Consider the following 455,234-nt stretch of genomic DNA (forward strand, 5'->3'; position numbering starts at 1 on the left):
GCTTCGGTGGCCGATTCGGGGGGCGAAGCGTGTGTCGGTTCGCCGGCCGCGTCCGCCTCGTCGGCTGCGACGGGCGAGGCGGACGCCGCGCGCGCCTGGGTTCCCTTCGCCTTTTTCACAGGGGTCTTGCGTGCGCGCGAGCGTGCGGGTTTCGCCGTGTCGGCTGCCTGCGCTTCGGCCGCTTCGCCCGTGCGAGCCGGTTCGTGCGCGGCTCGCGTTTCATGCGGCTCGTGCGCGCCGTGCGCCGGATGCGTATCGTGCGCGTCGTCCGCTTCGATGTCGGCGTGCGCGTGACCTTCCGCGCCCGCGGCCGTCTCGACGATCAGCGGCATCTGCTCGGGCACGCGCTTCTTCGCGCCGCGGCTCTTGCCGTGCGCCTTCTTGCTCGACGGTTTGGCGAGCGCGTGGTTGTCGTCTGCGGCCGCGGCCGCCTCGGCCGGCCCGATGGCCTCGACGGCCACCGTCTGGATCGGCCGGAACACGAACGTGCCCGACTTGTCGTCGCGCCCGATGCCGAGCAGCCCGCGCGCCTGCGCTTCCTCGAGCAGGTTGCCGAACGCGCGGAACCCGTAGTACGACTCGTTGAAGTCCGGCTTGCGGCGCTTGATCGCGCTCTTGAGCACCGACGCCCAGATCTTGCCGCTCTCGCCGCGCTCGAACGCGAGCGCGTCGAATGTCTCGACGGCGAGCGAGATCGCTTCCGCCTTGCGCGCGTCGCCGTCGTGCTTGCGGTGCTTGTCGTCGTCGGTCGCGCGCTTCGTGCCCGCTTCGGCCTTGCGCGCGTCGCGCTTGGCGAGCGCGCGCTGCTGCTCGCGGGCGAGGTCGTCGTAGAAGATGAATTCGTCGCAGTTCGCGACGAGCAGATCCGACGTCGAGTTCTTCACGCCGACGCCGATCACGCGCTTCGCGTTCTCGCGCAGCTTCGACACGAGCGGCGAGAAATCCGAATCGCCGCTGATGATGACGAACGTGTCGACGTGCGCCTTCGTGTAGCAGAGGTCGAGCGCGTCGACGACGAGCCGGATGTCCGCCGAATTCTTGCCGGACTGGCGCACGTGCGGGATTTCGATCAGCTCGAAGCTCGCTTCGTGCATTGCCGCCTTGAACGTCTTGTAGCGATCCCAATCGCAGTACGCCTTCTTGACGACGATGCTGCCCTTGAGCAGCAGCTTTTCGAGCACGGGCCTGATGTCGAATTTCTCGAACTTCGTGTCGCGCACGCCGAGCGCGATGTTTTCGAAGTCGCAAAAGAGCGCCATGTTGACGCTGTCCTGGGGTAAGGCCATGAGGTCTCCAACCTGAGTGTCGGGTCGATCTTGCGATCGAGAATGGCGCACATGATAGCGGGTCGGCGCGCCTGCGCGGAAATCCGCGTGCCGGGCAGCGGCGAAACGGGCCGCCGCCGCGGCTCAAATCGGAAAACTCGTCGTCGACAGAATCTCCTTGAGCACGACGAACGTGCGGATCTGTCGCACGCCGGGCAGATACAGCAACTGCTCGGCGTGCAGCCGGTTGAACGTGTCGCTGTCGCGCGTGCGAATCAGCATGACGTAATCGAACTCGCCCGTCACGACGTGGCACTCCATGCAGCCGGACACCTTCTGCGCGGCTTGCTCGAATGCGTCGAACGAATCGGGCGTCGAGCGGTCGAGCACGACGCCGATCATCACGAGCATCCCCGCGTTCAGCGCCTTCGGCTCGAGCAGCGCGACGATCCCGCGGATCAGCCCCATTTCCTTCAGACGCTCGACGCGGCGCAGGCACGCGGGCGGGCTCAGGTTCACCTTCGCGGCGAGCGCGACGTTCGAGATCGACGCGTCGCGCTGCAGCACGCGCAGGATCGCGCGATCGACGCGGTCGATGTCCGCGCCCGCCGGTTGGGCGGCGGCCTTCGGCGTGGATTTTTTTGTTGCGCCCATGATCGATGATTCCTAATTTAATTAAGCTTAATATTTATATGACGTCATAAAAGTAGGTTAACTGGAATATCTTCGCAACCCTGTTATTTCCGATCGTTTTTAACATGAGGCATCGCTGCGGATCGCGATCGGACGGCGCGGCGTGCCGTCCGACGCGTGCCGCGCGCCCGAATCTTCGATGACAGGAGCGATCGATGAATCTCCAGAAATTCCCGCGTTATCCGCTGACCTTCGGCCCGACGCCGATCCAGCCGCTCAAGCGGCTCTCCGCGCATCTCGGCGGCAAGGTCGAGCTGTACGCGAAGCGCGACGACTGCAACAGCGGCCTCGCGTTCGGCGGCAACAAGACGCGCAAGCTCGAATACCTGATCCCCGACGCGCTCGCGCAAGGCTGCGACACGCTCGTGTCGATCGGCGGCATCCAGTCGAACCAGACGCGCCAGGTCGCGGCGGTCGCCGCGCATCTCGGGTTGAAGTGCGTGCTCGTGCAGGAGAACTGGGTCAACTACCACGACGCCGTCTACGATCGCGTCGGCAACATCCAGATGTCGCGGATGATGGGCGCCGACGTGCGCCTCGTGCCGGACGGCTTCGACATCGGCTTTCGCAAGAGCTGGGAGGACGCGCTCGCCGACGTCCGCGCAAGGGGCGGCAAGCCGTATGCGATTCCGGCCGGCTGCTCCGATCATCCGCTCGGCGGCCTCGGCTTCGTCGGCTTCGCCGAGGAAGTGCGCGCGCAGGAGGCCGAGCTCGGCTTCACGTTCGATTACGTCGTCGTGTGCTCGGTGACGGGCAGCACGCAGGCCGGGATGGTTGTCGGTTTCGCGGCGGACGGGCGCGCGGATCGCGTGATCGGCATCGACGCGTCGGCAAAGCCTGCGCAGACGCGCGAGCAGATCCTTCGGATCGCGAAGAATACCGCCGATCGCATCGAGCTCGGCCGCGACGTCACGAGCGGCGACGTCGTGCTCGACGAGCGCTTCGGCGGTCCCGAATACGGGCTGCCGAACGAAGGCACGCTCGAGGCGATCCGGCTGTGCGCGAAGCTCGAAGGCGTGCTGACCGATCCCGTCTACGAAGGCAAGTCGATGCACGGGATGATCGAGAAGGTGCGGCTCGGCGAGTTTCCCGCCGGCTCGAAGGTGCTGTATGCGCATCTCGGCGGCGTGCCCGCGCTGAACGCGTACAGCTTCCTGTTCCGCGACGGCTGATTGACGCGCATCGGGCGCGCGCGTTCGCGTCGATGAACGGGGCCCTCGATTCGCATCGCGAAGCGTCGGCGGCGCGCTGGTGGCAGCCGCCGTCGTCGCCGACGCTCGTGTGCGTCGTCGGCGACGACACGCTGCCCGCCGCGTGTTGCGGCGCGCTCGCGAAGCGGCTCGCCGGCGTCCCGCAGATCGCGTTGCTCGGCTGCGCCGAACCGGCGCGGCTGCATGCGCTGTGGCTCGACGCGCGTTCGCGCGCGAGAGCGCGCCTGCCTGCCGACGTCGCGCCGCTCGAGCGCGCGCTCGGTGCGCTGTCGCGCGATGCATGGCTGCTGTTGTGGTCGCAGCAACCGCAGTTGCTCGACTGGATCGGCGGCGTGCACGGGAATCGGACGCTCGTTGTCCGTCATTGTCCGTTGACGTGCGACGAGACCGAGCTGCAACGTGCGGCCGACGCGGCGCTGGCGGCGCTGCGCGCGGCGGTGCGATTGCGGATCGACGCCGAGTATTGAGGCCGAGAGTATCGAGGCCGAGTATCGAGGCTGAGTATCGAGGCCGGGCATTGACGCCGTCGAGGCGTCCCGCGGCGTTCGGACGGCGTCGGCGACATCGCGAAGCCGGCACGATTCGCCATTCGCGACGCGCGTTCGCGCCGTTCCCGTCAAATCCCGATCGGCGCGGCCGCGCGCTTGCCGGGTGCGAGCGCGCGCGTGTATTGCATCGGCGTCATCCCGAACGTGCGCTTGAAGTGGTTGCAGAGCGCGCTTTGATCGTAGAAGCCCGACGTCAGCGCGGCGTCGGCGAGCGAGCGGCCCGCCTGCAGCTCGCGCAGCGCCGCGCGCAGCCGCAACTGGTTCAGGTACGCATGCGGCGTGAGGCCGATCACGCGATTGAACGCGGTGATCAGTTGGAACGACGTCAGGTTCGCCGCCGCCGCGATCTGCTCGAGGGTGAGCGCATGGTCGAAGCTGTCGTTCATCAGATCGAGCGCGGGCTTCAGGATCGGCAGGTCCGCCTTCGCGCCGAAGCCGAGCCCGGCCTGGAGCCCGTGCCGCGAGAACAGCGTGCCGAAGCTGCTGACGAGCAGTTCCTGCTGCAGCAGCAGATCGTCCTGTTCGTCCATCGCGCGGTGCAGGGTCAGGAACTGCTCGACGAGCTGAGGATCGTTGAGCACGTTCGATGTGAAGAAACGCGGCTGCTCCATGCCGAGCAGCGTCAGCACGCGGGACAGGCCGGCCTCCGCGAGGTAGAACGACCGATAGCGCCAGCGGCTGCTGCCGCCCATGCGCCCCGAGTGCGGCTCGCACGGGTTGAACACGAGCACGGCGTCCGGCTCGGCGAGCCGCGTTTGCCCACGGCTCTTGAACACGGAGCCGCCGACCTCCGTGACGGCGATCACGAGCGAATCGTGCACGTGCGGCGCGTAGTCGTGCGTGGTGAAGTCGGCGAGCAGCAGATCGATCCCGGAAATGCCGGGTGAGTGCCAGTAACGCGACTGGTTGCGATGGTCTAGCTTGGCCACGGTCGAACCCCGATTCCGATGAAACGAAACAGCCGGCGGCGGACGGTGCCGCTCCGAGCGCGCCGCTCGGCGTCGCGCGCGCCGGCAGGCCTTCCGATGTCGTCAGCGCGCGTAAGCATCGCGCGACATGCAAGTTCCGTACCGCGATGCGCCGCCGCGCCGGGCGCCGCCGGTCGCGCGCCGCGCGTCGACGGCGATATTTTAGAGGGAATCGCCACGGCGATGCGAAACCGGCATCCGATGTCGGATCGCGCTTTTCGCTTGCGCAAGTTGGGTAATCGCGCCGCCGGGGAATATCGATCGTCGCGCGATATTTTCTTGTGCAAGGCGATGCACCATGAAAATACGTTTTCCCGATAAAGCACAAAACCAGTGCGAATCGATAAATCGAATCGCAGGAATATCGATCGCCAGTTAAATTGAGGGCGGCGATCAATAATAAATGCCGACGTCAATTTGGCCGCCTTTTTCCAATTTCCCAATATTTGTGTCACAAAAATCCGCTGCGAAGCCGAAATGGATTTGCACGAGCGCGGCAGCCGTTCCTGCAGTCATTCCCGCGGTCATTCCCGCGGTCATTCCTGATTCGCACAGCGGTTTCCGCGGCCGAATCCGCAGGCCCGGCACAGCCGCCGTCAGGCGGCGATGACGGCGTTCGGCGCGACAGCGCGTTTCGCGCGGCGCGCATCGATGCGCTGCGGTTGCATCTCGGAAAAAACGGCGCGTTTCAATTTTATCCAATACAGCTAAATAAGGTCGCCATAGTTTTGCGTCGAAGGTTGCCGCATTTTAAAACTCGAAAAGGGGTTGCCATGCAAAACGTCGATCGTCCGACTGGTTCTTCGCTCGCAGGTGCCGCCATTCTGCTGGAGATCGGCTCCGCATACGGAGTCGTCGATTTCATCCGGCATTCGAAGGGTTTCGACGTGGCCGCGCTCGCCGAGCGCAGCGGAATCGACCGGCCGGTGATCGCCGAATATGTCGACGCGATGCGCGAGGCCGGGCTCCTGAGTCTCGCGAAATCGGGCGAGCGGGACATCTATCGGCCGGCCGACGATTTTCCCGACGTCGTCAACGACGTCGGCTACCTGTCGTGGGCGCTCCTCGCGTGCGCGCCGCTGATCCTCAATGCGCGCGAATTCGCCGCCGACAACGCGCTCGCGCAGGCGCGCCATCCGCGCGACGGCGGGCTCGTCGCGCGCACGTCGAAATGGATGGGCGAACTGTCGTTCTATCCGCAGCCCGAGCGCGCGATCCTGAAGCTGCGGCCGAAGAAGATCGTCGACCTGGGCTCCGGCTCGGGCGGCTTCCTGATCCGGATGCTGCATCAGCTCGACGGCGCGCGCGGCGTCGGCGTCGATCTCAGCGCGACGGCGACCGAGCAGGCGAAGCAGGCGGCCGAAGCGAACGGCTTCGCCGGGCGGCTCGAATTCCTGCATCGGCCGATCCAGTCGCTGATCGACGATCCGACGCCGCTCAAGGGCGCGGACGTCGTGCACGCGGGCTTCGTGATGCACGACCTGCTGCCCGCCGAGGAGCGCACGCTCGACGCGCTGCTCGAAACGTGCCGCGAGCACGCGTCGAGCGGCACCGTCGTGATCGTCGACGCGGTGCCGCTCGCGCCGGACCAATGGGAGCGTTCGTTCGCCGCGGCCTTCAATCACCTGCACCGCAACTTCATGTCGCGCCGGCTGCTGAGCGAGACCGAGTGGCGGGAGAAGTTCGAGAAGGCGGGTTTCGGAAACGTCGCCGTAGAAACGCTCGGCCACCCCGGTGGCCGGATGATTCTGGGGAGCGCTTAGGAGGAGATGTTCTTCGTTGTCTTGGGCCGATGTAGTTACTTCCGAGGAGTGTGTCATGCCGATCACTGTCGATGAACTGGTTCAGAAAGTCAAAAGCCATCGCTGTTATACCCACCCGGTGTTCATGAACTGGGCGAAGGTCGATCCCGAGCCGAAAGTCGTCGGGGCGCTGTTCCATCAGATCCAGAATTTCTGCGCGTCGACGCGGCCGGGCTGGAATTTCCCGCAGGCGCTCGCCGATCACGGGCTGCAGAAGCAGAGCGAGCTGATGAACGAGATCGTCGACAGCGAATCGGGACACGGCCCCGAGCTCGCGACGATGGCGGGCTACATCGTCAATCGCGCGGCGGGCAGCGCGGTGATTCCGGATCTGTACGATCAGGCGGCCGTCGAGGGCGTGCTCAAGCACTATTCGGACGAACTGCTCGGCTCGCTGCCCGGCTACGACGACGAGACCGGCCTCACGACGCAGGTGCGCCGCGCGATCAGCGTGTTCGAGCGCCGCAAGCTCGTCGACGTCGAATCGACGTACCGCAATCTCGGCACCGCGCTCGCGCTCGAAATGATCTCGAATCGCCAACTGATCCCGGGCGAGAAGCACTGCCTCGTCGACAGCGGGCTGTACGACGCGACGCTCGAGGTGCCGGAGATGCACTACCTGCTCGAGCACTGGGGCGAGGTCGGCGCCGAGCAGCAGCACGAGGAGAACGCGCGGGCCGCGGTGAAGCCCGCGCTCGAGTCCGAGCATGCGGCGCTCGTGATCGAAGGCGCGGAGGAGTTCCTGAACGCGCTTGCGAGCGTGTGGGATCTGCTCGATGCGTCGCTGCTGGAATCGGGCTACGTGAAGAAGGCGGCGTGACGATGCCGGGCACGGCGCCGCGAGGCGCCGTCTTCCCCATTCTTGCAGTGCGAGGAAACCATGACGGCATATCTGCTGGGCAGGATGGCGATCAGCGACCCGTCGAAGTACGCGCGTTACAAGGCGCTGACGCCCGACATCATCGCGCGCTTCGGCGGCCGGTTCCTGACGCGCGGCGGCGACAAGCTGACGCTCGAAGGGCCCGCCGACGAGCGCCGGATCGTGCTCGTCGAGTTCGCGGATGCGGACGCGGCGGCGCGCTTCTATCACTCGGCCGATTACCAGCATGCGAAGTCGCTGCGCGAAGGGGCGGCCGACATGCAGTTGATGATCGTCGGCGGCTTCGAGCAGAAATGACGGCCGGCTCGGGCCGCCCGCCCGCCGCGGCGCGCGGGCGCGATCGACGAACGGAGGCGACGCATGCGCGACGTGACCAATGACGAACAGCGATCCGGCGGATGGGGGGCGTTTCCCGTGGGCGCGCCGCCCGACGGCGACGCCCCCGCTGCATTCGCGACGCCGGAGACGGTCGGGCGCTGCGTCGACGAGTTGCGCACGGTCGTCGGCGAGCGGCTAGTCGTCGGGCGCGCGGTGCGCGAGCAGCACGGCAAGGACATTTCGTTCCATCCGGGCGCGCCGCCCGACGCCGTCGCGTTCGTCCAGTCGACGGCCGAGGTCGCCGCGATCACGCGCGTGTGCCACCGGCTGCGCGTGCCGCTGATTCCGTTCGGCACCGGCACGTCGTGCGAGGGGCACATCGCCGCGCTGCGCGGCGGCGTGTGCATCGATCTGTCCGGCATGAACCGGATTCTGCGCGTGAGCACCGAGGATCTCGACTGCACGGTCGAGGCGGGCGTGACGCGCAAGCAGCTCAATGCGCATCTGCACGACACGGGGCTGTTCTTCCCGATCGATCCGGGCGCGGACGCGTCGATCGGCGGCATGTGCTCGACGCGCGCGTCCGGCACGAACGCGGTCCGCTACGGGACGATGCGCGAGAGCGTGCTCGCGCTCGAAGTCGTGCTGCCGAACGGCGACGTGACGTCGGTTGGCTCGCGTGCGCGCAAGTCGGCGGCGGGCTACGATCTCGCGCGCCTGTTCGTCGGCGCGGAAGGCACGCTCGGCACGATCACGGGCGTCACGCTGCGGCTGCATCCGCGGCCGGACCAGGTGTCGGCCGCGGTGTGCGGCTTTGCCGACCTGAAGGCCGCGGTCGACTCGGTGATCGCGATCATCCAGAGCGGCGTGCCGATCGCGCGCGTCGAACTGCTCGACGCGATGCAGATTGCCGCGTGCAACCGCTATTCGAAGCTGAGCCTTCAGGAGCGGCCGACGCTCTTTTTCGAGTTCGCGGGCTTCGGCGCCGCCGTCGACGAGCAGATCGGCTGGGTCGGCGAGATTTGCGCGGGCCACGGCGGCAGCGAATTCCGCTGGGCGTCGCGGCCGGAGGAGCGCAGCGCGCTGTGGGCGGCGCGGCACGACGTCTGGTGGGCGACGCTCGCGCTGCGACCCGGCTGCGAAGGGATGCCGACCGATTCGTGCGTGCCCGTGTCGCGGCTCGCGGAGGCGGTGCTCGCCGCGCGCGCGGACGTCGACGCGCTCGGCCTCGTCGCGACGATCTGCGGGCACGTCGGCGACGGCAATTTCCATGTTTGCATCGTGATCGATCCGGCCGACGCGGACGAGCTCGCGCGCGCGACGGAGCTGAACCGGCGGCTCGCGCTGCGCGCGATCGCGCTCGGCGGCACCTGCACGGGCGAGCACGGCGTCGGCTACGGGAAGATCGGCTATCTGGAGCGCGAGCATTCGACGTCGCTGCAGTTGATGGCGGCCGTCAAGCGGGCGCTCGATCCGAGGGGCATCATGAATCCGGGCAAGGTGCTGCACCACGACCGTTATCCGCCGTTCGACTGAATTCTGGACAGCGCGCGGGCGGGGCGAGCGGCCGATCTGGCCGTGCGCGGCCCGACCCGGCGGGCCGGCCGCCGAACGAACGCGGCGCCACGTGCGCCGCGACGATCGGGCCGGCGTGCGCCGCGCGGTGCGCGACCCGTCGCCCGCGGTTCGCGCGTCCGCTTACCGGCCGTGCGCGACCGGCTCTGCGCAGCCGCCCCTCCTATCGACCATCCGCCACCGGCCACCGGCCGCGCCGGCGCAAGGCGGGCGGCGATCGGCATCAAATTTTCGCCAATAAGCTCGCTGAGACTTCTGACATCTTTCATTCATCAGCCAGGTGGAGCTTATGAATCGATTGTTCTGTCAAGACGACCCCGACACGCTGCTGCTGGCGGGCACGGTGGTCGACACGCGGCCGGGCGCGGTGCGCCTGTCTCAGCATCCGTTCTATCCGGGGGGCGGCGGCCAGTTGCCCGATCTCGGCACGGTCCAATGGGAAGGCGGCGTCGAGACCGTCACCGGTTTCAGCGAGGACGAAGGCGGGCTCTGGATCGAGCTCGCGAATGGCGTCGAGATCGTCGGTCACGTGCAGTCGAGCGTCGACGCCGCGTTCCGCCGCTCGATGCGCGAGCTGCACACCGATCTGCACGTGCTCAACGCGCTCGTCTATCGCGATTTCGACGGCGCGCTCGTGACGGGCGTTCAGATGAACGCCGACCGCACCGCGCGCATCGACTTCGATCTGCCCGACGCCGACAACGATCGCCTGCGCGCGCTGGAGGCCGAATTGAACGACGTCGTGCATCGCGATCTGCCGGTGCGCACGCGCTACGTGCCGCTCGCCGACGCGCAGCAGGAAAGCGGGCTCCTGCGCTCGCGCTCGGTCGCGCCGCCGCCGACGGCGGACGGGCTCGTGCGGATCGTCGAGATCGACGGCCTCGACAGCCAGGCGTGCGGCGGCACGCATCTCGCGTCGACGGGCGGTTCGAGTCCGGTCCGGATACTGAAGATCGAAAACAAGGGCCGCTCGAACCGCCGCGTGCGGCTCGGGCTGGAGCCGAGATGACGCAGCGCCTCTTCGCCGCGGTGTGGCGGCGGCCGGTGTGGCTGCTGTGGGTGCCGCCCGCGTTCTGGGCCGGCAACGTCGTGCTCGGCCGCGCGTTCAGCACGAGCTTTCCGCCCGTCTCGCTCGCGGTCGGCCGCTGGCTCGTCGCGCTCGTCGCGCTCGCGCCGTTCGTGTGGCGCGACGTGCTCCGCGAGCGGCAACTGCTGCTTCGGCACTGGAAGCTGATCTGGGCGTGCGGCGCGCTCGGGATCGCCGGCTACAACGCGCTCGCGTACGTCGCGCTGCGCTCGGTGCCGGCCGCGAGCGTCGCGTTCCTGAACTCGACGCTGCCGCTGATGGTGCCGCTCGCCGCGGCGCTCCTCGGCGTCGAGCGGATCACGTCGCGCGCGATCGCCGGCATCGTCGTGTCGTTCGGCGGCGTCGCGTGGATCGTCGCGCGCGGCCATTGGGAAGATCTCGTCGCGCTGCGCTTCGATCACGGCGAGCTCATCGTGATCCTCGCGACGGCCAACTACGCGATCTATTCGGTGCTGCTGCGGCGCAAGCCCGCGGCGATCAGCCCGCTCGCGTTCCTGACCGCGACGATGGCCACCGGGCTCGCGGTGCTCGCGCCGTTCTGGGTGCTGGAGCTCGCTGGCGGCGCGCGCATTCCGTTCGATCCGAAATCGATCGGCGCGGTGCTCTATATCGGCGTGTTCGCGTCGCTGATCGCATTCATCCTGTGGGGCCATTGCGTGCAGGTGCTCGGCGCGACGGTGACGGGCGTGTCGTTCCATCTCGTCGCGCTGTTCACCGCGGTGCTCGCCGCGATGACGCTCGGCGAGCCGGTCCATTCGTATCACCTCGTCGGCATCGCGCTGATCCTGTTCGGCTTCTTCGTCGCGACCCGCTCGGCGCCGGGCGTTCGCTCCGCCCCGAACGCACGTTCGCTGTGACCCGGCCGGGCCGCGGCGGCCCGGATGCCTTTTCGGCGGACGCAATCGGGCGTCCGCCTGTTCGCGCGCCTCGGAGGGGCCGATGTCCGAATACAAGGAAACGCTGAACCTGTTGCAGACGCCTTTTCCGATGAAGGGCGACCTGCCGCGCCGCGAGCCCGCGCTCGTCGAGCGCTGGGCGACTCAGCGCGTCTACGCGCGGATGCGCGCGGCGGCGGCGGGGCGGCCGCCGTTCGTGCTGCACGACGGGCCGCCGTATGCGAACGGCGACATCCACATCGGGCACGCGGTCAACAAGGTGCTGAAGGACATCGTGCTGAAGAGCCGCTTTCACGCGGGCTACGACGCGCAATGGATTCCCGGCTGGGACTGCCACGGGATGCCGATCGAGCACCGGATCGAGCAGCAGAACGGCTGCGGCCTGCCGGCGGAAACCGTGCAGCGGCTCTGCCGCGAATACGCGTTCGAGCAGACCGAGCGGCAGCAGCGCGATTTCCTGCGGCTCGGCCTGCTCGGCGATTGGCCGCACGCGTTTCGGACGATGGACTTCCGCACCGAGGCGAACGAGCTGCGCTTTCTCGAGCGCATACGCGGGCGCGGGCTGCTGTATCGCGGGCAGAAGCCGGTGAACTGGTGCGTCGATTGCCAGTCGGCGCTCGCGGAGGCCGAGCTCGAATACGCGCAGAAGACCTCGATCGCGATTCACGCCGGGCTGCGCGTGCGCGATCCGGTCGATTTCGCATCGCGCTTTCGCTGCCATCCGGTCGCGGACAAGCCGGCGATGCTCGTCGTGTGGACGACCACGCCGTGGACGCTCCCCGGCAACGCGGCGGCCGGCGTGCGCGCCGATGCGCCTTACGGGCTGTACGACACGCCCGAGGCGCTCTTCGTCGTCGCGCAGCCGTTGGGCGACGCGCTGTTCGCGTCGCTCGGCATCGGTTACGAGCTGTGCGCGCTCGCGCAGGGGCGCGATCTCGTCGGCCTCGCGCTCGGGCAGCCGTTCTTCGCCGGGCGCGACGTGCCTGTCGTCGCGGCCGAGTTCGTCACGCTCGACGCGGGCACGGGCATCGTCCATCTCGCGCCCGCGCACGGCGCCGAGGACGCCGAGCTGTGCCGCCGGCTCGGCATGACGGGCGAGAACGTCGTGGACGGCGCGGGCCGGTTCGTCGCCGATCTGCCCGAGATCGGCGGACTGGCGCTCGACGAAGGCGTCGCGCGCATCGTCGCGAAGCTGCGCTCGGACGGCGCGCTCGTGCGCGAGACGGCGTTCGAGCACGCGTATCCGCACTGCTGGCGGCACAAGACGCCGATCCTGTTCCGCTCGACGCCGCAATGGTTCATCGGCATGGACATCGGGGCCGGAGGGGGCGCGGAGGAAGCGGAGGAAGCGGAGCAATCGGGGCCTGCCAGGACGCTGCGCGAGACCGCGCGCGACGCGATCGCCGACGTGCCGTTCTATCCGCCGTCCGCGCGGCAGCGGATGGAGGCGATGATCGACGGCCGGCCCGACTGGTGCGTGTCGCGGCAGCGGACCTGGGGCGTGCCGCTGCCGTACTTCGTCAGGCGCAGCGACCGGTCGCTGCACCCGCAGACCGCGCGGCTCGTCGAGGAAGTGGCCGCGCGCGTCGAGCGCGACGGCATCGCCGCATGGACGCGGCTGCGGCCGGCCGAGCTCGGCGTCGACGAGAACGAATACGAAAAACTGTCCGACACGCTCGACGTCTGGTTCGACTCCGGTTCGATCCACGCCACCGTCTATCGCGACGCGGCGCGCCCGGACGCGGGCGGCTATCCGGCGGACCTGTATCTGGAAGGCGCGGACCAGCATCGCGGCTGGTTCGGCTCGTCGCTGATGACGGGGTGCGCGGCGGACGGCCGCGCGCCGTTCCGCGCGATCCTCACGCACGGCTTCGTCGTCGACGGCGCGGGGCGCAAGATGAGCAAGTCGCTCGGCAACACGGTGAGCCCGCAGCAGATCGCGAGCACGCGCGGCGCGGACATCCTGCGCCTGTGGATCGCGAGCACCGACTACGCGGCCGAGATGTCGATCTCCGACGAGATCCTCGAGCGCGTCGTGGAGACGTACCGGCGCATCCGCAACACGTTGCGCTTCCTGCTGCAGAACGTCGCCGATTTCGATCCGGACGACGACTCGGTTTCCGCCGAGCGTCTCCTCGACGTCGACCGTTACGCGCTCGCGCGCTGCCGCGAGTTCGTCGACGCGTGCCGCAGCGCGTATGCGCGCTACGACTTCCTCGCGGTGACGCGGCTCGCGCACGGCTATTGCGCGGAAGAGCTCGGCGGCTTCTATCTCGATGCGCTGAAGGACCGGCTGTATGCGAGCGTCGCCGACGGCGTCGAGCGGCGCTCCGCGCAGACCGCGCTGCGCAGCGTGCTCGCGAACCTGCTGATCTCGATCGCGCCGATCCTGAGCTTCACGGCCGAGGAGGCGTGGGCGGTGCTCGCGGGCGGCGAGGGCGAGCGCGACAGCGTGTTCCTGCAGACGTGGGACGAGCACGCGCCGCCGCCGCTCGACGATCGCGCGGTGCTCGCGCGCTGGGCGCACGTGCGCGCGCTGCGGCCGCACGTGACGAAGGCGCTCGAGGAGGCGCGCGGCGCGGCGCTCATCGGGCGCTCGACCGAGGCGGACATCGTCATTCGCGCGCCGCGCGACGTGCTCGACGCGCTGGCGCCGCTGCGCGGCGAACTGGCCGCGGTCTTCATCGTCGCGGGCGTGACGCTCGCGACGGCCGACGAGATTGCGGTGGCGGTCGCGCGCACAAGTCTCGCGCGCTGCGGGCGCTGCTGGCGGCACGAGCCGACGGTCGACGCGCACGCGGGCGACGACGCGCTTTGCGAACGCTGCCGGCACGCGTTGTCGCGGCGGGTGCTCGCCTGTTAGCGACGATTCGGCTCGATCGTAGCCAATCGTAGCCAATCGGCCCGGGCGCCGCCGCATGCGCGTTCGGCGCGCCGACGCGCCGCTCAAGCCGCGCGGGCGCGCCGCGCTTCCCGCACCGCGTGGCCCTCTTCGGCGAGATCCCAGAACAGCCCAGCCATGATCTGCAGCGACTGCCGCGCGACGCTGCCGAGCAGATGCTCGTTCGGCGCGTGCTGCGAGCACGCGGCATACGAATGCGGAATCCACAGCGTCGGCAGCCCGAGCGTCTCGGCGAACACGTCGTTCGGCAGCGAGCCGCCGAGGTTCGGCAGCAGCGCCGGCGCGCCGCCCGTCGTCGCCTCGATCGACGCGAGGCCCCAGCGCACCCACGGATCGTCCGGGTCGAGCCGCGTCGCTTCCATCCGCGTGCCGCGCTCGGCAATCTCGATGTCCGCAAAGCCGTGCGCGTCGAGGTGCGCGCGCAGCCGGTTCAGCAGGTTCGGCGCGTCGCTGCCGACGACGTAGCGCAACTGGCAATGCGCGAGCGCATGGCCCGGAATCGCGTTGACGGGCGCATCCGGGTTGCCGGTCCGGAACGCGAGGATCTCGAGCGCATTCCATGCGAGCACGCGCTCGATCGGCGTCAAGCCCGGCTCGCCCCACTCGCGGTCGATTGCCGGGTCGCTCGGCCCGCCGCCGACGTCGAGCGTGCGCAGCGCGTCGCGCACCGGCTGCGGCACGCCGCCAGGCCGCCAGCCGTCGACGAGGATCCGGCCGCGCGCGTCGACCATCGTCGCGAGCGCGTTCGCGAGCCGGATGCCGGGGCTGCGCAGCAGGCCGCCCCAGTTGCCCGAATGGTGGCCGCCGTCGCGCAGCGCGATCGACAGCGTGAAGTTCAGGTTGCCGCGCGAGCCGAGGAACACGGTAGGCCGCGACGCGGCGACGCGCGGCCCGTCCGACGCGATGAAGAGGTCGGCCGCGAGCGCGTCGCGATGTGCGGCGCAGACCTGCGCGAGGCCGGGCGAGCCCGTCTCCTCGCCCATTTCGATGATCGCCTTCACGTTGTAGCCGAGGCGGCCGCCGCGCGCGTCGATCACCTGCGTGAGCGCGGCCAGGTTGATCGTGTGCTGGCCCTTGTTGTCGGCGGTGCCGCGGCCGTACCAGCGGTCGCCGTCGACGACGATCCGCCACGGCTCGAGCCCCGCGCGCCACTGCGCGTCGTGGCCTGGCACGACGTCGCCGTGGCCATACGTGAGCACCGTCAGCGCATCCGGGTCTTCGATCCGCTCGGCGATCAGGAACGGGCTGCCGCCTTCGATCGGGCTGTCGACGATCGTCGACGCGAAGCCGAGCGCGGCGAGCGACGGCGCGATGTGCTCGGTCAGGTACGCATAGAGTTGCGGCCGCGACGACGCGAGCTGGCTCTCGGTGCGCACCGCGACGCGCGCGTTCAGCTCGCGCAGGAAGCGGCCGTCGTCGAAGTACGACGCGGCCATGTCGATGGCTCGACTGCGATTCGTCATGTTTGTCTCTCCACGTTGAGGATTCAGGCGGTGCGCCGCGCGCTGCCGTCGTCCGGCGCGGGCGGATCGGGCAGCCCCAGGCCCGGCTCCGGCGTCAGCGCCGACGCGAGCAGCCTGCGCGTGTAAGGGTGGGCCGGCTGCGCGAACACGCGCTTGGCCGTGTCCTGCTCGACGATGCGGCCGCGCTCCATCACCGCGACGCGATCAGCGAGATGCTCGACGACGCCCAGGTCGTGGCTGATGAACAGGTAGCTCAAGCCGAGCTCGGCCTTCAGATCGAGCAGCAGGTTCAGGATCTGCGCCTGCACGGACACGTCGAGCGCGGACGTCGGCTCGTCGCAGACGAGGATGCCGGGACGCAGGATCAGCGCGCGCGCGATCGCGACGCGCTGCCGCTGGCCGCCCGACAACTGGCCGGGATACTCGCCGTGCGTGCGCTGCGGCATCCCGACGAGATCGAGCATCCGGCGCACTTCGGCATCCTGTTCGTCGCGCGCGCCGCGCCGGTGCACGCGCAGCGGCATCCCGACGATCTGCGCGACGGTCTTGCGCGGATTCAGCGACGAATACGGGTCCTGGAAGACCGGCTGGATGCGCTGCGCGGTGCGCCGCGCGTCGCGCGGATCGATCGGCCGGCCGTCGATCAGCACGTCGCCCGACGTGGGCGGCAGCAGGCCGAGCAGCATCTTCGCGAGCGTGCTCTTGCCGCAGCCGGATTCGCCGACGAGCGCGAGCGTCTCGCCGCGATGGAGCCGCAGCGACACACGGTCGACCGCGCGCAGCGGCGCCGGCGCGCGGAACAGGCCGCGCTTGAGCGCGAACGTGCGGGTGAGCGCGCGCAGTTCGAGCGCGACGTCGGCGGCGGGCGATGCGGGCTGGGAATCGGGCTTGAAATCGGCGTCGACAGCGGCGTGCGACATAGTGGACGCGGCGGACGCGGAAAGCGCAGCGGCGTTCATCGGCAGATCTCCTCGCAGGCGGATTCGACGAGCACGCAGCGCGCGCGATGGCCGCCGCCGACGTCGACGAACGCCGGCGCTCGCGCGCAATCGTCGCGCGCGAGCGCGCAGCGGTTGCGGAACGCGCAGCCGTCGATGTCGCCGACGAGCGACGGCACGACGCCGGGAATCGCGTCGAGCCGCGAGCCGGGCCGCGTCTTGCCCCGCACCGGGATGCTGTTCAGCAGTCCGCGCGTGTACGGATGCGTCGGCCGCGCGAACAGTTGCGCGGCGCTCGCGGTCTCGACGACTTCGCCCGCGTACATCACCGCGACACGATCGGCGATCCGCGACACGACGCCGAGATCGTGCGTGATGAACAGCACCGCGGTGCCGAACTCGCGCTGCAGCTCGCGCAGCATCCGCAGGATCTCGGCCTGGATCGTCACGTCGAGCGCGGTCGTCGGCTCGTCGGCGATGATGAGCTCGGGCTCGCACATCAGCGCCATCGCGATCATCACGCGCTGGCGCAGCCCGCCCGAGAGCTGGTGCGGATACTGGCGCAGCCGCTCGGCCGCGTGCGCGACGCCCGCGCGCTCGAGCAGGTGCACCGCGCGCTCGCGCGCCTGCGCGGGCGACACGCGGCGATGCTGGCGCAGCGCCTCGCAGAGCTGGTTGCCGAGCGTGTACGCGGGATTGAGCGACGTCATCGGGTCCTGGAAGATCATCGCGATCCGGCTGCCGCGCAGCGCGCCCATCGCGCGGCGCTCGAGCGACAGCAGATCGACGCCGTCGAACGCGAGCCTGTCCGCGCGCCGCTGCGCGCCGCGCGGCAGCAGGCCCATCAGCGCGAGCGACGTCATCGACTTGCCGCAGCCGGATTCGCCCACCACGCACAGGAGCTCGCCGCGCTCGATGCGCAGGTCGATCCCGCGCACCGCGTGCAGCATGCCGTTCGGGGTCGGCAGATCGACCCGCAGATTGTCGACTTCGAGCAATGCAGCCATCGGGTTTCTCCTTTCTCCGGCCGGTCAGCGGCCTTCGGGCGCGGTGAGGTCGCGAACGCCGTCGCCGACGAGATTGATCGCGAGCACCGTGATCGCGAGCGCCGCGCCCGGAATCAGGATCACCCACGGCTGGAAGAACATGTACGCCTTGCCTTCGGCGATCATCAGCCCCCACGACGGCATCGGCGCGGGCACGCCGAGCCCGAGGAACGACAGCGTCGCCTCGAGCAGGATCGCGTGCGCCATCTCGAGCGTCGCGACGACGATCAGCGCGCCCGCGATGTTCGGCAGCAGCTCGCGCACGAGGATGCAGGGCGTCGACGCGCCGAGCGCCTTCGCGGCCGCGATGAACTCGGCGTCGCGCAACTGCTGCGCGACCGAGCGCGACACGACCGCGAAGCGGTCCCACAGCAGCAGGCCGAGCAGCACGATCACGGTTTTCAGCGATCCGCCGAGCAGCGACGACATCGCGAGCGCGACGAGCACGACGGGCATCGCGAGCCGCGTCGTGATCAGGTAGCTGATCGCCGCGTCGACGCGGCCGCCGAAGTAGCCGGCGAGCACGCCGAGCGTCGTGCCGATCGCGCCCGACAGCGCGGCCGCCGCGACGCCGATCGCGAGCGACACGCGCGCGCCGAACAGCAGACGGCTCAGGTAGTCGCGGCCGAGCTTGTCGGTGCCGAGCGGGTGGAGCCAACTGCCGCGCGCGGCGTCCCACGCGGGCGGCAGCAGCCGGCGCGCGAGGTCCTGGCCGTACGGATCGTGCGGCGCGAGCCACGGCGCGAAGAGGGCGGCCAGCACGACGAGCGCGACGAGCGCCGCGCCGATCGACAGGCCGCGATGGCCGGCGAGCCGGCGCGCCGCGCGCCGCCACGCGGGGCGGGCGGGTGCGTCGATGCGCAGGGCGGGAAGAGAAGGCGAGCGCGAGGACATGGGCCGCTCCTGTCGAATGAAACGCTATCGGGTGCGAATGCGCGGATCGAGCGCCGCGTTCGCGACGTCCGCGACGAACGTCAGCGCGACGTAGAACATCGCGATGATGAGGACGACGGCCTGCACGACCGGGAAATCGTTGCGCGCGATCGCATCCCACGCGAGCTGGCCGAGCCCTTGCAGCGAGAACACCGATTCGATGACGACCGAGCCGCCGAGCATGAAGCCGAGCTCGACCGCCGCGAGCGCGACGACGGGTATCAGCGCGTTGCGCAGCGCGTGCTTGAAGACGACGCGCGCGGGGCTCAGGCCCTTCGCGCGCGCGGTGCGGACGTAGTCGGCGCCGAGCACGTCGAGCATGCCGGCGCGCGTGAGCCGCATCATCGCGGGCGTCGCGTAGTAGCCGAGCGCAACGGCGGGCAGCACGAAGTTGCGCCAGCCGTCGTTGCCGGCCACCGGCAGCCATTTGAGCCCCACCGCGAACACGAGGATCAGCGTGAGGCCGAACCAGAAGCTCGGCATCGCCTGGCCGATCACCGCGACGACGAGCGCCGCGCGATCGATCCACGTGTCGCGGTACAGCGCGGCGACGACGCCGAGCGGAATCGCCACCGCCACCGCGAGCGCGAGCGCGACGCCGCCGAGCTTCAGCGTGATCGGCAGGCGCTCGGCGATCAGCTCGGCGACCGACGACTGGAAGAAGTACGAGCGGCCGAAGTCGAGATGCGCGGCGCGCCACAGCCACTCGACGTACTGCGCGGCGACGGGCCGGTCGAGCCCGTACTGGATGCGCAGCGCGTCGACTTGCGCGGCGCTCGCCTCGGGGCCGGCGAGCGCGGTTGCGAGATCGCCGGACAGATGGAGCAGCGCGAAACTGACGATCGACACGGTGAGCGCGACGGCGATCGCGAGGCCCAGGCGGCGGAGCAGATAGGCTGACATGGCGCGATGAACGGATCGGACGTGAAGGGCGCAGCCCGATGCGGCGACGAAGCGCCGCTCCGGGGCTGCGGACGGTTCGGGCGCGGCGCGCGCCCGCTTATTTCCAGCTCGCTTCGTAGAAGCGCGGCAACTCGTCCGGGTACGCGTTGAAGTTCAGCGCCGACGCGTACGCGTAGTTCGTGGAATACGAGAAGAGCGGCGCCCAGTACGCCTGTTCGCTGATCCGCGCGAGCGCCTTCGCATAGTTCGTCTTGCGCACCGCCGGGTCGTTCGACGTGTCGGCCGCGGCGAGCCATTTCTCGACGGCCGCGTCCTTCGCAGTGTCGTCGGGGCCGCCCTTGAAGTAGACGCTGACGAACGCGGACGCGTCATTGACCGAGAACGAGCCCCACGCCTGGAACGTGAGCGGCGTCTTGCCCGAGCGCTGCGCGGTGCGCAGCGCCGCGTACTGCAGGTAATGCAGCCGCGCGTTGATGCCGACCTTGCGCAGATCGCCGATCATCGCCTCCGCGTATTCGCGCTCGCGGTACGCGTACAGATCGGTGTCGAAGCCGTTCGGGTAGCCGGCCGCCTTCAGGAGCTCGCGCGCCTTCGCCGGGTTGTAGTCGTACTTGACGACGCCCGACGTGTCGCAGCCGAACTGCGTGCGAAAGCACGGCGCGTAGACGGGCTGGCTGCCGCCGCGCACGAGGTTCTTCGCGAGCGCGCCGCGGTTGATCGCGTAGTTGACCGCCTGCCGCACGCGCGCGTCCTTGAACGGCGAGTTCGGCGCGGACGCGCCCGCGGCGTCCATCGACAGATAGCCCACCCGCATCGTCTCGCCACTTTGCACGGTCAGGTTCGGCATCGCCTTCAGCGAATCGGCCTGGTCGGCGGGCACGCGCCAGATCCAGTCGACGGCGCCCGTCATCAGTTGCGCCGCGCGCGTCTCCGGATCGGGAATCACGACGAACCTGACCGTGCCGATCTTCGGCTGGCCGAGCGGGCTGTCCTTGAAATAGTTCGGGTTCTTGACCATCGTCACGCCGACGCCGGGCGTCACCGCCGCGATCCTGTACGGCCCGGTGCCGACGGGCGCCTTGCTGAAGCCCTGCAGGCCGACCTTCCTGAAGTAGGCGGCCGGATAGATCGGCGTCGGGCCCGACAGGTATTCGAGCGCCGCCGGGAACGGCGCCTTCAGGCGGATGCGGACCTGGTAGTCGCCCGTCTTCTCGGCACTCTGGATCCAGTCGGTGTTCTGCCGCGTGACGACCTTCGAATCCGGCGCGACGACGTAGTTGAACGTGAACACGACGTCGTCGGCCGTGAACTTGTCGCCGTTGTGGAAGGTCACGCCGCGGCGCAGGTCCACGACGAGCGACGTCGGCGATTCCCACTTCCACGCGGTCGCGAGCTCGGGCTTGTATGCGCCCGTCTTCGGATCGCGGTAGATCAGCGTGTCCCATGCCATGTGCGCGACGATCACGCCCTCGCGCAGGTTGTTGTGATACGGCGAGATGTTCTCCGGCTCGCTGTCGGACGCGTAGACGAGCGTGTCGTTCGCACGGCCGGCGTGCGCGGCGCCGGGCAGCGACAGCATCGGCGCGAGCGCCGCGCAGGCGGCGAGGCGGAGGGCGGGGCGAACGGCGAACCGACGATTCATCGCAAGGCTCCTGGAAATCAGGGGCGGGCAGGGGCGCCACGCTCAGGGCCAAGCGTAAACAGCGAATTTTGTTGCGACTATTATCGAAAAAATAAGCCTGCGTTGCCGAATCGGCATCGCGGCGCCGGCGATCGCGAGGAGACGGGATGAAGCACGATCAATTGCAGGACACCGCATTGCGCTACTTCCTCGCTGTCGTGCGCGCGGGATCGATCAGCGAGGCGTCCGCGCGGCTGAACGTCGCCGGCTCGGCGATCAGCCGGCAGATCGCGCATCTCGAGCAGGTGCTCGGCACGCCGCTCTTCGAGCGCCGCGCGCGCGGGATGGTGGCGAGCGCGGCGGGCGAGATGCTCGCCGCGTATGCGTTCCGCACCGAGCTCGAGGCCGACCGGCTCGTGCAGGACATCGACGCGCTGCAGGGATTGCGGCGCGGGCAGGTGCGCATCGCGATGTCCGAGGGCTTCGCGATCGAGTTCGTGCCGCACGCGATCGCGGACTTTCGCCGCACGTACCCCGGCATCGTGTTCCAGGCGGCCGTGTGCGCGCCCGCCGACGTCACGCGCCGCGTGAAGAAGGGCGAGGCGGACGTCGGCGTGACGTTCAGCCGCACGCCCGAGAGCGACATCAAGGTCGAGCACCGGCAGGGCGCGCCGGTGATGGCGGTGATGCGCGGCGATCATCCGCTCGCGCGCTTCGGGCAGGTGTCGGTGCTGCAGATGAGCGCGTATCCGCTCGCGCTGCCGGACCCGAGCACGACGATCCGTCAGTTGTTCGACGTCGTGTCGAGCCGCCAGAACCTGATGATCGAGCCGGTGATGGTCAGCAACAACATCGTCGCGCTGCACAACTTCGCGATCGCGTGCGATGCGATCTCGATCTCCGGGGAGGTCACGGTGCGCTCGCGGCAGGCGCGAGGAGAGCTCGCGGTGCGGCCGATCGCCGATAGCGGGATGGACGCGCGCGCGGTCGAGTTGCAGACGCTCGTCGGGCGCACGCTGCCGAAGGTCGTGCAGCTCTTTCTCGAATTCCTGCGCGCGCGGCTCGCGCAAGGCGACGACGGCAACGGCAACGGCGCGGATCACCGCGACGACAACCGCGACGCCGCGTTTCACCGATGAGACGGAATGCGCGGCCGGCGCGCGCCGCGCATGTCACGTGACATGTTCCGTAACGTCGGCGTCCGTTGCGCCGCGCCGTGTCCGCGCGGCCTTGCCGCGACGGCGTGCGCGACGCGCGGCGAGACTGGCATCCTTATTGCTCCTCTCCGGTAAAGAACCGGATTCAGGGAGCTTCACATGGGATTCGTCGAGGTCGAGCGTCGCCGCGCGAGCGTCGGGGAGTCGAACGACATCGACGGCGCGATGCTGGTCACGGAGGTGGGAGCCGAGCCGATAGCCTCGGCCTGCCGCACGCCTTGCGAAGATGCGCCGCTCACGTTGTACGGCGCGTATCGGCAGGGTTTCGCCGACTATCGCGCGGGCCGGCCGAATCCGTACCGGATCGGCAGCCCAGCCGCCTCGCGGGCATCTGGCACGAAGGGCACGCGGAGGCCGCGTCGAACGACGCGTTCGATGTCGCGGTGCGCGCGCGGGCCTGCCGGGGCGCACGCGCGACGGCGAATCCGGTCGCGTTCTTCCGCCGCCGGCGTTAGGGCCCGTTCACGCCGATAACGAGCCCCGGGCGTGCCGCTCACCCGAGCGCGCCGCCCCGCGGCACGCCCGCGAGCGCGTTCGCGCGCATCACTTTCCGATACCACAGCGTCCACATCATCAGCGCGCCGTAGACGCCGTAGCCGACGAACGGCGCGACGACGAGCACGCGCTCGACCGGCCAGTTCCACACCATCCACGCGCGCAGCAGGTTCTCGGCGACGAGGCCGCATCCCCAGACGAGCGTCATCAGCCGCATCGACGCGACGAACGCGGGCCGCTCGACCCACAGCGCGTCGAGCCGCGCGGCGCCGTCGTGCGCCTCGCGCGCGACCGTCGCGCGCGCGAGATGGAACACGAGCGGCTTGCGCAGCGCGAGCGACGCGAGGAACGCGATGCCGATCGCGCCCGAGGCGAGCGATTCGCGCATCAACAGCATCCGCGGGCTGCCGCCCGCGAGCGCCGCGGCGATCGACAGCACGATGCCGAACAGCACGAGCGCGGACAGCGCATCCACCCGCCGGAACCGCGCGAGCTGGATCACGCTCCAGACGAGCGGCGGCACGGCGGACGCGATGAGGCCGCCCGTCTCGTCCCAGTACGGGAGCGCGGCGCGATAGGCGGCCCAGGGCAGCAGCAGGTTCACCGTCAGTTCGGCGACGAGACCGGGGTGGAACTTCATGGCGATGGCGGCGACGGGTTCATTGGGTTGGCGGGGCGCGACCGCGCGGACTCGCGAGCGCTCGCGCGGCTGGCATCCGCGTCGTTTCAAGCATCTATCATGCCGGATTTTGCGAGCATCGGGCGCCGTGCGCGCACGGCGTGCGCGTGCGAGCGGGCCGCGCCCCGCGCGCCCCGGTGCGGCGGCCGCTATGCCGCTACGCCGGTTTTGCCGCCGCCCGGCGCGCGAAGAAATCGAGCGCGTGCTGGCGCGTCGCGATCGGCGCGACGCTCGCGGCCGGATCGTGCCCGTCGCGCCGCGACGTGCCGGTCACGAGGCTTTTTTGCAGGTCGTTGAGCGGCGCGCTCGGCGGCGGATGGGCGAAGTCCGTCGACGGCGCGGCGATTGCCGGCAGACCGGTGCGTGGCGTGTCGCGCGTGAGAAGCTGCGCGAGCGTCGGCGCGTTCGCGATCCGCGCGCTCTTGAGCATCCGGTCGGGCGGGATGTCGAGCCAGTCGCGCAGCGTCGCGAGGATCGACGTGTGGTCGTAAGGGACGTTCGTCGGCGAGCGGAACACGGTGCCCGCCTCGATGTACGGCGACACGACGACGGCCGGCACGCGCACGCCGAAGCGATGGAAGCCGAACGCTTCGTCGCCGGGGTTGCTCGTGTTGTCGGGCGGCGTCGCGTTCGCGGGCGGCAGCACGTGGTCGAAGCAGCCGCCGTGCTCGTCGTAGGTCACGACGAGCAGCGTGCGCGGCCAGCCGGGCGACGTGCTGATCGCCGTCCAGATGTGGTGCAGGAATGCGTCGCCCGCGCGCACGTCGTGCGGCGGATGCTGGTCGTTCGGCTCGAACAGGAAGCTCGGCTCGACGAACGCGTATTGCGGCAGCGCGTCGTTCCGGCACGCGGCGACGAAATCCGGGAAGCGCCTGAAGCGGTCGGCGTACGCGTCCTTCCACAGCGACGGAAACATCGTGTGCGTGAGCGACGGCGTGACGGCCGTATCGCTGTACACCGCCCAGCTCGCGCCGATCGAGGCGAGCACGTCGAAGATCGTCGGCACGTTCCATTCGAGCGGATCGGGGATCGCGCCGTTGTTCACGTGCCCGTTCGACGTGCCCGCGTGCGCGAACGCGCGGTTCGGCCAGGTCTGGCTCGGCACCGACGCGAACCACGCGTCGGATACCGCGAACGCGCGCGCGAGCGCCGCGAGCGTCGGCAGTTGCGCGACGCTGTGGCATTGCATCACGTGGCCCGGATCGGCCGTCTGCGTCGTCTCGTAATTGACGACGAAGCCCTGCATCGGCGGCCACGGGCTGCTCGCGTCGCCCGGGCCGAGAATCTGGCTCGTCACGTTGACGAACGTCTCCTGCGGATCGGGGATCACGTTGTTGAGCGCCTCGCGCGTGACGGCGATCGTCTTGCCTGCCGTCGACGGGTTCGACATCTCGGGCTTCAGGCCGTCGAACTGCGGCGAGCTGCGCGGCGGCAGCACGTGCGCGGGCTGCGTGCCGGGCGGATAGAGCCAGCCGAGCATCGTGTCGAACGAGCGGTTCTCGAACATCACGACAACGATGTGCTCGACGTTTTCGAGGATCTTCGCCACGGCGTTCTCCTTGTTATTCGGTGCGCGCACGGCCTCGCCGGGCGTTCGGCCGGCGCGCGCGAAACGCCGCCGCGGCGTCGATCCGGGCGGCCTGCGCCGGGCTTTTCGAGCGGAATGGATGGATTAGGTATATCCGATATTTCGCGAAAAACAAGGCGGCGACGCGGCCGCTGTTCCAGCGATTGCGCCGGGCGCTGTGCATGGACGCGGCCTGGCCCGGTTTCGATAATCGCTGTGAATCCACCCCGAGATCTTTTCCGCCGCCTCCATGAAAACCTGTCCGACCTTTCGCGCCGCCGCGTGCCACGTCGCGCCCTGTTACTTCGACGCGCGCCGCACGATCGACAAGGCGTGCGCGCTGATCGCGTTTCCCGAACAACGCGAGCTGCGCAACGGGCGTGCCGATGCGCGCGTACACGGATGGCCGGGATTCGGCGTGGGTCGATTTCACGAAGGGGCTCGGCTGTCCGGTCGGCGCGGTGCCCGCGGCGGCCGCGCTCTATGCGCTCGACCACCGCGTCGAGCGCCTCGCCGCGATCGCCCGCACGCTCGCCGAGCGGGGCGGCGGGCGTTGACGCGGGGCTCGCGCGCCTACCGGTGCCCGCGCCGCAGCCGCGCGAGCGCCTGCCACGCGCAGCCGGCCGTCGTGCCGGCGATGCCGAGCATCGCGACGAGCAGGCCGAGCCCGAAGCCGGGCGGCATCTCGGCGGATTCGGGCGACGATGGCGGCGCGACGAGCGCGCATGCGGTGCCGCCCGCGATCAGCGCCGCGCACGCGATCCAGTACGCGCGGCCGCGCGCTCGCGACGCCGCGCCGCGCAGCGCCCAGCCGAGGCCGAACAGGTAGAGCAGCGCGAGCGCGCCGAGGCCGATCCATTCGGCGAGCGGCGTCGCGCCGGCGGCGGCGAGCGTGGCGGGGGCGGTCATCGGAGCGGCACCTCTTCGGCGCGTTGGCGCAATCGGAAACAGCCGGCTATCTTAGCGAATCGCGCGGCGCGCGTGCATTGTCCTCGTCCGGCGTGCGGCGACGCCTGCGGAATCGGCGCGGGCTGTCTAGAATCGACGCTTTGGAAGCCACGAGGATCAGCACGATGAATCCGGAGTTCGAAGCCCATGCATCCGCGGCAGCCGCCGCAACCGACGACGCCGCGCTCGCCGGGCGGCTCGACCGCGTGCTCGCGACGGCGCTCGCCGAGCGGCGCGTCGTCGGCGCGGTCGCGCTCGTCGCGCGGCACGGCGGGCTCGTCTACCGGCGCGCGCACGGCTTCGCGGAGCGCGAGACGCAGCGGCCGATGCGCGAGGACACGCTGTTTCGCCTGTCGTCGGTCACGAAGCCGATCGTCACCGCCGCGGTGCTGCGCCTCGTCGCCGCCGGCCGGATGGCGCTCGACGCGCCGATCACGCGCTGGCTGCCCGATTTCGCGCCGGCGCTGCCCGACGGCCGCGCGCCCGCGCTGACCGTGCATCGGCTGCTGACCCACACGGCGGGCCTGAGCTACTGGCTGCTCGAAGCGCCGGGCTCGATCTATCACACGCTCGGCATTTCGGACGGCATCGATCTCGTCGACTTCGATCTCGCGGAGAACCTGCGGCGCATCGCGGCCGCGCCGCTCGCGTTCGAGCCCGGCAGCGCGTGGCGCTATTCGCTCGCGCTCGACGTGCTCGGCGCGGCGATCGAGCGCGAGACGGGGCTCGCGCTGCCCGACGCCGTCGCGCAGCTCGTCACGACGCCGCTCGGGATGCGCGACACGGGCTTCGTCGCGGCCGACCCCGCGCGCTTCGCGGTGGCGTATGCGAGCGCCGCGCCCGAACCCGCGCGGATCACCGACAACCTTGACGTGCCGCTGCCCGAAGGGCACGGCGTCGCGGTGCGCTTCGCGCCGTCGCGGGTGTTCGACGCGTCGGCGTTTCCGTCGGGCGGCGCGGGGATGTACGGCAGCGCCGACGACGTGCTGCGCGTGCTCGAGACGATCCGCACGGGCGGCGACGGCTTCCTGCCCGCCGCGCTCGTCGCCGCGATGCGCACCGATCACACGGGGCCGGCCGCCGAGACGCGCGGGCCCGGCTGGGGCTTCGGCTACGGCGGCGCGGTGCTGTCCGACCCGGCGCGCGCGCAGTCGCCGCAAAGCGCGGGGACGTTGCAGTGGGGCGGCGTCTACGGGCATTCGTGGTTCGTCGACGCCGCGCGCGGCCTCACCGTGCTGCTGATGACGAACACCGCGTATGAAGGGATGTCGGGGCCGTTGACGCTCGAGGTGCGCGACGCTGTGTACGGCGTGTGAGTCGCGCGGGGGCAATGCTCGCCCGCGCGCCCATCCCGCCGCCGCTTACTGCGCCACCCCGTCCGGCCCCGCATGCTCGGGCGCGCGATTCAACAGATGCGTGCGCGTATCCGCCGCGAGCGACACGTAGCGCTCGTACTGCCGCAGCACGTCGGCGATGATCTCGTCGCCGCGCAGATACTCGATGTCGTAGCCGAGCCGCCCGTCCGCGAAGAACGTCAGCACCTCGCACACGTGCTCGCGCTGCGGCTCGGGCTCGGCCGCCTCGCGGATCCGGAACGCGGGCGCCGACCTGCGCGACACCCGCGCGCCGTAGACGAAATCGCGCTGCGCGGGCGCGGGCACCGTGAGGCGCACCGCATCGTCGTCGTCGCGCGCGACGTGCGCGTCGACGCCGCCCGCCTTCAGCTCGTCGGCGACCTTGCGCAGCGCCGGCTCGACCGTCTGCGCGATGAACTGCCGCGCGTCGGCGTCGGTCGTGTGCCGCAGGATCTGCGACAGGCGGTGGCGCCAGTGCTGGCCGGTCCAGAAGCTGGTCGCGGGCGCCATGTCCTGCGAGTAGTGCGCGTGGTCGGCCTTCAGGCCGCGCCAGAGCCCGTAGCAGAGCGCGAGCATCACGAGCGCGACGGGCAGCGCGGCGACGAGCGTGAGCGCCTGCAGCGCCTTCAGCCCGCCCGCGACGAGCAGCACCGACGCCGTCACGCCGAGCACGGCCGCCCAGAAAAGCCGCTGCCAGACGGGCGAATGCGGCGCGCCGCGCGTCGCGATCGCGTCGATCACGAACGCGCCCGAATCGGCCGACGTGACGAAGAACACCGCGATCAGCACGATCGCCGCGACCGACAGCAGTTGCGTGAGCGGCAGGTAATCGAAGAAGCGGAACAGCAGCGCGTCGACGTTGGTCGCCGTCTGCGCGAGCGCGCCCGCGGCCGCGTGCGTGTCGAGCCAGATCGCGCTGTTGCCGAACGCGGTCATCCAGACGAGGTTGAACGCGGTCGGCACGAGCAGCACGCCGATCACGAACTCGCGGATCGTGCGCCCGCGCGAGATCCGCGCGATGAACATCCCGACGAACGGCGACCACGACACCCACCATGCCCAGTAGAGCAGCGTCCAGCCGCCGAACCAGCCTTGCTCGTTCGGCGTTTCGTACGCATACGTGCGAAACGACAGCGATACGAGCTTCGACAGATACTCGCCGACGTTGTCGCCGAACGCGCGCAGCAGGAACGACGTCGGCCCCGCGACGACAACGAACGCGAGCAGCGCGAACGCGAGCATCAGGTTCAGCTCGGACAGCCGGCGCACGCCCTTGTCGAGCCCGCTCGCGGCGGAGAGCCCGGCGAGCGCGACGACCACCGCGACGAGGCCGACGCGGAACGCATCGCTGTCGGTTTGCCAGCCGGCGATCGTGTGCAGGCCCGCGCTCAGTTGCAGCACGCCGTAGCCGAGCGTCACCGCGATCCCGGCGACCGTGCCGACGAGCGCGAACGCGTCGACCGCGTGCCCGATCCAGCCGTTCACGCCTTCGCGCAGCACCGGATAGAGGCCCGAGCGCAGCGTGAGCGGCAGGTTGTAGCGAAAGCCGAAATACGCGAGCACGAGGCCCATCACGCCGTACGTCGCCCACGCGTGCAGGCCCCAGTGGAAGAACGACATCAGCATCGCCTCGCGCGCGGCGGCGGGCGTGCCGCCCGCGGCCGTCGGCGGCGACAGGTAATGCTGGATCGGCTCGCCGACGCCGAAATACATGAGGCCGATGCCCATGCCGGCCGCGAACAGCATCGCGGTCCACGACACGAAGCTGAATTCCGGCTCGGCGTCGTCGGGGCCGAGCTTGATGTTGCCGAAGCGGCTCGCCGCGATCAGCACGAGGAAGATCAGGAAGGTCGTGATCGCGAGCACGTAGAACCAGTCGAAACGCTCGACGATCCATTGCTGGCCGGCGCCGAATAGCGCGCCCGCTTCGTTCGGCCGAAGCGCGCAGAAGGCGAGGAGCGCGCCGATCACGGCGAGCGACGGCACGGCGACTTGCGGCTTGAGCGTCGTGCGCGGCATGGAGCGGGATGGGGGCATAGGCGGGTCTCCGGAAAAAGGGGCGCTGCGGCGAGCGCCGCAGCCGACGCGGGCGCGAACAACGGTGCGGACGGTGCGGATGCGGCAGCGCGCGCGTGGCGCGGATGGAGGCGCTGCAACAGCGAGGATGCAGACGAAAACTGACAGATTGTAAGCTATTCGCCGACGATGCCGGAAAAAGCGGCCCGGATCGCGCCGCGCGCGCCGCCGTGAGCCCCATGCGGCGCGGGTTTGCGGCGATCGTCGGGGGCAGTGCAAACCCCGATGAAAATTTATTTTTTCTATTTTGCCGATTGTGTAAATTTACTTTCATCGTCATTCGATTCAACGCCGCCGCCGCATGCCCAGTTCGCCCGCCACGCCGCTTGCCGCCGATCCGCCGATCGCCGCGCGCATCGCCGCCGCGCTGCCGTCGCTCACGCCGATCCATCGGCGCATGGGCGAGTACGTGCTCGCGAATCCGTTCCGCGCGGCGACGATGCGCATCGACGAGCTCGCGAACGCGGTGGACGCGTCGATCGCGACCGCGAACCGCTTCGCGCGCGCGCTCGGCTTCGACGGCTACCCGGCGCTGCGCGCGGCGCTCGTGCGCGGCTTCGAGGCGACGCTCGCGCCCGTCGAGCGGCTGCGTTGCGCGCAGGAGCGCGAAGCGGGCGCGCGCGGCGGCGAGCTGATCGACGCGAGCTTCGAGCAGGCGCTCGCGAACCTCGAGCGCACGCGCGCCCGGCTCGATCGCGCGAACGTCGAGGCGGCCGTCGATTCGCTGCTCGCCGCGCGCCGGATCTTCATCGTCGGGATGGGCGCGAGCGCGTTTCTCGCCGGACTGATGGAGCACGGGCTGTCCGTGTATCGCGACAACGTGCAGTCGCTCGCGCTGCCCGGCGGCCCGACCGACGCCGCGCGGCGCCTGTTCAGCGCGCGCGGCGACGACCTCGTCGTCGCGATCGCGTTTCCGCGCTACGTGTACGACACGATCGAGCTCACGCGGCGCGCCGCCGAGCGCGGCGCGCCCGTGCTCGCGATCACCGACGGGCCCGATTCGCCGATCGCGCCGTTCGCCGCGCGCGCGCTCTTCGTGCACGCGGAGCGCCGGCTCGCGGCGACGTCCGAGGCCGCGGTGCTCGCGCTCGTCGAGGCGCTGATCGACGCGCTCGCGCATCGCTCGCAGCGCTCGGCGCGCGCCGCCGCCGAAGTGACCGAATTCATGCTGCCGTGGCTCGAGGCGCGGGGCGCGTGCGCCGCGCCGCCGCGCCCGCCGCGCCGCTCCAGGAAAACCGACCGATGACTTCACCCGCAATCGTTGCGATTCACGGCGGCGCAGGCACGATCCTGCGCGCCGCGATGGCGGCCGACGCCGAAGCGCGGTACCGCGCCGAGCTTGCCGCGATCCTCGCCGCCGCGCAGAAAGTGCTCGCCGACGGCGGCAGCGCGCTCGACGCGGTCAGCGTCGCCGTGCGGCTGCTCGAGGATTGCCCGCTCTTCAACGCGGGGCGCGGCGCTGTCTATACGGCCGACGGCACGCACGAGCTCGACGCCGCGATCATGGACGGCGCGACGCTCGCGGCGGGCGCGATCTGCTGCGCGACGCGCGTGCGCAACCCGGTGCTCGCCGCGCGCCGCGTGCTCGAAGCGAGCGAGCACGTGATGCTCGCGGGCGCGGGCGCCGACGCGTTCGCGGCCGCGCAGGGGCTCGAGCTCGCGCAGCCGGGCTACTTCGACACCGAGTTCCGCCGCGCGCAATGGCTGAGGGCGCGGCGCGCGTCGGGCACGATGCTCGATCACGACGCGGCGGCGTTCGCGTTCGGCCAGGGCGAGGGCGATGGAAACGGAAACGGCGGCGGCGAGCGCGCCGCATTTCCGCCCGAGCCGCCCGAGCCGCTCGATCCGGACCGCAAGCACGGCACGGTCGGCGCGGTCGCGCGCGATCTGCACGGCCATCTCGCGGCGGCGACGTCGACGGGCGGGATCACGAACAAGCAGCCGGGGCGCGTCGGCGACACGCCGATCATCGGCGCGGGCTGCTATGCGAACGACGCGACGTGCGCGGTGTCGTCGACGGGCACGGGCGAGATGTTCATCCGCCTGGCGACCGCATACGACGTGTCCGCGCAGATCGAATATCGCGGCGCGTCGCTCGCGTCCGCCGCGTATGACGTCGTGATGAACAAGCTGCCGAAAATCGCGGGCCGCGGCGGGATCATCGCGATCGATTCGCGCGGCAATCTCGCGATGCCGTTCAACACCGAAGGGATGTATCGCGGCTACGCACGCGTCGGCGAGGCGCTCGTGACCGCGATCTATCGCGAGGACGCGGCGTGACGCCGCGAACGAGCGCAGACAGGACCGACAGGAGAAACCGATGAGCGCGAGCCGATCCGCCCCGAGCCTGCCCGATGCGCGCGTGCTCGCGGTCGACGGGCTGTCCGTCACGTTCCGCCGCGAAGACACGGTGTTCGAAGCGGTGCGCGGGCTGTCGTTCCACGTCGACCGCGGCGAGACGCTCGCGATCGTCGGCGAATCGGGCTCCGGCAAATCGGTGACGTCGCTCGCGCTGATGCGCCTCGTCGAGCACGGCGGCGGCGCGATCGCGGGCGGCGAGATCGCGCTGCGCCGGCGCGGCGGCGCGGTTCTCGATCTCGTGCGCGCGTCGCCGCCGGTATTGCGCACGGTGCGCGGCGCGGACGTCGCGATGATCTTCCAGGAGCCGATGACGTCGCTCAATCCGGTCTTCACGGTCGGCGACCAGATCGGCGAGGCGATCGCGCTGCATCAGAACAAGAGCGTGGGCGAGGCGCGCGCGGAGGCGCTGCGCCTGCTCGATCTCGTGCGCATTCCCGAGGCGCGCCGCGTGTTCGCGCGCCATCCGCATCAGCTTTCCGGCGGGATGCGTCAGCGCGTGATGATCGCGATGGCGCTGTCGTGCCGGCCGGCGCTCCTGATCGCCGACGAGCCGACCACCGCGCTCGACGTGACGATCCAGGCGCAGATCCTCCAGTTGATCCGCGGGCTGCAGGACGAGATGGACATGGGCGTGATCTTCATCACGCACGACATGGGCGTCGTCGCGGAAGTCGCCGATCGCGTGCTCGTCATGTATCGCGGGGAGAAGGTCGAGGAGGGCGTGTCCAACGCGATCTTCGCCGCGCCGTCGCATCCGTACACGAAGGCGCTGCTCGCGGCGGTGCCGCGGCTCGGATCGATGCAGGGCACCCATGCGCCCGCGAAGTTTCCGCTGCTGCGCTTCGATCCGGTCGCGGGCGATGCGCTCGTCGTCGCGGGCGGCGATGCCGGGGCCGCGCCCGCCGCCGCTTGCGCTCAACCCGCGATCGACGCGGGCTCGCCGCCGCTGTTGCGCGTGCGCGATCTCGTCACGCGCTTTCCGGTCGAGCGCGGCGCGTTCGGCCGCGTGTCGCAATACGTGCACGCGGTCGAGCGCGTGAGCTTCGAGCTGCGCGCGGGCGAGACGCTCGCGCTCGTCGGCGAATCGGGCTGCGGCAAATCGACGACGGGCCGCTCGCTGCTGCGCCTCGTCGAGCGCATGAGCGGCTCGATCGAATTCGAGGGCCGCGAGATCGGCGCGCTGAAAGGGCGCGAGCTGCAGGCGCTGCGCCGGAACATCCAGTTCATTTTCCAGGACCCGTTCGCGTCGCTGAATCCGCGCCTGACGGTCGGCTTCTCGATCATGGAGCCGCTCCTCGTGCACGGCGTAGCGAGCGGCAGGCAGGCGCAGGCGCGCGTCGACTGGCTGCTCGAGCGCGTCGGCCTGCCCGCCGACGCCGCGCGCCGCTATCCGCACGAATTCTCCGGCGGCCAGCGGCAGCGGATCGCGATCGCGCGCGCGCTCGCGCTGAACCCGAAGGTCGTGATCGCCGACGAGTCGGTGTCGGCGCTCGACGTGTCGGTGCAGGCGCAGATCGTCAACCTGATGCTCGATTTGCAGCGCGAGCTCGGCGTCGCGTATCTGTTCATCTCGCACGACATGGCGGTCGTCGAGCGGATCAGCCATCGCGTCGCGGTGATGTATCTCGGGCAGATCGTCGAGATCGGCCCGCGCCGCGCGGTGTTCGAGACGCCGCGCCATCCGTACACGAGGAAGCTGATGAGCGCGGTGCCGATCGCCGATCCCGCGCGCCGTCACGCGCCGCGCACGCTGCCCGCCGACGAGTTGCCGAGCCCGATCCGCGCGGTCGGCGACGAGCCTGTCGTCGCGCCGCTCGTCGCGGTCGGGCCCGATCACTTCGTCGCCGAGCATCGGGTGGGCGGCGCGTATTGAGAGGGCGCGCGGCATCGGCGCGGCGGGCCGCAGCACGCGGACGGCGCGGGACGCCGGCCGCGCCGGACGAGACGACAGCAGAACCGCTCGACAGCAGGACCGCAGGACCGCAGAACCCCCGTCACACGCACTCGCGAAGCATCGCAAAGGAGCCCACACATGACCCAGCCGCATTCGTTCCCGCCGTTCTCGCCGCGCGCGCTTCTCGCCGCCTGCGCGGGCGTGATCGCGATGTCGTCCGCGCCGCTCGCGCTCGCCGAGCAGACCGCGGTGATGGCCGTCGATTCGACGTTCACGACGCTCGATCCATACGATTCGAACGACACGCTGTCGCAGGCGGTGTCGAAGTCGTTCTATCAGGGCCTGTTCGGCTTCGACAAGGACATGAGGCTGGTCAACGTGCTCGCGACCGGCTACGACGCGAGCGCCGACGCGAAGGTCTACACGATCAAGCTGCGCCAGGGCGTGAAGTTCCAGGACGGCGCCGATTTCAACGCGGCCGCGGTGAAGGCGAACTTCGACCGCGTGACCGACCCGGCGAACAAGCTGAAGCGCTACAACCTGTTCCGCCGGATCGCGAAGACGGAAGTCGTCGATCCGTACACGGTGAGGATCACGCTCGCCGAGCCGTTCTCGGCGTTCGTCAACGTGCTCGCGCATCCGTCGGCCGTGATGATCTCGCCCGCCGCGCTGAAGAAGTACGGGCGCGAGATCGGGCTGCATCCGGTCGGCACCGGCCCGTTCGAGCTGGTCGAGTGGAAGCAGACCGACGATCTGAAGGTGAAGAAGTTCGCCGGCTACTGGAAGGCCGGCTATCCGAAGATCGACGCGATCGACTGGAAGCCCGTCGTCGACAACAACACGCGCGCCGCGCTGATGAAGACGGGCGAGGCCGATTTCGCGTTCCGCATCCCGTTCGAGCAGACGGCCGATCTGAAGGCGAGCCCGAAGGTCGACGTGATCGAGCGTTCGTCGATCATCCAGCGCTACGTGAGCCTGAACGTGACGCAAAAGCCGTTCGACAACCCGAAGGTGCGCCAGGCGCTCAACTACGCGGTCAACAAGGACGCGCTCGCGAAGGTCGCGTTCGCCGGCAATGCGACGCCCGCCACGGGCATCGTGCCGCAGGGCGTCGATTACGCGGTGAAGCTCGGCCCGTGGCCCTACGATCCGGCGAAGGCGCGCGCGCTGCTGAAGGAGGCGGGTTATCCGAACGGCTTCGAGACGACGCTCTGGTCCGCGTACAACAACTCGACGTCGCAGAAGGCGATCCAGTTCGTCCAGCAGCAGCTCGCGCAGGTCGGCGTGAAGGCGCAGGTGCAGGCGCTCGAGGCGGGCGAGCGGGTGGCGAAGGTCGAGAGCGCGCAGGACCCGGCGAAGGCGCCCGTGCGGATGTACTACATCGGCTGGTCCGCGTCGACGGGCGAATCGGACTGGGCGATCACGCCGCTGCTCGCGTCGTCGTCGATTCCGCCGAAGCTCGTGAACACCGCGTACTACAGGAACGATGCGGTCGACGCCGATCTCGCGAAGGCGCTCGAGACGACCGACCGCGCGAAGAAGGCCGAACTGTACTCGGACGCGCAAAAGCGGATCTGGGCAGACGCGCCGTGGATTCCGCTCGTGCAGGAGAAGATCGTCTACGCGCGCAGCAAGCGTCTGCAGGGCGCGTACGTGATGCCGGACGGCTCGTTCAACTTCGACGAGATCGCGATCAAGTGACGCGAGTGACGCGAGTGACGCGAGGCGGCCCGGCCGCCTCGGGCATCGGCGGCGCGCGGTGGCCCCGCGCGCCGCATCGAGAGGCAAGCGCATGCTGAATTTTCTGGTCAAACGATTGTTCGGGCTGCTGCCGACGCTCGCGTGCGTCGCGGTGCTCGTGTTCCTGTTCGTCCATCTGCTGCCGGGCGACCCCGCGCGGCTCGCGGCCGGGCCCGAGGCCGACGACGCGACGGTCGCGCTCGTGCGCGCCGATCTCGGCCTCGACAAGCCGCTGCCTGCGCAGTTCGCGAGCTTCTTCACGCGGATCGCGCACGGCGACTTCGGCATCTCGACGCGCAGCAAGCGGCCCGTCGCGACCGAGATCGGCGAGCGCTTCATGCCGACGCTGTCGCTGACCGTCGTCAGCATGGCGTGGGCGACGCTGTTCGGGATGGCGATCGGCATCGCGTCGGCCGTGTGGCGCAACCGCTGGCCGGACCGCGTCGGGATGACGCTCGCTGTGTCGGGCATCTCGTTTCCGGCGTTCGCGCTCGGCATGCTGCTGATGGAAGTGTTCTCGGTGAAGCTCGGCTGGCTGCCCGTCGTGCCGGACGGCTCGTGGAAGAGCTATGTGCTGCCCTCGGTGACGCTCGGCGCGGCCGTGGCCGCCGTGATGGCGCGCTTCACGCGCGCGTCGTTCGTCGAGGTGCTCGGCGAGGATTTCGTGCGCACCGCGCGCGCGAAGGGCGTGCGCGAGCCGATGGTCGTGCTCAGGCACTGCCTGCGCAACGCGATGATCCCGGTCGTCACGATGATGGGGCTGCAGTTCGGCTTCCTGCTCGGCGGCTCGATCGTCGTCGAGGCGGTGTTCAACTGGCCGGGGCTCGGGCGCCTGCTCGTCGATGCGGTGACGATGCGCGACTACCCGGTGATCCAGGCGATCGTGCTGCTGTTCTCGATCGAGTTCATCCTGATCAATCTGACCGTCGACGTGCTGTACGCGGTCATCAACCCGACGATCCGTTTCAAGTGAGGCGCGCATGAACGCGACTGTTCCCACCACCCCGGCCCCGTCGGCCGCCGCGCCGGCCGCGATCCGCACGCCGTGGAGCGAGTTCTGGCGCAAGTTCAAAAGGCAGCACGTCGCGCTCGCGGCGGGCGCGTTCGTGCTGCTGCTCGTCGCCGTCGCGATCGTCGGCCCGCACGTCGTGCCGTACGACCCGGAGAACTATTTCGACTACGACGCGCTGAACGCGGCGCCGTCGGCCGCGCACTGGTTCGGCGTCGATTCGCTCGGCCGCGACATCTTCAGCCGGATCGTTGCCGGCGCGCGGATCTCGCTCGCCGCGGGCTTTTTCTCGGTCGCGCTCGGCGCGGCGGTCGGCACGTTCTTCGGCCTCCTCGCGGGCTACTACGAAGGCTGGTGGGACCGCGCGACGATGCGCGTCGCCGACGTGCTGTTCGCGTTTCCGGGCATCCTGCTCGCGATCGGCATCGTCGCGATTCTCGGCAACGGGATGGTCAACGTGATCTGCGCGGTCGCGGTGTTCAGCGTGCCCGCGTTCGCGCGGCTCGTGCGCGGCAACACGCTCGCGCTCAAGCAGATGACCTACGTCGAGGCCGCGCGCAGCATCGGCGCGACCGACTGGACGATCATCATGCGGCACATCCTGCCCGGCACCGTGTCGTCGGTCGTCGTCTACTTCTCGATGCGCATCGGCACGTCGATCATCACCGCCGCGAGCCTGTCGTTCCTCGGCCTCGGCGCGCAGCCGCCGACGCCCGAGTGGGGCGCGATGCTCAACGAAGCGCGCGCGGACATGGTCAACGCGCCGCACGTCGCGCTCTTTCCGAGCATCGCGATCTTTCTGACCGTGCTCGCGTTCAACCTGCTCGGCGACGGGCTGCGCGACGCGCTCGATCCGAAGCTGGAGCGCCGCTGATGGGCGCGCACGCAGCGCCGCACGTCGGCGCGCTGCCGGCGGGGCCGCTTCGCAGCATCGCCGACGTCGCGGGCGTGACGGTCGGCCACGCGACGCTCGACGCGTGCGGCGTGCAGACCGGCGTGACCGTCGTGCGGCCGCACGCGGGCGACGTCTATCGCGACAAGGTGCCCGCCGCCGCCGCGGTGATCAACGGTTTCGGCAAGAGCGTCGGGCTCGTGCAGGTCGACGAGCTCGGCGTGATCGAGACGCCGCTCGCGCTGACGAACACGTTCGGCGTCGGCGCGCTCGCGCACGCGCAGATCCGTGCGGCGATCGGCGCGAATCCGCAGATCGGCCGCGCGTGGCCGACCGTCAATCCGCTCGTGTTCGAATGCAACGACGGCTATCTGAACGACCTGCACGCGTTCGCGGTGACGCCCGCGCATTACGCGCAGGCGCTCGCCGACGCGCGGCCCGCGTTCGCGCGCGGCGCGGTGGGCGCGGGGCGGGGGATGTCGTGCTTCGATCTGAAGGGCGGGGTGGGCTCGGCGTCGCGCGTCGTGCGCGCGGCGGGCGCATCGTGGACGGTCGGCGCACTCGTGCTCGCGAACTTCGGGCGGCTGCCGATGCTGACGATCGCCGGCGTGCCGGTCGGGCGAATGATCGCCGGGCGGGACGCGGGCGGCGGCCTCGCGCGTCGCCGCGCGCCCGACGCCGCCGCTTCGCCTGCGGACGCGCCGCCGCCCGAGCAAGGCTCGATCATCATGCTCGTCGCGACGGACGCGCCGCTGTCGTCGCGGCAACTGAAGCGCGTCGCGCTGCGCGCGGCCGCGGGGCTCGCGCGCACGGGCTCGGTGTACGGCCACGGCAGCGGCGACATCGCGCTCGCGTTCTCGACCGCATACACAGTGCCGCACGACGCCGGGCGCATCGCGCTGCCGCCGCTCGTCGCCGATGCGGCGCTCGATCCGCTGTTCGCCGCCGCGGCCGACAGCGTCGAGCAGGCGATCGTCGACGCGCTGTGGCAGGCGACGCGCGTCGCGGGCCGCGACGGCCACACGCGCCGCGCGCTGCGCGACGCGGCGCCGGAACTCGAACGATGGCTGCGCGAATCGCGCGCGGGAGACTGATGAAAGTCCTGATTTCGACCGATATCGAAGGGGTGGCGGGGGTCGTGAACGTCGAGCAGACACGCGCCGGCAATGCCGAATACGAGCGCGCGCGCCGCTGGATGACGGCGGAGGCGAACGCCGCCGTCGAAGGCGCGTTCGCGGGCGGCGCGACGCGCGTGTGGGTCAACGATTCGCACGGCGGCTTTCGCAACCTGCTGCCCGACGGCATCGACGCCCGCGCGCGCGTCGTGCTCGGCAAGCCGCGCACGCTCGGGATGATGGCGGGCCTCGAAGCCGGGCCGGACCTCGTGTTCATGATCGGCTATCACGCGAAGGCAGGCGCGCGCGGGCTGCTCGCGCACACGATCAACAGCGGCGCGTTCGCGCGCGTCGCGCTCGACGGGCGCGAAGTCGGCGAGGCGGGGCTCTACGGCGCGCTCGCGCACGAATACGGCGCGCACGTCGCGCTTCTGTCCGGTGACGACGTGTTCGTCGACGAGACGCGGCCGCTTTTTCCGGCGGCGCGCTTCGTGACCGTGAAGGATGCGGCGGGATTCGCGAGCGGCGTGTCGATGACGCCCGCCGCCGCGTGCGGGGCGATCGGTGTCGCCGCGCGGCAGGCGCTCGAGCAGGCGCGCGAGGTCGCGCGCGCCGCGCGTGCGCACGCGCCGCGCGCGGCGGCCTGCGAGCTGCGGACGCAGACCGTCGCGGCCGCCGACCTGTTCTGCCAGTGGCCGTCGCTCGAGCGCGTCGACGCGCTCACGCTGCGGTTCGCCGCGCCGTCGGTCGAGCACGTCGTGCGGACGTTGAATTGCCTGTCGGCGATGTCGTTCATGCTGCGCTGAGCGGCCTGCGTACCTGCGCGCAGCGGGCGACGGGCGGGGCGCGCGCTCAGGCGAGATAAAAGGTATTGGACGCGTTGTCGAAGCCGACATTGACCGTGCCGCCGTTCAGCGGCACCGCGAGGCCGTTCGCCGGCGTGAACGGAGCGATCATGCCGTTGACGCCGGAAGACAGGAACAGATCCGCGCATTCGCGCAGATAGAACGCCGCCTGGGTATTCGTGATCACCGCCGTGGCGTTCATCGTCGACAGCGCGGCCGCGCCGTTGACCGTCGCGCATTGCGCGAGCCCGAAAGCGGCGGACGCGCCGGCCTGCACATTGCGGATCGCGTAAGCGCCGGCCGGCCCGATGCCCGCGTTGCCGTTGTCTATCTGGCCGTTGCGGAACGAATAGAGCGTCTCGATGCGGGCCGGCCCGTTTGTCGTCGCGTTGATCCCGATCACGTTGCCGGCGGTCAGCGGCGTGGCCGTCATGTAAAGCAGCACGGCGTCGTCGACGACGACGCTGTTGCGCTCGTACGGCGAGAACGCCTGCCATATGACGGAGGTGCCGACCGATGCGCCGCGCGCGCTCGCCCGAGTCGAGCCGACATAGGCGTCGACCCGCCTCGTCAACGTCACCGCGAGCTGCGCGTCGCGGATTTTTTCCACGCCCGTCGCATCGATCGCGATGTAGATCGTGCCGGCCGGCATGATTCGTGCGGGACCCGCCTGTCGCCCGAAGCGGCAGGCGGGTCCCGCGCCGCTCACACGATTCTTCTCAATGCGCCGTAGTTTTCGGTCCCGGTGACGGCGCCCCGAAGGCTCGCGACGAAATCCTCTCCGGTGCGAATGGCCGGCTGCTCCAGGTAGAACGTATTGGTCCGGTCGTTGAACCCGACGTTGACCATCGGACTCTGGCTGGATAGCGCGATCGGCAGCGCGTTGCCGGCCACCTGCGATATCACCGAGCCATTGTTGCTGTATGACGCGAGGAACAGCGAGAGATTTTCGATCGGCGTGAACGACGCCCTCATGTTGTACGCGACCGGCACGGCGTTGAGCGGGGCCACGACAGGAACGTTGTTGACGATCGCCTGTTGGGCGAGCCCGAAGCTGAAGCTGCCCGCCTGGTTGTTGACGAGGTTGTACGTGGTGGGATTGCCTCCGTCGGCGCCGTTGAACTGCGCGCGCTCGAACGTGTAAGTCCAGCCCGCCTGAATCGGCGCGCCCGTCTGCGACGTCATCGTGATCGTCGCGCCCGCCTGCAGGATCGTCGTCGTCGCATACATCGTGTACTGTTCCTGCCACGAAATCTGGTTCAACTGGAGCGGCTGGAACGTCACCCAGGCGATCGGCAGATTGCCTTGCTGCAGCGGGTCCGAAATCACGCTCTTGACGAGCGTGACGCGAAGCCCGTTCTGATAAATGGTATTCAAGCCTGCATTGCTGATTGAAATGTTGATCTGGTAATTCATTTTCAACCTCCACGTGTTTGAGTGAGGCATTAAAGAAGAACCAGCCAGCGACACACTGGCGCTGCGACATCCCCGGCATCCGCGAGCGCCGGGCATTGACCGGACGGCAATCGCGCGACACGGGATCCGAGTGAACCTTGCGGATGCGCCCGCACATGGGCATGCCGGCAAGCGTGGATGGCCGGCCGGCGGCCGAGTCGGGACGCAAGCGTTGTTAATCGATATCAGCGATGTGCGAGTCTCCGCAGTATTTTTGATCAATGACCGGCTTGATGTTTTCTTTTTCGTTTCGCGATATATGCAATCGGCTGATTCAGGATAGGACGAATGGCGGGGTATTCAAGCGGCGATGCGATTTCAAACGGAAATTGAACCGGAGTGCGCCGTCGGGCTGCGCGCGGCGCGGGCCGGCGCGCGCAACCGTCGCGACTCGTTCAGACGTCGAAGAACACCGTCTCCCGCTCGCCCTGCATGCGGATGTCGAAGCGATAGGCCGTCACGCCGTTCGCCCGCGCGTCACGCTTTGCGATCAGCGTCGCGCGCCGTTCGGCCGGCACGTTCGCAAGCACCGCATCGGTTTCGTTCGCGGCCGCTTCGTCGTCGAAGTAGATCCGCGTGAACGCGTGCGTGAGAATCCCGCGCATCATCACCGTCACGTCGACGTGCGGCGCGTCCGTCTCCGACGTGCGCCCTGGCTTCACCGTATGGACGACGAAGCGGTTCTGCGCATCCGTGCCCGTGCCGACGCGCGCAAAGCCGCAAAAACCGCTCGCAGCGGCTTCGTCGCGCGACGCCGGATAGCGGCCTTCGCCGTCGACGTGCGTGAATTCGAGCACCGCGTCGCTGACGACGTTGCCGTCGCCGTCGAGCACGCGGCCGACGAGCAGGATGGGCTCGCCCGCCGCGTCGGGCGTCGCGATCTCCGCCGTGAAGAGGCTCTTCAGATCGTAGTTGTACTGCTGCGGGCAGAGGCCGTACGCGAAGTACGGGCCGACGGTCTGCGAAGGGGTCTGTTTCAGCGTCGTCATGCTCAGCGCTCCATCGGGGTGGCGTCGCGGCCGCGCAGCACGATGTCGAATTCGTAGCCGAGCGCGAAGCCTTCTTCGGTCGTGTCGATCGAGAAGCGCGAGATCAGGCGATCGCGCGCGTCCTCGGGCGTGCCCTGGAAGATCGGGTCGAGCGCGAGGAGCGGATCGCCCGGGAAATACATCTGCGTGACGAGCCGCGAGCCGAAGTAGTCGCCGAACAGCGAGAAATGGATGTGGTTCGGCCGCCAGGCGTTCGGATGATTGCCCCACGGATACGCGCCCGGCTTGATCGTGAGGAACCGGTAGCGGCCGTTCTCGTCGGTGACGCACCGGCCCGCGCCGAGGAAGTTCGGATCGAGCGGCGCGTCGTGCTGGTCGACCTTGTGCACGTAGCGGCCCGCGGCGTTCGCCTGCCAGACCTCGACGAGCGTGTTGCGCACCGGCTTGCCGCCTTCGTCGAGCACGCGGCCCGTGACGACGATCCGCTCGCCAAGCGGCTCGCCGTTCTTCGCCGCGTTCTTCGTCAGATCGTGGTCGAGCGGGCCGAGATCGGCCGCGCCGTAGACGGGCGCGCGCTGATTGCGCAGTGTCTCCTTCAGCGGAATCAGCGGCTGCGTCGGACCGCGCTTCACGGAAGAGCGGTACGGCGGATGAATGTACGCGGGATGCGACGGCCAGTCGCGTGGCGCGAGCGTCGAGGAATCCATCGAGAGCGTCTCCAGATTGATGGTTGTCAAGGCGGGATGGAAGGACTTTAGCTAATCCGGAAAGTTATGCAAAATGACGTTTTATCGCTGATCGTATAACCAGACGTTATGCAAAACCGGATCGCCGACGGCCGGGTCAAGTTCCGGCATCTGCAGTGCTTTCTCGCGGTCGCGCAGTTCGGCGGCGTGCAGAAGGCCGCGCAAAGCCTGTCGATCACGCAGCCGGCCGTGTCGAAGACGATCGCCGAGCTCGAAGCGATCCTCGGCGTGCGGTTGTTCGAGCGCGGCCGGCAGGGCGCGCGGCCGACGCGCGAGGGGCAGCTCTTCATTCCGCACGCGAGCGCGTGCGTGCTCGCGCTGCGGCAGGGCGTGGGGCTCCTCGCGCGCGAGAGCGGCGGCGCGGCGGCGACGCTCGAGATCGGCATGCTGCCGACCGTCGCCGCGTCGCTCGCGCCCGCCGTGCTGAAGGTGCTCGCGAGCGAATGGCCGCGCGCGGTCGTGCGGATCACGACCGCCGCGAACGCCGAGCTGCTCGAGCGGCTGAAGGCGGGCGCGATCGAGTGCGCGATCGGGCGGCTGTCGGAGCCCGAGCGGATGGTCGGGCTGTCGTTCGAGCATCTGTACAACGAGCCGCTCGTCGCGGTCGTGCGCGCGGGCCATCCGCTCGCGGCGAGCGCTTCGCCCGCCGCGCAGCTCGCGCGCTACCCGGTCGTGCTGCCGCCTTACGGCACGATGATCCGGCAGGCGGCCGAGCAACTGCTGGGCGCGTGCGGCGCGCCGCCGCTCGAATCGTTCGTCGAGGTGCTGTCGGTGTCGGTCGCGCGCGCGCTCGCGCTCGAGAACGACGCGGTCTGGTTCGTGCCGCGCCACGCGGCCGAATTCGATCTCGCGGCCGGCACGCTCGTGCGGCTCGCGCTGCCCGTCGAGGGCGCGGACGAGCCGGTCGGGCTGATCCTGCGCACCGACGCGCAGCCGTCGCCCGTCGCGCGCGCGCTGATCGACGCGGTGCGGGCGGTTGCGCGGCGGCGGCGGGGCGCGGCGGGCGGGCGCGCGCGCGGCGGGCGGGGCGCGGCGAACCAGCGGCGCGGCGGGGGCGGGCGCAACGCGTGACGCCGGCGGTTGGCGTGCGCCGCCGCGCCGTCCCGCGCGACCAACGACGAGCGTCCGCTCACGCCATGCCGAGCTTCCCGAAATCGAAGCGTTCTTCCGACAGCAGGAAGCCGCTCGATTTCTTGCCCGGCTCCGAGCCCTTGATCTGGCATTGCTTGAGCAGCGAGAGATACGTGTTCTGCCTGTAGCCGCTGTCCGGCGCGGGCTCGACATAGCGCACCCACAGCTCGAGCGCGTCCTTGTTCGGCATCGCGATGAAATGCCCGGCGTCGCGCAGGGTGTTGACGTACGCGCTCGACATCCACCATGCATACGCAGTGCGGCTGCGCGTCAGCTCGCCGCGCGTATCGACGAACAGCACGCACGCGAGCGCCGAATTGGGCGTCGCGCAGATCAGATCCAGGTCGGACGGCTTGATCGGGAAATAGCCTTCCCAGCTCGGCCGCTCGCCTTTTTCCTTCGGCGACGCGACGGGCGCGGCCTGGCGGCTCTTGACCTGCACGTAGACCGGCGTTTCGGGCACGCCGCGCTCGACGGGCCGCGGCGCATCGTCGAGCCGCGACAGATGCCGGTACGCGCGCGTGACGACGAGATCGAAGCCCTTGTCGATCGGCAGCTTGAACGCCTCCATGTTGTGGCGGAAGCACTCGGACATGATGTAGTGCTCGCCGGCCGCGCCGATGTAGAGGAATTCGGTGGGAACGGATGATGACGATTTCGCGTTGGCCATGTCGTGAATGAACGTTGTTTGAGTCGGAGCGGCGGTTGCGCCGCTTGCAGTTCGAATGCGCGATGCTTGGGCGCGTTTCGGCGTTTGGCGCCCTAAGCGAATCGCGCATCCGGTCGAACGCGTTGTTCGGCGCGCTTGCGCGTCATGCAAAAGTACGCCGGACGGCATCGCGCGCGCAAGCGCGCCTCGCATCGCCGGGCTGCGCCCGCGGCCGCGCGGGCATGGCGGAAACGAATCGGCGGCAACGTGCGCTGTGGGCGTTATCGGCGTCGATCGGGCGTTCTTGAGCACTTTCCTGCGACGTGAATCGGATTGCAGTGCGCGAGGTCAACATTGCGCCGAACGTTCGATAGAATGGCCGCTCGTCGCGTTGCGCGACGTCGATTCAAAATGCCTTCCGATCGATTGCCCCGCGTCGCCGATCCGGCGCGCCGACGCACTTTGTGATCGGAATTTTCCGATCCGGTTCGGTCTGTCGGCGCGCGATGCGCGCCGTTTCGATGCGCGTCGTGCCGCGCGCGTCGCAGACAATGGCCGACGATGTTTTTCGTGACGAAGCGCATCGCGCTCATCAGACAAGCATGAAATCGATACATGCCGGCTTGCGCCGACGGCGAGGGCCGTCGCACCGGATGCCGCTCGGCTACATGGTGATCGCCGGCGCGGTGGCGATTGCGATCGTCATGATGTCCATCTGCGCGGCGATCCTGCGCGACAGCCGCGACGACGCATTCGAGCACGCGCAACGCGCCGCGCGCAACACGCTGCAGATGATCGAGCGCGACGTCGCGCGCGGCTTTCGTCTGTACGACCGCACGCTCGCGCGCATCGCCGCGCAGCTCGGCGAGCGCCGCATCGCCGCGCTGCCCGCCGACCTGCGCCGCGAGATCCTGGTCGATGCCGCGGCGGCCGCGAACGAGGCCGGCGTGATGTACGTGCTCGACGCGCGCGGGCATGTGACGTTCGCGTCGACGAGCGGCCCGCTGCCGACCGCGAGCTTCGCGTCGTACGATTTCTTCGCCGCGCAGCGCGACGCGCCGACGCTCGGCACGTATCTGAGCGGGCCGTACCGGATGCCGTCGCGCGACGGCGAGCCGTGCATCGCGCTGTCGCGCCGCATCGAGCGCGCGGACGGCGCGTTCGCGGGCGTCGTCGTGCTCGCGGTGCGCGTCGCGTATTTCCAGCAGTTGCTGGCGGCGGCGAGTGCGGGCCCCCACGGCGCGCTCGCGCTGATGCACGCGGACGGGCGCGTCCTGATGCGGATTCCGTTCGACGAGAAGTCCGTCGGCCTCGACCTGAGCGGAACGAGCCTCTACTCGCGCATGCAATTCGGCCGCTCGGGCGAGTTCTTCGACGTCGAGCCGATCGATCACGTGAAGCGCTTCTACCTGTATCGTCGGCTCGACGACGTTCCGCTGATCGTGCAGGTCGCGCTCGCGGACGACGACATCCATGCGACGTGGCGTGTGCGCGCGTGGCGCTTCGGCGTGCTCACGGGCGTGTTCGCGCTGATCTTCGTCGTGATGAGCGCGTATCTCGCGCATTCGCTGTGGCGCAAGTCGACGGCCGAGGCGGCGCTCGCGCGGCTCGCCGGCACCGACAGCCTCACGGGCCTGCACAACCGGCGCGCGCTCGACGAGACGCTCGAGCGCGAATGGCGGCGCGCGATGGGCGGCGCGCGTCCGCTCGCGATCCTGTTCGTCGACATCGACCACTTCAAGCGCTACAACGACACATACGGCCATCAGGTCGGCGACGAGGTGCTCGCGACCGTGTCGCGCTGCATCGCGCAGCAGGCGGCACGCTTGGGCGACGTCGTCGCGCGCTACGGCGGCGAGGAATTCGTCGTCGTGCTGCCGGATACGCCGCGCGGCGGCGCGCTCGTCGTCGCCGAGCGCGTGCGTCTCGGCGTGCGGATGCTCGGCATCGAGCATGAAGGCTCGGAGGTCGGGTTCGTCACGGTCAGCGTCGGCGTCGCGGTGTGGCAGCCGGACGGCGCGTCCGCGCCGCCCATCGCCGCGATCGTCGAGGCGGCCGATCAGGCGCTCTATCAGGCGAAGGCGGGCGGGCGCAATCGCATCGTCGACGTCGGGCTCGGTTGAGTCGAGCCCGGTGGGCGCGGCGGGGCGGCGTTTGGCGGCATCGGCGAGCGGATCGGGCGCGAACGACGCGGGCCGTTCGCCATAGAATGACCTTCCCCCGACATGAGAACGAGAAAGGTGCGCAATGAACGAACGGCAATGGAGCGCGGTCGACGATTTCTTCTGTAGCCAACTGGCGCCGTCCGATCCGGCGCTGGATGCGGCGCTGGCGTCGAGCAGGGCGGCCGGCCTGCCCGCGATCAACGTCACCGCGAATCAAGGCAAATTCCTGAACCTGCTCGCGACGATTCGCGGCGCGCGCCGGATTCTCGAACTCGGCACGCTGGGCGGCTACAGCACGATCTGGCTCGCGCGGGCGCTGCCGCCGGGCGGCGCGCTGGTCACGCTCGAGGCGAACCCCGATTACGCGGCGCTCGCGCGCGAGAACATCGGGCGCGCGGGACTGGACAGCGTCGTGTCGGTCGTCGTCGGCCGCGCGAAGGAGAGCCTCGAGCGGCTGATCGCCGAGCGCGCCGAGCCGTTCGATCTGATCTTCCTCGACGCCGACAAGGACAGCTATCCGGCGTATCTGCCGCTGACGGTCGCGCTGTCGCGTCCGGGGACGGTGATCGTCGCCGACAACGTCGTGCGGCAGGGGCGCGTCGCGGACCCGCAGAACCATGACCCGGACGCGCTCGGCGTGCGCGAATATTTCCGGCTGATCGCCGCGCATCCGCGCCTGTCGACGACCGCGCTGCAGACCGTCGGCTCGAAGGGCTGGGACGGGTTCGCGCTGACGGTCGTGACGGCGTAGGCCGTCGGCCGTCAGGCCGTGCGCCGCCGCCGCACCGCCTGCGCGAGCGCGTCGAGCACGGGCTCGGTCTGCGCCCAGCTCAGGCACGCGTCGGTGATCGACACGCCGTATTGCAGCGGCGTGCCGGGCTTCAGATCCTGCCGGCCGGCCTCCAGATTGCTCTCGACCATCACGCCGGTGATGCGCCGCTCGCCGTCCGACAGTTGCCGCGCGAGGTCCTCGGCGACGTTGACCTGCCGCAGGTGCGACTTGTTCGAATTCGCGTGCGAGCAGTCGACCATCACCTGCTCGCGCAAGCCCGCCGTGCGCAGCACCGCGCACGCTTCGTCGATGCTCGCGCGGTCGTAGTTCGGACCCTTCTTGCCGCCGCGCAGGATCACGTGCGCGTCTTCGTTGCCGCGCGTCTCGAAGATCGCGGCCATGCCCATCTTCGTCATGCCCATGAACGCGTGGCTCGCGCGCGCCGCGACGATCGCGTCGGCCGCCACCTGCACGCCGCCGTCGGTGCCGTTCTTGAAGCCGATCGGGCAGCTCAGCCCCGACGCGAGCTGCCGGTGGCTCTGGCTCTCGGTCGTGCGCGCGCCGATCGCGCCCCACGCGATCAGATCCGCGATGTACTGCGGGCTCAGCAGATCGAGGAATTCGGTGCCGGCGGGCAGGCCGAGCGCGTTGATGTCGATGAGCAGCCGGCGCGCGGCGCGCAGCCCTTCGTTGATGCGGAAGCTGCCGTCGAGGCGCGGATCGTTGATGTAGCCCTTCCAGCCGACCGTCGTGCGCGGCTTCTCGAAATACACGCGCATCACGATCAGCAGATCGTCGCACAGTGCGTCGGCGGCGGCCTTCAGCCGGCGCGCGTAGTCGAGCGCCTGGTCGTGATCGTGGATCGAGCATGGGCCGACGATTGCGAGCAGGCGGTCGTCGCGGCCGTGCAGCACGCCGCCGATCGCGTTGCGGCTCGCCTCGACGAGCGCCTGGACGGCGCTCGGCACGGGCAGTTCGTCCTGCAGCAGCGCGGGCGCGATGAGCGGGCGCACCGCGCCGATGCGCACGTCGTCGATGCGCGTCGTGTCTTGCGTCGTGTCGGCGGAACCGGCTTCCCGGTCGCGCTGCGGATTGTCGATGTTTTGCATGGTGGGGTTCCGGTTCTGCTGAATCAGCCACGATTATGGCATTCGCGCCGAGCGCGGCGCCCCGATCGGTTGCGCGTCGCGCTGCGCCGCCGCAAACGATCGCGTCATGTCATAGCCTGACGAGTCCCTCTTTCGGCTGCGCAGCGGACGGCGATGGCGCACTGGCCAACCAGCAGTGTGCCGCCCGTGCTTCGTCCGTGCCGTCATTGCGTTTCATCGTGGGTCGATATGTGAGCGCGTCGCTGATTTTGCTGCGAGAAAAATTTCCAATAGCCATCAAATAGAGAAATTCAGCCGACAGTCATTTTTGATGTAGGAGTCTTTCCGTTGATGTCAGGCTTTTCCTACACGGCGCACGCCGGCGAACCAGTTGCCTCGGCGAAAGCCATTTTCGCGAATGCGCCGCTTCCTTTCATCTCTTTCATTCTTTTCCCGGCACGGCAGCGACGGTCGTTCGCCCGCTTCTGGCGTGATTTTCACTTATTGAAAAACAGGCTGGTTGAGTTATTTAAAATGGATATTCCCTTCGTGTTTCCCCCGATATATTCGCGGCTATTTCCGCCGATATCCAAGGAACAAGGACGGCCGGAAATGGGGGCATCATGATCGAACATGAAAAGGTGACGAATCCATTTATCCCTGTTAATGATGGGGGGGCGGACATCGACAATGGAGCGCCAGCGACATTCGCGGAACATGAAGCGAGTGCATCCGCGCCTGCGCCCACCGTCCTGCTCGTCGACGACGAACTTGGCGTGCTTTCGTCACTCAGGCGCCTGTTCCGAACGACCCAATACCAGGTCCTGACCGCCGACAGCGCCGCTGCAGCCCTGGACATTCTCGCCTGCAACACGGTAGACGTCATCATCTCCGACATGCGGATGCCGTACATGAACGGAGCGGATTTCCTCGCCCGCGCGCGGACGCTGTACCCGGATACGACCCGCATCCTGCTCACCGGCTATTCGGAGATCGACCTGGCCGTGCGGGCCATCAACGAAGGGGCCGTCTACCGTTACCTGACCAAGCCCTGGGACGATCGCGAGGTGCTGCTCGCCGTCGACGAGGCGATCGAGCAGCAGCGGCTGCGCCGTGAAAACGCGCGGCTGGGCGAGGTCGCCAGCCGGCAGAACGAGGCGCTTCGCACTTTCAATACCGCACTCGAAGTCCAGGTGCACGCCCGCACCGAGGAGCTCCGTCAGACGGTGATGTTTCTCGACGATGCCCAAAGCGACCTGAAGCACAACTTCACGGCGATGGTTCAGGTTTGCGCGAACATGATCGAGCTGCGCTGCGGTGTGATGGGGGGCGAATCGCTGCGGATCGGCGAAGCTGCGCGCAGTCTTGCGCTGGCTTTCGGCATGAGCGGTCTGCAGGCGCAGGAACTGTTCTTCGCGGGGCTGCTGCACGGCATCGGCAAGCTGTCGCTGCCGGACGAATTGCTGCGCAAGCCGCTCGATCGCATGTCCGCGGAAGAAAGCCAGTTGTACTACCAGCATGCGCTGCGTGCGCAGATGGTGCTTACGCCCGTGCAGCAGCTCCAGTCTGTCGCGCACATCATCCGCCATCAGTACGAGCGCTTCAATGGACGCGGCACGCCCGACGGCCTCGCAGGGGAGGAGATCCCGTTCGGCTCGCGCCTTCTCGCGGTGGCGCGCGACTTCGAGGCGTTGCGCGGAGGCAGCATGGTCAGCCAGCCGTTCACGGCAGAACAGGCGCTCAGGATGCTCGTGTCGCAGTCGGGCATGCGCTACGACCCGGCGATCGTCGAGCAATTCGTTGCCCTGTCGAAAGATCCCTCTGCGTTGGCGGGACCGGAAGCGGTCTCGCAAGTCAACGCCTCGCAACTGCGGGAGGGCATGCGGCTCGCCGGCGATCTGCGTACCAACGGCGGCATTCTGCTCGTGACCCGGGGCAGCGTGGTGTCTTCGCACCAGGTCGCGCAGCTTCGGCGATTCGAGGCACAGGAGGCAGCGCCGTTCGAGATCGTGATTCACGAGTCTGCCGGTGCGGTGCCGCAGCGCAACGTGTGAGATGACGGCCGTCATCCGGCGCCGCGCACGCTCGATCGCGGAATGTCAACGAATGACGATGCGTGCCATCGGAACGATCGCCGTGTCCACGCGGCAGGAAACGCATTGCCGCGCCGATTTGCGGCGCAACGGCAAGCGGTGCGGACGGTTGCAGTTGCCGGACCGCGTGAGGAAAACGCCTGAAAGGCCGTAAGTGAGGATGCGTCATGGAAGCGACAGCGAACGAAACGCCACGCCGGCATCCGCGCACGCTGGGATGGGTAGGTACGACCGCGCTGGCGATGGGCGGCAGCAACCAGAGCCTGTTTCTGCTCGCGGCGCTCTTTGCCGGGCAGGGCGACATTCCTGGGCAGGGCAGCGCCGCCGTTCCGCTGCTCATCGTCGGGCTGCTGCTCAGCTATGCCGCCGCGCCAGGGTGGATCGAGCTGGTGTTGATGTCGCCGACGCGCGTGGGCGGGATCGCGGCTGCGTGCACCGAAGCATTCAGGCGCTACGGGGAAATCCTCTCCACGCTTGCCGGCGCGTGTTACTGGTGGGGCTGGGTGCCCGCCTGCGGTCTGACCGCGATCTTTTCGGCGACGGCGATCAACGAATGGTATCTGCCGGGGGTGCCCGTTACCGTACTCGCTTGCGCGCTCGTCGCCGCGTTCACGTTCGTCAACCTGTGCGGCATCCGATGGGTCACGCGGCTCGCGATACCGATCGCGACTGCATCGGCCGGGCTGGCGTTCATCTCGGCGATAGCGCCGGTCATGGCCGGCACGGTCGACTGGCACCGTGCCGCGGATTTTCACCTGACGACGCCATTTGCAGGGCACTTCGGCGAACTCACGTCGCTGATGGCCGGGCTGTATCTGATCGGCTTTGCCGCACCGGCATTCGAGGCCGCCACGTGTCACGTCGGCGAGACGGCCGATCAGAACCGCAACGTGCCGCGCGCGATGCTGGCGAGCGCGGCGATGGCCGGACTCTATTTTGCGGTGTTGCCTGGGGTATGGCTGGGCCTGCTGGGTCCGGGCCCGCTTGGCCAGGATCTCGGCCAGGTGCTGGGGCCGAGCTTCGCGCCGGTGTTCGGCAGTCTCGCGAAGGCCGCGGCGATCTGGTTCATGATGTTCAACATGTTTCATGGCACGATACAGCCGCTTGCCGGCGCCTCGCGCACGCTTGCCCAACTGTCCGAGGATGGCGTGGCGCCCAGGTTTCTCGCGTTGCGCAACCGGGCCGACGTGCCGTGGTGCGCGACGCTCGTGACGGCGGGTTTCTCGTTGGGTCTGCTGCTGCTCGGCGACCCCGTCTGGCTGCTTGCGGCGGCGAACTTCACATACCTCACGAGCATCTTTCTTTGCAGTGTCGCCGTGTGGCTGCTGCGGCGCGATGCGCCTCTCGCGCACCGGCCGTACCGGGCGCCGCGCGGCACGATCGGCCTCGGCCTTGCCGCTGCGGGCGTATGGATGCTCTCGGGCGTGCTCGGCTTCGAGCAGTACGGCCTGCCCACGGTCGTATGCGGCCTGGCGTTCGCGTATTCCGGCGCGGCGCTTTTTGCGTGGCGCAAGTGGGAGGATCGCCGCCGCGCGGGCCTGCCGGGGATCGGCGACACGCTGCACTTCAAGCTGACGGGCGCAATGCTGCTCGTGCTGGCGCTCGATGGCGCAGGCTACATGCTGGCGATCAGCCAGATTGCCCGGAAGAACGGGCCGATGGAAACCGCGCTCGAGGACATCTTCGTCGCCGTCGCAATGCTGACGGTCACCGTCGGCATTGTGCTGCCGGGCATGATTGCGCATTCCGCCGACGAACTGAGCCGCGCGGCCCGCCGTCTCGCGACCGGCACGCTCAAGGACTTTTCGAACGCGATGAGCGCGCTGGGCCGAGGCGATCTGGACGGCGCCTATGCGAACTTCGCGCCTGACCGGCTCCGGGGCCACGGGGGCGACGAACTGGGCCGGATGGCCGAGAGCTTCAATATGCTGCAGTCGGAGATCGGCATTGCCGCGACGGGGCTCGGCGATGCGCGCGAAGGCCTGCGGCGGGCGCGCAGCGAGCTGACGAACGCCAATCTCGATCTGCAGCGGGCCCATGACAGCCTCGAAGAGCGGGTGCGGCAGCGCACGCGCGAACTGCAGGAAGCCAACCGCGCCAAGTCGATTTTCCTCGCCAACATGAGCCACGAACTGCGCACGCCGCTCAATGCGATTCTCGGCTACGCGCAGTGGTTTCGGCGCGACGCGGCGGCCGGCGAGCGGCAGGTGCGCGCGGCCAGCATCATCAAGCAAAGCGGCGAACACCTGCTGATGCTGATCACCGACATTCTCGACCTCGCGAAGATCGAGGCAGGCAAGCTCGACCTGTGTCCGGGCCCGGCCGGGCTCGACGGCGTGCTGTCGAGCGTGATGGACATCATTCGCGTGAAGAGCGAGGAAAAAGGGCTGGCCTGCGTGCTCGATGCCGCTTCTGACTTGCCGCCCTCCGTATGGATCGACGACAAGCGCCTGCGTCAGGTGCTGCTCAATCTGCTCGGCAACGCGGTGAAATTCACGTCGCGCGGACGCGTGGAACTGCGTGTGAGCCTGCTGCAGCCTGCGGATGAACTCGCCCGTGTCCGATTCGAAGTCCGTGACACCGGCGTGGGCATTGCCCACGACAGGCTCACGAGCATTTTCGATCCGTTTGAACAGGCGGGCGAAGCGCAAAGCCGCGCGGGCGGCACGGGGCTGGGGCTGTCCATCAGCCGGCAACTCGTGCGGCTGATGGGGGGCGAGATCGAGGTCGAAAGCGAGCCCGGCGCCGGCAGCCGGTTCTGGTTCGACCTCGAGCTGGCGGTGGTCGAGGTGGCGCCCGCGCGTGCGCAGCCAGCGCAGAGCATCACCGGATATCAGGGCGCCCGCCGCCGGCGCCTGCTGGTCGTCGACGACATCGATGCGAACCGGTCGGTGCTGCGCGACACGCTGGGCGCCTTGGGCTTCGACATCGACGAAGCCGTCAATGGCGTCGAGGCAATCCATGCGGCGGAGAACGACCGACCGGATCTGATCCTGATGGACATTTGCATGCCGGTCATGAACGGCATGGAGGCGACCCGGCGGATTCGCGAGATTCCGGCATTGCGGGATGTGCCGATCATCGCGGTATCGGCCAGCGCCACGCCGGAGGACGCGGCGGCCGCGCTCGCGGCGGGCGCCTCCATGTTTCTGCCCAAGCCGGTGGATCACGACCGGTTGCTGGGCGAACTCGGCACGTTGCTCGGGCTGCAGTGGCGCCATGAGGCCCCCGGGTCGAACGCGGAGCGCGCCGGGGACACGCCGTCCATCGAGCCGATGGCGATTCCGGATGAAGGGCGGATGGCGCATCTGTACCGGCTCGCACTCGCCGGCAACATGCGCGCGATCCGGCTTTGGGCGGAAGAACTCATCACAGCCGAGCCGCAATGCCGCGTGTTTGCGGACAGGCTGACGGAAATGGCAAAGGGCTGCCGGTCCGAGGCGATTCTCAGGCTAGTCGAAACCTACATCAATCCGGCACAGGTAACCGAAACATGAACGACGAAACGATGATTCCCGAATCGCGGGCGCAGACGGTCCTCGTGGTTGACGACACGCCGGCCAATCTCGAACTGGCCGTGAGCGCGCTCGAGGCCGATGGGCTTGAAGTCCTGGTCGCGCAGAGCGGCGAGGAGGCGATCAGGCGAGCGCAGCTCGTCGTGCCCGATCTGGTCCTGCTGGACGTGATGATGCCGGGCATCGACGGCTTCGAGACGTGCCGCCGTCTGAAGGCGATCGACCATACGCGCGATGCGCCCGTCATTTTCATGACCGCGCTCTCGGACGTGCAGGACAAGGTTGCCGGTTTCGCCGCGGGCGGCATCGACTATCTCACCAAGCCGTTCCAGATCGTCGAGCTGGCGGCGAGGGTGAAGACGCATCTCGCGCTGCGCGCGGCGCAGCGGCAACTGGTCCTCGCGAACGCGCGGCTCGCTTCGTCCGAGGCGCGTTACCGGCGCCTGTTCGAGACGGCGAGCGACGGAATCATCCTCGTCGACATGGCGGGCAGCCGGATTACGGATGTCAATGCGTCGCTGGTGGAGATGCTGGGCTTCGAGCGCGACCACTTCGTCGGGCGGCCGATCGGAAGCGTGCCGCCGTTCGAAGCCGTTCCTGAATGCGCGAGTCTGTGCGCGACGCTCGCGGCAAGCGGAGAGATCCGGTGCGAACACACGTCGCTCGCGACGGCCACGGGTACACTGCTCGACGTCGAGTTTCTCGCGAGCCTCTATACCGTCGGCGGAGCAAGGATCGTCCAGTGCAACGTGCGCGACATCACGGAGCGCAAGCAGGCCGAAGCGCGTGTCCGGTACATGGCGCTGCATGATGCGCTCACGGGCCTGCCCAATCGCGCGCTGTTGCAGGAGCACCTCGCCCAGGCAATCGCACGGGCGCGACGCGAAGGCGGATGCGTGGCCGCATTGATGCTCGATCTGGACCGCTTCAAGCATGTGAACGATTCGCTTGGCCACCATATCGGCGACCGGCTGCTCGAGGCGGCGTCGATGCGCTTGCGCGGCTGCCTGCGCGAAGGCGACACGGTTGCGCGCCTCGGCGGCGACGAGTTCGTGATCGGCCTTGCGGATGTGGATGGCGATCAGGGCGCTGGCGAGGTCGCAACAAGGGTATTGACCACGCTGTCGCGCCCGTTCTTCGTGGAAAACCATGAACTGCACGTGGGCTGCAGCATCGGCATCAGCCGTTATCCGGCCGACGGCGAAGACGTGCAGACACTTCTGCGGGCCGCCGATACGGCGATGTATGACGCGAAAGCGAACGGACGCGGAATTTACCGCTTCTTCACGCCCGAACTCAATGCGGCCGCGCAACAGCGCCTCGCGTTGGCCCGCGACATCCGGTATGCGTTTGATCGCGGCGAGTTCGTGCTGCATTACCAGCCGCAGGTCTGCACGCATTCGGGTGCGATCACGGGCGTCGAGGCATTGCTGCGCTGGCGGCATCCCGAGCATGGCCTGATCTCGCCGCTGCAGTTCGTGCCGATGCTGGAGGAACTCGGCCTGATCGTCGCGGTTGGCCAATGGGTATTGCGCACGGCCTGCCAGCAGAGCGTCCAGTGGCAGTCGGCGGGACTGCCGCCCGTCAGGATGGCGGTCAACCTCTCGGCGTACCAGCTCCAGCGCGGCGACATCGTTCGCACCGTCGACGAGGCGCTGCGCGAGACAGGCCTTGCCGCCGAATGGCTGGAGCTCGAGTTGACCGAGACGATGGCCCTCTACAACGCTCAGGAGGCGATCCGGATCATGCGCGAATTCAAGCAGCTTGGTGTGAGCCTCTCTCTGGACGACTTCGGCACGGGCTGGTCGTCGCTGTCGTACCTGCGCCAGTTTCCGATCGACCGCATCAAGATCGACCGTTCGTTCATTCGTGACGTGGTCACTCATCCGGGTGCCTCGGCGGTGGTCCAGGGCATCATGACTCTCGCGAACCATCTCGGGCTGCAATGCATCGCGGAAGGCGTGGAGACCGTCCAGCAATTCGGATTTTTGCAGGAGCGCGCGTGCGGGGAGATTCAGGGATTTCTGGTGAGTCCGGCGCTGCCTGCCCATGAGTGTGCGGTCCTGCTCGCAAGCGACGAGAGTCCTGTTCCCGAATCCATCGTTTGATGGCCGGGCGCAACGGGACAGGGGGAAGAAATGAAGTTCCGGTGGTGGATTGCCCACCTCAAGATACGTACCCGCCTGTGGCTGGCATTTGCCTTCCTGCTGCTCCTGCTGGTTGTGACCAATCTCGTGACATTCCATCAAATGGGGGCCTTGCAAGCCGCGCGCGAACGACTGGTGCGCGGCGCGCAGGATTCCGGCGCGAAGGCCGATCATTTCGACCGGGTGCTGCTGGCGCAGGGCGGAATACGACTGGTCAACGAGAACGCGCGGCGGGCGTTCGAGCTGTTCCTGATCCAAAGCCGCGACCCCATTGATCAACAGCAGTTTGACACGGTCTTCGCCGCGCAGAAGAACACCACCCAGCGCATTACCGTTCTGTACAAGACGTTCGAGAGCCTGCTCGATACACCCGACGAGCGGGCTGCGTTCAAGGCCGTCCTGAAGGCTCGCTGGGATTACGTCAATACGCGGACAGCCGTGGAAAAGCGGTTGGCTGCGGGAGATCGCGATGCGGCCGCGAATGCGCTGCACCAACTGGTCATGCCAAAGCTGGCGACCTATATCCAGTCCTGGCAGTCGATGATCGAGCTGGAGCGCAGCCAGGCGTTGGCGGCCCAGGCGCTGGAAGCGCAGCGGTATGTCATTGCCCGTGGCCTTGTCCTGTCCATGCTGGGTCTCGCGACCATGCTGGCCGGCATCGCCATGTACAGCATCATCCGGCATATCACGTCCTCGCTGCGCCGGATCGGCGATTCGGCGCAGCAGTACGCGCTGGGCAATTTCAATCAGCCCATCGAGATCGATGCCGACGATGAGATCGCCGAACTGGCGGAGTCGTTCAACACGATGGCGGAGGAACTCGAGGCGAGCCGCAACGAACTGCTCAACCACCAGCGTCACCTGGAAGAGCGCGTCGCGGAACGGACGAACGAGCTCACGGCGGCAAACAGGGAACTCGTCAGCACCAATGCGAAGTTGACGCTGGCGCATGTCAAGCTGCTGGAATCCGAGAAGCTGGCGTCCATCGGGTTGCTGGCCGCCGGCGTCGCGCACGAGATCAACAATCCCGTCGGTTTCGTCTATAGCAACTTCGGTACGCTCGAAGCTTATCTGCGCAAGCTATTCCACGTGCTGACGCTGTACGAAAACATGGAAGAGAAGATCGCTTCGCCCGAGGCGGTGTCGACCATTCACTCGGCGAAGGAGACTGCGGAGCTCAACTACCTGAAAGAAGACATACCTGCGTTGATGCGTGAATCCAGGGATGGGCTGATGCGTGTCAAGGAGATTGTCCAGAATTTGCGGGATTTCGCGCGCAACGACGCCAAACCGACGTTTGTTCTGGCGAACGTCCATCAAGGTCTCGATTCGACGCTGCGGGTCGTCCAGAACGAAGTCAAGGCGCATGCCGAAATCGTCAAGGAATACGGCGATTTGCCGGACATCGAGTGCGTGCTGTCGCAACTGAATCAGGTTTTCCTCAACATCATCGTCAACGCGTCTCATGCGATGCGCGATCGCTTTGGCAGGATCACGATCCGCACCAGCGCCGATGCCGATACGATATGCATCGCCATCAGCGACAATGGCTGCGGAATCGCGTCTGAACACCTGACGCGCATCTTCGAGCCTTTCTTCACGACCAAGCCCGTTGGCAAGGGAACGGGCCTGGGCCTGTCCATCTCCTACGGCATCGTGTCCAGTCACCACGGACAACTGACAGTCGAATCGGAACCCGGCAGGGGAACGACGTTCCATATCGTGCTCCCGATCAGGCAACCGGCGTAGCGCCTGGAAACGCCGCGAATCCGGCGCTCCGTCGAGGCCCGGTAGCGGGTCGGCTCATGCCTCTTGCTAGATGCTAGTGTGATAATTCCAATTCGATTATCGAAGCGGACAGCTAGCGTTGAACCCTATTTAAGGCGTCAAGATGCCCGATGCCCACGAACGCAGTTGCGTTTCGCTCAACCAGGCCAGGCATACGTCAACCATCCCGTTGGCGAGGAATTCATGGATGCGATCGCCCAATTTTTCGGATCAACCGGATTCATGCCCCACGGCTATTGTTTTCATTGGTCATCCGGCCTGCTGTGGACTTACGTCGGCTCGGACGCGGTCATCGCGTTGTCGTACTACTCGATTCCGGTCGCGCTATGGACCTTTACGCGGCGTCGTGCCGAGCTGCCGTTCAGTTGGGCCTTTCTCATGTTTGCGTCCTTTATCCTGGCGTGCGGGACGACGCATTTGATTGCCATTCTGAACATCTGGCAGCCAGAGTACTGGCTCGATGCCGGTGTCAAGACGATCACCGCGATCGCCTCCCTGTCCACTGCCGTCGCAATCTGGCCCTTGATGCCGAAGGCGCTTGCGCTGCCAGGCGTGAAGCAGTTGGAAGCGGCAAGCAACGATTTGCTGCGCGAGGTTGCCGCACACCGCAAGACAGAAGAAGAACTGCAAGCGCTCAACCGCGAACTGGAGCATCGGGTCGCGCAGCGCACCGCCGAACTCGAACGTGCAGCCGACGCGCTGCGCCGCAAGAGCGTGGAGCTGGAGCACGCGCTGCAGTCGCTGCGCGACAGCGAAGAGCGCATGCGACAGATCGTCGACACCGCGCTGGACGCTGTCGTCACGATGGATTCCGACGGTGTCGTGGTCGGATGGAATCCGCAGGCTGCGGCCATCTTCGGCTGGTCGGCCGATGAAGCGCTTGGTCGTTCGATGAGCGAGCTGATCATTCCCCATCGCTATCGGGAGGCTCATACCCGCGATTTGCAGCGGTACTTGGAGACTGGCGAGGCAAAGCTGCTGCACCAGCGGATCGAGTGGACCGCCTTGCACCGCGACGGGCATGAATTCCCGGTCGAGCTCGCCATCACGCCAATCGGCGTCGGCACACGTCGGTACTTCAGCGGGTTCTTGCGTGACATTACCGCGCGCAAGGAAACCGAGCGTGCCCTGCGCGACAGCGAAAAGCGCTTTCGCGCCACGTTCGAGCAGGCGGCCGTCGGCATCGCGCATGTCAGCCCGGACGGCCGCTGGCTGCGCGTCAACCAGAAGCTGTGCGACATCGTCGGTTACACGCGCGAAGAGTTGCTCGCGCTGACCTTCCAGGACATCACGCATCCCGACGATCTGGATGCGGATCTCGCGCAGGTGCGCCAGGTGCTCGATGGGCAGATCGATACGTACACGATGGAAAAGCGCTATTTCAGGAAAGATCACAGCGAGGTATGGATCGAGCTGACCGTCGCGCTGATGCGCGACGACGCAGGCAAGCCGAGCTATTTCATTTCGGTGGTCGCGGACATCGCCGAACGCAAGCGCGCCGAGGAGGCGCTGCGAATCTCGCGCGAAGAGCTGCGGCGCCTGTCCGCGCATATCCAGAAGATACGCGAGGAAGAGATGGCGCGCATCGCCCGCGAATTGCATGACGACTTCGGCCAACAACTGACTGCCCTGAAGATGGCGGTTACGCTGTTGGAACATAAAAAGCCGGCAGGCCCGGAGCGTTTGATTTCACGGAATGACCTCAGCTCCATCTATGCGTTGATCGATCAACTGATCAATTCGGTGCGGCGGTTCGCGGCAGACCTGCGTCCTGCGATGCTGGACGATCTCGGCCTTATCCCCGCCATCGACTGGTTGATCGAAGAATTCTCGGCGCGTTATCACGTGCACGTCACTCGTCACATCGATGCGCAGGCGATCCACTTCAATCGCGAAAGCAGGGTAGGGGTGTTTCGCATTGTTCAGGAGGCGCTCACGAACGTCGCACGTCATTCCGCTGCAACCGAAGTGGTGATCGATATCACCCGCGACGATTCTCATTGCATCGTGCGGATTGCCGATAACGGCCGCGGCGCCGTGCGTGATTCCAGCCTTGGCCGGCGATCGTTCGGTCTGCTCGGGATGAGGGAGCGCGCTGCGCTACTGGGCGGCGATACCCAGATCCGCACGTCGCCCGGAGCCGGTTTTGTGTTGACCGTCACGTTGCCGCTTGCGGCAGTCGAAGCGCAGGCCGTAGAGTAAGCGTCGGGACGTCATCGACCGCTCAGGCAGAATCGGAGGGGCACCGTTGCAACAGCCAAGGTGTTGCCCGCCGTCACATCTCGTCCCGTTTTGCTTCTGGCGCAAAGTCTATCCGCCATGTCGGGGATTCCCGTGATTTCCGGGCCGCTTGCCGGATGATTGGCGGGAACCGGCTCTGACGTGTCGAATTCGGCGACGTTCGCTCGTCGACATGTCGAGGCCACCCGACGCAGCCGGACCGGTTCCGGCTGCCATGCGGATCGACTCGTCCACTCAAGGAGAAGGCAAAATGCGCGTGATGGTCATGGTGAAGGCGACGAACGAATCGGAGGCGGGCAAGATGCCGTCGAAGGAACAGTTCGAGGCGATGGGCAAGTTCAACGAGGAACTCGTGAAGGCGGGCGTGATACTCGCGGCCGATGGTCTGCATCCGAGTGCGAAAGGCAAGCGGGTGCGCTTCTCGGGCAGCGCGCGGACCGTGATCGACGGGCCGTTCGCGCAAACCGGGGAGCTTGTCGCAGGGTTCTGGCTGTGGAAGGTCGCGTCGATGGAAGAGGCCGTCGAATGGGTGAAACGGTGCCCGAATCCGATGGATGGCGATTCGGAGATCGAGATCCGGCCGCTGTACGAGATGGAAGACTTCGGCGACGAATTCACGTCCGCGTTGCGCGAGCGGGAGGCGCGGTTGCGCGACGAGATCGACGGGGAGGGCAAGGGCGCGCGCTGACGCCGGGCGCCGGCGGTTTCGAAGGAGCATTCTCAGCTTGCCGAGCGTGAGCGGCCCGTCGACGTCGACGCTCGCGGTCTTGCCGCGATGCGACAGATCCCGGCGATAGAGCGCGCCGCTTCCGAACCGGAAGCGGATGCAGCGGTGCTGCTTCAGATCGTGCGGCGCGTCTTGCGGCGCATCGCGCGGGACGTCGCGGATTTCCCCGAATGGCCGGCGGCCTTCACCGCTTCGCCGCCGTCCGCCTGTCCGTGACGAGAAGATAACCGATGGCCGACGCGGTCAGCAGCAGCGGCCACAGCAGATACCAGCCCGTCGTCGCGAGCAGCAGGAGCGCCGACAGGAACGCGACGATCGACGCGCGATGCGCGAACCCGCCGCGCGGCAGGAGCTTCGCGGCCGCCGCCGCGCCGAGCACGTAGACCATCACGAAATTGCCCGACGTCGCGAGCACGAGCGGCTTCGGCCCCATGCCCGTCGCGACGGCCGCGACGAGCGCGCAGCCGGCGAGCGCCGCGAGGACGGCGAGGCTGCGCCGCGGCACGCCGCCCGTCTGGCTGCCTTGCGCGAACCAGCGGGGCAGCGCGCCGTCGCGGCCGAGCGCGGCGCCGAGCTTCGCCGCGCCCGCGAAGTAGGCGTTCATCGTGCCGAGCGTGAGCAGCAGCGCGGCCGCCGTCGCGATCAACTGCGCGTTGCCGCCGATCCCGCGCGCGATCAGCTCCGCGAGCGGCGCGCCCGATGCGCCCGCCGCAGGCCCGAGCACGAGCACGCTCGCGGCCGCGACCGACAGGTACAGCAGCCCCACCACCGCGACCGCGATGCCCGTCGAGCGCGGCAGGTCGTGCGCGGGCCGCCGGAACTCGGCTGCGAGATGGGTGATCGCTTCCCAGCCGGCGAAGCTCCAGACGAGCAGTGCGGCGGCCTCGCCGACCGCGAGCCAGCCGTGCGGCGCGAACGGATGCAGGTGCGCCGCGCGCGCGTGCGGTGCGGACGCGAGCACGGCGGCGACGAGCAGCGCGACGAGCAGCGCGGACAGCATGAGCTGCATGCGCCCCGACACGGTGACGCCGAACGCGTTCGCGGCCGCGACGATCGCGATCAGCGCGGCCGCCGACGCGATCACCGTCGCGTGTCCGCCGCCCGTGACGGCGGCGACGTACGCGCCGCCGAACATCGCGGCGGCGGGCGCGCCGGCCGGCACCGCGAAATAGAAGCACCAGCCGACGACGGCCGCCGCTTTCGGGCCGAACGCGGTGCGCACGTAGGTCGATACGCCGCCTGCGTCCGGATAGCGGGCGCCGAGCGCGGCGAAGGTCGCGGCGAGCGGGATCGACAGCACGACGAGCGCCGCCCATGCAATGAGCGACGCGGGGCCCGCGACCTCGGCCGCGAGCGCGGGCAGCGCGATCACGCCGGTGCCGAGCACCGCGCCGATGTAGAGCGCGGTGCCCTGGAGGATCGTGAGTGAGCCGGCGTGGTGCGGCACGGCCGTGGCGCCGCGCTCGACGGGGGCGTTCATCTGTCGGGTCTCCTGAAGGGGCATGTGTTCGAGTGTGCCGGCGTGTCCGCGCGGCCGGCCGGGCAGGGGTCGCCGCCGCCGGGCAGCGTGGAACGCAAGCGGCGATGATAGTGGATGGCGCCGGTTTCGGCGTGCGAGCGTTCAGTAGTTTGTTGCTGCCGACGGGGATTGTTTCGGAAGGAAATGCGCAAGCGGGGCGCTTGCGCCGTGCGATCGGCCGGGTTCGGGCAGGCGGCGCGGGGGGCCGGTGCGCGCCGTCCGTGCGGCGCGAGGAGACGGAAACCGCGACGCAGACGGGCCGAGACCCGTCCGCGCGATGCGAACGCTTATTGCGGAATCACGAACGTCTGATGGAAGACAATGCCGTTCGGCGTGCTCGGCGCGGTGAACGCGAACGGCGTTTCGATCTTGCCGACGACGACGGTCCCCTTGAACGTGGCCGGCCCGCCCCAGTTGACGCCGGCGACCACCAGCGTGTTGAGGCCGTCGGCGAGATACGGCGTCAGGTCGACCTGGTCGGAGAAGGTGGGGTTGTTCTCGGTTTTCCTGTCGTAGACGACCAGTCCGTTGACGGTCGCGAAGACTTCGTTGTCCGCGTTGGTGATGTAGAGGGTGGCCATGACGATGGGCGGCCGGGCGTGCCCGTCGACGATTGTTCGGGCGGAGCCCGGAAAACACTACTGACCAGTTCTGGTAGGAGCCGCGCCGAGCACGAGTCGATCGAGCATCGATGCAGAACCGCCGAACCCCGCGGCCCGCGTTACCGATGCCGCGCAAGCCTCGCGCGCGCGTCGTCCTGCCCGGCTGCGTCGAGCTCGCGCGCATAGACGAACTGCCCGCCGACGAGCGCGGCGATCGGCACGCCGTCGCGGAACAGGAGCCGGTTGCCCGCGAGCGCGGGCACGCGCTCGCCGGGCAGCAGCGTGCCTGTCAGATTGAGCGGATCGGCCCCGCTTACGCACAGCAGCAACCCTTCGGCCGGCCGACGGCGGAGCTCGCGCAGGATCGGGATCGCGTCGGGCAGCGCGAACTGCTCGCCCGCGAGGCCCGCGACGAAGCGGCCGCCGCGGATCTCGCCGCGCGCCTCGAGCCGCCGGTAGACGGGCAGCAGCTCGCGCCAGCTCGGCATCCATTCGGCCTCGCAGGCGAGGATGCGCCAGAACACGACGCCGTAGCGGCGCAGCAGCGTCCGCGCGACGTGCTCGAGCGCGGCGGGCGCGATCGCATGGCGGCCCGTCGGCGGCGGCGCCGCACGCATCGCGCGCGCGATGCGCGCATCGGCATCGGCATCGGCGACGGATGCGCCGGAGCGGCGCGCGTCGCCTCCGGATGCGTCATCGTCGTCTTCATCAAAATCGAGCGGCGCGAGCGGCAGCCGCTGCACGAGCGCCCAGCGCCCCGCGTCGTCCATCCCGCCGATCAGCGCGCCGCCGCGCCGCACGCGCGACGACCGGTGCGTGCGGCGCTGCGCGGCCGGCCGGATCAGCGCGCGCAGGCCCGCGAAGCTGTCCGCATTGACGAGGCCCGCCGCGACGAGCTCGCCGAGCGCGCGCTCGAGCTCGACGGGCAACAGGCGCGCGTGCGCGGTCAGCTCGTCGAAGAACATCGCGCCATACGCGGCGAGCGTCGCGCGCACGCGCTCGGCGCGCGCGGACAGCGCCGGCAGCGCGGCCGGATCGCGCAGCGCCTGCCAGACCGCGAGCTCGCGGCGCGGCAGCAGCACGACGGGCGTCGTCTTCACCGGCGCGCTCGCGGCCTTCGGCGGCGCGCCGAGCCGCGTCCACGTCAGCTTGCCGGCGCGGCACGGCTCGTCGAGGCCGCCCGCCACGTAGTCGGCGAGCCGCGCGGGCAGGATCTCGTCTTCCCACGCGCTCGCGGCCGCCTCGAAGCCTTCGAGCTGATGGACGACCGGCGCGAGCGCGTCCACGCCCAAGCCGCGCGTATCGGGCGCGACGCGCTGCCAGTGGAACAGGAAGCGCATGAAATCCGCGAGCTCGACGGGCTCGATCTCGCGGCGCAGGCGCTTGACCGTATAGCGATGGATGCGCGCGAGCAGGTGCCGCTCGCACCATTCGTCGTCGCGCGCGCCCGGCGTGAAGCGTCCGCGCATCGCGTAGCCCTCGCGCTCGAGCGCGGCGAGCGCGATCGCGACCGACGCGGCGGGCAGCGCGAGCGGCGCGGCGAGCGCGTCGGCCGTGAGCGGGCCGAAGCCCGTGAGGCGCGCGCGGATCACGTCGACGAGCGCGGCGTCGCGCTCCCACGGCGCGTCGAAGCCGGGCGGCGGGGCAAGCGGCGGATCGGGCGCGACGTCCTCGCCGTACAGCGCGCGCATGCACGCGACGCGCTCGGCGGCAATCCACAGCCCGCGGCCGCCGGCGAGCGCGAGCCGCGCCGCGCGCCGGCCCGCCGCGAGCCGCGCGGCGCACGCGCGCCAGCCGTCGTGCGAATCGATTTCATCGTCGGCGACGCATGCGAGCCCGATGAGCGCGTCGTGCATCTCGTCGTCGTCGCGCACGAGCGGCCACGCCTCGTCGCGCACCGAGTCGATCGCGCCCGCATCGAGCGCGCCGAGATCGTCGGCCGATTCCGGATCGGTCCAGCGCCGCGCGAGCACCGCTTGCGTGCGGCGCTCTTCGAGCGGCGCGTCGTCGAGGAACGCGTAAGGCTTCGCGTTCAGGATCTCGGCCGCGAGCGGCGACGGCGCGCTCAGATCGCGCGCGACGAGCGCGACGCCGTCCGTCTCGATCCGCCGCAGCAGCGCGAGCCAGCCTTCGGTGTCCATCGCGTCGTGCAGGCAGTCGTCGAGCGTCTGGTCGACGAGCGGATGCTTCGGCACTTCGCGCTCGCCGACGATGTTCTCCGCGCATGCGACCTGATCGGGGAACACGGTCGCGAGCAGATCGTCGCTCCTCATCCGCTGCAGTTGCGGCGCGACCTTGCGGCCGCCCGCGAAGCGCGGCAGCGCGAGCGACGTCGTCGCGTTCCAGCGCCAGCGCGCGGTGAAGAGCGGCGCGTCGAGGAGCGCCTGGATCAGCACGTGCTCGGCGCTCGACGCGCGCAGGTAGCGCCACACCTCGTCGAGCGCGAAGCTGTGCGCGAGCGACAGCGAGAGGATCAGCGCGTCGTCGGTCGCGGCCGCCTGCAGCTCGAAGTTGAAGCTGCGGCAGAAGCGCTTGCGCAGCGCGAGGCCCCACGCGCGGTTGATCCGGCTGCCAAACGGCGAATGGATCACGAGCTGCATGCCGCCCGATTCGTCGAAGAAGCGCTCCATCACGAGCGTGTCCTGCGTCGGCAGCGCGCCGAGCGCCGCACGGGCGCGCGCGAGGTAGTCGGCAATCTGCCGCGCGGCCTCGGCGTCGAGGCCGAGCTCGCCCGTCAGCCACGCGAGCACGGGCGCGAGGCGGCGCGGCGCGGGTGCGGCCGCGGGCGCGCCGGCCGCATCGCCGCGCGCAAGCAGCGCGTCGACCTGCGCGCGCAGCCGCGCGACGCCCGCCGACAGCTCGTCGCTGCGCGCGGGCGCCTCGCCGAGCCAGAACGGGATGTTCGGCGCCTGCCCGTGCGCATCCTCGACGCGCACGCGCCCCGTCTCGATCCGGATGATCCGGTACGACTGGTTGCCGAGCTGGAACACGTCGCCCGCGAGGCTCTCGACCGCAAAGTCCTCGTTGACGGTGCCGATGTTCACGCCCTGCGGCTCGAGCAGCACCGCGTAGTCGGCGTTGTCGGGGATCGTGCCGCCCGACGTGACGGCCGCGAGCCGCGCGCCGCGCCGCCCGCGCACCGTGTGCGCGACGACGTCGCGATGCAGGTACGCGGCGCGCGCGCCGCGCCGGCTCGTGAAGCCCTCGGCGAGCATCTTCAGCACGTCGTCGAACGTCTCGCGCGCGAGCGTCGCGTAGGGCGCGGCCTGCGTCACGCAGCGATAGAGCGCGTGCTCGTCCCATTCGCGGCAGGCGACTTCGGCGACGAGCTGCTGCGCGAGCACGTCGAGCGGCGCGCGCGGGATGCGCAGCAGATCGAGCTCGCCGCGCCGCACGCAGTCGAGGAGCGCCGCGCATTCGACGAGCTCGTCGCGCGACAGCGGAAAGAGTCGCCCCTTCGGCACGCCGCCGACGCGGTGCCCGGAGCGTCCGACGCGCTGCAGGAACGGCGCGATGCCGCGCGGCGAGCCGAGCTGGCAGACGAGGTCGACGTCGCCGATGTCGATGCCGAGCTCGAGCGACGCGGTCGCGACGAGCAGCTTCAGCCTGCCGTGCTTCAGGCGCTGCTCGGCGTCGAAGCGGTGCTCCTTCGCGAGGCTGCCGTGGTGCGCGGCGATCGCGTCCGCGCCGAGCCGGTCCGCGAGATGGCGCGCCGCGCGCTCGGCCATCCGGCGCGTGTTGACGAACACGAGCGTCGTCCGGTGCGCGGCGGCCAGTTCCGCGATGCGGTCGTAGAGGCGTTCCCACACGTCGTTCGCCATCACCGGCCCGAGCGGAACGGGCGGCAATTCGAGCGCGAGATCGCGCGTGCGCGTGTGGCCGGTATCGACGATCGCGCAATCGAGCGGCGCGTCGTCGCGGCCGCCGACGAGAAAGCGCGCGACCGCCTCGACCGGCTTTTGCGTCGCGGACAACCCGATGCGCGGCAGCTTGCGGCCGACGAGCGCGTCGAGCCGCTCGAGCGACAGCGCAAGATGGCTGCCGCGCTTGGCTGTCGCGAGCGCGTGGATTTCGTCGACGATCACGGTGCGCGTGCTCGCGAGCATCCGCCGGCCCGATTCGGACGACAGCAGCACGTACAGCGATTCCGGGGTCGTGACGAGAATGTGCGGCGCGTGCTTGCGGTGCGCGACGCGCTCGGCCTGCGTGGTGTCGCCGGTGCGCACCGCGGTGCGGATCTGCGGCACGGGCAGCCCGCGCCGCGCGATCTCGGCGGCGATGCCGGCGAGCGGCACGTCGAGGTTGACGTGGATGTCGTTCGACAGCGCCTTCAGCGGCGACACGTAGACGACGAGCGTCTCGTCCGGCAGCGCGCCGTCGTGCGCGAGCGCGTCGCGCACGAGATCGTCGAGCGCGGACAGGAACGCGGTGAGCGTCTTGCCGGAGCCCGTCGGCGCGGCGACGAGCGTCGAGCGGCCGGCCTTGATGTGCGGCCACGCGAGCGCCTGCGCGGTGGTGGGCGCGGCGAACGTGCCGGAGAACCAGGCGGCGACGACGGGGTGGAACGCGCCGAGCGCGCCGGCGGCGGGGCGGGTGGGGGTGATGTCCATCGCTACCGTAAGTGAGGGCGGGCGCGGGCGTTGCAAGGCTCGGCCCGGCCCAGCGGGATAGTGTGCCAGACGCGCGGGCGGTCTGCAGGCGAAACGCAAACGGCGGCGCGTTGCACTGCGGCGCGCGGTAGGGGGATCGGAGCGATCGGCGCGGTGCGAGTCGCCGCCGCCCCGACAGCCGTCAGAACAGCCAGTTCCTCGGCGTGCCGACCGGGTCGGTGAACAGGCTCCCCGGATTGATGACGAAGAACTGGAGCGTCTCGATCGAGTGCGGAATGGCCACGATCGAATAGACGATGCGCGCCGCGACGAGCGCCACTGTCATCTGTGCCGCGCGCGCCCAGAATCGGCGGCCGGTGCGGGCGATGTGCTGCCTGGCCGCGCGCCAGACGCCGACGATCCACCAGACGTTGAGGAGGGACAGCGCAACGTCGGCGAGCGAATAGCCGCCGCGCCAGTGCCGGACGATCCAGCGCAGCGGGCCGAAGCTCGGCAGCGGGCGCGCGGCGGACGAAGGCGGAGGCGTCGTGATGTCGTCGGTCATGTTCTTGTGCGTTGTGTCACGGACGATCCGGCCCGATCGTCGAAGGGCGCGGCGAGGCCGCGTTCGCCATCATGCCGGCGGCCGCGGCGCAGGCCGGGCGTATGTCGACGTCGGCCGGGCATGCCGTCTGCCGGGCGTCACACCGTGCGCAGCCAGCCGAGCCAGTGCGCGAGCGGCGCCGCGTGCCCCCACGCGGCCTGCGCGAGCCACAGCGCGCCCGCCCATGCGGCCGCGACGACGATCAGATCGCAGTGCCCGCTGTTCCACCAGTTCAGCGAATGGCGCTTCCACAGCCACGGCACGCCGAGCGGGTTCGGCCAGTCGGCGATCAGGTGGACGAGGCCGCCGCACGCGAAGCCGAAAAGCGGCGCCGCCCACCCGTGGCGATGGCCGAGCGACCGGTACGCGAAGACGAGCATCGCGACCCACGCGACGCCCCAGTGCGTGACGGTGCGATGCGTGACCCAGAGCCGCCGCGAGCGGCGCCACCACGCGAGTTCGAGCCAGTCGGGCGCGGTGCCGCCCGCGACGCCCGCCGCGAACGCGGCGAGGCTGTAGACGTGCCACGGTCCCGCCGCGCCCGCCTGCGCGACGAGCGCCGCGGCGACGAGCCCCGCGGCCCAGCCGCTCGCATGATGTGCTGCGTGTGATGCCATGCCGGTATTGCGTCGGCGTACCGCCGAAATCGAAAGGGGGCGCTATCTTCGCAGATTTGGCGTGCGGCGCGCAGCGGCGGGGAAGGAAAATTTTCGGCGCGGGTCGATGCGCTCGAACGAGTAGTTGCAAGCAGTGCGGCGCTCGTGTGATGCGTCAAGGCCACGGTCCATCCGGCCAACGCCGGCGTCGTGCCGAATGCAGGCATTCCGCGGTCGCACGATGCGCTGTCGTCGTCGAATTCTTCGATGCAACTAACCATGTTGATTCAAGCTGCATTGCTTCACGCGCCGTCACGATCCGGCGCCGTCGGTCCCGCCCCGACGGCCTCCGCGCGCCGCATGGCCGTCCGGCGCGAGTCGCCGCCATCCGGTGCGACGCGCTTCGCCCGCGTGCGGCCCGCCCGCCGGCGTGCCTACGAAACCCCATTTTTGTATACGCGCGCGGCCATGCTATAAGCCTATTCATCGAACTTTCGTGCCCCAATTAGCAAGGAGATCCAAATGGGAGACATGTCATGAACGCAACGAATCGCTTCAAGTCGACGGTGCTCGCCGCACTCATGAGCACGGCGGTCGCCGGCTTCCTGCCGAGCGCGCCCGCTCACGCGAAAGGCCCGCAGCAGCACGTCGTGCTGGACGGCTCGGCCGTCGCGGTCGCCGACAAATACAGCGCCGACGCGGCCGAGCAGATCTTCAAGCAGGGCGGCAACGCGGTCGACGCCGCGGTCGCGATCGCGTTCACGCTCGCCGTCACCTATCCGGAAGCGGGCAACATCGGCGGCGGCGGCTTCATGACCGTCTACATCGGCGGCAAGCCGTACTTCCTCGACTATCGCGAGCGCGCGCCGCTCGCCGCGACGAAGGACATGTATCTCGACAAGGACGGCAACGTCGTCAAGGGCATGAGCCTGTACGGCGATCGCGCGGTCGGCGTGCCGGGCACGGTGGCCGGGATGTGGGAAGTGCAGAAGCGCTTCGGCAAGCTGAAGTGGAAGCAGGTGCTCGCGCCCGCGGTTCGCTATGCGCGCGACGGCTTCATCGTCGACGAGCAGCTCGCGCAGCGCGGCGTCGACGCGTCGAAGGAGTTCGGCGGCAAGACGAACTTCGATCAATATTTCAGCGGCCTGAAGGCGGGCGCGAACTTCAGGCAGCCGGAGCTCGCGGCGGTGCTCGCGCGCATCGCGAACGACGGCGCGAAGGACTTCTACGACGGCAGGACGGCCGACCTGATCGCCGCGTCGATGAAGAAGGGCGGCGGCCTGATCACGAAGCAGGACCTGATTCAGTACAAGGCGGTGTGGCGCGAGCCGATCCAGGCGAGCTGGAACGGCTATCGCGTGATCACCGCGCCGCCGCCGAGCTCGGGCGGCATCGGCCTCGTCCAGTTGCTGAAGATGAAGGCGGACCGCAAGGCCGACTTCGACGGCGTCTCGCTCAATTCGCCGCAATATGTGCACCTGATCGCCGAGATCGAGAAGCGCGTGTTCGCCGATCGCGCGCAGTATCTCGGCGACCCGGACTTCTACAAGGTGCCCGTCGCGCAGCTCACCGACGACGCGTACATCGCGAAGCGCGCGGCCGAGGTGAATCCGGAGAAGCCGTCCGACACGAAGAGCGTGCAGCCGGGCCTGGGCACGTCGATGCCGGAGAAGGCGGAGACGACGCACTTCTCGGTCGTCGACAAGTGGGGCAACGCGGTGTCGAACACGTACACGATCAACGGCTACTTCGGCTCGGGCGTCGTCGCCGAAGGCACGGGCATCGTGCTCAACGACGAGATGGACGACTTCTCCGCGAAGCCGGGCGTCGCGAACATGTTCGGCGTCGTCGGCAGCGACGCGAACGCGATCGAGCCGAGGAAGCGGCCGCTGTCGTCGATGTCGCCGACGATCCTGACGAAGGACGGCAAGGTCGCGCTCGTGATCGGCACGCCGGGCGGCTCGCGGATCTTCACGTCGATCTTCCAGGTGATCACGAACCTGTACGACTTCAGGATGCCGCTGAAGGACGCGGTCGGCGCGATGCGCTTTCACCATCAACTGCTGCCGCCGAACACGATCTTCTGGGAGCCGTACCACCCGATCGACGGCGATCTGGCGAAGGGCATCGAGGCGAAGGGCTACACGCTGAAGGGCCAGGATTTCAGCGGCGACATCCAGGCGATCCAGATCGACGGCAAGACGCCCGAGGCCGTGTCCGATCCGCGCGGCCGCGGCGTGTCGCGCGTGATCCAGTGAGCGCGCAGCGCCGCGATCGCTTCGCATCGTTGGACGTGGCAGCCGTTCATCGACGCGCGTAGCGGCGCGGGCGCTCATTCGCTCTTCCGGTCCGTTTGCGCCGCATTGCTCGCGAGGAAGCTGTCGACCGCGACGAGCGACTGCTCGTCCAGCGTGCCGAGAATGCCCTTGAGCTTCAGTTGCAGCTTCAGCGCGTCGAGGTAGCTCTCGAACAGCTTCTGGCGGATGTTCGAGATGTCGGTGCGCAGGTTCAGCGTCTCGTAAGTCGTGCTGTAGCCCACCTGGTGCGCCTTCATCGACGAGTCGTATGCGAGCCGCGCCGCCTGCAGCGACTGCTGCAGCGCGCGGATTCGCGCGCCGATCGATTGCAGCGCCGCGAGCGTCTCGCGATGGTCGGTGCTCAGTTGCTGCTCGACTTCGCGCAGCCGGTTCTGGTACTGCGTCGCGACGCGGTCGGCCTCGATCTTCCTGTAGTGCACGCTGCCGCCCGAGAAGATCGGAATCGTCACCTGCACGCCGATCGCGCTCTGATGGAAGTCGTTCTTGTCGGTGAGGCCGCGCAGGTTCGGATTGAGGCCGCGCGAATACGTCGCGAACAGGTCGACGGTCGGCAGGTGCTCCGCGTTGATGCGTTTCGACGCGAGCCGCGCGACGCGCAGGTCGCGGTACGCCTGCTGATACGACGGGTTGTCCTGAGGCTGGTAGTCGCCCGTCGGAATGCGCGGCGACACGCCGTGCATCGCGAGCCGCGGCCAGCGCGTGAAGTCGATCGCGGAGCCGAGCAGCGTCTCGTAGCGGGCGCGGCGCGCCTCGACGTCGGTGCGCGCGAGCGCCTCGTCCGATTGCGCGAGACTTCTGCGCGCCTCGATCTCGGCCGTGTCGCCGATCGTCTTCATGCCGAGCTGCGCCATGCGGCGCGTGTCGCTCTCGAGGCGCGTGAGCGCGTCGACTTCGTCGTCGGCGAGCTGCAGTTTCTCGCGCGCGGACAGCAGATCGAAGCACGCGTTCGCGACGCGCATGATCAGCTCCTGCTTCGCGACTTCGAGCTGCTGCCGCGCGGATTCCTCGAATTCCTTCGCGCGGCTCATGTCGTACAGGTACGGCATGTTGAAGAGCGCCTGCGAGAGCTGCGCGGCGCCGTACGCGGCGGTGCTGTTGCCGCTCACGTCGATGCCGAACAGGTTCGCGTGCGTGCCGTAGCGGCCCCATTCGAGCTGCGCGCTCACCTGCGGCAGCATCTGCGCGCGCGCCTGCGGAAACTTCTGCCGCGCGGCGTCGTATTCGGCGCGCGCCTGGAGGAATTTCGGATCGTTCGAGATCGCGTGCTGATAAGCGTCGTCGAGACAGAATGCGCGCGCCGATTCGGAACCGGTGCCGAGTGCGGCAAGCGCCGCGCAAACAGTAACGTAAGCCACATTGACGCGAAGCCGAAAGGATTTTGTCGTTAAGTGAAAACCCGCATGCCGAAATTTAGACGAGGCACCCAAATTCGCTGTTTCAAACATCTCCGTCTCCCTCTTCCGCCTTGTGTCAAGCGGTCTGCGACACAAATTAAACGTTTTAAATAATGAGTTGAAACGCATGCATCTTTTTGGTGAATTCTGGATCGTCAAAAATCTATATAAGACGCGGCCGGCCATCTTGTTTCTGTCTTGGGCGCATGATAGCCTGATTCCGGCTTGTAATCGCAGCGATAAAAAATAAACGTCGTTCGGTTATTTACGGCCATTGGCATTAATAGAGAAGTCTTGACGTCGTCTTTATTCTTTACGAGGAGATAGTTATGAAGGTCATGACGATGGAGCAGGCCAGGATGGTCAACGGTGGCGGCCCGATCAGCTCGCTGGGCACGCTGGCGGCGGCGTCCGGTCCGCTGTTCACGGCGCTCGGCCAGTTCATGCCGACGCTCGGCGGCTATCTGCAAGACCCGAAGAACTTCAATAGCAACGGCAAGTAAGCACTAGCCGTCGCATTCGCGCGGGGAGGCGCCCCCCGCGTAAAATCATCCGAAGTTCGAGCTGTAAAAGGTAATCCGTGGCCAATCGAGATATAAAAACATTTATTCATTCGTTTTCGTTGGCAATCGGAGGAAATGATCAGGAGACAGTGATGTCGAGGCATCTCCGAATGGGGTCGTCCGCTCGGGCGGATGCGGATTCGGGTCGATGACATCGCTACCAGCGTAAAGGCCACCCCAATGCAAGCCATATCAGAACAGCAGGCCCGTGCGATCCGCGGCGGAGGCTCCGCGTACGCCAACTCGGCCGCCTACACGGTTTCCCTTGCGAATCAGTCGATCGGTCCCGTCGTCAACGGGCTCCTGACCGAGTACCAGGCCCAGGCCGTCAACCAGTTCAAGATGGCGCTCGGCTCCGGCAACTGACGCCGGTTTCGCGCATCGTCTCCCGTCGCGTTCCGCACAGGCGGGGCGCGCGTTCACGCCGCGCTCGCGCGCAGGCCTCGGGCCAGATCGCGCCGCGCGCGGGCCGGCATTGTCGTGTCCAGCGATTCGCAAGCTATGTGGTTCAATACAAATAAAGTCAGGCCCATTCTTCAGGACGAGGTGACCGAGTGCGGTCTCGCGTGCCTTGCGATGATCGCGACCTGGCACGGCCGCGACACCACGTTGCGCACGCTGCGCAACCGGTATCCGGTCAGGATCGATTCCGGGCTGTCGTTCTTCGATCTGATGGAAATTGCGAACGACCTCGGGATGCGCGCGCGCGGGCTCCAGTTCGAAGCGAACGAGATCGACGCGCTGAAGCTACCCTGCATCCTGCACTGGGGGATGAACCACTACGTCGTGCTGACGAAGGTCTGCTACGGCAGCGTGCACATCGTCGATCCGGCGCTCGGCGAGACGAGGCTGCCGCTCGCGCAGGCGCTCACGCAGATCACGGGCTACGCGCTCGAGCTCAATCCGGACATCGGCTTCAGGCATGTCGGCACGTCGGACAGGATCCGTCTGAGCGACTATCTGGTCGGCTTGACGGGCATCCGCAAGAGCATCCTGCTCGGCGTCGCGGGCGGCATCGCCGCGCAGTTGCTGCTGCTGCTCGGGCCGTCATACGTGCAACTGACGATCGACGAGGCGCTGAAGAAGACCGACGTCGACATCCTGTACCTGCTGACGATCCTGTTCGGCATCGTGTTCCTGTTCGACACGCTGTATGCGAACCTCGTCGGCAACATCAAGAGCTACCTGCGCAACATCGTGTCGCAGCAGTTGTCGTCGAACATGGTCGGGCATCTCGCGCGGCTGCCGATCGGCTATTACCTGTTCCACAACACGGGCGATTCGATCTCGCGCGTGTCGTCGGTGTCGGAAATCGGCCGCTTTCTCGTCGACGGGCTGATCGGCGGGCTGCTCAATATCTTCACGTGCGTCGTCACGCTCGTGCTGATGCTGTACTACAGCCCGGTGCTCGCCGGCATCAGCCTCGCGGGGATGGTGCTGTTCGCGCTGTCGCGGCTCGCGATCCAGCCGCAACTGCAGGATGCGATGTCGCAGATCCTCACGCGCGGCGCCGAGGCCGACGCGCTCCTCATCGAGAACATCCGCTCCGCGCATTCGATCAAGCTGCTGTCGTCGGAGACGGCGCGCAGCAGCCTGTGGGTGAACGCGTTCACGCAGAAGCTGCAGGCGGTGCGCCAGCAGGAGCGGCTGCAACTGCTGTTCGACGCGATCTCGAAGGGCATCGTCCACGTCGAGCAGCTCGTGATCGTCACGTACGGCGCGTGGCTCGTGATGCACGGCCAGAGCACGATCGGCATCATCTACGCATTCATCCAATACAAGAACCTGTTCGCCGACAAGTTCGTCGATTCGATCCAGCTCTACGTGCGGCGCAAGGTGCTGCAGGTTCACATGGACCGCGTCGCCGACGTGCTGCAGACCGAGACCGAGGAGCCCGCGCCCGACGCGCCGGTGCGCTCGATCGAGCATTTCGACGGCTCGCTGTCGATCCGTGCGCTGACGTACACACCGAAGGGCGGCCGCCGTGCGATTCTCGAAGACGTGAATCTCGACGTGCCGGCCGGCGCGAAGATCGCGATCGTCGGCCGCACCGGCAGCGGCAAGACGACGCTGCTGAACCTGATCTGCGGGCTGTACCAGCCGGCGCCCGGCTCGCTGTTCGTCGGCGGCGTCGATTTGTCCGAGGTGAACCTGAGACTCTACCGGAAGCACGTCGCGGCGGTCACGCAGTCGGATCAACTGTTCCGCGGCACGATCCGCGACAACATCACGAACTTCGCGCCCGCGCCGCGCCTGGGCGCGATGCACGAGGCCGCGCGCCTCGCGTGCATCGATCGCGACATCGACGTGCTCGACAACCGCTACGACACGCCGCTCGGCGACACGCAGAAATTCCTGTCGGCGGGCCAGATGCAGCGGCTGCTGATCGCGCGCGCGCTGTATTGCGAGCCGCGCCTGCTGATCCTCGACGAGTTCTCGTCGAACCTCGACCAGGCGACGACGCACGAAATCTGCCGCAACGTGCTGACGCTGCCGTGCACGATCGTGCTCGTCACGCACGATGCGTCGATCCTGTCGATGGTCGAGCGCATCTACGAAATGCGCGATGGCCGCCTGGCCGACATCACGCCCGCGCGGCAGCCGGAGCTGGAGGTGCAGAAATGACGCTGATGCGGCTTTTTCTCTTCAATGCATTCTCGTACTGCTTTTTCGTGCGGCGGGTGGTCAAGCGGGTCGCGCTCGGCCGCTCGCCCGAGCGCGGGCTCGGCATGATGCGCTGGTGCGCGGGCGTGTGCCTGCGCCTGTTTCCGTCGATCCGCGGCTCGATCGAGATGTCGGTACGGCACATGCTGAGCGCGCACCTGAACGACGATCCCGCGCGCATTCGCGGCGTCGCCGACGGCATCGTGCGCGAGCTGTTCGAGGCCGAGGTCGCGGGGCTGATGCTGCGCTCGCACAGCATCGCGTCGATGAAGGCGCTGATCGACCGGATGGCATGCGAGGGCGAACCCGTGCTGCGCGCGGCGCTCGCGCGAGGCGGCCCGCTGATGCTCGCGGGGCTGCACTTCGGCAATCTGATGCTGTTCGTGTCGAAGCTGCGGCTGATGATTCCCGGCGACCGCAAGATGATGATCGTGATGCACAAGGACGCGCCGGGCGCGTTCTTCGACGACGCGCAGCGCCTCGTCGAAGAATACGGCGCGGGCAAGATCGAGCTGATCGACATCGAGCAGCGCGTGCATCTGCGCCGGCTCGTCACGGGCTTGCGCAAGGAGGCGCCCGTGTTCCTGCTGTTCTCCGACTTGCACGGCCGCTTCGGCAAGACCAACGCGTGCCGGCTCGGCGGCCGCTGGGTGCGGCTCGCGGGCGGCGGCGTGAAGCTCGCGGTCGAGCACGACATTCCGGTGCTCGTGTCGTACGCGACGGGCGTGCCGTTTCGCGACGCGTGCAAAGTGCATTTCGTCGCGCTCGACGCGCGGCCCGCGTCGCGGATGCTCGGCGTCGCCGACGACGCGTCGCGCGTCGCGGCCACCCACCAGCGGATTGCCGACAAGCTCGAGGAAGCGCTCGTGAAGCAGCCCGAGCAATGGCACTTCTGGGAGCACTTCACGCCGTACCTGATGCCATCCCCGTTGCTCGAGCAGAATGCGCGCGCCGCCGCGCGGACGCTGCGCAGCGCCTGACGAGTTTCGCCCATGCCTATCTGGATGACCGCTCTGAGAGAGCAGAAGACGCCGCGCAAGCTCGCGCGCGGCACGACGTTCGGCACCGTGATCAACGGCGTCGTCGACGTGCCGATTTCGATGCGCTTTTTCTGCTATCTGTCGATCGCGATGTTCGCGATGTTCATCGTCGCGCTCGTGCGCCTCACGTATGCGAACACCGAGAACGTGATGGGGGTGCTCACGCCGCGCTCTGGGCTGATCGGCGTCGGCGCGCCGCCCGGATGGGCGGTGCGCGAGGTGTTCGTCGCGAAGGATCAGCACGTGAAGGCCGGGCAGAAGCTGTTGAGCGTCACGCGCGACACGAGCTTCGTGTTGCAGGCGAATAACGTGCAGGGGATGCGCGAATCGATCAAGCGGCAGCGCGTCGAGGTCGGTCAGCAGATCGACGCGGCGAAGCTCGAGTACCAGTCGACGATCCAGCAGATCAATCAGCAGATCGCGGCGTTCGAGCAAAGCCGCGGGCTCATCGACAAGCAGCTCCAGGACCAGAAGCGGATCGTCTCCGAATACCAGGAGCGGCGCGACCGCGTGAAGCAGTTGCTCAACGAGCAGGTCGTCACGCTCGAGCAGTACAACCAGGTCAACACGCAATACCTGCAGGCGAGCCAGGCGTATCAGGACCTGATGCTGCGCCGGGCCGACCTCGTGAAGAACGCGATGAAGCTGCGCGGCGATCTGGAAACCGTGCAGAGCAAGTACGACGGTTCGAACGCCGAGCTGAAGATCAAGCAGGAAGAGCTGAACTCGAAGGAATACAACATCGACGAGAGCGTGAACCAGGCGCTCTACGCGCCCGCCGACGGCCAGATCGTGCGGCTCGACGTCGTGCAGGGCAGCGTGATCGATCCGCCCGGCACGCGCGTCGTCGAGATCCTGCCCGCGAAGGCGGACGGGCTCATCGCCGAGCTGTACATCCCGTCGTCGAAGGCCGGCTTCGTCAAGCCGGGCCAGGAAGTGAAGCTCGCCTACGGCAGCTATCCGGTCGAGAAGTTCGGCACCTATCGCGGCAAGCTGCTGTCGGTGTCGCCCGTCGCGTTCACCGCGAAGGAGCTGAATCTGCCGGCCGACAACGGCGCGCCGCAGACCTACTTCAAGAGCTGGGTCGAGCTTGCCGAGCGCAGGCCCGCGTTCGAAGGCAAGGCGCTCGCGCTGAAGGCCGGCATGACGCTCAGGGCGGACATCGTGCTCGAGAAGCGCACGTTGCTCGAATGGCTGTTCGAACCGTTGTATCGGATCCGGCAGCGGATGTTCGGTACGCCCGCGTGACGGCTGATGCGTAATGGGTGACAAGCGGGGTGACAAGCATCGTCGACGGCGACGTGCGCGCCGCGGCTGGCGCGCTCCGGTGTCCTGCTGGCTCGGCGCGACGCTGCTCGCATGCGCGTGGTCCGCGCACGGGCAGGACAGCGGCGCGGCGAGATGGCGCGACGGCGCGGACGGCATCGGCTTCTTTCCGGGCGGCGACGCGCCCGGATTCGACGCGAGCGCGTGGGGACCGGTGCCCGGCGACGCGCGCCGCCGGGCGGCGGACGCGGCGGCGGCCGATGCGGGGCGCGGCGCGGCGTCGAACGGTGGCGCGGCGCTGGACGGCGCGCCGGACGGGGCAGGCGTATCGGCGGCATCGAGCGCGTTCGCCTCGGACCCGAACGCGCCGCGCCCGCGCAAGCTCACCGAAGAGACGATCACGCTCGGCCAGCGCGCCGCTGCGGCCGCCGCCGCGCAGCGCGTGCGCGCCGAGGGCGACGACGGCATCGGCTTCGCCGACGCGCCCGGCGGGCCGCCAGCGGACGGCGCGGCGTCCGCCGACGCGTGCAACGGCGGCGGGTGCGCGTCCGGCGGCGGCGACGACGGCGGCGGCGACAGCGCCGCGCCGCGCCGCCCGCCCGCTGGCGCGGCGCCGCGCTTCATCGCCGGCGTGCGCTACGACCGGATGCCGTACGAGCTGCACCCGATCGATCCGGAGCGGCTGCCCGACTTGCCGGAGGCGCAGGGGCCGACGCTTCTCGAGCAGTTGCGGGGCGACGACAGCAACATGATCGGGATCGGCTGGCACTACGTGCTGTCGACCGGGCGCTCGACGCCCGTGACGACGTCGACGGCGGCGCTCGGAATCGGCAGCTTCGTGAATCCGGGCTCCTCCGTGTCGATCAGCAACACGAACACGCCGGCGTTCACGTTCACGCATTTCTTCGGCGAGCACGTCGCGGCCGAGATCGTCGGCGGGATCCCGCCCGAGCTGACGATGCGCGGCCACGGCAGCATCGGGCTGCCGTTCGACAAGATCTTCCCCGGCGTGCAGGGGCGGCTGCCGCTCATCGACCTCGGCAACGCGCAGAGCAATCCGCTCGGCACGACGCGCGCGTGGCTCGCGTCGACCGTGTTCAAGTATTACCTCGGCAAGCGCGAGGACCGGCTCCGGCCGTACGTCGGCCTCGGCATCAGCTACACGCGCTTCACGAACACGAACCTGAATCCGGTGTTCGCGCACAAGCTCGCGTCGCTCGGCGGCCTGCTGTCGGCGGGCATCTCGCTCGGCGATCTGCAATCGCTGCTCACCGATCCGGGCGCGTTTGATCGCCTGCTGCAGGCGGGCGCGAACCTGATCCTGCCGAACGGCGTGCGCGCGACGGCGAGCGTGAAGAGCGCGTGGACGCCCGTGTTCGTCGTCGGCGCGAACTATCAGCTCACGCGCCAGTTGTCGCTGTCGACCTCGCTGTCGTACATTCCGCTGAAGGCGGCGATCACGGTCAACATCAACGATACGAAGCGGATTCTCGCGTCGAACACGACGACGCTCACCACGAACGTGCTGCTCTGCACATTGCTGCTCAATTACCGGTTCTGAACGGCGCGGCGCGCGCGGTTCCCCGCCTTTCGCGGGCAATCGCCGGGCGGCACCGGCGCGCAGTCATTCCCCCGACATCCGAGCCTGCGATAATGTCCACGGAACGCGTCTGCGACGCGCAGCAAGGAGGCCGACATGGACATGAGCGAGAAGGACACGCGGCGCGACACCGCGCCGTTGCACGAGCGGCAGCGCCGCTTCGAGGAGGATCTCGTCGACGCGTATGACGAAGAGCTCGAGATGGAGTTCGACGATCGCCGCTTCGACGACGAGTCGCTCTTTTCCGCCGAGCGCCGCGAAGCGCGCAAGCGCTACTTCCGCGAGCTGTTCCGCATGCAGGGCGAGCTCGTGAAGCTGCAGGACTGGGTCGTGAGCACGGGGCACCGGCTCATCGTGATCTTCGAGGGCCGCGACGCGGCGGGCAAGGGCGGCGCGATCAAGCGGATCACGCAGCGCCTGAATCCGCGCGTGTGCCGGGTCGCCGCGCTGCCCGCGCCGAGCAACCGCGAGCGCACGCAGTGGTACTTCCAGCGCTATGTCGCGCATCTGCCCGCGGGCGGCGAGATCGTGCTGTTCGACCGTAGCTGGTACAACCGCGCGGGCGTCGAGCGCGTGATGAACTTCTGCACCGACGCGGAATACGAAGAGTTCTTCCGCTCGGTGCCCGAGTTCGAGAAGATGCTCGCGCGCAGCGGGATCCAGATCGTCAAATACTGGTTTTCGATCACCGACGAAGAGCAGGAAGTCCGCTTCCAGAACCGCATCGAGGATCCGCTCAAGCAATGGAAGCTGAGCCCGATGGATCTCGAGAGCCGGCGCCGCTGGGAGGCGTACACGGCGGCGAAGGAGGAGATGCTGATGCGCACGCACATTCCCGAGGCGCCGTGGTGGGTCGTGCAGGCGGTCGACAAGAAGCGCGCGCGGCTGAACTGCATCCACCATCTGCTGAGCCTCGTGCCTTACTACGAGATCGAGCGCGATTCGGTGTATCTGCCGCAGCGCGAGCATCACGACGACTACATCCGGCGCCCGGTGCCGGGAGAGATGATCGTGCCGGAGATTTACTGAAGTCTTTTTCCGACGCACGCCGGGCGGGATTGACAAACCGCGCGTACTCCCGCAAGCTTGCGCACATGAATATCCACGGCTTCCGCATTGCGCACATTATTCGCACCATTCATCGAATGGTGGGTTAGCGCGCATCCGAAAGCAGTCACAGCAACCCGCCCCGTGAGGCGGGTTTTTTGTTTTCGTCTCCCGGGCGGCCACTCCCAGGAGAGCCTGCCATGCAGTCAGACGACGCCGTCACGGAAACACCCGAAACGGAAACACCCGAAACCCTCATGCCCGTCGCGTCCGCGACGATCGCGCCGAGCGCGGGCACCCTCGATGATTACCTGAAGCTGATCCTGACCGCGCGCGTCTACGACGTCGCGCGCGAGACGGCGCTCGAGCGCGCGGGAAACCTGTCGGCGCGCGTGCGCAACACGGTGTGGTTCAAGCGCGAGGACTCGCAGCCGGTGTTCTCCTTCAAGATCCGCGGCGCGTACAACAAGATCGCGCATCTGTCCGCCGACGCGCTCGCGCGCGGCGTGATCACCGCGTCGGCGGGCAATCACGCGCAGGGCGTCGCGCTCGCGGCGGCGCGGCTGCGCGTGAAGGCGACGATCGTCGTGCCGCAGACGGCGCCGCGCGTGAAGGTCGACGCGGTGCGCGCGCACGGCGGCCCGACTGTCGAGGTGGTCCAGGCGGGCGAATCGTACAGCGACGCGTATGCGCACGCGCTGCGCATCCAGCAGCGCGAGGGGCTCGCGTTCATTCCGGCGTTCGACGATCCTTACGTGATCGCGGGCCAGGGCACGGTCGCGATGGAAATCCTGCGCCAGCATCAGGGGCCGATCCACGCGATCTTCGTGCCGATCGGCGGCGGCGGGCTCGCGGCGGGCGTCGCCGCGTACGTGAAGGCGGTGCGCCCCGAGATCAAGGTGATCGGCGTGCAGACCGACGATTCGTGCGCGATGAAGCAATCGCTCGCGGCGGGCAAGCGCGTCGAGCTCGCCGAGGTCGGGCTCTTCTCCGACGGCACCGCGGTCAAGCTCGTCGGCGAGGAGACGTTTCGCCTCTGCGCCGCGTATCTCGACGACGTCGTGACGGTCGACACCGACGCGCTCTGCGCGGCAATTAAGGACGTGTTCCAGGATACGCGCAGCGTGCTCGAGCCGGCGGGCTCGCTCGCGGTCGCGGGCGCGAAGCAGTATGCGGAGCGCGAGGGGATCGAGGGCGAGACGCTCGTCGCGATCACGTCCGGCGCGAACATGAACTTCGACCGGATGCGCTTCGTCGCCGAGCGCGCCGAGGTGGGCGAGGCGCGCGAGGCCGTGTTCGCGGTGACGCTGCCCGAAGCGCGCGGCAGTTTTCGCCGGTTCTGCGCGCTCGTCGGCGAGCGCAACGTGACCGAGTTCAACTACCGGATCGCCGATGCGCAATCGGCGCACATCTTCGTCGGCGTGCAGATCGGGCATCGCGGCGAGTCGGCGGCGATCGCGGCGAGCTTCGTCGCGCACGGCTTCAGCGCCGTCGATCTGAGCGGCGACGAACTCGCGAAGCAGCACGTGCGGCACATGGTGGGCGGCCGCTCGCCGCTCGCGCACGACGAGCGGCTGTTCCGCTTCGAGTTTCCCGAGCGGCCGGGCGCGCTGACGAAGTTCCTGTCGTCGATGGCGCCCGACTGGAACATCAGCCTGTTCCACTACCGCAATCAGGGCGGCGACGCGAGTTCGATTCTCGTCGGCCTGCAGGTGCCTCGGGCGGATCACGCGGCGTTCGACCGCTTTCTCGCGGCGCTCGGCTATCCGTATCGCGAGGAAACCGGCAATCCCGCCTATCGGCTGTTTCTCGGCTGACGTTCGCCGCCGGGCCGCCGCGCCGGGCGGCGGCGCGCTCATCGTGCGGACGTTGGCGCGGTCGCCGCGACGCGCGTGCAGCGCTGGGACGAGGCGGAGCCGCTGTCGCCCGTCGGCCGTGCGGGCGCGATCGCCGCGTACCGCGCGAGCGCGGATTCGGACGCGCGCCCGCGCGTGCGTGAGGCGATCCGCCGCAGCCGTTCGGCATCCGTTCGCTTACTTGAGCGCTTACCTGAGCTGGATGATGCCCCAGATCGCGATCAGCAGGCCCGCGCCGAAGCCGATGCCGAGCAGAATATAGGTTTCCATTTCGAATCCACGGATGAAGTGACGGTTGCGACCGGGGCGGCGCGATCGCGATTGGCGTGCGCCGCCCCGGTCCGGCACGCTACAATCGGCCGCCACATCCTACCGACGCAACCTTTCAGCAACCATGCCGGGCTCTTCCGTTCCGTCGAAATCGTCGAAATCGTCGAAATCGAACCTGCGCGCGCGCCTGCGATGGGCGGCGCTGTGGGGGCCGGGGCTCCTCGTCATGCTGGCCGACTGCGACGCCGGGAACGTCGTCGCCGCCGCGCAAGCCGGCGTGCAGTGGGGCGTCGGCCCGCTGTTGCTGCTGCTGGGCCTCGTGCCGTTGCTGTACATGATCCAGGAACTGACCGTGCGGCTCGGCATCTTTACCGGGCGCGGCCACGGCGAACTGATCCGCGTGCATTTCGGCGCGGGATGGGCGTGGCTGTCCGCGGCCGGCCTCGTCGTCGCGGTGCTCGGCTCGCTCGTGACCGAATTCACGGGCGTCGCGGGCGTCGGCGAGATGTTCGGCGTGCCGCGTTCGCTCAGCCTGCCGATCGCCGTCGCGCTGTTGATCGCGATCGTGATGACGGGCTCGCACAAGCGCGTCGACAAGGCGGCGATCGTGATCGGCGCGCTCGAGCTCACGTTCTTCGTCGTTGCGTGGAAGGCGCATCCGCAGTGGGGCGGGCTGCTGTCGAGCGCCGCGCGGCCGGCGTCGGCCGGCACGCCGGTCGGCTATCTTGCCGCCGCGCTGATCGGCGCGACGTTCAATCCGTGGATGGTCTTCTATCAGCAGGCGGCCGTCGCCGACCGGCGGCTCGGCCCCGACGACCATCGCGCGGCGCGCGCCGAGACGGCCGTGGGCGCCGTGCTCACGCAACTGTTGACGGGCGCGGTGCTCGCCGCCGCCGCGGCGACGCTCGCCGGCGACGGCGCGCCGCGTGCGCTCGGCAGCGTCGGCGAGATCGCGGCGGCGCTCGAAACGGTGGTCGGCCCGCACGCGGCGCGCGTGCTGTTCGGCGCGGGCGTGCTGGGCGCATCGATGGTCGCGGCGATCGTCTGCTCGCTGTCGCTTGCCTGGGGGCTCGGCGAAGTGGCCGGCTACGAGCGCTCGCTCGACGACAAGCCGACGCGCGCGCCGTGGTTCTATGGCATCTATGTCGCGTCGGTCGCGGGCTGCGCGGCGATCGTCTGGATCGCGCCCGACCTGGTGTCGCTGAACGTCGCGGCGCAAGTGGTCAACGCGGCGATGCTGCCGCTCGTCGCGGGCTTGCTCATCGCGCTCGCCGCGATCGCGTTGCCGCCGGCGCTGCGGCCGCGCGGCGCCTATTTGTGGATGGTGTCGGCGGTGGCGGCGGCGGTGAGCCTCGCGGGGATCGTCGGCGCGGCCTCGGGCGTGATGTCGTGACGGCGGTGCGCGGGGGCGTGCGCCGACGCCGGGAGCAAGGCTTGCGGGGGCGCGGGGTGACGCTTCGTCAAGGGCCGGTATCAGAAGCCGGAGGGCAGAAGCCCGAGATCGAAGCCTGAAGCTCCGGTTCTGAAACTCGAAGCCCGAAATCCGGCGACTGCAGCCGCAAGCCGGACAGCAAAGCGCGCCCTGGAAAGCCGGAGCGCGAGAGGAACATGAGGAACGTGGCGCGGGCAGCAGCCATCCGTTTCGTGACGGCCGGGCGATGGTTCGTCGATTCGGCCGGCGCGTGCCGTGCGCCGCCTTGCGCGGCGTCAGTCGACCGAAGGAAATCCGGCGCGCCCTTGCGTCAGGTCGAACAGCGTGTCGCGCGCGGCGTCGAGCGCGGTGGCGGGCAGCCGGATCACGAGCTTGACCGTCATCCCGTACGCGCTGTCGACGAGATCGTGCCCTTCCTGCTCGATCCAGCGGCGCACGCGCGCTTCGTCCGAATAGCCGAGCTCGACCGCGAGCCGTGCGTACGTGATCCGCTCGACGCGCTCGGCGTCGAGCAGCGCGGCGGCGATCGCGTCGGTGTACGCGCGCACGAGGCCGCCCGCGCCAAGCTTCACGCCGCCGAAGTAGCGCACGACCGCGCCGAGCACGCCGTCGAGGTCGTGATGGCGCAGCACTTCGAGAATCGGCCGGCCGGCGGTGCCGGACGGCTCGCCGTCGTCGGACATGCCCGACTGGCCGCCCGCGAGCAGCGCCCAGCAGACATGCGTCGCGGCCGGATGCTCGGCGCGCAGCCGCTGCAATTCGGCCATCGCCGCGTCGCGGTTCTCGACGGGGATCGCGTACGCGATGAAGCGGCTCTTGCGGATTTCGAGTTCGCGCGTATATGGGGCGGCGAGTGTGTAAGTCATGGGCGGTCTTGCGAAAAACGCATTGTATGCGACGTCGCGGCGCGATTTCGCGCGCAGGCAGGCGCCGCGCCCCGGCGGGCCGGCAGCCTGCGCGACATGCGCTAGCGCGATTTTTTCCGTGTGCTCTTCTTCGCGCCTGCGCCGCCGCCGCCGCCGGCGCTGCGCGCCGCTTCGTCGCCCGCCGCGGCTTCGTCGCCATTCATCTGCTGGAGCCACGACAGCGCATCGACGTAAGACAGGAACTGCCGCAGATACTCGGGCGACAGCTCGCGCATCAGCGACAGCGACCGGTGCACGAGGCTGCTCGAATTGAGCGGCCCGGCGTTCTTCGGCACCTGTTCGAGCGACGCGCGCAACTGGCTGTCCGCGCTGAGCTTCGACCAGGTTTCCCGGAAGTAGTCGAGCATCTCCGGTTCGGGGCGCAACGCGACGCGGGTGCGGCTTGCTGCCTGGCCGGCGTGACTTTCGGCAGGAACGCCGGCGTCGCGCCGCTCGTGGCTGCCGATGTAGTCGAGCAGCGCGGCGAGCGGCCCGCGCGCGGGCCCGGCCGGCGACGCAGCCGGCGTTGGCGTCGAAGCCGAAGCCGAAGCCGAAGCCTCGTATTCGGCCCCATCCGCGTTCGATTCGGCGCGCCGAAGGTCGTCCGCGTAAGCGTCGATCAGCGCCGCCAGCCGTGCGTCCAGCAGCCGGCGCGCGTCGCCGCCGTGACCGGCCGTCCGCTGCCGCAGCGCGTCGATGAAGCGAAAGCGCATGGGGTCGAGCCGGTCGGCGCCGCGCGCGCGCCATGCGTCGAGCGTGTGCTGCGCGAGCGCCGCGACGTCATTCACGATGTTCACCGTCGCCTGTCGTCCGCCGCGGCACCGGCGCGATTTCCACGCGCCGGTTCTTCGCGCGTCCCGCGTCGTCCGAATTCGGGCTCACCGGCTGCTCGGAGCCGAACGCGGCCGCGAACACCGATGCCGCCGGCACGCCTTCGTCGATGAACGCACGCGTCACCGTCAGCGCGCGCTTCGCCGACAATTCCCAGTTGTCGGCGAAGCGGCGGTTGCCCGTGCGCACCTGCAGGTCGTCCGCGAAGCCGCTCACCATCAGGATCTCGTGATTCGCGTCGAGATACGCCGCGAGCGGCCCGGCGAGGCTTTTCAGCAGATCGCGTCCCGCGGGCTGCAATTCGTCGGAATTCAACGCGAACAGCACGCTGCCGCTGATGCCGATGCGCCCGTTGACGAGCGTCACGCGCCCCGCTGCGAGCGGGCCCGCCAGCGCCTGCTCGAGCGTCTTGCGGCGCTGCGATTCCAATTGCCGCTGCCTGACCTCGGCGTCGAGCTTCGACGACAGCTCCAACTGCACGCCGATCACGCCGACCAGGATCAGCACGAACGCGCCGAGCAGCACCGACATCAGGTCGCCGAACGCGGCCCAGATCGGCGCGGTCTGCTCGACGCCGCCGTCGATTTCGTCGCTCATGCTGCTTCGGCTCCGACGGACGCGCGCTCACCGGCAACGCGCTGCAGCTCTTCGATGATCTGCTTCTGCGACATCATGCTCAGGTCGATGACCTCGCGCGCCTGCGCGACGTAATACGCGAGCTGCTCGTCGCTGCGGGCGAGCGACTTGTCGAGCGCGGCCTCGATGCGTTGCAGATGCGCGACGAGCGTGTCGTTCGATTCGCCGAACGACTGGACGGCCGCACCGAACGCGTCGCCGAGGCTCGCGACCTCGATCGCGCTGCCCGTGACCTGCGCGGCGACCGCGCCGAGCTTGCCGGTCTCGGCGTCGACCTTGTCCGTGAACTGCGCGCCCACGCGCTGCAGCAGATCCGCGCTCGTCGCGACGAGCGCGTCGACGGCCGCGCGCTGCTCGGTCGACGCGTGATTGACCGCGTCGAGCAGGGTTTCGAGCGTCGCGAGCATCCGGCCGCGCTCTTCGAGCATCGCGGTGTCGCGGACCATGCTGTCGGAGAGCTTCTGGCGCAGCTCGGCGACGACTTCGGCCGCGGCCTTCGGCGCTTCCGAGGCGGCCTGCACGAGCCGCGAGATCTCGGCGATCATGTCGCTCGCGTGCGCTTGCGTGTGGGCCGAGATGTCGCGGGCGGCTTGCGCGAGCGCGTCGCAGATCGCCTGCTGATGGTTCGCAGCGTGCGCGCTCGCCTGCTCCCATTCCGTGCCGAGCTTCGCGGCGATCGACGCGAGCGAAGCGGTCCACGCGGTCAGGCGTTGTTGATCGCGCGCTTCGAGCGTCGTCTGCAAATTCGAATGCGATTCGCCCATCGAGCGCAGCAGCGAAGCGGCGTGCTGTTCGAACGCCGCGGCTTGGGTCGAGATGTCGCGCGAGGTTTGCGCGAGCGCGTCGCAGATCGACTGCTGACGGTTTGCAGCGTGCGCGCTCGCTTGCTCCCATTCCGTGCCGAGCTTCGCGGCGATCGACGCGAGCGAAGCGGTCCATGCGGTCAGACGTTGCTCGTCGCGCGACGCGAGTTGCGTTTGCAGGTCCGCATGCGATTCGCCGATCGTGCGCAGCAGCGCCGCCGAGTGCCGCCCGAACGTCGCGGCGGCCGTCTCCAGCGCCTGCCGGTTGCGCTCGGCGTGCGTCTCGTTCGCTTGCTCCTGCTGCGCGAGCGCGGCGCGCCATGCCGCGGCCGCGCCGCTCGCCGTCGCGTCGAAGCGCGCCGAGACGCCGTCCAGCAGGTCCGCCGAGCGCCGATCGAACGATTCGGCGAAACGGTCGACCGATCCGTGCAGGCGCTCCGCGAGCGCGTCGCTCGAACGCTGATGCTCGGCGAGCGCATCGCGCCAGACGCTCGCGACGTTGGCCGCTGTCGTTTCGAAGCCGGCCGACAGCCCGTCGAGCTGCCGCTCCACCGCGTGCGTGACGGCGTCGTGCAGCGCGGACGTCTCGCGCGCGAGAGCGGCCATCGTGGTCTCCATGACGGGTTGCAGCGCCGATCCGGCGACGCGCGCGCTTTCCGCGACGCTGTCCTTCAGCGACTGCCCGACCGACGAAGCGAGACGCGCGTACGTTTCCTCGGCCTTGCCGAGAAACGCCTGCTGGCCGGCGATCTGCCGTTCGGCCGATGCGGCGCTTTGCTGCTCGAGCGCCGTCATCATCGTCTGCAGCCGGTCGACGAGCGCCGGCATCATGTCGGCTTGCCGCTGCAGGAGCCTGAAGGTTTCGTCGCGCTGATGCGCGTGCGAATGGGTGCGCAGCGTCGTCGCGATCTTCGCGTCGAGCGCTTGCGCGGCGTCGAGCCGCTCGCGCCGGCAAAGCGCCGACAGCAAACCCAGCATCGCCGACGTCGCCACGCCCGCAATCGACGTGCCGAACGCGAACCCGAGCCCCTTCACGGGCGAGGCGAGCGACGCGCGGATCGCCTGCAGGTCCGTCGCGCTTTCGAGCGCCGCGCCGGTGCCTCTAAGGGTCATCACCATCCCGACGAGCGTGCCCAGCATGCCGAGCAGCACGAGCAGACCGACCAGATACGGCGTCAGCGCGGGGCCCGGCAGCGCGACGCGCTCGCCCTCGATGCGCACGCGCACTGCGTGGCGCAGGCTCGGATGCAGCCGCTCGAGCCACGCGCCGAGCGCGGACGGCGGCTCGGACAGCTCGGCGACCGCGCGCGCGAGCGTCGACGTGGCCTGCTGGTAGCGGCGCAATTCGAGCGCGCCGGCGAGATAGCAGGCCGCGATCACGAGTGTGACGGCGAGCGCGACGGGATTCGAGACGGCATAGCCGGCGCCGATCCAGCAGACCGCGGCGAGGCCGGCGAAAAAGACGACGAGGTGAAGGTGAAATCTGGACATGGGAGCCCGGTTAGCTGGCGCGAAGGGCGGCGAGCAGCCCTTCGACCGGTTGAAAACGAACGTCTAGCTCGGCGAGCAGCACGCTCTGCATATCCTTGCGGAATGCGTCGAGCCATGCGCCCGGCGCGGGGGCGGCGGTGTTTTTCGCGGCGTTGGCATCGGCGCCGATCGTCGCCCCGGACCCGGCCTCGGCCTCGGCGAGACGCTGCTGCTCGGCCTGGCGCACGCGCTCGAAGTACGCGCCGAGCAGCTTCGGCACGGACGCGAAGAGGCTCCGCTCGCGCGCGACGAGCGCGCGCTCCATCGTCGCGTCGAGCACCGCGAGCCGGGCGAGCGCGGGCGTTTGCGCGGCCATCGTCTGCCGAAGGCGGCTGCGCAGATCGCCGATGTCGATCTCCATCGCCTGCTGCATCGACAGGTAGTCGTGTCGAAAGAGCGTGAAATCGGCGGGCGCGTCGTTCGGCGGCGCGCCGCGCGTGGCGGCGCGGGTGACGCCGTCGCGTGCGGCGGCGAACGCGCCGGTGCGGGCAATCGCCTTCGCGAGCGACGCGCGCACGCGCGCGCCCTGGCCGTGCGGGGTGTCGCCGGCGGGGCGCGCGCCGGCCGCGACGGCGGGCGGACTCATGCTCAGCGCGGACGACAGCGCGATCGCGTCGGTCCACGCGAGCCATTGGCTCAGCCGGTCCGACAGCGACTGCCCGGACGGCGGAACGTCGGCGTCCGCGAGGCGGGCAAGCAGGCGGATCAGCGTCGGGCCGCCGAGCGCGCTACGTTGCGGGACTTGCACCATGCGACGAGTGTCAGTGTCAAAAAAAGGCAGCAGTTTACACGTTGGCGGCGGGCGGGCAGGCGTTCTTGATGCGGGAAGGGCGACGGACGGCTTCGGCGCGCCGTTGTGCGAGGGCGCAAAGGCCGGGGCCAGCGTCGTCGGAGCCGGTGGCCAGCTCGCGCATCGCATGCTCGGGTGCGTCGTCGATCGTCATGAAACGATCGACGCAACGCTCGAGCTCTTCCCATGCGGCGACGCCTCGCCGCACGCGAGCATGGCCATGAGCAATGGATCGGCATTCAAAAAGCATTTGTCAATTTTGGTTAGCCGGGTTGGCGCGTCGGGCCGGGGGCCGACCGACTTCATGTTTTCCCCAGCGGATTTGGTATCCTTATTCGCCAAAGAAGGCGGTTCGCCGGTACCGATACTGCGCTCGATCGCCTGACAACAAGGGGCGCGACGCGCCCCATTGCGGCGAACCTGAGAAAAAAAAGGATTTGAACCATGACGTTGGGGCCACGCGGGCCGCAGGAGGCGGCGTTTGCGCCGATCTTCGAGGCGATTCATCGTGGGCTGTTGCAGCGCGAGCGGCTGCTGAAGCTCGACACGCCGCTCGGCGCGAACACGCTGATTCCGTTGCGCGCGGTCGGCGACGCCAGGCTCGGCCGCGATTACACGTGGACAATCGACGCCGCGACCACGCGCGACGACCTGAATCCCGACGCGCTGATCGCGCAGCCCGTGACGCTGTGGCTCCAGCAGCCGCGCGGCGTGCTCGACCTGAATGCCGACTACCGGCCGATCCACGGCTACGTGCATACCGTGCGCCGGCTCGGGGCCGACGGCGGCCTGACGTCGTGGCAAATCGGCTTTTCGTCGGCGCTGCACTTTCTCCGGCATCGCCGCGACGAGCATTTCTGGCTCGACCGCGATGCGCAGGACATCCTGTCCGACGTATTCAATCGCTATCCGCAGCTTCAGGGCGCATTCCGGTTCGCGCTGAGCGGGGCGCTCGCGAAGCGTTCGTATTGCCGGCAGAGCGAAACCGACTGGCACTTCGTCAACCGGCTCATGGAAGACGAAGGGCTCTATGGCTACTGGACCCACGACGGTCGCGAGCAGAAGACGATGCTCCGGATCGTCGATCGCGTCGAGGCGCTGCCGGACGCCAAGCCGATCGACTTCTATCGAGGCAATGCCGGCGACGAGTTCGACGGCTTGACGCAATGGACGACGCTGCGCCAGTTGAACAGCGTGCACGTCGCCTCGCGTTCCGGCGACTACCAGCGCCCGACGACGCCCTTCGAGGTCCGGCAGTCGGTGCAAACGACCCGCTACGTCGAGCAGACGAACTGGCGCACGCGGGAGCAGAAGGCGATTCCGTATCCGCCGCTCGAAGACTATAGCGCGGGTGCGTACCGGTATCCGGACTCGGATCGAGGCGTTGCGTGGGCGCGCATTCGAGCGGAGGAATACGAGTCGCGGTCGAGGCGATACGCCGGCGTCGGCGGCTCGCGCTGGGTCGATGTCGGCGGCCGGTTCGTGCTGAACGATCATCCGGCGCACGCCGAAGCCGATCCGAAGGAGCGGGAATTCGTCGCCGTCGCGGCACGCTGGACGATCGAGAACAACGTGCCGATCGCCCGCTCGGGCCTGCATTTCCCGTACAGCCTGCAATCGGACATCGAGCGGGCGCGTTCGGGCTATGGCCCGGCGTTCGCGGTTGCGCCGCATCCGCAGGACGGCGCGACGGGCCTCTACGTCATCGAAGTGGACGCGCAGCGAACCGACATCGAATACCGCAGCCCGTTCGAGCATCGCAAGCCGGCCATGTCGGTCGAGATGGCGACGGTGGTCACGCCGAACGGCGAGGAGGTCTGGACCGATCCGCTGAACCGCGTGCGCGCGCGATTCCATTGGGACAGGCAGAGTCCGCCCGACGCGTTCGAGACGTCGCCGCCGTTGCTGGTCGCGCAGTCGGATACCGGGCAGCAGTACGGCGGCGTACACGTGCCGCGTCGCGGCGAGACCGTCTATGTCGATTTCGTCGGCGGCGACTGCGACCGCCCGTATATCGTATCGCGCGCGCCGGGCGGGGCGACGCCGCCGATGTGGCATTCGGACGGGCTGCTGTCGGGCTTCCAGTCGCGCGAATACGGAGGCGGCGGCGGTTACAGCGAGATGCAGCTCGACGATGCGACCGGACAGGTGCGCGCGCGTCTGCTGAGCAAGACGCGGGGCGACTACAGTCATCTGACGCTCGGCTACGGGATCGTTCAGCAGGGCAATACGCGCGGCCGCTATCTCGGCTCGGGCTTCACGATGCATGCCGACCAATACGGCGCGGTCCGCGCGAATCGCGGCCTGTACATCGGCACGCACTCGACCCGCCATGACGCCGAGCAACTGGAGGTGGACGCGGCGCGCGATCAACTGAAGGACGCGGCCGAGGTGCTCGCGCAGCAGTCGTCGCTAAGCGAGCAGCATCGCGCGGAGAGTCTGAAAGCGGGTCACGACGCGCTCACGGAACTGACCGACGCGACGCGGCAGCCAGTCGAGCCGGGCTTGAGCGGCGGGCGCACGTCGGGCGGCGGCACGGGCAGCGCGAACGGCTTCAAGGTGCCGGCGATGCTGCTCGGCAGCGCGGGCGGCATGGGCCTGACGACGTTTCAGTCGCTGCACACGTCGGCGGATCGGCACGTGAACGTCGTCGCGGGTCAAAGCGCGTTCGTCGCGACGGGGAAGTCGTTCGTGGCAAGCGCGGGCGAGAAGGTGAGCGTGTTCGCGCAGGACGGGATCAAGCTGTTCGCGAAGGACGCGGTTCAAATCGAGTCGCATCGCGAGACGCTCGACCTGATCGGCCAGAGGACGGTGCGAATCGTGTCGGCAACGGAGCGCATCGAGATCGCGGCGGACAAGGAGATACTGATCACGTCGGGGCAGGCGTACATCCGCCTGAAGGACGGGGACATCCAGATCCATGCGCCGGGCAGGATCGACATCAAGGGCAGCATGCACAACTTCTCGGGCCCGGCCAGCATGCCGTATCCGATGCCGACGCAGCCGGATGCGGTGTGCGTGCCGTGCATGATGAAACGCGCGGCGGGGCGATCGGCGTTCGTGTCGACGGGGGGCTGATGGATACGCAAACCGTGTTCGGCGAGGCCGATTCGTTAGAGGCGCACCTATATGTGCTCGTCGACCCGTTGCAGAACGGCAGTCTGCCCGGGGCATTGTCGGTCCGGTCGGATCATGTCGCGTGCCTGATGGACGGCGGAGCGGACGTGCGGGCCGTTTCGCCGCATCTCGTCTACATTCCCCCAAGTCACTTTGAATCGGCGCGCGCATGGCTGGAACGACATGGACCGTCATCGCCGTGCGCGACGCTGCTCGCATCGCCATTGCCGCTTGCGGCGCTCGCGGAGCATCTGAAATTGTTTCTGCGCGTGCGCTTGCCGGATGGCGAACCGATCGTGCTCGCGTATTGGGACCCGGCGATTCTCGCGACGCTGGTCGGTTCGCAAGACGACGAGACGCTGTTCGTGAAAGGGCCGGTGCTGTCCGACGCGCAGCGTCAGGCATGGCTCACGCCGATCCTGAGGTGGACGTATTGGGATCGTGAAGGCGCGCTGCGTCAGATCGACTGGCGTCAGGCTCGGATGCCGGCTTCCGCCGCGACGCTCAAGCCGCCGCTCAAGCTCGATCAGGGGCAGGTGGATGCTTTGATTGATGCGAGTGTGCCGGACGGGTTGCTATTGCATCTCAATGAACGCGATCCGTCGACGTTAGCTGAAATCCCGGAAGACGAGCGCTACGGATTCGTATGCCGGCAGATTGAACGTGCTCGGCAGCGCGGTATCGAGGGAGTCGGCGTGCTCATGGAATACTGCTCGCTTGCCGCCCGGTATGGGGAGGCGTTCGAGGCATCGCCCGAAGGCGCTGCATTATTGAAACCGCTACTACCGGTAGCGATCGATCGACCCCAAGCATAATCAGGCTATTTGCCAAGAAGGACGCACAAGATGACCTTTGCTACATTCCAGCGCATGGCTTTCGCGGCGGGCTTTGCTGTCTTCACGCTGACCGCTTGCGCGGGTTCCGGCGGCCTACCCGACGACCCATTTGCCGGTAGCGGGTCTGCGCTTGCCATGGTGCCGGTAAGTCACACAGACCGTTACGCAGTCAACATCTTTGTCGACAAGTATTGGGCAGGCGATGCGGATGCGAATGGAAGCGGGGGGGATCTGCTGCATGCTGTTTTCCTGGGATGAAAGACTGGAGCAAACCCGTCACCGTGACGTGGGATTGGGGAACTGAGGAGGATCCCAAAACCAAGGCAATCACAATGCCACGTGAGAGGCACAGCGTTCAGGTGAACTTCCCTCCAGGCGGCCCACATCAAGATCCTGATTGGCGCAAGTCGGACGCTTATCTTTGTGTCATTCTACGAGATCGCAATACCGCTGAATTGGCGTTCTCACCTAGTCGATCGGGATGTGTGAGCAAGTAACTATCAACGGGAGAGATTCATGTCGGTTCGACAAGCTGGTGCACCGGCTACTAATGAAGAGATCAACCGCGCTGCAGTTGATGGTGCAACGAAGCGCATCCTTCGTCAATGCCCCGTTGATAAGGCCGACATGATCGCGTGCCGGCTCTATCCCGCGCTATCGTTCTTTTTTGACGGCACGAACAACAACATGGAGCGCGACTTGCCGCAAAGCAAGCACTCGAATGTCGCCAAACTGTTCCGCGTCGCCAAGAGAGCTATTAGTGAGGATGCCATGGCGACCTATCTTCCGGGTGTGGGGACGCCTTTCAAGTTCGTCAAGGTAGCCGGTTATACGGAACGTCTGACAGACGATGAAGGCGGAACGCTCGGGCTTGGCCTTGGCGCTGGTGGTGATCTGCGTATCAAGTTTGCTCTGGCAGAGTTTTCCCGCTTGTTGGAAGTTGAATGGGGACCGGGCTCATGGAAGCATATGCGCGAAATCACCGTGGCGATTTTCGGGTTCTCGCGGGGTGCAACGGAGGCACGAGCGTTTGCTCGCCGATTCGTGGAACAGAAGTGCGGCAAAGACGGCGGCAAGCTATATTGGACCACTCCGAATGGGGGGCGCGTGCCGTTGCGCATCAATTTCATGGGTATTTTTGATACGGTCGCCTCGGTCGGCGGTCCCGCTTTACATCTCGACTGGGCGTCGGAATTGGCGATCCCGGCCGAAGTGGAGCGTTGTGTGCATTATGTCTCGGCGCATGAGGTGCGGCGAGCATTTCCGCTCGATTCGGTGCGCGTCGACAAGAACTATCCGGGCAACTGCGAGGAAGTGGTATATCCGGGGGTGCATTCCGATGTCGGCGGCGGATATGGGCCAGATGAGCAGGGGCGCGAGCAGGACTTGTCGTTGATTCCACTGCGCCATATGTTCGCCGAGGCGTTGAGCGCCGGAGTGCCTCTGACGCCTCTTGATCAGATGAAGGTGGATTTCAGGGTGGACTTCGATTTGCGTGACGACGCGCGAGTTGTGAAGCTGTACGGCGACTATATGGCTGCCCTGCCGTCCGCATTCGGCGACACGCTCGAAGCATTGATCCAGCCACACCGTTACCTGAACTTCCGGTGGCGCAGCGTTCTTGCTCGCAACCGTGCGGACGATCGCGTATTGGGGCGGCTCTATCAAAAAGTCGGCGCATCGTTTTGCGCGGCCGTGTCGGCCGGAACCGACGCCGACCACCCGCCATGCCAGCCGAACGAATGGGTCTATGACATCCCGAAGGATCCCGAAGAGCAAGCCAGACAACTATTGGGCGAGCAGCGGCGGCTGGAGCGGCATATCGAGTTCCTGCGCAACCCGATCGAACGCCGCCCCGGCCCGCATAGCTACCCGCCGACCCCGCGCGAACTGACTCCATACGAAAAAATGATCCTGTCGGCGTGGGACGAGCAGGAGCCGCCTTTGCTGGCCGTCGATCAACTGCTGGCCGAATACGTTCACGATTCGGTTGCTGCATTCACGTCGTGGCCCTGTGCGCTATGGGATCAGCGGGGGATCTGGTGTGACCAGCGGCGCTATCTCGCGGAGAATGACCCGATGAATGCGGGGGATTTGGCGGTGGCGTAGGCTTTTGCCGATGTCAGAGTCATTACGGCTCGAACGTCGATAGAAGGGTCCACGCGGATCGCGTAGGCGGTGCGGCGAGGCCACGCGCCATAGTGACGAGGCGCTCGACGCGCCGCCCGCTCGTCAGCCACCCGGGACAATCGGCTACCATACGCCCCGCGCGATTTTTTTCCCGACCAGACGGAGCGTTTCCCGTGATTCAGCCAACGGAAGTATTCAAGGACAACCTCGCCCAACTGCCCGCGATCGACGGCATCGAGCGCATCGATCTCGTCGACGGCGGCGGCGCGGTGGTCGCGAGCATCGAGAACAAGCCGGGCAAGCAAGGCTCGCTGGCGGTCTATCACTATCTGCGCGAAGCGTTCGGCACGCTCGACGCGCAAGCCGCCGAGCACGGCCTCGCGGTGTTCGCCGAACACACCGCCGACGCGCGCCATCGCCCCGGCGCGCATCCGAACGTCGACCGGCTGCTCGTGATTGCGGCGGGCGGCGACGCGCTGCGCATCGACGTCGTCGCGAGAGGCTGACGCGCTTCGTTCAGGCGATCGGTGCGCGCATGCGCGCACCGCGCCCGATCGTCCGTCACGTCACCGGCTGAGCAGCACCGTCGGGTTCGCCGGCACGCCGTTCCATACCATCGGCGTGTCGAGCAGTTCGATCTTGCCGATCCGCTTGTCGCCCGGCACGTTGATCGCCCACACGCGGAAGCTGCTGCCGCTGAGCGGATTGGCCGCGTTCGCGTCGTCGACGGCGGGCGTCCACCACGCGCGGAATCCGCCTTGCAGCACGCGGTATGTCTGGCTGCCGTCCGCATACGTGACGCGCAGCGTGTAATCGCAGCCGCTGCCTTTGCAATACCACGGGTACGTGCCTTTATCGACGGTGATCGCCTGACGGTCCGCAGCGGAGGTCGGATCGAACGTCGCGATCAGGTTTCCGGTGTAGGAGAACGGCGGATAAATGTATGACGCGCCCGGAGACCCGGCCTTGCTGAAGCTCACGACGATCGTGTGGACCGGCACGCCGGTTTGCACGGGCAGATTCTGGTTGACGCCGTAGAGCCCCTTGTTGTCGGTCGTCGGCGTGTACGGCGCGCGCGCCTGCGCGGCCGCGTCCCACTTGCTGTAGCCGGTCGGCGACGCCGCGTCGGCCAGCACGCGCGATGCGATCCATGCCTGCATCCGGCCCGTGTTGTAGTCCGAGAACGTCGCGAACGGGTAGCCGCTCGACTGATCGCCGGCGCCGCCCTGCATCGGGTCCTGCTTGTAGCAGCGACCTTGCGCGTCGAGCTGATGCGAGCTCGCGCACTTCGCGTAGCTCGATGCGGTGGCGGGCACGAGCACGTCGAGGAACTCGCGGTGGTTCGGGGCGTAGCCCCACGCCGATCCGCTCAGGCTGCCGCCCGCATACGGATAGGCGCCTTTCGCGTACTCGTCGGCCGCGTGATTGAGGCCGAACGCGTGCCCCTGCTCGTGAATGAAGATGCCGGTGTACCGATGATCGCCGACCGCCGCGCCCGAGCCGACGCCGCCAAGGCCGCCGCCGAGGTTCGCGAACTTCCCGTTTGCGTTCAGCGCGATGAGCGGCGCGTAGTACTGCTCGTTGAGCGGGCCGTCGCCGTTCGCGGTACGCATGCTCGTGATCAGCGTGAGCATCGCGCTCATCACGCCGTAGCCGTCTTTCTGCTGGTCGAGCGCGGTCACCGAATAGGCGGGCTGCGCGGCGCCCGTGCGGTCCGCGCGCGGGCCGACGACGACCGTCGCGAGGCTGAAGCGTCCGGCCGGGTGCGTGCGGACCTTCAGGTCGGCGGTCGGCCATTTCGCGAAAATCTCCTGCTGCGTGGCGGCGTCGGGCGCTTGCGTGGCCGACAGCGGCGGCGAATTGGTGTCGTCGGCGCCGAACAGGTAGAACGGCAGGATCGTCAACCGCACGTCGGCGTCGGTGCCGAACAGGGGCGCTTGCGCGACGCTCGACGTGTAGTTGGACGCCGACACGCTGAACGACACACCCGGCACCATCCATGCGGCGGGCACGACGGCGCTCCATCGATCGGTCGCATACGCGTGGCCGTTGGATTCGGTCGGCGGCAGCGCGGACGGCGGGCTCAGCGCGAGCGCGCCGAGCTTCGCGCCGTCCTTCCACGCCTCCAGCACGGGCTGCGCCGCGTCGGCCTGGCCGATGGCGATCAACGCGAGCGCATCGCGCTTGCCGATCAGGCGCAGGCTCGCGCTCGCGTTCGGCAGCGTCCAGCTCAGGCCGCCGCTCGGTATCACGTGCGTTTGCGCGAATTCCATCCTGGCGATCGAGAGCTGGCTCGCGGACGTGCTGCTCGGCGCGGGCGCGGGTGTAGCGCCCGGCGTATTGCCTGTCGTATCGCCCGTCGTTCCCGCGGTGCCTGCCGCCGCCGCCGGCGTCAAGGGCGCGGCGGCGCCCGCGTTCGGCGCACTGGAGGAACCGTCGCCTCCGCATGCGGCGAGCAGCAGGGCGGAGAGCGAGGCGGCGAGGGCGGTTCGCGAGGCGAGGCGGCGGGATGTCATGTGCGTTGTGTCGTTGTCCGGAAAGGGATGGTCGAATGTGTCCGGCGAATCGGCGCTGGCGCGCGTGCCGCCTCTCCTCCTTTTCTCATCATTGGTGCTCGGGGCGGCAGGTCATGCGGAGCGCGAGACCTTGCGCATGATAAACACAATGCATCTCGATGACATTGACGTTTTTCCAGATCCGGACGTTCGATGCCGGGCGAAAACGTGGAGAGCGATGCGCGTCGTTCAAGAATGTTCAGAATGTCGAAGCATGTCGTGTGGCATGGGGTGGAGAGCTGCGTCATCGATGAAGCGAACGCCGAAGCGCGCATCGCATGATGCCGCCGCACGTCGGTCGCTCGGTGCCTCTTCATGGCGATTCGCGAAAAAGAAAATCGATTGTGTGAATCGGAATTCGATGCGTTTTTTTTCGATATCGAATCGTTGAAACTTTACGACAGCGCCGGAATGTGCCGGAAAGCGCCGGAATGATCGATGCGGCGCGATGCGCGCTTTCATGCCGGCGCGCAGGTGGGGCGCGCCGCCGGATGCGTTTTCAAAAAGCGCCGGGTGGAATCCGATAAAAATGACTTGATTCCCGGAATCAACGTTGACACTCGAGTTGCGCGGGAAATAATCTTGCTGCGATATCTTCGAGCCGAGGCGTCAATGTTCGATCTCTCTTCTTCATCCCAATCGGAGCAGTCCGGCCACGCGCGCACCGCCGCGTATCTGCGCGAAATCTGGCAGGCCGCGAACGGCGATCCCGATCTTCTGCATGCGCTCGATTTCAGCGGCGCGGGCGTGCTGCCGTCGGTCTTTCCGGTCACCGATTTCGCATCGGCCGTGATCGGCGCGGCAAGCGTCGCGCTCGCCGAGTTCGTGCATCGCGCGACCGGCACGCTGCCCGGCGTGCGCGTCGATCGCCGCTATGCATCGATCTGGTTCGGCACGTCGCTGCGCCCGCGCGGCTGGGACATGCCGCCTCTGTGGGACGCGATCGCGGGCGACTACCGCACGGCCGACGGCTGGATCAGGCTGCACACGAACGCGCCGCATCATCGCGACGCCGCGCTCGCAGTGCTCGCCGTGCTCGGCACGCGGCCCGACAGGCAGGCCGTCGCCCGCGCGGTCGAGCAGTGGCGCGGCGACGCGCTCGAATCGGCCGTCGTCGAGCACGGCGGCTGCGCGGCCGTCATGCATACGCAGGACGAATGGGCGCGTCATCCGCAAGGGCTCGCGGTGAGCGCGGAGCCGCTGATGATTCATGACGACGTGAGCGTCGACGGCAAGCGCCCCGCGTGGCCGACGTCGGCCGAGCGGCCGCTCTACGGCGTGCGCGTGCTCGACCTGACGCGCATCCTCGCGGGCCCCGTCGCGACGCGCTTTCTCGCGGGCTTCGGCGCGCAGGTGCTGCGCATCGATCCGATCGGCTGGGACGAGCCGGGCACGGTGCCCGAAGTGGTGCTCGGCAAGCGCTGCGCGCGCGTCGACCTGAAATCCGGCGAAGGGCGCGCGCTGCTGCGCCGCCTGATCGGCGAGGCCGACGTGATGGTTCACGGCTACCGGCCCGGCGCGCTCGACCGTCTCGGCTTCGACGCCGACGAACGGCGACGGATCAATCCGGGCCTCGTCGACGTATCGCTCGACGCGTATGGCTGGAGCGGGCCGTGGCGCGCCCGCCGGGGCTTCGACAGCCTCGTGCAGACGAGCGCGGGCATCGTGGCGGCAGGCATGCGCGAAACCGGCGGCGAGCGCCCGGTGCCGCTGCCCGTTCAGGCGCTCGACCACGGCGCGGGTTATCTGCTTGCGACCGCCGCGATTCGCGGCCTCGCGCGCCGGCTCGCGACGGGCGTCGGCGCGCGCATGCGCGCGTCGCTTGCGCGCACGGCGGTGCTGCTCGTATCGGGCGGCTCGCAGGAGGCGGACCGGCCGCCCATCGCGCGGGAGACGGCGGACGATCTCGACGCATGGAGCGAGCAAACGAGCTGGGGACCGGCGCAGCGCGTGCGCGCGCCGGTGGCGATCGAGCGCGCGCCGGTGCAATGGCCGCATCCGGCGCGTGCGCTTGGCACGTCGCCCGCCGAATGGTAGCGGGCAGACGGGCGCGGAAGCGGGTGCATTCGTTGCGGCCGCACGGGAGCATGCACATGGAACAGGTAATCGTAGTCAGCAGCGGCGGCACGGGAATCGGCCTGGCGACCGCGCGCCGTTTCACGCGGCAGCGCGCGCGCGTGGTGATCGTCGGCCGCCGCGCCGACGTGCTCGCGCGCGCGGCCGGGCAGATCGGCGATGCGTATCCCGACGCGGCGGCGGCCGCGTCGCCAGATTGTTCGTCGACGTCACGAACGATGCAGGGACGCACGATGAAAACGATTGGACTGATCGGCGGGATGAACTGGGAATCGTCGGCCGAATATTATCGACTGGTCAACCAGCACATGAAGGCGCGCCTCGGCGGGCGCCGCAACGCGTGCAGCATCATGGCCACGGTCTGCTTCGACGAGATCAAGACGCTGCAGCACGCGGGCGAGTGGGACGAACTGGGCCGCCTGATGCAGCAGGCCGCGCGGCCGGCGCGCAAGGCGTGATTCCCTGCGTGCCGAGATCGGCCGCGGTCCGCCGCTCAATGCAGCATCCCAAGCCGCTCCGCCATCGGATACCGCTGCACGTAGCGCTGAAACGCATCGATGAACACGTTCTCGGCCGCGTTCATCCGGCGCTCGCGGTTCCACATCAGAAAGATCTCGACGTCGAGCAGCCCTTCCTCCGGCGGCAGCCGCCAGAGCCGCTGGCGCGCGAGGTCGTCTCGCACGATGTGCTCGGGCAGGCAGCCGATGCCGTAGCCCGCGAACACGAGGCGGCGGATTTCGTCGAGGCTCGGCGATGTCGCGACGATGCGCCCGGTGAAGCCGCGCTGATCGCGGAACACGGTGAGCGGCGCGAGCGCGTCGCCAATCTGGTCACTGGTGAAGGAAACGAAATTCTCGGCGAGCAGATCCTCGATTTTCAGCGCCTGACGGCCGAACAACCGGTGGTGACGCCCGCAAAACATTGCATAGCGTTGTCGCAAAAAACTGCGTAATTCGATTTTATCGACCGGCGTTCGACATAATGCGAGCCCGCAAGTCGCGGTTTTCTGCAATAAAGAAGAAAGGATATCCGCCGAGCGCATCACTTCGACGTGCAGATCGACCCGTGGATAAGTGCGGCGGAACTCGGCGAGGAATTCGTCGTAGACGGGCGATTCGACGCGGCTCACGCACAGCAGGCGCACCGAGCCGATCAGCTCGCCGCCGCGGTCGTCGAGCTCGTTGTCGAGCCGCGACATGTGGCCGTAGATGTCGGTCGCGATCCGGTAGACCTCCTCGCCCGCGCGCGTCGGCAGGAACTGCGCGCCGCGCCGCTGGATCAGCGTGCGGCCGAGCGAACCTTCGAGCCGCTTGAGCGCCTGGCTCACCGCCGGCTGCGTCAGGTGCAGGCGCGCGGCCGCACGGCTGATGCTGCGCTCCTGCATGATCGCCAGATACGTGCGCAGCAGATTCCAATCGAGGCGGTCCATCAGGACGCGTGAAACATGGCTTCGAATATTCGGCATTTATTTTTACTCCAGAGAAACGATTTTGCATCGTAGAACTGGATTAATGAAATTTATTCGAAAGATAATAACTTAGAATTTGACCGATTAATCCCGGTGCGCGATAAAACGCCCATTTGCCGAATCCGGGCGATTCGGCCGGGCGGACATTTCAGCGAGGAGGTTGCATTGAACCGGGGCATCCCACCGAGCCCGCCGGCGCGCCAGCCGCGCCGTGCGGCCGGCGCCGCGTTCGTCGGCACGATGATCGAGTGGTACGACTTCTACATCTACGCGAACGCGGCCGCGCTCGTCTTCGGCGAGCTGTTCTTCCCGTCGCACGATCCGTTCACGAGCACGATGGCGTCGTTCGCGACGTTCGCGGTCGGCTTCTTCGCGCGCCCGTTCGGCGGACTCGTCTTCGGCCACCTCGGCGACCGGATCGGCCGCAAGAAGGCGCTGATGACGACGCTCGCGCTGATGGGCGCGGCGACCGTCTGCGTCGGCCTGCTGCCGAGCTACGAGCGCGTCGGCCTGCTCGCGCCCGCGCTGCTCGTGCTGCTGCGGATCGTGCAGGGCGTCGCGGTGGGCGGCGAATGGGGCGGCGCGGTGCTGATGGCGGGCGAGCACGCGCCGTACGGGCGGCGCACGTTCTTCGCGTCGTTCGCGCAGCTCGGCAGCCCGGCCGGGCTCATCCTGTCGCTCGTCGCGTTTCGCGCGGTCGCGTCGATGGAGCACGATGCGTTCATGTCGTGGGGCTGGCGGCTGCCGTTTCTCGCGAGCGTGGCGCTGCTCGCGGTCGGCGTGTTCGTTCGGCTGAAGGTCGACGAATCGCCCGAGTTCGCGCACGAGAAGACGATGGCGCGCACCGTCGCGCGGCCGATCGCCGAGGTGCTGCGCACGTCGCGCGCGATGCTGCTGTTCTGCCTGTGCGCGAACACGATCGGCATCGCGGGGCTGTATTTCACGAACACGTTCATGATCGCGTTCACGACACAGCACGTCGGCGTGACGAAATCGCTGATCCTCGATTGCCTGTTCATCGTCGCGATCATCCAGTTCGTGTCGCAGCCGATCGCCGCATGGCTCGCCGGCACGCTCGGCGACGCGCGCTTTCTCAAGCTCGCCGCGCTGTTCGCGATGGCGTCGCCGTATCCGATGTTCGTGCTCGTGCAGACCGGGCGCCTCGTGCCGATGGTGGTCGGCATCGCGATCGCGACCGTGTTTCTCGCCGGCTTCTATTCGGTGATCGCGGGTTTCGTGAGCGGCGCATTCCCGACGCGCGTCCGCTATTCGGCGATCTCGATTTCGTACCAGATGTGCGGCGCGATCGCGGGCGGGCTGACGCCGCTCGCCGGCACGTGGCTCGCGCACCGGTTCGCCGGGCAGTGGTGGCCGCTCGCGGTGTTCTACACGTGCCTCGCGGCGTTGTCGCTCGTCGGCGTGATCGCGCTCGATGCGCATCGCCATCGGCGGGCCGACGTCGCCGACGCCGTGCTCACGCGCTGATTCGGAACAAAAGGAGGAATGCCTCAGTGTGGGAAATTGACGGTACGCGGCTCTGGAACAGCCTGACGGAGCTCGCGCAAATCGGCGGCACCGCGCGCGGCGGCGTGCGCCGGCTCGCGCTGACCGACGCCGACCGGCGCGGCCGCGAGCGCTTCGCGCAATGGTGTCGCGAAGCGGGGATGACGGTGCGCGTCGATGCGATCGGCAACCTGTTTGCCCGGCGCGCCGGCGCGGATGACGCGCAGCCGGCCGTGCTCGTCGGCAGCCATCTCGACACGCAGCCCGAAGGCGGCCGCTTCGACGGCGCTTACGGCGTGCTCGCCGGGCTCGAGCTCGTGCGCACGCTGAACGATCGCGGAATCGTCACCGGCAAGCCGATCGAGATCGTGTCGTGGACCAACGAGGAGGGCGCGCGCTTCACGCCGGCGATGCTCGGCTCGGCGGTGTTCACCGGCGCGCTGCCGCTCGACGCGGCGCTCGCCGCGCGCGATGCGGACGGTGTCACGCTTGCCGAAGCGCTCGACGCGTGCGGCTATCGCGACGCGCTGCGCACGGCATGGCTGCGCGGCGCGCATGCGGCGCTGCGCCCGGAGCCGGCGCTCGCGCAGTTGCGCGAACGCGTCGATGCGTACTTCGAAGCGCACATCGAGCAGGGCCCGGTGCTGGAGCGGCACGGTGCGGCGATCGGCGTCGTCACGGGCGGACAGGCGATCCGCTGGCTCGACGCGACCGTGACGGGCGTCGCCGCGCACGCGGGCACGACGCCGATGCCGTATCGGAAGGACGCGCTCGTCGCGAGCGCCGAGATCGCGCTAGCGATCGAAGCGCTCGTCGCGCGCCATGCGCCCGACGCGCTCGCGACGATCGGGCAGGGCGCGATCGACAATGCGTCGCGCAACACGATCGCCGGGCGCGTCGCGTTCGGCATCGACCTTCGTCATCCTGACGATGACAGGCTCGACGCGATCGAGCGCGAGCTGCGCGACGCGTGCGCGCAAATCGCCGGGCGTCGCGGCGTCGCGGTCGACATCGGCGTGCATTGGTCGAGCCCCGCGACGCCGTTCGATCCGGCGTGCGTCGCGCTCGTCGACGCGGCCGCGCGCCGCTGCGGCTACGCGCACGAGCGGATCGCGAGCGGCGCCGGGCACGACGCGATCCGTCTCGCGCGCTGCGTGCCGGCCGCGATGGTGTTCATTCCGTGCGTCGGCGGGCTGTCGCACAACGCGGCCGAGCGCGCGCTGCCCGAGCACGTCGAGGCGGGCGCGAACGTGCTGCTCGGCGCGGTGCTCGCGCGCGCCGGCGTGCGCGAGCACGCGGCGCAATCGACGCAGTCGGCGCATGCGGGCGCGCACGCGGACGCCGCCGCGCAGCCGCATTGACCGATCGATCCTGGAACGAACCGAGTTCGCATGCTGACTTATTTTCATCCGGACCAACTGAAGCACAGTCCGCTCACCTATCTGTCGCGCGGCAAGATGCGCGCGCCGCACGAGGTGCCCGAACGGGCCGTGCGGCTGCTCGACGCCGCGAAATCGCTCGGCTTCGACGTGCGCGCGCCCGAGGACTTCGGCACGGCGCCGCTCGCGGCCGTGCACAGCGAGCCGTACCTGCGCTTTCTTGCCGGCGCGCATCGCGAGTGGCGGCGCATCCCGGAGGACTGGGGGCCCGAGGTGATCTCGAACATCTACGTGCGCGAGCCGAATCCGCTGCGCGGCGTGCTCGCGCAGGCGGCGCGCTATCTTGTGGACGGCAGTTGTCCGATCGGCGAGCACACGTATCGCGCCGCGTACTGGTCCGCGCAGAGCGCGCTCGCCGGCGCGGCGGCGCTCGGCCGCGGCGCGCGCGACGCATACGCGCTCTGCCGTCCGCCCGGCCATCATGCGCGCCGCGACGCGGCGGGCGGCTTCTGCTATCTGAACAACGCGGCGATCGCCGCGCAGGCGCTGCGCGCCGGCCACGCGCGCGTCGCGATCCTCGATACCGACATGCATCACGGCCAGGGCATCCAGGAGCTGTTCTACGATCGCGACGACGTGCTGTACGTGTCGATCCACGGCGATCCGACGAACTTCTATCCGGCCGTCACCGGCTACGAAGCGGAGCGCGGAGCGGGGCGCGGCGAAGGGTTCAACGTGAACCTGCCGATGCCGCACGGCTCGGCCGAACCGGTGTTCTTCGCGCAGCTCGAGCGCGCGAAGGCGATCGTCGAGCGTTTCGCGCCCGACGTGCTGGTGTTCGCGCTCGGCTTCGACGTGTATCGCGAGGACCCGCAGGCGAAGGTCGCGGTGACGACCGAGGGCTTCGGGCGGCTCGGCGCGCTCGTCGGCGGATTGCGCGTGCCGACGCTGATCGTGCAGGAAGGCGGCTATCACCTCGATACGCTCGAGCGCAACGCCGCCGCATTGTTTCGCAGTTATCAGGCGGCGCGCTGATCGCGTCCGCCGAAGCGTCGGGGCGGCGAAGCCGCCGCCGCCCCGACGCTCGACCGGTTTCGTTGGTTCGGCACTAGTGGCTGATCGAGGCTAGTGCGCCGCCCGCCATCTGGAGGTGGCCCTTGGATGCAGGCGGATTTTGCCGCGCGATCGCTCGCGCGGCTTTTCTCTTTTTGCGCCGCGCTTTCGGGCGCGGCGGCGTCGGCGCGACGGCGAACGCGCAGCCGCTCGATGTCGCGCTCGATGCCGCGCCGCTCCGATCGAGCCGGCGCGGCGGGCCGCTCTCATGCGAGGCGGCTTCGACTGCGGCGCGTCATCGAACGATCGCTCGCCCGAGCGATCACGAAGCCGCGCCTTTCACTGCGTTCGCGGCATTCGCGGCGCCCACGCCGTTCCCCGCCGCCGCGTCCGTCGAGTCGCGCTGCGGCGCGTCGCCGCCGGCTCCGCGCGCCTCCCACCAGTACTTGCCCGCACGCAGTTGCGGGTCCCGGATCGCCAGATATGTCGTGCTCCACAATTGCGCGGCGTTCGCTTCGGTCGCGTCGGCGCTGCGCGTGCCGAACGCCTCCGTCTGGTATTGCCCGTTCGCGTATGACCACGACCACATCTCGGTCGAGCGCATGTCCTTCGCGCTCGCGATCGCCTGCCAGATCTGCTGCCGCGCCTGCGTGAGCAGCGTGCGCAGGTCGCCCGGCAAATCGGTGCGCGCGAGCTGCCGGTCGAGGCCCGCGGCCCACATCGCCTGCTGCCACGACCAGATCACCGTGCCGTGATATGCGGAGTTCGTGAAGCGCGGCCACAGCGTCGGGGCCGCATACGCCGGATTCGCGATCAGCATGCCGACGTCGGTCACGAGACCGACCGGGAATGGACGCATCACGTCGGTGACGATGCGCGCGAGCAGCGCCGGCGGCGGATCGCCGAACAGCAGCACGAAGCCGCCGTCCGAATGCATGATCGGAATCGGGTTGCCGTTCGCGTCGAGCGCGATCGCATCGAACTGCAGCGCCGTGTTCGGCACCGTGCCGGCCGGCACGCCCGCTTGCGGCGCGTAAGCGGCGAGCTTCGCGCGCGCGTCGTCCGGCGTGACGGCGACCTGGAAGTACGGCGGCGCGGCGCGTTCCCAGACGGCCGCCGCCGCGCCTGCGTTCGCGAGAACGGCGCGCTGGTCGGCGCTCAGATACGGGTCGAGCAGCCCGCGCGCGAGGAAGTTGCTCGTCGCGCGCAGCGCGGCCGGCACAAGCGCGACGTTGACGTCGTACGGGTAGACGCCGCCGCCGATGCCGTCGGTGCTGTCGCGCCAGTTGCCGACGATCTCGCCCGGGCGCAGCCGGATCAGGTTCGCGGCGAGCGCCTGCTGCGCGAACGGCTGCGCGGTCTGCGCGACGCGCAGCAGATTGGCGACGAAGCGGCTGCCGTTGGTCGCGCCATCGTCGCCCTTTTGCGCGAGATACGCGGCGGCGCGCGCCTGCCCGCGCGGATCCTCGATCAGCCAGTCCTCCATGATCGGCGCGAGCATGTAGTCGCCGTCGATCATCTTGTAGTCGTAGGTCGGCGTCGGATCGTTCGGGCGGCCGTGCTTCCGGTTGTCGATCAGCGCGAATTCGCCGATGCCTTCCTCGTGCGCGACCTTGCCGTCCGCGGAGAGGCGGCTCAGCACCGAGCCGAGCCCGGCCTCGATCACGTCGGGCTGCAGCACGGGCATCAGCATCCGCACCGAGATCAGCGTGTCGCGGCCGAAGTAGGTGTCGTACTGCCACGAGCCCGCGAGCAGCTTGTCGCTGAAGCTCAGGAATTCGAACACGTTCTGGCTCAGCGGATCGGGGTTGACGGCCGACGTGAACAGATTCGCGCGCGTGATCGGCTGCAGCGGCGTCTCGCCGCTGAACGCCTCGATCCGCAGCCGCAGCGTCGGCGCGCCGGACGATGATTGCAGCAGCAGCTTGCCGGCGCCGTCGGCGGCGATCGCGCCGCCGTCGATCACCGTGACGCGCAGCGCGTAGCCCGGCGCGCCGTCGACGCGGTTGCGCTGCCAGAGCGCGACGTTGCTCGACACGGACGGCTGCGCGACGATGTCGGACGGCACGGTCGCGCCGCCGTTGTAGTCGCGCAGGAAGCGCACGGAGCTCAGCAGCGCCTGCCGGATCGACAGGCTGCTCACGTCGGCCGACACGTCGACGCCGATGCCGTACAGCGTCCGGCCCGACGCGTCCTGCATGGTGGCAGGCGCGATCGGCGTGTCCTGGCTCCAGTTGACGGGCTGAGGCGTGTCGTCGAACCAGAGGCCCGCGCCGCTGTTGCCGGCCGGAAACACGACGAGCAGGCGCGGCTTCGTCGACGAGCGCATCAGCAGATGCGCGGCGATCTTGTCCTGCCGGTAGAACGCGTTGATCTGCCCGCCGCGGTCGAGCCGGAACGCGAGCGCGGATGCGGACGGTTCGCCGCCGCCCGAGATGTCGTCGTGATCGGAACAGCTTGCGAGAAAGGCAATGAAAAAGGCGAATAAATAACTGAAGATTTTCCTCGTATCAAGACGCGCCTTCATATCTCCTCCATTTGCTCTTGGGCAAGGGAAATTGTGTCGGTGGGTCCGGTGAGCGGACGTTGCCTGACGGGCGAAAGCACTGCTGAATGACGCTTGAATCGGGATGCTCGGTGCGAGACGACCGGATGCGCGCGGGGGCCTGACGGATGCGGATCGCGGCGTGCTGATGCAGCAACGTGCGGTTGCATGCTAAACCATTCGTCACAGGAATGGGGCGCGAATGGGTATTGCCTTTTGCGTCTTCAATGTATCGAGTTGTTAATGATTCAAACGAGCGCGCATTAAAAATGCGGAATGTGGTAATTGATTCCGCTTAATTCGCGTGAAGCCGTAGCGCGCGGTCGCGGCGAATCGTCTGTCGATCCGATGGGTGAACAGGAACGTGCTCGTCGGGCTGAAACGGCGGGAACGTCCCGCTCGCGTCGAATCTGGCGATTTCGCCGTTTTCGCGCTGCCGCTGCGAATCGGCGAGCGCATCGGAGGCCGGCATGCGCTGAAGATCCGCGCACATGATTCGAGCGGCGATGCGTCGAAGTTTGCGGTGCGTTCGCGATGTGGCCGAGTGAGCGTGCGCGCATGCATGCGGCGCGCGCCGCGTCAATCGACGCCCCGCACTCCCGCGAGCGCGACCGCTTCGTCATAAATCGCCGTCTGCGCGACGCCGTTCGCGATCGCCGCATCGTCGACGTCGCCGCTCAACATCCCCCAGCGCCGATACTGCGACAGGAACCACAGGCCGTCGCTCGCCGCCGGCCGGTTCGCCGTTCCGTTCGAGTAGAAGCGGATCGGCGCGGGCGGCTGCGCGAACGGCCCCGCGCCGTAATCGCCGAGCAGTCGAGGCGCGATCTGCTCGACGGGCACGCCGATCGCGTCCGGCTTTGCGAGCCACTGGGCCGCCCGCATCCGATGCGCCGGATCGTCGAGCCACGCGCACGCGTCGAGCAGCGTGCGCACGAGCAGCCGCGCGGCATTCGGATACAGCGCGACGAATTCGCGCCGGCACGCGAGCGCCTTCTCCGGATGATCGCGCCACACTTCGCTCGTCGCCGCGACCGTGCGGCCCGCGCCGCGCGCCTCGGCGACCGCGTTCCACGGCTCGCCGACGCACAGTCCGTCGAGCTCGCCCGCCGCGAGCGCGCCGACCATCTCCGGCGGCGGAATCACGACGCTGCGGATGTCGCGCAGCGGATCGACGCCATGCGACGCGAGCCAGTGATACAGCCACATCGCATGCGTGCCGGTCGGGAACGTCTGCGCGAACACGGGGCGCCGGCCGAGCGTCGCGAGCGCGGCCTTCAGGTTGCCGGACGCGCGGTGCGCGTCGGCGAGCCGGTTCGAGAACGTGATCGCCTGGCCGTTGCGGTTCAGCACCATCGGCACCGCCATCTCGGCGCGCGGCCCGCCGATGCCGAGCTGCACGCCGTAGACGAGCCCGTACAGCGCATGCGCCGCGTCGAGCTCGCCCGACAGCAGCTTGTCGCGGATGCTCGCCCACGACGGCTGCCGGCACAGCTCGAGCGTGAGGCCGTAACGTTCGCCGAGTTCGAGCCGCTTCGCCGCGACGAGCGGCGCCGCGTCGCTGAGCGCGACGAAGCCGATGCGCAGACGGCCGCGTTCGGGCGCGTCGGGAGTCGCTTGGTTGATGCGCGCTGGGTCCATGCTGAGTGCACCTTAGGGTCAAGATTGCGAGTGCGCCGCGAGCAGCCGGCGGGCCGCCTCGACGATCCGGATGCCCTGATCCATCGCGCTGCGGCGCAGCGTCGCGTACGCGTCCTGCTCGGACAGCTTGCGGCGGTCCATCAGCATGCGCTTCGCGCGGTCGATCAGCTTGCGCTCCGCGAGCTCGAGCTCGACGTCGGCGAGCCGCTTGCGCAACTGCTCGTCGTGCGAGAAGCGCGCGAGCGCGACTTCGAGAATCGGCGCGAGCCGCCCGGCGGACAGCCCTTCGATCAGATACGCGCTCACGCCCGCGCCGACCGCCGCGCGGATCAACCGCTGGTCGGCGTCGTGGCTGAACATCAGCACGGGGCGCGGCGCGGTCGCGTTCATCACCGCGAGCTGCTCGAGCGTGTCGCGCGACGGCGATTCGGTGTCGATGATCACGACGTCCGGGCGCTGCTCCTCGACGGCCGCGGGCAGCCGCGCGGGCGTCGCGACCTCGTCGAGCATCTCGTAGCCGAGGCGCGCGAGCGTGTCGCGCAGCTCGCCGAGCGGCTTGTCGGTATCGGTGACGAGCAGCACCCGCAGCCGGGAGGAAGGATCGGTCGATTCCATGTGTCGGACGGAAGCGGCGGGCGCGTTGCGGCGGCGCCCGCCCATGCTCTTGTGTTGACTACTACACCATACGCGCGCGCACGCGGCGCGCAACCGCCGGCTGGCGCGGCTCAGGCCGCGTGGCAGACCGGCGGGCGATCGAGCGCGCATGCGGCGGCGTGCGAGGCGTGTGCGGCATGCGCGCCGTCCGAACCGGCGGGCGCCGTCGCGTCCCGCGCCGCGCAAGCGCCGCCGATTGCGAGCGCTTCGCCGATCGCGCGGCCGACGAGGATCACGGCCGGGCTGCCGAGCCCCGCTTCGGCCGCGCCCGACGCGAGACGGCCGAGCGCGCCGGTCCAGCGCCGCTCGGCCGGCGTGCCCGCCCATTGCACGACGGCGGCGGGCGTCGCGGCGTCGAGCGCCGAGAGCAGGCCCGCCGCAAGCCGCTCGATGCGGCTCATCCCCATGTAGATCGCGAGTGTCGTGCCGGTTGCGGCGAGGCTTGCCCAGTCGGGCTCGCCGTGGTCCTGCCGGTGTGCGGTGACGAACGTCACGCCCTGGCAGTGATCGCGGTGCGTGAGCGACACGCCGAGGCTCGCCGCGGCCGCGAAGCCCGACGAAATCCCGTTGACGATCTCGACCGGCACGCGCGCCGCGCGCAACGCGGCGAGTTCCTCGCCCGCGCGGCCGAACAGCAGCACGTCGCCGCCCTTGACGCGCACGACGTGCGCGCCGCGCAGCGCGTAGCGGCACATCAGCCGCTCGATGAACGCCTGCGGCATCGAGCGGCAGCCGCCGCGCTTGCCGACGCGGATCACGCGCGCTTGCGGCGCGAGCGCGACGATGTCCGGATTGACGAGGTCGTCGAGCAGCAGCACGTCGGCGGCCGCGAGCGCCTTCGCCGCCTTCAGCGTCAGCAGGTCCAGATCGCCGGGGCCGGCGCCGAGCAGCGTGACTTTGCCCATCGTGTTCATCTTCGTATCCCCATGCCGTGCGCGCGGCGCGTTCGCGGCAAATGCGCTTCGCCAAAAAAAGAACGGTGTCCTGCGCATCCGGCCGACGAATCGGCCGGACGCGTGGGACACCGTTGTCCAATTGGACCGTCCGTCGGCGGACGATCCGGAAGAAGTCATGCGATGCGGCACCGGCGCCGTTGCCGATGACGCTTCACGTTGAGCAATATCCGGGCCAGCGCCGCTCGCGCGCCCGGTGACGCGGGGCGGCGGCTTCGCGCGTCGTGTCGTGCAGGCGAGGGCGGTGCGTCGGGGACATCGTGCGCGTCAGCCGCGGTGGTCGGTTGGTCATCGATGGGCGTGCAAGCCACCGCGGCGGCTCGGGCGCGGCGCGCGGACCGCCCCGTCTCCGCACCGGTTCAGCACCGACCTGTCGCACGCCGACAGTGCTGCATCGCACCAGATCTGTGCTTCGCTGCGTCATCGCGCATCGTCGGCGCGCGGCGCGAAACCGGTGCAATCGCGTGCAATCGGGCGCAATCCCGCGCGGCATCACGCTTTGCGGCGACTGGCACGGCGCTTGCTAAGCGATCGACGGGCGACTCAACGACGATTCGCTTCGCAGCACCGAATACCGATTCGCCCGGCAACGGGCTTCCTGGGCAACGGCGTCCTACGCATCCGGTCACTCGACCGGGTTCGCAGGGCGCCGTTTTCGTTTGATGAGACAACTCCGATGTCCGACAAAGCCACCCGCATCGATCTTCTCGACTGGCGCACCGCGCCGATGCGCGCGTTCCATCTGACGTGGATCGCGTTCTTCGTGTGTTTCTTCGCGTGGTTCGCGTGCGCGCCGCTGATGCCGCTGATCGCCCGCGAATTCAGGCTGAGCGCGGACCAGGTCGCGAACGTCAACATCGCCGCCGTTGCGGCGACGATCGCGGTGCGGCTCGTCGTCGGTCCGCTGTGCGACCGCTTCGGCCCGCGCCGCGTCTATGCGGGCCTCCTTGCGCTCGGCGCGATTCCGGTGTTCGCGGTGACGTTCGCGCACGATTACCCGACGTTCCTGCTGTGCCGGCTCGGCATCGGCGCGATCGGCGCGAGCTTCGTGATCACGCAGTACCACACGTCGGTGATGTTCGCGCCGAACGTCGTCGGCACCGCGAACGCGGCGGCGGCCGGCTGGGGCAACGCGGGCGCGGGCGCCGCGCAGGCGGCGATGCCGCTTCTCGTCGCCGCCGCGCTGCTGCTCGGGCTGCCCGACGCGTCCGCGTGGCGCGCCGCGCTCGCGGCGCCGGGCGTCGCGATGCTCGTGATGGCGATCGTCTACTGGCGCGGCACGCAGGACTGCCCGCAGGGCGATTTCGTCGTGCTGCGCGCGCGCGGCGTGACGATCGACTGCGGCAAGAAGGGCGGTTTCGCGAGCTTCGCCGCCGCGTGCGCGAACTACCGTGTGTGGATGCTGTTCGTCACGTATGGCGCGTGCTTCGGCGTCGAGGTGTTCATGCACAACATCGCCGCGCTCTATTACGTCAATCACTTCCAGTTGTCGCTGAGGGACGCGGGCCTCGCCGCCGGCATCTTCGGCCTTCTCGCGCTTTTCGCGCGCGCGCTGGGCGGCTGGCTGTCGGACCGCGTGGCCGCGCGCCGCGGGCTCGACGTGCGCGCGACGCTGCTGTTCGCGCTGATCGTCGGCGAAGGGCTCGGGCTGCTGGGGTTCGCGCACGCGGGCAGCGTGCCGGCCGCTGTCGTCGCGATGGTCGCGTTCGGCCTCTTCACGCATATGGCGTGCGGCGCGACCTACGCGCTCGTGCCGTTCATCGATCGCCGCGCGCTCGGCGGCGTCGCGGGGATCATCGGCGCGGGCGGCAACGTCGGCGCGGTCGCGGCCGGCTTCCTGATGAAAGGCGTCGGCGATATCCAACAAGCGCTCACGCTGCTAGGCCTATTCGTCACCGTTTCGGCGTTCTGCGCGCTCGCGGTACGGTTCAGCGCCGAGCACAAGGCGCGCGAGGCGGCGCTGCGCGAGCGCGCGCTCGCCGCGAGCGGCTTCACGCATTGACGAACGGCTTCACGGATCAACAAAAGGGCATTCATCATGAAAATCGTCGTCATCGGTCACGGGATGGTCGGTCACAAGCTGCTCGAATGCATCGCGGCCGGCGCGCAGGGCGCGAGCGCCGCGCCGCAGGTCGCGGTGATCTGCGAAGAGCCGCGCCCCGCGTACGATCGCGTTCACCTGTCCGAATTCTTCGCCGGCAAGTCCGCCGATGATCTGTCGCTCGTCGAGCCGGGCTTCTTCGAGCATCACCCGAACTTCCGCCTGCTGCTGAACACGAAGGCGGTCGCGATCGACCGCGGCGCGCGCACGGTCGCGCTGTCGACGGGCGAGACGCTCGCGTACGACAAGCTCGTGCTCGCCACCGGCTCGACGCCGTTCGTGCCGAGCGTGCCGGGCCGCGAGCGCGCCGGCTGCTTCGTCTACCGAACGATCGAGGACCTCGAGGCGATGCGGGCCTGCGGCGCGCGCGCGAAGTCGGGCGTCGTCGTCGGCGGGGGGCTGCTCGGCCTCGAATGCGCGAAGGCGCTGCGCGACATGGGGCTCGCCGCGCACGTCGTCGAGTTCGCGCCGCGGCTGATGGCCGTGCAGGTCGACGAAGGCGGCGGCCGGATGCTGCGCGAGAAGATCGAGGCGCTCGGCGTGCAGGTGCACACGGGCAAGAACACGCTCGAGATCGTCGACGGCGAGACGGGCGCGCACCGGATGGCGTTCGCCGACGGCACGCATCTCGACACCGACATGATCGTGTTCTCGGCGGGCATCCGGCCGCGCGACGAGATCGCGCGCGCGTGCGGGCTCGAGATCGGCCCGCGCGGCGGCGTCGCGATCGACAGCGGCTGCCGCACGAGCGACGCGAACGTCTACGCGATCGGCGAATGCGCGGCGTGGAACGGCCAGACGTTCGGCCTCGTCGCGCCCGGCTACGACATGGCGCGCGTCGTCGCGCGGCAGCTCGCGGGCGGCGACGACGCGTTCACCGGCGCGGACCTGAGCACGAAGCTCAAGCTGATGGGCGTGGACGTCGCGAGCATCGGCGACGCGCACGGCAAGACGCCCGGCAGCCGCGCTTACCAGTTCGCCGACGAGCGCCGCGGCGTCTACAAGAAGCTCGTCGTGTCCGAGTGCGGGAAGACATTGCTCGGCGCGGTGATGGTCGGCGACGCGGCCGATTACGGCACGCTCTTGCAGATGATGCTGAACCGGATCGAGCTGCCGCAGGCGCCCGAATTCCTGATCCTGCCGCAGGCGGACGGCGCGGCGAAGCCGGCGCCCGGCGTCGGCGCGCTGCCCGACGCCGCGCAGATCTGCTCGTGCAACAACGTGACGAAGGCGCAACTGTGCGAAGCGGTGGCGCAGGGCGCGACGAGCATCGGCGCGCTCAAGGGCTGCACCGGCGCGGGCACGTCGTGCGGCGGCTGCGTGCCGCTCGTCACGCAGGTGATGAAGGCGGAGATGAAGAAGCAGGGCCTCGACGTGAACAACCATCTGTGCGAGCACTTTCCGTATTCGCGCCAGGAGCTCTATCACATGGTGCGCGTCGAGCGGTTCAAGACGTTCGGCGCGCTTCTGAAGAAGCACGGGCGCGGCCTCGGCTGCGACGTCTGCAAGCCGGCCGTCGCCGGCATCCTCGCGTCGTGCTGGAACGAGTTCGTGCTGAAGAAGGAGCACGCGTCGCTGCAGGATTCGAACGACTACTACCTCGCGAACATCCAGCGCGACGGCACGTATTCGGTCGTGCCGCGGATGCCGGGCGGCGAAGTCACGCCGCAAGGGTTGATCGCGGTCGGCCAGGTCGCGCAGAAGTTCGGCCTCTACACGAAGATCACGGGCGGCCAGCGCGTCGATCTGTTCGGCGCGCGCGTCGAGCAACTGCCGCTCATCTGGGAAGAACTGATCGCCGCCGGCTTCGAATCGGGCCACGCATACGGCAAGTCGGTGCGCACCGTGAAATCGTGCGTCGGCTCGACGTGGTGCCGCTACGGCGTCGGCGATTCGGTCGGCCTCGCGATCGAGCTCGAGAACCGCTACAAGGGCCTGCGCGCGCCGCACAAGCTGAAGTTCGGCGTGTCCGGCTGCACGCGCGAATGCGCGGAGGCGCAGGGCAAGGACATCGGCGTGATCGCGACCGAGAAGGGCTGGAACCTGTACGTGTGCGGCAACGGCGGGATGAAGCCGCGCCACGCGGAGCTGCTCGCGGCCGACCTCGACCGCGCGACGCTCGTGCGCTATGTCGACCGCTTCCTGATGTTCTACATCCGCACGGCCGACCGCCTGCAGCGCACGAGCGTGTGGCGCGAGAACCTCGAAGGCGGGCTCGACTACCTGATCGACGTGGTCGTGCACGACAGGCTCGGGCTCGCGGCGGAGCTGGAAGCGGAGATGCAGCACGTCGTCGATACGTACGAATGCGAATGGAAGCGGGCCGTCACCGATCCGGCGACGCGCCGGCGCTTCCGCCATTTCATCAACAGCGACGCGCCCGATTCGACGATCGCGTTCGTCGAGGCGCGCGGCCAGATCCGCCCGGCGACGCGGGACGAGCGCGATGCGGCCGGCCCGGGCGGCGCGCGCGCGGCACAGATGCCCGCCGAAGCGCGCACCGAAGCGCCACCCGCAGTGCAAACCGAAACCGAGACGGCCTGAGCGCGCCGTCTTCGTCAGTCAACGCAAGGAGATCGCCATGAACAACCCACGTCATGCATCCGCGTGGACGCCCGTCTGCGCACTCGACGAGATCGTGCCGAATACCGGCGTGTGCGCGCTCGTCAACGGCGAGCAGATCGCCGTGTTCCATGTCGACGCCGGCGACGGCGGCCGCGCGTTCGCGATCGGCAACGTCGATCCGCATTCGCACGCGGCCGTGCTGTCGCGCGGGCTGATCGGCAGCCTCGGCGAGCGGATCGTCGTCGCATCGCCGCTCTACAAGCATCACTTCGACCTGCGCACGGGCGAGTGCGTCGAGGCGCCGGACAAGTCGGTGAGCGCGTATCCGTCGCGTGTCGAGGACGGCTACGTGTGGGTCGCGGCGTAACGCGCCGCATCGGCCGATGGCGACGAAGCGAGGCGAGGCGAACGTGACGGGCGCGAGCGTGAAGACCGTGTGCCCATACTGCGGCGTCGGCTGCGGGATGGTGCTGCATGTCGAGGGCGGCGAGGTGGTCAAGGTGTCCGGCGATGCCGAGCACCCGACCAATTTCGGGCGTCTGTGCACGAAGGGCTCGTCCGCGCACGTCGCGCTGCGCAACGCGGGCCGGCTGGAGCGCGCGTTCGTGCGCGACGCGCGCGACCGCGATCCCGCGCCCGTGCCGATCGCCGACGCGATCGCGCAGACCGCGCGCCGGCTGCGCGCGGCGCTCGACGCGCACGGCCCCGACGCGCTTGCGTTCTACGTGTCGGGGCAGATGTCGCTCGAAGCGCAGTACCTCGTCAACAAGCTCGCGAAAGGCTACGTGCGCACGCCGCACATCGAATCGAACTCGCGGCTCTGCATGGCGAGCGCGGGCAGCGGCTACAAGCTGTCGCTCGGCGCGGACGGCCCGCCCGGCTCGTACCAGGATTTCGACTGCGCGGACCTGTTCTTCGTGATCGGCTCCAACATGGCCGACTGCCATCCGATCCTGTTCCTGCGGATGATGGATCGCGTGAAGGCGGGCGCGAAGCTCGTCGTCGTCGATCCGCGCCGCACCGCGACGGCCGAGAAGGCGGACCTGTTCCTGCAGATCCGGCCGGGCACCGATCTCGCGCTGCTCAACGGCCTGCTGCATCTGCTGCACGCGAGCGGCAGGACCGACGCCGAATTCATCGCCGCGCACACCGAAGGCTGGGACGCGATGCCGGATTTTCTCGGCGACTACACGCCGCAGCGGGTCGCCGCGATCACGGGCCTCGCCGAGGCAGACATCCGGCTCGCCGCGCAATGGATCGGCGACGCGCGCGAATGGACGAGCTGCTGGACGATGGGGCTCAACCAGAGCACGCACGGCACATGGAACACGAACGCGATCTGCAACCTGCATCTCGCCACGGGCAAGATCTGCCGGCCGGGCAGCGGGCCGTTCTCGCTGACCGGCCAGCCGAACGCGATGGGCGGCCGCGAGATGGGCTACATGGGGCCGGGGCTGCCCGGCCAGCGCTCGGCGCTCGACGGCGACGACCGCCGTTTCGCCGAGGACGTATGGGGGCTGCCCGTCGGCACGATTCGCCCGGACGCGGGCGGCGGCGCCGTCGACCTGTTCGCGAAGATGGCGGCGGGCGACGTGAAGGCGTGCTGGATCATCTGCACGAATCCGGCCGCGACCGTCGCGAACCGCAAGAACGTGATCGCCGGGCTGCAGGCGGCCGAGGTCGTGATCGTGCAGGACGCGTTCCTCGACACCGAGACGAACCGCTACGCTGACATCCTGCTGCCCGGCGCGCTGTGGGCGGAAGCCGAGGGCGTGATGATCAATTCGGAGCGCAACCTGACGCTGATGCGGCAGGCGGTCGAGCCGCCCGGCGACGCGTGGCCGGACTGGCGGATCGTCGCGGCGGTCGCGCGCGAGATGGGCTACGGCGACGCGTTCGACTATGGTTCGGCTGCCGAAGTATTCGATGAGATCCGGCGCTTCGCGAATCCGAAGACGGGCTACGACCTGCGCGGCGCGAGCCATGCGGCGCTGCGCGATGCGCCGCTGCAATGGCCGTGTCCGCCGGACGGCGGACAGGACCGCCATCCGGTCCGCTACCTGAACGACGGCGCGAGCCGGACGCGCGTGACGCTGCCCGACGGCCGCGTGCCGCGGGTCGCATTCCCGACGCCGACCGGCAAGGCGCGCTTCCACGCGCGGCCGCACGTCGCGCCGGCCGAGATGCCGACGCCCGAATTCCCGATCGTGCTGAATACGGGGCGCCTGCAGCATCAATGGCACACGATGACGAAGACGGGCAAGGTCGCGATGCTGAACAAGCTCAATCCGCGTCCGTTCGTCGAGATCCATCCGGACGACGCGGCCGCGCTGTCGATCGCCGCGAAGGACGCGGTGGAGATCCGCTCGGCGCGCGGCCGCGCGGTGCTGCCCGCCGTCGTCACGGATCGCGTGCAGCCAGGCGCGTGCTTCGCGCCGATGCACTGGAACGACGTCTACGGCGACGATCTGTGCGTGAACGCGGTCACGAACGACGCGGTCGATCCGGTGTCGCTGCAGCCTGAACTCAAATTCTGCGCGGTCGCGCTCGCGCGCGTCGACGCGCCGGGCAACGCGGACGCCGGGGGCGACGTCGAGGCGGACGACCGCGCTCGCGCGCCGCGCGCCGCATGGCACGAAGCAACCAGCTCGCACGAAGCCGATGCGCACGCCGCGCGCGAAGCGGCCCGCGCCGCCGCCTCCTCCGAGGAACCCGACATGTCCGACATCGACCCCTTCGCCGCGCTGCTCGGCGTTCCCGCCGCGGCGAGCGCGCCGCAGCTCACCGACGCGGAGCGCGTCTACGTCGCGGGCTTCGTGAGCGGGCTGCGCTCGGCCGAGGGGCGGCGTGCGGCCGGCGTGCCCGTGCTGCCCGCGAGCGCGCCGTTCGATGCGAGGGCGCGTCTGTGGGTCGACGGGCTGCTCGCCGGGCTGTTCAGCCGCGCGCCGGGCGGCGCGGCGGCGCGCGTGGACTCGCTCGTCGACGCGCGCGCGGATGCGGCGCAGCCGGCAGCGCGCGCGGCCGCCGATGCGCCGAGCGCGCCGAGCGGCGTGAGGATCGTGCGCACGCGGCCGAAGGTGGTGCTGCTGTGGGCGTCGCAGACGGGCAACGTCGAATCGCTGACCGAGCGCTACGCGACGCAACTGATGGACTCGGGCTTCGAGATCCGCGTCGCGTGCATGGCCGACTATCCGGCCGCGTCGCTCGCGAAGGCGCAGTACGCGCTGCTGATGACGAGCACGTTCGGCGACGGCGACGCGCCCGACAACGGCCAGGATTTCTGGGCGGCGCTCCTCGCGGAGGACGCGCCGCGCGCCGACGGGCTGCGCTACGCGGTGCTCGCGTTCGGCGACCGCAACTACGACCAGTTCTGCGGCCACGGCCGCCGGCTCGATGCGCGGCTCGCCGCGCTCGGCGCGACGCGGCTCGTCGAGCGCGTCGACTGCGACGCCGAATTCCAGCCGGCCGCCGACGCGTGGCTCGAGCGCGCGATCGCGCGGATCAAGGAAGAGGATGCGGCGCTGCACGCGGTGCCGGCGGACGGGATGATTCCGTCGGGCGCGATTCCGACGAAGACGCGTCCGGCCGCGTCGCGGCTCGTCGCGAACCTGCGGCTCAACGAGCCGGGCGCGGCGAAGGATACGCGCTGCGTGTCGCTGTCGACGGACGGCGCGGCGCTCGAATACGAAACGGGCGACGCGCTCGGCGTGTGGCCGGCGAACTGCCCGGAGCTCGTCGACGAGCTGCTGACGCTCACGCGCCTGAAGCCGGACGCGCCGGTGGCGGTCGCGGGCGTGGGCGAGCTGCGGCTTGCCGACGCGCTCGCGAAGCATCTCGACATCACGCGGCCGCATCCTGACGCGCTCGCGTTCGTCGCGTCGCGCAGCCGCTCGGGCGAAGCGCTCGCGCGCCTGCTCGGCGACGACCGCAAGGCCGACCTGAAGCAGTGGCTATGGGGCCAGCAGCTCGCCGACGTGCTGCACGAGTTTCCACTGGAGCTCTTGGCGGCCGAGCTCGTCGGCATGCTCAAGCGCCTGCAGCCGCGGCTCTATTCGATCGCGTCGAGCCCGAACGCGCATCGCGGCGAGATCCACCTGACGGTGTCGGCCGTGCGCTACGGCAACGGGCGGCGGCAGCGCAAGGGCGTCGCGTCGACGTTCCTCGCGGACCGCGCGGCCGACGCGCCCGTGCCGGTGTTCGTGCAGAAGTCCGCGCATTTCCGGCTGCCGGCGGGTGGTGACGTGCCGATCGTGATGGTCGGACCGGGCACGGGCATCGCGCCGTTCCGCGGCTTTTTGCACGAGCGCCGCGTGCGCGGCGCGAAGGGGCGCAACTGGCTGTTCTTTGGCGAGCAGCACGCGGACACCGATTTCTATTACCGCGACGAGCTCGCGCAGATGCGCGCGGACGGCTTCCTCACGCGGCTCGACGTGGCGTTCTCGCGCGACCAGACAGAGAAGATCTACGTGCAGGACCGGATGGTCGAGCAGGGCGCGGCGCTGTGGGCGTGGCTCGAGGAGGGCGCGCATTTCTACGTGTGCGGCGACGCGTCGCGCATGGCGAAGGACGTCGACGCGGCGCTGAAGACAATCGTCGCGCGGCATGGGGGGATGACCGACGAGCAGGCGGCGGACTACGTCGCGCGGCTCGCGAAGGACAAGCGTTATGCGAGAGACGTTTATTGAAGCGGGCGCGCCGCGCGACGGCGGCGCGGCGACGCCGAGGAACACGGCTTACGTGGGGCCGGCGCAGATGTACGGGCGCAGGCGGCGGGTGCGCAGCCGCGCCGCGCGGGAGGCCGCGCGCATGCGCGCGTGCCGGGACCGGAGCGCGCGCTTGCGCGGCGCGGCGGCTTGAGGCGCGCGGGCGGGTGCCGGCGCGAATCCTGCCGGGTCGGGGATCGCCGCGTTCGCGGCGGTGGTGGGGGCGGCGGCGCGCGGACAGCGGCGCGACGCCGCGCGTCAGAGCATGCGCGCCCGGTCTTGCGCGCGCCGTCCGCCGGCGCGGCGTCGCGCGTCAGCCCGCGAACTCGTCCTTCAACGCCCGATACAGCCGCCGATAGCGCGCGAGCCGCTCGCCGAGCAGGCCCGCCGACGCCGGGTCGGGCCGGTACGTCTCCGCGATCGCCGGCGCGGTGCACACGTCGTCGATCGCATCGTGCGTCGCCGCGAGCCGCGCGAGCCGCGCCGCGCCGAGCGCCGCGCCGACCGCGCCGCTCGCGTGCCGGTGCATCGCGAGCCCCGTCGCGTTCGCGCACAACTGCGCCCAGAACGCGCTCTTCGAGCCGCCGCCGATGAACGACGCGTCGTCGAGCGTCGTGCCGGCGCGGCGCAGCGCTGCGTAGCCGTCCGCCATCGCGAACGCGACGCCTTCCATCACCGCATACGCGAGGTCGCCCGCGCGATGCTCGCTCGCGAGCCCGAAGAACACGCCGCGCGCGTTCGCGTCGTTGTGCGGCGTGCGTTCGCCGCTCAGGTAGGGCAGAAACAGCGGCGCGCGCGATGCGTCCGCGCGCTCGGCGAGCGCGGGCAGCGTGTCGACGGCGACGTCGTGCGTCTTCGCGAACCAGTCGAGGCTCGCCGCGGCCGACAGGATCACGCTCATCTGATGCCAGCGCTCGGGCAGGCAATGGCAGAATGCGTGCACGCCGTCGCCGGGATTCGGCGCGAAGCGGTCGTTGCCGGCGAACAGCACGCCCGACGTGCCGAGCGACAGGAACCCGCTGCCCGCGTTCGCGACGCCCATGCCGATCGCGCTCGCCGCGTTGTCGCCCGCGCCGCCCGCGATCGTGACGGGGCCGGCCACGCCCCATTCGCGCCGCAGCGCGTCGCGCAACTGCGCGGCCGCGGCGCTGCCTTCGACGAGGCGCGGCATCTGCTCGCGCGACAGCTCGGTCGCGGCGAGCATCCGCTCGGACCAGTCGCGCCGGCCGACGTCGAGCCACAGCGTGCCGGACGCGTCCGACATGTCGGACACGAATTCGCCGGACAGCCGCCACGCGACGTAATCCTTCGGCAGCAGCACCTTGTGCGCGGCGCGGAACACCGCGGGCTCGTATTTCGCGAGCCACAGCAGCTTCGGCGCGGTGAAGCCCGGCATCGCCATGTTGCCGGTGATCGCGCGCGATTCGGGCACGAGCGCCTCGAGCTCGACGCATTCGGCCGCGGCGCGCGTGTCGTTCCACAGGATCGCGGGGCGCAGCACTTGCCCCGCGCGGTCGACGAGCGTCGCGCCGTGCATCTGGCCGGACAGGCCGATCCCGCGCAGCGCGGCAAAGCCGCGCGGGTGCACGGCGCGCACGGCGGCGAGCGCGTCGAGCGTCGCGTGCCACCACGCCTGCGGGCTTTGCTCGGACCAGTGCGGGTGAGGCCGCTCGACGGCGAGCGGCGCGCTGCCCGTGGCGAGCGGCGCGGAATCGGCGTCGGTTAGGATCGCCTTGACTTCGGACGTGCCGAGATCGATGCCGAGGAAGGTCACGGGTGGAGGCTCCGGTGTGAAAGGGTGACGGTGCGCGCGGCGTGCGACGGCGCGGTGGGTGCGACGAGTGCGGCGGGTGCGGCGTCCGTGGCCGGCGCCGCGGACGCGGCGGGCCGCGCGTGCGGTTCGTGCTTCGCCTGCGGCTCATGCGGCTCGTTCAGCCGGTGCAGCGCGCGAAAGCGCGACGGCGGCATTCCCTTCATGGCGAGGAATTGCCGGTTGAAGTTCGACAGGTTGTTGAAGCCGACGCGATAGCAGATGTCGGTGACGCTCAGCGCCGAGCACATCAGCAGCTCGCACGCCTCGTTGATCCGCAGCCGGTTCAGGTACTGGACGAACGTCGAGCCGGTATGCCGGCGAAAGAAGCGCGTGAACGTGCTGACGCTCATGCCGGCGAATTCGGCGACGTCCGCCTCGCGCAGCGTGCCCGGCAGGTTCTGCCGCAGGTACGCGAGCACCTGGTTGATCGTGGACGACATGTAGTGCTGCGCGTCGATCCGGTAGCCGGGGCCGGCGAGCATGCGGCGCGCGGCGCACGACGACAGCCGGTCGAACAGCGACATCAGCACCTCGACGCGCCGGCAGCCGTGCGCGCTCGCGAGCTCGATCATCAGCGGCGCGACGGCAAGCCCCACCTCGTCCGGAAACTGCACGCCGCGCGACGCTTCGTCGATCAGGTCGAGCACCGGCTGCAGCTCGGCGAACGCGGCGACCATCTTCTCGGCCGCCTCGCGCGAGAACTGCAGCACGACGTCGCGCGACGGCACGCGCTCGCCGGGGCCGAGCTCGCTGATCCAGTTGTGCGGCAGGTTCGGCCCGGTGACGACGAGGTTGCCGGGCGCGAAATCGCCGATATGGTCGCCGACGAAGAACTTGCCGCGCGACGCCTGGATCAGGTGGATTTCGTACTCCGGATGAAAATGCCACTTCGCGACCGTGTGCGGATAGTCGTGCGACCACGCGCGAAACGATTCGTCGCGGCGGGTGGGGACGATCTCGAGGTCTGGGTTCATCTGTCGCTCCTGCGCGTGCACGGGCCGGCGCTCGCCGTTCAAGAGCGCGACATCGTCAGCCCGTGCGGCGCGCCCGGCGACGGCCGCATCGCGGCGCCGGCGGGCGTCCCGGCGCCGGGCAGCATCACGTTGCGCCCGGTCGCCGCGTCGAACAGATGCAGGTCGCGCTCGTCGAACGTGAACGTTACCACGGCGCCGAGCGCGGGGGCGGCCGACGCGGGCACGAGCGCCGAGAACGGCGTGCCGTTCCAGCCGAACGTGACGAGCGCCTCGGCGCCGAGCAGCTCGACGAGCTCGACGCGGCCTTCGAGCGCGAGCGCGCCCGCCGGCCCGGACGCGTTTTGCGCGCCGGCGCCGGCGCCCGTCGCGATCCGGAGATAGTTCGGCCGGAGCGCGAGCTTCACGCGCAGGCCGTCGGCCAGGCCCGCGAAGCGGCGCGCGGCGAGCGGCCAGCGCGCGCCGCCCGCCGCGAGCGTGACGCCGCCCGCCGCGCGCTCGATCGCGCCGTCGGCGAAGTTCATCGCCGGCGTGCCGATGAAGCCCGCCGCGAACACCGTGTGCGGGCAGCCGTACAGCTCGGCCGGCGTGCCGAGCTGCTCGATGCGCCCGCCGCGCATCAGCACGACGCGGTCCGCAAGCGTCATCGCCTCGAGCTGGTCGTGCGTCACGTACAGCGTCGTCGTCTTCAGCCGCTGGTGGAGCCGCTTGATGTCGCCGCGCAGTTGCGCGCGCAGCTTCGCGTCGAGATTCGACAGCGGCTCGTCGAACAGGAACACGTCGGGCGTCTTGATCATCGCGCGCGCGATCGCCGCGCGCTGCTGCTGGCCGCCCGACATCGCGCGCGGCTTGCGCTCGAGGAGCGCGTCGAGGCTCAGCACGCGCGCGACCTCGCGCACCCGCCGGTCGATCTCGGCGGCGGGCACCTTCAGGCGCCGCAGCCCGAACGCGATGTTCTCGTATACGGTCATGTGCGGATACAGCGCGTAGTTCTGGAACACCATCGCGACGTTGCGCTCGCGCGCGGCGAGATCGTTGACGACGGTGCCGCCGATCGCGAGCGCGCCGCCCGTGATGGTTTCGAGCCCGGCGATCATCCGCAGCATCGTCGATTTGCCGCAGCCCGACGGGCCGAGCAGCACGATGAACTCGCCGTCGCCGATCTCGAGATCGAGCGGATGCAGGACGGGCGCGCCGCCGTCGTAGCGTTTCGTCAAACCGGTGCAGACGATCTGTGCCATCGCTCAATCCATTTCGATCTGAATCTTCACGTCGTGCGGCTGGCCGCTCGCCGCCGCCTCGAACGCGCGCAGGCCGTCCGAGAACGGGAACGTGCGCGAAATGAACGGCTTCACGTCGATCGCGCCGGACGCGATCAGCGCGAGCGCGCGCGGGAAGACGTTCGCGTAGCGGAACACCGATTCGATCCGCGCTTCCTTCGCCTGCAGCGAGACGACGTCGAGCGGCACCGGATCGAGCGGCATCCCGACCAGCACGAGGCAGCCGTTCGGGCACAGCAGGTCGACGATCCCCGCATACGCCTTCGCATTGCCGCTTGCCTCGAACACGACATCCGCGCCCCAGCCGTCGGTTTCGCGCGCGACCGCTTCGGCGAGCGACTGCGTGCTCGCGTCGACCGTCGTCACCGCGCGGTTCGACGCGAACAGCGCGAGCTTCTCCTTGACGACATCGGCAAGAATCACGCGCGCGGCGCCGCCCGCGAGCGCGGCGAGCGCCGTCATCGCGCCGATCGTGCCCGCGCCGACGACGACGGCGATGTCGCCCGGCTTCATCGCCGCTTTCTTCGCGGCCTGCAGCCCGATCGCGAGCGGCTCGACGATCGCGCCCTCGGCGAACGACACGTTCTCCGGCAGCCGGTACGTGAACGCCGCCGGATGCACGACGTAGGGCGTCAAGCAGCCGTGCACGGGCGGCGTCGCCCAGAAGCGCACCGACGGATCGAGGTTGTAGAGGCCGTGCAGCGTCGCTCTTGAATCGAAGCGCGGGATGCCGGGCTCCATGCAGACGCGCTCGCCCACGCGCAGGTACGTGACGTCGCGCCCGACCTCGACGACCGTGCCCGACGCCTCGTGGCCGAGCACCATCGGCGCGTCGACCCGGAACGGGCCGATTCCGCCGTGCGTGTAGTAGTGGACGTCGCTGCCGCACACGCCCACCGTGTGGATGCGGATCTTGACGTCGGACGGGCCGACATCGAGCGGCAGGTCGATGTCGCGCAGCGCGAGGTCGCGCGCCTTTTCGAGTACGAGGGCTTTCAACGGATTCTCCTTGTTGGCCGCTTATCGGCCTTTGAGCATCGAGTTCAGCAGCCGGCTCAGCATGCCGACGAAGACGAGGGGCGGCAGCGCGAGCAGCACCGTCGACGCGTTGATCACGCCCCACGGCACCTCCTGGCCGAGCGACGTGAACGCGGAAGCGACGACGGGCAGCGTCGCCGAGCGCGACGACGTGAGTGCGAGCGCGATCATCAGCTCGTTCCAGACGAGCACGAAGCTGAACACGATGCCGCCCAGCAGCGTGCTCGCGCAAACGGGCAGCGCGACGCGCCAGAACACCGCGTACGGCCCGTAGCCGTCGAGCGCGGCCGCCTCCTCGATCTCGCGCGGCAGCCGGCGGAACACGGGAATCGACAGCCACGTGATCGTCGACAGCGTGACGAGCAGATACGTGACGATCATCGACAGCTTCGTGTCGTAGAGCCCGAGGTCGACCCAGATCGCGATCAGCGGAATCGCGACCGCGACGGGCGGCAGAAAGCGCAGCGACAGCAGGAAGAACTGGATGTCGCGCTTGCCGCGCACCGGATAGCGGGCGATCGCGTATGCGGCGGGCACGCCGAGCACGGCGCCCAGCACGACCGCCGCGCCGACGATCGCGAGGCTGTTGCAAAGGCCGATCGTCACCTCGGGGCTCGACAGCACCTGCCGGTAGTTGTCGAGCGTCGGCGCGAAGATGAAGCGCGGCGTCGGCGTGACGATGTCGAGCAGGCGCTTGAGCGAATTGATGAGCGCCCAGGCGAGCGGAAACACGGCGACGAGCGCGATCGCGCCGCCGATTGCGATGGCGCCGCCGCGCGCGATCAGTCGTCCCATTTGTCGACCCGCTTCCAGATGAACGTGAACACGAGCGTCGTCGCGACCATCATCAGCACCGCCATGCTCGACGCGTACGACACCTTGCCCGACAGCCCGATGCCTTGCGCGTACGCGTACATGTCGAGCGTCTCGGTCGCGATGCCGGGGCCGCCCTTGGTCATCACGTAGATGAGATCGAACGAGCGCAGCGATTCGACCATCTTGATGAACACGAGGCTCATGATCGGCGCCTTGAGCATCGGCAGCGCGATGTACGCGTAGACCTGCCACGTCGACGCGTAGTCGAGCCGCGCCGCTTCGAGCGGCTCGGGCGGCAGCGTCTCCAGCAGCTTGAGCACGACGACGGAGAAGAAGAGGCCCCATTGCCAGACGTCGACGAGCGCGACCGCGACGAGCGCGAGATGCGGATCGGCGAGGAACGCGGTGTTCGCGACGCCGAGCGTGCCGAGCAGCCAGCTCAGGATGCCCGTGAGCGGCGCGTACATGAACTTCCAGATGAACGCGGCCGACACGCGCGGCAGCAGCACCGGCATGATCAGGATCAGCACCGCGGCGCGGCGCCAGCGGCCGTGCACGCGCTCGAACAGGAACACCGCGAGCGCGATGCCGACCACGACCGCGCCCGCGACCGTGACGATCTCCCACAGCGCCGATACTTCGATCGCGTTCACGAAGCGCCGGTCGGACGCGAGCCGCGCGAAGTTGCGCAGGCCGACGTAATCGCTGTCCGCGTAGCGCAGCACGCGGTTCTTCAGCGCGAGGTTGATCGCGGCGATCGTCGGCACGAGGCCGAGCACCGCCATCAGCGCGAGCGGCGGGCCGAGAAAGAGCCAGGGCAGGCTCGTCTTGCCATGATTGAACATCGGAATCTCCTGCGAGGCGGGCGATGAGGCGATGAGGCGAAGCGGGCGAAGGCGCGCAGCCGCGTCGTCCGATGGCCGCATGGCCGCCGCGCCGCCCGCGCATGGCGTCACTTGCGTGCGCCGTGCGCCATCGCGTCCTTCGCGTACTGCGCCGCGTCGTCGAGCGCGCCCCGCACGTCGGTCTGCGTGCCCGTGAAGATTTCCTCGAGCGCGATGCCGAGGTTGTCGCCGATGTCGGGCCATTGCGGCGTCGCCCAGATCGTCGCTTTCGTCACCGGGTTCGTATCGGCGAGGCCCGCGAGGATCTGCGGCTTCACGTGCTGCCTGAAGTAGTCGCCGCCGATCGTGCTCGTGCGGTTGTAGTCGCTGAACACGCCGTTGCGCAGCCGCGCCTGCTCCTGCTCCTTGCTCGTCGCCCACGCGATGAAGCGGCCCGCCGCCTGCCGCGTGCAGTCGTCCTTCGCGCCGACCGACGAGATCGCGAGCCCGTGCCCGTAAGCGGCCGACGGCAGCGGCGCGGGCGGCCGCACGTAGCCGACCTTGCCTGCGACGCTCGACTTGGACGGGTCCTCCATCCAGTCGGCGAACGGCGTCGATTCGATCATGAACGCGACCTTGCCCGAGCGGAACGCTTCGAGCGCGTTGCTCCAGTCGTAGGTCGCCGCGCCGGGCGGCGCGTACTTGAAGAGATCGCGGTAGCGTTCGGTCGCCTGCACCGCGGCGGGCGAGTTGAACGCCGGCTGGCCGCTCTTGTCGGTCCACGCGCCGCCCTGCGCGAGCATGAACGGCGCCCAGCGCCACACGTTCATGCCCGAGCCGCGCTGGCCGCGCGCGACCCAGCCGTACAGCTTCGGCGGCGCGTTCAGCTTCCTGATCGCGGCGACGAGCTCGTCGACCGTCTTCGGCACCGGGATGCGCGCGGCGTCGAGCAGGTCGCGGCGATAGAACAGGAAATCGCCGCCGCCGATGAGCGGCGCGAAGTACGCGACGCCCTTGTAGCTCGCGACCGCGCGGCGGCCGGGGAGGAAGTCGTCGTAGTCGTATTCCTTCGGGTAGTACTTGAGGAGCGGCGCGATCCAGCCGGCCGACGCGAATTCGGCGACATTCGCCTCGTCGACGTAGTAGACCTGATACGAGCCCGCGCCCGTCGACGCGTCGAGGCGCGATTTCGCGCGGCGGTCGTTTTCGCCGAAGTAGCTGATCTCGATTCGGGTGCCGCTCGTCTTTTCGTAGTCGGGCAGCGACTTCTCCATCACCGAAAGGCCGAGGCTCTTCTGCGCGAGCACCTTGAGCGTCGGCACCTTGCAGACTTGCGTCGCGGCCGTCGCCGCGACCGGCACGCACGCGCCGACGAGCGCTGCGGCCAACAGGAATCGCATCGTGTTCACCAGTGTCTCCTTGATTCTGCTTGTCTTCCGTCGTGCGGGCGGCGCCGACGGTAGGAGCAACTGTAGTGAGTCGCAGCGCGGGTTCACTACGTCAAAAGAAATCGGCTGCCGATACTTTTTTGTCACGGTTGGCGTTGCGCTGCACAATTCATGTCGGTCGGCGCGACTCCGCCGCATCGTCCCCCATCGCCCCCGTCGACTCCATCGACGAAATCGGCGAGATCGCGATTGAAACGCTCGGGCTCTTCGAGAAACGGCGCGTGCCCCGAGTCGGGATACAGCGTGCTCCGGACCCGCGTGTTGACTGCCTTCGCGCGGGCAATCGACGGCTCGGCATGAACGAGCGCGTCCCGCGCGCCGTAGACGAGCCACATCGGCACCCGCGCTCGCCCGAGCCCGTGCGCGAGCGGAATCGTCATCGACGGAACGGCCCGTTGCATGTCCCACGAAGCGAGCGCGGCGTTCGCGAGCAGGCGCTCGAACGTCTCGCGATCCGGCGGCCGATGGAAGCACCGGCCGACGAACGCGCGCTCGCCGTCCAGATGCGTTTTCAGATCGGCGGACGTCATGTCGCGGTAGACGTCCGGATGCGCGACGATCTGATCGGGCGCCAGCTCGATCACGCCGCCGACATACACGGCGCCCGCGATGTCGCCGTCGCCGTAGACCGCCAGATAGTTCGTGATGACGGCCGCGCCGAGCGACCAGCCGACGAGCACGGGCTTGCGCGCGTGCGACGACCGGATCACGGCCGCCAGATCGTCGGCCCAGCGGCGGCCGTCGGCATAGGCGCCCGTCCCGGCCGGTTTGCCGGACAGGCCGTGGCCGCGCAGGTCGTATGTGATGAGCCGGTGCCGCAGAAGCCGCGGGTCTTTCAGTTGCGCGTCCCAATTCAGGCGGCTGCCGAGGAGGCCGTGGACGAAGATGATCGGCGAACCGTCGGGGTCGCCCGACTCCTGGATCGCCAGCGTCACGCCGTCGGGCGCGACGGCCGTGTAGCCGTGCGTGTCAGCCGGCGCGCCGGCAGCGGCGACGCAGAGCCAGAGCGCCGCCGATAGCGCGGCGAAGGTGCGGCGAAGCAGGTGTGAACGCATGAATCGAGACTCCGGAGTGGATGGAGCCGGTAGTTTCAACCTTCACACAGGTGTCAGAGTCAAGCGGAAACGGTGCTATCCTCGCCGACATGAACGAGACCCCGGCACCGCGCGCGTTGTCGATCGGCGAGCTCGCGCGCGAGACCGGCGCGAGCGTCCGGTCGATCCGACATTACGATCAGCACGGCCTGCTGACCTCGGCGCGGGCGTGCAACGGCTACCGGTCGTTCCCGCTCGCGGCGATCGCGCAGGTCGCGCAGATCCAGCGCCTGATCGCAACAGGATTCAGCCTTGCCGAGATCCGTTCGTTCCCTGACTGCATGCGCATGATCGAAGGCGCGGCCATGTGCCCGGAAACCACCGATGCGCAACGCAGGCGGCTTGCGTCGATCGAGCGCCAGATCGTCGAGCTCGAGCGCCGGCGCGCGCGTCTGATCAGGACGCTGACTGAAGGCACGGTGCCGCCGCTCGACTGAGCGGCTTCGGGTGCTTCAGGACGAGCTGCTGCGGATACGTGAGCGCGGCGGGAGCGTGACGGGCGAAGGGCGGCCGCTTGCTGGGCGTGTCGGCATGCCGCACGCGGCGCGTGCCTCGCCATCTGTCATATTCCGGCCGCCGCGCCGACTGTAGTCGTGCCGGGCCCGTTCGCGGGCGTCCGGCGCATCGATTCGACTACGGAGGACGGCAGTCATGAAAAAAGCAGGGTTCCGGATCGGCTCGCACGCGATCGCGCTCGCATTGGGTTTCGCGCTCGGCGTGTATGCGTTGCCGATCCTGACCGCCGAGCCGGGCGCGACCGAAACCGAGCTGCGCCCGCTCGCCGATCGCGCGCTCTACACCGGGCGCTTCGAGCGGGGCCTCACGCGCGGCGATCCGCTGCACTGGGCGGACGGCAAGCTGTCCGTCGCGCGCACGGCGCTCGCATTCGAGGGGCGCGTCGCGCCGGGCCCCGACTACAAGATCTACCTCGTGCCGGGGTTCGTCGCATCGAAAGAGGCGTTTCTCGCGGTGAAGCCGCGCGCGCGGCGAGTCGGCGAGCTGAAGACGTTCGGCGATTTCGTCGCGCCGCTCGCGGCGGACGTCGATGTCGATGCGTACACGACCGTCGTGATCTGGTGCGAACGGTTCTCGCAGTTCATCGGCGCGGCGCAGTACCGGTGACGCGCGCCGCCCGTTACGTTCGGTTCGCCGTCACCACGCGAGCGCAAAACGGAACGAGGCACAGCAGGGCGGCGAGCATCCAGAGCGCGCTTTCGAGCCCGACGCTGCGCGCGACGAAGCCCATCCCGGCCGGGTCGACCAGATGGCCCGCGTAGCCGGTGATCAGCAGCGCGCTCCAGTCGAGGCATCGCGCCGACGCGATCTCTCCGAAAAACGGCCTCGCGGCCATCCGGCCGTCATCGTGATTCCGCTCTGGTATCGTACGCTTCGCATCAGGCGCGGCCGCGTCGCGTCCGGCCCCGCCGCGCGCGGGCGGGCCGGCGGCCGAGAACAGCGGAACAGTCGATGAAACCCGAAATGATCATTCAAACCTACGGCGCGGACACGTCCGGCATGGTGTGCGGATTCCGCTTCGCGTCCGCGGCCGAATGGGCGGCGGGCCGCGACGCGCGGCCGGGTGAATTCCGGTGGCTGCACTTCAATCTGGCGCACGGCGCGAGCGAGCGCTGGATGCGCGCGCATCCTCGATCTGCCGGAGACGTTCTACGAATTCCTGCGCGAAGGCTCGCACTCGACGCGGATCGAGCAGCAGGAGGGCGCGCTGCGCGCGGTCGTCAACGACGTGATGTTCAGCCTCGATCTGGAGGCGTCCGAGATCGCGACGATGTGGGCGTACGTCGATCGCCGGATGAGGGTGACCGCGCGCGCGAAGCCGCTGCGCTCGCTCGGCACGTTGCGCGAGAGCGTGCGTGAGGGCGGCGAGTGGCGGACCGGGGGGCATCTGCGCACCGCAGCAACTCGCCAGGAAGAACGAAACTTTTTTCTCGCGAAGTGTCGATTTCGGCGGGCCTATCCGTCGTCTGCATGACCGCATGCGATTCGCGCATGCATCGAGCCACCCCTGACAGGAGATTTGCGATGGCGATTCAAAAGATCACGCCTTTTCTTTGGTACTCGACGCAAGCCGAGGAGGCCGCCGCTTTCTACGCGGGCATCTTTCCGGATTCGCACGTGGTGCGTGTCACCGCGGTGCCGAGCGCCGGCTCGACGAAGCTCGTCGAGTTCGTGCTGTTCGGGCAGCCCTTCTTCGCGATGAGCCACCCGCGGACCGAGTCGTTCAACCACGCGATATCGTTCCTGGTGAGCTGCCGCGATCAGGCGGAGCTCGACCGCTACTGGAGCGCGTTGCTCGAAGGCGGCGGGGCGCCCGACGACTGCGGATGGCTGCGGGACCGCTTCGGCGTCTCGTGGCAAATCGTGCCGGACGATCTGATCGCGATGATGGCCGACGCCGACCCCGTGAAGGCCGCGCGCGTCGCCGATGCGATGATGAGCATGCGGAAGTTCGACGTCGCCGCGCTCAAAGCCGCCTATGCGGGGGCGACGGATTGACGAAAAGGGGCCGCCGGCGAATCCGTCAGCCGTTCAGCGGCAACGTGCGCTCGGCAAGATACCGCGTGAAGTCGCCGCGAACCTCGGGGTGGCGAAGCGCGAACTCGACCGTCGCCTTCAGATAGCCGAGCTTGCTGCCGCAGTCGAAACGGGCGCCGTCGTATTTGTACGCGAGCACCTGCTCTTCGGACAGCAGCGACTGGATCGCGTCGGTCAATTGCAGCTCGCCGCCCGCGCCGGGAGTGAGTTCGCGCAGATGCTTGAAGATCCGCGGCTTCAGCACGTAGCGGCCGACGACGCCCAGGTTCGACGGCGCATCTTCGGGCGCGGGCTTCTCGACGATCGCCGACATCTTGACGACCGATTCCGCCCACTCCTTGCCGTCGACGATTCCGTAGGATCGCGTATCGTCGGGCGGAATCTCTTCGACGCCGATCACCGAGCTGTGATAGTGGTCGAACACGTCGACCATCTGCTTCATCACGGGCGGCCTGCCGTCGAGCAGGTCGTCCGCGAGGATCACGGCGAACGGCTGGTTGCCGACGAGCTTTTCCGCGCACAGCACCGCATGCCCGAGGCCGAGCGCTTCGGACTGGCGCACGTAGAAGCAGTCGACGTGGCGCGGCTTGATGCCGCGCACGAGATCGAGCAGCTTTTCCTTGCCGCGCGCTTCCAGTTCCGCCTCGACTTCATACGATTTGTCGAAGTGATCCTCGATCGCGCGCTTGCTGCGGCCCGTCACGAAGATCATTTCGGTGATGCCCGCCGCGATCGCCTCTTCCACCGCATACTGGATCAGCGGCTTGTCGACGACAGGCAGCATCTCCTTCGGGCTTGCTTTGGTCGCCGGCAGGAATCGCGTACCCAATCCGGCCACGGGGAATACGGCTTTCGTTACTTTGAGCATGGTGTTTTCCTGGTGCGTGCAGTGTTTGTGTGTAGGAGGGCGGCGTGGCGCGCCTTGCCGACGGGAGCGCCGGTCATGCGAAGGACTCTGCCTCGTCGCGAACCGGCGTCCTCGCGTCGTCGTGCGGCATCGCGCGGCGGCTGCGAGCCTGCGCGTGCAGCGCGTCGAAGCAGCGCCGCTCGCTCAGCGCGAGCAGCAGGTTCTTGCCCGCGAGCGGCTCGCCGGCGACGATCGACGGCAGAAGCCGTGCGGCGACGTGCGGGCGGCCGCGCGTTTCGGGCCGGTGCTTGACATAGAAGCCGACGTCGCGCACGGCGAAATCGATGACGGCCTGCGGATCGTCAATGTCGGGCAGATCGCTTCGCAATCGGCGCTCCCACGCAATCGCGTCGTCGATGACCTGCGGGTGATCGATTTCCTCCGGAATGCAAAAGAGTTTGCGCGATTGCACGGCGTCGATGGTCAGGCTGGTGAATCTCGCTATCCACACGCTGCCCGTGAATCCGGCGAGAATCGGGAAGAACCACAGCATGATGTCGCCGGGCGAGACCCAATTGCGCGAGAGCGCCGCGATCATCAGCGCGCGGGCGCCCGAGATGCCATGAATGGCGTAAGCCATCGAGGCCCAGCAGACGACGCCGATCACGCTGATCCAGCCGAAGTGCCGAAAGCATGCGGACCAGGGCAGGGGCTCGTCGTCGCGCTGCTGGGTGCCCCATGAAATGCTGCGCCGTTTGATCCAGAGCCACACGAAGCGGGTCACGTAGATCATCATGATCGGCGAGAAGAAGAACGAGAATATCGTCTCGAGCAGCAGCGACCACATCAGCTTGTCCTTGCCGCCGAAACCGCGCGCGCGGTCGCGCTTCACATGCACGACGAAGGCGAGGACCCGCGGCATGAACAGGAACACGAGCGACGAGATCAGCAGCATCAGCATCGGCATCTGCAGAACCTGGATCGCGCCGATGACGAGCGCGCCGTGGCTCAGGAAGTGAACCATTCCGTAGGCCGAGACGACGAGGAACATCGCCCACAGCGGCGCGGCGAGATAGCCCATCGAGCCGTTCAGGAACGTCTCGCGATGCACCGAGCGCAGGCCGTCGATGAACAGGAACCGCAGATGCTGCATGTTGCCCTGCATCCACCGGCGTTCGCGGATCAGGAATCCGAGAAGATTCGCCGGAATTTCCTCGTAGCTCCCTTCGAGCTCGGGCAGGAACCAGACCTCGTAGCCCGCGCGGGCCATCATCGCGGATTCGATGATGTCGTGGCTCAGCGGCTTGCCGCCCCAGGGCGGCGTTCCGGGCAGCTCGGGCAGGATGCAGTACTTGATGAACGGCTTCATCCGTATCATCGCGTTGTGGCCGATGTACGACGCGTGCCCCATGAACATCGCCTGCAGGCTGTACGAGAAGACCGAGCCGTACAGCCGGGCGGCGAACTGCTGCATCCGGCCGAAGAGGCTTCGCCGCATCACGGGCTTCGGGTTCGTCTGCAGGATGCCGATCCGGAGGTTGCCCTCCATCATCCGGAGCAGCGCGACGATCGCGTTGCCGTCCATGATGCTGTCGGCGTCCATCACGAGCATGTACTCGTACTTCTTGCCCCAGCGGCGGCAGAAATCGGTGACGTTGCCGAGCTTCGCGTTCAGGTTGACCGGACGGCGGCGATAGAAGAACCGGCCGCCCGGGAACTGCTCCCTCAGCTTGTGAACGGCCGCCTGCTCGACGACGCCGTACTCGAGCCTGCGGCTGTCCGACAGCAGGAAGTTGTCGAAATGATGGCTGTATTCCGGGTGATCGCGCTCGATCGACGCCCACGTGGCGGCCATCCCGGCGGCGACGCGCGCGACGTCCTCGTGATACACCGGATAGACGATCGCGACCTTCGCGCCCGCGCGCGGCTCCTGCGCGGATTTCGACGGATGCCACGGATTGTTGCCGGGCCCGCGCAGCGTATGCCACGTCCCGATGAGGAGCTTGAAGAAATTGGCGGCCAGGAACCACGTCATGATCCCGTAGATCACGAGATAGATCTTGATCGTGATCTCGGGCATTTGTTGCGCGCGCAACGTGTAGTGGGACAGCATCAGGATCACGATCGTCGTGATCAGCGTGAGCGCGAGCGACACCTTGCGCCGGTATTCGACGACCTGCTCCCAGCCAGGCGGCTGGCCGACAGGCGCCTTCAGCGATCGGGACCGACGAAAGCGCCGCCAGACATTGTGTTTCCACGACACGTTCAGCGGCGGCGGCGCGACGGTGATCCGCTCGGGCCTCGGCTGGATGACGGGCGCCTGATTCGCGTCGAGCCACGCGTGGAGGTCGTCCCACGTGCGCACCGATGCGCGAAGCCGCCGGGCCTCGCCGGCGGGGAGGCCCAACTGGTCGATATAGGCGTCGAACGTCATGTCACTTCACGGCCTGCACGGGCAGCGCGAGCTGGAACAGGATGCCGATGGCCCGCTCGACCGGGACGATCGGCGCTTCGGCGACGTAGATCATGTCGCCGTCCTTGATCGGGAAGCTGTGCGAAGCGATGAGGCCCTGCAGGTTGTTCCATGCGAAGTCGTAGAGCACCGGGCGTTCGCCTTGCGGCGTTTGTTCGAGAACGAATACCGCGTGGTCGTCGGCGAGGTTCGCGTCGAGCCCGGACGCCGACGCGAGCACTTCGGCCAGCGTCGGCGGATGGGCGAAGCCGAATTGCCCGTTCTTGCGCACGCCGCCGCCGACGACGGTCACGCGCACGAGCGGCGCACGCTTGACCAGCACGCGATCGCCCGGTTCGAGCGCCGCTTGCCGCGCGAGCGCTTCTTCGAGCGGCAGCGTGACCGATGCGCCTTTGCGCAGGACGGTCACTTGCGTCGCGACGTTGTCGCTGTCGCGCCCGCTGGTGGTGCCGACGAGATCCGCGCCGTTGCCGAGCGCCTGCGTGAGGGCGGATGTCAGCGACAGGCCCGCGGGCGTCCACGCAATGAGCTTCGGTGCGCCGATCGCGCCCGTCACGATGACGCTGCTCTGCGACGTCGATGCAATGGTGATCTTCGCCGACGGGCTTTGCAGGATGCCGAGCGACGCGTAGCGGCGCGCGACAGCCCTCTGCGCGTCGTCGGGGCCGAGTGCGCCGACAGGCGTCGGGCCGACATAGGGCAGATCGATCGTGCCTTTTTCGGACACCGTATAGTTGCCGAGATCGATGGGCGACGGGACGTTCGACGCGCCTTGCTGCGAATCGGCGCCCGGCCACGGGGAGATCGTCCACAGGGTCACGTGCAGGACGTCGCCTGGGGCGAACGTGAACGCGCCGTGATGCGTCGCTTGCGACAGATCGGAAACGGCTCGCTCGATCGCGGCCCGGCGGCTCGCCGCATCCTTCTCAGCGCGTTCCCGCGCGAGCGCCGGCGTGACGTTGACGATGTCGACGTCGGTGTTCGACCTGACGGTGGAGACGGACGGGCCGGCGGACGGCAGCAGGCCGCATGCGGACAGCGCCAGCGTCGCGCCGGCGAGCCCGGCGCGAGCGGCTCGGGAGAAGTGGGTCATCGGAGTAGTCCCCAAAGAACGAGAGTCGCAAGGAAGACGCCGGCGATCCATTCGAGGCGCCGGGGCAGTTCGGGCGCGCGCGGGCTGGACGGTGCGCTGATGATGTTCAAGTAGTACTTGTTCTTCATCGCGTTCAGTTGCGCCTGCTGCACAGCCGTTTCGATTTCCCGCAAGAGCGCGACGTCGTTGTTGCGCGCGACGGTCAGCGCTTCATAGCGCGCGGCGCGCCGCGACAGCGTCTTGCCTTCCGCTTCGGTGCTCGCGATCTTGGCCTGAATGGCCGTCATCGCCGCGCGCAGGTTTTGCGCGACCGGATTGTTCGGCGTTGCTTTCACGATTGCGTCGTACTGCGAGGCGAGGCGGGTCTTCTGCTCGTTCAGCGAGTTCAGCAGCGCGAGATTGGATGTGTACAGCTCCGACGGATCGTGGATGCCGGTCGACACGCGATACGCCGACAGCGCCGCTTCGTCGCTCTTCAGCTTCGCTTCGATGGCGGCGCGGCGATCGACGGCGTTTTTCATGTAATCGCTTTCTTGCTGGCGATTCATGTTGTCGATGTGGCGGACGGAATCCTGCAGCACCCGCTCGGCGACGGCTGCGGCCGCCGTGGGCGAATAGCCTTGCACCGACAGCGACACGATCCCGCTGTTCTGGTCGATCGCCGCATTCACCCGATTCTGGTAGTAGTGCCACAGCGCGACGTCGTTCTTGCGGAAAAGCGTCGCGAGGCCGCCGTAACGGCTCACGAAATCGCCTTGACCGTAGTGTTTCGGCAGATCGACGGACTTCGCGACGTTCCGGTACTCGTCCCACGATCCGATGTAGTCCTTAACGATGTAGGCGCCTTCGATCGAATTGCCGCCGCCCGTGCCGGACAGCATCGTCGCGAGGCTCTGCGACGACTGCTGGGGCTTGTAGACGATCAGCGACGCAGTCGAAACGTAGACCGGCGATGCGAGGAGAAGGAAGTAGGCAAGGCAGATGAGATTAGGAATCCCGACGATAGCCCAAAAGAGAGGCTGGCGAGGCGTTTTCATATTCTCCCGAAGGTGATTGTGAGTTTTGGTGTCGGGCGTCGCCCGCGCGTGCTAAGTGTTCAAATCAACGGCGATCGAGAAGAGGTCCGCGCGCACCGGATACGGATGGACTGTGGATGTCGTCGCGCCACGGTGGAAGGCGGCGAGCGCGGGGCCGAATCGCCGGCAATCGGCTTGACCGAAGCGGCGGCGCATGGACAGGCGTCGTGGTCGATGATCCGGGGGGCTGCGATGTCGTGCTTTGCACAGGTCTGGTGAAACTCGTATTTCGAAGGTGAAGCCAATACGCAAGCTGCTGTACCTATGCACTATCGACAACGGGAGGGATGACGCAATGGCAGGTCAGGCGAGTTGCAAATTCAATAAATTGTTACAAATTATGAGGGAAACTACCTATATGGTCAAGGCGGTATTCGTCTCTTTTTGTCTTAATCCGTCAAATTGTTTTGACCTTCTTTGCGTCGAGAGAGGAATAGGCGTTGCGGCGAAAGGGCGGACTGAATGTGCAATACACAGCTTTTTGCACAAGTCGAGCGTTTCATTGCGACGGAATTAATCCTTTTGCATCGGAAACATTATGTGCCCGACCCCGAGTGTGCCGCCGTTGCGTCGTTCGACCGGATTTTCGACCACACATGCCGGCTGCGAAGACCGCACGGCGATATTCGGCGGGTAAGCTTACCGGGGGGCGGAAGGTAAGGTTCGTATCTATCGGTTTCGCCGAGTAAGGTGGGTCGATTTGTATTCGATCATTTCGCGGATTTATGCTCGTCCATGTATAGGCAATCAGGCCGATCGTGCTCGGACGAAAGCAATTCGCTACGTACTGCGATGCGAGTCGGCCGGCTGGCTGAATTGAATCGGACATTCATGCGAAGCAGCGAGTGCTGATTGCGATGACCGCAAGCAACTGGACGCGCCGCGCACGAGGGTCTCGGCATTCGCGTCGGGGACGGACGAGGCGGCGGCGAAGATCGACGCAGTGTTGAGTTCGAAGGAGAGCGTCGCCGCGTTGCAACAGCAGATCGCGGAGAACAATCCGTCGGCGGGCAACTTTCAGCACGCACGCATCAAGATCAGCGATCGGATGATCGCACGGCTCAGCGCGGACCCGGACGATTTCTCGATCGATCCGGCCGGCGTTCAGGAGCAGGCAGTCGGGATGGCGGCGCCCGTCGTGTGGTCCTGGCGGATCACGCTGAATCATTGGGGCCGGCACAGGCTTCGGCTCGTTCTCGAGGCGCTCGTCACGGTCGACGGCGGGGCCGTGCCCGCTCGCCTGACGACACTCGACAAGCCGATGCTCGTGACCGTCACGCCGCTCGGCCGGGTCAGGCGTTCGGGTGATGGTTGCCGACTGCCATGTGTACCTCCCTGTGGTTTGAGTTCATCGGACGGCGCGAGGCCGTTCCGTATCGCGTGTGGCTGGAGAAAGCGGGATCGCAACAAACTATTACATTGAATGATGTAACGATGATAATCGCTTGGCCGGTTCGCACATTTGTCGCCGCAATCCCTTATTCTTCAATTCTTACGAAATAGTTACATTCAATGGAGCACGGATGCCTCATGACATCAGCCTGATTGCACTGCTCGCGGCCGGTTTCGGTCTCGCGATGATCCTCGGTTACTTCGCGTCGCTGCTGAAGATGCCGCCGCTCGTTGGCTATCTGCTCGCCGGCATCGTGATCGGCCCCGGCACGCCCGGCTTCGTCGGCGATCTCGCGCTCGCGCAGCAGCTCGCCGAAATCGGCGTGATGCTGTTGATGTTCGGCGTCGGCCTGCATTTCTCGCTCGGCGATCTGCTCGCGGTGCGCAAGATCGCGCTGCCCGGCGCGATCGTCCAGATCGCGGTCGCGACCGCGCTCGGCGGAGGGCTCGCGCTCTTATGGGGCTGGAATATCGGCGGCGCGCTCGTGTTCGGCCTCGCGCTGTCGGTCGCGAGCACGGTGGTGCTGCTGCGCGCGCTCGAAGGGCGCGGGCTCATCGAATCGGTCAACGGGCGGATCGCGGTCGGCTGGCTCGTCGTCGAGGATCTCGTGATGGTGCTCGTGCTCGTGCTGCTGCCGCCGCTCGCGGGGCTCCTCGGCGGCGGCGCGAACGCGCCCGGCGAACCGGCCGCGCACGCGGGCGACGCAGGCGCCAGCCTGTGGGGCGCGCTCGGCGTCACGCTGCTGAAGGTCGCGGCGTTCGTCGCGCTGATGCTCGTCGTCGGCAAGCGCGTGTTTCCGCGCATCCTGTGGCTCGTCGCGCGCACCGGCTCGCGCGAGCTGTTCACGCTGTGCATGATCGCGGCGGCGGTCGGCGTCGCGTTCGGCGCGGCGAAGCTGTTCGACGTGTCGTTCGCGCTCGGCGCGTTCTTCGCCGGGATGATGATGCGCGAATCGGAATTCAGCCGCCGCGCGGCCGACGAGACGCTGCCGCTGCGCGACGCGTTCTCGGTCCTCTTCTTCATCTCGGTCGGCATGCTGTTCGATCCGCGCGTGCTGATCGACCAGCCGCTGCACGTGCTCGAAGTGGCCGCGATCGTCGTGCTCGGCAAGACGCTCGCGGCGGTCGCGCTCGTGCTCGCGTTCCGCTATCCGCTGAACACCGCGCTCACGGTCGGCGCGGGCCTCGCGCAGATCGGCGAGTTCTCGTTCATCCTCGCGAGCCTCGGGCGCGGGCTCGGGCTGCTGTCGGCCGAAGGGCAGAGCCTGATTCTCGCGGTCGCGCTGCTGTCGATCGCGCTCAACACGCTGCTGTTCGCCGCGATCGATCCGGCGCTCGCGTGGGTCCGCAAGCACTCGGCGTTCGCGCGCCGGCTCGAGTCGCGCGACGATCCGCTCGCCGCGCTGCCGATGTCGACGCCGCAGACGCATCTGACGGGGCAGGTGGTGATCGTCGGCTACGGGCGCGTCGGCACGCGGATCGCGCACGCGCTCGATGCGCGCGGGATCGCGTATGTCGTCGTCGAGCAGAACCGCGAGACGGTCGAGAAACTGCGCGCGGACGGCGTGGCGGCGGTGTCCGGCGACGCGATCGAGCCGATCGTGCTCGTGCAGGCGCACATCGCGCGCGCGGGGATGCTCGTCGTCACGCTGCCGGACGTGTTCGACGTGCGGCAGATCGTCGACATCGCGCGCACGCTGAACCCCGCGATCGAGGTTGCGCTCTGCACGAACAGCGACGAAGAGGCGGCGCTGCTCGCGAGCGAAGGGATGGGCGAGGTGTTCGTGAGCGAGACCGAGCTCGCGCGCGGGATGACCGAGCACGTGCTCGCGCGGATGGGCGCGGCTGAGGGCCACGCGCGGCGGGCGGCCGCGCATTGATCGAACGCGGCGGGACGCGCGCCGGCGCGCGATGAGGGGCCGTCGCCCGGCGTAGCGACGCCCGGCGTAGCGACGCCCGGCACAACGTCAATAGAACGACTCGAGCGTCAGCTCCTGCGCCATCACGCGATTGCCCGCGAGCAGCCCGCCGTCGACGGGCAGCATCGCGCCGGTGATCGCGCGCGCCGCGTCCGACGACAGGAAGAGCGCCGCGTTCGCGACGTCCTCGGGCGTCGCGAAATCGTCGAGCGGATACCACTTCTTCAATTGCTCGAACACCTGCGGGTTCTGCCGCACCCGCGCTTCCCACGCGGGCGTTTTCACGGTGCCGGGGCACACGACGTTCGCGCGCACGCCGTCGCGCCCGTATTCGATCGCGAGCGATTTCGCGTAGCTGATCAATCCGGCCTTCGCCGCGCTATAGGCGGGGTGGCCGAGCGCGGCGACGCCGTTGACCGAGCCGACGATCGTGATCGCGCCGCGCCGCCGCGCGCGCATGCCGGCGAGCACGGCCTCGACGCTCACGTAGGTCGCGGTGAGATTCGCGTCGAGATCCGCGCGCCACGATGCGCTCGTCGTCGTGCGCAGCGTCGCCGACGCGGCGGTGCCCGCGTTCGCGACGAGCACGTCGACGGGCTCGTTCGCGAGCGCGGCCGCGAGGCGTTCGGCGTCGCTCAGATCGTCGACGATCAGTGCGACGGCCGAATTGCCCGCTGCATCGCCCAACGCGTCGACGAATGCGGCGAGCGCGGCGCGGTCGCGGTCGAGCGCGAGCACGCGGTCGCCCGCGGCGAGAAAGCGGCGCACGAGCGCCTGGCCGATGCCGCCCGCGGCGCCCGTGATCAGCGTGGTGCGTGGTGTCGTCATGCGCATTCCTCCGGTTCGAAACGCAACGTCGGCGCCGCTTGCCGCGCGGCTGCGCTCACAGCCCGAGCTGCGCGCGCGCCGTCTTCTCGTTCGCGCGCGTGATCAGCGTGCCGGACGTCAGCACGAGCGGCGGCGGCGTCCGGTTCTGCGTGATCCAGTCGTACATGTTGACCGACGTGTCGTAGCCGTGCAGCCGCGGATTCAGCAGGATCGAGCCGAAAAAGCCCGTCGGCTTCGGTTTCGCGAATTCGTTCAGCGCGACCTGGCTGCCGTTGATGCCGACCGCGATCATGTCGTCCGCGCCGATGCCGCGACCTTCGCCCGCGCGCACCGCGCCGACCGTCGTGTCGTCATTCGATCCGAACGCCACCCAGTGCCTGAAGTTCCGATGCTTGGTGAACGCGATGTTGGCGGCGTTGAACGCGCCTTCGGTGTCGGCCGTCATCTCCGGCGCGTCGACGACGTTCGCGGCCGGAAAGCCGGCGGCCTTCAGCGCGTCGACCGCGCCCGTCGTGCGCTCGCGCGCGGTCGGCAACTGGTCGTACGCGAGTCGCAGCACGCCGACCTCGGCCGGGTTCCAGCCGCGCCGCTTCGCCTCGGCGGCGATCGCTTCGCCGACCTGCCCGCCGATCCTGTATGCGGAGATGCCCATGTGCGGCACGTCGGCAAGCGGCGCGCCGCGCCCGTCGACGAGCTGGTCGTCGACCGACATCAGCTTCATCCCGGCGCGCTTCGCCTTCGCGGCGATGCCGGGGCCGAGCTTCACGTCGGGCGCGCAGATGATCACGCCCTGCGCTTTTTGCGCGGCGAGGCTGTCGAGCGCGGTCGATACTTTCTCGCCGCTCGGCGCGGCGATCTTCACGAGCGTGAAATGCCTGTCTTTCGCCGCCTGCTCGGCGAAGCGCCATTCGTCCTGAAACCACGGGTCGTCGGGCTGCTTGACGACGAAGCCGATCTTCACCGGGGCCGTGCCTTGCGCACGCGCGGGCGCCGCCGCCGACAAACCGGCGGCGAGGCTCGCGCAAACGAGGGCGGCTTGGGGCCAACGCAATCCCATGAGCGTCTCCTTCGTGCTCCGTTTTATGGATGCGGCCTTGCGAGCCGCGCAACGGCATGCATGTCGTGCGGCAGATTGTAGGAGGCGGGTCGGCGGGCTTCCAAATAATGCGAGGCGATCCTAGAGAATGGGATCGGGGCGGCGGGGCGAAGGTGGGGCGTGGGATCGAAAAACCGAAAAACTGAAACGCCGAAGAGGCGAAGCCGCCGAAGCAGCAAAGATCGAAGGCGGCGGCGTATCGAGCGAAGGGAAAGAATCGCGTCGGCCGCCGCCCGGCTCCGTCACGTCCTCGCTTTCGCCGGCGGCTTCGCGCCGCCTGCACTCGTCGCCGGCTTGTCGGCGACGACGGGCGCGTCGGGCGGCACGCCGAGCAGTTGCAGCGAGCCGCTCATCACCGACGAGAACACCGGCCCCGCGACCGTGCCGCCGTAATAGCTCCGCGCGGCCGGCTCGTCGATCATCACGGCGATGATGAGGCGCGGATGACTCATCGGCGCCATCCCGGCAAAGAGCGCCCGGTACTTGCCCTTCGCGTACGACGCGCCCACCTGCTTGCGCGCGGTCCCCGTCTTGCCGCCGACGCGGTAGCCGTCGACACGCGCCGCGCGCCCGGTGCCGCCCTGGCCGACCGCCATCTCGAGCATCGAGCGGATCGCCGCCGCGGTGGCGGGCGTCGTCACGCGATGGCCGCGGTGCGTATCGGCCGATTGCGGATCGGCGTTCGCCTTCAGCAGCGACACCGGATGGATCGTGCCGTCGCCCGCATACGCGGTGTAGACCTGCGCAATCTGCAGCAGCGACGCCGACAGCCCGTAGCCGTATGCCATCGTCGCCTGCTCGATCGGCCGCCAGCGTTTGTACGGACGCAGCCGCCCGGACGCGACGCCAGGGAACGTCAGCTCCGGCGCGCGGCCGATGCCGTATTCCTGGTACTTGTTCCAGATCGTCTCGGCGGGCAGGTTGAGCGCGAGCTTCGCGAGCGCGATGTTGCTCGACATCTGCAGCGCCTGCGCCACCGTGATCGCGCCGTGGTTCGACGTGTCGTGAATCACGTTCGGGCCGATCCTGTATGAGCCCGGCGAGGTATCGACGATCGTCTGCGGCCGCACCTTGCCCGTGTCGATCGACAGCGCGACGACGACCGGCTTGATCGTCGAGCCCGGCTCGAACGTGTCGATCACCGCGCGGTTGCGCAACTGCTGGCCCGTCAGGCGCGCGCGATCGTTCGGGTCGAACGTCGGATAGTTCGCGAGCGCGAGGATTTCGCCGTTCTGCGCGTCGAGCACGACGACGCTGCCCGCCTGCGCATTGTTCGCGATGATCGTCGATTTGAGCTGCGCGTACGCGAGTTGCTGAATCCGCCGGTCGATCGTCAGCTCGATCGTCGCGCCGTGCTGCGCGGGCACGAGCGGGCCGGTATCGGAGACGATCCGGCCGAGCCGGTCGCGGATCACCTGGCGCTGGCCCGCGGTGCCGGACAGCCGCCCGTTCGCGGCAAGCTCGACGCCTTCCTGCCCGTGATCCTCGACGTTCGTGAAGCCGACGACGTGCGCGGCCGATTCGCCTTCCGGATAGAAGCGCTTCGAATCGGCGACTTGCGTGACGCCGTCGATGTCGAGCTTTTCGATGCGGGCAGCCGTTTCGGGATCGACCTGGCGCTTGAGCAGCACGAACGAGCGATCGCCCGTCAGGCGCCGCCGCACTTCGGCGAGCGGCATGTCGAGCAGTTTCGCGAGCGGCGCGTATGCAACCTCGTCGACCTGTTTCGGATTCGCCCAGATTTCATAGGTCGTGAGGCTCACGGCGAGCAGCGCGCCGTTGCGATCGACGATGCTGCCGCGCATCGCGCCGAGCTCGATCGTGCGCTGATAGCGCTTCTGGCCCTGACCGACGTAGAAATCCTGGTTCGCGACCTGCACCCAGAACGCGCGGGCGATCAGCGTGCCGAACGCGAGGAACACGAGGATCACGACGAGTTTCGAGCGCCACATCGGCAGGCTCGTCGGCAGCATCGGACTTTTCGCGACGGCGACGTAAGGATCGGACGACTTCGGTTTTTTGTTCAGGCGCATGGGCTGGCTATCGCTGGGCAGGACGGCGGATCGCGTCCCGAAGATGGAATTGTAATGAATGAGTAATGATTTCGTCTGGTTTGGCGGCCAAATCGTTGAAAAATCTGACAAACCGTCAAGAACCGCGCGTAGCGCCGGGACCGGCGCGGGGTGAAATAGGGAGCGCGGCGCGCGGACACGTCGATCAGCGGGCGCGAGATCGCCCCAATGTGGCGAAAGAGCCGGCGTTCGGCGAACGGAAACGGGCGAATCGCGAATAGTGGCCGGACGCGGCGCGTCGGCAGTGCAGGCAGAAAAACGTCGGCTCGTGACGATCGTCCGCGCGACGTCGTTCAACGCAAACCAGTCCACCGCAATTCTGCGTGCCGCGGCGGGAGTGTAGGGCGGTCAGCGCACGTTTGCGAGCGTGCGAATGGCGAGGGCGCGGCTGCACAGCGAGAAAGGGATGCCGGCGCGGCAAAAAAAGGATGCAGTCCGACGAAAGAAGAAACGGAGCGGCCGGGCCGCCCCGTTTCGCCCGCCGGCGCCGATCAGGCGGGCAGCGCGAACTGCGCGACCGCGGAGCGCAGCGCGTCCGCCTGATCCTTCAGCGAGTGCGCGGCGGCGGCCGCCTGCTCGACGAGCGCGGCGTTCTGCTGCGTGACCTGGTCCATCTCGCCGACCGCGCGATTGACCTGGTCGATGCCCGCGCTCTGTTCGCGCGACGCGTGGCTGATTTCCTCGAGGATTTCGTTCACGCGCCTCACCGATTGCACGATTTCCGTCATCGTCGTGCCCGCGCGCGTGACGAGCGTCGCGCCGTGCTCGACCGTCGTGTTCGACGTCTCGATCAGCGACTTGATTTCCTTCGCGGCCGTCGCCGAGCGCTGCGCGAGCGTGCGCACCTCGCCCGCGACGACCGCGAAGCCGCGTCCCTGTTCGCCCGCGCGCGCCGCCTCGACGGCCGCATTGAGCGCAAGGATGTTGGTCTGGAACGCGATGCCGTCGATCACGCCGATGATGTCGCCGATCTTGCGCGACGCGTCGGTGATGTCGTCCATCGTCCGCACGACGTCGTCGACGACCGCGCTGCCGCGCGTCGCGACCTGCGCCGCCTGGTCGGCGAGCTCGGCCGCTTGCGACGCGCTGTCGGCGTTCTGCTTCACGTTCGTCGTCATCTCGTCCATGCTCGACGCGGTCTCGACGAGCGCGGCCGCCTGCTGCTCGGTGCGCTGCGACAGATCGGTGTTGCCGGCCGCGATCTCCGATGCGCCCACGTTGATGTTCTCGGTGCCGAGCCGCACGCGCGACACCATGTCGATGAGCGCCGTCTGCATCGTGTGCAGCGCGTGCAGGAGGCTCTTGCGGTCGCCGTGGCGAATGTCGACGTGCGCGGTCAGGTCGCCCTGCGAGATCCGCTGCGCGGTCGCGACGGCCGCCTCGAGGGCGCCGCCGAGGCTGCTGCGCACGCTGCGCAGCACGAGCACCATCAGGATCGTCGCGGCGACGCCGAGCACGACCGTCATCGCGAGCCAGCGGGCGGTGTTCGCGAGCATGGCGGCCTGCAGGTCGTCCATGTACATGCCGGTCACGATGTACCAGTCCCACGGCGCGAAATGGCGAACGGCGCTCGTCTTGTCGATCGGCTTGTCGGCGCCCGGCTTCGGCCACATGTAGTCGACGAAGCCGAGGCCGCCTTGCGCGTTGCCCGCCTTGGCGATTTCGACGAACAGGTGCTTGCCGCCCGGATCGGTGAAGCCGGATACGTCCTTGCCGTTCAGTTCCGGCTTGATCGGATGCATGACGACGACGGGCTTCGAATCGTTGATCGACAGATAGCCGTCCTTGCCGTAGCGCATCGCGGCGATTGCTTCGAGCGCGGCGCGCTTCGCGTCCGCCTCGGGCATCGCGTTCTGCTGCGACAGCTTGTAGAAATGATCGCTGACGCTGTATGCCTGCGCGGTCAGATACCCGAGCTGCTCGCGCCGGTCCGCAATCATCGACGAGCGGTTCTGCCACGCCCCGGTCGCCCCGATCAGCAGCAGGCCGATCCAGAGGATGACGATCATCGACGTGAGCTTTTGGTTCAGTGAAAGAGAGCGCATGGTGGGTGTCGTGGGGCGGCTGACGCATGGGGACGAATGCCTGTTTATCGGCGCGGGAGACGGGGGGCGCAGGCGGGTATTCCCTAGGGTCTATTTATATACGGAACGCATGTGCGTTCCGCTTCTTACCAGACCCTAGGTGCGGGGCGAGGGCGAGCAAGTGCTGACAGAGATTGGGCGGATGCGGGGTGGTGCGGGCGCGTGTCGGCGGAGTCGGGGTATGACCAAGATTCGTTATGCGCGGCAGAGCATAAACGCTCATCCCAGCCGACCCTCACGTAGGTTTTTTGCCGGCCAGCACGCAGGCGTCGTTGACGAGGTAGCGCGTCGCGAAGTTGTCGGTGCCGTCGACGATCAGGTCGTACTGCGAGAACAGCGCGATCGCGTTGTCGTTGTCGAGCCGCTCGTCATGCAGCCGCACGTCGACGTGCGGATCGAGCGCGACGATCGGGTTGCGCGCGCTGGCCGTCTTCGGCATGCCGACCGTCGACATCCGGTGGATCACCCGCCGCTGCAGGTTCGATACGTCGACGCGGTCGAAATCGATCACGCCGAGCGTGCCGACCCCCGCGGCGGCGAGATAGAGCAGCGCGGGCGAGCCGAGGCCGCTCGCGCCGACCACGAGCGCGCGGGCGGCCTTCAGGCGCTGCTGGCCGGTCAGGCCGAGTTCCGGCAGCAGGACATGCCGGCTGCAGCGGGTCAGTTCGTCGCCGGACAGCGGCGCGAGCGTCGTAACGAGAGGCGGTAGTTTCATGGCGGATCGTCGGTAGGCGGTTGAACGGAATGACGGGGAGCGGGGCGCGCTCATGTGGCGTCGTGCCCGGCAGGCTCGGCGAGCACGCGCACGAGCGCCTCTTTCAGCGCGTCCATCTCGTCGCGCGTGCCGATCGTGATGCGCATCCAGTTCGGCATGTCGGGCCAACTGCGTCCGACATGCACGCCGCGCGCGGCGAGCGCCGCGATCACGGGTGGCCCGGCGCGGCCGAGGCCGACCATCACGCAGTTCGCGCGCGAAGGCAGGCACGCGAGGCCGCGCGCGGCGAACCAGCGGATCAGGTCGTCGCGGCCGGCCGCCGTGTATGCCTTGCGCTCGCCGAGCCGGTCGCGCAGCGCAAGACTCGCGAGGGCCGCGGCGGCGGCCGGCACCGACACGTCGTGCGGCGGCATGGTGTGGATGCACCCGATGGCATCGGGTTGCGCAACCGCATAGCCGAGCCGCAGGCCGGCCATCCCGTAGATCTTCGAGAACGTGCGCGCGACGATCAGCCCCAGGTCCGTACGTACCGCGTCGAGCATCGACGGTTCGTGCTGTACTCGATGTACGCCTCGTCGACGAGCACGGTCGTGCCGGGCCGGCGGTCGCTCGGCAGGCGTCGCAGCGCGTCGTGCGGGGTCACGGTGCCGGTCGGGTTGTTCGGGTTGGCGACGTAGATCAGTCCGCGCGGCGCCGCCTCGCACATCGCGGCAACGTCGTGCGCGCCGTCCGCGCGAAGCGGTACGCGGCGCACGGGCCGGTTCGCGAGCGTCGCGTAATGCAGCGCGCGATTCGAGCCCGGTACAGCGACACCCGGCCGGTGGGCACGTCGTGCGCGGCGGCGACCGCTTCGCGCAGCCGTTCGACGAGCGGGAACTGGTAGCGGCCCACCTCGGCGAGCGCGCGCGCGGCGGCGGCTTCGGCTTCGTCGAACGGGCCGAACGGCGATTCGTTGCGGTTCAGGAAGATCTCGCGCCGGCCGGCGGCGCGGGCGGGTGCGGCATGCAGGTCAGTCGTGGCTGGCACATTCGGCGGATCGGGGGAGGGCTCGGCAGGATCGGTTGCCGAGGACGGATTTCGGCGTGCATCCGAAGAAACGCGTGAACGCGGCGCTGAGATTGCTCGGATGCTGGTAGCCGACGCGATAGGCTGTCTCGGCCACCTGGTGGCCGGCTTCGAGCAGTTCCTGCGCGCGGTGCATCCGCAGTTCGAGCAGGTGCTGCGCGGGGCTCGTGCCGTAGGCCTGGCGGAAGCACTCCTTCAGCTTGTATTCGCTGATGCCGAGCGAGGCCGACAGGTACGCGTTGTTGAGCGGCTTGTCGAGGTGCGCACGCATGAATGCCTCGACGTGCGCGAGCTTGTCGAGGTCGCGCGCGCCGAGGCGACCGGTTCGCACGGGTGCCGGTGCGATCGTGTGCAACTGGTCGGCGAGCAGGCTCAGCGCGTGGATGCGCAGGCTCAGGCCGTCCTGCTGCAGCAGGTCGGGGTCGCGGAAGAAGCGCAGATGCGGGCTCGTGCCGTTCGCCATGAATGCAACTTGCCGGAATCCTTCGAAATGGCCGAGCATCGGGCCGAGCAGCTCGCGGCAACGGTCCTCGCCGACGAAGCTCGACAGCGTGCTTTCCGATACGACGAGCCGCAGTTGCCGCACGAACTGGTTCGCCGCGAAGCGGCGTTCGCCGCCGCCGCTGCGGAACACCGACGCCGTCGTGTGACCGGACGAGAACGGCAGGCGTTCGCCGCGCCGGTCGCAGAACTCGGAGTCGCCTTCGAGCCCGATCGCGACGACGAGCTGGCGTTCGGCGCCGTCGTGGCTGCAGGCCTCGGTCAGCTCGCGCTCCGACAGCACGCTCGAGCGCACGACCGAGAAGCCGGGCTCGCAATTCAGGCGTTCGACCGCGTAGCTGCCGCATTCGGCGTCCCCGCGTGCGACGGTCCAGGTCTGGTTTGGGGCGACGTCCATTGCGGACGCGCTGGGCATGGTCAGTGCGTGCATCCGAACAACTCCTCTCAGGTTCTCCACGGCAGACCGGGCGTCTCGTATGAGTCTCAGGCGCCTCGGTGGCCGCAAGACTAGCTACAAAGTTTTTGGGATGGAACGGCTTCACCCGGCCTGCATATGAAATTCGCCGATATCCATATGAAATGAGAATGATTCTCATTAATACGTAAAATATCATTGTGGATGTCGACCATCAACCGATGGCGTGGCTGCCGGACAGGCGGGAAGCGGTGCGTTTCCTCCGCTCGGGGCTAGATCAATATCCATGCCTATGACATACGTTGAACGAAATGCCGCGAGGCTCGCGGCCGGCGCGCCCGTGTCCGATGCGCTGCTGCAGGCCGCGACCGGCATGACGGGCTGGCATGCGCGTGCGGCGCGCGCGTGGCGGCCGCTCGGCGTCGACTGCGTGTCGACGCTCGGCGCGTCGCCTGCCGCGCTGTCGCAGTGTCTTGCCGATGCCGCGCTGTTCGCGATGAGCCAGTACCTCGCGATGGATCATGCCGGGCAGCCCGCGCAGCAGCCGCGCGACGCGAACGATCGTCCGCCGCCGTTCGAGAGCGGCGACGGCATGCGCTTCGAACTCGAAGCGCTCGACCCGGACGCGTGGGGGCGCTTCTGGCGGCGCGCGGCGGCCGGCGCGGACGATATCGCGGCCGGGTGGCGTCCGTTCATGCTGCGCTACACGCAGGCGCGCGCGCCGCTGCCGGCCGGCCTGTTTCGCGCGGCGGCCCGGCTCGACTATGCGTCGCTGGGCGCGATCGCACGCGAGACGGGTACCTACGTGAGCGCGGTGCGCGATGCGGCCGCGCTGCGCGACGATCCGCGCGACGCGCGCAGGCGCGGCCGAAGGCGACCGTGTGCGGCGTCGACTGGCCGTCGATGCGCGACGCGTGTGCGCGCCGCGCACGAATTCGGTGTCGAGGCGCGCGCGCGGTTCGTCGGCGGCGACCTGTTCGACGTCGAGATTCCGGGGCAGTACGACCTCGTCATCATGAGCCAGATCCTTCATCTCTTCGACGAGGACGCATGCCGCCGGCTGCTCGCGCGCGCATGCAGCCTCCTCGCCCCCGGTGGGCGGATCGCGGTCTGCGATTTCATGATCTCCGACGCGCCGCCCGCGAGCGAGCCCGTGCCGCGCCTGTTTGCCGCACAGATGCTCGGGCTTACGCAGGCGGGCGATTGCTATCCGGTCGCCGCGGTCAGGGCGTTGCTCGCCGAGCAGGGGCTCGTCGACGTCATGGCCACGCCGCTGAAGGGCGTACCGGTGCACTGCGTGACGGGCGACCGCGCGGCCGGCTGACCGGCGCGTCGCATCCATGCCATTGCGGCGCGGCGCGAGCCGCATCGATCAGGTATCCAGACGAAGGAGAAATCAGATGCAACCTCAGTTGTGGCGGCTCGCGGGAGTCGTCTATGCCGATATCGCGGCGAACGTCGCGATCGGGCTGGCCGTCACCGCGTGCCACGCGGCCCAGGCGCTGTGTTTCGCGCTCGGGATCGCGGCCGTGCTGTCGGGCGCGCCGCCGTCGGGCGTGTTCGGCTGGGCGCTTGGCTTCGCGGCGTTCGCGCTCGTGCGGATCGCGCTGATGTGGGCCGGTGAAGTCGCGGCGCTGCGCACCGCGAGCCGCACCAAGGCGCGGCTGCGCGCGCGGTTGCTGCCGCAGGCGCTGGCACTCGGCGCGGACGGCGGCGCGGGCCGTACCGCCGAACTGCAGAACACCATCGTCGGCGGCGTCGAGGCGCTCGAGACGTATTACGGTCGCTACATCCCGGCCGTTTGCGTCGCGCTCGTCGGCTGTACCGGCGTGATCGGCGCCGTCGCGTGGCTCGATCCGCTGTCCGCCGGCGTGCTCGCCGTCTGCGTGCTGGCGGTGCCCGTGGTCGACCGTGTGTGGCTGCGGCTGTGCCGGCCGAAGGCTTCGGGGCTGATGGCGTCGATGGGGCGTTTCGGCGCGACGATGCTCGACAGCCTGCAGGGCATCGTCACGCTGAAGGCGTTCGACGCGGCCGGTACGCGCCGCGCGGCGCTGGTCGCCGCGGCGGCCGAATTGCGCCGCGAAGCGATGGGGATTCTTTACGCCACACTGATGCGCAACGGCGTGACGGGCCTGTTCGGGCTCGGCTGCATCGCGCTGGTCGCGGCGCTCAACGCGTCGCGCGCGGCGTCGGGCGCGCTGCCTGCGACGACCGCGCTGATCACGCTGTTCCTGGCGCGCGAGGCGTTCCGGCCGGTCGACCGGCTCGACAAGACGTTCCATATCGCGTGGGGCGCCGCGAGCGCGGCCGCGCCGGTCGCTGCGCTGCTCGACGCCGAACCGCCGGTGCGCGAGCCTGCGTCGCCGCGCGCGCCGGGCGCGCGCTCGGACGTCGCGTTCGACGACGTGACGTTCGCATGGCCGGGCAGCGATCGTCCCGCGCTCGAGCGCGTGTCGCTCGCGGTCGGCGAGCGCGAATTCGTCGGCGTCGTCGGGCCGTCGGGCGCCGGCAAGTCGACACTCGGCGCGCTGCTGATGCGGATGGCCGATCCGCAGCGCGGCGCCGTGCGGATCGGTGGCGTCGACCTGCGCGACCTGCCGCTGGCGGCGATGCGCGCACAGATCAGCGCGGTGTTTCAGGACATCGTGCTGTTCCACGGCAGCATCGAAGACAACCTGCGGTTCGCGCGTCCCGACGCGGACGCGCAAGCGATCCGCGACGCGGCGCGCGTCGCGCACATCCACGATTTCATCGAAAGTTTGCCGCATGGCTATGCGACCGCGGTCGGCGAGCGCGGCGCGCAACTGTCGGGCGGCCAGCGGCAGCGGCTCGCGATCGCGCGCGCGTGGCTGAAGGGCGCGCCGGTGCTGCTGCTCGATGAGGCGACCTCGAACGTCGATCCGGCGAGCGAGCAGGCGATCCAGGCGTCGATCGAGGCGGTCGCCGGGCAGCGCGCGCTCGTCGTGATCGCGCATCGCCTCGCGACGGTGCGGCACGCGGACCGGATCGTCGTCGTCGACGGCGGCCGGATCGTCGAGGAAGGCAATCACGACACATTGACGGCGCGCGGCGGACTGTATGCGCGCCTGCTGGCCGCGCAGGATGCGCAGGCCGGCGCATCGCAGGAGAAAACCGCATGAGCACGACCTCGACAACGATCCGCGATCGCGCGGCGGCGCCGCGCGACGACGCGCCGCGCACGCGCAGCGGATGGGCGGACTTGATGCGGCTCGCGGGCGGGCAGGAACGGCTGATGGCGCTGACGATCGTCGCGACGGTTCTCGCACAGGGCGGGATGGTCGCGACGCTCGCGACCTGCGCGTGGCTGGTGGGGATGGCGGTCACGGGCGCGGGCGCCGCACAGTGGCAGCCTGGCCTGTGGGTGCTCGCCGCGGCGGTGGCCGCGGGCGCAGGCGGCCGCTGGTGGCAGGCGCACGTGTCGCACGAATTCGCGTTCGCGCTGATCGAGACGATGCAGATCGGCATCTACGACGGGCTCGAGCGCGCGGCGCCCGGTTCCGTGGCCGGGCGCCGCACGGGCGAACTCGCGGCGACGGCGACGCGCGACGCGCAGGCGATGGAGCATTTCTTCGCGCACACGCTCGCCGACGCGATCGCAGCGGGCGTCGTCCCGCTGCTGGCGCTCGTGGCGCTCGCGTTCGTGCAGCCGTGGCTGACGCTTGCGCTGCTGCCGTTCCTGCCGCTGCTCGCCTCGGTGCCGTTCTGGCTCGGCGATCGCGCGCACCGCCAGGGCCGCAAGCTCGCGGAAGCGGCTGCGCGGCTCGATGCCGACGTGATCGAAGGGATCCAGGGGCGCAAGGAGATCGCGCTGTTCGGCCAGGCGCGCGCGTGGCTCGACCGCGTCGCGTCGCGCGTGGCCGAGATGGAGGACGAGCAGCGCCGCTACGGCGTGCGCGCGGGGCTCGAGCAGGCCGCGATCGAACTGCTGCAGGCAAGTGCGCTGCTCGCCGCGCTCCTGACCGGCGCGGTGCTCGTCCAGAGCGGGCTGCTCGGCGGCGCGTTGCTGCCGTGCGCGGTCGTGCTGGTCGGCGCCGCGTTGATCCCGCTTGCCGAAGTTGCGCAGGCCGCGCGCAAGCTCGGCGAGCTGAAGGCCGGCGCCGAGCGCATTCTCGCGATCCAGCGGCAGCCCACGCAGATCGTCGACCACGGCAGCGCGGAACCGGCCGATGCGACGGTGCGCTTCGAACAGGCCGCCTTCGCGTACGACGGCGCGCGCGCGCCGGCGCTGCGCGGTGTCGATCTCGACGTGAAGCCGGCCGAGACGGTCGCGCTCGTCGGTGCGTCGGGAGCGGGCAAGAGCACGTGTGTGAGCCTGCTGCTGCGCTTCCGGGACGTACAGTCGGGACGCGTGACGCTCGGCGGCGTCGACGTGCGCGACATCCCGGTCGCGCGGCTGCGGCAGTTCGTGTCGGTGGTGCCGCAGGACGTGTACCTGTTCGACGATTCCATCGCGAACAACATCCGCCTCGGGCGGCCGGAGGCGAGCGACGCGGACATCGAGCAGGCCGCGCGCGACGCGCAGGCTCACGACTTCATCGCCGCGTTGCCGAACGGCTATGACACGCGCTGTGGCGAGCGCGGCGCGCGGCTGTCGGGCGGCCAGCGGCAACGGATCGCGATCGCGCGCGCACTGTTGCGCGACAGTCCGGTGCTCGTGCTCGACGAAGCGTCGTCGAGCCTCGACACCGAAAGCGAGTGCGCGTTCCACGACGCGCTCGCGCGGCTGCGCCGGCATCGCACGGTGCTGATGATCGCGCACCGGCCGTCGACGATCCGCCAGGCCGACCGCATCGTCGTGCTCGACGAAGGCCGCGTCGTCGAGCAGGGTACGCACGCCGAACTCGTCGCGCGCGACGGACGCTATGCGCGCCTGATTGCCAGCGATGCCGGGCACGCGTGAATCGCGTCGCCCATTGCAACCACCACTATCACCACGCTTCACGGGGTTCGCGACGAGGCCGTTGCCGGCCGGTCGCGAACGGAGCATCAGCAGGGGAAGGCTTCATGAGTCGTCGTTGCTGTCGTACCGCCCGGACTCGCCGGGCGATTTCTCGTATCGCTTCACCGGATCGATTCGCCGTTCAATTGTTCCGTTCACGGAACGTTTCACCGGTCGGCGTCGCGGAATCCGCCGATGCCGGGTTGCGCCGCAAGGTCCCGTCGATGCTGCCGCTGTCGCTTGCGCTGGCTGCCGCGTTGGCGCCGACGCCGTCCGCGCACGCGGCTGAAACGGCGACGCCGGCCGCGGCCCGGCCGTCAACTGCCGCTTCGTCCGATCCGGCCGACGGCTCGCAGCTCGAAGCGGTGACGATCACCGCGCGCCGTCACAGCGAATCGCAGCAGAAGGTGCCGGTCAGCGTGACGGCCGTGAGCGGTGCGGATCTCGCGGTCGATGCGGCGCCGTCGGCCGGCAACGCGGGCCTGGCGCGCTCGGTGCCGAACCTCGCGTTCGCCGATATCGGCGCGACCTATGCGGACGTGTTCAGCATCCGCGGCGTCGGCTCCTTCATGCCGCTCGCGGCCGACGACGAATCGGTCGTGATGTACGTGAACGACGTGCCGCGCGCGACCACGGGCGCGCCGCCGACCTTCATGGACGTCGACCGCGTCGAGGTGCTGCGCGGCCCGCAGGGCACGCTGTTCGGCCGCAACACGCAGGGTGGCGCGATCAACGTGATCACGAGGCAGCCGACCTTCAAGCGCGAATTCTCGGCCACTGCGGAAACCGGCACGCACGGCCGCTGGCTCGGCGAGGTGATCGGCAACGGGGCGGTGTCGGACGATGTCGCCGCGCGCGTCGCGGTGCGGATGTCGAACCTGAACGGCAACGTGCCGAACCTGGCGACGGGCGGCGCCGACGGGCGCGTGAAGATCGGCGCCGCGCGCGGCACGGTGCTGTGGGTGCCCGACGACCGTACGTCGGTCACGGTGTCGGGCTTCGTCGACCAGACCGAGACCACCGCGCCGCGCTTCGTGATGCTGCAGAACCCCGATTTTCCGCAGGTCGAGCTGAAGCCGTCGACGTACAGTCGCTGGCGCGACGCGGGCGGCAGCGTGCGGGTCGACCGCGAGTTCGAGCGCGTCAGGCTCACGTCGCTGACGAGCTACCAGGATTCGCGCAACGTCCAGCAGTTCGACCTGACCGACGGGCTCATCTATTCGGCGCTGTCGAAGCGGCCGGCGACCGCGTTCGACGTGCCGGGCGCGGACTATACCGAGATGCATTTCGGCGAAACGACGTTCCAGCAGGAGGTACGGGTGAGTTCGCGCGACGACAGCCCCGTGATGTGGACGGCCGGGCTCAACTATTTCCATTCGCGCTTCACGAACGACACGTCGGCGGTTGCGTCGCCGGCCGCGTTCAATTTCGTGACGACGCAGAACGGCCAGCAGCACAACCGCATCAATACCGACAGCGTGTCGCTGTTCGGCGAGGCGAGCTGGCCGCTCACGGCGCGCCTGAAGGCGATCACGGGCGTGCGCGCGACCTGCGAGCGCAAGGACGCGCGCTATGCGTTCGACGGCAACGGCAACCCGAAGGTCGTGAGCCGGTTCCGCGAGGAGGACAGCCTGAGCGACACGTTCGTCACAGGCCGCGCGGGCCTGACGTTCGACTGGACCGATACGCTGATGACCTATGCGACCGTGTCGCGCGGCGAGGCGTCGGCCGGGTTCCCGGCCGTGACCGTGAACGGGCCGCAAGGCAGGCGCGAGTCGTCGTTCCCGGCGTCGACGAGCTGGACCTACGAGCTCGGCTTCAAGTCGCTGTGGCTCGACCGGCGGCTCAGCGTCGACGGTTCGGTGTTCTACAACGACGTGAAGAACGGCCACCTCGTTGCGTTCTTCCCGTCGAACGGGTTGTTCATGCCTGCGTCGCTCGACTACCGGACCTACGGCGCGGAGCTCGAACTCGGCGCGAAGGTGTCGCGCTACGTGCGGTTGACGGCGGGGCTCGGCTATACGCAGGGCGAACTGCGCTCGGTGCCCGCCGGCGATGTGACGGGCGCGCGGTCGGGCAACCGGTTGCCGAACGTACCGCGCACGACGGCCAACCTCGGCGTGCACGGCGAACTGCCTGGCGGCGCGGTCGGCATGCCGGGACGCTTCAACGCGGACGCGGCGTGGCAATTCGTCGGCTCGCGCGCGGTCGACGTGCGCAACAGCTTCAATCTCGCCGCGTACAGCGTGGTCAACCTGCGGGTCGGCTGGACGTACCGGAACTGGACGCTGTACGGCTTCGCGGAGAACCTGCTCGACCGCCGCTACGTCGTCGCGGGACAGAGCTGGGCGCCGGGCGTCGGATCGGTGCGCGTCGGCCAGCCGCGCGTCGTCGGCATCGGCATCACGACGCAGCTTTGACAGGAGATCGCATGAGCGAACCGCATCATCTCGCCGGCGATCGATCGCCGGCCGTTGCGCAGGTGCCCGGCATCGCGCGCGTGCTCACGGTCGTCGCGATCCTCTACATCGCGATCGGCAGCGTGCTCGGCTTCGTGCAGGGCGGCCTCGGGCCGATCCTGCGCGCGCAGGGCGTGACGCTGGCGTCGCTGCAATGGGTCTATGCGCTGTATCTGCCTTTCGGCGTCGCGTTTCTGTGGGCCCCGTGGCTCGACGCGCGGCGGCTGCGCCGGCTCGGGCACCGGACCGGCTGGATCGTCGCGGCGCAGGGCGTCGCGGTCGTCGCGACGCTCGGCATCGCGGCGTTGCCGGGCGCGCCCGTCGCGTGGTTGTTCGCGCTCGGGCTCGTCGCGACGGCGGCCGTCGCGACGATGGACCTGTCGCTCGACGCGTTGACGGTCGAGCAGACGCCGCCGTCGGGGCGGACGCTCGTCGCGGCCGCGAAGATGGGCGGGATGGCGTTTGGCCTGCTGCTGGGCGGCGGCGCGCTCGTGTGGGCGTATCCGTCGGCCGGCTGGCGGCTCACGTTCGCGCTGCTGGCTGCGATCCTCGCCGTGTCGCTGTTGCCGGTCGCGCTGCTGGTCGCGGCCGATCGCGCGGCGCCGCGCATCGCGAACCGGTCGCTGCCGGGGTGGCGCGATGCACTGCGCGACGCGCCGACGCGGGCGCGGCTGCTCGCGACGATCGCGCTGACCGTGATGCTGATGCTGCTGTTCAACTTCAACCGGCTGCTGCTGGTCGATCTCGGCCTGCCGCTGCAGCGGATCGGCGCGCTGCTCGGCACGCTCGTGCCGGCCGCGAACCTCGCGGCGGCGGTAGCGGCCGGCTGGGCCGCGCGCCGCTGGCGGCCGGCGACGATCTGTGCGACGGGTGCCACGGCCTGCGTCGCGAGCGTCGCCGTGCTGGCGGTCGCCGCCGCGCGCGGCGATGCGGCGCTGGCCACGACGGGGGCGGTGCTGGTCGGCGCGGCCAGCGCATGGACCTTCATCAGCATGGGCGGTGCCATTCTCGGCTGGGCGGCCGGCCGCCAGCCGGCGACCGTCTATGCGCTGTTCTACAGCAGTGGGCGGCTCGTCGGCACGTTCGGTCTGCTCGGGATGCCGAAGCTGATCGCGACGGTGGGCTGGCCGGCGTTCTATGCGGGCGCGGGTGTCGCGTTCGCGCTGGCGGCGGCGGTGTTTCTCGCGTTGCTGGCGCGCGGCGGCGCGGTGCCGGCGGAGCCGGGGCGGTGCGGCCGCGCAGCGTGAGGGCCGGCCCAGGCGGGCGCGTTCACGCGGATCGCTCGCCCGCCGCGGGAAACACCGGCTCCCCGAGCGTCAGCATCAACCGGTTCGCCCACGCGAAGATCGCGATCGCATGCGACAGGTCGAGAATTTCCTCATGCGTGAGCCCTTCGGCTTCGAGCGCGGCGATGTCGTTTGCGTCGACCGTATCGGGGCGTTCGGTCAGCGCGATCGCGTAACGCACGATTGCGCGTTCGCGTGGCGTCGTGCCGGCGGAGGCCGGATCGTCGAACACCTGTTCGATCGCGTCGGTGCGCTTCGCGAGCTGCGCGAAGCGCTGCGCATGCACCGACGCGCAATACACGCAGCTGTTCACGCGCGACACGGCCGTGCTCGCGAGTTCGCGCTCCGCGCGCGGCAGGCCGCCGGGGCCGTACATGATCGCGTTGAACACGCCCGAGCGCTGCCGCAGAATCTCCGGCTGGTGGACGAGCAGCAGGTAGTAGTCGGACGTCTTCGCGTGCGGATGGCTTGCTTCGAGCACCGCGATCTGATCGGGTGTCGCGGCATCCAGCGGCACCGTGTCGAGCCACGCGCGCCAGCCAAGCGTGCCGGACGTGAAGCCGTGGGCGGGCGTCGTCATGCGGCCTCCTCGGTCGCGCGTGCGTGCAATGCCAGCGCGGCCGCCGCGACGCGCACCTGATAGGCAACGAACGCCACGAGCTGCGACAGCGCGACGATCGCGGGCGTCGTGAGGCCGGCCGATTTCAGCGCGCCGAGATCGGATGCGCGCGCGTAGACGGGGGAGAGCGTCACGCGCTTCGCATGCACGAGGATCGCGCCGAGGCGTCGAGGCAGCGCGTCGAACGCCTCCGCATCGACACGTTCGACGTCGTCCAGCGTGCCGCCTGCGTCGATCAGCCGGGCGCGATATACCTCGGTCAACGCATGCGCATTCGACTTCCGCGCGACATATCGCGCGGCATGCAGCCGCTCGACCAGGGAAAGCTCGGGCAACGCAGGATCGAGCAGCGCCGCTTCGCTCAACTGCGCATGCAACAGCACCTTGCCGCGCGTGCGCCGCAGCGCCGCGACCGCATCGCCGTCGCGCAGGCCGGCCACCGCGTCGATCGTGTCCGGCACGGCGGCCGGCGTGATGGAGTCAGTCATCGTTTCGGTTTTCCTTCTTCGTCCAGTTGATCGATGGGCGCGCGTTCACGCATCGGCGTCGCGCCACTCGTCGCCTTGCAGCTCCGCGTGCGCATACGCGACGAGCGCGTCGTAGTGGCGATCGCGATCGGCGTCGAACAGCCGGCTCGCGATGCCGCGCGCGAGCCGTTCGGCGCCCGCGCTGATCGCGGGAATGTCGCCGGACAGCTTGCCGTGGCTCAGGCTCGCCGCGTGATTGAAGCAATGGATCCGCGTGACGGCCGGGCACGCGCCGGGCTCGCGCTCCTGAAACGCGAATGCGGGGCCGAGGTCGGGCGACTCGGCCAGCTCGTCGAGCCACGCGCCCGGTTCCGGCCGATAGCGATCCTTCCAGCGCCGCACGTGCGCGCCGAACGCGGCGAATTCCGCACGCGTCGTCCAGTCCGAATGAAAGCCCGTCGCGAAGATCAGAAAGTCGATCTCGTAGCGCCCGCGCGGCGTCGTCACTTCAAGGCCGTCCGCGCGTTCCGCGAGCGTTTCGATCGGGCTTGCGGCGTGGAAATGCGCATGGCCGTGCCGCGACACGCGCAGCACGCTGTCGCGCGGCGGCGGCGTCTGCGACGTCAACGCGTAGTGCATGAAGCGCCACTTCGTCGCATCGTCGAGATCGGCGTAGCCGTGCACGAGGCCCGGGCTGCCGATGCCGGTCAGCTTGTTGATGCGCGGAATGTCCGCACGGCGGAAGAACAGGTCGACGCGCGCGGCGCCGGCTTCGAGCGCTGCGCCCGCGTTGTCGAACGCGGATGCGCCCGCGCCGACCACGCCGACGCGCTTGCCGGCCAGCGCCGCGAAATCGATCGGCTCGGATGAATGCGCCCAGCGCGTGCGCGGCGCGCGTTGCGCGACGGGCGGCACGTACGGGCCGCCGAGCCCGTCGCGGCCGGTGGCGAGCACGACGTGCCGCGCGAGGAGCGTCCGCGCTTCGCCGCTGCCGCGCACGTCGAGCGCGAGCAGCCCGTCGTCGCGCGGGCGCAGCGCGGCAAGCGTGGTGTCGTTGCGCACCGGCAGGTCGAGCACGCGCCGGTACCAGCGCAGGTAGTCCATCCATTGCATGCGCGGAATCTTGTAGAGCGCGTCCCACGCGTCGCGGCCGTACTGCGCTTCGAACCACGCGCGGAACGTCAGCGCGGGCAGGCCGAGCGCGGGGCCCGCGAGCTGCTTCGGCGAACGCAGCGTCTCCATCCGCGCGAACGTGACCCACGGGCCTTCGTAGCCGGCCGGCGCGCGATCGATCACGCACTGGTTGTCGATGCCGAGCAGGCGCAGTTCGGCGGACGCCGCGAGCCCCGCCATCCCGCCGCCGACGATCGCGACGTCGAGCACGCGCGTGCCGTCGGCCTCGCGCGGCGGCACCCACGACGGGGCAGGCAGGTCGAGCCAGCGCAGGTCCTGCGCGAGCCGCGCTTCAAGTGCGTCGAGCGGCGTCGTCATGCGGCCTCCGGGCGGGTGCGGCGCGTCCGGGCGGTGCGCGGCGTGCGCTCGCTGCGCAGCCGCTCGCCGCGCAGCAGCGCATCGTGCGCGGCGGCGTCGTGAAAGATCACGTCGTCGAGCAGCGCGCGCGTCGTGCGATGCAGTGCGTCGAGCAGCGCATCGACGGCCGCGGTGCGCGCCTTGCCGGCCGGCGTCGCGACGCCGAACGCGAACGGAATGTCCACGTCGAGCGGGCGTGCGACGACGCCGTCCATCGGCAGCGCGACGCCCGTGGCCGGATCGACGATGCCGATCCCGACGCCCGCGCGCGCGGCCATCACCGCATTCAGCGACGCATTGGTTTCGATGAACACGCGCGCGTCGACGCGCGCGGCCGCGAATGCCGCGTCGATCCGCTGGCGCAGCCGGTGCCGGTTCGCGACCGTCACGATGCGGCGGCGCGCGAGATCGCGCAGCGCGATGCGCGGCTTCGCCGCGAGCGGATCGCCGACGGGCAGCACGGCCACGCACGGCGTCTGCGCGATCCAGTGCACGTCGAGCCCCGCGTGCGCCATCGGCAGCGTGACGACGCCGACGTCGGCCGTGCCGGCCAGCACTTCATGCACGACGTGCTCGGCCGATTCGCTGCGCAACTGGTAGTGCGGCGCGTGCGCGCCGTCGGGCAGTGCGGCGAGCGCGGCCGGCACGAGCGTGGCCGCGAGCGCGGGCGTGGCCGCGATGCGCACCGGCTCGGCCGTCTCGTTGCCGATCGCACGGGCACGGGCCTCGATTGCGCGCAGCCCGATCAGCGAGCGCTCGACTTCCTCGTACAGCAGGAACGCGCGCCGCGTCGGCGTGACGCGCGGGCCGTGCCGGTCGAACAGCGCGTAGCCGAGATCGGCCTCGAGCTCCTGGATCTGCCGCGTGACGGCCGGCTGCGAGCGGCCGAGCAGTGCGGCTGCGCCGGTCACGCTGCCGGCCGACATGACTGCGGAAAAGGCTTCGAGTTGATGCAGCTCCATGACGCGTTCCGATGATGCAATTTGCGCATTGTAGGAGTGCGAGTATGCGAAATTCATATAATGATTTTTGCTATCGACAGCGCGAAAACTGCGAAGCGGGCCGGCGCGGCGAACGCCGGATGTGCGCGCATGCGCAACCGGCGGGCCCGACGTCGGCCGAGAAACGGCAATCGAATCAATGCGATGCGATGTATGCCCGCGCCTCGCGCGATGCCGGATTCGAACGCGGCTGCTGGTGCGCGGCCCGCGCTGCGCGTCGCCCGCAATATCGATATGCGCAAAACTTCGTTGGATCGACCTGAACCGGATGGTTACATGCCCTCACTCTTTTCGACTGACTGACGTTTGGGGGATGCATGAACGTTTCGGGGAACGGCGCACGCGGCGGATGGCGGCGCGTGCTGGGCGCGGTGGCGGCACTTGCCGCCGCATGGGGATTGTCGACGGGCGTCGCGCTGGCCGCCGGCGTGTCGGGCGAGCCGGTGGTGATCGGCGTGAGCGGGCCGCTCACCGGCCAGGATGCGCAGTACGGCGAGCAGTGGAAGCGCGGCTTCGATCTCGCGCTCGACGAGATCAACGGCGGCGGCGGCATTCACGGCCGGCCGCTCGCCGTCGACTTCCAGGACAGCCGCAGCGACCCGCGTCAGGCGGTGGCGATCGCGCAGAAGTTCGTCGCCGATCCGCGCGTCGTGATCGAGCTCGGCGATTTCTCGAGCGCGACGTCGATGGCCGCGTCGCCGATCTACCAGCGCGGGCAACTGATCCAGTTCGGCTTCACGAACTCGCATCCGGATTTCACGAAGGGCGGCGACTATATGTGGAGCACCGCGCTGAGCCAGGCCGAGGAGCAGCCGCTGCTCGCGCGCTACGCGGTGAAGGAACTCGGCTTCAAGCGGATCGCGGCGCTGTACCTGAACACCGACTGGGGCCGCACCAGCAAGGACATCTTCGCGAAGGCGGTGGCCGGGCTCGGCGCGCAGGTCGTCGCGGCCGAAGGCTATCAGCCGGCGGAGAAGGATTTCCGCTCGACGCTCGTGCGGATCGGCGCATCGAAGCCCGATTCGATCGTGCTGATTTCGTACTACGCGGACGGCGCGCAGATCGTGCGGCAGGCGCGCACGTCGGGCGTCACGCTGCCGATCGCGGCGGTCGGCTCCGTGTATTCGCCGAAATTCCTCGAGCTGGGCGGCGCGGCCGTCGACGGCGTCTATACGGAATCGAACTTCTTCCCGGCCGAGCCGCGCCCCGAGGTGCAGGCGTTCGTGCAGCGCTACCGCGCGAAATTCCATGCCGATCCCGATTCGTTCGTTGCGCGCGCATACGATGCGCTGATCCTGTCGGCCGAAGTGCTGCGCCGTTACGGCACGACGCGCCAGGCCGCGCATGACGGTTTCGCGAAAATCAGCGACGCGCCGAGCGTGATCTTCGGCAAGGTGCGCTTCGATCCCCAGACGCGTCGCGTCGCGGGCGCGCGCACCGTGTATCTCGTCGTGAAGCAGGGGCAGTGGGCGCTGTGGGACGGCGCGAAACCGCAGCTCGCCGCGCGCTGACCCTGAACCGCATGCAAGTGACGGACGCATCGTGATGGCTTCCTGGCTCGACTACACGCTCAACGGCCTCATCGTCGGCAACATCTACGCGCTGCTCGCGGTCGGGCTCGCGCTGATCTTCGGCGTATCGCACCTGATCAACTTCGCGCACGGCTCGGTCTACATGGTCGGCGCGTTCATCGGCTGGCTGTGCCTGACGCGCTGCGGGCTGCCGCTGCCGGTCGCGCTCGCCGCGGTCGTGGCCGGCTGCGGCGCGCTCGGCATCGCGATCGAGCGGATCGGGTTGCGGCCGCTGCGCCACGCCGCGCGGATCGCGCCGCTGCTTGCGACGATCGGCATCAGCTTCATCCTCGACCAGCTCGCACAGCTCGCGTTCGGAGCCGACCCGCGCGCGGTGCCGACGCCGCTGCCGGACTGGCATCTGCGGATCGCCGGCGCGACGCTCGGCTCGCTCGACCTGCTGATCGCGGGCATCGGCATCGCGGCGGCCGCGCTGCTGTACGGGTTCCTGCGCTTCACGCGGCTCGGCTGGGCCGTGCGGGCGACCGCGCAGGATCGCGACGCGGCGCTGCAGATGGGCGTCGACGTGAATCGCGTGAACCAGACCGTGTTCGCGATCGCATGCGCGCTCGGCGGCGTGAGCGGGCTGCTGGTCGGCATGTACTACAACAGCATCGACCCGGCGATGGGCTTCCAGGCGACACTGAAGGGCGTGGTCGCGCTGCTGATCGGCGGGCTCGGCAACGTGCCGGGCGCGATCGCCGGCAGCCTGCTGCTCGGGCTCGTCGAGAGCTACGGCGTCGCGCTGTTCGGCACGAGCTATCGCGACCTGTTCGCGTTCGCGCTGCTGATCGTGTTCCTCGTGTGGCGGCCGAACGGGCTGTTCAGCGCGAACCGCGCGTTGCCGCCCGAGCCGATGACGGGCACCTTCCTCGCGGCCGCGAAGGCCGTGCGCGTGCCGCGCCCGGTGCTCGTCGCGCTGGTCGTGCTCGCGGCCGTACTGCCGTGGCTCGGCGCATCGCCGTACGTGCTGCAGACGCTGACCAACGCCTGGCTGTACGGGCTGCTCGCCCTGAGCCTCACGCTCGTCGCGGGCACGGTCGGGCAGATTTCGCTCGGCCACGCGGCGCTGCTCGTGATCGGCGCCTATGCGTCGGCGCTGCTGTCGTCGGATCTCGGCTGGTCGCCGGCCGTGACGATTCCGTGCGCGGGCGCGATCACGGCCGTGCTCGGCACGCTGCTCGTCTATCCGGCGTTCCGGCTGCGCGGGCACTACGTGTCGATCGCGACGCTCGGCATCGGCGAAGTGGTGAGCCTCGTGATCCTCAACTGGGACGGCCTCACGCGCGGGCCGCTCGGCATCGCCGGCATCGCGCCGCTGCCGTGGGCGACGACCGCGCGTGCCGCGTACTGGTTCACGTTCGCGGTGCTGGTCGCGTTTGCGCTCGTGCAGGTGCGGCTGCTGCGCTCGCATCTCGGCCGCACGCTGCGCGCGGTGCGCGAGGATGACGTGGCCGCGCGTGCGCATGGCATCGCGCCGAACCGCTACAAGGCGATCGCGTTCGCGGTCGGCGGCGTCGCGGCCGGCGTGAGCGGCGGCATTGCCGCGCATCTGTACAGCTACATCAATCACCAGACCTTCGACTCGCAGGTGTCGATCCTCGCGCTGACGATGGTGATCCTCGGCGGGCTCGGCAACGTGCTCGGCGGCATCGCCGGCGCGCTCGCGCTGATCGGACTGCCCGAGCTGTTCCGCTGGGCGGCCGACTACCGGATGCTGATCTACGGCCTCGTGCTGCTGCTGCTCGTCCGGTTCCGGCCGCAGGGCCTGCTCGGCACGGTGTGAGGAGGAAAGCAATGACGACCCATCGACCGCTGCTCGACGTGCAGGGGCTGACGCGCCGCTTCGACGGCGTGACCGCGCTCGACGGCGCGAGCCTGACGCTCGCCGACGGCGAACTGCTGAGCGTGATCGGGCCGAACGGCGCGGGCAAGTCCACGCTGTTCAACCTGATCGCGGGCGCCGACCGGCCCGATGCGGGCCGCGTGACGTTCGACGGCCGCGACGTCACGGGCACCGCGCCCGAGCGGCTCGCGGCGCTCGGCATCGCGCGCACGTTCCAGCATGGCCGCGTGTTCGGCAACCTGAGCGTGCTCGACAACGTGCTGATCGGCGCGCATGCGCGGCTGCGCGCCGCGCGGCCGGGCTGGCCCGCGCTGGGCGCGGCGGCGGAAGTGTGGCGCGCGCTCGTGCGGCCGGCGTCGGTGCGGCGCGAGGAAGCCGCGCTGCGCGAAGAGGCGCGCGCGATCGTCGCCGGGTTCGGCGAGCGGCTCGCGCCGCGCATCGATCATCCGGCGCACAGCCTGTCGTATGCGAACCGGCGACGCGTGGAGATCGGCCGCGCGCTCGCGCTGCATCCGCGCCTGCTGCTGCTCGACGAGCCGACCGCCGGGATGAACGAAACCGAGACCGCCGAGATGCTGCAACTGATCCGGTCGCTGAAGGCGCGCGGCCTGACGATCCTGCTGATCGAGCACAAGCTCGAACTCGTGATGCGCGTGTCCGACCGCGTGATGGTGCTCGACAACGGCGTGAAGATCGCCGAAGGCACCCCGCGCGACGTGCGGCACGATCCGCGCGTGATCGAGGCGTACCTCGGCCGCCGCCATGCGGGCGGCGCACCGGCCGGGCACGCGGCACAGGCGGCCGCATGACGGCGCTTTCCGACGGACACGATACGGCCATGACCGACGCCTTGCTGAAACTGGAGCACCTCGACACGTTCTACGGGCCGGTGCAGGTGCATTTCGACGTGAATTTCGAAGTCGGCCGCGGGCAGATCGTCAGCCTGCTGGGCGGCAACGCGAGCGGCAAGTCGACGACGATGAAGCTGATTCTCGGGCTGATGCGGCCGCGCCGGGGCGTCGTGCGCTTCGACGGCGACGACGTGACGGCGCTCGCGACGCCGCAGCGCGTGCGGCGCGGGATCGCGGCCGTACCCGAGGCGCGGCGGCTGTTCGGCGACATGAGCGTGCGCGAGAACCTGCTGATGGGCGCGTACACGCGCGGCGATCGCGCGGCGGTGGCCGACGACTGCGAACGCGTGCTCGACCTGTTTCCGCGCGTGCGCGAGCGGCTCGCGCAGCGCGCGGGCACGCTGTCGGGCGGCGAGCAGCAGATGCTCGCGATGGCGCGCGCGCTGATGGCGCGGCCGAAACTGATCTGCATGGACGAGCCGACGATGGGGCTGTCGCCGCTCTACGTCGACAAGGTGCTCGAACTGATCGACGCGATCAACCGGCAGGGCGTGACGGTGTTCATGGTCGAGCAGAACGCGAGCCTCGCGCTGGAGATCGCGCATTACGGATACGTGCTGCAGACCGGGCGTGTCGTGCTCGAAGGGCCCGCGAAGGCGCTGCTCGACGACGAGCGCGTGCGCGATGCGTATCTGGGCGGGGAGGCGGCGCTCGCGTGAGCGCCGCGCGCACCGGCACCGCCGGCCGCGCACGCACGCACGCGGATTCTCCGCTATTGAGAATTACGTAAATCATGACATCAGCAAAGCTCAGCTTGCTTCCAACAAGCAGAGATGATCGATTTGCGCTTCTGGCCGCTCTTGAGTTTGCATCGAGCGGTGTACTTCAGTTCGATCAGGTTGCTGGGACAGAAGTTGGCCAAGGCGTGCCGCTTGAGCCAGGCCCAGAGGTATTCGACTGGATTCAGATCGGGCGCGTAACCGGGCAGCAGGGTCATCTGTACGGCGCCATCCGTGCTGTCGAGGTACTCGCGCACGACGCGGCTCTTGTGCTGCGCCGCACCGTCCCACACGATCATCAGCTTGCGTCGGAGTTGCGCGCGCAGTGCTTTGAGGAATTCGACGATCTGCGCGCTTTTGATCGCGCCGTCATGCAGGCGGAACAGGAAGTTTGTACGGGTGAGGCCGGCGACGGCCGAAACGTGCTTCCAGTTGAAGTGATACTGAATGATCGGCGTGCAGCCCTTGGGCACCCACGTACGCACCCGCGTCGGGCGCTCCGAGAGACCCGATTCGTCAATGAAGACGATCAGTCGTCGCTCGGGCTTTTGCGAGCTGAACCCCAATGCGCTCAGCAGCCGCCCTGCAGCAGCGCTACGCGCAATCCTTCGAGCCGGCTCGTATCCAATTGCGCTGGCCGCCCCGTGGCCATCACGCGAAGCGCCTCGATGCCGCCTTCGTCGAGCCGGGCTTTCCACGTGTATGCGGTTTGCCGCGCGACCCCGACCGCCTTGGCTGCTTCGACGGGCGTTTTGCCCGCCAACATCAGGCGTCCAGCACGCACCCGCTTGCGCGTGGCTTCGTCCATTCTGGCCATCAACCGAGCCTCCATTCAGCGTGATGACTGTATAACGCGTCGGCAGAGAATCGGTTGTCATGGATTTAGTCATTCTCAATTCTCAATAGATCGACGCTTCCGCCCGTCGGTGAGCCGCCGTGCGACGCGCCGGAGTAGGCGCGTCTGCGTCTTCGCGTGAATCTGCTCAGCGATCCGGTCCAACGTGGAGAATGCCGGCAGCTCGATGTTCTGCGCGATGAACTCGTCGATCGTCGCGTTGATGATGTCGACAGGCTGGTCCATCGCCAGCGCCGCCGTGTGCGCCGCCCTCGTAGCGATCGCGTTGGCGTCGCTCCCGTAGTAGGGCGTCACGCCGAGATAGTCGCGGATCGCCGCATAGTGCCGGAACGAGGTTGGCGACGACTGCGTGTCGTAGCCGAACTGGACATCGACGCCGATGCCCGCAGCGACCCGCACGTGGTCGACGAGGGCGGCCGGGACCGCGTCGAGCACCGGGAAATAGTGCATCTGCTGGAAGATTTTGAACAGCACCAGCAAGCCGAGACGCGGCCTTTCGCCTCGTGTTGAGCGGCGCACCCATTTCAATTCCTCGGGCAGTGGCGTATAGCTGGCTTCCAGATCCCCGGCGGCAAGAACCTTGGACAAGCGTGGGTACGCGGTGCGTTCGATGGTGGCCATGCGAATCCTCTGGATCGCAGCGGGCCGGTCAGATTAGCGCAAGAAAAGTTCGCGCTACAGGGGCGGATCGGAATGATTCGTCTGATCTTCATAACCAGACGTATTATGGTAGGAATTTACGCTTATCTTGGTCATACCTCGAGTCGGGCGGGTGTTTGGTCGGATGATTGCTTGGCTGCTTGACCGATTGGCACGTCGGTCGCTCTGGCCGAATGGACGAGGCGACCGGCGCGATCGGTCGTGTGACGATTGCAACATGCGAGCCGGAAGATAGTGGTGGGCCGCGCAGTCCGCCGCCGCCGGATCGACGCTCGGATGTGAACGCCGATGTCGGGCCGAGGGCGATGGCGCTCCGGGCAAAGCAACAGCGCGAAGCGGCATGCGGGAGCCCGGCCTGCGCCATGATCGGGCGCGGCCGAATCCCGGATGCCTCTCCGAAAGCTGAACGAATGCCGGCTTGCTGCTGCGTTGGCGCGTCAAACCGGGTCTTTGCTCGGCGGCTCTTCCGGCTTTTGCGGGTTTTCGTGATGGTGGTGGCCGGGTGACGAAGGCGAGAGCGTGTCGTCTTCGGGGTCGCGGGTCGGGTCGGCGGGCGGGTCCGGCAGCGGCGTCGTGTGGTCAGTCATGGGAATCGGCGAATCTCGGTCAATACGGAGGACCGGCGCGGCACGCGCCGGGTTCGTCTTCCGTTATAGGCAATCGGGCGCGCGTTTGCCGGAGCGATGCGGCGGGCGTCAGTCGCGCGGCGGCGGCGTATGCAGGTCGGCGCGCGTATCGATGTCGCGCAGCACGGCCGGATCGGCGACGTCGACGAGCGCGGGCGGCGCGGCCGCCAGCAGCGCGCGGGCGCCCGTGTCGCCGTCGAGCGCCGCGAGCGCATCGTAATGGCGGCTCGCGAAGCCGACCGGATGGCCGCGCTGCCCGCGATAGACGGGCGCAACGGTCGACGCGAGCCCGGCGTCGAGCGCGCGCGCGACCGATTCGATCGTTGCCGGCGTGATCCACGGCATGTCGGCGAGCGCGACGATCCAGCCGGAGCTGTCGGCGCTTGCGCGCACGCCGGCCGCGAGGCTCGCGCCCATTCCGCGCTCGGCGTCGGGCGCGAACACGACCTGAGCGCCGACGTCGTTGAGCAGGTGCGCGAGCTTTTCCGCGCCGGGACGAACGACCGCGATCACGTCGGGGAGCACGGCGGCGAGCCGTTGCGCAGCCGCAACGGCGACGGGCGTGCCGTCGGGCAACTTCGCGAGCAGCTTGCTGTGCACGCCGCCGGGATCGAAACGCGTGCCGATGCCCGCGGCCAGCAGCACGCCGGTGGCGAGCGACGCATGAGTCATGGCGATAACTGGTGGCGAAGGTGCTGCGATTGTGCGGTGCGGCGCGGGCGGCGCGCAAGTTCGGGGAAGCCCTTTCTTCGTGCGGTAACGGCGAGGGCGCGGGATGCACGGCAAGGTGTCGGCGTTCATCGCGATGGCGGGAAGGAGGCTGATGTCGCACAAAGTGCGGCGTGCCTGGGGCGATCGAAGCTTGCATGATTCGAGATGTTCCCGGCTGCGAACGAGGGCCGCGAATCGCGAGGCCAAGCGATGGCCCGAAGGCGTCATGCCGCTAAGCTCCGAAGCCAAAAACCAACTGATGGGAAATCCGAAGGATTGAATCGGAACAGCGAAGGACGGCCTTCCGGCAAACCGCGAACCCGTCTCGAATAGCGGCACACGGCGGGCGACGGCGACGTCGTCGCTTCGAGGAGTTGGACGAAGGTCCGCGATTCATCGTCGATATCGATGGGCGAAACCGCCGATACAATCGTCGCTCGATCCATTCCTTCGCGACCGATTCGCTTTCCACATGAACGCATCCACATCGCTTTCCGCGCGCGCCGCGTTGCTGCTCATCGACCTTCAGAAAGGCATTCATGAGCCGAAACTCGGCCGCCGCAACAACCCGGACGCGGAGGCGCGCGTCAAGACGTTGCTCGATAGCTGGAGGCGCAGCGGGCGTCCGGTCGTGCATGTCCGGCACATTTCGCGGTCGCCGGATTCGGTGTTCTGGCCGGGGCGATCCGGCGTGGAATTTCAGGAGGCGTTTTCGCCGCTCGATCGCGAGCACGTGGTCGAGAAGAACGTCCCCGATGCGTTCGCCGCGACCGGGCTCGCACGCTGGCTGCATGAGCGCGGAATCGCGCAGCTCGTGATCGCGGGCGTGATCACCAACAATTCGGTCGAATCGACCGCGCGCGCGGCGGGGAACCTCGGTTTCGATGCGATCGTCGCGGGCGATGCGTGCTTCACGTTCGATCAGCGCGATTTGTCGGGGCGGCTGTGGCCGGCCGAGGATGTGCACGCGCTGTCGCTCGCCAATCTGGCGATGGATTACGCGCGGGTGATGACCGTGGCGGATATCGTCGCGCGCGCGGGTGGCTGACGAATGCATCGGCGAGCGTCGCTGTCGGGTCAGGGGCGTGTCTGCTGTAAGAAGCAAAGAGGAACTTATGTCAGTCGAATCAGAATATTTCCCGTAAATTGCCACCACGAAAATCGAATCGATCATCCAGAGCGGAGGGATCAATGCAACTGACTTCGCTCAAATTCTAGGCAAGACCGGCACGATAATTGACTTGATGGAAACAGGCGAGCCAGCACTGGCGCGATCGAACTGGCGAATGCAGGGAGATACGCTCGCAGAGCCGCGGAGTCGTGATGTCTATCAGGCGGATGGTCAGCCGAGTAAAACTGCGCTAGAAGCACCAGGCAACGAATACCACGGTGAGACCGCAATCTCGATTGGGATTTGGGACGGTGTGGGGCATCGATAGAGGTCTTTGCGGGCGGCGGAGATTTTCCGGATACCGTTTTTCGAGGTCGTCGCCCATCGCCCCTCACGCATCCGCCCACCGCCGCAACAGATTGTGATAAATCCCGGTCAACGCGATCACGCCCGCATCGCGCCCGCCTTTCTCCGCGGTCAACTGCTGAATCTGCGTATCGAGCTGATAAAGCAGCGTCCGGTCCGCATCGTCGCGCACCATGCTCTGAATCCAGAAGAACGACGCCACTCGCGCGCCGCGCGTGACCGGCGTCACATGATGCAGGCTCGACGCCGGATACAGCACCACGTCGCCCGCCGGCAGCTTCGCGCGGTGAACGCCGTAGGTGTCCTCGACGCATAGCTCGCCGCCGTCGTAGTGCTCCGGCTCCTCGAGAAAGAGCGTCGCCGACAGATCGCTGCGCACGCGGAAATCGGTGCCACGCAGCAGCCGGATCGCATTGTCGACGTGCGTGCCGAACGCGTCGCCGCCCGCGTAGCGGTTGAAGAGCGGCGGAAACACCTTGAGCGGCAGCGCCGCCGAAAAGAACAGCGCGTTGCGCGCGAGCGCATCCTGGATCGCATCGCCCGCCGCGCGCGCGGCGGGCGAACCCTCCGGCAACTGCCGGTTGCGCTTCGCGAGCGCCGATTGCGCGCCGGACGTCGCGTTGCCGTCGGTCCAGTCGGCGGTGTCGAGGAGGTCGCGGCATTGCGCGACCTGTTCCTTCGTCAGCACGCCGGGAATGTGAAGCATCATGTTGCGAACTCCTTCTGTCGCGCCGCAATCGCGCGGAACGCGTCGATCGGCGACGCCGCGAGATATGCGCGCATCTTCGCGACGAACGCGGGCGTCGCGGTGCGCGGCACGCGCGCGAGCCACTCGAGCGCCTCCGCGACGCGGCCGCGCTCGGCGAGCAGCCGCGCATAGTTGAACTGGCCGCGGAAGTCGCCCGCGGCGGCCGCGCGCCGGTAGCAGTCGAACGCGGCGTCGCGGTTGGCCGCGACGACCCAGCCGTCTTCGTAGAAGCCGCCGATCAGGTTGATCGACTTCGCGTGGCCAAGCGCCGCCGCTTTCTCGAGCCACGCGAGCGCGGCCGTGCGGTCCTCGTCGACGCCGTTGCCGAGCGCGAGCATCGTCGCGTAGTTGTACATGCCCCAGTCGAGCCCCGCGCGCGCGGCCTCGCGATACCAGTACGCGGCGACGGTCGCGTTCGCGGCCGTGCCCCAGCCGAACTCGTAGCAGCGGCCGACCATGTTCATCGCCATCGGATGATCGGCGCGCGCCGCATGCTTGAACCAGTCGAGCGCGGCGGCGGGGTCGCGCGCGAGCCCGTGGCCGTCGAGCAGGTACTGCCCGTAGACGGCCTGCGCCTCGACGATCCCGTTCTCCGCGGCCGCCGCGACCCACGCGGCCGCGCGCTCGGGCGCTCCGGCGAGGATCCCGGCGAGATCCTCGCGCGACGCCGACGCGAGCGCCTTCAACGATACCGGCCGCATCGCGTCAGTAGCGCGCGTTCAGCGTGACGAACGCCGAGCGGCCCGGCGCGATCGACGCATAGTGCGCCGGATACGCCTGATCGAAGTACGCGCGGTTGAACAGGTTGTTCACGTTCAACTGCAGATCGAGCTTCTTGTTGATCCGGTACTGCGCCATCGCGTCGAAGCGCCAGTACGACGGCACGGCGCGCAGGTTCGCGGTGTCGCCGAACACCTTCGACATGTAGAACGCGCCGCCGCCGACCGTGAACTTCGGCGTCACGTCGTAGTTCGTCCACAGCGTGAAGCTGTGCTTCGGCGTGTTCGGGAACTGGTGGCCGTTGTCGGCCGTGTTCTTGCCGTTCCCGCGCAATTCGCTCTTCATGTACGTGTAGCCGCCGAACACCTGCCATGCGCGCGTGAGCTGCCCCGCGAAGCCGAGCTCGAGCCCTTGCACGCGCTTGCTGCCGGCCATCGCGTACTGGTTGTCCGGCAGCGTGACGCGCGCGTTCGTCGTGTCGATCTGGAAGAGGGCGGCCGTCAGCGCGAGCTTGTCGTCGAGCACGTTCCACTTGGTGCCGAGCTCGATGCTGCGGTTCTTCTCCGGCGCGAGCTGGTCGGCGTTCGCGCCGACGCCGCCGCGGCCCGGCGTGAGCGACTGCGTCTCCGAGCCTTCGCCGAGCAGCGCGCCCGCGGGCGTCGACGACGTCGCGTACGACGCATAGATGCTGCCGTTCTGCGCGGGCTTGAACACGAGGCCGAGCTGCCAGTTCACGAGCGTGTCGTCGCGCGTATAGGTCTTGCCGCCGTTCGCGCGGGTGTCGGTGAAGCGGGTCGAGTAGTCGTCGACGCGCACGCCGGCGTTCACCTGCCAGTGCTTGCCGAGCTCGATCGTGTCGAAGCCGTAGATCGATTTCGTCACGGTGCGCGCATGCGCGTAGTCGTTGTTGCGCGTGATCGAGCCCGCCCACGGATCGTTCGGGTTCGGCGACCACAGGCTCGTGCAGTTGTAGCCCGACGCGGCGCCGATCCCTTGCTGGCAGATCTTGCCGGTGCCGGTGGCGACGCTGTACGAGTCGCGCTTGCCCCATTCGCGCGACAACTCGATGCCGGTCGTGAAGCTGTGCTTGAACGCGCCGGTGAGGAACTCGCCGAACAGCTCCGTCTGGTTCGCGATGCTGTTGATCGAGCTGTTGCGGTTGTTGTTGCGCCGCCAGACGCGGCCGTTGATCACGTTGCCCTGGCTGTCGTCGGGCTGCGTCCAGATGTAGTCCTGCGTCGATTCCGTGTAGCGCGTCGTGTTGCGGATCGTCAGCGATTGCGTGATGTCGTGCTCGATCTTCAGCGTGCTGATGTCCGACGTCGTCTTGCGGAAGTCGCGGTCGACGAGGCCGTAGAAGTTGTGCCGGTCGACGTTCGCCGGATAGATCGTGTCGACGCTCGCCGGCTTGTTCGCGGCCGTGTAGAAGTACGGAATGCCGCCGTCGGGCAGGTCGTCGGTCGACAGGTGGTAGTAGCTCGCGACCACGCGGGTCGGCGTGCCCAGCCCGAATGCGATCGACGGCGCGACGCCCCAGCGCTCGTTGTTCACCGCGTCGCGGCCCGCGACGTCATTGTTGTGGCTCATCAGGTTCAGGCGGAATGCCGCGTGGTCGGCGAACTGCCAGTTGCCGTCGGCGGTGAAGCGGCGATAGCGGTCGGTGCCGAGCCCCGCGCTCGCCTCGGCCGTCGTGCCGAGATGCGGCGCCTTCGTGACGAGGTTGATGCTGCCGCCCGCGCCGCCTCGGCCGCCGTACGCGCCGTCCGAGCCCTTCGTGATCTCGATGCGCTCGGTGTTGAAGATCTCGCGCGTCGTCGCGCCCGTGTCGCGCATGCCGTCGACGAACATGCTGCCTTGCGTGTCGTAGCCGCGGATGAACGGGCGGTCGCCGAGCGGATTGCCGCCTTCGCCCGCGCCGAACGTGATGCCGGGCACGGTGCGCAGCGCTTCGGTGAGCGTCGCCGCGCCGCTGTTGTGGATCAGCTCCTGCGGAATCACCGTGACGGATTTCGGCGTGTCGACGAGCGGCGCGGTGAATTTCACCGACGACGAGACGTCCGTCTTGTAGCTGCGCTCGGCGGCGCCCTTGACCTGGATCGGCGCGAGCTCCTTGTCGTGATCGGCGGTTGCCGCGGGCGGCGCGGCGTCCTGCGCGAACGCCGGGCTCGCGGCGAGCATGCTGCAAAGGGTAGTGAATTTTCCGAGCTTCAACTCGTCGGAACGCAACTTCATCGGTGGTATTTCCTCGCCAGGTGTGACTCGATCGGGCGAAGCAACTGCCGGTGCATGACGCGTTTCGCCCGAATATTACAAATTGTTTTCGGGCGTCATTCTAGTGAATAAGTTTATGAATGAGAAGCGTTCTTGTTACGTTTCTCGAAACGAACGGCTGGATTCGATGCTATCCGCTTGAAAAGAAAGGAAATGTGCGATGCGGCCGGCAGGCTTCCCGTTCGGTCGCGCGCCGGCCCGCCCTCCGAATGTCAGTCGATCCCGTGAAACACCGCGTCCTCGGGCCCGAGGTACGCGGGCGGGCGCCACGTCGCGTCGCGCAACGAGTGCTGAACCAGATGCTCGACGCCGAGCAGCACCGCGAAGATCGCCATGCGCACCGGAATCCCGTTGTCGGTCTGGCGGAAGATCGCGAGGCGCGGGTCGCGGTTCAGGTCGGTCGACAGATCGTTCGCGCCGGGCCGGCTGTCGCGCGGCAGCGGGTGCATGATCAGCGTGTCGCGGCCGCACACCGTGTCGACGAGCGCCTGATTGATCTGGAAATCGGGCGTATAGCCTTCGAACGATTCGTCGGTGAAGCGCTCCTTCTGGATTCGCGTCGCATAGACGACGTCCGCGCCCTTCAGGCCCGCCGCGAGGTCGTGCGTCTCCTCGACGACGTGGCCGTTCGTCGAGATCTGGTCGACGATATAGGCCGGCATCTCGAGCGTCGGCGGCGATACGAGCGTGAACTTGAGCCCGCGATACAGCGCGAGCAGCTTGACGAGCGAGTGGACCGTGCGGCCGTATTTCAGGTCGCCGACGAGCGCGATGTGCGCGCCGTCGACGATCTTGCCGAGGCGCGAGAACTCGCGCTGAATCGTGTACAGGTCGAGGAGCGCCTGGCTCGGATGCTCGCCGGGACCGTCGCCGCCGTTGATCACGGGCAGGTTCGTCGCGCGCGCGAACTCGGCGACCGAGCCTTTCTCCGGATGGCGGATCACGAGCGCGTCGACGTAGCCCGCCATCACGCGGCTGGTGTCGTAGATCGATTCGCCTTTCGCCATCGACGAGAACGTGAAGCCCGTCGTGTCGCACACCGAGCCGCCGAGCCGGCAGAACGCGGCGCCGAACGATACGCGGGTACGCGTGCTCGCCTCGAAGAACAGGTTGCCGAGCACCGCGCCTTCGAGCACGCGCGAGATCTTGCGGCGGCGCGCGATCGGCTGCATCACGTCGGCGACCCGGAACAGCGCTTCGACAGAGTCGCGCGAGAACTGGTCGACCGACAGCAACTGCGGCTTGCCCTCGAACAGGAACTGGCTCGCGAGCGGCTGCCGGGAGTCTACGCTTTGCGCATATCCCTCGGCGGCTGGCGTACGCCCGACGATTTCGGAGACGAAACGCTCGACGATCTCGGGCATTCCGCGCGATTCCTGCGAATCATCGGGCAAAAGCCAGGTGTCGAGGGCGCGCCGGCTGACGCCGATGCGGTTCGCGAACGCTTCGCGGGTCATGTTGAGGCGGCGCATCGCGTCGCGCAGGAACGCTTGCTGAGGAACGGTCATCGGTCGGCCAGGCTCTCTGAAATATACGCGATGCGTATGGTAGGTCGCCGGCAGCCGAAGTCAAGCGAAAAATGCGGGCGGATTGACGGAGACGAGGCGCGGAAGCGGCGCGCGACATCGCCGCACGATCCGAAACACGTTTAACAATTGCTTTGCCCCGTGAGACGCGGCGCGTCCGTATAATCGGGACCCGTCCCCCGCGCCGCCGCGCGCGGGCAGATTCCGATACGCCGGACGCCCGTGAAGCGTCCGCATTGACCAGGAGAATGAGAATGAATCGCGCGATTGCCGCCGCCCTGTTGATCCTGACCGCCGCGCTTGCCGGTTGCAACACGATCGCCGGCGTCGGCCAGGACATCTCGAAGGGCGGCCAGGCGATCTCGAACACGGCCGAGAAGGCGAAGTAAGAAGCGAGGTCGCTTCCGTTCGAAGGGAGCGCCGCCGCGAGTGCGGCGGCATGAGCGGGCCCGGCATTCAGCCGGGCCCGCGTCGTTTGCGTCGCCGTTTTCGTCGGTCGGGCGTTCAGGCGTTCCTGCACGCGGATACCGTCGGCGCGAGTGCAGGGCGGCGCGCGGCGAAAGGCTTCGCCCGTGTGCGGCGGCAACGTACCGAGGGCGTGGGCACGCCGACGGGCGGCGTTCGAGCGAGGAGGGAGCGTTCGATCGTGTACTCGCGCCCGGATCGGAGCGCCGCTCGATCCGGCATCGCGATTGCCGTGGCGACGCGGCGCGAGCCGCCGTCGCTTCGCGAAACGAAACCGCGAACGCGCCGCATGAGCGCGAAGCGCGGCGCGCCGGCCCTGAGCCCGCGTTCATCCGCGAATCGCCCATCGAGCGACGACGCGACGCGTCAGCGCGGCAGCGGCGTCTTCAACGCGCGATGCTCGCCGACCGCGGCAAACACGACGATCTGCGCGGGCTCGGTATCGCTCGCGTTGCGCGACACGATGTGGCGCGAGCCGGGCGGCTCATACCACGTTTCGCCCCGCCCGTGAGTCCGCGGCGGCTCGCCTTCGAACTGCGACACGACGCGGCCCTGCGTGACGAACGCGAAGATCGAGCCCGCGTGCGCGTGCGGATCGGACGCCGCACCCGGCCAGGCGCGCCGCGGCGAACGTGCCGGATCGCGCGATTCTGTCGATCCTCGCGATCCATTTTCTGTCGAGCGTCATGCCGGACCTCACGCGGGCAGCTTGCGAAACGACACGGCAAAGCGGTTCCAACTGTTGATTGTCGCGACGGCGAGCGTCAGATCGACGAGCTCCGCATCGGTGAAATGCGGCCGCACCGCGTCCCAGACGGCGTTCGGCACGTGGTCGCGCGCGACGAGCGTCACCGCCTCGGTCCACTCGAGCGCCGCGCGCTCGCGGTCGGTGAAGAAAGGCGCCTCGCGCCAGACGACGACCGTCGCGAGCCGGCGGTCGGTCTCGCCGCGCTTGCGCGCGTCGCGCGTGTGCATGTCGACGCAGTATGCGCAGCCGTTGATCTGCGACGCGCGCAGCCGCACGAGTTCGAGCAGTGTCGGCTCCAGCCCGCTTTGCGCGATCCGCTCCTCGAGCGCGAGCATCGCGTTGAGCGCGTGCGGGTTCGCCTGGCGGTAGTCGAGACGGGTTTCCATGATTCGTTCCTCGGTTTCGGGTGATCATCACCAGATTAACGATGCGACCGGCTATCTGAAATGACCAATTTTCTGGAAATTTGGGATACCGCTTTGCAAGTCCGCAAGAATGTAAACCCGCAAACCGCAACTTCATCAGTCCTCGATCCGGAAATTCAGCAAGCCCGAATCCCCGAGCGCCTGCGAACCGCCATCCCCGCAGCGCGGCTCACGCGCACCGATTCAGCACGTCCGCGAGCCGCGCGAGCGCGACGTCGATCGTCGGCGCGTCGAGGCCGCCGTAGCCGAACAGGATGCCGGCTTCGGGCGGGCTGCTTGCGTAGAACGCCGAGATGCCGTGCAGATCGATGCCGGCTTCGCGCGCGGCGTCGAGCGTCGCGCGTTCGTCGATGCCCGCGCGAAAGCGCGCGGTCAAGTGAATGCCGGCCGCGGGAATCACGGGCTGAAGCCAGCGCGACAGCGCGCCTTGCAGATGCGCGGCGAGCAGCCGGCGGCGCGCGTCGTAGTGGCGATGGATGCGCCGCAGATGACGGCCGAACGCACCGCAGGCGATGAACCGCGCGAGCGCCGTTTGCGTGAGCGTGCACGCGTGCCAGTCGGCGATCTGCTTCGCCTTGCGCAGCGCGAGGTTCAGCGAACGCGGCGGCACCGCGTAGCCGATCCGCAGTTCCGGAAACAGCGTCTTCGAGAACGTGCCGACGTATGCGACGAGCCCCGCGCGATCGAGGCTCTTCAGCGGCTCTAGCGGCCGGCCCTCGAAGCGGAATTCGCAGTCGTAGTCGTCCTCGACGATCACCGCGCGCCGCCGCTGCGCCCATTCGAACAACTCGACGCGCCGCTCGAGACTCATCGGCATGCCGAGCGGGAACTGATGCGACGGCGTCACGTAGACGAAGCGCGCATCGTCCGGCAACCGGGCGACGACGAGGCCGTGCGCATCGACGGGCACGCCGGCCACACGCGCGCCGAGCGCCGCGAACGCCGCGCGCGCGGGCGGATAGCCGGGCTCCTCGACGGCGACGACGTCGCCCGGCCGCACGAGCACGCGCGCGAGCAGGTCGAGCGCCTGTTGTGCGCCGTGCGTGACGATCACGTCCTGCCAGTCGCACGCGACCGCGCGGCTGAAGCCGACATAGCGCGCGATCGCGTCACGCAGTTCGGGTTCGCCCGCCGGATCGCGATAGTCGCCGCTGCTGCGCGCCTGCGCGCGCACCGCTTGCTGGATGCAGCGCCGCCAGTCGTCCCACGGGAAATGCGCCTTGTCGGTGACGCCGCCTCGGAAGTCGAATGCGAGCGGCGCGCGCGGCGGCGGCATCGAGAGCCCGGCCGGCACGTCGGACCAGCCTGCGTGCGCGCGGGCGAGCGCCGCGCCGCCGCTGCCGTCGCGAACCGCGTCCGCGTGCGCGCCGTGGGCGTTCGTCTCGTGCCCGCGCGCGCCGGGCACGCGCGTGAGGCCGTCCGCGACGAACGTGCCGTTGCCCGTGCGCGTGAGCAGAAAGCCTTCGCTCGCGAGGCGCTCGAACGCGTCGAGCGTCGTCTTGCGCGACACGCCGAGCTGCCGCGCGAGATCGCGCGTCGAAGGCAGCCGCGCGCCGGCGGCGAGGCGTCCGCCGACGATCGCCGCGCGCAGTTGCCGATAGATCTGGCCGGCGAGGTCGCGACGATCGTGGAGGCTGATCTGGAGATCCACGGAGTGGCTACCTGAATGAGCGGTGAATTCGCCATTCTGGCATGCCGGCGAGCCGACAAGCCAATCAGCCAATCAGCCGATAAACCGTCGAGCCCGTGCGAGACACGTGGTCGGGCCGGCAGATCGAGCGCGCCTGGCGAGCCCGCAGCAGGCGCGACCGGCGCGGCGGCGACACCCGCAGGGTGACGCTCACAGTACGTTCATCATCGCCAGCGCGGCTTCCTGCAGGTGCGGCAGCACGCGTTCGAGCGCGGCATCGGCGCTTTCGCCGCCGATCGGCATGTTGGTGCTGAGCGCGGCGACGACTTCGCCGTGCCGGTTCTTGAGCGGCACCGCGATCCCGCGCACGCCGACCTGCAATTGCTGCTCGATCAGCGCATGGCCGTCGATGCGCGCGCGGTCGATCTTCTCCTGCAGGCGCGCCTTGCTGGTCAGCGTGTGCGGCGTGAACGGCGGGAACTCGGTCGAGTCGAGCCACGCGCGCACCGCGTCCTGGTCCGCCTTGTGCGCGAGCAGCACGACGCCCGGCGAGATCAGCGGCGCGGGCACGCGCGCGCCGAGCACGAAGCCCGTCGTCATCACGCGCGACACGCCGTTGCGCGCGATCACGACGAGCTCCCATTCGTCGAGCACGCTGACGTACGCGGATTCGTTCAGCGTCGCGCTCAGTTGCTGCAGATACGGCTGCACGGTGCGCGGCAGGCGCGCCGAATCGAAGTACGACCAGCCGACCCGCAGCACGCGCGGCGTGAGCCCGTAGAGCCGCCCGTCGGTGTACACGTAGCCGAGCGATTCGAGCGTCAGCAGATAGCGGCGCGCGGCAGTGCGCGTGAGGCCCGTGCGCGCGGCGGCCTGGGTCGGCGTCATCCGCGCGTGCTGGTTGTCGAACGCCTCGAGGATCGCAAGGCCCTTCTCGAGGCCCGCGATCCAGTCGCGTCGGTCGAGCGGCGTCTTCTTCATTCTCGATGTCGCGATGGGCGCTCGCTCAGGCGGCGCGCATCCGCGCGGCGACGAGCGTGGACACCAGGCAGCCGGCCGCGAGATACGCGGCGACGAGATGCCACGAGCCGCCGCCGAAGCCGACGAGCGCGACGGCGATGAACGGCGTGAAGCCGCCGCCCACCACGCTCGCGAACTGATAGCCGACGCCCGCGCCGCTGTAGCGGTACTCGGCGCCGAACAGCTCGGTGAAGAGCGGCTGCTGGACGCTCACGACCATGTCGTGCGCGAGGTTCGCGAGCATCACCGAGCAGATCACGATCCAGAGGGTCGCGCGCGCCTCGAGCGCGACGAAGAACGGCACCGCGCACGCGAGCCCGACGAGCGCGCCGGCGATGTAGACGCGGCGCAGCCCGAAGCGGTCGGCAAGCCACGCGAAGCACGGGATCGTCACGCAGCTCAGCGCGCCGACGAGCAGGCCGATGTTCAGGAACAGATCGCGCGACATGCCGAGGTTCGACGTCGAATAGCTGAGCGCGAACGCGGTGACGATATACATCGTGAACAGCTCGGCGAGGCGCAGCGCGACGATGTAGACGAATGCCTTCGGATGGCGGGTCAGCGCCTCGAGCACCGGCAGCTTCAGCTTGCGGTGGCCGTGCTCGACTTTCTCGACGAATTCCTGCGATTCGTCCATGCTCGAGCGCACCCACAGGCCGATCAGCACGAGCACGATGCTGAACACGAACGGCAGCCGCCAGCCCCACGCGCGAAACGCGGCGTCGCCGAGCGTGTGGCTGAGGATCGACACGATGCCCGTCGCGAGCACGAGGCCGACGCCGTAGCCGACCTGCACGCCGCTGCTGTAGAACGCCTTCTGTTTCTCGGGCGCGCTCTCGACCGCCATCAGCGCCGCGCCGCCCCATTCGCCGCCGACCGCGAAGCCCTGCACCGCGCGCAGCACGACGAGCAGCACGGGCGCCCACCAGCCGATCGCGCCGAAGGTCGGCAGCAGGCCGATCGCGACCGTCGACACGCCCATCAGCATCACGGTCAGCACGAGCATCCGCTTGCGGCCGAGCCGGTCGCCGTAATGGCCGAACACGACGCCGCCGAGCGGGCGGAACAGGAAGCCGACGCCGAACGTCGCGAACGCGGCGAGCGTGCCCATCGTCGGGCTGACGTTCGGAAAGAATGCATGGTTGAACACGAGCGCGGCGACGATGCCGTACAGCAGGAAGTCGTACCAGTCGACCACCGCGCCGACGAAGCTGCCGATCGCCGCCTTGCGGGCCTGGTTGCGGCGGGCGGGCGCGGCGTCGATCGTGCCGGCCGCGTCGAATGCTGGGGTCATGCTATGTCTCCTTTTGTCGCCGGCGCATGCCGCCGCGGTGACGCGATGCGTGGGCGGCGTTGCCGGTGCGGCTCGTGCGAGCCGTCGTGTCGGGGTGACACGCAGCATAGGAGCGGCAGCGGCTTCGGAGCAACGTGGCGATGAAACATTTTGCGCGATTATCGAACGAAAGCGTGCGATTATCGATCGATTTCGGGGTTTGCACTAGGCGAGCGACCGATGCGCGATGGGAGACGATGCGGATGTCGGGTGCGGCGACGCTTTGCGTCATGAACGATTTGGTTAAAATTGCCGGCGCAGGCCGGCCGCGCGGCGCGATGCGTCGCCGCCGGCCCAAGACGATTCCCCCGCCAGCCAAGGAGCCCTCGATGTCCAGCCCAGCCAGTCCCGCGTCCAGCGCCCCCGCGTTTACCGGCCCGCCGGGCGAGAACCCGCTCGGCATGGCGGGGCTCGAATTCGTCGAGTTCGCGGCGCGCGAGCCCGACGCGCTCGCGCGCCGCTTCGAGCAGCTCGGTTTCAAGGCGATCGCGCGGCACGTCAGCAAGGCGGTCGCGCTGTACCGGCAAGGGCAGATGAACTTCCTCGTCAACGCGCAGCCCGATTCGTTCGCCGCGCGCTACGCGCACGAGTACGGCACGGGCGTCTGCGCGATCGGCATTCGCGTCGACGACGCGCAGCGCGCGTTCGACCGCGCGATCGAACTCGGCGCGTGGGCGTTCGAGGGCGAGCGGATCGGCGTCGGAGAGCTGACGATTCCGGCGATCCAGGGCATCGGCGCGTCGCACATTCATTTCGTTGACCGCTGGCGCGGGCGCGGCGGCGTCGGCGACATCTCGATCTTCGACGTCGATTTCCGCCCGATCGACGTCGCATCCGCGCAGGCCGACCTCGACTGCTTTGGCGCCGGCCTGCGGCGCGTCGATCACCTGACGCAGACGGTCGGCAGCGGCCGGATGCAGGAGTGGCTCGATTTCTATCGCGATCTGCTGCATTTCCGCGAGATCCACGAGCTCAACGCGAACTGGCACGTGTCGGAGGAGTCGCGTGTGATGGTGTCGCCGTGCGGCGACGTGCGGATTCCTGTGTACGAGGAGGGCGCGCGGCGCACCGCGCTGATGCACGAATACCTGCCGGACCAGCCGGGCGAGGGCGTCCAGCACATCGCGCTCGCGACCGACGACATTCTCGCGTGCGCCGATGCGCTCGCGGCGAACGGCGTCGAGTTCGTCGAGCCGCCGGCGCGCTACTACGACGAGATCGATGCGCGGCTGCCCGGCTGCGGGATCGACGTCGATGCGCTGCGCGCGCGCCGCATCCTCGTCGACGGCGAGATCGGCGGCGACGGCGCGCCGCGGCTGTTCTTCCAGACGTTCGTCAAGCACCGGCCCGGCGAGATCGTCTTCGAGATCGTCGAGCGGCAGGGGCATCACGGCTTCGGCGAGGGCAACCTGCGCGCGCTCGCGCGCGCGAGGGACGCGGCGCGCGGTTAGAGCAAGCCCGTCATGAGCGGGAACAGGCTCTAACCGACGGCGCGCGATGGAGCGCGGCCGGCCGCGCCAGTATTCGGCGGGCTCAGGCGGGCTCAGGCGGCGCGCATGCGTCGCCGGGCCCGTCGTTCAGCGTGCGGATCAGCGTGTCGGCAAAATCGCCGATGCACGCGCTGTTCAGCAGCAGGTGCAGCGGGGTGTCCGCGCGGAGCCGTAGCTGGAACTGCGCGACCACGCTTCATCGCGCGCATTCCGTTTCGAGCGTTTACTTCACACGCGCGTCGCCCCTCGGTTTCAAACGATCGTTGCCCGCGCGGACGAGATTTCCGGCTTCCGCCGCAACGATTCCGCTGCGTTGCTCAAACGGTCAACAACGAAGGCCATCGTGCCGGCCGGTCGACCCCGGTCTTTGCCCGTCTTGACCCTGCGCGCGACGGATGGCTCAATCAGCCGGTGCCGCGCGGGATTCCGCCGAAAACGGGCCGCCGATCGCACCTTCCACCGAACAAGATCCAAGAAGAATTGGAGGAGAGACATGAAACTTGCACGTTTGATCGCGGGTGCGAGCGTCGCGCTTGCCTCGTCGTTCGCTCATGCGGGCGTGTCGTGCCGGCCCGTGACGCCCGCCGAAGCGGCCGTCTACACGACGCCGTTCCAGTTTCCCGGCGTGAGCTCGCCGAAGGACGGCACCTGCTGGGTCAACAACCAGACCGTCACCGCGACGGACGGCACGCGGCTCACCGCGAACGTGTTCCTGCCGAAGATCACGCGCCCCGATCAGACGTTTCCGGCGATCGTGATGATCTCGAGCTGGGCCGCATCCGATTTCTTCGAATATCTCGGCCAGCAGCGCAAGCTCGCGCAAGACGGCTACATCGTGCTCGCCTACACCGCGCGCGGCTTCTACCTGTCGGGCGGGCAGGTCGAGGTGGCGAGCCCGCAGGACGTGAAGGATGTGTCGTCGGCGGTGGACTGGGTGTCCGCGAACACGCCCGCCGATCCGGACAGACTCGCGGTGAGCGGCATCTCGTATGGCGCGGGGCTGTCGCTGCTCGCGCTCGCGCAGGACAGGCGGCTGAAGACGGCGGCCGCGCTCTCCGGCTGGGGCGATCTCGCCGATCAACTGTACCCGGCCCAGTCGCCGAACGCGACGTGGAGCGCGGTGCTGTTCCTGTCCGGCAAGGTGACGGGGCGGCTCGATCCGATCGTCGACCAGTACGTGAAGGCGCTGCTCGATCCGAACACGACGCAGGCGAAGGCCGACGAGATCATCGCGTGGGCGCGGGTGCGCTCGCCGTCGACGTATCTCGACGCGCTGAACCGCCGCGGCGCGCCGGTCTTCATCAGCAAGAACTTCGAAGACGACATGTTCACGCCGAATTCGTCGATGAAACTGTTCTCGAATCTGACGGTGCCGAAGAAACTGCTGCTGAATCCGGGCATCCATGCGCAGGCCGAGATTCCGGGCGCGCTCGCTGGCCTGCCGAACTATCCGTACGATCAGGCGCATCGCTGGTTCGACCGCTGGCTGAAGGGCGTGCGCAACGGCTTGGACACCGAGCCCGAGGTGTCGATGCAGATCAAGTTCACGAACACGCGCGAGTCGTTCGACACATGGCCCGCGAGCAACGTGCGTGCACAGACGCTGTACGTCGGGCCGCGCGGCGCGCTGCGCTGGGATCTTTCGTGCCTGTGCACGAAGGGCGTCTCGGGCACGCTGCAGAGCGCGCCGAACCGCACCGCGGGCAACGACCTGATCCAGAATTTCTCGGACACGACCGCGACGAGCGGCCCGATTCCGGTGCTGTCGACGTTCGGCGAGAGCATCGGCGCGCCCGTCGTCAATCAGCTCGCGACAGTAAATCTCGCGACGGGCGTGCGCTACGAGAGCACGGCGCTCGCGCAGCCGCTGCATTTACGCGGCGCGGCGCAACTGAACCTGCGGGCGACGCCGTCGCAGGCGCGCGCGCAGGTGGTCGCGTATTTGTACGACGTCGACGCGCTCGGCTTCGGCAAGCTGATCACGCACGGCGCGCGGACCGTGCACTGGGCGAGCCCGGGCGCGACGATCGATTTCCCGATCGAGTTCTCGGCGATCGCGTACGACGTGCCGGCGGGCCATCACATCGGCATCGTGCTCGACACGTACGACAGCCTCTACCAGCCGCCCGTCAATCCGGGCGAGCGGTTCGGGGTGACGTTCCAGTTCGATCCGGACCGGCAGGCGACGCTCGTGTTGCCGGTGCGCTCGTGACGCCGGGGTGCTCCCCGTATGGGTTGGCCCCGTCGCGGCCCGGTTGGCCTGTCCTGGGCCTGTCCTCGTCGCGTTCGGCCTGCCTGTCTTTCTTCTTTCCCCGTAGCGATTGTTCTGTCCGCGGTCCGCATTGCCCGCGTCACACGCGAGCGAGGCCGACCGGATCGATGATGCGGATCTGCTTGCCGCGCGGCGCGATCAGCTTGTCGCGCTGGAACTTCGACAGCATCCGGCTGACCGTCTCGAGCTTCATCCCGAGATAGCAGCCGATTTCCTCGCGCGTCATCCGCAGGTTGAATTCGGCCGCCGAATAGCCGCGCTTCTGGAAGCGCTCCGAGATGTTGAGCAGGAACGCGGCGACGCGCTGCTCGGCCGTCATCGTGCCGAGCAGCATCATCTGGCTCGATTCGCGGACGATCTCGCCGCTCATCAGCCGATGGACGTGGTGCTGCATCGGCTTCACTTCGCGGCACACCGCCTCGAGCTGCGCGAACGGGATGATGCAGACGGTGCTGTCCTCGAGCGCGATCGCGTCGCTGTTGTGACGGCCGGCGCACACGCCGTCGAGGCCGAGCGTTTCGCCGACGATCTGGAAGCCCGTCACGTGCTCCTGGCCGTCGCGATGCATGACGACCGTCTTGAACGAGCCGGTGCGCACCGCGTAGATGCTCTGGAACACGTCATGCGTGCGGAACAGCGCGTCGCCGCGCTTGACGTGGCGCGCCGAGCAGATCAGCGCGTCGAGCTTCGCGAATTCGTGGGTGCTCAGATCGAACGGCATGCAGACGCTGCGCATCGCGCAACTCGAGCAGCGCGGGGCCGGGCGCTTCGCCGCGTCGTCGCGCGCAGCCGCGCGCAGCGGCATCGTCACGCGCTGCCGCTGCGCGGGCGTGAAAGCGTTCGACGTATGCGCTTGCAACATGATCTGCTCCTGTCATTCGGCCGCGCTCGGTCGGTGCGCGCTGGCCAGGGTTTTCACGGTGCGGCAGGCGGCGTCGACGTCGGCGATCTTGTCGAAGAAGAAATTCGCCCCCGCGTCGCTGCATGCCGCGCGAAATGCCGGTCCGGACAAGTTGGTCAGCACGATCTTGACCACCCTCGGAGCGGCGCGCGTCAGCGCCGAAATCAACTCGAGTCCATTGCCGCCCGTCAATCTCAGCTCGATGACGGCGACGTCGGCGCCCGTTTCCAGAATGCCGGCCAGCGCGGCCGGGACGTCCTCGGCCTCGCCGACCACCTCGACCCCGAGGATCGTCTCGAGCAGCGAGGTAAGGCGATCTCTGACCGGGGCCGCATAGTCGACGAGAAACACTCTCAGCGGAGGAGTCGGCTCGCGTGCATTCATGGCAGGCAGTATGGCCCGCGCGGTCGAGGCGCGAAATCAGCGCCGGGTGAAAATGGAGTAGGCAATGACGCGTTTGCTGTAGGGATAATCCTACGAGGGTTTGCGCGGATGCGGACAAGAAGCCGGAGCCGGACGCCGGGCGAGTGACGACGATACGGACGACGGGCACGCGGCAGCGCAGGGAACGCGCCGCGCGTCGCCCGGCCCGCGTCCCGCCGCGTCGTCGATCAGGCCTCGTCGCCGTCGTCGAACAGCTTGTGCCGGATCGCGTAGCGCACGAGCGCCGCATCGTGCGGCATCTGCATCTTCTCGAGGATGCGCGCCTTGTAGGTGCTGATCGTCTTCGCGCTGACGTCGAGCGCCTGCGCGATCTCGGTGATCGTCTCGCCGGCGGCGATCCGCCGGAATACGTCGAACTCGCGATCGGACAGCCGCTGGTGCGGCAGCGACTCGGCGGGTTCGTTCAGGCTCTGCGCGAGCCGCTCGGCCATCGCGAGGCTCACGTAGACGCCGCCCGCCGCGATCTTCGTCAGCGCGCCGACGAGCTCCGCGCTCGCGCTCTCCTTCGTCATGTACCCGGACGCGCCCGCGCGGAACGCGCGCGACGCGTATTGCTGCTCCGCGTGCATCGTCAGCACGAGAATCCGCAGCGCGGGTTTCTCTTCCTTGATCTGCCTGATGAGGTCGATGCCGTTGCGGCCTGGCATCGACAGGTCGAGCACGAGCAGTTGCGCATCGATCGAGCGCATCAGCTCGATCGTCGAGACGCCGTCGCACGCTTCGCCGACGACTTCGAAGCCCGTCGCGCTGCCGAGAATGTGGCGCAGGCCGTCGCGCACGAGCGCGTGATCGTCCGCGATCAGGACCCTGATCACAGGAGCGCGTCCGTTTGCCGGATCGCGGCGAGCGGCAGCGCGACCTTGATCGAGAAACCCTGCCCGGGCGCCGAATCGATCGTGACGGTGCCGCTCAGCATGTGCGCGCGCTCGCGGATGCCGATGAGGCCGAACGACTTGTCGCCGTTCGCGCCGAGGCGTTCGTCGGGCTGCACGCCGCGCCCGTCGTCCCTGATCTGCAGCAGGCAGAAGTCCTGGTCGATCGCGAGCGTCAGGTCGACGCGGGTTGCGTCCGCGTGGCGCGCGACATTCGTCAGCGCCTCCTGGACGATCCGGAACAGCGTCGTCGCGCCGGCGCTGGTGAAGCGCGTGTCGGCGGTGTCGAGCCGGCGCTCGACGTCGATGCCGTAGCGGTTCGTGAAATCGTTCACGAGCCATTCGATCGCGGGCACGAGGCCGAGATCGTCGAGCATCACGGGCCGCAGGTCGGCCGCGATGCGCCGCACCGATGCGACCGTCGAATCGATGAGCCGCCGCATCCCGTGCAACTGCTGCTCGACGGCCGCGATCGGCTGCGCGTCGGCCCGCGCGTCGCGATAGCGGGCGAGCGCGAGCGCGATCGCCGACACGTCCATCTTGAGCGCGGTCAGTTGCTGGCCGAGGTCGTCGTGCAGCTCGCGCGCGATGCGCGTCTTCTCTTCCTCGCGCACGTTCTGCAGGTTCGCGGACAGCTCGCGCAGCTCCTCGCGTGACTGCCGCAGCGCGCTCTCGTTGCGCACCCGCTCGGTGACGTCGCGCAGCATCACCGTGTACAGCTTGCCGGAGCCGTCGCGGATCTGCGAGATCGATGCCTCGATCGGGAACTCCTCGCCGTTCTCGCGCAGCCCGTACAGCACGCGCTGGCGGCCCATCTGCCGCTCGGATACGCCCGTCACGCCGAACTGCTCGACGTGCTTCTCGTGCGCCTCGCGAAAGCGCTCGGGGATGAAGCGCGACAGCGGCGAGCCGATCGCGTCCATCGCGGACACGCCGAACACGCGTTCGGCGGCCGGATTGAAGATCACGATCGTCTGCATCTCGTCGACCGTGATGATCGCTTCCATTGACGAGCGGATGATGCCCATCATCCGCGCTTCGTTGAGCGGGCTGTCGTCCGCGTAGCCGTCACGCGCGCCGACGCGCCCGACGAGCAGATACGCGAGCACCGCGAGCAGCGCGGACGTCGCCGCGCCGGCGACGAACACCGTGGTCGCGACGGCGTCCGAGCGGATCGCCGCCCAGCGGTTTTCCGTCGTATAGGCGAGCGCGAGCGGCATGCCGCCGAAATTGAGCGAGTCCGTGCGCGCAAGCGACGGGCGCGACGCGTCGGCGCCGCCGTAGTCGCGCTCGGTCGTGTAGACAAGCACGCCCGCTTCGCCCGCCGTCAGGCGCAGGTCGATGTCGCGGTCGTTCGCGGTCGACAGCTCGACCAGGCGGCGCGCGTCGAGCGTCGCGACGACGAAGCCGGCCGTGTCCGCGCGGCGACGCTCGGGGGCGGGCAGCGCGCCGTTCGCCGTGTAGACGGGCAGGTAGAGCGCGAGCGCGCCCGCGCCGCTGTCCGGCGCGTAGGTGTTCTCGGGCGGCGCCGCATGCGCGTCGAGCGTCGCCAGGCCGGAATCCGCGGCGCGCAGCAGCGCGGCGCGCGTCTGCGGATCGACGCCCGGTTGCGCGGCGGCGCCGCTGGCGGTCTTCGCGTCGATGAAGCCGAGCGAGCGGATCGGCGAGCGCGCACGATCGAGATCGAGCTGCGCCTGATAGTTCGCCCAGCCGACGGCGGCGGGCGACGCGTTCTCGCCGAGCATGCCGCGCGCGCCGCGCAGCACCGTCGTGGCGGTCAGCAGTTCCTGCCGCAGCGTCGTCGTCACGTGCGCGGCGCGGCGCTCGAAACGGGCCTGCGCGGCATTGCGCTCCTGCTGCAGCACGAGCCGCGCGACGCCATACGACGCAGCGATGCCCAGCGCGGCGACGGCCACGGCGACGAGCGCGCCGCGCCGGTCGGTGCGGGACGCATCGCGCGATGCGCCAGGGCTGATCCCGCTGGCGGTCATGAATTCATACCTATGCTTCGTTATGCCGGTGCGGCTGGTTGGGGGAGCGTCGAGTGAACGGGCCCGATGCGCGGCGGGAATTGGAATGCCGACATTTTGCGTGATTCCCGTCATTTTCGGCAATGCGACAACGCGAAAGCGTTGCGGACCGAATTCTTTCAAATATTACGCGCCAACGCAATCCGTTCGATCCGGCGCCGCCGCGCGGGGCCGGCGCTTGCCCGCGCATGCGTCGCCGGCGCGCGGGCGCGGCGCCGGGCATCGTGCAGTGCGGAATCGGTGCGCCAGAAAACGATTCCGTGCGCATTTCATCGCGATTTTCCATTGGCTGACTTCAGGCTGACTTCATGGGTTGCCATACGCTCGCCATCTGATTCGCCGACATTGGGCGGTGCATCGCCGTCGGCATTTTTCGCGCTTTGCGTCCGTGCGGCTATCGCGTCGCATCGGATTTTCATGACCGGTTTTTTCGTGGCCGCCGCGGCGGAGTCGATCGTGCGATCGCGAAGGGGCGCGTTTCCGTTTCCTTTACTTTGCAAAAGGCCGTTGCTAGATTCAAAACCGAGCGCCTCGCTCCCCCACAAGGATCGCCATGAGCCATTTCCTCGACAGGCTGCGCTTTTTCACGACCGCCCGACCGCAGTTTTCCGACGGGCATGGCGCGGTCACCGACGAGGATCGAAAGTGGGAAGAGGGCTACCGGCAGCGCTGGCAGCACGACAAGATCGTCCGCTCGACGCACGGCGTGAACTGCACCGGCTCGTGCTCGTGGAAGGTCTACGTGAAGGGCGGCATCGTCACGTGGGAAACGCAGCAGACCGACTATCCGCGCACCCGCCCGGACATGCCGAACCACGAGCCGCGCGGCTGCTCGCGCGGCGCGTCGTACTCGTGGTACCTGTACAGCGCGAACCGGCTCAAGTACCCGCTCGTGCGCAGCGCGCTCGTCAGGCTGTGGCGCGCGCGGCGCCGCACGATGGAACCCGTCGACGCATGGCGCTCGATCGTCGACGACGAAGACGCGCGGCGCGGCTATCAAAGCCGGCGCGGTCTCGGCGGCTTCGTGCGCGCGACGTGGGACGAGGTCAGCGAGATCGTCGCGGCGGCGAACGTGCATACGGTCGCGCGCCACGGGCCGGACCGCGTCGTCGGGTTTTCGCCGATCCCGGCGATGTCGATGGTGTCGTATGCGGCGGGCTCGCGCTACCTGTCGCTGATCGGCGGCGTATGCCTGAGCTTCTACGACTGGTATTGCGACCTGCCGCCCGCGTCGCCGCAGACGTGGGGCGAGCAGACCGACGTGCCCGAATCCGCCGACTGGTACAACTCGACGTTCATCATGATGTGGGGCTCCAACGTCCCGCAGACGCGCACGCCCGATGCGCACTTCCTCGTCGAGGCGCGCTACCGCGGCACGAAGATCGTGTCGGTGTTTCCCGACTATTCGGAAGGCGCGAAGTTCGGCGATCTGTGGCTGCACCCGAAGCAGGGCACCGACGCGGCGCTCGCGCTCGCGATGGGGCACGTGGTCCTGAAGGAATTCCACGTCGAGGGCGCGAGCGACTATTTCGCAGACTATTGCCGCCGCTACACGGACATGCCGTGCATCGTGCGGCTCGTGCCGCATGGCGCGGGCTACGTGCCCGAGCGGCTCGTGCGCGCGTCCGATTTCGACGGCGCGCTCGGCGAAGCCGAGCACCCGGAATGGAAGACGGTGATGATCGACGACGCGACGGGCGAGTTCGCCATGCCGGTCGGCTCGATCGGCTTCCGGTGGGCGAAGCCCGACGGCGGCAACCAGGGCAAGTGGAACCTGAAGGCCGAGACGGCGGGCGGCCGCGCGCTCGCGCCGCGGCTGTCGCTCGCGAAGGCGCACGACGAAGTCGTCGACGTGCTGTTCCCGTACTTCGGCAACCAGCCGCATGCGCATTTCGAGCCCACCCCGCACGCGTCCGAGCTGTCGCGCAGGATCGGCGCGCGGCGCGTGGCGACGCCCGAGGGCGAGATGCTCGTCGCGACCGTCTACGATCTGTTCGTCGCGAACTATGGAATCGACCAGGGGCTCGGCGGCCGCGACGTCGCGACGAGCTATGACGACGACGTGCCGTACACGCCCGCGTGGCAGGAAGCGATCACCGGCGTGAAGCGCGAGGACGCGATCTCGGTCGCACGGCAGTTCGCTCAGAACGCGCACAAGACGCAGGGCAAGTCGATGGTGATCGTCGGCGCGGGGATCAACCACTGGTTCCACATGGACATGACGTACCGCGCGATCATCAACATGCTGATCATGTGCGGCTGCGTCGGCAAGTCGGGCGGCGGCTGGTCGCACTACGTCGGCCAGGAGAAGCTGCGGCCGCAGACCGGCTGGACCGCGCTCGCGTTCGCGCTCGACTGGCACCGCCCGCCCAGGCAGATGAATGCGACATCGTTCTTCTACGCGCATACCGATCAATGGCGCTACGACCCGATGGACCCGGCCGCGTTGCTGTCGCCGCTCGCCGACAAAAGCCGCTTCCACGGCGCGCCGATCGACTACAACGTGCGCGCCGAGCGGATGGGCTGGCTGCCGTGCGCGCCGCAACTCGCCGCGAATCCGCTGCGCGTCGGCGCGGACATCGCCGATCCCGCGCTTGCGGGCGCGGAAATCGCGCGGCGGCTCGCGTCGGGCGAACTGAAGATGGCGTGCGAGGACCCCGACGCGCCCGAGAACTTCCCGCGCAACCTGTTCGTGTGGCGCTCGAACCTGCTCGGCTCGTCGGGCAAGGGCCACGAGTATTTCCTGAAGCATCTGCTCGGCACGACGCACGGCGTGCAGGGCGACGAGATCCGCGAAGGGAACGGCTCGCGTCCCGAAGAAGTGACGTGGCATGCGGACGCGCCGCGCGGCAAGCTCGACCTGCTCGTCACGCTCGACTTCCGGATGTCGACGACCTGCCTGTACTCGGACATCGTCCTGCCGACCGCGACGTGGTACGAGAAGGACGACATGAACACGTCCGACATGCATCCGTTCATCCATCCGCTGTCGGCGGCGGTCGATCCGGCATGGCAGTCGAAGAGCGACTGGGAGATCTTCAAGGGGATCGCGAAGCGCTTCTCGGCGCTCGCGGAAGGCCATCTCGGCATCGAGCGCGACGTCGTGCTCTCGCCGATCGCGCACGACAGCGCGGCCGAGCTCGCGCAGCCGTTCGACGTGCGCGACTGGAAGCGCGGCGAATGCGACGCGGTGCCCGGCAAGACGATGCCGGCCGTGACCGTCGTCGATCGCGACTATCCGAGCACGTACCGCAAGTACACGTCGCTCGGGCCGCTGATGGACCGGCTCGGCAACGGCGGCAAGGGCATCGGCTGGGACACGAAGGACGAGGTCGCGCTGCTCGGCGCGCTCAACTATCGCGTGACCGAAGCGGGCTGCGCGCAAGGCCGCCCGCGGATCGACAGCGCGCTCGACGCGGCCGAGGTGATCCTCGCGCTCGCGCCCGAGACGAACGGCGCGGTCGCGGTGAAGGCGTGGCAGGCGCTGTCGCGCGCCACCGGCATCGAGCACGCGCATCTCGCGCACGCGCGCGAGGACGAGAAGATCCGCTTTCGCGACATCCAGGCGCAGCCGCGCAAGATCATCTCGTCGCCGACGTGGAGCGGGATCGAATCCGAGCACGTGTCGTACAACGCGGGCTACGTGAACGTGCACGAGCTCGTGCCGTGGCGCACGCTGAGCGGCCGGCAGCAGCTCTATCAGGATCACCCGTGGATGCGCGCGTTCGGCGAATCGCTGTGCGCGTACAAGCCGCCGATCGATACCGGCAGCTACGCGCACATGGTCGGCCAGCGCCCGAACGGCAATCCCGAGATCGTGCTGAACTTCATCACGCCGCATCAGAAGTGGGGCATCCACAGCACGTATACGGACAACCTGCTGATGCTCACGCTGTCGCGCGGCGGGCCGATCGTCTGGATCTCGGAGCGCGACGCGCAGACGATCGGCATCGCCGACAACGACTGGATCGAGTGCTACAACGCGAACGGCGCGCTGTGCGCGCGCGCCGTCGTCAGCCAGCGCGTGCCGCGCGGGATGGTGATGATGTATCACGCGCAGGAGAAGATCGTGAACACGCCGGGCTCGGAGATCACCGGCACGCGCGGCGGCATCCACAACTCGGTCACGCGCGTGTCGCTGAAGCCGACGCACATGATCGGCGGCTACGCGCAACTGTCGTATGGCTTCAACTACTACGGCACGGTCGGCTCGAACCGCGACGAGTTCCTGATCGTGCGCAAGATGAAGCGGATCGACTGGCTCGACGGCGAGCGCGACAACGAAAGCGCGCGCGGCGCAGCCGCGCCGCTGGCCGCTTCCGGCGAACGCAACGCCGATGCGGGAGAAACCCGATGAAGATCCGCGCGCAGATCGCGATGGTGCTCAATCTCGACAAGTGCATCGGCTGCCACACGTGCTCGGTCACGTGCAAGAACGTGTGGACGAGCCGCGAAGGGATGGAGTACGCGTGGTTCAACAATGTCGAGACGAAGCCCGGCATCGGCTATCCGAAGGACTGGGAGAACCAGGAGCGCTGGCGCGGCGGCTGGAAGCGGCGCGCGGACGGCAGGATCGAGCCGCGCCTCGGCGGCAAGTGGCGGCTCCTCGCACAGATCTTCGCGAATCCGCATCTGCCGGAAATCGACGATTACTACGAGCCGTTCACGTTCGACTACGCGCATCTGCAGGAAGCGGGCGACACGAAGGCGATGCCCGTGGCGCGGCCGCGCTCGCTCGTGAGCGGCGAGCGGCTCGAGAAAATCGAGTGGGGGCCGAACTGGGAGGAGATCCTCGGCGGCGAATTCGAAAAGCGCTCGAAGGACTACAATTTCGACCACGTGCAGAAGGACATCTACGGACAGTTCGAGAACACGTTCATGATGTACCTGCCGCGCCTTTGCGAGCACTGCCTGAATCCGGCGTGCGTCGCCGCGTGCCCGTCGGGCTCGATCTACAAGCGCGAGGAAGACGGGATCGTGCTGATCGACCAGGACAAGTGCCGCGGCTGGCGGATGTGCGTGTCCGGCTGCCCGTACAAGAAGATCTACTACAACTGGCAAAGCGGCAAGGCGGAGAAGTGCATCTTCTGCTATCCGCGCATCGAGGCGGGCCAGCCGACCGTGTGCTCGGAGACCTGCGTCGGCCGCATCCGCTATCTCGGCGTGCTGCTGTACGACGCCGACCGCATCGGCGCCGCGGCGAGCGTCGAGCGCGAGACCGATTTGTACGAAGCGCAACTGTCGCTCTTTCTCGATCCGAACGACCCGACCGTCGCCGCGCAGGCGGAGCGCGACGGCGTGCCGGCCGCGTGGCTCGACGCGGCGCGGCGCTCGCCCGTCTACAAGATGGCGATCGACTGGAAGATCGCGTTCCCGCTGCATCCGGAGTACCGGACGCTGCCGATGGTCTGGTACGTGCCGCCGCTGTCGCCGATCAACGCAGCCGCGAACAGCGGCTCGCTCGGGATGAACGGCTATCTGCCCGACGTCGAATCGCTGCGCATTCCGCTGCGCTATCTCGCGAACCTGCTGACCGCGGGCGACGAGGCGCCCGTGAAGCACGCGCTCGAGCGGCTGCTCGCGATGCGCGCGTTCATGCGCGCCCGGCACGTCGATCGCGTCGACGCGCCGGGCGTGCTGAAGCAGGCGCGCCTGTCGGTCGCGCAGGTCGACGAGATGTACCGCTATCTCGCGATCGCGAACTACGAGGATCGCTTCGTGATCCCGACGACCCATCGCGAATACGCGGAGGACGCATTCGACCTGCGCGCGTCGTGCGGCTTCTCGTTCGGCAACGGCTGCTCGGGCGGCACGTCGCAGGCGAGCCTGTTCGGGATGAAGAAAGGCCGGAGGACGATTCCGATCAAGGAGGCGGAGCAATGAGCGACGCACCGGCCGAGCCGCGCGGCGCCGTGTATTCGGCGCTGTCCGCGCTGCTCGATTATCCGAGCGACGCGCTCGTCGACGCGCTGCCCGCGATCGATGCGTGCGCGCGCGACGCGAAAGGTCTGGCGAAAGAGGCGCGCGCGGGACTCGCGCGCCTCATCGGGTATCTCGGCGAGCGCGATTTGCTGACGCTGCAGGAGAACTACGTCGCGCTGTTCGATCGCGGCCGCGCGACGTCGCTGCACCTGTTCGAGCACGTGCACGGCGAGTCGCGCGATCGCGGGCAGGCGATGGTCGACCTGCTGCAGATGTACGAGCGGCACGGGCTCTATCTGAGCGCGCACGAGCTGCCCGATTATCTGCCGGTGTTCCTCGAATATCTGTCGCGATTGCCGGAGCGCGACGCGCGCAATCTGCTCGTGGAGACGGCGGACATCCTGCAGGCGCTCGCGGCGGCGCTCGCGAAGCGCGGCAGCCATTACGGCTTCGCGATCGGCGCGCTGCTGTCGCTCGCGGGCAAGGGGCAGGCCGACGCGCCCGATGCGCCGGACGACGATGCGCATACGAGCGTCGACCACCGCGCGCTCGACGCCGACTACGCGGACGAGCCGGTGCGCTTCGTCGGCGCGGCGACGCCGGGCGCGGCGGAGCCCGTGCGGTTCTACGACCGGCGGCCGGGCCGCCAAGCTGCGGAACGAGGCGAGGCGGGACGAAAACCGGCGGCGGTGAAAAGGCCGGGGGGCAGGACCGACGAAGCACCCGACGAAGAATCAGGAGAAGCCCATGAGCGATGACCTGAATACGTTTCTGTTCGGCATCTATCCGTACCTCTGCGTCGCGGTGCTGCTGATCGGCAGCCTGATCCGCTTCGATCGCGAGCAGTACACGTGGAAGAGCGATTCGTCGCAACTGCTGCGGCGCGGCGCGCTGCGGCTCGGCAGCAACCTGTTCCACTGGGGCGTGCTCGTCGTCGTGATCGGCCATTTCGGCGGCTTTCTCGCGCCGCACTGGCTCGTGTCGCCGTTCCTGTCGGCGTCCGCGCATCAGCTCGTCGCGATGGTGGGCGGCGGCGCGGCGGGCGCGGTCGCGATCGTCGGGCTCACGATCCTGATCGTGCGGCGGCTCGGCGACGCGCGCATCCGCCACAACAGCCGCAAGTCCGACATCCTGATCGTGCTGATGCTGTGGGCGCAGCTCGCGCTCGGGCTCGGCACGGTCGTGCTGTCCGCGCGCCACATGGACGGCGCGATGTTCGAGGTGCTGACCGGCTACGTGAAGGGCGTCGTCACGTTCCAGCCGGGCATCGCGGGCCTGCTCGCCGGCGTGCCGTGGACCTATCGCGCGCACATCCTGCTCGGCTTCACGATCTTCCTCGTGTCGCCGTTCACGCGGATGGTGCATATCTGGAGCGGATTCGCGTCGGTTGCATACCTGATCCGCCCGTACCAGCTCGTTCGCAAGCGTTGACGCGGCCGATGAACACGATCGACGAAACCCTCGATACGCGGCCGCACGCACGCGTGAGCGTGAACGGCGTCGAGATCGGCGCGGCCGACATCGCCGCCGAGCGCGCGCATCATCCCGACGCCGAGGATCCGCTCGACGCGGCGCGGCGCGCGCTCGTCGTGCACGAGCTGCTGCGCCAGCGCGCGGTCGCGCTCGGGCTCGCGGCCGACGGCGCGCCGCTCGGCGACGACGCGCTCGACGCGCTGCTCGCGCGCGAGCTCACGCATCTGCCGGAGCCGACGCGCGACGATTGCGAGCGCTACTACCGCAACCATGCGGAGCGCTTTCGCCGCCGCGACATCGTGCATGCGAGCCATATCCTGTTCGCGGTGACGGACGCGACGCCGCTCGCGCCGCTGCGCCGCGAGGCCGAGGCGGCGCTCGCGCGCGCGCTTGCCGCGCCGCAGACGTTCGAGACGCTCGCGCGCGAACTGTCGAACTGCCCGTCGGCGGCGGTCGGCGGCAATCTCGGGCAATTGCTGCGCGGCGATTCGGTGCCGGAATTCGACGCGGCCGTGTTCGACACGCCGGAGCTCGGCGTGCTGCCGCGCCTCGTGAACACGCGTTTCGGCTTCCATATCGTGCGGATCGAGCGCCGCGAGCCGGGCGATCCGGTGCCGTTCGACGCGGTCGCGGCCGACATCGCCGCGTTCCTCGCCGAGCGCGTGCGGCACAAGGCGATCCAGCAATACGTGACGATTCTCGCGAGCCGCGCGCGGATCGAGGGCGTCGCGTTCGGCGACGCGAACGGACCGCTGGTTCAATGAACTGATCGGAAAAGGAGGGCGGACATGGTCTCACAGCACGATTCCGGCGCGTTCGACCATGCGCCCGCGATTCCCGCGCGCGCATGGTCGGTGCTTTTCGCGAGCACGTTCGCGTTCCTCGTCTGCTTCGTCGTCTGGATGATGTTCGGCGTGCTCGGCATCCAGTTGCGCGAAGACCTGCGTCTGAACGCGACCGAGTTCGGCATGCTCACGTCGACGCCCGTGCTGACGGGCGCGCTGATGCGGCTGCCGCTCGGCGCATGGACCGACCGCTTCGGCGGCCGCATCGTGATGACGGTGCTGCTCGTCGTCTGCGCGGTGCCCGTCTACGGGGTCAGCTACGCGAACGCGCTGTGGCAGTTCCTGCTGATCGGGCTCTTTCTCGGCTGCGTCGGCGCATCATTCGCGGTCGGCACGCCGTACGTCGCGCGGTTCTTTCCGCCGCAGCGGCGCGGGCTCGCGATGGGCGTGTTCGGCGCCGGCACGGTGGGCGCGGCGGTCAACCTGTTCGTCACGCCGCGGTTGCTCGCCGCATACGGCTGGCGCTTCGTGCCGCGCGTGTACGCCGTTGCGCTCATCGTCACCGCGGCGATCTTCTGGCTCGCCTCGGCGCCCGATCCCGGCGCGGGCGCGCAAAAGGGCTCATGGGTCGATTCGTTCAAGGTGCTGCGCGATCCGCGCGTATGGAAGCTCTGTCAGTACTACTCGATCACGTTCGGCGGCTTCACCGCGCTGTCGCTGTGGATTCCGCAGTATCTGAAGAACGGCTATGGGATGTCGCTCGTCGCCGCGTCCGCGTTCGCGGCGGGCTTTTCGCTGCCGGGCTCGGTGCTGCGCGCGCTCGGCGGCGCGCTCGCCGACCGCTACGGCGCGCACGCGATCACCTGGTGGGGGCTGTGGGTCGCGTGGATTTGCCTGTTCCTGCTGTCCTATCCGCCGACCGACCTCGTGATCCATACGATCGACGGCACCGCGACGCTGCGGCTGCATGTTCCGCTCGCGGCGTTCGTCGTGCTGACGTTCGCGCTCGGCGCGGTGTTCGCGTTCGGGATGGCGTCGACGTTCAAGTACGTCGCCGACGATTTCCCGAACGACATGGGGGTCGTCACCGGCATCGTCGGGCTGGCGGGCGGGCTCGGCGGCTTCCTGCTGCCGGTCATCTTCGGCGCGCTCGTCGATCTGCTGCGCGTGCGTTCGACGTGCTTCATGTTCCTGTACGGGATCGTGTGGGTGTCGCTGATCATCCTGTACTTGTCCGAGATCCGGCGCGTGCCCGTCACGGGCGCCGCCGCGCGCTGATCGATCCGGCCGTTCAGGCGATCCGCTCGGCGTCCGCCGGCTGCGCGGCCGGCTCGGCCGCGGCGGCGCGCTCGACGCCGGACTGCCGGCGCCTGCGCGCGACGGGTTCGAGGATGCTCGTCGCGTCGCCGAGGAAGAGCCAGTGGGCCTCGCCGGGCGCGGCCGCGTCCGATTCGCGGATCCAGTTCGCGCCGCACGCGCGGCAGCGGAATTTGGCGATCACGACCGGCTTGCGCGACAGCGGCCGCAGTTTGGTCGGCTTGCCGAGCGCGTCGAGCGGAACGTCGCTCGACGCCGGGTGCCGCTCGGAAACGAGCGGCTGACAGACATCGCAAGGTATCATTGCTGCTTTTCTACGGCACGGGCGCACACGCGCCCACGAATCAGGCGGCGGGCTTGCGGCGCGACTGCGGCTTCGCGGCGCCGCGCACGGCAACCGTGCTGCGCGTCTTGTAGCTCACGCCGTGCTGCTCGAGATAATCGCGAATCATCTGCCGCACGACCTGCGACGGCGTCAAATCCTGCGCGGCGCACAGTTGCTCGAACGCCTTTTTCTTGAAGGGGTCGATCAGGACGGTCAGACGGGCGCTTTTCGTTTCCATGACGGGACACAGTGGCGAGTATGTTAATCAAATTATAATACATGCCGCCTCCCCGTCGACTTTTTCATCCGTTCCTCATTTGCGGCCCCGCTTCGCGCGCGCCGCATCACGCGTCGACCGGTTCGCCGAACCTGCTCCAGTCGTAGCTCGCGCCCAGTTCGAGCCGCACTGCCGCCTCGGCGAGATCGACGCTGTGCCGATCGGCCAGCGCGTTCGCGCGCTCGATCATCGTCTCGAGCGACGGCAGCGGCGCGTCGGTTTTCCAGGCGAAGACGATCAGGTTCAGCGCGCTGTCCTCGGCGGGCGCGAGCGCCGCCGATGCGCCGAACGCGTCGCGCAGCGCGGCGAGGCTGTCGGCCACCCGCGGATCGTCGACGAGCAGATTGACGACGAGCACGCCGTCGTCCGCCAGATGGCGGCGGCAGTCCGCGTAGAACTGCCGGGTGCCGAGCTCGAGCGGCAGGCCGCCGGCGTCGAAGCCGTCGACGATCAACACGTCGGCGCGCGCGTCGCCCGCCGACGCGACATAGCTTGCGCCGTCCGCGCACAGAACCGTGAAGCGCGCGTCGTCGGGCGGAATCCGGAACCGGTCGCGCAGCGCGATCACGTCCGGATTGATCTCGATCGACGTGATCTGCGCATCGGGCAGGTACCGGTAAAAATATTTCGCGAGCGAGCCGCCGCCCAGGCCGATCATCGCGATTCGCCGCGGCCGCGGGTGCAGCAGCAGAAAGCCTGCCATCGTGCGCGTGTAGCCGAGCGCGAGCAGATCCGGGCCGTCGACGTACATGCAGCTTTGCATGCCGCGCTCGTCGAAGCACAGCGACACGAGATGCGGCGTCTCGATCACGACGGGCGAATTCGCGCGAGCGCAACGGTGCGGCGCGGACAGCGGGCCCGACGAGTTCGCGGGCATGCCGGGAAAGCGAGGTCGCATCGGCCGGTTCTCCCGCGCGCTCAGCGTTGGGTCAGCAGCGCCGCGAGGGAATCGAGCGCGTCCTCCTCGTCGGGGCCGCTCGACAGGATCTGCATCCGCGTGCCGCATTTCGCGCGCAGCGCGACCACGGACATCACGTCCTTCGCGTTCGCATGGCGACCGTTCGCGACGACGACGATGTCGCTCTGGAAGCGGCCCGCCGCGCCGGCGAGCGCCTCGCCTGCGAACGCGGCGTCATAGCGCCCCCATTTCGGACCGATTTCGATCAATGCGTGTGCCACCGGGATTCCTTCAAGTGATGCATCGGGCGCGCCGTTCAGCCGGCTCGCGCGCTTGCCCGCTCAGTGCATGACGCGCGCCTGCGCACGGGCGAGGAACGCGAGCAGCTCGTCGGCCCACGCGTGATCGTGCAGGACGATCTTCGCGGTGTCGAGCGGCGTCATGTCGCGGCTCAGATGCACGAGCGCAAGCGAGCGAGGCGGGCAGGGCCGCTGGAAGAAGCGGCCCTCGTCGTCGAGGAAGAGGCACGGGCGCTGCCGGATCTGCGCGCTCGATACCGAGACCGGGTCCAGCACGTGCCGCGCCGACTCCTTCGGGTACACGAAGATGACGTTCGTGCCGAGCGCCTCGAGGCGCTCGCACGCGTCCGAGAAGCGGTACAGCATCTGAAAGCCGCGCTCGCCGCTCCTGCCGACGCCGACGATCACGAGCCCCTGCGCGCCCATCACGTCCCGCGGCTCGCGGCGCGCGTAGTCGTGCGCAAGGAGCGCTACGCGCATGTCGAACATGCGTGCGTCCGGGGCGAGCCGCGCATCGGAAGGCGCGAGCGGTTGAGCCAATCGCCGGAGCGGGCCGGCGCGCGATCGATCATTTTCATGCGAGAAGAAGTATATGCACATAACATTAACATGGTATGTGCGTTCCCGGAAAGTGGGCGAGCGCGCGGGCGAGGTCGGCGCAACGCGCGGGAGGGCGGCAAAACGCGCGTCGACGCCTGTCAGGCGGCTTTCGGAACGGCGAGAGGGCCGTTGCGCCTCGCGCGACGATTCCGCCGGCCGGGCCGGGGGCCGGGCGGCGGCATCGGGATTCGGGCGTCGACGCCCGAACGCGCCGTCCGGCTCCCCGCGCCGTCAGCGCACGCGCCCGCTGCCCGGCCGGCCGGCCCATTCGCGCAGGTCGTCGAGCATCGGGATGCCGGCCAGCACGACGAGCAGGCCCGCGAGCGGAATCGTCACCGAATAGCCCACATGCTTGAAGCCGAGCGCGCCCGCGAGGCCGCCCGAGAAGAACATCGCGAGCATCGTGCCGAGCACGCGCAGCTTCTGCCGGTTCGCGTACACGTCGGGCTCGCCGGGGTCGACCTGCGTCGAGTTCCAGTAGAACAGCTTGCCGAGCTCGATGCCGAGATCGGTGACGATGCCCGTCATGTGCGTCGTGCGGATCTCGGCGTTCGAGAGCTTCGTGATGATCGCGTTCTGCAGGCCCATGATGAAGCACAGCAGAACGACCGTGACGGGCACGAAGAACGCCCGCCAGAGCGCCAGATGGCTGCCGAGCAGCCCGAAGCACAGCAGCAGGAACGCCTCCAGCAGCAGCGGGAACGCATAGCGGCTGTGCAGCCCCTTGCGGCGGCCCCAGTTGACGAGCACGGCCGACGTGGCCGCGCCCAGCAGGAACGACGCGAGCGACGCGATTCCCGCGAACACGAGCACGATGTCGCCGAGGGCCGCCTGATCGGCGATCGCCGAGACGATGCCGCTCATGTGCGACGTGTACTGCTTGACGGCGAGAAAGCCGCCGGCGTTCGCGGCGCCCGCGACGAACGCCAGGGAAAAGCCGAGGTGGCGGTTCGCGTCGAGATTGCGGTCCTTTCCGGCGAGGCTGCGAAAGTAGGCGACAGGCATGGTGTGGCGACGGGAGGGGCTGCGCGTCCGCTCACATGTCCGGGCCGGCGCGTGCGTGCGCCGCACGGCCGCGACGCGGGGTATACCGGAGGAACGAGGCGATGCGTATCGACGCGTATGGTGACAGATCGACAATGGTGCTAGGATGATAACGTCATTATCATACTCTTGTAACGAGATGGTCCTGCGATGACGCTCCGCCCGACGCCCGAAACCAAAGAGGAGACGCGCTGCGCGGGCGCGCGCTGCGCGCACCGCGCACGTTGCGGCGCCGCATGCGCGCGGCCTTTCGCCGCTTGCGCGGCGCGCGCCGCTTCGCCATACTCGTTCGCACGTCGGCTGGTGCGACGCTAGGCGAACCGCGAGTCATACAACATGGAACAGGGCCTGCTTCTCCGATGCGTGCTGTTCATCGCGCTCGCGTGGCTCGCGCTCGGCTGCGCCGGACTCGCGAACATGCGCCGCACCGGTGTGATCGCACACGGTCTCTATCCGATCGGCGCGCTGGCGGGCCTCGCGCTCGCGGCAGCCGGTCTCGCCGGGGTGTTCGCCGGACCGTCGACGGCCGTGCTGCCGCTCGGCCTGCCCGATCTGCCGTTCCATCTGCGCATCGATGCGCTGTCCTCCTATTTCCTGTTCGTGCTCGGCGTGGTGACGGCGGGCGTCGGCGCGTTCTCGTCCGGCTACTTCCGCAAGGGCGAGGGCACGGCGCCCGGCCTCATCTGCTTCGAATACCACGTGTGCGTCGCGAGCATGGCGCTTCTGCTCGTCGCGGACGACGCGTACTGCTTCATGGTCGCGTGGGAGACGCTGACGCTGTCGGCGACCTTCCTCGTGATGACGAACCACCGGATCGCCGAGATCCGCCGCGCCGCATTCCTCTATTTCCTGATCTCGCACGTCGGCGCGCTCGCGCTCCTGCTGTGCTTCGGCCTGCTGCAGGCGGGCACGGGCGATTACACGTTCGCGAACATGCGCGTCCAGCATCTCGACGGGCTCGCCGCGTCGGCCGCGTTCGTGCTCGCGCTCGCCGGCTTCGGCGCGAAGGCGGGCATCTTCCCGCTTCACGTGTGGCTGCCGGACGCGCATCCGGCCGCGCCGTCACCCGTGTCCGCGCTCCTGAGCGGCTTCGTGCTGAAGGTCGGCCTGTACGGGATCCTGCGCACGGTGCTCGACCTGCTGCACGTGCAGGTGGCGTGGTGGGGCGTGCTCATGCTCGCGCTCGGCCTGTTCAGCGCGTTGCTCGGCGTCGTGTTCAGCACGATCCAGACCGACATGAAGCGGCTGCTCGCCTATTCGTCGATCGACAACGTCGGCCTGATGTGCGTGAGCCTCGGGCTCACGATCCTGTTCCTCGGCTACCGGCTGCCCGCGCTCGCCGCGCTGTCGCTGACGGCGCTGCTGTATCAGATCGTCGCGCACGCGTGCTTCAAGAGCCTGCTGTTCCTCGGCACGGGCGCCGTGCTGCACGCGACGGGCGAGCGCAATCTCGGCCGGCTCGGCGGCCTGATCCGCTTCATGCCGTGGACCGCGTGGGCGATGCTCGTCGCGGTCGCCGCGAGCGCCGGGCTGCCGCCGTCGAGCGGCTTCGTGTCCGAATGGCTGCTCGTGCAGAGCTTCCTGTTCACGCCGGGCCTGCCGGATTCGGTGCTCGGGATGACGGTGCCGCTCGTCGCGGCGCTCGTCGCGCTGACGGCGGCGCTCGCCGGCTACACGATGGTCAAGTTCTTCGGCATCGTGTTCCTCGGCCAGCCGCGCGAGGCCAAGCTCGAGCGCGCGCGCGACGCGAGCCCGTGGGAGCGCGTCGCGTTCGGCTGGTTCGCGGCGGCGAGCGTGCTGCTCGGCCTCGCGCCCGTCCAGTACGTGAAGGTGCTCGACGCGGTCACGCGCGCGCTGATCGGCGCGGGCATCGGCGGAACGAACCACGGATGGCTGCTGTTCGCGCCCGTGTCCACCGCGCGCGCGAGCTACATGCCGGCGCTCTTCATGCTGTTCTTCGTCGCGTGCTGCGCGCTCGCGTGGCTGCTCGTGCGGCGCTTCTACCACGGGCAGCTCCGGCGCTCGGCGCCGTGGTCGTGCGGCAATCCGTTCGTGACCGCGCGGATGCAGGACACGGCCGAAGGCTTCGGTCAGCCGATCCGCGAGATCTTCACACCGTTCTTCCGCGTCGAGCGGCGGCTGCCGTCGCCGTACGACCGGCAGCCGGAATACCGGATGAGCGTCGCGGACCGCACGTGGCATCTGCTGTACGAGCCGATCGCCGCGCTGGTGAACCGCGTCGCCTCGCTCGTCGGGCTGTTGCAGACGGGGCGCATCGCGGTCTATCTGATGTACAGCTTCATCGTGCTGATCGTCCTTTTGACGGTGGTGAGACGATGGTGACCGCATCCGGCATCCTGTCACAGACGCTCGAGATTCTCGTCGCGCTCGCGGCCGCGCCGCTGTTGACGGGCTGGGTCAACCAGTGCCGCGCGTGGCTGCAGAACCGCCGCGCGCCGAGCATCTGGCAGCCGTACCGGATGCTGCACAAGCTGTTCAACAAGGAATCGATCGTCGCGGCGCACGCGAGCCCGCTCTTTCGCGGCGCGCCTTACGTGGTCTGGGCGGCGATGACGCTCGCGTGCGCGATCGTGCCGACGCTGTCGACCGAGCTGCCGTTCTCGCCCGCCGCCGACGCGATCGCGCTCGTCGGCCTGTTCGCGCTCGCGCGCGTCGCGCTGTCGCTCGCGGCGATGGACATCGGTACCGCGTTCGGCACGCTCGGCGCGCGCCGCGAAATGCTGATCGGCTTCCTCGCTGAACCGGCGCTCCTGATGGTGCTGTTCTCGGCGTCGCTGATCACGCGCTCGACGCTGCTGACGAGCATCGTCGCGACGCTCGGCCACCGCGAGATCGTGATCTATCCGAGCCTCGCGTTCGCGGGGATCGCGTTTACGCTCGTGTCGCTCGCGGAGAACGCGCGGCTGCCGGTCGACAACCCCGCGACGCACCTCGAGCTGACGATGATTCACGAGGCGCTGATCCTCGAATATTCGGGCCGCCATCTCGCGCTGATGGAATGGGCGGCAAGCCTGAAGCTCTTCGCGTATTCGTGCATCGGCCTCGCGCTCTTCATGCCGTGGGGGATCGCCGAGGCGGGCAGTCCGCTCGCGCTGCTGTTCGCGCTGCCGGCGCTCTTCATCAAGCTGCTCCTGGGCGGCGCGGCGCTCGCCGTCGTCGAGACGACGAACGCGAAGATGCGCCTGTTCCGCGTGCCCGAATTTCTCGCGACCGCGTTCCTGCTCGCGGTGATCGGCATGCTCGTCCATTTCCTGCTGGGGGCGTAGATGCACGGCTACGCGACGCAGCTCGTCAATTTCCTCGCGGCGATCCTGCTGCTCCTGTCGTTCGCGATGCTGAGCCAGCGGCGGATCCTGTCGCTGATCCATCTGTATACGCTGCAGGGCGTCGCGCTCGTGTCGGCGAACCTGATTCTCGGCTTCGTGACGGCGGACACGCATCTGTACGTGTCCGCCGCGCTCACGCTGCTGCTGAAGGTCGGGCTGATCCCGTGGATCCTGTACCGGCTCGTGCAGCGGCTGAACGTGAAGGCCGACGTCGAGCCGCTCCTGAACATCCCGACGACGCTCGTCGCCGGCATCGCGCTCGTGATCGTCGCGTTCAACGTCGCGGCGCCGATCAGCCGGCTCGCCGAATCGGCCGCGCGCGGCACGCTCGGCATCGCGCTCGCGTGCGTGCTGCTGTCGTTCATGATGATGATCACGCGCGCGAAGGCGATTCCGCAGGTGATCGGCTTCCTGTCGATGGAAAACGGCCTGTTCTTCGCCGCCGCGGCGGCGACCAACGGGATGCCGATGATCGTCGAGCTCGGGATCGGGCTCGACGTGCTCGTCGGTATCCTGATCCTCGGCGTATTCATGTTCCAGATCCGCGAGCAGTTCGACAGCCTCGACATCCACCATCTCGAGAAACTGAAAGATGATTGACGTCTACGTGCTGCTTGCGTCGCTCGGCCTTCCGCTCGTCGCGGGCGGATGCCTTGCGCTCGTGCGGCGGCAGCACGTCGCGCGCGCGCTGAACGTCGGCTTCAGCTTTCTCACGTGCGCGGCGACGCTCGCGCTCGCCGCGCGCACCGTCGCGAACGGGCCGATGTACGCGGTGGGGAAGCTTTTCCTCGTCGATCCGTTCAACGTGTTCCTCGTCGCGCTGACGGCGTTCGTCGGCTGGACGACGTCGCTGTTCTCGAATCCGTACATGCGCATCGAGCAGGACCGCGGCAAGATGAGCGACGGCCGGATGCGGCTCTATCACTGCATGTATCAGTTGTTCATCTTCGCGATGCTGCTCGCTCTGCTCACGAACAACGTCGGCGTGCTGTGGGTCGCGATGGAGGCGGCGACGCTCGCGACGGTGCTGCTCGTCAGCGTCTACCGGACCGCGGCGAGCCTCGAGGCCGCGTGGAAGTACTTCATCCTGTGCGGCGTCGGCATCGCGCAGGCGCTGTTCGGCACGATCCTCCTGTATCTCGCGGCGGGCCGGCTGCTCGCGGACGGCGACGCGCTGCTGTGGACGAGCCTGAACGCAGTCAAGACGCAGCTCGATCCGACGATCATGTCGATCGCATTCGTGTTCCTGCTCGTCGGCTACGGGACCAAGGTGGGGCTCGTGCCGATGCACAACTGGCTGCCCGACGCGCACGCCGAAGGCCCGACGCCGATCTCGGCGGTGCTCTCGGGGCTGCTGCTGAACGTCGCGCTGTACGCGGTGCTGCGCTGCAAGGTGCTCGCCGACGGCGCGCTCGGCAACGCGCTGCCCGGGCACCTGCTCGTCGGCTTCGGGCTCGTGTCGGTGCTCGTCGCGTCGTTCTCGCTGTTCCGGCAAAAGGACGTGAAGCGGCTGTTCTCGTATTCGTCGATCGAGCACATGGGCCTGATGACGTTCGCATTCGGCCTCGGCGGCCCGGTCGCGACGTTCGCGGGGCTGCTGCACATGACGGTTCACTCGCTCGTCAAGTCGGCGATTTTCTTCGCGGTCGGGCACGCGGCGCAGAAGGCGCACACGCAGGCGATCGACGGCATCCGCGGGCTCCTGCAGGTGAGCCCGACGGTCGGCTGGGGGATGATGCTCGGCACGCTCGCGATCCTCGGCATGCCGCCGTTCGGCGTGTTCGCGAGCGAATTCCTGATCCTGACGACGGCGATCGCGAAGCTCCCGTGGAGCGCACCGTTCCTGCTCGTCGCGCTCGCGGCGGCGTTCGCGGCGATCTTCATGCGCGTGCAGCGGATGGTGTTCGGCGAATCGAACGTCGCATCGCTCGAGCATCCGCCGGCGCTGCTGCCGGTGTTCGTTCACCTCGCCCTCGGCTTGATGCTCGGGCTCTACGTGCCGCCGTATCTCGCGACCTGGTATCGGCAGGCGGCGGCGATGATCGCGGGGTAGCCGATGCGAACCGACTCCTTCCAGATTCCCGGTCAGACGCGCGTGGCAAGCGCGGCAGGGCAGGCGCGCGTCGTGTTCGCGTCGGTCGACGCCGATGCGTGGACGCGCGCCGCCGAGACGATTTGCGAGGCCGGCGGGCGGCTCGTCACGCTGTGGGGCGGCGAGCCCGTCGCCGGATGCTTCGAGGTGTGCGCCGCGTTCGAGCTGGACGACGGGCTGTTGTGGTTGCGCCTGCCGGTCGAACCGGCGTCGAACGAAGGGCGGGAGGCAGGCGAAGCCGGCAATGAGAAAGAAGCCGACGGCGCGGGCGACTACCCGGATCTGTCGACGATCTTCGCCGGCGCGGCGCGAATGCAGCGGGCGATTCGCGATCTCGTCGGCCTGCGCGCGCGCGGCGCGGACGACATGCGGCCGTGGCTCGATCACGGTGCATGGCCGCGCGGCTACCATCCGCTGCGCCGGCGTGCGACGGGCCGCGAGCGCTTCGAGACCGCGACGGCCGACTATCCGTTCGTGCCGGTCGCGGGCGACGGCGTGCACGAGATCGCGGTCGGGCCGATTCATGCGGGCGTGATCGAGCCTGGGCATTTCCGCTTCTCGGTGGTCGGCGAAAAGGTGCTGCGGCTCGAGGAACGGCTCGGCTACGCGCATCGCGGCGTCGAGCGGCTCTTCGAGCGCGCGGATGCGCTCGCGGGCGGCCGGCTCGCCGCGCGCATCGCCGGCGATTCGACGGTCGCGTTCACATGGGCGTACTGCATGGCGCTCGAACAGGCGCTGAAGGTCCGCGTGCCGGACCGCGCGCTGCGGCTGCGCGCGCTGCTGCTCGAGCGCGAGCGCGTCGCCAACCATCTCGGCGATCTCGGCGCGCTCGGCAACGACGCGGGCTTTGCGGTCGGCCTCGCGCATTTCTCGCGGCTCAAGGAAGACTGGCTGCGCCTGAACGACCGGATCTTCGGGCATCGCTATCTGATGGATCGAATCGCGCCGGGCGGCGTCGAGCGCGACGTCGCGGCGGACGACGCCGCGGCGATCGTCGCGCAGTGCGACCGGATCGAGGGCGAAGTGCGCACGATGCAGTCGATCTACGACGATCAGTCCGGCCTGCAGGACCGCTTTGCCGGCACCGGGCGGCTCACCGCGCGGACGGCCGCGCACTTCGGCGTGTGCGGGCTCGTTGCGCGGGCGAGCGGGCAGGCGCGCGACGTGCGCGGCGACCACCGGCTCGCGCCGTACGACGCGGTGCCCATCGACGTCGTCAGCGACGCGCGCGGCGACGTCGCGGCGCGCGTTGCGGTGCGCTTCGCCGAAACGTACGAGTCGATGCGCGCGATTCGCGCGCTGCTCGCCGGCCTGCCGGGCGACGGAATTGCCGCCGAGGTCGCGCTCGCCGCGAACGTTCCGGGCAACCCGGCCGATGCGGAAGGCGCTGAAGATGCGGGAGACGGACGCGGTGCGGGAAGCGCAGCCGACGATGCGCGGCGGCGCGGCATCGGCTGGGTCGAAGGCTGGCGCGGGCCGGTGCTCGTCGCGCTCGAACTCGATGCGCGCGGCGCCGTCGCGCGCTGCCATTGCCACGATCCGTCATGGCACAACTGGCCCGCGCTCGAGCATGCGATCATCGGCAACATCGTGGCCGACTTCCCGTTGATCAACAAGTCGTTCAACCTGAACTACGCGGGGCACGACCTGTAATGTGGCAGCTCATCAAACAGATCGCACGCACCGGCCGGCCCGACGAGCCCGCGCCGATGGGCGAAGACGCATGGCAGCGGGATGCGCAGCCCATCCGGCAGGAGATTCTCGACATCCTCGGCCGCGCGCTGTGCATCCGCGCGGTTGATGCCGGCTCGTGCAACGGCTGCGAGCTCGAACTGCACGCGCTCGGCAATCCGTACTACAACATCGAAGGCCTCGGCATCAAGTTCGTCGCGAGCCCCCGGCACGCGGACATGCTGCTGATCACCGGGCCGCTCACGCTGAACATGCGCGACGCCGTGCGTCTCGCGTATGACGCGACGCCCGCGCCGAAGCTCGTCGTCGCGGCAGGCGATTGCGCATGCACGGGCGGCGTGTTCGCGGGCAGCTACGCGGTGTGCGGGCCCGTCGAGACGCTCGTGCCGGTCGACATCGCGATTCCGGGCTGCCCGCCGCGGCCGCTCGATCTGCTGCGCGGCATCCGCAGCGCGCTCGAACGCGTGCGCACGGACATGCGTTGACGCCCTCCGGGCGTCGTCGATGCGCTGCACAACACTCGATTATTCGTCGGCGACTCCTCTTCGCATCGAGATACATTCAAACTGTTCGATCGGCGCGTCGTGACGGCCGGCGCAGCCGTGCGCGCGATCCGCAAACGTATCCATTCCACTTGTAGGGGAATCCCTACGTCCGCTGCGCATAATCCTACGCCGCTCTCGTCTTTTACTGATTTCCAATCGGGCACTTTTTATCGCACCCTTGATGGATCGAAAAATACAAAAAATTGCCGCGCCTGCCCGAAGCTGTACCTGATTCGTACTCCGCCAGTTTCCCGAAAGACGCGAAAACTCCTTGTCAAGGTCATGTTCGGCCGAGCGAGCAACGAAATAGAAAGGCACGAAGTCGATGGGATTACTGCGGAGTTTCCGAGCGTGGCGCAAGCTGCGGCGTCTGCCGTCGATCAAGATTGAGACGAAGGCGGCCGCAGCGCAGAGCGAGCCCGCGGCGCATGCGAAGTGGGCGGTCGTGATTCGCAGCGCGGATGGCGCACGGGTCGGCGAAGCGACCTACGGCCTTTCGCGGCTGACCGACCGGCTGTACGTGCATAGCCTCGAGATCGCGCCGTCGGCGCGGCGGCGCGGCTACGCGCTCGCGTTCCTGATGATGCTGAACCGCTACTACAAGGTGCCGATCGTGCCGATGTCCGACAGGGCGGGCGGCAGTCCGTTCTGGGCCAGCGTGAAGAAGCTGAGGCCGGGCGGCCTCGCCGTGCTGTTCGACGAAAGAGCCGATGGCGCGGGCATGCCGCCGCCGCACGCATAGCGGCGCTTGCCCGGCTCGCGATGCGATGTCGCCACCAAGCTGCCCTGGGGCGTTCGAGCATGACGCGCCGGCCCGCGCCGCGGTCAGGCGTTCGGCCCGTGCACGAGCAGCAACGGAATCTGCGTGAGCCGCGCGACGCGCTGCGCGACGCTGCCGAGCAGCCAGCGCGACACGCCGCGCCGGCCGTGCGTGCCCATCACGAGCAGATCCGCGGGCCAGCGGTCGGCTTCGCGCACGATCGTGTGCGCGACGTCGTCGCTCGTCAGGTCGGTGCTGACCACCGCGGTGCTCGATTGGCCGGGCGCTTCGTCGAGCAGTTGGCGCGCGACGGCGAGCGCCTTCTCGCTTTCCTCGACAAAGGCGTCCTCCAGCATGTGGATCGGCACGAAATCGGTGAGCCGCACCGCGCGGTCGATCACGTAGATCGCGCGCAGATGCGTGTCGGGCGTCGCGAATTGCGCGCCGTAGCGTAACGCGCGCGCGGCGATCGGGCTGCCGTCGGTCGCGAGCAGCACGCGCTTCGGCGCATGCGTGGCCGATTCGACGCCGGGCGGCACGAACAGAATCGCGCAATCCGTCCTCGCGAGCAGCGGCTCGGACACGCTGCCGTCGACCCAGCGCAGCACCCCCTGATACTGATGCGAGCCGACGACGAGCAGATCGGCTTGCCAGTCGCGCGTCTCGTCGAGAAGCGCGTCGACGACGTCGCCGCCTTTCTTCGCGAGATCGACGATCGCCGTTTCGACGGTGACGTCGTCGCGGCCGAAAGTGACCGTCGCGTCGCCGAGCGCGTTCGACGCGTCGTTGACGAGCTCGGTGTGCGCCGCGGCGAATTCGGACGGCGCGAACGTATGCGGCAGCGTGTACGCGCGCGGCGTGTCGACGACGCTGATGAAGCGCACCGTCGCGCCGGCGGGCACCACGTGCTTCAGATAGGCGACGGCGCGCTGCGACGCCTTCGACGCGTCGGTCGCGACGAGAACGCGCTGCGGCAGCGACAGCGGGGCGGGATTCGAGGTATCGGTAGGCATCGTCGACTCCATCAACGTATGAGGCGGACAACGGCCCGTTTATTGTGTGGCACCAGCCTCGCCGTTCGTTGAGCGAAATCAAGCTTTTCGAGCGCCGAGAAAGGGCGTGCGGACGGCGAAACCGGGCCGAGGATCGGCGCGAAACGCCCCGCCGAACGGCTTGAGCGCGAGCAGGTCGTCTCTTTCCGACGATTCGCAGTCGAGAATCACGAAGCCGTAGCGATTGAAGGTTCCGATCATGCCGGAGACATCGTCATCGGTCATCGTGCGGGGAGAGCGGATGGGCAGCGTCACTGCGGACAACGGCAACGCGCCGCCGAACGGCTGGCTGGAATTGCCTCTGAGACGTTTGTTCTGCTGAAGCGGCCGGCGTGCGGCGGAAGCATCGGCGCGCAGTCCGAATGCACGAAATATGGAAAGGGGGAGTGTCTTTTGCCGATGCCCGTATCCGGCACGGGCAATCAAGAAAAGATATTCGAGCGTTTCAAAAACGAAGAATGAGAGAGGCGCGGAGGAAACCGATCGAATCGGCTTTGACGGTTTAAAGAGCGGGCGTCGATTCCCGCATCGCATGGCGGAAAGAAAGGGCGTGAACGCAGCGCGGACGCGCAGCGACGATGCACGCCTGCTTCGTCGGGCGAATCGTCTCGGGCGATTTATCGCGCGATCATTCCGCGGGATCGAGCAGCGACAATTCGTCGACGAAGCGCACGGCGAACGATGCAGTGCCGCGCGCATCCGCCGCGCGCTCGGCGGCAATCGCATAGATCGCGTGCGCCGCAGCCGTCGCGGCGAGCGGCGCGCCGCGTTGCGCGAGCAGCGCCGCGATCAGCGCGCCGAGCGCGCATCCGGCGCCCGTCACGCGCGTGAGGCGCGCATCGCCGCCCGCGATGGCGAGCGTCTCGACGCCGTCCGTCACGTAGTCAGTCGGGCCGCTCACCGCGACGACAGCGCCGCTGCGCCGCGCGAGATCGCCGATGAACGCGAGCGCGCTTTCCGGGCTCGCGGTCGTATCGACGCCCTTGCCGGCCGCCGCGCCGCCCGCGAGCGCGATCAGCTCGCTTGCGTTGCCGCGGATCACGGTCGGCTCGAGAGCGAGCAGATCGCGTACGATCGCGTCGTATTCGGGCGCGCCCGCGCCGACCGCGACCGGATCGAGCACCCAGCGCGTGCCTGCCTCCGACGCGGCGCACGCGGCCGCGCGCAGCGTGTCGGCGCCGCTGCTCATCAGCGCGGCCGTGTTGATCCACAGCGCGCCCGCGCCGGCGCCGAAACGCACGGGCCAGTCGGCCGCGGCTCCGATCGCGGGCGCCGCGCCGACGGCGAGCAGCACGTTCGCGCTCAGGTTCGCGGCGACGTAGTTCGTGAGCCCGTAGACGAACGGCGCCGCGTGCTTGACGGCGGCGAACTCGTCGCGAACGAGCGGCGTGTTCCAGTTGACCGATTTCATGTTGTCATTCCTTGTCGCGTCCGCGTCCGCGCATGCAAGTGCGCTCGACTGCGTGCGTTCGCGTATCGTGCGCCCGATCCCGCCGGCGATGGCCGGAAAAGGGCGGCTGCGGCACTGTAAACGTTACGGCGCGCGCATGCATCGATCGCCGTCAAGCCGCCGCGAGTCTTTGCATGATCGCGATGCTCGGCCGCGCGAACCGGCATCACGCGCGGCGCGCCTTCGCTCGTTCGCCGGGCATCGACAGAATGTCGAGCGCCTGCTGCATCAGCTCGATGCTCTGGCTTTCCTGCATGATGCCCGCGTGCAGCACGAGATGCTGCAAGCGCCGCTCCTTCGTGTCCATGCCGTGCGTGAAATCGCGCGCCTCGATCTCGCGGTACAGCGCGAGCTTCTGCCGGTGCAGCTCGAGCCGCCGCCGGATTTCGTCGGCGAGCCCGGTCGGCCCGACGACCGCTTCCGCGCGCAGCCGGATCATCAGCTCGTCGCGCACCGGCTTCGGATTGTCGTGCTGCGCGATCCAGCGCTTCAGCTCCTTGCGGCCCGCGGGCAGGATCCGGTACGCGCGCTTGCGCCCGCGCGCCTGCTCGACGGGCGTCGATTCGACCCAGCCTTCGTCTTCGAGCCGTGCGAGCTCGCGGTAGATCTGTTGATGGGTCGCGTGCCAGAAGTAGCCGATCGAGCGATCGAAGCGGCGCGTCAGCTCGGAGCCGGAGCCCGGGCGTTCGGCGAGGGACGTGAGCAGCGCGTGGGGCAGGGACATTGCGGTGGAGCCGGGGATCGAAATCCCCGCATCTTGCCACACCGCGGGGCGCGCGCCCGTTTAGAGGACGCACTTTATGCAACGCGTTGCATCGGCTGGCGGGCGCCGATATATTTATGCAACCCGTTGCAAAAAAAGAGCGACCGATGACCTTTTATCCCCACCTGACGGCTCCGCTGGAGCTCGGTTTCACATCGCTGAAGAACCGCGTGCTGATGGGCTCGATGCACGTCGGGCTCGAGGAGGCCCCGAACGGCTTCGAGCGGATGGCCGCGTTCTACGCGGAACGCGCGCGCGGCGAGGCCGGGCTCATCGTCACGGGCGGCATCGCGCCGAACGAGCGCGGCCGGATGACGCCCGGCGGCTCGATGCTCGCGACCGAGGAGGAGGCCGAGCGCCATCGGATCGTCACGCGCGCGGTGCACGACGCGGACGGCAAGATCGCGATGCAGATCCTGCATTTCGGCCGCTACGCGCATCACCCGGCGCTCGTCGCGCCTAGCGCGCTGAAGGCGCCGATCAATGCGTTCACGCCGCATGCGCTGTCGGCGAGCGAAGTCGGCGCGACGATCGACGACTTCGCTCGCTGCGCGGCGCTCGCGCAGTACGCGGGCTACGACGGCGTCGAGATCATGGGTTCCGAAGGCTATCTGATCAACGAGTTCATTGCCGCGCGCACGAATCATCGCGACGACGAATGGGGCGGCGCGTACGAAAACCGCATCCGCTTTCCGGTCGAAATCGTGCGGCGCGTGCGCGAGCGGGTCGGCGCGAACTTCATCGTCATTTATCGGCTGTCGATGCTCGATCTCGTCGAAGGCGGCTCGACGCTCGACGAGGTGATCCGCCTCGCGCAGGCGATCGAGGCGGCCGGCGCGACGATCCTGAACACCGGGATCGGCTGGCACGAGGCGCGCATCCCGACGATCGCAACGAAGGTGCCGCGCGCCGCGTACGCGTGGGTGACGAAGCGGCTCGTCGGCCATGTCGGTATTCCGCTCGTCGCGACGAACCGGATCAACACGCCCGAGCTCGCCGAGCAACTGCTCGCCGACGGCTATTGCGACATGGTGTCGATGGCGCGGCCGTTCCTAGCCGATGCGCAGTTCGTGCGCAAGGCGCGCGAAGGGCGCGCGGACGAGATCAACACCTGCATCGGCTGCAACCAGGCGTGCCTCGATCACATCTTCAGCGGCAAGATCACGTCATGCCTCGTCAACCCGCGCGCATGCCACGAGACCGAGCTCGTGATCGAGCCGGCCGAGCGGCGCAAGCGGATCGCGGTCGTCGGCGCGGGCCCGGCGGGCCTGAGCTTCGCCGTCACGGCCGCCGGGCGCGGGCATCGAGTCGAACTGTTCGAGGCGTCGCCGGAAATCGGCGGGCAGTTCAACATCGCGAAGAAGGTGCCCGGCAAGGAGGAATTTCACGAGACGCTGCGCTATTTCCGCCGGCAGATCGAGCTGCGCGGCGTGACGCTGCACCTGAGCACGCGGGCGGACGTCGCGCGGCTCGCGGGCGGCGGCTTCGACGAAATCGTGCTCGCGACGGGCGTGACGCCGCGCGTGCCCGACATCGACGGCATCGATCACGCGCGCGTGCTCGGCTATCTCGACGTGCTGCGCGACGGCAAGCCGGTCGGCGCGAGCGTCGCCGTGATCGGCGCGGGCGGGATCGGCTTCGACGTCAGCGAATATCTGACGCAGGCGGGCGAGAGCGCGAGCGTCGCGCCGGCGAAGTTCTATGCCGAATGGGGCGTGGACATCGGGCACGACGCGCGCGGCGGCGTGCGCCTGCCGCACGTCGACGCCGCGCCGCGCGACGTGCATCTGCTGCAGCGCAAGGCGTCGAAGGTGGGCGACGGGCTCGGCAAGACGACGGGCTGGATTCATCGGACGTCGCTGAAGGCGCGGCGCGTCGCGATGTCGTCGAACGTGTCGTACGAGCGGATCGACGACGCCGGGCTGCACGTGCGCATCGACGGCGAGCCGCGGACGCTCCCGGTCGACAGCGTCGTCGTCTGCGCGGGCCAGGAGCCGCAGCGCGAGCTATACGACGGCCTGCGCGCGGCCGGCTGCTCGGTGCATCTGATCGGCGGCGCGCACGTCGCCGCGGAGCTCGACGCGAAGCGCGCGATCCTGCAGGGGACGACGCTCGCCGCGTCGATCTGACGCGCGCGGCTCGCCGCGCCGCGCGACAGTGCAACATCCACGATTTGACCGACTTCGACCGACAAGGAGACGCAACATGACTTCGATTCCCGCCACCGTGCAGCCGGCCGTGCGGCAGTCGCTCGAGCGCTGGCACGCGATGGTCGCCGCGCGCGACATGACGGCGCTCGCCGACATCGCCGATCCGAACGCGGTGTTCCGTTCGCCGATCGCGCATTCGGCCTACGCGGGCGCGCCCGCGCTCGTGCTCGCGATCGGCACGGTCGTCAACGTGTTCAACGATTTCGTCTATCACCGCCAGCTCGTGACCGACGACGGCCTGAGCGTCGTGCTCGAATTCAGCGCGCGGGTGGGCGACAAGCAGTTGAAGGGCATCGACCTGATCCGCTTCGACGAGGCCGGCAAGATCGTCGAGTTCGAGGTGATGGTGCGCCCGGCAAGCGGCCTGCAGGCGCTCGGCGCCGAAATGGGCGCGCGCATCGGCGCGCGCCTGCCCGAATTCAAAGCGAATGTGTAAACGACAAGCGAATAAAAATAGAAATAGAGATTTTCGCTTGATAAAACACGAATAGCGCTTTCAGGCTAAATGTTAAGGTTGCATTGCTCTAAACTCCGAAACAGGTCGCGCGGTCGTTGTGCCACGCACGCGTGACGATCCTTTTTATCGATGATTCTCAAATGATGTCGCGGATCGTTTTGTTTCGTTTTGAATAAGCGACGGCCGTGTTTCACGGCGTAGCGGAACACCGATATTCCGATCGTGCTCCAGCGAGCGCGTGTGCCACGCGCGCCGCCCGGCGGCGTTGCGCATACCGGCATGCAGTGATCGATCAAGCAGTGGAGGGGACTGTTTCGTCCGCTCGCCTATTTGCGCGTGCGGCGAAAGCGTATATGCGGACAAAAAAAATGCCAATCGGAGGCCAGATGACCTGCTTCGTTGACCAATTGAAGTTGATTTTCGATCATTATCCGGGCCTCTGGGGCTGCCAGGACAGCGAGTCACGATTCATTCATGTCAACGATGCGTTCGCGAAAGTGGTCGGCGTGCGCGATCCGCGCGAGCTCGAGAACAAATCAGCGTTCGATCTGCCATGCGGATCGTCGAATTGTGCGGCCCAATTCCAGGCCCAGGACCGCGAGGTGCGCGAAACCGGCCGGGCGATCAAGGTGCTCGACATCCATCCGTACGCATCGGGTGTCTGGATGGCGTTCGTCTTCACGAAGATTCCGCTCGTCGACCGGAACGAGGAGATCGTCGGCACGATCTTCCATGCGACGGAGCTGTCGCAGATCGACATGATCACGCTCGGCCGCGTGATCGGCGATTCGTACGCGGGCAAGCGGATCGGCGGTCCCGTCGAGCAAGGCTCGTACCGGATCGATTCGCCGAAGGACGCGCGCGAGCTGACCGAGCGCGAGCGGCAGGTGTTGTTCTTCCTCGCGCGCAACAAGACGGCGAAGGACATTGCGAACATTCTCGGGCTGTCGGCGCGCACGATCGAGCAATACATGGAAAACCTGCGCTGCAAGTTCTCCGCGTCGAGCAAGAACGAATTGATCGATCTCGCCGCGGGCGCGGGCTATTGCAACCGGATTCCGCAGTCGCTGCTGCGCAACCAGCTATCGGTCGTGCTGGAACGCGGAGAGCCGCAGATGCGCGACGATGCGTGCCCGCCTGCGCTCATCGCGATGCTTTAGGGTTTGCTCACTGTTCGCGCAAGCCCGTGATTGCGTGAACAGCCCCTAGCCGAGCGCGCCGCCCGCGGCGCAAGCGAACGACGCATTGTCGCGCCGCCCGGCCTCGGGCGTCGGCTCCCAGGCGGCGGGCGCGACCGCGAGCAGCCGCTTCAGCTCGCTCACGATCGCATCCGCCGGTATGCCGCTCGATCGCGCGCCGTCGTGGCCGAGCCTCGGCATGATGTGCTGCACGCCGTCGTACCGCCAGCGGCACGCGTGCGGCTCGGCCGCCTGCAGCGCGCGCGCGAGGATCGACAGGTCGCGCCGCGGCCGGGGCGCCGCCGACACGCGCTCGACCCAACCCTCGTAGCGCTGATGCACGACGACGTCGCCGTGCGCGACGATCGCGAGCGTCGACAGCGGCGTGCGGTTGTGAAAGGCGATCGGCGACAGGCCGAAATAGCGCTGCGACGCGCATCCGCGCGGCGCGCGGGCGTCGGGCAGGCGAAACACCGCGAGATCGAGCGCCGGATGCTGCTCGAGCGTCGCGTCGGGGTGGTCGAGCAGCGCTTCCGTCGCCGCATGGTGCCGATCGGCGGCGCGCCACAGCTCGTCGGGCGGCGACGGCGCGTCGAGCAGGTCGCGCAGCGCGGGTAGCATCGCACGGAAGATCCGCGCGATGCGCGTGCCCTCGTCGCCGGGCGTGCCGATCTCGCGCGACGTGTGCGCGACGATGGCGTTCAGCGCGAACGCGAGCCGCCGCGCCGCATCCGAGCGGCCGCGCGCGAAATCGCCGAAGCGCGCGACATCGACAAGCAGCGCGTGGTGGCGCAGCGCATGGTCGGGCGCGACGAGGCCGTATACCGACGCGAGCCCGTCGAGATCGAAGTGATCGGTCGTCACATGGCGCACGTCGGGATCGTCGGTCATCTCGGGCGCGAAGCGCAGCACGCTCTCGGTCGACAGGTTCGCCTTGTAGCGCGCGGGCGTGCGGTTCGCCGGCCAGTGCGACAGCGTGAGCCGCGTGGCCGCGTTGTGCGTCGCGTCCGCCGAGATGTTCGGCACGTCGCGCGCATGCTCGAACGGCAGGAACGCGAGCCGGCAGCCGGGCGAAAGGCGGACGGCGTCCGTTCGCGGCTGCGGCGCGGCCGTCGACGACGGCCGCTCGAACCCGCCCGGGTGCGCGAGCGCGGCGGCGAGGCGGGCGGCGTCGGTCGCGGCGTCGCGCAGCGCGAGTTCGCCATGACCGCCGAAATCGTAGTGGAGCGTGCCGAGATTGCTGCGCCGCAGGTCGTAAGGATTGCCGTCGTGCGTGAGCGCACCGTCGCCCGCGATCAGATTTTGCAGGTCGATGAACCGATTGTCGCGGATCGCGACGATGCGGCCCGCGAGCAGCCGCAGCTCGAAGCCGTCGAGCCGGGCCGCGACGTCGTCGTCGAACTGCACGGCGTGATCGCCGTCGTGGAGGGGAAGCAGGGTGGTCATCGCAGGGATTCCGTCAAATCAGGGTGTCGTACCGAGGTGGAACAGCAGATAGGCGGCGATCGACCAGACGACGAGCGCGATGTGCGTCAGTTGCAGGCCTTCCTGGCGTATCCAGTAGCCGTACCACAGCCCACCGAGCAGCAGCACGAGCGCGCATGCGGCGAAGCCGGCCACGCCGGCGTCGAGCCACGGCAGCGCGGCCGCGTGCGGCGCCGCCGTCGCGAGCAGCAGCCGGACGCCGCCCCACATCGCGATCGCGGTGAACGCCTGCAACAGCACGATGATCGCGAGCGCGGCGCGGTGCAGCGCGCGAGAAGCCGTCGCGCGGCGCAGCAGCGGCGTGTCGACGGGGGGACCCTGCTTCAGCAGCGCCATGCCCATCGTGCGGCCGACGGTGTTCGTCGTCGCGGCGAACGTCTGCACGTTGTTGATCGTGACGATCGTCGCCCACCCGGCGATCGCGAACGCGTGCAGGGTCTTGAACAGATCGACGCCGGTCAGCGGGATCATCGTGCGCCCCCTTTCGCCGGACGCGGCCGGACGATGCGCGCCCCGTTCGGCGCATGCGCGGCGCTCATCGGATGCGCACGCGACGCGCGACGACCGCGGCGAGCACGGGCGCCGCCGCGAACACCGCGAATAGCCACGCGGCCGCATGCTGCGCGCCGGCGAGGCCGCCCGGCTCCGAGAAGCCCGCGAGGTTCGCGACGAGGCCCGCGAGCGCGGAGCCGATCGCGGTCGCGTAGAGCTGGACGGTCGTGATCGACGTCGACGCGAGGTCTTCCTGGCCCGCCGGCGCGTTCGTCAGCACCTGCGTGAGCAGGTGCGGCCAGCCGACGCCGATGCCGACGCCCACCGCCGCGAGCGCCGCGCACAGCGCCGCGAGACCGGGGCCGCCGGCAAGCAGATGCTGCGGGGGCACGACGATCGCGAGCGCGACGAGTGCGATCGTGACGACGAGCGGGCCGCCGCGCACGAGCGCCTTTGCGGCGCTCGCGCCGCGCCCGGAACTGAACAGCGAGCCGACGGTCCAGCCCGCCGCCATCAGCGCGGTCAGATACCCGGCGACGAGCGGCGGATAGCCGTGGATGATCTGCAGGAAATACGGCACGAAGATCTCGGTCGTCATCCCGATCACGAGCAGGCTCATGCATGCGTAGATCGCGCCGAGCGGCGCGCGCACGTCGTATGCGCCCGTCGGCAGCAGCCGGATCGTCGCGCTGCGCTCGACGCGCGCGATCAGCAGCGCGATCGCGAGGCCGGCGGCGACGCCCGCGACGTTCGCGACGATCTCCTTCGACAGGCTCGCGACCGACACGACGAGCACCGACACCGCGAGCAGCAGGATCTTGCCGATCGCTGGCCGCGCGGCCAGCGCGCCCGACGCCTCGCGCGCGGGCAACTGGACGATCACGATCAGCGCGAGCACGGCGGCGACGGGCACGAGCGCGACGAACGCGAACCGCCACGTGCCCGACTGCGCGAAGACCCCGCCGATCGCGGGTCCGCACAGCGTCGCGACGCCCCACATGCCGGACACCATCGCCATCGCCCGCGACCACAGCCGCTCGTCGAACACGATGCGGATCAGCGCGTAGCTGAGCGCGAACAGGATGCCGCCGCCGAAGCCTTGCGCGGCGCGGCCGGCGAGCATCCACGGCATGTCCTTCGCGAGCGCGCACGCGAGCGTGCCCGCGCAGAACACGACGAGCGCGACGAGATACGCGGCGCGCGGACCGAACCGGCTCAGCACGTTCGCGGACAGCGGCGCGCCGATGATCGAGGCGGCCATGAACAGCGTGGTGTTCCATGCGTAATACTCGAGCCCGCCGATGTCGCGCACGACCGAAGGCAGGATCGTCGTCGCGATGTAGATGTTGATCGCGTGCAGCGCGACCCCGCCGGCCAGTGCGATCGAGCGCAAGCCGTTGCGGCCGGACAGCAGCTCTCCCCACGAAGGGGCGGTGATGGAACTCATGGACTACCTCGTCAGTTGCTGGGTTGGGTTTGTCAGGATGGCGACAGATGCTGCGAGATCAGTTGCGGATTGCTTTCGAGCATCTCGATCTCCGGCGAATAGACTTCGATCTCGAGCCCGTCGGGGTCCTGAAAGTAGAACGCGGTGCGCACGCGGTCGGGGCCCGCGTGATATCCGGGCGCGGGGCCGTTGCCCTTGACGATCCGGATGCCGCCGTCCGCCTCGACGAGCGCGGCGATCGTCTTCACGCCGTCCGGGTCCGCGCGCACGCCGAAGTGATAGCCGGGCGGGTAGGCGACGGCGTCTGCCTGCTCGATGAAGAAATCGAAGCCGTTCAGCTCCATTACAACCTTCTTCGGGCCGAGGTTGTAGCAGTACGACGCTCCGAAGATTCGGCGGTAGAAGTCGACTGACCGGTCGAGATCGCGCGCGAGGATGTTGATGTGGTTCACGCGCAGCTCGCGCGGCCGGCCTTGCTCGGGCGCGTCGCGCAGCCGGCGCCACATCTTGATGCACGCGGCGAACGTCGCGAAGCTCGCGAGCCAGTCGCGCGCGATGTCGGACGACGCGTCGGCTGTCTTCAGCGAGAGCGCGAGCGGATAGCAGAACGCGCCCGGAAGGCCTTCGCGCCAGATCGCGGGCGCTTCGCCTTCGTTGCCTGCCGCACCGATGCGGATCTGCGCGGCGGCCGCCCAGCCGGCCGGGCCGGCGCGCTCGGCGTGCGCCGCCGCGGCCGACGCCGAGCGCGACAGCACGAACACGCCGTCGGGCGCGGGGCCGTCGGCCTGCGGCGCGCGCAGCCGATAGCCAGCCGCCGCGCACTGCGCGGACAGCGTGTGCGTGATTCGCTGCGCATCGGCCGGGGAGGCGTCGAGATTGATCAGTTCGAAGACGAGCATGGTTAGACCTCGCTGGCGGAACGTTGACCGGTGAGCAGCGTGTAGCGGCCGATCGACCGCTCGCCGACGGCGAAGCCGTTGTCGCGCACGACGTTCGCGATCCACGGCGTCGGATGCAGTTCGCCGTGATTCGTGTTCACCATCATGTGCAGCGAGAAATCGGCGGACAGCGCGGGCGTCACGCGGTCGTCGTGCATCGTCATCGTGAGGATCAGCAGCGCGCCGCCGGGCTTCACGAGGCGCGCCGCGTGGTCGATCACCGCGCGGGCTTCCGGATCGTCGAAGTAGTGCAGGCAATCGTTGAGCATCACGACGTCCGCCGCGCCGCCCTCGAAATTGCGCGCATCGAGCAGGTTCTTCTCGAAGAACTCGACGCGCCCTACAAGGCCGTGCGCGTGGATCGTCTTGCGCGCGGCGTCGCGGGTCGTCGGCAGATCCCAGATCTCGCCCGTCAACTGCGGATGGCGGCGCAGCACCTGCGCGAGATACGTGCCGTGGCCGCCCGCGAGGTCGATCACGGTGCGCGCGCGCGCGAACACGCCGAGCTCGCTCACGACGTCGATCATCGGCTGGCTCAGTCGCACCATCGCGTCGTTGAACGCGTCGCGCGCGCGCGTGTCGTGCGCGAAGCGGCTTTCCTGCTGGAACGCGAGCGGCTTTTCGCTGCGCAGGATTTCGCCGAGGCGCGGCCAGTTGTCCCATTGAAGGTGCTGGTGCTCGACGATCGGGCCGATGTAGTCGGCGCTCGTCGTCGTCAGGTAGCGCGCGGTCAGCCCGGTGTTGCGGAACGCGGCGCCTTCCTTCGTCAGCAGGCCGAGCGCGACGAGCGCATGCAACAGGATCGCTGCCTTGCCCTCGACCATGCCGAAGCTCGCCGCGACTTCGGCCGGCGTGCGGTGCGTCTGCGTGAGGTCGAACAGCTTGTCGGCGACGGCGTAATGAAGGATCGCCGATTGCCGGTATTGATCAGACAGCTTCACCAGATCGACGACCGAAGTCAGTGCCGCCTTGTCTTCGGTCGACTCGTAGATGGTCTCGACTGCGGGTGCGTTCATTGAGGTCCTCGTTCGATGTGGTCCTGAAATAGGCCGGTGCGCGGCTTGCGCCGCGCGGCTATGGGTAGACGCTTGACTCGGGGCGCTCGGGCATGCGCGCGCGCCGGCGCAGCAGGACCCGCTGGCCGCAGCCGAGCGCGAGATGATGGAGCGGCCGCAGGCCCCAGCGGTGCGCGACGCCGTCGACCGACGCGGCGAGCCACGGCGCAGGCGCAGGCGCGCCGCAGCGCGACGGGTGCACGTACAGCAGCAGCTCGTCGGCGAGATCGCTGTCGAACAACGCGTCGCACAGCGCGGGATCGGCATCGACGAACAGCTCGTTGACGCCTTGCGCGGCGAGGCGCGCGAAGGCGTCGGGCAGGCGCAGGTCGGCGTCCGGATCGGCCGATGCGCGGGGGCGCCTCGCGTCGTCGACGCGCGCGTTTTCGCAAGGGGCGACGGTGGGCGCACCTTCATCTTCGCGATGGAGCGCGAGCGTGGGCACGTCGTCCGTCGTCGCGCTCGCCGCGGCGAGCGCCGCGCAGTCGCGTGCGCGGACGACGTAGCGCGGCGCGGCGCCGCTTCGCCCGGCGGCGCGGATCGCGTCGTGCGCGTGCGAGAGCACGACCGAGCTGCGCGCGCGCCAATGCCGGATGTCGTCGCGCGATTCGGATCGCATCGCGTCGAGCACCGTCCGATCGATCGCGTCGAGCGGCCGGTCGATCGACACGGTCAGCTTCGCGCGCGTCCACGGCCGGCCGCGCTCGATCCGGCTGAAAAAGCCGATGTTCAGCTCGCGCGCCTGCGCTTCCAGCAGCCCTTGCTCGACGACGATGCCCGCGCCGGCGAGGCGCGCGATTCCGCGTCCCGCGACCTGCTCGAACGGATCGCGCGCGGCGATCACGACGCGCGCGACGCCCGCCGCGACGAGCGCGTTCGCGCACGGCGGCGTCCTGCCGAAATGCGCGCACGGCTCGAGCGTCACGTAGGCGGTCGCGCCGCGTGCGCGCTCGCCCGCTTCGCTCAGCGCGTGCACTTCCGCGTGCGGCTCGCCCGCGCGCCGGTGCCAGCCGGTGCCGAGCGTCTGCCCGCCGCGCGCGATCACGCAACCGACGCGCGGATTCGGATGCGTCGTGTAGAGACCCTGTTCGGCGAGCCGCAGCGCATGGGCCATGTGCGCGCGGTCGATGTCGGAGAACGTGCTCATCGCCGGCGATCCGTCCGATCAGTCCGGTCCGCCGAAGGCGCGGCGCATGCCGCCCGCTTCGCACGGGGGCGGGCGAGGCGCGCCGGGGCGGGGCGCACGCGCCGGTTGGCGATCGATCCGGCGCTCATCGCGACTCCGCGAGCCGGAAGCCCATTGCGTAGATGTCGCGCTGATAGCGGCCGTGGCGGCGCGCGCAGCGCGCGAGATCGCCGAAGCGCGTGAAGCTGCCGCCGCGCGCGATCCGGTAGCTGCCCTGCGTGACGGCGAGGTCGTCGGCGATCGGCTCGCCGCCCGGATACGGTCGATAGTCGTCCGACACGTATTCCTCGACGTTGCCGGCAAGATCGTCGACGCCGAACGTGCTGCGGCCGAGCGGGAAGATGCCGACGGGCGTCGTCGACAGCGGCCCGGCCTCGACCGTGTTCGCCGCGCGCGGATCGAACGCGTCGCCCCACGGGTACTCGACGCCCGTGCCGCCCGACGCCGCGTATTCCCATTCGGCCTCGGTCGGCAGCCGGAAGCGCCGGCCGGTCGCTTCGCTCAGCCAGTCCGCATATGCGTCGGCGGCCTCGGCGGGCACCGACCAGACCGGATGGTTCGCGCGCTCGACCGGATAGACGCCGAACGTCCAGGCGCTCGGCAGCCAGCGTGCGCCCGTTTCCTCGAGGAACAGCCGGTATTCGAGGTTCGTGACGGGGTAGCGCATCACGCGGTACGCGGCGAGCTCGGCCGTATAGCGCGGGCATTCCTTCTCGATCCATTCGCCGGTCACGCCGACGCGCGCCCATTCTGCGATCACCTGCGGCACGCGCTCGGGCTCGGTGCCGAGCCGCGCCTGAGCGGCAGGCACGTCGCACATCTGCGGATCGAGCGGGCGGATGCGCGGGTCGCCCGCGAATCCGAGCAGCGTGCCCGCCGCATAGCGCCGCTCGAACGGCGCGTCGGCATCCTCTGCGATCGCGATCCACTGCGCGCTCGTCATGCGCAGCAAGTCGACGTGCGTCGAGAAGACCGTCGCGCTCGTGCGCGCGACGAACAAGTCGTCCGGCAGCGCCATTGCCGCGCGATCGCTGAGACGGTTCGGGTTATCGGCCAGCTTGAACGTCATGGGCATCCACTCGCGTCAGTCGGATCGGATTTGCGGACCGTCATCACCAGGTAGTGCAGGCCGGCTTTCGGCCGCGGCACCCGCTGGCTGCCGACGGGCGTGAAATGCGCGGCGCCCAGCAGTTCGGCGAGCTCGGGCTCGGTGAACTCGCGATAGAGGCGCTGCGCGTGATTCGCGTAGAGCCGGCCGGGGCCGTCGGATTCGAACACCGAGATCGTGAAGAGCCCGCCCGGCCGCAGCAGGGCGTGAATGCGCGCGAGGTACGCGCGATACGCGTCCGGATGCTGGTGATGCAGGCAGCCGTTGTCGAGCGCGCCGTCGAAGCGGGCCGCGCCTTCGAGCTCGGTCACGGGGCGCGCGACGAAGCGCACGCGCTCGCCCCAGCGCTGCGCGAGCTGCGCCCATTCGGGCGGCTCGACGAGGTCGACCGCCGTCACCCGGTGCCCGTGCTCGAGGAGGTACGCGGTGTCGCGGCCGCGGCCCGCGCCCGCGTCGAGGATGTCGGCGCTCGCGCCGAGATGCGCGTGCAGGATCGCGCTCGCCGGGCGCATCGCCGCCTCGTCGGTCCAGACGTCGCGGCCGTCGTGATAGCTCGACACGAAATCCGAGCGCAGCACCGCCGCGTATTCGCGCGGCGCCGCGAGCGGCCCGTCGACGGGCGCGATCGTGCGCTGCGCATCGATGTAGTGCGGTTCGGTGGCGCTCATGCGTGCTCCAGCGGGATGCGGTACACGTTGCCGTCGTACGAGCTCGCGACGAACGCGCGCGCGGCCGGATCGTACGCGAGCGACGACACGCCCGCCGTCGTCACGCGCGCGTCGATCGCCCAGCGCGCGCCGGTGCGATCGTAGACGGCGACGCGGCCGTTGTAGCTGCCCGTCGCGACATAGCGCCCGTCGGCACTCGCCGCGACGCACTTGATCGAGTGCGTGTGCGGCGTCGCGATCACGTCCGCGTGATGGTCCGGCGACCAGATCCGCAGCTTCAGGTCGCGGCTCACGGACGCGAAATAGCCTTCGCCGAGGCCCGCGCAGCCGTTCGCGATCTTGTCGTGCGCGTGCTTGAGCTCGAACACCGGCTCGAGCGTCGACGCGCGATACCAGCTTGCCGACGCGTCGGCCGCGACCGAGAAGATCAGGTCGCCGGAGATCGCGATGCCCTTGACCGCGTTCGCGTGCAGCGGCAGATCGGTCACATGCGTCGCCCGCGTGCCGTCGATGCGCAGCACGATGCCTTCGCCGGTGTACGCGCCGATCACCGCGTGCGCCGCGCCGTCGCGCGCGAACGCCACGCCGCAGTTCAGCGGCGACCGATGCTGATGCAGCTCGCGGCCGCTGCGCGCGTCGAACACCTTGCCGAGCTGGCCGCCCGTCACGATCAGCTCGCCCGCCGGCGTGAGGAAATTGCACAGGCTGCCCGTGCGCGCATGCTCGCGCTGCTCGACGCGCACGATGCCCGCGTCGCCGATCGTCCACAGATGGCCGTCGACGGGCTGCACCGCGTTCACGCCGTGCGTCGGCGGCAGCTCGGCCGCGTCCCAGCGCTCGGTCTTCCAGTTGTAGCGGCGGTAGCTCGAATGGAACGTCGAGAACACGATGTGCTCGTCGCCCTCGAACGAGCACGAGCGCGGCCACACCTCGGGCGGCAGCGCCGCGCCGCCGAGCGCCTGCGGCTCGCCGGCCGCGCCGATCTTCCAGAGCCGCATCGTGCGGTCATACGACAGCGACACGAGCAGGCCCCGGTCGCCGTCGAGCACGAGGCGCTTCACGCCCGCGTCGTGCGCGTCGATCGTCGCGCGCGCGCCGTCGGCGCCGATCGCGATGATCTCGCCTTCGTCGTTGCCCGCGAAAATGCGCCCGTCGGCGGCGATCGCGATCGTGTCGGTCTCGATGCCGTCGAGATCGATGTCGGCGACGAGGCCGTTCTTCGCGAGCGACCAGCGCTTGATCGTGCCGTCGTCGCTCGACGACACGATCTCGTCGGCGCCGCGCATCCATTCGACCGAGATCACGTCGGCGGTGTGGCCGCCGAACGTGTGCAGCAGCCTGCCGCCGAAATCGTAGACCCGCACGCGGTGATCGCGCGACGCGGTCGCGACGAGCGGCTTGTCCGGATGGAACACGCTCATCTCGACGTCGTCCTCCTGGTCGGCAAATACGGCGACGAGCCGCAGATCGGGCACGGTCCAGAGGCGGGCGCTGTAATCGGACGACGACGTGACGACGTACGCGCCGTCGGGCGAGAACGCCCCCTGGTTCGCGAGGTGGTCGTGCATCGCGCGGGCGAGCGGACGCTGGGTCTTCGCGTCCCACAGGATGACCTGGTTGTCGTAACCGGCCGTCAGGACGTACTGGTCGCGGTGCGCGGCAATCCCGCTGATCGGTGCGCGGTGAGTGATCATTGGAGTTCCTGGCTGAGGTTGATGGCGTGACGGTGGTGATCGATCTTCGCGCGCAGGTAGCCGTGGTTCGTGGTGTTGACGAACACCCCCGTCTGCCTCACGCGCCGAATCCGGATGCCGTGCCTTTCGATCTGCGAGACCTTGTCCGGGTTGTTGGTGACGAGCGAGATCTCGGTGACGCCGAGCGCCTGCAGCATTTGCGCGGCGACGCGGAAATCGCGCATGTCGTCGGGGAAGTTCAGCGCGCGGTTCGCGGCGAACGTGTCGAGGCCTTGCGCGATCTGCAGGCGGTACGCGTCGAGCTTGTTGTACAACCCGATGCCGCGGCCTTCCTGGCGCAGATAGAGCAGGATGCCGCCTTCGCGGCCGAACATCGCGACCGATTCGTCGAGCTGCTCGCCGCAATCGCAGCGCGCGGAGCCGAACACATCGCCCGTCAGGCACTCGGAATGCACGCGCACGAGCGGCGCGTCGGCGAGCGGCCCGAAAACGAGCGCGAGATGCTCGGCGCTGTCGCACAGGCCCTGGAACGTCACCATCTCGGGCTCGAACCGCTGTTGCGCGGTGCGCGGACGAATGGGGACCTTGACGCGCGTACGGACGGACGCGCTCAGCGTTGGGGGGATTCGACCATCGTTCATGCTGTGCCTCAAGGTTATTCAACATTGAGATACGCATCGCGAAGAACACGGAAGTCTTTTGGGATTGTTGTGTCGAATGCTTGAATCGATTTCCGGGTTGTTGCTGTCTCTCGGGTTCTAGGCGAGCTCTTGATTGGCTGCTGCGTCCGATTGTGCAAAAGCATCGCCGATTGTGCATCCGTACCGATTACGGTATCGCCGGTCATTTTCCGATCCGCTTTTCGATTCGTTTCCGATTCGTTTCCGATCCGCTTCATCGCCGCGCGGTTGGTTGCGCGCTCAACCAACTTCCGACGCCGCTCGCGATAACGTCGCCGGCGCGGCCGCCTTGCCATAGTCGACGGGCGCATCGGCCGGGCGCGGCGTCTCGCCCGCGCGCTCGATCCAGCCGCCGCCCAGCGCGCGATACAGATCGACGAGGTTCGTCCAGCGCGCGAGCCGCGCGCTGATCAGTTGCTGCTGCGCCGAGTACAGATCCGTCTGCGCGGTCAGCACCGACAGATAGCTGTCGACGCCGTTCTTGTAGCGCAGGTCCGACAGATCGTAGCGGCGCTGCTGCGCATGCTCGTTGCGCTCGAGCGCCGCGATCTGCTGATCGTACGTGCCGCGCGCGGCGAGCCCGTCCGACACCTCGCGGAACGCGCTCTGGATCGCCTTCTCGTAGTTCGCGATCTCGATGCGCTTCTGCACGTGCGCGAGATCGAGGTTCGCGATGTTCTGCCCGCCTTCGAAGATCGGCAGCGCGATGCTCGGCGCGAACGACCACGCCGCCGTGCCCGCCTTGAACAGGCCGCCGAGCGTCGGGCTCGCGGTGCCGAACGCGCCCGTGAGCGAGATCTTCGGGAAGAACGCCGCGCGCGCCGCGCCGATGTTCGCGTTCGCCGCGCGCAGCGTCTGCTCGGCCTGCATGATGTCGGGGCGCCGCGTCAGCAGATCGGACGGCAGCCCGGCCGGGATGTCCGTCAGCAGGTTCTGCGCGTTCAGCGGCAGGCCGGCCGGCAGATCGTCGGGCAGCGGCTCGCCGATCAGCAGCACGAGCGCGTTGAGCGCCTGCGCGCGCGCGCGCGCCTGCGCCTGCTGGTTCGCGAGCGCCGTCTCGACGACCGTCTGCGCCTGCCGCAGATCGAGCTCCGAGCCGGTGCCGTTGTCGAACTGCAGCTTCGTCAGGTCGTACGACGCGCGCGCCGTCTTCAGCGTGTTCTGCGTGATCTGCAGCAGGTCGTCGGTCGACAGCAGCGTCAGATACTGATCGGCGACTTGCGCGACGAGCGAGATCTCCGCCGCCTTGCGCGCCTGCGCGGTCGCGAAGTATTGCGCGAGCGCCTGGTCCTTCAGGCTCTGCACGCGGCCGAACAGGTCGAGCTCCCACGACGCGGACACGCCGACGTTGTAGGTCCGCGTGATGAGCGGCTGGCCCGTCGTCGACACGCCGGCCGGATAGCGCTGGATCGTGCCCGTGCCGGTGCCGTCGAGCGTCGGGAACAGGCCCGCGCGCGTGATCTGATACTGCGCGCGGGACGCCTCGACGTTCAGCACCGAGACGCGCAAATCGCGGTTGTTCTTCAGCGCGGTCTCGATCAGCCGCTGCAGGCGCGGATCGACGAAGAACTCGCGCCAGCCGATGTCGACGGCCGACTGGCCGTTCGCGCTGCGCGCGCCGGACGCGGCGCCCGGCTGCGCGGCGTAGACGCCGTCGGTCGGGAACGCGCCCGACACCGGCGCGGCCGGACGCTCGTAGCGCGGCGCGAGCGTGCAGCCCGCGGCGAGCAGGGCGACTGCGACGGCGGCTGCACGGACCGTCGTGCGTGCGATCGGAGCGGCAGCGAAGCCGCGTGCGCGGCGGTGACGACGGCGCGAGGCCGCGGCCCCATCGTGAGGAAAGCGATGCATCGTGTCGTTCATGGTTATCGAATGGCTGCGAGCAGTTGCGCGCGCTCGCTGCGCATCGCCGCGCCGTGATCCTTCGCGACGAACGTGTAGACGGTGGGGAGCACGAACAGCGTGAAGAGCGTGCCGACCAGCATGCCGGCCGACACCGTGATGCCGATCGCGAAGCGGCTCGCCGCGCCGGCGCCCGCGGCGAACACGAGCGGCACGAGGCCCGCGACCATCGCCGCTGTCGTCATCAGGATCGGCCGCAGCCGCACCGCCGCCGCGCGCTCGATCGCCGCGCGCCGGTCGAGCCCGTCGTGGCGCTGCAGATCGTTCGCGAAGCTGACCATCAGGATTCCGTGCTTCGAGATCAGCCCGATCAGCGTGACGAGCCCGATTTGCGTATAGATGTTGAGCGTCGCGAAGCCGAGGTAGAGCGGCGCGAGCGCGCCGCAGACCGACAGCGGCACCGAGACGAGGATCACGAGCGGATCGCGCAGGCTCTCGAACTGCGCGGCGAGCACGAGGAAGATCACGATCAGCGCGAAGCCGAACGTGACGGCGAGCCGGTTGCCTTCCTGCACGTACTGCCGCGATTCGCCGAGCCAGTCGATCGAGACGCCGGGCGGCAGCTTCTGCGCCTCGAGGAACGCGACCGCCTCGCCCATCGTCACGCCCGGCGCGGGCACGGCGGAAAACGTCGCCGCATTCATCTGGTTGAACTGGCTGAGCGCGTTCGCCTGACTGCCGTTCGTCACGTGGATCACCGTCGACAGCGGGATCATCTGGCCGGAACCCGTCTTCACGTAATAGCGGCTCAGCATCTCCGACGACAGCCGCTCGCCGCGCGACACCTGCGGAATCACGTCGTACGAGCGGCCCTTGAAGTTGAAGCGGTTCACGTAGTTCTCTCCAACGAGCACGGCGAGCGTATCGGCGATGTCCTTCATCGTCACGCCGAGCGTGTTCGCCTGATTGCGGTCGATCGTCACGCCGACCGCGCGGCTGTCGAACGTCAGGTCGCTGTCGACGACCGCGAAGAGGCCGCTCTTTTGCGCCGCCGCCTTGATCCGCTCCATTTGCGCGTAGAGATCCGCGAAGCTCGACGGCGCGCGCAGCACCATCTGGATCGGCAGCCCGCCGCTCGACGCGGGCAGCGCCGGGAGCTGGAACGCGAACACGCGGTCGCCGCGGATCTCGTCGCCGCGCGCCTGGATCAGCGCCTGCAGCGCCGACGCGCTGCGCGCGCGCCTGTCCCAGTCGACCAGGTTCACGCCGGCGAAGCCGAGATTGCTGCCGCCGTAGCTGTTCAGGATGAAGCTCGTGTCGGCTTCGGGCAGCGTGCGGAACACGCGCTCGATGTCGGGCGCGTAGCGCTCCATGTAGTCGAGGTTCGCGTACTGCGGCGCCTTCACCGCGACCATGATCGAGCCCTGGTCCTCCTGCGGCGCGAGCTCGCGCTTCACACCGGAGAAGAGCAGCATGATGCCCGCCAGCACGCCGGCGCCGATCAGCAGAATCGCGGGCCGCGCGGCGAGGCTCGCGCGCAGGCCGCGTCGATAGACGCGCGTGACGCGCTCGAGCGCGTGTTCGATCGCTTTCGCGACGCGGCCTTCGGACATCTTGCTCGTCAAGAGCAGCGAGCCGAGCATCGGCGACAGCGTGAGCGCGACGATCCCCGACACGAGCACCGCGCCCGCGAGCGTGAACGCGAACTCCTTGAAGAGCGAGCCGGTGAGGCCGCCCATCAGCCCGATCGGCGCGTAGACGGAAATCAGCGTGGCCATCATCACGAGCACGGGCGACGCGATCTCGCGCGCGCCGATCAGCGCCGCGCGCACGGGCGGCTCGCCTTCCTCGATGTGGCGGTGGATGTTCTCGACGACGACGATCGCATCGTCGACGACGAGCCCGATCGCGAGCACCATCGCGAGCAGCGTCAGCAGGTTCAGCGAGAAGCCCGCGGCAAGCATCAGCGCGGCCGAGCCGACGAGCGACAGCGGAATCGTCAGCACCGGGATGATCACCGCGCGAAACGAGCCGAGGAACAGGAAGATCACGACGACGACGATCGCGATCGCCTCGGCGAGCGTCGAGCGGACTTCGGCAATCGACGCGTTGACGAAGCGCGCGCCGTCGAACATGTTTGCGATCTGGATGCTCGCCGGCTTGTTGCGCTCCATCGCGGGCAGCACCGCGCCGACGCCGCGCACGATCTCGAGCGGATTGCCCGCGGGCGTCGCGTTGACCGCGATGTACACCGCGCGGCGGCCGTTCATCAGCGCGCTCGAGTTGTAGTTCTCGCCGCCGATCTCCGCGGTTGCGACGTCCTTCAGCCGCACGAGCCCGCCGCCGTTCGGCGCGTTTTTCACGACCATCTCGTTGAACGCGCCGACGTCGGTCAGATCGGTGTTCGCCGAGATGTCGGCGATCGTGAGCGAGCCCTTGACCTGGCCCGGCGCTGCCTGCACGTTGTTCGCGCGGATCGCCGCGGCGACGTCGCCCGCGGACAGCCCGTGCGCGGCGAGCCGCGTCGCGTCGAGCCAGACCCGCATCGCGAGGTTCTGGCCGCCGAGAATCTCGGCGGAGGCGACGCCCGGCACCGTCGTCACGAGCGGCTGCGCGACACGCACGACGTAATCGGTGATCTGCGGAATCGACAGCGTGTCGCTCGCGAAGCCGAGATACATCACCGCCGTCGGCGCGTCGGTGAGCTTCGTGATCACCGAATCGTACGCGTCGGCGGGCAGCTTGTACTTCACCTGCTGGACCTTGGCCATCACCTCGGTCATCGCGCGATCCGCGTTCGCGTTCAGGCGCAGCCGAGCCTTCACGACGCTCTTGCCCTGCGTCGTCGTCGACGTGATGTACTCGATGCCGTCGGCGGTCGCGATCGATTGCGCGATCGGCGTCGTCACGAAGCCCTGCATCAGGTCCTGCGACGCGCCGGGGTAATCGGTCTCGACGCTGATCGTCGCGCTCTCGAGCGCCGGATACTGGCGCACCGGCAGCGACATCAGCGCGCGCAGGCCGACGAGCAGGATCAGCAGGCTGAACACGAGCGACAGCACCGGGCGGCGGACGAACACGTCCGTGAAGCGCGCGCGCGCCGCGCCCGAATCGTGAGGTGCGCCGGCGTTCATTGCGCGGCTCCCGAGCCCGCGCCGTCGTCGAGCGCCACTTTCACCCTGTCGCCCGCCGCGAGCCGCACTTGGCCCGATGCGACGACGACGTCGCCCGGCCGCAGCCCGTCGGCGATCGCGATGCGGCCTTCGGCGCGCCGCCCGGTCCTCACCGGTTGCAGCCGCACGACGCCGAGCCCGTCGCGGCCCGGCTTGCCGACGACGAGCACCGATTCGCCGCGCTGCGACGTCTGCACCGCCGTGTCGGGCACCGTCAGCGCGCGCTCGCGCGGCGGCAATTCGAGCCGCGCCTGGATGTACATGCCCGGGCGCAGCAGATGATCGGGGTTCGCGAGCGTCGCCTGCACGGCGACGTTGCGCGTGTCGGCGCCGATTTGCGGCTCGATCGCGCTCACGCGCCCGATGAGCGCGCGATCCGGATACGCATCCGTCGTGATCGATACGTTCTGGCCGAGGCGCAACTGGCTCAGGTTCTTCTGCGGCACCGTGAAGTTCGCGTACAGCGTATCGAGATCAGTGAGCGTCGCGATCGCGTCGCCCGCGCTCAGATACTGGCCGAGGTTCACGCGGCGCAGGCCGAGCACGCCGTCGAACGGCGCGCGCACCGCCTTTTGCGTGATCACCGCTTGCGTCTCGCGGATGTCGGCCGCGGACGCGTCGAAATCGAAGCGGTGCTGATCGAAGATGTTGCGCGGCTCCGCGCCCGTCTGCGCGAGCGCCTGCGACCGGTCGAGCTGGCGCTTCGCGTACGCGGCCTTCGCCTGGATCGATGCGAGCTTCGCGCGCTCCGGCTCGTCGAAGAGCTGAACGATCAACTGCCCCTTGCGAACCGTCGCGCCGGCTTCGAAGTGCAGCGCGACGATTCGGCCGGCCACTTCGGGCGCGAGCGTCACCTGGCGGACCGCGTCGAGCGAGCCGACCGCGTCGAGTGTCACGCGCTCGGGCGCGGCGCGCACGGCGACGGCCGAAACCGTCAGCACGGTCGGGGGAGCGGGGGGATGATCGGCGGCCTGCACGCGGCTTTCCCGCCACAGGAACAACCCGCCGAAAATGAACGCCAACAGCGCCAATGCAAGCAATAGCCGACGGCCCATGGAAATCTCTCAGTCATTTTGTAAGAATCGCGGACATGATTTGTCTGACAACGCAATAAGTCAAGCATATCCTTTGTTTATTTGGGTGATTTGCCCGTGCGTATTGCAATATCATTGCATTGCACAAGTTCGACGTTTGATAATGCAGCGATGGACGATAATTTCTCAAAGCAGGAAATTCCGGTCTCCGAGCGCGTGCTGAACGTGCTGAAGCGGCGCGGGCCGCTGCAGGCGGCCGAGCTCGGCGCGTATCTCGGCACGACGGGCGAAGCCGCGCGGCAGCAATTGAAGAAGCTCGAGGCGGACGGGCTCGTCGAGGCGGAAAACGTGCCGCAGGGCGTCGGGCGGCCGGCGCGGATCTGGCGGCTCACGTCGCTCGGCCACGGCCACTTTCCGGACGCGCACGCGGACATGACGGTCGACCTGATCCGGATCATCCGCACGACGCTCGGCCAGCCGACGCTCGATCTGCTGATCGCCGCGCGCGAGACGGAGATGCGCCGCACCTACGCGCAGACGCTCGCCGGCGTGACGGACCCGGAGAAGCGGATCGCGCGGCTCGCGGAGCTGCGCGACCGCGAAGGCTATTTCGCCGAGTGGTCGCGCGCGCCGGACGGCGACGGCTGGCTCTTCATCGAGAATCACTGCCCGATCTGCGCGGCCGCGACCGCGTGCCAGGGGTTCTGCCGCTCGGAGCTCGAGATTTTTCGCGAGATGCTGGGCGATGCGCTGACGATCGAGCGCATCGAGCACATTCCGGCCGGCGCGCGGCGTTGCGCGTACCGGATTCGGCCGAGCGGCGCGAGGACGAGGGACGAAGACGGGCGCGCGCGTGGCGAATGACCGGCTGGCTCTAGCGCGTCGCCGCGCGCAGGAACTGCCCCGAGCGCCGCGTCTCGCCGAAACCGTCGGCGAACGCGCCGTCGCGATACACGAGCTGCCCGTTGACGAGCGTCGCCGCGATCGCCGCGCCGCTGCGGTTCACGAGCCGCCGCAGCCCGCCGAACACGGCCATGTCCTCTTCGTGATAGGCGTCGACCGACGCGTCGAGATGCTCGGGATCGACGATCACGATATCGGCGCGGTCGCCCGCGCGCAGCGTGCCGGCATCGATCCCGAAGTACGCGCCGAGCTCGCCCGTCAAGCGATGCACCGCCTGCTGCACCGACATGAACGGCCGTCCGGCGCGCTCGGCCTCGCGCACGCGGCGCAGGAAGCGCACGGGCGCGTTGTAGAACGCCATGTTGCGCAGGTGCGCGCCCGAATCGGCGAAGCCGATCTGCAGCGACGGATGCGTCGCGATCCGGTCGAGCACGTCCGCGCGGTGATTCGCGATCGTCATGCACCAGCGCAGCTTCTGTCCGTGCGCGACGACGAGATCGAGGAACGCGTCCGCCGGATGGATGCCGCGCTCGTCCGCGACCCGGCCGAACGACTTGCCGACCACCGACGCATCCGGGCAGCCGACGATCCGCGTGTCGTGCAGATCGCGCGTCCACAGCCGCAGGTCGAGCCCCTTGCCGACCTGCTTGCGGAACTCGCGCCGGTAGCCTTCGTTCTGCAGCAGCCGGTTGCGCTCGAGCGCGTCGGCGAGATGCAGCGCCGCGCGGCCCGCGCCGAATTCCTCGAAGATCACGAAATCGATGCCGTCCGCATAGACTTCGAACGGCACCGGCAGATGCTGCCAGACGAGCTCGCCGCGAAACAGCGCGTTCGCGAGCCGCACGCCGCCGAGCAGCACGTCGACGGTGCCGCGCGGCGCGGCCTTGCTGTCGGCCGCGACGAGGAGCGACGTGCGCAGCGGCTTGCGCACGAAGTAGCCGCAGCTCTCGGCCATGAAGAGCAGGCCGTTCAGCGGATTCGTCGTGTTCGGCGCGCTTTGCAGCACGCGGCCGCGGCGGCGCAGCACGCGATTGAGCCGACGGTACTCGCGCCACGTCGCGAACGTCGACGGCAGCGACTTCGACCGGTAGCGCTCGCCGTCGAGCTTGTCCCACGGCGTCGTCATCGACGACAGGCCGACGAAGCCCGCGTCGAGCGCGTCGCCGAGCAGCCGCTCCATCCGTTGCAGCTCGGCCTCGTGCGGCCGCACGCGGTCGTCGACCGCGCGCCCGAGGCCGAGCACGTGCGTGCGCAGGTCCGAATGGCCGAGGAACGCGGCGACGTTCGGGCCGAGCGGCAGCGATTCGAGATGGCGGACGTACGAAGCCGCAGTGTCCCAGGTCTTCACGCGCGACAGCACGGCGAGCATCTGCTCGCGCGGCAGCGCCTCGACGCGGCTGAAGAGGTCGGTGCAGTCGAGCGCGTTCGCGTGGACCGTCGACAGCGAGCACGAGCCGAGGAAGACGCTCGTCACGCCGTGCCGCACCGATTCGGGCAGCCCCGGCGACACGAGAATCTCGGCGTCGTAATGCGTGTGAATGTCGACGAAGCCGGGCATCACCCATTTGCCGGTCGCGTCGATTATGCTCGCGCCGTCCGCGGCGAGCGGCGCGTCCGACACGGTCGCGACGCGGCCGTCGCGTATGCCGAGGTCGCGCGTGCCCGGCTCGGCCAGCGTGCCGTCGAACCATAGGCCGTTGCGGATGATCGTGTCGTAGCGCGCCATCTTGGGGTGTCTCCGTATCGTTCTATGGACGGCCGGGCGGCGGCGAGCCGCGACGCGACGGCCGTCGTGCCTCGCCCAAACGTTACATTGATCGATGTCAGGATGAATTGCAAGCGAGCATTGCTTCGAATCGACGCATCGATTCGGCCTGGATTCCCGGCGTCGGCGCGGTCATTCCGCGATCATTCTCGCGCTCGTCGGCGCGCGGCTCACGCCGCTGACGATCGCGCGGAACAGGGGCGCGGCACGATGGAGCCGTTGATCTCGACGCCCGTCGCGCCGCTCGATCCGATGCTCGGCAAGGTGATATCGCATTTTCGCGATCGGCTCCGTCGATGTGGCGCGGGAAATCGCTCGATTGGCGCGGTCGCGCGCACCTCGTGCACGCATCGTACGCCATTGACGCACGTCAAGCAGCGACGCAACGGGCGCGCTACGTTGTGACGTATCGTGCGTGCGCTGCGGGGGACGGGATGAATGCTTCGACGATACGAGCGGCGGCGCGCGCGGCCGGCGCCGCGCTCGCGTGCGCGATCGCGGCGAGCGCTTCGGCACAGATCCATGTCGGCCACGGCGGCGGGTTTCACGGCAGCCCGCCGGGGCACGGCCATCCCGACTTCCACGGCCGCGACTTCGGCCACTTCGCGCCGCAAGAGAACCTCCGCTGGCGCGGCGGCCACTGGTCGCGCGGCTGGCACGGCGGGCGCTACGCGTGGTGGTGGGTGGTCGGCGGCGTCTGGTACATCTATCCGGCGCCCATCTATCCTTACCCCACCTACGTCCCGCCCGCGGTGGTCGAGCAGGAGCCGCCGCCCGTGCCGAGCGGGCTGCCGCCCGCATCCGCGTGGTACTACTGCGCCGATCCGCAGGGCTATTTCCCGTACGTCGCGTCGTGCAACGTGCCGTGGCAGGCCATCCCGGTGCAGGCCGACGAGCCGGTGCGGCCGTGAGCGGCCGGCCGCGCGCGTGCGCTCAGCACTCGCCTTGCTTGAATGCGTCCAGCGACGATTTCATCTGCGCCTTGCCGGCTGTGCCGTCCGGCAGGGCGTCGACCTTTTGTTCGACGGCGGGCACGATGTTGCATCGCGGCCCGCTCTTGTTGACCAGATTGTCATGGTTGCCGCTCTTTTCGGTGTACGTGTAGAAATCCTTCCCGCAATGAAAATGCGGTCGGGCCGAGCTCGTGACGTAGTCGCTGTTGCTGCAATACGCCTTCTTGAAGTTGGTGGACTTGGCGAATCCGGCGAGCGGAACGACGGCGAGGACGGTGCAGATCAGCATGCGAGTGCGTGGCAGCATCGGGGGGTTCTCCGGGGAAGGAACGTTCGACGGGCGGCCGTTCGCCTGCGGCGACGGGCCGGCGGCGCGGCAACCGGAAGGCGAGGCGGGTTGTGCGCAGCGCACCTACGGTACGACGAATCGCGGATGCCGCGCACCTCCGCAATGCCGGCGGTGCCGACGGATCGAATGGCGCCGGCGATCGTTGCGGCTGGCGAAAGGACGCGCGAGGGCCAGCCGCGCGGGCCGATCGCGCAAGTTCCACTCGATTGACTACGGATTTGCACCAATCGGTGTGCGCGATCCGGCGCGATGTGGCCGACCGTTGATCGGCGTCAATCGCGTGCGCGGGCGATCGCCGATGCTCGGTGATGTACGTCGCGCGCCGCGTGCCGATGTGCATTGTCGGCATTGCGGCGAATCCACGATTCCGGCGATGCCCGCGCATGCCGCCGGCCGCCCGGCGCCGCCCGCGAAACGTACGACCTATCGACAAGGAAAGACGATGATCCACGGATCGAACGAACTCTATGCGGCGATGCGGCGGCGCCGCGATCGCACGCCGCGCGCGCATCCCGCGGACAGCTATGGCGCGCCGGTGCGCCTGAAGAGCGGCATGGGCTGCACCGAATGCGGCGCGCTGTACGACGACGGCCGCTGGAGCTGGCACGCGACGGCGGGCGCGCTGCTGCAGATCGTGTGCCCCGCGTGCCGCCGGATCCGCGAGCGCGCGAGCGCGGGCGAGCTGGTGCTCGCAGGCGGCTACTTCGCGCGCCGCCGCGACGACATCGTCGCGCTGCTGCGCCGTCACGCGGGCGACGACCTCGGCGCCCGCCCGCTCGAGCGCCTCCTGTCGATCGACGCGCTGCCCGCGCGCATGGTCGTGCGCACGACGGGCTCGCATCTCGTCCACCGGCTGAGCGAGGCGCTCGTGCGCGCGCACTGCGGCGATCTCGAAATCGACTATCGTGAAGGAGAGGACGTGCTGCGCGCGCGCTGGATGCGCGAGACCGCATAGCGTCCGCAGCTTTCGATTCCCCCCGTATCGCACAACGCACGCCGAGGCATCCCGATGAAGAGCGAAACCGGATACTTGGGATTCGTCGTCGTGCTCGTGTTCATGGTGCTGCTCGCGCTGCAACTCGCGACGCTCAGCGCACCGGCGACGCAGATCGCGTACAGCGATTTCCGCAAGCTCGCGACGGCCGCGCAGGTCGACGATCTCGAAGTCAGCCAGACGCGGATCACGGGCGTGCTGCGCAACGCGGCCGCGGCGGCGGCGCTGCCCGCGTCCGACGCGGACGCGATCAAGCGCGCAGGCGCGCCGTGGCGCTTCTCGACGAAGCGCGTGACCGACGAGCGCCTGATCGACACGCTCGCTGCAACGGGCACCCGCTATCGCGGCGCAGACGACGACACGTGGATCGGCACGCTCGCGTCGTGGATCGTGCCGGTCGCGGTGTTCGTGCTCGTCTGGAACCTGATGCTGCGACGCCCGCGCGGCGGCCTGCAGGACTGGTCGGGCGTCGGCAAGAGCAAGCCGCGCGTCTACATGGAGGCGAAGACCGGCATCGATTTCGACGACATCGCCGGCATCGACGAGGCGAAGGCCGAGCTCCAGCAGATCGTCGCGTTCCTGCGCGCGCCCGCGCGCTACCAGCGGCTCGGCGGCAAGATCCCGAAGGGCGTGCTGATCGTCGGCGCGCCCGGCACCGGCAAGACGCTGCTCGCGAAGGCGGTCGCGGGCGAGGCGGGCGTGCCGTTCTTCTCGACGAGCGGCTCGTCGTTCGTCGAGATGTTCGTCGGCGTCGGCGCGGCGCGCGTGCGCGATCTGTTCGAGCAGGCGCAACAGAAGGCGCCGTGCATCATCTTCATCGACGAGCTCGACGCGCTCGGCAAGGTGCGCGGCGCGGGCCTCGCGTCGGGCAACGACGAGCGCGAGCAGACGCTCAACCAGTTGCTCGTCGAGATGGACGGCTTCCAGGCGAACTCGGGCGTGATCATCATGGCGGCGACCAATCGTCCGGAGATTCTCGACCCCGCGCTGCTGCGCCCGGGCCGCTTCGACCGGCACATCGCGATCGACCGGCCGGATTTGACGGGGCGCCGGCAGATCCTGTCCGTCCATGTGAAGCACGTGAAGCTCGCGCCGGACGTCGATCTCGGCGAGCTCGCGTCGCGCACGCCCGGCTTCGTCGGCGCGGACCTCGCGAACATCGTCAACGAGGCGGCGCTGCACGCGGCCGAGCTCGACAAGCCGGCCATCGACATGTCCGATTTCGACGAGGCGATCGACCGCGCGATGACCGGCATGGAGCGCAAGAGCCGCGTGATGAGCGAGCGCGAGAAGATCACGATCGCGCATCACGAGGCGGGGCACGCGCTGATCGCGCAGACCCGCGCGCACAGCGATCCGGTGAAGAAGGTGTCGATCATCCCGCGCGGCATCGCGGCGCTCGGCTACACGCAGCAGGTGCCGACCGAGGATCGCTACGTGCTGCGCAAGAGCGAGCTGCTCGACCGGCTCGACGTGCTGCTCGGCGGGCGCGTCGCCGAGGAGATCGTGTTCGGCGACGTGTCGACGGGCGCGGAGAACGATCTCGAGCGCGCGACCGAAATGGCGCGGCACATGGTTGCCCGCTACGGGATGAGCGAGCGGATCGGCCTCGCGACGTTCGGCGACGGGGAAGGGCCGGGGCTGCCGCCCGTCGTCTGGCAGCGCGGCGGCGAGCGCTGCAGCGAGAGCACCGCGACGCGGATCGACGACGAGATTCAGCGGCTCCTCGCCGAAGCGCACGATCGCGTGTCGCGAACGCTGAAGGAGCGGCGCGGCGCGCTCGATCGGATTGCGCAGTATCTGCTGAAGCACGAGGTCGTCGATCACGAGAAGCTCGTGAGGCTCGTCAACGACGAGCCGGTGCCGGAGGGCGATGCGGGCGGCGGCGCGGCGAAGCGCGGCGGCGAGAATCCCGAGCCGGCAAAGCCGCTGCCGGACGTCGGAAAAATCGGCGTCACCGACAAGGCCGACAAGGCCGATCAATCCGTGCCGCAGTAACGTCGCGGCGCTCGCGTCGTGCCGACGCGTCCGGCCGCGCGCCGGAAAGCCGACGTCGCGCCGGCCGCCGGCGCCCGCTCATTCGAGCGGCCATGCCTTTCGCGGCCGCGCCCAGAACAGCATCAGCGCGATCGCGCCGAACATCCCGCCCAGATGCGCGAAATGCGCGATGCCGCTCGCCGCGCCCGCGACGCCGAGCAGCAGCTCGACGCCCGCGTAGAGCAGCGCGAACACCCACGCGCGCATCGGAATCGGCGGAATCAGCAGCACGATGCGGCGCGACGGGTACAGCAGCGCGTACGCGGCGAGCACGCCGAACACGCCCGCCGACGCGCCGATCGTCGGCGCGGCGCCCGCCGCCGTGTAGCGCGCGACCGCGAGCTGCGTGAGCGCGCCGCAGACGACGCTCGCGAGATAAAGCGTGCCGAAGCGCGCGCGGCCGAGCGCGCGCTCGACATCGCGGCCGAACATCACGAGCCCGAGCATGTTGAACAACAGGTGCGACAGCCCCGCGTGCAGCGCGCTGTACGTGACGATCTGCCAGACATGGAACGCGGGCGCGGCGGATGGGGCGCCCGTGCGGGGAAGCGGCGGCCATAGCGCAAACAGCGACAGCACGCGGTCGGGATCGGCGAGCTCGACGAAGAAGCCGATCAGGTTCAGGACGACGATGGCGAGCGTCATGGCGGCCGCGGGCGAGAGAGTGAGGCGTCGACGCTCATTATGCCGGCATCGTGCTATCCGCGCCGACGCCGCGCGGCATCGCGCGCAGGGCCGCGGCGCAACCGTTGGCGCTACCGCCACTGCGGCCGCCGCACGGCGCGCGGCCGCCACGCGGCGGCCACTCGTGCGGCGACCCGCCGAGTACGCTACAGGCTGATCCGGCCGGCCGCGACGAGCCAGCCCGCGAGCAAGGCAAACGCGACGAGTGCGATCAGGATCGCCGCTTCGAACGCCTTGAAGGGCCGCTCGCCGCGCTCGCGCTTCGCCCACGCGTACAGCAGCGCGCCCGGCGCGTAGAGCAGGGCGCTCAGCAGCAGATACTTCGGGCCTGCCGCATACAGCAGCCAGCAGCAGTAGACGGTCGCGACTCCGCCGATCGCCGCGTCGCGCATGCGCATCGTCTCGCCGGGCGCATAGCCTTCGCCCTTGATCGCGATGAGGAGCGCATACACCGCGGAGAACAGATACGGTACGAGGATCATCGACGTCGCGAGCGAGATCAGCGCCTGATAGGTCGCGTTCGATACGAGCGTGACGAGCAGGAACACCTGCACGAGGCCGTTCGTCGCCCACAGCGCGTTGGCGGGCACGCCGTGCGCGTTCTCGCGCGACAGGAAGGCCGGCATCACGCCGTCCTTCGCCGGCGTGAACATCGCCTCGGCGGCGAGCAGCGTCCATGCGAGCAGCGCGCCGCCCACCGACACCAGCAGCCCGACGCCCGCGATCGCGACGCCCGTGCGGCCGATCGCCTTTTCGAGGACGCCCGCCATCGACGGATTCTTCATCGCGGCGAGCTCCGGCTGCGACACGATCCCGAGCGACAGCAGCGACACGGCCATCAGCAACAGCAGCACGACGACGAAGCCGGCGATGGTCGCGCGGCCGACGTCGTCGCGGTTCTTCGCGCGCGCCGAATAGACGCTCGCGCCCTCGATGCCGATGAACACCCAGACCGTGATCAGCATCGTGCTCTTCACCTGGTCGAGCACGCCTGGCAGGTGGACGTTGCCCCAGAAGTCGGTCGTGAATCGGTGCGGCTGGAACGCGAGCGCGGCGAGCGCGACGAACAGCACGAGCGGCACGATCTTCGCGATCGTCGTCAGCGCGTTGAGGATTGCCGCGCCGCGCACGCCGCGCAGGATCACCGCATGCATGATCCACAGCACGATCGACGCGCCGATCACCGCGGCGCGCGTGTTGCCGTCGCCGAATGCGGGAAACGCGTAGCCGAGCGTGCCGAACACGATCACCAGATAGCCGACGTTGCCGATCCACGCGCTGACCCAGTAGCCCCACGCGGAATTGAAGCCGACGAAGTCGCCGGCGCTCGCGTGCGCATACGCGTAGACGCCGTTGTCGAGCTCGGGCTTGCGGTGCGCGAGCGTCTGGTAGACGAGCGCGAGCATCAGCATGCCGATGCCCGTGATCGCCCAGCCGATCACGATCGCGCCGGCGCCCGCGCCCGACGCCATGTTCTGCGGCAGCGAGAAGATGCCGCTGCCGATCATTGAGCCGATCACGAGCGCCGTCAGCAGCGTGAACGGCAACTGGCGCGGCGCGGCCGCCTGCTGCGGCGCGGGAGCGGCCGCCGGAAGCGGTGTCGACGGGTGGAACGGATGCCTGACGGAATGCTTCATGATGAAACCTCCTCGACGATTATTGAATGTATTAAGGCACCGGCTCCGGCGGACCGGATTGACCTGGATCAGCGGCGTGCGCGGTGCGGGTTTCGGCGTCGATCCGTCGCAAGGGGCGAGACGAAAAAGCAATCGTTTGCGGGTCGAAAGAGTGCGCGCATGACGGAGGAAATCGCTTGTTCGCGGACGGCTGCATCAGGCGGGCACACGAACGGGCGGTTTTCGCTGCGCCGTTCGCGAGATACGAGAGGAAAAAATCTGAGCGTGTACCGAATCGGTCGTTCTTGCGCGGCCCGACTTTGATGTTCGAATCATCTATGGCGTCGCGAAGCCAGCCGTATTCATTTTCGCCGCGCTGGTGGCTGCTCGAATGCACGATTCACGCGCTGAAATGCTGAAATCCGCGGCTGTCAGGGTGATCGAAAGCGCTGCGATGCAAATACTGGTTCCCACCGATGCGCGCTATCATTTAAATTGATATGATGAATGTTCCTGCTTTTCTCGGCAAACCGCTTTCAACTCGAGTTGATCCGAGTGTCGTGGCGGCTCTTGGCGGGTCGGTGAATAGACCGCAGATTCACGCCTTCATGGGGTCCCATTCGTGACGCGGATGACGCGACACTTCCGAAAGCTATCCGTCACAAGCGTATCTGCAGCCAGACCGCTGACATCACTCGAGGTCCGATCCCGAGATATGCGAGTCGCGCGGCGAGGGCATGTAGACGCCGACAGCCGTCGATCTCGTGAATCGAATTCCCGCAACGATGAAAACGAGGAGAGTGCAACATGGAACATCATTCCAATGTCATCATCGGCGGTGGCCCCGCGGGCATCAACATGGCTCTCGAATTCGGGAAGCGAGGAATCGAGTATCTGTTGCTCGAAGCAAATGAGACTGTCGGTGGGCAATGGGACCGATTTCCGGTATGCGGACAGCTTATTTCGTTAAACAAGAGATATGTCCCCGGCGATAGCCACACTTATCGAATGCGATACGACTGGCACACGCTGAGCACCATTAGCGCCGATGATGTGGCAAATGATCCGCTGCTACGATTCACGGAATGGACGTCGGAACATTGGCCATCTTCAAGAATTTACAAGGAGTATTTGAAATACGTGGCGGAAAGGAAAGGGGTCTCGCCGCACGTTCGAACGCATGCTCGCGTGCAGCGCATCGCGCGCGAAAGCGGGCGCTTCGTCCTCGGCATATCGAATGCGCAAGGCATCAGTGCTGATCGCGTCTTTTGCGCCACCGGCAAGTCGGAGCCGATAGTTCCGGACATCAAGGGGCTCGATTCCGAAACCTGCACATTCTACGGAGATTTCGAGCCCGATACCGCAGCGGAGCGTTACCGGAACAAGGTTGTCATTGTTTTGGGGCGTGGCAATTCAGCGTTCGAAATCGCGCACCATCTCGTCGACATCACGGCGGAGACGCGCGTCGTTACACGATCTCTACCGATGTTCGCCCGGCAGACGCACAACGTACATGACTTGCGGGCACAGGTCTCGGACGTGTTCGATCTGATGCAACTCAAATCCAACAACAATATTGTGAGCGACCGCATCGTCGAAGTCAGGCGAATCACAGGCGGCAGGCACGAAGGCCGCTTGCTGGTCCGCTACGAGACACCTTGCCCTCATTGGTCTCCGCCAAGATGGATGAAGCGAACCGGCATTGTCGACGATGTTTTCCTCGGCGCGCCGATGCGCATCAACGACCCGGACGCCGCTTCCGGGTTCGTTCATGGTTTCCGATGCAATATTCAGGCGCTCGGCTCCATCGTCGCGGAAAAATATCACGGCATGGCGGTTGAACCGGTATTCGAATGCGACGTTCCGACGGCACATCCGTCCGATCAGCTCATTCATCTTTCAGCATTCCTTGTCGATCTCGTCAGCACGAGCATGCCGTTGTTCGAGCTATTCGGCTACTTCGGAAGCACGGTGACGTTCACGCCAGGCGGCGATAAAGGCGTGGTCCGCGCGCGCGTGTGGCCCGCATTTCCACGAGCATATAACCTCGAGCGCTGGGGCAAGGAACCAACGAGGCTCGAAATCGTTTTCGAATATGGATTCAGCCGATATGGCAACGGCGAGTTGCCGACTCACTATTTCACGCTGCCCGCGGATCACTTCGATACTTCCCGGAGCGCGTATGTTCATCCGGTTTTTCACGTCTATCAGGAGGGCGTCGAAGTGGATTCCTTCCATATGCAGGAAAGCCTCATCGGCCGCTGGGATCTCGACGATTACGTCGACGAGGAAACCAATCTCGACCAGTACAAGAACGTCGCGTTCAATGCATGCGCAAGTGCGTTGGGGCTGGATGAGCGCCGCAGCATGTTGCCGGGCGCGACGAGTTCGTGGACGCATGCTATCCGTTGATGAGTGACGACGAGGTAGTCGAGGCGCTTCGAATCCAGCCAACGCTGGCTTTGCTGACGAACCGTTCTTGATTACGCACTGGATCTGCAACGAGATAAATTCCAATATTTCCCGTCGATCTGCCTTGTCAATCGTCGCTGGATCATGATCGATCGACTGAAATCGGCATGAATCCGTGTTCGTCGCCGATCGATTGGCTCAAACCAGATGTCAGCCTTCGGTTTGAACCAATCGATATGCCAGACGACGAACGGCATCAAAAAGTGACGGTACTGACTGGTCAGCGACGGTTCAAGGTGGAAACGAGGACTGCTCCATGTCTGGAAACATCACTGCGCTCGACGGACTGCTCGGGCTCATATTTACCTCTGCGGTGCTGATCGCCGTTCCCGGGCCGAGCATCATGTTTCTTGTCGGCCAAGCCATGACGACGGGACGGCGCAGTGCGATGCGCGGCGTCATCGGCAACGCGATAGGCACCTACTGCGTCGCGGTGATTGTCGCGCTGGGAATCGGTACCTTGCTGATGCGCGCCGACAACGTCCTGACGGGTATTCGATTACTCGGCGCCGTCGTTCTGCTGGCCATCGGAGTCCAATATCTGTTTTCCAGACCGTTGCCAGCGGCGGAAGTCCGGGCACCCGGCAAACGCAAACAGACATTGATCGCCGGCGTCATAGTCGGCATCACCAATCCGAAAGCCCTGATCATGTTCGGTACGATCGTGCCGAGTTTCCTGCGCCGAGGAGTCGAAAGTCCGGTGGAATCGCTGCTTTTCTTTTCGCTCGTGCCTATCGGCTTGGGTTTATTGATCGACTCGGCGTGGGTCGCGACCGCTCATGCCGTGAGTTCACGCGCATTTTTCAACGAGAAGGGCCTCAAGCTGATCAATATCGCGGGCGGAGGCTTGATGATCGCAATGGCGGTGCTCTTGGCCACGGAGACGTTACGTTGACGGCGAGCCTGCACATCCATCGCCGTATCGCGTATGGATGCGGATCGCATCGTCCCGGCAATGCGCGCCTCGACCCACGATATGCGCGGCTGAACGGCGTCGGACCATCAAGGCCGATGCCATCGAAGAGCGTCTTCGCCGGGTTGTCAATCAGCCAATCAACGGAGCCGTCCGGCCGCACGGACAATCCGCGTTCGATACGTGTCACGCTTGCGCTCGGTCAGCCGGTAGACGGTTCGAAGTGCCGGCGAGCATCGTCCTGAATCGTTCGACGCCATCAGGACTTCAAATATCGCCGCCGCAAATAATTTCAAATATGGAAATATTTATGCCGTTTGAATGGAGGTGTGCATCTTATTTCGAAAAATTCCAGTCGCGATCAATTCCGCCAAACATCAGCTTTTTTATTTCAAAGTTGACGTTTTATTTGACGATCAACCAGCGCAACAGATGACGAGCGCGAATGAAAAAATCGAGACTGGAGATTTGGTTAAAAAATTGCAATCGGTCGAATCGACACGGTTGTGTTAGGCTAAGCGCTCCGCGAAATTTCCGAAAATGGAATGCTCGCTGAATCGCGAATTGAAAATATTTGTTCGCAAAATCCCGGCGAGTTTCGCATGGATTGTTTCATTCATTAACCACAGAGGCGGCCAATGACCGTCGATTTGCGTGTCGGGGCCAAGTCGGGGCCAAATGAACGGCGCGCGAAAAGAGGGCGCAGATGCGGAGCATCGACGATGACTGATCCGAAAGGCACGGGGGCCGCGCCGCGCGACGCGGCGGCGCTCGCGACACCGCGCGTCGCGGTGATCGCCGTGACGTTTCGCGCCGACGAAGTGATTCTCGTGCAGCGCAGCAAGGAGCCGCAGAAAGGTACGTGGGGCTTTCCTGGCGGCTCGGTCGAGCCCGGCGAGTGCCTGCGCGATGCGGCCGCGCGCGAGCTGTTCGAGGAAACCGGCGTGCGCGCGGAGATCGGCCAGCCGTTCGACGTCGTCGAGGTGATCGGCTTCGACCCGCACGGCCGGCATCACCACTACGTGCTGGTCGCGATGCTGTGCCGCCATGTCGAAGGCACGCTGCGGCCGGGCGACGACGCGGCGGACTGCCGCTGGGTTCGCGTTCCGGATGGCCTGTCCCGATTCCCGGGCGTGCTCGCGGATCACGTCACGCGGGTGGCGCAGCGCGCGCACGCCCTCTGTCATTCCAATCGAAAGGAAAACAGCCGATGAAGCGCATGTTCCTGGGCGGACCGTTCAAATCCCTGGTCGACAAGCACACCGGCGTGATGCCGGAAGACAGCATCGACCTGTTTCGTCGCGTGATCGATCATTTCGAGGCGCGCGGCTGGGACGTGCATTGCGCGCACCGGCGCGAGCATTGGGGGCGCGAATTCATGACGCCCGCCGTCTGCACGAAGACCGACTACGAGCAGATCAGCCTGTGCGACTACTTCGTCGCGTTTCCGGGCGCGCCGGCATCGCCCGGCACGCACATCGAGCTCGGCTGGGCGTCCGCGCTCGGCAAGCCGATCGTGCTGCTGCTCGAAACCGACAAGGAGTACGCGTATCTCGTGCGCGGCCTCGACGAGATCACGCGCATCGAGCGCGTCGAATTCGGCGGCGGCCGGATCGACCCGGCCGCGATCGAAGCCGCGATCGGCCGTTTCGAAGCGCGAGGCTGACATGCGGCGCTATCCGGGTCTCAGCGAGCTCTACCTCTCGGCGCTCAGGGACGTCTGCGGCGCGTACGAATACCGGAGCGCGCCGCGCGGGCACGCGGAGCGCGAAATCATCGGCTACGGCGCACGGATCGACGATCCGCGCGCGCGCTTCTGCCGGCACGCGGCGCGCAGGCAGAACGTCGTCTTCAACTACGCCGAGGCGCTGTGGTATCTGTCCGGCCGCAACGATCTCGAATTCATCGAGCACTACGCGCCGTCGATGGCGCGCTACAGTCCGGACGGCAAGCATCTGCCCGGCACCGGCTATGGCGCGCGGCTCATGCATTACGGCGAGCGCGCGCTCGATCAGATCGAGCGCGCGCTCGACATCCTGTCGCGCGACGACGCCGAGAGCAAGCGCGTCGTGCTGCAGATCTTCAGCGCCGACGAGGACCTGTACCGGCGCAACATCGACGTCTCGTGCACGCTCGGCCTGCAACTGCTGCTGCGCGAGGGGCGGCTGCACCTGGTCGCGTTCATGCGCGCGAACGACGCATACGTCGGGCTCCTGAACGACGTGTTCTCGTTCACGTTCCTGCAGGAGTACGTCGCGTCGCGGCTCGGCTGCGAGATCGGCACGTATTCGCATCACGTCGGCTCGATCCACGTGTACGACGACAATCTGCCGCGCGTGCGGGCACTCCTCGACGACGGCGATGCGGCGATCGTCACCGCCCACGCGCCGCCGCGAATGCCCGCGGGCACGAGCCCCGCGACGATCGGGCGCGTGCTCGAACACGAAGGAAGGATTCGTGCGGGACGGATGTCGCTCGCCGCGCTCCAGGACCTCGATCTCGATCCTTATTGGCGCGACGTGCTCGGCCTCTTCTGGATCTACCGCGAGATCAAGGCGGGCAGCCCGCCGCCCGACGATGCGCTCGCGTTCGTCGGCACGTTCCATCGCGCCTATCTGCTGAACCGGTGGAACATCGCGTCCGCCTCGCTTCAATAACGCACGGGGATTCCGATGAAGACCGACTGGACCGAACACGAGGTTTCGCAGCGCTTTCACGCATACGACGACCGGATCGAGGAGCGCTTCGGGTACCGGCCGCTGATCGCCGAGCTGACGGGCTCGCTCGGCACCGAGATCCGCGTGCTCGACTACGGCTGCGGCGGCGGCAAGGTCGCGCGGCGGCTGCGTGCTGCGGGCGTCGCCCGCGTGACAGGCGTCGACATCGCGCCGACGATGATCGACCAGGCGATCGCGGCGGGCGTCGACGGCGGGCTGGACTACGCGCATATCGACGGGCCGCCGCTGCCGTTCGCCGACGCGAGCTTCGACGCGGCGATCAGTTGCTTCCTGTTCATCAACATCGCCGAGCGCGCGGAGCTCGCGCGCGTCGCGGCGGAGGTGCTGCGCGTGCTGAAGCCGGGCGGCACGTACTACGTGCTGGACACGAACCCGCGCACGACGGGCGTGCAGTTTCCGACGTTCCGCAACGGCGAGCCGGGCATCGTCTACCGCGACGGCGACCCGCGCCCGGTCCATCTGAACGTGCCGGGCGTGGGCGTGTTCGACGTCGTCGACACGCACTGGGACATGCCGACGTATCGCCACGCGTTCGAGGCGGCGGGCTTCGCGCTCGCGGCGGCGATGGAGCTGGGCTTTCGCGCGGCGGAGGCGGGCGGCGCGCCGGGCGCGCACGCGGATGCCGACGGCCGCACGCCGTTCGTGCTGTTCAAGGCGACGAAGCCGCTGCGCTGACGCGCGCCGCGTAAGGCACGATGCTTCGCGGCGCATGCGTCGCGGAACGGCGGGGCGGGGGGTGCCCCTATGTGTTTCGTCAAGCGTCAGGGGCTGACTTGGGTTGGTAAATGGTGCCGTCGCGCAGCATGGCAAACAGGACGTCGCAGCGTCGCCGTGCGAGCGCGATGAGTGCCTGGTTGTGGCGCTTGCCCTGCTGGATCTTGCGCAAGTAATAGGCCCGTGAGACTGGGTCTCGTAAGGCAGCGAAGGCGGAGAGGAACAAGGCGCGTTTGAGCACCTTGTTGCCACGTCTGGACGGGTGTTCGCCCCGGATCGACGAGCCTGAGCGCCGGGTGACCGGCGCGAGACCAGCGTAGGCCGCCAGATGAGCAGCCGTGGCGAAGGCTTTTTGGGCGACTTCGGTCAGGAGTCTGGCAGCGGTCCTGACGCCGACTCCCGGCATGCTGGTCAGGACTGGCCAAAGAGGGTGAGCAAGCACCAGCCGCTCAACTTCGGCAGCGATTTCGTCACGCTGCTTGCGCAAGGCGGCAAGTTGCTGGGCCAAACGAGGCATGACGATGGTGGCGGCCTGCGTGCCGGGCACGATTACGGCTTGCTCGTTCAGCGCTTGAACGATTTCGGCCGCCAAGTTCTTGCCCATGCGCGGTGCGAGCTTGGTCAGGCGGTTGGCGAGCGTCTTTTCATTGGCAGCAGCAAGTGCGCTCGGGGACGGGTAGCGCTCAAGCAGATCGAGCACCGCCGGATGGTCGAGGCGCGGTCCGAGAACGCGTTCGAGCGCCGGATGGATTTGAGTAAGCAGGCCGCGAATGCGGTTGCTGGTTTGCGTGACCTGAGCGGCGAGGTCGTCATCGAAGCCGCAGAGCATGGTGAGTTCGGCGAGCTGCTCGTCGGCCAGTCGAAGCGAGCGCAGCGTATGTGGCATCGAGCGGGCGGCTTCAGCAATGATCGCGGCGTCGCGGGCATCGGTCTTGGCTTCGCCGGCATGCAAATCAGCGATGCGGCGCATGGCCAGTCCGGGCAGATAGGCGACGAGTACGCCTTCAGCGCGGGCGACGGCTACAGGAAGCGCACCGATGGTGGAAGGCTGATCGACGACGAACAGCAGTCGACCGTGAGTCTTGAGTTCGGCGATGAGGGCGCGCAGCTTGACCTCGTCGTTGGGTAGTGCCTTGTTGTAAAGACGCTTGCCGTTTCGATCGAGTGCGACGGCGTGATGCTGGCCTTTACCGACGTCGACGCCGACGAAGACATCGACGGCGTCATGTTGTTTGGTTTCTTGCATCGCGGTTTGTGCAGAGTGAACGGATTGGCCTGCAACAACGGTGGCAAGTCTCGGCATCCACGTTACGGACGGCGTCGGGAAAGCCCGGCCAAACCCCTATCAGCGATCACCAGCCACCCACCGGGCCCGGTGACAACACCCCCCGGATCATGACTGCGACTGGGGGCGGGAATCATGCCGGGCCTGGCTGGCCAAAGCCCCGATTATCGGGGCATGAAGATAGTAACGGGGCGGACGTCGCCGCGCCGCCCGCGCACCGGCCGACGCCGCTCGCCCGGCAAGACGGCGAACGCGAGGGCGTCGCCCTGGCGGCTATCGGCTATGCAACGACGGCGCAACGATAAAACACGGATGAAACACGAGGGAACATGATCGCGAACGTACTGACGATCGCCGGCACCGACCCGACGGGCGGAGCGGGCATTCAGGCCGACCTCAAGGCATTTTCGGCGATGCGCGCATACGGGATGGCCGCGATCACCGCGGTCGTCGCGCAGAACACGACCGGCGTGCGCAGCTTCCGCGCGCTCGATCCGGCGTTCGTCGCCGATCAGATCGACGCGGTGTTCGACGACGTTGGCGTGCACGCGGTCAAGATCGGCATGATCGCGACCGCGGCGATCGCGGAGGCGGTCGCCGCAGCGCTCGTCAGGCACCGCGCGGCGCCCGTCGTGCTCGACCCGGTGATGGTCGCGAAAAGCGGCGACCGGCTGCTCGATCCGGACGCGGTCGACGCGATCCGCGACAAGCTCGTGCCGATCTCCACGCTGATCACGCCGAACCTGCCCGAAGCGGGCGTGCTGCTCGGCCGGGGCGCGCCGCGCACGCTCGCCGAGATGCACGCGGCGGCGGCCGAGCTGCACGCGCTCGGGTCGCGCTGGGTGCTGCTCAAGGGCGGCCATCTGCCGGGCGAGCGCAGCGTCGACGTGCTGCGCGGCCCGGCCGCGGCGACGGTCGAGCTGTCCGCGCCGCGCGTCCCGACGAAGAACGACCACGGCACCGGCTGCACGCTGTCGGCCGCGATCGCCGCGCTGCTGCCGAGCCATTCGGTCGAGGACAGCGTCTGCCGCGCGAAGGCGTATCTGGGCGACGCGCTCGCCGCGTCGGGCAAGCTCGACGTCGGCCGCGGGCACGGCCCCGTCCATCACTTCCACGCGCTATGGAACTGACGCTTGCGCCGCGCGCCGGCGCGCACACGCATCGATCCGCACGCCTCTTTCGACAAGAAATCATCATGCGCCGCCTCTTGTGCTGTTTCACGATCGTTCTGGGCTTTCTGTGCGCCGCGCCGTCGCATGCGGGCGACGCAGCCGCCGTCGGGCAACTGACGGTCGCGCTGTATCCGTGGGTGCCGCGCGTCGACCAGTTCAGGAGGGCGATCGAGACCGAATGGAAGAAGGTGCAGCCGGCCGTCGCGCTGCAGTTCGTGTCCGCGGACGCGTGGGACGGCGGCTACCGGAACGATCCGCCCGCGAACGCCGACGTCTACGTGTACGACGCGATCTTCTTCGACTACTTCCGCAGCCAGCGCTGGCTCGAGCCGCTTGCGGCAAGCGAGATCCAGAACCTCGACGATTTCCTGCCGTACGCGATCCAGGGCGTGAAGGCGGGCGACCGGTACTACAGCATCCCGCAACTCGGCTGCGCGAACGTGCTGTTCTACCGGAAGGACGACGCGGCGCTCGCGGCCGCGACGACGCTCACGCAGGTGCGCAGCACGCTCGGGCAATGCACGTTCACGAGCGAGATTCCGCCGGACAGGCGCGGGCTGATGATCGACATGTCCGGCCGGACGACGAACGCCGCGCTCTATCTGGACGCCGTGCACAGCCGCACGGGCGCGTATCCGCTGCCGCTGCCGTGGAGCGCGAACGACCTGAACGGCGACGCGCTCGGCAGCCTGCGCGCGCTGATGGCGATGTCGAGCTGGCCGAACGCGACGGCCGAGCTGCCCGGCCAGTACGATCGCTCGGCGTGGTTCGGCGACGGCGACGGGCGCGCGGTGATCGGCTACTCGGAATCGATGTCGGCGATGAGCGAAGCGGCGCGGCGCAATCTCGATTTCAAGTTTCTGCCGCTGTCGGACGAGCCGCAGCCGCCGCTCTTCTATGCGGACGTGATCGGCGTGAACACGACGACGAACGCCCGCGGCACGCGCGCGCTCGCGGTACAGCTCGCGAACGTGATCGCCGCGTCGTCGACGATGGTGCAAAGCGTCGGGCCGGACGGCAGCGGCGTGCCGCAGTATCTGTTCTCCGCGCGGCGCAGCGTGCTGCAGACGCTGGCGCAGCGCTATCCGCTCTATCGGAAGATGGTCGCGCTGCTCGACGCGCGCGAGCCGGTGATGTTCAAGATCGATGCGCAATCGCGCAACTGGCTCGCGTCGATGAGCGGCCCGATCGCGCAGCGCGCACGCGCCGATTATCCGTGCGGCTGCGACATTGACACCGCGTTGCCGATCGCCGACTATCGCGGCGCGCAGGCCGTGTGTCCGACCGTCTGCAAGGCGCAGGGCGGCTGGAACGGCCAGTGGACCAACCAGTCGCCCGCGGCGCCCGCCGGGCAGTCGGCGTGCGGCTGCAACGCGTGCCCGACTTCAGCCGCCGAGAAGCTGCCGCGCGCATTCGCCACCCCGCTCGTCACCCGTGCCGTGCCCGCGGACCGCGCGAAGCCGTGACGGGGAGCGCCCGGCCGGGCCGACGCGGCACGGCCGGGCACCCGATGCGCGCGACACCCGCGCGCGCGCTCTAGAGCTGCACCCAAGCGCACATCTGGCCGAAGAACTCGACCTGCGCGCGCGATTCGTATATTTCACATTGCAGATCGCCGCTCAGCCGCGCGAATTCGAGCCGCTTGCCGCTGCCAAGCACCGTCGAGTCGGGATCGCTCGACAGCGCCCGCAACATCTCCGCGAGCCATGAGCTGAGCTGCGTGGCCGTCCCGCCGTCGACCGGCACCTCGTACGACATCTTCGGCAGCGGCAGCCCCGCGGCCGCGAACAGCTTGACCATCCGGTGCGCGACGTCGAACGACGGAAACGACCGCTTGCAGCGCTCGATGATCTCGGCCGCCACCGAATCCCAGAGCGGGATGAGCGGCGTCGACATCGGCTTGCGCACGAAGTCGGGCTCGTGCAGCGCGAGATATCCGCCGGGCTTCACGAAACGCGCCGCGTGGCGGACGAACTCGGCCGCATGCAACTGATGGATCAATACATAGCGGGCGACGACGACATCGAAGCCGTGCGCGCCTTCGACCTGATCGAGACCGCTCGCGCGAAAGCGGATGTTGTGCAGACTCGCGCGCTCGGCGTTGGCGCTCGCCGCTTCGATCGCGACGTCGCTCGGATCAATCGCGACGACGGTGCCGGTCGGGCCGGCCATCTCGGCCGCCAGCATGCTGACGCCGCCCGTTCCGCAGCCGATGTCGAGCACGCGCATCGAGGGCCGGAGCCGCGCGGATTCGAGCAGGCGCCGGGTGACGGGCTTCAGCATCTCCGACTGGAAGTCGAGCCGGCGGAGTTCTATCGGCGAATGGCCCAACGTGTATCTGAACATGGTTCGTTCGATCTCCTCTTGTGGTTGTGGATTCATGGGCGGTGCGCAAAGGCGTCGGCCGTGCAACGCGCGTTTCGTTCGCGCGGCGCCGCTTTTCGCCACGCCGCGGCTGCCGCGCGAAACCTGCGTCTGCTCGCGGCCGTTGCAGGTGGACGGCGCGAGACGGCGAGACGGGATACGAAGCGCGAACGCGACAGGGCGCGTGCGCACGCATCGGTTCCCGGGCAGCAAATCGACGGCATTGCGCGAAACGACGTGCGCAATGGTTCGACGTCCGGCGACGCAGCATGCCGTCGATGCCGTCGGGACGACTTGCGATCCGATGCGGCGATGCGTTTCCAGTACCGTGCGGATTCGCGGCGAATCCCGCCTTGATAGCACGCGCATGCGCAGGCGGAAAGCACGAAGCTTCGGAGGTCGATCGACATCCGGGCGACGAACGGCGATTCGTGCAAGCCGGGCAAACAACGGCAGGCCGTTCGCCAATCGGCCTCTCGCTGCGCGGCAAGTCGCTGCGATCTCGCTTCCGGGCCGCTTGACCTGCGTCAAGCGGGCCGTCACCAATGGCCCGCATTCTCTGAACGAGCGAAACAGTGCGCGCCGGCGTGACGCGCACGTCTTCGCCGTCCGAACGGGGGAAGCGCCATGCGAAATACTGTTCATCGATGGATGCGCGTCGTCGCGACCATCGCCGCCGTCGCGGCGCTCGGCTCGACGGCCGCCGCGAACGAGACGCTCGAACCCGCCACGCAAAACGGCATTGCGTACGTGACGGGCGGCGTCGGCCAGGACGAAGTCGACGCACTCCGCGCGGCCGCGTCGAAATACAACCTGCGCATGACGTTCGCGTCGCGCAGCGGCGAATATCTGTCCGACGTCGACGTCACGATTCGTTCGGCCGCGGCGCAGCCGGTGCTGACCGTTCGCACCAACGGCCCGTTCCTGTACGCGCGGCTGCCGGCGGGGCAGTACCGGATCGATGCGCGCTACGGCGGCGCCGAGCAGCGGCGCAGCGTGCGCGTGCCCGCGAGCGGCGGCGTCCACGTCGATTTCCGCTGGGCCGAGCCCGATCGGCGCGGCGCAGACCTGCGATCCGCGCCCATGTCCCCGTCAACGTTGACCGTCGCGCCTTCGACCGCGCCGCGCGAGCGGGCGAGCGGGCGCGCCGCGATCGTCGCATGAGCGCTCGCTCGGCCGCGCGGCATCGGCGAGGCGGCACGGCCGACGCCACGGCGCCCGCCGACGACGCGTGGCGCCGCACGCCCGCAAGCGGCCTGTCGAACGCGCAGGCAGCCGGGCTGCGCCGGCGCTTCGGCCCGAACGCGGTCGACACGGGCGGCGGGCGCGGCGGGTGGCGCACGTCGCTCGACGTGCTGCGCGAGCCGATGCTGCTCCTGCTGCTCGGCGCGGGCGCCGTCTACCTGGCGCTCGGCGAATTGCCGGACGCGCTGACGCTGCTCGCGTTCGTCGCCGCGATCGCCGCGCTGACGATCGTGCAAAGCCAGCGCACGGCGGGCGTGCTCGCGGCGCTGCGCGCGCTGTCCGCGCCGCGCGCCGACGTGATGCGCGACGGCGAGCGCCGGCTCGTCTCGGCGACCGAACTCGTGCCGGGCGATCTGCTGTGGATCGCCGAGGGCGCCCGCGTGCCGGCCGACGGCTGGCTCGTCGACGCGCACGAGCTGAGCGTCGACGAATCGCTGCTGACGGGCGAGTCGGCGCCGATCGACAAGGCCGCCGAGCGGCCCGACGCGCCGACGCCCGACGAAGCCGCCTGCCGCGTCTATTTCGGCTCGATGGTGGTGCGCGGGCAGGGGCGGATGATCGTCACCGACACCGGGCCGCGCACCGCGCTCGGCCGGATCGGCAAGTCGCTGACCGGCATCGCGGGCGCACCGTCGCCGCTGCAGCGCGACGCGCGCGCGCTCGCGAACCGGATCGCGCTCGTCGCGCTTGCGCTGTGCGCGGCGCTCGTCGCCGTCTACCGCTGGCGCTCGGGCGAATGGCTGCCGGGCGTGCTCGCGGGGATCACGCTCGCGATGGGCATCTTTCCCGAGGAAATCCCGGTCGTGATGACCGTGTTCATGGCGCTCGGCGCGCGCCGCATCGCCGACGAGGGCATGCTCACGCGCCGCATGAGCGCGATCGAGGCGCTCGGGCAGACGTCGGTGCTGTGCGTCGACAAGACGGGCACGCTGACGCAGAACCGGATGACGGTGCGCGCGCTGTTCGCGAACGGCCGGCGCTGGACGCTCGGCGACGACGAGGCCGACATCGACGAATCGTTCCACGAGCTGCTCGAATATCTGGTGCTCGCGAGCGAGATCGAGCCCGTCGATCCGATGGAGCGCGCGTTCCGGCGCGCGGGCCGCCGATGTCTCGCCGGCACCGGGCATCTGCACGACGACTGGTCGCTCGTTCAGGAATACGCGCTGACGCCCGAGCTGCCGGCGATGTCGCACGTGTGGCGCGCGCCGCGGCTCGATCATTGCCCGGTCGCATGCAAGGGCGCGCCCGAGGCGATCTTCTCGCTGTGCCACCTCGGCGATGCGACGGCGCGCGCGCTGCTCGGCGAGGCCGAGCGCATGGCCGCGCGCGGGCTGCGCGTGCTGGGCGTCGCGCGGGCCGCGCATGCGCGGGGCGAATGGCCCGCGCGGCAGCACGACTTCGATTTCCGGTTCGTCGGCCTGGTCGGCCTGATCGACCCGGTGCGCGCCGAGGTGGCCGACGCGATCGCGACCTGCCGCGCGGCCGGCATCCGCGTCGTGATGATCACGGGCGACTATCCGTCGACCGCGCGCGCGGTGGCGGGCGAGGTCGGCATCGCCGCGCACGCGGTCGTCACGGGCGACGAGGTCGCGGCGATGAGCGACGCGGCGCTCGACGAAGCGGCCGGACGCGCCGACGTGTTCGCGCGCGTGCGGCCGGACCAGAAGCTGCGCCTCGTCGCCGCGCTCGAGCGCGGCGGGCGCATCGTCGCGATGACGGGCGACGGCGTCAACGACGCGCCCGCGCTGAAGGCCGCGCACGTCGGCATCGCAATGGGGCTGCACGGCGCCGAGGTCGCGCGCGAGGTCGCCGCGCTCGTGCTGCTGCGCGACGATTTCACGCCGATCGTGTCGGCGATCCGCCAGGGCCGGCGCATCCATGCGAACCTGATGCAGGCGCTCGGCTATACGGTCGCCGTCCATCTGCCGATGATCGCCGCGGTGATGGTGCCCGCGCTCGTCGGCTGGCCCGCGATGCTCGCGCCGCTGCACATCGTGTCGCTGCAGCTCGTGATCGATCCGGCGTGCTCGCTTGTGTTCGAGAACGAGCCCGCGCGCGCCGACGCGATGCGCATGCCGCCGCGGCCGCCGCACGAGCGGCTGTGGGCGTCGCCGCTCGTCGCGCGGGGCGCGGCGGCGGGCGCGCTCGCGGCGGTCGGCGTGATCGGCCTGTACGCGCTGCTGCTCGCGCGCGGCGGCGACCCGGCGTTCGCGCGCACCGCCGCGTTCGTCGCGCTCGTCGCGGTCAACGTCGCGCTGATTTTCGTCGTCCGGGCGCTCGCGGGCGGCGCGCGCACGAAGCAGCCGTTCGCGGACAACCGGTATCTTTGGATCGTGCCCGCGTTCGCCGCATGCGGGCTGCTGGCGCTGCTCGCGATCCCGCCGCTCGCGTCGCTGTTCGGGCTCGTCCCGCTGCTCACGCGCTGAGCGCTGCGCGGAGCCGAAGCCGCGAAACCGCGCAGCCGCCCGAGGACCGATTCCGATGCCGACTCTCGCCGCGTTGTTCGTCACGCTCGGGAGGGACGCGCGGGACGCCGCGCGCCCCATCCATCCGGGCGCCGCCGCCTTCAGCGGCTCGAGCACGATCGCAAAGCGCGGTCGCGAGCGCGACGTCGGCGAGCGACGAGCCGACGAGCCGACGAGCAGCGCTCCCGGCCGCGTCCGCCGCCCGCGCCGGCGGTCGCGGATCACGTAGACGACGGCCTGGCTGTCGAACACGAGCGTGGCGAACGCGAGGCTGCGCAGCGCGTCGACAGGCAGCGCGTAACGAAAATGCGCGACCGCGATCACGGCGATGCCGAAGCGACTCGAAACGAACGCATAATGAACGTATCGGCAACGCATAGACGGCGCATTGCATGAGCCCGTTTCGCGACTGTACAGCTGCAAGGCTGCACGGCGCGGCCAGTCGCTCGTCAACGAACTCGCGGCCTGCGGCATCGCGATCCGCAGCCCACGAGCCGCTTGCCGCCGAAGTCACGCCGCCCGCCCGCAATGCAGCATGGGCTGTCCGCGCAGCCGGCGTGCGGCGACCGCCGGGCTCGTGCACGCGGGACCGCGCGGCGCGTGCCGCTCGTCTGTATCGGGGGTGTGCATCGCGTCGACGCGATGTGAAGCCATCGACCTCAACCGGATCGGGAGACAAGCCATGTCCATGAAGCTCAATTCCGCATCGCACCCCGCCACCGCGACCGAGATCCGTGACATCGTCGGGCCGATCGAGGACGACATCATAGCGAAAATCCTCGAAATCGAGCCGACGAGCGCCGAAGTGCTCGACGCCTACACGTGGTTCAGGTCTGACGAACGCCTGCTGTTCCGGCTCGATCGCGAACCGCACGGGCGGGCCGCGCGCGTGTTCGAGATTCTGGAGCGCGAGGAGGAGAGCGGCGACGACTTGCGCCCGTGAATCCGCCTGCGCGCAAGCGCCGAGGGCGGGGCGCGGCAACGCGCGACGTCCGTGCCGCCCGCGCGCACGGCGGGCGGACACGTCCGAAACTGATCGTGATCAACGATTGCCCGATTCGGTGCATCATGCTTGAAACGTGTCGATGCGCGCGCAGGGCGGCGGCCTGCGCTGCCGGACGCCGCGCACAGGACAGCTTCATGGGAGGCGCGCGCGCCTGACGGGCGCGCGCGGCGATGCAATGGACGAACCCGATGATGCGCCGCGCGATACCAGCGTGCGCCTGTTTCTCTGCGGCGACGTGATGACCGGCCGCGGAATCGACCAGATCCTGCCTCACCCGGGCGCCCCCCGGCTGTACGAGCGCTATTGCCGTTCGGCCCGCGACTACGTGCGCCTCGCCGAGCTCGCGAACGGCGAGTTGCCCGCGCGCGTCGACTGCGCGTACCCGTGGGGCGACGCGCTCGCGGAACTCAATCGCGTGCGGCCGCACGTGCGGATCGTCAATCTGGAGACCGCAATCACGACGAGCGACGATCACTGGCCGGACAAGCCTGTCCTGTACCGGATGCATCCGCGCAACATCGGCTGCGTGTCGTGCGCGCGGATCGATTGCTGCGTGCTCGCGAACAACCATTCGCTCGACTGGGGGCGCGCGGGTCTCGCCGATACGCTCGACACGCTGCATCAGGCCGGCATCCGGACCGCCGGCGCGGGCGACGACGACGCGCACGCGGCGCAGCCCGCCACGCTCGGCGTCGCGCGCGGGCATCGCGTTTGCGTGTATGCGTATGCGGCCGAGACGAGCGGCGTGCCGCCGTCATGGGCAGCGACGGCGCAGCGCAGCGGCCTCAACTATCTGGCGAATCTGTCGTCGGAGCGGGCGACGCAGATCGGCGAGCGGATCGCCGCGCAGCGGCGCGAAGGCGATCTCGTCGTCGTTTCGCTCCATTGGGGCGGCAACTGGGGATTCGAGATCAGCGACGACGAGCACACGTTCGCGCATCGGCTCATCGACACCGGTGCGGCCGACATCGTCCACGGCCATTCGTCGCACCACATCAAAGGCATCGAGATCTACCGGGAGCGGCTGATCCTGTACGGCTGCGGCGACTGCCTGAACGACTACGAAGGCATCCACGGCCATCAACCGTTCCGGCCGGATCTCGCGCTGATGTATTTTCCGGTGCTCGATGCGGACAGCGGCGCGCTCGTCGAGCTTTCGGCGGCGCCGATGCAGATCCGGAACCTGCGGCTGCGCCGCGCGCCCGCCGACGGCAAAGCCTGGCTGCACGCGGTGCTGGAACGCGAAAGCCGGCGCTTCGGCACGCACGTGTCGGCGTGCGATGTCGAAGGGCTGCGGCTGCATTGGTGAGTAACGCGGCCGGGGGCGTCAGCCGCGTCGCGATTCGCGGCCGGACATGCGCGCCGCGTGCCGGCACGGGAATACGCTTTCACACGCTGCCGCCGGCCGAGGCGAGGCGCCCGTCGTCGCCCGGCGGGCGCCGATCCGCGCCGCCGCGGTCAGCCGGCGACCAGCTTCAGCCCGGCCGGCAGCGATTCGCCGAACGCGCGGCCGGTGTCCGCGTCGTCGAGCGCGACGACCTCGCTCACCATCCGGGTCCACGCCTGCGGCGCGTTCGTCGCCGCGAGCCGGCGCACGACCTTCTCGCGCACGTCGGCCGCCACGTCGCTCGACCGGTCGCCCGTCATCCGTGCAATCTGCGCGGCCGCAAACGCGGCCGGCTCGACCTTCTTCCAGTCGACGGCGAGAATCGCATCCAGCCAGCGTCCCGCGACGTCGGGCGGCACGACGCCGTGCGCGCTGCCGTACAGCGGCCGCCGCGCGCCGATGCGCCCGATCGCCCACCAGCCCTGGTGATTCTCCGTCGGCTTGTGCAGCCGCGCGAGCAGCCGTTCCCCGAGCTCGATCTTGCGCTCGGCGGACACGCGCTCGAGCGACGCGGACAGGCGCACCATGTCCATGTCGCCGATCTTCGCGGCGTCGAACGGCAGCTTCGGCCGCTTCGCGCTCGCGGCTTCCTGCAGCCACGTCATCGCGTCGAGCGCCTGCTGCTGCGCGCCGTCGTCGAGCCCGCCCGCCGCCCGCCGCCACAGCGTCCACCATTCGGACCACACCCGCGCGTCGCTCACGTACTGGATGCCGTCGTCGAACAGCGTCCAGAGTTGCGCGACGCGCCAGTCGTCGAGCGGATAGCCGAAGCCGGGCCGCACGCAATAGCCGGCCAGGTTCAGCCAGACGCGCTCGTGATCCGCCGAGCGCCGCCGCCGGCCGGCGCGCTCCCACAACGCGCCGAACAGCTCGCGCAGCAGGGCGATGTCCCATGCGTCGCGCGGGCCGAGCAGTTGCTCGAGCTGCGTGCGCAGACGCCGGACCTCCTTCGGGTCGACATTCGCGAGCCGCGCGCCGAATGAGCGCTCGATCAGCTCGATCGCCTTGTCGAGCGACGGATGGCGCGACGCGCCGGCCGCGTCGCCGTCGCCTTGCGCGTGCTCGCGGCGCAACTGGAATTCGAGCTGCCAGCGCTGCGACGGGTCGTCCGTCGCGATGCAGCGCATATCGAGCGTGCCGACCTCGGTGAGCGACGTCGTCAGCTTGACGAGCCGCTCGCGCGCGCCGCCCGCGTCCTGCTGCCGGACGACCGTCGCGACGGGCGGCAGCCGGACGAAGCCGCCCGCGCCGAGATCCGCGAGCTCGCCCGCGCGCCACGCATGGTCGGCGACGGTCGACGCCAGGTGGAAGCGCACCGGATGCCCGAGCCGCAGCGCGAACACGCGATCGTCGAGATGCACGTCGAGCCCCTCGGCCGTGCCGCGCGGCAGCACGCAGACGCCGCGCGACGCATGCGCGCCGTCGTCGACGACGAGAAAATAGCTGCGCGGCGAGCCGCCGCCGATCCTCGGCGCCCGTCCGGCGCGCGCGAGCCCATACGCGACCGCGCCGCGCGCGACCGCGACGTCCGGATGATCGTTGCGCAGCACGTGCAGCGGCTGCCCGCGCCAGTCGCCGAGCACGCCCGCGACGCGCTCGGCGAGCGCCTGCGAGCGGAACACGCCGCCGTTGAGCAACAGCGTGTCGGGCACCGGCAACGCCTGATCCGCCGCGAGCGCCGCGCCGAGCGCGTCGCGCGACTGCGCGGCGAGCCGGTGCAGGAACGCCGCGACGTGCCGCGTGACGGCCGGATCGGCGGCGTAGGGCAGGCCGAACTCGACGAGCGCCGAGCGCGAGCGGCGCGGCAGCTCGTCCGGGCCGCCCGCCGGAAAGAAACCGTCGACGACGATTTGCTCGACCTCCGCGCGGCTCAGCTCGGTCTTGCGCGCGCCGCCGACGAGCCGCGCGCCGGAGCCGAGCAGCGTGACGCCCACCGCATCGGGCGGGTTCGCGTCGAGCAAACGCTCCTTCGCGCCGCGGCACCGCTCGACGAGCTGCGACAGGCTCGCCGCCGACAGACGCGCACCGCCTTCCTGCGCGAGCCGCGCCTCGGCGACGCGCGCGAGCGCGAGATCCATGTTGTCGCCGCCGAGCATCAGGTGGTCGCCCACGCCGATGCGCGTCAACTGCGGCTCGCCGTCTCCGACGCTCCCGACGTCCTCGCCGTGCACCTTGATCAGCGTGAGGTCGGTCGTGCCGCCGCCTACGTCGCACACGAGCACGAGCCGCGTGTGCGCCAGCTCTTCGCGCAGCGTGCCGCGATGATGGAACAGCCAGTCGTAGAACGCGGCCTGCGGCTCCTCGAGCAGGCGCAGCGCGGGCAGCCTCGCGAGCCGCGCGGCTTCGAGCGTGAGCGAACGCGCGCCGTCGTCGAACGACGCGGGCACGGTCAGCACGACGTCCTGCTGCTCGAGCGGCGCGTCCGGGAAGCGGCGGTTCCACGCGGCGCGCACGTGCGCGAGATAGCTCGCGCTCGCCGCGACGGGCGACACCTTGCCGCCGTCGTCGGCCGCGCCCCACGGCAGGATCGGCGCGAGGCGATCGACCGACGCGTGCGACAGCCAGCTTTTCGCGCTCGTCACGAGCCGGCCCGGCACCTGCGCGCCGAGCGCGCGCGCGAGCGTGCCGATCACTGCGGGCGGCGCGGCGCCGGCGCCCGCCGCTTCGGCTGCTTCGCCCGCTTCGGCGTCGCGCCACGGCAGTTGCAGCTCGCCGGGCGCGAATTCACCCGGCGCCGGGTGATAGCGCGCCGACGGCAGCAGCGGCCGCGCGCCCACTTCGCCCGGCGCAACGAGCTGATCGACGTCGAACACGCGGATCGCGTCGCCGCCCGCCTCGACGTATGCAACGACGGTATTGCTCGTCCCGAGATCGATGCCGACGATGAATCGTTTCATCGGTTACGCATTCGCGCCGCCGCGCACGTCGAACTCCACCTTCCAGCGCTCGTTCGTGCCGCCTTGCACGGCTTCGAGCTCGAGCGTGCCGGCCTCCGTCACGCGCGCATGCAGCTTCACGGGCACGATCTCGCCCGGCGTGCGCCCTTCGGTCGGCAGCGTCGCCTCGATCGCGTCGAGCTCCTGCAGCTCGTCGGGCGACCAGAAGTCGAGCAGCGCGCCGACCTGATCCTGGCGGCGCACCGACGAACCGAAAAAGCGGAAGTGCACCGGCTCGCCGACCACGAGGCCGAATTCCTGCGGCGGCAGCGCGGCGTCGGTGCCTTCCTCCATGCCGAACGGCGCGACGCACAGCGCCTGGATCGGCGGCTCGAGGCCGGGCACGGCCGGCATCGCCGATTCGACCGCGATGTAGTACGCGCGCGCCGTGCCGCCGCGAATGCGCACGCCGCGGCCGCGCTTCACGTAGCCGTAGTAAGCCGCGCCGCGCGCGACCGCGAGATCGAGATCGGCGCCGCCGAGCAGGCGCGCGCTCGCCGCGCCCTCGGCCGCGAGCCAGCCGTTGAGCGTATCGAGAAAGCGCTCGACGAGCAGCGGCGACTTGAACACGCCGCCGTTGAACAGCACCGCGGTCGGATGCAGGAAGCTCGCCGACGCGTCATGCGCGTGCCGCAGCCCCTCGAGCTCCGCGAGCGCCGCGACCTGCCGACCCAGGAACGCCGCGAGATGGCGCGTGATGCCGGCGTCCTGCGCATACGGCAGGCCGAGCTGCGTCAGGCCCGCGCGCGTGCGGCTCACGGGCCGCGCCGATGCGTCGACCGGCGGGAAGAAGCCTTCGAGGATCGTCTGGGTCAGCTCGGCGCGCGTCAACTCGGTGCGGATCGAGCCGCCGATCAGCTTCGAGCCGCGGCTCGGCACGACGAGCGGCACCGCATCCATCGACGGATCGCCGAGCAGCGCTTCCTTCGCGCCGCGGCACGCGTAGGTGAGCGCGCGCAACTGCCACGGATCGGCCTGCGTGCCTTGCGCGGCGAGCTTGCGCGCGACGATGTGCGCGAGCGCGAGATCCATGTTGTCGCCGCCGAGCAGGATGTGCTCGCCGACCGCGACGCGATGCAGCTCGAGGTTGCCGTCGCGCTCGACGACCGCGATCAGCGACAGATCGGTCGTGCCGCCGCCGACGTCGACGACGAGGATGATGTCGCCGACCTTGACTTCCTTGCGCCACGCGCCGCCGCTTTTCTCGATCCAGCTATAGAGCGCCGCCTGCGGCTCCTCGAGCAGCGTCATGCGCGCGTAGCCGGCCGCCTGCGCGGCTTCGGCCGTCAGCTCGCGCGCGGCCGGATCGAACGACGCCGGAATCGTGACGGTGACGTCCTGCTGATCGAACGGCGCGTCCGGATGCGCATGGTTCCACGCGTCGCGCAGGTGGGTCAGGTAGCGCGCCGAGCTGTCGAGCGGCGACACGCGCGCGACTTCCGGCGGCGCGTCGCCCGGCAGGATGCCGGCGCGGCGATCGACGCCCGGATGGCACAGCCAGCTCTTCGCGCTCGACACGAGGCGAATCGGCGTGCCCGCGCCGCGGCTGCGCGCGAGCTCGCCGACCGCGAAGTCGCGCTCGGCCGCCCACGGCAGCGCGAGGTCGCCGGGCGCAAGCTCGCTCGGATGCGGCAGGTACAGAAAGGACGGCAGCAGATTCGGCGCTTCGATCGCGCCCGGCGCGGTCAATTGCGCGATGGGCAGCACGTCGAGACGGGTCTTCTCGCCGTCGCTCGCCGCGAGATCCACGTACGACAGCGCGCAGTGCGTGGTGCCCAGATCGATGCCGATCGAATAACGCGGCTCGCTCATAGCTCCACCTCGGCCGCCGCGATGATCGACGCGTCGTGGCCCGGGTTCAGCTTCGGCAGCCGGACGGCGTCGACGCGCCAGCCGCGATGGCTGATGTGGCCGCTGAACGGCGGCTTGCCGACGACGTTGCCCGTCAGGCGGATCGCGGCCGCATCGAAGCCCTCGCCGATCGTCACGCGCGCGCCTTCGGCCTCGTCGCGCACCGGGCGGATCGTGAAATGCTCGCGCAGCGTCGCGCGGCAGCCGTCGTGCACGATGCGCGCGGCGGCGCCGATGTCCGCGTCGGAGTAGCCGGCGATGTCCTCTTCGACGAAATCGACGAGGCGCGCGTCGCGCTGAAGGAGGCCGAGCAACTGGAGCGCCGCGTCCGGCGTCGCTTCCTTGATGACCTCGGGCGCGGGCGCCGCGGAGGGTTGGGGCGGCGCGACAGGGGCCGCTTGCGCGGCGGGTGCTGCGCCGTCGCGCAGGCGGCGGGCGCGGCTCGCGAGTTCGCGGTCTCCGAGCACGGAGAAAAACAGGCCGAAGGCGAGCGACAGCCTGCCGGCGAATGAAATGTTCGGTTCGGTCATGGGATCAAGCTCCATTGGGCCCGCCTTCCAGGCGGGCTATCCTGCCGGACGCAGGACGAGCGACGAGCGGGGCATCGGGCGTCCTGTTCCGGCATCTCGTATCTGAGCCCGACGGGCGCAAAACCTGTATTTTGCCTTGATCTGATGTCGAGCCGGCCACGGCGTGCGTGCAGGCTGTCTTTTTTTGCGCGTTTTCGGGGGCGGATGACGGGCCGGAAGCCTCACTGCGTGATGCCTTCGCGCTTCGGGCCACGCCAGGCCCACACGCCGACGGACGAACCGCCGGCCTGCGCGCCCACCGAATGCGCGGCTCTCCCGCTTCGCTCGCCGCTCAGGCGATCAGTTCCACCGCGAGGCTGCCGAGCGCGCCGAACCGCGCCGTCAACGCCTGGCCGAGCGGCGCATCGATCGCGCCCGCATACGAACCGGTCGTCACGATCTGTCCGGCGCGAACCGGTTCGCCGCGCGCCGCGAGGAAATTCACGAGCCAGAGCAACGGCGCAAGCGGATGCCCGTCCGGGTGCCGGCCGTCGAACGTCCGGTTCACGCCGCCGCGAAAGTCGAGCGCGATCGTGTCGAGCGTCGCGCGCAAGCCGTCGCTCACGACCGGGCCGACACACAGCCCCTGATTGAACTGATTGTCCGCGAGCAGCTCCGGCATGGTGGCGCGCGACGGCGCCGCGTAGCGGCAACCGAGCACCTCCAGTACGAGTCGGACTTCGCGGATTGCGGCGCGCACTTCGTCCTCGTCGTACGGCCGCGCGCGCGGCGGCAAGTCGCGATCGAGCACGAAGGCGATTTCCGGCTCGATCCGCACGGTCCGCGCATCGGCGACGACCGGGAACGGGCCGCCCGCCGCACGGATCGTCGACGCGAGGATCGGCGCGACGACGATCCGTCCCGGCGGCGGGAGCGCGCATTTCCATCCGCCGACCGGCTCGCCGAGCTGTTCGGCGACGCGTTGCTGGATCGCGAGCGCGGTCTCGATGTCGCCGGGCCGGCACGCGCCGGGCAGAAGCGGGCCGGCGACGCCGGCGCGGCGGGCCGCAACCAGGTGCCGCGCGGCGGCGTCGACGCGTTCGGGGGGGCTTGTCATATCGTTTTCGAAATGTAAGAGTGGCCGCGAGCATCGCGCGGGAAGGGGGCAACGGGAGCGATGATAGCCATTTCGTCGCGATTACATCGCCGCACGGCCTCGAGATCGCGACGATCGACGCCTTGGCGGCATCCGGCAACGTCAAGCGTTCCGGTGATTCGGACGCCGCTGCGCCGCTGGATGCTTTCGTCGAAAACGATCGCCGACACCAGCGCGCGCGCCTTCGATACGATTGCAAAAACGCGCGGCCATCGGCTGCTACAATCTCGGCTTATTTTTCAGTGAGCTGGAAGTTATGGGCTTTGAGCAACTTGCGTCGTTGCGCGATCAACTGGCGAGAGACGCCGCGCAGAAGCGGGCGGCGAAGAAACCGCAGAAGCGGGACGCCAAGCCGGCGGCTTCGCCGAGCTCGACGGATCCTGTGATATTGACGATCGCGAAACTCCAGAAGCGGTTTCCGCAGGCGTTCCCGCGCAATCCCGCGCCGAAGGTGCCGCTCAAGGTCGGCATTCTCGAGGATCTGGTCGGGCAGGCGAACGCGCTTCGGCTAACAGAAGCCGAATTGCGGGACGCGCTGCGGACCTGGTGCCAGGGGAACCGGTACTGGACGTGCCTCGCCGAAGGCGCCGTGCGAGTCGATCTGGCGGGCGGCGAAGCAGGGCGGGTATCGGCCGCCGACGCGAAGCGCGCGCGAATGCTGAAAGGACGTCGCCCGGCGAAGCCGCGCGCGCAACCGTCCAAGCCCGAGCAGGCTCAGCAACAGCGACAGACATCCGCGTGCCCGCCGGAGAGCGGGCAACGCACCGATTGAAGACATATATCACGTGACAACCAGCAAAATTCATACGCTGCAGAAGCAGCTCGGCCACCTCAATCTGCTCCTTGAGGAGGCGAAGAAAAAGGAAAAGGCCGAGGCGCTGGCCACCATTCGCGAACAGGTGAAGCAGTTCGACATTACGGAAGTCGAATTGCTGAGGGCGGCGGGCTTCGTGAAGGACAAGCCGAAGAAACTGCCGGCAAAATATTACGATCCGTCGACAGGCAAATCGTGGACGGGCCGCGGCGCGTGCCCGAAATGGCTGATCGGCAAGAACCTCGACGACTACCTGATCCGGCCCGCGCCGGAGCCATGGTGGCCGGGGGAGACTGCGTAGCGTGGCGGGCGCGGGCGGGGCGGCGGGACGTGATTCCGTTGTCTCAGCTCCGGCATGCTTGTGAAAGTCCTCGCATCATCGACCAACCACGGTTTTGTTTGTTGCCGGGGAATGTCGTTGGCTCGCCCGTCCTGCGGCGCGCATACGCGGGCGGCGTTCGCGCGACAGCGTGAACGTATTGATTCTTGTCAATATGGAACGCCAACCGTTGCCGTCGGTAGCGCTTCCGATGCCCCCGCATTGCCTTCGAAATAGCTGAACGTCGATTCAGTCGCCGTGAAGTGCAGCATCATCAGCCGGCTCGTCGCGTCGTCGACGTACACCAGCAACGTGCATTGCGGCGCGCGTTCCTCGAACCACCGATGCTCGCTGCCGTCGATCTGCACCAGTTCACCTAGGCATGCGCGCCGCGCTCGCGGCTGGTAAACCTTCGGTGCTAAATGGCTAGAACACGACATTTCTATAAAGCTACTACTCCAGTTCTCGGCCTATTCGCCGTTCAGTGACGAGTACATCGTGCGCACACAACGTTTCGAAGATGGACAGCAAGAGGTCGTGGCGTTCAGCGTGGCTGTGTAGCGTCACTTTCACGAGCTGCGCTTGCGGCCGAGTGCTCTTCGGGGAAAGCGTGTGGCTCTGGCGGGCGAGACAGAAGACGATGTAGCAACGAAGTCCGACAAGTCGCTTCGCACGTCGATCGAGCGATCGAAGCGGATGATTCGGAAGCGCTGCGAGGCGATCCGTGCCGATCCATGCTGACGCTCTCAACGCGCGGCGCATGGCATATCCACGTGGCCGTGAGTGGTCGTCAGAACTGGAAACTGTTGCGCTCGATCTAGCTCTCGGTGATCGGCAAGGCGGAAACCGATGGTGCGGTGAACGACAGCACACGTGGCTTCGGCAAAAACGGCTTCTTTCGGTGGATCGGCGGCAAGGGGCGGGCGATGCGGCATCGGAGACGGGGCGCAGTTCTATTGGAATCAGGGAGTGGGGGTGTTTTGGATGGCGACAGGTAATGTCGACGCTTGAGGTGGGCTGGCACGCAGTGTAGCACTGTGGTAGTTTGCAGCCATTACAAAACAAAAGTTCCGAGGGATTTTTATGCCTGCTCAGTGCTTTTACACGCTTAACAATCAGCGCTTGTCGACTTTTACGTGTGCGGGATTCGGCGGCGTGCCCGCGTTCTCTGGGGAGCCTTCATTCATTAATAAGCCGGATGCGACGGCGATTGCTAAGGCGGGGCCGATACCGAAGGGGCGGTATTACATCGTTACACGCGAAAGCGGCGGACATCTCGGCTGGCTGTATGACTTCATCAAGGATCAGTGGTCCAACAGCAATCGCTCTACGTGGTTCGGGTTGTATAGGAATGACGGCGTTATTGACGATTGGACATTTGTGAATGGTGTGAAGCGCGGGAATTTCCGGCTGCATCCGACTGGCAGGTGGGGCGAAAGTGAGGGGTGCATAACCGTCACAACGCAGCTTCAGTTCGATCGCCTGCGAAAGTTTCTGTTGAAACAGTCGACTCAGCTCATACCGGGTACGTCAATCAAGTATTACGGAACGGTGGACGTGCGATGAAGCGATATTTGCTACGGATACTGCTTGCTGTCGTTCTGACGGTGCCTGTGTGCTTGGCGCTGTCGCGTATCGATTCGCTCGCGCGATGGGTAGGAAGTGAGCCCGTTTGGCACGCGCTGCGACCGGTATTCGACTTGTTCGGGTCGTATGGGGTTGAGGGCGACGCCAACGTTATCGTAACTTTGCTACTTGCTGTTAGCTTCCTGATTGCTGGCCTGATTGTATGGGGCGGTGGCGGGCTGCTAGCTTACGTTCGCCACCGAAAAATGTAGGGATTTTGAAAGAGATGCTGCGGTGGGCGGATTTCACATAATTAGTCGGCCCTGAACAATCCGGAGTAGCTTGTGCAGCAAGGCTGTGAGGCCGAAATGGTGTTGTGGGATTTGCAAGGCACAGGCATATTGGTGCGAGTTTCCTGCAAATTTCGATGAGGTCTGGATGGGACCGAAGACACCGGCGCCAGAGGGAGATTTCTTCCGCCAACCGCTGCGTGAGCAGATCAACTTGAAGCATCCACTGGTGCGGTTGGCCGATCTGATCGACTGGGATCGGTTGGACGCGGCGATGAGCGCGAGCTTCGTGCCGAACAGAGGCCGGCCGGCGACCTCGCCGCGGCTGATCGCGGGGCTGCTGTACTTGCAGCACGCCTTCGACCTGTCGGACGAAGACGTGGTCTGGCAATGGCTCGAGAATCCGTACTGGCAGGTCTTCACCGGCGAGACGTACTTGCAGACGGAGCCGCCGATCGATCCGTCGAGCCTGACGCGTTGGCGCAAGCGGCTGGGCGAAGCCGGCGTTGAAGAACTGCTGGCCGAGACGATCGAAGCGGCCAAGCGTGCCAACGTCATCAAGCGCGCGAGCCTGAAGCGGGTGATCGTCGATACGACGGTGATGGAAAAGGCAATTGCGCATCCCACCGATTCGCGCCTGCTCGAACGCTGTCGGGAGCATCTGGTGAAGGCGGCGGCCCGGCACGGCCTGAAGCTGCGGCAGAACTACAACCGCGAAGCGCCGAGGCTGGCGAATCAGATCGGTCGTTACGCGCATGCAAAGCAATACAAGCGGATGAGGAAGGCGTTGCGGACCTTGCGTTCGCGCGTAGGTCGCGTGATGCGTGACGTCGAGCGGCAGCTTGACGGCGTCGCTCAGCAAAGTCGCGTGGCGTTGGAAGACCTGATTGGCCGCACGAAACGAATTCTGTCGCAGAAGCAAAAGGACAAGAACAAGCTGTACGCACTGCACGCGCCGGAAGTCGAATGCCTGGCCAAGGGCAAGGCGCGCAAGCCGTACGAGTTGGGAGTGAAGGTGTCGATTACGACGACGCACAAGGAAGGCCTGGTGGTGGGTGCGCGCTCGATGCCGGGCAGCCCGTACGACGGTCACACGTTGGCCGAAGCGTTGGAGCAGGCGGCGATCCTGAGCGACGTTCAACCAGAGATAGCCGTCGTCGATCGCGGCTACAAGGGTGTCGCCATCGACGGCGTAAAGGTCTATCACCCAGGGTTGCGACGCGGCATCACGCGAGGACTGCGCGCGATGATCCGGCGCCGCAGCGCAATCGAGCCGGCCATCGGTCACATGAAGGCGGACGGCAAACTGGATCGCAACTGGCTCAAGGGTGCGCTGGGCGATGCCATCCACGCAGTGCTGTGCGGCGCCGGGCATAACCTGCGGATGATCCTCCGGAAACTGCGGCGCTTTTACGCCCCGATTCTTGCCGCGCTGCTCAATCGCGGGATGGTCGCGCTAGCGACGGCATAACGCCTCGCTGAGCAAAACGAATTGTTCAGGGCCGACTAATTAGCCGTCGACCGCTTAACTCATGGGGCATTTGCCGATAAATCGGACAAATACCTTATGAGGGCTAGATGGAACAGATTGAGCTTTTGGAGCGACCGCGGCTTACTGAACGCGAGTTGACGAGCGTCGTGCGGGACATCCGAAATCTTTACTGGATGATCAGAAATACGCGACGCGGAGTCCAGGATGCTCAACGGCGACGGGTCTATCGGCAGATCGAGACCCATAAAAAACGCCTGCTCATGGCAGGCGTGTCGAAGGAAGAAATCTTGCGGTTGCTACGCTGTTGCCGGGCAAGCTTGTGCAGGGAGGAAAGCTGTCTTGATTGTCCGAAGCGTCGTCTTAAAACGGGGCCATATCAATGAGAAAATTCGATAATTTACCTTATGTCAAATTGGATGGCTAGCTGAACCTGTCGGACCTGTCAGGTTGATTCACGAATTTGTAAACATATTTACAAATCGTTACAGAATCCCACGCAGTCCACATAATGAATCCCACCGCGCCCCGTCATGGGACGGTCTCCGACTTTCTCGCGCTTACAGACGGCCTCTCCATCCGCCAAATTGCCGAAGCGCTTCGTTGCTGTACGCGTAGCGTCCGGAACTACTTGGCCGGCCGCTCGCCGATCCCGTGGCATCGCGTCGAAATACTACGCCTGCGCCAAGTCGAGATAGACGCAGCCCAAGCGGCCGCACAACAACTTATCAGCGAAATTCCCGTGGAGTCGACGATCGAGCCGGACGTATCCGCTCCCGACGTGACGCCCACCGAAATTCTCGCTTGGGTCGGCGTTCATGCTCCGCACTGCCTGTCCAGCCAGAGAAGGTTTCGCCAGTACGTTCGTGGTTGGAACGTTGTAGACAAGATCCGAAACTCAAAAGCGAAAGGCGCGTTCGCCGCCGTGCTGGCGAAATGGCGCGTGCTCGTCGTCGATCTGCCGCGCTCGTGGAAGTCATGGCGATCGGGCGGCGTCTTCGCCGACACGGACTCGCCCGCGTACCGCTGGCGCGCCAACGATCCATGACCACCCTCTTTTATTTGCTCGTGCGCCTGAAGTGTGAACGGTGTCGATCTGTCGTCGGATCGCCTCGCGCATTTCGAGCTCGAAGGCGACGCCCGGCAGGCGAATCCGCCAAATACGCTAGAATCCTCCGCCTGCCAATGATGCGACCCCGATAGCAACCTACTGGGGACAGGAGAGCATTGCACATGGATGAATACCGAACGCCCATCATTGATACCACCATCTTCACGGACGGCGCGGACGCAATCGGCGTCGGCCTGGATCACTGCCCCGCGTGCCAAACGAAGACCCCCGGGTATCTGTTCCACGAAACGGGAGACGAGTCTTTCGCCTTGGCTCGAGCACAGAACGGAGCACTAAAGATGAACGGGATGGAGGTTCTCGTGCTGGAATGCACGACATGCGGTTACTTATTGATGTTCAACCGCGAGCGGTTCACGGAACGCGTCGCGATTGCTGAGCACAAGCGGCTGCACGTCAATGATGAGCAGGATCAAACGAAATGAGCACCAACGTTCGCCCGTTTCCCAACAGCAAGCCCGGCAGACCTGTTGACTCATCAGGCTCAGGCGGCGATGATGGCGGCATGGAAACGCGCATTCAAGAACTTGAAAAGGCCACCGCAGACATCCGTGAGCGTCTCGCACGCATGGAGTCTGGGCTTGCACACGTCGCCACAAAGGCCGACGTCATGTCGGTAAAGACTGACGTTATGTCGATGGAAGGAACGCTGCTCAAGTGGTTCATCGGCACAGCTATTGCCCTTGCCGGTCTCGCATTCGCAGCCGCCAAATTGATTCATTGACGCAGCCCCGAGACTGCCCCGGAAGCCCCGCCTCATGCGGGGTTTTTCATGCGCCATCCACCGCGCAACAGATTACTTCCCTACCTTCCTGAAGTGCGACCGGTGCCGGTCCGTCGTGGGGTCATCGCGCATTTCGAGCTCGAGCGCGGTCGTGAATCCAACGTCGCCGATCGTGTGCGTTGCCTTCTTCACGAGCCACGCCGTCTCGTCGATTTCCGGCTTAAAGCCTGCCACGGTAACGGGCATCTCCGGGAACAGCTCGGCGCAGCCGCGCGCGAGCGTGTAGCTCATCGTCGCCTGGCTGCGCTGCATCCGCTTGAACTCGGCCTGCGCGGCCGCACGCGCTTCCGCCTCCGTTGCGTAATCTTCCGGCAGCACCTTCACGTTCTTGTTGTTCTCGCCCCCGACGATAACCGACTTCCGCTTCGCGCGGCCGGTCGAATGGTAGTGCGCGCGCACGGCTGCGTAGTTCTCGCGTTCGGACACGTGGTAGCGATGGCTGTCGCCGCTCGCGCGCGTCAGTTCAAGCACGTCGAGCTTCTTCCCGCTTGCCGTCTGGCCGGTGCCGATCGGCATGAACAGCAGGCGTAGGTCTTTCACGTTCATCACCGCGTCATAGCGCTTCGCCAGGCGCGTCAGAAACGACATGTCCGATTCGTGCGTCTGGTCGATGTGCGCAATCAGGATTTTCGCGAGCGCGTCGCCGACGGTCGGCGCCAGCGAGTAGCGCCCGGCGATCGCATGCACGATCGAGCCGATAGTCTGCCGATGCCAGCTCTTTTCGCGGCGCTCCTGCATGCCGCTCGTCATCGCGGCCGAGCGCGCGCGGATCGTGATGATGTCCGGCGCGCCGCTGTGCTCGACTTCGTTCACAACGAAGCTACCCTTGTCGACGAGCGGCTCGCCGGCCCATCCGATCGACGCCTTGATCGTCGCGCCGCGCTTCGGGATGTCCAGATCGTTTTTCGAGTCGTCGAGCACGATATCGATCGTATCCGCCTCATCGGAGCGCGACTCCGAAATCGACAGAGACACGAGCCGCGGCGCGAACAGGCGCGACAGATCGCGGCCGCCGACTGAAATGCGGTAGTCCGGCTGCGGATGCAGGCGCGCGACGCGCGGCGCGTCCTGCAATTCCGCCCTCGTGGTGCGTTCGTTCGTCGACGTAGCCATCAGCGCTTGTCCTTTCGCGTGTTCTTCTCGCGCGTCGTGCGCAGCACGTCGTCGTCGACGCGCTCGATCGTGAGCTGGAACTCGATGCGCCTCGGCGTGCCGTCCGCCGTGTGGTAGCTCTGCGTCTCGTTCAGCTCGGCGATCACGTACGCGCCGTAGACGTTGCCGGCGCCGTCGACGAGCACGTACGCTTCGCCGGTGTCCGCCATCGCGGCGAGCTCGCGAATCGACGCGATCGAGCCGAACGTCTCGGGCGCGACGAGGCCGTTCAGCGTGATCGTGTCATCGCCGACGCCGGCGAACTGGCGACCGTCGCGCGCGCCGACGCGCGAGCTCGTCGGATGCTTCCACGTGCGCCGGCGCTGCAATTCGCGAAACGGCGCGCTCGTCAGGCTGAAAACGAACTGGTCGAGGGACATGAGCATGCGTAGCTCCGGTTGCGTCAGTCGGACAGGCGCGAGCCGATGCGCGACTGCTTCGCGCGCTCGCGGCGATCGAGCGCGGCTTCGACGGCGCGCGCGATCGCGTGCGGGTCCTGCCCGGCCTGCGGGTAAATGTTGATGACGATCGGCGACGCCGGCGCGGCAGGCGATGAAGCCGCGGACGGCGCCGCGAGCGGCGCGCGGCGATCGATCGGCACGGTCGACTGCACGAGCGGCGCGGTTGGTTTGGCAAGCACTGCGCCGGCCGCGAGCACGGGCGAGCCGAACGATGCAACGGCAGCCATCGCAAGGCCGAGTGCCGCGTTCGCGACGCGCCGCTGCTCGCTCTCAATGCCCACCGCAGCGCCCTCGCCCACGAACCCGCCGAGCGTGGCAAACACGCGACTCGGGCTGTGGATGCCGAGCTTTTCCTTGAACCACACGACGGTCGAATCGGCGACGCTCGAAATCGTGTCTTTCACGGTGCCAAGGCCGTTCTTGATGCCGTTGACGAGCCCGTCGATCAGGTGGCCCCCGATTTCGGTAAAGCGCGCGCCGATGTCGCCGAACCAGTCGCCGATGCTCACGAGCTTCGATTTCACGCCCTCGACCGTCGCGTCCCATTTCGACTTGATCCAGTCGCCGGCCGTGCCGAACGCGCCCTTGATCGTCTCCCACAGGGCGGCGAACTTCGGTCCGAGCGTATCCCAGTTCTGCCAAACGTAGACAGCCGCGATGGCAAGGAGCGCGATGAAGGCGAGCAGCGGATTGGCGAGCGCGAGGCGGCCGAGCACCATGATGGCCCGACCGAGCATCGCGAGCGCGCGGCCGGCCATCGCGACACCTTGGACGAGACCGACGCGCAGCAGCGCAGCGAGGATCGAGAGCCCGCGTCCGAGGAAAAGCCCTGCACGCGCGACGGCTATGACGCTGCGCACGGCTGCGCCGCGCATGAATCCGGACATGACGTGCAGCCCACGCCAGAGCATCCGCGCGCCGCGAGATGCGAGCGAGAAACTTCGAACGACGCTGCCGCGCAGTAGCGATGCTAGCCCGCCGAATACGGTACGCAACAGCCCGCCCTTCATGCCGAGCGTCGTCATGCTGAAACGCACGACGGCGAGCGGGCCGAGCACGCCGGCGAGAACGATCGTGAACGTGCCGAGCACCACGAGCAGCGCCGCGAAGCCGGCAGCGAGCGCGATGATGACCTTCGTCGCTTGCGGATGCGCCTGAATCGTCTTCAGCAGCCTGTCGGCGAGCTCGCGCGTCTTGTCGAGCGCTGCGTTGTACATCGGCGCGATGCGCTCGCCGATTTCGTTCAGCAGGTCGCGCAGCTTCGCGCGCGCGTCGAGCTCCTTGCCGGGCGTCTGTTTCGACGCGAGGTCGTGCATTGCGTCGATGCCATACGCGCCCTTGTTCAGCTTCTCGTTCTTGTGGATTTGCTGGCTCTGCATGTACATCGTCGAGAACAGATTCGCGGCCGTCCGATTCGTGAAGATCGTCGAAATCATGTCCTTCACTTTGTCGGGGTCCGTGATGCCCTTCTTCGCCATCTGCGGCAGCAGCACCTTTTCGAGCCATTCGAGCGGCGACGCCTTGAACAGATCGCCGCCGAGCAGCGCGCCCGGCTTGATCCGCTTGATCATGCCGATTTTGTTGTACTCGACGTTCTTCTTGTCCAGCAGGCCGAGCTTCATCATCTCCTGCGCGGCCCGCACGGTCGTCTTGCCCTGGTAGACGTTGCTGTATGCGGACATGAGCCCGGTGCCGACCTGGTGCCCGCCCATTTCCTGAATCAGCGGCTCCATCTGGTAATAGAACGCGTCCTGGCGCATCTGCTTTGCTGCGACGCCGCCCGTCTGGATGAAGTTGCGCCACTCGTCGCCGCCGACGCGGCCGCCCGTTGCCGACAGCACCTTCTGCACCATGTTCGCTTCGTTCCTGAACGTCGCTTCGTCCCTCGTGCCGCCGCGCAGCTCGATGACCTTCAGCATGTTCATGAACTTCTCTTCGTTCGCGTGCGCGTCTTCCGCACCGAACATCGCCTCGTTCGCGAACTTCATTTTCGCCAGCGTCGGCATCACCATCTGCGCGTGGTGCTCGTCTGCGAAGATCGACAGCGCGTCGCGCATCAGCGTCATGTTGTCCGACGTGCTCACGCCCATCATCTTCATCGAGCGCACGTACTTCTCGGCGTCCTTCGTCGCCTGGTCGCCGAGGCCAAGCGCCGTGATGCGCGCACGCTCGTTCTGGATCTTCTTCGTTTCGTCGAGTGCCTCGCGCAGATCGCCGAGCGCGTGCGTGCCGGTCGAGCGCGCCGCGTAACCGCCGATCGCCATGCCGCCGGCGACGCCCTGTAGCGCCTGCATCTTGCCGCGCGCCGCGCCGAGCTTCTTCTCGCGCTCGGCCATGGCTTCGAGCTGGCGCGTCTGCGTCTGCATTGCCGCCGTCGTCTGCGCGATGTTCGAGCGCAGCGTGCGCTCGTGCTCGGCGAGCTGGCGCGTGTTGATGCCCGCGCTCGCGAGCTGCGCGCGCAACTCACGCACGCGGGCGGACTGCTTCTCGTGCTCGATCGACAGCCGCGCCGCGGACTGCTTCGCCTTCTCGAATTTGTCGATCATGTCGCGCGACGGCGGACCGAACGCACGCAGCGAATCCGCCAGGCGCTTCACGCGCGCCTGCGCCCGGTCGAGCTTCTCCGCGGTCCCGGCGAGCCCGGTTCGCATCTCGCGAAACGACGCGACGGCCTTCTGCTGCTTGCCGAGCTCGGCGAGCTCGCCGCGCGTTTGCTTGAGCGCCTGCGCGAGCCCCTTGTTGCTGTTCAGCACGTTCTTCAGGGGTTTCGTGAAGTTGTCGATCATGTCGAACATCACGCGCAGTTTCAGGGCGTTGTCCATCGTCACTCGTTTCCGCTACGTATCCGGGCGCGCTCGCGCCAGTCCATCAATTCGGCCAGGGAGAAGCCGTCCATCACGGCCGGCGTCCATCCGCCAAACACCGTCGCGATATCGGCCATCGCGTCTTCTACGCGGGCCGGGATTCCATGCTCGCTTTCAGCGCCTTCGGCATCAAAAAACCGGCGAAGATACCCCCCAACGCCACGAGGTCGGCCGGGTCCATGCCGGCCACGTCGAACTCGGTCAGCGTCGGCGTGCTGATGCGCGGCAACACCTTGCGCAGCGCGTCGACATCGAGATTCACGAGCGCGGCGAGCGACGTGCCGCGCAGCGCGCCCGCGGCTGGCTTGCGCAACGTCACCTGCGTAATGGTCTGCCCTTCGCGCTCGATCGGTGTGTCGAGCGTGTGCGTGTTCTCGTCGGGCGCGGCGTGGCCCGTCGTTTCGATGTGAGCGGTGTCGATGGTCGTCATGGTGTTTCCTGGGTTGGATGTGAAATTGGAATGGCCCGCGCTCGACGCGGGCGTCGATTACAGGCCCATCGCGCGGCGAAGGTCCGACGCGAGGTCCATGCCGTTGATCTTCTCGACCGCGTTCACGAAGTCGAGCTCGATGAGGTCGCGCCCGTTCACGGTCAGCTTGTAGTAGCTGGCGTTGGTCGTGATCTTGAATTTCGTGTCTTCCTTCGCCTTCGCGGTGCCCATGTCGATTTCCTCATGGCGGCCCTTCACGACCACTTCGATCTGGTCGTGCTTCTTGCTGTCCTCGCGCCGATAGCCGCCGGCGAAGCGCAGCAGCACGCCGTCGTGCTGCACGGCGCCGTACTGTTCGAGCACTTCGACCATGAAGCCGCCGCACGTCCATTCGAGCTGAAGCTCTTCGTTGCCGAAATCGATCTTCACGGGGCCAGTCATGCCGCTGCCCTGCCACGCTTCCATCTTGCGCTTGAGCTTCGGAAGGTTGAGCTCTTCGACTTCGCCGACGAAGTTCGCGCCGTTGTGAAAGACGTTGAAGCCCTTCAGTTTTCGAGGCATACCCATTGCGTTTGACTCCTGTTAGCCCGCCACGCGCGCCGGGAAATCGGCGAGGAAGCGGTCGGTGATGCGCTGGCGCAGCACCAGATTTTCGAGAGGCGGAACCGGCGTGTAGTCGTAATCGATGTACGCCTTGCCGGACGCGAGAATGTCGGCCGTGTTCGGCTCCGGATCGATCCACGCGCTACCGCCGATCAGGTAGCCGTTCGCGACCTGCTGCCGGAACCAGCCGTTGATGCTTTCCACGATGTCGCGCGCGAGCGACGGATTCAGCGGGCCGTCGACGACGGGCATCTGCGCTTCGGCGATCGAGTCGGCGGCGACCTGCGCCGTGCGCGTGTAGTTCTCGAACGCGAACTTCGGATCGTCCGAGCACGTGCGCTCGCCCCAGAACCGGAACCCGTTGCGGTTCACGAGCGTCGTCACTTCATGCTCGTTCAGGTAGCCCGCATCGGTCGCCGGGTCCTGCAAATCCCACGACACGTCGGCGCTGATGCCGGACACGCCGTTCACGACGACATTCGAAATCGTCTTGTGCCAGCCGATGTCGTTGTCGATCTTCGCGCGCAAGCCGGCGGCGATCGCCGGCGCCGGAATGACGGCCGTCGAATTCGTCGTGTCGTCCCAGCCGAGCCAGTCCGGCCAGATCACCATGATTTCGCGTTGGCCGAACTGCTTGCGGTACGCGGCGGCTTCTTCCTTCGTCTTGCAGCCGGACGCCGACACATAGGCCATCGCGCGCAGCGATTGCGCGGTCGCCACGAGCGCGGCCGCGACCGGCTGCGTGTCGAGGCCGGGCGCGGCGAGAATGCGCGGCTTCACGCCGAGCGCGGCCTGCGCGGCGAGCAGCGCCTTGATGCCCGTGTATTTGCCTTCCGGCGTCACGGTGCCGATGACGTTCGAGGTCGTCTCCGCTTCGTCCTTGCCTTCGGCGACGCGCACGACGACGGTCAGCGGCTTCGTCTGCTGGCCGATCGCGTCGAGCGTGCGGCGCAGCGTGCCTTTCTTGCCGGCCTTGCCGAGCGCGGCGACGACGTTCGTCAGCAGCACGGGCGTGTTCAGCGGAAACGCGCTCGCGTCGGCGTCGGCCGCCGTGCAGACGACGCCGAGCACGGCCGTCGACACCGAGCGAATCGGCCGGCCGCCTTCGTTGATTTCGATGACGCGAACGCCGTGGTGGTAATCCTGCGGCATGGTGTGCAGCTCCTGTTACGTAAAATCGGGAGGATTCCCGGTGATCGGGCCGGCGTCAGGCCGGGGCGTGTTCGGCGTCCGGCCGCGCGGCATCGACGGCGGCGGCCGGCTCGGCGGGCGGCATGCCTTCGGGCGCGACGGGCTCGGGCGGCGGCGGCACGTAGGGCGCGGGCATGTCGGGCCACGCGATCGCGTCCGGGAACGTGTCTTTCTGGATCGCGGCAACGAGCGCCATCTGGTAGGCCGACCAGGCTTTGAAGTAGTACGTCTGCTCGTCGTCGAGCTGGCCCGCTGCGTAGGCGTCGGCTTTGCCGAGGTTCTCCCGGCGCGCGATCGCCAACAGCCGCTCGAACTCGGCCATCGCCGCGTCGCGCTTCTCGCGCGCGATCAGCTCGGGCGGCACGGTCCACGCGCCGTCGATCCACGCGTGCCGCTCGGACGGGCGCGGCTCGGTCGTCAGGCCGAGGTCGGCCGGCGTCTTGCCCGCGATCGCGATCTCGACCGGCTCGCCCGTGTCGGTCCGATAGCAGACGCGGCCGCGGTAGTCCGGCAACAGGAACCACGCGCCGTCGCGGTAGAACGGCCACGTGGTCGGTGTGCGCGCCGGCGGCGCATCGAGCGTCGCGGACGCCGGAATCAGCCAGCGGCCGTCGTTGCGCGGATCGGCGTCCGGCTGGCCGCTGCTCAGGTATTCGCCCGTTGCCGGGTCGTAGTGGTGAATCAGCATGTCGTGTCTCTCAGGGTTAGTAGGCGCGAATCAGCGCGAGCAGCGCGACGTTGCGCGGGCGGGATTCGTCGCCGCCGTCGGGTTGAACCGTGATCGCGTGCGCGTGGCGGCCACCGCCGCCGACGCCGACGCCGTGCTGGTGATTTCCGGCGCCTTCGGTGTTGAACTCGTGCCCGTGGTTGCCGGCCGGGCTCGTCATCCCGTACACGTTGTCGTTGTCGCTGCCTTGCGCGCCGCGGTTGTTGGGCGAGCCCCACGTTCCCCACGGCGGGTTGTACATCTGCGGGTTCTCGCCCCACGGCGAAATGTGTTGGTGGTCTGGCGCTGCGGCCGTCCAACCGTGGTGGTCGTGCCAGCCCTGTACGTCGGTCCAGGCCGAATGCACGTGGTCCGGCGCTTCGCTCGACCCTGCCCCGTGTGCGTGCGCGTGGTTCTGGTCGCCCTGGAACGCGCCAATCTGGCGACTCGCGTCGACGCTGCCGCGCGCGTCGGACCAGCATCGAATGAACTCGCCGCGCAGCTCGGGCAGGCGAAACGTCGTCGCGCCGTCGCCGGTCGAGAAGCAGCCCCACCGATCCTTCATCCAGTCCGCATCGGAGACGAGCGCGCCGCTCGCCTGCGCATACGCCCACAGCTCGGGATAGTCGGCACGGTTCACGAGCACGCCGTTCGCCTTGAGGAAGCCCGGCCGCACGGTCGTGCGCGGCTCGAAGACAATCTGGCCGATCGTCGCGGCCGACAGGACCGAGCGCACCCATTCCGTCGTCGCGACGCGCGTCGATCGATCCGCCGCCGGCGGCGTCGGCACGGTGACAGCTTCTTCGAAGGCCACGAGCGACGGCGAGAACCGCACGACGGCGCGCGCGTTGCAGGTCACGCCGAACTCGCCATCGGCCGCGTGATAGAGGCCGGTATCCGGTGCGCCGTCGTTGGCGAACGTGAGCGACGGCGCGGCCGGGCTGCCTTCGGCGAGCACGAGCCGCTTGCCGGGCGCGAACGACACATCGCCGGCCAGCGTGCCGCCCTTGCTCTTGTCGAGCGGGTCGAGGTTGCCTTCGTGCCACACGATCCGCCCGTCGACGCGAAAGGTGCGATTCGCGAACTCGTAATGGAACGAGCCGAGGGTGGGCGACCACCAGCCGACCGCGCTCTTGCTCGCGTAGTGGTAGCCGTCGAGCGGGCCGAGGCTGATATGCGCCTCCCCGGCGCCTTGCCCGACAATCAGGTCGCGACCGATCTTGACGTTGCCGCCGAAGACAGCGCCCGCACCGCTGCCGTCGACGATCACCTGTCCCGTCGTCAGCGACCACGAGAACGGCCGATAGTCGTTGTAGGTGCCGTCCGGCGCGCCCTTCGGTGTCGACAGGAAATAGACGCTCCAGCCGTCGTTGCGGATGAGCGCGCCGTAGCCTTCGCAGACCGCGCGGAACTGGCCGCCGGCGCCGCCGGCGTCGATCGCGCGCGCCGTGACGCCTTCCGACGCGTCGACGCCGCCGCGCACCTGCAGCGCGGTCTTGCCGTCGTCGGCGCGATCGCCGATCAGCACGCGGCCGCCCGACGTGAAGCGCGCGACGCGCTTCTGCTTCGCGTCGCTCGCCGCGTCGTTGTTCGTGCCGTCGTTGACGCACACGTCGACGTACTCGCGGCCCCATGCGCCGGCGTCGAATCCTGCGCGCAGCGTCGCGACCAGGCGCGGGCTCAGATCGGGCAGCGTCGCGTCGCCGAACGTGCCGAACAGGCGCGCCTTGCCGGCCTTGCCGACGCCGGCCGTCTTCGGCGACACGTCGAGCTGCGCGGCGCGCTCGTCAGCGTCGGCGACGACGCGCACGCGCCCGTCGAACGTCGCGCCCGAGAGCGCCGCGTAGCGCCGCCTCGCCGTCTTCGGCGTGATCGCGCGCGTGTCGTCGTCGCCGGCGTCCACTTCGGCCTGCGTGGCGAGCTCGACCACGCCCTGGCGCTCGGTCGTCGCCGGCGGATTCAGGAACGTCGCCGGCCCGAACTCGAGCTTGGCCGCGTCGATCGTCGCGAAAACGACATCGGTCGCGAGCAGCATCATTGCCGCGGGCGATTTTTCGAGAATCGGCGTGTCCTGCACGTACACGGCGAACAGCACGCCGTTGTCGAGATACAGGCCGAACGCGTACAGCGAGTATTGATCGCCTGTGTCGTCCTGGATCACGACATGCACCGTGTCCGGCGCGACGTTTTCGCCGCCGAACGTGGACACGCGCTTGCGCTCGTTCGGCAACGTCTTCATGCCGCGGTCGAACGCGAACGGCGCGGTGCCGAGCCCGATTTCGACGACGCGGCGCGCGGCCGTGCCGGTATTGCCGTCGGCGACCAGGGCCGCGCGGCCGGCGTCGGTGATGTTGATGAGCATTCCAGCCATGTCAGATATCCGTGAGGGACAGGCGGCGATACACCGCCGCGCGTGCGCCCGCGCCGATGCGCTGCGTGCCTGTCGCGCTGAAACCCTGCGTGAACGTGTAGTGCGCGGTGCCGCGCTTGGCCCGGTCGACTTCGGCGATGATGTCGGCGACGTATTCGGCGGTCGCCGGGATGCCGTCGCGCGCGCCGACCGTCATCAGGATTTCGAACGTGCCCGGCCGGCCCTTCGGCGTCTTCTCGAACCACTCGCGCATCGCGACGTTCGCGCCGAACGACGCGCACACTTCGCGCACGGCCGCGGCCGTGCCTTTCTTGCGCGCGATCCGGATCGCCGCTTTCACGCGCGCGCGCTTCACCTGTTCGGGCCAGTAGTCCTTCCACGTCTCGACGCCGAGGTGCCACGCGAGCCACGGCAGGAACCGCAGCGGGATCGTGTCCGGGTTCATCAGCGTGCCGATGTCGACCGGAATCGCGCTGATGCGCGCGTTCGTCTCCGCGATCCGGCGTTCGAGCGCGGTCGCGTTCGGGGGCAGCAGCGAGGTTGCCAACTTAGTCATCCGCGACACCGCCGTCGATCAGCTCGATTCCGGTGCAGTACGGCGCCTGCTCGTGCGTCACGGGAACGCCGCCGGCGGGCGAGTCGAGCAACACCTTTTGCACGCCGGCGACGCGCATCGCCGCGTGCAGGCCGTCGACCGTGATTTCCATGCCGATGCGCCGCATGTCCGCCGCGAACCTGTCGGTGCGCTTGCGGGCTTCCGCGAGCGCCACGCCGCGATCCGGGCCGGAGAAGAAGCGCAGCGTCGCGCGGATCGCATACGGCACGACTTTCGCGCTCTGCACGATCACCTGGTCGGTTTGCGGGCGCACGCCTTCGAGCGCCGCGCTTACGATGTCGATGAGCGCATCGCTCGCCGTGCCGTCGCCTTCGCGCGACAGGACCGTGACGACCATCACGCACGGCTCGGGGCTGCGCGCGGACGCGGACAGCACGCGGCCGTCCGCCGCGCGCATGGAACACGTACGCTTCTTCGGGGCCGGCGACGGAGAAGCCGCGCGGCGCGAGCTGCACGCGCTCGCGCAGATTGTCGTCGTCCTCATAGACCGCATCGATACCGTTCTGCGGATCAGCCGCCGTGATCACGAGCCGCTCGACATCGAACAGCGCGGCGATGTGGTCGAGCGTCGTGCCGCGTGCATAGGCGAGCAGCACGCCGCGCGATTTGTCGTTGATGAGCTGCCGCAGCAGGACTTCGCGATACGCGTTCTCCTGAAGGACGCGCGTCACGGGCTCGGATTCGAGCGCGAGCGTCGCGGCGATTTCCGCCTGGTGCTCGACCGGATACAGCGACACGAGACGCGCCTTGCGTTCGGCGAACAGCGTCTCGAAGTCGAGCGGGTCGACGATATCCGGCGCCGGGAGCTGCGAGAGGTCGATGGGCGTGCTTCTCACGATGCGCCCCCGTTCGACAGCGGCACGCGTAGCGACACGAGCTCGTCGCGCTCGTCGGTCCAGCCTTCGATGTCGACGAACTGCCGGCCGGCGAAAGCGTCGGCGGCCGACGCCGAAATCTGAACGCGCGTGACGGTCAAGCGCGGCTCCCACCGCATGAGCGCAGTCGCGATCGCCGCGTACAGGCGAATCCGGGTTGCGCCGTTGGCGGGCGCGTCGATCAGATCGGGCAGTTCCGAGCCGAACGTGCGGCGCTGGATGCACGAGCCAAGCGGCGTCGAGACGATGCGGCCGATGGACTGCGCGAGGTGATCGAGCCCGGACATCGAGCGGCCCGTCTCTGCGTTCATGCCCCTCATAGCGGCGGGCTCACTTCGGCCGATTCGCCGCGTGCCTGGTGGGTATGGAAGGGCAAGCTCTTGCCCATCGAGCGCACTTCGCCCGTGAAATCGGCCGCGCCGTCGATGCGCATGACGTTGCCGCCGCCGGTGCTACCCGAGCCCGTCATGCCAGACTCGAACACGAGCGGCCCTTTCACGAGCAAGGCGCCCGTGCAGGTCGTCTGTCCGGCGTCGAGCGTGACCGACACGGCCTTCACGGTCGCCGATTCCGTCTCGACCGTGACCGACACGGGCGCAACGAGGCGTACCGTCGCGCCGGCGGGCAGTTCGGCCGTGAGCGCATGCGCGTCGTGGTCGTAGCTCACGCGCGCGCCGTCCGCGTAGACGCGGGTGTGGGTGTTCGGCACGTTGTCCGGTGCGGGGAACGCGTCGGAGAACACGCCGCGCAGCGCGACGCCTTGCGCAAGGTCGCCCATCGCGCCGAGCACGACGACTTGCTCGCCCTTCGTCGGCGGCAACCATTCGCGCGTGTTGCCGGCCGCGGGCGTGAGCCACGGAATCCAGTTCGTTTGCAGGCCGTCGTCGTCCGATTCGCCGATCGCCACGCGGCAAAGCGCCGCCTTGTGGTCGACATCGAGAATCGAGCCTTTGCGCACGGCGTTGCGTGCTTGCCGTTGAATTTCGTTCGCATCCATACCGGCAATGGTGCCGGTCGCCCGCGCGGGGCGCGAGCACTCGCCTTTGTCATGCCGCCGGGTACAGCGCGCTCGTGATCCGCGCGGCGAATCGGGCGTCGACAATGGCCGCTCGACACACGCAACGGCGCGTGCGGCACGTGCTGCGCGCGCATTTCCACTCTCGCAACACGATGACGATTCACGCTACCGACGCCGCGCCCGTGGCCGATCTTTCCCCGCTACTCGACCGACTTCACGCAATGGATGCACTCACGCTCGCGCGCATGCTGCCCGACGCGTCAATCGATATGGTGTTCACCGATCCGCCGTATTCGTCGGGCGGGCTGCACACGTCGGCGCGCTCGCGGCCGCCGAGCGCGAAGTGCATCAACAGCGACACGAAGACCGTCTATACCGACTTCGAGAGCGACAACATGGACCAGCGTGCGTGGGCGTTCTGGTGTCACGCCTGGTTGAGCGAATGCCGCCGCGCGTTGAAGCCGGGCGGGCTGCTCGTGAGCTTCATCGACTGGCGCCAGCTCCCGACGCTGACCGATGTCGTGCAGGCGGCCGGCTTGATCCTGCGCGGCGTCGCGGTATGGGACAAGACGCCCGGCCGCACGCGGCCGCGGCGCGGCGGCTTCGCGCAACAGGCCGAATTCGTCGTATGGGCGAGCCGCGGCGCAATGCGCGATTGCGATGTGTATCTGCCGGGCGTGTTCCCGTGCCGTTTGCCGGTGCCGAAGCGGCACGTCACCGAGAAGCCGCTCGATATAGCGCGCGAAGTCGTGCGGCTCGTGCCGGCCGGCGGTGTCGTGTGCGATCTGTTTGCCGGTTCCGGCACGTTTCTCGCCGCGGCGCGTGAGGCCGGCCTACATTGGATCGGATGTGAGACGAACCAGGCGTATCACGCGATCGCAGAACAGCGCTTGGCCATAACCAATTGCATTTGAAGCCCGTGATAGTTGCAATCGACGAGGTCTCATACGCGAAATAACTACAAATAGGCGAACGGTTTTGCTTACGCCTTAAGGCTCTGCGCTACCTCTTGGAAGTACCGTATAAGGCCAAGCACGACTAATACCCGTGCGACGTACATCCAGAGTCGATTGTCGACATTCTTGGAGCAACCCCATGCGGCGTTACACCATGCAAAATAGAGAGCGGAATAGATTGTGAAGAGACCGAGTATTAAAGCAGGCGACAGACCGCCAGATTGGAACCATTCGGCTGCCGCGACTCCTATGAGATTCAAAGGCATCCCGAGCAGCCACCACACTTTCCACAAGCGCTCTTCACCGCGCCAAGCTCGCTTCAGCATATGACTCTCCCCTGGCTCGCACTTCGTTCGAGAGCAAGTACCTCCCGTCGCCGCATGAGAGGTACCTATTCGACCTGCGTCATTCAGTGTCAGACTATACTGGTTGTTGGGTGAACTGGAAATCGCTCGGCACATATCAGCGACGCTAATCGTACAATCGTTCGGATTCGTTCCACGGTCCGTCTAGCGCAGGCACACCGTGGGCGTGGCGATCAATCCGAGCGGTTCAACGATTCAGGTAGCGTAGCAGCCGATCGCGCACGAGCTCGCGATCGGCATCCGAGAAACCAAGCACGACACGAACCGGATACTGCGCGAGCGGCCCACCCGGCTCGACGGGCGCCTTCTGGCCCTCCTGGTGGACACGTGCGATGCGCGACAGTCGTTCGTCGAAGCCGATCGCCAGGCCCGTGTTGTCGACATCGATGCGCAGATAGCGCGCGGTGCGCAGCTTCCGGAACATCGCCTCGCGCTTGACGCGGCCGGCCTTCTCGCGCAAGCGCTTGCCGCCTGCCTTCACCTTCCGCGGCGCATACGCGGACCCGTCCGGATTCCGCTGTGCGGCCACGCGCGATTGCTGCGCGCGCCGCAGATCGCGGCCGAGCTCGCGCAGCAGTTGACGGCGGGCCGCCGGCGACAGCTTCGCGAGCAACCCGCCCGCCCAGCGTTCGAGCGCCTGAAGATCGTCCGTCATGAAAGCCACTCGTCGGCTGCGTCGTCGATGTGCTCGACCGTCCGGTTGCCGGCTGCGTCGGTTCCGACCACGACGCTTTCCGACAGCTTCACTTTGAGCCCGAGGTCGACGGCGTTGTTCGACAGGATGTCCGCGACGAACGTCATGCCGTTGCGGCGCTCGTCCCGATTCGTCACGAGGTCAGGCTGATTCGCGCGCGCCCATTCGACAACGGCGATCATCACGTCGTCCGGGTTGCCGATGAAGTCGCGAATGATGATCTCGCACTCGTATTCGTAGTCGAACGACGCCGTGCGCGTGCCCGTCGCCTCGATCCGGCCCTCGTTGACGAACACGAGCAACTGGTCCGGCGAGGCGTTGAGCTGCGGCAATGCGGCGACGAGCGCCGCGCGCAGGCTGCTCGGCTTATTCATGGCTGTCCGTCCGCCGCACACGTGCCTGACACGTCGCGATCATGTCGACTTCGGACGCGCAGCGCGCCCACGCCGCGCGCGCGACGTGCAGCGCGTCGCTGAGTTCACCGTTGGTTCGCGGCGCCATCGCCGGCATCGTGCACGGCGTCACCGCCGCGCATTCGTTGAGCGTAATCGTCGGCGCCATTGAGGGCGGGGCTTGCGTGCAGGCGCACAACATCGTCAGGCAGAGCGCCAGCAGCCCAGGCGCGCACGGCGGCGCTTTCATCGATCAGTCTCCGCAGTTCGTTTCGATAGGTCGCGAGCGTCGCGTCGACGCCGGCGCGCGCGCGATCGAGCTGCGCGCGCTGCGCATCTTTCGCCTTGGCATCGGCCAACAGACGCTCGATGACGGCGGCGCTCGCCTGCGCCTCGTGTTTCGCGCGGCGCGCGTCGTCGGTCGCCCGGTCGAGCTGCGCGCGCAGCGCGCGGCCGTGCTGACAGCTTGCGACGAGCGCGATCAACGCGAGCAGCGCCAGCCACGGCATGAGGCGCGAGAGGTTCATGCGGCCGCCTTGCCCGTGCCGGCGTACTTCGCATACGCGCGGTCGAGCTTCACGTCATACAGGTTGATCGCGAATTCCGGACCGTTGTAGCCTTCCGCGAACGCCGCCCACTTCCGGGCACGAAGCGCGACCAGCAGTTTCTTGTCGGCCGCGACGTACCGCACGAACGCGTCGAGGTGCTCGGCTTCGCCCAGCTCCATACGGGACACGAATTCGTCGACGCTCGCGTAGTTCAGGCGCTTCCAGTGGTACGCCATCACCTGGAATGCGCCCCAGCTCGCCGACTCGTAGGCGGATGCCGCGTCGATCCGCGCCGCGGTGTCGAGCCGCACGTATTCGGCGGCGCCGCCCTGATAGCCGCCGCGCTTCGGATTGACGACTCCCGGCCAACGCGCGGCGGCCGTATCCGCCGCTTCCTTGCCGACATTCACGACGAGCCGCTGATACATGACGTGCCGCTCGAACAGGATCTTCGGCCGGCCGTCGTCCAGAAAGCCCACGCCGCGGGACTCAACTTCGTTGACAGCCCGCACGCACGCGAGCGATACGCCGAGCGTCGCGGCCGCGCGCGCGAGGTCGGCGTCCGTCAGGTGCTTGGGGTCGCGCTGCCCGCTGGCGAGCACCCGGTACGTCTTCGGGCCGGCGATGCCGTCGACGACGAGGCCCGCGGCCGCCTGCAACGTCTGGACGGCCCGCTCGGTCTGTTCGTCGTAAAGGTGCGACACGTCGACCGGGTAGCCGGCGCGCACGAGGCGCTGCTGCAGCAGCCCGACTTCCGCGCCGTGATCGTTGAATCGAAGGATGTTCACGCTTCGTCACTCCGTAGAAGGCGCGCGACGTTGCCGCGCGCGAGGTACACCAACACGGCGAGCAGAACCGCGAGCGCCGCGTGAAAGAAGCCGGTCGGCTTCGGATGAAACAGCAGCTCGATCGCCGAGCCGCCGGAAATCGCGACGATCACCCAGGCTGCCCACGCGACGTGGAAGCGATGCCGCGCGCCGTTCTTGCGGTAGGTCAGCACGCGCACGATGACGGCCAGGTGCGCGGCGAGCGCGACGAGTGCGGATGAGACATGCACGTCAGTCTCCCTTGCGAAACAGCGCGAACAGGTCCATGCCCTTCACGCGCTCGATCAGCGTCAGCGTGACCGCGATCACGAGCGCGGCCGCGAAGAACGCGGCGACGCCCGTCGAGCGGATCGGCACGGCATGGATGATTTCGGGCGCGGCAAGGTAGCCCATCACGAGCGAGATGAGCATGTACGCGGCGCGCTTCGCGAGGCCGAGGTCTTTCGACGTGACGACGACGAGCGCCGCGCCCGCGAACGCGCCAATCAGCGCGTCGCCGTCGACGCCCGGCGCGATGCCGGCGAGGCCGACCGCGGCGAACAGCGCCGCAGCCGAGGTGGTGTTCGGTTCAGCCATTCATTCGGCTCCGGTCAGTCAAACAGTTGCAATAGCGGCGTGGTCGTCTCGATCGCGCGGCGCTCGGGCATCTCCACGACGGTTCCCATCGGCAGCACCACGCCGAGCTCGGCGAGGCCGGGATTCGCTTCGAGCACGGCTTCGACCGTGCCCGCCGTGCTGCCGTAGTGCCGCCAGCACAGCGCGTCGAGCGTCTCGCCTTGCAGCGCCGCAATCTTCATTCGCCGAGCGCCTGCCCGTCGCGATCGAACAGGCCGAGCACGCGCGGCTTGATTCGGGCTCGCCGGCGCGCGAGCACGGCGGCTCGTATGGCCGCCTCCGCGCCGGTGCGATCCGAGCAATAGGCAATCTCAAGCCAGAACAGGCCAGCGACGCGCTGCTGCACCTGGCACGCGCCGGCGCAGAACAGCTTCCCGCCGCGCACGCGGGACTGCGCGAACTGACGAATGCGGTACAGGGGACGGGCCATCAGATCAGCTCCACCGTCGAGCGCGCGATGCCGAGAATGTCGCTGATCGCCCATCGCGCAGCGCGGCGTGCGTCGTCGACCGTCGCAGCCAGATCGGCCGCGACCTGGCCGCCGCTCTTCGTCGTGTCGTAGCCGCGGTACTTCTCGGTCACGTCCGCGAGCGTCAGGTGGTACACCGCGCGCCGGTAGCGGGCCACGTGTGCCGATTCGCCATCGATGCGCGGCGCCGGCACGTCGGCGAGCGTCGCCGCGCCCGCCGCACGCTGCCGTGCGCACCACGCGGCGAGCTCGTCGTTCACGGTCAGCATCGCGTCACGCGCGGCGTGCCGCAGCCGCTCGGCCGTCACGGTGCCGTCCAGGCGCATCGTGTCGCGCAGCGCGGACAGATCGATGTCCGGGAAGAAGCCGTCGTTCGTCAACGTGCCTTCGATCGGCGTCGCCGCGACGGCGGGCGCGGCGGTGGCAACAAAGCTGTTCATGGTCGGTTCGCAATGAGGTGGCGGTGGACCGGCGCACCAGGCCCGTAACCGTCAGGCGTAGGGCCTGGGCGCCGGTGCCGCCATGCCGAGGTGGGCTCTTTACGTGCCGTCGGCGCCGTCGCCCCGACGGCCCGCGGCTTCGACCTGCTTCGTCAGCCGGTCGATGTCCTTTTTCACGCCGACGCGATCGTTCAGCGCGACCGCGCGGCGCAGATAGTCGAGCGCGCGCGCCGGCGCGGCGGCCTGCGTCGCGTAGCCGAGCGCCTTGTACAGCTTCGCGCGCACCTGGTCGTGCATGTCCGCGTCGCGCGTCAGATCGTCGACGAGCTCGAGGCTCGCCGAGTCGAACGTCTCGCCGTCGAGGAACGACGACAACGCGGCGTCGGCGAACTGCTCGGCGACGAGCGACGCGAGCGAGCGCTCGAACTGGTCGGGCAGCGTCAGGCCGTGCGCGAGCGCGTAGGCCACGATCGCGAGCGCGCCGTCGAAGTCGCCGGCGTCGATGCGCCAGACCATCACCGTCACGAGCACGTCGTCCTGCGCGCCGCGGCCGCCGCTCAACACGCCCGCCACGTAGTCGGCGTAGTCCGGCAGCAGCTTGCGTTTCAGCTCGATCTTCCGCTCGATCGACTGAATGCCCTTGAGCGCGCGGCGGTCGGCCGCGAGCTTCGCGAGCATCAGCTCATAGGCGGTCGCGCCCTTCATCGTCTCGCTGGGCGACACGGCGGCCGCCGCGCGCGCGGCCGAGACGCGATTGAAGTGTGCGCGAGCGGGCGTGTTGATCGTCATGCCGCCACCAGCTCGATGTTCTCCGCGACGCAGCCGCAACCGAAGTCTTCGACCACGTAGGCGTCGTTCGACGATTCGTAGTTCTCGATGCGGTCTCGCTTCGGGTTGTCGATCAGTGCACGCCGGCGCGCGCCTTCCTGGAAGTAGATCGACAGGTTATCGAGCTTCGTCACCATCAGCGCGCGTCTCGGGAAGTGCGGCACGCGCACGGCCGGCAGATTGCCGATGCGCTTCTGGCTCACGATCAGATCGGCCGCGAGCTGCTCGGTCGGCGCCTGCGTCGCGTTGACGATCGGGAAATACTTGTCGTGCAGCAGCTCGCGGCCGCAGATCACGACGAGCCCCGTGTCTTCCTGGAACCACGGGTCGATCATCGACGAGACGATGTCCATCACGAGCGCGTCGAGGTTCTCGTAGTCCCCCGCCTTGCCGACGAGCACCTTGCCGGCCTGTTTTCCCTCGTGCAGTACACGCTGCGCCGCGCGCTCGCGGTACTGTTGCAGCCAGCCGATGTTCACGTCCTGCAACAGCGGGTTCGCCTGGCGGTCAGTCGTCGCGGCCGCCTTCACGCCGTGCCAGCCGATCATGATGCGATCGACCGCCCCCTGGTTGAGGATCACGTCGCGGATGCGCTGCTGGAAGTCGGGGAACTTCGCCCATGCGTCGAGCTTGCGATACGGAATCGCCGTGTCGTAGTCGGTCTTCTCGCAGCGGTAGCGGTTGCTGTCGAGGCTTGTCGGGTCGACCGGCTGGCGGTCCGCCTTCGTCGTGTCGGTGCGGCTCGCGATCGGGCCGGACACGGACAGGCCGAGCTTTTCGCCTTCGAGCTCGGTCACGGGCAGCACGTTGATGCGCTTGAGAAACTCGCTCGATTCCTGCATCTTCGTTTCGAGCCGCTGTTGCACGGTCGGCTCGACCGCGAACTTCGCCGACACGTCGGCCGTGTCGTTCAGCTTGGCGATTTGCGCGGCGAACTTTTCATACGCCTGGCGCGTTTCCTTCCTCATCGGGAAATTCTCCTGTGTGGTGTGCGGGATGGGTCAGCAGTCGGTCAGCAGTCGGTCACGAGCTCGCCCGTCGAGCCGGTCGACGGCGGGCGCTGCGGCGCGCCGTTGCCGGTGTTCGACAGCTTCTCGGTGAGCGCTTCGACGGCGGCGAACGCTTCGTCAGCGCGCTTCTTCGCGTCGGCGGCCGCGCTCGTGGCGCTCGTGACAGCCGCGCTCAGCGTCGCGACTTCGCGGCCCGTGTGGTGCGCATGGGTGGCGACCCGTTCGACCGCTTCGCGCACGTCGGCGAAGCGCTCGTCGTCGTTCTCGCGATTGCGGGCGAACAGGCCCTTCACCCATTCCTTGAGGCCGGCCGTTTCGGTCGCGCCTTCGAATTCGATCGCCGTCTCGCACGCCGGCGAATAGAGGTTGTTCGTGCGCTTCGCGGCGAATTGCAGCGCTTCGGTGCCGAGGCTCGCGGGATCGTCGGTCGCTGCGAGCCCGACGAGATACGCCTCGCCGATGTCGGCGAAGTCGGGGTTGATTTCGATCGACGTGAAAATCTTCTGGCGCTTCTTCGACAGCGCGACGAGCTCGTCGGTCGGATCGATCTGCGCAAACAGCGCCATCTTCCCTTTCAGCGGGCCGTCCTCGATTTCGGCCGCCTTCAACGCGATCACGTCGCCGTATGCACCGAACGGGTTGTTCGCCGAGAGCGGCGCCCAGCCCTTCAGGTGTTCGAGGTTGACGCGCGCGCCGTACAGCTTCGGGTCATAGTGCTTCGCCATCTGCGTGAGCCATTCACGCTTGATCTCGCGACCGTCGACGGTCGCGCCTTCCACTGCGACGCGGAAGAATTTGGTTTTGCTTGCCATAGAGAGGGTCGAACGTGGTTGAGTGAGCGTGGTTCTCATGTTCGGCGTTCATGCGCTACGGCTCAACGAGCGGCGTTTGTGGGTCACGCGGGTACAGCGCGCTGCGCGTGCTCGCGCGTGCGCGGCGGCCTACGCTTGGCCGCATGCTCGAAACTACGGACCCTCATCAGCTCGAAAACGACGTGCGCAAGGTCGCGCGCACGCTCTATTGGCAAGGTTGGCGCATTGCGTCGATCGCCCGCCATCTCGATATCAAGCCCGCGACCGTCGCCTCGTGGTGCCGCCGCGAGAAGTGGAAGAACGCAACGCCCATCGAACGCATCGAGGCATCGCTCGAAGTGCGCATGATGGTGTTGATCGCGAAGGAGAAGAAGGACGGCGCGGACTACAAGGAAATCGACCTGCTCGGCCGCCAGGTCGAGCGGCTCGCGCGCGTGCGCAAGTACGACGAGACGGGGAAGGAATCGGACCTGAATCCGAAGATTGCGTCGCGCAACGCCGGCCCGAAGCGCCGCGCGCCGCGCAACGAAATCAGCGAGGAACAGCACAGGCGCATCATCGAAGCGTTCCGCGATTCACTGTTCGACTATCAGAAGGTCTGGTATCGGAACGGCGATCAGCGCACGCGCAACATCCTGAAATCGCGGCAGATCGGCGCAACGTGGTACTTCGCGCGGGAGGCGCTGGTCGACGCGCTCGAAACCGACCGCAACCAGATCTTCCTGTCGGCGAGCAAGGCTCAGGCGCACGTCTTCAAGCAGTACATCACGCAGTTCGCGCGCGAGGCGGCCGATATCGAGTTCACGGGCGATCCGATCATCCTGCCGAGCGGAGCGACGCTGTACTTCCTGGGGACGAACGCGCGTACCGCGCAGTCGTACCACGGCAATTTCTATTTCGACGAATACTTCTGGGTTCCGAAGTTCCGCGAGCTGAACAAGGTTGCGTCCGGCATGGCGATGCACAAGCGCTGGCGCAAGACGTACTTCAGCACGCCGTCGAGCATCACGCACGAGGCGTACGCATTTTGGAGCGGCTCGCATGCGAACCGCGGCCGCGCCGCGGGCGAGCGCATCCAGATCGACACGAGCCACGAAGCGCTCGTGCGCGGCATGTTGTGCGAGGACGCGCAGTGGCGGCAGATCGTGACCGTGCTCGACGCGATGGCGGGCGGCTGCGACCTGTTCGACATCGACGAGCTGCGCCGCGAATACAGCGCCGAGGAATTCGCGAACCTGCTGATGTGCCACTTCATCGACGATTCGCTGTCGGTGTTCAAGCTGTCGGACCTGCAACGCTGTATGGTCGACTCGTGGGAGGAATGGGCGGACGACTTCTCGCCGCTGCTGCTGCGGCCGTTCGGTCATCGCGAGGTGTGGGTCGGCTACGATCCGGCGCTCACGGGCGACTCGGCGGGGCTCGTCGTCGTGGCGCCGCCGCGCGTCGACGGCGGCGCCTTCCGCGTGCTCGAACGCCACCAGTTCCGCGGCAACGATTTCGAGGAACAGGCCGCGGCGATCGAGGCGATCACGCGGCGCTACAACGTCGGCTATATCGCGATCGACACCACGGGCATGGGGCAAGGCGTCTACCAGCTCGTGTGCAAGTTCTTTCCGGCCGCCGTCGCGCTGAACTACTCGCCCGAGGTGAAAACCCGCCTCGTGCTCAAGGGCCAATCCGTCGTCCGTAACGGCCGCCTGCAATTCGACGCGGGCTGGACCGATCTGGCGGCGGCGTTCATGGCGATCAAACAGACGATGACGGCGAGCGGCCGTCAGGCGACCTACACCGCCGGCCGCACCGACGAGACGGGCCACGCCGACCTGGCGTGGGCCTGCCTGCACGCGATCGACCGCGAGCCGCTCGCCGGCGGCGGCATTCATTCATCTTCATTCACGGAGTTTTACGCATGAGCAAGCGCCGATCGCGCGCGCCGCGCACGTTCGCGGCCGCGCCAAATCCGAGCGCCGGCAGCGCCGCGCCGGCGCGCGCCGAGGTCTTCACGTTCGACGATCCGACGCCCGTCATGAACCGGGCCGAGATTCTCGATTACGTCGAGTGCTGGTCGAACGGCGAATGGTTCGAGCCGCCGGTCAGCTTCGCCGGCCTGGCGAAATCGTTTCGCGCGAGCACGCACCATAGCTCGGCGCTGTTCTTCAAGGCGAACGTGCTCGCGTCAACGTTTCGCCCGCACCGCTGGCTGTCGCGGCACGCGTTCGAGCGATGGGCGCTCGATTTCCTGACGTTCGGCAACGGCTACCTGGAGCGCAGACAAAACCGGCTCGGTGGCACGTTGCGCCTCGAGCCCGCGCTGGCGAAGTACACGCGGCGCAAGGCGGATTTCAGCGGCTTCGTGTACGTGAACGGTTGGCAGGACCGGCACGAGTTCGCGCCCGACAGCGTGTTCCAGCTCGTGCGGCCGGATATCAATCAGGAGGTCTACGGCCTGCCCGAGTATCTGAGCTCGCTGCACTCGGCCTGGCTGAACGAATCGTCGACGCTGTTCCGGCGCAAGTATTACGAGAACGGCAGCCACGCCGGCTTCATCCTGTACATGACCGACGCCGCGCAGAAGCAGGACGATGTGGACAACATGCGTGACGCGTTGAAGAACGCGAAGGGGCCGGGCAACTTCCGCAACGTGTTCATGTACGCGCCGGGCGGGAAGAAGGACGGCATCCAGCTCATCCCCGTGTCCGAGGTCGCCGCGAAAGACGAGTTCTTCAACATCAAGAACGTGACGCGCGACGATCTGCTCGCCGCGCATCGCGTGCCGCCGCAACTGCTCGGTATCGTGCCGAGCAATTCGGGCGGGTTCGGCACGCCGGACACCGCCGCGCGCGTGTTCGGGCGCAACGAAATCAGGCCGCTACAAGCCCGCTTCGCCGAGCTGAACGACTGGCTGGGCGACGAGGTTGTGACGTTCGACGATTACGAGATTCCGCCGGCGCCGGTCGCGGCGTAGCGCGCAGGCCCGTGCAACGCCGCGCATCCGGCCGTCGATGGCGTTACGCGTGCGCAGCCGTGCGAACGCGCGAGCGTGCACGCGTTGTTGCCGGCGCGGGCACCGGCGCAGGTTCGGCCGGCGCAACGGTCAGGTGCAGCCCCAACGCGCCCACAACTTTCATGATCGTCGCGAATTCCGCGTTCCCACCTTCCGACAGCGCGCGGTAGAGCGCTTCACGCTTCACGCCGGACTCGCGCGCGAGCGCCGTCATGCCGCGCGCCTTCGCAACGTTCCCAAGCGCGGCTTGAATCAGGCGCGGATTTCCATCCTCGAACGCTTGCGCCAGGTAGTGACGAATTGTTTCTTCGTCCTTCAGGTACTTCGAGCCGTCGAACTCGGCCAGTTCACTGATTTTCATACTCAATCCTCCAGTTCGCCGGCGATTTGCTTCGCTAGCTTGATGTCCTTCTTCTGCGTCGACTTGTCCCCGCCGCACAACACCACGACGATAATTTTTCCGCGTCGCACGAAGTAGGCCCGATATCCCGGCCCCACATCAATCTTCATTTCGTTGACGCCGTCGCCGACTGCGCGCCATTGGCCGAGATTGCCAAGCTTTGCCCGCTCGATGCGCAGGTTGATCGCCGCGCTACCGACCGGGTCGCGAAGCCCGTCGAGCCATTTGTCAAACTGGGGGGTCGTCAGAACTTTGAACATGCGAGAATTGTAACCCATAAGGGACAATTCAGCTACGGCTGTGAAGGAGTGGCTCAAGTCGCACAAGCCGGTGTAACGAAGCGCATTCGCCGCGCGAAGGGCCGCGCACCGGGCAACCGGGCGCGGCCCTTTTTGCGTCTGGCGAGCGCGAGCTGCGGAGTCGCTCGGCGCGACGGCGCATAGGGCATCCCGTCGCTGTCCCATTCGTGTCCCGACTAGCGTCCCGTTGTCCCGACTAGCGTCCCGTTGTCCCGACTAGCGTCCCATTGTCCCGATCGCTGTTGCCGGGAGGCTGCGAAAACGGTAGGGGCGATTTCGACGGCGCGATTAGATGGCCTACAGCGGCTTGGCGCTGGCGGGGTGGCCGCGTTCCGGCCGCGCGCCATGAGCGGCTCCACGAGGCCGTGACGCGGTCGCACGGGGGCATTTGAGGGTCCGGCCCGCCCACGCGCCGGCGATCGCCGCGGCGGCCTTTGCGCGGTCCCCCTCCTCGCCCGCGGTCTTTCTTGATGGGGCACTTTTCATGCACCAGCCGCCCACCGCGCGAGCGCCTACTGGCGCGGGCTTCCGGCGATTTCGCATCGTGGCAAATTCGTGCGTTTTCATGCACTTTCATGCGGAATTTGGCACCACTACTGCGCCTTGCGCAACGATGCCAAATGCGTCAGGGGGACGGCGGTAGCTTCGGCGTCTTGTGCAGCGCTTCCCAATAGCCGTAGATGCGATCGGGATCGATATCGAATCGGTGCAGCCAAGCCTCTGTCGAGACTTCGGTGTTTAAAAGCGGCGCGGTGCTACTCGGCGTGCCGCTCTGAAGCGTGCCAACGGCATCGGCAATGAGTGGACGCAGCGCCTGATTCACGAGTACATATGCTGGCGGCGGTTCGGGCGCTTGCCCCTTCTCCCCTGCGATTCCCGTTTGCGGTGCCACTCCTGCTTGAATGAGCAAGCCGTCGTTACCGTAGGACCGCAGCCCGAACCAATCGGGAGGGAGAGCCAGACTCTGCCGGCCGCCGAGCTCGCGTACCATATCGGCATTGATTGCCGTGAGCCAGTCGACCGTTTTGATACGGTTCGTGAGTCGGCGCACGCCTCTTCGAACTGGGTCGCCTACATCGAGCCCCGGACCATAGCGACGGGCCAGAAAATACTCCGACGCCTCGTTTGGATCGCGCCGCAGCAGTGACAGATTCACCGCATACCCGGCGTGCCCGTGTACGGCGTCCAGATCGTCGGCCGCTTGTGCGAAAAGTGGCTGAAAAACATTCGGGCACAACGTCAGGAACGCCGGCGGGACTGAGAACGACAGCACATCGAGCCCGCGATTCAGCGCTGCTTGCCAGTCTTCGAGACAGAACGTCACAAACTCCATCGCCCCCGCGCCTTCTTTCTCTTCCGCATCTGACAACCCGACGACGAGTAGATCATCAGACGGAATGTCCTTCGCGAGCGAGGAAAACGACGGAGCTTTTTCAATCGCCGTCGGTTGCTTCCCCTCCTGATACAGCCAGCGGAGTGGCGTGCCCTTCGATGGTTCGCGTCCTTGCGATTGCTCAAGTGCGCGCTGATATGTGCGAAGCGCAGCGTCGTAGCGTTCGAAGCAGCGAGTTAGCGCCTCGCGCCTCTGCGGCGTGTGCCCGTCTCGGAAGTACAGTACGCCGCGGACGGCCAAAATCGCGCCCACGATCTTGCGTTGATGGTTTGGTTCAAACAGCCCATAAGGGAGTGATCCGGCCCGGCCCGGATCATTCGCCCATGCGGCCAGTTCATCTTGCGTCATTGCCATAGTTCGAATCAGGGAAGCGGTAACGGTACGGGGGGATCGGCGGCATCAGCGGCATGATACCGCCCGACGACGGCAGCTTGTCGCCGAACATGTCTTCCAGACTGGGTTGCTTTTGAGCGGAGGTCGATGGCTGCGATTGACGATCCGCATCGCCGCACCGGCAATCTTCCGGCCCAATCGCCGCAAGCTTTCGGTCATCGCCGGCGATATCCAGATACGCCTCGCGCTGGCCCTTCGAAAAGTCGTCGGGCGGAAACTTCATCTCGACGACCTGCTTAATGTTGGACTGGATCGGCGGCTGGCTTGGATCGTTCACGATCACGACATCAGGCCGGCGGAAGTACGTCTTCTTCGCTTGCTTGTATGAGTCCATGCCGCCCGGAAAATACTTCTGAATCCATGCGGGCAACCAGCTATGCGGCGTGAGCGAGTCGGCACTACTCATCACGGGCGCGGGGGGAGATTGCCGCATGTCGTAAGTGACTTCCGGAAGGTACTGCGTCGGCGCGCCGGTCAGCCCTTTGGCGACCAAGTTTTTCGCCTTCAGCCGTTGCGATACGCATGCCTGGCGCAAAATCTTGCCGTCCGTCGTCGCGACGCCGACACGGCTGCAACGGCAAATCGCATCACATAACACAGCATGATCCTGCGGCGACAATTGCCCGCGGCTCAACCCAACTCGCGTGGTTTGGCCTTCGCCCGTCGACATGCCGCCGACGGCGTTGCTTGTTCCGTAGTCGCTCATGCGGGGCTCGCGCCCGAGTTGGTGAACGTCAGCGACGAAACTTCGTCACTGTCGAGCCAGCTTGTGAATCCGTTCGCGTCGGTTTGGCCGTGGACGGTCCGACCGTCCGCGGACGTGATCGTATATGCGTGATTCGCGAGTGGCTCGCGTGTATGGTCATCGAGCAACTGGAAGCGGCCGCGATACGGTTCATTCGGCGCCGAGCGCGCCTGCGCGATGACACTCTTTCCGCCGCCAATCGGTGAACCCTGGCCCGCGGTGGGCGCAACCGTTGCGGTGCCTTGCGAAGCGATCAGCGTCGCACCGCATGCCGTCTTGTCGCCATCGGTCGCGACCGGCCGGTCGCCGAACGTCATGTTGAGTCCGCTTTTCACGCTCACGATCGGAAAGATTCCGCCGCAGCGCGGGCACGTCACCATATCCCCGAGCAGCGCGATTGCCTTGCCGTAAGCGGTATTGGCCGTGTTACAGCCGACGACGCGGCCGCCGTGCGTCGTCGTGTCGCCTTCGCAGATGAATGCAAATCCCATGTTGACAACCCCCGGAGTATTTCGCAGGGAATGTAGCATGTACTCCAGAGCACCAATCCTGTCAGTTTTGTCAGGGCTGCTGCGCTCATGATGCGAGCGTCGTCAATCGCGCATCGTCCCGTCAACGAAGCGCGACGCGCCCAAGGCGAGCACGGCGTTTCGCGATATACCCATTGCATGCGCCGCACGGTCGACGCGCTCGAGCAGTTCGGCATCGATATCCATGCTGATTTTTTTCTTTCTCGGCCGGCGCGGTGTCGTCGGGCTCTGCGGCTCGACTGTTACAACAGGCGGTGCCGCCGGCCGCGCGTCAGGTGCACCCGAAATGAATGCGGCAATCGCCGCCTCGCCTTGAGAAAGCGTCGGTCTTTTCGTAATCGACATGTCAACCCCTATCTATTAACTATCCTCTCGATACCATGTCGATATCCTTTCGATATCGACATGATGTCTTTTCACTAGCTCGCGAGCGCCCCGCTTGCTCGCAGCACGGCATCCTGCACACGCTCGATTTCTGCACACGCTACGGTGTCGCGGCGCGGCATTTCTTCGACGTGCAACCCGGCCGCGCTCGCGTTCGAGAACGCTTTGCGACGATGCAGACGGCACGGCAGCAATTCGATGCCCGCGTAGCCTGCGATGATCGACTCGGCATCGCGATTGTCCGCCCCTTGCACATCCGCGGCGTTCAGAAAAGCGAATGCGCGCAGCTCGCGCACTGCGCGAGCCTCATCGAGCAATTTCGCCATGTCATCGAGCGCCCACACGTCGAAGGATCGCGGGAGAACCGGAATCAACACCGCGTCGGCGACGGTCAGGGCCGCCCGGAACGCGCCGGAGTCGCGCCCGCCAACGTCGATCACGACCTGATCGAACTGCACGCACTGCTGCAGCACTTGGGCCCGCAACGACGGGCCATCCGCATAGGCCGACGCCGCGATCAACGGCCGGCCCGTGTGCGCACGAGCCGTGATCGCCGACAGGCTCGTTCGCTGGCTGTCACCGTCGACGAGCCAGACGCGCGCGCCGTCGAGCGCCAGACCAATCGCGAGCTGTACCGCAGTCGTCGACTTTCCGACGCCGCCCTTCGGGTTCCCCACTGCCAGAATCATCAATCACCCCTATCTCTGTTCGATATCGAATCGATATCGACTCGATGCCGTTTCGACACCATGTCGATACCGCTCCACTTCGCAGCAGCTCAGACAGCGAGCCGCATCTGTTCGCCGACGCGCTCGCGCCGCTGCACGGGCGCCGTCGGCGTCATTTCGAGCCGTGCGCGGTACGTATGGCCGCACACTACGTCGTCGCACTGGTAATCGATCTCCCACGCCCGCGCGGACTTCTGTTCCAGCACGCGGGCGATGCCGCGCGCGCCGCAGTGAGGGCAAGCAATCGTGAATCTCACTTCGCCGCCTCCATCAGCCGGAGCGTCGTACGCGAATCGACGAAGCCGCGCAGTCGATCGGATGGCCGCACTTCGAGCGCGACGTCGGGCCGCGGCCGCGCCGGCGGCGACAGCGAGAACAGGATTTCGAGACCGGCCGGCGTTCGAAAGCCGCAGTCGTCGCACACGAAGTAGAGGCGGCGCAGCGTCGCCGACATCCCCTCCGTGTGGCGTGCCTCGATTTCGCCCCCGCAGCACGGGCATTCGATCGTCATATGCGTCATAGGGTTTTCCTCGCTCTACAGGTTCCGATGACCCCGTTTCGCGCCGTTCCCTGCCCCGCCGGCACCGATCCGTACAGCTTCCGCGGCTATCTCGGCCACCCCTGGCCGATCGTCCCGCGTACAGTTATTGACACGAGTCCGAGTCCAAGGGCGGGCGGCTCCGCCACCACGCCGAACGACCCGCCACTCGTGCCGCGTTGACGGGACGAAGATCTTCGTTTCGCGCGCGTACGAGCAAAGCCCATCGACGACGTGCGCAACGCCGAGCGCTTCGACGCCGTGCGGCACTCGCACCGGGCCGATGCCGTATCGCCCTTCGCGCTGCTCAATCGTGTGTCGGACATAGACCATGCGCGCCTCGCCCGCGATGCCGCCCATTGCACGCGAGTACGCCGCCCAATCCGCCGGCCGCTCGTCTGTCTTTTGCGCGGCCGCCCATGCAGCGCGGATTTGCGGAGACTCTGCCTCGCTCGGTAGGTCCTCTTCCTTCACGCGGCGCAGTTCGCGCCACACGCCGACCGGGGCCCCGCCAAACTGCTGAAACTGGCGAATGCCCCACAACGCCGCCCACGCCTCAACGCGCTGCGATGGCGTGATTTCGTCGCCGTCCCACATATCCGCCTGAATGACGTAGCCATCGTTCGTCTTGTGCTCGCCGACCGCGTAGCCGTCGATGTTCTTCGAGATGTACTTCGCGACGTAGCCGACAGCCGACCCTTTCGCCTTGTCGATCACTTCAAACCGAACGCGGTGGAGCTGCGCGCCCGGCTCGTCGCCGGAATCCCGCAGCCCGTGTTTGCGCATCACCGCGCAAAACCGCTCCACCTTGTCGCTGAACACGAGCCCATGCCAACGCGGGCAGCCGTCGTGGTGGGGCTCCGCAACGCGCATGCCGAAAAACACGATGCCTTCGCGCTTCAGCTCTGCGCGGATGCGCTGCCACACCTTGCGCAGATAGGCTTGCGCTTCCCGCGGCGACGCATCGGCGTACACCGGGTTCGGTTCGACTACGCCCCCTGTCGTTCGGACGCAATGAAATCGGCTCGGGCAAGTCAGCGTGAACATGACACCGCGCAGCTTCGCGTCGTCGGCGAGTTCTTCCAGGCCGCGCAGACGCGTGAACAGCTCGCCGCGCTTCAGTGCCTTGTTCGAAATGCCCTTGGCCGCCAGTTCGGCAAGCGTGAATTGCTGACCATTCTCGTTCTCGACCGTCACGGATTTGAGCGTCCGGTCGTTGCGGCGATTCTGCGCGACACGGCGCCGCACCGCGTCGTCGCTGGCGTATGGCTCGGCTTTGCGATGAACGTAATGCAACCGGATATTGCTATGTTCCAGCGCGCGGATGTGCTTCTTGCGCAATTGTCGCCGCCACCACAACTCGCAGCGCACGCGTGCGACGCGTTCGGCCGGATGCTCGAAATCGGGTAGGTCGACGCCATACATCGCGCACGCATTCTCCGCGACAATGTGCGCGTCGAGTATCGACAGCCCGTGCGACCGCAGCGAGACATCGTTTGCGATTCGACGGGCTTTCAGACAGATTTCGAAATCGTTGGCGTCCGGCCGGACAGGGAAACTGTCGGGGGCGTGCTCGTCGAGAAACTCGCGAATTGCACGCGCAGCTTCCGACACGTCGAACATACGATCCGCGACCTGCTGGTCGGGCCGTGCAAACTTCACGGCGCTCGCATGGCCGGCCGCTTCCGCGTGGCTCAGCGCGCGCCGATACCAACGCGCCGGCAGGCGCTTCGCGGCGGCCTTCGCTTCGGGGATTCCGGGCAGGAAATCCGCTACGTCGTACGCGTAGATCCACATTATCGAGCCCTCGCCGCTGCCGTCGCGAGCTGTTCGACGAGCTCGATTCGCTCACCGATCCAACGCATCACGGACACCGCCATGCTGTTGCCGAGCGCCTTGTAGCGCGGGCCGTCTTCCACGTGCGCTGTCCACGAACCGTCCAGATTGGGCGCAAAGAGGTCCGGATATTTTCGGCACCGTTTGACGCTCGGCCGCGCCCGCATTACACGCGTGCCTCTGCCGGTGCGCTGCCGGCCGCGATCAATGCGTTGATCCTCGCCGTATGGATAAGCCTGTCGCTGCGGTCGGAACTCCCGATGTATCCGATCGCGAGCCTGAGCGTGTCACGCAACTCCTCGCTCATCGGCTCGCGCGCCTCTGCCGGTGCGTCGGCCTGCGCCTTGAGGCGTTCGACTTCCGCGACTGGATCGCCAGCATCCTCCATGCCGAGGATTGCCAAGATCGCGCAGTAGCCGTGCCATACGTGGTCGCTGACGCTTACGACTCGGCCGGTAGGTGCGTCGGCCTGCGTCCACCGTGCGCCAAAGGTCGGCATACCTTCCTGCGCATCCTGCGCGCAGGCACACGGACTTGCTCCGCTGTCGGCCTCGATCACCCCTTCGTCATCGCAATGCGGGCATTCCGCCGCATGGGCCGGAGCCACCGAGGCGGCGAAGGCATCGTGCAAGAGATCAGCCGTCGCATGTTCCCAGTTCTCGGCCAACACGCGCTCGGCGTCGGCGAGGGCCTTGCGCTGCTCTGTTGTCATCGGCTCTGCGGCACCGCTTGCGCGCGGAAGAGGCGCGTCGGCCTGCGCGCGATACAGATCGACTTCGAGCCGGAGCACTTGAGCGGCCCGCATGACACGCTCGATAGCGTTGAGGCTGTCGTCGGCGTCAACGGGATCATCTCCGATGATCGTCGCGTAGACGGTGGCCAGCGTTTCGGCCATGCGCTTTGCGACGTATGCTTCTTCTTCCAGTGCGTCGGCCTGCGCGGGTTGCGGGGCGGCGTAGAGCGAGTGGGTGCCCTTCGGCAGCGTGTCAGCACCGTGTGGCGTTGTCTGGAAGATGAACGGGCCGTGCTCCATGCCGCCAACTTCAACCGTTGCTACCGCCTCCGCAGCGGGCGATGCTGCCGCGCGGGCTTGCCAGACTCGCCACCACTCGCGCGTGAGTTGGCTTACGTATTCGCCTCGCGAATCTCGCTCGATTGATTGATCCGTAGAAAGGATCACATACCGTTCGAACGCCGCCCGCTCGTCGGCTGTCCCTTCCGCGCTCACCATTTTTCCCGCTTGGGAAATATGGTCGGCCGGCGCTACTGCCGCCATAGCAGGCTGCGTGGAAGCTCTAGGCGGCGGTGGCAATGGCATCCAGTGGGACGGCGTCCATGACGCGCCAAACACGGTCCACGTCCCTTCATCGGACAGGCCGCCTACCTTCATTCGCCAGTCGTCTGCGTGATCGAACTGGACGGCCACCAGCACGCCTTCGCCTCGGGCCGGAAGCTTGCGAGACACCGGAATCCAGTTCGCCCCTTCCGCACCTGTCTTATTGGCAGAGGTGGCGCGGGCGGCTTGTGATTCGACCTTCACCCACTCCGAACAACCCTCACGCACTCGCGGCAGATCGCCGCCGCACACGCAACCGCCAGCGCGTTCGCAATAACCGATCGGCGCTGCTGCGAGCTGTGAAGATGGGGTGCCCGAACACGCTTCGTCGAGACGACCGGTGTAATACCAACGGAATGCGTCCGCTGAATCGGGATGGCAATACTCTCCTCCAAATTCCTCGCGGGATAGGTCAAAACCCGCCGCGCTTGTTTGTCGCTCGAAATCTCCGCGCCAATCTGCATGCTGTTCAGCCTGCGTCGTGAGCGGTGCGGGCTCCTTGACAGGGGATTCGGCAAGCGCGGGCATGATGGCGCGGTCGATTAGGTCGTCGATGTTTCGTGAGTCGAAGTAGTCGAAGGTGCGAAGAATACGACCGTCTTGGGCGCAAATGCCTGCGTCGGAATGAAGGGTGACGAAGTATTCGGTCAACGCTTCGCCGAGTGTTTGCCGCTGGTCAGCCGTCATCGCATCAGCGCGGCTCTGTTGTTGGTCGTTCATGGTGGTGTCCTCAGGTAGTCAGTGATTGGACGAGCTCGATTCGCGAACCGATCCAGCGCATAACAGGTACGGCCATGCTGTTGCCGAGTGCCTTGTAGCGCGGGCCGTCTTCCACGTACGCTGTCCACGAGCCGTCCAGATTGGGCGCAAAAAGGTCCGGATATTTTCGGCACCGTTTGGCGCTCGGCCGCGCCCGCATTACACGAATGGGAATCCGCGTGTAGTCGTCCTGGAAGCCTTGCAGGCGCTCGCATTCGCGTGGCGTCAGCCGCCGCACCGTCGACCCGATCATCGCGTGCGCCTTGTCGCTTCCGCCCTGGCTTGCCCGAAGCGCCGGCATGACGCCCTCCGACAACTCCGGGAGATTGGCGCCGTCACGTCCGCGCAAACTCAACGCGACGGCCGCATGTCCGCCGCCAAACCCCTCTCCGCGCAACGTGCCCGCGATTTCGCCGATACTGAATGACGTGTCGCCGCCGGACTTGCAATCGAAGGCGATCACCGGCTCACTGGTAGCTGCAAGCGTGAAGCACGGATCGGTCGATTGTGGGTTCGACCGATTACTAGGGTTTGTCACCTGCTGAAGGTCATACGCACGCGCGACGAGCGGTACACCGCGGCCCGTGCCATCTTCGCTCGCGTCATAGCCACTTCCCTTCAACGTATGTGCAACGAGCGTTTCCGTCTCGAAGTCCTGCCGGCTCATCCCGCCCGCATTCAGGCAATACGATACGTCGCCCGTGCTTGCGATCAGTCCGCCGTCGTACTCGAAGTCGGTTCCGGGTCCGCCGCCGCTCTGAGGGCGTGCGCTAAGGCAGGCGGCAACACCTTCCCGCGCTTTGCGGCGCGGCGCCGGATACCCGAGCATGCCTTCGCGCTCAAAAAGAACCGCTGCGGCACGTCGCCAGTCTCCAAGATGTCCGACAACGAAGACACGCCGTCGTCGTTGAGGGACGGCGCGAGGGTGTGATTCCACTCGGACGTACTGAGCGTCAAGAACCCGGTATGCGAACCCATACCCGAGTTCTGCCAAGCCCCCGAGGAAGGTTCCAAAATCCCGTCCGCCGTTGGACGACAGGACACCGGGGACGTTTTCCCAGACCAGCCAGCGGGGAGCGTAGCGGCGAGCAATCGCAAGATAGGTGAGCATGAGGTTGCCACGCGGATCATCCAGCCCCTTGCGGAGTCCGGCGACGCTGAATGACTGGCAGGGAGTTCCGCCGACGAGAAGATCGATAGCTGCATCAGGCCATTCCTTGAAACACTTCATGTCCCCGAGATTGGGAACCGTTGGGTAGTGGTGGCGCAAGACAGCGCAGGGAAACCGCTCGATTTCGCTGAACCATGCTGGCCGCCAGCCGAGCGAATGCCATGCAACCGTAGCCGCCTCGATGCCTGAACAAACGGAGCCGTAGATCATTCGCAGAGCCCGGATGCAGACGCGCACGGGGCCGGTGGCTCGGCGAAGGCGGTCGAAGCGCTCATGCGTCTGCCACCTCATGCAAATGAATCAAGTAGTCAACGACCGGATTCCCGGTTGGCGTCTCCGTCCCCGCACGCGCCAGATCAATCGCGATATGCGCCGGAATTGACGCTCTACGCCAATACCTATAGAGCCCACTTTTCCTACCCGCCAAAATCTGGCGCATCTTCGGTGCGTCTTCCATCGTCATCACCCGCGAAACCACGTGTAGCGCGCTGCGGCGAATGGCCCGAGCCATTCGGACTCTCCCTCCGGATCGATGCGCAATGTCGATCCAGCCGGCGAGCGATTCGGTGCGTCGAGCGAGCACGCCGCGTCTTCGCTGCGGAACGGGTTGCCCTCATCGAGCGCCGCCCACGTGAACGTCTCCCGGTCGCTGTACGGACTTGTGTTTGAGATTCGGATCATAGTCACCCCCTCACGCGTGGACGCCGCAACGCATCCAGCCTGTGAACTCGAAAAAAAACGGGGCGCTTTGGAAGCCGCCCCGCCCAAAACTCGCCGTGCTATCCGAGGCCGAAAGTTTGCACGGCGAGTGACCACACGACAGCCCGGCTGCCGCGTGCTAAGCGCACGAAACCGGGCGAATCTCCTGCTGCACCGGCTGTTCCGGCTCGCCATGTACACCGCACCAGGCAATGACCGCGACGAGCGAAATCAACCAGATCGCCCAAAGCGGCAACGTCTTCTCGTTCCTTTTCATCCGCACTCCTATCGCTGAGTCGACCGACGCCGCGCGAGCTTCGCGAGCAGCGGTCGTAATTCGTTCATCGCATTGGCCGCCGCTTGATCGCCACGCGCCGTACGCGGTGGGGTGTACACAACAAAAGTCGGCACGCAAACGCCCGCGCCTATCCCAAGTTCCGCGAGGTCTTCGAACAGCGCTTCTCGCCGTTCAGCGACCCCGCGCTCATTCGATTGCTCCATGCCCTACCACCGATGCGAAGCAAGCTGTAACGCTTCATCGCGCGTCATCATGACCGTTGTGTCGCTCGCGTCCGGCTGCTCGCACCAGTGATATTCCCGGCAACCCGACGGCGTTTTCACGATGAAGTAGCCGCCGCGCATATACCGCTCAAAGAAAGGGCCGACTTCGACCACCCCCGGCGCAACGACGCGCGGCTGTGCTTGCGCGATATCGAAATCAGTCACGCGAGCCTCACAATCGAATGCACCCGCCCGATGCGCTTCAACGTCGCGCGTGGTCGATCGACATCAGCCGCATCGCTCGCGCGACGGCGTGCCATCTGCTCCGCGTTGCTCGCGCGAATCGCTCGCCGAATCGCAGTCGCTTCCGCCTCTTGTTGATTAGGAATGCTATAGACAATAGCCATTTCATCATCCCTCGATTGAATTCATTCGCGTCAGGAGCTGGCGTCCGCCGTCGCGCGGCTCGCCTTCAGTTGCGCGATATACTCACTGACTTTCGACAACCATTCAGCGGAAGCAGGCACACCATCGAATCCGCCTTTCGAAATCCACTTCAGGAAATAGGACAGTTCTTCGATCGGATCGCGCCGGTTCGTTCCGCCAAATCGCCTATGAAAAAGCTTGATCGCGCAGGGGCTTGGGACCCGATCACTACCACTATCGACGCGCAGTTCGAGCCACCCATATTCGATGCAGAACTGGTTGAATGTCTCGGCATCGCTCATGCGGACACACCGCGCGAATTCCGCAGATGTGCACCGCGTTTCGTGATTGGCGTCAGAAATGAGGCAGGCGCGATTTACCGCCGCATTGGCGCATACACCATTCACGATGCTCGCGACGTTCGAAACTGGTTCCTCGACAACGGCTTTACCGACGAAATCGGCATGGCGCACATTGCCGTGGAAGACTGCGATCACGTCTTTCGTCGTCATGCCTGACCGCCTTCCGTCGCTTGGTCGATATGCTCGATCGCGCGATTTGGATCTGACGTGCGCCAATCCGGCCACACGCGGCCTTCGTTCTCTGCCAGCTTCGCCGAAATCGCGGCCGTGATCTGCTCGGGCGTCGCATCGGTACGCCATGCACCATCGAGCCCGAGCAGAATCACATCGACCCATTCACGCAGATCGTCCGGCGCAGCCTCGACTTCCGCCAATTCCTTGCGAATGTGATTGCACACGCCGGCTGTGCGGCGCCCCGGCCCGAACGTGTGCTCCGAGAACGCGCGCTGCCGCCGCAGAAGCGCATGCATGTCGAACTCCGACTTGATCAGCATGCCGCGCGACTGTCCGGCATGACTTTCGACCATGCGTCGCAGCGCCGCCACATCGTCCGGCGACAGTTCGCGAATAGGCTTGATCACGACGACGGTTCGGCCGCCATCGCAATCACCCACATCTAACCCAATCCTCGCAACGGCAAGTGCGTTCGCCACGCGGGCCAACACCTCACCGCGCACTTCGTCCCACGCCTGGCGCCGCGATACCACGCCCGCGTGGCGAATCGCGACATCCCATAGCTCGCACTGGTGCTCCGACAGCAACGCCTTGGCGTTCTCGATGATCCGATCTGCGCAGGTCAACTCGCGACACAGCGCATCGACGCTGCCACCGTCAATCGCCGCTTGCCGTTCGTTGGCACGCGTGATGCCCTCTCCGATCACGGCGTCACGCTCGTTCATGTTCGCCCATTCCATCTTCTGGTCGAACGTGGCAACTGAAAGTGCGCTGCGGATGATGATGTGCGCGACGCGCAACTCGTCGCGCAGTTCGTTCATGATCGTCTTCATGCCGCCCATCCCCCGCGGAACGCGACCGGCGTTCGCGTCCACTTTTGGACTAATCCGATCATTGCGTCCATGAACGCACGGAAATACGGCTCGATCGTCTGGCGCACCAGCGCCGAAGGTGTAAGCGTTTGTTGCAGCGAAACGTGCATTTGACTTCCCCTTTCTCAACCCCTTGAACGGTTACGGCTTGAAAGTCGACCGGCGGCTGGATAGCTAGTCCAGCACCGGCGGGGTTGGGAACCGGCTGCCGAGTCGACAGGCGGATAATACTTCGCACCCTCGAAGCATGCAAGCCTCGAAGCATTGTGATCACGAAGCATTGAGGTCATGAACGTTGCATGTTCGAGAACATCGAAGTAATCTTGCCGTCGGGTTGATATTGATTTTTAAGGGGTTTCAATGAAGACGACCGTCGATTACCTCGACGAAGCCAAGCGTTGCCTTGGTGTCGAGTCCGACTATGCCCTGTCTAAGCGACTGGACATTCGCCAATCCACCATCAGCGGCTATCGTGCCGGCCGCAGCCATTTCGACGAGCTGACCGCGCTCAAGATCGCGCAGGCGTGCAATATCGATCCGATGGAAGTGATCGCAGCGGCCGCTTATGAGCGCGCAAAAACGCCTGACGTTCGCGATATCTGGATGGGGGCTTGGGAAAAATTTTCCAAGGGTTTTCGGTGGCTGGCGCTACCCGCTAACGCTTGCGGGGCCTTGGTCCCGCAGGTGTAACGCCAGCTAAAGTTAGCGATCCCTTTTTACCTTATGTCAAATTAAAGGCGCCGACAGACTCCCCATCCCAGCCCGCCGTTCAGCCCCAACTCCAGCCGCATCCATCCCGGCCGTTCACTTCCGTCAGGAAACCACCCCCTGAATCTTGTGCGAGAAGCTCGCCCGTTCCGCCTTGTCCATCAGCGAAAGAAACTCGTCGCGATCCATGTGGACCAGCTCTTCGTGATCGCCGGCCTCGAAATACACGTCCGGCTGCTGCGCAAGGCTATCGTCGAGGAACGTCTGCATCCCGTAGGCCATGCATACGGGCGGCAGCGCGCCCACGTCGCAATCCTTGAACAGTTCGCGCAGCTCGACTTCCTTCGCGAGCACGAGATGGCGTCCGGTCTTCGCCCACAGCTCCGATAGCCGCACCGCATGCGTCGTCGGCAGCACGGCCGCCACGTAGCCCTGCGCATCTTCGAGCAGCACGGTCTTCGCGAGACGATCGCCCGGAATATGCGCGGCCGCGGCCGCCTCCATGTTCGAGTGGCTGTACGGATGATGGATGACTTCGTATCGCGAAGCCTTCTGGCGCAGGCAGTCCTGCAAGGTGGCGGACATCGACATGGCACACCTCCGTCTGATAAACGTTGATCTCCGCCGGTTGGCAGGATTTTTCTAGCATAGGTCGCGTTCGCTCGTCCGAACAATCCCGCATCGCCGCATCTATGTCGGTTCCAGCCCTCTTTCCCGCAGCCAGTCGCGGTTGAAGAGCCGCGTGCGGTAGATGTCGCCGCGGTCGCACAGCAACGTCACGATCGTGTGCCCCGGCCCCATCTGCTGCGCCAGCCAGACGGCCGCCGCGACGTTGATGCCGCTCGATCCGCCGACGTACAGGCCCTCTTCGCGCAGCAGCCGGTAAACCATCGCCACGCAAGCGAGATCGTCGATGCGCACCGCATCGTCGATCGGCGTGCCCTCCAGATTGGCTGTCACGCGGCTCGAACCGATGCCTTCCGTGATCGAATTGCCTTCGACCCGGATCTCGCCCGTCTTCACGTAGCTGTAGAGCCCGCTTCCGTGCGGATCCGCCAGCACGATGCGGATCTCCGGATTGCGCTCCTTCAGGTAGCGGCTCACGCCCGCGAGCGTGCCGCCCGTTCCCGTCGCGCAGACGAACGCGTCGACCGTCCCGGCCGTGTCGCGCCAGATCTCCGGGCCGGTCGTCTCGTAGTGCGCCTGGCGATTGACGAGGTTGTCGAACTGGTTGGCCCAGATCGCGTTGTCGAGTTCGGCGGCGAGCCGCCCGGCGATCTTCTGATAGTTGTCCGGATCCTTGTAGGGCGCGGCCGGCACCGCTCGCACGTCCGCGCCGAGCGTGCGCAGCACTTCCATCTTTTCCGGCGATTGCGTTTGCGGAATCACGATCACGCAGCGATAGCCGCGCGCCGCGCACAGATGCGCGAGCCCGATGCCGGTGTTGCCCGCCGTGCCCTCGACGACGGTGCCGCCCGGCTTCAGCACGCCCCGCCGCTCGGCGTCTTCGATGATGTAGCGCGCCGCGCGATCCTTGACCGACCCGCCCGGGTTCATGAATTCGGCCTTGCCGAGTATTTCGCAGCCCGTCTGCGCGCTGAGCTTCGCCAGGCGGATCAGCGGCGTGCGCCCCACGCAGTCGACGAAACCATGCCGCACGTCCATGATCGCTCCTCCTTCCCCGCCCTTGCGCGCTTGGCCCCGCAGGTGGCGCGGCCTACACACAAGACAAGGATAGATGACCGCGCCGGCCGCCACCGCGCTTTCGTCGCCCGACGCCGCGTACTAAGCTGGAAAACGAGCCGGAACGCGATTGCGCCGCGGCGCTCGCCCGTCGGCGCGTCCACGCGGGCGCTCGCGTCACTACGAAACGAGGTGCGACATGCTGCAATTGCTCACCGTTGCGATCGACAAGCCCGAGACGACGAACTTCATTCTCGGCCAGACGCATTTCATCAAGTCGGTCGAGGACATCCACGAGGCGCTCGTCGGCGCCGTGCCCGGCATCCGGTTCGGCCTCGCGTTCTGCGAGGCGTCCGGCAAGCGCCTCGTGCGCCATTCCGGCACCGACGGCGCGCTGACCGAGCTCGCTTGCCGGAACGCGACCGCGATCGGCGCCGGCCATTGCTTTCTCGTCTTTCTCGGCGACGGCTTCTATCCGCTCAACGTGCTGAACGCGATCAAGGCGGTGCCCGAGGTCTGCCGGATTTTCTGCGCGACCGCGAATCCGACCGAGGTCGTCGTCGCGCAGTCCAATCAGGGACGCGCCATTCTCGGCGTTGTCGACGGCTTTCCGCCGCTCGGCGTCGAAAACGACGAGGACGTGCGCTGGCGGAAGGAACTGCTGCGCAGCATCGGCTACAAGGCGTAGCCGCCGCGCATCACCGGATGGCGAGCCGGGCGCGCTTGCCGCGCGCCGGCTCGATTCAGATCAGCCGAGCGGGCCGTCGAGGCGTGCGCCGAACCGCCCGATTCGCGGCAGATAGAATCGCGACGGATCGAGCGAGAACGCCACGCGGCGCGTGCGCCCCATGATCTCGTCGCGCGGGAAGAAGCCGTAATAGCGGGAGTCCGCGCTGTCGTCGCGGTTGTCGCCGAGCATCAGGTAAGCGCCGTTGGGCACGACCACCGGCCCGAACGAGCTGCGCGGGCTCGGCGCGTCGGGAGACAGACGGACGACGTGCGTCGCGCCCGCCAGCCGCTCGGCCCGGTATTCGCCCCGGGCAGTCGCGTCGCTCGACAGCAGATTCGCGCCGAGCGGCGCGTAGCGCACCCGCTTGCCGTCGATGTACAGCACGTTGTCGCGCATCTCGACGACGTCGCCGGGCAGCCCGATCACGCGCTTGACGAGCAGTTCGTGCGCGGCCGACGAATCGACGGTCACGATGTCACCGCGCTGCGGATCGCCCAGATGCGCGACGCGAACGTGCGTGAACGGCACGCGCAGGTCATAGGCGAGCTTGTCGACGAAGATGCGGTCTCCGAGCCTGATCGTCGGCAACATCGATCCGCTCGGCACGACGTTCCAGTCGGCCACCGCGCTGCGAAAGACCACCATGAAGAACAGGAAGGCGATCAGCTTCCTGTACTCCTTCCACCACGCCAAAATCGTCATCATGCTGTCAGGTTGCGCGTGCGCGCCGTAGCCGTGTGTGCGGGAACTATATCGCAAGCGCCGGCCCGCGGGCGCGTGAGCGCGCTCTCCGCCCCGCTCCGCGCCTCCCGATTTCCGCCAGGCATGGTGTAGGAAATCACCGACAAACAGCCGCGCCGGATGACTCGAAGTTCGTCGCCCGCTGATTGGAACGGCCCATTGCGTCGACGATACTTGGGTCACAACAAAGAGAATTTCATGTTCTGCGGCGGCGCTCGAGAGGCGCCGCGGTGAAGGAGACCAACATGAGCCTCGCTGCGCAAGATCTCATCGAACTGCTTCGTCTCGCTCAAGGCGGCGCCGGCGCGCTCACGCAGCATCTGTTGCGCGAAGTCGCCGGGAATCTGATCGCGTTCGGCGTGGCCGACTGCCGGGGCGGGTGCTGACCGCGTCGCGATCGAACGAGGCCGGCGCGCTTCCAGGCAGCGATCGGAAACAAACGGAAGCGATTCGGCCCGCCGCCGAAACCCGCACGATCCGCGCGCCGCGCCGCCTTCCTGACGGACTTGTCACCTCGCGGTCATCGCCGCGCTCCGCTCTGTCGTCACACTGAACGGGTCCGCCGTTGCGGCGACACTACCCGAGCGAGATATTCGATGAAACGAGCAACATCCACGGCCTTCGCGGCGCTCTTCGCCTTCGCCGCATCATCCGCGTTCGCGCACGGAATGCCCGAGCGCGTGTTCAAGGAGCGCAAGCCGATTCGCGCGGAGACGCCCCGGCAACAGCCGCATCGCGACGCGCCGTCGAGCGGCTGCGCATCCGGCTGCCCGTCGGCCCGCGCAACGCTGTCGCAGCGAGACCGCAGCGCGCCGGGCGCGAACCCGCCGTCGCGAACGTGACAAAAATGTCATGCTCGCCTCATGTTTGCATTGCGGCACGCCCGTAGCATCGATCGCGTTTCACCGGAACCCGATCACTCATGCCCAAGCGTATCTTCGCCGCACTCGTGTCGGCTGCGATCACGGCGTCGGCGGCGCAAGCGCAACCCGCGCCGGCCTCATCCGCGCCCGACCGCCAGGCCGCCGCATCGTCCGACGCCCGCGCGTCCTCCGTGCGCGCTGCGCGTTCGGCGTTCCCCGCGCCGCTTGCGTCGACTTCGGCGTCATCCGCCGCTTCGCCCGCGCTGTCGCTTGACGATGCGCTGACTCTCGCCGCGGCGAACAATCCGCTGCTGAAAAGCGCGCAATCCGGTGCCGACGCGTCCGTCAGCGCGCTCGTCCAGGCGGGCGCGCGGCCGAATCCGACCGTGTCGTTCCTGCAGGAAGGCTTCGACCGGCAGGAGCGGACGACGACGGGCCTCGTCAGCCAGACGATCGAGCTCGGCGGCAAGCGGCGCGCGCGCATCGACGCCGCGTCGTATGGCCGCGCATTCGCGCTCGCGTCGCTCGACGGCCGCGCGGCCGCGCTGCGCGCCGACGTGACGGGCGCGTTCTACGGCGTGCTTGCCGCGCAGCGGCAGTTGCAAGTGGCGGAGGAATCCGCCGCGATCGCCGCGCGCTCGGCCGACATGGCCGACAAGCGCGCCCGCGCCGGCAAGGTGTCGCCCGTCGAGGCGACGAAGGCGCGCGTCGCGCAGACGGCCGCGCAGATCGAGCTGTCGAATGCGCAAACGCGCGTGTCGGCGGCGCTCGCGCGGCTCGCGAACGCGACGGGCAGCGCGGACGTGCGCGGCCGCGTCGCGTCGGGCGATCTCGATGCGTTGCCGGGCGTCGAGCCGCTGCCGCAATTGCTCGGCCGGCTCGACGACGCGCCGCAAGCGCGCGCGGCGAAGGCCGATATGCTGCGCACGAACGCGCAGATCGCGATCGAGCGCGCAAAGCGCGTGCCGGACATCACCGTCAGCGCGGGCGTCAAGCACGTCGTCACGGGCGGCGCGCCGGACAATCAGGCGGTCGTCGGCGTGTCGATTCCGCTGCCGCTCTTCGATACGAACAGGGGCGCGATTCTCGAAGCCGTCCACCAGGCCGCGAAAGCGAACGCCGATTTCGACGCCGAGCGCGCGCGCCTGCGGCTCGATCTCGCGCAAGCCTACGCGAACTACGAGCGCTCGACGAGCGAAGCGCGGCGGCTGAAGGCCGACGTGCTGCCCGCCGCGCGGCAGTCGCTCGACGCGATGTCGCGCGGCTACCAGCTCGGCAAGTTCAGCTTCCTCGACGTGCTCGACGCGCAGCGCACACTGTTCGACGCGCAGTCGCGCTATGTGCAGGCGCTCGCCGACGCGCATCAGTCGTTTGCCGATATCGAGCGCGTCGTCGGCGCGCCGGCGCGCGACGCCGCCCGCCCCCTCGCCCAACTTCGCTGAAGAACTCGCCATGCAACGCACGCAACTGATCGTCGCCGGCGCGGCCGCGGCCGGCGTCCTCGCCATCGCGCTGGCGCTCGCGCGCTCGCCGTCCGCGCCGTCCACGTCGGCGGCCTCCGGGGCCGGCGCCGCCGCTGCCGCATCCGGCGCGACCGGGCCGCACGGCGGCGCGATGCGCGCGCAAGGCGCGCTGTCCGCCGAAATCGCGCTGTCCGAGAAGCCGGACGATGCGCGCCTCGTCGTCTATCCGTTCGTCGACGGCAAGCCCGTCGACAAAGGCGCAACTGTCTCCGGCACGCTGACCCGCCACGACGGCGGCCGCATCGCGTTGCAGTTCACGCAGGCCGGCGCGAAATACACGTCGGCGCAGCCGATCGCGAAGCCGCACGTGTTCGACGCGTCGATCGACGTGAAGGTCGGCGCGCGCCGCGCGTCGTTCCCGTTCTCGCGCGCGGACGGCGCGATCGCGCTGAACGACGGGCAGATCGGCGCGGCGAAGATCGGCGTCGCGCGCGCGGCCCCCGCGCAGATCGTCACGAGCTTCCAGTTGCCCGGCGAGATCAAGTTCAACGAGGACCGCACCGCGCACGTCGTGCCACGCGTCGCGGGGATCGTCGAGCGGGTCGCCGTGTCGATCGGCGAGAACGTCAGGCAAGGGCAACTGCTCGCCGTGATCGCGAGCGCGGATCTCGCCGACCGGCGCAGCGAGCTGATGACGGCGGAGCGCCGGCTGCAGGCCGCGCGCACGTCGTACGCGCGCGAAAAGACCTTGTGGGAGGAGCGCATCTCCGCGGAGCAGGATTACCTGCAGGCGCAGGTGCAATTGCGCGAGGCGGAAATCGCCGCGGCGAACGCGCGGCAGAAGCTCGCCGCGCTGAACGCGCGCGCCGCGCCCGGCGCGCTCAACCGCTACGAGCTGCGCGCGCCGTTCGCGGGCACGATCGTCGAGAAGCACATCGCGCCCGGCGAGGCGATCGCGGCCGATGCGAACGTATTCGTCGTGTCCGATCTGTCGTCGGTGTGGGCCGAAATGGCCGTGCCCGCGCAGCGCCTGAACGACGTGCGCGTCGGCCGCCACGCGAGCGTCAGCGCGGCCGCGTTCGAATCGAAATCGGGCGGGCCGATCGCGTACGTCGGCGCGCTGCTCGGCGAGCAGACCCGCACCGCGCCCGCGCGCGTCGTGCTGCCGAATCCCGACGGCGCGTGGCGGCCCGGAATGTTCGTCAACGTGACGGTGGACGCCGGCACGCAGAACGTGCCCGTCGCCGTGGCGAGCGACGCGCTGCAGGACGTCGACGGCGCGCCCGCCGTGTTCGTTCGAACGCCGAAGGGTTTCGTCGCGCAGGCGATCGAGACGGGCCGGCGCGACGACAAGACGGTGGAGGTCGTCAAGGGCCTCGCGCCCGGCCAGACCTACGCCGCCGCGAACAGCTTCGTGCTGAAGGCGGAGCTCGGCAAGGGCGTCGCCGACGAGCACTGACGCACCGCTCGCGCCGCACGCCGCTGCGCCTTGCGCCTCGCGTCGGCGCGCATCGTTTTCTTCGCATTCCAGAGGACCGTCACCATGTTCGAGCGCCTGATCCGCTTTGCGATCGCGCACCGCTGGCTCGTGATGCTCGCGATCGCCGCGGCCGCGTCGCTCGGTGTCTACAGTTACCAGAAGCTGCCGATCGACGCGGTGCCCGACATCACGAACGTCCAGGTTCAGATCAACACGTCCGCGCCCGGCTACTCGCCGCTCGAGGCCGAGCAGCGCATCACGTATCCGGTCGAGACCGCGATGGCCGGCCTGCCGAACCTCGAGCAGACGCGATCGATCTCGCGCTACGGGCTGTCGCAGGTCACCGTGATCTTCAGGGACGGCACCGACATCTACTTCGCGCGCCAGCTCGTCAACGAGCGCATTCAGGAGGCGAAGGACAAGCTGCCGCCCGGCGTCGCGCCCGCGATGGGGCCGACGTCGACGGGCCTGGGCGAGATCTACCTGTGGACCGTCGAAGCGGAGGCGGCCGCGCGCAAGCCGGACGGCGCGCGCTACACGAGCGCCGACCTGCGCGAGTTGCAGGACTGGGTCGTGCGCCCGCAGTTGCGCAACGTGCCGGGCGTGACCGAGGTGAACTCGATCGGCGGCTACGTGAAGGAATACCGCGTCGCGCCGAACCCGACGAAGCTGATGTCGTACGGGCTCACGCTCGCCGACGTCGTGCGCGCGCTCGAGCGCAACAACGACAACGTCGGCGCGGGCTACATCGAAAAGCGCGGCGAGCAGTACCTCGTGCGCGTGCCGGGCCAGGCGCGCTCGGTCGACGACATCGCGAACATCGTGCTCACGAACGTGGGCGGCGTGCCGGTGCGGGTGAAGGACGTCGGCGCAGTCGACATCGGCCGCGAGCTGCGCACGGGTGCCGCGACGGCCAACGGCGAGGAAGTCGTGCTCGGCACCGTGTTCATGCTGATGGGCGAGAACAGCCGCGCGGTCGCGAAGGCGGTGGCCGCGAAGATGGCCGACGTGAACCGCACGCTGCCCGCCGGCGTGCGCGCGATTCCCGTGTACGACCGCACGGTGCTCGTCGAGAAGGCCGTGCAGACGGTCAAGAAGAACCTGCTCGAAGGCGCGGTGCTCGTGATCGCGATCCTCTTCCTGTTCCTCGGCAACATCCGCGCGGCGGTGATCACCGCGCTCGTCATTCCGCTGTCGATGCTGATGACGTTCATCGGCATGGTCAACGCGAAGGTCAGCGCGAACCTGATGAGCCTCGGCGCGCTCGATTTCGGCATCATCGTCGACGGCGCGGTCGTGATCGTCGAGAACTGCATCCGCCGGCTCACGCACGCGCAGCACGCGGCGGGCCGCCCGCTCACGCGCGACGAGCGCTTCGCCGAGGTGTTCGCCGCGTCGCAGGAAGCGCGCCGCGCGCTGATCTTCGGGCAACTGATCATCATGGTCGTCTATCTGCCGATCTTCGCGTTGACGGGCGTCGAGGGCAAGATGTTCCATCCGATGGCGCTCACCGTCGTGATGGCGCTCGCGGCCGCGATGGCGCTCACCGTCACGTTCATTCCGGCCGCGGTCGCGCTCTTCATCGGCCGCCGCGTCGAGGAAAAGGAAAACCGGCTGATGAGCGCCGCCAAGCGCCTGTATGCGCCCGCGCTCGACGCGTTCGTCGCGCGGCCCCGGCAGGTGCTCGCGGGCGCGGCGGCCGTCGTCGCGCTCGCGCTCGTGCTCGCCACGCGGCTCGGCAGCGAGTTCATCCCGAGCCTGAACGAAGGCGACCTCGCGGTGTCCGCGCAGCGCATTCCGGGCACAAGCCTCACGCAGTCGATCGCGATGCAGCAGTCGATCGAGAAGGCGCTGAAGGCGCGCTTCCCCGAGATCGAACGCGTGTTCGCGCGCACCGGCACCGCGGAGATCGCCGCCGATCCGATGCCGCCGAACCTGTCCGACGGCTACATCATGCTCAAGCCCGTCGACCAGTGGCCGAATCCGCGCAAGTCGCGCGACACGCTGCGCCAGGAAATCGAGGCGGTGCTCGCCGAGCTGCCCGGCAACGCATACGAGTTCTCGCAGCCGATCCAGTTGCGCTTCAACGAGCTGATCTCCGGCGTGCGCAGCGATGTCGCGGTCAAGATCTTCGGCGACGACATGGCGGTGCTCGACGCGACGGGCGAGCGGATCGCCGCCGCGCTGCAGAAGGTGCCGGGCGCGTCCGAGGTGAAGGTCGAGCAGACGACGGGCCTGCCCGTGCTGACCGTCAACCTCGATCGCGACAAGCTCGCGCGCTACGGCGTGACGGTGGGCGACGTGCAGGACGCGGTTGCCGCGGCGGTCGGCGGGCGCAAGGCGGGCCTGCTGTTCCAGGGCGATCGCCGCTTCGACATCGTCGTGCGGCTGCCCGACGAGCTGCGCACCGACGTCGAGGCCATCAAGCGGCTGCCGATCGCGCTGCCCTTCCCCGCGCCGGCGGGCGCGAGCGGCCCGGTCGTCCAGGCGCCTTACGTGCCGCTCGCCGAGGTCGCGACGGTCGACGTCTCGCCCGGGCCGAACCAGATCAGCCGCGAGGACGGCAAGCGCCGCGTCGTCGTGAGCGCGAACGTGCGCGGGCGCGACGTCGGCTCGTTCGTCGCCGACGCGCGCGAGCGGATCGCGGCCGACGTCCAGGTGCCGGCCGGCTACTGGCTGTCGTGGGGCGGCCAGTTCGAGCAGTTGCAAAGCGCGAGCGAGCGCCTGAAGATCGTCGTGCCGCTCGCGCTCGCGATGGTGTTCGTGCTGCTGTTCGTGATGTTCAACAACGCGAAGGACGGCCTGCTCGTGTTCACCGGCATCCCGTTCGCGCTGACGGGCGGCGTCGCGTCGCTGTGGCTGCGCGGGATTCCGCTGTCGATCACGGCCGCGGTCGGCTTCATCGCGCTGTCGGGCGTCGCGGTGCTCAACGGCCTCGTGATGATCTCGTTCATCCGCAACCTGCGCGACGAAGGCGTGCCGCTCGACGCCGCCGTGCGCGACGGCGCGCTCACGCGGCTGCGGCCGGTGCTGATGACGGCGCTCGTCGCGTCGCTCGGCTTCCTGCCGATGGCGCTCGCCACGGGCACGGGCGCGGAGGTGCAGCGCCCGCTCGCCACCGTCGTGATCGGCGGCATCCTGTCGTCGACCGCGCTGACGCTGCTCGTTTTGCCGGTACTCTATCGGGTGGCGCACTCGGCGCCGCTGCGCGCGACGCTTAGCGAACGCCTTATCGACCGGCTCGCGGGACTCGCGCCCGCGGCCGTGCTGCGCCGTCGGCGCGAATCATCGAGGTGAATCCGGATGCGAATACTGATCGTGGAAGACGAGCCGAAAACCGGCATGTACCTGCGCAAGGGGCTGACCGAGGCGGGCTTCGTCGCGGACTGGGTCGAGGACGGCGTGACGGGCCTGCATCAGGCCGAGACCGAGGAATACGACCTGATCATCCTCGACGTGATGCTGCCCGGCCACGACGGCTGGACCGTGCTCGAGCGGCTGCGGCGCGAGCGCTCGACGCCCGTGCTGTTCCTGACCGCGAGCGACGACGTGGGCGACCGCGTGAAGGGGCTCGAGCTCGGCGCGGACGATTACGTCGTCAAGCCGTTCGATTTCGTCGAGCTGGTCGCGCGCGTGCGCTCGATCCTGCGCCGTGGGCAGGCGCGCGAATCGACGGTCCTCAGGATCGCGGACCTGGAACTCGACCTGACGCGGCGCAAGGCCACGCGCCAAGGCGACGTCGTGCTGCTGACCGCGAAGGAGTTCGCGCTGCTGTGGCTGCTGATGCGCCGCGAGGGCGAGATCCTGCCGCGCGCGACGATCGCGTCGCAGGTGTGGGACATGAACTTCAACAGCGATACGAACGTCGTGGACGCGGCGATCCGCCGGCTGCGCGCGAAGATCGACGACGCGTACGAGCCGAAGCTGATCCACACGGTGCGCGGGATGGGCTACGTGCTCGAAGTCAGGGGCGGGAGCGCGCCCGGCCGATGATCAGACGCCTGTTGCCCCGCACGCTGCGCGCGCGCCTGACGGCGCTCATCATCCTGTCGACCGCGGCGACGCTCGCGCTGAGCGGCATCGCGCTCTACAGCGCGCTGCACAACCGGCTCGCGGACATGTCGTCGCACGAAATGTCGGCGACGCTCGCGGCGATGCGCACGCATCTCGCGAACGTCGAGAACGTCGACGACATCCCGCGCAAATCGGATCTATGGGTCGATCAATTGCACGGCCACCAGAATCTGGATCTCGCGATCTACGATACCGGCGGCCGGTTGCTGTTCGCGACACGCGGCTTCGTCGCGCCGCGCGCGGCGCCCGCCGGCACGACGTTCGGCTATCTCGCGGGCGACGCGCCGCTGCGCGGCGCCGGGACGCGCACCGCGCGCGTCGTCGTGCAGTACGACGGCAAGAACGACCGTGCGCTGTTGCGCGCGTATGCTTACACGGTCGTCGTGATCGAGGTGCTCGCCGTCGTGCTGACGGCGGCGCTCGCCTACGGCATCGCGATGCTCGGCCTGAGCCCGTTGCGGCGGCTCGTCGCGCGCGCCGAGCAGATGTCGTCGAGCCGGCTCGCGCAGCCGCTGCCGGAGCTCGATACGTCGGGCGAGCTCAAGGAGATGGAGCATGCGTTCAACGGGATGCTCAAGCGCCTCGACGAATCGTTCGTCCGGCTGAGCCAGTTCTCGTCGAATCTCGCGCACGACATGCGCACGCCGCTCACGAACCTGCTCGCCGAGGCGCAGGTCGCGCTGTCGAAGCCGCGCACGGCCGACGAGTACCGCGACGTGATCGAATCGAGCATCGACGAATATCAGCGTCTGTCGCGGATGATCGAGGACATGCTGTTCCTCGCGCGCTCCGACAACGCTCAGCGCCATCTGGCGATCCGCACGCTCGACGCGGCGGCGGAGGCCGGGCGCGTCGCCGGCTATTACGAGCCGATGGCAGAAGACGCGGAGGTGAGCATCGTCGTGCGCGGCAAGGCCGGCGTGCGGGCGGACGCGCTGCTCTATCACCGCGCGCTCAGCAACCTGATCAGCAACGCGCTCAATCACGCGCCGCGCGGCTCGACGATCACGATCGACTGCACGCAGACCGCCAGCGCGACGACGGTCCGCGTATCGGACACTGGCCACGGCATTGAGCCGCAACACCGCGAGCGGATCTTCGAGCGGTTCTATCGCGTCGATCCGGCGCGGCACAACTCGGCGTCGGGCACCGGGCTCGGCCTCGCGATCGTGCGCTCGATCATGGAAAACCACGGCGGCACGTGCGGCGTCGACAGCGAGCCGCACGTGCGCACGACGTTCTGGCTGACATTTCCCGCGCACGCGGCTTGACCGGGCGCGCCGCCGCCCTGCGCCGTTCGCCCGCACGTCAGCGCGCGACGGCCCGATCGTGCTGATCGAGCGCGAGGCTGCTCTTGCCGTCGTGCACCGAGATCGCGTGCAGTTCCTGGTTGCGCTGGACGAGCGCCTCGCTCGGCGGATAGTCGTTCTTGCCGGCGGGCACGATGCCCTCGTGCTGCGCGCGAATCAGTTCCTGCCGAACCTCGTCGCGCGTCTTGCCTTGCGCGAATGCGGCGGGCGAGACGGCCAGCGTCGTCAGCGCCGCGGCGGCGGCCCATGCCATCAGTTTTTTCGTGTTCATCGCGAGTGCTCCATCGAGTAGATCCCTGTCGGGCGACAGTAGCCTCCACTTTGACCGTCGGACGGTACGCAGCCATGAGCGTGCGATGACAAATCCGTCATCTGCGCGCTGCGCGGCATCGATTCGATGACGGAAATGTCACGTTCGCGTCAGCGTGGCGCTGCGACGATCCCGTAGCATCTGCATTCCAAGATCGCCGCTCAGACGAAATTGGACCGAGGTTCTGGGTTCCCCTCGAGCACGCGAGGCGCATTGGCACCAGCAGGTGCTATCGCTCTTTGGCCGGACAGTTCCCCTGTCCGGCCTTTTTTTGATGCGCGCGCCGCATTGCCGAAGCACCCGCATCGAACGCCTCGCCTATCGCACGTCCTGCTTCGGCGACATCCTTGTCATGTTCGGATCACGTTCGCGCAGCAGCGCGCACGCAACATGTCCGCACATCGACATCGACGCGACCGCTCCACCGAGCCGCGTCGAGGCCGAATCGAACGATACGAAACAAGAGGAGCATCATGAAAGCGCCGATCATCGCAATCGCGTTCGGCATCGCGCTGGCAGCCTGCGCCCCGCTTCGCCAGGAGCCCCGCTCCGGCGCGGCGGGGCCGTCCGTCGCCTCGCCGGAGCGGGGCGGCGGCGACAATCCGGCGAGCGAATCGCGACGCCCGGCGAACGCAGTCGTCGACTACGCGGGACGTCCGTGCGTGAATCAGACGCTGTACGTGAAGATGCATCCGTGCATCTTTCCCCGGTTGCAGCGCTGAATCAGCAGGCTTGCGCTGCATGCCGCGCCCACGTCCTATCGTGCCGATTCGCGGCCCGACGGCCAGCGGTTCGCCGTCATCGCTTCACCGCCCTTCCCTCATCCGCCCTTCCCCGTCGATTGCTTATCGCGCCGCGTTTCATAACGAATCGCGAACTGCTTCTTTGTGTTTTACGGGCCCGCTTCGTATAACTGCGACTTGCCATGCGAACCGCCCCAACCGAAGAGCTTCCCCCTTGAGCACACTCGATCTCGACGCGCCGATCTCGACACCGATCCGCTCCGCGAGCGACGTCTCGCGCCTCATCAACGCGTCGGGTGCGCTCTCGGGCGGGCTGCTCGGGATGCGGCTCGCGTACCGGCTGCCGTCGCGGCGCGTCGCGATCGCGGGTTTCGCGCTGCAGGTCGCGGCGCTCGTCGCGCTCGCGCTGCTCGGCCATCCGCAGACCGCGCCCGGGATCGGCGCCGCGGTGCTGATGCTCGGTCTGTGGCTGTTCGCCGAGGGCTTCGGCCCCGGCGCGCAGATGATGATCTATCCGGCGCTGTCGTATCCGACGTCGATTCGCGGCACGGGGCTCGGCTTCGGGCGCGCGCTGACAGGCATCGGCAGCGCGTTCGCGCTGTTCGTGCTGCCGATCCTCAACGCGCGCCTCGACACCGGCATGTTCTGGATCGTGTCGATCGCCGCGTTCGTGCCGATCGTGTTTCTGGCGGCGATTCGCTTCGAGCCGACCGCGCGCGATGTCGATGTCGATGTCGATGTCGACGCCGGCGCGCATCCCGAAGGCGATCGGACGCGCGTGCGAGAAGCGGCGTAGGCGGCATGGCGGCTGCGTTCGGCATTCGCGCAGCGAACGACCGCCGCCGACCGCCCCGCGCCGATGCAAAGCGCGCGAATCGCCCGCCTTGCGTCGAATCACTTTCCGTTCACTCACCCGAGGACTCAGCCATGTCTCACGCCCCTGCCGATCCGGCGATCTCGACCGGCGCCGATTACGCGTCGCTCACAGCCCGCTTCCGGCCGATCTTCGCGCGCATCGCCGAAGGCGCGATCGAGCGCGACCGCACGCGCGCGCTGCCGCACGAGCCGATTCGCTGGCTGAAGGAAGCCGGATTCGGCGCGGTGCGCGTGCCCGTGCACGCGGGCGGCGCCGGCGCGTCGATCCCGCAGCTCTTTGAATTGCTGATCGAGCTCGCGGCCGCCGATTCGAATCTCCCGCAGGCGCTGCGCGGCCATTTCGCGTTCGTCGAGGACTGGCTGAACGCGCCGGCCGGCCCCGCGCGGCAGGCGTGGTTCGACCGCTTCGCAAGCGGCCAGCTCGTCGGCAACGCGTGGACGGAGGTCGGCGACGTCGCGCTCGGCGAAGTGCGCACGAAGGTGGCGAAGCGCGACGGCCGCTGGGTCGTGAACGGCGAGAAGTACTACAGCACAGGGGCGATCTTCGCCGACTGGATCGATGTCTACGCGCAGCGCGCGGACGACGGCAGCCCGGTGATCGCCGCCGTCGCGACGCATCAGGACGGCGTGATCCGCGACGACGACTGGGACGGCTTCGGCCAGGCGACGACGGGCAGCGGCACGACGCGCTTCGTCGATGCGCACGTCGACGAAGCGAACGTCATCGATTTCGCGCGGCGCTTCAAGTACCAGACCGCGTTCTATCAGTTGTTCCACCTCGCGACGCTCGCCGGCATCGGCCGCGCGGTCGAGCGCGACGCGAGCGCGTTCGTGCGCGGGCGCAAGCGGATCTACAGCCACGGCAACGCGCCGCGCGTGAGCGACGACGCGCAGATCCTGCAGGTCGTCGGCGAAATCTCGGCGTGGGCGTACGCGGCCGAGGCGATCGCGCTGCGCGCCGCGCAGCCGTCGCAACGCGCTTACGAAGCGCACGCCGGCGGCGACGCGGCCGCCGTGCACGATGCGAACGTCGCGGCCGAAATTGAATCGGCGCAGGGGCAACTGGTGGTGTCGGAGCTCGTGCTGCGCGCGGCAACGCATCTGTTCGACGCGCTCGGCGCATCGGCGATCAGCGCGACGAAGGCGCTCGATCGTCACTGGCGCAACGCGCGCACGGTCGCGTCGCACAATCCGCTCGTCTACAAGGCGAGGATCGTCGGAGATCGCGCCGTCAACGGGACCGAGCCGCCATACGTCTGGCAGATCGGCACGGGACCCGGCACGCGGGAAGATCAGGAAAAGGCGGCATGACGGACGTCGGCGCGCGACGCGTCGCGGAACGCCGCGCATGCCCGCCCGTCGCCCGTGCGTGCGGCGGGCGGGCCGACCGCTAGCGCGCCGGCGTCAGGTGTTGCTGCCGACGACGTTCAGGCCGCCCGCGCCGCTGAACGTCAGCGTGTTGTTGGTGTTCAGCACGTTGTCCCACGTGCTGCCGCGCGTCGTCACGATCTGCGAGCCGTTCGCGAACGCGCCGTTCGCCGCCGCCGTGATGACGAGCCCGTTCAGGTACGGATTCTGGTTGTTGCCGTATTCGACCGTCTGCTTTCCGTTGACGGCCAACGATACGGCGATCGTCGAGCCGGATTGGCTGGGATCGGAACCCTGGCGAGTCACCAGCTCGATGTTGAGCGGCAATCCACTTTGATTGACAAGATTCTTGTAAGCCATGTCGCATCTCCCAGGCGGGCCGGGTTGCGGCGGCTGGCGGCGCCGGCCCGCCGGAACGCGCCCCGCCAGCCCGTGAAGCCAGTTCGAATACTAGGCCATCGTCCGCCTCGCGAACCTAGCATTTCTGGTAGGCGTCCGGTCGGGCCGGCCGATGCAGAGGCGCGGCGGTCTGCTCAGAACAGGCCCGGAATCACCCGGTAGCGGACCGAGCGCCTGTAGGCGCGATACGCGGCGTCCTCGGACAAGAGCCGCTCCTCGCGACGAATCCGGCCGACCTGCAATCCGATCTGCAGCGCGACCGCGATCAGGTTGCGCGCGCTGAAGTTCGTGAGCAGGAAGCCTGCGTCGATGATCAGGTAGCCGAGATACATCGGATGCCGGACGAACCGGTACGCGCCGCGCGAGACGACGCCGCGATTCGCCGGCAGGATGCCGAACGATTTTCTCAGCGACACCTTCGCGAACAGTTGCCAGAACAGGCCGAACAACTGGATCGCCGCGCCCGTGGTTTCCGGAATCAGTTGCCGGCTCGCGGTGAGCTGGAAGACGAGATAGTAGAAGGTGCCGCCGAGCGAGAAGAACAGCGCGAGCGGGCTCCAGTCGCGCTTTTTCGGCGGCTCGGCGAACAGCGACAGGCCGACCGTCAGCGTCGTCGAGACCGCGAGCAGGATCAGCGTGATGCGCGACGGATCGAGCCGCCACTGCGTGTACGCCGCATACGCGAAAACCCCGAGCGCGAGCGCCGCGACGACGCGCGCGAACACTTCGATCAGGATGCCGCAGAAACCGGCGGCCCGGGGCGCGGCGCACGGACGGGCGGCGGCCGCCAGCGCGGCCGTGGCGCCGTGCCGCCGCGTCGTGGCCATCGATGGTCGGACCTCGTGCTCCATCGCGCCCCCCTGTTCGTCGCGCACTGCTTTTATGTGGGTCGAGCTTATCACGCTGCCGCCGCGCACCCGCACGCCGAATCTAAAAATTAGGTTAATTGTTCGGAAATCGAGACGACGATTTTCCCGACTCCGTCAAATGCAATCGTTTGCGAATCTCCCGTCAAAACGAACCGCGCGATCTTCGCCGAATCACCCGCGCGCGGGCTGTTCATACGGGTTTTCCAGCACGTCTGGCGCGGGATCCGGTCATTCCGGAAGCACTCACGGAGGGTTTTGCTTTATCGGATTCTTTGCAATCGCCGACATTTTCCGGCTCGCCTGCAATCAAGCCCATTCGATTTAACGGTGCGCCGCTCGATTTACTTGGCATTCCGCTGAAGTTTATTTTTCATTGCACCGACAAAATCGAGATGACGATCGAGGGTTCACACCGATCGCCGACATCGACCTCGTCCACGAAGCCGTCCACCGCGCCGCCGATTCCCGCTGCGCATCTTTGCTTGTGCGGCCCGCGCATTTGCGGCAATCCCATAACCAAAGCACGAATCCATCGTTCCCTTCGCCGGCGCTGTTGCACAGAATCGTTCGTTCGTCTCACTGCCCGCATCCCGCGCCCACGAATCATGTCACGCCCGCTTGCTCCGCTCGCCCGCCTGTTGTCCACGCTGTTCGCCGCCTCGCTCGCGATCGGCATCGCCTCCGCGTCCGCCGCTACCGCCGGTGCGCCGCCCGCCCCGTCCGGCCACGCGCCGCTGCCGCTCGCCGGCAAGCGGATCGGCATCACGGCGGCCGGCACCGATCATTACTGGGACTTGCAGGCATACCAGGGCGCCGTCGACGAAGTGAAGCGCCTCGGCGGCACGCCGATCGCGCTCGACGCCGGCCGCAACGACAGCCGCCAGATCGCGCAGATCCAGACGCTGATCGCGCAAAAGCCCGATGCGATCATCGAGCAGCTCGGCACCGCCTCCGTGCTCGAGCCGTGGCTCCGGAAAATCCGGCAGGCGGGCATCCCGCTCTTCACGATCGACACGGCTTCGCCGTCGAGCGTGAACGTCGTCACGTCGGACAACTTCGTGATCGGCTCGCAGCTTGCGCTGAAGCTCGTCAACGACATCCGCGGCGAAGGCAACATCCTCGTGTTCAACGGCTTCTACGGCGTGCCCGTGTGCGCGATCCGCTACGACCAGTTGAAAGCGGTGCTGAAGTGGTATCCGAAGGTGAGGATCATCGAGCCCGAACTGCGCGACGTGATCCCGAACACCGCGCAGAACGCGTATGCGCAGGTGAGCCAGTTGCTGCAGAAATATCCGAAAGGCTCGATTTCAGCGATCTGGGCCGCGTGGGACATTCCGCAGGTCGGCGCGACGCAGGCGGTCGACGCGGCCGGCCGCGGCGAGATCCGCACGTACGCGGTCGACGGCAGCCCCGAGGCGGTCGCGCTCGTGAAGAATCCGAAATCGAGCGCGGCGGCCGTCGTCGCGCAGCAGCCGGCGCTGATCGGCCGCACCGCGGTGCGCAACGTCGCGCGCTATCTGGCGGGCGACCGGTCGCTGCCCGCGTATACGTTCGTGCCGTCGGTGCTCGTCACGAAGGACGACGCGGGCGGCGCGCCGCGCACGCTCGGGCAGACGTCCGCCGCCGCCGAAGTCGTGCGGCGATGACGGCGGCGCCCCCGATGTCCGCGTCCGCCTCCACGCCCGCGACCACCCACGGCGCCGCCGACGCGCCGCTCGCGCTCGACGTGCGGCGCGTCGTCAAGCGCTTCGGCGGCGTCGCCGCGCTGCGCAGCGCGTCGCTCGCGGTGCCGCGCGGCACCGTGCACGGGCTGATCGGCCAGAACGGCGCGGGCAAGTCGACGCTCGTCAAGATCCTCGCGGGCCTGCACGCGCCGGACGAAGGCGAGATCGCGGTCGGCGGCGCGCCGCTCGCCGCGGGCGGCGCCGGTTCCGTCTCCGATGGCGGCTTCGCCCGCCGCCGCGCCGCGGGAATCGGCTTCATCCACCAGGAGCGGCTGCTGCCCGCGACCTTTACGGTCGCCGAGGCGCTGTTCTTCCCGCACCCGCCGACGCTCGGCGGCCGCGCGTCGCGGCTCGCCCGCCTGCTGCCGCTCGATGTCGGGCGGATGCGCCGCGACTGTCGCGCGGTGCTGCACGCGCAATTCGGCGTCGATCTGCCGCCCGATCGGCTGATCGGCGAGCTGTCCGTTGCCGAGCAGCAGATCGTGCAGATCACGCGCGCGCTGATCGGGCGCCACGAGATCCTCGTGTTCGACGAGCCGACCGCGGCGCTCGTGTCGAGCGAGGTCGACCGGCTGCTGCAGACGATCGAGCGGCTGCGCGCCGACGGGCACACGATCCTCTACGTGTCGCATTACCTGAACGAGATCGCGCGCGTGTGCGATCGCGTGAGCGTGCTGCGCGACGGCGCCGACGTCGCGCACTTCGACGCGCGCGACGTATCGCGCGACGCGCTCGTCGCCGCGATGATCGGCGCGCCGCATCCCGTCGCCCGCGCCGGCGCGGCCGCCGGCATCCAGGCCGACGCCCGGCCCGACGCGCCAACCGGCCCCGCCCCCGCGCAGCCCGGCGGGCGCGCTGCGCCGCGCGCGCCGGGCGCGATCGCGCTCGAAGCCCGCGACCTCGCGCTGCCCGGCCGCTTCGGCCCGGTGTCGCTCACGGTGCGGCGCGGCGAAGTCGTCGGGCTGACGGGCGTGCTCGGCTCGGGCGGCAAGGACGTGATCCGCGCGCTGTTCGGCCTCGCGCGCGGCGTGCGCGGCGACATCGCGATCGACGCTCGCTCCGTGCGCGTGCGCCGGCCGCGCGACGCGGTCGCGCACGGCATCGCGCTCGTGCCGGAAAACCGCGCCGCGCACGGCGTCGCGCTCGCGCTGTCGGTGCGCGAGAACGTCGTGCTCGCGAGCCTGCCGAGCGTGTCGCGGTTCGGCTTCGTGCGCGGCCGCCGCGAAGCCGGCGCGGCCCAGGCGCTGATCCGGCAGCTCGACATCCGCCCCGCGCGCGCCGACTGGCCGGTGCGCTTCCTGTCGGGCGGCAACCAGCAGAAGGTCGCGCTCGCGAAGTGGCTCGGGCGCGCGTCGACGGTCTATCTGCTCGACGAGCCGACGGTCGGCGTCGACGTCGGCGCGAAAGCGCAGATCTACGCGCTGATCGATACGCTCGCGCGCTCGGGCGCGGCGGTGCTGCTGTTCTCGAGCGACCTGACCGAGCTGCTCGACGTGACGGACCGCGTGTACGTGATGGCGCGCGGCGAGATCGTCGCGCAGTGCGCATCCGCCGAGACGACGACGCAGGACGTGCTCGCGTGGGCGACGCTCGCGCGCGGCGCGCGGCACGGCGGCGCCGGCGCGCACGATGCGGTGGAGCGCGCCGCAGCGCCGGGCAACGCAAACGCGGCGCCGCCCGCGGCGGAGGCGGCGGCATGAGCGGCGGCGCATTCGATCTCGGCCGCGCGAGCGCGGCGACGCAACGCACGCGGGACGCATCTTCCGCGCCGTCCGCGCCTTCCGCGCAAGACGCGCACGCGCACGCGCGCGAGCGCGCCATCGACCGACGCCTGCTGCTGCGCAGCGGCGCGTGGCTGGCGCTCGCGCTCGTGTTCGCGGGCTTTTCCGCGAGCTCGCCGCTGTTCCTCACGTTCGCGAACCTCGGCAACGTGCTGCAGCAAAGCGCCGTCACCGGCCTGCTCGCGTTCGGCCTGACGATCGTGATGATCGGCGGCGGCGCGGACGCGATCAAGGGCGGGCTCGATCTGTCGATCGCCGCGAATCTCGGCCTGTGCGCGGCCGTGTTCGCGACGCTCACGCGCGGCGGCCAGAGCGATGCGCTCGCGCTCGCCGCGACCTGCGCGGCCGGCGTCGCGGTCGGCGCGCTCAATGCGTGGGCGGTCGCGTGGCTGCGCATCCTGCCGCTCCTCGCGACGCTGACGACGATGAACGTCTGCGCGGGCCTCGAGCTCGTGCTGACCGAGAACACGCCGGTATCGTCGGCGAGCCCGCTCGTCGCCGCGCTCGCCGGCGCGGGGCCGTTCGGCGCGCCGTGGCTCGCGTATGCGCTCGTCGGCGTCGCGGCCGTGCTCGGCGCGCTCGTCCATCGCACCCGTTACGGGCTGCGGCTGCACGCGGTCGGCGCGCATCGCGCGGCGGCGCTCGCCGCGGGCGTCGACGCGCGCCGCTACGTCGCGTCGAGCTATGTCGCGAGCGGCCTGTCCGCCGCGCTCGCCGCACTCGCGTCATCCGCGCTGCTGAGCGGCAGCGCGCCCGGCGCGAGCGATGATCTGCTGCCCGTCGTCGCGGCGGTGCTGCTCGGCGTCGTGTTCTCGCGCCGGCTCGTGCCGACGATTCCCGGCACGCTCGTCGCCGTGCTGTTCGTCGGCATGCTCGCGAACGGGTTTCAGTTGAACAACGTGTCGAGCTACTGGGTCAGCGGCGTCGAGGGCGCGCTGATCCTGTTCGTCGTCGCGGCCGTCGCGCTGCTGCGCCGACGCCAGTCGGAGGGGCCGTTCGATGCCTGACGCAGCCGATCGTCTGTCGCGCTTCGCCGCGCTCGGCGCGCTCGTCGCCGTCCTCGCGTTCTTCGCAGCCGCGGCGCCCGGCTTCGCGACGCTCGCGAACGTCGAGCGCGTGCTCGTCAACAACTTCGCGCTCCTCGCGATCGCCGCGCTCGGGATGACGCTCGCGCTGTCGATCGGGGCGATCGATCTGTCGCTCGGCACCGCGATCGACGTCGCGAGCCTTGCGTTCGTCTCGGCGCTCGCGCATCGCGCGGGCTTCACGGGCGCCGCGCTCGCGGGCCTCGGCGCGGCGCTCGCGGTCGGCGCGGGCAATGCGCTCCTCGTCACGCGGCTTGGCATCGCGCCGTTTCTCGCGACGCTCGGCACGCTCTTCATCGGCCAGACGATCCAGCAGCTCGCGACGGGCGGCGGGCAGCCGATCTATCTGCTGAGCGCCGCCCCGCCGGCCGCGTTCGACGCGCTCGCGCACGGCGCCTGGCTCGGCGTCGCGGCGCCGCTGTGGATCGTCGCCGCGCTCGCGCTCGCGCTGCACGTCGCGCTCGAGCACTCGACGCTCGGCCGGCAGGCGCGCGCGCTCGGCGCGCAGCCGGGCGTCGCGCGCCATTCGGGGCTGCGCGTCGGCGCGCTGGCCGCGGGCGCGTTCGTCGCGAGCGCGCTCGTCTACGGCGTCGCCGGACTCGTGCTGTCGTCGACGGTCAAGTCGTACGCGCCGCAAGCGGGCAACGCGTATCTGCTGAACGCGATCGGCGCGACGTTCATCGGCGCGACGCTGTCCGCGGCTCGCCGGCCGAACGTCGCCGGCACGCTGATCGGCGTGCTGCTCGTGAGCTTCGTCGCGAACGGGCTGCTGCTGATCGGCTGGAACTTCTACTGGCAGCAAGTGGCGAGCGGCGCGCTCGTGTTCGCGGTGCTCGTGCTCGGCTCGGGATTCGGGCGGGGGCGGCTCGCGCGGGAAGCGGGATAGATCGCCTGGACGCAGCGCGTGCGCCGCCCGCGCGACCGACGGCCCGGCCGATGCCGCGCCCGCTCAGCGCAGGCCCGCCGTCCAGTCGAGCGCCGCGTCGAACAGCGCGACGCCTTCCGGCGACAGATTGCCGAACGTGTCGTTGTTCAGGAAGAACATCACGCGGCGCGCGGGCGCGAGCGCTTCGTAATCCATCGTCGCGCCCTTTTCGTACGCGAAGATCGCCGCCTTGTCCGGCTCGCCGTAGACGGTCGCGACGATGCTCGCGCCGAGCCCGGGCTTGCCCCAGCTCATCGACGCGCGCCGGCCGTAGACGTTCGTCGCGCCCGCCGGCAGCCCCGCCGCGATCGGATGCGGCGCGTTCACGAGCCACAGATGGCGCTCCTTGCCCGTCTCGCCGAAATCGACGTCATGACGCTTGCCGGTCATCGCGAGATCGTCGAGCAGATCGTTCTCCCACGTCAGCAGCGGCTTCGCGAGCGTGCGCCAGCCGCGCGCGACGCGCTTGCTCGACACCGTCGACGAGATGATCACGAGGTCGGCGTCGGCCGCGGCTTCCACGGGCTGCGCTTCGTCGACGAGCCGCACCGCATAGCCGCGCGATTCCAGATGCGCCTTCGCCTGCTCGTCGGTCTTCAGGTTGGGCCCGCCGAGCTGGACGAGCATCGCGATGCGCTTGCCCGCGCCCACCTTCGGCGCGTCGCCGGGCGCGGGCGTCGCCTCGGCCGCGTGCGCGGAAACGGGCGCGGCCGCCGCGACAACGGCCGCCGCAACAGCGGCAACGCCGCATGCGAGCGCCGCGCCGCCCAGGCCGCGCAGCACGCGGCGGCGCGCGGGCGCCGGACGATCAGATCGTTGCTTCATCGGTTTCTCCAAGCGCGCTTCGCGCCGTGCGGCGCACGGCCCGAAGCGCGCGTCGTCGATTCAAAAAAATCCGCCTTGAAAAACGGCGCCACGCTTCAGAACTGCAGCGTCGTCAGCAGCGACACCTGCCGCGCGTCGCCGACCGATACGAAGAACCGGTTCACGCTCGACGGGTAATACGTGCGGTTGAACAGGTTCTTCACGTTCAACTGGAACTGCAGATTCTGCTTGCCGATCCGCGTGTCGTAGGTCGCGAACGCGTCGGCGGTCGCGTATGCGGGCAGCGTGAAGCTGTTCGCCGAATCGCCCGGCCGCGCGCCGACGTAGCGCCCCGCCGCGCCGACGCGCAGATCGTCGCCGCCGAACACCGTGCCCACGTCGTAGACGGCCGCGAGCGACGCCGTGTGCCGCGCGACGTTCCACAGCCGGTTGCCCGCGTACAGCGGATCTTCGGTCGTCTTCGCGTCGATGTACGCGTAGCTCGCGATCACGTTCCAGCGCTCGCCGATCCGCCCCGACACGTCGAGTTCGATCCCGCGCGAGCGCGCGCGGCCGGACGTGCGCCAGTCGGTCTGGCTCGTCGCGTCGTTGTACTGCGACACGAGCACGTTCTTCTTGTCGATGTCGAAGAACGCGAGCGTGCCCGCGAGGCCGCCCGGCATGTCGAGCTTCGCGCCGAGCTCCCACGACGCGCCCTCCTCGGGCGCGGTCGAGCCGTCGATCACGTAGCCGCCCGACATCGGCGCGATCTTCGACGTCGGCTTCAGCGACTGCGTGTAGCTGCCGTACAGCGAAAGCGCGTCGTTCCACTTGTAGACGATGCCCGCGCGCGGCAGCCACTTCGTGCCGCTCAGGTTCGTGTTGACCTGGAACGGCCGGCCGCGCCCCGCGAGCTGGCTGTAGCGGACGAAGCGCGCGCCGCCGACGAGAATCCACTTATCGGTCAGGTGGATGCTGTCCTGGAAGAACACCGAGGCGGTGTGCAGCGTGTCGCTCTGGTCGCTGTCGGACGCCGACACGCTCGTCGACGGCGAAATCAGCCCGTAGGTCGGGTTCAGGTAGCTGAACGGCGTCCTGATCGACTGGCGCAGCATGTCCGCGCGGTAGACCTGCCGGTATTCGCTGTCGACGCCGAACTGCACGTCGTGCCGCATCCCGGCGAGCGTCACGCGGCCGTCGAGGTACGCGATTGCGTAGCTGTCGGTGCTGCGCGAGCCATGCGTGGCGTCGTTGCTGCGCGTGAGCGTGCCGTTGGCCGGGTCGACCGCCGTGATGCGAATCTGGTTCGCGTCATACGTCTCCCGGTTGTAGCTGTAGCCGAGGTGCGCCTTCCAGTCGGGCGCGAGCTGGTGGTCGACCGTGAGCTGCGCGAGATTCGATTCGCCGCGCATGTCGTTGAACGGCTCGTCGAGCCGGCGGCGCGCCGGGATCGCGAGCGGCGCGTTGGTGCGCGGATCGAGCGCGGTGCCGCGGTCGAACGGCATCAGGAAGCGCCGGTACTCGTAGGACAGCACCACTTGCGTATCGCGCCCATACCACGCGAGCGACGGCGCGACGAGCGTCTCGCGATGCTCGCCGTAGTTGCGCCAGTACTGCTCGTTCGTCTGATCGACGATCAGCCGGTACGCAAGCCGCGAATCGCCGATCGCGCCCGTCGAGTCGAACGTCGCTTCGCCGCCGTTCCTGCCGTGCCCGTATGTCGAGCCGAGCACCGAGACCACGTGGCGGCGCGCGAGCTGCGGCTCTTTCGTGACCACGTTGATCACGCCGCCCGGGTCCATGATCCCGTACAGCAGCGACGCCGGCCCCTTCAGCACTTCGACGCTGTCCGCCGTCGCGTTCAGCGAGCGGCCCTGCACGATCGGCATCCCGTTGCGCATCACCGAGCCGTCGCGGTTGTCGCCGAAGCCGCGCTTCATCACCGTGTCCTGCGTGCTGCCGAGCGTGTTGCCCTGCGTGATGCCGCTCACGTTCGCGAGCGCGTCGTCGAGGTTGCGCGGGCGCTGGTCGCGCAGCACCTGCGGCGGAACCACGTTGACGGCCTGCGGCACCTCGGCGAGCGGCGCGTCGCTGCGCAGCCCCGCCGCCTCGCGCGGCGGGCGATAGCTGTCCGCATGCGGGCCGCTCGCGCGCACCGCGACGGTCGGCAGCGTCGTGTCGGTCGCGAGCGCCGTCCCCGCGCCCGGTGCGGCCGGCGCGGCGGGCAGCCTGACGAGCGTGTAGCCGCCGCTCGGCTGCCGGACCGCGACGAGGCCCGTGCCCGTCAGCAGCCGGTCGAGCGCCGCGGCCGCCTCCGCGCGGCCGTGCAGGCCGGGGCTGTGCAGGCCCGCGGTCAGCTCGCCCGGGAACGACAGCAGGATGCCTGCCTCGCGGCCGAAGCGGGTCAGCGCGGCGTCGAGCGGCCCGGCTGGAATGTCGTACGTGCGCGTCGCGGCGGCCGGCTCGGCCGCACGCGATGCGCCGGGCGCGGCGAATGCCGAGAACAGCGCGGCGGCGGCCACGCTCGCGACAACGCGGCGCGGCGCGAACTGCGGCGCAGCCGCGTTGCTTCGCCGGCGCCCGCCGCGCTGCGCCGCATGCGCACGGCTGGGCGCGCGCGCGATGCGCGCGTCGGACGCGGCCGGCTCGAGCGAAGCGGCCGGCGCGCCGGCGCACGCGTGGCGAGAATGGCGATTGCGGAATGAATCCATGATCGATGACTCGTTGACGATGGGTGGAATGCAGCCTTCATTTCCCATGTCACGCGAACATCGAAAACAGCTCAGGCCCGGCGAGAATTTTTTTTGGAAGCGTTCAGGATTCCAAAAGCGCTCGGCGCGCGCTCATTCGCGCGCCGCGACGACCGTCACCCAGTAGCGGGTCAGGTACTCGACGTCGACGGGCAGCGTCTCGCGCAGCGTGTCGAGGATGCGGTCGGTGTCGTCGAGCGGGTACGTGCCCGACACGCGCAGGTTCGCGACCGCCGCGCCGCAACGCACGCGGCCTGGGCGGTAGCGCTCGACCTCGGCCAGCAGGTCGGCGAGGCGCAGGTTCGATGCGACGAGAATGCCGTCCGCCCACGCGCCCGCGTCGCCTCCGATCGCGCGCGGCGGCCCGGCGAGCGCGTCGCGCGTGAAGTCCGCGCGCTGCCCCGCAGAGATCAACGGCGGTTCGCCCGCCGCGCGCAGCGGCGCGATCCGCACCGCGCCGTCGAACACGTCGACGCGCGTCGCGTCGCCGCGCTCGCGCACCGAGAAGCGCGTGCCGACCGGGCGCACGTCGCCGTGCGCGGTCGCGATCACGAGCGGACGGGCGACCGCGCGCGCCGCATCGTGGCCGCTCGTCACCATGATCTCGCCGCGCAACAGGCGCACGCCGCGCGTCGTGTCGTCGAAACGGATGTCGATCGCGGTGTCGGTGTCGAGGACGACCGTCGTGCCGTCCGCGAGCGCGATCGTGCGCCGCTCGCCGACGGCCGTGCGCACGTCCGCGCCCCACGCGCGCCACGGCGCGTATGCGCCGCCCGTCCAGGCGGCGCCGCCCGCGAACAGCAGCGCCGCGAGCGCCTTGACCGCCGCGCGCCGTCCGCGCGAGCGCGGCGGCAGCAGCGCGGCGCGGGCGGCCTGCGCGCTCAGCGTATCGGCGACATGGCCGAGCCGCCCGTTGACGGCCTCGATGTGCCGCCACGCGGCGTCGTGCGCCGGATGCTCGGCGCGCCAGCGCGCGAGACGCGCGCGCATCGCGTCGGTCGCGTGGCCCGAGCCGAGCTCGACCCACCATTCGACCGCGCGGCGCGCGACGGGCGCGGGCACCGCGGGCGGGCCGCCGGCCGGCTTCGCGCCGCTCATGCGGCGATCGCGAAGTAGCACTGCGCGCCCGCCTTCACCAGGTAGCGCTTGACGGTCGCGAGCGACACGCGCAGTTCGGCCGCGATCTGCGCGTGCGTCATCCCGTCGAGCTGCGCGAGCAGGTACGCGCGCCTGACCGCGGCGGGCAGCCCGTCGAGCCTCCGGTCGATCTCCACGAGCGTCTCGAACAGGATCGCGCGCGTCTCCGGCGACGGCGCGACCGCCTCCGGCAACTGCGCGAGCGCGTCGAGATACGCGCGCTCGAGCCGCTCGCGCCGCCAGTGGTTGTACAGCACGCGCTGCGCGACGGTCGTCAGGAACGCGCGCGGCTCGGCCGCGCCGATCGGCTCGTCGCGCGCGAGCAGGCGGATGAACGTGTCGTGAACGAGATCGGCCGCGCGCTCGCCGCAGCCGAGCTTCTTCGACAGCCAGCCGTGCAGCCAGCCGCGATGACCGGAGTAGAGCGCAGCGATCTCCCGCTGCAGGTGCAGAGTGTTGGCCGGCATGGACGTGATCCCCCCGGACCATCGCGCCGGGATGCTGTTTTGTAAATGCGAATGATTATTATATACAAATTTGTAACCGGACGGTGAACGAGACGACCCGGTCTGTGGGGCCGTCGCGACGCTTCGGTGCTGCAACGCCAACTCCAGCCGGAAGCCGACGACGACACGTCATTCCGGCGCCCGTGCAGCGGTCGCGCGGCGCAGGCGCTGCGCGAGGCGGATGGCCCGGCCGGATCGTGCTGATCGACGCGGAACCGCATCGCCGTACGAGCGGCCGCCGCTGTCGAAAGCGGTGCTGACGGGCGAGCGCGGCGCTGGACAGTGCGGCTTGCGCCCGCTCGCCGCGTGGCGCGACGACCGCATCGGGCATGTCGTCGCGACGGTCGCGCGGATCGATCCGTCGGCGCCGAGATCCACTTCCATTTCGATGTGAACGAGCGGCTCGTTGCCATGAGCGGCTTCGGCCCGGCGGCCGGATTCGCGAAGGAGATGAAGCTCGCGCGGATGATCGTCGAGCGCGGCGACGCGTTCGCGCCGGACCGGCTCGCCGATCCGGCCGTCAGGTTGAAGGCGTTGTTGTGACGGGCGCACCGGCCTCGATCGCCGGCAAAAGCCGGCTTGCGACCGTCCCGCAAAAGACCGGCTCGACGGAGCCGGTCAGGACCACGCCGCTGCGCCCGTCCCACTGCACCGTCACCGCGCCCCCGTCGCATTCGACGTCGACGGTGTCGTCCAGCAGGCCGCGCCGAATCCCGCCGACCGCCGCGCCGCACGAGCAGGAACCCGATCCGAGCGGGATGCCGCCGCCGCGCTCCCAGATGCGCAGGCGAATGCGGCCGCGGTCGATCACCTGGACGAAGTGCACGTTCGTCCTGTTGCGGAACAGCGGATCGGCTTCGATCCTGGGCCCGATGGCCGCCACGTCGACGGCGGCCAGATCGCTGACGAAGAACGTGCAATGCGGATTGCCCATGCTGCACGCGGTCGGACTGCCGGGAAGCGGCAACGCGTTCGTGTCTGCCGGCTCGGCGAGCGGGATGTCGCGCCAGCCGAGCAGCGGCTTGCCCATGTCGACCGACACGCGTTGCGCCGCGTCCCGCGCGCAGGTCAGCAAGCCTCGGCGGGTGCTCAGCACGACCGACGAGGTCCCCGCCTCGCGCATCAGCATGTCCGCCACGCCGCGCGTGGCGCTGCCGCAGGTGTCGAGAGCCGTGCCGTTCGCATTCCAGAACTGCACGCGCGCGGTCGCATCGTCGCAGTCGAGCACGACGGCGAGCTGATTGAAGCCGATGCCGCGATTGCGGTCGCCGAGGCGCCGGGCGATTTCGCTCGTGATCGGATCGATCCCGCCGCGCGCGTCGATCACGACGAAGTCGTCACCGTGCGCGTGCATCTTGGCAAATCGTATTGTCACGCGATGTCCCGTTTTCGATCGATTGGTCTTCCAACGGCGGTCTCGGCGCCGATCGCCCGATTCTCGCCCATCATGCCGATTCCGCAGCCGATTCTACGTGAATCCGCGAATGCGCCTCGTCAGACGAGGGACCGCTCCGTGCGTGCCGCCGCTTGCCGCCGCTTCGCCTCGCGGCCGACGGCACGCCCGTCAGCGCGCCCGAAACCGCGTCGGCGCGCGCGTTGACGAGGCACGGCAAGCCCCGCCCGCACCCGCGCCGAGGAACGACGCGGCGGGCCATTTCCGGCGATGCGGCGCGGCGGTTCCTCGGGCCCGCCGCCCCGCTCCGTCACGGCCTCGCGACGTGCCACATGCCGCCGAAGCCGTCGCCGTTGTGCTGGCCGGGCTTCGTATCGCCGGAAAACCGGTACAGCGGATGCCCCTTGTACGTCCACTGACGCTTGCCGCCCGCCGCGGCGATGAAGCCGAGGCCGCCGCCCGGCCTGTCGTACGCGTCGGCGAGCGCGGCCGGCCAATTCGCCGTGCAGCCGCCCTTGCACGCGCTCTGGCCGGGCATCGTGTCCCGGTCGAACGTGTAGAGCGTCATGCCGTCGTCGTCGACGACCATGCCGTTCGACTCCTTCGGCGGCTCCGCGAGCGCCGCGGCCGGCACCGCGCACGCGATCGCGATCAGCAGAATCTTGATCATGAGGACTGCTCCTCCAATGAAGAAAAACACACGTGCGGGCTTACGGACCTGCGCGCGCCCTGACAAACTCGGCGCGAATGCGCAGTTGCACGTCGTCGCCGACGGCGGGCAGCCAGCGCGACAGGCCGAACGCGGTCCGGCTGAAGTGACCGTCCGCGACGAACGCGAGCGTGCGCGCCGCGTCGGGCGTGGGTCGCCCGGGCGATTCGCGCGGTTCGGGCGATTCCGGCGGTTCGGTGCCGCGCCGGGCCGCGCGCTGCCGAACGGCGTTGCCGCTCGGGACGATGCGGCTCGCATCCGCGTCGCGCGGCATCGCATCGGGCGAATCGGCATCGCCCAGCGCCGCATCGCGCGTGCGCGCGTCATATGGCCCGAATTCGCGCCGGCCCCGCGCCTCGCGCCGCCAGGCCGAGTCGCGCTCGCCGCCGTCGCGCGCGTCGGCGCCCGGCTGCCCGGCGTCGAAGCGCACGGCGAGCGTGATCGGCCGCGTCGTCGCGCGGATCGTCAGATCGCCGGTCAAGCGGGCCGTCGCCGCGCCGGTGCGCTCGAATCGCGTGCCGACGAAGCGGATCTCCGGGTAGCGCGCGACGTCGAGCATCGCCGAACCCTTCACGAGCGCGGCGACGAACGGCACGTTCGCGCCGAGGCTCGCCGCATCGACCGTCACGTCGACGCGGCTCGCGAGCCGATCGTCGTCGCCGCCGGCCAGTTCCGCGTGCATTCGCGTGAAGCGCATCGTCAGATGCGCGTGCCAGAAATTGTCGACGCGGAACGTGACGCCGGAGTGCCGAGGGTCGAGCCGGTAGCGCGGAGCGGGATGCGGCGACGCGGCGAGCGTGCCGGCCGGCTCGGCGCCGGACACGTCTGCCGCGCCGGCCGGAGCCGACGTGCCTGACGGGCGTGACGCATCCGCCGCGCCCAACACGCCCGAGACGCCCGAGACGCCCGACGCACCCGCCGCATCCGCCGCGCCCACGCCCGGCGCGAGCCACGCGCCGACCGCGCACGCAAGCGCCGCGACGACTGCTTTCGCGGATGAACCGGCGGCCCCCATGATCGACTCTTCGGTTGCCTCGACGTCGCGGCCCGGCTCGCGCCTATCGCCACCGCTCCGGATGGCCGCCGAGCTCGCCGCAGACGTCGGCCGCGATCGCGCGCAGCCGGTCTTCGGCGATCTGGCCGGAGAGCGCGTACGCGGTGCGTTCGCTGACCCAGTAGAACGTGCGCCGCTCGCCGTCGCGCAGCAGCCGGACCGCCGTCTCGCGCTGCGAGGACGCGCTCACGTAGAGCGCGAGCCGTCCCCCGGCCGCGTTTTCATACATGAACTGCGCGGCGGGGCCGGTCGCGCCCGGCAGCAGCCGTCCGCCGAGCAGCGCGAAACCGTACTCGTCGAGCGAAGGCGCGGCGATCCGGCGGCCGACGCGCGTCGACAGCCAGGCGGCGAGCGCGCCGTCGCGGCCGCCTGCGATCTCGACCGGATGGCGCGCGTCGGGCGCGTAGACCGCATACGCGTGATCCGCCTCATGCGCGAACGCAGCCTGCACGCCCGCGGGCGCGCCCCATTGCGGCGCGAGCGCACCGCCCAGCCAGCCGAGTGCGACGCCCGCCGCCAGCGCGCCGCCCGCGAACGCGGCGCGCCGCCACCACGGCGTGCGCACGCGCAGCACGATGCATGGGCCGCTGCGCTGCGCGACGGGATCGGCGAACAACGCCCGCAGCGCCGCGCGCTGCGCGCGATAGTGCGACACGACGCCGGCCGCGCGTGGGTCTGCCGCGAGCCGCTCGGCGATCGCGCGGCGCTCCGCGTCGGGCAGTTCGCCGTCGACGAACGCCGACAGCGCGAAAAGCCCCGGTTCGTCGGATTCCGGTGCGACGGTGGGATCGGGATCGTCGCTCATCGATGATGTCTCGCAGCGGTGAATGACAACGGCGGCCGAAGCGGCGCGTCGGTCAGCAGCGCGCGCATGTGCTCCCGCGCGCGCGACAGCCGCGACATCACCGTGCCGACCGGCACGCCGAGCACCGCCGCCGCCTCCTGATAGCTCAGCTCCTCCACGCAGACGAGCAGCAGCGCTTCGCGCTGCTCGAGCGGCAGCCGGTACAGCATCCGCTGCACGTCGCGCAGCACGAGCGCGTCGACCTGGCCGACGGGCGCCTCGAGCGTGCGCCACGGGCCGTCGTCGTCGTCGACGGCGAATTCGCGGCGCGCGCGCAACTGATCGATGTACAAGTGGCGCAGGATCGTCAGCAGCCACGCGCGCAGGTTGCTGTCGGGCCGAAACGCGCTCATTCGCGACAATGCGCGCTCGGCGGTGTCCTGTACGAGATCGTCGGCCCACGCGGGATCGCCCGTCAGCGCGCGCGCATAGCGGCGCAACTGCGGCAGCCAGCCGACGACGTCCGATTCGAAGCTCACGCGCGGCGCCGTCGCTCAATACCCGCTGCCGCCGGCGCCCCGGCCGTAGCCGCTCGCCGGCGTCGCATGGCCGGCCGGCGACATGTCGTCCGACGACGCGCAGCCCGCCGACAGCATCAGCGCGAGCAGCGCGAATACGGCTGAAAGCATCCGTGTCGATTTCATTTCCGCCTCCGGGCGGCGCATCGGTCGGGTCCGGGCGTCGCGCGCACGCCGCGGCGGGCGGCGCCCCATGCCTGCGAAAACGAACGCCGCGCGTGCTTTATTCCTTTGTTCGCGGTGTCATCACAAAGATAGGCGGGTTCGCGGACTTTTCACGTGCTGGAAAACGCTGTGGCGCGGCATCGGCGTCCCGGCGGACGTCGAACGTTCTTGCGCGTCAGCCGCGATGCCCGATCGCTCGCGCCCGCCCGACGACGCGGCGGCCGCGCCGCCCGCCCACGCCGCGCCCCACGCCCGCCCGTTTTTAGCGACAATTCGACCATTGCCCGTCGCGCCGCCGCGCGCGGCCGACCGCACCATCCGCATCACGACCACGACAGCCCACATGCCATCCCCAGTCAGGCCGCGCACGTACGGCATGCCCGAGCGCAGCGACCGCCTCGATTTCTACATCCGCGACGAGGCCACCCGCCGGGCGATCACCGAGCCGCACCGGCACGCGTACTTCCAGATCCAGTTCAACCTCGGCGGCGACACCGAGCAGCAGATCGGCGGGCTCACGCGAGCGTTCCCGCGCGGCGCGCTCGCGTTCGTGCTGCCGTACCGAGAGCATCTGATTGCGCATCCGCCGGGCGCGCACTTCGTCGTGATCAACTTCTCGCAGACGTTCCTGCGCGCGGATCTCGACGTCGATCCGCTCGATCTCGAGGACGTGTCCGCGCAGCGCGCGCCCGAACTCGCGCCGTTCCGCTTCCAGGAGCACCTCGACTTCATCCTGACGGGCGCGGCGTTCGACGACGCGCGCCGCCTCGCGCAGCGCATGCTCGAAGCGGACCGTGCGCGCACGTTCGGCTCGGTGCCGCTGTTGCGCGGCTACCTGCTGCAATTGATCGGGCTCGTCTGCACGCAGTACGCGGGGCCGCTCACGAAACTCGCGCAAAGCGGCGCGCATCGCACGGGCCGCCGCGACGCGTTCGCACGCGTGCTGCGCCACGTGCGCGCGAACCTGACGAACGACGCGCTGACGCTCGCGGGCACCGCGCGCGCGGCGTTCCTGTCGCCGAACTACCTCGCGCACCTGATCCGCAAGGAGACGGGCAGCACGTTCACCGATCTCGTCACCGAGCGGCGGATCGCGCTCGCGCAATCGCTGCTCGCGCACACGACGCGGCGCATCGCCGACATCGCGCACGCGGTCGGGTTTCGCGACGAAGGCTATTTCTCGCGGCGCTTTCGCGCATGCGTCGGCCTGTCGCCGAAGGAGTACCGCGATGCGAACGGCGCACTCGGCGCGGCCGACGTGGCCGACGTGCGCGGCGCGCGGAGTGCGGCGGGCCGCGGCGAAACGCCGGGCGCGCCCGGCGCGGCCGGCTCGAAAGGCGCGGCGCGGGCGGCCGCGAAGCCGCGCGCGTAGTTTTGTCCATGAAAACCACACATCCGTCGCATCGGCGCGTGGCCGGCGCCGGTATCGTCGATATGTCGACATGTCGACGACGCCAGCCGCGACGTCCGCCGCGACACGCGGCCGGGCGTCGCGCCGTCGAAGGCCGCCGCCCGCGCCTTCGCTTTCCGGCTCCCGCTTTCCAACACCTTTTCAGAGACTCCAAGATGACCGATTACGTATTCGCGCCGCCCGCCGTTCCGTCCGTCGAGATCGCCGGCTCCGCCGCGCGCTTTCCGGTGCGCCGCGTGTTCTGCGTCGGCCGCAACTACGCGGACCACGCGCGCGAGATGGGCGCCGATCCGAACCGCGAGCCGCCGTTCTTCTTCACGAAGCCGGCCGACGCGATCGTGCCCGCGAGCGGCACGGTGCCGTACCCGACGCTCACGTCCGACCTGCATCACGAGATCGAGCTCGTGATCGCGATCGGCCGCGGCGGGCGCGCGATCGCCGCCGACGCGGCACTCGATCACGTGTGGGGCTATGGCGTCGGCGTCGACCTGACGCGGCGCGACTTGCAGGCCCAGGCGAAGAAGGCCGGCCGGCCGTGGGACTGGGCGAAGGGCTTCGACGCGTCGGGCCCGCTGACAGCGCTCCATCCGGCCGCGTCGATCGGCCATCCGCAACGCGGCCGGATCTGGCTCGCGGTCAACGGCGACGTGCGCCAGCAAGGCGAGCTCGCCGACATGATCTGGCCGATTCCCGACGTGATCGCGTATGCGTCGCGCGCGGTCGAGCTGCGCGCGGGCGACCTGATCTTCACCGGCACGCCGGCGGGCGTCGCCGCGTTGCAGCCGGGCGATCGCGTGACAGGGGGCGTCGACGGCGTCGCGTCGTTCGAGTTCGTCGTCGGGGAGCAGCCGGCGGCGTGAACTCGCGCGGGCCCGCCGCCCGGGCGCGCGGCGAAAGCCGGCAGGCCCGCCCGGCGGCGGGTGTGCGGCGCGTCGGCATATCGATTCATCGGTACATCCACGCATCGGCGCAACGCGACGCCGCGCGCCCGTCGTCACGAACCGGCCGCGCCGTCCGATTCCGATCGCCTCTGCCTCGACGGGCAACACACCGATCCGTACGAGCAGAACACGCAGCAATCGCCCGGCTTCGGACGCAGCAACGCGCCGCAGGCGCTGCATGCGTAGAAGAAAAGACAGGTGTCCTCCGGCATCGTCTCTCGCCGCGCGAAGCCGCAATGCGGACAAGTCAGCACGGATTCCCGCACGATCGCATTCATTGCTCCTCCTTCGGCGCGCGCATCCGCGAAGCGCGACCGGCGCGCGAATCGCGCCGCCTAGGTCCCCGCCCGCGCGTCGCCCGCCCGCAGCCAGCGCCGCCGCAGCCAGTGATCGACCGACAGCGCGCCCGCGCCGCGGCACAGCAGCACGAGCAGCATCGCCGCCCATTGGATGTGCGTCGGCCACGCTTGCGGATAGACGAAGATCTCGATGACGGACGTCATGCCGAGCAGCACCAGCGCCACGGGCCGCGTGGCGAGGCCGAGCACGAGCAGCACGGGCGCGCCGAGCTCGATCGACACCGCCAGGTACGCGGCCACGTCCGGCGGCAGCAGCGGCAGCCGGTACTCGTCGCGAAACAACGCGAGCGCCGCGTCCCAGTTCGCGAGCTTCGTCATCGCGGAATTCCAGAAAATCGTCGCCACCGCGAGCCGCAGCGGAATCGCCAGCAGCCAGTCGGGCACGCGCTGGAGCCGCTGCGCCAGTTGCAGCAGCGTCGCCGCGCAGCCGGCGCGCCGAGCGCCGCCGGAGCGGATCGGGCACGTCATGATCGCATCCCTCCGTCGATCGGGCCGACGCCGCCGGACTGCGCGGGCGAGTCGGCAAAACATCCGCGCGACAACAGCGCCGCGAAGAGCGCATGGCCGCCCACCCCAGGCGCGTTCGCGAGCGCCGCGCCGAGCGGCTCGCCCGCGAACAGCGCGGATGCGACCCGCCAATCCGCCTCGTCGAGCCTGAGCACCTCGATGCCGGCTTCGGTGCGCTGCGCGAGCAGATGCACGGGCGCGTCGTCGAGCCGGATTGCCGCCAGCGCGCGATCGTCCCGTTCGAGCGTCGCACGCCAGATCGCGTCGGCCGGATACGCGCAGCCCAGCAGCCGCGCAGCCGGATGCGGCCGCAGCCGAAGCGCGCGCAGCGCCGGCGCGCCGAGCCCCGCGAGGCGCGCGAGATCGAGCGCCGCGGCGTCCGGTGCATGCAGCGCGAGATTCACTTGCCATTCGAGACGCGCGACGTCGGCCAGATACGGCACCGAAGCGGCCTGCGGCATCCGCGCGAGAAATTCGGGAAAGCCCGCGCCGTACTCGTCGAGCCACGCGCTCGCCGGCGGCGACGAACCGGCGAACCGGCGGGCCGCGCCTGCGAAGAACGCCGCGCCGACCACCCGCTCGGTCGCCGGGAACGCGAGCCGCAGCGCATTCAGCAGCACGCTCGCGGAGGTGTTCCGGTAGACGCGAAGACGCGCGTCCGGCGCGAGGCCGTCCGGCAGCACCCAGTCCGCCGCGCCCGCGCCCGCGCCCGCGCCAACGTCAGCGTCAGCGTCAGCGCCCGACAGGCTGCGACGAACGGCTTGCTGCAATTCAGCCAGCGTAGGCGGCCGCGCTCGCATCGCGCACCTCCTCCAGCGCCGACTCGGCGATCGCCGCTTCCCGCATCAACGTGCCGAGGGGCGGCACATCGTTGTCCCATTCGATCAGCGTCGGCACCGCGCCGAAGCGGCGCAGCGCGATGCGATACAGCGCCCAGACCTCGGGCGCGACGCGCGAGCCGTGGTCGTCGATGCGCAGCACGCGGCCGCCGCCGAGCGGCGTCACGCGATGGCCGGCCAGATGTATCTCGCCGACCGAGGCGGGCGGCAGCGCCGCCAGATAAGTCAGCGGGTCCCAGCCGTGGTTGCACGCGCTCACGTGGATGTTGTTGACGTCGCAAAGAATGCCGCAGCCGGTGCGCCGCGCGAGCGCCGCGAGGAATTCCCATTCGGGCATCGTCGAATGCGCGAACCGCAGATAGGTCGAGGGGTTCTCGACGAGAATCCGTCGACCGAGCGCCGTCTGCACCTGATCGACGTGGCGGCTCACGACGTCGAGCGCCTCGTCGGTCATCGGCAGCGGCAGCAGATCGGCGAGATACGCGCCGCCCACCGCGCTCCACGCGAGATGCTCGGACACGAGCGCCGGCTGGAAGCGCGCGACCGCGTCGCGCACGCGCGCCAGGTGCACGGCGTCGATCCCGTCGGCGCTGCCGAGCGACAGGCCGACGCCGTGCAGCGACAGCGGGTAGTCGCGCCGGATCGCATCCAGCACGCGCGGCGCCGCGCCGCCGCCCATGTAATTCTCGGTGTGCACTTCGAACCACGCGACGGCGGGCCGGCGCCTGAGCACCGTCCGATGATGGCGAAAACGCAAGCCGATGCCCGCCCGCGCCGCAAGCGCGCCGGCCGGGGCGCCGCCGCGCGGCGCGGGCATCGGCGTCGAACCCGTGCTCATGATCGGAGGACGCGCGTCAGCCCGCCTTCAGCGTGCCGCCCGCGATCTTGCTGCAATCGCCCGCGGGAAGCAGCACGAACGATTGGGGATCGCGCGCCCGGCTCGCCTGCCCCGCGCACGAATGCGCGCCCTCAGCGCAGTCGTTCTTCGCGACCGCGTTGACGCCGTAACACTTTTCGAGCTTGTTTTGCGCCATCCTTGCCATGTTGTCCTTGACGATCTGCGGCATGCCGCTCGTGTCCTTCATGCCCTGCGCCGCGGCGGGCGCGGCCTGCATCGCGAGCGCGACGCCGATCGCCGCGGACAGCGACGAAACGCTCAAAGCGGATCTGCTCATGGTGTCTTCTCCTGAAAAGGCGGTTGCGATCGCGGGATGCGACCTTGTCAGAAACTTCGCTCCGGCGCGACAAAAGGTTACGCGGCGCGATACGGATTTCCTGCGTCGCGCCGCCGCCTCCGAGCGTGGACGACCATGACCGACGACATCCGACATGACGGCGCGCGACTCCGGACGAACGAGCCGGACGCCGCCCCGAGCGCGCCAGACGACGCCTGCGCGCGGCCCGCGATCCGCGCGGACGGCTCGCCCGACTGGTCGACGCTGATGGCGCGCGCGCAGGCGGGCGACCGGGACGCGTACCGGCGCCTGCTCGCGAGCGTCACGCCGTATCTGCGGCGCTTCGCGGCGCGGCACGGCGTCCACGCGGACGCCGTCGAGGACGTCGTGCAGGACATCCTGATCACCGTCCACGAGGTGCGCCGCACATACGACCCCGGCCGGCCGTTCGGCCCGTGGCTCGTGGCGATCGCGGGCCGGCGCGTGGTCGACGCGCTGCGGCGCTCGGGACGCGCCGCGGCCCGGGAGGTCCCGCTCGATCCGGAGCATGAAACCTTGCCCGCCGCCGGAGCGAATCTCATGGAAGAAACCGCCGACGCCCGGACGCTGCGCGACATGCTGGGCCGGCTGCCGGCCGGACAGCGCGACGCGATCCGATTGCTGAAGCTCGAGGAAATGTCGTTGAAGGAGGCGGCGCTCGCGACCGGGATGACCGTCGCCGCCTTGAAGGTCGCCGTGCATCGCGGGATCGCGACGCTGCGCAGGCTGCTGCAAGAACGCGAGGAGGAGCGCCGATGAGGTCCACCGACGAACTGATCGAATCGCTCGTCGACGACGCCGCGCCCGTCCGGCGCCTGCGCGCGCCGGCGTGGCGGGCGGCCGGCTGGCTGCTGTTCGCCGCCGCGCTGCTCGCCTGCGTGGCCGTCGCGCACGGCGCGAGGCCCGATCTGCCGCTCAGGCTGCACGAGCCGCTGTTCGCGACGCGCGTGGCCGCCGCGGCGGCGACCGGCGTGCTGGCGGCCGTCGCGGCGTTCGTGGTCGGCGTTCCGGGGCGTTCGCTGCGCTGGCTGCTGTTGCCGATGCCCGCGTTCGTCGCCTGGATGTCGACGATCGGCTACGGGTGCCTCACGGACTGGGTCGAGATCGGTCCGGCCGGCATATCGGCCGGCGAGACGCTGCGCTGCTTCGCGACGTTGACGCTCGTCGGCGCGCCGTTGTCGCTCGCGCTGCTGCTGATGTCGCGCCACGTCGCGCGGCTCGCGCCGGCGCCCGCGGCGGCCGCGGGCGGTCTCGCGGTGTCCGCGCTGTCCGCCGTCGCGCTCTCGCTGCTCCATCCGATCGACGCGACGGCGATGATCCTCGTGTGGAACGTCGGCGTGGCGGCGCTCCTGTCGCTGGCCGGCGCGCGGTATGGGCGCGGCCTGCTCGGATGGGCTTCGCGATGAGGATCGGGCGGCATGGCCCGCGGGGAGCGATCGCGAACGCGTTATGATGGGCGGCTTTTCATCAGATCATTCGTGGTTCTCTTCATGTCCGGCAACACTTTCTGGCTCGCGGCTCCGTGGGCCGCCCTCTTCGCCGCCGCGCTCGCGGCCGTCTGGTTTCCCAAGCTGCGCGCGGCGAGCGTCGGCCTCGGCGCGCTCGGCTATGCGGGCGCGTTCGCGGTCGGCCTGATGGCGCCCGTCGCGCTCGCGCCGATCGCGCTTCTCGCCGCCGCCGCGTATGCGGTTGCGCCGCAGCGCCATGCGGCCGTTCGCGTCGCCGGGCACGTCGTGTTCGTCGCGCTCGCGGTTGCGCTGATGCTCCACTGGCTGCCGGGATTTCACAACCCGCGCGTGATCGGCCCCGTGCGCTACACGCCCGACGCCGCGCCGTTCTCGATGTACCTGAATCTCGACAAGCCGCTCGTCGGCTTCTGGCTGCTGTGGGTGCTGCCGTGGCTGCAGCCGATCGACGATCGCGCGCGCGCCTGGCGCTCGGGCATCGTCGCGGCCGTCGCGACGTCGGCGGTCTGCCTCGTGTTCGCGCTCGGCGTCGGCCTCGTCGGCTGGGCGCCAAAGTGGCCCGAATCGGCCTGGCTGTGGTTCGCGAACAATCTGCTGTTCGTCTGCTTCGCCGAGGAGGCGCTGTTCCGAGGCTATCTGCAAGGCGGGCTGGGCCGGCTGCTCGCGAACCGCGTGCCGGCTTCGGGCGCAGTCGCGCTCGGCGCGGCCGCGCTGCTGTTCGGCGCCGCGCATGTCGCGGGCGGCTGGCAATGGGTCGCGCTCGCCACCGTCGCGGGCGTCGGCTACGGGCTCGCGTATCGCGCAGGCGGGCTGCAGGCGGCGGTGCTCGCGCACGTCGGCCTGAATCTCGCGCATTTCGGGCTGTTCACGTATCCGATGGTCGCGGGGGCGCGCTGAGCGCTCTCCCGCGCGCGGCCGGTTCCGCCGCGCGCGGGAGAGCCGGCCGCGCGCCGCATCGCCCGGACCGTCACTTCACCTGATCGGCGATCGGCTGCAGGAACTCGGAGAAGCCCGTCAGCATGATCTGCACGCCGACGCACAGCAGCAGGAACGCCGACACGCGCATCGCGACCTTCGTCCCGTCGGTGCCGAGATAGCGCGCGAGGAACGCCGCGCGGCTGTACGTCTGCCAGATCACGAGCGCGGCGAGCGCCGACACCGCGACCGACACGATGCTCGACAGCAGGAACTCCGACAGCTTGTGCGTGCGGTTCGCGTTCAGCGCGATCGCGGTTGCGATCGAGCCGGGGCCCGTGGTCAGCGGAATCGTCAGCGGGAAGAACGCGCGCGCCATCGCGTTGCGCGGCTCGACAGGCGTCGCCGCGGTGTCGCCGCCCGTTGGCACGTCGGGCTCGTTGAGCATCTGCCAGCCGGCCACGGCGACCGCGAGGCCGCCGCCGATTCTCAGCGCCTCGAGCGAGATCCCGAAGAAATGCAGGATCGGCGTGCCGACGAAGAACGCGGCGAGCAGCACGACGAACGCATTGATCGCGACCTTGCGCGCGAGCGCCGCGCGCTGCGCCTCCGTCAGCGACTCGGTGCGCTCGAGGAAGAGGAACGCGATGCCGAACGGATTGATGATGCCCATGAGGCCGGTGAAGCCGAACAGGGTTTCGGAGATCAGGCGGTCGACGATCATCGGGAAGCGGGGGGACGAAGAACGGTTATCGGAGGCCGCTCGCGCGGCCGCGCCATTGTAGAGCATGCGCGAGCGCGCGCATCGTCCGCGCGCCATGCGTTGACCGCCCTCGCCGATCCGCTATTCGCCGGGTTCGCCGTCGATGCAGAACGCCCAGTAGAACGCGGGCAGATTGCCGGGTTTTGGGGCGCGGGCGTCGATCCATCCGAAACGATCGTGCTCGTCGCTGATCGCGATCGCATGCCCGTCGAACTCGCACCGGAAACAGACGATCAGCACGTGCCCGCCGGGCACGACTTCGCATGATCGGCTGCCCGCGTAGCGCATCGACGTGATGGTCAGCGCGCATTCTTCCAATACTTCCCGGCGCAGCGCCGCTTCGAGGGATTCGCCGGATTCCGGGCGTCCGCCCGGCAGTTCCCATTCGCCGCGCGGATTACGCAGGAACAGCACCGCGTTGCCGCTTCGGATGATCGCCTTGACGCTCGTCGTGACCATTGTGTTCGTTGTCCTCATGTTGATTCGATGGCCGGCGGCTAGACACCGATGATGCCGACCGAACCCGGCGCATCGTCGCGCGGCGAGCCGCCCAGGCCGACTACACGGTCATCGACCGGCGAACCGTCGCCCGGGTTCCCGCCTCCGCTTCCCCCGACCTCGCGCGACGCGAACGGCCCGACGATCGAATCGACGCGGCGCAGGGGACACGTCCGCGGCTTCGCCGCATGCCGCGCCGCCGGGCGGCGCCCTCTCACGCCGCCTTGCCGCGCCTGTCGATCACCCGCTTCGCCTTGCCCGTCGTGCCGCTCGACGCGTGCACGCGCACCACCTGCTCGCGCGGCACCGCGAACAGGCCGAACGGCTAGTTCTCGCGCAAGTCGTCCTTCGTCGAGAGCGGGAATTTCGCGAGGTCGGCGAGCGTCTTCAGGTCGTCCGGATGGCGTGCCGCCGGCCGCTCGCCGAAGCGCCGCACGGCCGGGCGCCGGATTTCGGTGCCGGACCGCCTGTTAGAATCCCTGCTCGCGCCCTGCCACGACCAAGGACACTTCATGCCGATCTCATCGTCCGCTCTCCCGCGCTGGACGCTCGCCGCCCCGCTCGCCGCCTGGCTGGTGCTAGCGCTGTCGCGCGTCGTGCCGGCCGAAGGCTTCGTCATCGCATTCGTCGCCGCCGCGCTCGCGGGCGCCGTGTTCTCCGCCGTTCATCACGCCGAAGTCGTCGCGCATCGCGTCGGCGAGCCGTTCGGCACGCTCGTGCTCGCGATCGCCGTCACCGTGATCGAGGTCGCGCTGATCGTGTCGGTGATGCTGTCGGCCGGCCCAGAGAAGGCGGGGCTCGCGCGCGACACCGTGTTCGCCGCGGTGATGATCGTCTGCAACGGGATCGTCGGGCTGTGCCTGCTCGTCGGCGGCTGGAAGCACGGCGAGCAGGATTTCCAGGGGCGCGGCGCGACGAAGGCGCTCGCGGTGCTCGCGTCGCTGTCGGTGCTCTCGCTCGTGATGCCGAACTATCTGAGCGCCGCGCCCGGCCCGCGGCTGTCGACGTCGCAGCTCGCGTTCGCCGGCGTATCGTCGCTCGTGCTGTACGGCGTGTTCGTGTTCGTGCAGACGGTCCGCCACCGCGACTACTTCCTGATCGACGGCAGCGCCGACGAATCCATCCACGCGGTGCCGCCGAGCGGGCGCACCGCGCTCACGAGCATCGTGTTCCTGTTCGTGAGCCTCGTCGCGGTCGTGCTGCTCGCGAAGCTCCTGTCGCCTGCGGTCGAGCGCACGGTGCTCCGGCTCGGCGCGCCCGAGGCGGCCGTCGGCATCGTGATCGCCGCGCTCGTGCTGCTGCCCGAAGGGCTCGCCGCCGTCGGCGCGGCGCGCGCGAACCGGCTGCAGACGAGCATGAACCTCGCGCTCGGCTCCGCGCTCGCGAGCATCGGCCTGACTATCCCGACCGTCGCCGCGGTGTTCATCTGGACGGGCAACCCGCTCACGCTCGGCATCGGCGCGATGGAGACGGTGCTGCTGTCGCTCACGCTCCTCGTCAGCACGCTGACGCTCAGCATGGGGCGCACGACGGTGCTGCACGGCGTCGTGCATCTGTCGCTGTTCGCCGCGTATCTGTTCCTGTCGGTCACGCACTGACCGCGCACCGGCGCGGCAGGCATGCTCTTCCGGCCCGCCCCGGCCGACGCCGGCGATCGGCGAGTCGCGCGGCGATGCGCAACGCCGCTACGCGACCTCGCGCAACGCCTTCCCCGCGCCGCCTTTCAGCCGGTTGAGTTCCTTCAGATCGTTTTCGAGCGCGGGCGCGAGCGTCGTGCGCAGATGATCGAGGAACGTGCGGATCTTCGCGTCGAGATAGCGGCGCGTCGCGTAGACCGCGTACACGCTCAGCGTGTCGAGCCGATAGTTCGGCAGCACGCGCACGAGCCGCCCTTCGCGGATGTCGTCGAGCGCCGTGTACAGCGCGATCGAGCCGATCCCGCGCCCGGCGCGCACCGCCACCGACAGCGCGTCCGGCACGTTCGCCTGGAACGGCGCGGGCGGCAGCGCATACACGGTCTCGTCGCCGTCGTCGCGCTCGAGCCGCCACTCGCCGCCCGGCGACGCCGGCGTGTCGAGCCGCAGGCACACGTGCTTCGCGAAGTCCTCGGGCGTCGTCGGCGTGCCGTGCCGGGCGAGATACTCGCGCGACGCGACGAGCACGCTGCAGCTCGTCCCGCAGGTCTGCGCGACGTAGCCCGAATCGGGCAGATGCGACGCCGACACGATCGACACGTCGTAGCCCTCCTCGACGAGATTCGGCATCCGCTGCGCGAGCGTGAGCTCGACCGACACGTCCGGATTGTCTTCCTGATAGCGGACGATCGACGACACCACGTGGCTCTGCCCGAGCCCCGTCATCGCATGGATGCGCAGCTTGCCGCTCGGCCGCAGCAGCGCGTTGCGCGCCTCGGCGTTCGCATGGTCGATCTCGGCGAGGATCGACTTCGCGCGTTCGAAGTAGCGCTGGCCGCTTTCGGTCAACCCGAGGTGACGGGTCGTGCGGTGCAAGAGGCGCGTTTGCACGTGCGCTTCGAGATTCGAAACGGCGCGCGACACCTGGGCCGTGGTCGCGTCGATTTCCTTCGCGACCGCGGTGAAACTGCCGGCTTCGACGACGCGCACGAACAGGCGCATGTTATCGAGCATGTCCATGAGATGGGCTTCGGGAATGAATGGGAAACGATGGCCGGCGGGATGCGGCGCTCGCCGCGATGCGCGGCCGGGGACGGCTGATCGACCGGATGCGCGGGCCATGAGACAGGCTGGGGGCGGGCATCGCGGGCGGCAAATTATGTGATTCGTCGAGATCAGATCGGGCGAATTGTACGCCGATGCGCGCCGGCGCGCGCGCTCGCGCCGATTTTCCGCATCCCGAAACGCCGACAGCCGACCGCGCAATCGGCAAGGTCGGCAATTTATATCACAATGACATATAATTTTAGGCCCGTCGCGCGACCGATCGGCGCACCCTTCCATTTACGTTACGGCAGTCCGACCTTGTCTTCGTCCCCCGCGTTTCGTCATCGCCTCGTTCATTGGCTCCTGCGCTTCGTCCCGATCCCGGTCACGCTCGGCCGGCGCGAGCGGCTGCGCTCGTGCGCGGGCGCGCTCGTCGGCATCGGCTGCGTCGGCGTGACGATGCGCGTGCTGCCGGGCATTCCGGGCGACGTGCCGCTTCTCGTCGCGCCGATGGGCGCCTCCGCCGTGCTGCTGTTCGCGGTGCCCGCGAGCCCGCTCGCGCAGCCGTCGTCGCTGATCGGCGGCAACCTCGTCGCGGCGGCGGTCGGCGTCGCGTGCGCGCAGTGGATCGCCGATCCCGTGCTCGCCGCGTCGCTCGCGATCGCCTGCGCGATCGGCGCGATGTTCGCGCTGCGCTGCGTGCATCCGCCGTCGGGCGCGGTCGCGCTGACGGCGGTCGTCGGCGGCCCGGCCGTGCACGCGCTCGGCTTTCGCTTCATCGTCGAGCCGATCGCGCTGCAATCGGCGGCGCTCCTCGGCGCGGCGCTCGCCTATCACGCGCTCACCGGCCACCGCTATCCGCACGGCGGCGCGCGGCCGCAGCCCGAATCGAACGCGCACGCCGCGGCCACGCCGCCGCACGCGCGCTTCCTGCGCGCCGATCTCGAGGCGGCGCTGAAGAGCCGCAGCGAATGGCTCGACGTCGCGCCGGAAGACCTCGAATCGCTGCTGCGCGAAACCGAGCTGCGCGCGTACGCGCGCACGTTCGACGAGCTGACGTGCGCGGACATCATGTCGCGCCACCCGATCAGCATCACGCCCGACACGCCGCTGCCCGCCGCGATGACGCTGCTCGACCGGCACCGGATCAAGGCGCTGCCCGTCGTCGACGCTCACGCCCGCGTCGTGGGCATCGTCACGCGCGCGGACTTGTCGAAGGCCGCGCCTTACGCGACGCCCGGCTTCCTGCGCAACCTGTCCGCGCGGCTGCCGCGCTCGCTCGTCGGCCCGCCGTTCGTCGCGCGCGCGGTGATGAGCGCGCGCGTGCACACGGCGCGCACGGCAACGCCGATCGCCGAGCTCGTGCCGCTCTTCGCCGATCACGGCCATCACCACATTCCGGTGGTCGACGCGGACCACAAGCTCGCCGGCATCGTCACGCAGGCGGACCTGATCGCCGGGCTCTACCGGCAATCGCAGGTGCGGCTCGCCGCGTGACCGGCGGCGAAGCGACGAAGCAACGAACGGACGACCCAGCGAGGAGGGACTCGGCACCATGAATCCGGGCATGCCCAATGCCGCCAAAATACATCACAATATGATATATTTTCGCCTTTTTTCGATCACGTTGGAACGTCGATGATGAAACCGGCACGCGAGCTGCGCAAGACAGATTTCGAACAGCTTTCCGAATTCCGCTATCAGATGCGGCGCTTCGAGCGCTTCTCCGAGCGGGCCGCGCAAAGCGAGGGCATCACACCGCTGCAATACCTGCTGCTGCTGCACATCAAGGGCTATCCGGCGCGCGACTGGGCGACGGTGGGCGAGCTCGCCGAGCGGCTGCAGGCGCAGCATCACGGCGTCGTCGCGCTGGTGACACGCTGCGAGGCGCTCGGCCTCGTGCGGCGCAGGCCGAGCGACACCGATCGCCGGCAAGTCGAAGTGCATCTGGAGGCGGCCGGCGAGCGCGTGCTCGCGCGGCTCGCCGAGCTGCACCGCGCCGAGCTGAAATCGCTGCGAGGCGCGTTCCAGGTGCCGCAGATCGATTACTGAACCGATAAGACCACGAACGTTTCCCCCCGACATCATGAGCATCGCCGCCCCACACAAACGCGATTTCGCGTCGAACGCGCGACTGCCGCGCATCGCGCTCCTCGCGCTCGCGATCGGCGTGCTCAGCACGTTCGCCGCGTTCGCGCTGCTGAGCCTCATCCACCTGTTCACGAACCTGTTCTTCTTCCAGCAATTCTCGTTCGCCGACCGCTCGCCTGCGCTGAACACGCTCGGGCCGTGGGCGGCCGCGGTGCCCGTCGCGGGCGGCATCGCCGTCGGGCTGATCGCGCGCTTCGGCTCGGAGAAGATCCGCGGCCACGGGATTCCCGAAGCGATCGAGGCGATCCTGTTCGGCAAGAGCGGATGTCGCCGAAGGTCGCGGTGCTCAAGCCGCTCGCGTCGGGCATCGCGATCGGCAGCGGCGGGCCGTTCGGCGCCGAAGGCCCGATCATCATGACGGGCGGCGCAATCGGCTCGCTGATCGCGCAGTTCGTGAAGGTGACGGCGGCCGAGCGCAAGACGCTGCTCGTCGCGGGCGCGACGGCCGGGATGACCGCCGTGTTCGGCACGCCGGTGGCCGCCGTGCTGCTCGCCGTCGAGCTGCTGCTGTTCGAATGGCGGCCGCGCAGCTTCCTGCCGGTCGCACTCGCGTGCGCGGTCGCGGGCTTCGCGCGCGCCGCGTTCTTCGGCGTCGGCCCGCTGTTTCCGGTCGAGACGGCGGCGCCGACGGCCGCCGCACTCGGCTCGTGCGCGCTGGCGGGATTCCTGTCGGGCGCGCTCGCGTGCGGGCTGTCGGTCGCGCTCTACAAGACCGAGGACTGGTTCGGCAAGCTGCCCGTCCATTGGATGTGGTGGCCCGCGATCGGCGGCCTCGCGGTCGGGATTGGCGGGCTGATCGAGCCGCGCGCGCTCGGCGTCGGCTACGACGTGATCGGCGATCTGCTGCACGGGCACATCGTGCTGCAGATCGCGCTCGCGATTCTCGTCGTCAAGGCGGTGATCTGGGTGATCGCGCTCGGCTCGGGCACCTCGGGCGGCGTGCTCGCGCCGCTGCTGATGCTGGGCGCGGGGCTCGGCACGCTGCTCGGGCCCGCGCTGCCGGGCGGCGAGCCGGCGCTGTGGCCGCTCGTCTGCATGGCGGCGACGCTCGGCGCGACACTCGGCGCACCGCTCACCGCGGTCGTGTTCGCGTTCGGCCTCACGCACGACACGAACGCGCTGCTGCCGCTCCTCGCCGCGACGCTCGTCGCGCACGGCTTCGCGACCGTCGTGATGAAGCGCTCGATCATGACCGAGAAGATCGCGCGGCGCGGCTATCACATCTATCGCGAATACGGCGTCGATCCGCTCGAGCGCCATTACGTCGACGAAGTGATGACGCGCGGCGCCGTGACGATCGACGCGGACCTGAGCGCCGACATCGTGCGCGCGCGGTACTTCGGCGCGACGCAGGCGCACCGCGCGTATCCGGTCGTGCGCGACGGCGTGCTGATCGGCATGCTCGATCGCGCGACGCTCGATCGCGGCGCCGACGCGCGCGAAGGCGGCACGGACGACAGCGACAGGCAGGCAGGCGATGCGCGAGCGGCGCAGACGCAGGCGGTCAACGCGCAGGCGGCCGACCCGCGGGTAATCGACATGCTGCCGCGCCGCGCCCCGCTCTTTTCGCTCACCGACGAAACGTGCCGCCTCGTCGCGACGCGGCTCGCCGTGCATCAGCTCGAACGCCTGCCGGTCGTCGCCGATCCGGACACGATGCAGCTCGTCGGCATCGTGTCGCGCAGCGATCTCGTGAAGCCGGCGCTGCGCCATTTCGACGACGAGCACAAGCGCGAACGCTTCCGCCGTGCGCATCCCGCCGCGTTCGTCAAGCGCCGCTTCGCGCCGGCGCGCAAGGCGGGTTGAGCGGCGCGCGGCCGGATTCGGGAGCCGCGCAACACGATCGTCCGCCATGACGGCCGCGCCCAAGGACCGTATGGTAAGCTTTCACGACAGGCCGAAAGCCGGCCTGCCGGTCGCCGCGCGGCCCGGCGACGCTTCGCGGGCCGCGCAGGAATCGGCAACCGAGTCGTGCCCTTCATTCCCATGCAAGCATCCGATCCCGCCTCCGGCTACCTGAGCGACGTGACGTTCCCGGACCGCTTCCATCGCGAACTGTCCCCCGCGTGGCTCAACTACGCGAGCGTGCTGGGCGGCGCCCGCCCGAAGGAACTCGGCCGGCCGTTCCGCTACCTCGACCTCGGCTGCGGCTTCGCGCATTCGACCGTGATCAATGCAGCGGCGTTTCCGCACGCCGAGTTTCACGCCTGCGACTTCAATCCCGCCCATATCGAAGCCGCCGCGCGGCGCGCGAACCGGCTCGGCATCGGCAACGTCGCGTTCCACGAGGCGAGCTTCGACGCGCTGCTCGAACAGGATCTGCCGCCGTTCGACTTCATCGTGATGCACGGCATCTACAGTTGGGTCGACGCCGACGTCCGCCGCGTGATCCGGCAGTTGCTCTCGCGCCGGCTCGCCGACGGCGGGCTCGTCTATCTCAGCTATAACTGCCAGCCGGGCTGGTCGGCCGAGGCGCCGCTGCGCAAGCTGATGCTCGAGCTCGCGCAGGCGGCCGACGGCGGCATCGAAGCGCGCACGGGCAGCGCGATCGCCTGCATGCAAAAGCTCGGCAGCCCGAGCTTTCGCTACTTCCGCGACAATCCGGCCGCCACCGACGCGCTGGCCGCGCTCGCGAACGATCCGCTCGACTACCTCGCGCACGAATTCCTGAACGGGACGTGGAAGATCCATTACTCGGTGGACGTCGTCGACGAAATGGCCGAAGCGGGCCTCGCTTACACGGGCAGCGCGACGCTCGCGGACAATCATCCGATGCTGCTGATCGACCGTCAGGCGGCCGACGCGATCGCGGCGCTGCCGAACGCGCGGCTGCGCCATCTGGCGGAGGACTTCGCCGTCAATCGCCGCTTTCGCCGCGACGTGTTCGTGCGCGGCGCGCGCGCGAGCGCGGCGCCCGCCGACGCGCTCCGCCATCTCGACGAGATCGCGATCGGCTGCACGACCGAGGTCGACCGGATCGACGCGCGCGTGACGATTCCGCGCGGCGCGATCAGTTTTCAGCCGGACTTCATCGCCGATCTGCGCGCGCTGATGGGCCAGGGCGCGATGCGCATCGGCGAGATCGTCACCCGTCTCGGCGGGGAGCGCCGCAACCCGCGGGAGATCCGGCAGAACCTGCTGTTCCTCGTCGCGAGCGGCGCGTTGACGCCGTTCGCGCAGCCGGGCGGCCATACGGAAACGGGCGCGCGGCGGGCGGCGAGCCCGGCCGCCGCGGCGGCGCTCGCGAGCAGCGTCGACGACGCGGCGCCCGCCTACGTGCCGTGCGAGCCGCTCGGCAACGGCATCGCGGTGAGCCCCGACGAGGCGGCGCAGGCGCTGCGCTGGATCGCCGGCGACGCGACGCCGCGCCCCGACCGGCTCGCGCGCATCGGCGTGCTGCGCGGCGCGTGAGGCGCGCGAGCCGGTTCGGGCCGCCGCCTCATCGAATCCGCAAGGCCGGCGCGGCGGCGCCACACGAACTGCGAGTCGCGCCGCCGTTCATCGCGCCGTCCCGGTTGTAATTGGCGACGCGCGCGCGCGGCCGGTTCACCGGCATGTGCGCGTCACATGTGCTTGAACAGCCCCGCATACGCGCGGCTCACGGGCAGCACGTCCCGGTGGCCGCGCAGATGGATGCGCAGGCGCCCGAGCAGATCGCGCTCGATCCGGTCGACCGCCGCATACGCCACGATCACGCCGCGATGCACCTGCGCGAATCGATCCTGGTCGAGCCGTTGCAGCAGTTCCTTCAGCGGCGTGCGGATCACGTGCCGCTCGCCCGCCGTCACGACCTCCGTGTATTTGTCGAGTGCCTGAAAATACAGCACGTCGTCGACGGGCACGAGCCGCGTCGTGTCTTTCAGCCCCACCGTCAGCCAGCGGATCGGCGTCGGCTCCTTCGGCAGCCTCGCGTCCGACAGCGCTTGCGCGCCCGGCGCCGCGAAGCCGCCGCGCTGCAGCTTCGCGATGCAGCGCAGAAGGCGCTCGTCGGTCACGGGCTTGAGCAGGTAGTCGATGGCCGAGCGGTCGAACGCCTCGACGGCGTACTCGTCGTACGCCGTCACGAACACCACGTGCACGTCGGGCACGAGGCTCGCGAGCTTGAGGCCGTCGATGCCGGGCATCCGGATGTCGAGAAACGCGATGTCGGGGCGCGCGGCATTCAGTGCGGCCAGCGTGTCGACGCCGTTGCGCGGCGTCGCGACGATCTCGAGCTCGGGCCACAGCTCGGCGAGACGCTCGGCGAGCTCGGCGGAAAGGTTCGGTTCGTCATCGGCAATGAGCGCGGTCGGCATGTCAATCAATCGGGATTTGCAAGGTCGCGGTCACGCCCCGCGTGGCGCCGGCCGTCGCGCCGACCGACACGCGGCCGCGCTCGCCGTGGAGGCTCTTGATGCGTGCGACGACGTTGGCCAGCCCGACGCCGCCATGCAGCCTGGTTTCGCCGTTGCCGAGGCCAACGCCCGTGTCGATCACGCTCAGCTCGAGCATCCTGCCGTTGCGCCGGCCGCTCACGCGGATCTCGCCGCCGTCGATCGACGGCTCGATCCCGTGCAGCAGCGCATTCTCGACGAGCGGCTGCAACAGCAGCGGCGAAAACGCGAGCTCCCGCAACGGCGCCGGCACGTCGATCGCATAGCGCAGCCGCTCGCCCAGCCGGATCGACGCGATCTGCAGCAGCGCCTCGACGAGTTCGAGCTCCTCGCCGAGCGTCGACGTCGCCTTGCGGGTGCGGCCGAGGCTCGCGCGCAGATACCGGTTCAGGCTGTCGAGCATCGTCGACGCGCGCGCCGGATCGCGTTCAATCAGGCTCTGCACGTTTGCGAGCGTGTTGAACAGGAAATGCGGCTCGATCTGCGCCTGCAGCAGCGCGAGGCGCGCGGCCGTCTCCGCCTGGCGCGCCTCGGCCGCCTCGCGGCGCTGCGTCTCGAGCGACGCGCGCATCCGCGCCGCCTGCATGAACAATGAAAGGAACGCGCAGGCGATGCCGGCGACCGCGAACGACGATCCGTACGCGAACCATTCGCGAACGCTCGCGCGCCCGATCAGATGCGGCACGTGCCCGATCGTCGACGCCGTGATCTCGAAGCCGGCGAGCACGCTGACGGGCGCGATGATCAGCACCTTCGGCAGCACCGCGAGCTTGCCGCGCGTCAGCTTGTCGGCGCACCGGCTGAGCAGCAGCGCGGACAGGCCGATGCCGTTCGCGAGCACGAGATAGGGCAGCACCGCGTCGTCGCGGCGGTTCGCCCACGAGCTCAGGCCGACGATGCAGTTGAACAGCACGAGTCCGGCCAGCCCCAGCATCCTGCGCATGGGCCGCGCGGCGCCGGAGTCGGCCGTCCGCGCGGAAAAGAAGGAATGGAGCCGGCTTTGCATGGTGTCGAACGGAGCGTGAGCATGAACGCGAACGGGCGCGATACTGCAACCATAACGTGCAACCATAACGCAGGCGCGCATCGGCGGCGGCGCGTGCGACGAACGGCGCAGGCGCGCGACGAGGCGCCGCGGCATCCGACGCGCCGCAACGCCACGGTGACGATTGTAGTGGAACGCCGCGCCGGTTCGATGCGTGGAATGCAGCGGGCCGCCCGCGCCGTCGACCGTTCGTCGTTTCCCGTTCTCCGTTCCCTGCGCGGCGTCGAACGGCATCGAACGACATTGCCGATCGGCAGGCGCGGATTATTGCGACGCAGCATGCATCGAAACGCAACGGAACGCGCGCCGGCGCCCGTGCGTGCGCCGCTTCCGCCCGCCGATTCGCGGGCAACCTGCCCGCGTCGCCCGGATCGGGCCGCCCATTTGCCCACGATTCGCCAACAATTCGCCAACGATTCCCCAACCTTTCGCCATCGCTCGTCGCAACATTCATCGCACATCGACGCCGTTCGTCGCCCGGAACGCGCCGTTCGTCGCAAACCGCCGCGCACGTGTCCGATCGCGTCTATCGTGACCGACAGACAAGCCCGATGAAGGCCATTCGATCATGTACCCAACGTTCCATCTCCCGAGCTACGTCTACGTGCTGTTTTGCGCGCTCGTCTACATCGGCGTGAAACGCTGCTTTCCGCGCCAGGTGACGCCGACGCGGCCGCTGCTGTCGCCGATCGTGTTCGCGATGCTCGGCATCACGAGCCTCAACGCGCTGTTTCCGCACGCCGGCATCGGCGCCGACGCCGTCGCGCTCGCGAGCCTCGCGGCCGGCGCGGTGCTCGGCTGGCTCCATGCGCGCCGCTGGCGGCTGCAATTCAACGTCGCGCAATCGCGCCTCGTCGTTCGCCTGCCCGGCGACGCGAGCCTGCTCGCGACGCTGATGCTCACGTTCGCCGCCGAGACGTACATGCATTACGCGATCGCCGCCGCGAAGCCGTGGGCCGCGACGAGCACGTTCGTCCTGCTGTCGTTCGCGGTGTGGGGCCTGCTCGTCGGCATGCCGCTCGGCCGCGCGATCAACGTGGCCGCACGCTGCGTCCGGTACGCGAACGGGCCGCGCGACAAGGACGGCGCATACACGTTCGACTCGAACTGATGGTCGAATCGATGCGTGACGCATGACGCGATGGCTGCGCGCCGCGCGCGCTCGCGCGCCCCGCCCCCGCCGCCCGACCCCGCAACCGCCGTCGGCGGAGCTCAGAAGAAGAACGTCACGACGCCCTGCACGATCTCGCTTTGCGCCTGCGCGCCGTACACGCTGCGCGACGCGCCGTGATTGCCCTGCCACTGCACGGCGACGTCGGTGCGCGGCCAGCGGTAACGCGCCTCCAGCCACGTGAAGTAGCTGTGATCGTCGATATCGTAGCGGCCCATCGCCTTCAGATCGAGATGCCGGACGAACGCATCCGGCATCGACGCATAGACGAACAGCGACTGCCGCGTCATCAATTCCTGCGCGACGCTCGCGCTCGCGCGATACCCCCAGTAGCGCGCCGAATCGTTTTGCAGCGCAAGCCACGCGCCGCGGCTCGCGCTCGCGCCGTCGTAATCGTATTCGAGCGTCAGCGACAGCTTGTTCGCGAACGTATGCGTGAGCCCCGTCGCGAGCTTCGACGTCAGCCGCTCCGGCGCCTGCGCGGTGTCGGCGATCGCGTTGCCGCGCCCGATCGCATATTCGACGAAGCCAACCGTCGCGTCGTCGATCAGCGCGGTCGCGTTCACGCCGAGTTGCGGCGAGATCCGCTCGCCGCCGTACAGCAGCCATTGCGGCGCGAATTCGCCGACGAGCCGCTGCGACACGCTCAGCATGTAGCGCGTCCGCCGGTTCGTCTCGCCGAAATCGGGATTGAAGGTCGCGGCGCTCGGCCGCGTGTCGATGCGCGGCGAAACGAGCGCCGTCACCGAGCCGCCGTCCCACAGAATCTGCCCGCGCGCCATCACGCTGCCGAGCCGGTTCTCGCGCAGGCTCTCCGGGTCGATCGACACGACCGAGCGCAGCGCGCCCGCCCTGAAGAAATCGGTCGGATTGAACCCGGAGGCGACGCCCTCGCGCAGATTGATGCGCCCGACATCGACGATCGCATTCGGGCTCGCGCGCCAGCTCACGTAGGCCTGCTGCAGCGTATCGACCGCGTTGGTCTGCGCGACGCCCGCGCGCCACCCCGCGTCGAGGCGGTTCGACACGATCACCCGCCACGCGCCGAACGTGCCGTCGTAGGCGAGCGTGCTCGACATGCGCAGGTTGTCGTCGAGCGTCACGGGCCCCGTCTGGCTCGCGGCCGTGTAGTTCGCCGCGGCCGCTTCAAACGTGCCGCGCCAGTTGCTGCGGGCGACGGGCGCGGCGGCCGCGGCATCGGCTCCGTCTGGCCGGGCGGCGTCCAGTGCAGTTGCGCGCGATTGATCAGGAAGCTCGCACCGAACACGAGCAGCGTGCCCAGCGCCGCGCCGCAGACGCCGAGCAGGAAGTCCTCGCAGACGAACATGCGCCGGATGCCCGCGCCGCGCACGCCGATCGCGCGCAGCGTGCCGATTTCGTGGGTGCGCTCCATCACCGCCATGTTCATCGTGTTGCCGACCGTAAACATCACGATCGTCGCGATCAGCACCGCGATGAAACCGAAAATGGCGCCGAACATGCCTCGCCCGGCGAGCCGACCGCCGCCGCCATCGCTCAATCAGGCAGCGATGCGTGCTGCGGCACGGCATACGCCGCATCCGGAATCCGCTCGAGCCTCGACACCGCGGACAGTACGATCACGGCCGCCTGAATCGCGAAGCCCGCGACCGACGCCCAGATGCACGCGTCGATCCCGAACCGGCCCGCGACGACGGCGCCCGCGAGCGCGCCGAGCGGACGCGCGCCATAGGTCGCGGCGCTGTTGATCGCGGACACGCGACCGAGCATCGTCGACGGCGTGATCGCCTGACGCAGCGTCGTCGACGCGACCGTCCACACGATCGGCCCGACGCCGAGCAGGAAAAAGCCCGACGCCGCGAGCCAGAACGACGGCACGAAAATCGACATGACCATGACGAGCGACGCGGCGAGGCCGCAGACGGGCCCGATCGTGAGGACGACGCCGAACTTGAGGCGCCGCGCGATCGCCGGCGCCATCGACGCGCCGCCCATCATGCCGATGCCGTACGCGGCGAACGTCACGCCGATCCGCGGCGCGCCCAGCATCAGATGCTGAACCGCATACGGCACATATACCGCCTGCAACGTGAAAAAGCCGATGTTGAAGAAGACTGCGGTGACGATCATCGGCCGCAAATGACGATCGCGATAGACGAACCGCGCGCCGTCACGCAGCTCGGCGGCGAAGCGCTTGCGCGGCGCGGCCGGCGAGCGCGCGTCCGGCAATCGGGCCAGCAGCAGCATCGCATAGGCGGACAGCATCGCCGCCACGCCATAGGCCCATTTCGCGCCGGTCCAGCCGACCAGCGCGCCGCCGATCGCGGGGCCGGCCGAGTACGCGGCGCTGCGCGCGAGCTCGATGACGCCGTTCGCTCGCGCCAGTTCCGCGCGGCCGACGAGCGCGGGAACCAGCGCCGGCGCGGCCACGCCATACGCGACGGTCCCGCACGCGCCGACGAAGCCGAGCATCGCGAGCGACGGCAGCGTCAGCGCATGCGCGGCGAGCAGCGCCAGCGCGACGGCCAGCGCGAGCGCGCGCAGGCCCTCGGCCGCCGCCATGATCCTTTTGCGCGAATGCCGATCCGCCCACACGCCGAGCGGAATCGAAAGGAGCAGAAACGGCAGCGTCTGCGCCGTCTGCAGCAAGGCGGTGCCGCTTGCGCTCGCGCCAAGCGTCAGCACGGCGACGAGCGGCGTCACCGCGAGGCCGATCTGCTCGGCCGACTGCGCGGCGCAGTTCGACAGCGCGAGGCGCCGGAATGGAATGGAAAGGCGGGGCATCGTTGCACCTCGTTCGGAGTCGGTCGACAAGAGATGCCCTGCACGTTACGCAAGCTCGCCGCGCCACGCGCTCCATTTATTGCGGACCAATCCGCGGGCCAATCTACGAACCCGTCCGGCTCGCGGCGATACGTGCAAGCCGAAGCATGAGCCCCGGGAGTAAAAACTTCGTCGGTTCAATGAGGTCCGCATGTCCCCGCCAAACCGGGACCGCGCGTCAAACAATCCATGACATTCGCGGCCCGCCGATTTGAACGTGCTTAACAGTCATTGCGTGCGGTCTTTGCCATCATGAACTCAACGAATACGAACGCGACGGGGCCACCGTTAGCATGCACCCTGCGCCAGCGGCCGAAGAGCCGCGCGGCGTAGGCTGACGGTTTCGATCGCCTCAGCCGGCGCGGCGGATCGCGCGCCGCCTTCCTGCTTCATTTCTTCGCAGCGCCAATCAAATCATCCGCAAGCACGCACGTCGCCCCGGCAACGCCGGGGCGGCGGTATTCGCACGCGCCACGCACAGCGCACGCCGACACGATTGGCAAGCGCCTTAACATCTTGTTTCCGAATTGTTGGAACATCGCGGGCGATGCGCACTCAGACTGGATCGTAGTACCTGTTGAAATCCGATTCACGAATCACGACCAGAGGGAGATAACGTGAAATACTTACCGCTCATCGCATTGATCGTGGCAACTTCGGCCAGCGCCGCGGGCGCCGATGTCCAGAACGTGGGACAGAGCCAGAAACCCGCGCCGGACGTCTCGGCCTGCATTGCGAAGACCTGGGCCGACAAGTCGCAACAACAGGTCGTCACGCAGAACGTGCTCGCGAACGGTCTCGCCGCTGACGTCTATGTGCCGGGCCAGCAGCCGCCGAACGGCGCGGCCGCGGTCGTGCGCCCCGCATTCTCGGGCAACGCGAAGACCTGGGTCGGCTTCCGCGCGGGCAGCGGCTCGGCGGACGGCGCGGCCGCGGGCGACATCAACAGTTGCCTGTAACGCCCGACGTGCCGGCGCTGCCGGCATGACATGAACCGAAACGCCGGCGCGACACGTCGCACGCAACGGCCGCCGACGCCGCTAACGATCCCGCTTCGCGCGCAACGCCGCGCGTCGCGCGCGGCTCTCGGCCGACCAGACTTCGTCTGACGAGTAGTACTCGGGAACGGCGCGGGCGTCGGGCGGCAGGATCACCCACGGCTGCTTCGACGACGTGAAGATATGAATGTCGGGCGGCAGGCGGTCCGGCTCGTCGAGCGTGCCGACGCGAACGAAGCTCACCGCGCTGCCGCCGCCCGCATAATGGCTCCACACCGCGATGCGGCAGTGCGGGCAGCGCGCGATCTTCTGGCCCTTGCCGCTGTTCGACGGCGTATCGACGATGTCGACTTCGCCGCGCAGCAGCAGCAAGCGGTCCGATTCGATCAGCGCGTTCAGCGCGAACGCCGTGCCGGTTTCCCGCTGACACCAGCGGCAATGGCAGCAATGCACGATGAGCGGCCGGGATGTCATCCGGTAGCGCACTGCGCCGCATGTGCAACCACCTTCGTAGATCGGGGAATCGTCGGTTTGCATGCGTCGCCTCGCTTGAAAAGGGTACGATCGCCATTGCTTCGCGCAATGCGATGATCCCCCTTCGCGCGATGCCTGTGAAGTGCCCGCCTCAAGTGCCCGCCCGTTTTCCGCGGCACGCCAGACGCGCCGAGCCGCGCGACGAATCTGCGAAATCCCCGCGATCGGTGGCATGATATCGACCTTGCGCGTCATTACATCCACCTGCATCCGAACATGTCGAACCTGATCGTCCACGGCGGCGCCCCGCTTCGCGGAGAAATCACGCCGTCCGCCAACAAGAACGCCGTCCTCCCCATCCTGTGCGCGACGCTCCTCACCGACCGGCCGCTGCGGCTCGTCGGCGTGCCTGACATCACCGACGTCCGCAAGATTCTCGACATCTTCCGCACGCTCGGCAGCGATGTCGCGATCGACTACGCCACCGGCGTGCTCGACCTGCACCATCGCGCGACCGCGTTCGATCCGGCCGTGCACCGGCTGCCGGAGGAGATGCGCTCGTCGATCATGCTGGTGCCGCCGCTCCTCGCGCGCTTCGGCGTCGCACGGCTCGAGAACGACGTGAAGGGCTGCACGCTCGGCGTGCGCGAGATCGATCCGCACGTGGAAGTGTTCGAGCGCTTCGGCGCGCGGATCGAGCGCACGTCCGATTCGCTGATCGTGCGCGCCGACGGCCCGCTCACGCCGAATCATCACTGGCTCGACTACGCATCCGTCACGACGACCGAGAACTTCGTGCTGTGCGCGGCGTCGGCGAACGGCACGTCGACGCTCGTCAACGCCGCGTCGGAGCCGCACGTGCAGGAGTTCTGCCGGTTCCTCGCGATGCTCGGCGTGCCGATCGAGGGCATCGGCACGTCGCATCTGAGCGTCCAGGGCGGCCGCGCGCTCGCGGGCGGCGAATACCGCTTCAACGAGGACTTCCACGAAATCGCGACGTTCCTCGCGCTCGGCGCGATCACGGGCGGCGACATCGCGGTGCGCAACGGCTCGCCCGAGCAGTTCCCGCTGATCGACCGGACCTTCGCGAAGTTCGGCGTGCAGGTCAAGCACGAGAACGGCTGGTCGCACGCGCTGCGCGACGGTCCGCTGAAGGTCAAGCAGCCGTTTACGCGCAACATCCTGACGAAGGTCGAGGCCGCGCCGTGGCCTTACCTGCCCGTCGATCTGCTGCCGATCTTCATCGCGCTCGGCGTGCAGGCGCAAGGCAGCGTGATGTTCTGGAACAAGGTCTACGACGGCGCGATGGGCTGGACGGGCGAGTTGTCGAAGTTCGGCGCGCACGTGTTCCTCTCCGACCCGCATCGGCTGATCACGTTCGGCGGGCTGCCGCTCAGCCCGGCGCGTGTCGAGAGCCCGTACATCATTCGCGTCGCGATCGCGCTCTTGATGGTCGCGGCGAGCATCGACGGACGCTCGGAGATCCTGAACGCGCAGCCGATCCGGCGCGCGCATCCGCACTTCGTCGAGAATCTGCGCTCGGTCGGCGCGAACGTCGAGTGGACGAGCGGCGAATGAGCCGGCGCGCGGCAGCGCGCGCACGCTCGCGCGAACCGCGACGTGCGCGCGCCGCCGCCGGCCGGCCGCCTACTTGAGCCTGCCCGACAGGAACTGCGACAGCCGCTCGCTCTTCGGATTGACGAGCACGTCCCGCGGATGTCCCTCCTCTTCGATCCGCCCCTGGTGCAGAAAGATCACGTGATTCGACACGTTGCGCGCGAAGCCCATCTCGTGCGTGACGACGATCATCGTTCGCCCTTCTTCCGCAAGCGCCTGCATCACTTTCAGCACTTCGCCGACGAGCTCCGGGTCGAGCGCCGACGTCGGCTCGTCGAACAGCATGACTTCGGGCTCCATCGCGAGCGCCCGCGCGATGGCGACGCGCTGCTGCTGGCCGCCCGACAGGTGCGACGGATACTTCGCCTCGACGCTCGGCGCGAGCCCCACCTTCCGCAGATACTCGCGCGCCCGCGCCTCGGCCTGGGCGCGCGACAGGCCGAGCACGCTGACGGGCGCCTCGGTCACGTTCTCGAGCACCGTCATGTGCGCCCACAGGTTGAAGTGCTGGAACACCATCGCGAGCTTCACGCGCATCCGCTGCAATTGCTTCGGATCGCCGATTTTCGGCGCGCCGCGCCGGTCGCGCGTCACGCGGATCGACTCGTCGCCGAGCGTGATCGTCCCCGAGCACGGCTGCTCGAGAAAATTGATGCAGCGCAGGAACGTGCTCTTTCCCGAGCCGCTCGAGCCGATGATGCTGATCACGTCCCCCGCCTTCGCCTGCAGCGAGATGCCCTTGAGCACTTCGTTGTCGCCGAACTTCTTGTGCAGGTCATCCACCGTCAGCTTGTACATTCGCCGTCGTCCCTGATCGTATTTGATCGTCGTTGTGCTTCGTTGATCGATACCGCCCGCGCGCGACGCGCGCATCAATGCCCCTGCGGCCTCAGGTACGCGAGCCAGCGCGCTTCCATCCGGCGGAATATCCAGATCAGCGCGAACACGACGACGGCATACAGCGCGGCCGCGATCCCGTACGCCTGAAACGATGCGTAGGTGGCCGAATTGACGTCGCGCGTGACCTTCAGGATGTCGGGCACCGTCGCCGTGAACGCGAGCGTCGTCGCATGCAGCATCAGGATCACTTCGTTGCTGTAGCTCGGCAGCGCGCGGCGCAGCGCCGACGGCAGGATCACCCGCGTGTACAGCTTGAACCGCGACATCCCGTAGGCGAGCCCCGCCTCGATCTCGCCCGGCGACGTCGATTTGATCGCGCCCGCGAAGATCTCGGTCGCGTATGCGCATTCGTTCAGCGTGAACGCGAGCAGCGTGCAGTTCATCGCGCTGCGGAAGAAGCCGTCGAGCCATGCGTGGTCGTGCACGACGCTCAGGCTGTAGATGCCCGTGTAGCAGAGCAGCAGTTGCACGTAGAGCGGCGTGCCGCGGAACACGTACGTATAGAGCCAGACCGGGCCCGACACCGCGCGGCTGCGCGACGCACGCGCAATCGCGAGCGGCACCGCGAGGCCGAAGCCGAGCCCGATCGACACGACGAGCAGCCATAGCGTGATCGCGAGGCCGCTCAACCGATAGCCGTCGCTGAACAGGTAGTTCTGCCAATATTGACCGATGATCTGAATCACAGCGCCAGCCTCCGCACGCCCGCCGAATAGCGTTTTTCGAGGTACATCAGCACGAGGTTCGACAGCGTCGTGATCGCCAGATAGATCGCGCCGGCCGCGAGCGTGAAGAAAAAGAAGTTCAGCGTGCTCTTGCCGGCGTCCTGCGACGCCTTCACGACATCGGCCAAGCCGATGATCGACACGAGCGCGGTCGCCTTCACGAGCACCTGCCAGTTGTTGCCGATGCCGGGCAGCGCGAAGCGCATCATCTGCGGGAACATGATCCGCGCGAACACGCGCCACGAGCCCATCCCGTACGCGAAGCCCGCCTCGAGCTGGCCGCGCGGCACCGCGAGGAACGCGCCGCGAAACGTCTCGGTGAAGTAGGCGCCGTAGATGAAGCCCAGCGTGACGATGCCGGCGACGAATGGGTCGATGTCGATCTGATCGACGCCGAGCATGTCGGTCGCATCGTTCAGCAGGATCTGGATGCCGTAGAACAGCAGCAGCATCAGCACGAGATCCGGCACCGCGCGAATCAGCGTCGTGTAGAACGTGCCGACGCTCGCCAACGCGCGATTGGACGACAGCTTGGCGGCTGCGCCGGCAAGCCCGAGCGCGAGCGACGCGGCGAGCGACAGCACGGCGAGCTTGACCGTCTCGACCGTACCGGCCCACAGCAGCGGGCCGAAGCCTTGAAAGAGCATCTGCGATTTCCTCGATGTGCGCGGGCGCGGCGCGCTGCCGCCGCGAAGCGGGCGCGCAACCTGTCCGCCGGGTTTCCGGGAGTTGACGAACTGTTTCGATGCGGCGATTCCGGCCGCGCCGAAGTTGTATGTACAACTTTGCGTCGGCCGATTTTGCCCGGCAATCCGTGTTTTTCTCTAATGCCCGAACGGCCGCATCATGCTCAAGCGCGACGCGCGGGCGGCGGCAGGCGTTCTTCGGGAGCGCGAAGCAATTCTGTGACGCGATGGGCGATCCGGTACGTTCGCGCGCACGGTTGCCTGCGAAAAAAAGACCTCCGGGCGATCGGCGGACATCCTCTCTTTCCGCACCGCGCGACGCACGCGTCAGAAGGTATGCATCATCCCGACATACGCGCCCGTCTGCGATTCTCCCGCGAGCGGGCTCGTGTTCGGCGTCGCGTCGCGCGGCGTCGCGAGCAGCGAGAAGTTCGAATTCCCGCCGTTGCGCACATAGGCGAGCGTGCCGTACAGGAACGTGCGCTTCGACAGGTTGTAAGTCGTCCCGAGCGCATACATGATCGCGTGGCCGGACGGATCGTGCGACGCATCGCCGCCGTCGCCGCCGCGCACGCGCACGTAGTAGCCGCCGCCCGTCACCGCCCATTGCGGATTCGCCTGATACGTCGCGCCGAGCCAGAAGTGATCGGCGCGATCCGCGAGGCCCGCCGGCGTATCGGGCGCGGAGTAATGCGTGTACGCGCCCTGGATCTTGAACTTCTGCACCTTCACGTTCGCGCCGATGAAATATTCGCGCGAGCTCGAGAAGATGTTGCTCATCCGGCCGTTGCTGTCGCGCAGTTCGTCATAGATCCCGCGCACGTCGAGCATCGGCGAGTGATACGAGATCATCACGCCGTCCGAGCGGCCGAAGTCGCCCTGCGCGCCGTAGTTGAAGCCGCGCGACTGATTGCCGAACGCATACTGCGCCTGCACGTCGAAGCCGCCGAACACCGGGCTGTGATACTCGACGTTGTTGCTCGTCTGCTGCCAGTTGCGCCCGCGTACGAGCGACGCCGACGAAAACGCCTGCTGGACGAACGGATCGAATTCCCACACGCCGTCGCTGTCGATGAAGAGGTTGCGGCCCGCCTGCAGCGTGCCCCACGTGTCGTTCTTCAAGCCGACGTACGCGCGCCGCGACCACATCCGGCCGCCGCCCGTCGTGCCGTTCATCACCTGGAACGCAGTCTCCAGGTTGAAGATCGCCGACGTGCGGCCGCCGAGATCCTCGGCGCCCTTCAGGCCGAACATGCTCGTGCCCCAGTCGCCGCTCTCGGCGCTCCAGCGCGACGAGCTTCCGCCCGAAGGATTCGCGATGTGATTCAGATATTCGACGCCGCCGTCGACGCGGCCATAAAGCGTGACGCTCGTCTGCGCGCAAGCGAGCACCGGCCCGGCCGCGACGAGCGCGACCATCATTTTTCTCGATTGAAAACCCATTGTTCTCCGCCTGTTGTCTTCTCTCAGGTTCACAACACGTCCGGCACGCCGCTCAGCCGCGATCGAGCGAATAGCGTCCGGGGCCAGCCGCGCACAGGGCGAACAAGCCGCCCGTGATCGCGAGGTTCTTGTAGAAGTGGATCATCATGTTCATCTGCTCGGCAGCAGGCATCGACCAGTAGTGATGGCCGATGAACGCGGTGCCGATCGTGTAGAGGCCGAGCAGCAGCGCGAGCGGCCGCGTGCAGAAGCCGATCAGGATCGCGATGCCGACGAAGAACTCCATCGCGATGGCGACGACGGCCGCGATCGACGGCAGCGGCGTGCCTTCCGCGGTCATGAACTGGACCGTGCCCGAGAAATTCAGCAGCTTCTCCCAGCCGAAGATCACGAACAGGATAACGAGCAGGATGCGGGACAGCAGCAGAAGAAGGTCTTTTTGAGGCGCAAGGAAAGCTTGTCTCATTGTCGTTTGGAGCCGGAAGCGGGCGCCGTGCGCGGTGCGACGACGCGTCGCGCACGTGCCGGTTGCGAACCGAGGCGGCGCGCGATGCGCCGCCTCCCTGTCGACTGCGACCTGCCACCGGACGGCCGCCCGGTGCGATGCCGTCCTCCCCGATCGCCGGATAACCGAGTCGTACGTTACTGCGCGGCGCGCAGCTTCGCAACGTCCTGCTCGCTCACCTTCGCCGCCGGATTGCCGAATTGCGCGGTCAGGTAGTTCGCGAGCGCGGCGATCTGCGCGTCCGACAGCTCGTGCCGGAACGCCGGCATCCCGACGTCCTCGTTGCCCGCCTTGCGCGCGACGCCGTTCAGGATCACCTGCACGAGATTCGTCGGATTCGGCGCGCCGACCGTCGAATTGTGCAGGAGCGACGGATAGTAGCCGTCCGGCGTGCCCTTGCCCTGCATCTGGTGGCAACTCGCGCAGTTGCCGAGATAGAGGCGCGCGGGATCGATGCCCGTCGCGGCGAGCGCGACGCCGCGCAGCCGGATTCCGTCCTCGGCCGGCTTGCCCCATGCGGAGCGCGCCTTCGCGGTGCCGTCGGCGACGGCGGGCACCGTGCGGATGTACGTCGCGATCGCGCCGATGTCCGCATCGGTCATCTGCGAGAAGCTGTGCTCGACCGCCTCGGCCATCGGCCCTCCCGCCTGCGCGAGACCCGGCACGCTGCCCGTGCGCAGATACTGGACGAGCTGCTGCTGCGACCAGCCGCCGATCCCCGCGTTCGGGTCCGACGTGATGTTGTAGCCGTCCCAGCCGGACAGCACCGAGCCCGCGAGGAAGCTGCCGCCCGTTTCGTCGAGCGACTTCTCCTGCAGCGTGACGGCGCGCGGCGTGTGGCACGTGCCGCAGTGCGCGAGGCCCTGCACGAGATACGCGCCGCGGTTCCATTCGACGCTGCGCCCCGGCTTCGGCTGGTACGCGCCTTCCTTCAGGAACAGCAGGTTCCAGATCTTGAGCGGCCAGCGCATGCTCAGATACCACGGGATGTCGTTCTTGCGCGGCGGCTGCCTGACCGGCTCGACGCCATGCATGAAGTACGCATAGAGCGCCTTCACGTCGTCGTCGGTGATCTTCGCATACGACACGTACGGCATCGCCGGATACAGGTTGTCGCCGTTCTTCGCCACGCCGTGACGCACCGCGCGCTCGAAGTCCGCGAACGTCCAGTCGCCGATGCCCGTTGCCTTGTCGGGCGTGATGTTCGTCGTGTAGATCGTGCCGAGGACGGGCGCGCGCATCGGCAAGCCGCCCGCGAACGGCTTGCCGCCCTTCGCCGTGTGGCACGCCATGCAGTCGCCCGCGACGGCCAGATAGCGGCCGCGCTCGACGAGCGCCGCGTCGGCGGAAGGCGCGGCGGCCGCCGCGCTCGACAGGCCGGGCAACGCGAGGCAGCCGGCCAGCACGAAGGAAAGCGTTCGTTTCAGCATCAGATTTCCTTCTTCAACTGGTCCGAGATCCGCAGCGCGAGCGCCGCGATCGTCAGCGTCACGTTCACCGTGCCGACCGTCGGCATCGTCGCGCTGCTCGACACGAACAGGTTCGGATGGTCGAACGTGCGGCAATCCTTGTCGACGACCGAATCGCGCGGGTCCGCGCCCATGATCGTCGAGCCGGTGATGTGGTTGTTCGGCGCGAACTCGTCGTTGAACGCGACGTCGGTGCCGCCCAGCACCTGCGCCGCCGTCGCATACACTTCGCGCGTGTGCACGGCGCCGCGCTTCACGTAGTCGTCGATCCGGTACGTGATCTCCGGGCGCGGAATGCCGAGCGCATCGGTCGCCGTCTTGCTCGGCACAATGCGGTTCTCGGGCTGCGGCAGGATCTCGTGGAAGCAGTCGAACTGCACGTAGCGCGCGGCGCGGTCGCGGATCTGCGCGTCGAGCTCGGCGGGCTTCAGCAGCTTGCCGGCCTTGAAGATCTTCTGCGTCTCCTGGTCGATGCGCGACAGGTTCGACAGATGGATCTTCTTCGCCGCCTCGGTCGCGCGAAACGCTCCGTCGCGAAAGCCGATCAGCGACGTCATCTCCTGCGGGCCGCGGCCCGGCCACAGCTTCTCGCTCGCGTAGAACGACACGCCCGTGCCCGGGTGGTCCATCAGGTTGCGGCCGACCATGTCGGAACTGTTACCGACGCCGTTCGGGAAATCGCGGCTCGTCGACATCAGCATCAGCTTCGGCGTCTCGATGCCGTTCGCGGCGAGCACGAAGTACTTGCCCTCGACGCGGTGCTCGACGCCCTTCGGGTCCTTGTAGAGCGCGGCGACGATCTTCTTCCGCGGGCCCACCTCGAGCTTGTGGACGACCGCGTTCTCGATCAGCTTCGCGCCCGCCTGCTCGGCCTTCTCGACGTGGACGACGCCGTTGTACATCGCGCCGATCGGGCAGATCGGCATGCAGTTGTTGTTCCCGCAGCAGGTCGGCCGGCCGTCGTATGGACGGCTGTTGCGCGCGACGGGCTCGGTCACGACGTGGTACTTCGGGTCGTGTTTGTTGAGCGCGGTCTTGATCGTCCGCTCGTTGTAGGACAGCGGCAGCGGCGGCATCGGGTACGGCGCCTTGCGCGGCGACAGCAGATCCTCTTCGGCGCCCGGCCCCCAGACGCCCAGCTCTTCCTCGGCGCGCTGATAGTCATGCTCGAGATCGTCGTACTGGATCGGCCAGTCGCGGCCGACGCCGTACACGGTCTTCATCCTGAAGTCGTTCGGAATGAAGCGCCACGCGGACGCGGCCCAATGCCACGTCGTGCCGCCCACCGCGCGGATGTACTGCGAGTTGAACTTGTGCTCGCCCTTGAGCACGAGGTAGTCGTTCGGCGGCTCGTATTCCGGATGCGGCGCCCACGCGCTCGACGGATACGGCGCCATGAAATCCATCTTGTCCGGCTGGTTGCGGAAGCGCTCGACGATTTCCCAGCGCGGCATCCGCGGGCCGGCTTCGAGCAGGATCACCGATTTGCCGGCCATCGCGAGCTGATGCGCAACGATCGCGCCCGCCACGCCCGAGCCCACGACGACGACGTCGGCTTGTTGTGTATCGGCCATCAGGCTTGCCTCTCGATCGGTTTGTCGGCCCAGAAGCCGGGTTTGTTGGGGCAGTACGAGCGGATCACGAGCGTGTCGGACACGACGCCGAACATCAGCGCTTCCTCGTACGTCACCACGACGTTGTCGACGATGCCGAGGTACCACGCTTCGAGAATGCGCAGCGCGAGGGCTTCCTGATCGGGCGTGAGCGTGTTCGCGGCGAGCGCGCCGGCGAGCTTCGGCAGCCCGTCGCCGAACTCGAACGAACCTTTCTGCAACGCGCGCAGCAGCCGTTCGCCGACCGCGCGGTTCAGGCCGGTCTTGCCGGTCAGCGCCTCCGACAGCGTCATGAACGCGTCGAGCGGCGCGGCGCTCGGCGCACCGGCGAGCGCGCGCAGCGTCAGCGAGCCGGCAAGGCCCAATGCGCTCAACGCAAGCGAGCGCTGCAGCCATTGGCGTCGGGTGAGCCCCCCACCCGTGGGCTCGTTCGCGTCGATCGAGCGACGCGCGTGGGGATTGGTGTCGTTATTCATCGTTCCTTCTCTCTGGCGCCGGGTTCGGGAAAACGAGTCTTGATATTTCTCAAACCACGGCGCGGACCCGCAATGTACGCGTTCGTCGTGATTTGAACAATCCCTTTATAGTTCATCGAATCGTTTTGCACTCCCTTGCAATGCGGGTTCCGGCGGCTTTTTCAGTTTTTGCAAGAAATTGTTTCGTAATGTGGCGTCGCAGCGCTCGGATTGTCCGCAATACGCAGCAGTGCGACATGAAAGGATCGGGAAGCCGCGCATCGATCGTTGCTCGAACGGGCGCGCATGGGGCGTGCGGTGCGGTCCGCGCTTTTCCGCTTCGGCCAGTGCCCGCCTCCGCTCGATCGTTGCGCTGGCGATTCCTCGAATGCCGGCTTCCATGACGCCCGCCCGGTCGATCTTCCGATGCGCACCGGCGAGCTCGCGCGCGACGGTCGCCCCGCGGGCGACACCAGCGCATGCCGCCGCCATCCCGGCCGCGCATTCGATTGCCTGTTTTATACGGCCGTTCTCGGTTTTCCGCGCTTATCTCAAAATTGTCCTCAAACCGGCGGGTTCCCTACACCCAAAATGCTCGTACTTTTGTACGACAAGCGACTATATTTTCGGAAAGACTATCAAGAATTGTTAAAAGCAGCCGTTACCCACACCAGTATCTCCGATCGGGCATCGCGCGAGCCCGACGGTTTCAGGACAAGACCTGGCGACGTATCGGGATGCGACGAGGAATGAGGTTCGTGCTCGCGAAGCCTCCACGCCACGGGTCTTGACCGCGTTGACCGCGCATGCGGTATCGAACTGAAGAGTGGAGAGGCTCCATGAACAAGAAACGTAGCAATCCTGAACAGATGCGGATGGGCCAGGTCCGCGCCGTCGCCGGCATTCTCTCCATGTCCGTCCTCGTTGCGCTCGCCGGCTGCGGCGGCGGAGGCGACGGAGGCGGAAGCGGCACGCCGTCGGCAGCCGCCCAGCCGACGACGCCCGCGCCGGCTCCGTCGCCCGCGCCGAGTTCGGGCTCGTCGCAATCCACGACCTCATCGACCTCGACCACGGCCTGCCCTGTCACGCAGGCCGCATCGACTGCCGCAAGCGAATCGCTCGTCACCCGCGCCGTTTCGCACGACGCGAGCGTCGATCATCTGATCGTCAAGCTGCAAAGCGCATCGGCGACGACGGCATCCGGTGCGCGCATCATGGCCGCGACGAACGACGCGGCGCGACTGGATTCGGTGATTCAGCGCGTGATGTCGCAATGGAACGCGAAGAGCGTCGCCGTTCGCTCGTATGCGCAGAACGTCGCGGCGACGAACGCGGTGCAGGTCGAGCGGACGATGTCGGACGGCGCCGCGCTGCTCGCGCTCGGACAAAAGATGAGCGCGGATAACGCCGGCGCTCTCGCGCAAACGTTCGCGGCCGATCCGGACGTCGCATACGCGGAACCCGACCGGCGCGTATTCGCCCGCACGACGGCAACCGACCCGAGCTACGCGCAGCAGTGGAACTACTTCGATCCGACGGCCGGCATCGACCTGCCGAGCGCATGGGCCGTGACGACCGGCCTGCCGAGCGTCGTCACCGCGGTGCTCGACACTGGCTATCGCCCGCATCCGGACATCATCGCGAACCTGCTGCCCGGCTATGACTTCATCTCCGACATCAACACCGGCAACAACGGCCACGGCCGCGGCCCGGACGCGACCGACCCGGGCGACTGGCTCACGCAGCAGGAGCTGACCGATCCGTCGAGCCCGTTCTACCAATGCGCGAGCGCGCCGTCGAACAGCAGTTGGCACGGCACGCAGGTCGCCGGCATCATCGGCGCCGCCGCGAACAACGACATCGGCATCGCGGGCGTCAGTTGGTACGGCAAGATCCTGCCCGTGCGCGTGCTCGGCAAGTGCGGCGGCACGACGAGCGACATCGCCGACGCGATGCGCTGGGCGGCGGGCATCCCCGTCACCGGCGCGCCGACGAACCTCACGCCAGCGAAGGTGATCAACCTGAGCCTCGGCGGCACCGGCCCGTGCGGCGACACGTTCCAGCAAGCGATCAACGACGTGATCGCGCGCGGCGCGACCGTCGTCGTCTCGGCCGGCAACGACGGCCAGGCGACGACGATGGACCGCCCGGCGAATTGCAAGGGCGTGATCGCGGTCGGTGCAACCGACAGCACCGGCCAGCGCGCGTGGTACAGCAACTTCGGCTCGGACATCACATTGAGCGCGCCGGGCTCGAACATCCTGTCGACAACCAATGCGGGCACGACGGTGCCGACCGCCGACGCGTACGGCACGCACAGCGGCACGAGCCTCGCCGCGCCGCAGGTGGCGGGCGTCGCCTCGCTGATGCTCGCGGTCAACCCGAACCTGACGCCCGCGCAGATCGCGCAGAAGCTCGCGAGCACCGCGCGGCCGTCGCCGTCGACGACGTCCTGCCTCGCCCGCGCACCGGGTGCGGGCATCGTCGACGCAGGCACGGTGGTTGCGTCCGCAACGAAATAGCCGTGCGGCGCGCGGCGCGATTCACGCGGCGGCCGCCCGAACGGGTGGACCGTTCGCGTTCGCCGCCGTGCGACGGCGGCCCGCGCAAACCCGCCGTAAAAAACTTGACGCTTCGCGCGCTGACCCTTTACCATCGCCCCGTCTTGATACTTGGAGTGTTCCGTGAACACCGATGCGAGTTGTAGCCGGTCCCGCACCGGCTTGACTGCTGACTGAGGCATTCGCGCAGAGCCCCACGCTTCTGCCGCATCCCGGCCAGCAGGATGCCGCGTCTTTCCGGCCATCCCGGCCCGATCTTCCCGCCACGATTTTCCGAACGAACGACGCATGCGGCGCAATGCGCGCATCGCACGCGCTCGTTCCCGAGATGTACGGCCCGCGCCGTGCATGCGCGTGCACGCACGCTCGCGCGCGCATCGGTTCCGCATGCGCGCCCGATGCGCGGCACTCCCGCCGCACGCCCTTTCGCGTCCGGCCAACAATCGACAGGAGTCCAGATGGAAGCAGACGACAGTAGCCGATTACCGCTCGCCGGCGTCATGCCGCGCGGCGCATGCGGCGTGCGCGTCACGCCGGCCGCGTCGGCGAGCGAATCCGATTTCCTCTTCATTCAGCCGAACGCGCGCGACGCGAAGCGGCGGGAGACGCTCGTCCGTCGGTGACGTCGGCGCTCCCCGCTCGCCGCGCGCGACACACGGAGCGACCGATGACACAACGCACTCCTTCGAAACACAGGCAACGCGGATTTCTCCATTACGGCGCGCGGGGCGACGGCGACGATCGCCTCCCGATGCGCATCGAGTACGAGTCCGCGCAACCGCTCGCCGACACGCTCGCGAACCTCCACACGAGCGAGCGCGGCCTCACGACGTCCGACGCAAAAGAGCGCCTGCTGCGCGACGGCCCGAACGAAATCGCACACGACAAGCCGCCGCACTGGAGCCGGCAGTTGCTCGCATCGTCGAACAATCCGTTCGTCTACGTGCTGCTCGTGCTCGCCGCGATCAGCTTTCTGACCGACGTCTACTTCGTCGCCCCCGACGATCGCGACTACGTGAAGATCACGATCCTGCTTTCGATGGTGACGATCAGCGTGCTGCTGCGCTTCGTGCAGGAATTCCGCTCGCTGCGCGCGGCCGAAAAGCTCAAGGCGATGGTTCGCACGAGCGCGACCGTGCATCGCCGCACCGACGGCGCGAGCGCGCCGATCAGGCACGACGTGCCGATGCGCGACGTCGCCGTCGGCGACATCGTGCATCTCTCGGCGGGCGACATGATTCCCGCGGACGTGCGGCTCATCTCGTCTCGCGATCTCTTCATCAGTCAGGCGGTGCTGACGGGCGAGGCGCTGCCCGTCGAGAAGTACGACACGCTCGGCGCCGTCGCGCAAAAGTCCGCCGATGAGGCGAACCGCCACGGCGGCGGCGATGCCGGGCGCATCGATCGCCCCGGGCAAGGCGGCTCGCTGCTCGATCTCGCGAACGTGTGCTTCATGGGCACCAACGTCGTGAGCGGCACCGCGACCGCGGTCGTCGTCGCGACGGGCGGCGACACGTACTTCGGCGCGCTCGCGAAGAACGTGATCAGCCACAAGCGGATCGAGACGAACTTCGATCGCGGCGTGTCGAGCGTCAGTTGGCTGCTGATCCGCTTCATGCTCGTGATGGTGCCCGTCGTCTTCATGATCAACGGCCTCACGAAAGGCGACTGGCTGAGCGCACTCACGTTCGCGCTCGCGGTCGCGGTCGGCCTCACGCCCGAGATGCTGCCGATGATCGTCAGCGCGAACCTCGCGCGCGGCGCGGTCGCGATGGCGCGGCGCAAGGTTGTCGTCAAGCGGCTGAACTCGGTCCAGAACCTCGGCGCGATGGACGTGCTCTGCACCGACAAGACGGGCACGCTCACGCAGGACAGGATCATCCTCGAGCATCATCTCGACGCGTCCGGCCGCAACAACGAGGACGTGCTGCGGCTCGGCTGGCTGAACAGCTTCCATCAGAGCGGCCAGAAGAACCTGATCGACATCGCGATCGTCGATCGCGCGAACCAGCTCGGCGACCGGATCAGGCCGCAGGGCTATCGCAAGATCGACGAGCTGCCGTTCGACTTCGTGCGGCGGCGCCTGTCCGTCGTCGTCGAGGACCCGCGCGGCGCGCATCTGCTCGTCTGCAAGGGTGCGGTCGAGGAGATGCTCGCCGTCTCGACGCACGTTCAGGACGACGAAGGCATTCACCCGCTCGATTTCGTCGCGCGCAAGCGGCTGCTCGCGCAGGCGAACGCGTACAACGAAGACGGCTTTCGCGTTCTGATCGTCGCGACGCGCACGATCCCCCGCGGCGACGAACGCGCGCAGTACCGGACGGCCGACGAGCGCGAGCTCGTCGTGCGCGGCTTCCTCACGTTCCTCGATCCGCCGAAGGAATCGGCCGCGCCCGCGCTCGCCGCGCTGCGCGAGAACGGCATCGCCGTGAAGGTGCTGACGGGCGACAACCCGGCCGTCACGCTGAACGTGTGCCGGCAAGTCGGCCTCGAGCCCGGCAGGCCGCTCGTCGGCGCCGAAGTCGAGGCGCTCGACGACGCGGCGCTCGAGAAGGCGGTCGAGCGCACGACGGTGTTCGCGAAGCTCACGCCGCTGCAGAAGGCGCGGATCGTCAAGGCGCTGCAGGCGAACGGCCACACGGTCGGCTTCCTCGGCGACGGGATCAACGACGCGCCCGCGCTGCGCGACGCCGACGTCGGCATCTCGGTCGACAGCGGCGCGGACATCGCGAAGGAAACCGCCGACATCATCCTGCTCGAGAAGAGCCTGATGGTGCTCGAGGAAGGCGTGATCAAGGGCCGCGAGACGTTCGGCAACATCCTCAAGTACCTGAACATGACCGCGAGCTCGAACTTCGGCAACGTGTTCTCGGTGCTCGTCGCGAGCGCGTTCCTGCCGTGGGAGCCGATGCTCGCCGTGCAGATGCTCGTGCTGAACCTCATCTACGACACCTCGCAGATGCTGCTGCCGTGGGACAAGATGGACCCCGAGTTCCTGAAGAAGCCGCGCAAGTGGGAAGCGAACAACATCGGCCGCTTCATGCTGTGGGTCGGGCCGACGTCGTCGGTGTTCGACATCACGACCTACGTGCTGATGTGGACCGTGTTCGGCGCGGGCGCGCTCTACCACGCGCAAGGCGGCGCGGGCGGCCAGCTCGTGATGAACTCCGGCTGGTTCGTCGAGAGCCTCGTGTCGCAGACGCTCGTCGTCCACCTGCTGCGCACGCAGAAGATTCCGTTCCTGCAGAGCACCGCGTCGCTGCCCGTGCTGCTGTCGACGACGATCGCGATCGCGATCGGCTGCTGGCTGCCGTTCTCGCCGTTCTCCGAAGCGCTCGGCTTCATCCGCCTGCCCGGCAGCTACTGGCTGTGGCTCGTCGCGACGATGGCGGGCTACATCGCGCTCGCGCAGATCGTGAAGACGCTCTACGTGCGCCGCTACAAGCGGTGGTTCTGACGCGACGCGCTCCATTTTGCATCCCGGCCGGCGCACGCGGCGCGCGCCGGCCGTTCGTCTCATCGAAGGTGACGCCATGAAAAGAATGCTTCCGCTCGCCGGCAGCAGCCGTGGCTTGACGGCGGGGCGGCCTTCGGACTTGCGGATCGCGGATCTGCGGATCGGTGGCCGCCCCGCTCCTTTTCGCGCCGTCCGTCGCGTCGCGTTTGCGTGCGCCTCTGCGCTGCGCGACGCTGTCGCCGTCGCCGCTTCAAGTTTCTTCACGTCGCGCGGCCGCGTCGCCGCCGAACGGCGCATCGCACACGAGCGGCGCCGGTCGCGCCGCCCGCGCATTCCACACGTCGTCATCGCAATGTTCGCCGCATGCGCCGCGCCCGTCATGCGTCACTTCCCTCTTCGCGCCTCGCCGTCATCGTTTCGCGCACACCGCGGCCAGCCGCCCGAGCGTCTTCACCGCCGCCTCGATCTGCGGCGACCACGGATAGCTGTAGTTCAGCCGGATGCAGTGCCGATACGCGGGCGTCGTCGAGAACATGTGCCCCGGCCCGAGCGTGATCTTCTGCGCGAGCGCGAGCCGGTACAGCTCCATCGCGTCGACGCCGTCCGGCAGCTCGATCCACAGCACGTAGCCGCCGCGCGGCTGCGACAGCCGCGTGCCGTCCGGAAAGAAACGCCGCACGAGCGCCGCCATCATGCTCGCCTGCTGCGCGTAGAGCTTGCGAATTCGCCGCAGATGGTGATCGTAGCCGTCGTGCTTCAGGTACTCGGCGATCGCGAGCTGGTCGATCGCGGGCGTCGCGAGCGTGTTCAGGAACTTGAGCTTCTCGACCTCGTCTCGGTAGCGCCCCGGCATCGCCCAGCCCACCCGGTACGCGGGCGACAGGCTCTTCGAGAACGACGCGCAATGCAGCACGAGCCCGCGCGTATCGAACGCCTTCAGCGTGCTCGGCCGCTTGGCGCCGTAGTACAGCTCGTGATAGACGTCGTTCTCGATCGCCGGCACGTCGTGCCGCGCGAGCAGCTCGACGAGCGCGCGCTTGCGCTCGTCCGGCATCAGGAAGCCGAGCGGATTCTGGAAGTTCGGCATCACCATGCACGCGGCGACGCGCTCGCCCGCGAGGATCCGCGCGAGCGCGTCGATGTCGATGCCCTCGCCCGGATGCGTCGCGACTTCGATCGCGCGCATCCCGAGCCGCTCGATCGCGTGCAGCATCGCATAGAACGTCGGCGATTCGACGGCGATCGTGTCGCCCGGCTTCGCGACCGCCTGCAGGCACAGATTGATCGCCTCGGTCGCGCCGATCGTCACGACGATATCGCCCGGATCGACCGCGACGCCGCCTTCCAGATAGCGGCGCGCGATCTGCCGGACCAGCTCCGGATTGCCGGGCGGCAGATCGTCGATCACGCCCCAGCGCGTGCGCCGCCGCGCGATCGCGTGCGCGTGCCGCGCGATCCGCTGCGCGGGGAACGGCGTCGCGTCCGGATATGGCGAGCCGAGCGGCACCGCGTCGTCGCGCGCGATCGAGCGCAGCGTCGACAGCACGAGCCGGCTCACGTCGACAGCCGACGATACCGCGACGGGCGCTGACGCATGCAGCGCGAGCTCCGGCGCGTCCTGCCGCGCGCGCACGAAATAGCCGGACTGCGGCCGGCTCTCGATCGCGCCGCGGCTCTCCAGCACCAGGTACGCGCGCACGATGGTCGTGATGCTGAGCCGGTGCTGAAGGCTCGCCTGCCGCACCGACGGAATCCGCTCGCCCGGCCGGTAGACGCCGCGCCGGATCATCGCGTCGATGTCGTCCGCCAACTGCTCGTAACGCTTCATCGCTCGCTCCGCTCGTTCGTTTGTCGATATGCAAGAGTACAGTTTCTTGACGCAACGCACCAGATTAAAGAACTGTGCTCTTTTTCTTTCCGGCGAGGTGTGCCCCCGGCCTGTGCCGCAGCGCGCGTACGCTTCGTTGCGTCGCCGTCCCCAACCGGCGCTCTGACTCTACGACACATGAAAACCAAGGAACCCGACGCGCGCATCGCGCCGTACGCCCATCCGGCGGGCGGCTGGGGCGCGCTCAAGTACGTCGCGATCAACCTGTTCAAGGAAAAGGTGCCGGGCGGCAACTACCGGGCGCTGTTGCGCCAGAACCAGCCGGACGGCTTCGACTGCCCCGGCTGCGCATGGCCCGATCGCGAACATGCGTCGACGTTCGAATTCTGCGAGAACGGCGTGAAGGCCGTCGCGGCCGAGGCGACCGCGAAGCGCGTGACGCCCGCGTTCTTCGCCGAGCACACGGTGAGCTCGCTGTTCGATCAGTCCGACTACGCGCTCGAGCAGCACGGCCGCCTGACCGACCCGATGGTCTACGACGCCGCGACCGACCGTTACGTGCCGATCGCCTGGGACGCCGCGTTCGAGCTGATCGCGAAGCACCTGCGCGCGCTCGGCGATCCGCACCGCGCGGCGTTCTACACGTCGGGCCGCGCGAGCAACGAGGCCGCGTTCCTGTACCAGTTGCTCGTGCGCTACTACGGCACCAACAATTTCCCCGACTGCTCGAACATGTGCCACGAGGCGACGAGCCGCGGGCTGCCGGCCACGGTCGGCGTCGGCAAGGGCACGGTCACGCTCGACGATTTCGAGCTGGCCGACACGCTGCTGATCTTCGGCCAGAATCCGGCGACGAACCATCCGCGGATGATGGGCGAGCTGCGCGCATGCGCGAAGCGCGGCGCGACGATCGTGTCGATCAATCCGCTCCGGGAGCGCGGGCTCGAACGCTTCGCGAGCCCGCAGCATCCGGCCGAGATGCTGACGATGTCGAGCACGCCGATCGCATCGACATTCGTGCAGCCGTGCGTCGGCGGCGATCTCGCGCTGCTCAAGGGCGTCGCGAAGCGCGTCGTCGAGCTCGACGACGCGGCGCGCGAACGCGGCGGCGCGCGCGTGCTCGACGTCGACTTCATCGCCGCGCACACGGCCGGCTTCGACGCGTTCGCGGCCGACCTGCGCGCGCAAGACTGGGCCGCGCTCGTCGCGGAAAGCGGCGTGCCGTACGAGCAGATCGACGCGCTCGCGCAGATCTACGTGCGCGGCGAGCGCGTGATCGCGACGTGGGGAATGGGCATCACGCAGCACAAGCACTCGGTCGCGACCGTGCACATGCTGTCGAACCTGATGCTGATGCGCGGCAACATCGGCCGGCCGGGCGCGGGCCTCTGCCCCGTGCGCGGGCATTCGAACGTGCAGGGCAACCGCACGGTCGGCATCGAGGAAAAGCCATCCGACGCGTTCCTCGACCGGCTCGGCCGCGCGTTCGATTTCGCGCCGCCGCGCGGCCACGGCTACGACGTCGTCGAGACGATCGAGGCGATGCTCGACGGCCGCATCGGCGTGTTCATCGGCCTCGGCGGCAACTTCGCGATGGCGACGCCCGATACGCCGCGCACGTGGCAAGGGCTGCGCCGTTGCGATCTCACCGTCCACATCACGACGAAGCTGAACCGCAGCCATCTCGTGCACGGCCGCGAAGCGCTGATCCTGCCGACGCTCGGCCGCACCGAGATCGATCGGCAGAACGGCGTCGCGCAGGGCGTCACCGTCGAGGATTCGATGTGCATGGTTCACGTGTCGTATGGGATGAACCAGCCGGCTTCGCCGAACCTGCTGTCGGAGATCGCGATCGTCGCGCGGCTCGGGCACGCGCTCTTCGGCGGCGACAAGATCGACTGGCTCGGCTACATGAACGACTACGCGAAGATCCGCGACGCGATCGAAGCGAGCATCGAAGGCTTCGACGGCTACAACGCGCGGATCGCGCGGCCGGGCGGCTTCCATCTGCGGGTTGCGTCGCGCGAGCGCGAATGGCTCACGCCGAGCGGCCGCGCGAACTTCATCGCCCACGCGCTGCCCGTCGACACGCCGATCCGGCGCGCCCGCGCGCGCCACGGCAAGCGGCTGATGACGCTGATGACGACGCGCTCGCACGATCAGTACAACACGACGATCTACGCGCTCGACGACCGCTATCGCGGCGTGTTCGGCCAGCGGCGCGTCGTGTTCGCGCACCCCGACGATCTCGCGATGCTCGGCTTCGAAGCGGGCGAGCGCGTCGATCTCGAAACGGTATGGGACGACGGGATCGAACGGCGCGTCGAAGGTTTTCTGCTCGTCGCATACGACATTCCGCGCGGCTGCCTCGGCGCGTACTACCCGGAGACGAATCCGCTCGTGCCGCTCGACAGCGTCGGCGACGTCTGCAACACGCCGACGTCGAAGTCGATTCCGGTGCTGATGCACCGATCGGCAAGCGGCGCTCAGCGCGCGGCATGACGCGAGGCCACCATGATCGTCAGACCGCGCGAGCACTGGTTCCGGATGCTGTTCGTCTGGAACGGTTCGGTGCTCAAATCGATTCTGCCGCAGCTTGCGCTGATGAGCGCCGTGAGCATCGTCGCGCTGCTGACGAACGGCCGCATTCTCGGCGAGAAGGTGCCGCTCAATCCGACGCCGTTCACGCTCGCGGGCCTCGCGCTCGCGATCTTCGCCGCGTTCCGCAACAATGCGAGCTACGACCGCTACTGGGAGGCGCGCAAACTGTGGGGCGGCGCGCTGAGCGCGGCGCGCGCGCTGACGTCGCAGGCGCTCGGCTACGACGCGAGCGCCGACGGCGCCTCGTTCGCGCGCGCAACGGCCGGCTTCGTCTACGCGCTCAAGCACCAGTTGCGCGGCACCAACCCCGCTCGCGACCTGCGCCGCTGCCTGCCCGCCGACTGGATCGAGCCGGTGCTCGCCGCGCAGTTCCGTCCGGTCGCGATCCTGCACGCGTTGCGCGGCCGGCTCGCCGACCGGCATCGCGGCGGCGCGCTGACCGACACGCAGTTGTGGATGCTCGACGCGCAGCTCAACGAGCTCGGCGCGAAGCTCGCGGGCTGCGAGCGGATCGCGTCGACGCCGATTCCGTTTCCCTACCACGTGCTGCTGCATCGCACCGTCTACGCGTATTGCGTGATGCTGCCGTTCGGGCTTGTCGATTCGATCGGCATCGCGACGCCGTTCGTGTCGGTATTCGTGTCGTACACGCTGATCGCGCTCGATGCGATTGCGGGCGAGATCGCCGATCCGTTCGGCGACGGACCGAACCATCTCGCGCTCGACGCGCTGACGCGGCAGATCGAGCGCTCGCTGCTCGAACTGGCCGGCCTGCCGCTGCCGGACGAAATGCGCGCCGGGCCGAGCTACCGGCTGTCGTGACGGCGCGACGCGCGCCGTCACCGTGCAACGCCGGGCGATTGCGGCGGGATCGCCCGATAATTTCCAAACGCGCATGCCGAAGAAGGATCACACCATGCACGACAACACGAATCATCTCCATCAACAACCGTCGTTCGCCTTCGTCGCCGCGTCGTGGGCCGCGCTGCTCGCGATCGGCCTCTTCAACGCGACGCCGATGCACAGCGAGAAAGGCTTCTACGCGATGTCGTTCGCGCTCGCGCTGTTCGGCTCGGTGGCCGTGCAGAAGAATACGCGGGACATCGAGGCGGCCGGGCGCGGGCGCGCGGAAACGGCAATCGCCGCCGACGCCGCCGAGTGACGGTGGCTGGAACCGGAGACTGGAATCCGCGGCTCCAACCGCCAATCCGGGCCGGCGCGCGCCGCCCGCCGTCGCTCGCGCGCTCGCTCAGCCGAGCGCCGCCCAGATCAGATACCCGTTCAGCGCGACGATCGCCGCCGCCGCCGCGCCCGCCGCCACCAGCATCGGCATGCGCAGCGCGTGCTCGCCGAGCACCGCGCGCCGGCTCGACAGCAACAGCAGCGCGGCCATCGGCAGCGGCAGCACGAGGCTCAGCACGACCTGGCTCAGCACCATCGCGCGCGTGACGTCGCAGCCGAGCGCGACGATCGCGAACGCGGGCGCGATCGTCACGAACCGCCGCGCCCAGATCGGCACCTGACGCCTCAGGAAGCCCTGCATCACGACTTGCCCCGCGAGCGTGCCGACGACCGAGCTCGACACGCCGGACGCGAACAGCGCGACGAGAAAGAGCGCGCCCGCCGCCGGCCCGAGCAGCGGAATCAGCGTGTGATACGCGTCGCCTATGTCGGCCATGCCCGGCATCGTCTCGTGGAACGCGGACGACGCCATCATCACCATCGCGATGTTCACGAAGCCGGCGACGCCGAGCGCGACCGTCACCTCGCGGTTCGAGAAGCGCAGCAGCAGCCTGCGCTCGCGATCGTCGCGCGGCGTCGTGCGCCGCTGCGTGAGGCCCGAGTGCAGATAGAGCGTGTGCGGCATGATCGTCGCGCCGATGATGCCCACCGCGAGCGTGAGCGCCGTGCCGTCCCGCAACTGCGGCACGACGAGATGATAGGCGGCCGCATGCCAGTCCTGCGGCGCGATCAGCAGCTCGCCGAGATAGCTCGCACCGATCACGCCGACCAACGCCGCGATCGCGGCCTCGAGCGGCCGAAAGCCGCGCTTTTCCAGCGTGAGGATCGCGCAGGTCAGCACGGCCGTCGCGCCCATCCCGACGACGAGCGGCAGATGGAACAGCAAGCCGAACGCGAGCGCGCCGCCCAGGAATTCGGCGAGATCGGTCGCCATCGCGGCGATCTCCGACGCCGCCCACATGCCCCAGACGATGGGCCGCGGGAAATGCTCGCGGCACAGCTCGGCGAGGTTGCGGCCCGTCACGATGCCGAGCTTCGCCGACATCGCCTGAAACACCATCGCGATCACGTTCGCGGCGAGCACGACCCACAGCAGTTCGTAGCCGTATGCGGCGCCCGCCTGGATGTTGGTCGCGAAGTTGCCGGGATCCATGTAGCCGATCGACGCGATCACGGCCGGCCCGACGAACGGCAGCGCGGCCGCGACGCCCTTGCGGCGCCCTTCGAGCGCGTCGCGCGCCGCGCGGACGGTGCGCGAGCTCGCGTCGCCAGCCGGCGCGAAATCGCCGGCGGACGGGCTCATCGTGGTTGAGGAAAGCATGGTCAGGTATCCGTTCGAGTGCTGAATGATTCGACATGCGCGGCGCGGCAGGCCGTCGGGCCCGCCGGCCGCGCGCGATCGGGCGGCGGCGGCCGGCTCGGCCGCTCGCTCGCCGCGCGCTTACGCCGGCACGACGTCCGGCCGGTTGCGCGCAAAGCGCGCGATCACGTCGGGCGCGATGTTCAGATGCGCCTCGACGAGCTTCGGCGGCGTGTGCGCGAGCCAGTCGGACAGCGACACCTCCGCGTAGTGACCCGCCTTGAAGATCTCGAGGAACACGAGATCGGTCGTGCCCGTGTTCTGCACATAGTGGCCAAGGCTCTTCTTCACGTAGCCGACGTCGCCCGCGCGGAAATCGGCCGTCTGCGCCTTCGGGCCGGTATCGAACACCGTCATTCGCGCGTCGCCCTGGATGTAGTACTGCCACTCGTCCGCATTCGGGTGCCAGTGCAGCTCGCGCATGCCGCCCGGCTTCACCGTGACGAGCGCGGCCGCGATCGTCTTCGACACGTCGAAGTTCGCGCTGTCGACGATCCGCACTTCGCCGCCGCGCGTCTTCACGTTCGGCTTCATGTCGCCCATCGAGAAGATGAACGGATGCTTCGGCGCGCCGCGCGACGAAGCCGACGCGCGCTGCGCGGCGGCAAGCGGCCCAGGATCGTCGCCCTGGAAGATCCACAGATTGTCGAGCGGAATGTTCTTGAACGCGTCGGCGGGCACGCCGAAGTTCAGCGCGAGCACGTCGGGCGGCGTGTGCGCGATCCAGTCCGTCACGAGCAGCGTGTTGAATTCGGACGCGCGGCCGTTGTCGAACGCGAGCAGGAATTCGGCGCCGTCGACGCCGAGCCCCTGCAGCGAATGCGGCAGCCCCGGCGGGAAGTACCACAGGTCGCCCGCCTTCACGTCCTGCACGGACGGCAGCCCTTGCTCGTCGAGCACGGTGATCCGGCAGCGGCCGTCGAGCATGAACGCCCATTCGGCCTGCTGGTGCCAGTGCATCTCGCGAATGCCGCCGCGCGTGAGCCGCATGTTGACGCCGGAAATCGTTTCGGAGATCGCGAAATCGTCCTGCGTGACTTCGCGCGCCCAGCCGCCGTTCTGAATTCGCTTGTGCGCATTATTGAACGACGCCCAGAAAATCGGCATCCCGTTAATGTCCGTGGCCGGCGGATTCTGAAACGACGGAAATTCCCTCATCAGCGCCGGATTTTGCGGGCCGGGATCGGTCAGGCTCTGCGGATTGCGCGCATTCACCGCGCCCTCGGCCGGGCTGTCCGGATTGCCGAACGACGCGGCCTTCGCGGAAACGGCGATGCCGGCGGCGGCAAGCGCGCCGGCCGTATTGGCGAGCATCTTGCGTCGGGACAGATTCGTCATGTTCACCTCTTCGATCGTTTCGATAAAAAAATGATTCACCCGGAATATCGATTCGATTTTCCTCAAATCGAATCGATATCCCGCCACGCAAGTTAAATACAAACAATCAAAAAGATTAAATGAATTGTCAATATGAATCGATGAATTAATGTGATTCCCTTTAAGTTTGTAATATTCGAATCTTCGCGCGGCGGCTTTGCCGCGGCGCAGCGGCCTCGCGCCGCGGCTTCCGGGGTTTTTGAAACGCGCCCGGCAATGAGAGAATCGGGCTCGATACCTTTCCGACGGAGTCCCGATGAAACACTTGCTGTCCAGGCTCGCGGCGAGCGCCGCGCTCGTCGTGCTGCCCCCCGTGCTGGCCCCCGCGTTTTCCGCGCAGGCGGCCACGCCGCCCGGCATCTTCGTGATTGCGACGCAGCTCGGCGAATTCACGACGCTCGATCCGAGCGAGATCTACGAGCTCGTGCCGTCCGAATACGTCGCGAACACCTACGAGCGGCTCGTGCGCGTCGATCTGCGCAACCCGTCGAAGTTCGAAGGCCGGATCGCGCAGTCGTGGAGCGTCGGCGCGGACGGCCTCGCCTACACGTTCAAGCTGCGCCCCGGCCTCAAGTTCCACTCGGGCAACCCGGTGACGGCCGACGACGTCGCGTGGTCGCTGCAGCGCACGGTGCTGCTCGACAAGGGCCCGGCCGGCGTGCTCGCCGATCTCGGCCTCACGAAGGACAACGTCGCGCAGAAGGTCAGGAAGATCGACGACATGACCGTGTCGATCGAAACCGATCGCAAGTACGCGCCGAGCTTCGTGCTGAACGTGCTGAGCGCCGATCCGGCATCGATCGTCGACAAGAAGCTGCTGCTTTCGCACGAGAAGAACGGCGACTTCGGCAACGCGTGGCTGAAGAACGCGGATGCGGGCTCGGGCCCATACCGGCTCGTCAAGTGGACGCCGAACGAAAGCCTCGTGCTGCAACGCTTCGACGGCTATCGCGCGCCGTATCCGATGAAGCGCATCGTGCTGCGGCACGTGCCGGAAGCATCCGCGCAGCGCCTGCTGCTCGAGAACGGCGACGTCGACGCCGCGCGCAACCTGAGCCCGGACAGCCTCGACGCGCTGTCGAAGGCGGGCAAGATCGAGGTCGCGTCGTGGCCCGTGTCCGCGCTGCTGTACCTGAGCCTGAACACGAAGAATCCGAATCTCGCGAAGCCCGAGGTGCAGGAGGCGATGAAGTGGCTCGTCGACTACGACGGCATCCAGCGCAACATCGTCAGGACGACGTACAAGGTCCATCAGACCTTCCTGCCGGACGGCTTCCTCGGCGCGCTGAACGCGAATCCGTACAAGCAGAACGTCGCGAAGGCGAAGGCGCTGCTCGCGAAGGCCGGGCTGCCGAACGGCTTCGCGGTAACGATGGACATGCCGAACGATTACCCGTACGTCGAGATCGCGCAGGCGTTGCAGGCAAACTTCGCACAGGGCGGAATCAAGGTGAAACTGATCCCGGGCGACGCGAAACAGGCGATCGGCAAGTACCGCGCGCGCCAGCATGACATCTTCATCGGCGAATGGTCGCCGGACTACATGGACCCGAACAGCAATGCGCGCGGTTTCGCATGGAATCCCGACAATTCGGACAACGCAGCGCACAAGCTGCTCGCGTGGCGCAACGGCTGGGACGTGCCGCAACTGACCGCGAAGACCGACGCGGCGCTCGCCGAGCCGTCGACCGCGAAGCGCGCGCAGGAATATCAGGCGCTGCAGAAGGCGGTGCTCGCGAATTCGCCGTTCGTGATCCTGTTCGAGAAGGTCGTGCAGGTCGCGACTCGGCCGGGCGTCACGGGTCCGGAGATCGGGCCGATCAACGATCTCGTGTCGTACCGGACGCTGAAGAAGTAGCCGCAACGGCGCCCGTGGGCGCCCTGGCGAACGCGGGCGCGTGCAGCGCGCCGCTCAGCGCGCGCGCCGCCGCCGGCCTCCTCGGCCGGCCGAAAGATGAAGTGGACAGTGCCGTCGAATGCGTCGTGTGCGGCGAGGTGCTGCGCTGCGACGAGCAGCATCGCGTTGTGCCCGTCGTGGCCGCACGCATGCACCGTGCCCGGCACCGTCGAGCGATGCGCGAAGTCGTTCGCTTCGTGCACCGGCAGCGCATCCATGTCGACGCGCAGCCCGATCGCGGCGGCATAGGGAACAGCTTCGCCGTGTCGAGCCCGCCGAGTTCGGCGCGTTTTGCGGTCAGTGTGTGGTTCATCGTTGGTCCCCTCTTCCTTCAGGCCCGTTGTGTCACTGATATCCGAACGCCGTCGCCGGCGCGGCGGCCGTCTCCACCCACACGCTCTTCGTCTGCGTGTATTCGTACAGCGCCTCGACGCCGCTCGAACGCCCGTAGCCGCTCATGCCATATCCGCCGAACGGCGACGACACGTGAATCGTCTTGTAGCCGTTGATCCAGAACGTCCCCGCGCGCACCTGCGCGGCGACGCGATGCGCGCGCCCGACCAGATGCTCGAGGCGGTCGAATACGCGGAGAAGATTCGTCTGAGCCCGGTCGTCACGACGAACTCGTTCGCGATGCTAACGGAATACGTGCGCGCGAGGCTCGGGATCGCGGTGATGCCGGCGTTCGCGGTCGCGACGGAATTGCACGCGCGCGAACTGTTCGCGATCGACATCGCGCATCCGATCCTCGCGAATGCGCAAGCGCACATCGTCACACGCGTCGGACGCAAGCTGTCGGTCGCCGCGAACAAGCTGCTGCAGTTCATGACCGCGCAGATGCATGCGTTTCGATAACGATCAACCGTCGGCGAGCGCCCGGTAAGCGCGATGTTGCGTTTCCCGGCTGACGTTGCGGTGTAATGGCGCGGCCGCGGCGTTGATCTGCAAGCTGTCCGGAATATCCAGGCGGTTCAGGCCTCCGGCCGCCCCGCTTATCCGGCTGTCCGAATTTGCGCGCCCGCCTCTCTTTGTCGGAACAACAGGATGCCAAACGCTCCGGGCATCATTTTCTGACGATGGCATTACACCCATCATTGCGTTTCCCCTTCTCTCGCGACGCCAAATCCGGCCGTTCGTAATCCTCTCGATTACGAACGGTAATCTATACGAGAATCGTTCTCATTTGTATTGACAAGCCATTCTGGCGTGCATACGATGCGCCCGCATCGCGCCGTTTGCGCGTTTCGCCAACGATCAACGCGCGCATCCGGACACCGCGATCGCGCGACAAGAGGAAGAGACTTCAATGCAATCCGCGCCGCTCACCGTTCGATCGATTCGCGATCGTCGCCCAGCCTTTCGTCGCACGGCACTCGCCTGCGCATGGCTTTTCAGTTCCGCCGCCTTCGCCGCCGCGTCGCCCGACGCGCAACCGGAAGCGCCCGAAGCCGACCTCGCGATCCACGCGCAACCGGCAACGCAGTGGACAGGCGTCTGGACGCGCCAGAACCTGCTCGGCGACATCGGCGGCCTGCGGCCGTGGCTCGGCAAGTACGGCGTCACGTTCAGCCTGCAGGAGACGAGCGAGTATCTGGCGAACCTGCGCGGCGGCCTGAAGCGCGGCGGCACCTACGACGGCCTCACGACCGCTGCCGTCACCGTCGACACGCAAAAGGCGTTCGGCCTGCCGGGCGGCACGTTCAACGCGAGCGCGCTGCAGATCCACGGCCGCAACCTGAGCCAGTACAATCTCGGCACGCTGAACACCGCGAGCGGCATCGAAGCGCAGGACACGACGCGGCTCTGGGAGCTGTGGTATCAGCAATCGTTCCTCGATCAGCGCGTCGACGTGAAGATCGGCCAGCAGAGCCTCGACCAGGAATTCATCGTCAGCCAGTACGCCGCGACGTTCGTCAACACGATGTTCGGCTGGCCCGCGCTGCCGTCGTACGATCTGCCGAACGGCGGCCCCGCCTATCCGCTCTCGGCGCTCGGTGTGCGCGTGCGCGGCCGCATCACGCCGTCGCTGACGGCGCTCGCCGGCGTGTTCGACGGCGATCCGCTCGGCAACAACCCGAACAACCTGAGCGGCACCAACTTCAACCTGCACAACGGCACGCTCTTCATCGGCGAGCTGCAGTACGCGCTCAACCAGCCGGCCGACGGCCAGATGGACATGGGGCCGTCGAACGCGCTGCCCGGCACCTACAAGATCGGCGTCTGGTATCACAACGGCCGCTTCGCCGACCAGCAGACCGACAACACGGGCCTGTCGCTCGCGAATCCGGCATCTAGCGGCGTCGCGCGCGCGCATCACGGCGACTACAGCTTCTACGCGGTCGCCGACCAGATGGTCTGGCGGCCGGACCCGACGGGCGCGAAGAGCCTCGGCGTGTTCGCGCGCGTGATGGCCGCGCCCGGCGACCGCAATCTCGTCAGCGTCGCGGCGAACGCAGGCGTCGTGCTGAAGGCGCCGTTCGAGGGCCGCGACAACGACAGCGTCGGGCTCGCGCTCACCTACGTCAAGATCGGCTCGCATGCGCGCGCGCTCGACGAAGACTTCGCGAGCTTCACGGGCGGCCCGTACGGCGTGCGCACGAGCGAGACGACGCTCGAGGCGACGTACCAGTACCAGGTCACGCCCTGGTGGCAACTGCAGGCGGATGCGCAATACACGTTCAACGCCGGCGCGGGCCAGAACCCGAGCGATCCGACGCAGCCGCTGCGCAACACGTTCGTCGTCGGGCTGCGCACCAACATCACGTTCTGAGCACGCTGAAGCATTCCGGTTTCGTTCGTATCCGCGACGGCCACGCCGCCGCCTCATCAGCAAGGAGAATCGCCCCATGCTCACCGCCCCGCTCTCGCCGCGCGCACGCCGCGCCGCGCAGGCATTCGCCGCGGCGCTCGTCGCGCTCGCCGCAGCCGCGGCCGCGCGCGCGGAGCCGCAAGGCTTCCTAGAGACGCTGCATCGCCACACGACGCTCGTCAACACCGTGCCCGACAACGGCGACCAGAACCCCTACGCGATCGCCGTCGCGCCCGTGTCGGCGGGCGCCGTGCAGCAGGGCGACGTGCTCGTCGACAACTTCAACAATGCCGCAAACCTGCAAGGCACGGGCTCGACGATCGTCAACTACCGCCCGTCGACGAAGCAGATGAGCCTGTTCGCGTCGATCCCGCGCGACCTGAACGCATGCCCCGGCGGCGTCGGCCTGTCGACCGCGATGACGATGCTGAAATCCGGCTGGGTGATCGTCGGCAGCACGCCGAGCAACGACGGCACGACCGACACGAAGGGCGCGGGCTGCCTGATCGTGCTCGACAGCAACGGCAAGGTCGCGTCGACGTTCTCGAGCTCCAACGTCAACGATCCGTGGGGCAACATGGCCGTCGTCGACGACGGTGATCGCGCGACGCTCTTCGTCAGCAACGCGGGCTTCGGCGTCGGCGGCGCGAGCGGCAATCCGCCCGTCTTCAAGCAGGCGACCGTCCTGCGGATCGAGCTCGAGATTGCCGCGGGCAAGCCGCCCGTCGTCAAGCGCGAAACCGTCGTCGCGAGCGGCCTCGGCGCGCAGGCCGACAAGGGCGTGTTCCTGATCGGACCGACGGGCCTCGCGCTGTCGGGCGACCGCAGCAAGCTGTACGTGTCGGATGCGATCGGCAACCGGATCGTCGAGATCGACGATCCGATGACGCGCGACACGAGCGCAGGCGTCGGCCGCCAGGTGACGGCGGACGGCTTCCTGCGCCGCCCGCTCGCGCTCGCGACTGCGCCGAACGGCCATCTGCTCGTCACCAACGCGCTGAACGGACAGGTCGTCGAAATCGATCCGGCGACGGGCAAGCAGCTCTACGCGCGCTGGATCGACACCGACAAGGCGCAATCGCCGCCCGGCAACGGCGACCTGTTCGGCATCGCGATGACGCCGGCCGGCGACGGCTTCTATTACGTCGCGGACGACGTGAACACCTTGATGCTCGCGAAATGACGCCATGACAGACGATCTCCATTCCCCTTCGCGCCCCGCTCGGCGCGGCTTTCTGAAAGCGGGCGGCGCGGCGGTGGCGGCGAGCCTCGCGGCGGCCGCGGCACCTGCGGCGCATGCCGCGCACGCGGGCGCGCAGCCCGCCGCGGCGGCCGCGCACGACGCGATCGAGCCGTTCCACGGCGATCATCAGGGCGGCATCGTGACGCCGCAGCAAAGCCACGCGTACTTCGCCGCATTCGATCTGACGGCCGGCACGCGCGCCGACCTGATCGCGCTGCTGAAAACATGGACCGACGCGGCCGCGCGTCTTGCGCGCGGCGACACCGCGCAGCCGCTCGCGAACGCTTCGGCCGCCTCGGCCACTGCGGCCGACGACGACAAGCCGCCCGTCGACTCGGGCGACGCGCTCGGCCTCGGCGCGGCGAACCTGACGATCACGTTCGGCTTCGGCCCGGGCGTTTTCATGCAGAACGGCAAGGATCGCTACGGGCTCGCGCATCGGCGGCCCGCCGCGCTCGTCGATCTGCCGCGCTTCAACGGCGATCAGTTGCTGCCGGAAAAAACGGGCGGCGACCTGTTCGTGCAGGCGTGCGCGAACGATCCGCAAGTCGCGTTTCATGCGGTGCGGCAGCTCGCGCGCCTCGGCGCGAACGCGACGCGCATCCGCTGGGGGCAGGCGGGCTTCCTCTCGGGCCGGCCCGGCGAAACGCCGCGCAACCTGATGGGCTTCAAGGACGGCACGATGAATCCGCCGAGATCCGATCCCGCCGCGATGAACCAGTTCGTCTGGGCGGGCGACGAAGGCCCCGCATGGATGAAGGGCGGCACGTACACGGTGGTGCGCCGCATCCGCATCACGCTCGAGCATTGGGACGGGACCGAGCTCGGCTTCCAGGAGCAGGTCGTCGGCCGTCACAAGTACAGCGGCGCGCCGCTCGGCAAACGGAACGAATTCGAGCCGCTCGATCTCGACGCGGCCGACAAGGACGGCAACCCCGTGATTCCGGACAACGCGCATGCGCGCCTCGCGTCGCCGCAGGCGAACAACGGCGCGCAGATCCTGCGCCGCGCGTATTCGTACAACGACAGCACGAACTTCTACATCGAGCGCTGGCCGCCGTGGCGGCAGCAGACCGAATACGACGCGGGGCTGATGTTCGTCGCGCATCAGCGCGATCCGCGCACGGGCTTCATTCCGATCAACGAGAAGCTCGCGAAGCTCGACATCATGAACCAGTTCACGACGCACGTCGGCAGCGCGATTTTCGCGTGCCCGCCCGGCGCGCGGCCCGGCTCGTACATCGGCGCCGCGCTGTTCGAGGCGTGAGCGCGGACGATCGAGATTCCGAATCACCGCAGGAGACATTCCGACATGAACACACGTCACATCGCCCGCGCGCTGCGCCGCCGGGCCGCAACCGCAGCGATCGCCGCCGCGGCCGTCGCGCTCGCGGCGGCCGCGCCGCTCGCATCGGCCGCCACGCTCACGCTCTACAGCGCGCAGCACGAGCAGGTGGTCAACCAGCTCGTGAAGGACTTCGAAGCGCAAACCGGCATCACCGTCAAGGTGCGCACGGGCGAAGGCCCGGCGCTCGCCGCGCAACTCGTCGCCGAGGGCGACAGGACGCCCGCTGACGTCTATTTCACCGAAAACTCGCCGGAGCTGGTGCTGCTCGCCGAAAAGGGGTTGCTCGCGAAGACCGACGCCGCGACGCTCGCCGCCGTGCCCGCGCGCTTCAGCTCGCCCGACGGCGACTGGGTCGGCGTGCTCGCGCGCGAGAACGTGCTGATCTACAACACCGCGAAGATCCAGCCGCGGCAGTTGCCGGCGTCGCTCGTCGATCTCGCGAAGCCCGAATGGAAAGGCAAGGTCGGCATCGCGCCGAGCGACGCCGACTTCCTGCCGCTCGTGAGCGGCATGCTCGCGCTGAAGGGCGAAGCGCAGACGCTGCAGTGGCTGAAGGGTCTGAAAGCCAACGCGCAGATCTTCGACGACGACGAGGGCGTGACGGCCGCCGTGAACCGCGGCGCGGTCGCAACGGGCATCGTCAACAATTACTACTGGGCGCGCCTGCACGCCGAGCTCGGCGACAAATCGACCCGCAGCGCAATGTTCCACTTCGCGAACGGCGACGTCGGCGGCCTCGTCAACGTATCGGGCGCGGCCGTGATGAAGGCGTCGAAGCATGGCGCCGACGCGCAGAAGTTCGTTGCGTACCTCGTCGGCGAGCGCGCGCAGAGCCTGATGGCGAAAGGACGCATCAGCTTCGAATACCCGCTGCGCCCGGGCGTCGCGCCCGATCCGGTCCTCAAGCCGTTCGATCAGTTGAGCCCGCCCGCGATCACGCTCAAGCAGCTCGGCGACGACAGCCAGGCGGGCAAGCTGCTGCGCGAGGCCGGGCTTCTCTGAGCGACCGGCAATGAGCGACGTCGTCACCGGCGCGCGGTCCGCCGCGCCGCATCCGGCCCGCGGCCGCGCGCGTCGCCGGGCGCCGCGCGCGCTCGTCGCCGCGGCAGCGCTCGGCCCGCTCGCCGTGCTGCTGCCGATCGCGTTCACCGCGTATCGCGCGGCGGGGCTCGGCGCGAACGACATGAGCGAGCTGCTGTTCCGCCCGATCGTCGGCGAGCTGCTCGGCAACACGCTCGCGATCACGCTGGCCGCGACGCTCGCGTGCGCGGTGCTCGGCACGGCCGTCGCATGGCTCGTCGAGCGCACCGACCTGCCCGCGCGCAAAGGATGGGCCGCGCTCGCCGCGGCGCCCCTCGCCGTGCCGCCCTTCGTCACGAGCTACGCGTGGGTGTCGATCAGCCTCGACTTGCAGGATTTTCTCGGCGCGTTGATCGTGCTCGCGTCGTCGTACTTTCCGCTCGTCTATCTGCCGGTGGCCGCGGCGCTGCGCGGCCTCGATCCGGCGCTCGAGGAAAGCGCGCGCACGCTCGGCTGCCGGCCCGCGCAAGTCTTCTTGCGCGTCGTGCTGCCGCAACTGCGGCCTGCGCTGCTGGGCGGGATGCTGCTCGTCGCGCTCGGCGTGCTGTCCGAGTTCGGCGCATTTGCGCTGCTGCGCTTTCGCACGTTCACGACCGAGATCTACGCCGAGTATCGCGTGGACTTCGACGGCGGCGGCGCGTCGCTGCTCGGCTGCGCGCTGATCGCGCTGTGTCTTGTCTGCGTCGCGCTCGAGTTCCGCGTGCGCGGCCGCGCCCGCTACGACGCGACGCACCGCGGCACGCGCCGCGCCGCGCATCGCTACGCGCTCGGCGCGTGGCGCTGGTGCGCCGTCGCGGGGCTCGCGGCGCTCGCCGGCGCAACGCTCGCCGTGCCGCTCGCGACGATCGGCTACTGGCTCACGCAGCAAGGCGCGGCCGCCGTCACGCCCGCCGACGTGTCGCCCGGGCTGCTGTGGCGTGCGACGCTCGCGTCGACCGGCTACGGGCTCCTGGCCGCCGTGCTCACGACGGCGCTCGCGCTGCCGCTCGGGTTCCTGTCAGTGCGTCATCCGGGACGCATCGCGACCGCGCTCGAACGCCTCGCGTTCGTCGCGCAAGGCATGCCCGGCATCGTCGTCGCGCTCGCGATCGTCTCGTTGACCGTGCGGCTGATGCAGCCGCTTTATCAGAGCGCGCCGATGCTGATCGCCGCTTACGCGATCCTGTTTCTGCCGCTTGCGCTCGTCGGCGCGCGCGCGGCGCTCGCGCAGGCGCAGCCCCGTCTCGAGGAAACCGCGCGCGCGCTCGGCCTCACCTGGGCGCAAACCGCGTGGCGCGTGCTGCTGCCGCTCGCCGCGCCCGGCCTCGGCGCAGCGGCGACGATGGTCTTCATCTCCGTCGTCACCGAGCTGAACGCGACGATCCTGCTGTCGCCGATCGGCACGCGCACCCTCGCGACGCAGGTCTGGAGCGATACGTCGACGCTCGCGTTCGCCGCCGCCGCGCCATACGCGGCGCTGCTCGTCGCGTTGTCGCTCGCCGCGGCGGCGCTGCTGTTCGTGCTGCTCGGCGGTGCGCGCGCCGCCGGGCGGCGACGCATGACGTTCAAATTTTCTGCGAAACCATGAGCGAACTCCGAATCGACCGCGTGTGCAAATCCTTCGACGGCCACGCCGTACTGCACGACGTGAGTCTCGCCGTCGGGCGCGGCGCGCTGCTCGCGCTGCTCGGCCCGTCCGGCAGCGGCAAGACGACGCTGCTTCGCATCCTGTGCGGTTTCGAGCGTGCGGAACGAGGAACCGTCGACATCGACGGGCAACGCGTCGCCGGCCCCGGCGTGCACGTGCCGCCCGAAGCGCGGCGCATCGGCTACGTGCCGCAGGAAGGCGCGCTGTTTCCGCATCTGTCGGTCGCGGACAACATCGCGTTCGGCCTGCCGCGCGCGCAGCGCCGCGCGCACCATCGCGTCGCCGAGCTGCTCGACATGGTCGGGCTGCCCGCCGCGTTCGCGCAGCGCGCGCCGCAACAGCTATCGGGCGGCCAGCAGCAGCGCGTCGCGCTCGCCCGCGCGCTTGCGCCGAAGCCGTCGCTCGTGATTCTCGACGAACCGTTCTCGTCGCTCGATGCGTCGCTGCGCCTCGAAACGCGCGCGGCGGTCGTCGACGCGCTCGCGGCCGCGCGCGCGACCGCCGTGCTCGTCACGCACGATCAGCCCGAAGCGCTGTCGCTCGGCGACGAGGTCGCGGTGCTCTGGCATGGAAGGCTCGTGCAGACGGCGCGGCCCGAGACGCTGTATCGGCAGCCCGCGACGCGCGAACTCGCGATGTTCATCGGCGATGCGGTGCTGATCGAAGGCGTCGTGGAGCGCGGCTTCGTCGTCTGCGCGCTCGGATATCTGCCGCTTCGCGCGCCGCTGCCCGACGGCCCCGTCGATGCGCTGCTGCGCCCCGAACAGATTCGCGTGCGGCGCATGCACGAGCCGCGAGACGATTGCACGCATTGGCGCGACGCGATCGTGCTCGACGCGACGTTCGGCGGTCAGGATGCCTATCTGGATGCGCAACTCGTCGACTTCCCCGGCGCGCGCGTGCGCGCTCGCGTGCCGGGATATCGGTGCCCGTCGGCGGGCGAGCGCATCGCGCTCGCGATCGACGACGACGTGATCGCGTATCCTCGTTGTCGTTCAACGAACGACTTGTAATATGCGGATCGCGCTCGATTGAAGCCGCATTTTCGTGCAAGGTCCTTCCGATACCGGACGCGCCTTCGGTTCGACCGCGATCATGCAGGGCAATCGCGCGGACCCAACAATGCGGAAGGCGGAACGGTCCTGGTCCCACGTGCATCAGCAGCGATGATGACGATGGCCGATCTCTTGTTGATGGCGCTCCAGAACTTTCAATCCACAATCACAATGCCCGGAATCTTTTCCAGCAGCCGCCTCAAGTCGTCCTGGCCGATCTTGTATTCTTTGGCAAAAACCTCGGCGTCCCCAAAAATCGCGTTGCACCGGGGAGGATTGTTCGTATAGACGCCCATTCGGATGCCCATGTCGGCCGGCCAGGCCTGCGACATGACATAGTCCCTTGCGAGATACGGATTGACGATCGTGAAACGCGGCCATGCCGGGAAGCCGATTCGCTCGGGATCGCACTCGTAGACCCGCGAGTCATGTACCTTCGCCTGCGAGAAATCGCAATCCAGCGCCTTGCCCGGCAACGATTCGCTGTTGTTTCCGAAATCGCATCCGATGAAAGTTCCCGTGAACTTCACTCCGCTGAAGATTACCCGGTCGAACTGGAAATTCTTGAGCGCCTTTCTTTGGTTGAACACGCCGCCGACCATCTCGGTATTGCTCGCGATCAGCGAGCGAGTCGTGCAGTCCGAATTGATCGTGCAATTCTCGAGCCTGAGGTTGGGCCCGAGCGTATGCACCTCCTTCGCATCCAGCTCTATCACCGAATCGCTGATTACCTGATTCCTCAGCTTCATTCCGCCTTCCTAGAAAGTGATCATTCTGAAAACAACATCGGACATCCGCATCGCGTGCGTGTCCATGTTGCTATTGCTGCCCGACATGATGTCATAACTCAGCCCCGTATTCGGATCGACCGCATCGACCCCGACGCGATTCCAGTCCAGATCCAGTCCCGCGATGTCCGGATCACTCCTGACCTGAGATTCGATCCAGCGCCCCTTGGCTTGCTGCTGCAGCAGATTCGCGCGCCAGTACTCGCCCGATGCTCTAGCGCTTTCGATCGCATTGCTTTCCGCCGGCGTGAGGTTCGACGTGCTCCAGCGGGCAGCGGCGTTGTCGGTCGCATCCTGGAGCTTCTTGCCGACCGGGTCCGATTCGGGAATGACCTCCGTCGGACTCTTGCCTTTCGGCACGTTCCAGCGTTGGCCGTCGTAATCGACCTGCTTGTTGCCCGCCCGATGATTTTTCACCGTATCGTATCCCTGCAGACCGAACGGATCACCCCATTGCATCGGATCGTGCACATAGGCGTGCGTCCGCAGCCCGCCGGCCAGCCCGACCGGATCGGCGCTGAGATACTGGCCCGTCGACGGATCGTAGTAACGGTGCAAGTTGTAGTGCAGGCCGCTTTCCTCGTCTGCCCACTGCCCCGGGAATCGCAGTTCGCAGTCCGGCGGATCGAATTCATCGCCGTCCCGATGACCCAGTCGCAATTGCTCGCGCACCGCGCTGCGCAGGGAATCGCGGCCGTCATCGCCCGCCGTGTCGCCCCACAGCGTCCGCCGCGCGCGCCACAATGCCCTGCCGTCGCTGCTGTACAGCGTATGCGGCGCGCCGTTGGGATCGCAAGCGAGCGGAAACCACTCGCTCGTCCGCGGATCAGGCTGATCGTCGAAGCGCAGCCGCTCCTGGGCCAACGCCACGTGGGTACTCGGTCGATAGTGCCAACGCTGGATATCGTGCCGCGATCCGTCGCGCTCGTCATAGGTGCGCCACGCCTCGATCATCCGGCTTCCGCACCATAGATAGGCGATGCGCTTCAGCCGGTTCCGAGGGGCGCCGTGCGTGCACACCTTGCTGATGCGGCGGCCGAACGCATCGTAGCGATACGCCCAGCGCTCGCCGCCGGGCGTCGTCACTTCTCTCAGGCGATCGAAATCATCCCAGCGATACCGCCATGCGCGAGGCCGGAAACCATTGCGCAGTTCGGTGCGCGCGACCATGCGCCCGCGGGCATCGTATTCGTAGACGTTCGGCCCGGCGCTGATCAGTTGATCGCCCCGGTAGTCATGCAAGCGGATTTCGCCGCCGTCGACCTGCTGCTCGGCCACATGGCCGAGCGGGTCATATCGGTAACGTTCGCGGCCGCTTCGACTTTCGGTGCGCTCGTGGTGCGCCTCGACCACCTGGCCGCGCGCGTCGTACCGCCAGCGGTCGGCTTCGATGGGCAAGCCCTTGCGCTCCTCCTGCATGCCGATGCAGCGGTCGGCGACATCCCATTCATAGTGCCGGGTGCGCTGCGGGCCGAAGGCTTCGGGCGGCACCTCGTCGTGCCAAGGCTGCGCCCCCAATGCCTGTCGGGCCAACCGGCTTCGCACGTCATGCGTCTGCCTCTGCGCAAAACCTTCCGGATGCCGGTCCGCCCATTCCGGCTGCCAGCTCCGCCGCTGCTCCGTCGGCAAGTAGCGGCGATCGCTTTCCTGTCCGAGCACGTCGTAGCCGAAGCGGAATTGGTGGCCGTTACTCTCGATCGCGTCGAGCTGGCCGGCGAGATCGTACTGCCACCGCGTCTGCCCGCTCGGCGTGCTGAGCGAGGCAGGCCGTCCCATCACGTCGTGCTCGTAGCGTATGGCCTGTCCGCCCTGGCTTTCTTCGATCAGCCTGAACGCATCGTCGTATTCCAGGCACACGTCGTTGTCCGCCCGCCACTCGTGCGCGGCGTCGCTCCGCTCCCAAACCTGGGCGCGAATCAGTTGCCCCCGCGATCCCCAGGCGAACGTATGCTTCTGCAGCGGACCGGCGAGCGAGATCAGCCGGTCTTGCGCATCGTATTCATGGCGCAGCACGACGCCATCCGGCAGATGCTTTTCCGTGACCTGCCCCAGCCGATTGCGCACGTATCGCGTGCAGCGCCCGCTCCAGTCGGTCTCGGCGACCAGTTGGCCCGCCACGTCTCGCTCCAGCGTCCAGCGCTGCCCCAGGGCGTTCGTCACGCCGACCAGACGGGCAGCGCCGTCTCGATGATATTGGGTGACGGCCCCCGCGGGATCGGTGACGCTGCCGAGCAAATCGAATGCCCCCCACGTATAGCGGGTGCCGTGCCCCAGCGGATTGACCGCCTCTCGCAGCATGCCTTCCGAATCGTAGTGAAAGCGCGCAATCGCGCCGTCCGGATAGGTCATGCTGCTGAGCGTCTCGCGCGGATTGGACGGGCCGGGCTCATAGCGGTAGACAGTCCGATGACCAGCCGCATCGGTGCGGCTCGTCAGCCGGCCGTATCGGTCGCGACCGAGATGCGTGTGCCGGCCGAGCGGATCCGTCCATCGATCGGGGCGTCCCGCTTCGTCATGGCGCCATGCGTGCGTTGCGCCATCCGGATCGGTCCGGCTGATGAGCAGGCCGCGCGGGTCGTAGCGAAAGCGCGTCTCGCCGAGCGGCCCCTCGAACGCAACCAGATTGCCCTCCGCGCTGAAATGCCAGTGCAGCGTGCCGAACGGATCGGTCCGCTCGATCAACTGCCCCGCCGCATTCCATCGATAGCGGCTCTCCCGTCCGTAGACGTCGACGATTTTCACGGGGCGCCCGCGCGCGTCGTATCGGTACTGGCTGATACGGCCGATCGGGTCCGTCCGCGCGGCCAGCCAGCCCCGCTCGTCGAAACTGGAGTGCGTCACCCGGCCCAGCGGGTCCTCCGACCGGATCAGCCGGTTCTCCGCATCGAACCAGCGCTGATACCGATGTCCGAGCGCGTCGATGTACGTCGTTCGCCGCTGCGCGTCGTCGTATTCGAAGCGATCGTCGTACAGCGCGGTATTCGTGCGAGTGGCGATCACCCGTCCGCGCTCGTCGTAGCGCAGCGCAACCTGGGTCGCGCCGCTGTCGCGCCAGTGATTCAGCCAGCCCTCGTCGGTATAGCCGAAATGAAATTCCCCCCGAAAGCGGCTGTGCACGTCGGTCAGGCGCTTGCCGTCGAAGCGATAGCGGACCAGCTCGCCCGCCCCGCCCGGCTGCTCCGACACGCTCTGCAACAGCCCTCGGGAATCGCAGGTGATCCACAGCGTCATCCCGCCGCTGTGCCGCACTTTGCAGAGGCGACCCAGCGCGTTGTATTCGAAATCGATCGTATTGCCGTTGCGGTCCTCGATGCGGGTCAGACGGGCGACGTCGTCCTTCGGGCTCGCCGGCTCGAAAATCAGCGATTGCTGCGAGCGCTCGTCGAAAACGACGGCGCGCGCGCGGTTGCCGTGCAACGCGTAGTGCGGCGCCCAGAAGTTGATCGCATTGAACGGCTCGTGCGGAACCGGATAAACGAGTTGCTGGCCGTCCGCATCGAAGAACGTGACGGTGGCCGGGCCGTCCGACGGCTGCCGATATCGAAGGCGCTGCGACCAGTTGCAGATCCATCTGTCTCCGAGCAGCCCGTCGACCGGCTGCCGCCCCGCGTAGGCGCGGCAAAGCGTGAGCGGCAGCACGTGCGGCCACGTGAAATCCGTCCGGTAGTCGGCGTAATCGCCCGTCGCCATGTCGATCGGCTCGCCGAGCAGTTCCCGGAGCACGCCGTCCAGCAAGCCGCCTTCCTTGGTGGCCGAGCGCATCATGATGATGTCCGTGGCCGTCAGCACCAGTTGCTCGAGAAGCGACACGTTCGCGTCGATCTTGCCGAACGTGCCGGTCGTCTCGTCCGCGCTGATCGTCGCGCAGCCCTCCTGAATGACCGCCGAGCACGTGACCTTGTGGCCGATGCGCGCGAGCGGCAGGCCGTTGACGGATACGGTCAGGCTGCCCTGCGCGATCTGCGGCGGGGGCGTGCCGGGGTCCTTGCTGCACGCCACGGGATCGGTCACGCGGGCGACCCGCCACCCTTCGAACGAGACGTTCGGCGAGCCGTCCGCGATCGCGCCCGTCACCGAGCCGGTATGGCCGATACCCTTCGCCACCGCGGCGCCCACAAAGCCGCCCACCGCGCCTGCGACGAATCCGACGACGAATGGGCCGGCCGCCGCGATTGCGACGGCGGCGGCGCCGCCCGTCGCCACGATCGCGGCGGCCGCGGCGGCAATGGCCACGCCGACGGCGATCCCCGCAATCAGCCCCGTGAGCGCGCCGATGAATGCGTTCTCATGGACGATCTTGTGTCCGACGCGAGCCGGCGCCTTGCCGGGCTTCGCGACCACGGGAAGCCCCAACTTGCCCAGCACCCACGTGACCGGACGATCAGCGCCGACCGCCTCGGCCAGCGCGCCGCCGAGCATCGCCCCGCCGAGCGGCGCGATCACGCGTCCGGCGAAGCACTCGAACGTGCCGGCCGCCCATGCGTTCGTGCCAGCCGCGGCAACCTGCGCCGCGTTGATCGCGAGCCCCGCGTGGGACACGGCCTGGACCGCGTCCGCATTGCTGCCTCGCTGCGCGAGCGCGGCGAGCTTCTGCCGGCTGTCCGACGTCGCGCCACTCTGCACTTCGCCCATGAGATCCAGTTCCTTGCCAAGTGACCGGAAAAACGGCGTCGACCGGCTGCATCACGAAGCCGGAAGTTGCGCGCTCCGATGGAATTTGAAGCTCGCCAACGCCGCGCCGATCTCCTCGCGGACGTGGTTCGGCAATTGGCCGGGGCTCGTGTAGGTCAGCGCCAGAACCAGTGGCGCATCGAGGACGATCACCGCCAACTGGTGAATGAGCAGGTCATCCTTGTTCCAGGTGAAGTCGAGAAACTGGCAGGGCCGCCCATCCAGCACGCCCGGCTCGTCGCGTTGCATTTGCAGCCCGCTCAGTTCCTTCCGATATTTCGCGCGTTGCACATTGACGTAATCGACGAATTCGACGCCGTAAGGCAGTTCGTCGCGCGTCAACACGAGGTTGCTGCCCGTCACTTCCGCCATCGCCGGCAGCAATGCATTGACGCTTCGGTCCAGCCACTGACCGGGCAATTCCAGATGTCCTTCGTTCACCGAATAACGCATGTCATGCCTCGATGTCGCGCGTGCCGACGCACGCAGAAAGAAAGGAAGTCGAGATAATCCGCCGTCCGCCGCCCGGCCGGACGCTCAGCTCTTCGAATTCAGTCCGATATGCGTGGGGCCGCTGATCTCGATCGTGCCGTCCGCCTTCATGTGGATCACGCTCGAGCCCACTTCGATGATGATTTCCGTCGCCGCCTTGAGGTGAATCTTTCCCTGACTGGACTGAATCTCGATATCGCCGACAGTGCCGGCAGCGCCCGGCTGAGGCCCGGTGGTCGTGATCGACGCGTTGCCGCCGATCACCTGGGCATGCGTGCCGGCGACGTTCTGCTTGTGGATGCCCTTGATGGTCTGCGTATGGTTTCCGCCGATCGTCTGCGTTCGCGCCCCCGTAATCGTGTGCGTCTGCGCGCCGCCGATCGTGACGATCTCGTCGGCGCCGATCGTCTTGGTTCTCGTCGCGCCGACGCTGTGCGATTCGTTGTGCTCGACCTCGATGCGCTGATTCTTTTCCGCGTGCAGCCAGATTTCTTCCTCGCCCTGCTTGTCGTCGAAGCGAATCGCATTGGCGTTGTCGGACGTTCCCTTGTGCGAGCGCGTCAGGAACCCGCTTTGCGTCGCCCCCGCCGGCAACGCCCATGGAGGCATGTTCTGCGCGTTGTAGACGCTCGATATGATCAGCGGGCGATCGGGATTGCCATCGAGGAACGCGACGACCACCTCATTGCCGATGCGCGGAATCTGCACCGAGCCGAACCCGCCGCCCGCCCATGGCTGACTGACCCGGACCCAGCAGGAACTGCCCTGATTTCGCTGCCCGATACGGTCCCAGTGAAACTGGATCTTCACTCGCCCCAGCGCATCGGTATGGATTTGCTCGCCCTTCGGCCCCACGACGATCGCGGTCTGCGGCCCCGGGATGATGGGGCGCTCATGCGCAAGCGCCGGCCGAAACGGAATCTTCTTGCGGATGCACTGGAAGCTTGCGTGGTATGCCCCTGATCCTTCGTTGGACTGATAGTTGTTGACGCCATGATGACGGACGTTCGTCAACAGGAACTGGCGGTCCTGCTTCGATCCGTTGTCATGATCGTAATGCGAGTTCAATTCAAAATAGTGGCCCGACGCAAGCATCCTGCCGGTGCTCGTACCCGAAAAAGTCTTGCCGCTTGCCGCGAGCGATTCCAGTCTGAATCGCGCCAGCTCCTCGCCTCGATCGGTCGAATCGAAGCCATGCAGGCCGACGTAGTCATAGATCTCGTACCGCTCGACCTCGCCCTGATTGACATTCGACTCGCCCGATACGTAGCGGCGGGCGGCGGGCACCTTATAGTCGTAGGCTTTCATGCTGACGGCGCTGGACATCAGTTGCCGCTGCGCCGCCCATTGCGTGACGACGGCTTCGTCCTCGAGAATCTCGCCGCTCGCATAACGCAGCGACGGCAGCCCGGCGATGGGCTTTGCGCGGGTCGAATCGTCGTCGATGATCAGTTTGTGTCCGTCCGCCGCGTGCTCGAAATAGAAAAAGAGCCCTTCCAGTTCCATCAGGCGCAGCACGAAGTTCAGATCCGTCTCCCGGTACTGCGTGCAATAGCTGTACGGCTTCAGCGTGCGGCCGGCGCGGAATTCGTAGGATGCGAGCGCCGAATATTGCGAAAACACTTCGTCGAGAATGTCGCGTGCGCTTTTGTCCTGGAATATCCGCGAATCGACCCGCCGCGACAGCATCCATAGCCACGGCTGCACCGTCGCGCTGTAGGTGGCGAGCCCGCCGTCGTTGCCCGTATGCGAGAACTGCGTGACGTAACCGTGAAAATGCCGCGCCGAACCGCCGACGATTCCGCTGGAGGGCTGAAGGGACACCGTGACGGCCTGCCCGATCATCTGCTTCAGCTCGATCATCGGATCGCGCGACGCGAGACCGAGTCTCATGTCGAACAGCACCGACAATCCCTCGCTGCACTGGAAATCGCTGAGGACCAGTTCGGATCGTCCGGAAAGCGGTGTTTTGATCGTCAGCAGGCGGCTGTTCTGCAGATTCATAAAACCTGCGATGTCGGACATTTTCATTATTTGCCCCCGGAATAGCCGATTAACGATCGGCGTATTTAAAGACGGCAAAATCATAGCGCACGACAACGCTGCCGAACCAGCATTTAAATAGCGCCGTTTCACACGGCCGCCACGATCGATCAGGCCGGTAAGTTTGACGGAACCCAGCCTCCCGAAAATCGCCGAGCCAGTAAATAGTTCATATCCCGGCATTTCAAAAAACCCCGGTTCGGCGTGCGCGACGCCCCTACTGGCTTTGTCATGCGCGGCGGATTATATTGACGCCGCGCGATGTCCGTAATCGCCGGGATGTGCGACAACGCGGAACGACTCCTCCACTCGAATACGCGAAGACCATGTCGAAGTCACCCGCTTTTTGGGAGCCGTATTGCCATCGCCCGGAGGCGGAATTCCATTTGTCGAATTTCGCCGCGAAAGTCCTGGGGCGCAATGCAGGCGTTGTGTTCTTCGACGGCATGAATGCGGCCCGCCTCAAGCAGGCGGTTCCCGATGCGCGTGGCGACACGCTGGATCTCGTCGTGGCCGTCGTCAGGTCCGCGGTCCTGCCGCCGGCCCCGTCCGAAACGGCCGACGCCCTGACGCTCGATCAACTCTCGCGTGAATGGAAGCAACGCATCGCCGCAAGCGCGCCGTCGGCCGAACCGTCTTTGCTGGGGCAAAGCGTGGCGCGGGCGCAAGGCTTCGCCGAGGGACACAAGACCGCATTCGACGCCGCCGCCGGCGGCGACACGTTCGGCCTGCTTGCGGGCGCCGTGTCGATTGCAGCGTTCATCGGCGGCGGCATCGCGCTTGCCCCGGTGCTCGGCGCGGCGGCGGGCGCGGCATCCCTGCTCCTGCTCGCCGACGACGGCTCGATGCTGCGCTACGAACTCAAGGGCGACGAAGTACGCCCAAAAAGGCTCGAAACATCTTGGCATGACAGAATGATCGAAACAGTCGGCCCGCTACTCGTGCTGCCCGATCTGGCGGTGAGCGGCACGCGAACGCTTGCGTCATTGCCGAAGGCCGCGCGGGAAGCCGGCGAAACTGCCGAAGGGGCAGCTCAAGGGGCGGCTCAAGCGACGAAGCGGCTCGCGACGCAACGCAATGCGCTCGACGCATTCAAACGCGCCTCTCTCGATCATCCGGACCGCGCAGCGCCGCAAGCGAGGATTCACCAGTTGCGGACCGACGCAAGCAGCCTCGCGACCCGCGTGCGCCACGCGCATCAAAAGGTGATGGCCGCCCGTCGAGCGCTGTTGCTGCTGCGCACCATCGAAGCGCCCGCATCCCTCGCATCGCTCTACGGTGCCAGCCCCCACGGAATAGAGCCGCCGGCGCCCGTTTCTCGAGGCGTGGGTTGGCTGCGGCATCAGATGGGCGAGCAGTCGCCCGGGCATCCCGATCACCCAGCGTATCTGCTGATTCCCGAGCGCCCGGTCGTCGAGGGTTCGAGCGGCGCGCCCGCGCCGGCCATGCAGTTTCACGTTGCTGTGGGCCATCATCCGGAAGGCGCGATGCGTGACGCATGACGACCTCGCGCCCGCGTCGTTCCTGAGCATGCCCGCCTGAACAGTCCCCGGCGCGCCAGCAGCTCAATCCACTATCAACAATCTGTATCGATAGATTTTTTGATGTGGCGCACATTATTTTGTCTTTGTTAGATGGATGTCACTTTCATCGATATCGACAGCCAGCTAACACACGCGCCCATGCCGCCCGCCTTCGTCCAGACCGTCGAAACCCGCTTTGCCGAGCTGACGCCCACGGCGAAGCGCATCGCGAGCTACATGCTCGCGAACCTCGAGCGGCTCGGCCTCGAAACCGCGGATCAGATCGCGCGTCAGACCGGCACGAGCGGCATTTCGGTCGGGCGCTTCCTGCGCAGCGTCGGCTATCGCAATCTCGACGACCTGAAGCGCGAGCTGCGCGGCGCAACCGAGCGCTCGTGGATGATCACCGACCGCCTCGACGAATACCGCCGCGTGACGGGCGCGGGCGCGGGTGCGCTGGCGCGCGTCGAAGCCGCGCCAAGCGGCACACCCGGCACGCCCAGCCCGCTCGACGACGCGCTCGCGCGCGAGCTCGATGCGATCCGCCATGTGTATCAGCTCGCGCGCACGCCGGCGTTCGCGCAAATCGCGGATCGCGTCGCGCAAGCCGACGCAGTGTTCATCCTCGGCATCCAGTCGACGCGCGGAATCAGCAACGCGTTCCACAGCTATCTCGAATACCTGCGTCCGCGCGTGTTCTACTCCGATGGCATGTCCGGCTCGTACGTCGATTCGTTGAATGCCGAATCCGCCGACCCGTATTGCATCGTCACCGATACGCGCGCGTACTCGCGGATCGCGCGGCGCTACTGCGAGGCGGCCGTCGCGCGCGGCGTGCGTTTCGCGCTCGTCACCGACGTCTACTGCCCGTGGGCGCGCGAGCTGCCGTGCGACCTGCTGCAAGTGAAGACCGACGTCGGCCAGTTCTGGGATTCGCTCGCGCCGCTCACGTGCCTGTTCAACCTGTTGATCAGCGCGGTCGTCGACCGGCTCGGCGATGCGATCGACGCCCGCGTCGCGCGCAACCGCGAGCTGCAGCGCGAGCTCGATCAATTCGAATCCTGAAGCCGCCGGAGACGCCGCCCTTGAAGACTTCCGCCCATCGCCTCGTCGAGATCACGCCGCACACGCATGGCGTCGACGTCGATCTCGTCTACGCGACCGATCGCAATCTGACCGGCAAGCCGATCTACCGGCGCGCGCATTGCCTGCTCATCGAGCCGGCCGAAGCCGCGCTGCGCCGCGCGGTTGCGGTCGCCGCGCAGATCGGCCTGCGGCTGCGGATCTACGATGCGTACCGGCCGCCGCGGGCGCAGCAAGTGCTGTGGGACTTCCTGCCCGATCCGGACTTCGTCGCCGATCTCGGCCGCGGCTCGAACCACAGCCGCGGCGCCGCGCTCGACCTGACGCTCGTCGACACGAACGGCGACGCGCTCGACATGGGCACGGACTTCGACGAGATGGTGGCCGCGTCGAATCATTGCCACGACGGCCTGCCCGAGCCCGTGCAGCGCAACCGGCTGCTGCTGCTCGGCGTGATGCACGCGGCCGGCTTCACGCACATCGCGAGCGAGTGGTGGCATTACGAGTTGCCCGGCTCGCGCGCGCTGCCGCTGATCGACGACGAAGCGAGCGGACCGTGGCGGCTGATGTGATCCCCGCCCGCAACGCTCGCACTACCCGCGACACGCCCGTCGCGAGCCCAACCGATTGCCCCACTCCGAACCCCTGCCTCATGGAGCGCATATGAAACTCTCGATGCCCAAGCTCGCCGCGGCGCTCGCCGCGCTTTGCACGTTCGCGGCCGTCCCGGCCCTCGATGCGCGCGCGGCGCCGCCGAAAGACATGTTCGTGATGGCCACGCTGCTCGACGAGTTCATCTCGCTCGATCCCGGCGAAATCTACGAGCTGGTGCCCGAGGAATACGTCGCGAACACCTACGACCGGCTCGTGCGAGTCGATCTCGCCGATCCGTCGAAGTTCAACGGCGACGTGGCGCAATCGTGGACGGTGAGCCCCGACGGCCTCACGTTCACGTTCAGGCTGCGCGCGGGCCTCACGTTCCATTCGGGCAACCCGCTCACGGCCGACGACGTCGCGTGGTCGATCCAGCGCGCGGCGCTGCTCGACAAGGGGCCGGCCGCGGTGCTCGCGGGCATCGGCCTCACGAAGGCGAACGCGCTCGCGAACGTGAAGAAGATCGACGACCTGACCGTCTCGGTCACGACCGACCGCAAGTACGCACCGACCTTCGTGCTGAACGTGCTCGGCTCATGGCCCGCGTCGATCGTCGACAGGAAGCTGCTGCTGTCGCACCAGCAGGGCAACGATTTCGGCAACGGCTGGCTGAAGACGCACGAGGCGGGCTCGGGCGCGTACCAGCTCGTCAAGTGGACGGCGGGCGACAGCATCGTGCTGCAGCGCTACGACCGCTACCGGCTGCCGCTCGCGATGAAGCGGATCGTGCTGCGGCACGTGCCGGAGGCGGCGAGCCAGCGGCTGCTGCTCGAAAGCGGCGACGTCGACGCGGCGCGCGACCTGAGCCCCGACGATCTCGCGGCCGTCGCGAAGAGCGGCAAGGCGAAGGTGACGCCGTCGCCGCAGGCGACGCTGCTGTACCTCGGCCTGAACACGAAGAACCCGACGCTCGCGAAGCCGGACGTGCAGGAAGCGCTGAAATGGCTCGTCGACTACAGCGGCATCCAGAGCCACGTCGTGAAGACCACGTACAAAGTCCATCAGACGTTCATGCCGGAAGGCTTCCTCGGCACGCTGAACGCGAATCCGTACAGGCTCGACGTCGCGAAGGCGAAGGCGCTGCTCGCGAAGGCCGGCGTGCCGAACGGCTTCACGGTGACGATGGACGTGCGCAACGACTATCCGTATACCGAGATCGCGCAGGCGGTGCAGGCGAACTTCGCGCAGGCGGGCGTCAAGGTGCAACTGATCCCGGGCGACAACAAGCAGACGCTCGCGAAGTACCGCGCGCGCCAGCACGACATCTACATCGGCGAATGGTCGGCCGATTACATCGATCCGCACAGCAATGCGCAGGGCTTCGCCTGGAACCCGGACAATTCGGATCAGTCCAGCTACAAGATGCTCGCGTGGCGCAACGCGTGGAACATCCCGCAACTGACCGCGCAAACCGACGCGGCGCTCGCGGAGCCGTCCGCCGCGAAGCGCGCGCAGTTGTATCAGGCGATGCAGAAGGACGTGCTCGCGAAATCGCCGTTCGCGATCCTGTTCGAGAAGGTCGCGCAGGTCGCGACGCGGCCCGGCGTGAGCGGCCTCGAAGTCGGCCCGATCAACGATCTCGTGTCGTATCGCAGTCTGAAGAAGCAGTGACGCCGTACCGGAACCACGACATGTCGACACCCGCCACTCCTCTCGAAGCGCTCCGCACGCTGCCCGCGCGGCGGCCCGGCGTGCGCTGGGCGCTGCGCGTGCTGCGCTGGGCGCTCACGCTCGCCGTGACGTTCGCCGGGCTCCTCGCGCTCACGTTCGTGATCGGCCGCGAGGTTCCGATCGACCCGGTGCTCGCCGTGCTCGGCGACCGCGCGTCGCCGCAGGCCTACGCGGCCGAGCGCATCGCGCTCGGGCTCGACAAGCCGCTTGCGACGCAGTTCATGATCTACGCGCGCGACGTGCTGCACGGCGATCTCGGCATGTCGCTGCTGACGTCGAACCCGGTGCTCGACGACATCAAGCGCGTGTTCCCCGCGACGCTCGAGCTCGCGACGCTCGCGACGCTGATCGGCATCGCGCTCGGCGTGCCGCTCGGCGTCGCGGCGGCGGTGAAGCACAACCGGCCGATCGATCACGTCGCGCGCTTCGTCGGCCTCATCGGCAACTCGGTGCCGGTGTTCTGGCTGGGACTGATGGGCCTCCTGCTGTTCTACGCGCGGCTGCATTGGGTTGCGGGACCGGGGCGGCTCGATCCGGTCTACGACGGGATGGTCGACACGCGCACGGGCAGCCTCCTGATCGACGCGGCGCTCGCCGGCGAGTGGGACGTGCTGCGCAACGCGCTGTCGCACATCGCGCTGCCCGCCGCGATCCTCGGCTACTACTCGGTTGCGTACCTGAGCCGGATGACCCGCTCGTTCATGCTCGATCAACTGAACCAGGAATACATCGTCACCGCGCGCGCGAAGGGGCTCGCCGAGCGCCGCGTGATCTGGCGGCACGCGTTCGGCAACATCGCGGTGCCGCTGCTGACCGTGATCGCGCTCACGTACAGCAACCTGCTCGAAGGCTCGGTGCTCACCGAGATCGTGTTCGCGTGGCCCGGCATCGGCTCGTATCTGACGGGCGCGCTGCTGAACGCCGACATGAACGCGGTGCTCGGCTGCACGCTCGTGATCGGCGTCATGTTCATCACGATCAATCTGCTGACCGACGCGCTCTACCGCGTGTTCGATCCGCGCGCCCGCTGATCCGGCGCGCGCCGCGCCCGTCCGTCCGTCCGTTCGAATTCATCATGCACATGAACGCTCCATCCGATCGCTCCGCTCCGACTCCCGCCGCGGCGACGCTGCGCGCGTGGCTCCTGTCCGACGCGCCCGCGTCGCGCCGGCAGGCGACGCTCGGCCTCGCGTACCGCCGCTGGCGCCGTTTCGCCGGCAATCCGCTGAACCTCTTCGGGCTCGCGATCCTCGCCATGCTCGTCGCGGTCGCGCTCGTCGCGCCGCTCGTCATGCCGCACGATCCGCTGCGCCAGGTGCTCGCCGACCGGCTGCTGCCGCCCGGCTCGCCGTCGCACTGGCTCGGCACCGACCAGCTCGGCCGCGACATTCTCTCGCGCCTCGTCGCAGGCTCGCGGCTCACGCTCGGCATCGCGATCCTCGTTGTCGCGATCGTCGTGCCGATCGGGCTCGCGATCGGCACGACGGCCGGCTACTGCGGCGGCCTCGTCGACAGCGCGCTGATGCGGATCACCGACGTCGCGCTCGCGTTCCCGAAGATCGTGCTCGCGCTCGCGTTCGCGGCGGCGCTCGGGCCGGGCGTCGTCAACGCGGTCGTCGCGATCTCGATCACTGCGTGGCCCGCGTACGCGCGGCTCGCGCGCGCGGAGACGCTGCGCATCGCGAACGCGGACTTCATCCACGCGGCGCGGCTGCAAGGCGCGTCCGATCTGCGGATCGTGCTGCGCCATGTCGTGCCGCTCTGCCTGTCGTCGGTGATCGTGCGCGCGACGCTCGACATGGCGGGCATCATCCTGACCGTCGCGGGCCTGGGCTTTCTCGGGCTCGGCGCGCAGCCGCCGAGCCCCGAATGGGGCTTCATGGTCGCGTCCGGCCGCAACGTGCTGCTCGACGCGTGGTGGGTCGCGACGCTGCCGGGCGCGGCGATCCTCGTCGTCAGCATCGCGCTCAACCTGCTCGGCGACGGTCTGCGCGACGTCTTCGATCCGCGTCATGGAGCCTGACATGTCCGCTTGCCCCGCTTCCCCGAACACGCCGCCGCTCTGCGAGATCGACGGGCTGCAGATCGGGTTTCGCACGCACGACGGCACGCTCGTCGAGGCCGTGCGCGATCTGTCGCTCACGCTCGCGCCGGGCGAGCGGCTCAGCATCGTCGGCGAATCCGGCTCCGGCAAGTCGCTGACGGGCCGCGCGCTGCTCGGCCTGCTGCCCGCAGCCGCGCAGTGGCGCGCCAGGACGCTGCGCTTCGAAGGCCGCGACCTGCTCGCGCTCGGCGCGCGCGAGCGGCGCAAGCTGTGCGGCGGCGCGATGGGGATGATCCTGCAGGACCCGAAATATTCGCTGAACCCGGTGATGACGGTCGGCAAGCAGATGGCCGAGGCGTTCCGGCTGCGCGAGCCCCGCCTGCGCGGCCGCGCGCTGCGCGCGCGGATCGTCGATGCGCTCGCGTCGGTCGAGATCCGCGATCCGGCGCGCGTCGCCGACGCGTATCCGCACGAGCTGTCGGGCGGGATGGGCCAGCGCGTGATGATCGCGATGATGGTGTCGACGGGCCCGCGCCTGCTCGTCGCCGACGAGCCGACCTCGGCGCTCGACGTCGCGGTGTCGATGCAGGTGCTCGCGGTGCTCGACAACATGATCGCGCGCCATCGCACGGGCCTCGTGTTCATCAGCCACGACCTGCCGCTCGTGACGTCGTTCTGTGATCGCGTCGCGGTGATGTACGCGGGGCGCATCGTCGAGACGTGCGCGGCGCGCGACCTCGTCCGCGCGACGCACCCGTACACGCGCGGCCTGCTCGCCGCGACGCCGCCGCTCGCGAATCCGCCCGACGAGCTGCCGGTGCTCGAGCGCGATCCGGCATGGTTGACGGAGGCGGCACGATGAGCGGCGCACCGATGATCGACATCCACGACGTATCGATCCGCTTTCCGACCCGCACCGGCCACGTCGACGCGGTGCGCGGCGCGAGTCTCGCCGTCGCCGCGGGCGAGGCGTTCGGGCTCGTCGGCGAATCCGGCTCCGGCAAGTCGACGCTGCTGCGCGCGCTGACGGGCCTCGTGCCGCTCGCGGGCGGCACGCTGTCGATCGACGCGCGGCCGGTCGGCGGCAAGCTCGACCGCGCGTTCCGGCGCGACGTGCAGATGGTGTTTCAGGACCCCTATGCGTCGCTGCACCCGCGCTTCACAGTCGACGAGACGCTGCGCGAGCCGCTCGCGATCCACCGGATGCCGGACGCTGACGAGCGAATCGCGCGCGCGCTCGCCGAAGTCGGCCTCGGCCCCGCGTTCCGCTTTCGCTATCCGCATCAACTGTCGGGCGGCCAGCGGCAGCGCGTCGCGATCGCGCGCGCGCTGATCGTCGAGCCGCGCGTGCTGCTGCTCGACGAGCCGACGTCGGCGCTCGACGTGTCGGTGCAGGCGGAAATCCTGAATCTGCTGAAACGGCTGCATCGCGAGCGCGGGCTGACAATGATGCTCGTGAGCCACAACCTCGCCGTCGTCGGGTTCCTGTGCAGCCGCGTCGCGGTGATGCGCGACGGCGCGCTCGTCGAGCAGCTCGGGATCGCCGACGTGCGCGCGGCGCACGTCGGCACCGAGTACACGCGCACGCTGCTGCGCGCGACGCAAGGCTATCGGCGCGCGGGCTGACCGATCGCGGCGCGCCTCGTCGCCGCATCGGACGCGCCGCCCGGTCAGTCGCGATTCGCGTCGAGCCACGCGCTGAAGCGCTGGATCTTCTGCTGTCGCGCGACGCTATCCGGATACACGAAGTAATAACGCGCGCCCGTCTTCTGCACGATGTCGAGCGGCGTCGCGAGCCGCCGCGCGGCGAGATCCTCTTCGCTGAGCGTGAGATCGCCCAGCGCGACGCCGAAGCCCTGCGTCGCGGCGCTCGTCGCGAGATCGAGCGAATCGAAGCTCGGCCCGCGATCCGGATCGACGTCGGCCACGCCCGCGTATTCGAGCCACCGGCGCCAGTCGCGATGATCGCGCGTCGGATGCAGCAGCGTATGGCGCGCGAGGTCGCCGGCGTGCGCAAGCGGCCTGTCCTTCAGCCAATCCGGCGAGCATACGGGCGTGAGCCGCTCGTCGAACAGCGGCACGGCCGTCACGTCCGGGCCGGGCGACGTCCCGTAGACGATCGCCGCATCGAACGGCTCGCTCTGGAAGTCGACGTCGTGCCGCCAGGTGGTCGTCATCTGCACGTGCAGGTCCGGATGCTCGCGCTGGAAGCGCATGATGCGCGGCAGCACCCAGCGCATCACGCAGGTCGGCACCTTCAGCGCGAGATCGGTGCGCTGCCGCGTGAGCTTCAGCGAAATGTCCTCGATCCGCGCGAAGCTCTCGACGACGACGGGCAGCAGTTGCTCGCCCTCCGCCGTCAGCGTGAGGCCGCGCGCGTGGCGCATGAAGAGCGGAAAGCCGTAATGCGCTTCGAGCGACTGGATCTGGCGGCTGATCGCCCCTTGCGTCACGCATAGCGCGTCGGCGGCTCGCGTGAAGCTGCGATGGCGCGCGACCGTCGCGAAGATCTGCAGGGCGTTCAAGGGCGGGAGGCGGCGCATGGCGGTCGACGACGAAACTCGGGAGACTCGGAGACGCGCAGGCAATTCGGCACGCGATGCCTGCGGGCGAGCCGTCACGATAAGCGAAATGCGGGCGTTGCGCGAGCACCGGCGTCGGACGTCGCGTCGCCACGCCCTCGCCGCACGCGCAGCGAGGCCGGGCCGGCATGGTTCGAATGCATCGAACAGGCATTGAAACAGGCGTTGCCGCGGGCTTGCGCACGCGATTCGGGCGTTGCCGAACCCGGTTTGGGCGCACCTTCATCGCGCCGCTATCGCAGACGATCGCAGACGATCGCAGGCATCAGCGCCGCGAATCGCGTCACGTGCGACAAACAGGCCGCACTGCCCGCTGGCCACGTCACGCGTTGCGTGTTGTCGGAGCCGATGTCGACGGCGATGTCGCGCCGGATAGCCGGCGCGCGGCAGACCACCGCTCGCGGCGCGACGATACGGGCATCCGCTCGCGGCGCACACGAACACGACCGGACTCCTACCGGACGCTCGAATGGCGACGCGCGCGGCCGCGCGCCGTCAGGCGAATGCCCGCGCGGCGATCCGCGCCGCCGCCGCGATCACGTCGTCGCGCACCGGCGCGTTCTGACTGCGCATCGTCGTGTAGACGACGAACACGATCGGCGCGCGATCCGGCGGATACGCGACGCCGATGTCGTTCCCCGTCCCGTAATCGCCCGTGCCCGTCTTGTCGGCGACGCGCCAGCCGGCCGGCACGCCCGCGCGGAGCCGCGCGTCGCCCGTCTTGTTGCCGAGCATCCACGCGTTGAGCTGCGCGCGCTGCGCGGCCCCGAGCGCATCGCCCGCGAGCAGCCGGCGCACGCTCGCGGCCATCGCGGCGGGCGTCGTCGTATCGCGCTCGTCGCCGGGAATCGCCGTGTTCAGCTCGGTCTCGCGGCGATCGAGGCGGAACGTCGCGTCGCCGATCGAGCGCGCATACGCGGTGACGGCCTGCGGGCCGCCGAGCAGATCGATCAGCAGGTTCGCCGCGGTGTTGTCGCTGTACTGGAGCGTCGCCGCGCACAGCTCGGCGACCGTCATGCCGGCGCCCACGTGCCGCTCGGTGATCGGCGAATAGCGGACGAGGTCGCGCTTCGCGTACGGAATCCGTCGCTGCAGCAGCGCGGCGTCGTCGGCGCTGCGCGCGAGTACCGCAGCCGAGAGCATCATCTTGAACGTGCTGCAGAACGGAAAGCGCTCATCGGCGCGATGCGCGATGCGCGCGCCTGTCGCGGTATCGAGCGCGACGAAGCCGAGGCGGCCGTCGAACGTCGATTCGAGTTCGCGCAATTGCCGCTCGGCGGCGACGTTTTTCGAGTTGCCGCGCAGCGGCGCACATGCGCCGGCGAGCGGTGCGGAAACGGCTGCAACGAGCAGCGAGCGGCGTAACGGAGAATGATTCATCAGGTGGATAGCGAGGAGATTGAACGGGCGTGAATCGCGCCGCGATGCCCGTGCACTGACATCGCGACCCGCAAGCGTATCAGCTCTCGTCACACGAATGCGTGCGGATTTGTGAGCGCCCCCGCGCACGATGTCGTGCGACGCACGTCGGCCCGGCGCACGCGTTTCGCTATCCCTGCTGCCGGCCCGCCAGGTACTGCATCGGATTGACGGGCTTGCCGTCGCGCCGCACCTCGAACAGCATCCCGGCGCGCATGCTGTCGCCGGAGCCCATCTCGGCGATCTGTTCGCCCTGCTGAACGACGTCGCCCGTCTTCACGAGCACCTTGCGGTTATGCGCGTAAGCAGTCAGAAAATCCGCGTTGTGCTGGACGAGGATCAGCGTGCCGTAGCCGTTCAGGCCCGTGCCCGCATACATCACGCGGCCGGACGCCGCCGCGCGCACCGGGTCGCCCGCGTGCCCGACGATCCGGATGCCGCGATTGCGGCCGGGCTGGAATGTTTCGACGACCGCGCCCTTCGCCGGCCAGGCCAGCGCGATCGACTGCGCGTGCCGCTTCGTTTCCTGGACGACGCGATGGTCCGCCGCGCGCTCCGCGGCGCTTTCGGGCGCCGATGCGGGCTGCGATGCGTCGGCCGATGACGCCGCCGCGCCGGCAACGGGCGCGACGCGCGCGCCACTTGCCGACTGAGAGGCGGCCGCGCGCTCCGCGCCCGGCGGCGCGATCCGCAGCACCTGCCCGACGCCGATCCGGGTCCGCCGGCCCATCCGATTCCAGCTCTGCAGATCGCGCACGGCGCAGCCGTTCGCATCCGCGATCGCCGACAGCGTATCGCCGGGCTTCACGACGTAGCGCGTCGCGACGGGCGCCGGCGCGGCCGCCTGCTCCTGATGCTGCGCCGCGTCGCCCGGCGGCGGCGCGGCCGCGGGCTGCGCGGCGCTTGCCGACGACGCGGCGGCGGCCGCGCCGGCGAGCGTATCGGTCGGCGTGACGGGCGACGTGGTCGCACAGCCCGCGACGACGAGCGCGGCGGCCACGCCGGATAGCCACGCAACACTGCGGTCGATCTCGCTCTTGCTCTTGCTCATGCTCGAGACAACTCCGGTCATTGAATTTTCCGAGCATCTCAAAATTCGTCAGGAGCGCGTGTAACCGGATGCAAGAATGATGACAAAATCGCAGCGGGAATTGCGGCAGCAGAAATTGAGTGGATCAAATCTTATGGCGAACGAAATAATTCGCCGATGCGACGCAACGCGCGCGGCCTCGACGCGCGACAAACCGGCGTGCAGCGGATGTGCGCGCGCTCGGAGGGCCGCATGCGTCACGGGTCCGGCGTGGTCAGCGTCGAATACGCGAAAGCGATGCCGCAACAGAGAAAGAAGATATGCAACGCGACCTTGAACGCCAGCAGCCAAGACGAGTTGCTTCGCATGCGCGACTCCATGTCGACGAACGAGCGGACATGATGCGCGGCAATTCGTCGCACGAAAATGCGGAACCCGCGAAGCGGGCCTCAGGCACTGCCTGACCGCGACGGCCCGCAATCCTGTTACCTTATCGGCCATTACAACGACAACGCAAGTCAGCCCCATGCGATTCGACCTGACCGATCTGCGACTCTTCCTGCACGTCTGCGAAGCCGGCAGCATCACGGGAGGCGCCGAGCGCGCGCACATGACGCTGCAATCCGCGAGCGAGCGGATCCGCGGCATGGAAGAAGAGCTTGGCGTGCCGCTCCTGCAGCGCGCAAAGCGCGGCACGCGCGCGACCGAAGCCGGCCACGCGCTCGAGCATCATGCGCGCGTCGTGCTGCAGCAGATCGACCACATGCGCGGCGAATTGCAGCAGTTCGGCGCAGGGTTGCGCGGCCATATTCGCCTGCTCAGCAACACCGCCGCGCTCAGCGAATACCTGCCCGACGCGCTCGCCGAATATCTGCCGCGCCATCCGAAGCTGTCGGTGAGCGTCGAGGAACGGTCGAGCCAGGAGATCGTTCATGCGATCCGCGGCAAGACCGCGGATTTCGGGATCGTCGCCGATTCGGTCGGCCTCGACGGGCTCGAGCAGATGCCGTTTCGCGAGGACTGGCTGATCGCCGTCGCGGCGCTCGACCACCCGCTCGCCGCGCGCGAGCGGGTGGCGTTCGCGGAACTCGTCGATGCCGGCTTCATCGGCATGACGGACGGCAGCGCACTGCAGGTCCATCTCGCCGAGCAGGCGAAGGCGCTCGGCAAGCGAATCGACTATCGCGTCCAGTTGAAGAGCTTCGACGCGATCTGCCGGCTGATCGAGCGCGGCGTCGGGATCGGCATCGTGTCGCGCCACGCGGCGCTGCGCGCGCAGCAGACGATGCAGATCCGGCTGATCGAGCTGACGGACCCGTGGGCGCACCGCCGGCTGACGATCTGCGCGCGCAGCTTCGACGAGTTGCCGAAGTACACGCGCGACTTCATCGCGTTTCTCGCGCCCGATCCGGGCAAAGGCGAGTCGTTCGCGGCCTGATTGCGGCCTGATTGCGGCCGCTCGGCGGCAGGCGTTCGTCGGTCGCCGTTCGCTTGCGGCTCAGAAATACGGCGCGAACCGCGAGGCGGCGCGTTCTCACGCGCGCAGTTCGGTGCCGCCGGATGAATCAGAACTTGTGGCGGATCGCCGCGCGGACCGCGAACTGGTTCGCCGACGCCGAAGGGCCATCCGTCCCGACGACGTAGCCGCCGTCCGCGATCGTGCCCGTCTTGTCGCCCGCGACCTTCTGGTATGCGCCCTGCAGATAGACGTCGGTGCGCTTCGACAGGTTGTAGTCCGCCATCAGCCCGACCGTGTGGTACTTCGGCTTCACGGTGCCCGCGGCCGCGTCGAACTTGCCGTCCGTGTACACGTACTGCGCGCCGATGTAGAGCGCCGGCGTCAACTGGTACTTGCCGTTGATTTCGAAGTTCTGGAACTTCGTCGCGGTCAGGCCGAGGCCCGCGAACGTCGCCGTCGGCAGATAGGCCGTCGAGACCGGGTTCTTCACGTCGGTCTTCGTATAGACGAAGCCGACCGTCGCCGGGCCGAACGTGTAGTTGACGCCGCCGCCGAAGATGCGCAGGCGGTCGGCCGTGAAGTTCGCGTCGTTGTCGGCGATCGCGCCGCCCGCGGTCTTGCCCGGGTTGTTCGCCTGCAGATACGCGGCCGCGAGTTGCAGGCCGCCCAGCGTGTACGCGGCGCCGATGCTGTATTGACGGTTGTTCGAGAAGCCCGTCGCATTGCTGAAGCTGTACGTGCCGCCGACTTGCAGGCCGTTCCAGTCCGGGCTCGCGTACTTGATCGTGTTGTTCACACGGAACGAGTTATCCGTGTTGTCGTTGTCGAACGGGTGCGAGAACAGCGTGCCGCCCCAGTTGCCGTTCGCGGTCAGCGGCGCGAGGTAGTCGACGACCGAATCGTACTGGCGGCCGAGCGTGAGCGAACCGTATTGCGCATGCGACAGGCCGACGAACGCCTGGCGGCCGAACATCCGGCCGCCCTGGCCGAGCCGGCCGTTGTTCACGTCGAAGCCGTTTTCCAGCGTGAAGATGGCCTTCAGGCCGCCGCCCAGGTCTTCCGAGCCGCGCAGGCCCCAGCGGCTGCCTTGCGCAAAGCCGCTCGCGAGTTGGTAGTTGCTCTTGCCGACGCCGTTGACGTTCACGTTGCTCGTGTAGTTGAAGCCCTCGTCGATCACGCCGTACAGCGTGACGCTGCTTTGGGCGAAAACCGGCGCGGCGAAGGCGAGCAATGCGGCAGCGGAAATGACGTGCTTTTTCATTATCGATGTCTCCAGACCTTGATTCGGCGGCCTCGCGAATGCCAGGCCGCCACGATGCGTTCGGCGTTTCTGCGCCCCGTCCTGGGGCATTTCAGCGCATCCCGTCGCTACGGTCCGTATCGCGGGATTACTGCGGTGGGGGAAATACTGTCATGCAAAAAATGCAGCGTCCATGTTGGTGCATCACTTTTTTTACATTCCGTTGCGTATTGCCAACTGATGCACCGGGGTTTTGTCAGAATCGTTTGTAACTTCGCGTAAACCCGTAACCCTCGCCATCGATGGCACAATGCGCGACCATCGTCGTCTGAATCCAATCATGTAGCGATGCCGCACTTCGTCATGCGCCGTTTGTCCGTCCCCGTTTTTGCCGCCCAGGCCCCGCACCGCGTCCGCCGCGCGTCGCGCACACGCGACGCCGCATGAACGCCGCGCCAGCCCAACGCTACGCCGAGCTCGACTTCTTCCGCGGTCTCGTGCTGCTCGTCATCGTCGTCGATCACATCGGCGGCAGCATGCTGTCGCGCGTCACGCTGCACGCGTACGCGCTGTGCGACGCGGCCGAGGTGTTCGTCTTCCTCGGCGGCTTCGCGACCGCGATCGCGTACAACTCGCTCGCCGCGCGCCACACCGAGGCCGCCGCGCGCCAGCGCTTCATCAAACGCGCGTTTGAAATCTATCGCGCGTTCCTGTTCACGGCCGGCCTGATGCTTTTCATCACGGCGGTGCTGAACGCGTTCGCGATCGACGCGCCGAACATGCCGACCAACGATCTCGACGGGCTGATGCACGCGCCGCTCGCCGCGCTGCGCGACATCCTGCTGCTCAGGCGCCAGCCGTATCTCGCGTCGGTGCTGCCGATGTACGCGTTCTTCGCGCTGCTCGTGCCGCTCGCGCTGCCCGTCGCGCGCGGCCGCTGGTGGTGGCTGCTCGTCGCCGCGAGCGCCGCGACGTGGCTCGCCGCGCGCAAGATCGCCGGCTATCTGCCGACCGTCGACGGCGTGCCGTGGGACTTCAATCCGTTCGCGTGGCAGTTCCTGTTCGTGCTCGGCATCATCGCGCGCTGCCAGCCGATCTACCTGGTGCTCGCGAAACGGCCGGTCGGCTGGTTCGCGACCGCGGCCGCGCTCGTCGTCGTCGCGGCGGGCGCGTACTACCGGCTGCGCGTCGAGCCGTTCCCGACCGATCCGTCGATCAAGCAGAATCTCGGCGCGCTGCGGCTCGCGAACTTCATCGCGATCGCCTGGCTCGCCGCGAAGCTCGTCCATCTCGGCTGGATGCACCGGATCGCGCGGGCGATGCCGTGGATCGGCACGATCGGCCGTCAGGGCCTGCTGTGCTTCGTCGCCGGCACGGGCATTTCGCTGCTCGTCGATTCGCTGCTGTACACGGCGACGGACGGCTATCTGGATGTGCGGCTCGGCCTCGTCGCCGACGCGGCCGCGGTCGGCCTGCTGTATGTCGTCGCGAAGCTGTACGCGCCGCTCGTCGCGCGGGCGTCCGGCTTCGTCCGGCAATCGCGGCGGCGGCGGCCGCTGCGGCTGCCATTGCGACTGCCGCTGCGCCGCCCGAGACGCTGAAAGTCCGCATACGGCCGTCATTCGCCGCTGCTAGCATATCCGCGTCCATACCCATTACGCCGTCATGCGCCGATTCGTCCCGCCTCTCGTCGCGCTGCTCGCCGCCGCGCTCACCGTCGCCGCGCACGCGGCCCCCGCCAGCAGCATCGTCACCCGCACGTTCCGCTCGCCCGCGCTGCACCGAGACTGGTCGTACTCCGTCTATCTGCCGGCCGGCTACAACCCGGAAGGCGCGCGCTATCCCGTGCTGTATCTGCTGCACGGCAACGCCGGCAACGCGAACGACTGGATCACGCAGGGCCGCCTGCAGCTCACCGCCGACGCGCTGATCGAGCGCCGCGACATTCCGCCCGTCGTGATCGTGATGCCGCAAGGCGGCACCGACTGGTACGTCGATCGCAAGGAAAAGATGCAGAGCGCGTTTCTCGACGACCTGATTCCCGACGTCGAAGCGCATTACGCGGTGTCGAACCAGCGCGCGGGACGGGCGATCGGCGGCGTGTCGATGGGGGGCTACGGCGCGCTGCGCTTCGCGTTCCTCGAGCCGGAGCGCTTCTGCGGCGCGATGCTGCTGAGCCCCGCGATCTATGCGAACGAGCCGCCCTCGAGCTCCGCCGCGCGCTACGTCGGCGTGTTCGGCGACCGGCAGTTCGATCCGAAGGTCTGGCACGAGCTCAATTATCCGGCGCTGTGGCGCAGCTACTTCGCGCAGCCGCTGCGGCTGCGGATGTTCATCGCCGCGGGCGACGACGACCTGTCGATCCAGGCCGAATCGAGCGCGCTCTACACGAGCCTGCGGCGCGCGCAGAATCCCGCCGCGCTGCGGATCGTCGACGGCGCGCATACATGGGACGTGTGGCGCCGCCTGATCGGCCCCGCGCTCAAGTACACGCTCGAATGCGTCAAGTGAATGCGCGTGCGACGCGGCACGCGGCGAGATCCCACGCCGCGCAGCCGACGCTCTTGAAGAACACGGGGGCGCCTGGCGCCGGCCCGGTCGATGTCGATGTCGATGCCGATGCCGAAGCGGGCACGGTCGCCGCCGCGCGCGCTTCGTCCTGCGCGCGCAGCGCGTCGGCGAGCGAGCGCACGCGCGCCCAGTCGACGCCCGCGGCGATCAGGTCGCCCGCCTCGTGGCGCGCGCCCGCCGGATCGTCGACGTAGAGCGCGCTGCCCGCGATCGTCCGTGCGCCGACCTCGGCCGCGTCGGGCGTGAACGCGCCGACGCCGACGACGAGCCGCCCCGCCCGCGCCGCCTCGTCGTACACGGGCGTCGCGCTCGTCGTCGACGTGATGACTGCGTCGAGCGTGTCGGGCAGCGCGTCGCCGCTAAGCGGCTCGAGCGTCGGCAGCACCGTTCGCAGACGCTCGCAGAACGCCGCCGCCCGTGCAGCCGCGCGCGCCTTTACGCGCACGCGCACGCCGGGAAACAGCGTGGCGAGCGCGTCGACGTGGTGCGCCGCCTGCGTGCCGGCGCCGATCAGCAGCACGTCGCGCGGCGCGGTGGCGAGGAACGTGCGGATCGCGAGCAGCGTGACCGCGGCCGTCCGGCGGCTGGTGACGGTCGGCCCGTCGAGCGCGAAGAGCGGCGCGCCCGTCGTCGGATCGACGACGCTCACCTGCCCCTGGATCGTCGGCAGATCGCCGCCGCGGTTGCGCGGGCATACGGTCACGAGCTTGTGGATCGCGAGATCGGGCGCCGACGCGGGCATCGACAGCATGACCCCGCCTTCGTTGAGCGGCACGACGAGCCGCGCCGGGCTCGCGATGCGGCCCGCGGCCGCATCGAGCGCCGCCGCGCGCAACGCGTCGACCAGCTCGGCGAAAGGCGTGACGCGCGCCGTCTGCGCCGCGTCGAAAACCGCTGTCGTCATCGTGGGTGTCCTCTTGTCCAAGGTGGGAATCCAAGGCGTGTCGGCCCCAGGGTCGGGCCGCGCGGCGGATGCCCGGCGATGCCTTGCCGCCGCGCTTCGGCTGCACATTCGCGTTGCCGGCGGCGCCGGGCGTCGCGACATCAGTATCACCGATGGACGCCGGTTCGCAAGCGTTCAGCCGCCCGCGCAAGCGCGGCCGGCCGACGCCGCGAGACCGTGCGACGCCGCGGCGCCGTCACGCGCCGTCGTCAGGCACATCGAGCCCCAGCGCGTCGATTACTTCGCGCGCGTGGCGAAACGCCTCGACGGCCGCCGGCGCGCCCGCATACAGCGCGCTGTGCAGCAGCACCTCGCGAATCTCGACGAGGGTCGCGCCGTTGTTCAGCGCGCCACGCACATGCCCCTTGAGCTCGTGGCCGCGGCCGAGCGCGGCGAGCATCGCGCAGGTGCAGAGGCTGCGCGTCTTCAGGTCGATGCCGCCGCGCTGCCACGTGCTGCCCCACGCGTGCTCGTTCAGCCAGTCCTGCAACGGCCGCGAAAAGCCGTCCAGATTGCTCATCGCGCGCTCGACGAACGCGTCGCCCATCACCTGTGTCCGGCGCGCCTTGCCTTGCTCGCGGTCTCGTTCGCTCATGCCGCTCTATATGAACGCGTCCCGTTTGCAACAGTTCTCGTGTGTTCCGACAGACAGGATGGGCTGCAGCTCTATATTCGGCCTTGATGCAGTCGATATTGCCGCTGCGGGCCCCTATGAAATCCGCTGGCCCGCGCCTCACTCTCCTAACGAGCTCAAAGCTCTTGGTGACATTCAGGCTTGGCGGGCCCAGGTCCTACCTGGCTCGTCATCACACTCGATTGCTGCGCAACCTTTCGACGTTCACCCTGTGTAAATGTTGATCTTCTACCTCGCAGGAACCGATTAGACTGGTTTCACGCTGATGTAGTCCTTTCGATACGCTCGCTCATGAGCGAGTACCGCCCAGATCGTTCGCGCCGTCTTGTTGGCCAGTGCGACGATCACGACATTCGTCGGCCGTCGCTTCTTGATCTGCTCAACCCACGGCCCAGGCTCCTTCGCGTGCGTCAGTACGCTTCGTGCGCCGTGAATCAGCAACGTCCGCAGATACGTGTCGCCTCTCTTGCTGATTCCATGCAGATTCACCTTGCCGCCAGAACCTGTCTGCTTGGGCACCAAACCCGCCCACGCCGCAAATTCCCGCCCCGATCTGAACGCTTTCGGATCGCCCATCATGGCCACTGCAGCGGTCGCCGTCAGCAACCCCACGCCAGGAATCTCGCTGATCGCCTGCACCGCCCGGTCTTCCTTCTTCCATTCGCGCATCCGACGCTCGATCTCGGCAACCTGCTCGTCCAGTCTCGCCAACCCGCTCCACTGCTCGCGCAGCGTTTCGATCAGTGCCGCTGGCAGACGCTCCGCGATCCGGCTAAGCGCCGCCGGTATCTCCTTGTCCAGTGCCGCCCGGCCCTTGCTCATCACTTCGCCGTATTCCGTCAGCAATCCACGCAGCCCGTTGATCTGCATCGTGCGGAACTTCACCAACTGCTCGCGCATCCGATGCAGCGCCAACATCGCCTGCTGCATTTCCGTCTTCACCGCTATCGGCTTGCCCGGCTGCTGCACTGCCAGCCATATCGCTCTCGCGTCTGCCGCATCGTTCTTGTTACGGATGTTGAACGCCTTCACGAACTCCGCCGGCATCAGCCTGACCTCATGACCCATCTGCTTTAGCGCTCGGGCCCAGTGGTGCGCACCGCCACACGCCTCCATCCCAATTACGCACCGATCACGATTCACGAAGTGCTCCAGGAACTTCGCTCGCTTGATCGCCTTGTTCACAATCTCGCCGCTTGCCTGATCAACGTAATGCACCTGGAATACGTTCTTGGCGATATCGACGCCCACTGCCATACTGTTCATCGTGGATCCTCCGGTTGCCGGGAAATGCGTGCATTTTCCACCTGGGCACATCGATGCCGTTGGCCCGTGAGGATCCACCCCTCTCTTGCTCTCACGTGCGCGGATGGGACGCGTTCATTTCATTCTCCTGTCCTGAAATTGAAAAGAGGATCGTAGTGGATTCCGGGTCGGCTCGGATGCTGCACGGCGTCGATCCCCGTGCCGACGCCGCGCGCTCGAGGTTTTCCCCCAATTGCCGCGGGCATCGCCGTGCGCGTCGGCTGGAGCGCCGTCGCGCGTGCGGCCCGCAATTTCCGGATCGTCAATGAATCACATCACGAATATCCAATAGGCAAACCGGCAACCGCCCACTAGACTTTTCCGACGCCGTGCGCGCTGTGCGCACGCCGGTCACACGATATCGACGTCAAAAATCAGGAGATCCGATCATGGATGATGCGCGCCGCGTGAGTTCGTTCAGTCACGAAGGATTGACTTTCGACGTCGTCGATACGGGCCCGGCCGACGGCGAGATCATCGTGCTGCTGCACGGCTGGCCGCAGACGGCGAAGTGCTGGACGCGCGTCGCGGCCCTGCTGAACGCCGACGGCTATCGAACCATCGCGCCGAACCAGCGCGGCTACTCGCCGCTCGCCCGCCCGCGCCGCGTCGCCGCGTACCGGATGCCGCATCTCGTCGGCGACGTCGTCGCGCTGATCGAGCGGCTCGGCGGCGGCCCGGTCCACGTCGTCGGGCACGACTGGGGCGCGGCCGTCGCGTGGGCGCTCGCGGGCCGGCATCCCGCCGCGGTGCGCACGCTGACGACGGTGTCGGTGCCGCACTCGGGCGCGTTCATGCGCTCGATGCTCAGCAGCGACCAGTTGTTCCGCTCGTATTACATGGGCCTCTTCCAGTTGCCGAAGCTGCCGGAGCTGTTCGTCACGCGCTGCCGCGGGCTGTTCGAGAAAATGCTGACGGGCACGGGCATGACGCGCGACGAGGTGGAAGCCGTCTATGCCGACATCGTCGACACGGGCGCGCTGACGATGTCGCTCAACTGGTATCGCGCAATCGCGCTGACGCCGCCCGGCTATCTGACCCGCAAGGTGCCCGTGCCCGTTCTGCACGTCTGGGGCGCGCGGGATGCGGCGCTGTCGCGGCGGGGCGCCGAGCTCGCGCGCGATTTCGTGAGCGGGCCGTACCGGCTCGAAGTGCTGCCGCACGCGACGCACTGGGTCCCCGAGCACGACGCCGAGCGGCTCGCCGCGCTCGTGCGCGAATCGGTCGCGGTGAAGCCGGGCACAGCGCCGGCGCCCCTTGCCGGCGCGGCGGCGAACTGAGCGGCGCGTGGCCGGCGCGTCGGCCCGCCGCGCCGCGCTCAGTCCGCGAGCTCGATGCCCGCGCGCTCCATCGCGCGCGTCGACTGGATCACGACGAGCGTATCGCCCGCCTCGATCCGGCACGGCGGATCTTCGTAAAACGACAGGATCTTGCCGCCGCGATCGAGCCCGACGACAAGCGCGCCCGTCACCGCGTTCGACATGCAGCCGATTTCGTGCGCGGCGGCCGGCCGCTCGACGAGGGTCGCGCGGCCGCGCGTGGACAGCATGTCGTTGACGAACGGCACGATGTAGCGGCTCTCGACCGCGTCGGCGAGCAACAGCGCGCCGATCTTCGTCGACGACACGATCACGTCGGCACCCGCCTGCCGCAGTTGCCGCTGATACAGGTTCTCCTGGATCCGAACGACGATCTTCGTATCGGGCGCGATGCTGCGCACCGACAGCGTAAGCAGGATCGCGGTCGGATCGTCGGTGACCGAGATGATGACCGCCTTCGCGCTGCGCACCTGCGCCTGCTGCAGCAGATCCTCGTGCGCGGGGTCGCCGCAAAGGCCCGTCACGCCGAGCGCGGCGGCCGCCTCGAGCGCCTGCTCCTGCGAATCGATGACGATCAGCGTCGCCGGATCGACGCCGCTTTCGAGCAGCTCGCGCACGGCGATCGAGCCGCTCAGCCCGTAGCCGCAAATCACGACGTGATCGCGCAGATTCTTTTGCAGGCGCTTCATGCGGTACTCCTCGATGACTCGTTGAATCACGAATTGATAAGCGGTGCCGAGAAAGATGAACCAGATGCCAATGCGGATCGGCACGATGAAGAACGCGTCGATGAGACGCGCGCGCGCGGTGACGGGCACGATGTCGCCGTAGCCGACCGTCGCGACCGTCACCATCGTGAAATAGACGAGATCGGCGATGCTCATCGGCGCGCTCTTCGTCGAATCGCGCAGGCCGTCGCGATCGAGATACAGCACGAGGAACGCGAGCACGCACAGGCCGACGACGAGCGCGAGGCGAAACGTCAGCGTGCGCAGCGGCGACGCGGCGGGCCGCGTGAACAGCGTGCGCGGGCGCGGCGCCTTCCACGGCGTGCGCGCGCGACGCAGGCGAAATCGCAGCGACTTGCGGTATTCGGATGGCGAAGCCAATGCTTTTCTCCAGAACCGGGCGTCGCGATTTTACGCCGCGAGACGGCGCCGCGCGCGGCGAAAGCCGCGGCCGCCGGCGCCGCCGTCATCGTCTTGAGCGGACATCGACGCTACAGCATGCTCGCCGGCCGCCGCATCGTCCCGTTGACGAAGCGCGCCGCGCGAAACGCGGACAGATCGAGCGACGTCGCGCCGGTGTCGACCCACTCGGCGAGCAGGCGGCCGACAATCGGCCCCATCGCGAAGCCGTGCCCGCAGAACCCGGTCGCGATCGCGAGCCCGTCCGGCGCGCGCGGCGCATCGATGACCGGAATGCCGTCGGGCAGCACGTCGATCAGGCCCGCCCACGCCTCGACGATCTGCGCATCGCGCAGCGCCGGGAAAATCGCCTTCAGCTTCGCGAGCGCGCGCGGCGCATGCGCGGGATTCGGCTGCGGATTCGGATCGCGCGGCTCGATCGCCGATACGCCGCCCGCGATGCGCGCCTTCAGATCGCGCCACGCCGCGCCGTTCAGACGAAAGCGGAATTTTTCGCGCTGCGCCCACAGCTCGGGCAGGAACAGGCTCAGCCCACGCAGATGGCCGAGCGTGACGTCGACGTCCACCTGCATGTCGTCCGCGAGATTGATCGCGCCGCTCGCGCGCTGCCGGATGCCGAGGCCGTGCCCCCAGATCGTCGACACGGACACGGCGGGCAGCGCGTTCGTGCGCATGCAGGTGCCGCGCACCGCGTGCTGGGGCAGCCGGATGCCGACGCCGTCGAGCAGACGAAAGCTCGTCGCGCCGGCCGCGCAGATCACGCGCCGCGCCTTCACGACGCCGCGCTCGGTGACGACGCCCGACACCGCGCCGCCCGACATGTCGATCGCGGTCACACCGCAGCCTTCGACGAAACGCGCGCCGGCTTCGATCGCGCGCGCGGCGAACGCCGCGGCGACGCGGCGCGGCTCGGCCTGGCCGTCGCTCGCCGTGTAGAGGCCGCCGAGCGCGGGCGCGGCGAGGCCGCTCACGTGCGCATCGATCTCGGCGCGCGCGAGCGTGCGCGTATCGAGCCCGTGCGCGCGCGCGACATCCGTCCATTGCTGGAACGACGCCCAATCGTCGTCGTTGTCGGCGATATAGAGACAGCCGCCCTGCCGCCATTCCAGATCGGCGCCGAGCTCGCGCTCGAGCCCCTCCCACAGGCGCATGCCGGCCATCATCAGCGGCACTTCGGCGGCTTCGCGGCCCTGCTGGCGCACGAAGCCCCATGCGCGCGCCGACTGCTGCCCCGCGATGCGGGATTTGTCGAACACGGCCGCCTTTATCCCGCGCAACCCGAGATAATAGGCGGCCGCGCAGCCCATGATGCCCGCGCCGGCGATGACGACGTCGGCCTGGGCGGGAAACGGCTCGTCGGCGCGCGCGAGCGTCTTGTAAAGCGGATAGGTCGTGGTCATGTCGGAAGTTTCGACGAAAACGCCATCGGCGAAAACCCGTCACAGTAACCTCAAGAAACACCTTTCACAGAAAAACGCACACTAGTGCGCAGGACGAACTTTGTTTTGCGGTAAAGTTATCTTTCCATGCGTGGCCGGTCGGCTCGCTTCATCCGACGGCATCCGATGATGCCGTACCGTGCGCCATCAGGCGCTCCGTTCTGAATCATTCGATCCGAGCCGTTCCCGCAGCATGACCAACGAAGCAATCACCACGGATTCCCTTGCGGTCGCCGAGCGCGTGCGCGAGCTGATGACCCGCCACGGCATCGGCAAGCGTCAGCAGACGACCGAGCTCTGCCGAATTCTCGACCTGAGCTTTTCGCAAGGGCATCGCAAGCTGCGCGGCAGCAGTCCCTGGACGCTCGCGCAAATCAAGAAAGTCGCCGAAGCGTATGGCGAGCCCGCCGCGCAACTGTTCGGCGCGCAGGCGCTCGATCCCGGCATGGTCGGCGCATGCGCGCGCGACGCGGTGCTGTATGCGGGCATCGCCGAGATTGCGTGCACCGCATGGATCGGCGGGCTCCTCGACGCCGGCGCGCGCCCCGAGTTCGTCGCATACGAACAGCAGGGCCGCTGGCGCGTGCTGCGCCACACGGGCGTGCTCTACCAGAACGCGTACGACGTTCACAAGATCGAGATCTATCCGCGCCGCGCGGAAAGCGACAGGCTGCTCGTCGCCGTGATCGACGCCGACAGCGTGAGCGCCGACGAAGTCTGCCGCTATCTCGACGAGCAGGGCTTCGTGACGGCGCGCTTTGGCAGCGTCGACGCGTTCGCCGATGCGCTGCAGGGCCAGGCATTCGACGCGGTGGTCACCGAGTGGATGTTCGACGGCCGCAACGCCGCCGACGCGATCCAGGCCGTGCGCGCGTCCGACAATCCGGGCGCGCCGATCTTCGTGCTGACGGGCGACCTGCTGACGGGCCGCGCGAGCGAAGCCGAGATCAGCGAAGTGATCCGCGTCTACGACGTCGTCTGCTACGAGAAACCCGCCCGCATGGCGATCCTGAGCGCCGATCTCGCGAAGCGTCTGTCGCGCGCGTGACGGCGAAAGCGCGCGGCATGCGCGCCGGCCCGCGGATGTCGGGCATGCCGCGCCTTCGCCGCGCGCCCCGTCCCGCACGCGCCTGCGTACAATACGGCGACCCTTGCCCAACGCACGCCCTGCCAGGACCCGACATGGCCCGCATCATTCCCGACGACTGGATGAACCTCGCCGCCACGGGCGCGGCCGAGCGCGAGCGCGAAACGCTCGCGACGCTGGAGCGGACACTGCCCGACGCGTACACCGTCTATCACGGCGTGCACTGGACGCGCGCGGACCAGAACTTCTCGGTATTCGGCGAAGCCGACTTCGTGATCGTGAGCCCGGCCGGGCGCGTGCTCGTGATCGAGCAGAAGGCGGGCTTCCTGCGCGAGACGCCGAAGGGGCTCGTCAAGGTCTATCTGCAGACCGAGCGCAACGTGTCGATCCAGCTCGCGCGCACGCTCGAAAACCTGCATCGCCGGCTCACCGCCGCGCTCGGCGCGGGTGCTTACGGCGTCGAGGAACTGCTGTACTGCCCGGACTACACGATCAGGAATCCCGCGATCGCGGGCGTCGCGCCCGCGCGGATCGTCGACGCGACGCGCAGGCACGAGCTCGCCGCGCGCATCGTCGACGCGCTGCCCGCCGACGAGCCGCCCTTTCCGAGCGCGGCGAAGATCCACCATTTCCTCGCGGACGAGCTGTCGCTCACGCCGGACACGAGCGCGCTCGTCGGCCAGGCGGACACGCTCGTCACGCGGCTCGCGGGCGGCCTCGCCGCGTGGGCGCGCCGGCTCGCGTTCGCGCCGTTCCGGCTGCGCGTGATCGCGACCGCGGGCTCCGGCAAGACGCAGCTCGCGGTGCAGGCGATGCGCGACGCGATCTCGGCCGGCAAGCGCGTGCTGTACGTGTGCTTCAACCGGCCGCTCGCCGACCACGTCGCGCGTATCGCGCCCGCGGGCGCGACGATCGCGAACTACCATCAGCTCTGCGACTGGATCGCGCGCGACGGCGGCCACGCCCCCGACTTCGGCGCGCACGACGCGTTCGCGCAGCTCGAGGCGCGCTTCGCGCAAACGCCGATCGCCGAGCGCTGGCGGTTCGATACGCTGATCGTCGACGAAGGCCAGGACTTCCAGCCGTCGTGGGCGGGCGCGCTCGAGCGGCTCGTCGCGCCTGACGGCGCATGGTGGTGGCTCGAGGACCCGCTGCAGAACCTCTACATGCGCGACAGCGTGCCGCTGCCCGGCTGGGTGACGCTCAAGGAGACGACCAACTACCGCAGCCCGCGCGACATCCTCGACTACGTGCGCGACGTCGTCGGCAGCGTCGAGCCGCTCGCGGCCGAACTCGCGTCGGGCAGCCCGTTCGGCGGATCGGATATCTCGATTTCCGCGTACGACGCGGCGGACGCGGAATCGGCCGCGCAAGCGTGCATCGACGCAACGAAGCGCGCGATCACGCACGCGCTCGCGCTCGGCTTTCGCAAGCAGGACATCGCGGTGCTGTCGTTCAGGGGGCGCGAGGGCTCGGCGCTCGCCGCGCTCGACCAGCTCGGCCCGCACCGCGTGAAGAGCTTCACCGGCAAATACGATCTGTTCGGGAATCCGGAATACCGGGAAGGCGACGTGCTGCTCGACTCGATCTATCGATTCAAGGGGCAGGCGGCGCCATGCGTGATCCTGACCGAAGTCGACTTCGACGCGTTCGACGAGCGGGCGGCGCGCAAGCTGTTCGTCGGCGCGACGCGCGCGACGATGAAGCTGATCGTCGTCGCGGCGCGGCGCGCGGCGCAGCGGATCGCGCCTTCCGCCTGACGGGAACGGTCGCGGCGGATCGCGGCAAATCGCGTCGGGCGGGCAACACGGACCCGCCGCACGAAGCGATCGGGCAACGCGCCCGTCAGACGACGCGGAACGCGCCGACCGTGTGCCGCAGCCCGTCCGCCTGCTCCTCGAGCGACGCGGCGGCGGCGGCGGCCTGCTCGACGAGCGCCGCGTTTTGCTGCGACACCTGATCCATCTGCGAGACGGCGCGGTTGACCTGCTCGATGCCGTCGCGCTGCTCGTTCGACGCGGCCGAGATCTCGGTCATGATGCCGGTCACGCGCGCGATCGCGCGCTGGATCTCCTGCATCGTGTCGCCCGCCGAGCCGACGAGACGCGAGCCCGTCGCGACCCGCTCGACCGATTCGCCGATCAGCGCCTTGATCTCCTTGGCCGCCGACGCGGAGCGCTGCGCGAGCGTGCGCACCTCGCCCGCGACGACCGCGAAGCCGCGGCCCTGCTCGCCCGCGCGCGCGGCCTCGACGGCCGCGTTCAGCGCGAGGATGTTGGTCTGGAACGCGATCCCTTCGATCGTGCCGATGATGTCGGCCACCTTCTGCGAGCTCTGGTCGATCTCGGCCATCGTGCCGACCACCTCGCCGACGACCGTCGCGCCCTTCGTCGCGATGTCGGTCGCGCTGTCCGCGCAGTTCTGCGCTTCGCGCGCGTTGTCCGCGTTCTGCTTCACCGTCGCGGTCAATTGCTCCATGCTCGCCGCCGTCTGCTGCAGCGCGGCCGCCTGCTCCTCGGTGCGCTGCGACAGATCGGTGTTGCCGGCCGCGATCTGGCGCGTCGCGGTGGCGATCGATTCGGAGCCGTTCGTCACCTTGCGCACGGTGTCCGACAGGCTGCGCTGCATCGTCGTGAGGCCCTTGACGAGCTCGGCCATTTCGTCGTGCGACGTCCAGCGCAGCTCGCCCGTCAGATCGCCGTCCGACAGGCGGCGCAGGTGCCCGAGGATCCGCACGAGCGGCTGCGTGATCGCGAAGTGCAGGCCGATCGCGCAGCCAAGGCACGCGGCGAGGCCGAACGCGATCAGCCCGCCGAGCATGAGCCGCAGCCAGCCGTACATTTGCTCGGCGTCGTCGTACGCGGCCTTGCCGTACGCGGCGCGCGCGTCGTCGAGCGCGGCCGTCGCCTTCGTCCACGCAACCGACAGCGGCGGCGCGACCGTCATCATCAGGCGGTCGGCTTCGTCGTGCCGGCCGGCCTTCAGCGCGTCGATCAACGGCTTGAGCGCCTCGTCGACGAGCGCGCGGCGCGCCGCGTTCGCCTGCGCGGCGAGCGTCTTTTCGTCGTCGCTGCGCGGCAGCGCGTCATAGTCGCGCCAGCCGCGGTCCGACGCGGCCAGATACTGCTCCGCCTTCGCGAGCGTGTTCGCGGCGTCGGGCACCTCCGGATGCAGGATCACGCGATCGAGCGTCGTGCGCGTGATCGCGAGATTGAGGCTCGCCGACGCGAGCGCCGTCTTCGCCGCGAGCTGCCGCGTGTACGCGTCGCCGAGCGCGGCGTTCGAGTTCTGCATGCTGAAGAAGCCGATCACGCCCGTGATCGTCAACAGCGCGGCGACGAGACCGAGCGTCGAGAAGATCCGGGTGCGAATCGAGAAGCGGGAGAAAAAGGCATTCATGACCAGGAAGAATCGCAAGTGGTAGCCGCCGGTTTGGGGGACAGTCGCCGGTATTACGGCCCGGCTTTCGAAAACTTGAGACGCCTCAAGCGATGCGACGACATGCCGCGGGGCCAGGCGGCCGGATGCGGCCGTCGCCGGCCGGTAATCAATGGAAACCCTTGTGACGAAGCAGAGATTGACTAGTCAATCAGATGTTTCTACATTCCGTCTGCTTCCATACGACCACACGGCTCCCCATGTCCACCGACTCCTCCGCGCCGCCCGTCCACGCCGATGCCGGCCGACCGGCCGCGTCCGTGCGGCTCACGATCGCCGCGCTGCTGCTCGTGCTGCTGTTGTCCGCGCTCGACCAGACGATCGTGTCGACCGCGCTGCCGACCATCGTCGGCGACCTGGGCGGCCTCGAGAAGCTGTCCTGGGTCGTCACCGCGTACCTGCTGTCGTCGACCGTCGTGCTGCCGCTGTACGGCAAGCTCGGCGACCTGTACGGGCGCAAGACCGTGCTGCAGGCGGCGATCGTGCTGTTCGTCGTCGGCTCGGCGCTGTGCGGGCTCGCGCAGGACATGACGCAACTGATCGTGCTGCGCGCGCTGCAGGGGCTCGGCGGCGGCGGGCTGATGGTCGTCACGATGGCGGCGATCGCCGACCTGATTCCGCCCGACGAGCGCGGCCGCTATCAAGGGCTGTTCGGCGGCGTGTACGGAATCGCGACGGTGATCGGGCCGCTCCTCGGCGGGTTTCTCGTCCAGCATCTGTCGTGGCGCTGGATCTTCTACATCAACCTGCCGCTCGGCGCGCTCGCGTTCGTGGTGATCGGCGGGACCTTCAAGCCGCACACCGCACACGTGCGGCGCCGGATCGACTATGCGGGCGCCGCGTTCCTCGCCACGGCGCTCACCTGCGTCGTGTTGTTCACGAGCCAGGGCGGCACGATCCTGCCGTGGTCGTCGCCGCAGTTGTGGTTCACGCTCGCGCTCGGCCTCGTCGCGACCGCCGGCTTCGTCTACGAGGAACGCCTCGCCGCCGAGCCGATCATGCCGCTCGAGCTGTTCCGCCACCGGACCTTCGTGCTGTGCGGCCTGATCGGCTTCGTCGTCGGGCTCGCGCTGTTCGGCTCGGTCACGTTCCTGCCGCTCTATCTGCAGGTCGTCAAGGGCTCGACGCCGTCGGAAGCCGGCATGCAGGTGCTGCCGATGATGGGCGGCTTGCTCGCGACGTCGATCGGCAGCGGCCGCCTCATCACGAAGCTCGGCAAGTACCGCTTCTTTCCGATCGCGGGCACCTTCATCGCCGCCGCGGCGATGCTGCTCCTCGCGACACTGTCGCTCGACACGCCGCTGCGCGCGATGTACCTGTACATGGCGCTCCTCGGCGGCGGGCTCGGCATGGTGATGCCCGTCATCGTGCTCGCGGTGCAGAACACCGTCGAATTCCGGCATCTCGGCGTCGCGACGTCCGGCGCGACCCTCTTTCGCTCGATCGGCGGCTCGCTCGGCGTCGCCGCGTTCGGCGCGCTGTTCTCGAACGGGCTGCATGCGCGGCTCGACGCGGCGCTGCCGCCCGACACGGAGCTGCCGCCGTCGCTCGGGCCCGCGGCCGTGCGCCAGTTGCCGGACGCGGTGCGCGACGCGTATCTGCACGCGTTCGCGAGTTCGCTGCACACGGTGTATCTGTGCGCGGCGGCGGTGATCGCGATCGCATTCGCGCTCGCGTGGTTCGTCAAAGACGCGCCGCTCAGGAAACGCGGCTGATCGGGGCCGCCGCGCGCGGTGATCCGATCGACCACTTCCGCGCCCCGCTTGGGCATGCGCACGCCGGGGCAGGCTCGGAAGCGGGCGACGCCGCCTTCGACCGCGCCATATCGATCGCGTCCTGCAATCGAGGTTGCGACGCAAGTGGCTGATCGAGTTGCACCGAATTGTCTGACGCCGCATCCATTGCAACCCGGCCGGTTGCGACGCCGTCGCGCGCCCGCTTCGCGTCGCGCGTCGGCTTTCTTTCGAGATTCGGCCGGCCCGGCATATTGTTTGTCCATCGTGTTTTTGATTGTTCATTTCTCTACGGCAGGCTTCGCGCTTTGCGGACATTTTCGAATGCGCGCATAGTAGCGATTTCACCATTCCACCCTGTTTTTGCGATGAAAACCGCCGACGCCCCCGCCCATTGCTCCGCCATCGTCCGCGACGCCACCGAAGACGATCTCGAAGCGATCCAGGCGATCTATGCGCATCACGTGCTGACGGGCGTCGCGTCGTTCGAGGAGACGCCGCCGTCCGTCGCCGATCTGCGCGCGCGGCGCGAAGCGGTGCTGCGGCACGGCCTGCCGTATCTCGTCGCCGAGCTGGACGGCGTCGTCGCGGGCTACGCGTACGCGACGCCGTACCGGCCGCGCAGCGCGTACCGCTATGCGCTTGAGGATTCGATCTACGTGAGCGACGCATGTCGAGGGCGCGGCATCGGCCGCGTGCTGCTCGGCGCGCTGATCGCGCGCTGCGAGGCGGGGCCGTGGCGGCAGATGATCGCTGTGATCGCGGACGGCGGGCGCGGCGGCTCGACGTCGTTGCATCGCGCGCTTGGCTTCGAGCCGGTCGGCACGCTGCGCGGCGTGGGCTTCAAGCACGGCCGCTGGATCGACACAGCGCTGATGCAGCGTGTGCTCGGACACGGCGCGCAGAAGCCCCCATCGGACACCGACGCTTCGCACTGAAGCGCGCGGTCGCGCTAAAATCGTCGCATGCCGAAATCGAACTCAACTACTCCCGCCGACGCCGCCCCGGACGCATCGACGTTGAACGAATATACGGTCGACGAGCTCGCGCGCGTGTCGGACACGACGGTGCGCAACGTACGCGCATACCAGGATCGCGGCCTGCTCGCGCCGCCGCGCAAGCGCGGCCGCGTCGGCATCTACGACGACACGCACGTCGCCCGCCTGAAGGTCATCAACCACCTGCTCGCACGCGGCTACACGCTGTCGAACATTCAGGATCTGATCAAGGCGATCGACGACGGCCACGACCTGCGCTCGATCCTCGGGCTCGAAAACGCGATCGGCGGCCGCTGGTCGAACGAGCGCCCGCAAACCTTCTCGCTCGCGCAGCTCATCCAGATGTTCGGCCCGCAGACGCCCGCGTCGCTCGGGCGCGTCGCGGAGCTCGGCCTGCTCGAGCGGCGCGGCGTGTCGTTCGTCGCGAAAAGCCCGGCGCTCATCGAAGCCGCGGCCGCGATGGTCCGCGAGGGCATTCCGGCGCGCGAGCTGCTCGACGCGATCGGCATCACGCGGCCGTATTTCGATGCGATCGCACGCGTGCTCGTCGAGCTCGTCGTGCGCCGCCTCGATCGCTACGACGAAGGCTCGCTGCCGCCGCCGACCGACGTGCCGGCGCTCGTCGATGCGATCTGGCGGCTGCGCCCGCTGTCGTCCGTATTCGTCGAAGGCGAGATGAACCGGGCGCTCGAAGCGGCGTCGAGCGCATACCTGGGCGGCCGCGTCGCGACGATCCTCGACAAGAAGCTGAGCTCGCAGGCCGCGCGCGACGACGAACCCGAGCTCGAACGAACCGCGGCGAAGGACGCGCCGAAGAAACGTTAGGCGCACGCGCGTCATATTGATATCGGCAATGCTTGGTTCGCGGGGGCGCCTGCCCGTGCGACGATTTCCCGACTCGGGCGGCATGCGCGCCGCCCGCTTCGCTCAACGTCGTGGAGATTGCCGATGATTCGCCGTGCCCGCTGGATTCCCCGAACCGTAGCCGCCGCGCTCGCGTCGTCGCTCATCGCCGCCGCCGCGTTCGCGCAGGATGACGCGGGCGGCAAGGTGCTGCGCGTCGGCTATCAGAAGGCGGGGCTGCTCGCCGTCGTCAAGGCGCAGGGCGCGCTCGAGGCGCGCGTGAAGCCGCTCGGCTACACCGTCAAATGGTTCGAGTTCCCGGCCGGCCCGCAACTGCTCGAAGCGCTGAACGCGAACAGCATCGACGTCGGCTACACGGGCGCGCCGCCCGCGGTGTTCGCGCAGGCGAGCGGCGTGCGCTTCGTCTACGTCGGCGCGGAGCCGCCGTCGCCGCACAACGAGGCGATCATCGTGAAAGCCGACTCGCCGCTCACGACCGTCGCCGATCTGCGGGGCAAGAAAGTCGCGCTGCAGAAAGGCTCGAGCGCGAACTATCTGCTGCTCGAGGCGCTGCGCAAGGCCGGCGTGCGCTACGACGAAATCCGCCCGATCTACCTGCCGCCCGCCGACGCGCGCGCCGCGTTCGAGAGCGGCACCGTGGACGCGTGGGCGGTCTGGGACCCGTACTACGCGGCCGCGCAGCAGGCGCTGAAGGCGCGCACGCTCGCCGACTATGCCGGCCTGCCCGCCGCACACAACTTCTATGAAGCGACGCGCGATTTCGCGACCCGCCATCCGGACGTCGTCGGCGCGGTGTTGCAGCAGTTGCGCGAGACCGGCCTGTGGGTCAACGCGCATCCCGCCGAAACCGCCGCGCTGATCGCGCCGAAGGTCGGTCTCGACCGCGCGCTCGTCGAGACCTGGGTCAGGCGCGTGCCGTACGGCACGACGCCGCTCGACGAGAAGATCGTCGCGTCGCAACAGGGCGTCGCCGACGCGTTTCACGCGGCGAAGCTGATCCCGCAGAAGCTGAGCGTCGCCGACAACGTCTGGGCCGACCGGAACGCCGCCGCCGCGCTCGCGGCAAAGTAGGCGCGGCGCATCGCCCGCGGCCCGATTAGAGGGATTTGTCTGTCCCCGATAACGCCTTCTTGCCGATAATGACCGGCCGCGCGGATGCCGTGCGTCGCCCGCGACGCCGCCCGCGCCCGATCACGCGCCGCGTGCGAGGAGACGCCCGCCCATGTTGTCCCATCTGCCCCCGCGCGTGCGCGGTCTCTGGCTCGCGGCCGCGCTCGCCGCGCTGCTGTACGGACTGTCGCTCGGCCACGCGCCCTATCCCGGCCAGCCGGCCGCCAAGGCGGCGCTCGGCGTCCTGCTGTTCGTCGCGGCGCTGCGGCATCCGGCCGCGCGCGAGCGCGCGTGGCTCGGCGCGGCGCTCGCCGCGTCGGTGTTCGGCGACGTGCTCCTCGCGCTTGCCTCCTGGCCGCCGTCGTTCGTCGCCGGCCTCGGCGCGTTCCTGCTCGCCCATCTCGCCTATTGCGCGCTGTTCGCGCCGTGGCGCGCCGCGCCGCGCGGGCCGCGCGCGGTCGCGCTCGTCGCGCTGTGGATCGCCGCCCCCGCGCTCTACGCCGCGTTCTTTCCCCATCTCGCCGCGCTCGCCGCGCCCGTCGCCATCTATGTCGCCGTGCTCGGTGCGATGGCGAGCTTCGCACTCTGCGCGCGCACGCCGGGGCCACAGGTCGCGGCCGGCGCGCTCGGGTTCGTCGCGTCCGACGCGCTGATCGGCATCGATCGTTTTCTCGGCGCATTCGCCGGTGTCGATTATTTCATCTGGTTCTTTTATGCGATCGCGCAATTGACCATTGCGTTCGGCGTGCTGCGGCGCAAATCGAAATGATCGAATTCACGCCGCCACCTCAATCCGTTGAGGATGGCAGCGAATTTTGCGACGCAGCATCCCGATTCCGACTTCCACCGCGTTTTGCTCCCTGCCGCCCCGTCCTGCGGGCTCGACATCCGTTGAATCCCGCGCTTAGAGGGCTATGTCTACCCGGCTTGCGGTTTTGGTTTTCACGAACTATTGTTACATCAATCAATGTAACAGTAAAAAATGAGCCAAAATGGAGACGCCTGGATGAACGCGCGCAATATGTCCTTCGGTCCGCTCGACAGCACAAACCACGAAGAAACCCTCGATATCGCCATCATCGGCACCGGCTTTTCCGGGCTCGGCATGGCGATTCGCCTCCGGCAAACCGGCAACCAGGACTTTGCGGTGTTCGAAAAGGCCAGCTCGGTCGGCGGCACCTGGCGCGACAACCACTACCCCGGTTGCGCGTGCGATGTCCAGTCGCACGTCTATTCGTTCTCGTTCGCGCCGAATCCGCGCTGGACGCGCATGTTCGCGCCTCAGCCGGAAATCCGCGCTTACATGGAAGACTGCGTGCAGCGCTTCAACGTCGGCTCGCACCTGCGCTTCGGTCACGAACTCGTCAACGCGACCTACGACGAGACCGCGCACCGCTGGCGCCTGACCTTCGCGAACGGCAAGCGCGTGTGCGCGCGCGTGCTCGTGTCGGGCATGGGCGGCCTGTCGCGCGCCGCGTACCCGAACATTCCCGGCATCGAGACGTTCAAGGGCGAAGCGTTCCACTCGCAGCACTGGAAGCACGACTATCCGCTCGAAGGCAAGCGCGTCGCCGTGATCGGCACGGGCGCGAGCGCGATCCAGTTCGTCCCGCAGATCGCGCCGCGCGTCGCGAATCTCGCGCTCTTCCAGCGCACGCCGCCGTGGATCATGGCGAAGCCGGACCGCCCCGTGAACGGCGTCGAGCAGTGGCTGTTCCGCAACCTGCCGTTCACGCAGAAGCTACTGCGCACGGGCCTCTACTGGATGCTCGAATCGCGCGTGCTCGGCTTCGCCGTGCATCCGTCGACGATGAAGCTCGTGCAGAAGCTCGCGCTGCGCCACATCGACAGGCAGATCTCCGAGCCCGAGCTGCGCGCCGCGGTGACGCCCGACTACACGATCGGCTGCAAGCGGATCCTGATGTCGAACGACTACTACCCGGCGCTCACGCGCAAGAACGTCGACGTGATCACGACGGGCATCGAGCGGATCGAGGAAGACGCCGTCGTCACGACGGACGGCAAGCGCCATGAAGTCGACTGCCTGATCTACGGCACGGGCTTTCAGATCAACAACCCGTTCCCGCGCGGCACGATCGTCGGCCGGGGCGGCGTCGACATCGTCGACGCCTGGCGCGACGGCGCGCACGCGTACCTCGGCACGACGGTGCCCGGCTATCCGAACTGGTTCACCCTGATGGGCCCGAACACGGGCCTCGGCCACAACTCGATGGTGTACATGATCGAATCGCAGATCGAATACGTGCTCGGCGCGCTGAAGGCGATGCGCACCGAGCGCGCCGAGGCGATCGAAGTGCGCCCGCTCGTCGAGCTCGAATACAACAACCGCATCCAGAACAAGCTGAAGGGCACGGTCTGGTCGACGGGCGGCTGCAGCAGTTGGTATCTCGATCCGCGCACCGGCAAGAACACGACGCTGTGGCCGACCTTCACGTGGCGCTTCCGGCAGGAAACCGCGTTCTTCTCGATGGCCGACTATCACGCGTACTACGCGAACCCGCGCCAGAACGCGCAGCCGGTGCCGGCGCTGCCCGGAGCCGCCGCCGCCGCGACGACGGCCGCCGAGACGACCGCCTGAGCCCCGAACCCACACGAGCCTACGACAATGAAATCCTTTTCCAACAAAGTCGCCGCGATCACGGGCGCCGGCTCGGGCATGGGCCGCTCGCTCGCGGTGCAGCTCGCGCAACAGCATTGCCACGTCGCGCTCGCGGACAAGAACGCCGTCGGCCTCGCCGAGACCGAGCGGATCGTCCGCGCGCTCGCGCCGTCGGTGCGCGTGACGACCTGCGTGCTCGACGTCGGCGATCGCGCCGCGATGCACGCATGGGCCGACGAGACGGCCGCCGCGCACGGCCGCGTGAACCTCGTGTTCAACAACGCGGGCGTCGCGCTGTCGAGCACGATCGACGGCATGGAATACAGCGATCTGGAATGGATCGTGAACATCAACTTCTGGGGCGTCGTGCACGGGACGAAGGCGTTCCTGCCGTACCTGAAGGCGTCGGGCGACGGGCACATCGTCAACACGTCGAGCATCTTCGGGATCTTCGCGCAGCCTGGCATGAGCGGCTACAACGCGACGAAGTACGCGGTGCGCGGCTTCACCGAGTCGCTGCGCCAGGAGCTCGACATGATGAAGTGCGGCGTCTCGGCGACCTGCGTGCATCCGGGCGGCATCCGCACGAACATCGCGCAATCGGCTCGGCTCGCGCAGAACATGGTCGGCTTCATGGTCGAGAGCGAGCAGCAGGGCAAGGCGGATTTCGAGAAGTTCTTCATCACGACGGCCGACGAAGCGGCGCGCGTGATCCTGCACGGCGTGCGCAAGAACAAGCGCCGCGTGCTGATCGGCCGCGACGCGCGCGGCGCCGACTGGCTCGCGCGCACGCTGCCCGCCGCATACCAGTGGCTCGTCGTGCTCGCGACGAAGCTGCAGCGCGCCCGCGGGCGCCGTCACGCGGGCCACGCGGCACCCGCGCCGGCGACGCCCGCGCACGCGACGTACCACAACGCCGGCAACCAGGGAGGAGAGCAATCATGACGACACCGCATATGATGCCCGTGCGGCGCGACATCCGCTTCGCGCTGCCGCCCGATCGCGTGTACGACTGGCACGTCCAGGGCGCGCCCGTCACGCACTTCATGAACGCGCTGTCGCTGCTGTTCCCGGCGGGCGAGCGCTTCTTCATGGATTCCGTGCGCAACTACCGCGACGAGATCCACGATCCCGAGCTGAAGAAGCAGGTCGCGGGCTTCATCGGCCAGGAAGCGATGCACACGCGCGAGCACATCGAGTACAACGACCTGCTGCAATCGGCGGGCCTGCCCGCGCACAAGCTCGACAAGCGCCTGTGGGCGCTGCTCGGCTGGGGCAAGAAGGTGCTGCCGAATTCGATGCAGCTCGCGATCACGATCGCGCTCGAGCATTACACGGCGATCCTCGCGAACCAGTTGCTGTCGGGCCACGAGCACCGGATCGACGGCTCGGTCGAAGGCTACAGGCAGATGTGGCTGTGGCATGCGATGGAAGAGACCGAGCACAAGGCAGTCTCGTTCGACGTGTGGAACACCGTGATGAGGCCGGGCGTGAAGACGTATCTGCTGCGCACCGGCACGATGCTCGCGACGACGCTGATCTTCTGGACCGTCGTGTTCGATTTCCACGTGCGCCTGATGTTCGCGCACCGGATGCGCCACGGCAAGCTGAAGGGAATGTGGCGGCTCGTCAAGTATCTGTATAGCCCGAGGAACGGCGTGTTCCCGAGCATCGCGCGCGAATGGCTCGACTATTTCCGGCCGGGCTTCCATCCGTGGGACCACGACAATCGCGTGTATCTGCAGGGCCTCGACGCGCTGCTCGCGAACATCGACGCCGCGAACGAGCGCTACGCCGACCAGGCCGCGCCACGTCGCGTGCCGCTGCATTCGTCGCCCGCGCATCAGCACGCGTAAGCGAACGAGCGATGGCGACCGTCCGCGACACACGCTGACGGTCCGCTCGGGCGACGTGCGTCTCGCCGTCTACCTGAGCGGGCCGCGCAACGCTGCGCCCGTGATCCTCGCGCACGGCGACCCCGATTCGGCACGCGTGTGGGAGCGCGTGCGCGAGCATCTCGCCGTGCTCGCACGGGATCTGCTCGCCGACGTGACGTGCGCCGCCCGGCACGGTCGCCCCCGACGTTTTCGCAACGATACGGACCCGGCTCGACGCACGCGCGCATCAGCGCCCTTCTCGCTTGCCCCTATTCGAGCGATTGCGCACCGTGCAACACCAGCCGATCGCGCAGATAGTCGACGAACGCCCGAACCTTCGGTAACGCCACCCGCCCGCGCGGAAACAGCGCATTGAAGTCTTGCGCCGGTCCGCTCCAGTCGCGCAATACCCGCCGCAGCCGGCCGCCCTCGACGTCGCTCGCCATGCTGTGATGCATCGCGAGCGACAGCCCTTCGCCCGCGCACAGCGCATCGTGAATCAACGCCGGATCGCTCGCGACGATCACCGGGTCCAGCGCGAAATACCGCGCACGTCCGCCCGGCTTGCGCAGCGGCCATGCATAGCCGGCCGCGCGGCGCGCCTGATGCAACGTCAGCGCGCGGTGCGCCCTGAGCTCGCCGGGATGCTCGGGGGCGCCATGTCGCTTCAGGTACGACGGACTCGCATAGACGCCGGTTGCGAAGCTGCCCAGCCGCCGCGCGACCAGATCCGAGTCGGGAAGCACGCCCAGGCGCAGCGCGATGTCGATTTCGTCCGCGACCAGATCGAGCGGCACGTGCGACGCGAGGATTTCCAGCCGCACGTCCGGATACGCGCGGCGAAAACCGGCCAGCAGCGGCGCGATCCACGTGGCGCCGAACGAATGAGGCAGCGTCACCCGCAGCCAGCCGCGCGGGCCGCTCTGCAACTGGCTCACCGCGGCGTGCGCTTCGTCCAGTTGCGCGGCCATGTTCCGGCAGTGCGCGTAGTACAGGCCGCCCGCCTCGGTCAGCCCGAGGCGGCGAGTCGTCCGGTGAAGAAGCTGCACGCCCAGTTGCGCCTCGAGCGTCATCACGCGCCGGCTCACCGTCGTCTTCGGCATGCGCAACAGCCGCGCCGCCGCGGTGAAGCTGCCGGTCTGCACGACGCGCACGAAGATCAGGGTGTCGTTCGGGTCAGCCGCCATATCGGGCTCCGCGTGGATGGACTGACGCCATTGTCCCATTGATGGGCCAATCAAGCCCATCTTCGCCGGCTAATCGGCTACGGCTCCCGCCCGTAACATGGCCTCGTGCTTTCACGAGCGACATCCGGACATGGACACTGAGGAACCCATCATGAAACTGAGCGAATACGTCGATTACGATGCTGTCGGACTGGCCCGGCTGCTCGCGCGCGGCGACGTCGGCGCGGCCGAGCTGGCTCGCACGGCCGGCGAAGCGATCGAAGCGGTCAATCCCGCCGTCAATGCGGTGGTCGAGCACTGGCCCGCCGACACCGCAGGGCCCACGGCCACCCCCGGCAGCGGTCCGCTCGCGGGCGTGCCATTCCTGATCAAGGATCTGGCGCTGCCGATGGCGGGCAAGCGGATGGAGCTCGGTTCGCGGTTGGCGGCAGGACTCGTGTCGCCGTCGGATTCGATGCTCATGCAACGCCTGCGGGCGGCCGGCCTCGTGACGCTCGGCCGCACCGCCACGCCGGAGATGGCGTTCAGCACCGCGACCGAATCGGTGCAACAAGGCGCCACGCGCAATCCGTGGAACCCCGCCTTCAGCGCGGGCGGCTCCAGCGGCGGAGCGGCAGCCGCCGTCGCCGCCGGCATCGTGCCGCTCGCCCACGCGACCGACGCGGCCGGATCGATCCGGGTGCCGGCGGCCTTCACCGGCCTCTTCGGGCTGAAACCGACGCGCGGCCGGGTTTCCAACGGGCCGGGGCTCGACGAAGTCTTCGCCGGGCTTGGCGTGCAAGGCGGCTTGAGCCGCACGGTGCGCGACAGCGCCGCGCTGCTCGACGCGATGCACGGCACGGCGGCAGGCGAGCCGTATCACACGAGCGCGCCGGCCCGCGCGTTCCTGTCCGAGGTAGGCCGCGATCCGGGACGGCTGCGCATCGGTCTGATGCTGCAACCGTTCAACGGCGCGCGCGCCGCGCCGGCGATGACGCAGGCGGCGTCGGATACGGCCGGTCATCTGGAAAAGCTGGGCCACGCTATCGAACCGATGACGCCCGAACTCGGCGTGTCATGGGAAGCGTTCGTGCACGCCAACGCGCGGATATGGTGCGCCACGCTCGTGGGCTGGATCGACGGCGTCGCCGCCGCGACCGGCAGGCCGGTTGACGGCAGCACGCTGGAGCCCGCTACGCTCGCCGCATACCGCTACGGCAAGCAGGTCACCGGGCCGGACTTCGCAGACGCGCTGACGGTACGCAATGCGATGACGCGCAGCACGGCCGACTGGTTCCGGCGCGTCGACGTGCTGCTGTCGCCGACGATGCCGGCTCCGCCGGAAGCGCTCGGCAGCTATTACGCCGGCGCGGAACGGATGGACGGCCTGCAATGGACCGAACGCCTGTTCCGCCACTCGCCGTATACGCCGGCCTTCAACGTGGCGGGGCTGCCGGCCATGTCGGTGCCGCTCTTCCACGACGAGGCGGCTGGCCTGCCGATCGGCGTGCAGTTCGGCGCCGGCTTCGCGCAGGAAGCGACGCTGCTGCGTCTCGCCGGGCAGCTCGAGCAAACCCTGCCGTGGCGGCACCGCCGGCCGGCGGTGTGGGCCGGCTCCCGCACGGCCTGAGCCGATACGGCCGGCTCGCCTGCGTCGTTCGTCGGCCGCGCCCGTCGACGCCGTAGATCAGCGAGCGATGCGCGCCCGCTGCCGCCGGCACGGTCGCTGCGTCCGGCGCGATGCAATCAGCGCCCGTCGCCCGACAAACGCCGGAAAAGCGCTTCGTAATCGATCACGAGCCCGTCGCGATCGACTTCCAGTTGCGCGGTGAAGCCGCTCGCCACGCTTTCGTAGCGATGGACGCGATCCGGCTCGATGCATCGGTACGCCTGCTGCATGCGGCTGACGGTCAGATCGGGGATCGATAGATAGACGACGTCGATCAGCCGCCGCTCGTCGCGCGCAAGCCCCAGGCGGCGGATCGGCAGCGTGTTCGTGTATGGCGTCGCCGCGATGTCGACGTCGATGCATCCGTCGAGCGCCGCGAGCGGCTCGTCCGCCGCGTTGCGCCAGCGGCCCTCGCCATCGCCGCGCAACTCGAGCGTGCCGCCGCCCATCATCTTGACGACCATGTGCTTCGCCCGCCAGCGCTCGTCGCAAACGACGCGATAGGCAAGACCATACGCGAGCCCCTCGTTCCGCCCGACGACCACGCTCTCGGCGACGCTGCCGCGCGCGTGTCGCTCGAACGCGAGATGCTCGATTCCGTCGTGTTCGAGCGACACCCAGCGCACCTGTCGCATCGTTCTTCTCATCGGTCGCCTCCGTTCGATTTCGGGCGTTGTGCAAGCACGCATGATCGAGCATGCACGCGGCCGTCATCACGTGAATCTCGCGCCGCGCGGCTCCCGCCTTCGACAACGCGCGCACCGATGCCACTTCACGTCGTCGCGCCGCCGTCGTGCCGCTCGGCGGCGGCCGTTTCGTCGGCGCGCGCCACTGCCCGCGCGTAAAGCGCCGCGGCGTCGAATCCGCTCAAGTCGAGGCCGAAACGCTCGCGCACGCAGGCCGTCCAGGCGCCGGCATCCGTCAGCCGGATCGTTTGCGCCGCGCCGTCCGTCGTTCGCAGCGTCAGCGCATCGTTGAAAAGCAGCGCACGCGCATCCGGCAGAATTCGGCACACGACGAAATCGTGCGTGAAGAACGAATCGGGATGCCGCGACGTATACCAGTTCGCGACCTCGTAATCGATCCACTCGACGGGCTTCAGCGAAAAACGATACAGCGAATGCCAGCCGTTCGGCGTCTCGCACTCGATCTCGAGCTCGCCCGCAACAGGTGCGTCGACGACGCGAAACGTGCCGTGCGGCGTCGGCTGCGCGACGT

396 protein-coding genes and 30 pseudogenes (2 of these 426 cut by a window edge) are annotated in these 455,234 nt (G+C 68.3%); 195 read left to right on the top strand and 231 right to left on the bottom strand.

The annotated features are described in order from the left end of the window. Together AQ610_RS24100 and AQ610_RS24105 are read right to left on the bottom strand one after the other, a co-directional pair. Positions 1-1,259, bottom strand: the 5' portion of a protein-coding gene (locus AQ610_RS24100; RefSeq protein ID WP_006027019.1) for an NYN domain-containing protein. 79 nt of this gene lie to the left of the window's left edge; only the first 1,259 of its 1,338 coding nucleotides appear in the window; its start codon is at positions 1,257-1,259; its stop codon lies off the left edge, out of view. A gap of 150 nt (positions 1,260-1,409) precedes the next feature. Next, positions 1,410-1,919: an Lrp/AsnC family transcriptional regulator gene (locus AQ610_RS24105; protein ID WP_006027020.1), complete on the bottom strand. Its 510-nt coding sequence runs from the start codon at positions 1,917-1,919 to the stop codon at positions 1,410-1,412. Between the two features lie 194 nt (positions 1,920-2,113). On the opposite strand from AQ610_RS24105, the gene AQ610_RS24110 reads away from it, so the two are divergent. Together AQ610_RS24110 and AQ610_RS24115 are read left to right on the top strand one after the other, a co-directional pair. Further along, a complete protein-coding gene (locus AQ610_RS24110) occupies positions 2,114-3,130 on the top strand; it encodes a 1-aminocyclopropane-1-carboxylate deaminase (protein ID WP_006027021.1) in 1,017 nt (338 codons plus the stop codon). Between the two features lie 32 nt (positions 3,131-3,162). Continuing rightward, a complete protein-coding gene (locus tag AQ610_RS24115) occupies positions 3,163-3,636 on the top strand; it encodes a hypothetical protein (protein WP_006027022.1) in 474 nt (157 codons plus the stop codon). A 149-nt stretch (positions 3,637-3,785) separates the two neighbouring features. Here the strand turns inward: AQ610_RS24115 and AQ610_RS24120 are convergent, their stop codons facing one another. Genes AQ610_RS24120 through AQ610_RS36975 form a run of 3 tightly spaced genes read right to left on the bottom strand, consistent with a single transcriptional unit; the run spans position 3,786 to position 5,387 of the window. Beyond that, the gene (locus tag AQ610_RS24120) at positions 3,786-4,646 is read right to left on the bottom strand and encodes an AraC family transcriptional regulator (RefSeq protein WP_006027023.1); all 861 of its coding nucleotides are present in this window, start codon (positions 4,644-4,646) and stop codon (positions 3,786-3,788) included. Beyond that, positions 4,634-5,101: a hypothetical protein gene (locus AQ610_RS36970; RefSeq protein ID WP_162486733.1), complete on the bottom strand. Its 468-nt coding sequence runs from the start codon at positions 5,099-5,101 to the stop codon at positions 4,634-4,636. The genes AQ610_RS24120 and AQ610_RS36970 overlap by 13 nt, the downstream gene beginning before the upstream one ends. Next, positions 5,079-5,387 (bottom strand): hypothetical protein, encoded by a 309-nt coding sequence (locus AQ610_RS36975; RefSeq protein WP_162486732.1) that lies wholly within the window; start codon positions 5,385-5,387, stop codon positions 5,079-5,081. The genes AQ610_RS36970 and AQ610_RS36975 overlap by 23 nt, the downstream gene beginning before the upstream one ends. 71 nt (positions 5,388-5,458) lie before the next feature. Between AQ610_RS36975 and AQ610_RS24125 the strand changes: the two genes are divergently transcribed. The 7 genes from AQ610_RS24125 to ileS all read left to right on the top strand — a co-directional run bounded on the left by AQ610_RS24125 (position 5,459) and on the right by ileS (position 14,106). Then, positions 5,459-6,448, top strand: coding sequence for a methyltransferase (locus AQ610_RS24125; protein WP_006027024.1), 990 nt, complete (start codon positions 5,459-5,461; stop codon positions 6,446-6,448). A 55-nt stretch (positions 6,449-6,503) separates the two neighbouring features. Then, the gene (locus tag AQ610_RS24130; RefSeq protein WP_009915228.1) at positions 6,504-7,307 is read left to right on the top strand and encodes a hypothetical protein; all 804 of its coding nucleotides are present in this window, start codon (positions 6,504-6,506) and stop codon (positions 7,305-7,307) included. Positions 7,308-7,367: 60 nt separating this feature from the next. Then, complete coding sequence (locus AQ610_RS24135; RefSeq protein ID WP_006027026.1) at positions 7,368-7,664, top strand: DUF1330 domain-containing protein; 297 nt, start codon at positions 7,368-7,370, stop codon at positions 7,662-7,664. A gap of 63 nt (positions 7,665-7,727) precedes the next feature. Beyond that, positions 7,728-9,221 (top strand): FAD-linked oxidase C-terminal domain-containing protein, encoded by a 1,494-nt coding sequence (locus AQ610_RS24140; protein WP_015602484.1) that lies wholly within the window; start codon positions 7,728-7,730, stop codon positions 9,219-9,221. 328 nt (positions 9,222-9,549) lie between these two features. Next, positions 9,550-10,269, top strand: coding sequence for an alanyl-tRNA editing protein (locus AQ610_RS24145; protein ID WP_006027028.1), 720 nt, complete (start codon positions 9,550-9,552; stop codon positions 10,267-10,269). Then, positions 10,266-11,204, top strand: coding sequence for a DMT family transporter (locus tag AQ610_RS24150; RefSeq protein WP_006027029.1), 939 nt, complete (start codon positions 10,266-10,268; stop codon positions 11,202-11,204). The genes AQ610_RS24145 and AQ610_RS24150 overlap by 4 nt, the downstream gene beginning before the upstream one ends. An 82-nt stretch (positions 11,205-11,286) precedes the next feature. After that, positions 11,287-14,106, top strand: coding sequence for an isoleucine--tRNA ligase (gene ileS, locus AQ610_RS24155; protein WP_006027030.1), 2,820 nt, complete (start codon positions 11,287-11,289; stop codon positions 14,104-14,106). 83 nt (positions 14,107-14,189) lie between these two features. Here the strand turns inward: ileS and AQ610_RS24160 are convergent, their stop codons facing one another. The 6 genes from AQ610_RS24160 to AQ610_RS24185 all read right to left on the bottom strand — a co-directional run bounded on the left by AQ610_RS24160 (position 14,190) and on the right by AQ610_RS24185 (position 21,070). Continuing rightward, positions 14,190-15,608, bottom strand: coding sequence for a M20 family metallopeptidase (locus AQ610_RS24160; protein WP_006027031.1), 1,419 nt, complete (start codon positions 15,606-15,608; stop codon positions 14,190-14,192). A 23-nt stretch (positions 15,609-15,631) separates the two neighbouring features. Then, on the bottom strand, positions 15,632-16,528 hold the full coding sequence (locus tag AQ610_RS24165) for an ATP-binding cassette domain-containing protein (RefSeq protein WP_006027032.1): 897 nt from the start codon (positions 16,526-16,528) through the stop codon (positions 15,632-15,634). A gap of 35 nt (positions 16,529-16,563) precedes the next feature. Beyond that, complete coding sequence (locus AQ610_RS24170; RefSeq protein WP_006027033.1) at positions 16,564-17,553, bottom strand: ABC transporter ATP-binding protein; 990 nt, start codon at positions 17,551-17,553, stop codon at positions 16,564-16,566. 24 nt (positions 17,554-17,577) lie between these two features. After that, on the bottom strand, positions 17,578-18,486 hold the full coding sequence (locus tag AQ610_RS24175) for an ABC transporter permease (RefSeq protein ID WP_006027034.1): 909 nt from the start codon (positions 18,484-18,486) through the stop codon (positions 17,578-17,580). Between the two features lie 24 nt (positions 18,487-18,510). Then, on the bottom strand, positions 18,511-19,428 hold the full coding sequence (locus tag AQ610_RS24180; protein WP_006027035.1) for an ABC transporter permease: 918 nt from the start codon (positions 19,426-19,428) through the stop codon (positions 18,511-18,513). Between the two features lie 97 nt (positions 19,429-19,525). Further along, positions 19,526-21,070 (bottom strand): ABC transporter substrate-binding protein, encoded by a 1,545-nt coding sequence (locus AQ610_RS24185; RefSeq protein ID WP_009916675.1) that lies wholly within the window; start codon positions 21,068-21,070, stop codon positions 19,526-19,528. Positions 21,071-21,216: 146 nt separating this feature from the next. Between AQ610_RS24185 and AQ610_RS24190 the strand changes: the two genes are divergently transcribed. Next, positions 21,217-22,188: a LysR family transcriptional regulator gene (locus tag AQ610_RS24190; RefSeq protein ID WP_006027037.1), complete on the top strand. Its 972-nt coding sequence runs from the start codon at positions 21,217-21,219 to the stop codon at positions 22,186-22,188. Positions 22,189-22,365: 177 nt separating this feature from the next. Beyond that, positions 22,366-22,721: pseudogene (locus AQ610_RS36980) on the top strand (hypothetical protein). A 38-nt stretch (positions 22,722-22,759) separates the two neighbouring features. On the opposite strand, the gene AQ610_RS24195 reads toward AQ610_RS36980, so the two are convergent. From AQ610_RS24195 to AQ610_RS36395, 3 genes are all read right to left on the bottom strand, one after another. Further along, a complete protein-coding gene (locus AQ610_RS24195; RefSeq protein ID WP_006027039.1) occupies positions 22,760-23,401 on the bottom strand; it encodes a VC0807 family protein in 642 nt (213 codons plus the stop codon). Positions 23,402-23,597: 196 nt separating this feature from the next. Continuing rightward, positions 23,598-24,989: an alkaline phosphatase family protein gene (locus AQ610_RS24200; RefSeq protein WP_006027040.1), complete on the bottom strand. Its 1,392-nt coding sequence runs from the start codon at positions 24,987-24,989 to the stop codon at positions 23,598-23,600. Positions 24,990-25,002: 13 nt separating this feature from the next. Beyond that, complete coding sequence (locus tag AQ610_RS36395) at positions 25,003-25,407, bottom strand: hypothetical protein (protein WP_144411894.1); 405 nt, start codon at positions 25,405-25,407, stop codon at positions 25,003-25,005. Here AQ610_RS36395 and AQ610_RS36400 point away from each other — a divergent pair. Then, complete coding sequence (locus AQ610_RS36400; RefSeq protein WP_009915223.1) at positions 25,394-25,564, top strand: hypothetical protein; 171 nt, start codon at positions 25,394-25,396, stop codon at positions 25,562-25,564. The genes AQ610_RS36395 and AQ610_RS36400 overlap by 14 nt on opposite strands. A gap of 16 nt (positions 25,565-25,580) precedes the next feature. Here the strand turns inward: AQ610_RS36400 and AQ610_RS24210 are convergent, their stop codons facing one another. Further along, the gene (locus AQ610_RS24210) at positions 25,581-25,916 is read right to left on the bottom strand and encodes a hypothetical protein (RefSeq protein WP_006027041.1); all 336 of its coding nucleotides are present in this window, start codon (positions 25,914-25,916) and stop codon (positions 25,581-25,583) included. A 164-nt stretch (positions 25,917-26,080) separates the two neighbouring features. Here AQ610_RS24210 and AQ610_RS24215 point away from each other — a divergent pair, with 164 nt between their 5' ends. Then, positions 26,081-27,271, top strand: coding sequence for a serine hydrolase domain-containing protein (locus AQ610_RS24215; protein ID WP_043282723.1), 1,191 nt, complete (start codon positions 26,081-26,083; stop codon positions 27,269-27,271). A 45-nt stretch (positions 27,272-27,316) separates the two neighbouring features. Here the strand turns inward: AQ610_RS24215 and AQ610_RS24220 are convergent, their stop codons facing one another. Then, positions 27,317-29,347 carry a BCCT family transporter gene (locus AQ610_RS24220; RefSeq protein WP_043282724.1) on the bottom strand — a complete coding sequence of 677 codons (2,031 nt, stop codon included), beginning with the start codon at positions 29,345-29,347 and terminating at the stop codon, positions 27,317-27,319. Positions 29,348-29,687: 340 nt separating this feature from the next. On the opposite strand from AQ610_RS24220, the gene AQ610_RS24225 reads away from it, so the two are divergent. The 8 genes from AQ610_RS24225 to AQ610_RS24260 all read left to right on the top strand — a co-directional run bounded on the left by AQ610_RS24225 (position 29,688) and on the right by AQ610_RS24260 (position 39,203). Then, positions 29,688-30,632, top strand: coding sequence for a MurR/RpiR family transcriptional regulator (locus tag AQ610_RS24225; protein ID WP_006027044.1), 945 nt, complete (start codon positions 29,688-29,690; stop codon positions 30,630-30,632). Continuing rightward, positions 30,629-31,666: an isoaspartyl peptidase/L-asparaginase family protein gene (locus tag AQ610_RS24230; protein ID WP_006027045.1), complete on the top strand. Its 1,038-nt coding sequence runs from the start codon at positions 30,629-30,631 to the stop codon at positions 31,664-31,666. The genes AQ610_RS24225 and AQ610_RS24230 overlap by 4 nt, the downstream gene beginning before the upstream one ends. Before the next feature lie 40 nt (positions 31,667-31,706). Further along, the gene (locus AQ610_RS24235; RefSeq protein ID WP_006027046.1) at positions 31,707-33,620 is read left to right on the top strand and encodes a dipeptide ABC transporter ATP-binding protein; all 1,914 of its coding nucleotides are present in this window, start codon (positions 31,707-31,709) and stop codon (positions 33,618-33,620) included. A 159-nt stretch (positions 33,621-33,779) separates the two neighbouring features. After that, on the top strand, positions 33,780-35,342 hold the full coding sequence (gsiB, locus tag AQ610_RS24240) for a glutathione ABC transporter substrate-binding protein GsiB (protein WP_006027047.1): 1,563 nt from the start codon (positions 33,780-33,782) through the stop codon (positions 35,340-35,342). Positions 35,343-35,433: 91 nt separating this feature from the next. After that, positions 35,434-36,354, top strand: a complete 921-nt coding sequence (gsiC, locus tag AQ610_RS24245) for a glutathione ABC transporter permease GsiC (protein WP_006027048.1) — start codon at positions 35,434-35,436, stop codon at positions 36,352-36,354. 7 nt (positions 36,355-36,361) lie between these two features. Further along, positions 36,362-37,264 (top strand): glutathione ABC transporter permease GsiD, encoded by a 903-nt coding sequence (gene gsiD / locus AQ610_RS24250; RefSeq protein ID WP_006027049.1) that lies wholly within the window; start codon positions 36,362-36,364, stop codon positions 37,262-37,264. Beyond that, positions 37,264-38,376 (top strand): DmpA family aminopeptidase, encoded by a 1,113-nt coding sequence (locus tag AQ610_RS24255; protein ID WP_006027050.1) that lies wholly within the window; start codon positions 37,264-37,266, stop codon positions 38,374-38,376. The genes gsiD and AQ610_RS24255 overlap by 1 nt, the downstream gene beginning before the upstream one ends. Beyond that, positions 38,376-39,203 (top strand): M55 family metallopeptidase, encoded by an 828-nt coding sequence (locus AQ610_RS24260; RefSeq protein WP_006027051.1) that lies wholly within the window; start codon positions 38,376-38,378, stop codon positions 39,201-39,203. The genes AQ610_RS24255 and AQ610_RS24260 overlap by 1 nt, the downstream gene beginning before the upstream one ends. A gap of 46 nt (positions 39,204-39,249) precedes the next feature. Here AQ610_RS24260 and AQ610_RS24265 read toward each other — a convergent pair whose 3' ends face one another. The 4 genes from AQ610_RS24265 to pcaH form a co-directional block, all read right to left on the bottom strand. Next, the gene (locus AQ610_RS24265) at positions 39,250-39,894 is read right to left on the bottom strand and encodes a hypothetical protein (RefSeq protein ID WP_006027052.1); all 645 of its coding nucleotides are present in this window, start codon (positions 39,892-39,894) and stop codon (positions 39,250-39,252) included. A gap of 53 nt (positions 39,895-39,947) precedes the next feature. Then, positions 39,948-40,658, bottom strand: a complete 711-nt coding sequence (locus tag AQ610_RS24270) for a hypothetical protein (RefSeq protein ID WP_006027053.1) — start codon at positions 40,656-40,658, stop codon at positions 39,948-39,950. A 434-nt stretch (positions 40,659-41,092) separates the two neighbouring features. Continuing rightward, positions 41,093-41,686, bottom strand: coding sequence for a protocatechuate 3,4-dioxygenase subunit alpha (pcaG, locus tag AQ610_RS24275; RefSeq protein WP_006027054.1), 594 nt, complete (start codon positions 41,684-41,686; stop codon positions 41,093-41,095). A gap of 2 nt (positions 41,687-41,688) precedes the next feature. Continuing rightward, positions 41,689-42,393 (bottom strand): protocatechuate 3,4-dioxygenase subunit beta, encoded by a 705-nt coding sequence (gene pcaH, locus AQ610_RS24280; protein ID WP_006027055.1) that lies wholly within the window; start codon positions 42,391-42,393, stop codon positions 41,689-41,691. Positions 42,394-42,501: 108 nt separating this feature from the next. On the opposite strand from pcaH, the gene pcaQ reads away from it, so the two are divergent. After that, positions 42,502-43,503 (top strand): pca operon transcription factor PcaQ, encoded by a 1,002-nt coding sequence (gene pcaQ, locus AQ610_RS24285; RefSeq protein ID WP_006027056.1) that lies wholly within the window; start codon positions 42,502-42,504, stop codon positions 43,501-43,503. Positions 43,504-43,561: 58 nt separating this feature from the next. Here the strand turns inward: pcaQ and AQ610_RS24290 are convergent, their stop codons facing one another. Both AQ610_RS24290 and AQ610_RS38205 read right to left on the bottom strand, forming a co-directional pair. After that, positions 43,562-44,233: a hypothetical protein gene (locus tag AQ610_RS24290; RefSeq protein ID WP_006027057.1), complete on the bottom strand. Its 672-nt coding sequence runs from the start codon at positions 44,231-44,233 to the stop codon at positions 43,562-43,564. Between the two features lie 260 nt (positions 44,234-44,493). After that, positions 44,494-44,862, bottom strand: a pseudogene (locus AQ610_RS38205) (hydrolase). Between the two features lie 3 nt (positions 44,863-44,865). On the opposite strand from AQ610_RS38205, the gene AQ610_RS24300 reads away from it, so the two are divergent. Together AQ610_RS24300 and AQ610_RS24305 are read left to right on the top strand one after the other, a co-directional pair. Continuing rightward, on the top strand, positions 44,866-46,335 hold the full coding sequence (locus AQ610_RS24300; protein ID WP_009915208.1) for a GGDEF domain-containing protein: 1,470 nt from the start codon (positions 44,866-44,868) through the stop codon (positions 46,333-46,335). A gap of 124 nt (positions 46,336-46,459) precedes the next feature. Next, positions 46,460-47,128 carry an O-methyltransferase gene (locus tag AQ610_RS24305; protein ID WP_006027059.1) on the top strand — a complete coding sequence of 223 codons (669 nt, stop codon included), beginning with the start codon at positions 46,460-46,462 and terminating at the stop codon, positions 47,126-47,128. An 11-nt stretch (positions 47,129-47,139) separates the two neighbouring features. Here the strand turns inward: AQ610_RS24305 and AQ610_RS24310 are convergent, their stop codons facing one another. Beyond that, a complete protein-coding gene (locus AQ610_RS24310) occupies positions 47,140-48,258 on the bottom strand; it encodes a 3-deoxy-7-phosphoheptulonate synthase (protein ID WP_006027060.1) in 1,119 nt (372 codons plus the stop codon). Between the two features lie 330 nt (positions 48,259-48,588). On the opposite strand from AQ610_RS24310, the gene AQ610_RS36410 reads away from it, so the two are divergent. The 7 genes from AQ610_RS36410 (at position 48,589) to AQ610_RS24340 (ending at position 60,709) form a co-directional block, all read left to right on the top strand. Beyond that, entirely contained in the window at positions 48,589-48,864 is a 276-nt protein-coding gene (locus AQ610_RS36410) for a hypothetical protein (RefSeq protein ID WP_138110267.1), read from the top strand. Further along, the gene (nosR, locus tag AQ610_RS24315) at positions 48,861-50,291 is read left to right on the top strand and encodes a response regulator c-di-GMP phosphodiesterase, NosR family (RefSeq protein WP_006027061.1); all 1,431 of its coding nucleotides are present in this window, start codon (positions 48,861-48,863) and stop codon (positions 50,289-50,291) included. Before AQ610_RS36410 ends, nosR begins: the two co-directional genes overlap by 4 nt. 206 nt (positions 50,292-50,497) lie before the next feature. Continuing rightward, on the top strand, positions 50,498-53,827 hold the full coding sequence (locus AQ610_RS24320) for an amino acid permease (RefSeq protein WP_006027062.1): 3,330 nt from the start codon (positions 50,498-50,500) through the stop codon (positions 53,825-53,827). After that, positions 53,824-55,953, top strand: coding sequence for a putative bifunctional diguanylate cyclase/phosphodiesterase (locus tag AQ610_RS24325; RefSeq protein WP_006027063.1), 2,130 nt, complete (start codon positions 53,824-53,826; stop codon positions 55,951-55,953). Before AQ610_RS24320 ends, AQ610_RS24325 begins: the two co-directional genes overlap by 4 nt. Positions 55,954-55,983: 30 nt before the next feature. Further along, positions 55,984-57,741, top strand: coding sequence for an ATP-binding protein (locus AQ610_RS38005; RefSeq protein ID WP_144411893.1), 1,758 nt, complete (start codon positions 55,984-55,986; stop codon positions 57,739-57,741). 222 nt (positions 57,742-57,963) lie between these two features. Further along, positions 57,964-59,982: a PAS domain-containing sensor histidine kinase gene (locus AQ610_RS24335; RefSeq protein ID WP_009915204.1), complete on the top strand. Its 2,019-nt coding sequence runs from the start codon at positions 57,964-57,966 to the stop codon at positions 59,980-59,982. A gap of 289 nt (positions 59,983-60,271) precedes the next feature. Then, positions 60,272-60,709, top strand: coding sequence for a YciI family protein (locus AQ610_RS24340; RefSeq protein ID WP_006027066.1), 438 nt, complete (start codon positions 60,272-60,274; stop codon positions 60,707-60,709). A gap of 21 nt (positions 60,710-60,730) precedes the next feature. Here AQ610_RS24340 and AQ610_RS37615 read toward each other — a convergent pair. From AQ610_RS37615 to AQ610_RS24365, 6 genes and pseudogenes are all read right to left on the bottom strand, one after another. Continuing rightward, a pseudogene (locus AQ610_RS37615) lies at positions 60,731-60,889 on the bottom strand (LysR family transcriptional regulator); the annotation flags it as partial. Between the two features lie 43 nt (positions 60,890-60,932). Further along, a complete protein-coding gene (locus tag AQ610_RS24345; protein WP_006027067.1) occupies positions 60,933-62,228 on the bottom strand; it encodes an APC family permease in 1,296 nt (431 codons plus the stop codon). A gap of 326 nt (positions 62,229-62,554) precedes the next feature. Next, complete coding sequence (locus tag AQ610_RS24350) at positions 62,555-62,848, bottom strand: hypothetical protein (RefSeq protein ID WP_006027068.1); 294 nt, start codon at positions 62,846-62,848, stop codon at positions 62,555-62,557. 140 nt (positions 62,849-62,988) lie between these two features. Further along, on the bottom strand, positions 62,989-67,479 hold the full coding sequence (locus AQ610_RS24355) for a DEAD/DEAH box helicase (RefSeq protein WP_006027069.1): 4,491 nt from the start codon (positions 67,477-67,479) through the stop codon (positions 62,989-62,991). A 181-nt stretch (positions 67,480-67,660) separates the two neighbouring features. Beyond that, the gene (locus AQ610_RS24360) at positions 67,661-68,023 is read right to left on the bottom strand and encodes a hypothetical protein (RefSeq protein ID WP_006027070.1); all 363 of its coding nucleotides are present in this window, start codon (positions 68,021-68,023) and stop codon (positions 67,661-67,663) included. Between the two features lie 137 nt (positions 68,024-68,160). After that, entirely contained in the window at positions 68,161-68,679 is a 519-nt protein-coding gene (locus AQ610_RS24365) for a metal-dependent hydrolase (RefSeq protein ID WP_006027071.1), read from the bottom strand. 515 nt (positions 68,680-69,194) lie between these two features. Between AQ610_RS24365 and ggt the strand changes: the two genes are divergently transcribed. Then, positions 69,195-70,916 carry a gamma-glutamyltransferase gene (ggt, locus tag AQ610_RS24370; RefSeq protein WP_006027072.1) on the top strand — a complete coding sequence of 574 codons (1,722 nt, stop codon included), beginning with the start codon at positions 69,195-69,197 and terminating at the stop codon, positions 70,914-70,916. Positions 70,917-70,990: 74 nt separating this feature from the next. Here ggt and AQ610_RS24375 read toward each other — a convergent pair whose 3' ends face one another. Then, entirely contained in the window at positions 70,991-72,556 is a 1,566-nt protein-coding gene (locus tag AQ610_RS24375; RefSeq protein WP_045554751.1) for a TolC family protein, read from the bottom strand. 143 nt (positions 72,557-72,699) lie between these two features. Between AQ610_RS24375 and AQ610_RS31970 the strand changes: the two genes are divergently transcribed. From AQ610_RS31970 to ilvA, 8 genes are all read left to right on the top strand, one after another. Further along, positions 72,700-72,873, top strand: coding sequence for a hypothetical protein (locus AQ610_RS31970; RefSeq protein WP_009915194.1), 174 nt, complete (start codon positions 72,700-72,702; stop codon positions 72,871-72,873). Positions 72,874-73,113: 240 nt separating this feature from the next. Next, entirely contained in the window at positions 73,114-73,299 is a 186-nt protein-coding gene (locus AQ610_RS24380; protein ID WP_015603767.1) for a hypothetical protein, read from the top strand. 135 nt (positions 73,300-73,434) lie between these two features. Next, complete coding sequence (locus AQ610_RS24385) at positions 73,435-75,558, top strand: peptidase domain-containing ABC transporter (RefSeq protein WP_009915191.1); 2,124 nt, start codon at positions 73,435-73,437, stop codon at positions 75,556-75,558. After that, positions 75,555-76,577: a lysophospholipid acyltransferase family protein gene (locus tag AQ610_RS24390; protein WP_006027075.1), complete on the top strand. Its 1,023-nt coding sequence runs from the start codon at positions 75,555-75,557 to the stop codon at positions 76,575-76,577. The genes AQ610_RS24385 and AQ610_RS24390 overlap by 4 nt, the downstream gene beginning before the upstream one ends. A gap of 12 nt (positions 76,578-76,589) precedes the next feature. Continuing rightward, positions 76,590-77,885, top strand: a complete 1,296-nt coding sequence (locus tag AQ610_RS24395) for a beta-barrel domain-containing protein (RefSeq protein WP_043282726.1) — start codon at positions 76,590-76,592, stop codon at positions 77,883-77,885. Positions 77,886-77,898: 13 nt separating this feature from the next. After that, positions 77,899-79,464 carry an OmpW/AlkL family protein gene (locus tag AQ610_RS36415; RefSeq protein WP_043282727.1) on the top strand — a complete coding sequence of 522 codons (1,566 nt, stop codon included), beginning with the start codon at positions 77,899-77,901 and terminating at the stop codon, positions 79,462-79,464. A gap of 135 nt (positions 79,465-79,599) precedes the next feature. Beyond that, positions 79,600-80,532, top strand: coding sequence for a polyphosphate kinase 2 (gene ppk2 / locus AQ610_RS24405; protein ID WP_006027078.1), 933 nt, complete (start codon positions 79,600-79,602; stop codon positions 80,530-80,532). A gap of 275 nt (positions 80,533-80,807) precedes the next feature. Continuing rightward, complete coding sequence (gene ilvA, locus AQ610_RS24410) at positions 80,808-82,367, top strand: threonine ammonia-lyase, biosynthetic (protein WP_006027079.1); 1,560 nt, start codon at positions 80,808-80,810, stop codon at positions 82,365-82,367. Positions 82,368-82,595: 228 nt separating this feature from the next. Here the strand turns inward: ilvA and AQ610_RS36420 are convergent, their stop codons facing one another. After that, on the bottom strand, positions 82,596-82,754 hold the full coding sequence (locus tag AQ610_RS36420; RefSeq protein WP_155246035.1) for a hypothetical protein: 159 nt from the start codon (positions 82,752-82,754) through the stop codon (positions 82,596-82,598). A 46-nt stretch (positions 82,755-82,800) separates the two neighbouring features. Between AQ610_RS36420 and AQ610_RS24415 the strand changes: the two genes are divergently transcribed. After that, positions 82,801-84,069, top strand: coding sequence for an NRAMP family divalent metal transporter (locus tag AQ610_RS24415; protein WP_006027080.1), 1,269 nt, complete (start codon positions 82,801-82,803; stop codon positions 84,067-84,069). A gap of 314 nt (positions 84,070-84,383) precedes the next feature. Here the strand turns inward: AQ610_RS24415 and AQ610_RS24420 are convergent, their stop codons facing one another. From AQ610_RS24420 to AQ610_RS24440, 5 genes are all read right to left on the bottom strand, one after another. Then, positions 84,384-84,974: an IMPACT family protein gene (locus tag AQ610_RS24420; protein WP_006027081.1), complete on the bottom strand. Its 591-nt coding sequence runs from the start codon at positions 84,972-84,974 to the stop codon at positions 84,384-84,386. Between the two features lie 101 nt (positions 84,975-85,075). After that, on the bottom strand, positions 85,076-85,801 hold the full coding sequence (locus AQ610_RS24425; RefSeq protein WP_006027082.1) for a DUF2894 domain-containing protein: 726 nt from the start codon (positions 85,799-85,801) through the stop codon (positions 85,076-85,078). Further along, positions 85,794-86,441 carry an OmpA family protein gene (locus AQ610_RS24430; protein ID WP_006027083.1) on the bottom strand — a complete coding sequence of 216 codons (648 nt, stop codon included), beginning with the start codon at positions 86,439-86,441 and terminating at the stop codon, positions 85,794-85,796. The genes AQ610_RS24425 and AQ610_RS24430 overlap by 8 nt, the downstream gene beginning before the upstream one ends. Beyond that, positions 86,438-88,774 (bottom strand): DUF802 domain-containing protein, encoded by a 2,337-nt coding sequence (locus tag AQ610_RS24435; protein WP_006027084.1) that lies wholly within the window; start codon positions 88,772-88,774, stop codon positions 86,438-86,440. The genes AQ610_RS24430 and AQ610_RS24435 overlap by 4 nt, the downstream gene beginning before the upstream one ends. A 10-nt stretch (positions 88,775-88,784) precedes the next feature. Beyond that, a complete protein-coding gene (locus AQ610_RS24440; protein WP_043282728.1) occupies positions 88,785-89,564 on the bottom strand; it encodes a DUF3348 domain-containing protein in 780 nt (259 codons plus the stop codon). A 13-nt stretch (positions 89,565-89,577) separates the two neighbouring features. On the opposite strand from AQ610_RS24440, the gene AQ610_RS36425 reads away from it, so the two are divergent. The 6 genes from AQ610_RS36425 to AQ610_RS24470 all read left to right on the top strand — a co-directional run bounded on the left by AQ610_RS36425 (position 89,578) and on the right by AQ610_RS24470 (position 96,192). Further along, the gene (locus AQ610_RS36425) at positions 89,578-89,988 is read left to right on the top strand and encodes a hypothetical protein (RefSeq protein WP_144411892.1); all 411 of its coding nucleotides are present in this window, start codon (positions 89,578-89,580) and stop codon (positions 89,986-89,988) included. A gap of 59 nt (positions 89,989-90,047) precedes the next feature. After that, complete coding sequence (locus AQ610_RS24450) at positions 90,048-92,681, top strand: type VI secretion system Vgr family protein (RefSeq protein ID WP_045554750.1); 2,634 nt, start codon at positions 90,048-90,050, stop codon at positions 92,679-92,681. Further along, the gene (locus AQ610_RS24455; protein WP_045554749.1) at positions 92,681-93,535 is read left to right on the top strand and encodes a DUF4123 domain-containing protein; all 855 of its coding nucleotides are present in this window, start codon (positions 92,681-92,683) and stop codon (positions 93,533-93,535) included. Before AQ610_RS24450 ends, AQ610_RS24455 begins: the two co-directional genes overlap by 1 nt. 30 nt (positions 93,536-93,565) lie before the next feature. Next, positions 93,566-93,814 (top strand): hypothetical protein, encoded by a 249-nt coding sequence (locus AQ610_RS37620; RefSeq protein ID WP_231749063.1) that lies wholly within the window; start codon positions 93,566-93,568, stop codon positions 93,812-93,814. 258 nt (positions 93,815-94,072) lie between these two features. Further along, positions 94,073-95,665, top strand: a complete 1,593-nt coding sequence (locus tag AQ610_RS24465) for a T6SS phospholipase effector Tle1-like catalytic domain-containing protein (RefSeq protein WP_006027088.1) — start codon at positions 94,073-94,075, stop codon at positions 95,663-95,665. Between the two features lie 194 nt (positions 95,666-95,859). Continuing rightward, on the top strand, positions 95,860-96,192 hold the full coding sequence (locus tag AQ610_RS24470) for a DUF2322 family protein (protein WP_006027089.1): 333 nt from the start codon (positions 95,860-95,862) through the stop codon (positions 96,190-96,192). 60 nt (positions 96,193-96,252) lie between these two features. Here AQ610_RS24470 and AQ610_RS24475 read toward each other — a convergent pair whose 3' ends face one another. Both AQ610_RS24475 and AQ610_RS36430 read right to left on the bottom strand, forming a co-directional pair. Beyond that, the gene (locus tag AQ610_RS24475) at positions 96,253-98,202 is read right to left on the bottom strand and encodes a M66 family metalloprotease (protein ID WP_231749064.1); all 1,950 of its coding nucleotides are present in this window, start codon (positions 98,200-98,202) and stop codon (positions 96,253-96,255) included. Between the two features lie 228 nt (positions 98,203-98,430). Beyond that, positions 98,431-98,703, bottom strand: coding sequence for a hypothetical protein (locus AQ610_RS36430; RefSeq protein ID WP_141667994.1), 273 nt, complete (start codon positions 98,701-98,703; stop codon positions 98,431-98,433). Positions 98,704-98,853: 150 nt separating this feature from the next. Between AQ610_RS36430 and AQ610_RS24480 the strand changes: the two genes are divergently transcribed. The 3 genes and pseudogenes from AQ610_RS24480 to AQ610_RS38215 all read left to right on the top strand — a co-directional run. Then, entirely contained in the window at positions 98,854-100,278 is a 1,425-nt protein-coding gene (locus tag AQ610_RS24480) for a CoA transferase (protein WP_006027091.1), read from the top strand. A 56-nt stretch (positions 100,279-100,334) separates the two neighbouring features. Next, positions 100,335-100,475: pseudogene (locus AQ610_RS38210) on the top strand (SDR family NAD(P)-dependent oxidoreductase); the annotation flags it as partial. A 75-nt stretch (positions 100,476-100,550) separates the two neighbouring features. After that, positions 100,551-100,763 (top strand): annotated as a pseudogene (locus AQ610_RS38215) (SDR family NAD(P)-dependent oxidoreductase); the annotation flags it as partial. A gap of 47 nt (positions 100,764-100,810) precedes the next feature. Here the strand turns inward: AQ610_RS38215 and AQ610_RS24490 are convergent. Continuing rightward, positions 100,811-101,782 (bottom strand): LysR family transcriptional regulator, encoded by a 972-nt coding sequence (locus AQ610_RS24490; RefSeq protein ID WP_015603344.1) that lies wholly within the window; start codon positions 101,780-101,782, stop codon positions 100,811-100,813. A 168-nt stretch (positions 101,783-101,950) separates the two neighbouring features. Between AQ610_RS24490 and AQ610_RS24495 the strand changes: the two genes are divergently transcribed. From AQ610_RS24495 to AQ610_RS24505, 3 genes are read left to right on the top strand one after another with little or no spacing between them, the layout of a single operon-like run. Beyond that, a complete protein-coding gene (locus tag AQ610_RS24495; protein WP_006027094.1) occupies positions 101,951-103,270 on the top strand; it encodes an MFS transporter in 1,320 nt (439 codons plus the stop codon). A 26-nt stretch (positions 103,271-103,296) separates the two neighbouring features. After that, positions 103,297-104,649: a Zn-dependent hydrolase gene (locus tag AQ610_RS24500; RefSeq protein ID WP_006027095.1), complete on the top strand. Its 1,353-nt coding sequence runs from the start codon at positions 103,297-103,299 to the stop codon at positions 104,647-104,649. Positions 104,650-104,679: 30 nt separating this feature from the next. Beyond that, positions 104,680-105,702 (top strand): histone deacetylase family protein, encoded by a 1,023-nt coding sequence (locus AQ610_RS24505; protein ID WP_006027096.1) that lies wholly within the window; start codon positions 104,680-104,682, stop codon positions 105,700-105,702. 340 nt (positions 105,703-106,042) lie between these two features. Here the strand turns inward: AQ610_RS24505 and AQ610_RS24510 are convergent, their stop codons facing one another. The 4 genes from AQ610_RS24510 to cobA form a co-directional block, all read right to left on the bottom strand. Continuing rightward, positions 106,043-108,247, bottom strand: coding sequence for a glucosidase family protein (locus AQ610_RS24510; RefSeq protein ID WP_006027097.1), 2,205 nt, complete (start codon positions 108,245-108,247; stop codon positions 106,043-106,045). 597 nt (positions 108,248-108,844) lie between these two features. Then, entirely contained in the window at positions 108,845-109,906 is a 1,062-nt protein-coding gene (locus tag AQ610_RS24520) for a CmpA/NrtA family ABC transporter substrate-binding protein (protein WP_006027098.1), read from the bottom strand. A gap of 18 nt (positions 109,907-109,924) precedes the next feature. Beyond that, complete coding sequence (locus tag AQ610_RS24525; RefSeq protein ID WP_009915157.1) at positions 109,925-110,521, bottom strand: ANTAR domain-containing response regulator; 597 nt, start codon at positions 110,519-110,521, stop codon at positions 109,925-109,927. Positions 110,522-110,631: 110 nt separating this feature from the next. Then, on the bottom strand, positions 110,632-111,474 hold the full coding sequence (gene cobA, locus AQ610_RS24530; RefSeq protein ID WP_043282841.1) for a uroporphyrinogen-III C-methyltransferase: 843 nt from the start codon (positions 111,472-111,474) through the stop codon (positions 110,632-110,634). Positions 111,475-112,189: 715 nt separating this feature from the next. On the opposite strand from cobA, the gene AQ610_RS24535 reads away from it, so the two are divergent. The 5 genes from AQ610_RS24535 to AQ610_RS38220 are packed head-to-tail and all read left to right on the top strand — an operon-like array spanning position 112,190 to position 121,036. After that, positions 112,190-113,515 (top strand): MFS transporter, encoded by a 1,326-nt coding sequence (locus AQ610_RS24535; protein WP_006027101.1) that lies wholly within the window; start codon positions 112,190-112,192, stop codon positions 113,513-113,515. A 36-nt stretch (positions 113,516-113,551) separates the two neighbouring features. Beyond that, positions 113,552-116,158, top strand: coding sequence for a nitrite reductase large subunit NirB (gene nirB / locus AQ610_RS24540; RefSeq protein ID WP_006027102.1), 2,607 nt, complete (start codon positions 113,552-113,554; stop codon positions 116,156-116,158). A gap of 37 nt (positions 116,159-116,195) precedes the next feature. Continuing rightward, entirely contained in the window at positions 116,196-116,546 is a 351-nt protein-coding gene (gene nirD, locus AQ610_RS24545; RefSeq protein WP_006027103.1) for a nitrite reductase small subunit NirD, read from the top strand. A 43-nt stretch (positions 116,547-116,589) separates the two neighbouring features. After that, entirely contained in the window at positions 116,590-120,864 is a 4,275-nt protein-coding gene (locus tag AQ610_RS24550; RefSeq protein WP_043282842.1) for a bifunctional nitrate reductase/sulfite reductase flavoprotein subunit alpha, read from the top strand. Next, positions 120,845-121,036, top strand: a complete 192-nt coding sequence (locus AQ610_RS38220) for a hypothetical protein (protein WP_080595092.1) — start codon at positions 120,845-120,847, stop codon at positions 121,034-121,036. The genes AQ610_RS24550 and AQ610_RS38220 overlap by 20 nt, the downstream gene beginning before the upstream one ends. Before the next feature lie 159 nt (positions 121,037-121,195). On the opposite strand, the gene xylB is transcribed toward AQ610_RS38220, so the two are convergent. From xylB to AQ610_RS24590, 8 genes are all read right to left on the bottom strand, one after another. Further along, positions 121,196-122,656: a xylulokinase gene (xylB, locus tag AQ610_RS24555; protein ID WP_006027105.1), complete on the bottom strand. Its 1,461-nt coding sequence runs from the start codon at positions 122,654-122,656 to the stop codon at positions 121,196-121,198. Further along, positions 122,653-123,711 carry an AraC family transcriptional regulator gene (locus AQ610_RS24560; RefSeq protein ID WP_006027106.1) on the bottom strand — a complete coding sequence of 353 codons (1,059 nt, stop codon included), beginning with the start codon at positions 123,709-123,711 and terminating at the stop codon, positions 122,653-122,655. The genes xylB and AQ610_RS24560 overlap by 4 nt, the downstream gene beginning before the upstream one ends. After that, on the bottom strand, positions 123,708-124,907 hold the full coding sequence (locus tag AQ610_RS24565) for an ABC transporter ATP-binding protein (RefSeq protein ID WP_006027107.1): 1,200 nt from the start codon (positions 124,905-124,907) through the stop codon (positions 123,708-123,710). The genes AQ610_RS24560 and AQ610_RS24565 overlap by 4 nt, the downstream gene beginning before the upstream one ends. A 3-nt stretch (positions 124,908-124,910) precedes the next feature. Further along, positions 124,911-125,945, bottom strand: coding sequence for an NAD(P)-dependent alcohol dehydrogenase (locus tag AQ610_RS24570; RefSeq protein ID WP_006027108.1), 1,035 nt, complete (start codon positions 125,943-125,945; stop codon positions 124,911-124,913). Positions 125,946-125,966: 21 nt separating this feature from the next. Continuing rightward, a complete protein-coding gene (locus AQ610_RS24575; RefSeq protein ID WP_006027109.1) occupies positions 125,967-126,779 on the bottom strand; it encodes a carbohydrate ABC transporter permease in 813 nt (270 codons plus the stop codon). Further along, a complete protein-coding gene (locus tag AQ610_RS24580; protein ID WP_009915139.1) occupies positions 126,767-127,645 on the bottom strand; it encodes a carbohydrate ABC transporter permease in 879 nt (292 codons plus the stop codon). The genes AQ610_RS24575 and AQ610_RS24580 overlap by 13 nt, the downstream gene beginning before the upstream one ends. Positions 127,646-127,752: 107 nt before the next feature. Next, on the bottom strand, positions 127,753-129,033 hold the full coding sequence (locus AQ610_RS24585; protein WP_006027111.1) for an ABC transporter substrate-binding protein: 1,281 nt from the start codon (positions 129,031-129,033) through the stop codon (positions 127,753-127,755). 122 nt (positions 129,034-129,155) lie between these two features. Then, a complete protein-coding gene (locus AQ610_RS24590) occupies positions 129,156-130,127 on the bottom strand; it encodes an alpha/beta fold hydrolase (protein ID WP_006027112.1) in 972 nt (323 codons plus the stop codon). A gap of 89 nt (positions 130,128-130,216) precedes the next feature. On the opposite strand from AQ610_RS24590, the gene AQ610_RS24595 reads away from it, so the two are divergent. Both AQ610_RS24595 and AQ610_RS24600 read left to right on the top strand, forming a co-directional pair. After that, positions 130,217-130,603: a MerR family transcriptional regulator gene (locus tag AQ610_RS24595; protein ID WP_006027113.1), complete on the top strand. Its 387-nt coding sequence runs from the start codon at positions 130,217-130,219 to the stop codon at positions 130,601-130,603. 214 nt (positions 130,604-130,817) lie between these two features. Then, entirely contained in the window at positions 130,818-131,288 is a 471-nt protein-coding gene (locus tag AQ610_RS24600) for a DM13 domain-containing protein (protein WP_006027114.1), read from the top strand. Positions 131,289-131,301: 13 nt separating this feature from the next. On the opposite strand, the pseudogene AQ610_RS24605 reads toward AQ610_RS24600, so the two are convergent. Next, a pseudogene (locus AQ610_RS24605) lies at positions 131,302-131,457 on the bottom strand (transporter); the annotation flags it as partial. Between the two features lie 176 nt (positions 131,458-131,633). Between AQ610_RS24605 and AQ610_RS24610 the strand changes: the two are divergent. Both AQ610_RS24610 and AQ610_RS24615 read left to right on the top strand, forming a co-directional pair. Then, a pseudogene (locus AQ610_RS24610) lies at positions 131,634-132,072 on the top strand (CorA family divalent cation transporter); the annotation flags it as partial. Between the two features lie 134 nt (positions 132,073-132,206). Then, positions 132,207-132,680 (top strand): VOC family protein, encoded by a 474-nt coding sequence (locus tag AQ610_RS24615; protein WP_006027117.1) that lies wholly within the window; start codon positions 132,207-132,209, stop codon positions 132,678-132,680. A gap of 25 nt (positions 132,681-132,705) precedes the next feature. Here the strand turns inward: AQ610_RS24615 and galU are convergent, their stop codons facing one another. The 4 genes from galU to AQ610_RS24635 all read right to left on the bottom strand — a co-directional run bounded on the left by galU (position 132,706) and on the right by AQ610_RS24635 (position 138,169). Beyond that, positions 132,706-133,587 carry a UTP--glucose-1-phosphate uridylyltransferase GalU gene (gene galU / locus AQ610_RS24620; protein ID WP_015603990.1) on the bottom strand — a complete coding sequence of 294 codons (882 nt, stop codon included), beginning with the start codon at positions 133,585-133,587 and terminating at the stop codon, positions 132,706-132,708. A gap of 73 nt (positions 133,588-133,660) precedes the next feature. Continuing rightward, on the bottom strand, positions 133,661-136,000 hold the full coding sequence (gene mdoH / locus AQ610_RS24625; RefSeq protein WP_006027119.1) for a glucans biosynthesis glucosyltransferase MdoH: 2,340 nt from the start codon (positions 135,998-136,000) through the stop codon (positions 133,661-133,663). Position 136,001: 1 nt separating this feature from the next. After that, entirely contained in the window at positions 136,002-137,132 is a 1,131-nt protein-coding gene (locus AQ610_RS24630; RefSeq protein ID WP_006027120.1) for a polysaccharide biosynthesis/export family protein, read from the bottom strand. Further along, positions 137,129-138,169, bottom strand: coding sequence for a KpsE/RkpR family capsule polysaccharide export protein (locus AQ610_RS24635; protein ID WP_006027121.1), 1,041 nt, complete (start codon positions 138,167-138,169; stop codon positions 137,129-137,131). The genes AQ610_RS24630 and AQ610_RS24635 overlap by 4 nt, the downstream gene beginning before the upstream one ends. Positions 138,170-139,151: 982 nt before the next feature. Between AQ610_RS24635 and AQ610_RS24640 the strand changes: the two genes are divergently transcribed. Further along, complete coding sequence (locus tag AQ610_RS24640; protein ID WP_006027122.1) at positions 139,152-139,631, top strand: hypothetical protein; 480 nt, start codon at positions 139,152-139,154, stop codon at positions 139,629-139,631. A gap of 100 nt (positions 139,632-139,731) precedes the next feature. Beyond that, on the top strand, positions 139,732-141,480 hold the full coding sequence (locus tag AQ610_RS24645) for a cation:proton antiporter domain-containing protein (RefSeq protein ID WP_006027123.1): 1,749 nt from the start codon (positions 139,732-139,734) through the stop codon (positions 141,478-141,480). 87 nt (positions 141,481-141,567) lie between these two features. Here AQ610_RS24645 and AQ610_RS24650 read toward each other — a convergent pair whose 3' ends face one another. The 9 genes from AQ610_RS24650 to AQ610_RS24690 form a co-directional block, all read right to left on the bottom strand. Beyond that, positions 141,568-142,353, bottom strand: a complete 786-nt coding sequence (locus AQ610_RS24650) for an SDR family oxidoreductase (protein ID WP_006027124.1) — start codon at positions 142,351-142,353, stop codon at positions 141,568-141,570. 49 nt (positions 142,354-142,402) lie between these two features. Next, positions 142,403-143,404 (bottom strand): arabinose ABC transporter substrate-binding protein, encoded by a 1,002-nt coding sequence (locus tag AQ610_RS24655; RefSeq protein WP_015602651.1) that lies wholly within the window; start codon positions 143,402-143,404, stop codon positions 142,403-142,405. Between the two features lie 281 nt (positions 143,405-143,685). Next, positions 143,686-145,476, bottom strand: coding sequence for a peptidoglycan D,D-transpeptidase FtsI family protein (locus AQ610_RS24660; RefSeq protein WP_006027126.1), 1,791 nt, complete (start codon positions 145,474-145,476; stop codon positions 143,686-143,688). Between the two features lie 530 nt (positions 145,477-146,006). Then, the gene (locus tag AQ610_RS24665; RefSeq protein WP_006027127.1) at positions 146,007-147,560 is read right to left on the bottom strand and encodes a methyl-accepting chemotaxis protein; all 1,554 of its coding nucleotides are present in this window, start codon (positions 147,558-147,560) and stop codon (positions 146,007-146,009) included. 274 nt (positions 147,561-147,834) lie between these two features. Next, a complete protein-coding gene (locus AQ610_RS24670) occupies positions 147,835-148,314 on the bottom strand; it encodes a ThiF family adenylyltransferase (RefSeq protein ID WP_006027128.1) in 480 nt (159 codons plus the stop codon). A 50-nt stretch (positions 148,315-148,364) separates the two neighbouring features. Next, complete coding sequence (locus AQ610_RS24675) at positions 148,365-148,856, bottom strand: aminotransferase class I/II-fold pyridoxal phosphate-dependent enzyme (RefSeq protein ID WP_006027129.1); 492 nt, start codon at positions 148,854-148,856, stop codon at positions 148,365-148,367. Then, positions 148,823-149,068 (bottom strand): aminotransferase class I/II-fold pyridoxal phosphate-dependent enzyme, encoded by a 246-nt coding sequence (locus AQ610_RS37880; RefSeq protein ID WP_250636947.1) that lies wholly within the window; start codon positions 149,066-149,068, stop codon positions 148,823-148,825. Before AQ610_RS37880 ends, AQ610_RS24675 begins: the two co-directional genes overlap by 34 nt. Continuing rightward, the gene (locus AQ610_RS24685; protein WP_006027131.1) at positions 148,993-149,340 is read right to left on the bottom strand and encodes a hypothetical protein; all 348 of its coding nucleotides are present in this window, start codon (positions 149,338-149,340) and stop codon (positions 148,993-148,995) included. Before AQ610_RS24685 ends, AQ610_RS37880 begins: the two co-directional genes overlap by 76 nt. Then, entirely contained in the window at positions 149,324-150,310 is a 987-nt protein-coding gene (locus AQ610_RS24690; protein WP_015603795.1) for a helix-turn-helix transcriptional regulator, read from the bottom strand. Before AQ610_RS24690 ends, AQ610_RS24685 begins: the two co-directional genes overlap by 17 nt. Before the next feature lie 271 nt (positions 150,311-150,581). On the opposite strand from AQ610_RS24690, the gene AQ610_RS24695 reads away from it, so the two are divergent. The 5 genes from AQ610_RS24695 to AQ610_RS24715 all read left to right on the top strand — a co-directional run bounded on the left by AQ610_RS24695 (position 150,582) and on the right by AQ610_RS24715 (position 158,961). Then, positions 150,582-151,619: a methyltransferase gene (locus AQ610_RS24695; protein ID WP_080595093.1), complete on the top strand. Its 1,038-nt coding sequence runs from the start codon at positions 150,582-150,584 to the stop codon at positions 151,617-151,619. Positions 151,620-151,695: 76 nt separating this feature from the next. Next, entirely contained in the window at positions 151,696-153,435 is a 1,740-nt protein-coding gene (locus AQ610_RS24700) for an ABC transporter ATP-binding protein/permease (protein ID WP_043282736.1), read from the top strand. Further along, the gene (locus AQ610_RS24705; RefSeq protein ID WP_006027135.1) at positions 153,432-155,216 is read left to right on the top strand and encodes an ABC transporter ATP-binding protein; all 1,785 of its coding nucleotides are present in this window, start codon (positions 153,432-153,434) and stop codon (positions 155,214-155,216) included. Before AQ610_RS24700 ends, AQ610_RS24705 begins: the two co-directional genes overlap by 4 nt. Before the next feature lie 263 nt (positions 155,217-155,479). After that, positions 155,480-157,675, top strand: coding sequence for a TonB-dependent receptor (locus AQ610_RS24710; RefSeq protein WP_006027136.1), 2,196 nt, complete (start codon positions 155,480-155,482; stop codon positions 157,673-157,675). A gap of 11 nt (positions 157,676-157,686) precedes the next feature. Further along, positions 157,687-158,961 carry an MFS transporter gene (locus tag AQ610_RS24715; RefSeq protein WP_043282737.1) on the top strand — a complete coding sequence of 425 codons (1,275 nt, stop codon included), beginning with the start codon at positions 157,687-157,689 and terminating at the stop codon, positions 158,959-158,961. A 22-nt stretch (positions 158,962-158,983) separates the two neighbouring features. Here AQ610_RS24715 and AQ610_RS24720 read toward each other — a convergent pair whose 3' ends face one another. From AQ610_RS24720 to AQ610_RS24735, 4 genes are read right to left on the bottom strand one after another with little or no spacing between them, the layout of a single operon-like run. After that, positions 158,984-159,580: a peroxidase-related enzyme gene (locus AQ610_RS24720; RefSeq protein ID WP_006027138.1), complete on the bottom strand. Its 597-nt coding sequence runs from the start codon at positions 159,578-159,580 to the stop codon at positions 158,984-158,986. Then, entirely contained in the window at positions 159,577-160,107 is a 531-nt protein-coding gene (locus AQ610_RS24725; RefSeq protein ID WP_009916214.1) for a CMD domain-containing protein, read from the bottom strand. The genes AQ610_RS24720 and AQ610_RS24725 overlap by 4 nt, the downstream gene beginning before the upstream one ends. A gap of 45 nt (positions 160,108-160,152) precedes the next feature. Then, a complete protein-coding gene (locus tag AQ610_RS24730) occupies positions 160,153-161,577 on the bottom strand; it encodes an NAD(P)-binding domain-containing protein (RefSeq protein WP_006027140.1) in 1,425 nt (474 codons plus the stop codon). Next, positions 161,574-162,578, bottom strand: coding sequence for a LysR family transcriptional regulator (locus AQ610_RS24735; RefSeq protein WP_006027141.1), 1,005 nt, complete (start codon positions 162,576-162,578; stop codon positions 161,574-161,576). The genes AQ610_RS24730 and AQ610_RS24735 overlap by 4 nt, the downstream gene beginning before the upstream one ends. A gap of 356 nt (positions 162,579-162,934) precedes the next feature. On the opposite strand from AQ610_RS24735, the gene AQ610_RS24740 reads away from it, so the two are divergent. Genes AQ610_RS24740 through AQ610_RS24755 form a run of 4 tightly spaced genes read left to right on the top strand, consistent with a single transcriptional unit; the run spans position 162,935 to position 167,604 of the window. Continuing rightward, positions 162,935-164,128, top strand: a complete 1,194-nt coding sequence (locus AQ610_RS24740; protein ID WP_006027142.1) for an ABC transporter substrate-binding protein — start codon at positions 162,935-162,937, stop codon at positions 164,126-164,128. Between the two features lie 34 nt (positions 164,129-164,162). Further along, complete coding sequence (locus tag AQ610_RS24745; RefSeq protein WP_006027143.1) at positions 164,163-165,974, top strand: ABC transporter permease; 1,812 nt, start codon at positions 164,163-164,165, stop codon at positions 165,972-165,974. An 11-nt stretch (positions 165,975-165,985) separates the two neighbouring features. Continuing rightward, positions 165,986-166,843 carry an ABC transporter ATP-binding protein gene (locus AQ610_RS24750; RefSeq protein WP_006027144.1) on the top strand — a complete coding sequence of 286 codons (858 nt, stop codon included), beginning with the start codon at positions 165,986-165,988 and terminating at the stop codon, positions 166,841-166,843. Further along, complete coding sequence (locus AQ610_RS24755) at positions 166,840-167,604, top strand: ABC transporter ATP-binding protein (protein WP_015602949.1); 765 nt, start codon at positions 166,840-166,842, stop codon at positions 167,602-167,604. The genes AQ610_RS24750 and AQ610_RS24755 overlap by 4 nt, the downstream gene beginning before the upstream one ends. Positions 167,605-167,684: 80 nt before the next feature. On the opposite strand, the pseudogene AQ610_RS36450 reads toward AQ610_RS24755, so the two are convergent. From AQ610_RS36450 to AQ610_RS24775, 4 genes and pseudogenes are all read right to left on the bottom strand, one after another. Further along, positions 167,685-168,481 (bottom strand): annotated as a pseudogene (locus AQ610_RS36450) (IS630 family transposase). A 96-nt stretch (positions 168,482-168,577) separates the two neighbouring features. Further along, positions 168,578-169,141, bottom strand: a pseudogene (locus AQ610_RS24770) (DUF4158 domain-containing protein); the annotation flags it as partial. A gap of 476 nt (positions 169,142-169,617) precedes the next feature. Further along, positions 169,618-169,767: a hypothetical protein gene (locus AQ610_RS36985; protein WP_015604080.1), complete on the bottom strand. Its 150-nt coding sequence runs from the start codon at positions 169,765-169,767 to the stop codon at positions 169,618-169,620. A gap of 108 nt (positions 169,768-169,875) precedes the next feature. Continuing rightward, the gene (locus tag AQ610_RS24775; protein ID WP_006027149.1) at positions 169,876-170,478 is read right to left on the bottom strand and encodes a nucleotidyltransferase family protein; all 603 of its coding nucleotides are present in this window, start codon (positions 170,476-170,478) and stop codon (positions 169,876-169,878) included. Between the two features lie 511 nt (positions 170,479-170,989). Here AQ610_RS24775 and AQ610_RS24780 point away from each other — a divergent pair. Next, complete coding sequence (locus tag AQ610_RS24780; protein WP_006027150.1) at positions 170,990-171,565, top strand: cysteine hydrolase family protein; 576 nt, start codon at positions 170,990-170,992, stop codon at positions 171,563-171,565. A gap of 454 nt (positions 171,566-172,019) precedes the next feature. On the opposite strand, the gene AQ610_RS24785 is transcribed toward AQ610_RS24780, so the two are convergent. The 4 genes from AQ610_RS24785 to AQ610_RS24800 form a co-directional block, all read right to left on the bottom strand. Then, positions 172,020-172,703 (bottom strand): Fe2+-dependent dioxygenase, encoded by a 684-nt coding sequence (locus AQ610_RS24785; RefSeq protein WP_009915119.1) that lies wholly within the window; start codon positions 172,701-172,703, stop codon positions 172,020-172,022. Further along, positions 172,700-173,443 (bottom strand): tetratricopeptide repeat protein, encoded by a 744-nt coding sequence (locus AQ610_RS24790; protein ID WP_006027152.1) that lies wholly within the window; start codon positions 173,441-173,443, stop codon positions 172,700-172,702. The genes AQ610_RS24785 and AQ610_RS24790 overlap by 4 nt, the downstream gene beginning before the upstream one ends. Before the next feature lie 4 nt (positions 173,444-173,447). Continuing rightward, complete coding sequence (locus AQ610_RS24795) at positions 173,448-175,694, bottom strand: TonB-dependent receptor (RefSeq protein ID WP_006027153.1); 2,247 nt, start codon at positions 175,692-175,694, stop codon at positions 173,448-173,450. A gap of 251 nt (positions 175,695-175,945) precedes the next feature. Then, entirely contained in the window at positions 175,946-177,241 is a 1,296-nt protein-coding gene (locus tag AQ610_RS24800; RefSeq protein WP_006027154.1) for an aspartate carbamoyltransferase, read from the bottom strand. A gap of 272 nt (positions 177,242-177,513) precedes the next feature. Here AQ610_RS24800 and AQ610_RS24805 point away from each other — a divergent pair, with 272 nt between their 5' ends. Then, positions 177,514-177,648: an entericidin A/B family lipoprotein gene (locus tag AQ610_RS24805; protein WP_004528487.1), complete on the top strand. Its 135-nt coding sequence runs from the start codon at positions 177,514-177,516 to the stop codon at positions 177,646-177,648. 442 nt (positions 177,649-178,090) lie between these two features. Here AQ610_RS24805 and AQ610_RS24810 read toward each other — a convergent pair. The 5 genes and pseudogenes from AQ610_RS24810 to shiA all read right to left on the bottom strand — a co-directional run. After that, positions 178,091-178,336 (bottom strand): annotated as a pseudogene (locus AQ610_RS24810) (cupin domain-containing protein); the annotation flags it as partial. An 84-nt stretch (positions 178,337-178,420) separates the two neighbouring features. Next, positions 178,421-178,858, bottom strand: coding sequence for a carboxymuconolactone decarboxylase family protein (locus tag AQ610_RS24815; RefSeq protein WP_006027157.1), 438 nt, complete (start codon positions 178,856-178,858; stop codon positions 178,421-178,423). 208 nt (positions 178,859-179,066) lie between these two features. Then, the gene (gene pdxR / locus AQ610_RS24820; protein WP_006027158.1) at positions 179,067-180,548 is read right to left on the bottom strand and encodes a MocR-like pyridoxine biosynthesis transcription factor PdxR; all 1,482 of its coding nucleotides are present in this window, start codon (positions 180,546-180,548) and stop codon (positions 179,067-179,069) included. Between the two features lie 189 nt (positions 180,549-180,737). Then, positions 180,738-181,508 (bottom strand): IclR family transcriptional regulator domain-containing protein, encoded by a 771-nt coding sequence (locus AQ610_RS24825; protein WP_006027159.1) that lies wholly within the window; start codon positions 181,506-181,508, stop codon positions 180,738-180,740. Positions 181,509-181,533: 25 nt separating this feature from the next. Further along, entirely contained in the window at positions 181,534-182,841 is a 1,308-nt protein-coding gene (shiA, locus tag AQ610_RS24830) for a shikimate transporter (RefSeq protein WP_006027160.1), read from the bottom strand. A 368-nt stretch (positions 182,842-183,209) separates the two neighbouring features. Between shiA and AQ610_RS24835 the strand changes: the two genes are divergently transcribed. Next, a complete protein-coding gene (locus AQ610_RS24835; protein WP_045554748.1) occupies positions 183,210-184,331 on the top strand; it encodes a 4-hydroxyphenylpyruvate dioxygenase family protein in 1,122 nt (373 codons plus the stop codon). A gap of 82 nt (positions 184,332-184,413) precedes the next feature. Here the strand turns inward: AQ610_RS24835 and AQ610_RS31975 are convergent. Further along, positions 184,414-184,563 (bottom strand): annotated as a pseudogene (locus tag AQ610_RS31975) (acyl carrier protein); the annotation flags it as partial. Between the two features lie 300 nt (positions 184,564-184,863). Here AQ610_RS31975 and AQ610_RS24840 point away from each other — a divergent pair. Further along, entirely contained in the window at positions 184,864-186,582 is a 1,719-nt protein-coding gene (locus tag AQ610_RS24840) for a CocE/NonD family hydrolase (RefSeq protein ID WP_043282741.1), read from the top strand. A gap of 139 nt (positions 186,583-186,721) precedes the next feature. On the opposite strand, the gene fnr is transcribed toward AQ610_RS24840, so the two are convergent. From fnr to AQ610_RS36455, 5 genes are all read right to left on the bottom strand, one after another. Further along, positions 186,722-187,504: a fumarate/nitrate reduction transcriptional regulator Fnr gene (gene fnr, locus AQ610_RS24845; protein ID WP_006027163.1), complete on the bottom strand. Its 783-nt coding sequence runs from the start codon at positions 187,502-187,504 to the stop codon at positions 186,722-186,724. Positions 187,505-187,516: 12 nt separating this feature from the next. Further along, positions 187,517-187,927, bottom strand: coding sequence for a response regulator (locus AQ610_RS24850; protein ID WP_009915080.1), 411 nt, complete (start codon positions 187,925-187,927; stop codon positions 187,517-187,519). 227 nt (positions 187,928-188,154) lie between these two features. Continuing rightward, positions 188,155-188,802, bottom strand: a complete 648-nt coding sequence (locus AQ610_RS24855) for a response regulator (protein ID WP_006027165.1) — start codon at positions 188,800-188,802, stop codon at positions 188,155-188,157. Then, positions 188,799-190,850, bottom strand: a complete 2,052-nt coding sequence (locus tag AQ610_RS24860) for a PAS domain S-box protein (protein ID WP_006027166.1) — start codon at positions 190,848-190,850, stop codon at positions 188,799-188,801. The genes AQ610_RS24855 and AQ610_RS24860 overlap by 4 nt, the downstream gene beginning before the upstream one ends. 308 nt (positions 190,851-191,158) lie before the next feature. After that, positions 191,159-191,434, bottom strand: coding sequence for a hypothetical protein (locus AQ610_RS36455; protein ID WP_156436740.1), 276 nt, complete (start codon positions 191,432-191,434; stop codon positions 191,159-191,161). An 8-nt stretch (positions 191,435-191,442) separates the two neighbouring features. On the opposite strand from AQ610_RS36455, the gene AQ610_RS24865 reads away from it, so the two are divergent. The 6 genes and pseudogenes from AQ610_RS24865 to AQ610_RS24890 all read left to right on the top strand — a co-directional run bounded on the left by AQ610_RS24865 (position 191,443) and on the right by AQ610_RS24890 (position 200,347). Further along, on the top strand, positions 191,443-195,246 hold the full coding sequence (locus AQ610_RS24865) for a nitrate reductase subunit alpha (RefSeq protein ID WP_006027167.1): 3,804 nt from the start codon (positions 191,443-191,445) through the stop codon (positions 195,244-195,246). Then, positions 195,243-196,772, top strand: a complete 1,530-nt coding sequence (gene narH, locus AQ610_RS24870) for a nitrate reductase subunit beta (RefSeq protein WP_006027168.1) — start codon at positions 195,243-195,245, stop codon at positions 196,770-196,772. The genes AQ610_RS24865 and narH overlap by 4 nt, the downstream gene beginning before the upstream one ends. Next, a pseudogene (narJ, locus tag AQ610_RS24875) lies at positions 196,769-197,458 on the top strand (nitrate reductase molybdenum cofactor assembly chaperone); the annotation flags it as partial. The gene narH and the pseudogene narJ, both read left to right, overlap by 4 nt. 100 nt (positions 197,459-197,558) lie before the next feature. Continuing rightward, positions 197,559-198,242, top strand: a complete 684-nt coding sequence (narI, locus tag AQ610_RS24880) for a respiratory nitrate reductase subunit gamma (RefSeq protein WP_006027170.1) — start codon at positions 197,559-197,561, stop codon at positions 198,240-198,242. Positions 198,243-198,250: 8 nt separating this feature from the next. Continuing rightward, complete coding sequence (locus AQ610_RS24885; protein ID WP_043282744.1) at positions 198,251-199,048, top strand: peptidylprolyl isomerase; 798 nt, start codon at positions 198,251-198,253, stop codon at positions 199,046-199,048. A gap of 24 nt (positions 199,049-199,072) precedes the next feature. Next, positions 199,073-200,347, top strand: a complete 1,275-nt coding sequence (locus AQ610_RS24890; protein ID WP_006027172.1) for an MFS transporter — start codon at positions 199,073-199,075, stop codon at positions 200,345-200,347. Positions 200,348-200,360: 13 nt separating this feature from the next. Here AQ610_RS24890 and AQ610_RS24895 read toward each other — a convergent pair whose 3' ends face one another. The 6 genes from AQ610_RS24895 to AQ610_RS24920 form a co-directional block, all read right to left on the bottom strand. Beyond that, complete coding sequence (locus AQ610_RS24895; protein ID WP_006027173.1) at positions 200,361-200,690, bottom strand: hypothetical protein; 330 nt, start codon at positions 200,688-200,690, stop codon at positions 200,361-200,363. A gap of 40 nt (positions 200,691-200,730) precedes the next feature. Next, a complete protein-coding gene (locus AQ610_RS24900) occupies positions 200,731-200,949 on the bottom strand; it encodes a ribbon-helix-helix protein (protein ID WP_006027174.1) in 219 nt (72 codons plus the stop codon). A 106-nt stretch (positions 200,950-201,055) separates the two neighbouring features. Then, positions 201,056-201,865 carry a fused MFS/spermidine synthase gene (locus AQ610_RS24905; RefSeq protein ID WP_006027175.1) on the bottom strand — a complete coding sequence of 270 codons (810 nt, stop codon included), beginning with the start codon at positions 201,863-201,865 and terminating at the stop codon, positions 201,056-201,058. A 41-nt stretch (positions 201,866-201,906) separates the two neighbouring features. Next, complete coding sequence (locus AQ610_RS24910; RefSeq protein WP_006027176.1) at positions 201,907-202,167, bottom strand: HPr family phosphocarrier protein; 261 nt, start codon at positions 202,165-202,167, stop codon at positions 201,907-201,909. Positions 202,168-202,227: 60 nt separating this feature from the next. After that, positions 202,228-202,674: a hypothetical protein gene (locus AQ610_RS24915; protein WP_006027177.1), complete on the bottom strand. Its 447-nt coding sequence runs from the start codon at positions 202,672-202,674 to the stop codon at positions 202,228-202,230. Between the two features lie 342 nt (positions 202,675-203,016). Beyond that, on the bottom strand, positions 203,017-203,790 hold the full coding sequence (locus AQ610_RS24920; protein WP_006027178.1) for a YoaK family protein: 774 nt from the start codon (positions 203,788-203,790) through the stop codon (positions 203,017-203,019). A 375-nt stretch (positions 203,791-204,165) separates the two neighbouring features. Between AQ610_RS24920 and hyfB the strand changes: the two genes are divergently transcribed. The 7 genes from hyfB (at position 204,166) to AQ610_RS24955 (ending at position 212,247) form a co-directional block, all read left to right on the top strand. Further along, complete coding sequence (hyfB, locus tag AQ610_RS24925; RefSeq protein ID WP_006027179.1) at positions 204,166-206,172, top strand: hydrogenase 4 subunit B; 2,007 nt, start codon at positions 204,166-204,168, stop codon at positions 206,170-206,172. Next, positions 206,166-207,116 (top strand): respiratory chain complex I subunit 1 family protein, encoded by a 951-nt coding sequence (locus AQ610_RS24930; protein WP_006027180.1) that lies wholly within the window; start codon positions 206,166-206,168, stop codon positions 207,114-207,116. The genes hyfB and AQ610_RS24930 overlap by 7 nt, the downstream gene beginning before the upstream one ends. Then, positions 207,117-207,776, top strand: a complete 660-nt coding sequence (locus AQ610_RS24935; RefSeq protein WP_004533049.1) for a formate hydrogenlyase — start codon at positions 207,117-207,119, stop codon at positions 207,774-207,776. Next, positions 207,769-209,229 carry a hydrogenase 4 subunit F gene (locus AQ610_RS24940; RefSeq protein WP_006027181.1) on the top strand — a complete coding sequence of 487 codons (1,461 nt, stop codon included), beginning with the start codon at positions 207,769-207,771 and terminating at the stop codon, positions 209,227-209,229. The genes AQ610_RS24935 and AQ610_RS24940 overlap by 8 nt, the downstream gene beginning before the upstream one ends. Positions 209,230-209,232: 3 nt before the next feature. Next, entirely contained in the window at positions 209,233-210,921 is a 1,689-nt protein-coding gene (locus AQ610_RS24945) for a hydrogenase large subunit (protein ID WP_006027182.1), read from the top strand. After that, positions 210,921-211,445 carry an NADH-quinone oxidoreductase subunit B family protein gene (locus tag AQ610_RS24950; protein WP_006027183.1) on the top strand — a complete coding sequence of 175 codons (525 nt, stop codon included), beginning with the start codon at positions 210,921-210,923 and terminating at the stop codon, positions 211,443-211,445. Before AQ610_RS24945 ends, AQ610_RS24950 begins: the two co-directional genes overlap by 1 nt. 385 nt (positions 211,446-211,830) lie before the next feature. After that, positions 211,831-212,247, top strand: a complete 417-nt coding sequence (locus AQ610_RS24955; protein ID WP_006027184.1) for a hypothetical protein — start codon at positions 211,831-211,833, stop codon at positions 212,245-212,247. Positions 212,248-212,330: 83 nt separating this feature from the next. On the opposite strand, the gene AQ610_RS24960 is transcribed toward AQ610_RS24955, so the two are convergent. The 4 genes and pseudogenes from AQ610_RS24960 to AQ610_RS24975 all read right to left on the bottom strand — a co-directional run bounded on the left by AQ610_RS24960 (position 212,331) and on the right by AQ610_RS24975 (position 215,491). Beyond that, positions 212,331-213,290, bottom strand: a complete 960-nt coding sequence (locus AQ610_RS24960; protein WP_006027185.1) for a universal stress protein — start codon at positions 213,288-213,290, stop codon at positions 212,331-212,333. 135 nt (positions 213,291-213,425) lie between these two features. After that, positions 213,426-213,581, bottom strand: a pseudogene (locus AQ610_RS37625) (TauD/TfdA family dioxygenase); the annotation flags it as partial. Between the two features lie 364 nt (positions 213,582-213,945). Then, positions 213,946-214,728: a hydroxyethylthiazole kinase gene (gene thiM / locus AQ610_RS24970; RefSeq protein WP_006027187.1), complete on the bottom strand. Its 783-nt coding sequence runs from the start codon at positions 214,726-214,728 to the stop codon at positions 213,946-213,948. A gap of 205 nt (positions 214,729-214,933) precedes the next feature. Further along, positions 214,934-215,491: a PadR family transcriptional regulator gene (locus AQ610_RS24975; RefSeq protein WP_006027188.1), complete on the bottom strand. Its 558-nt coding sequence runs from the start codon at positions 215,489-215,491 to the stop codon at positions 214,934-214,936. Between the two features lie 146 nt (positions 215,492-215,637). Here AQ610_RS24975 and AQ610_RS24980 point away from each other — a divergent pair, with 146 nt between their 5' ends. The 3 genes from AQ610_RS24980 (at position 215,638) to AQ610_RS24990 (ending at position 219,357) form a co-directional block, all read left to right on the top strand. Beyond that, entirely contained in the window at positions 215,638-217,659 is a 2,022-nt protein-coding gene (locus AQ610_RS24980) for an NADPH-dependent 2,4-dienoyl-CoA reductase (RefSeq protein WP_009915056.1), read from the top strand. 76 nt (positions 217,660-217,735) lie between these two features. Beyond that, on the top strand, positions 217,736-218,176 hold the full coding sequence (locus tag AQ610_RS24985) for a nuclear transport factor 2 family protein (RefSeq protein WP_006027190.1): 441 nt from the start codon (positions 217,736-217,738) through the stop codon (positions 218,174-218,176). A 407-nt stretch (positions 218,177-218,583) separates the two neighbouring features. Beyond that, the gene (locus AQ610_RS24990) at positions 218,584-219,357 is read left to right on the top strand and encodes a helix-turn-helix transcriptional regulator (protein WP_009915055.1); all 774 of its coding nucleotides are present in this window, start codon (positions 218,584-218,586) and stop codon (positions 219,355-219,357) included. A 45-nt stretch (positions 219,358-219,402) separates the two neighbouring features. Here AQ610_RS24990 and AQ610_RS24995 read toward each other — a convergent pair whose 3' ends face one another. From AQ610_RS24995 to AQ610_RS25055, 14 genes and pseudogenes are all read right to left on the bottom strand, one after another. After that, positions 219,403-220,821, bottom strand: coding sequence for a DUF6687 family protein (locus AQ610_RS24995; RefSeq protein WP_009915053.1), 1,419 nt, complete (start codon positions 220,819-220,821; stop codon positions 219,403-219,405). Positions 220,822-220,839: 18 nt separating this feature from the next. Next, complete coding sequence (locus AQ610_RS25000; protein ID WP_006027193.1) at positions 220,840-221,331, bottom strand: DUF2165 family protein; 492 nt, start codon at positions 221,329-221,331, stop codon at positions 220,840-220,842. Between the two features lie 64 nt (positions 221,332-221,395). Continuing rightward, entirely contained in the window at positions 221,396-222,799 is a 1,404-nt protein-coding gene (locus tag AQ610_RS25005) for an MFS transporter (protein ID WP_009915051.1), read from the bottom strand. Between the two features lie 32 nt (positions 222,800-222,831). Continuing rightward, positions 222,832-223,698, bottom strand: a complete 867-nt coding sequence (locus AQ610_RS25010; protein WP_006027195.1) for a VOC family protein — start codon at positions 223,696-223,698, stop codon at positions 222,832-222,834. Between the two features lie 2 nt (positions 223,699-223,700). After that, positions 223,701-224,753, bottom strand: a complete 1,053-nt coding sequence (locus AQ610_RS25015; RefSeq protein WP_006027196.1) for a class I SAM-dependent methyltransferase — start codon at positions 224,751-224,753, stop codon at positions 223,701-223,703. 58 nt (positions 224,754-224,811) lie between these two features. Next, positions 224,812-225,939, bottom strand: a complete 1,128-nt coding sequence (gene ribD / locus AQ610_RS25020; protein ID WP_006027197.1) for a bifunctional diaminohydroxyphosphoribosylaminopyrimidine deaminase/5-amino-6-(5-phosphoribosylamino)uracil reductase RibD — start codon at positions 225,937-225,939, stop codon at positions 224,812-224,814. Between the two features lie 124 nt (positions 225,940-226,063). Further along, entirely contained in the window at positions 226,064-227,047 is a 984-nt protein-coding gene (locus tag AQ610_RS25025; protein ID WP_006027198.1) for a formylglycine-generating enzyme family protein, read from the bottom strand. Next, positions 227,044-227,754 carry a 1,6-didemethyltoxoflavin N1-methyltransferase gene (locus tag AQ610_RS25030; RefSeq protein ID WP_006027199.1) on the bottom strand — a complete coding sequence of 237 codons (711 nt, stop codon included), beginning with the start codon at positions 227,752-227,754 and terminating at the stop codon, positions 227,044-227,046. The genes AQ610_RS25025 and AQ610_RS25030 overlap by 4 nt, the downstream gene beginning before the upstream one ends. Continuing rightward, positions 227,751-229,448, bottom strand: a complete 1,698-nt coding sequence (locus AQ610_RS25035; protein ID WP_006027200.1) for a WD40 repeat domain-containing protein — start codon at positions 229,446-229,448, stop codon at positions 227,751-227,753. Before AQ610_RS25035 ends, AQ610_RS25030 begins: the two co-directional genes overlap by 4 nt. Next, complete coding sequence (locus AQ610_RS25040; RefSeq protein ID WP_045554747.1) at positions 229,445-230,089, bottom strand: GTP cyclohydrolase II; 645 nt, start codon at positions 230,087-230,089, stop codon at positions 229,445-229,447. Before AQ610_RS25040 ends, AQ610_RS25035 begins: the two co-directional genes overlap by 4 nt. Positions 230,090-230,107: 18 nt before the next feature. Beyond that, a pseudogene (locus AQ610_RS38430) lies at positions 230,108-230,424 on the bottom strand (hypothetical protein). Continuing rightward, complete coding sequence (gene oprB, locus AQ610_RS25045) at positions 230,369-231,991, bottom strand: efflux RND transporter outer membrane subunit OprB (protein ID WP_231749065.1); 1,623 nt, start codon at positions 231,989-231,991, stop codon at positions 230,369-230,371. Before oprB ends, AQ610_RS38430 begins: the two are co-directional and overlap by 56 nt. A 2-nt stretch (positions 231,992-231,993) precedes the next feature. Then, the gene (locus AQ610_RS25050) at positions 231,994-235,104 is read right to left on the bottom strand and encodes an efflux RND transporter permease subunit (RefSeq protein ID WP_006027204.1); all 3,111 of its coding nucleotides are present in this window, start codon (positions 235,102-235,104) and stop codon (positions 231,994-231,996) included. Next, the gene (locus tag AQ610_RS25055; RefSeq protein WP_041861912.1) at positions 235,101-236,198 is read right to left on the bottom strand and encodes an efflux RND transporter periplasmic adaptor subunit; all 1,098 of its coding nucleotides are present in this window, start codon (positions 236,196-236,198) and stop codon (positions 235,101-235,103) included. Before AQ610_RS25055 ends, AQ610_RS25050 begins: the two co-directional genes overlap by 4 nt. A gap of 150 nt (positions 236,199-236,348) precedes the next feature. On the opposite strand from AQ610_RS25055, the gene AQ610_RS25060 reads away from it, so the two are divergent. Continuing rightward, positions 236,349-237,041 carry a helix-turn-helix transcriptional regulator gene (locus tag AQ610_RS25060; protein ID WP_006027206.1) on the top strand — a complete coding sequence of 231 codons (693 nt, stop codon included), beginning with the start codon at positions 236,349-236,351 and terminating at the stop codon, positions 237,039-237,041. 10 nt (positions 237,042-237,051) lie between these two features. Here the strand turns inward: AQ610_RS25060 and AQ610_RS25065 are convergent, their stop codons facing one another. After that, on the bottom strand, positions 237,052-238,806 hold the full coding sequence (locus AQ610_RS25065) for an N-acyl-D-amino-acid deacylase family protein (protein ID WP_006027207.1): 1,755 nt from the start codon (positions 238,804-238,806) through the stop codon (positions 237,052-237,054). A 473-nt stretch (positions 238,807-239,279) separates the two neighbouring features. Here AQ610_RS25065 and AQ610_RS25075 point away from each other — a divergent pair, with 473 nt between their 5' ends. Continuing rightward, a complete protein-coding gene (locus tag AQ610_RS25075; RefSeq protein WP_006027209.1) occupies positions 239,280-239,756 on the top strand; it encodes a hypothetical protein in 477 nt (158 codons plus the stop codon). A 22-nt stretch (positions 239,757-239,778) separates the two neighbouring features. On the opposite strand, the gene AQ610_RS25080 is transcribed toward AQ610_RS25075, so the two are convergent. Continuing rightward, complete coding sequence (locus AQ610_RS25080) at positions 239,779-240,087, bottom strand: hypothetical protein (RefSeq protein WP_006027210.1); 309 nt, start codon at positions 240,085-240,087, stop codon at positions 239,779-239,781. A gap of 502 nt (positions 240,088-240,589) precedes the next feature. Between AQ610_RS25080 and AQ610_RS25085 the strand changes: the two genes are divergently transcribed. Together AQ610_RS25085 and ftsH are read left to right on the top strand one after the other, a co-directional pair. Further along, positions 240,590-241,102 carry a BCAM0308 family protein gene (locus tag AQ610_RS25085; RefSeq protein WP_009915033.1) on the top strand — a complete coding sequence of 171 codons (513 nt, stop codon included), beginning with the start codon at positions 240,590-240,592 and terminating at the stop codon, positions 241,100-241,102. Between the two features lie 54 nt (positions 241,103-241,156). After that, positions 241,157-243,139: an ATP-dependent zinc metalloprotease FtsH gene (gene ftsH, locus AQ610_RS25090; RefSeq protein ID WP_009915032.1), complete on the top strand. Its 1,983-nt coding sequence runs from the start codon at positions 241,157-241,159 to the stop codon at positions 243,137-243,139. Positions 243,140-243,217: 78 nt separating this feature from the next. Here ftsH and AQ610_RS25095 read toward each other — a convergent pair whose 3' ends face one another. The 3 genes from AQ610_RS25095 to AQ610_RS36460 all read right to left on the bottom strand — a co-directional run bounded on the left by AQ610_RS25095 (position 243,218) and on the right by AQ610_RS36460 (position 245,875). Next, positions 243,218-243,823, bottom strand: a complete 606-nt coding sequence (locus tag AQ610_RS25095) for a rhomboid family intramembrane serine protease (protein WP_006027213.1) — start codon at positions 243,821-243,823, stop codon at positions 243,218-243,220. 185 nt (positions 243,824-244,008) lie between these two features. Further along, positions 244,009-245,499, bottom strand: a complete 1,491-nt coding sequence (arcD, locus tag AQ610_RS25100; protein ID WP_006027214.1) for an arginine-ornithine antiporter — start codon at positions 245,497-245,499, stop codon at positions 244,009-244,011. Positions 245,500-245,530: 31 nt separating this feature from the next. After that, complete coding sequence (locus tag AQ610_RS36460; protein WP_144411889.1) at positions 245,531-245,875, bottom strand: hypothetical protein; 345 nt, start codon at positions 245,873-245,875, stop codon at positions 245,531-245,533. A 410-nt stretch (positions 245,876-246,285) separates the two neighbouring features. On the opposite strand from AQ610_RS36460, the gene AQ610_RS25105 reads away from it, so the two are divergent. The 6 genes from AQ610_RS25105 (at position 246,286) to AQ610_RS25130 (ending at position 252,276) form a co-directional block, all read left to right on the top strand. Further along, positions 246,286-247,890, top strand: coding sequence for an NAD(P)-binding domain-containing protein (locus AQ610_RS25105; RefSeq protein ID WP_006027215.1), 1,605 nt, complete (start codon positions 246,286-246,288; stop codon positions 247,888-247,890). A 316-nt stretch (positions 247,891-248,206) separates the two neighbouring features. Beyond that, positions 248,207-248,845 carry a LysE family translocator gene (locus AQ610_RS25110; protein WP_009915029.1) on the top strand — a complete coding sequence of 213 codons (639 nt, stop codon included), beginning with the start codon at positions 248,207-248,209 and terminating at the stop codon, positions 248,843-248,845. A gap of 740 nt (positions 248,846-249,585) precedes the next feature. Then, complete coding sequence (locus AQ610_RS25115) at positions 249,586-250,077, top strand: NUDIX hydrolase (protein ID WP_006027218.1); 492 nt, start codon at positions 249,586-249,588, stop codon at positions 250,075-250,077. Further along, entirely contained in the window at positions 250,074-250,529 is a 456-nt protein-coding gene (locus AQ610_RS25120; RefSeq protein ID WP_006027219.1) for a nucleoside 2-deoxyribosyltransferase, read from the top strand. Before AQ610_RS25115 ends, AQ610_RS25120 begins: the two co-directional genes overlap by 4 nt. Before the next feature lies 1 nt (position 250,530). Next, positions 250,531-251,520: a thymidylate synthase gene (locus tag AQ610_RS25125; RefSeq protein ID WP_006027220.1), complete on the top strand. Its 990-nt coding sequence runs from the start codon at positions 250,531-250,533 to the stop codon at positions 251,518-251,520. Between the two features lie 15 nt (positions 251,521-251,535). After that, positions 251,536-252,276, top strand: coding sequence for a class I SAM-dependent methyltransferase (locus AQ610_RS25130; RefSeq protein ID WP_006027221.1), 741 nt, complete (start codon positions 251,536-251,538; stop codon positions 252,274-252,276). Between the two features lie 79 nt (positions 252,277-252,355). On the opposite strand, the gene AQ610_RS25135 is transcribed toward AQ610_RS25130, so the two are convergent. Further along, the gene (locus tag AQ610_RS25135) at positions 252,356-253,561 is read right to left on the bottom strand and encodes an IS110 family RNA-guided transposase (RefSeq protein ID WP_006029866.1); all 1,206 of its coding nucleotides are present in this window, start codon (positions 253,559-253,561) and stop codon (positions 252,356-252,358) included. Positions 253,562-253,929: 368 nt separating this feature from the next. Between AQ610_RS25135 and thiD the strand changes: the two genes are divergently transcribed. Together thiD and bcmE are read left to right on the top strand one after the other, a co-directional pair. Continuing rightward, entirely contained in the window at positions 253,930-254,730 is an 801-nt protein-coding gene (thiD, locus tag AQ610_RS25140; RefSeq protein WP_006027222.1) for a bifunctional hydroxymethylpyrimidine kinase/phosphomethylpyrimidine kinase, read from the top strand. A gap of 65 nt (positions 254,731-254,795) precedes the next feature. After that, positions 254,796-256,238 (top strand): thiamine pyridinylase, encoded by a 1,443-nt coding sequence (bcmE, locus tag AQ610_RS25145; RefSeq protein WP_043282847.1) that lies wholly within the window; start codon positions 254,796-254,798, stop codon positions 256,236-256,238. Between the two features lie 70 nt (positions 256,239-256,308). On the opposite strand, the gene AQ610_RS25150 is transcribed toward bcmE, so the two are convergent. Continuing rightward, complete coding sequence (locus tag AQ610_RS25150) at positions 256,309-257,154, bottom strand: SAM-dependent methyltransferase (RefSeq protein WP_041861909.1); 846 nt, start codon at positions 257,152-257,154, stop codon at positions 256,309-256,311. 609 nt (positions 257,155-257,763) lie between these two features. Between AQ610_RS25150 and AQ610_RS25155 the strand changes: the two are divergent. The 4 genes and pseudogenes from AQ610_RS25155 (at position 257,764) to AQ610_RS25175 (ending at position 263,164) form a co-directional block, all read left to right on the top strand. Beyond that, positions 257,764-258,238: pseudogene (locus tag AQ610_RS25155) on the top strand (carboxypeptidase-like regulatory domain-containing protein). A gap of 58 nt (positions 258,239-258,296) precedes the next feature. After that, on the top strand, positions 258,297-260,810 hold the full coding sequence (locus AQ610_RS25160; RefSeq protein WP_006027226.1) for a cation-translocating P-type ATPase: 2,514 nt from the start codon (positions 258,297-258,299) through the stop codon (positions 260,808-260,810). 721 nt (positions 260,811-261,531) lie between these two features. Beyond that, positions 261,532-261,792, top strand: a complete 261-nt coding sequence (locus AQ610_RS25170) for a hypothetical protein (RefSeq protein WP_006027227.1) — start codon at positions 261,532-261,534, stop codon at positions 261,790-261,792. 238 nt (positions 261,793-262,030) lie between these two features. Next, a complete protein-coding gene (locus AQ610_RS25175; RefSeq protein WP_043282848.1) occupies positions 262,031-263,164 on the top strand; it encodes a CapA family protein in 1,134 nt (377 codons plus the stop codon). Positions 263,165-263,313: 149 nt separating this feature from the next. Here the strand turns inward: AQ610_RS25175 and AQ610_RS25180 are convergent, their stop codons facing one another. From AQ610_RS25180 to AQ610_RS25195, 4 genes are all read right to left on the bottom strand, one after another. Continuing rightward, positions 263,314-266,139: an Hsp70 family protein gene (locus AQ610_RS25180; RefSeq protein ID WP_006027229.1), complete on the bottom strand. Its 2,826-nt coding sequence runs from the start codon at positions 266,137-266,139 to the stop codon at positions 263,314-263,316. A gap of 3 nt (positions 266,140-266,142) precedes the next feature. Next, a complete protein-coding gene (locus AQ610_RS25185; protein ID WP_006027230.1) occupies positions 266,143-267,990 on the bottom strand; it encodes an Hsp70 family protein in 1,848 nt (615 codons plus the stop codon). Further along, a complete protein-coding gene (locus AQ610_RS25190) occupies positions 267,987-268,559 on the bottom strand; it encodes a DUF2760 domain-containing protein (protein WP_006027231.1) in 573 nt (190 codons plus the stop codon). The genes AQ610_RS25185 and AQ610_RS25190 overlap by 4 nt, the downstream gene beginning before the upstream one ends. A gap of 331 nt (positions 268,560-268,890) precedes the next feature. Further along, positions 268,891-269,655, bottom strand: a complete 765-nt coding sequence (locus tag AQ610_RS25195; RefSeq protein ID WP_006027232.1) for a 2-keto-4-pentenoate hydratase — start codon at positions 269,653-269,655, stop codon at positions 268,891-268,893. A 295-nt stretch (positions 269,656-269,950) separates the two neighbouring features. Here AQ610_RS25195 and AQ610_RS25200 point away from each other — a divergent pair, with 295 nt between their 5' ends. Then, complete coding sequence (locus AQ610_RS25200) at positions 269,951-270,466, top strand: ProQ/FinO family protein (RefSeq protein ID WP_006027233.1); 516 nt, start codon at positions 269,951-269,953, stop codon at positions 270,464-270,466. Between the two features lie 13 nt (positions 270,467-270,479). Then, positions 270,480-270,809, top strand: a complete 330-nt coding sequence (locus AQ610_RS25205; RefSeq protein ID WP_006027234.1) for an H-NS histone family protein — start codon at positions 270,480-270,482, stop codon at positions 270,807-270,809. 245 nt (positions 270,810-271,054) lie between these two features. Here AQ610_RS25205 and AQ610_RS37630 read toward each other — a convergent pair. Further along, positions 271,055-271,234, bottom strand: a pseudogene (locus tag AQ610_RS37630) (ISNCY family transposase); the annotation flags it as partial. A gap of 31 nt (positions 271,235-271,265) precedes the next feature. On the opposite strand from AQ610_RS37630, the pseudogene AQ610_RS38225 reads away from it, so the two are divergent. The 6 genes and pseudogenes from AQ610_RS38225 to AQ610_RS25225 all read left to right on the top strand — a co-directional run bounded on the left by AQ610_RS38225 (position 271,266) and on the right by AQ610_RS25225 (position 276,025). After that, positions 271,266-271,838: pseudogene (locus AQ610_RS38225) on the top strand (hypothetical protein). A 72-nt stretch (positions 271,839-271,910) separates the two neighbouring features. Then, positions 271,911-272,393, top strand: a complete 483-nt coding sequence (locus tag AQ610_RS31980; protein WP_009915007.1) for a DUF2778 domain-containing protein — start codon at positions 271,911-271,913, stop codon at positions 272,391-272,393. Between the two features lie 438 nt (positions 272,394-272,831). Further along, the gene (locus AQ610_RS25215) at positions 272,832-274,154 is read left to right on the top strand and encodes an IS5 family transposase (protein ID WP_059213594.1); all 1,323 of its coding nucleotides are present in this window, start codon (positions 272,832-272,834) and stop codon (positions 274,152-274,154) included. Between the two features lie 529 nt (positions 274,155-274,683). Further along, a complete protein-coding gene (locus tag AQ610_RS36990) occupies positions 274,684-275,220 on the top strand; it encodes an IS21 family transposase (RefSeq protein ID WP_197417890.1) in 537 nt (178 codons plus the stop codon). Positions 275,221-275,405: 185 nt separating this feature from the next. Beyond that, on the top strand, positions 275,406-275,726 hold the full coding sequence (locus tag AQ610_RS25220; protein WP_009915001.1) for a hypothetical protein: 321 nt from the start codon (positions 275,406-275,408) through the stop codon (positions 275,724-275,726). Then, positions 275,723-276,025 carry a hypothetical protein gene (locus AQ610_RS25225; RefSeq protein ID WP_015602328.1) on the top strand — a complete coding sequence of 101 codons (303 nt, stop codon included), beginning with the start codon at positions 275,723-275,725 and terminating at the stop codon, positions 276,023-276,025. The genes AQ610_RS25220 and AQ610_RS25225 overlap by 4 nt, the downstream gene beginning before the upstream one ends. Positions 276,026-276,097: 72 nt before the next feature. Here AQ610_RS25225 and AQ610_RS25230 read toward each other — a convergent pair whose 3' ends face one another. The 14 genes and pseudogenes from AQ610_RS25230 to AQ610_RS34810 form a co-directional block, all read right to left on the bottom strand. After that, a complete protein-coding gene (locus AQ610_RS25230) occupies positions 276,098-277,198 on the bottom strand; it encodes a phage late control D family tail protein (RefSeq protein WP_009915000.1) in 1,101 nt (366 codons plus the stop codon). Then, positions 277,198-277,623 (bottom strand): phage tail protein, encoded by a 426-nt coding sequence (locus AQ610_RS25235; RefSeq protein WP_009914999.1) that lies wholly within the window; start codon positions 277,621-277,623, stop codon positions 277,198-277,200. Before AQ610_RS25235 ends, AQ610_RS25230 begins: the two co-directional genes overlap by 1 nt. 17 nt (positions 277,624-277,640) lie before the next feature. Beyond that, on the bottom strand, positions 277,641-280,520 hold the full coding sequence (locus AQ610_RS25240; RefSeq protein WP_006027241.1) for a phage tail tape measure protein: 2,880 nt from the start codon (positions 280,518-280,520) through the stop codon (positions 277,641-277,643). Positions 280,521-280,522: 2 nt separating this feature from the next. Beyond that, positions 280,523-280,639 carry a GpE family phage tail protein gene (locus AQ610_RS31990; protein ID WP_009914998.1) on the bottom strand — a complete coding sequence of 39 codons (117 nt, stop codon included), beginning with the start codon at positions 280,637-280,639 and terminating at the stop codon, positions 280,523-280,525. Positions 280,640-280,647: 8 nt separating this feature from the next. Beyond that, positions 280,648-280,992, bottom strand: coding sequence for a phage tail assembly protein (locus tag AQ610_RS25245; RefSeq protein WP_004531064.1), 345 nt, complete (start codon positions 280,990-280,992; stop codon positions 280,648-280,650). 57 nt (positions 280,993-281,049) lie between these two features. After that, positions 281,050-281,559 carry a phage major tail tube protein gene (locus AQ610_RS25250; RefSeq protein WP_014696837.1) on the bottom strand — a complete coding sequence of 170 codons (510 nt, stop codon included), beginning with the start codon at positions 281,557-281,559 and terminating at the stop codon, positions 281,050-281,052. Between the two features lie 15 nt (positions 281,560-281,574). Further along, positions 281,575-282,747 carry a phage tail sheath protein gene (locus AQ610_RS25255; protein ID WP_006027243.1) on the bottom strand — a complete coding sequence of 391 codons (1,173 nt, stop codon included), beginning with the start codon at positions 282,745-282,747 and terminating at the stop codon, positions 281,575-281,577. A gap of 55 nt (positions 282,748-282,802) precedes the next feature. Then, a complete protein-coding gene (locus AQ610_RS25260; RefSeq protein ID WP_006027244.1) occupies positions 282,803-283,474 on the bottom strand; it encodes a tail fiber assembly protein in 672 nt (223 codons plus the stop codon). Between the two features lie 16 nt (positions 283,475-283,490). Then, positions 283,491-285,854, bottom strand: coding sequence for a phage tail protein (locus AQ610_RS25265; protein WP_006027245.1), 2,364 nt, complete (start codon positions 285,852-285,854; stop codon positions 283,491-283,493). A gap of 10 nt (positions 285,855-285,864) precedes the next feature. Then, positions 285,865-286,419: a phage tail protein I gene (locus tag AQ610_RS25270; RefSeq protein ID WP_043282751.1), complete on the bottom strand. Its 555-nt coding sequence runs from the start codon at positions 286,417-286,419 to the stop codon at positions 285,865-285,867. Then, positions 286,412-287,315, bottom strand: a pseudogene (locus tag AQ610_RS38230) (baseplate assembly protein). Before AQ610_RS38230 ends, AQ610_RS25270 begins: the two are co-directional and overlap by 8 nt. Further along, positions 287,312-287,674 (bottom strand): GPW/gp25 family protein, encoded by a 363-nt coding sequence (locus AQ610_RS25280; RefSeq protein ID WP_043282752.1) that lies wholly within the window; start codon positions 287,672-287,674, stop codon positions 287,312-287,314. The pseudogene AQ610_RS38230 and the gene AQ610_RS25280 overlap by 4 nt, the downstream one beginning before the upstream one ends. Continuing rightward, the gene (locus AQ610_RS25285; protein ID WP_006027249.1) at positions 287,671-288,351 is read right to left on the bottom strand and encodes a phage baseplate assembly protein V; all 681 of its coding nucleotides are present in this window, start codon (positions 288,349-288,351) and stop codon (positions 287,671-287,673) included. The genes AQ610_RS25280 and AQ610_RS25285 overlap by 4 nt, the downstream gene beginning before the upstream one ends. Further along, positions 288,273-288,506 (bottom strand): annotated as a pseudogene (locus AQ610_RS34810) (hypothetical protein); the annotation flags it as partial. The pseudogene AQ610_RS34810 and the gene AQ610_RS25285, both read right to left, overlap by 79 nt. A gap of 18 nt (positions 288,507-288,524) precedes the next feature. Here AQ610_RS34810 and AQ610_RS25290 point away from each other — a divergent pair. After that, entirely contained in the window at positions 288,525-289,286 is a 762-nt protein-coding gene (locus AQ610_RS25290; protein WP_043282852.1) for a DNA-methyltransferase, read from the top strand. Between the two features lie 594 nt (positions 289,287-289,880). Here AQ610_RS25290 and AQ610_RS25295 read toward each other — a convergent pair. The 13 genes and pseudogenes from AQ610_RS25295 to AQ610_RS25355 all read right to left on the bottom strand — a co-directional run bounded on the left by AQ610_RS25295 (position 289,881) and on the right by AQ610_RS25355 (position 296,328). Then, positions 289,881-290,348 (bottom strand): phage virion morphogenesis protein, encoded by a 468-nt coding sequence (locus AQ610_RS25295; protein WP_006027251.1) that lies wholly within the window; start codon positions 290,346-290,348, stop codon positions 289,881-289,883. Beyond that, positions 290,345-290,761 (bottom strand): phage tail protein, encoded by a 417-nt coding sequence (locus tag AQ610_RS25300; protein WP_006027252.1) that lies wholly within the window; start codon positions 290,759-290,761, stop codon positions 290,345-290,347. Before AQ610_RS25300 ends, AQ610_RS25295 begins: the two co-directional genes overlap by 4 nt. Beyond that, positions 290,754-291,029 (bottom strand): Rz1-like lysis system protein LysC, encoded by a 276-nt coding sequence (lysC, locus tag AQ610_RS37635; RefSeq protein ID WP_231749067.1) that lies wholly within the window; start codon positions 291,027-291,029, stop codon positions 290,754-290,756. The genes AQ610_RS25300 and lysC overlap by 8 nt, the downstream gene beginning before the upstream one ends. Further along, a pseudogene (lysB, locus tag AQ610_RS25310) lies at positions 290,950-291,306 on the bottom strand (Rz-like lysis system protein LysB); the annotation flags it as partial. The pseudogene lysB and the gene lysC, both read right to left, overlap by 80 nt. Next, positions 291,303-292,115: an N-acetylmuramidase domain-containing protein gene (locus AQ610_RS25315; protein ID WP_006027254.1), complete on the bottom strand. Its 813-nt coding sequence runs from the start codon at positions 292,113-292,115 to the stop codon at positions 291,303-291,305. The pseudogene lysB and the gene AQ610_RS25315, both read right to left, overlap by 4 nt. Further along, positions 292,112-292,384, bottom strand: coding sequence for a phage holin family protein (locus AQ610_RS25320; protein WP_004524440.1), 273 nt, complete (start codon positions 292,382-292,384; stop codon positions 292,112-292,114). The genes AQ610_RS25315 and AQ610_RS25320 overlap by 4 nt, the downstream gene beginning before the upstream one ends. 1 nt (position 292,385) lies before the next feature. Further along, positions 292,386-292,730: a putative holin gene (locus AQ610_RS25325; protein WP_004553021.1), complete on the bottom strand. Its 345-nt coding sequence runs from the start codon at positions 292,728-292,730 to the stop codon at positions 292,386-292,388. A 14-nt stretch (positions 292,731-292,744) separates the two neighbouring features. Further along, entirely contained in the window at positions 292,745-292,951 is a 207-nt protein-coding gene (locus AQ610_RS25330; RefSeq protein WP_004524438.1) for a tail protein X, read from the bottom strand. Continuing rightward, complete coding sequence (locus AQ610_RS25335) at positions 292,948-293,199, bottom strand: hypothetical protein (protein ID WP_009914992.1); 252 nt, start codon at positions 293,197-293,199, stop codon at positions 292,948-292,950. Before AQ610_RS25335 ends, AQ610_RS25330 begins: the two co-directional genes overlap by 4 nt. Then, positions 293,199-293,678, bottom strand: a complete 480-nt coding sequence (locus tag AQ610_RS25340) for a head completion/stabilization protein (RefSeq protein WP_006027256.1) — start codon at positions 293,676-293,678, stop codon at positions 293,199-293,201. The genes AQ610_RS25335 and AQ610_RS25340 overlap by 1 nt, the downstream gene beginning before the upstream one ends. Positions 293,679-293,777: 99 nt before the next feature. After that, positions 293,778-294,467, bottom strand: coding sequence for a phage terminase small subunit (locus AQ610_RS25345; RefSeq protein ID WP_006027257.1), 690 nt, complete (start codon positions 294,465-294,467; stop codon positions 293,778-293,780). Continuing rightward, on the bottom strand, positions 294,464-295,474 hold the full coding sequence (locus tag AQ610_RS25350) for a phage major capsid protein, P2 family (RefSeq protein ID WP_006027258.1): 1,011 nt from the start codon (positions 295,472-295,474) through the stop codon (positions 294,464-294,466). Before AQ610_RS25350 ends, AQ610_RS25345 begins: the two co-directional genes overlap by 4 nt. 44 nt (positions 295,475-295,518) lie before the next feature. After that, positions 295,519-296,328 carry a GPO family capsid scaffolding protein gene (locus AQ610_RS25355; protein ID WP_006027259.1) on the bottom strand — a complete coding sequence of 270 codons (810 nt, stop codon included), beginning with the start codon at positions 296,326-296,328 and terminating at the stop codon, positions 295,519-295,521. A 143-nt stretch (positions 296,329-296,471) separates the two neighbouring features. Here AQ610_RS25355 and AQ610_RS25360 point away from each other — a divergent pair, with 143 nt between their 5' ends. Then, positions 296,472-298,241: a terminase ATPase subunit family protein gene (locus AQ610_RS25360; RefSeq protein WP_006027260.1), complete on the top strand. Its 1,770-nt coding sequence runs from the start codon at positions 296,472-296,474 to the stop codon at positions 298,239-298,241. Beyond that, entirely contained in the window at positions 298,238-299,293 is a 1,056-nt protein-coding gene (locus AQ610_RS25365; RefSeq protein ID WP_006027261.1) for a phage portal protein, read from the top strand. Before AQ610_RS25360 ends, AQ610_RS25365 begins: the two co-directional genes overlap by 4 nt. A gap of 43 nt (positions 299,294-299,336) precedes the next feature. Here the strand turns inward: AQ610_RS25365 and AQ610_RS25370 are convergent, their stop codons facing one another. From AQ610_RS25370 to AQ610_RS25460, 18 genes are all read right to left on the bottom strand, one after another. Continuing rightward, a complete protein-coding gene (locus AQ610_RS25370; protein WP_004202809.1) occupies positions 299,337-299,693 on the bottom strand; it encodes an addiction module antidote protein in 357 nt (118 codons plus the stop codon). Positions 299,694-299,695: 2 nt separating this feature from the next. Beyond that, positions 299,696-299,992 carry a type II toxin-antitoxin system RelE/ParE family toxin gene (locus AQ610_RS25375; protein ID WP_006027262.1) on the bottom strand — a complete coding sequence of 99 codons (297 nt, stop codon included), beginning with the start codon at positions 299,990-299,992 and terminating at the stop codon, positions 299,696-299,698. A 664-nt stretch (positions 299,993-300,656) separates the two neighbouring features. Beyond that, a complete protein-coding gene (locus AQ610_RS25380; RefSeq protein ID WP_041861678.1) occupies positions 300,657-301,772 on the bottom strand; it encodes a DUF3396 domain-containing protein in 1,116 nt (371 codons plus the stop codon). After that, complete coding sequence (locus AQ610_RS25385; RefSeq protein WP_006027264.1) at positions 301,759-302,523, bottom strand: VRR-NUC domain-containing protein; 765 nt, start codon at positions 302,521-302,523, stop codon at positions 301,759-301,761. The genes AQ610_RS25380 and AQ610_RS25385 overlap by 14 nt, the downstream gene beginning before the upstream one ends. Continuing rightward, the gene (locus tag AQ610_RS25390; RefSeq protein ID WP_006027265.1) at positions 302,520-303,053 is read right to left on the bottom strand and encodes a PAAR domain-containing protein; all 534 of its coding nucleotides are present in this window, start codon (positions 303,051-303,053) and stop codon (positions 302,520-302,522) included. The genes AQ610_RS25385 and AQ610_RS25390 overlap by 4 nt, the downstream gene beginning before the upstream one ends. A 102-nt stretch (positions 303,054-303,155) precedes the next feature. Beyond that, on the bottom strand, positions 303,156-303,437 hold the full coding sequence (locus tag AQ610_RS37640) for a BrnA antitoxin family protein (RefSeq protein WP_226383203.1): 282 nt from the start codon (positions 303,435-303,437) through the stop codon (positions 303,156-303,158). Between the two features lie 74 nt (positions 303,438-303,511). Next, positions 303,512-304,165, bottom strand: a complete 654-nt coding sequence (locus AQ610_RS25400; RefSeq protein ID WP_009914986.1) for an AAA family ATPase — start codon at positions 304,163-304,165, stop codon at positions 303,512-303,514. An 89-nt stretch (positions 304,166-304,254) separates the two neighbouring features. Continuing rightward, entirely contained in the window at positions 304,255-304,461 is a 207-nt protein-coding gene (locus AQ610_RS25405) for an Ogr/Delta-like zinc finger protein (RefSeq protein WP_006027267.1), read from the bottom strand. Beyond that, a complete protein-coding gene (locus AQ610_RS25410) occupies positions 304,458-304,724 on the bottom strand; it encodes an Ogr/Delta-like zinc finger protein (protein ID WP_006027268.1) in 267 nt (88 codons plus the stop codon). The genes AQ610_RS25405 and AQ610_RS25410 overlap by 4 nt, the downstream gene beginning before the upstream one ends. A 15-nt stretch (positions 304,725-304,739) precedes the next feature. Beyond that, positions 304,740-306,539, bottom strand: coding sequence for a replication endonuclease (locus AQ610_RS25415; RefSeq protein WP_006027269.1), 1,800 nt, complete (start codon positions 306,537-306,539; stop codon positions 304,740-304,742). Continuing rightward, the gene (locus tag AQ610_RS37645; RefSeq protein ID WP_006027270.1) at positions 306,539-306,661 is read right to left on the bottom strand and encodes a hypothetical protein; all 123 of its coding nucleotides are present in this window, start codon (positions 306,659-306,661) and stop codon (positions 306,539-306,541) included. Before AQ610_RS37645 ends, AQ610_RS25415 begins: the two co-directional genes overlap by 1 nt. An 83-nt stretch (positions 306,662-306,744) precedes the next feature. Next, a complete protein-coding gene (locus AQ610_RS25425) occupies positions 306,745-308,634 on the bottom strand; it encodes a DUF551 domain-containing protein (protein WP_231749068.1) in 1,890 nt (629 codons plus the stop codon). A 10-nt stretch (positions 308,635-308,644) separates the two neighbouring features. After that, positions 308,645-310,054, bottom strand: a complete 1,410-nt coding sequence (locus tag AQ610_RS32000) for a DNA cytosine methyltransferase (protein ID WP_043282853.1) — start codon at positions 310,052-310,054, stop codon at positions 308,645-308,647. A gap of 252 nt (positions 310,055-310,306) precedes the next feature. Beyond that, complete coding sequence (locus AQ610_RS25445) at positions 310,307-310,525, bottom strand: hypothetical protein (RefSeq protein WP_006027273.1); 219 nt, start codon at positions 310,523-310,525, stop codon at positions 310,307-310,309. A 157-nt stretch (positions 310,526-310,682) separates the two neighbouring features. Then, complete coding sequence (locus AQ610_RS32005; protein WP_006027274.1) at positions 310,683-310,820, bottom strand: hypothetical protein; 138 nt, start codon at positions 310,818-310,820, stop codon at positions 310,683-310,685. 227 nt (positions 310,821-311,047) lie between these two features. After that, positions 311,048-311,269 (bottom strand): hypothetical protein, encoded by a 222-nt coding sequence (locus AQ610_RS25450; RefSeq protein WP_009897093.1) that lies wholly within the window; start codon positions 311,267-311,269, stop codon positions 311,048-311,050. Positions 311,270-311,481: 212 nt separating this feature from the next. Then, positions 311,482-311,982, bottom strand: a complete 501-nt coding sequence (locus AQ610_RS36470) for a hypothetical protein (RefSeq protein WP_144411887.1) — start codon at positions 311,980-311,982, stop codon at positions 311,482-311,484. After that, complete coding sequence (locus AQ610_RS25460) at positions 311,979-312,848, bottom strand: dATP/dGTP pyrophosphohydrolase domain-containing protein (RefSeq protein ID WP_006027278.1); 870 nt, start codon at positions 312,846-312,848, stop codon at positions 311,979-311,981. Before AQ610_RS25460 ends, AQ610_RS36470 begins: the two co-directional genes overlap by 4 nt. Before the next feature lie 390 nt (positions 312,849-313,238). Between AQ610_RS25460 and AQ610_RS25465 the strand changes: the two genes are divergently transcribed. Further along, positions 313,239-313,568: a helix-turn-helix domain-containing protein gene (locus tag AQ610_RS25465; protein ID WP_009909341.1), complete on the top strand. Its 330-nt coding sequence runs from the start codon at positions 313,239-313,241 to the stop codon at positions 313,566-313,568. Between the two features lie 123 nt (positions 313,569-313,691). On the opposite strand, the gene AQ610_RS25470 is transcribed toward AQ610_RS25465, so the two are convergent. Further along, complete coding sequence (locus tag AQ610_RS25470) at positions 313,692-314,177, bottom strand: aminoacyl-tRNA deacylase (protein ID WP_009914978.1); 486 nt, start codon at positions 314,175-314,177, stop codon at positions 313,692-313,694. 99 nt (positions 314,178-314,276) lie between these two features. Then, on the bottom strand, positions 314,277-315,251 hold the full coding sequence (locus AQ610_RS25475) for a cysteine synthase A (RefSeq protein ID WP_009914977.1): 975 nt from the start codon (positions 315,249-315,251) through the stop codon (positions 314,277-314,279). A gap of 217 nt (positions 315,252-315,468) precedes the next feature. On the opposite strand from AQ610_RS25475, the gene AQ610_RS25480 reads away from it, so the two are divergent. Beyond that, entirely contained in the window at positions 315,469-315,957 is a 489-nt protein-coding gene (locus AQ610_RS25480) for an adenosine-specific kinase (RefSeq protein ID WP_006027281.1), read from the top strand. 60 nt (positions 315,958-316,017) lie between these two features. Here the strand turns inward: AQ610_RS25480 and lepB are convergent, their stop codons facing one another. Then, entirely contained in the window at positions 316,018-316,704 is a 687-nt protein-coding gene (lepB, locus tag AQ610_RS25485) for a signal peptidase I (protein ID WP_006027282.1), read from the bottom strand. Between the two features lie 281 nt (positions 316,705-316,985). Between lepB and AQ610_RS32025 the strand changes: the two genes are divergently transcribed. From AQ610_RS32025 to irlS, 7 genes are all read left to right on the top strand, one after another. After that, entirely contained in the window at positions 316,986-317,126 is a 141-nt protein-coding gene (locus tag AQ610_RS32025) for a hypothetical protein (protein ID WP_009914975.1), read from the top strand. Positions 317,127-317,336: 210 nt separating this feature from the next. Then, positions 317,337-317,582, top strand: coding sequence for a hypothetical protein (locus AQ610_RS25490; protein ID WP_006027284.1), 246 nt, complete (start codon positions 317,337-317,339; stop codon positions 317,580-317,582). A gap of 80 nt (positions 317,583-317,662) precedes the next feature. Continuing rightward, positions 317,663-319,045, top strand: coding sequence for a TolC family protein (locus tag AQ610_RS25495; RefSeq protein ID WP_006027285.1), 1,383 nt, complete (start codon positions 317,663-317,665; stop codon positions 319,043-319,045). Between the two features lie 10 nt (positions 319,046-319,055). Then, positions 319,056-320,525, top strand: coding sequence for an efflux RND transporter periplasmic adaptor subunit (locus AQ610_RS25500; RefSeq protein WP_006027286.1), 1,470 nt, complete (start codon positions 319,056-319,058; stop codon positions 320,523-320,525). Positions 320,526-320,609: 84 nt separating this feature from the next. Continuing rightward, a complete protein-coding gene (locus AQ610_RS25505) occupies positions 320,610-323,843 on the top strand; it encodes an efflux RND transporter permease subunit (RefSeq protein WP_009914971.1) in 3,234 nt (1,077 codons plus the stop codon). Between the two features lie 6 nt (positions 323,844-323,849). Continuing rightward, on the top strand, positions 323,850-324,539 hold the full coding sequence (gene irlR / locus AQ610_RS25510) for a heavy metal response regulator transcription factor IrlR (RefSeq protein WP_006027288.1): 690 nt from the start codon (positions 323,850-323,852) through the stop codon (positions 324,537-324,539). Beyond that, positions 324,536-325,891, top strand: a complete 1,356-nt coding sequence (gene irlS / locus AQ610_RS25515; protein WP_006027289.1) for a heavy metal sensor histidine kinase IrlS — start codon at positions 324,536-324,538, stop codon at positions 325,889-325,891. Before irlR ends, irlS begins: the two co-directional genes overlap by 4 nt. Positions 325,892-325,928: 37 nt before the next feature. Here the strand turns inward: irlS and AQ610_RS25520 are convergent, their stop codons facing one another. Next, a complete protein-coding gene (locus AQ610_RS25520; RefSeq protein WP_006027290.1) occupies positions 325,929-326,201 on the bottom strand; it encodes a DUF4148 domain-containing protein in 273 nt (90 codons plus the stop codon). A gap of 512 nt (positions 326,202-326,713) precedes the next feature. Between AQ610_RS25520 and AQ610_RS25525 the strand changes: the two genes are divergently transcribed. The 3 genes and pseudogenes from AQ610_RS25525 to AQ610_RS25535 all read left to right on the top strand — a co-directional run bounded on the left by AQ610_RS25525 (position 326,714) and on the right by AQ610_RS25535 (position 329,170). Beyond that, on the top strand, positions 326,714-326,962 hold the full coding sequence (locus tag AQ610_RS25525) for a hypothetical protein (protein WP_006027291.1): 249 nt from the start codon (positions 326,714-326,716) through the stop codon (positions 326,960-326,962). 304 nt (positions 326,963-327,266) lie between these two features. After that, positions 327,267-327,779 (top strand): annotated as a pseudogene (locus AQ610_RS25530) (MFS transporter); the annotation flags it as partial. A 131-nt stretch (positions 327,780-327,910) separates the two neighbouring features. After that, the gene (locus AQ610_RS25535) at positions 327,911-329,170 is read left to right on the top strand and encodes an acyl-CoA dehydrogenase family protein (RefSeq protein ID WP_006027293.1); all 1,260 of its coding nucleotides are present in this window, start codon (positions 327,911-327,913) and stop codon (positions 329,168-329,170) included. Positions 329,171-329,263: 93 nt separating this feature from the next. Here AQ610_RS25535 and AQ610_RS34830 read toward each other — a convergent pair whose 3' ends face one another. Both AQ610_RS34830 and AQ610_RS25545 read right to left on the bottom strand, forming a co-directional pair. After that, positions 329,264-329,587 (bottom strand): hypothetical protein, encoded by a 324-nt coding sequence (locus tag AQ610_RS34830; protein ID WP_015602490.1) that lies wholly within the window; start codon positions 329,585-329,587, stop codon positions 329,264-329,266. A 173-nt stretch (positions 329,588-329,760) separates the two neighbouring features. After that, positions 329,761-330,453: a methyltransferase family protein gene (locus AQ610_RS25545; RefSeq protein ID WP_006027295.1), complete on the bottom strand. Its 693-nt coding sequence runs from the start codon at positions 330,451-330,453 to the stop codon at positions 329,761-329,763. Between the two features lie 647 nt (positions 330,454-331,100). On the opposite strand from AQ610_RS25545, the gene AQ610_RS25550 reads away from it, so the two are divergent. Genes AQ610_RS25550 through AQ610_RS25565 form a run of 4 tightly spaced genes read left to right on the top strand, consistent with a single transcriptional unit; the run spans position 331,101 to position 335,971 of the window. Continuing rightward, the gene (locus tag AQ610_RS25550; RefSeq protein ID WP_045554744.1) at positions 331,101-332,141 is read left to right on the top strand and encodes a sugar ABC transporter substrate-binding protein; all 1,041 of its coding nucleotides are present in this window, start codon (positions 331,101-331,103) and stop codon (positions 332,139-332,141) included. A gap of 14 nt (positions 332,142-332,155) precedes the next feature. After that, a complete protein-coding gene (locus tag AQ610_RS25555; protein WP_006027297.1) occupies positions 332,156-333,919 on the top strand; it encodes a sugar ABC transporter ATP-binding protein in 1,764 nt (587 codons plus the stop codon). Beyond that, a complete protein-coding gene (locus tag AQ610_RS25560) occupies positions 333,916-335,007 on the top strand; it encodes an ABC transporter permease (protein WP_006027298.1) in 1,092 nt (363 codons plus the stop codon). The genes AQ610_RS25555 and AQ610_RS25560 overlap by 4 nt, the downstream gene beginning before the upstream one ends. Beyond that, on the top strand, positions 335,000-335,971 hold the full coding sequence (locus tag AQ610_RS25565) for an ABC transporter permease (protein ID WP_006027299.1): 972 nt from the start codon (positions 335,000-335,002) through the stop codon (positions 335,969-335,971). Before AQ610_RS25560 ends, AQ610_RS25565 begins: the two co-directional genes overlap by 8 nt. Before the next feature lie 63 nt (positions 335,972-336,034). Here AQ610_RS25565 and AQ610_RS25570 read toward each other — a convergent pair whose 3' ends face one another. From AQ610_RS25570 to AQ610_RS25585, 4 genes are all read right to left on the bottom strand, one after another. Beyond that, a complete protein-coding gene (locus AQ610_RS25570) occupies positions 336,035-336,835 on the bottom strand; it encodes a hypothetical protein (RefSeq protein ID WP_043282858.1) in 801 nt (266 codons plus the stop codon). Between the two features lie 95 nt (positions 336,836-336,930). Further along, positions 336,931-339,525, bottom strand: coding sequence for a TonB-dependent siderophore receptor (locus AQ610_RS25575; protein ID WP_006027301.1), 2,595 nt, complete (start codon positions 339,523-339,525; stop codon positions 336,931-336,933). A 132-nt stretch (positions 339,526-339,657) separates the two neighbouring features. Continuing rightward, positions 339,658-340,662, bottom strand: coding sequence for a FecR domain-containing protein (locus AQ610_RS25580; protein WP_006027302.1), 1,005 nt, complete (start codon positions 340,660-340,662; stop codon positions 339,658-339,660). Next, the gene (locus AQ610_RS25585) at positions 340,659-341,168 is read right to left on the bottom strand and encodes a sigma-70 family RNA polymerase sigma factor (protein ID WP_006027303.1); all 510 of its coding nucleotides are present in this window, start codon (positions 341,166-341,168) and stop codon (positions 340,659-340,661) included. The genes AQ610_RS25580 and AQ610_RS25585 overlap by 4 nt, the downstream gene beginning before the upstream one ends. Positions 341,169-341,297: 129 nt before the next feature. Here AQ610_RS25585 and AQ610_RS38435 point away from each other — a divergent pair. Next, a pseudogene (locus AQ610_RS38435) lies at positions 341,298-341,574 on the top strand (hypothetical protein); the annotation flags it as partial. 44 nt (positions 341,575-341,618) lie between these two features. Continuing rightward, complete coding sequence (locus AQ610_RS37655; RefSeq protein WP_009914940.1) at positions 341,619-341,750, top strand: hypothetical protein; 132 nt, start codon at positions 341,619-341,621, stop codon at positions 341,748-341,750. On the opposite strand, the gene dapF is transcribed toward AQ610_RS37655, so the two are convergent. From dapF to AQ610_RS32035, 6 genes are all read right to left on the bottom strand, one after another. Continuing rightward, on the bottom strand, positions 341,728-342,582 hold the full coding sequence (gene dapF, locus AQ610_RS25595; RefSeq protein WP_041862086.1) for a diaminopimelate epimerase: 855 nt from the start codon (positions 342,580-342,582) through the stop codon (positions 341,728-341,730). The two genes, AQ610_RS37655 and dapF, sit on opposite strands and share 23 nt — an antisense overlap. A gap of 328 nt (positions 342,583-342,910) precedes the next feature. Next, on the bottom strand, positions 342,911-343,270 hold the full coding sequence (locus AQ610_RS25600; RefSeq protein ID WP_006027307.1) for a COG4315 family predicted lipoprotein: 360 nt from the start codon (positions 343,268-343,270) through the stop codon (positions 342,911-342,913). 40 nt (positions 343,271-343,310) lie between these two features. Next, a complete protein-coding gene (locus AQ610_RS25605; protein ID WP_006027308.1) occupies positions 343,311-344,324 on the bottom strand; it encodes a YceI family protein in 1,014 nt (337 codons plus the stop codon). 43 nt (positions 344,325-344,367) lie between these two features. Next, positions 344,368-345,168: an anti-sigma factor family protein gene (locus AQ610_RS25610; protein WP_006027309.1), complete on the bottom strand. Its 801-nt coding sequence runs from the start codon at positions 345,166-345,168 to the stop codon at positions 344,368-344,370. Beyond that, positions 345,165-345,686 carry a sigma-70 family RNA polymerase sigma factor gene (locus AQ610_RS25615; protein WP_006027310.1) on the bottom strand — a complete coding sequence of 174 codons (522 nt, stop codon included), beginning with the start codon at positions 345,684-345,686 and terminating at the stop codon, positions 345,165-345,167. The genes AQ610_RS25610 and AQ610_RS25615 overlap by 4 nt, the downstream gene beginning before the upstream one ends. A 15-nt stretch (positions 345,687-345,701) precedes the next feature. Beyond that, entirely contained in the window at positions 345,702-345,851 is a 150-nt protein-coding gene (locus AQ610_RS32035; protein WP_156436741.1) for a hypothetical protein, read from the bottom strand. A gap of 415 nt (positions 345,852-346,266) precedes the next feature. Here AQ610_RS32035 and AQ610_RS25625 point away from each other — a divergent pair, with 415 nt between their 5' ends. Then, a complete protein-coding gene (locus AQ610_RS25625) occupies positions 346,267-347,262 on the top strand; it encodes a helix-turn-helix transcriptional regulator (RefSeq protein WP_006027313.1) in 996 nt (331 codons plus the stop codon). Positions 347,263-347,456: 194 nt separating this feature from the next. Next, positions 347,457-348,161, top strand: coding sequence for a fumarylacetoacetate hydrolase family protein (locus tag AQ610_RS25630; protein ID WP_006027314.1), 705 nt, complete (start codon positions 347,457-347,459; stop codon positions 348,159-348,161). 134 nt (positions 348,162-348,295) lie between these two features. Here the strand turns inward: AQ610_RS25630 and AQ610_RS37660 are convergent, their stop codons facing one another. Genes AQ610_RS37660 through bufA1 form a run of 5 tightly spaced genes read right to left on the bottom strand, consistent with a single transcriptional unit; the run spans position 348,296 to position 351,122 of the window. After that, the gene (locus tag AQ610_RS37660) at positions 348,296-348,520 is read right to left on the bottom strand and encodes a GDCCVxC domain-containing (seleno)protein (RefSeq protein WP_009914927.1); all 225 of its coding nucleotides are present in this window, start codon (positions 348,518-348,520) and stop codon (positions 348,296-348,298) included. Positions 348,521-348,577: 57 nt separating this feature from the next. Then, positions 348,578-349,069 carry a DoxX family protein gene (locus AQ610_RS25640; RefSeq protein ID WP_006027316.1) on the bottom strand — a complete coding sequence of 164 codons (492 nt, stop codon included), beginning with the start codon at positions 349,067-349,069 and terminating at the stop codon, positions 348,578-348,580. Further along, a complete protein-coding gene (locus AQ610_RS25645; RefSeq protein ID WP_043282756.1) occupies positions 349,066-349,908 on the bottom strand; it encodes an HvfC/BufC family peptide modification chaperone in 843 nt (280 codons plus the stop codon). The genes AQ610_RS25640 and AQ610_RS25645 overlap by 4 nt, the downstream gene beginning before the upstream one ends. Beyond that, positions 349,880-350,764: an MNIO family bufferin maturase gene (gene bufB, locus AQ610_RS25650; protein WP_006027318.1), complete on the bottom strand. Its 885-nt coding sequence runs from the start codon at positions 350,762-350,764 to the stop codon at positions 349,880-349,882. Before bufB ends, AQ610_RS25645 begins: the two co-directional genes overlap by 29 nt. A 37-nt stretch (positions 350,765-350,801) precedes the next feature. Continuing rightward, complete coding sequence (gene bufA1, locus AQ610_RS25655; RefSeq protein ID WP_041862084.1) at positions 350,802-351,122, bottom strand: BufA1 family periplasmic bufferin-type metallophore; 321 nt, start codon at positions 351,120-351,122, stop codon at positions 350,802-350,804. A 135-nt stretch (positions 351,123-351,257) separates the two neighbouring features. Here bufA1 and AQ610_RS25660 point away from each other — a divergent pair, with 135 nt between their 5' ends. The 3 genes from AQ610_RS25660 to AQ610_RS25670 all read left to right on the top strand — a co-directional run bounded on the left by AQ610_RS25660 (position 351,258) and on the right by AQ610_RS25670 (position 353,524). Then, entirely contained in the window at positions 351,258-351,920 is a 663-nt protein-coding gene (locus AQ610_RS25660; protein ID WP_006027320.1) for a sigma-70 family RNA polymerase sigma factor, read from the top strand. Then, complete coding sequence (locus AQ610_RS25665) at positions 351,917-352,567, top strand: NrsF family protein (protein WP_006027321.1); 651 nt, start codon at positions 351,917-351,919, stop codon at positions 352,565-352,567. Before AQ610_RS25660 ends, AQ610_RS25665 begins: the two co-directional genes overlap by 4 nt. A gap of 84 nt (positions 352,568-352,651) precedes the next feature. After that, entirely contained in the window at positions 352,652-353,524 is an 873-nt protein-coding gene (locus AQ610_RS25670) for a CPBP family intramembrane glutamic endopeptidase (protein WP_006027322.1), read from the top strand. Positions 353,525-353,594: 70 nt separating this feature from the next. Here AQ610_RS25670 and AQ610_RS25675 read toward each other — a convergent pair whose 3' ends face one another. From AQ610_RS25675 to AQ610_RS34845, 3 genes and pseudogenes are all read right to left on the bottom strand, one after another. Further along, positions 353,595-354,266: a MarC family protein gene (locus AQ610_RS25675; protein ID WP_009914923.1), complete on the bottom strand. Its 672-nt coding sequence runs from the start codon at positions 354,264-354,266 to the stop codon at positions 353,595-353,597. A gap of 120 nt (positions 354,267-354,386) precedes the next feature. After that, complete coding sequence (locus tag AQ610_RS25680) at positions 354,387-354,764, bottom strand: NUDIX domain-containing protein (protein ID WP_006027324.1); 378 nt, start codon at positions 354,762-354,764, stop codon at positions 354,387-354,389. Positions 354,765-355,056: 292 nt separating this feature from the next. Continuing rightward, a pseudogene (locus AQ610_RS34845) lies at positions 355,057-355,215 on the bottom strand (phenylacetate--CoA ligase); the annotation flags it as partial. A gap of 100 nt (positions 355,216-355,315) precedes the next feature. Between AQ610_RS34845 and AQ610_RS25690 the strand changes: the two are divergent. Beyond that, a complete protein-coding gene (locus AQ610_RS25690; protein WP_009914918.1) occupies positions 355,316-356,401 on the top strand; it encodes a calcium:cation antiporter in 1,086 nt (361 codons plus the stop codon). 87 nt (positions 356,402-356,488) lie between these two features. Here the strand turns inward: AQ610_RS25690 and AQ610_RS25695 are convergent, their stop codons facing one another. Beyond that, positions 356,489-357,457: a LysR family transcriptional regulator gene (locus AQ610_RS25695; protein ID WP_009914917.1), complete on the bottom strand. Its 969-nt coding sequence runs from the start codon at positions 357,455-357,457 to the stop codon at positions 356,489-356,491. A gap of 20 nt (positions 357,458-357,477) precedes the next feature. Here AQ610_RS25695 and AQ610_RS38235 point away from each other — a divergent pair. The 5 genes and pseudogenes from AQ610_RS38235 (at position 357,478) to AQ610_RS25720 (ending at position 363,046) form a co-directional block, all read left to right on the top strand. Next, positions 357,478-357,741: pseudogene (locus tag AQ610_RS38235) on the top strand (hypothetical protein). 61 nt (positions 357,742-357,802) lie between these two features. Then, complete coding sequence (locus AQ610_RS25705; RefSeq protein WP_006027329.1) at positions 357,803-358,981, top strand: HPP family protein; 1,179 nt, start codon at positions 357,803-357,805, stop codon at positions 358,979-358,981. A gap of 141 nt (positions 358,982-359,122) precedes the next feature. Next, complete coding sequence (locus AQ610_RS25710) at positions 359,123-359,536, top strand: MarR family winged helix-turn-helix transcriptional regulator (RefSeq protein WP_006027330.1); 414 nt, start codon at positions 359,123-359,125, stop codon at positions 359,534-359,536. 34 nt (positions 359,537-359,570) lie between these two features. Continuing rightward, positions 359,571-361,441: pseudogene (locus tag AQ610_RS25715) on the top strand (chloride channel protein). Positions 361,442-361,621: 180 nt separating this feature from the next. Beyond that, the gene (locus AQ610_RS25720) at positions 361,622-363,046 is read left to right on the top strand and encodes a class I SAM-dependent methyltransferase (protein WP_231749072.1); all 1,425 of its coding nucleotides are present in this window, start codon (positions 361,622-361,624) and stop codon (positions 363,044-363,046) included. Between the two features lie 152 nt (positions 363,047-363,198). Here the strand turns inward: AQ610_RS25720 and AQ610_RS25725 are convergent, their stop codons facing one another. Together AQ610_RS25725 and AQ610_RS25730 are read right to left on the bottom strand one after the other, a co-directional pair. Next, the gene (locus tag AQ610_RS25725) at positions 363,199-363,930 is read right to left on the bottom strand and encodes a LytR/AlgR family response regulator transcription factor (RefSeq protein ID WP_006027334.1); all 732 of its coding nucleotides are present in this window, start codon (positions 363,928-363,930) and stop codon (positions 363,199-363,201) included. A 1-nt stretch (position 363,931) separates the two neighbouring features. Further along, complete coding sequence (locus AQ610_RS25730) at positions 363,932-364,951, bottom strand: sensor histidine kinase (protein ID WP_043282860.1); 1,020 nt, start codon at positions 364,949-364,951, stop codon at positions 363,932-363,934. A gap of 84 nt (positions 364,952-365,035) precedes the next feature. Here AQ610_RS25730 and AQ610_RS36995 point away from each other — a divergent pair, with 84 nt between their 5' ends. Both AQ610_RS36995 and AQ610_RS25735 read left to right on the top strand, forming a co-directional pair. After that, on the top strand, positions 365,036-365,608 hold the full coding sequence (locus AQ610_RS36995; RefSeq protein WP_162486728.1) for a hypothetical protein: 573 nt from the start codon (positions 365,036-365,038) through the stop codon (positions 365,606-365,608). Positions 365,609-365,621: 13 nt separating this feature from the next. Next, complete coding sequence (locus AQ610_RS25735; protein WP_006027336.1) at positions 365,622-366,164, top strand: DUF6622 family protein; 543 nt, start codon at positions 365,622-365,624, stop codon at positions 366,162-366,164. 101 nt (positions 366,165-366,265) lie between these two features. Here AQ610_RS25735 and AQ610_RS25740 read toward each other — a convergent pair whose 3' ends face one another. From AQ610_RS25740 to AQ610_RS25750, 3 genes are read right to left on the bottom strand one after another with little or no spacing between them, the layout of a single operon-like run. Then, on the bottom strand, positions 366,266-367,327 hold the full coding sequence (locus AQ610_RS25740) for a hypothetical protein (RefSeq protein ID WP_006027337.1): 1,062 nt from the start codon (positions 367,325-367,327) through the stop codon (positions 366,266-366,268). Next, the gene (locus AQ610_RS25745) at positions 367,324-367,704 is read right to left on the bottom strand and encodes an ABC transporter permease (RefSeq protein WP_006027338.1); all 381 of its coding nucleotides are present in this window, start codon (positions 367,702-367,704) and stop codon (positions 367,324-367,326) included. The genes AQ610_RS25740 and AQ610_RS25745 overlap by 4 nt, the downstream gene beginning before the upstream one ends. Positions 367,705-367,739: 35 nt before the next feature. Beyond that, positions 367,740-368,987 (bottom strand): MFS transporter, encoded by a 1,248-nt coding sequence (locus tag AQ610_RS25750; RefSeq protein WP_006027339.1) that lies wholly within the window; start codon positions 368,985-368,987, stop codon positions 367,740-367,742. Positions 368,988-369,643: 656 nt separating this feature from the next. On the opposite strand from AQ610_RS25750, the gene AQ610_RS25755 reads away from it, so the two are divergent. Further along, the gene (locus AQ610_RS25755; protein WP_009914906.1) at positions 369,644-369,985 is read left to right on the top strand and encodes a hypothetical protein; all 342 of its coding nucleotides are present in this window, start codon (positions 369,644-369,646) and stop codon (positions 369,983-369,985) included. Positions 369,986-370,066: 81 nt separating this feature from the next. On the opposite strand, the gene AQ610_RS25760 is transcribed toward AQ610_RS25755, so the two are convergent. Beyond that, positions 370,067-370,561, bottom strand: coding sequence for a GFA family protein (locus tag AQ610_RS25760; protein ID WP_009914905.1), 495 nt, complete (start codon positions 370,559-370,561; stop codon positions 370,067-370,069). Between the two features lie 213 nt (positions 370,562-370,774). On the opposite strand from AQ610_RS25760, the gene AQ610_RS25765 reads away from it, so the two are divergent. Further along, the gene (locus AQ610_RS25765; protein WP_006027342.1) at positions 370,775-372,076 is read left to right on the top strand and encodes a UDP-N-acetylglucosamine 1-carboxyvinyltransferase; all 1,302 of its coding nucleotides are present in this window, start codon (positions 370,775-370,777) and stop codon (positions 372,074-372,076) included. Between the two features lie 69 nt (positions 372,077-372,145). Here the strand turns inward: AQ610_RS25765 and AQ610_RS25770 are convergent, their stop codons facing one another. The 9 genes from AQ610_RS25770 to AQ610_RS34865 form a co-directional block, all read right to left on the bottom strand. Next, positions 372,146-372,913 carry an ABC transporter ATP-binding protein gene (locus AQ610_RS25770; RefSeq protein WP_009914904.1) on the bottom strand — a complete coding sequence of 256 codons (768 nt, stop codon included), beginning with the start codon at positions 372,911-372,913 and terminating at the stop codon, positions 372,146-372,148. 74 nt (positions 372,914-372,987) lie between these two features. After that, positions 372,988-373,701, bottom strand: a complete 714-nt coding sequence (locus AQ610_RS25775; RefSeq protein WP_006027344.1) for an ABC transporter permease — start codon at positions 373,699-373,701, stop codon at positions 372,988-372,990. After that, complete coding sequence (locus AQ610_RS25780) at positions 373,698-374,387, bottom strand: ABC transporter permease (protein WP_006027345.1); 690 nt, start codon at positions 374,385-374,387, stop codon at positions 373,698-373,700. Before AQ610_RS25780 ends, AQ610_RS25775 begins: the two co-directional genes overlap by 4 nt. Before the next feature lie 366 nt (positions 374,388-374,753). Further along, positions 374,754-375,869, bottom strand: coding sequence for a porin (locus tag AQ610_RS25785; RefSeq protein WP_009914900.1), 1,116 nt, complete (start codon positions 375,867-375,869; stop codon positions 374,754-374,756). 52 nt (positions 375,870-375,921) lie between these two features. Further along, positions 375,922-376,335: a DoxX family protein gene (locus tag AQ610_RS25790; RefSeq protein ID WP_006027347.1), complete on the bottom strand. Its 414-nt coding sequence runs from the start codon at positions 376,333-376,335 to the stop codon at positions 375,922-375,924. A 176-nt stretch (positions 376,336-376,511) separates the two neighbouring features. Beyond that, positions 376,512-377,804, bottom strand: a complete 1,293-nt coding sequence (locus tag AQ610_RS25795; protein WP_006027348.1) for a cytochrome c — start codon at positions 377,802-377,804, stop codon at positions 376,512-376,514. After that, positions 377,804-379,417, bottom strand: a complete 1,614-nt coding sequence (locus AQ610_RS25800) for a GMC family oxidoreductase (protein ID WP_006027349.1) — start codon at positions 379,415-379,417, stop codon at positions 377,804-377,806. Before AQ610_RS25800 ends, AQ610_RS25795 begins: the two co-directional genes overlap by 1 nt. Continuing rightward, positions 379,417-379,932, bottom strand: a complete 516-nt coding sequence (locus AQ610_RS25805; protein ID WP_009914898.1) for a sugar dehydrogenase complex small subunit — start codon at positions 379,930-379,932, stop codon at positions 379,417-379,419. The genes AQ610_RS25800 and AQ610_RS25805 overlap by 1 nt, the downstream gene beginning before the upstream one ends. 105 nt (positions 379,933-380,037) lie before the next feature. After that, a complete protein-coding gene (locus tag AQ610_RS34865) occupies positions 380,038-380,313 on the bottom strand; it encodes a hypothetical protein (protein ID WP_144411884.1) in 276 nt (91 codons plus the stop codon). A gap of 24 nt (positions 380,314-380,337) precedes the next feature. On the opposite strand from AQ610_RS34865, the gene AQ610_RS34870 reads away from it, so the two are divergent. The 4 genes from AQ610_RS34870 (at position 380,338) to mgtA (ending at position 385,929) form a co-directional block, all read left to right on the top strand. Further along, positions 380,338-380,664 (top strand): hypothetical protein, encoded by a 327-nt coding sequence (locus tag AQ610_RS34870; protein ID WP_231748994.1) that lies wholly within the window; start codon positions 380,338-380,340, stop codon positions 380,662-380,664. 86 nt (positions 380,665-380,750) lie between these two features. Beyond that, positions 380,751-382,433, top strand: coding sequence for a S8 family peptidase (locus AQ610_RS25810; protein WP_009914896.1), 1,683 nt, complete (start codon positions 380,751-380,753; stop codon positions 382,431-382,433). Between the two features lie 497 nt (positions 382,434-382,930). Next, on the top strand, positions 382,931-383,095 hold the full coding sequence (locus tag AQ610_RS37000; protein WP_197417880.1) for a hypothetical protein: 165 nt from the start codon (positions 382,931-382,933) through the stop codon (positions 383,093-383,095). Positions 383,096-383,139: 44 nt separating this feature from the next. Continuing rightward, complete coding sequence (gene mgtA, locus AQ610_RS25815) at positions 383,140-385,929, top strand: magnesium-translocating P-type ATPase (RefSeq protein WP_009914894.1); 2,790 nt, start codon at positions 383,140-383,142, stop codon at positions 385,927-385,929. A gap of 409 nt (positions 385,930-386,338) precedes the next feature. Here mgtA and AQ610_RS25820 read toward each other — a convergent pair whose 3' ends face one another. Continuing rightward, complete coding sequence (locus AQ610_RS25820; protein WP_006027353.1) at positions 386,339-387,757, bottom strand: aminotransferase-like domain-containing protein; 1,419 nt, start codon at positions 387,755-387,757, stop codon at positions 386,339-386,341. A 177-nt stretch (positions 387,758-387,934) separates the two neighbouring features. Between AQ610_RS25820 and AQ610_RS25825 the strand changes: the two genes are divergently transcribed. The 3 genes from AQ610_RS25825 to AQ610_RS25835 all read left to right on the top strand — a co-directional run bounded on the left by AQ610_RS25825 (position 387,935) and on the right by AQ610_RS25835 (position 391,520). Continuing rightward, complete coding sequence (locus AQ610_RS25825; RefSeq protein WP_006027354.1) at positions 387,935-390,259, top strand: FdhF/YdeP family oxidoreductase; 2,325 nt, start codon at positions 387,935-387,937, stop codon at positions 390,257-390,259. Positions 390,260-390,271: 12 nt separating this feature from the next. Further along, on the top strand, positions 390,272-391,180 hold the full coding sequence (locus tag AQ610_RS25830; RefSeq protein WP_006027355.1) for a bestrophin family protein: 909 nt from the start codon (positions 390,272-390,274) through the stop codon (positions 391,178-391,180). Between the two features lie 94 nt (positions 391,181-391,274). Next, the gene (locus tag AQ610_RS25835; protein WP_006027356.1) at positions 391,275-391,520 is read left to right on the top strand and encodes a YiaA/YiaB family inner membrane protein; all 246 of its coding nucleotides are present in this window, start codon (positions 391,275-391,277) and stop codon (positions 391,518-391,520) included. A gap of 87 nt (positions 391,521-391,607) precedes the next feature. On the opposite strand, the gene AQ610_RS25840 is transcribed toward AQ610_RS25835, so the two are convergent. After that, complete coding sequence (locus tag AQ610_RS25840) at positions 391,608-392,921, bottom strand: Nramp family divalent metal transporter (protein ID WP_045554742.1); 1,314 nt, start codon at positions 392,919-392,921, stop codon at positions 391,608-391,610. A gap of 120 nt (positions 392,922-393,041) precedes the next feature. Beyond that, entirely contained in the window at positions 393,042-394,298 is a 1,257-nt protein-coding gene (locus AQ610_RS25845) for an oxalate decarboxylase family bicupin (RefSeq protein ID WP_009917477.1), read from the bottom strand. A 295-nt stretch (positions 394,299-394,593) separates the two neighbouring features. Between AQ610_RS25845 and AQ610_RS25850 the strand changes: the two genes are divergently transcribed. Then, positions 394,594-396,195, top strand: coding sequence for an ABC transporter substrate-binding protein (locus AQ610_RS25850; protein WP_009917476.1), 1,602 nt, complete (start codon positions 394,594-394,596; stop codon positions 396,193-396,195). 56 nt (positions 396,196-396,251) lie between these two features. Here AQ610_RS25850 and AQ610_RS34885 read toward each other — a convergent pair. Together AQ610_RS34885 and AQ610_RS25855 are read right to left on the bottom strand one after the other, a co-directional pair. After that, positions 396,252-396,473, bottom strand: a pseudogene (locus AQ610_RS34885) (M20/M25/M40 family metallo-hydrolase); the annotation flags it as partial. A 106-nt stretch (positions 396,474-396,579) separates the two neighbouring features. Beyond that, positions 396,580-396,795 (bottom strand): annotated as a pseudogene (locus AQ610_RS25855) (aldehyde dehydrogenase family protein); the annotation flags it as partial. Between AQ610_RS25855 and AQ610_RS25860 the strand changes: the two are divergent. The 7 genes and pseudogenes from AQ610_RS25860 to AQ610_RS25890 form a co-directional block, all read left to right on the top strand. After that, positions 396,796-397,089: pseudogene (locus AQ610_RS25860) on the top strand (LysR substrate-binding domain-containing protein); the annotation flags it as partial. Positions 397,090-397,540: 451 nt separating this feature from the next. Beyond that, the gene (locus AQ610_RS25865) at positions 397,541-399,004 is read left to right on the top strand and encodes a carbohydrate porin (protein ID WP_006027362.1); all 1,464 of its coding nucleotides are present in this window, start codon (positions 397,541-397,543) and stop codon (positions 399,002-399,004) included. A gap of 76 nt (positions 399,005-399,080) precedes the next feature. Further along, complete coding sequence (locus tag AQ610_RS25870; protein WP_006027363.1) at positions 399,081-400,226, top strand: NHL repeat-containing protein; 1,146 nt, start codon at positions 399,081-399,083, stop codon at positions 400,224-400,226. 4 nt (positions 400,227-400,230) lie between these two features. Beyond that, positions 400,231-401,553, top strand: a complete 1,323-nt coding sequence (efeB, locus tag AQ610_RS25875) for an iron uptake transporter deferrochelatase/peroxidase subunit (RefSeq protein ID WP_043282760.1) — start codon at positions 400,231-400,233, stop codon at positions 401,551-401,553. A 45-nt stretch (positions 401,554-401,598) separates the two neighbouring features. Then, positions 401,599-402,636, top strand: coding sequence for an iron ABC transporter substrate-binding protein (locus AQ610_RS25880; protein WP_006027365.1), 1,038 nt, complete (start codon positions 401,599-401,601; stop codon positions 402,634-402,636). A gap of 10 nt (positions 402,637-402,646) precedes the next feature. Then, entirely contained in the window at positions 402,647-404,281 is a 1,635-nt protein-coding gene (locus AQ610_RS25885; protein ID WP_006027366.1) for an ABC transporter permease, read from the top strand. Further along, positions 404,278-405,354, top strand: a complete 1,077-nt coding sequence (locus tag AQ610_RS25890) for an ABC transporter ATP-binding protein (RefSeq protein ID WP_009914888.1) — start codon at positions 404,278-404,280, stop codon at positions 405,352-405,354. Before AQ610_RS25885 ends, AQ610_RS25890 begins: the two co-directional genes overlap by 4 nt. Positions 405,355-405,551: 197 nt before the next feature. Here the strand turns inward: AQ610_RS25890 and AQ610_RS25895 are convergent, their stop codons facing one another. Further along, positions 405,552-406,145 carry a hypothetical protein gene (locus tag AQ610_RS25895; protein ID WP_006027368.1) on the bottom strand — a complete coding sequence of 198 codons (594 nt, stop codon included), beginning with the start codon at positions 406,143-406,145 and terminating at the stop codon, positions 405,552-405,554. 9 nt (positions 406,146-406,154) lie between these two features. Beyond that, on the bottom strand, positions 406,155-410,387 hold the full coding sequence (locus AQ610_RS25900) for an RHS repeat-associated core domain-containing protein (protein ID WP_231749074.1): 4,233 nt from the start codon (positions 410,385-410,387) through the stop codon (positions 406,155-406,157). Between AQ610_RS25900 and AQ610_RS37665 the strand changes: the two genes are divergently transcribed. Further along, positions 410,268-410,840, top strand: coding sequence for a hypothetical protein (locus AQ610_RS37665; RefSeq protein ID WP_231749089.1), 573 nt, complete (start codon positions 410,268-410,270; stop codon positions 410,838-410,840). The genes AQ610_RS25900 and AQ610_RS37665 overlap by 120 nt on opposite strands. Positions 410,841-410,867: 27 nt before the next feature. Here the strand turns inward: AQ610_RS37665 and AQ610_RS25905 are convergent, their stop codons facing one another. Together AQ610_RS25905 and AQ610_RS25910 are read right to left on the bottom strand one after the other, a co-directional pair. After that, positions 410,868-411,308 carry a DUF1795 domain-containing protein gene (locus AQ610_RS25905; RefSeq protein WP_006027370.1) on the bottom strand — a complete coding sequence of 147 codons (441 nt, stop codon included), beginning with the start codon at positions 411,306-411,308 and terminating at the stop codon, positions 410,868-410,870. Positions 411,309-411,392: 84 nt separating this feature from the next. Continuing rightward, positions 411,393-413,378: a type VI secretion system Vgr family protein gene (locus AQ610_RS25910; RefSeq protein ID WP_009914887.1), complete on the bottom strand. Its 1,986-nt coding sequence runs from the start codon at positions 413,376-413,378 to the stop codon at positions 411,393-411,395. A 338-nt stretch (positions 413,379-413,716) separates the two neighbouring features. Here AQ610_RS25910 and AQ610_RS25915 point away from each other — a divergent pair, with 338 nt between their 5' ends. The 8 genes from AQ610_RS25915 to AQ610_RS25950 all read left to right on the top strand — a co-directional run bounded on the left by AQ610_RS25915 (position 413,717) and on the right by AQ610_RS25950 (position 421,991). Further along, positions 413,717-414,892, top strand: a complete 1,176-nt coding sequence (locus AQ610_RS25915) for a hypothetical protein (RefSeq protein ID WP_006027372.1) — start codon at positions 413,717-413,719, stop codon at positions 414,890-414,892. 180 nt (positions 414,893-415,072) lie between these two features. Further along, on the top strand, positions 415,073-415,978 hold the full coding sequence (gene sapR / locus AQ610_RS25920; protein WP_006027373.1) for a sap1 transcriptional regulator SapR: 906 nt from the start codon (positions 415,073-415,075) through the stop codon (positions 415,976-415,978). 20 nt (positions 415,979-415,998) lie between these two features. Beyond that, positions 415,999-416,568, top strand: coding sequence for a D-alanyl-D-alanine dipeptidase (gene ddpX, locus AQ610_RS25925; protein ID WP_006027374.1), 570 nt, complete (start codon positions 415,999-416,001; stop codon positions 416,566-416,568). A gap of 91 nt (positions 416,569-416,659) precedes the next feature. Continuing rightward, positions 416,660-418,261, top strand: a complete 1,602-nt coding sequence (locus AQ610_RS25930; protein ID WP_006027375.1) for an ABC transporter substrate-binding protein — start codon at positions 416,660-416,662, stop codon at positions 418,259-418,261. Positions 418,262-418,281: 20 nt separating this feature from the next. Then, complete coding sequence (locus AQ610_RS25935) at positions 418,282-419,352, top strand: ABC transporter permease (protein WP_009914885.1); 1,071 nt, start codon at positions 418,282-418,284, stop codon at positions 419,350-419,352. 50 nt (positions 419,353-419,402) lie between these two features. Further along, complete coding sequence (nikC, locus tag AQ610_RS25940) at positions 419,403-420,344, top strand: nickel transporter permease (RefSeq protein WP_009914884.1); 942 nt, start codon at positions 419,403-419,405, stop codon at positions 420,342-420,344. A gap of 1 nt (position 420,345) precedes the next feature. Continuing rightward, positions 420,346-421,227, top strand: a complete 882-nt coding sequence (locus tag AQ610_RS25945) for an ABC transporter ATP-binding protein (RefSeq protein WP_009914882.1) — start codon at positions 420,346-420,348, stop codon at positions 421,225-421,227. Then, complete coding sequence (locus AQ610_RS25950) at positions 421,203-421,991, top strand: ABC transporter ATP-binding protein (protein ID WP_006027379.1); 789 nt, start codon at positions 421,203-421,205, stop codon at positions 421,989-421,991. Before AQ610_RS25945 ends, AQ610_RS25950 begins: the two co-directional genes overlap by 25 nt. Positions 421,992-422,035: 44 nt before the next feature. Here AQ610_RS25950 and AQ610_RS25955 read toward each other — a convergent pair whose 3' ends face one another. The 3 genes from AQ610_RS25955 to AQ610_RS25965 form a co-directional block, all read right to left on the bottom strand. Next, positions 422,036-422,908 carry a LysR substrate-binding domain-containing protein gene (locus AQ610_RS25955; RefSeq protein ID WP_009914880.1) on the bottom strand — a complete coding sequence of 291 codons (873 nt, stop codon included), beginning with the start codon at positions 422,906-422,908 and terminating at the stop codon, positions 422,036-422,038. A gap of 534 nt (positions 422,909-423,442) precedes the next feature. After that, positions 423,443-424,327, bottom strand: a complete 885-nt coding sequence (locus tag AQ610_RS25960) for a PEN-M family class A beta-lactamase (protein WP_006027381.1) — start codon at positions 424,325-424,327, stop codon at positions 423,443-423,445. Positions 424,328-424,496: 169 nt separating this feature from the next. Continuing rightward, entirely contained in the window at positions 424,497-425,438 is a 942-nt protein-coding gene (locus tag AQ610_RS25965) for a peptidoglycan DD-metalloendopeptidase family protein (RefSeq protein ID WP_043282762.1), read from the bottom strand. A 135-nt stretch (positions 425,439-425,573) separates the two neighbouring features. Here AQ610_RS25965 and AQ610_RS36485 point away from each other — a divergent pair, with 135 nt between their 5' ends. Both AQ610_RS36485 and AQ610_RS25975 read left to right on the top strand, forming a co-directional pair. Beyond that, positions 425,574-425,798: a hypothetical protein gene (locus AQ610_RS36485; RefSeq protein ID WP_043282763.1), complete on the top strand. Its 225-nt coding sequence runs from the start codon at positions 425,574-425,576 to the stop codon at positions 425,796-425,798. Positions 425,799-425,922: 124 nt separating this feature from the next. Continuing rightward, positions 425,923-426,834 (top strand): LysR family transcriptional regulator, encoded by a 912-nt coding sequence (locus AQ610_RS25975; RefSeq protein WP_006027383.1) that lies wholly within the window; start codon positions 425,923-425,925, stop codon positions 426,832-426,834. A 127-nt stretch (positions 426,835-426,961) separates the two neighbouring features. Here the strand turns inward: AQ610_RS25975 and AQ610_RS25980 are convergent, their stop codons facing one another. Beyond that, a complete protein-coding gene (locus AQ610_RS25980) occupies positions 426,962-428,116 on the bottom strand; it encodes a porin (RefSeq protein WP_006027384.1) in 1,155 nt (384 codons plus the stop codon). A gap of 18 nt (positions 428,117-428,134) precedes the next feature. Here AQ610_RS25980 and AQ610_RS37670 point away from each other — a divergent pair. From AQ610_RS37670 to AQ610_RS25990, 3 genes and pseudogenes are all read left to right on the top strand, one after another. Next, positions 428,135-428,367 (top strand): annotated as a pseudogene (locus AQ610_RS37670) (hypothetical protein). 171 nt (positions 428,368-428,538) lie between these two features. Continuing rightward, positions 428,539-429,696: an OpgC domain-containing protein gene (locus AQ610_RS25985; protein WP_009914871.1), complete on the top strand. Its 1,158-nt coding sequence runs from the start codon at positions 428,539-428,541 to the stop codon at positions 429,694-429,696. 64 nt (positions 429,697-429,760) lie between these two features. After that, the gene (locus AQ610_RS25990; RefSeq protein WP_006027386.1) at positions 429,761-430,606 is read left to right on the top strand and encodes an alpha/beta hydrolase; all 846 of its coding nucleotides are present in this window, start codon (positions 429,761-429,763) and stop codon (positions 430,604-430,606) included. Here the strand turns inward: AQ610_RS25990 and AQ610_RS25995 are convergent. The 3 genes from AQ610_RS25995 to AQ610_RS26005 form a co-directional block, all read right to left on the bottom strand. After that, the gene (locus tag AQ610_RS25995; protein ID WP_006027387.1) at positions 430,599-431,570 is read right to left on the bottom strand and encodes a delta(1)-pyrroline-2-carboxylate reductase family protein; all 972 of its coding nucleotides are present in this window, start codon (positions 431,568-431,570) and stop codon (positions 430,599-430,601) included. The two genes, AQ610_RS25990 and AQ610_RS25995, sit on opposite strands and share 8 nt — an antisense overlap. A gap of 235 nt (positions 431,571-431,805) precedes the next feature. Then, entirely contained in the window at positions 431,806-432,204 is a 399-nt protein-coding gene (locus tag AQ610_RS26000; protein WP_006027388.1) for a carboxymuconolactone decarboxylase family protein, read from the bottom strand. A 285-nt stretch (positions 432,205-432,489) separates the two neighbouring features. After that, positions 432,490-433,509 (bottom strand): IS110 family RNA-guided transposase, encoded by a 1,020-nt coding sequence (locus tag AQ610_RS26005; RefSeq protein WP_043283430.1) that lies wholly within the window; start codon positions 433,507-433,509, stop codon positions 432,490-432,492. A 428-nt stretch (positions 433,510-433,937) separates the two neighbouring features. Between AQ610_RS26005 and AQ610_RS26010 the strand changes: the two genes are divergently transcribed. Beyond that, positions 433,938-434,828 (top strand): alpha/beta fold hydrolase, encoded by an 891-nt coding sequence (locus AQ610_RS26010; RefSeq protein WP_043282766.1) that lies wholly within the window; start codon positions 433,938-433,940, stop codon positions 434,826-434,828. A 38-nt stretch (positions 434,829-434,866) separates the two neighbouring features. Here AQ610_RS26010 and AQ610_RS26015 read toward each other — a convergent pair whose 3' ends face one another. Together AQ610_RS26015 and AQ610_RS26020 are read right to left on the bottom strand one after the other, a co-directional pair. After that, a complete protein-coding gene (locus AQ610_RS26015; protein ID WP_006027391.1) occupies positions 434,867-435,976 on the bottom strand; it encodes a potassium channel family protein in 1,110 nt (369 codons plus the stop codon). A gap of 110 nt (positions 435,977-436,086) precedes the next feature. Beyond that, entirely contained in the window at positions 436,087-437,415 is a 1,329-nt protein-coding gene (locus AQ610_RS26020) for an NAD(P)/FAD-dependent oxidoreductase (RefSeq protein WP_006027392.1), read from the bottom strand. Positions 437,416-437,647: 232 nt separating this feature from the next. On the opposite strand from AQ610_RS26020, the gene AQ610_RS26025 reads away from it, so the two are divergent. After that, a complete protein-coding gene (locus AQ610_RS26025; RefSeq protein ID WP_006027393.1) occupies positions 437,648-438,502 on the top strand; it encodes a helix-turn-helix domain-containing protein in 855 nt (284 codons plus the stop codon). Between the two features lie 134 nt (positions 438,503-438,636). Beyond that, positions 438,637-440,301, top strand: coding sequence for an ATP-binding domain-containing protein (locus tag AQ610_RS26030; protein ID WP_006027394.1), 1,665 nt, complete (start codon positions 438,637-438,639; stop codon positions 440,299-440,301). An 85-nt stretch (positions 440,302-440,386) separates the two neighbouring features. Here the strand turns inward: AQ610_RS26030 and AQ610_RS26035 are convergent, their stop codons facing one another. Beyond that, positions 440,387-441,940, bottom strand: coding sequence for a methyl-accepting chemotaxis protein (locus AQ610_RS26035; RefSeq protein ID WP_006027395.1), 1,554 nt, complete (start codon positions 441,938-441,940; stop codon positions 440,387-440,389). Between the two features lie 239 nt (positions 441,941-442,179). On the opposite strand from AQ610_RS26035, the gene AQ610_RS26040 reads away from it, so the two are divergent. The 9 genes and pseudogenes from AQ610_RS26040 to AQ610_RS37005 all read left to right on the top strand — a co-directional run. Next, positions 442,180-443,694 (top strand): MDR family MFS transporter, encoded by a 1,515-nt coding sequence (locus AQ610_RS26040; RefSeq protein WP_006027396.1) that lies wholly within the window; start codon positions 442,180-442,182, stop codon positions 443,692-443,694. A 386-nt stretch (positions 443,695-444,080) separates the two neighbouring features. Continuing rightward, positions 444,081-444,650 carry a GNAT family N-acetyltransferase gene (locus AQ610_RS26045; RefSeq protein ID WP_006027397.1) on the top strand — a complete coding sequence of 190 codons (570 nt, stop codon included), beginning with the start codon at positions 444,081-444,083 and terminating at the stop codon, positions 444,648-444,650. A 27-nt stretch (positions 444,651-444,677) separates the two neighbouring features. Further along, positions 444,678-445,535: a MerR family transcriptional regulator gene (locus AQ610_RS26050; RefSeq protein ID WP_006027398.1), complete on the top strand. Its 858-nt coding sequence runs from the start codon at positions 444,678-444,680 to the stop codon at positions 445,533-445,535. Between the two features lie 123 nt (positions 445,536-445,658). Then, entirely contained in the window at positions 445,659-446,645 is a 987-nt protein-coding gene (locus AQ610_RS26055) for a sulfonate ABC transporter substrate-binding protein (RefSeq protein WP_006027399.1), read from the top strand. Positions 446,646-446,796: 151 nt separating this feature from the next. Next, a complete protein-coding gene (locus AQ610_RS26060) occupies positions 446,797-447,453 on the top strand; it encodes a lysoplasmalogenase (protein ID WP_006027400.1) in 657 nt (218 codons plus the stop codon). A 237-nt stretch (positions 447,454-447,690) separates the two neighbouring features. After that, positions 447,691-449,283 carry a flavin-containing monooxygenase gene (locus tag AQ610_RS26065; protein ID WP_009914852.1) on the top strand — a complete coding sequence of 531 codons (1,593 nt, stop codon included), beginning with the start codon at positions 447,691-447,693 and terminating at the stop codon, positions 449,281-449,283. 27 nt (positions 449,284-449,310) lie between these two features. Further along, positions 449,311-450,249 (top strand): SDR family NAD(P)-dependent oxidoreductase, encoded by a 939-nt coding sequence (locus AQ610_RS26070; RefSeq protein WP_006027402.1) that lies wholly within the window; start codon positions 449,311-449,313, stop codon positions 450,247-450,249. Beyond that, positions 450,246-451,160 carry a metal-dependent hydrolase gene (locus AQ610_RS26075; RefSeq protein ID WP_009914849.1) on the top strand — a complete coding sequence of 305 codons (915 nt, stop codon included), beginning with the start codon at positions 450,246-450,248 and terminating at the stop codon, positions 451,158-451,160. The genes AQ610_RS26070 and AQ610_RS26075 overlap by 4 nt, the downstream gene beginning before the upstream one ends. 11 nt (positions 451,161-451,171) lie before the next feature. Then, positions 451,172-451,389 (top strand): annotated as a pseudogene (locus AQ610_RS37005) (alpha/beta fold hydrolase); the annotation flags it as partial. Positions 451,390-451,450: 61 nt separating this feature from the next. Here the strand turns inward: AQ610_RS37005 and AQ610_RS26080 are convergent. Further along, positions 451,451-452,368, bottom strand: coding sequence for a LysR family transcriptional regulator (locus tag AQ610_RS26080; RefSeq protein ID WP_006027404.1), 918 nt, complete (start codon positions 452,366-452,368; stop codon positions 451,451-451,453). A gap of 151 nt (positions 452,369-452,519) precedes the next feature. Between AQ610_RS26080 and AQ610_RS26085 the strand changes: the two genes are divergently transcribed. Continuing rightward, entirely contained in the window at positions 452,520-453,977 is a 1,458-nt protein-coding gene (locus AQ610_RS26085) for an amidase (RefSeq protein ID WP_009914848.1), read from the top strand. Between the two features lie 116 nt (positions 453,978-454,093). Here AQ610_RS26085 and AQ610_RS26090 read toward each other — a convergent pair whose 3' ends face one another. After that, positions 454,094-454,651 carry a putative glycolipid-binding domain-containing protein gene (locus AQ610_RS26090; protein WP_015602577.1) on the bottom strand — a complete coding sequence of 186 codons (558 nt, stop codon included), beginning with the start codon at positions 454,649-454,651 and terminating at the stop codon, positions 454,094-454,096. Positions 454,652-454,788: 137 nt separating this feature from the next. Continuing rightward, positions 454,789-455,234: the 3' portion of an arylamine N-acetyltransferase family protein gene (locus AQ610_RS26095; protein ID WP_006027407.1), read on the bottom strand. It continues 424 nt past the right edge of the window; the window shows 446 of its 870 coding nt (coding positions 425-870); its start codon lies off the right edge, out of view; its stop codon occupies positions 454,789-454,791.

The organism is Burkholderia humptydooensis (assembly GCF_001513745.1).
GTDB classification, from domain to species: domain Bacteria; phylum Pseudomonadota; class Gammaproteobacteria; order Burkholderiales; family Burkholderiaceae; genus Burkholderia; species Burkholderia humptydooensis.

Excerpts from the sequence above, each read along its gene's own strand:
- mgtA (WP_009914894.1), top strand. The coding sequence starts at position 383,140 with ATGACACAACGCACTCCTTCGAAACACAGGCAACGCGGATTTCTCCAT.
- AQ610_RS24465 (WP_006027088.1), top strand. The coding sequence starts at position 94,073 with ATGTCGGTTCGACAAGCTGGTGCACCGGCTACTAATGAAGAGATCAAC.
- AQ610_RS25375 (WP_006027262.1), bottom strand. The coding sequence starts at position 299,992 with ATGTTCAAAGTTCTGACGACCCCCCAGTTTGACAAATGGCTCGACGGG.
- AQ610_RS25095 (WP_006027213.1), bottom strand. The coding sequence starts at position 243,823 with ATGACGCTCGCCATCGTCGTCCTGAACCTGATCGGCTTCTTCGTCGAG.
- AQ610_RS25965 (WP_043282762.1), bottom strand. The coding sequence starts at position 425,438 with ATGACCGGAGTTGTCTCGAGCATGAGCAAGAGCAAGAGCGAGATCGAC.
- AQ610_RS24900 (WP_006027174.1), bottom strand. The coding sequence starts at position 200,949 with ATGGAAACGAAAAGCGCCCGTCTGACCGTCCTGATCGACCCCTTCAAG.
- AQ610_RS25495 (WP_006027285.1), top strand. The coding sequence starts at position 317,663 with ATGCCCAAGCGTATCTTCGCCGCACTCGTGTCGGCTGCGATCACGGCG.
- AQ610_RS36410 (WP_138110267.1), top strand. The coding sequence starts at position 48,589 with ATGTCAGGCTTTTCCTACACGGCGCACGCCGGCGAACCAGTTGCCTCG.
- AQ610_RS24660 (WP_006027126.1), bottom strand. The coding sequence starts at position 145,476 with ATGCGCCTGAACAAAAAACCGAAGTCGTCCGATCCTTACGTCGCCGTC.
- AQ610_RS25290 (WP_043282852.1), top strand. The coding sequence starts at position 288,525 with ATGACGATTCACGCTACCGACGCCGCGCCCGTGGCCGATCTTTCCCCG.
- AQ610_RS24745 (WP_006027143.1), top strand. The coding sequence starts at position 164,163 with ATGGCTTCCTGGCTCGACTACACGCTCAACGGCCTCATCGTCGGCAAC.
- AQ610_RS25250 (WP_014696837.1), bottom strand. The coding sequence starts at position 281,559 with ATGGGTATGCCTCGAAAACTGAAGGGCTTCAACGTCTTTCACAACGGC.
- AQ610_RS25675 (WP_009914923.1), bottom strand. The coding sequence starts at position 354,266 with ATGATCGTCGACCGCCTGATCTCCGAAACCCTGTTCGGCTTCACCGGC.
- AQ610_RS25865 (WP_006027362.1), top strand. The coding sequence starts at position 397,541 with ATGCAATCCGCGCCGCTCACCGTTCGATCGATTCGCGATCGTCGCCCA.
- AQ610_RS24740 (WP_006027142.1), top strand. The coding sequence starts at position 162,935 with ATGAACGTTTCGGGGAACGGCGCACGCGGCGGATGGCGGCGCGTGCTG.
- AQ610_RS25870 (WP_006027363.1), top strand. The coding sequence starts at position 399,081 with ATGCTCACCGCCCCGCTCTCGCCGCGCGCACGCCGCGCCGCGCAGGCA.
- AQ610_RS24190 (WP_006027037.1), top strand. The coding sequence starts at position 21,217 with ATGAAGCACGATCAATTGCAGGACACCGCATTGCGCTACTTCCTCGCT.
- AQ610_RS24945 (WP_006027182.1), top strand. The coding sequence starts at position 209,233 with ATGCGAACCGACTCCTTCCAGATTCCCGGTCAGACGCGCGTGGCAAGC.
- AQ610_RS25115 (WP_006027218.1), top strand. The coding sequence starts at position 249,586 with ATGACTGATCCGAAAGGCACGGGGGCCGCGCCGCGCGACGCGGCGGCG.
- AQ610_RS24365 (WP_006027071.1), bottom strand. The coding sequence starts at position 68,679 with ATGGCATCACACGCAGCACATCATGCGAGCGGCTGGGCCGCGGGGCTC.
- AQ610_RS25180 (WP_006027229.1), bottom strand. The coding sequence starts at position 266,139 with ATGAAACGATTCATCGTCGGCATCGATCTCGGGACGAGCAATACCGTC.
- nirB (WP_006027102.1), top strand. The coding sequence starts at position 113,552 with ATGAAAATCGTCGTCATCGGTCACGGGATGGTCGGTCACAAGCTGCTC.
- AQ610_RS24815 (WP_006027157.1), bottom strand. The coding sequence starts at position 178,858 with ATGGAAACCCGTCTCGACTACCGCCAGGCGAACCCGCACGCGCTCAAC.
- gsiD (WP_006027049.1), top strand. The coding sequence starts at position 36,362 with ATGAACGCGACTGTTCCCACCACCCCGGCCCCGTCGGCCGCCGCGCCG.
- AQ610_RS25505 (WP_009914971.1), top strand. The coding sequence starts at position 320,610 with ATGTTCGAGCGCCTGATCCGCTTTGCGATCGCGCACCGCTGGCTCGTG.
- AQ610_RS38005 (WP_144411893.1), top strand. The coding sequence starts at position 55,984 with ATGAAGTTCCGGTGGTGGATTGCCCACCTCAAGATACGTACCCGCCTG.
- AQ610_RS24350 (WP_006027068.1), bottom strand. The coding sequence starts at position 62,848 with ATGGCCACCCTCTACATCACCAACGCGGACAACGAAGTCTTCGCGACC.
- AQ610_RS24215 (WP_043282723.1), top strand. The coding sequence starts at position 26,081 with ATGAATCCGGAGTTCGAAGCCCATGCATCCGCGGCAGCCGCCGCAACC.
- AQ610_RS24440 (WP_043282728.1), bottom strand. The coding sequence starts at position 89,564 with ATGGTGCAAGTCCCGCAACGTAGCGCGCTCGGCGGCCCGACGCTGATC.
- AQ610_RS25800 (WP_006027349.1), bottom strand. The coding sequence starts at position 379,417 with ATGGCCGATACACAACAAGCCGACGTCGTCGTCGTGGGCTCGGGCGTG.
- AQ610_RS24125 (WP_006027024.1), top strand. The coding sequence starts at position 5,459 with ATGCAAAACGTCGATCGTCCGACTGGTTCTTCGCTCGCAGGTGCCGCC.
- AQ610_RS24650 (WP_006027124.1), bottom strand. The coding sequence starts at position 142,353 with ATGCGCATGACGACACCACGCACCACGCTGATCACGGGCGCCGCGGGC.
- AQ610_RS25125 (WP_006027220.1), top strand. The coding sequence starts at position 250,531 with ATGCGGCGCTATCCGGGTCTCAGCGAGCTCTACCTCTCGGCGCTCAGG.
- ilvA (WP_006027079.1), top strand. The coding sequence starts at position 80,808 with ATGCCCGTCGCGTCCGCGACGATCGCGCCGAGCGCGGGCACCCTCGAT.
- AQ610_RS25630 (WP_006027314.1), top strand. The coding sequence starts at position 347,457 with ATGACCGATTACGTATTCGCGCCGCCCGCCGTTCCGTCCGTCGAGATC.
- AQ610_RS25950 (WP_006027379.1), top strand. The coding sequence starts at position 421,203 with ATGGTTGACGGAGGCGGCACGATGAGCGGCGCACCGATGATCGACATC.
- AQ610_RS24725 (WP_009916214.1), bottom strand. The coding sequence starts at position 160,107 with ATGACTGACTCCATCACGCCGGCCGCCGTGCCGGACACGATCGACGCG.
- AQ610_RS25380 (WP_041861678.1), bottom strand. The coding sequence starts at position 301,772 with ATGACGCAAGATGAACTGGCCGCATGGGCGAATGATCCGGGCCGGGCC.
- AQ610_RS25975 (WP_006027383.1), top strand. The coding sequence starts at position 425,923 with ATGCGATTCGACCTGACCGATCTGCGACTCTTCCTGCACGTCTGCGAA.
- AQ610_RS25955 (WP_009914880.1), bottom strand. The coding sequence starts at position 422,908 with ATGCGCCGCCTCCCGCCCTTGAACGCCCTGCAGATCTTCGCGACGGTC.
- AQ610_RS24750 (WP_006027144.1), top strand. The coding sequence starts at position 165,986 with ATGACGACCCATCGACCGCTGCTCGACGTGCAGGGGCTGACGCGCCGC.
- AQ610_RS24885 (WP_043282744.1), top strand. The coding sequence starts at position 198,251 with ATGAACACGATCGACGAAACCCTCGATACGCGGCCGCACGCACGCGTG.
- AQ610_RS26070 (WP_006027402.1), top strand. The coding sequence starts at position 449,311 with ATGAAATCCTTTTCCAACAAAGTCGCCGCGATCACGGGCGCCGGCTCG.
- AQ610_RS25780 (WP_006027345.1), bottom strand. The coding sequence starts at position 374,387 with ATGCTCTTTCAAGGCTTCGGCCCGCTGCTGTGGGCCGGTACGGTCGAG.
- AQ610_RS25065 (WP_006027207.1), bottom strand. The coding sequence starts at position 238,806 with ATGGCGCGCTACGACACGATCATCCGCAACGGCCTATGGTTCGACGGC.
- AQ610_RS25905 (WP_006027370.1), bottom strand. The coding sequence starts at position 411,308 with ATGCGTTATTCGGTGAACGAAGGACATCTGGAATTGCCCGGTCAGTGG.
- AQ610_RS25355 (WP_006027259.1), bottom strand. The coding sequence starts at position 296,328 with ATGGCAAGCAAAACCAAATTCTTCCGCGTCGCAGTGGAAGGCGCGACC.
- AQ610_RS26040 (WP_006027396.1), top strand. The coding sequence starts at position 442,180 with ATGTCCACCGACTCCTCCGCGCCGCCCGTCCACGCCGATGCCGGCCGA.
- AQ610_RS24600 (WP_006027114.1), top strand. The coding sequence starts at position 130,818 with ATGAAAAAAGCAGGGTTCCGGATCGGCTCGCACGCGATCGCGCTCGCA.
- AQ610_RS24905 (WP_006027175.1), bottom strand. The coding sequence starts at position 201,865 with ATGCCCGCGAACTCGTCGGGCCCGCTGTCCGCGCCGCACCGTTGCGCT.
- AQ610_RS25080 (WP_006027210.1), bottom strand. The coding sequence starts at position 240,087 with ATGCTGATCTGCACCGTCCTCGCCGTCGTTCCGCTCGCCGGATTCGCC.
- AQ610_RS25365 (WP_006027261.1), top strand. The coding sequence starts at position 298,238 with ATGAGCAAGCGCCGATCGCGCGCGCCGCGCACGTTCGCGGCCGCGCCA.
- AQ610_RS25625 (WP_006027313.1), top strand. The coding sequence starts at position 346,267 with ATGCCCGAGCGCAGCGACCGCCTCGATTTCTACATCCGCGACGAGGCC.
- AQ610_RS25585 (WP_006027303.1), bottom strand. The coding sequence starts at position 341,168 with ATGCCGGCCAACACTCTGCACCTGCAGCGGGAGATCGCTGCGCTCTAC.
- AQ610_RS26075 (WP_009914849.1), top strand. The coding sequence starts at position 450,246 with ATGACGACACCGCATATGATGCCCGTGCGGCGCGACATCCGCTTCGCG.
- AQ610_RS25475 (WP_009914977.1), bottom strand. The coding sequence starts at position 315,251 with ATGGACGTGCGGCATGGTTTCGTCGACTGCGTGGGGCGCACGCCGCTG.
- AQ610_RS24665 (WP_006027127.1), bottom strand. The coding sequence starts at position 147,560 with ATGCGCTCTCTTTCACTGAACCAAAAGCTCACGTCGATGATCGTCATC.
- AQ610_RS25000 (WP_006027193.1), bottom strand. The coding sequence starts at position 221,331 with ATGATCCCGCTGACCGGCGTCGATCTGTTCAAGACCCTGCACGCGTTC.
- fnr (WP_006027163.1), bottom strand. The coding sequence starts at position 187,504 with ATGTTGCAAGCGCATACGTCGAACGCTTTCACGCCCGCGCAGCGGCAG.
- AQ610_RS36985 (WP_015604080.1), bottom strand. The coding sequence starts at position 169,767 with ATGACTGACCACACGACGCCGCTGCCGGACCCGCCCGCCGACCCGACC.
- AQ610_RS37660 (WP_009914927.1), bottom strand. The coding sequence starts at position 348,520 with ATGAATGCGATCGTGCGGGAATCCGTGCTGACTTGTCCGCATTGCGGC.
- AQ610_RS24480 (WP_006027091.1), top strand. The coding sequence starts at position 98,854 with ATGTTCGATCTCTCTTCTTCATCCCAATCGGAGCAGTCCGGCCACGCG.
- AQ610_RS36430 (WP_141667994.1), bottom strand. The coding sequence starts at position 98,703 with ATGAAAGCGCGCATCGCGCCGCATCGATCATTCCGGCGCTTTCCGGCA.
- AQ610_RS24795 (WP_006027153.1), bottom strand. The coding sequence starts at position 175,694 with ATGAAGTTGCGTTCCGACGAGTTGAAGCTCGGAAAATTCACTACCCTT.
- AQ610_RS34830 (WP_015602490.1), bottom strand. The coding sequence starts at position 329,587 with ATGGCTTACAAGAATCTTGTCAATCAAAGTGGATTGCCGCTCAACATC.
- AQ610_RS24140 (WP_015602484.1), top strand. The coding sequence starts at position 7,728 with ATGCGCGACGTGACCAATGACGAACAGCGATCCGGCGGATGGGGGGCG.
- ileS (WP_006027030.1), top strand. The coding sequence starts at position 11,287 with ATGTCCGAATACAAGGAAACGCTGAACCTGTTGCAGACGCCTTTTCCG.
- AQ610_RS25935 (WP_009914885.1), top strand. The coding sequence starts at position 418,282 with ATGTCGACACCCGCCACTCCTCTCGAAGCGCTCCGCACGCTGCCCGCG.
- AQ610_RS25830 (WP_006027355.1), top strand. The coding sequence starts at position 390,272 with ATGATCGTCAGACCGCGCGAGCACTGGTTCCGGATGCTGTTCGTCTGG.
- nikC (WP_009914884.1), top strand. The coding sequence starts at position 419,403 with ATGAACGCTCCATCCGATCGCTCCGCTCCGACTCCCGCCGCGGCGACG.
- AQ610_RS24800 (WP_006027154.1), bottom strand. The coding sequence starts at position 177,241 with ATGACCGTTCCTCAGCAAGCGTTCCTGCGCGACGCGATGCGCCGCCTC.
- AQ610_RS25195 (WP_006027232.1), bottom strand. The coding sequence starts at position 269,655 with ATGACAAGCCCCCCCGAACGCGTCGACGCCGCCGCGCGGCACCTGGTT.
- AQ610_RS36470 (WP_144411887.1), bottom strand. The coding sequence starts at position 311,982 with ATGACGACGAAAGACGTGATCGCAGTCTTCCACGGCAATGTGCGCCAT.
- AQ610_RS26085 (WP_009914848.1), top strand. The coding sequence starts at position 452,520 with ATGAAACTGAGCGAATACGTCGATTACGATGCTGTCGGACTGGCCCGG.
- AQ610_RS25110 (WP_009915029.1), top strand. The coding sequence starts at position 248,207 with ATGTCTGGAAACATCACTGCGCTCGACGGACTGCTCGGGCTCATATTT.
- AQ610_RS24525 (WP_009915157.1), bottom strand. The coding sequence starts at position 110,521 with ATGGAATCGACCGATCCTTCCTCCCGGCTGCGGGTGCTGCTCGTCACC.
- AQ610_RS24345 (WP_006027067.1), bottom strand. The coding sequence starts at position 62,228 with ATGAACGCCCCCGTCGAGCGCGGCGCCACGGCCGTGCCGCACCACGCC.
- AQ610_RS25570 (WP_043282858.1), bottom strand. The coding sequence starts at position 336,835 with ATGAAGCAACGATCTGATCGTCCGGCGCCCGCGCGCCGCCGCGTGCTG.
- thiD (WP_006027222.1), top strand. The coding sequence starts at position 253,930 with ATGATCGCGAACGTACTGACGATCGCCGGCACCGACCCGACGGGCGGA.
- pcaH (WP_006027055.1), bottom strand. The coding sequence starts at position 42,393 with ATGGATTCCTCGACGCTCGCGCCACGCGACTGGCCGTCGCATCCCGCG.
- AQ610_RS25390 (WP_006027265.1), bottom strand. The coding sequence starts at position 303,053 with ATGGGATTTGCATTCATCTGCGAAGGCGACACGACGACGCACGGCGGC.
- ppk2 (WP_006027078.1), top strand. The coding sequence starts at position 79,600 with ATGGACATGAGCGAGAAGGACACGCGGCGCGACACCGCGCCGTTGCAC.
- AQ610_RS25765 (WP_006027342.1), top strand. The coding sequence starts at position 370,775 with ATGTCGAACCTGATCGTCCACGGCGGCGCCCCGCTTCGCGGAGAAATC.
- AQ610_RS24450 (WP_045554750.1), top strand. The coding sequence starts at position 90,048 with ATGACGTTGGGGCCACGCGGGCCGCAGGAGGCGGCGTTTGCGCCGATC.
- AQ610_RS24690 (WP_015603795.1), bottom strand. The coding sequence starts at position 150,310 with ATGCACGCACTGACCATGCCCAGCGCGTCCGCAATGGACGTCGCCCCA.
- AQ610_RS36995 (WP_162486728.1), top strand. The coding sequence starts at position 365,036 with ATGAACGCGAACGGGCGCGATACTGCAACCATAACGTGCAACCATAAC.
- AQ610_RS25985 (WP_009914871.1), top strand. The coding sequence starts at position 428,539 with ATGAACGCCGCGCCAGCCCAACGCTACGCCGAGCTCGACTTCTTCCGC.
- AQ610_RS25565 (WP_006027299.1), top strand. The coding sequence starts at position 335,000 with ATGCCTGACGCAGCCGATCGTCTGTCGCGCTTCGCCGCGCTCGGCGCG.
- AQ610_RS25500 (WP_006027286.1), top strand. The coding sequence starts at position 319,056 with ATGCAACGCACGCAACTGATCGTCGCCGGCGCGGCCGCGGCCGGCGTC.
- AQ610_RS25075 (WP_006027209.1), top strand. The coding sequence starts at position 239,280 with ATGAATGCTTCGACGATACGAGCGGCGGCGCGCGCGGCCGGCGCCGCG.
- AQ610_RS25480 (WP_006027281.1), top strand. The coding sequence starts at position 315,469 with ATGCTGCAATTGCTCACCGTTGCGATCGACAAGCCCGAGACGACGAAC.
- AQ610_RS26045 (WP_006027397.1), top strand. The coding sequence starts at position 444,081 with ATGAAAACCGCCGACGCCCCCGCCCATTGCTCCGCCATCGTCCGCGAC.
- AQ610_RS37655 (WP_009914940.1), top strand. The coding sequence starts at position 341,619 with ATGAGCGGCTTCGGCCCGGCGGCCGGATTCGCGAAGGAGATGAAGCTC.
- AQ610_RS24675 (WP_006027129.1), bottom strand. The coding sequence starts at position 148,856 with ATGCTCGACGCGGTACGTACGGACCTGGGGCTGATCGTCGCGCGCACG.
- AQ610_RS32000 (WP_043282853.1), bottom strand. The coding sequence starts at position 310,054 with ATGATCTACGGCTCCGTTTGTTCAGGCATCGAGGCGGCTACGGTTGCA.
- AQ610_RS24935 (WP_004533049.1), top strand. The coding sequence starts at position 207,117 with ATGCACGGCTACGCGACGCAGCTCGTCAATTTCCTCGCGGCGATCCTG.
- AQ610_RS25185 (WP_006027230.1), bottom strand. The coding sequence starts at position 267,990 with ATGAGCGAGCCGCGTTATTCGATCGGCATCGATCTGGGCACCACGCAC.
- AQ610_RS24700 (WP_043282736.1), top strand. The coding sequence starts at position 151,696 with ATGCAACCTCAGTTGTGGCGGCTCGCGGGAGTCGTCTATGCCGATATC.
- AQ610_RS25880 (WP_006027365.1), top strand. The coding sequence starts at position 401,599 with ATGAACACACGTCACATCGCCCGCGCGCTGCGCCGCCGGGCCGCAACC.
- AQ610_RS24130 (WP_009915228.1), top strand. The coding sequence starts at position 6,504 with ATGCCGATCACTGTCGATGAACTGGTTCAGAAAGTCAAAAGCCATCGC.
- AQ610_RS25300 (WP_006027252.1), bottom strand. The coding sequence starts at position 290,761 with ATGAATAAGCCGAGCAGCCTGCGCGCGGCGCTCGTCGCCGCATTGCCG.
- AQ610_RS25215 (WP_059213594.1), top strand. The coding sequence starts at position 272,832 with ATGGGACCGAAGACACCGGCGCCAGAGGGAGATTTCTTCCGCCAACCG.
- AQ610_RS25040 (WP_045554747.1), bottom strand. The coding sequence starts at position 230,089 with ATGAACGATGGTCGAATCCCCCCAACGCTGAGCGCGTCCGTCCGTACG.
- AQ610_RS24865 (WP_006027167.1), top strand. The coding sequence starts at position 191,443 with ATGAGCCATTTCCTCGACAGGCTGCGCTTTTTCACGACCGCCCGACCG.
- AQ610_RS25260 (WP_006027244.1), bottom strand. The coding sequence starts at position 283,474 with ATGCTGATTCACCACTACGACCCGGCAACGGGCGAATACCTGAGCAGC.
- AQ610_RS24775 (WP_006027149.1), bottom strand. The coding sequence starts at position 170,478 with ATGACTCATGCGTCGCTCGCCACCGGCGTGCTGCTGGCCGCGGGCATC.
- AQ610_RS24730 (WP_006027140.1), bottom strand. The coding sequence starts at position 161,577 with ATGACGACGCCGCTCGACGCACTTGAAGCGCGGCTCGCGCAGGACCTG.
- AQ610_RS24670 (WP_006027128.1), bottom strand. The coding sequence starts at position 148,314 with ATGAAACTACCGCCTCTCGTTACGACGCTCGCGCCGCTGTCCGGCGAC.
- AQ610_RS25010 (WP_006027195.1), bottom strand. The coding sequence starts at position 223,698 with ATGCTCGTCTTCGAACTGATCAATCTCGACGCCTCCCCGGCCGATGCG.
- AQ610_RS24595 (WP_006027113.1), top strand. The coding sequence starts at position 130,217 with ATGAACGAGACCCCGGCACCGCGCGCGTTGTCGATCGGCGAGCTCGCG.
- AQ610_RS25135 (WP_006029866.1), bottom strand. The coding sequence starts at position 253,561 with ATGCAAGAAACCAAACAACATGACGCCGTCGATGTCTTCGTCGGCGTC.
- mdoH (WP_006027119.1), bottom strand. The coding sequence starts at position 136,000 with ATGACGTTCGACGCCTATATCGACCAGTTGGGCCTCCCCGCCGGCGAG.
- AQ610_RS25325 (WP_004553021.1), bottom strand. The coding sequence starts at position 292,730 with ATGGCTGAACCGAACACCACCTCGGCTGCGGCGCTGTTCGCCGCGGTC.
- AQ610_RS25120 (WP_006027219.1), top strand. The coding sequence starts at position 250,074 with ATGAAGCGCATGTTCCTGGGCGGACCGTTCAAATCCCTGGTCGACAAG.
- AQ610_RS34865 (WP_144411884.1), bottom strand. The coding sequence starts at position 380,313 with ATGGAAGCCGGCATTCGAGGAATCGCCAGCGCAACGATCGAGCGGAGG.
- AQ610_RS25690 (WP_009914918.1), top strand. The coding sequence starts at position 355,316 with ATGCCGATCTCATCGTCCGCTCTCCCGCGCTGGACGCTCGCCGCCCCG.
- AQ610_RS26050 (WP_006027398.1), top strand. The coding sequence starts at position 444,678 with ATGCCGAAATCGAACTCAACTACTCCCGCCGACGCCGCCCCGGACGCA.
- AQ610_RS25645 (WP_043282756.1), bottom strand. The coding sequence starts at position 349,908 with ATGCGAGCGCGGCCGCCTACGCTGGCTGAATTGCAGCAAGCCGTTCGT.
- AQ610_RS36400 (WP_009915223.1), top strand. The coding sequence starts at position 25,394 with ATGCGCGCGTACACGGATGGCCGGGATTCGGCGTGGGTCGATTTCACG.
- AQ610_RS24960 (WP_006027185.1), bottom strand. The coding sequence starts at position 213,290 with ATGGAGTCGACGATGCCTACCGATACCTCGAATCCCGCCCCGCTGTCG.
- AQ610_RS25060 (WP_006027206.1), top strand. The coding sequence starts at position 236,349 with ATGGACGATAATTTCTCAAAGCAGGAAATTCCGGTCTCCGAGCGCGTG.
- AQ610_RS25415 (WP_006027269.1), bottom strand. The coding sequence starts at position 306,539 with ATGTGGATCTACGCGTACGACGTAGCGGATTTCCTGCCCGGAATCCCC.
- AQ610_RS26020 (WP_006027392.1), bottom strand. The coding sequence starts at position 437,415 with ATGACCACGACCTATCCGCTTTACAAGACGCTCGCGCGCGCCGACGAG.
- bufB (WP_006027318.1), bottom strand. The coding sequence starts at position 350,764 with ATGCCCGCGCCGCGCGGCGGCGCCCCGGCCGGCGCGCTTGCGGCGCGG.
- AQ610_RS24565 (WP_006027107.1), bottom strand. The coding sequence starts at position 124,907 with ATGGCACAGATCGTCTGCACCGGTTTGACGAAACGCTACGACGGCGGC.
- AQ610_RS24785 (WP_009915119.1), bottom strand. The coding sequence starts at position 172,703 with ATGATGCTTCACATTCCCGGCGTGCTGACGAAGGAACAGGTCGCGCAA.
- AQ610_RS25460 (WP_006027278.1), bottom strand. The coding sequence starts at position 312,848 with ATGGGCGGCATGAAGACGATCATGAACGAACTGCGCGACGAGTTGCGC.
- AQ610_RS24890 (WP_006027172.1), top strand. The coding sequence starts at position 199,073 with ATGGTCTCACAGCACGATTCCGGCGCGTTCGACCATGCGCCCGCGATT.
- AQ610_RS25895 (WP_006027368.1), bottom strand. The coding sequence starts at position 406,145 with ATGAAGCTGAGGAATCAGGTAATCAGCGATTCGGTGATAGAGCTGGAT.
- AQ610_RS25465 (WP_009909341.1), top strand. The coding sequence starts at position 313,239 with ATGAAGACGACCGTCGATTACCTCGACGAAGCCAAGCGTTGCCTTGGT.
- AQ610_RS32035 (WP_156436741.1), bottom strand. The coding sequence starts at position 345,851 with ATGAAATCGACACGGATGCTTTCAGCCGTATTCGCGCTGCTCGCGCTG.
- gsiC (WP_006027048.1), top strand. The coding sequence starts at position 35,434 with ATGCTGAATTTTCTGGTCAAACGATTGTTCGGGCTGCTGCCGACGCTC.
- AQ610_RS24255 (WP_006027050.1), top strand. The coding sequence starts at position 37,264 with ATGGGCGCGCACGCAGCGCCGCACGTCGGCGCGCTGCCGGCGGGGCCG.
- AQ610_RS25265 (WP_006027245.1), bottom strand. The coding sequence starts at position 285,854 with ATGCTCATCAACATCACCGACGCCGGCCGCGCGGCCCTGGTCGCCGAC.
- AQ610_RS25605 (WP_006027308.1), bottom strand. The coding sequence starts at position 344,324 with ATGGGGGCCGCCGGTTCATCCGCGAAAGCAGTCGTCGCGGCGCTTGCG.
- AQ610_RS24385 (WP_009915191.1), top strand. The coding sequence starts at position 73,435 with ATGTGGTTCAATACAAATAAAGTCAGGCCCATTCTTCAGGACGAGGTG.
- AQ610_RS24975 (WP_006027188.1), bottom strand. The coding sequence starts at position 215,491 with ATGTCCCTGCCCCACGCGCTGCTCACGTCCCTCGCCGAACGCCCGGGC.
- AQ610_RS25980 (WP_006027384.1), bottom strand. The coding sequence starts at position 428,116 with ATGAAAAAGCACGTCATTTCCGCTGCCGCATTGCTCGCCTTCGCCGCG.
- AQ610_RS25105 (WP_006027215.1), top strand. The coding sequence starts at position 246,286 with ATGGAACATCATTCCAATGTCATCATCGGCGGTGGCCCCGCGGGCATC.
- AQ610_RS25235 (WP_009914999.1), bottom strand. The coding sequence starts at position 277,623 with ATGCTCATGTCCCTCGACCAGTTCGTTTTCAGCCTGACGAGCGCGCCG.
- AQ610_RS24575 (WP_006027109.1), bottom strand. The coding sequence starts at position 126,779 with ATGGGACGACTGATCGCGCGCGGCGGCGCCATCGCAATCGGCGGCGCG.
- AQ610_RS25840 (WP_045554742.1), bottom strand. The coding sequence starts at position 392,921 with ATGCTTTCCTCAACCACGATGAGCCCGTCCGCCGGCGATTTCGCGCCG.
- AQ610_RS24360 (WP_006027070.1), bottom strand. The coding sequence starts at position 68,023 with ATGACCGACGACATCACGACGCCTCCGCCTTCGTCCGCCGCGCGCCCG.
- AQ610_RS24335 (WP_009915204.1), top strand. The coding sequence starts at position 57,964 with ATGGATGCGATCGCCCAATTTTTCGGATCAACCGGATTCATGCCCCAC.
- AQ610_RS25725 (WP_006027334.1), bottom strand. The coding sequence starts at position 363,930 with ATGCCGACCGCGCTCATTGCCGATGACGAACCGAACCTTTCCGCCGAG.
- AQ610_RS31970 (WP_009915194.1), top strand. The coding sequence starts at position 72,700 with ATGAAGGTCATGACGATGGAGCAGGCCAGGATGGTCAACGGTGGCGGC.
- AQ610_RS24645 (WP_006027123.1), top strand. The coding sequence starts at position 139,732 with ATGCCTCATGACATCAGCCTGATTGCACTGCTCGCGGCCGGTTTCGGT.
- AQ610_RS25340 (WP_006027256.1), bottom strand. The coding sequence starts at position 293,678 with ATGAACAGCTTTGTTGCCACCGCCGCGCCCGCCGTCGCGGCGACGCCG.
- AQ610_RS26000 (WP_006027388.1), bottom strand. The coding sequence starts at position 432,204 with ATGAGCGAACGAGACCGCGAGCAAGGCAAGGCGCGCCGGACACAGGTG.
- AQ610_RS25770 (WP_009914904.1), bottom strand. The coding sequence starts at position 372,913 with ATGTACAAGCTGACGGTGGATGACCTGCACAAGAAGTTCGGCGACAAC.
- galU (WP_015603990.1), bottom strand. The coding sequence starts at position 133,587 with ATGCTCAAAGTAACGAAAGCCGTATTCCCCGTGGCCGGATTGGGTACG.
- AQ610_RS24270 (WP_006027053.1), bottom strand. The coding sequence starts at position 40,658 with ATGAATTACCAGATCAACATTTCAATCAGCAATGCAGGCTTGAATACC.
- AQ610_RS25015 (WP_006027196.1), bottom strand. The coding sequence starts at position 224,753 with ATGAACGCACCCGCAGTCGAGACCATCTACGAGTCGACCGAAGACAAG.
- AQ610_RS26090 (WP_015602577.1), bottom strand. The coding sequence starts at position 454,651 with ATGCGACAGGTGCGCTGGGTGTCGCTCGAACACGACGGAATCGAGCAT.
- ggt (WP_006027072.1), top strand. The coding sequence starts at position 69,195 with ATGAACGCAACGAATCGCTTCAAGTCGACGGTGCTCGCCGCACTCATG.
- AQ610_RS24825 (WP_006027159.1), bottom strand. The coding sequence starts at position 181,508 with ATGAAGAAGACGCCGCTCGACCGACGCGACTGGATCGCGGGCCTCGAG.
- AQ610_RS25525 (WP_006027291.1), top strand. The coding sequence starts at position 326,714 with ATGAAAGCGCCGATCATCGCAATCGCGTTCGGCATCGCGCTGGCAGCC.
- AQ610_RS24115 (WP_006027022.1), top strand. The coding sequence starts at position 3,163 with ATGAACGGGGCCCTCGATTCGCATCGCGAAGCGTCGGCGGCGCGCTGG.
- AQ610_RS25885 (WP_006027366.1), top strand. The coding sequence starts at position 402,647 with ATGAGCGACGTCGTCACCGGCGCGCGGTCCGCCGCGCCGCATCCGGCC.
- AQ610_RS25930 (WP_006027375.1), top strand. The coding sequence starts at position 416,660 with ATGAAACTCTCGATGCCCAAGCTCGCCGCGGCGCTCGCCGCGCTTTGC.
- AQ610_RS25425 (WP_231749068.1), bottom strand. The coding sequence starts at position 308,634 with ATGAACGACCAACAACAGAGCCGCGCTGATGCGATGACGGCTGACCAG.
- AQ610_RS25825 (WP_006027354.1), top strand. The coding sequence starts at position 387,935 with ATGAAAACCAAGGAACCCGACGCGCGCATCGCGCCGTACGCCCATCCG.
- AQ610_RS25750 (WP_006027339.1), bottom strand. The coding sequence starts at position 368,987 with ATGCCCCGCCTTTCCATTCCATTCCGGCGCCTCGCGCTGTCGAACTGC.
- AQ610_RS25225 (WP_015602328.1), top strand. The coding sequence starts at position 275,723 with ATGAGCACCAACGTTCGCCCGTTTCCCAACAGCAAGCCCGGCAGACCT.
- AQ610_RS25050 (WP_006027204.1), bottom strand. The coding sequence starts at position 235,104 with ATGAACGCCGGCGCACCTCACGATTCGGGCGCGGCGCGCGCGCGCTTC.
- AQ610_RS25470 (WP_009914978.1), bottom strand. The coding sequence starts at position 314,177 with ATGTCGATGTCCGCCACCTTGCAGGACTGCCTGCGCCAGAAGGCTTCG.
- AQ610_RS24435 (WP_006027084.1), bottom strand. The coding sequence starts at position 88,774 with ATGTCCAGATTTCACCTTCACCTCGTCGTCTTTTTCGCCGGCCTCGCC.
- AQ610_RS25660 (WP_006027320.1), top strand. The coding sequence starts at position 351,258 with ATGACCGACGACATCCGACATGACGGCGCGCGACTCCGGACGAACGAG.
- AQ610_RS25280 (WP_043282752.1), bottom strand. The coding sequence starts at position 287,674 with ATGAGGGGCATGAACGCAGAGACGGGCCGCTCGATGTCCGGGCTCGAT.
- AQ610_RS25610 (WP_006027309.1), bottom strand. The coding sequence starts at position 345,168 with ATGAGCGACGATCCCGATCCCACCGTCGCACCGGAATCCGACGAACCG.
- AQ610_RS25230 (WP_009915000.1), bottom strand. The coding sequence starts at position 277,198 with ATGGCTACGTCGACGAACGAACGCACCACGAGGGCGGAATTGCAGGAC.
- AQ610_RS25490 (WP_006027284.1), top strand. The coding sequence starts at position 317,337 with ATGAAACGAGCAACATCCACGGCCTTCGCGGCGCTCTTCGCCTTCGCC.
- AQ610_RS36485 (WP_043282763.1), top strand. The coding sequence starts at position 425,574 with ATGCGACGCAACGCGCGCGGCCTCGACGCGCGACAAACCGGCGTGCAG.
- AQ610_RS26030 (WP_006027394.1), top strand. The coding sequence starts at position 438,637 with ATGGCCCGCATCATTCCCGACGACTGGATGAACCTCGCCGCCACGGGC.
- AQ610_RS25990 (WP_006027386.1), top strand. The coding sequence starts at position 429,761 with ATGCGCCGATTCGTCCCGCCTCTCGTCGCGCTGCTCGCCGCCGCGCTC.
- AQ610_RS24950 (WP_006027183.1), top strand. The coding sequence starts at position 210,921 with ATGTGGCAGCTCATCAAACAGATCGCACGCACCGGCCGGCCCGACGAG.
- AQ610_RS26055 (WP_006027399.1), top strand. The coding sequence starts at position 445,659 with ATGATTCGCCGTGCCCGCTGGATTCCCCGAACCGTAGCCGCCGCGCTC.
- AQ610_RS25410 (WP_006027268.1), bottom strand. The coding sequence starts at position 304,724 with ATGACGCATATGACGATCGAATGCCCGTGCTGCGGGGGCGAAATCGAG.
- AQ610_RS25580 (WP_006027302.1), bottom strand. The coding sequence starts at position 340,662 with ATGAGCGGCGCGAAGCCGGCCGGCGGCCCGCCCGCGGTGCCCGCGCCC.
- AQ610_RS37000 (WP_197417880.1), top strand. The coding sequence starts at position 382,931 with ATGGAAGCAGACGACAGTAGCCGATTACCGCTCGCCGGCGTCATGCCG.
- AQ610_RS25960 (WP_006027381.1), bottom strand. The coding sequence starts at position 424,327 with ATGAATCATTCTCCGTTACGCCGCTCGCTGCTCGTTGCAGCCGTTTCC.
- AQ610_RS25370 (WP_004202809.1), bottom strand. The coding sequence starts at position 299,693 with ATGAAAATCAGTGAACTGGCCGAGTTCGACGGCTCGAAGTACCTGAAG.
- AQ610_RS25915 (WP_006027372.1), top strand. The coding sequence starts at position 413,717 with ATGTCGAAGTCACCCGCTTTTTGGGAGCCGTATTGCCATCGCCCGGAG.
- AQ610_RS25550 (WP_045554744.1), top strand. The coding sequence starts at position 331,101 with ATGTCACGCCCGCTTGCTCCGCTCGCCCGCCTGTTGTCCACGCTGTTC.
- irlR (WP_006027288.1), top strand. The coding sequence starts at position 323,850 with ATGCGAATACTGATCGTGGAAGACGAGCCGAAAACCGGCATGTACCTG.
- AQ610_RS24290 (WP_006027057.1), bottom strand. The coding sequence starts at position 44,233 with ATGGCCAACGCGAAATCGTCATCATCCGTTCCCACCGAATTCCTCTAC.
- AQ610_RS24105 (WP_006027020.1), bottom strand. The coding sequence starts at position 1,919 with ATGGGCGCAACAAAAAAATCCACGCCGAAGGCCGCCGCCCAACCGGCG.
- AQ610_RS24325 (WP_006027063.1), top strand. The coding sequence starts at position 53,824 with ATGAACGACGAAACGATGATTCCCGAATCGCGGGCGCAGACGGTCCTC.
- AQ610_RS25030 (WP_006027199.1), bottom strand. The coding sequence starts at position 227,754 with ATGAGCGCCACCGAACCGCACTACATCGATGCGCAGCGCACGATCGCG.
- AQ610_RS26010 (WP_043282766.1), top strand. The coding sequence starts at position 433,938 with ATGGATGATGCGCGCCGCGTGAGTTCGTTCAGTCACGAAGGATTGACT.
- AQ610_RS25890 (WP_009914888.1), top strand. The coding sequence starts at position 404,278 with ATGAGCGAACTCCGAATCGACCGCGTGTGCAAATCCTTCGACGGCCAC.
- AQ610_RS25345 (WP_006027257.1), bottom strand. The coding sequence starts at position 294,467 with ATGACGATCAACACGCCCGCTCGCGCACACTTCAATCGCGTCTCGGCC.
- AQ610_RS24170 (WP_006027033.1), bottom strand. The coding sequence starts at position 17,553 with ATGGCTGCATTGCTCGAAGTCGACAATCTGCGGGTCGATCTGCCGACC.
- sapR (WP_006027373.1), top strand. The coding sequence starts at position 415,073 with ATGCCGCCCGCCTTCGTCCAGACCGTCGAAACCCGCTTTGCCGAGCTG.
- AQ610_RS25945 (WP_009914882.1), top strand. The coding sequence starts at position 420,346 with ATGTCCGCTTGCCCCGCTTCCCCGAACACGCCGCCGCTCTGCGAGATC.
- AQ610_RS25170 (WP_006027227.1), top strand. The coding sequence starts at position 261,532 with ATGTCCATGAAGCTCAATTCCGCATCGCACCCCGCCACCGCGACCGAG.
- AQ610_RS24260 (WP_006027051.1), top strand. The coding sequence starts at position 38,376 with ATGAAAGTCCTGATTTCGACCGATATCGAAGGGGTGGCGGGGGTCGTG.
- AQ610_RS25665 (WP_006027321.1), top strand. The coding sequence starts at position 351,917 with ATGAGGTCCACCGACGAACTGATCGAATCGCTCGTCGACGACGCCGCG.
- AQ610_RS25600 (WP_006027307.1), bottom strand. The coding sequence starts at position 343,270 with ATGATCAAGATTCTGCTGATCGCGATCGCGTGCGCGGTGCCGGCCGCG.
- AQ610_RS25055 (WP_041861912.1), bottom strand. The coding sequence starts at position 236,198 with ATGGGCCGTCGGCTATTGCTTGCATTGGCGCTGTTGGCGTTCATTTTC.
- AQ610_RS32025 (WP_009914975.1), top strand. The coding sequence starts at position 316,986 with ATGAGCCTCGCTGCGCAAGATCTCATCGAACTGCTTCGTCTCGCTCAA.
- AQ610_RS24850 (WP_009915080.1), bottom strand. The coding sequence starts at position 187,927 with ATGAATGCACGCGAGCCGACTCCTCCGCTGAGAGTGTTTCTCGTCGAC.
- AQ610_RS25295 (WP_006027251.1), bottom strand. The coding sequence starts at position 290,348 with ATGACGGACGATCTTCAGGCGCTCGAACGCTGGGCGGGCGGGTTGCTC.
- lysC (WP_231749067.1), bottom strand. The coding sequence starts at position 291,029 with ATGAAAGCGCCGCCGTGCGCGCCTGGGCTGCTGGCGCTCTGCCTGACG.
- AQ610_RS24135 (WP_006027026.1), top strand. The coding sequence starts at position 7,368 with ATGACGGCATATCTGCTGGGCAGGATGGCGATCAGCGACCCGTCGAAG.
- AQ610_RS24340 (WP_006027066.1), top strand. The coding sequence starts at position 60,272 with ATGCGCGTGATGGTCATGGTGAAGGCGACGAACGAATCGGAGGCGGGC.
- AQ610_RS25760 (WP_009914905.1), bottom strand. The coding sequence starts at position 370,561 with ATGCAAACCGACGATTCCCCGATCTACGAAGGTGGTTGCACATGCGGC.
- AQ610_RS24710 (WP_006027136.1), top strand. The coding sequence starts at position 155,480 with ATGCTGCCGCTGTCGCTTGCGCTGGCTGCCGCGTTGGCGCCGACGCCG.
- AQ610_RS24455 (WP_045554749.1), top strand. The coding sequence starts at position 92,681 with ATGGATACGCAAACCGTGTTCGGCGAGGCCGATTCGTTAGAGGCGCAC.
- AQ610_RS26035 (WP_006027395.1), bottom strand. The coding sequence starts at position 441,940 with ATGAATGCCTTTTTCTCCCGCTTCTCGATTCGCACCCGGATCTTCTCG.
- AQ610_RS24235 (WP_006027046.1), top strand. The coding sequence starts at position 31,707 with ATGAGCGCGAGCCGATCCGCCCCGAGCCTGCCCGATGCGCGCGTGCTC.
- AQ610_RS24635 (WP_006027121.1), bottom strand. The coding sequence starts at position 138,169 with ATGAAAACGCCTCGCCAGCCTCTCTTTTGGGCTATCGTCGGGATTCCT.
- hyfB (WP_006027179.1), top strand. The coding sequence starts at position 204,166 with ATGGAACAGGGCCTGCTTCTCCGATGCGTGCTGTTCATCGCGCTCGCG.
- oprB (WP_231749065.1), bottom strand. The coding sequence starts at position 231,991 with ATGAACGACACGATGCATCGCTTTCCTCACGATGGGGCCGCGGCCTCG.
- nirD (WP_006027103.1), top strand. The coding sequence starts at position 116,196 with ATGAACAACCCACGTCATGCATCCGCGTGGACGCCCGTCTGCGCACTC.
- AQ610_RS37620 (WP_231749063.1), top strand. The coding sequence starts at position 93,566 with ATGACCTTTGCTACATTCCAGCGCATGGCTTTCGCGGCGGGCTTTGCT.
- AQ610_RS24225 (WP_006027044.1), top strand. The coding sequence starts at position 29,688 with ATGCCCAGTTCGCCCGCCACGCCGCTTGCCGCCGATCCGCCGATCGCC.
- AQ610_RS24860 (WP_006027166.1), bottom strand. The coding sequence starts at position 190,850 with ATGACCGCCAGCGGGATCAGCCCTGGCGCATCGCGCGATGCGTCCCGC.
- AQ610_RS24985 (WP_006027190.1), top strand. The coding sequence starts at position 217,736 with ATGACTTCGATTCCCGCCACCGTGCAGCCGGCCGTGCGGCAGTCGCTC.
- AQ610_RS25335 (WP_009914992.1), bottom strand. The coding sequence starts at position 293,199 with ATGGCCCGTCCCCTGTACCGCATTCGTCAGTTCGCGCAGTCCCGCGTG.
- AQ610_RS25255 (WP_006027243.1), bottom strand. The coding sequence starts at position 282,747 with ATGCCGCAGGATTACCACCACGGCGTTCGCGTCATCGAAATCAACGAA.
- AQ610_RS24615 (WP_006027117.1), top strand. The coding sequence starts at position 132,207 with ATGGCGATTCAAAAGATCACGCCTTTTCTTTGGTACTCGACGCAAGCC.
- AQ610_RS24415 (WP_006027080.1), top strand. The coding sequence starts at position 82,801 with ATGCCGGGCTCTTCCGTTCCGTCGAAATCGTCGAAATCGTCGAAATCG.
- AQ610_RS25175 (WP_043282848.1), top strand. The coding sequence starts at position 262,031 with ATGGACGAACCCGATGATGCGCCGCGCGATACCAGCGTGCGCCTGTTT.
- AQ610_RS26065 (WP_009914852.1), top strand. The coding sequence starts at position 447,691 with ATGAACGCGCGCAATATGTCCTTCGGTCCGCTCGACAGCACAAACCAC.
- irlS (WP_006027289.1), top strand. The coding sequence starts at position 324,536 with ATGATCAGACGCCTGTTGCCCCGCACGCTGCGCGCGCGCCTGACGGCG.
- efeB (WP_043282760.1), top strand. The coding sequence starts at position 400,231 with ATGACAGACGATCTCCATTCCCCTTCGCGCCCCGCTCGGCGCGGCTTT.
- AQ610_RS24165 (WP_006027032.1), bottom strand. The coding sequence starts at position 16,528 with ATGTCGCACGCCGCTGTCGACGCCGATTTCAAGCCCGATTCCCAGCCC.
- AQ610_RS25035 (WP_006027200.1), bottom strand. The coding sequence starts at position 229,448 with ATGATCACTCACCGCGCACCGATCAGCGGGATTGCCGCGCACCGCGAC.
- AQ610_RS25025 (WP_006027198.1), bottom strand. The coding sequence starts at position 227,047 with ATGACGTTCAAGCTGGCCGATAACCCGAACCGTCTCAGCGATCGCGCG.
- AQ610_RS24655 (WP_015602651.1), bottom strand. The coding sequence starts at position 143,404 with ATGGGATTGCGTTGGCCCCAAGCCGCCCTCGTTTGCGCGAGCCTCGCC.
- AQ610_RS26005 (WP_043283430.1), bottom strand. The coding sequence starts at position 433,509 with ATGAACAGTATGGCAGTGGGCGTCGATATCGCCAAGAACGTATTCCAG.
- AQ610_RS24630 (WP_006027120.1), bottom strand. The coding sequence starts at position 137,132 with ATGACCCACTTCTCCCGAGCCGCTCGCGCCGGGCTCGCCGGCGCGACG.
- AQ610_RS24160 (WP_006027031.1), bottom strand. The coding sequence starts at position 15,608 with ATGACGAATCGCAGTCGAGCCATCGACATGGCCGCGTCGTACTTCGAC.
- AQ610_RS25130 (WP_006027221.1), top strand. The coding sequence starts at position 251,536 with ATGAAGACCGACTGGACCGAACACGAGGTTTCGCAGCGCTTTCACGCA.
- AQ610_RS25795 (WP_006027348.1), bottom strand. The coding sequence starts at position 377,804 with ATGCTGAAACGAACGCTTTCCTTCGTGCTGGCCGGCTGCCTCGCGTTG.
- AQ610_RS25545 (WP_006027295.1), bottom strand. The coding sequence starts at position 330,453 with ATGGCCACGACGCGGCGGCACGGCGCCACGGCCGCGCTGGCGGCCGCC.
- AQ610_RS25995 (WP_006027387.1), bottom strand. The coding sequence starts at position 431,570 with ATGACGACAGCGGTTTTCGACGCGGCGCAGACGGCGCGCGTCACGCCT.
- AQ610_RS24195 (WP_006027039.1), bottom strand. The coding sequence starts at position 23,401 with ATGAAGTTCCACCCCGGTCTCGTCGCCGAACTGACGGTGAACCTGCTG.
- AQ610_RS24395 (WP_043282726.1), top strand. The coding sequence starts at position 76,590 with ATGCCTATCTGGATGACCGCTCTGAGAGAGCAGAAGACGCCGCGCAAG.
- AQ610_RS24310 (WP_006027060.1), bottom strand. The coding sequence starts at position 48,258 with ATGCAAAACATCGACAATCCGCAGCGCGACCGGGAAGCCGGTTCCGCC.
- AQ610_RS25150 (WP_041861909.1), bottom strand. The coding sequence starts at position 257,154 with ATGAATCCACAACCACAAGAGGAGATCGAACGAACCATGTTCAGATAC.
- gsiB (WP_006027047.1), top strand. The coding sequence starts at position 33,780 with ATGACCCAGCCGCATTCGTTCCCGCCGTTCTCGCCGCGCGCGCTTCTC.
- AQ610_RS25785 (WP_009914900.1), bottom strand. The coding sequence starts at position 375,869 with ATGGGTTTTCAATCGAGAAAAATGATGGTCGCGCTCGTCGCGGCCGGG.
- AQ610_RS24895 (WP_006027173.1), bottom strand. The coding sequence starts at position 200,690 with ATGATACCTTGCGATGTCTGTCAGCCGCTCGTTTCCGAGCGGCACCCG.
- AQ610_RS25160 (WP_006027226.1), top strand. The coding sequence starts at position 258,297 with ATGAGCGCTCGCTCGGCCGCGCGGCATCGGCGAGGCGGCACGGCCGAC.
- AQ610_RS24755 (WP_015602949.1), top strand. The coding sequence starts at position 166,840 with ATGACGGCGCTTTCCGACGGACACGATACGGCCATGACCGACGCCTTG.
- AQ610_RS25745 (WP_006027338.1), bottom strand. The coding sequence starts at position 367,704 with ATGTTCGGCGCCATTTTCGGTTTCATCGCGGTGCTGATCGCGACGATC.
- AQ610_RS25910 (WP_009914887.1), bottom strand. The coding sequence starts at position 413,378 with ATGAAAATGTCCGACATCGCAGGTTTTATGAATCTGCAGAACAGCCGC.
- AQ610_RS24185 (WP_009916675.1), bottom strand. The coding sequence starts at position 21,070 with ATGAATCGTCGGTTCGCCGTTCGCCCCGCCCTCCGCCTCGCCGCCTGC.
- AQ610_RS24265 (WP_006027052.1), bottom strand. The coding sequence starts at position 39,894 with ATGCCGGCCGGCACGATCTACATCGCGATCGATGCGACGGGCGTGGAA.
- AQ610_RS25270 (WP_043282751.1), bottom strand. The coding sequence starts at position 286,419 with ATGACTAAGTTGGCAACCTCGCTGCTGCCCCCGAACGCGACCGCGCTC.
- AQ610_RS24110 (WP_006027021.1), top strand. The coding sequence starts at position 2,114 with ATGAATCTCCAGAAATTCCCGCGTTATCCGCTGACCTTCGGCCCGACG.
- narH (WP_006027168.1), top strand. The coding sequence starts at position 195,243 with ATGAAGATCCGCGCGCAGATCGCGATGGTGCTCAATCTCGACAAGTGC.
- AQ610_RS26025 (WP_006027393.1), top strand. The coding sequence starts at position 437,648 with ATGACCAACGAAGCAATCACCACGGATTCCCTTGCGGTCGCCGAGCGC.
- AQ610_RS25670 (WP_006027322.1), top strand. The coding sequence starts at position 352,652 with ATGTCCGGCAACACTTTCTGGCTCGCGGCTCCGTGGGCCGCCCTCTTC.
- AQ610_RS24990 (WP_009915055.1), top strand. The coding sequence starts at position 218,584 with ATGACCTGCTTCGTTGACCAATTGAAGTTGATTTTCGATCATTATCCG.
- AQ610_RS25695 (WP_009914917.1), bottom strand. The coding sequence starts at position 357,457 with ATGGACATGCTCGATAACATGCGCCTGTTCGTGCGCGTCGTCGAAGCC.
- AQ610_RS25850 (WP_009917476.1), top strand. The coding sequence starts at position 394,594 with ATGAAACACTTGCTGTCCAGGCTCGCGGCGAGCGCCGCGCTCGTCGTG.
- AQ610_RS36990 (WP_197417890.1), top strand. The coding sequence starts at position 274,684 with ATGAATCCCACCGCGCCCCGTCATGGGACGGTCTCCGACTTTCTCGCG.
- AQ610_RS25535 (WP_006027293.1), top strand. The coding sequence starts at position 327,911 with ATGTCTCACGCCCCTGCCGATCCGGCGATCTCGACCGGCGCCGATTAC.
- AQ610_RS25190 (WP_006027231.1), bottom strand. The coding sequence starts at position 268,559 with ATGACCGAACCGAACATTTCATTCGCCGGCAGGCTGTCGCTCGCCTTC.
- AQ610_RS25200 (WP_006027233.1), top strand. The coding sequence starts at position 269,951 with ATGGGCTTTGAGCAACTTGCGTCGTTGCGCGATCAACTGGCGAGAGAC.
- AQ610_RS24840 (WP_043282741.1), top strand. The coding sequence starts at position 184,864 with ATGAAACTTGCACGTTTGATCGCGGGTGCGAGCGTCGCGCTTGCCTCG.
- AQ610_RS25085 (WP_009915033.1), top strand. The coding sequence starts at position 240,590 with ATGATCCACGGATCGAACGAACTCTATGCGGCGATGCGGCGGCGCCGC.
- AQ610_RS37640 (WP_226383203.1), bottom strand. The coding sequence starts at position 303,437 with ATGTCGATTACGAAAAGACCGACGCTTTCTCAAGGCGAGGCGGCGATT.
- AQ610_RS25835 (WP_006027356.1), top strand. The coding sequence starts at position 391,275 with ATGCACGACAACACGAATCATCTCCATCAACAACCGTCGTTCGCCTTC.
- AQ610_RS24735 (WP_006027141.1), bottom strand. The coding sequence starts at position 162,578 with ATGGAGCTGCATCAACTCGAAGCCTTTTCCGCAGTCATGTCGGCCGGC.
- AQ610_RS25720 (WP_231749072.1), top strand. The coding sequence starts at position 361,622 with ATGCAAGCATCCGATCCCGCCTCCGGCTACCTGAGCGACGTGACGTTC.
- narI (WP_006027170.1), top strand. The coding sequence starts at position 197,559 with ATGAGCGATGACCTGAATACGTTTCTGTTCGGCATCTATCCGTACCTC.
- AQ610_RS24695 (WP_080595093.1), top strand. The coding sequence starts at position 150,582 with ATGCCTATGACATACGTTGAACGAAATGCCGCGAGGCTCGCGGCCGGC.
- AQ610_RS25710 (WP_006027330.1), top strand. The coding sequence starts at position 359,123 with ATGATGAAACCGGCACGCGAGCTGCGCAAGACAGATTTCGAACAGCTT.
- AQ610_RS24375 (WP_045554751.1), bottom strand. The coding sequence starts at position 72,556 with ATGGCCGGCCGCGTCTTATATAGATTTTTGACGATCCAGAATTCACCA.
- AQ610_RS24505 (WP_006027096.1), top strand. The coding sequence starts at position 104,680 with ATGCTGACTTATTTTCATCCGGACCAACTGAAGCACAGTCCGCTCACC.
- AQ610_RS25820 (WP_006027353.1), bottom strand. The coding sequence starts at position 387,757 with ATGAAGCGTTACGAGCAGTTGGCGGACGACATCGACGCGATGATCCGG.
- AQ610_RS25555 (WP_006027297.1), top strand. The coding sequence starts at position 332,156 with ATGTCCGCGTCCGCCTCCACGCCCGCGACCACCCACGGCGCCGCCGAC.
- AQ610_RS24220 (WP_043282724.1), bottom strand. The coding sequence starts at position 29,347 with ATGCCCCCATCCCGCTCCATGCCGCGCACGACGCTCAAGCCGCAAGTC.
- AQ610_RS25445 (WP_006027273.1), bottom strand. The coding sequence starts at position 310,525 with ATGATCCGAATCTCAAACACAAGTCCGTACAGCGACCGGGAGACGTTC.
- AQ610_RS24355 (WP_006027069.1), bottom strand. The coding sequence starts at position 67,479 with ATGGACATCACCCCCACCCGCCCCGCCGCCGGCGCGCTCGGCGCGTTC.
- AQ610_RS24720 (WP_006027138.1), bottom strand. The coding sequence starts at position 159,580 with ATGACGACGCCCGCCCACGGCTTCACGTCCGGCACGCTTGGCTGGCGC.
- AQ610_RS31980 (WP_009915007.1), top strand. The coding sequence starts at position 271,911 with ATGCCTGCTCAGTGCTTTTACACGCTTAACAATCAGCGCTTGTCGACT.
- AQ610_RS25360 (WP_006027260.1), top strand. The coding sequence starts at position 296,472 with ATGCTCGAAACTACGGACCCTCATCAGCTCGAAAACGACGTGCGCAAG.
- AQ610_RS32005 (WP_006027274.1), bottom strand. The coding sequence starts at position 310,820 with ATGAAAAGGAACGAGAAGACGTTGCCGCTTTGGGCGATCTGGTTGATT.
- lepB (WP_006027282.1), bottom strand. The coding sequence starts at position 316,704 with ATGATGACGATTTTGGCGTGGTGGAAGGAGTACAGGAAGCTGATCGCC.
- AQ610_RS25575 (WP_006027301.1), bottom strand. The coding sequence starts at position 339,525 with ATGGATTCATTCCGCAATCGCCATTCTCGCCACGCGTGCGCCGGCGCG.
- AQ610_RS25385 (WP_006027264.1), bottom strand. The coding sequence starts at position 302,523 with ATGAGCGACTACGGAACAAGCAACGCCGTCGGCGGCATGTCGACGGGC.
- AQ610_RS24150 (WP_006027029.1), top strand. The coding sequence starts at position 10,266 with ATGACGCAGCGCCTCTTCGCCGCGGTGTGGCGGCGGCCGGTGTGGCTG.
- AQ610_RS25245 (WP_004531064.1), bottom strand. The coding sequence starts at position 280,992 with ATGACGACCATCGACACCGCTCACATCGAAACGACGGGCCACGCCGCG.
- AQ610_RS24780 (WP_006027150.1), top strand. The coding sequence starts at position 170,990 with ATGAACGCATCCACATCGCTTTCCGCGCGCGCCGCGTTGCTGCTCATC.
- bufA1 (WP_041862084.1), bottom strand. The coding sequence starts at position 351,122 with ATGAGCAGATCCGCTTTGAGCGTTTCGTCGCTGTCCGCGGCGATCGGC.
- ribD (WP_006027197.1), bottom strand. The coding sequence starts at position 225,939 with ATGAGCACGTTCTCCGACATCGACCGCGCGCACATGGCCCATGCGCTG.
- AQ610_RS24320 (WP_006027062.1), top strand. The coding sequence starts at position 50,498 with ATGGAAGCGACAGCGAACGAAACGCCACGCCGGCATCCGCGCACGCTG.
- AQ610_RS25520 (WP_006027290.1), bottom strand. The coding sequence starts at position 326,201 with ATGAACACGAAAAAACTGATGGCATGGGCCGCCGCCGCGGCGCTGACG.
- AQ610_RS24805 (WP_004528487.1), top strand. The coding sequence starts at position 177,514 with ATGAATCGCGCGATTGCCGCCGCCCTGTTGATCCTGACCGCCGCGCTT.
- AQ610_RS24590 (WP_006027112.1), bottom strand. The coding sequence starts at position 130,127 with ATGCGTTCACACCTGCTTCGCCGCACCTTCGCCGCGCTATCGGCGGCG.
- AQ610_RS38220 (WP_080595092.1), top strand. The coding sequence starts at position 120,845 with ATGCGAGAGACGTTTATTGAAGCGGGCGCGCCGCGCGACGGCGGCGCG.
- AQ610_RS25240 (WP_006027241.1), bottom strand. The coding sequence starts at position 280,520 with ATGGACAACGCCCTGAAACTGCGCGTGATGTTCGACATGATCGACAAC.
- nosR (WP_006027061.1), top strand. The coding sequence starts at position 48,861 with ATGATCGAACATGAAAAGGTGACGAATCCATTTATCCCTGTTAATGAT.
- AQ610_RS25330 (WP_004524438.1), bottom strand. The coding sequence starts at position 292,951 with ATGAAGATTGCGGCGCTGCAAGGCGAGACGCTCGACGCGCTGTGCTGG.
- AQ610_RS24790 (WP_006027152.1), bottom strand. The coding sequence starts at position 173,443 with ATGCGGCCGGTATCGTTGAAGGCGCTCGCGTCGGCGTCGCGCGAGGAT.
- AQ610_RS24305 (WP_006027059.1), top strand. The coding sequence starts at position 46,460 with ATGAACGAACGGCAATGGAGCGCGGTCGACGATTTCTTCTGTAGCCAA.
- AQ610_RS24535 (WP_006027101.1), top strand. The coding sequence starts at position 112,190 with ATGTCCGACAAAGCCACCCGCATCGATCTTCTCGACTGGCGCACCGCG.
- AQ610_RS24430 (WP_006027083.1), bottom strand. The coding sequence starts at position 86,441 with ATGAGCGACGAAATCGACGGCGGCGTCGAGCAGACCGCGCCGATCTGG.
- AQ610_RS24580 (WP_009915139.1), bottom strand. The coding sequence starts at position 127,645 with ATGTTCAATCATGGCAAGACGAGCCTGCCCTGGCTCTTTCTCGGCCCG.
- AQ610_RS25350 (WP_006027258.1), bottom strand. The coding sequence starts at position 295,474 with ATGAGGAAGGAAACGCGCCAGGCGTATGAAAAGTTCGCCGCGCAAATC.
- AQ610_RS25005 (WP_009915051.1), bottom strand. The coding sequence starts at position 222,799 with ATGAGTTCCATCACCGCCCCTTCGTGGGGAGAGCTGCTGTCCGGCCGC.
- AQ610_RS24955 (WP_006027184.1), top strand. The coding sequence starts at position 211,831 with ATGGGATTACTGCGGAGTTTCCGAGCGTGGCGCAAGCTGCGGCGTCTG.
- cobA (WP_043282841.1), bottom strand. The coding sequence starts at position 111,474 with ATGAACACGATGGGCAAAGTCACGCTGCTCGGCGCCGGCCCCGGCGAT.
- AQ610_RS26060 (WP_006027400.1), top strand. The coding sequence starts at position 446,797 with ATGTTGTCCCATCTGCCCCCGCGCGTGCGCGGTCTCTGGCTCGCGGCC.
- AQ610_RS24390 (WP_006027075.1), top strand. The coding sequence starts at position 75,555 with ATGACGCTGATGCGGCTTTTTCTCTTCAATGCATTCTCGTACTGCTTT.
- AQ610_RS24705 (WP_006027135.1), top strand. The coding sequence starts at position 153,432 with ATGAGCACGACCTCGACAACGATCCGCGATCGCGCGGCGGCGCCGCGC.
- AQ610_RS24475 (WP_231749064.1), bottom strand. The coding sequence starts at position 98,202 with ATGACATCCCGCCGCCTCGCCTCGCGAACCGCCCTCGCCGCCTCGCTC.
- AQ610_RS25730 (WP_043282860.1), bottom strand. The coding sequence starts at position 364,951 with ATGCGCAGGATGCTGGGGCTGGCCGGACTCGTGCTGTTCAACTGCATC.
- AQ610_RS25845 (WP_009917477.1), bottom strand. The coding sequence starts at position 394,298 with ATGACGAATCTGTCCCGACGCAAGATGCTCGCCAATACGGCCGGCGCG.
- AQ610_RS24930 (WP_006027180.1), top strand. The coding sequence starts at position 206,166 with ATGGTGACCGCATCCGGCATCCTGTCACAGACGCTCGAGATTCTCGTC.
- bcmE (WP_043282847.1), top strand. The coding sequence starts at position 254,796 with ATGCGCCGCCTCTTGTGCTGTTTCACGATCGTTCTGGGCTTTCTGTGC.
- AQ610_RS24420 (WP_006027081.1), bottom strand. The coding sequence starts at position 84,974 with ATGACTTACACACTCGCCGCCCCATATACGCGCGAACTCGAAATCCGC.
- pcaG (WP_006027054.1), bottom strand. The coding sequence starts at position 41,686 with ATGACGACGCTGAAACAGACCCCTTCGCAGACCGTCGGCCCGTACTTC.
- shiA (WP_006027160.1), bottom strand. The coding sequence starts at position 182,841 with ATGACCCCAGCATTCGACGCGGCCGGCACGATCGACGCCGCGCCCGCC.
- pcaQ (WP_006027056.1), top strand. The coding sequence starts at position 42,502 with ATGCAAAACCGGATCGCCGACGGCCGGGTCAAGTTCCGGCATCTGCAG.
- AQ610_RS24230 (WP_006027045.1), top strand. The coding sequence starts at position 30,629 with ATGACTTCACCCGCAATCGTTGCGATTCACGGCGGCGCAGGCACGATC.
- AQ610_RS26080 (WP_006027404.1), bottom strand. The coding sequence starts at position 452,368 with ATGGCGGCTGACCCGAACGACACCCTGATCTTCGTGCGCGTCGTGCAG.
- AQ610_RS24520 (WP_006027098.1), bottom strand. The coding sequence starts at position 109,906 with ATGGACCCAGCGCGCATCAACCAAGCGACTCCCGACGCGCCCGAACGC.
- AQ610_RS37665 (WP_231749089.1), top strand. The coding sequence starts at position 410,268 with ATGGCCGATACCCTTCGCCACCGCGGCGCCCACAAAGCCGCCCACCGC.
- arcD (WP_006027214.1), bottom strand. The coding sequence starts at position 245,499 with ATGAAGCATTCCGTCAGGCATCCGTTCCACCCGTCGACACCGCTTCCG.
- AQ610_RS25680 (WP_006027324.1), bottom strand. The coding sequence starts at position 354,764 with ATGGTCACGACGAGCGTCAAGGCGATCATCCGAAGCGGCAACGCGGTG.
- AQ610_RS25810 (WP_009914896.1), top strand. The coding sequence starts at position 380,751 with ATGAACAAGAAACGTAGCAATCCTGAACAGATGCGGATGGGCCAGGTC.
- AQ610_RS24490 (WP_015603344.1), bottom strand. The coding sequence starts at position 101,782 with ATGCCGAATATTCGAAGCCATGTTTCACGCGTCCTGATGGACCGCCTC.
- AQ610_RS24180 (WP_006027035.1), bottom strand. The coding sequence starts at position 19,428 with ATGTCAGCCTATCTGCTCCGCCGCCTGGGCCTCGCGATCGCCGTCGCG.
- AQ610_RS24300 (WP_009915208.1), top strand. The coding sequence starts at position 44,866 with ATGCCGCTCGGCTACATGGTGATCGCCGGCGCGGTGGCGATTGCGATC.
- AQ610_RS24145 (WP_006027028.1), top strand. The coding sequence starts at position 9,550 with ATGAATCGATTGTTCTGTCAAGACGACCCCGACACGCTGCTGCTGGCG.
- AQ610_RS24210 (WP_006027041.1), bottom strand. The coding sequence starts at position 25,916 with ATGACCGCCCCCGCCACGCTCGCCGCCGCCGGCGCGACGCCGCTCGCC.
- AQ610_RS24920 (WP_006027178.1), bottom strand. The coding sequence starts at position 203,790 with ATGCCTGTCGCCTACTTTCGCAGCCTCGCCGGAAAGGACCGCAATCTC.
- AQ610_RS25560 (WP_006027298.1), top strand. The coding sequence starts at position 333,916 with ATGAGCGGCGGCGCATTCGATCTCGGCCGCGCGAGCGCGGCGACGCAA.
- AQ610_RS24510 (WP_006027097.1), bottom strand. The coding sequence starts at position 108,247 with ATGAAGGCGCGTCTTGATACGAGGAAAATCTTCAGTTATTTATTCGCC.
- AQ610_RS24835 (WP_045554748.1), top strand. The coding sequence starts at position 183,210 with ATGTCCAGCCCAGCCAGTCCCGCGTCCAGCGCCCCCGCGTTTACCGGC.
- AQ610_RS25285 (WP_006027249.1), bottom strand. The coding sequence starts at position 288,351 with ATGGATGCGAACGAAATTCAACGGCAAGCACGCAACGCCGTGCGCAAA.
- AQ610_RS25220 (WP_009915001.1), top strand. The coding sequence starts at position 275,406 with ATGGATGAATACCGAACGCCCATCATTGATACCACCATCTTCACGGAC.
- thiM (WP_006027187.1), bottom strand. The coding sequence starts at position 214,728 with ATGAAATCGGTCAACTGGAACACGCCGCTCGTTCGCGACGAGTTCGCC.
- AQ610_RS24915 (WP_006027177.1), bottom strand. The coding sequence starts at position 202,674 with ATGTTCGACATGCGCGTAGCGCTCCTTGCGCACGACTACGCGCGCCGC.
- AQ610_RS31990 (WP_009914998.1), bottom strand. The coding sequence starts at position 280,639 with ATGGCCGATATCGCGACGGTGTTTGGCGGATGGACGCCGGCCGTGATG.
- AQ610_RS25735 (WP_006027336.1), top strand. The coding sequence starts at position 365,622 with ATGTACCCAACGTTCCATCTCCCGAGCTACGTCTACGTGCTGTTTTGC.
- AQ610_RS36415 (WP_043282727.1), top strand. The coding sequence starts at position 77,899 with ATGGGTGACAAGCGGGGTGACAAGCATCGTCGACGGCGACGTGCGCGC.
- AQ610_RS25400 (WP_009914986.1), bottom strand. The coding sequence starts at position 304,165 with ATGATTCTGGCAGTGGGGAACCCGAAGGGCGGCGTCGGAAAGTCGACG.
- AQ610_RS24380 (WP_015603767.1), top strand. The coding sequence starts at position 73,114 with ATGCAAGCCATATCAGAACAGCAGGCCCGTGCGATCCGCGGCGGAGGC.
- AQ610_RS24940 (WP_006027181.1), top strand. The coding sequence starts at position 207,769 with ATGATTGACGTCTACGTGCTGCTTGCGTCGCTCGGCCTTCCGCTCGTC.
- AQ610_RS25805 (WP_009914898.1), bottom strand. The coding sequence starts at position 379,932 with ATGAATAACGACACCAATCCCCACGCGCGTCGCTCGATCGACGCGAAC.
- AQ610_RS24980 (WP_009915056.1), top strand. The coding sequence starts at position 215,638 with ATGACCTTTTATCCCCACCTGACGGCTCCGCTGGAGCTCGGTTTCACA.
- ftsH (WP_009915032.1), top strand. The coding sequence starts at position 241,157 with ATGAAGAGCGAAACCGGATACTTGGGATTCGTCGTCGTGCTCGTGTTC.
- AQ610_RS24715 (WP_043282737.1), top strand. The coding sequence starts at position 157,687 with ATGAGCGAACCGCATCATCTCGCCGGCGATCGATCGCCGGCCGTTGCG.
- AQ610_RS25640 (WP_006027316.1), bottom strand. The coding sequence starts at position 349,069 with ATGACGTGCCCGATCCGCTCCGGCGGCGCTCGGCGCGCCGGCTGCGCG.
- AQ610_RS34870 (WP_231748994.1), top strand. The coding sequence starts at position 380,338 with ATGCGCACCGGCGAGCTCGCGCGCGACGGTCGCCCCGCGGGCGACACC.
- AQ610_RS24175 (WP_006027034.1), bottom strand. The coding sequence starts at position 18,486 with ATGTCCTCGCGCTCGCCTTCTCTTCCCGCCCTGCGCATCGACGCACCC.
- AQ610_RS24995 (WP_009915053.1), bottom strand. The coding sequence starts at position 220,821 with ATGACCACCCTGCTTCCCCTCCACGACGGCGATCACGCCGTGCAGTTC.
- AQ610_RS25790 (WP_006027347.1), bottom strand. The coding sequence starts at position 376,335 with ATGAGACAAGCTTTCCTTGCGCCTCAAAAAGACCTTCTTCTGCTGCTG.